This is a genomic window from Rhodospirillales bacterium (assembly GCA_016699855.1).
Lineage (GTDB): Bacteria > Pseudomonadota > Alphaproteobacteria > Reyranellales > Reyranellaceae.
Map to the genome: position 1 here is coordinate 4,230,547 of CP064988.1, position 453,302 is coordinate 4,683,848.

General features: G+C 70.7%; 415 protein-coding genes, 2 tRNA genes and 19 pseudogenes (2 of these 436 only partly in view). 233 read left to right on the forward strand and 203 right to left on the reverse strand.

What is annotated here, in order from left to right:
• Both IPK81_20010 and IPK81_20015 read right to left on the reverse strand, forming a co-directional pair.
• On the reverse strand, window positions 1-117 hold the beginning of the coding sequence (locus IPK81_20010) for a histidine phosphatase family protein (GenBank protein ID QQS11806.1). 513 nt of this gene lie to the left of the window's left edge; the window shows 117 of its 630 coding nt (coding positions 1-117); the start codon lies at window positions 115-117; its stop codon lies beyond the left edge, outside the window.
• A 115-nt stretch (window positions 118-232) separates the two neighbouring features.
• Window positions 233-1,903: an iron ABC transporter permease gene (locus tag IPK81_20015; GenBank protein ID QQS15185.1), complete on the reverse strand. Its 1,671-nt coding sequence runs from the start codon at window positions 1,901-1,903 to the stop codon at window positions 233-235.
• Between the two features lie 672 nt (window positions 1,904-2,575).
• Here IPK81_20015 and IPK81_20020 point away from each other — a divergent pair.
• The gene (locus IPK81_20020) at window positions 2,576-5,488 is read left to right on the forward strand and encodes a glycosyltransferase (GenBank protein ID QQS11807.1); all 2,913 of its coding nucleotides are present in this window, start codon (window positions 2,576-2,578) and stop codon (window positions 5,486-5,488) included.
• 75 nt (window positions 5,489-5,563) lie between these two features.
• On the forward strand, window positions 5,564-6,172 hold the full coding sequence (locus IPK81_20025) for a ribose ABC transporter permease (GenBank protein QQS11808.1): 609 nt from the start codon (window positions 5,564-5,566) through the stop codon (window positions 6,170-6,172).
• On the opposite strand, the gene IPK81_20030 is transcribed toward IPK81_20025, so the two are convergent.
• Window positions 6,169-6,864 carry a DJ-1/PfpI family protein gene (locus IPK81_20030; protein ID QQS11809.1) on the reverse strand — a complete coding sequence of 232 codons (696 nt, stop codon included), beginning with the start codon at window positions 6,862-6,864 and terminating at the stop codon, window positions 6,169-6,171. The two genes, IPK81_20025 and IPK81_20030, sit on opposite strands and share 4 nt — an antisense overlap.
• A gap of 109 nt (window positions 6,865-6,973) precedes the next feature.
• On the opposite strand from IPK81_20030, the gene IPK81_20035 reads away from it, so the two are divergent.
• The 7 genes from IPK81_20035 to IPK81_20065 all read left to right on the forward strand — a co-directional run bounded on the left by IPK81_20035 (window position 6,974) and on the right by IPK81_20065 (window position 16,552).
• Window positions 6,974-7,951 (forward strand): DJ-1/PfpI family protein, encoded by a 978-nt coding sequence (locus tag IPK81_20035; protein ID QQS11810.1) that lies wholly within the window; start codon window positions 6,974-6,976, stop codon window positions 7,949-7,951.
• A gap of 246 nt (window positions 7,952-8,197) precedes the next feature.
• Window positions 8,198-9,778, forward strand: a complete 1,581-nt coding sequence (locus IPK81_20040) for an ABC transporter substrate-binding protein (protein ID QQS11811.1) — start codon at window positions 8,198-8,200, stop codon at window positions 9,776-9,778.
• 125 nt (window positions 9,779-9,903) lie between these two features.
• Window positions 9,904-11,493 (forward strand): ABC transporter substrate-binding protein, encoded by a 1,590-nt coding sequence (locus IPK81_20045; protein QQS11812.1) that lies wholly within the window; start codon window positions 9,904-9,906, stop codon window positions 11,491-11,493.
• A 39-nt stretch (window positions 11,494-11,532) separates the two neighbouring features.
• On the forward strand, window positions 11,533-12,474 hold the full coding sequence (locus tag IPK81_20050; protein QQS11813.1) for an ABC transporter permease: 942 nt from the start codon (window positions 11,533-11,535) through the stop codon (window positions 12,472-12,474).
• Between the two features lie 125 nt (window positions 12,475-12,599).
• Window positions 12,600-13,406 carry an ABC transporter permease gene (locus IPK81_20055; GenBank protein ID QQS15186.1) on the forward strand — a complete coding sequence of 269 codons (807 nt, stop codon included), beginning with the start codon at window positions 12,600-12,602 and terminating at the stop codon, window positions 13,404-13,406.
• Between the two features lie 4 nt (window positions 13,407-13,410).
• Window positions 13,411-15,039, forward strand: coding sequence for an ABC transporter ATP-binding protein (locus IPK81_20060; GenBank protein QQS11814.1), 1,629 nt, complete (start codon window positions 13,411-13,413; stop codon window positions 15,037-15,039).
• A 40-nt stretch (window positions 15,040-15,079) separates the two neighbouring features.
• On the forward strand, window positions 15,080-16,552 hold the full coding sequence (locus IPK81_20065; protein QQS11815.1) for a M81 family metallopeptidase: 1,473 nt from the start codon (window positions 15,080-15,082) through the stop codon (window positions 16,550-16,552).
• Here the strand turns inward: IPK81_20065 and IPK81_20070 are convergent.
• The 4 genes and pseudogenes from IPK81_20070 to IPK81_20085 all read right to left on the reverse strand — a co-directional run bounded on the left by IPK81_20070 (window position 16,549) and on the right by IPK81_20085 (window position 21,416).
• The gene (locus tag IPK81_20070) at window positions 16,549-16,920 is read right to left on the reverse strand and encodes a DUF805 domain-containing protein (protein QQS11816.1); all 372 of its coding nucleotides are present in this window, start codon (window positions 16,918-16,920) and stop codon (window positions 16,549-16,551) included. The two genes, IPK81_20065 and IPK81_20070, sit on opposite strands and share 4 nt — an antisense overlap.
• 210 nt (window positions 16,921-17,130) lie before the next feature.
• The gene (locus IPK81_20075; protein ID QQS11817.1) at window positions 17,131-18,588 is read right to left on the reverse strand and encodes a D-aminoacylase; all 1,458 of its coding nucleotides are present in this window, start codon (window positions 18,586-18,588) and stop codon (window positions 17,131-17,133) included.
• Between the two features lie 45 nt (window positions 18,589-18,633).
• Entirely contained in the window at window positions 18,634-20,136 is a 1,503-nt protein-coding gene (locus tag IPK81_20080; protein QQS11818.1) for a M81 family metallopeptidase, read from the reverse strand.
• 372 nt (window positions 20,137-20,508) lie between these two features.
• Window positions 20,509-21,416 (reverse strand): annotated as a pseudogene (locus IPK81_20085) (N-formylglutamate amidohydrolase).
• A 156-nt stretch (window positions 21,417-21,572) separates the two neighbouring features.
• On the opposite strand from IPK81_20085, the gene IPK81_20090 reads away from it, so the two are divergent.
• Window positions 21,573-21,647, forward strand: a tRNA-Val gene (locus tag IPK81_20090).
• Between the two features lie 115 nt (window positions 21,648-21,762).
• Window positions 21,763-22,530, forward strand: coding sequence for an SDR family oxidoreductase (locus tag IPK81_20095; protein QQS11819.1), 768 nt, complete (start codon window positions 21,763-21,765; stop codon window positions 22,528-22,530).
• Here IPK81_20095 and IPK81_20100 read toward each other — a convergent pair.
• Entirely contained in the window at window positions 22,503-23,492 is a 990-nt protein-coding gene (locus tag IPK81_20100; protein ID QQS11820.1) for an aminotransferase class IV, read from the reverse strand. The two genes, IPK81_20095 and IPK81_20100, sit on opposite strands and share 28 nt — an antisense overlap.
• Window positions 23,493-23,615: 123 nt before the next feature.
• Here IPK81_20100 and IPK81_20105 point away from each other — a divergent pair, with 123 nt between their 5' ends.
• Window positions 23,616-25,106 (forward strand): NAD-dependent succinate-semialdehyde dehydrogenase, encoded by a 1,491-nt coding sequence (locus IPK81_20105; protein QQS11821.1) that lies wholly within the window; start codon window positions 23,616-23,618, stop codon window positions 25,104-25,106.
• 352 nt (window positions 25,107-25,458) lie between these two features.
• On the opposite strand, the gene IPK81_20110 is transcribed toward IPK81_20105, so the two are convergent.
• The gene (locus IPK81_20110; GenBank protein QQS11822.1) at window positions 25,459-26,343 is read right to left on the reverse strand and encodes a TauD/TfdA family dioxygenase; all 885 of its coding nucleotides are present in this window, start codon (window positions 26,341-26,343) and stop codon (window positions 25,459-25,461) included.
• Window positions 26,344-26,451: 108 nt separating this feature from the next.
• Between IPK81_20110 and IPK81_20115 the strand changes: the two genes are divergently transcribed.
• Window positions 26,452-27,555, forward strand: coding sequence for a P1 family peptidase (locus IPK81_20115; GenBank protein ID QQS11823.1), 1,104 nt, complete (start codon window positions 26,452-26,454; stop codon window positions 27,553-27,555).
• A gap of 65 nt (window positions 27,556-27,620) precedes the next feature.
• Window positions 27,621-28,052, forward strand: coding sequence for a rhodanese-like domain-containing protein (locus tag IPK81_20120; protein ID QQS11824.1), 432 nt, complete (start codon window positions 27,621-27,623; stop codon window positions 28,050-28,052).
• A gap of 219 nt (window positions 28,053-28,271) precedes the next feature.
• Here IPK81_20120 and IPK81_20125 read toward each other — a convergent pair whose 3' ends face one another.
• Window positions 28,272-29,198 (reverse strand): TauD/TfdA family dioxygenase, encoded by a 927-nt coding sequence (locus IPK81_20125; GenBank protein QQS11825.1) that lies wholly within the window; start codon window positions 29,196-29,198, stop codon window positions 28,272-28,274.
• A 145-nt stretch (window positions 29,199-29,343) separates the two neighbouring features.
• On the opposite strand from IPK81_20125, the gene IPK81_20130 reads away from it, so the two are divergent.
• From IPK81_20130 to IPK81_20140, 3 genes are read left to right on the forward strand one after another with little or no spacing between them, the layout of a single operon-like run.
• Complete coding sequence (locus IPK81_20130; protein QQS11826.1) at window positions 29,344-29,811, forward strand: DUF3237 domain-containing protein; 468 nt, start codon at window positions 29,344-29,346, stop codon at window positions 29,809-29,811.
• A 21-nt stretch (window positions 29,812-29,832) separates the two neighbouring features.
• Complete coding sequence (locus IPK81_20135; protein ID QQS11827.1) at window positions 29,833-30,621, forward strand: SDR family oxidoreductase; 789 nt, start codon at window positions 29,833-29,835, stop codon at window positions 30,619-30,621.
• Window positions 30,622-30,637: 16 nt separating this feature from the next.
• The gene (locus tag IPK81_20140; protein ID QQS15187.1) at window positions 30,638-31,504 is read left to right on the forward strand and encodes a PhzF family phenazine biosynthesis protein; all 867 of its coding nucleotides are present in this window, start codon (window positions 30,638-30,640) and stop codon (window positions 31,502-31,504) included.
• 17 nt (window positions 31,505-31,521) lie between these two features.
• Here the strand turns inward: IPK81_20140 and IPK81_20145 are convergent, their stop codons facing one another.
• From IPK81_20145 to IPK81_20190, 10 genes are all read right to left on the reverse strand, one after another.
• Complete coding sequence (locus IPK81_20145; GenBank protein QQS11828.1) at window positions 31,522-32,514, reverse strand: tripartite tricarboxylate transporter substrate binding protein; 993 nt, start codon at window positions 32,512-32,514, stop codon at window positions 31,522-31,524.
• Between the two features lie 49 nt (window positions 32,515-32,563).
• Window positions 32,564-33,754, reverse strand: coding sequence for a CoA transferase (locus tag IPK81_20150; protein ID QQS11829.1), 1,191 nt, complete (start codon window positions 33,752-33,754; stop codon window positions 32,564-32,566).
• 5 nt (window positions 33,755-33,759) lie between these two features.
• The gene (locus IPK81_20155; GenBank protein ID QQS11830.1) at window positions 33,760-36,051 is read right to left on the reverse strand and encodes a TRAP transporter permease; all 2,292 of its coding nucleotides are present in this window, start codon (window positions 36,049-36,051) and stop codon (window positions 33,760-33,762) included.
• 107 nt (window positions 36,052-36,158) lie between these two features.
• Window positions 36,159-37,316, reverse strand: a complete 1,158-nt coding sequence (locus tag IPK81_20160) for a TAXI family TRAP transporter solute-binding subunit (protein ID QQS11831.1) — start codon at window positions 37,314-37,316, stop codon at window positions 36,159-36,161.
• A gap of 122 nt (window positions 37,317-37,438) precedes the next feature.
• Window positions 37,439-38,575 (reverse strand): TAXI family TRAP transporter solute-binding subunit, encoded by a 1,137-nt coding sequence (locus IPK81_20165; protein ID QQS11832.1) that lies wholly within the window; start codon window positions 38,573-38,575, stop codon window positions 37,439-37,441.
• 129 nt (window positions 38,576-38,704) lie between these two features.
• Window positions 38,705-39,100 (reverse strand): cupin domain-containing protein, encoded by a 396-nt coding sequence (locus IPK81_20170; GenBank protein QQS11833.1) that lies wholly within the window; start codon window positions 39,098-39,100, stop codon window positions 38,705-38,707.
• Between the two features lie 15 nt (window positions 39,101-39,115).
• Window positions 39,116-40,072 (reverse strand): hydroxymethylglutaryl-CoA lyase, encoded by a 957-nt coding sequence (locus IPK81_20175; GenBank protein QQS11834.1) that lies wholly within the window; start codon window positions 40,070-40,072, stop codon window positions 39,116-39,118.
• A gap of 104 nt (window positions 40,073-40,176) precedes the next feature.
• Window positions 40,177-41,682: a tripartite tricarboxylate transporter permease gene (locus tag IPK81_20180; GenBank protein ID QQS11835.1), complete on the reverse strand. Its 1,506-nt coding sequence runs from the start codon at window positions 41,680-41,682 to the stop codon at window positions 40,177-40,179.
• A 1-nt stretch (window position 41,683) separates the two neighbouring features.
• Window positions 41,684-42,196: a tripartite tricarboxylate transporter TctB family protein gene (locus tag IPK81_20185; GenBank protein ID QQS11836.1), complete on the reverse strand. Its 513-nt coding sequence runs from the start codon at window positions 42,194-42,196 to the stop codon at window positions 41,684-41,686.
• Between the two features lie 132 nt (window positions 42,197-42,328).
• On the reverse strand, window positions 42,329-43,177 hold the full coding sequence (locus IPK81_20190) for a TSUP family transporter (GenBank protein QQS11837.1): 849 nt from the start codon (window positions 43,175-43,177) through the stop codon (window positions 42,329-42,331).
• Window positions 43,178-43,288: 111 nt separating this feature from the next.
• Between IPK81_20190 and IPK81_20195 the strand changes: the two genes are divergently transcribed.
• From IPK81_20195 to IPK81_20205, 3 genes are all read left to right on the forward strand, one after another.
• A complete protein-coding gene (locus IPK81_20195) occupies window positions 43,289-44,176 on the forward strand; it encodes a phytanoyl-CoA dioxygenase family protein (protein QQS11838.1) in 888 nt (295 codons plus the stop codon).
• Window positions 44,177-44,270: 94 nt separating this feature from the next.
• Complete coding sequence (locus tag IPK81_20200; protein QQS11839.1) at window positions 44,271-45,338, forward strand: phosphotransferase family protein; 1,068 nt, start codon at window positions 44,271-44,273, stop codon at window positions 45,336-45,338.
• Window positions 45,339-45,437: 99 nt separating this feature from the next.
• Window positions 45,438-46,076 carry a TetR family transcriptional regulator gene (locus IPK81_20205; protein QQS11840.1) on the forward strand — a complete coding sequence of 213 codons (639 nt, stop codon included), beginning with the start codon at window positions 45,438-45,440 and terminating at the stop codon, window positions 46,074-46,076.
• A gap of 37 nt (window positions 46,077-46,113) precedes the next feature.
• Here IPK81_20205 and IPK81_20210 read toward each other — a convergent pair whose 3' ends face one another.
• Window positions 46,114-47,712: an AMP-binding protein gene (locus IPK81_20210; protein ID QQS11841.1), complete on the reverse strand. Its 1,599-nt coding sequence runs from the start codon at window positions 47,710-47,712 to the stop codon at window positions 46,114-46,116.
• 190 nt (window positions 47,713-47,902) lie between these two features.
• Between IPK81_20210 and rpmJ the strand changes: the two genes are divergently transcribed.
• The 7 genes and pseudogenes from rpmJ to IPK81_20245 all read left to right on the forward strand — a co-directional run bounded on the left by rpmJ (window position 47,903) and on the right by IPK81_20245 (window position 56,247).
• Window positions 47,903-48,028 (forward strand): 50S ribosomal protein L36, encoded by a 126-nt coding sequence (gene rpmJ / locus IPK81_20215; protein ID QQS11842.1) that lies wholly within the window; start codon window positions 47,903-47,905, stop codon window positions 48,026-48,028.
• Window positions 48,029-48,231: 203 nt separating this feature from the next.
• A complete protein-coding gene (locus tag IPK81_20220; protein QQS11843.1) occupies window positions 48,232-49,719 on the forward strand; it encodes an FAD-binding protein in 1,488 nt (495 codons plus the stop codon).
• A gap of 382 nt (window positions 49,720-50,101) precedes the next feature.
• Window positions 50,102-51,331 carry an FAD-binding protein gene (locus IPK81_20225; GenBank protein QQS15188.1) on the forward strand — a complete coding sequence of 410 codons (1,230 nt, stop codon included), beginning with the start codon at window positions 50,102-50,104 and terminating at the stop codon, window positions 51,329-51,331.
• 56 nt (window positions 51,332-51,387) lie between these two features.
• Window positions 51,388-51,696, forward strand: a complete 309-nt coding sequence (locus tag IPK81_20230; GenBank protein ID QQS11844.1) for a HigA family addiction module antidote protein — start codon at window positions 51,388-51,390, stop codon at window positions 51,694-51,696.
• A gap of 246 nt (window positions 51,697-51,942) precedes the next feature.
• Window positions 51,943-53,303: pseudogene (glcF, locus tag IPK81_20235) on the forward strand (glycolate oxidase subunit GlcF).
• A gap of 603 nt (window positions 53,304-53,906) precedes the next feature.
• Complete coding sequence (locus IPK81_20240) at window positions 53,907-54,776, forward strand: fumarylacetoacetate hydrolase family protein (GenBank protein ID QQS11845.1); 870 nt, start codon at window positions 53,907-53,909, stop codon at window positions 54,774-54,776.
• Between the two features lie 346 nt (window positions 54,777-55,122).
• Entirely contained in the window at window positions 55,123-56,247 is a 1,125-nt protein-coding gene (locus tag IPK81_20245; GenBank protein ID QQS11846.1) for a hypothetical protein, read from the forward strand.
• Window positions 56,248-56,710: 463 nt separating this feature from the next.
• Here the strand turns inward: IPK81_20245 and IPK81_20250 are convergent, their stop codons facing one another.
• The 3 genes from IPK81_20250 to IPK81_20260 form a co-directional block, all read right to left on the reverse strand.
• The gene (locus IPK81_20250) at window positions 56,711-57,340 is read right to left on the reverse strand and encodes a TetR/AcrR family transcriptional regulator (protein QQS11847.1); all 630 of its coding nucleotides are present in this window, start codon (window positions 57,338-57,340) and stop codon (window positions 56,711-56,713) included.
• Between the two features lie 68 nt (window positions 57,341-57,408).
• Window positions 57,409-58,485, reverse strand: coding sequence for an alpha/beta hydrolase (locus tag IPK81_20255; protein QQS11848.1), 1,077 nt, complete (start codon window positions 58,483-58,485; stop codon window positions 57,409-57,411).
• Window positions 58,486-58,936: 451 nt separating this feature from the next.
• A complete protein-coding gene (locus IPK81_20260) occupies window positions 58,937-59,377 on the reverse strand; it encodes a VOC family protein (protein QQS11849.1) in 441 nt (146 codons plus the stop codon).
• A gap of 93 nt (window positions 59,378-59,470) precedes the next feature.
• Here IPK81_20260 and IPK81_20265 point away from each other — a divergent pair, with 93 nt between their 5' ends.
• On the forward strand, window positions 59,471-59,638 hold the full coding sequence (locus IPK81_20265) for a hypothetical protein (protein QQS11850.1): 168 nt from the start codon (window positions 59,471-59,473) through the stop codon (window positions 59,636-59,638).
• Between the two features lie 37 nt (window positions 59,639-59,675).
• A complete protein-coding gene (locus tag IPK81_20270; protein QQS11851.1) occupies window positions 59,676-60,707 on the forward strand; it encodes a 5-methyltetrahydropteroyltriglutamate--homocysteine methyltransferase in 1,032 nt (343 codons plus the stop codon).
• A gap of 174 nt (window positions 60,708-60,881) precedes the next feature.
• Here IPK81_20270 and IPK81_20275 read toward each other — a convergent pair whose 3' ends face one another.
• From IPK81_20275 to IPK81_20290, 4 genes are all read right to left on the reverse strand, one after another.
• Entirely contained in the window at window positions 60,882-62,084 is a 1,203-nt protein-coding gene (locus IPK81_20275; protein QQS11852.1) for a CoA transferase, read from the reverse strand.
• 156 nt (window positions 62,085-62,240) lie between these two features.
• Window positions 62,241-62,519, reverse strand: a complete 279-nt coding sequence (locus IPK81_20280) for a hypothetical protein (GenBank protein ID QQS11853.1) — start codon at window positions 62,517-62,519, stop codon at window positions 62,241-62,243.
• A gap of 187 nt (window positions 62,520-62,706) precedes the next feature.
• On the reverse strand, window positions 62,707-63,159 hold the full coding sequence (locus IPK81_20285) for a hypothetical protein (protein QQS11854.1): 453 nt from the start codon (window positions 63,157-63,159) through the stop codon (window positions 62,707-62,709).
• Window positions 63,160-63,305: 146 nt separating this feature from the next.
• Window positions 63,306-64,814: a DUF1254 domain-containing protein gene (locus tag IPK81_20290; protein QQS15189.1), complete on the reverse strand. Its 1,509-nt coding sequence runs from the start codon at window positions 64,812-64,814 to the stop codon at window positions 63,306-63,308.
• A 229-nt stretch (window positions 64,815-65,043) separates the two neighbouring features.
• On the opposite strand from IPK81_20290, the gene IPK81_20295 reads away from it, so the two are divergent.
• Complete coding sequence (locus IPK81_20295) at window positions 65,044-66,048, forward strand: AraC family transcriptional regulator ligand-binding domain-containing protein (protein ID QQS11855.1); 1,005 nt, start codon at window positions 65,044-65,046, stop codon at window positions 66,046-66,048.
• 272 nt (window positions 66,049-66,320) lie between these two features.
• Here the strand turns inward: IPK81_20295 and radC are convergent, their stop codons facing one another.
• A complete protein-coding gene (gene radC / locus IPK81_20300) occupies window positions 66,321-67,226 on the reverse strand; it encodes a DNA repair protein RadC (GenBank protein ID QQS15190.1) in 906 nt (301 codons plus the stop codon).
• 387 nt (window positions 67,227-67,613) lie between these two features.
• The gene (map, locus tag IPK81_20305) at window positions 67,614-68,426 is read right to left on the reverse strand and encodes a type I methionyl aminopeptidase (GenBank protein ID QQS11856.1); all 813 of its coding nucleotides are present in this window, start codon (window positions 68,424-68,426) and stop codon (window positions 67,614-67,616) included.
• 156 nt (window positions 68,427-68,582) lie between these two features.
• Here map and IPK81_20310 point away from each other — a divergent pair, with 156 nt between their 5' ends.
• The gene (locus IPK81_20310) at window positions 68,583-69,347 is read left to right on the forward strand and encodes a competence/damage-inducible protein A (GenBank protein QQS11857.1); all 765 of its coding nucleotides are present in this window, start codon (window positions 68,583-68,585) and stop codon (window positions 69,345-69,347) included.
• A 23-nt stretch (window positions 69,348-69,370) separates the two neighbouring features.
• A complete protein-coding gene (locus IPK81_20315; protein QQS15191.1) occupies window positions 69,371-70,027 on the forward strand; it encodes an aspartate/glutamate racemase family protein in 657 nt (218 codons plus the stop codon).
• A 6-nt stretch (window positions 70,028-70,033) separates the two neighbouring features.
• Here the strand turns inward: IPK81_20315 and IPK81_20320 are convergent, their stop codons facing one another.
• The 3 genes from IPK81_20320 to IPK81_20330 all read right to left on the reverse strand — a co-directional run bounded on the left by IPK81_20320 (window position 70,034) and on the right by IPK81_20330 (window position 72,977).
• Window positions 70,034-71,332 carry a TRAP transporter large permease subunit gene (locus IPK81_20320; GenBank protein ID QQS15192.1) on the reverse strand — a complete coding sequence of 433 codons (1,299 nt, stop codon included), beginning with the start codon at window positions 71,330-71,332 and terminating at the stop codon, window positions 70,034-70,036.
• Window positions 71,333-71,365: 33 nt separating this feature from the next.
• On the reverse strand, window positions 71,366-71,923 hold the full coding sequence (locus IPK81_20325) for a TRAP transporter small permease (protein QQS11858.1): 558 nt from the start codon (window positions 71,921-71,923) through the stop codon (window positions 71,366-71,368).
• Window positions 71,924-71,999: 76 nt separating this feature from the next.
• The gene (locus tag IPK81_20330; protein QQS11859.1) at window positions 72,000-72,977 is read right to left on the reverse strand and encodes a TRAP transporter substrate-binding protein; all 978 of its coding nucleotides are present in this window, start codon (window positions 72,975-72,977) and stop codon (window positions 72,000-72,002) included.
• A 159-nt stretch (window positions 72,978-73,136) separates the two neighbouring features.
• Between IPK81_20330 and IPK81_20335 the strand changes: the two genes are divergently transcribed.
• Both IPK81_20335 and IPK81_20340 read left to right on the forward strand, forming a co-directional pair.
• Window positions 73,137-73,808: an AzlC family ABC transporter permease gene (locus tag IPK81_20335; GenBank protein ID QQS11860.1), complete on the forward strand. Its 672-nt coding sequence runs from the start codon at window positions 73,137-73,139 to the stop codon at window positions 73,806-73,808.
• Window positions 73,805-74,113 carry an AzlD domain-containing protein gene (locus IPK81_20340; protein ID QQS11861.1) on the forward strand — a complete coding sequence of 103 codons (309 nt, stop codon included), beginning with the start codon at window positions 73,805-73,807 and terminating at the stop codon, window positions 74,111-74,113. The genes IPK81_20335 and IPK81_20340 overlap by 4 nt, the downstream gene beginning before the upstream one ends.
• 160 nt (window positions 74,114-74,273) lie before the next feature.
• Here the strand turns inward: IPK81_20340 and IPK81_20345 are convergent, their stop codons facing one another.
• A complete protein-coding gene (locus tag IPK81_20345) occupies window positions 74,274-75,662 on the reverse strand; it encodes an amidase (protein QQS11862.1) in 1,389 nt (462 codons plus the stop codon).
• Entirely contained in the window at window positions 75,659-76,831 is a 1,173-nt protein-coding gene (locus IPK81_20350) for a hypothetical protein (protein ID QQS11863.1), read from the reverse strand. The genes IPK81_20345 and IPK81_20350 overlap by 4 nt, the downstream gene beginning before the upstream one ends.
• A gap of 131 nt (window positions 76,832-76,962) precedes the next feature.
• Between IPK81_20350 and IPK81_20355 the strand changes: the two genes are divergently transcribed.
• The 6 genes from IPK81_20355 (at window position 76,963) to IPK81_20380 (ending at window position 83,212) form a co-directional block, all read left to right on the forward strand.
• Entirely contained in the window at window positions 76,963-78,381 is a 1,419-nt protein-coding gene (locus IPK81_20355; protein QQS11864.1) for a serine/threonine protein kinase, read from the forward strand.
• Between the two features lie 115 nt (window positions 78,382-78,496).
• Window positions 78,497-79,978, forward strand: a complete 1,482-nt coding sequence (locus IPK81_20360; protein QQS11865.1) for a hypothetical protein — start codon at window positions 78,497-78,499, stop codon at window positions 79,976-79,978.
• A gap of 392 nt (window positions 79,979-80,370) precedes the next feature.
• Complete coding sequence (locus IPK81_20365; GenBank protein QQS11866.1) at window positions 80,371-81,168, forward strand: creatininase family protein; 798 nt, start codon at window positions 80,371-80,373, stop codon at window positions 81,166-81,168.
• A gap of 127 nt (window positions 81,169-81,295) precedes the next feature.
• Window positions 81,296-82,042, forward strand: a complete 747-nt coding sequence (locus IPK81_20370; GenBank protein QQS11867.1) for a hypothetical protein — start codon at window positions 81,296-81,298, stop codon at window positions 82,040-82,042.
• A gap of 330 nt (window positions 82,043-82,372) precedes the next feature.
• Window positions 82,373-82,780: a hypothetical protein gene (locus IPK81_20375; protein QQS11868.1), complete on the forward strand. Its 408-nt coding sequence runs from the start codon at window positions 82,373-82,375 to the stop codon at window positions 82,778-82,780.
• A gap of 6 nt (window positions 82,781-82,786) precedes the next feature.
• Window positions 82,787-83,212 carry a hypothetical protein gene (locus IPK81_20380; protein ID QQS11869.1) on the forward strand — a complete coding sequence of 142 codons (426 nt, stop codon included), beginning with the start codon at window positions 82,787-82,789 and terminating at the stop codon, window positions 83,210-83,212.
• 147 nt (window positions 83,213-83,359) lie between these two features.
• Here IPK81_20380 and IPK81_20385 read toward each other — a convergent pair whose 3' ends face one another.
• The 6 genes from IPK81_20385 to ggt all read right to left on the reverse strand — a co-directional run bounded on the left by IPK81_20385 (window position 83,360) and on the right by ggt (window position 88,708).
• The gene (locus IPK81_20385) at window positions 83,360-83,485 is read right to left on the reverse strand and encodes an SDR family oxidoreductase (GenBank protein ID QQS11870.1); all 126 of its coding nucleotides are present in this window, start codon (window positions 83,483-83,485) and stop codon (window positions 83,360-83,362) included.
• Window positions 83,486-83,507: 22 nt separating this feature from the next.
• Entirely contained in the window at window positions 83,508-83,801 is a 294-nt protein-coding gene (locus IPK81_20390) for an antibiotic biosynthesis monooxygenase (protein QQS11871.1), read from the reverse strand.
• Window positions 83,802-83,867: 66 nt separating this feature from the next.
• Entirely contained in the window at window positions 83,868-84,710 is an 843-nt protein-coding gene (locus IPK81_20395; GenBank protein ID QQS11872.1) for an SDR family oxidoreductase, read from the reverse strand.
• Between the two features lie 415 nt (window positions 84,711-85,125).
• The gene (locus tag IPK81_20400) at window positions 85,126-85,929 is read right to left on the reverse strand and encodes a glucose 1-dehydrogenase (GenBank protein ID QQS11873.1); all 804 of its coding nucleotides are present in this window, start codon (window positions 85,927-85,929) and stop codon (window positions 85,126-85,128) included.
• Between the two features lie 43 nt (window positions 85,930-85,972).
• The gene (locus tag IPK81_20405; protein QQS11874.1) at window positions 85,973-86,983 is read right to left on the reverse strand and encodes an aldo/keto reductase; all 1,011 of its coding nucleotides are present in this window, start codon (window positions 86,981-86,983) and stop codon (window positions 85,973-85,975) included.
• Window positions 86,984-87,010: 27 nt separating this feature from the next.
• Window positions 87,011-88,708: a gamma-glutamyltransferase gene (gene ggt / locus IPK81_20410; GenBank protein QQS11875.1), complete on the reverse strand. Its 1,698-nt coding sequence runs from the start codon at window positions 88,706-88,708 to the stop codon at window positions 87,011-87,013.
• 160 nt (window positions 88,709-88,868) lie between these two features.
• Here ggt and IPK81_20415 point away from each other — a divergent pair, with 160 nt between their 5' ends.
• Complete coding sequence (locus IPK81_20415; GenBank protein ID QQS11876.1) at window positions 88,869-89,951, forward strand: zinc-binding dehydrogenase; 1,083 nt, start codon at window positions 88,869-88,871, stop codon at window positions 89,949-89,951.
• 225 nt (window positions 89,952-90,176) lie between these two features.
• Here the strand turns inward: IPK81_20415 and IPK81_20420 are convergent, their stop codons facing one another.
• The gene (locus tag IPK81_20420) at window positions 90,177-91,622 is read right to left on the reverse strand and encodes an amidase (GenBank protein QQS11877.1); all 1,446 of its coding nucleotides are present in this window, start codon (window positions 91,620-91,622) and stop codon (window positions 90,177-90,179) included.
• Window positions 91,623-91,936: 314 nt separating this feature from the next.
• On the opposite strand from IPK81_20420, the gene IPK81_20425 reads away from it, so the two are divergent.
• Window positions 91,937-92,821, forward strand: coding sequence for an alpha/beta hydrolase (locus IPK81_20425; protein ID QQS11878.1), 885 nt, complete (start codon window positions 91,937-91,939; stop codon window positions 92,819-92,821).
• Window positions 92,822-93,092: 271 nt separating this feature from the next.
• Here the strand turns inward: IPK81_20425 and IPK81_20430 are convergent, their stop codons facing one another.
• The 5 genes and pseudogenes from IPK81_20430 to IPK81_20450 form a co-directional block, all read right to left on the reverse strand.
• Window positions 93,093-94,013: a dihydrodipicolinate synthase family protein gene (locus IPK81_20430; GenBank protein QQS11879.1), complete on the reverse strand. Its 921-nt coding sequence runs from the start codon at window positions 94,011-94,013 to the stop codon at window positions 93,093-93,095.
• A 55-nt stretch (window positions 94,014-94,068) separates the two neighbouring features.
• Window positions 94,069-95,526, reverse strand: a complete 1,458-nt coding sequence (locus IPK81_20435; GenBank protein QQS11880.1) for an amidase — start codon at window positions 95,524-95,526, stop codon at window positions 94,069-94,071.
• A 62-nt stretch (window positions 95,527-95,588) separates the two neighbouring features.
• Window positions 95,589-97,043 (reverse strand): phosphonoacetaldehyde dehydrogenase, encoded by a 1,455-nt coding sequence (gene phnY, locus IPK81_20440; protein ID QQS11881.1) that lies wholly within the window; start codon window positions 97,041-97,043, stop codon window positions 95,589-95,591.
• A pseudogene (phnA, locus tag IPK81_20445) lies at window positions 97,040-98,327 on the reverse strand (phosphonoacetate hydrolase). Before phnA ends, phnY begins: the two are co-directional and overlap by 4 nt.
• A 16-nt stretch (window positions 98,328-98,343) precedes the next feature.
• Entirely contained in the window at window positions 98,344-99,510 is a 1,167-nt protein-coding gene (locus IPK81_20450) for a 2-aminoethylphosphonate--pyruvate transaminase (GenBank protein ID QQS11882.1), read from the reverse strand.
• Between the two features lie 97 nt (window positions 99,511-99,607).
• Between IPK81_20450 and IPK81_20455 the strand changes: the two genes are divergently transcribed.
• Both IPK81_20455 and IPK81_20460 read left to right on the forward strand, forming a co-directional pair.
• Window positions 99,608-100,507 carry a LysR family transcriptional regulator gene (locus IPK81_20455; protein QQS11883.1) on the forward strand — a complete coding sequence of 300 codons (900 nt, stop codon included), beginning with the start codon at window positions 99,608-99,610 and terminating at the stop codon, window positions 100,505-100,507.
• Between the two features lie 51 nt (window positions 100,508-100,558).
• Entirely contained in the window at window positions 100,559-102,241 is a 1,683-nt protein-coding gene (locus tag IPK81_20460) for a Na/Pi cotransporter family protein (GenBank protein ID QQS11884.1), read from the forward strand.
• Between the two features lie 245 nt (window positions 102,242-102,486).
• Here the strand turns inward: IPK81_20460 and IPK81_20465 are convergent, their stop codons facing one another.
• From IPK81_20465 to IPK81_20490, 6 genes are all read right to left on the reverse strand, one after another.
• Entirely contained in the window at window positions 102,487-104,955 is a 2,469-nt protein-coding gene (locus IPK81_20465; protein ID QQS11885.1) for an FAD-dependent oxidoreductase, read from the reverse strand.
• Between the two features lie 13 nt (window positions 104,956-104,968).
• Window positions 104,969-106,135 carry an iron-containing alcohol dehydrogenase gene (locus tag IPK81_20470; protein ID QQS11886.1) on the reverse strand — a complete coding sequence of 389 codons (1,167 nt, stop codon included), beginning with the start codon at window positions 106,133-106,135 and terminating at the stop codon, window positions 104,969-104,971.
• 76 nt (window positions 106,136-106,211) lie between these two features.
• On the reverse strand, window positions 106,212-108,002 hold the full coding sequence (locus tag IPK81_20475) for a cation:proton antiporter (GenBank protein QQS11887.1): 1,791 nt from the start codon (window positions 108,000-108,002) through the stop codon (window positions 106,212-106,214).
• A gap of 75 nt (window positions 108,003-108,077) precedes the next feature.
• Window positions 108,078-109,085, reverse strand: coding sequence for an NADPH:quinone oxidoreductase family protein (locus IPK81_20480; protein QQS11888.1), 1,008 nt, complete (start codon window positions 109,083-109,085; stop codon window positions 108,078-108,080).
• Between the two features lie 31 nt (window positions 109,086-109,116).
• The gene (locus tag IPK81_20485) at window positions 109,117-110,319 is read right to left on the reverse strand and encodes an acetyl-CoA acetyltransferase (GenBank protein QQS11889.1); all 1,203 of its coding nucleotides are present in this window, start codon (window positions 110,317-110,319) and stop codon (window positions 109,117-109,119) included.
• 34 nt (window positions 110,320-110,353) lie between these two features.
• Window positions 110,354-111,577: a cytochrome P450 gene (locus IPK81_20490; protein ID QQS11890.1), complete on the reverse strand. Its 1,224-nt coding sequence runs from the start codon at window positions 111,575-111,577 to the stop codon at window positions 110,354-110,356.
• Between the two features lie 58 nt (window positions 111,578-111,635).
• Between IPK81_20490 and IPK81_20495 the strand changes: the two genes are divergently transcribed.
• Together IPK81_20495 and IPK81_20500 are read left to right on the forward strand one after the other, a co-directional pair.
• The gene (locus tag IPK81_20495) at window positions 111,636-112,205 is read left to right on the forward strand and encodes a TetR family transcriptional regulator (protein QQS11891.1); all 570 of its coding nucleotides are present in this window, start codon (window positions 111,636-111,638) and stop codon (window positions 112,203-112,205) included.
• A gap of 51 nt (window positions 112,206-112,256) precedes the next feature.
• Entirely contained in the window at window positions 112,257-112,829 is a 573-nt protein-coding gene (locus IPK81_20500) for a GNAT family N-acetyltransferase (protein QQS11892.1), read from the forward strand.
• Here the strand turns inward: IPK81_20500 and IPK81_20505 are convergent.
• A complete protein-coding gene (locus IPK81_20505; GenBank protein QQS11893.1) occupies window positions 112,826-113,680 on the reverse strand; it encodes an enoyl-CoA hydratase/isomerase family protein in 855 nt (284 codons plus the stop codon). The genes IPK81_20500 and IPK81_20505 overlap by 4 nt on opposite strands.
• Before the next feature lie 184 nt (window positions 113,681-113,864).
• On the opposite strand from IPK81_20505, the gene IPK81_20510 reads away from it, so the two are divergent.
• The 4 genes and pseudogenes from IPK81_20510 (at window position 113,865) to IPK81_20525 (ending at window position 117,050) form a co-directional block, all read left to right on the forward strand.
• Window positions 113,865-114,656 carry an enoyl-CoA hydratase gene (locus IPK81_20510; GenBank protein QQS11894.1) on the forward strand — a complete coding sequence of 264 codons (792 nt, stop codon included), beginning with the start codon at window positions 113,865-113,867 and terminating at the stop codon, window positions 114,654-114,656.
• A gap of 42 nt (window positions 114,657-114,698) precedes the next feature.
• On the forward strand, window positions 114,699-115,490 hold the full coding sequence (locus IPK81_20515) for an enoyl-CoA hydratase (protein ID QQS11895.1): 792 nt from the start codon (window positions 114,699-114,701) through the stop codon (window positions 115,488-115,490).
• A 38-nt stretch (window positions 115,491-115,528) separates the two neighbouring features.
• On the forward strand, window positions 115,529-116,290 hold the full coding sequence (locus tag IPK81_20520; GenBank protein QQS11896.1) for a VOC family protein: 762 nt from the start codon (window positions 115,529-115,531) through the stop codon (window positions 116,288-116,290).
• A gap of 10 nt (window positions 116,291-116,300) precedes the next feature.
• Window positions 116,301-117,050 (forward strand): annotated as a pseudogene (locus IPK81_20525) (glutathione S-transferase family protein).
• A 40-nt stretch (window positions 117,051-117,090) separates the two neighbouring features.
• Here the strand turns inward: IPK81_20525 and IPK81_20530 are convergent.
• Window positions 117,091-118,062 carry a nitronate monooxygenase gene (locus IPK81_20530; protein QQS11897.1) on the reverse strand — a complete coding sequence of 324 codons (972 nt, stop codon included), beginning with the start codon at window positions 118,060-118,062 and terminating at the stop codon, window positions 117,091-117,093.
• Window positions 118,063-118,180: 118 nt separating this feature from the next.
• Here IPK81_20530 and IPK81_20535 point away from each other — a divergent pair, with 118 nt between their 5' ends.
• A complete protein-coding gene (locus IPK81_20535) occupies window positions 118,181-119,074 on the forward strand; it encodes a TauD/TfdA family dioxygenase (protein ID QQS11898.1) in 894 nt (297 codons plus the stop codon).
• A 166-nt stretch (window positions 119,075-119,240) separates the two neighbouring features.
• Here IPK81_20535 and IPK81_20540 read toward each other — a convergent pair whose 3' ends face one another.
• The 5 genes and pseudogenes from IPK81_20540 to IPK81_20560 all read right to left on the reverse strand — a co-directional run bounded on the left by IPK81_20540 (window position 119,241) and on the right by IPK81_20560 (window position 123,797).
• The gene (locus tag IPK81_20540) at window positions 119,241-119,936 is read right to left on the reverse strand and encodes a DUF2848 domain-containing protein (GenBank protein QQS11899.1); all 696 of its coding nucleotides are present in this window, start codon (window positions 119,934-119,936) and stop codon (window positions 119,241-119,243) included.
• 19 nt (window positions 119,937-119,955) lie between these two features.
• On the reverse strand, window positions 119,956-120,756 hold the full coding sequence (locus tag IPK81_20545) for a putative hydro-lyase (protein ID QQS15193.1): 801 nt from the start codon (window positions 120,754-120,756) through the stop codon (window positions 119,956-119,958).
• A gap of 95 nt (window positions 120,757-120,851) precedes the next feature.
• On the reverse strand, window positions 120,852-121,667 hold the full coding sequence (locus IPK81_20550; protein QQS11900.1) for an SDR family oxidoreductase: 816 nt from the start codon (window positions 121,665-121,667) through the stop codon (window positions 120,852-120,854).
• 68 nt (window positions 121,668-121,735) lie between these two features.
• Entirely contained in the window at window positions 121,736-122,605 is an 870-nt protein-coding gene (locus IPK81_20555) for an alpha/beta hydrolase (protein QQS11901.1), read from the reverse strand.
• Window positions 122,606-122,689: 84 nt separating this feature from the next.
• A pseudogene (locus IPK81_20560) lies at window positions 122,690-123,797 on the reverse strand (NAD(P)/FAD-dependent oxidoreductase).
• A 141-nt stretch (window positions 123,798-123,938) separates the two neighbouring features.
• On the opposite strand from IPK81_20560, the gene IPK81_20565 reads away from it, so the two are divergent.
• The 7 genes from IPK81_20565 to IPK81_20595 are packed head-to-tail and all read left to right on the forward strand — an operon-like array spanning window position 123,939 to window position 129,394.
• A complete protein-coding gene (locus IPK81_20565) occupies window positions 123,939-124,766 on the forward strand; it encodes an SDR family oxidoreductase (GenBank protein ID QQS11902.1) in 828 nt (275 codons plus the stop codon).
• Complete coding sequence (locus IPK81_20570) at window positions 124,763-125,128, forward strand: dihydroneopterin aldolase (protein ID QQS11903.1); 366 nt, start codon at window positions 124,763-124,765, stop codon at window positions 125,126-125,128. The genes IPK81_20565 and IPK81_20570 overlap by 4 nt, the downstream gene beginning before the upstream one ends.
• Before the next feature lie 32 nt (window positions 125,129-125,160).
• On the forward strand, window positions 125,161-126,264 hold the full coding sequence (locus IPK81_20575) for a Zn-dependent alcohol dehydrogenase (protein ID QQS11904.1): 1,104 nt from the start codon (window positions 125,161-125,163) through the stop codon (window positions 126,262-126,264).
• Between the two features lie 23 nt (window positions 126,265-126,287).
• A complete protein-coding gene (locus tag IPK81_20580; protein QQS11905.1) occupies window positions 126,288-126,656 on the forward strand; it encodes a hypothetical protein in 369 nt (122 codons plus the stop codon).
• Window positions 126,653-127,504, forward strand: coding sequence for an alpha/beta hydrolase (locus IPK81_20585; protein ID QQS11906.1), 852 nt, complete (start codon window positions 126,653-126,655; stop codon window positions 127,502-127,504). The genes IPK81_20580 and IPK81_20585 overlap by 4 nt, the downstream gene beginning before the upstream one ends.
• Window positions 127,505-127,538: 34 nt before the next feature.
• Complete coding sequence (locus tag IPK81_20590) at window positions 127,539-128,468, forward strand: DMT family transporter (protein QQS11907.1); 930 nt, start codon at window positions 127,539-127,541, stop codon at window positions 128,466-128,468.
• Window positions 128,465-129,394 (forward strand): DMT family transporter, encoded by a 930-nt coding sequence (locus tag IPK81_20595; GenBank protein ID QQS11908.1) that lies wholly within the window; start codon window positions 128,465-128,467, stop codon window positions 129,392-129,394. Before IPK81_20590 ends, IPK81_20595 begins: the two co-directional genes overlap by 4 nt.
• A gap of 161 nt (window positions 129,395-129,555) precedes the next feature.
• On the opposite strand, the gene IPK81_20600 is transcribed toward IPK81_20595, so the two are convergent.
• Together IPK81_20600 and IPK81_20605 are read right to left on the reverse strand one after the other, a co-directional pair.
• A complete protein-coding gene (locus IPK81_20600) occupies window positions 129,556-130,335 on the reverse strand; it encodes an SDR family oxidoreductase (protein ID QQS11909.1) in 780 nt (259 codons plus the stop codon).
• A gap of 34 nt (window positions 130,336-130,369) precedes the next feature.
• A complete protein-coding gene (locus tag IPK81_20605) occupies window positions 130,370-131,068 on the reverse strand; it encodes a GntR family transcriptional regulator (GenBank protein ID QQS11910.1) in 699 nt (232 codons plus the stop codon).
• Between the two features lie 175 nt (window positions 131,069-131,243).
• Here IPK81_20605 and IPK81_20610 point away from each other — a divergent pair, with 175 nt between their 5' ends.
• The 17 genes from IPK81_20610 (at window position 131,244) to IPK81_20690 (ending at window position 149,740) form a co-directional block, all read left to right on the forward strand.
• On the forward strand, window positions 131,244-132,464 hold the full coding sequence (locus IPK81_20610) for an amino acid ABC transporter substrate-binding protein (GenBank protein ID QQS11911.1): 1,221 nt from the start codon (window positions 131,244-131,246) through the stop codon (window positions 132,462-132,464).
• A gap of 34 nt (window positions 132,465-132,498) precedes the next feature.
• Entirely contained in the window at window positions 132,499-133,350 is an 852-nt protein-coding gene (locus tag IPK81_20615) for a branched-chain amino acid ABC transporter permease (GenBank protein ID QQS11912.1), read from the forward strand.
• On the forward strand, window positions 133,347-135,119 hold the full coding sequence (locus IPK81_20620) for a branched-chain amino acid ABC transporter ATP-binding protein/permease (protein ID QQS11913.1): 1,773 nt from the start codon (window positions 133,347-133,349) through the stop codon (window positions 135,117-135,119). The genes IPK81_20615 and IPK81_20620 overlap by 4 nt, the downstream gene beginning before the upstream one ends.
• On the forward strand, window positions 135,109-135,816 hold the full coding sequence (locus tag IPK81_20625) for an ABC transporter ATP-binding protein (GenBank protein QQS11914.1): 708 nt from the start codon (window positions 135,109-135,111) through the stop codon (window positions 135,814-135,816). Before IPK81_20620 ends, IPK81_20625 begins: the two co-directional genes overlap by 11 nt.
• Before the next feature lie 14 nt (window positions 135,817-135,830).
• Window positions 135,831-137,051: a VOC family protein gene (locus IPK81_20630; GenBank protein QQS11915.1), complete on the forward strand. Its 1,221-nt coding sequence runs from the start codon at window positions 135,831-135,833 to the stop codon at window positions 137,049-137,051.
• A gap of 16 nt (window positions 137,052-137,067) precedes the next feature.
• Window positions 137,068-138,033, forward strand: coding sequence for a tripartite tricarboxylate transporter substrate binding protein (locus tag IPK81_20635; protein ID QQS11916.1), 966 nt, complete (start codon window positions 137,068-137,070; stop codon window positions 138,031-138,033).
• 31 nt (window positions 138,034-138,064) lie between these two features.
• Window positions 138,065-140,398, forward strand: coding sequence for a xanthine dehydrogenase family protein molybdopterin-binding subunit (locus IPK81_20640; protein QQS11917.1), 2,334 nt, complete (start codon window positions 138,065-138,067; stop codon window positions 140,396-140,398).
• Window positions 140,399-140,433: 35 nt separating this feature from the next.
• The gene (locus tag IPK81_20645) at window positions 140,434-140,817 is read left to right on the forward strand and encodes a RidA family protein (GenBank protein ID QQS11918.1); all 384 of its coding nucleotides are present in this window, start codon (window positions 140,434-140,436) and stop codon (window positions 140,815-140,817) included.
• Window positions 140,818-141,024: 207 nt separating this feature from the next.
• Window positions 141,025-142,773: a dihydroxy-acid dehydratase gene (locus IPK81_20650; GenBank protein ID QQS11919.1), complete on the forward strand. Its 1,749-nt coding sequence runs from the start codon at window positions 141,025-141,027 to the stop codon at window positions 142,771-142,773.
• Window positions 142,774-142,871: 98 nt separating this feature from the next.
• Entirely contained in the window at window positions 142,872-143,588 is a 717-nt protein-coding gene (locus IPK81_20655) for a ribonuclease activity regulator RraA (protein QQS11920.1), read from the forward strand.
• 417 nt (window positions 143,589-144,005) lie between these two features.
• Entirely contained in the window at window positions 144,006-144,260 is a 255-nt protein-coding gene (locus IPK81_20660) for a hypothetical protein (protein ID QQS11921.1), read from the forward strand.
• Between the two features lie 454 nt (window positions 144,261-144,714).
• Entirely contained in the window at window positions 144,715-145,119 is a 405-nt protein-coding gene (locus IPK81_20665; protein ID QQS11922.1) for a DoxX family protein, read from the forward strand.
• Window positions 145,120-145,457: 338 nt separating this feature from the next.
• Window positions 145,458-146,186, forward strand: a complete 729-nt coding sequence (locus tag IPK81_20670) for an NTP transferase domain-containing protein (GenBank protein ID QQS11923.1) — start codon at window positions 145,458-145,460, stop codon at window positions 146,184-146,186.
• Window positions 146,183-146,617 carry an FdtA/QdtA family cupin domain-containing protein gene (locus IPK81_20675; protein ID QQS11924.1) on the forward strand — a complete coding sequence of 145 codons (435 nt, stop codon included), beginning with the start codon at window positions 146,183-146,185 and terminating at the stop codon, window positions 146,615-146,617. Before IPK81_20670 ends, IPK81_20675 begins: the two co-directional genes overlap by 4 nt.
• On the forward strand, window positions 146,614-147,714 hold the full coding sequence (locus IPK81_20680; GenBank protein QQS11925.1) for a DegT/DnrJ/EryC1/StrS family aminotransferase: 1,101 nt from the start codon (window positions 146,614-146,616) through the stop codon (window positions 147,712-147,714). Before IPK81_20675 ends, IPK81_20680 begins: the two co-directional genes overlap by 4 nt.
• A gap of 87 nt (window positions 147,715-147,801) precedes the next feature.
• Complete coding sequence (locus IPK81_20685) at window positions 147,802-149,298, forward strand: hypothetical protein (protein ID QQS11926.1); 1,497 nt, start codon at window positions 147,802-147,804, stop codon at window positions 149,296-149,298.
• 76 nt (window positions 149,299-149,374) lie between these two features.
• Complete coding sequence (locus IPK81_20690) at window positions 149,375-149,740, forward strand: VOC family protein (protein QQS15194.1); 366 nt, start codon at window positions 149,375-149,377, stop codon at window positions 149,738-149,740.
• On the opposite strand, the gene rfbB is transcribed toward IPK81_20690, so the two are convergent.
• Window positions 149,737-150,792, reverse strand: coding sequence for a dTDP-glucose 4,6-dehydratase (rfbB, locus tag IPK81_20695; GenBank protein ID QQS11927.1), 1,056 nt, complete (start codon window positions 150,790-150,792; stop codon window positions 149,737-149,739). The two genes, IPK81_20690 and rfbB, sit on opposite strands and share 4 nt — an antisense overlap.
• Window positions 150,793-151,000: 208 nt before the next feature.
• Here rfbB and IPK81_20700 point away from each other — a divergent pair, with 208 nt between their 5' ends.
• The gene (locus tag IPK81_20700) at window positions 151,001-151,810 is read left to right on the forward strand and encodes a methyltransferase domain-containing protein (GenBank protein QQS15195.1); all 810 of its coding nucleotides are present in this window, start codon (window positions 151,001-151,003) and stop codon (window positions 151,808-151,810) included.
• 23 nt (window positions 151,811-151,833) lie between these two features.
• On the opposite strand, the pseudogene IPK81_20705 reads toward IPK81_20700, so the two are convergent.
• The 5 genes and pseudogenes from IPK81_20705 to IPK81_20725 all read right to left on the reverse strand — a co-directional run bounded on the left by IPK81_20705 (window position 151,834) and on the right by IPK81_20725 (window position 157,835).
• A pseudogene (locus tag IPK81_20705) lies at window positions 151,834-152,600 on the reverse strand (amino acid ABC transporter ATP-binding protein).
• 23 nt (window positions 152,601-152,623) lie between these two features.
• Window positions 152,624-153,742: an amino acid ABC transporter permease gene (locus tag IPK81_20710; protein QQS11928.1), complete on the reverse strand. Its 1,119-nt coding sequence runs from the start codon at window positions 153,740-153,742 to the stop codon at window positions 152,624-152,626.
• A gap of 1 nt (window position 153,743) precedes the next feature.
• Window positions 153,744-154,935, reverse strand: a pseudogene (locus IPK81_20715) (amino acid ABC transporter permease).
• 81 nt (window positions 154,936-155,016) lie between these two features.
• The gene (locus IPK81_20720) at window positions 155,017-156,051 is read right to left on the reverse strand and encodes an amino acid ABC transporter substrate-binding protein (protein ID QQS11929.1); all 1,035 of its coding nucleotides are present in this window, start codon (window positions 156,049-156,051) and stop codon (window positions 155,017-155,019) included.
• A 287-nt stretch (window positions 156,052-156,338) separates the two neighbouring features.
• Entirely contained in the window at window positions 156,339-157,835 is a 1,497-nt protein-coding gene (locus IPK81_20725; protein ID QQS11930.1) for a M23 family metallopeptidase, read from the reverse strand.
• A 498-nt stretch (window positions 157,836-158,333) separates the two neighbouring features.
• Here IPK81_20725 and IPK81_20730 point away from each other — a divergent pair, with 498 nt between their 5' ends.
• Genes IPK81_20730 through IPK81_20745 form a run of 4 tightly spaced genes read left to right on the forward strand, consistent with a single transcriptional unit; the run spans window position 158,334 to window position 161,168 of the window.
• Entirely contained in the window at window positions 158,334-159,656 is a 1,323-nt protein-coding gene (locus IPK81_20730; protein ID QQS11931.1) for an MFS transporter, read from the forward strand.
• Complete coding sequence (locus IPK81_20735; GenBank protein ID QQS11932.1) at window positions 159,653-160,108, forward strand: PaaI family thioesterase; 456 nt, start codon at window positions 159,653-159,655, stop codon at window positions 160,106-160,108. Before IPK81_20730 ends, IPK81_20735 begins: the two co-directional genes overlap by 4 nt.
• Before the next feature lie 9 nt (window positions 160,109-160,117).
• The gene (locus IPK81_20740) at window positions 160,118-160,867 is read left to right on the forward strand and encodes an SDR family oxidoreductase (protein QQS11933.1); all 750 of its coding nucleotides are present in this window, start codon (window positions 160,118-160,120) and stop codon (window positions 160,865-160,867) included.
• A gap of 16 nt (window positions 160,868-160,883) precedes the next feature.
• On the forward strand, window positions 160,884-161,168 hold the full coding sequence (locus tag IPK81_20745) for an antibiotic biosynthesis monooxygenase (GenBank protein QQS11934.1): 285 nt from the start codon (window positions 160,884-160,886) through the stop codon (window positions 161,166-161,168).
• 16 nt (window positions 161,169-161,184) lie between these two features.
• On the opposite strand, the gene IPK81_20750 is transcribed toward IPK81_20745, so the two are convergent.
• On the reverse strand, window positions 161,185-161,943 hold the full coding sequence (locus IPK81_20750) for a TerC family protein (protein QQS11935.1): 759 nt from the start codon (window positions 161,941-161,943) through the stop codon (window positions 161,185-161,187).
• A gap of 266 nt (window positions 161,944-162,209) precedes the next feature.
• On the opposite strand from IPK81_20750, the gene IPK81_20755 reads away from it, so the two are divergent.
• Genes IPK81_20755 through IPK81_20765 form a run of 3 tightly spaced genes read left to right on the forward strand, consistent with a single transcriptional unit; the run spans window position 162,210 to window position 164,033 of the window.
• Window positions 162,210-162,965, forward strand: coding sequence for a DUF169 domain-containing protein (locus tag IPK81_20755; GenBank protein ID QQS15196.1), 756 nt, complete (start codon window positions 162,210-162,212; stop codon window positions 162,963-162,965).
• Window positions 162,965-163,585 carry a 2'-5' RNA ligase family protein gene (locus IPK81_20760; GenBank protein ID QQS11936.1) on the forward strand — a complete coding sequence of 207 codons (621 nt, stop codon included), beginning with the start codon at window positions 162,965-162,967 and terminating at the stop codon, window positions 163,583-163,585. Before IPK81_20755 ends, IPK81_20760 begins: the two co-directional genes overlap by 1 nt.
• A gap of 37 nt (window positions 163,586-163,622) precedes the next feature.
• On the forward strand, window positions 163,623-164,033 hold the full coding sequence (locus IPK81_20765) for a DUF2000 family protein (GenBank protein QQS15197.1): 411 nt from the start codon (window positions 163,623-163,625) through the stop codon (window positions 164,031-164,033).
• Window positions 164,034-164,042: 9 nt separating this feature from the next.
• Here the strand turns inward: IPK81_20765 and IPK81_20770 are convergent, their stop codons facing one another.
• The 5 genes from IPK81_20770 to rpmE all read right to left on the reverse strand — a co-directional run bounded on the left by IPK81_20770 (window position 164,043) and on the right by rpmE (window position 167,817).
• Window positions 164,043-165,095, reverse strand: coding sequence for an alcohol dehydrogenase catalytic domain-containing protein (locus IPK81_20770; protein ID QQS11937.1), 1,053 nt, complete (start codon window positions 165,093-165,095; stop codon window positions 164,043-164,045).
• A gap of 170 nt (window positions 165,096-165,265) precedes the next feature.
• A complete protein-coding gene (locus IPK81_20775; GenBank protein ID QQS11938.1) occupies window positions 165,266-165,736 on the reverse strand; it encodes an Hsp20/alpha crystallin family protein in 471 nt (156 codons plus the stop codon).
• A gap of 175 nt (window positions 165,737-165,911) precedes the next feature.
• Window positions 165,912-166,364 (reverse strand): Hsp20 family protein, encoded by a 453-nt coding sequence (locus IPK81_20780; GenBank protein ID QQS11939.1) that lies wholly within the window; start codon window positions 166,362-166,364, stop codon window positions 165,912-165,914.
• Window positions 166,365-166,560: 196 nt separating this feature from the next.
• Complete coding sequence (locus tag IPK81_20785) at window positions 166,561-167,451, reverse strand: GNAT family N-acetyltransferase (GenBank protein ID QQS11940.1); 891 nt, start codon at window positions 167,449-167,451, stop codon at window positions 166,561-166,563.
• A 138-nt stretch (window positions 167,452-167,589) separates the two neighbouring features.
• A complete protein-coding gene (gene rpmE, locus IPK81_20790) occupies window positions 167,590-167,817 on the reverse strand; it encodes a 50S ribosomal protein L31 (protein QQS11941.1) in 228 nt (75 codons plus the stop codon).
• A 174-nt stretch (window positions 167,818-167,991) separates the two neighbouring features.
• Between rpmE and cyaY the strand changes: the two genes are divergently transcribed.
• The gene (gene cyaY, locus IPK81_20795; GenBank protein ID QQS11942.1) at window positions 167,992-168,315 is read left to right on the forward strand and encodes an iron donor protein CyaY; all 324 of its coding nucleotides are present in this window, start codon (window positions 167,992-167,994) and stop codon (window positions 168,313-168,315) included.
• Window positions 168,316-168,333: 18 nt separating this feature from the next.
• Entirely contained in the window at window positions 168,334-170,130 is a 1,797-nt protein-coding gene (locus IPK81_20800) for an ATP-binding cassette domain-containing protein (GenBank protein ID QQS11943.1), read from the forward strand.
• A gap of 16 nt (window positions 170,131-170,146) precedes the next feature.
• Here IPK81_20800 and IPK81_20805 read toward each other — a convergent pair whose 3' ends face one another.
• From IPK81_20805 to yajC, 4 genes are all read right to left on the reverse strand, one after another.
• The gene (locus IPK81_20805) at window positions 170,147-170,557 is read right to left on the reverse strand and encodes an Mth938-like domain-containing protein (GenBank protein ID QQS11944.1); all 411 of its coding nucleotides are present in this window, start codon (window positions 170,555-170,557) and stop codon (window positions 170,147-170,149) included.
• A gap of 37 nt (window positions 170,558-170,594) precedes the next feature.
• Window positions 170,595-171,773: a protein translocase subunit SecF gene (secF, locus tag IPK81_20810; GenBank protein ID QQS11945.1), complete on the reverse strand. Its 1,179-nt coding sequence runs from the start codon at window positions 171,771-171,773 to the stop codon at window positions 170,595-170,597.
• Window positions 171,774-171,780: 7 nt separating this feature from the next.
• Complete coding sequence (secD, locus tag IPK81_20815) at window positions 171,781-173,448, reverse strand: protein translocase subunit SecD (protein ID QQS11946.1); 1,668 nt, start codon at window positions 173,446-173,448, stop codon at window positions 171,781-171,783.
• 69 nt (window positions 173,449-173,517) lie between these two features.
• Window positions 173,518-173,952 carry a preprotein translocase subunit YajC gene (gene yajC / locus IPK81_20820; GenBank protein QQS11947.1) on the reverse strand — a complete coding sequence of 145 codons (435 nt, stop codon included), beginning with the start codon at window positions 173,950-173,952 and terminating at the stop codon, window positions 173,518-173,520.
• A 206-nt stretch (window positions 173,953-174,158) separates the two neighbouring features.
• Between yajC and IPK81_20825 the strand changes: the two genes are divergently transcribed.
• Window positions 174,159-175,019, forward strand: coding sequence for an ATP-binding protein (locus tag IPK81_20825; GenBank protein ID QQS11948.1), 861 nt, complete (start codon window positions 174,159-174,161; stop codon window positions 175,017-175,019).
• 232 nt (window positions 175,020-175,251) lie between these two features.
• Here the strand turns inward: IPK81_20825 and IPK81_20830 are convergent.
• From IPK81_20830 to IPK81_20840, 3 genes and pseudogenes are all read right to left on the reverse strand, one after another.
• Window positions 175,252-178,514, reverse strand: a pseudogene (locus IPK81_20830) (error-prone DNA polymerase).
• A gap of 32 nt (window positions 178,515-178,546) precedes the next feature.
• On the reverse strand, window positions 178,547-180,178 hold the full coding sequence (locus IPK81_20835) for a DNA polymerase Y family protein (protein QQS15198.1): 1,632 nt from the start codon (window positions 180,176-180,178) through the stop codon (window positions 178,547-178,549).
• A 13-nt stretch (window positions 180,179-180,191) separates the two neighbouring features.
• Window positions 180,192-181,112 carry a damage-inducible mutagenesis protein gene (locus IPK81_20840; GenBank protein ID QQS11949.1) on the reverse strand — a complete coding sequence of 307 codons (921 nt, stop codon included), beginning with the start codon at window positions 181,110-181,112 and terminating at the stop codon, window positions 180,192-180,194.
• 229 nt (window positions 181,113-181,341) lie between these two features.
• Between IPK81_20840 and IPK81_20845 the strand changes: the two genes are divergently transcribed.
• Complete coding sequence (locus tag IPK81_20845; protein QQS11950.1) at window positions 181,342-182,184, forward strand: MBL fold metallo-hydrolase; 843 nt, start codon at window positions 181,342-181,344, stop codon at window positions 182,182-182,184.
• An 80-nt stretch (window positions 182,185-182,264) separates the two neighbouring features.
• Here IPK81_20845 and IPK81_20850 read toward each other — a convergent pair whose 3' ends face one another.
• The 4 genes from IPK81_20850 to IPK81_20865 form a co-directional block, all read right to left on the reverse strand.
• The gene (locus tag IPK81_20850; protein ID QQS11951.1) at window positions 182,265-183,215 is read right to left on the reverse strand and encodes an IS110 family transposase; all 951 of its coding nucleotides are present in this window, start codon (window positions 183,213-183,215) and stop codon (window positions 182,265-182,267) included.
• 406 nt (window positions 183,216-183,621) lie between these two features.
• Window positions 183,622-184,806 carry an acyl-CoA dehydrogenase family protein gene (locus IPK81_20855; GenBank protein ID QQS11952.1) on the reverse strand — a complete coding sequence of 395 codons (1,185 nt, stop codon included), beginning with the start codon at window positions 184,804-184,806 and terminating at the stop codon, window positions 183,622-183,624.
• Window positions 184,807-184,856: 50 nt separating this feature from the next.
• On the reverse strand, window positions 184,857-185,873 hold the full coding sequence (locus IPK81_20860) for a histone deacetylase family protein (GenBank protein QQS11953.1): 1,017 nt from the start codon (window positions 185,871-185,873) through the stop codon (window positions 184,857-184,859).
• Between the two features lie 317 nt (window positions 185,874-186,190).
• Window positions 186,191-186,946: a glucose 1-dehydrogenase gene (locus IPK81_20865; protein ID QQS11954.1), complete on the reverse strand. Its 756-nt coding sequence runs from the start codon at window positions 186,944-186,946 to the stop codon at window positions 186,191-186,193.
• Between the two features lie 335 nt (window positions 186,947-187,281).
• On the opposite strand from IPK81_20865, the gene IPK81_20870 reads away from it, so the two are divergent.
• The 4 genes and pseudogenes from IPK81_20870 (at window position 187,282) to IPK81_20885 (ending at window position 191,172) form a co-directional block, all read left to right on the forward strand.
• Window positions 187,282-188,460 carry an aminotransferase gene (locus IPK81_20870; GenBank protein QQS11955.1) on the forward strand — a complete coding sequence of 393 codons (1,179 nt, stop codon included), beginning with the start codon at window positions 187,282-187,284 and terminating at the stop codon, window positions 188,458-188,460.
• 90 nt (window positions 188,461-188,550) lie between these two features.
• A pseudogene (locus IPK81_20875) lies at window positions 188,551-189,409 on the forward strand (alpha/beta hydrolase).
• 14 nt (window positions 189,410-189,423) lie between these two features.
• On the forward strand, window positions 189,424-190,548 hold the full coding sequence (locus IPK81_20880) for an endo-1,4-beta-xylanase (GenBank protein ID QQS11956.1): 1,125 nt from the start codon (window positions 189,424-189,426) through the stop codon (window positions 190,546-190,548).
• 105 nt (window positions 190,549-190,653) lie between these two features.
• Window positions 190,654-191,172 (forward strand): PaaI family thioesterase, encoded by a 519-nt coding sequence (locus tag IPK81_20885; protein ID QQS11957.1) that lies wholly within the window; start codon window positions 190,654-190,656, stop codon window positions 191,170-191,172.
• A 14-nt stretch (window positions 191,173-191,186) separates the two neighbouring features.
• Here the strand turns inward: IPK81_20885 and IPK81_20890 are convergent, their stop codons facing one another.
• Together IPK81_20890 and IPK81_20895 are read right to left on the reverse strand one after the other, a co-directional pair.
• Window positions 191,187-191,831, reverse strand: a complete 645-nt coding sequence (locus IPK81_20890) for a histidine phosphatase family protein (GenBank protein ID QQS11958.1) — start codon at window positions 191,829-191,831, stop codon at window positions 191,187-191,189.
• A 205-nt stretch (window positions 191,832-192,036) separates the two neighbouring features.
• Window positions 192,037-193,200, reverse strand: a complete 1,164-nt coding sequence (locus IPK81_20895) for an acyl-CoA dehydrogenase family protein (GenBank protein ID QQS11959.1) — start codon at window positions 193,198-193,200, stop codon at window positions 192,037-192,039.
• Window positions 193,201-193,332: 132 nt separating this feature from the next.
• Between IPK81_20895 and IPK81_20900 the strand changes: the two genes are divergently transcribed.
• A complete protein-coding gene (locus IPK81_20900; protein ID QQS11960.1) occupies window positions 193,333-193,788 on the forward strand; it encodes a MaoC family dehydratase in 456 nt (151 codons plus the stop codon).
• 13 nt (window positions 193,789-193,801) lie between these two features.
• Here the strand turns inward: IPK81_20900 and IPK81_20905 are convergent, their stop codons facing one another.
• Window positions 193,802-194,644 carry a TauD/TfdA family dioxygenase gene (locus IPK81_20905; GenBank protein QQS11961.1) on the reverse strand — a complete coding sequence of 281 codons (843 nt, stop codon included), beginning with the start codon at window positions 194,642-194,644 and terminating at the stop codon, window positions 193,802-193,804.
• A gap of 117 nt (window positions 194,645-194,761) precedes the next feature.
• On the opposite strand from IPK81_20905, the gene IPK81_20910 reads away from it, so the two are divergent.
• Complete coding sequence (locus IPK81_20910; protein ID QQS11962.1) at window positions 194,762-196,687, forward strand: MBL fold metallo-hydrolase; 1,926 nt, start codon at window positions 194,762-194,764, stop codon at window positions 196,685-196,687.
• A gap of 21 nt (window positions 196,688-196,708) precedes the next feature.
• On the opposite strand, the gene IPK81_20915 is transcribed toward IPK81_20910, so the two are convergent.
• Window positions 196,709-198,238, reverse strand: a complete 1,530-nt coding sequence (locus tag IPK81_20915; protein QQS11963.1) for a methylmalonyl-CoA carboxyltransferase — start codon at window positions 198,236-198,238, stop codon at window positions 196,709-196,711.
• A gap of 99 nt (window positions 198,239-198,337) precedes the next feature.
• Between IPK81_20915 and IPK81_20920 the strand changes: the two genes are divergently transcribed.
• On the forward strand, window positions 198,338-198,634 hold the full coding sequence (locus IPK81_20920; GenBank protein ID QQS11964.1) for a PAAR domain-containing protein: 297 nt from the start codon (window positions 198,338-198,340) through the stop codon (window positions 198,632-198,634).
• A gap of 18 nt (window positions 198,635-198,652) precedes the next feature.
• Here IPK81_20920 and IPK81_20925 read toward each other — a convergent pair whose 3' ends face one another.
• Window positions 198,653-199,717 carry a phosphotransferase gene (locus IPK81_20925; protein ID QQS11965.1) on the reverse strand — a complete coding sequence of 355 codons (1,065 nt, stop codon included), beginning with the start codon at window positions 199,715-199,717 and terminating at the stop codon, window positions 198,653-198,655.
• 149 nt (window positions 199,718-199,866) lie between these two features.
• Between IPK81_20925 and IPK81_20930 the strand changes: the two genes are divergently transcribed.
• From IPK81_20930 to IPK81_20940, 3 genes and pseudogenes are all read left to right on the forward strand, one after another.
• Window positions 199,867-200,559: a VOC family protein gene (locus IPK81_20930; GenBank protein QQS11966.1), complete on the forward strand. Its 693-nt coding sequence runs from the start codon at window positions 199,867-199,869 to the stop codon at window positions 200,557-200,559.
• 6 nt (window positions 200,560-200,565) lie between these two features.
• Window positions 200,566-201,495: an alpha/beta hydrolase gene (locus IPK81_20935; protein QQS11967.1), complete on the forward strand. Its 930-nt coding sequence runs from the start codon at window positions 200,566-200,568 to the stop codon at window positions 201,493-201,495.
• 124 nt (window positions 201,496-201,619) lie between these two features.
• A pseudogene (locus IPK81_20940) lies at window positions 201,620-202,620 on the forward strand (IS30 family transposase).
• 48 nt (window positions 202,621-202,668) lie between these two features.
• Here the strand turns inward: IPK81_20940 and IPK81_20945 are convergent.
• From IPK81_20945 to IPK81_20965, 5 genes are all read right to left on the reverse strand, one after another.
• The gene (locus IPK81_20945) at window positions 202,669-204,285 is read right to left on the reverse strand and encodes an AMP-binding protein (protein ID QQS11968.1); all 1,617 of its coding nucleotides are present in this window, start codon (window positions 204,283-204,285) and stop codon (window positions 202,669-202,671) included.
• Window positions 204,286-204,318: 33 nt separating this feature from the next.
• Window positions 204,319-205,848, reverse strand: coding sequence for a biotin carboxylase (locus IPK81_20950; protein ID QQS11969.1), 1,530 nt, complete (start codon window positions 205,846-205,848; stop codon window positions 204,319-204,321).
• 144 nt (window positions 205,849-205,992) lie between these two features.
• Window positions 205,993-206,436 (reverse strand): hypothetical protein, encoded by a 444-nt coding sequence (locus tag IPK81_20955; protein QQS11970.1) that lies wholly within the window; start codon window positions 206,434-206,436, stop codon window positions 205,993-205,995.
• A gap of 5 nt (window positions 206,437-206,441) precedes the next feature.
• On the reverse strand, window positions 206,442-207,836 hold the full coding sequence (locus IPK81_20960; GenBank protein ID QQS11971.1) for a hypothetical protein: 1,395 nt from the start codon (window positions 207,834-207,836) through the stop codon (window positions 206,442-206,444).
• A 2-nt stretch (window positions 207,837-207,838) separates the two neighbouring features.
• Complete coding sequence (locus tag IPK81_20965) at window positions 207,839-208,489, reverse strand: hypothetical protein (protein QQS11972.1); 651 nt, start codon at window positions 208,487-208,489, stop codon at window positions 207,839-207,841.
• 404 nt (window positions 208,490-208,893) lie between these two features.
• Between IPK81_20965 and IPK81_20970 the strand changes: the two genes are divergently transcribed.
• The gene (locus IPK81_20970; GenBank protein ID QQS15199.1) at window positions 208,894-209,715 is read left to right on the forward strand and encodes an aldo/keto reductase; all 822 of its coding nucleotides are present in this window, start codon (window positions 208,894-208,896) and stop codon (window positions 209,713-209,715) included.
• Here IPK81_20970 and IPK81_20975 read toward each other — a convergent pair.
• The 3 genes and pseudogenes from IPK81_20975 to IPK81_20985 all read right to left on the reverse strand — a co-directional run bounded on the left by IPK81_20975 (window position 209,712) and on the right by IPK81_20985 (window position 212,857).
• A pseudogene (locus IPK81_20975) lies at window positions 209,712-210,373 on the reverse strand (HAD-IA family hydrolase). The gene IPK81_20970 and the pseudogene IPK81_20975 overlap by 4 nt on opposite strands.
• A gap of 40 nt (window positions 210,374-210,413) precedes the next feature.
• On the reverse strand, window positions 210,414-211,229 hold the full coding sequence (locus IPK81_20980; GenBank protein ID QQS11973.1) for a hypothetical protein: 816 nt from the start codon (window positions 211,227-211,229) through the stop codon (window positions 210,414-210,416).
• Between the two features lie 71 nt (window positions 211,230-211,300).
• The gene (locus IPK81_20985) at window positions 211,301-212,857 is read right to left on the reverse strand and encodes a long-chain-fatty-acid--CoA ligase (GenBank protein QQS11974.1); all 1,557 of its coding nucleotides are present in this window, start codon (window positions 212,855-212,857) and stop codon (window positions 211,301-211,303) included.
• 160 nt (window positions 212,858-213,017) lie between these two features.
• Between IPK81_20985 and IPK81_20990 the strand changes: the two genes are divergently transcribed.
• From IPK81_20990 to IPK81_21000, 3 genes and pseudogenes are all read left to right on the forward strand, one after another.
• Entirely contained in the window at window positions 213,018-213,821 is an 804-nt protein-coding gene (locus tag IPK81_20990; GenBank protein QQS11975.1) for a serine/threonine protein phosphatase, read from the forward strand.
• Window positions 213,822-213,877: 56 nt separating this feature from the next.
• Window positions 213,878-214,847 (forward strand): annotated as a pseudogene (locus tag IPK81_20995) (SDR family oxidoreductase).
• A 64-nt stretch (window positions 214,848-214,911) separates the two neighbouring features.
• The gene (locus tag IPK81_21000) at window positions 214,912-215,493 is read left to right on the forward strand and encodes a hypothetical protein (protein QQS11976.1); all 582 of its coding nucleotides are present in this window, start codon (window positions 214,912-214,914) and stop codon (window positions 215,491-215,493) included.
• A 183-nt stretch (window positions 215,494-215,676) separates the two neighbouring features.
• On the opposite strand, the gene IPK81_21005 is transcribed toward IPK81_21000, so the two are convergent.
• The 4 genes from IPK81_21005 to IPK81_21020 all read right to left on the reverse strand — a co-directional run bounded on the left by IPK81_21005 (window position 215,677) and on the right by IPK81_21020 (window position 221,044).
• A complete protein-coding gene (locus IPK81_21005; GenBank protein QQS11977.1) occupies window positions 215,677-217,122 on the reverse strand; it encodes a mannose-1-phosphate guanylyltransferase/mannose-6-phosphate isomerase in 1,446 nt (481 codons plus the stop codon).
• A gap of 55 nt (window positions 217,123-217,177) precedes the next feature.
• The gene (locus IPK81_21010) at window positions 217,178-218,200 is read right to left on the reverse strand and encodes an NAD-dependent epimerase/dehydratase family protein (GenBank protein ID QQS11978.1); all 1,023 of its coding nucleotides are present in this window, start codon (window positions 218,198-218,200) and stop codon (window positions 217,178-217,180) included.
• A gap of 177 nt (window positions 218,201-218,377) precedes the next feature.
• Window positions 218,378-219,580 carry a glycosyltransferase family 4 protein gene (locus tag IPK81_21015; GenBank protein ID QQS11979.1) on the reverse strand — a complete coding sequence of 401 codons (1,203 nt, stop codon included), beginning with the start codon at window positions 219,578-219,580 and terminating at the stop codon, window positions 218,378-218,380.
• A gap of 45 nt (window positions 219,581-219,625) precedes the next feature.
• On the reverse strand, window positions 219,626-221,044 hold the full coding sequence (locus tag IPK81_21020; protein ID QQS11980.1) for an undecaprenyl-phosphate glucose phosphotransferase: 1,419 nt from the start codon (window positions 221,042-221,044) through the stop codon (window positions 219,626-219,628).
• 265 nt (window positions 221,045-221,309) lie between these two features.
• Here IPK81_21020 and IPK81_21025 point away from each other — a divergent pair, with 265 nt between their 5' ends.
• The 7 genes from IPK81_21025 (at window position 221,310) to IPK81_21055 (ending at window position 228,188) form a co-directional block, all read left to right on the forward strand.
• Window positions 221,310-222,125, forward strand: coding sequence for an FkbM family methyltransferase (locus tag IPK81_21025; GenBank protein ID QQS11981.1), 816 nt, complete (start codon window positions 221,310-221,312; stop codon window positions 222,123-222,125).
• 46 nt (window positions 222,126-222,171) lie between these two features.
• On the forward strand, window positions 222,172-222,687 hold the full coding sequence (locus tag IPK81_21030) for a glycosyltransferase (protein QQS11982.1): 516 nt from the start codon (window positions 222,172-222,174) through the stop codon (window positions 222,685-222,687).
• Window positions 222,668-222,973, forward strand: a complete 306-nt coding sequence (locus IPK81_21035; GenBank protein ID QQS11983.1) for a hypothetical protein — start codon at window positions 222,668-222,670, stop codon at window positions 222,971-222,973. The genes IPK81_21030 and IPK81_21035 overlap by 20 nt, the downstream gene beginning before the upstream one ends.
• The gene (locus tag IPK81_21040; protein QQS11984.1) at window positions 222,970-224,724 is read left to right on the forward strand and encodes a carbamoyltransferase; all 1,755 of its coding nucleotides are present in this window, start codon (window positions 222,970-222,972) and stop codon (window positions 224,722-224,724) included. The genes IPK81_21035 and IPK81_21040 overlap by 4 nt, the downstream gene beginning before the upstream one ends.
• Before the next feature lie 251 nt (window positions 224,725-224,975).
• A complete protein-coding gene (locus IPK81_21045; protein ID QQS11985.1) occupies window positions 224,976-227,210 on the forward strand; it encodes a xanthine dehydrogenase family protein molybdopterin-binding subunit in 2,235 nt (744 codons plus the stop codon).
• Between the two features lie 154 nt (window positions 227,211-227,364).
• Window positions 227,365-227,658: an antibiotic biosynthesis monooxygenase gene (locus IPK81_21050; GenBank protein QQS11986.1), complete on the forward strand. Its 294-nt coding sequence runs from the start codon at window positions 227,365-227,367 to the stop codon at window positions 227,656-227,658.
• 107 nt (window positions 227,659-227,765) lie between these two features.
• Window positions 227,766-228,188 (forward strand): nitroreductase family deazaflavin-dependent oxidoreductase, encoded by a 423-nt coding sequence (locus IPK81_21055; protein QQS15200.1) that lies wholly within the window; start codon window positions 227,766-227,768, stop codon window positions 228,186-228,188.
• A 25-nt stretch (window positions 228,189-228,213) separates the two neighbouring features.
• Here IPK81_21055 and IPK81_21060 read toward each other — a convergent pair whose 3' ends face one another.
• Complete coding sequence (locus tag IPK81_21060; GenBank protein QQS11987.1) at window positions 228,214-228,561, reverse strand: hypothetical protein; 348 nt, start codon at window positions 228,559-228,561, stop codon at window positions 228,214-228,216.
• Between the two features lie 104 nt (window positions 228,562-228,665).
• On the opposite strand from IPK81_21060, the gene IPK81_21065 reads away from it, so the two are divergent.
• Both IPK81_21065 and IPK81_21070 read left to right on the forward strand, forming a co-directional pair.
• Window positions 228,666-228,992: a DUF1244 domain-containing protein gene (locus tag IPK81_21065; protein QQS11988.1), complete on the forward strand. Its 327-nt coding sequence runs from the start codon at window positions 228,666-228,668 to the stop codon at window positions 228,990-228,992.
• A 124-nt stretch (window positions 228,993-229,116) separates the two neighbouring features.
• On the forward strand, window positions 229,117-229,386 hold the full coding sequence (locus IPK81_21070) for a DUF2312 domain-containing protein (GenBank protein QQS11989.1): 270 nt from the start codon (window positions 229,117-229,119) through the stop codon (window positions 229,384-229,386).
• A gap of 87 nt (window positions 229,387-229,473) precedes the next feature.
• Here the strand turns inward: IPK81_21070 and IPK81_21075 are convergent, their stop codons facing one another.
• Window positions 229,474-230,205, reverse strand: coding sequence for a DUF429 domain-containing protein (locus IPK81_21075; protein QQS11990.1), 732 nt, complete (start codon window positions 230,203-230,205; stop codon window positions 229,474-229,476).
• 21 nt (window positions 230,206-230,226) lie between these two features.
• On the reverse strand, window positions 230,227-233,733 hold the full coding sequence (locus IPK81_21080; protein QQS11991.1) for an indolepyruvate ferredoxin oxidoreductase family protein: 3,507 nt from the start codon (window positions 233,731-233,733) through the stop codon (window positions 230,227-230,229).
• A 265-nt stretch (window positions 233,734-233,998) separates the two neighbouring features.
• On the opposite strand from IPK81_21080, the gene IPK81_21085 reads away from it, so the two are divergent.
• The 7 genes from IPK81_21085 (at window position 233,999) to IPK81_21115 (ending at window position 240,851) form a co-directional block, all read left to right on the forward strand.
• The gene (locus tag IPK81_21085; protein ID QQS11992.1) at window positions 233,999-234,967 is read left to right on the forward strand and encodes a GDP-mannose 4,6-dehydratase; all 969 of its coding nucleotides are present in this window, start codon (window positions 233,999-234,001) and stop codon (window positions 234,965-234,967) included.
• Between the two features lie 119 nt (window positions 234,968-235,086).
• The gene (locus tag IPK81_21090; GenBank protein ID QQS15201.1) at window positions 235,087-236,199 is read left to right on the forward strand and encodes a glycosyl hydrolase; all 1,113 of its coding nucleotides are present in this window, start codon (window positions 235,087-235,089) and stop codon (window positions 236,197-236,199) included.
• Window positions 236,196-236,465 (forward strand): MoaD/ThiS family protein, encoded by a 270-nt coding sequence (locus IPK81_21095; GenBank protein QQS11993.1) that lies wholly within the window; start codon window positions 236,196-236,198, stop codon window positions 236,463-236,465. The genes IPK81_21090 and IPK81_21095 overlap by 4 nt, the downstream gene beginning before the upstream one ends.
• A gap of 76 nt (window positions 236,466-236,541) precedes the next feature.
• Entirely contained in the window at window positions 236,542-238,350 is a 1,809-nt protein-coding gene (locus IPK81_21100; protein ID QQS11994.1) for a M3 family oligoendopeptidase, read from the forward strand.
• Between the two features lie 146 nt (window positions 238,351-238,496).
• Entirely contained in the window at window positions 238,497-239,840 is a 1,344-nt protein-coding gene (locus IPK81_21105) for an AarF/ABC1/UbiB kinase family protein (GenBank protein ID QQS11995.1), read from the forward strand.
• A gap of 82 nt (window positions 239,841-239,922) precedes the next feature.
• Window positions 239,923-240,381, forward strand: a complete 459-nt coding sequence (locus IPK81_21110) for a hypothetical protein (protein QQS11996.1) — start codon at window positions 239,923-239,925, stop codon at window positions 240,379-240,381.
• A 17-nt stretch (window positions 240,382-240,398) separates the two neighbouring features.
• The gene (locus tag IPK81_21115) at window positions 240,399-240,851 is read left to right on the forward strand and encodes a hypothetical protein (GenBank protein ID QQS11997.1); all 453 of its coding nucleotides are present in this window, start codon (window positions 240,399-240,401) and stop codon (window positions 240,849-240,851) included.
• Between the two features lie 36 nt (window positions 240,852-240,887).
• Here IPK81_21115 and IPK81_21120 read toward each other — a convergent pair whose 3' ends face one another.
• Window positions 240,888-241,364 (reverse strand): Lrp/AsnC family transcriptional regulator, encoded by a 477-nt coding sequence (locus tag IPK81_21120; GenBank protein QQS11998.1) that lies wholly within the window; start codon window positions 241,362-241,364, stop codon window positions 240,888-240,890.
• A 136-nt stretch (window positions 241,365-241,500) separates the two neighbouring features.
• Between IPK81_21120 and IPK81_21125 the strand changes: the two genes are divergently transcribed.
• Together IPK81_21125 and IPK81_21130 are read left to right on the forward strand one after the other, a co-directional pair.
• The gene (locus IPK81_21125) at window positions 241,501-241,755 is read left to right on the forward strand and encodes a hypothetical protein (protein QQS11999.1); all 255 of its coding nucleotides are present in this window, start codon (window positions 241,501-241,503) and stop codon (window positions 241,753-241,755) included.
• Window positions 241,756-242,145: 390 nt separating this feature from the next.
• Window positions 242,146-242,769: a YdcF family protein gene (locus IPK81_21130; GenBank protein ID QQS15202.1), complete on the forward strand. Its 624-nt coding sequence runs from the start codon at window positions 242,146-242,148 to the stop codon at window positions 242,767-242,769.
• On the opposite strand, the gene IPK81_21135 is transcribed toward IPK81_21130, so the two are convergent.
• Window positions 242,744-243,010 (reverse strand): hypothetical protein, encoded by a 267-nt coding sequence (locus IPK81_21135; GenBank protein QQS12000.1) that lies wholly within the window; start codon window positions 243,008-243,010, stop codon window positions 242,744-242,746. The genes IPK81_21130 and IPK81_21135 overlap by 26 nt on opposite strands.
• Before the next feature lie 97 nt (window positions 243,011-243,107).
• Between IPK81_21135 and IPK81_21140 the strand changes: the two genes are divergently transcribed.
• The 5 genes from IPK81_21140 to IPK81_21160 all read left to right on the forward strand — a co-directional run bounded on the left by IPK81_21140 (window position 243,108) and on the right by IPK81_21160 (window position 248,450).
• Window positions 243,108-243,935, forward strand: a complete 828-nt coding sequence (locus IPK81_21140; GenBank protein ID QQS12001.1) for a class I SAM-dependent methyltransferase — start codon at window positions 243,108-243,110, stop codon at window positions 243,933-243,935.
• Window positions 243,936-244,062: 127 nt separating this feature from the next.
• Complete coding sequence (locus IPK81_21145) at window positions 244,063-245,094, forward strand: putative 2-aminoethylphosphonate ABC transporter substrate-binding protein (protein QQS15203.1); 1,032 nt, start codon at window positions 244,063-244,065, stop codon at window positions 245,092-245,094.
• Window positions 245,095-245,176: 82 nt separating this feature from the next.
• Window positions 245,177-246,256 carry a putative 2-aminoethylphosphonate ABC transporter ATP-binding protein gene (locus tag IPK81_21150; protein ID QQS12002.1) on the forward strand — a complete coding sequence of 360 codons (1,080 nt, stop codon included), beginning with the start codon at window positions 245,177-245,179 and terminating at the stop codon, window positions 246,254-246,256.
• A gap of 327 nt (window positions 246,257-246,583) precedes the next feature.
• Window positions 246,584-248,284 (forward strand): putative 2-aminoethylphosphonate ABC transporter permease subunit, encoded by a 1,701-nt coding sequence (locus IPK81_21155; protein ID QQS12003.1) that lies wholly within the window; start codon window positions 246,584-246,586, stop codon window positions 248,282-248,284.
• 25 nt (window positions 248,285-248,309) lie between these two features.
• Complete coding sequence (locus IPK81_21160; protein QQS12004.1) at window positions 248,310-248,450, forward strand: hypothetical protein; 141 nt, start codon at window positions 248,310-248,312, stop codon at window positions 248,448-248,450.
• Between the two features lie 18 nt (window positions 248,451-248,468).
• On the opposite strand, the gene IPK81_21165 is transcribed toward IPK81_21160, so the two are convergent.
• Window positions 248,469-249,404: a DUF1194 domain-containing protein gene (locus IPK81_21165; protein ID QQS12005.1), complete on the reverse strand. Its 936-nt coding sequence runs from the start codon at window positions 249,402-249,404 to the stop codon at window positions 248,469-248,471.
• A 137-nt stretch (window positions 249,405-249,541) separates the two neighbouring features.
• Here IPK81_21165 and IPK81_21170 point away from each other — a divergent pair, with 137 nt between their 5' ends.
• Both IPK81_21170 and IPK81_21175 read left to right on the forward strand, forming a co-directional pair.
• Window positions 249,542-250,750, forward strand: coding sequence for an acyl-CoA dehydrogenase family protein (locus tag IPK81_21170; GenBank protein ID QQS12006.1), 1,209 nt, complete (start codon window positions 249,542-249,544; stop codon window positions 250,748-250,750).
• Between the two features lie 279 nt (window positions 250,751-251,029).
• Window positions 251,030-251,980: a glutathione S-transferase C-terminal domain-containing protein gene (locus IPK81_21175; protein ID QQS15204.1), complete on the forward strand. Its 951-nt coding sequence runs from the start codon at window positions 251,030-251,032 to the stop codon at window positions 251,978-251,980.
• A gap of 9 nt (window positions 251,981-251,989) precedes the next feature.
• Here the strand turns inward: IPK81_21175 and IPK81_21180 are convergent, their stop codons facing one another.
• The gene (locus tag IPK81_21180; protein QQS15205.1) at window positions 251,990-252,967 is read right to left on the reverse strand and encodes an NAD(P)H-quinone oxidoreductase; all 978 of its coding nucleotides are present in this window, start codon (window positions 252,965-252,967) and stop codon (window positions 251,990-251,992) included.
• A gap of 127 nt (window positions 252,968-253,094) precedes the next feature.
• Between IPK81_21180 and IPK81_21185 the strand changes: the two genes are divergently transcribed.
• The 3 genes from IPK81_21185 to IPK81_21195 all read left to right on the forward strand — a co-directional run bounded on the left by IPK81_21185 (window position 253,095) and on the right by IPK81_21195 (window position 254,886).
• Window positions 253,095-253,286 (forward strand): DUF1192 domain-containing protein, encoded by a 192-nt coding sequence (locus IPK81_21185; GenBank protein ID QQS12007.1) that lies wholly within the window; start codon window positions 253,095-253,097, stop codon window positions 253,284-253,286.
• 162 nt (window positions 253,287-253,448) lie between these two features.
• Window positions 253,449-254,234 carry a 3-hydroxybutyrate dehydrogenase gene (locus tag IPK81_21190; GenBank protein ID QQS12008.1) on the forward strand — a complete coding sequence of 262 codons (786 nt, stop codon included), beginning with the start codon at window positions 253,449-253,451 and terminating at the stop codon, window positions 254,232-254,234.
• A gap of 103 nt (window positions 254,235-254,337) precedes the next feature.
• Window positions 254,338-254,886, forward strand: a complete 549-nt coding sequence (locus IPK81_21195; protein QQS12009.1) for a hypothetical protein — start codon at window positions 254,338-254,340, stop codon at window positions 254,884-254,886.
• A 29-nt stretch (window positions 254,887-254,915) separates the two neighbouring features.
• On the opposite strand, the gene IPK81_21200 is transcribed toward IPK81_21195, so the two are convergent.
• Window positions 254,916-255,524 carry a hypothetical protein gene (locus IPK81_21200; protein ID QQS12010.1) on the reverse strand — a complete coding sequence of 203 codons (609 nt, stop codon included), beginning with the start codon at window positions 255,522-255,524 and terminating at the stop codon, window positions 254,916-254,918.
• Between the two features lie 213 nt (window positions 255,525-255,737).
• Between IPK81_21200 and IPK81_21205 the strand changes: the two genes are divergently transcribed.
• The 4 genes from IPK81_21205 to IPK81_21220 are packed head-to-tail and all read left to right on the forward strand — an operon-like array spanning window position 255,738 to window position 259,346.
• On the forward strand, window positions 255,738-257,033 hold the full coding sequence (locus tag IPK81_21205; GenBank protein ID QQS12011.1) for an O-acetylhomoserine aminocarboxypropyltransferase: 1,296 nt from the start codon (window positions 255,738-255,740) through the stop codon (window positions 257,031-257,033).
• 7 nt (window positions 257,034-257,040) lie between these two features.
• Window positions 257,041-257,829 (forward strand): alpha/beta hydrolase, encoded by a 789-nt coding sequence (locus IPK81_21210; GenBank protein QQS12012.1) that lies wholly within the window; start codon window positions 257,041-257,043, stop codon window positions 257,827-257,829.
• A 2-nt stretch (window positions 257,830-257,831) separates the two neighbouring features.
• The gene (locus tag IPK81_21215; protein ID QQS12013.1) at window positions 257,832-258,530 is read left to right on the forward strand and encodes an ureidoglycolate lyase; all 699 of its coding nucleotides are present in this window, start codon (window positions 257,832-257,834) and stop codon (window positions 258,528-258,530) included.
• Between the two features lie 30 nt (window positions 258,531-258,560).
• The gene (locus tag IPK81_21220; GenBank protein QQS12014.1) at window positions 258,561-259,346 is read left to right on the forward strand and encodes an enoyl-CoA hydratase/isomerase family protein; all 786 of its coding nucleotides are present in this window, start codon (window positions 258,561-258,563) and stop codon (window positions 259,344-259,346) included.
• Between the two features lie 159 nt (window positions 259,347-259,505).
• Here the strand turns inward: IPK81_21220 and IPK81_21225 are convergent, their stop codons facing one another.
• Window positions 259,506-261,365, reverse strand: coding sequence for an acyl-CoA synthetase (locus tag IPK81_21225; protein ID QQS12015.1), 1,860 nt, complete (start codon window positions 261,363-261,365; stop codon window positions 259,506-259,508).
• Between the two features lie 199 nt (window positions 261,366-261,564).
• Here IPK81_21225 and IPK81_21230 point away from each other — a divergent pair, with 199 nt between their 5' ends.
• Window positions 261,565-261,918 carry a hypothetical protein gene (locus IPK81_21230; protein ID QQS12016.1) on the forward strand — a complete coding sequence of 118 codons (354 nt, stop codon included), beginning with the start codon at window positions 261,565-261,567 and terminating at the stop codon, window positions 261,916-261,918.
• Here IPK81_21230 and IPK81_21235 read toward each other — a convergent pair.
• Both IPK81_21235 and IPK81_21240 read right to left on the reverse strand, forming a co-directional pair.
• Window positions 261,900-263,135 (reverse strand): cytochrome P450, encoded by a 1,236-nt coding sequence (locus IPK81_21235; protein QQS12017.1) that lies wholly within the window; start codon window positions 263,133-263,135, stop codon window positions 261,900-261,902. The two genes, IPK81_21230 and IPK81_21235, sit on opposite strands and share 19 nt — an antisense overlap.
• A gap of 15 nt (window positions 263,136-263,150) precedes the next feature.
• Window positions 263,151-264,941 (reverse strand): acyl-CoA dehydrogenase, encoded by a 1,791-nt coding sequence (locus tag IPK81_21240; GenBank protein QQS12018.1) that lies wholly within the window; start codon window positions 264,939-264,941, stop codon window positions 263,151-263,153.
• Window positions 264,942-265,176: 235 nt separating this feature from the next.
• Here IPK81_21240 and IPK81_21245 point away from each other — a divergent pair, with 235 nt between their 5' ends.
• The 5 genes from IPK81_21245 (at window position 265,177) to IPK81_21265 (ending at window position 269,499) form a co-directional block, all read left to right on the forward strand.
• The gene (locus tag IPK81_21245) at window positions 265,177-265,629 is read left to right on the forward strand and encodes a hypothetical protein (GenBank protein ID QQS12019.1); all 453 of its coding nucleotides are present in this window, start codon (window positions 265,177-265,179) and stop codon (window positions 265,627-265,629) included.
• A 73-nt stretch (window positions 265,630-265,702) separates the two neighbouring features.
• Window positions 265,703-266,488: an enoyl-CoA hydratase/isomerase family protein gene (locus tag IPK81_21250; GenBank protein QQS12020.1), complete on the forward strand. Its 786-nt coding sequence runs from the start codon at window positions 265,703-265,705 to the stop codon at window positions 266,486-266,488.
• Window positions 266,489-266,490: 2 nt separating this feature from the next.
• On the forward strand, window positions 266,491-267,459 hold the full coding sequence (locus tag IPK81_21255) for a hypothetical protein (protein ID QQS12021.1): 969 nt from the start codon (window positions 266,491-266,493) through the stop codon (window positions 267,457-267,459).
• Window positions 267,460-268,413, forward strand: a complete 954-nt coding sequence (locus tag IPK81_21260; GenBank protein QQS12022.1) for a hypothetical protein — start codon at window positions 267,460-267,462, stop codon at window positions 268,411-268,413.
• Between the two features lie 3 nt (window positions 268,414-268,416).
• The gene (locus tag IPK81_21265; GenBank protein QQS12023.1) at window positions 268,417-269,499 is read left to right on the forward strand and encodes an adenylate/guanylate cyclase domain-containing protein; all 1,083 of its coding nucleotides are present in this window, start codon (window positions 268,417-268,419) and stop codon (window positions 269,497-269,499) included.
• 8 nt (window positions 269,500-269,507) lie between these two features.
• Here IPK81_21265 and IPK81_21270 read toward each other — a convergent pair whose 3' ends face one another.
• A complete protein-coding gene (locus IPK81_21270; GenBank protein ID QQS12024.1) occupies window positions 269,508-270,077 on the reverse strand; it encodes a tail fiber protein in 570 nt (189 codons plus the stop codon).
• A 62-nt stretch (window positions 270,078-270,139) separates the two neighbouring features.
• A complete protein-coding gene (locus IPK81_21275; GenBank protein ID QQS12025.1) occupies window positions 270,140-270,511 on the reverse strand; it encodes a hypothetical protein in 372 nt (123 codons plus the stop codon).
• A gap of 219 nt (window positions 270,512-270,730) precedes the next feature.
• On the opposite strand from IPK81_21275, the gene IPK81_21280 reads away from it, so the two are divergent.
• Window positions 270,731-271,006 carry a hypothetical protein gene (locus IPK81_21280; GenBank protein QQS12026.1) on the forward strand — a complete coding sequence of 92 codons (276 nt, stop codon included), beginning with the start codon at window positions 270,731-270,733 and terminating at the stop codon, window positions 271,004-271,006.
• Between the two features lie 16 nt (window positions 271,007-271,022).
• On the opposite strand, the gene IPK81_21285 is transcribed toward IPK81_21280, so the two are convergent.
• Both IPK81_21285 and IPK81_21290 read right to left on the reverse strand, forming a co-directional pair.
• Window positions 271,023-272,516 carry an FAD-binding oxidoreductase gene (locus tag IPK81_21285; protein QQS12027.1) on the reverse strand — a complete coding sequence of 498 codons (1,494 nt, stop codon included), beginning with the start codon at window positions 272,514-272,516 and terminating at the stop codon, window positions 271,023-271,025.
• A 62-nt stretch (window positions 272,517-272,578) separates the two neighbouring features.
• Entirely contained in the window at window positions 272,579-273,175 is a 597-nt protein-coding gene (locus IPK81_21290) for a pyridoxamine 5'-phosphate oxidase family protein (protein QQS12028.1), read from the reverse strand.
• Window positions 273,176-273,289: 114 nt separating this feature from the next.
• Here IPK81_21290 and IPK81_21295 point away from each other — a divergent pair, with 114 nt between their 5' ends.
• Window positions 273,290-274,210, forward strand: coding sequence for a LysR family transcriptional regulator (locus tag IPK81_21295; GenBank protein QQS12029.1), 921 nt, complete (start codon window positions 273,290-273,292; stop codon window positions 274,208-274,210).
• Window positions 274,211-274,219: 9 nt separating this feature from the next.
• Here the strand turns inward: IPK81_21295 and IPK81_21300 are convergent, their stop codons facing one another.
• The 3 genes from IPK81_21300 to cysQ all read right to left on the reverse strand — a co-directional run bounded on the left by IPK81_21300 (window position 274,220) and on the right by cysQ (window position 277,529).
• Window positions 274,220-275,716 carry an FAD-binding oxidoreductase gene (locus tag IPK81_21300; protein QQS12030.1) on the reverse strand — a complete coding sequence of 499 codons (1,497 nt, stop codon included), beginning with the start codon at window positions 275,714-275,716 and terminating at the stop codon, window positions 274,220-274,222.
• A 77-nt stretch (window positions 275,717-275,793) separates the two neighbouring features.
• Window positions 275,794-276,759: a threonylcarbamoyl-AMP synthase gene (locus IPK81_21305; protein QQS12031.1), complete on the reverse strand. Its 966-nt coding sequence runs from the start codon at window positions 276,757-276,759 to the stop codon at window positions 275,794-275,796.
• Window positions 276,756-277,529 carry a 3'(2'),5'-bisphosphate nucleotidase CysQ gene (gene cysQ / locus IPK81_21310; GenBank protein QQS15206.1) on the reverse strand — a complete coding sequence of 258 codons (774 nt, stop codon included), beginning with the start codon at window positions 277,527-277,529 and terminating at the stop codon, window positions 276,756-276,758. Before cysQ ends, IPK81_21305 begins: the two co-directional genes overlap by 4 nt.
• A 123-nt stretch (window positions 277,530-277,652) precedes the next feature.
• Between cysQ and mtnN the strand changes: the two genes are divergently transcribed.
• From mtnN to IPK81_21340, 6 genes are all read left to right on the forward strand, one after another.
• Window positions 277,653-278,423: a 5'-methylthioadenosine/S-adenosylhomocysteine nucleosidase gene (mtnN, locus tag IPK81_21315; GenBank protein QQS12032.1), complete on the forward strand. Its 771-nt coding sequence runs from the start codon at window positions 277,653-277,655 to the stop codon at window positions 278,421-278,423.
• A gap of 61 nt (window positions 278,424-278,484) precedes the next feature.
• Window positions 278,485-278,838 (forward strand): hypothetical protein, encoded by a 354-nt coding sequence (locus IPK81_21320; protein QQS12033.1) that lies wholly within the window; start codon window positions 278,485-278,487, stop codon window positions 278,836-278,838.
• 30 nt (window positions 278,839-278,868) lie between these two features.
• The gene (locus tag IPK81_21325; GenBank protein ID QQS12034.1) at window positions 278,869-279,711 is read left to right on the forward strand and encodes an SDR family oxidoreductase; all 843 of its coding nucleotides are present in this window, start codon (window positions 278,869-278,871) and stop codon (window positions 279,709-279,711) included.
• 760 nt (window positions 279,712-280,471) lie between these two features.
• A complete protein-coding gene (locus IPK81_21330; GenBank protein QQS12035.1) occupies window positions 280,472-281,809 on the forward strand; it encodes a hypothetical protein in 1,338 nt (445 codons plus the stop codon).
• A 122-nt stretch (window positions 281,810-281,931) separates the two neighbouring features.
• The gene (locus IPK81_21335; GenBank protein QQS12036.1) at window positions 281,932-283,281 is read left to right on the forward strand and encodes a VWA domain-containing protein; all 1,350 of its coding nucleotides are present in this window, start codon (window positions 281,932-281,934) and stop codon (window positions 283,279-283,281) included.
• A gap of 476 nt (window positions 283,282-283,757) precedes the next feature.
• Entirely contained in the window at window positions 283,758-285,101 is a 1,344-nt protein-coding gene (locus IPK81_21340) for a VWA domain-containing protein (GenBank protein ID QQS12037.1), read from the forward strand.
• A 94-nt stretch (window positions 285,102-285,195) separates the two neighbouring features.
• Here IPK81_21340 and IPK81_21345 read toward each other — a convergent pair whose 3' ends face one another.
• On the reverse strand, window positions 285,196-286,029 hold the full coding sequence (locus IPK81_21345; GenBank protein ID QQS12038.1) for an SDR family oxidoreductase: 834 nt from the start codon (window positions 286,027-286,029) through the stop codon (window positions 285,196-285,198).
• Window positions 285,956-286,447, reverse strand: coding sequence for a GNAT family N-acetyltransferase (locus IPK81_21350; GenBank protein QQS12039.1), 492 nt, complete (start codon window positions 286,445-286,447; stop codon window positions 285,956-285,958). The genes IPK81_21345 and IPK81_21350 overlap by 74 nt, the downstream gene beginning before the upstream one ends.
• Before the next feature lie 136 nt (window positions 286,448-286,583).
• Between IPK81_21350 and IPK81_21355 the strand changes: the two genes are divergently transcribed.
• Window positions 286,584-287,387 (forward strand): SDR family oxidoreductase, encoded by an 804-nt coding sequence (locus tag IPK81_21355; GenBank protein QQS12040.1) that lies wholly within the window; start codon window positions 286,584-286,586, stop codon window positions 287,385-287,387.
• A 19-nt stretch (window positions 287,388-287,406) separates the two neighbouring features.
• On the opposite strand, the gene IPK81_21360 is transcribed toward IPK81_21355, so the two are convergent.
• The 4 genes from IPK81_21360 to IPK81_21375 form a co-directional block, all read right to left on the reverse strand.
• Window positions 287,407-287,976, reverse strand: a complete 570-nt coding sequence (locus IPK81_21360) for a protein-tyrosine-phosphatase (GenBank protein ID QQS12041.1) — start codon at window positions 287,974-287,976, stop codon at window positions 287,407-287,409.
• Between the two features lie 75 nt (window positions 287,977-288,051).
• Complete coding sequence (locus tag IPK81_21365; GenBank protein ID QQS12042.1) at window positions 288,052-288,555, reverse strand: hypothetical protein; 504 nt, start codon at window positions 288,553-288,555, stop codon at window positions 288,052-288,054.
• Between the two features lie 179 nt (window positions 288,556-288,734).
• Window positions 288,735-289,484 carry a sulfite exporter TauE/SafE family protein gene (locus IPK81_21370; GenBank protein ID QQS12043.1) on the reverse strand — a complete coding sequence of 250 codons (750 nt, stop codon included), beginning with the start codon at window positions 289,482-289,484 and terminating at the stop codon, window positions 288,735-288,737.
• Between the two features lie 281 nt (window positions 289,485-289,765).
• On the reverse strand, window positions 289,766-290,833 hold the full coding sequence (locus IPK81_21375) for an alpha/beta hydrolase (protein ID QQS12044.1): 1,068 nt from the start codon (window positions 290,831-290,833) through the stop codon (window positions 289,766-289,768).
• Between the two features lie 286 nt (window positions 290,834-291,119).
• Here IPK81_21375 and IPK81_21380 point away from each other — a divergent pair, with 286 nt between their 5' ends.
• The 5 genes from IPK81_21380 (at window position 291,120) to IPK81_21400 (ending at window position 297,046) form a co-directional block, all read left to right on the forward strand.
• Window positions 291,120-292,154, forward strand: a complete 1,035-nt coding sequence (locus IPK81_21380) for a Fe(3+) ABC transporter substrate-binding protein (GenBank protein ID QQS15207.1) — start codon at window positions 291,120-291,122, stop codon at window positions 292,152-292,154.
• Window positions 292,155-292,478: 324 nt separating this feature from the next.
• On the forward strand, window positions 292,479-293,156 hold the full coding sequence (locus IPK81_21385; protein QQS12045.1) for a sulfite oxidase-like oxidoreductase: 678 nt from the start codon (window positions 292,479-292,481) through the stop codon (window positions 293,154-293,156).
• A gap of 59 nt (window positions 293,157-293,215) precedes the next feature.
• On the forward strand, window positions 293,216-294,922 hold the full coding sequence (locus IPK81_21390; GenBank protein ID QQS12046.1) for a serine/threonine protein kinase: 1,707 nt from the start codon (window positions 293,216-293,218) through the stop codon (window positions 294,920-294,922).
• A gap of 158 nt (window positions 294,923-295,080) precedes the next feature.
• Window positions 295,081-296,391, forward strand: a complete 1,311-nt coding sequence (locus IPK81_21395) for a hypothetical protein (protein QQS12047.1) — start codon at window positions 295,081-295,083, stop codon at window positions 296,389-296,391.
• 31 nt (window positions 296,392-296,422) lie between these two features.
• Entirely contained in the window at window positions 296,423-297,046 is a 624-nt protein-coding gene (locus IPK81_21400) for a DsbA family protein (GenBank protein QQS12048.1), read from the forward strand.
• Between the two features lie 170 nt (window positions 297,047-297,216).
• Here IPK81_21400 and IPK81_21405 read toward each other — a convergent pair whose 3' ends face one another.
• From IPK81_21405 to IPK81_21415, 3 genes are all read right to left on the reverse strand, one after another.
• Window positions 297,217-298,650 carry an OmpA family protein gene (locus tag IPK81_21405; protein QQS12049.1) on the reverse strand — a complete coding sequence of 478 codons (1,434 nt, stop codon included), beginning with the start codon at window positions 298,648-298,650 and terminating at the stop codon, window positions 297,217-297,219.
• 2 nt (window positions 298,651-298,652) lie between these two features.
• Window positions 298,653-300,041, reverse strand: a complete 1,389-nt coding sequence (locus IPK81_21410) for a flagellar motor protein MotA (protein QQS12050.1) — start codon at window positions 300,039-300,041, stop codon at window positions 298,653-298,655.
• A 419-nt stretch (window positions 300,042-300,460) separates the two neighbouring features.
• Window positions 300,461-300,775: an OmpA family protein gene (locus tag IPK81_21415; GenBank protein QQS12051.1), complete on the reverse strand. Its 315-nt coding sequence runs from the start codon at window positions 300,773-300,775 to the stop codon at window positions 300,461-300,463.
• Between IPK81_21415 and IPK81_21420 the strand changes: the two genes are divergently transcribed.
• Together IPK81_21420 and IPK81_21425 are read left to right on the forward strand one after the other, a co-directional pair.
• Window positions 300,753-301,820, forward strand: a complete 1,068-nt coding sequence (locus IPK81_21420; protein ID QQS12052.1) for a hypothetical protein — start codon at window positions 300,753-300,755, stop codon at window positions 301,818-301,820. The two genes, IPK81_21415 and IPK81_21420, sit on opposite strands and share 23 nt — an antisense overlap.
• 206 nt (window positions 301,821-302,026) lie before the next feature.
• The gene (locus tag IPK81_21425; GenBank protein QQS12053.1) at window positions 302,027-302,257 is read left to right on the forward strand and encodes a hypothetical protein; all 231 of its coding nucleotides are present in this window, start codon (window positions 302,027-302,029) and stop codon (window positions 302,255-302,257) included.
• 113 nt (window positions 302,258-302,370) lie between these two features.
• On the opposite strand, the pseudogene IPK81_21430 reads toward IPK81_21425, so the two are convergent.
• Window positions 302,371-302,454 (reverse strand): annotated as a pseudogene (locus IPK81_21430) (sulfur globule protein CV1).
• An 821-nt stretch (window positions 302,455-303,275) separates the two neighbouring features.
• Here IPK81_21430 and IPK81_21435 point away from each other — a divergent pair.
• The 9 genes and pseudogenes from IPK81_21435 (at window position 303,276) to IPK81_21475 (ending at window position 310,521) form a co-directional block, all read left to right on the forward strand.
• On the forward strand, window positions 303,276-303,644 hold the full coding sequence (locus tag IPK81_21435) for a hypothetical protein (GenBank protein QQS12054.1): 369 nt from the start codon (window positions 303,276-303,278) through the stop codon (window positions 303,642-303,644).
• A 288-nt stretch (window positions 303,645-303,932) separates the two neighbouring features.
• A complete protein-coding gene (locus tag IPK81_21440) occupies window positions 303,933-304,655 on the forward strand; it encodes a neuromedin U (GenBank protein QQS15208.1) in 723 nt (240 codons plus the stop codon).
• Window positions 304,656-304,950: 295 nt separating this feature from the next.
• Window positions 304,951-307,536, forward strand: a complete 2,586-nt coding sequence (locus tag IPK81_21445) for an arylsulfatase (GenBank protein QQS12055.1) — start codon at window positions 304,951-304,953, stop codon at window positions 307,534-307,536.
• Between the two features lie 258 nt (window positions 307,537-307,794).
• Window positions 307,795-308,280: a hypothetical protein gene (locus IPK81_21450; GenBank protein ID QQS15209.1), complete on the forward strand. Its 486-nt coding sequence runs from the start codon at window positions 307,795-307,797 to the stop codon at window positions 308,278-308,280.
• A 232-nt stretch (window positions 308,281-308,512) separates the two neighbouring features.
• Complete coding sequence (locus IPK81_21455; GenBank protein ID QQS12056.1) at window positions 308,513-309,292, forward strand: DUF2092 domain-containing protein; 780 nt, start codon at window positions 308,513-308,515, stop codon at window positions 309,290-309,292.
• An 8-nt stretch (window positions 309,293-309,300) separates the two neighbouring features.
• Window positions 309,301-309,480, forward strand: a pseudogene (locus tag IPK81_21460) (hypothetical protein).
• Window positions 309,481-309,666: 186 nt separating this feature from the next.
• Complete coding sequence (locus IPK81_21465; protein QQS12057.1) at window positions 309,667-310,158, forward strand: DUF2721 domain-containing protein; 492 nt, start codon at window positions 309,667-309,669, stop codon at window positions 310,156-310,158.
• Window positions 310,148-310,300, forward strand: a complete 153-nt coding sequence (locus IPK81_21470; protein QQS12058.1) for a hypothetical protein — start codon at window positions 310,148-310,150, stop codon at window positions 310,298-310,300. The genes IPK81_21465 and IPK81_21470 overlap by 11 nt, the downstream gene beginning before the upstream one ends.
• An 8-nt stretch (window positions 310,301-310,308) precedes the next feature.
• Window positions 310,309-310,521, forward strand: coding sequence for a hypothetical protein (locus IPK81_21475; GenBank protein QQS12059.1), 213 nt, complete (start codon window positions 310,309-310,311; stop codon window positions 310,519-310,521).
• Window positions 310,522-310,594: 73 nt separating this feature from the next.
• Here the strand turns inward: IPK81_21475 and IPK81_21480 are convergent, their stop codons facing one another.
• Window positions 310,595-311,380, reverse strand: coding sequence for an inositol monophosphatase (locus IPK81_21480; GenBank protein QQS15210.1), 786 nt, complete (start codon window positions 311,378-311,380; stop codon window positions 310,595-310,597).
• A 223-nt stretch (window positions 311,381-311,603) separates the two neighbouring features.
• A pseudogene (efp, locus tag IPK81_21485) lies at window positions 311,604-312,175 on the reverse strand (elongation factor P).
• Window positions 312,176-312,373: 198 nt separating this feature from the next.
• Between efp and IPK81_21490 the strand changes: the two are divergent.
• The 8 genes from IPK81_21490 to IPK81_21525 all read left to right on the forward strand — a co-directional run bounded on the left by IPK81_21490 (window position 312,374) and on the right by IPK81_21525 (window position 318,655).
• On the forward strand, window positions 312,374-313,261 hold the full coding sequence (locus IPK81_21490; GenBank protein QQS12060.1) for an SMP-30/gluconolactonase/LRE family protein: 888 nt from the start codon (window positions 312,374-312,376) through the stop codon (window positions 313,259-313,261).
• Between the two features lie 48 nt (window positions 313,262-313,309).
• Window positions 313,310-314,488, forward strand: coding sequence for an ABC transporter substrate-binding protein (locus IPK81_21495; GenBank protein QQS12061.1), 1,179 nt, complete (start codon window positions 313,310-313,312; stop codon window positions 314,486-314,488).
• A 102-nt stretch (window positions 314,489-314,590) separates the two neighbouring features.
• Complete coding sequence (locus IPK81_21500; GenBank protein QQS12062.1) at window positions 314,591-315,469, forward strand: branched-chain amino acid ABC transporter permease; 879 nt, start codon at window positions 314,591-314,593, stop codon at window positions 315,467-315,469.
• A gap of 1 nt (window position 315,470) precedes the next feature.
• Window positions 315,471-316,400, forward strand: a complete 930-nt coding sequence (locus IPK81_21505; protein ID QQS12063.1) for a branched-chain amino acid ABC transporter permease — start codon at window positions 315,471-315,473, stop codon at window positions 316,398-316,400.
• A complete protein-coding gene (locus tag IPK81_21510) occupies window positions 316,397-317,149 on the forward strand; it encodes an ABC transporter ATP-binding protein (protein ID QQS12064.1) in 753 nt (250 codons plus the stop codon). Before IPK81_21505 ends, IPK81_21510 begins: the two co-directional genes overlap by 4 nt.
• Entirely contained in the window at window positions 317,142-317,849 is a 708-nt protein-coding gene (locus IPK81_21515; protein ID QQS12065.1) for an ABC transporter ATP-binding protein, read from the forward strand. The genes IPK81_21510 and IPK81_21515 overlap by 8 nt, the downstream gene beginning before the upstream one ends.
• Window positions 317,850-317,886: 37 nt before the next feature.
• Window positions 317,887-318,486: a hypothetical protein gene (locus tag IPK81_21520; GenBank protein QQS12066.1), complete on the forward strand. Its 600-nt coding sequence runs from the start codon at window positions 317,887-317,889 to the stop codon at window positions 318,484-318,486.
• Window positions 318,461-318,655, forward strand: a complete 195-nt coding sequence (locus IPK81_21525) for a hypothetical protein (protein ID QQS12067.1) — start codon at window positions 318,461-318,463, stop codon at window positions 318,653-318,655. Before IPK81_21520 ends, IPK81_21525 begins: the two co-directional genes overlap by 26 nt.
• Window positions 318,656-318,698: 43 nt before the next feature.
• On the opposite strand, the gene IPK81_21530 is transcribed toward IPK81_21525, so the two are convergent.
• Window positions 318,699-320,429, reverse strand: a complete 1,731-nt coding sequence (locus IPK81_21530; protein QQS12068.1) for an STAS domain-containing protein — start codon at window positions 320,427-320,429, stop codon at window positions 318,699-318,701.
• A gap of 360 nt (window positions 320,430-320,789) precedes the next feature.
• Here IPK81_21530 and IPK81_21535 point away from each other — a divergent pair, with 360 nt between their 5' ends.
• Both IPK81_21535 and IPK81_21540 read left to right on the forward strand, forming a co-directional pair.
• The gene (locus tag IPK81_21535; protein ID QQS12069.1) at window positions 320,790-320,993 is read left to right on the forward strand and encodes a hypothetical protein; all 204 of its coding nucleotides are present in this window, start codon (window positions 320,790-320,792) and stop codon (window positions 320,991-320,993) included.
• Between the two features lie 187 nt (window positions 320,994-321,180).
• Entirely contained in the window at window positions 321,181-321,444 is a 264-nt protein-coding gene (locus tag IPK81_21540; GenBank protein ID QQS12070.1) for a hypothetical protein, read from the forward strand.
• Window positions 321,445-321,490: 46 nt separating this feature from the next.
• Here the strand turns inward: IPK81_21540 and IPK81_21545 are convergent, their stop codons facing one another.
• The 4 genes from IPK81_21545 to IPK81_21560 form a co-directional block, all read right to left on the reverse strand.
• Entirely contained in the window at window positions 321,491-322,318 is an 828-nt protein-coding gene (locus IPK81_21545) for an intradiol ring-cleavage dioxygenase (protein ID QQS12071.1), read from the reverse strand.
• A 99-nt stretch (window positions 322,319-322,417) separates the two neighbouring features.
• Window positions 322,418-322,999, reverse strand: coding sequence for a malonic semialdehyde reductase (locus IPK81_21550; GenBank protein QQS12072.1), 582 nt, complete (start codon window positions 322,997-322,999; stop codon window positions 322,418-322,420).
• A 272-nt stretch (window positions 323,000-323,271) separates the two neighbouring features.
• The gene (locus IPK81_21555) at window positions 323,272-323,682 is read right to left on the reverse strand and encodes an MmcQ/YjbR family DNA-binding protein (protein ID QQS12073.1); all 411 of its coding nucleotides are present in this window, start codon (window positions 323,680-323,682) and stop codon (window positions 323,272-323,274) included.
• Between the two features lie 37 nt (window positions 323,683-323,719).
• On the reverse strand, window positions 323,720-324,571 hold the full coding sequence (locus tag IPK81_21560) for a hypothetical protein (protein QQS12074.1): 852 nt from the start codon (window positions 324,569-324,571) through the stop codon (window positions 323,720-323,722).
• A 517-nt stretch (window positions 324,572-325,088) separates the two neighbouring features.
• Between IPK81_21560 and genX the strand changes: the two genes are divergently transcribed.
• Complete coding sequence (gene genX, locus IPK81_21565; protein ID QQS12075.1) at window positions 325,089-326,150, forward strand: EF-P lysine aminoacylase GenX; 1,062 nt, start codon at window positions 325,089-325,091, stop codon at window positions 326,148-326,150.
• On the opposite strand, the gene folP is transcribed toward genX, so the two are convergent.
• Together folP and IPK81_21575 are read right to left on the reverse strand one after the other, a co-directional pair.
• Entirely contained in the window at window positions 326,151-326,996 is an 846-nt protein-coding gene (gene folP / locus IPK81_21570; protein ID QQS12076.1) for a dihydropteroate synthase, read from the reverse strand. It lies immediately after the preceding gene.
• 7 nt (window positions 326,997-327,003) lie between these two features.
• Complete coding sequence (locus IPK81_21575; GenBank protein QQS12077.1) at window positions 327,004-327,429, reverse strand: OsmC family protein; 426 nt, start codon at window positions 327,427-327,429, stop codon at window positions 327,004-327,006.
• A gap of 168 nt (window positions 327,430-327,597) precedes the next feature.
• Between IPK81_21575 and IPK81_21580 the strand changes: the two genes are divergently transcribed.
• From IPK81_21580 to glsA, 3 genes are all read left to right on the forward strand, one after another.
• Complete coding sequence (locus tag IPK81_21580) at window positions 327,598-328,467, forward strand: hypothetical protein (protein QQS12078.1); 870 nt, start codon at window positions 327,598-327,600, stop codon at window positions 328,465-328,467.
• Between the two features lie 159 nt (window positions 328,468-328,626).
• The gene (locus tag IPK81_21585) at window positions 328,627-329,733 is read left to right on the forward strand and encodes an LLM class flavin-dependent oxidoreductase (protein ID QQS12079.1); all 1,107 of its coding nucleotides are present in this window, start codon (window positions 328,627-328,629) and stop codon (window positions 329,731-329,733) included.
• Between the two features lie 133 nt (window positions 329,734-329,866).
• Window positions 329,867-331,747 carry a glutaminase A gene (gene glsA / locus IPK81_21590; GenBank protein ID QQS12080.1) on the forward strand — a complete coding sequence of 627 codons (1,881 nt, stop codon included), beginning with the start codon at window positions 329,867-329,869 and terminating at the stop codon, window positions 331,745-331,747.
• A 278-nt stretch (window positions 331,748-332,025) separates the two neighbouring features.
• Here the strand turns inward: glsA and IPK81_21595 are convergent, their stop codons facing one another.
• Together IPK81_21595 and IPK81_21600 are read right to left on the reverse strand one after the other, a co-directional pair.
• Window positions 332,026-333,129 carry a hypothetical protein gene (locus tag IPK81_21595; protein QQS12081.1) on the reverse strand — a complete coding sequence of 368 codons (1,104 nt, stop codon included), beginning with the start codon at window positions 333,127-333,129 and terminating at the stop codon, window positions 332,026-332,028.
• Between the two features lie 760 nt (window positions 333,130-333,889).
• Window positions 333,890-335,644: a PLP-dependent aminotransferase family protein gene (locus IPK81_21600; protein QQS12082.1), complete on the reverse strand. Its 1,755-nt coding sequence runs from the start codon at window positions 335,642-335,644 to the stop codon at window positions 333,890-333,892.
• 606 nt (window positions 335,645-336,250) lie between these two features.
• Here IPK81_21600 and IPK81_21605 point away from each other — a divergent pair.
• The 3 genes from IPK81_21605 (at window position 336,251) to IPK81_21615 (ending at window position 339,095) form a co-directional block, all read left to right on the forward strand.
• Window positions 336,251-336,721 carry a MaoC family dehydratase gene (locus tag IPK81_21605; GenBank protein QQS12083.1) on the forward strand — a complete coding sequence of 157 codons (471 nt, stop codon included), beginning with the start codon at window positions 336,251-336,253 and terminating at the stop codon, window positions 336,719-336,721.
• A gap of 88 nt (window positions 336,722-336,809) precedes the next feature.
• Complete coding sequence (locus IPK81_21610; GenBank protein QQS12084.1) at window positions 336,810-337,883, forward strand: glycosyltransferase; 1,074 nt, start codon at window positions 336,810-336,812, stop codon at window positions 337,881-337,883.
• Between the two features lie 261 nt (window positions 337,884-338,144).
• On the forward strand, window positions 338,145-339,095 hold the full coding sequence (locus tag IPK81_21615; GenBank protein ID QQS12085.1) for a glycosyltransferase family 2 protein: 951 nt from the start codon (window positions 338,145-338,147) through the stop codon (window positions 339,093-339,095).
• 205 nt (window positions 339,096-339,300) lie between these two features.
• Here the strand turns inward: IPK81_21615 and IPK81_21620 are convergent, their stop codons facing one another.
• The 3 genes from IPK81_21620 to IPK81_21630 all read right to left on the reverse strand — a co-directional run bounded on the left by IPK81_21620 (window position 339,301) and on the right by IPK81_21630 (window position 342,774).
• Complete coding sequence (locus tag IPK81_21620) at window positions 339,301-340,491, reverse strand: hypothetical protein (GenBank protein QQS12086.1); 1,191 nt, start codon at window positions 340,489-340,491, stop codon at window positions 339,301-339,303.
• A 41-nt stretch (window positions 340,492-340,532) separates the two neighbouring features.
• Window positions 340,533-342,014: a hypothetical protein gene (locus IPK81_21625; protein ID QQS12087.1), complete on the reverse strand. Its 1,482-nt coding sequence runs from the start codon at window positions 342,012-342,014 to the stop codon at window positions 340,533-340,535.
• A gap of 109 nt (window positions 342,015-342,123) precedes the next feature.
• Window positions 342,124-342,774 (reverse strand): CoA pyrophosphatase, encoded by a 651-nt coding sequence (locus IPK81_21630; GenBank protein QQS12088.1) that lies wholly within the window; start codon window positions 342,772-342,774, stop codon window positions 342,124-342,126.
• Window positions 342,775-342,878: 104 nt separating this feature from the next.
• Here IPK81_21630 and IPK81_21635 point away from each other — a divergent pair, with 104 nt between their 5' ends.
• On the forward strand, window positions 342,879-343,964 hold the full coding sequence (locus IPK81_21635; protein QQS12089.1) for a trypsin-like peptidase domain-containing protein: 1,086 nt from the start codon (window positions 342,879-342,881) through the stop codon (window positions 343,962-343,964).
• Window positions 343,965-344,180: 216 nt separating this feature from the next.
• On the opposite strand, the pseudogene IPK81_21640 reads toward IPK81_21635, so the two are convergent.
• The 4 genes and pseudogenes from IPK81_21640 to IPK81_21655 form a co-directional block, all read right to left on the reverse strand.
• A pseudogene (locus IPK81_21640) lies at window positions 344,181-345,757 on the reverse strand (phosphoglycerate dehydrogenase).
• Between the two features lie 83 nt (window positions 345,758-345,840).
• Window positions 345,841-346,152, reverse strand: coding sequence for a GIY-YIG nuclease family protein (locus IPK81_21645; GenBank protein QQS12090.1), 312 nt, complete (start codon window positions 346,150-346,152; stop codon window positions 345,841-345,843).
• A gap of 242 nt (window positions 346,153-346,394) precedes the next feature.
• Window positions 346,395-347,561 carry a phosphoserine transaminase gene (locus IPK81_21650; protein ID QQS12091.1) on the reverse strand — a complete coding sequence of 389 codons (1,167 nt, stop codon included), beginning with the start codon at window positions 347,559-347,561 and terminating at the stop codon, window positions 346,395-346,397.
• 302 nt (window positions 347,562-347,863) lie between these two features.
• Window positions 347,864-349,618 carry a radical SAM protein gene (locus IPK81_21655; GenBank protein QQS15211.1) on the reverse strand — a complete coding sequence of 585 codons (1,755 nt, stop codon included), beginning with the start codon at window positions 349,616-349,618 and terminating at the stop codon, window positions 347,864-347,866.
• 323 nt (window positions 349,619-349,941) lie between these two features.
• Between IPK81_21655 and IPK81_21660 the strand changes: the two genes are divergently transcribed.
• Window positions 349,942-350,298 carry a hypothetical protein gene (locus IPK81_21660; GenBank protein QQS12092.1) on the forward strand — a complete coding sequence of 119 codons (357 nt, stop codon included), beginning with the start codon at window positions 349,942-349,944 and terminating at the stop codon, window positions 350,296-350,298.
• A 447-nt stretch (window positions 350,299-350,745) separates the two neighbouring features.
• On the opposite strand, the gene IPK81_21665 is transcribed toward IPK81_21660, so the two are convergent.
• The 6 genes from IPK81_21665 to IPK81_21690 form a co-directional block, all read right to left on the reverse strand.
• Window positions 350,746-351,252, reverse strand: coding sequence for a hypothetical protein (locus IPK81_21665; protein ID QQS12093.1), 507 nt, complete (start codon window positions 351,250-351,252; stop codon window positions 350,746-350,748).
• Window positions 351,245-352,069: an ATP-binding cassette domain-containing protein gene (locus tag IPK81_21670; protein QQS15212.1), complete on the reverse strand. Its 825-nt coding sequence runs from the start codon at window positions 352,067-352,069 to the stop codon at window positions 351,245-351,247. The genes IPK81_21665 and IPK81_21670 overlap by 8 nt, the downstream gene beginning before the upstream one ends.
• A gap of 438 nt (window positions 352,070-352,507) precedes the next feature.
• A complete protein-coding gene (locus IPK81_21675; GenBank protein QQS12094.1) occupies window positions 352,508-353,074 on the reverse strand; it encodes a hypothetical protein in 567 nt (188 codons plus the stop codon).
• Window positions 353,075-354,315: 1,241 nt separating this feature from the next.
• Complete coding sequence (locus tag IPK81_21680) at window positions 354,316-354,627, reverse strand: hypothetical protein (GenBank protein ID QQS12095.1); 312 nt, start codon at window positions 354,625-354,627, stop codon at window positions 354,316-354,318.
• 11 nt (window positions 354,628-354,638) lie between these two features.
• A complete protein-coding gene (locus IPK81_21685; GenBank protein QQS12096.1) occupies window positions 354,639-354,995 on the reverse strand; it encodes a hypothetical protein in 357 nt (118 codons plus the stop codon).
• 14 nt (window positions 354,996-355,009) lie between these two features.
• Complete coding sequence (locus IPK81_21690; protein QQS12097.1) at window positions 355,010-359,545, reverse strand: RHS repeat protein; 4,536 nt, start codon at window positions 359,543-359,545, stop codon at window positions 355,010-355,012.
• 242 nt (window positions 359,546-359,787) lie between these two features.
• Here IPK81_21690 and IPK81_21695 point away from each other — a divergent pair, with 242 nt between their 5' ends.
• Window positions 359,788-361,053: an ATP phosphoribosyltransferase regulatory subunit gene (locus IPK81_21695; GenBank protein QQS12098.1), complete on the forward strand. Its 1,266-nt coding sequence runs from the start codon at window positions 359,788-359,790 to the stop codon at window positions 361,051-361,053.
• Window positions 361,054-361,445: 392 nt separating this feature from the next.
• Here the strand turns inward: IPK81_21695 and IPK81_21700 are convergent, their stop codons facing one another.
• The 4 genes from IPK81_21700 to IPK81_21715 all read right to left on the reverse strand — a co-directional run bounded on the left by IPK81_21700 (window position 361,446) and on the right by IPK81_21715 (window position 364,050).
• A complete protein-coding gene (locus tag IPK81_21700) occupies window positions 361,446-361,940 on the reverse strand; it encodes an NUDIX domain-containing protein (GenBank protein QQS12099.1) in 495 nt (164 codons plus the stop codon).
• Window position 361,941: 1 nt separating this feature from the next.
• On the reverse strand, window positions 361,942-362,439 hold the full coding sequence (locus IPK81_21705) for an NUDIX domain-containing protein (GenBank protein QQS12100.1): 498 nt from the start codon (window positions 362,437-362,439) through the stop codon (window positions 361,942-361,944).
• Between the two features lie 20 nt (window positions 362,440-362,459).
• Window positions 362,460-363,470, reverse strand: a complete 1,011-nt coding sequence (hemB, locus tag IPK81_21710) for a porphobilinogen synthase (GenBank protein QQS12101.1) — start codon at window positions 363,468-363,470, stop codon at window positions 362,460-362,462.
• A gap of 61 nt (window positions 363,471-363,531) precedes the next feature.
• On the reverse strand, window positions 363,532-364,050 hold the full coding sequence (locus IPK81_21715; protein ID QQS12102.1) for a hypothetical protein: 519 nt from the start codon (window positions 364,048-364,050) through the stop codon (window positions 363,532-363,534).
• A 143-nt stretch (window positions 364,051-364,193) separates the two neighbouring features.
• Between IPK81_21715 and IPK81_21720 the strand changes: the two genes are divergently transcribed.
• From IPK81_21720 to IPK81_21775, 12 genes are all read left to right on the forward strand, one after another.
• Window positions 364,194-364,718 (forward strand): hypothetical protein, encoded by a 525-nt coding sequence (locus IPK81_21720; GenBank protein ID QQS12103.1) that lies wholly within the window; start codon window positions 364,194-364,196, stop codon window positions 364,716-364,718.
• 48 nt (window positions 364,719-364,766) lie between these two features.
• Entirely contained in the window at window positions 364,767-365,909 is a 1,143-nt protein-coding gene (locus tag IPK81_21725; protein QQS12104.1) for an acyl-CoA dehydrogenase family protein, read from the forward strand.
• A gap of 34 nt (window positions 365,910-365,943) precedes the next feature.
• A complete protein-coding gene (locus tag IPK81_21730; protein ID QQS12105.1) occupies window positions 365,944-367,014 on the forward strand; it encodes an enoyl-CoA hydratase/isomerase family protein in 1,071 nt (356 codons plus the stop codon).
• Between the two features lie 66 nt (window positions 367,015-367,080).
• A complete protein-coding gene (locus IPK81_21735) occupies window positions 367,081-367,854 on the forward strand; it encodes a hypothetical protein (GenBank protein ID QQS12106.1) in 774 nt (257 codons plus the stop codon).
• Between the two features lie 77 nt (window positions 367,855-367,931).
• A complete protein-coding gene (locus IPK81_21740) occupies window positions 367,932-369,446 on the forward strand; it encodes a 3-hydroxyacyl-CoA dehydrogenase (GenBank protein QQS12107.1) in 1,515 nt (504 codons plus the stop codon).
• A 28-nt stretch (window positions 369,447-369,474) separates the two neighbouring features.
• Window positions 369,475-370,341, forward strand: coding sequence for an EamA family transporter (locus tag IPK81_21745; GenBank protein ID QQS12108.1), 867 nt, complete (start codon window positions 369,475-369,477; stop codon window positions 370,339-370,341).
• A 77-nt stretch (window positions 370,342-370,418) separates the two neighbouring features.
• On the forward strand, window positions 370,419-371,225 hold the full coding sequence (locus IPK81_21750) for a hypothetical protein (protein ID QQS12109.1): 807 nt from the start codon (window positions 370,419-370,421) through the stop codon (window positions 371,223-371,225).
• A gap of 112 nt (window positions 371,226-371,337) precedes the next feature.
• Entirely contained in the window at window positions 371,338-372,528 is a 1,191-nt protein-coding gene (locus IPK81_21755; GenBank protein QQS12110.1) for an acyl-CoA dehydrogenase family protein, read from the forward strand.
• Window positions 372,529-372,567: 39 nt separating this feature from the next.
• Window positions 372,568-373,779, forward strand: coding sequence for an acetyl-CoA C-acetyltransferase (locus IPK81_21760; protein ID QQS12111.1), 1,212 nt, complete (start codon window positions 372,568-372,570; stop codon window positions 373,777-373,779).
• A gap of 153 nt (window positions 373,780-373,932) precedes the next feature.
• On the forward strand, window positions 373,933-376,176 hold the full coding sequence (locus IPK81_21765) for an enoyl-CoA hydratase/isomerase family protein (GenBank protein QQS12112.1): 2,244 nt from the start codon (window positions 373,933-373,935) through the stop codon (window positions 376,174-376,176).
• A 266-nt stretch (window positions 376,177-376,442) separates the two neighbouring features.
• Window positions 376,443-376,961, forward strand: coding sequence for a fumarylacetoacetate hydrolase family protein (locus IPK81_21770; GenBank protein ID QQS12113.1), 519 nt, complete (start codon window positions 376,443-376,445; stop codon window positions 376,959-376,961).
• A gap of 23 nt (window positions 376,962-376,984) precedes the next feature.
• Window positions 376,985-377,470 (forward strand): glutathione peroxidase, encoded by a 486-nt coding sequence (locus IPK81_21775; protein ID QQS12114.1) that lies wholly within the window; start codon window positions 376,985-376,987, stop codon window positions 377,468-377,470.
• Between the two features lie 8 nt (window positions 377,471-377,478).
• Here IPK81_21775 and IPK81_21780 read toward each other — a convergent pair whose 3' ends face one another.
• From IPK81_21780 to IPK81_21795, 4 genes are all read right to left on the reverse strand, one after another.
• Window positions 377,479-378,726, reverse strand: coding sequence for a DUF2207 domain-containing protein (locus IPK81_21780; GenBank protein QQS12115.1), 1,248 nt, complete (start codon window positions 378,724-378,726; stop codon window positions 377,479-377,481).
• Window positions 378,727-378,759: 33 nt separating this feature from the next.
• On the reverse strand, window positions 378,760-379,353 hold the full coding sequence (locus tag IPK81_21785; GenBank protein ID QQS12116.1) for a hypothetical protein: 594 nt from the start codon (window positions 379,351-379,353) through the stop codon (window positions 378,760-378,762).
• 9 nt (window positions 379,354-379,362) lie between these two features.
• Window positions 379,363-380,031, reverse strand: a complete 669-nt coding sequence (locus IPK81_21790) for a uracil-DNA glycosylase (protein QQS12117.1) — start codon at window positions 380,029-380,031, stop codon at window positions 379,363-379,365.
• Between the two features lie 106 nt (window positions 380,032-380,137).
• Window positions 380,138-380,749: an NYN domain-containing protein gene (locus tag IPK81_21795; GenBank protein QQS12118.1), complete on the reverse strand. Its 612-nt coding sequence runs from the start codon at window positions 380,747-380,749 to the stop codon at window positions 380,138-380,140.
• Window positions 380,750-380,881: 132 nt separating this feature from the next.
• Here IPK81_21795 and folK point away from each other — a divergent pair, with 132 nt between their 5' ends.
• The 6 genes and pseudogenes from folK (at window position 380,882) to IPK81_21825 (ending at window position 386,445) form a co-directional block, all read left to right on the forward strand.
• Window positions 380,882-381,430 (forward strand): 2-amino-4-hydroxy-6-hydroxymethyldihydropteridine diphosphokinase, encoded by a 549-nt coding sequence (folK, locus tag IPK81_21800; protein QQS12119.1) that lies wholly within the window; start codon window positions 380,882-380,884, stop codon window positions 381,428-381,430.
• Between the two features lie 68 nt (window positions 381,431-381,498).
• The gene (locus tag IPK81_21805) at window positions 381,499-381,864 is read left to right on the forward strand and encodes a DNA-directed RNA polymerase subunit omega (protein ID QQS12120.1); all 366 of its coding nucleotides are present in this window, start codon (window positions 381,499-381,501) and stop codon (window positions 381,862-381,864) included.
• 167 nt (window positions 381,865-382,031) lie between these two features.
• Window positions 382,032-384,199, forward strand: a pseudogene (locus tag IPK81_21810) (bifunctional (p)ppGpp synthetase/guanosine-3',5'-bis(diphosphate) 3'-pyrophosphohydrolase).
• Between the two features lie 118 nt (window positions 384,200-384,317).
• Window positions 384,318-385,061, forward strand: coding sequence for a pyridoxine 5'-phosphate synthase (locus IPK81_21815; protein ID QQS12121.1), 744 nt, complete (start codon window positions 384,318-384,320; stop codon window positions 385,059-385,061).
• A 69-nt stretch (window positions 385,062-385,130) separates the two neighbouring features.
• Window positions 385,131-385,982 (forward strand): SMP-30/gluconolactonase/LRE family protein, encoded by an 852-nt coding sequence (locus tag IPK81_21820; protein ID QQS12122.1) that lies wholly within the window; start codon window positions 385,131-385,133, stop codon window positions 385,980-385,982.
• Window positions 385,983-386,013: 31 nt separating this feature from the next.
• Window positions 386,014-386,445 (forward strand): holo-ACP synthase, encoded by a 432-nt coding sequence (locus IPK81_21825; protein ID QQS12123.1) that lies wholly within the window; start codon window positions 386,014-386,016, stop codon window positions 386,443-386,445.
• Here the strand turns inward: IPK81_21825 and IPK81_21830 are convergent.
• Window positions 386,442-387,356 (reverse strand): hypothetical protein, encoded by a 915-nt coding sequence (locus IPK81_21830; protein ID QQS12124.1) that lies wholly within the window; start codon window positions 387,354-387,356, stop codon window positions 386,442-386,444. The genes IPK81_21825 and IPK81_21830 overlap by 4 nt on opposite strands.
• A 246-nt stretch (window positions 387,357-387,602) precedes the next feature.
• Here IPK81_21830 and lepB point away from each other — a divergent pair, with 246 nt between their 5' ends.
• The 9 genes from lepB to IPK81_21875 all read left to right on the forward strand — a co-directional run bounded on the left by lepB (window position 387,603) and on the right by IPK81_21875 (window position 396,569).
• Window positions 387,603-388,424, forward strand: a complete 822-nt coding sequence (lepB, locus tag IPK81_21835; protein QQS12125.1) for a signal peptidase I — start codon at window positions 387,603-387,605, stop codon at window positions 388,422-388,424.
• On the forward strand, window positions 388,421-389,137 hold the full coding sequence (rnc, locus tag IPK81_21840; GenBank protein ID QQS12126.1) for a ribonuclease III: 717 nt from the start codon (window positions 388,421-388,423) through the stop codon (window positions 389,135-389,137). Before lepB ends, rnc begins: the two co-directional genes overlap by 4 nt.
• On the forward strand, window positions 389,134-390,072 hold the full coding sequence (gene era / locus IPK81_21845) for a GTPase Era (protein ID QQS12127.1): 939 nt from the start codon (window positions 389,134-389,136) through the stop codon (window positions 390,070-390,072). The genes rnc and era overlap by 4 nt, the downstream gene beginning before the upstream one ends.
• Before the next feature lie 104 nt (window positions 390,073-390,176).
• Window positions 390,177-391,490 carry an ABC transporter substrate-binding protein gene (locus IPK81_21850; GenBank protein ID QQS12128.1) on the forward strand — a complete coding sequence of 438 codons (1,314 nt, stop codon included), beginning with the start codon at window positions 390,177-390,179 and terminating at the stop codon, window positions 391,488-391,490.
• A gap of 88 nt (window positions 391,491-391,578) precedes the next feature.
• On the forward strand, window positions 391,579-392,331 hold the full coding sequence (locus IPK81_21855) for an ABC transporter ATP-binding protein (GenBank protein QQS12129.1): 753 nt from the start codon (window positions 391,579-391,581) through the stop codon (window positions 392,329-392,331).
• A gap of 44 nt (window positions 392,332-392,375) precedes the next feature.
• Entirely contained in the window at window positions 392,376-393,080 is a 705-nt protein-coding gene (locus IPK81_21860; protein QQS12130.1) for an ABC transporter ATP-binding protein, read from the forward strand.
• Between the two features lie 14 nt (window positions 393,081-393,094).
• Complete coding sequence (locus IPK81_21865; GenBank protein ID QQS12131.1) at window positions 393,095-393,964, forward strand: branched-chain amino acid ABC transporter permease; 870 nt, start codon at window positions 393,095-393,097, stop codon at window positions 393,962-393,964.
• A complete protein-coding gene (locus IPK81_21870; GenBank protein ID QQS12132.1) occupies window positions 393,961-394,938 on the forward strand; it encodes a branched-chain amino acid ABC transporter permease in 978 nt (325 codons plus the stop codon). Before IPK81_21865 ends, IPK81_21870 begins: the two co-directional genes overlap by 4 nt.
• A gap of 32 nt (window positions 394,939-394,970) precedes the next feature.
• Window positions 394,971-396,569 carry a GMC family oxidoreductase N-terminal domain-containing protein gene (locus tag IPK81_21875; GenBank protein ID QQS12133.1) on the forward strand — a complete coding sequence of 533 codons (1,599 nt, stop codon included), beginning with the start codon at window positions 394,971-394,973 and terminating at the stop codon, window positions 396,567-396,569.
• A gap of 14 nt (window positions 396,570-396,583) precedes the next feature.
• Here the strand turns inward: IPK81_21875 and IPK81_21880 are convergent, their stop codons facing one another.
• From IPK81_21880 to fabI, 4 genes are read right to left on the reverse strand one after another with little or no spacing between them, the layout of a single operon-like run.
• Window positions 396,584-397,156: a peroxidase-related enzyme gene (locus tag IPK81_21880; GenBank protein ID QQS12134.1), complete on the reverse strand. Its 573-nt coding sequence runs from the start codon at window positions 397,154-397,156 to the stop codon at window positions 396,584-396,586.
• A gap of 48 nt (window positions 397,157-397,204) precedes the next feature.
• The gene (locus tag IPK81_21885; GenBank protein ID QQS12135.1) at window positions 397,205-397,732 is read right to left on the reverse strand and encodes a hypothetical protein; all 528 of its coding nucleotides are present in this window, start codon (window positions 397,730-397,732) and stop codon (window positions 397,205-397,207) included.
• Between the two features lie 10 nt (window positions 397,733-397,742).
• The gene (gene aroC / locus IPK81_21890) at window positions 397,743-398,813 is read right to left on the reverse strand and encodes a chorismate synthase (protein ID QQS12136.1); all 1,071 of its coding nucleotides are present in this window, start codon (window positions 398,811-398,813) and stop codon (window positions 397,743-397,745) included.
• 7 nt (window positions 398,814-398,820) lie between these two features.
• Window positions 398,821-399,654 carry an enoyl-ACP reductase FabI gene (gene fabI / locus IPK81_21895; GenBank protein ID QQS12137.1) on the reverse strand — a complete coding sequence of 278 codons (834 nt, stop codon included), beginning with the start codon at window positions 399,652-399,654 and terminating at the stop codon, window positions 398,821-398,823.
• A gap of 189 nt (window positions 399,655-399,843) precedes the next feature.
• Here fabI and pdxH point away from each other — a divergent pair, with 189 nt between their 5' ends.
• The gene (gene pdxH / locus IPK81_21900; protein ID QQS12138.1) at window positions 399,844-400,440 is read left to right on the forward strand and encodes a pyridoxamine 5'-phosphate oxidase; all 597 of its coding nucleotides are present in this window, start codon (window positions 399,844-399,846) and stop codon (window positions 400,438-400,440) included.
• Between the two features lie 46 nt (window positions 400,441-400,486).
• Window positions 400,487-402,109 (forward strand): AAA family ATPase, encoded by a 1,623-nt coding sequence (locus IPK81_21905; protein QQS12139.1) that lies wholly within the window; start codon window positions 400,487-400,489, stop codon window positions 402,107-402,109.
• 102 nt (window positions 402,110-402,211) lie between these two features.
• Here the strand turns inward: IPK81_21905 and IPK81_21910 are convergent, their stop codons facing one another.
• The gene (locus IPK81_21910) at window positions 402,212-402,634 is read right to left on the reverse strand and encodes a hypothetical protein (protein QQS12140.1); all 423 of its coding nucleotides are present in this window, start codon (window positions 402,632-402,634) and stop codon (window positions 402,212-402,214) included.
• 163 nt (window positions 402,635-402,797) lie between these two features.
• Between IPK81_21910 and IPK81_21915 the strand changes: the two genes are divergently transcribed.
• Window positions 402,798-404,024: an MFS transporter gene (locus tag IPK81_21915; protein ID QQS12141.1), complete on the forward strand. Its 1,227-nt coding sequence runs from the start codon at window positions 402,798-402,800 to the stop codon at window positions 404,022-404,024.
• 3 nt (window positions 404,025-404,027) lie between these two features.
• On the opposite strand, the gene IPK81_21920 is transcribed toward IPK81_21915, so the two are convergent.
• A complete protein-coding gene (locus IPK81_21920; protein ID QQS12142.1) occupies window positions 404,028-404,840 on the reverse strand; it encodes an SDR family oxidoreductase in 813 nt (270 codons plus the stop codon).
• A gap of 161 nt (window positions 404,841-405,001) precedes the next feature.
• Between IPK81_21920 and IPK81_21925 the strand changes: the two genes are divergently transcribed.
• Both IPK81_21925 and IPK81_21930 read left to right on the forward strand, forming a co-directional pair.
• Window positions 405,002-405,994, forward strand: coding sequence for a 2-dehydropantoate 2-reductase (locus IPK81_21925; GenBank protein QQS15213.1), 993 nt, complete (start codon window positions 405,002-405,004; stop codon window positions 405,992-405,994).
• A gap of 31 nt (window positions 405,995-406,025) precedes the next feature.
• On the forward strand, window positions 406,026-407,018 hold the full coding sequence (locus tag IPK81_21930) for a 2-dehydropantoate 2-reductase (GenBank protein QQS12143.1): 993 nt from the start codon (window positions 406,026-406,028) through the stop codon (window positions 407,016-407,018).
• 10 nt (window positions 407,019-407,028) lie between these two features.
• Here the strand turns inward: IPK81_21930 and hemA are convergent, their stop codons facing one another.
• A complete protein-coding gene (gene hemA, locus IPK81_21935) occupies window positions 407,029-408,258 on the reverse strand; it encodes a 5-aminolevulinate synthase (GenBank protein ID QQS15214.1) in 1,230 nt (409 codons plus the stop codon).
• A 256-nt stretch (window positions 408,259-408,514) separates the two neighbouring features.
• Here hemA and IPK81_21940 point away from each other — a divergent pair, with 256 nt between their 5' ends.
• A complete protein-coding gene (locus tag IPK81_21940) occupies window positions 408,515-409,336 on the forward strand; it encodes an alpha/beta hydrolase (protein QQS12144.1) in 822 nt (273 codons plus the stop codon).
• A 13-nt stretch (window positions 409,337-409,349) separates the two neighbouring features.
• Here IPK81_21940 and IPK81_21945 read toward each other — a convergent pair whose 3' ends face one another.
• The 6 genes from IPK81_21945 to IPK81_21970 all read right to left on the reverse strand — a co-directional run bounded on the left by IPK81_21945 (window position 409,350) and on the right by IPK81_21970 (window position 412,102).
• Entirely contained in the window at window positions 409,350-409,613 is a 264-nt protein-coding gene (locus IPK81_21945; GenBank protein QQS12145.1) for a GlsB/YeaQ/YmgE family stress response membrane protein, read from the reverse strand.
• Between the two features lie 115 nt (window positions 409,614-409,728).
• Window positions 409,729-410,886, reverse strand: coding sequence for an AI-2E family transporter (locus tag IPK81_21950; protein QQS12146.1), 1,158 nt, complete (start codon window positions 410,884-410,886; stop codon window positions 409,729-409,731).
• 11 nt (window positions 410,887-410,897) lie between these two features.
• Complete coding sequence (locus IPK81_21955) at window positions 410,898-411,314, reverse strand: hypothetical protein (GenBank protein ID QQS12147.1); 417 nt, start codon at window positions 411,312-411,314, stop codon at window positions 410,898-410,900.
• A gap of 13 nt (window positions 411,315-411,327) precedes the next feature.
• Window positions 411,328-411,645, reverse strand: a complete 318-nt coding sequence (locus IPK81_21960; protein ID QQS12148.1) for a hypothetical protein — start codon at window positions 411,643-411,645, stop codon at window positions 411,328-411,330.
• A gap of 16 nt (window positions 411,646-411,661) precedes the next feature.
• The gene (locus tag IPK81_21965; protein ID QQS12149.1) at window positions 411,662-411,886 is read right to left on the reverse strand and encodes a hypothetical protein; all 225 of its coding nucleotides are present in this window, start codon (window positions 411,884-411,886) and stop codon (window positions 411,662-411,664) included.
• A gap of 51 nt (window positions 411,887-411,937) precedes the next feature.
• Entirely contained in the window at window positions 411,938-412,102 is a 165-nt protein-coding gene (locus IPK81_21970; protein ID QQS12150.1) for a DUF3309 family protein, read from the reverse strand.
• Window positions 412,103-412,366: 264 nt separating this feature from the next.
• On the opposite strand from IPK81_21970, the gene IPK81_21975 reads away from it, so the two are divergent.
• Window positions 412,367-414,895, forward strand: coding sequence for a hypothetical protein (locus IPK81_21975; protein ID QQS12151.1), 2,529 nt, complete (start codon window positions 412,367-412,369; stop codon window positions 414,893-414,895).
• A gap of 158 nt (window positions 414,896-415,053) precedes the next feature.
• On the opposite strand, the gene IPK81_21980 is transcribed toward IPK81_21975, so the two are convergent.
• The 4 genes from IPK81_21980 to IPK81_21995 form a co-directional block, all read right to left on the reverse strand.
• A complete protein-coding gene (locus IPK81_21980) occupies window positions 415,054-415,524 on the reverse strand; it encodes a hypothetical protein (protein QQS12152.1) in 471 nt (156 codons plus the stop codon).
• Between the two features lie 254 nt (window positions 415,525-415,778).
• On the reverse strand, window positions 415,779-416,144 hold the full coding sequence (locus IPK81_21985) for a PRC-barrel domain-containing protein (GenBank protein QQS12153.1): 366 nt from the start codon (window positions 416,142-416,144) through the stop codon (window positions 415,779-415,781).
• A 195-nt stretch (window positions 416,145-416,339) separates the two neighbouring features.
• Window positions 416,340-417,122 carry a Crp/Fnr family transcriptional regulator gene (locus IPK81_21990; GenBank protein ID QQS12154.1) on the reverse strand — a complete coding sequence of 261 codons (783 nt, stop codon included), beginning with the start codon at window positions 417,120-417,122 and terminating at the stop codon, window positions 416,340-416,342.
• Between the two features lie 135 nt (window positions 417,123-417,257).
• On the reverse strand, window positions 417,258-417,920 hold the full coding sequence (locus IPK81_21995; GenBank protein ID QQS12155.1) for a Crp/Fnr family transcriptional regulator: 663 nt from the start codon (window positions 417,918-417,920) through the stop codon (window positions 417,258-417,260).
• Window positions 417,921-418,592: 672 nt separating this feature from the next.
• On the opposite strand from IPK81_21995, the gene IPK81_22000 reads away from it, so the two are divergent.
• The 4 genes from IPK81_22000 (at window position 418,593) to IPK81_22015 (ending at window position 421,005) form a co-directional block, all read left to right on the forward strand.
• Window positions 418,593-419,183 carry a hypothetical protein gene (locus tag IPK81_22000; GenBank protein ID QQS12156.1) on the forward strand — a complete coding sequence of 197 codons (591 nt, stop codon included), beginning with the start codon at window positions 418,593-418,595 and terminating at the stop codon, window positions 419,181-419,183.
• A gap of 139 nt (window positions 419,184-419,322) precedes the next feature.
• Entirely contained in the window at window positions 419,323-419,589 is a 267-nt protein-coding gene (locus tag IPK81_22005; GenBank protein ID QQS12157.1) for a CsbD family protein, read from the forward strand.
• Window positions 419,590-419,777: 188 nt separating this feature from the next.
• Window positions 419,778-420,020, forward strand: coding sequence for a hypothetical protein (locus IPK81_22010; GenBank protein QQS12158.1), 243 nt, complete (start codon window positions 419,778-419,780; stop codon window positions 420,018-420,020).
• Window positions 420,021-420,117: 97 nt separating this feature from the next.
• A complete protein-coding gene (locus IPK81_22015; GenBank protein QQS12159.1) occupies window positions 420,118-421,005 on the forward strand; it encodes an NYN domain-containing protein in 888 nt (295 codons plus the stop codon).
• An 82-nt stretch (window positions 421,006-421,087) separates the two neighbouring features.
• On the opposite strand, the gene IPK81_22020 is transcribed toward IPK81_22015, so the two are convergent.
• Window positions 421,088-421,906 (reverse strand): SGNH/GDSL hydrolase family protein, encoded by an 819-nt coding sequence (locus IPK81_22020; protein QQS12160.1) that lies wholly within the window; start codon window positions 421,904-421,906, stop codon window positions 421,088-421,090.
• Window positions 421,907-421,924: 18 nt separating this feature from the next.
• The gene (locus tag IPK81_22025) at window positions 421,925-423,223 is read right to left on the reverse strand and encodes an OpgC domain-containing protein (GenBank protein QQS12161.1); all 1,299 of its coding nucleotides are present in this window, start codon (window positions 423,221-423,223) and stop codon (window positions 421,925-421,927) included.
• Between IPK81_22025 and IPK81_22030 the strand changes: the two genes are divergently transcribed.
• A complete protein-coding gene (locus IPK81_22030; GenBank protein QQS12162.1) occupies window positions 423,210-423,584 on the forward strand; it encodes a hypothetical protein in 375 nt (124 codons plus the stop codon). The genes IPK81_22025 and IPK81_22030 overlap by 14 nt on opposite strands.
• Window positions 423,585-423,599: 15 nt before the next feature.
• On the opposite strand, the gene IPK81_22035 is transcribed toward IPK81_22030, so the two are convergent.
• From IPK81_22035 to phaC, 10 genes are all read right to left on the reverse strand, one after another.
• Window positions 423,600-424,334 (reverse strand): SDR family NAD(P)-dependent oxidoreductase, encoded by a 735-nt coding sequence (locus IPK81_22035; GenBank protein ID QQS12163.1) that lies wholly within the window; start codon window positions 424,332-424,334, stop codon window positions 423,600-423,602.
• Between the two features lie 7 nt (window positions 424,335-424,341).
• On the reverse strand, window positions 424,342-425,940 hold the full coding sequence (locus IPK81_22040; GenBank protein ID QQS12164.1) for an ABC transporter substrate-binding protein: 1,599 nt from the start codon (window positions 425,938-425,940) through the stop codon (window positions 424,342-424,344).
• Window positions 425,941-426,025: 85 nt separating this feature from the next.
• On the reverse strand, window positions 426,026-426,781 hold the full coding sequence (locus IPK81_22045; protein QQS12165.1) for an SDR family oxidoreductase: 756 nt from the start codon (window positions 426,779-426,781) through the stop codon (window positions 426,026-426,028).
• 37 nt (window positions 426,782-426,818) lie between these two features.
• Window positions 426,819-427,580 (reverse strand): alpha/beta fold hydrolase, encoded by a 762-nt coding sequence (locus IPK81_22050; GenBank protein ID QQS12166.1) that lies wholly within the window; start codon window positions 427,578-427,580, stop codon window positions 426,819-426,821.
• A 25-nt stretch (window positions 427,581-427,605) separates the two neighbouring features.
• A complete protein-coding gene (locus IPK81_22055) occupies window positions 427,606-428,469 on the reverse strand; it encodes a TauD/TfdA family dioxygenase (GenBank protein ID QQS12167.1) in 864 nt (287 codons plus the stop codon).
• Window positions 428,470-428,556: 87 nt separating this feature from the next.
• On the reverse strand, window positions 428,557-429,942 hold the full coding sequence (locus IPK81_22060) for an LLM class flavin-dependent oxidoreductase (GenBank protein QQS12168.1): 1,386 nt from the start codon (window positions 429,940-429,942) through the stop codon (window positions 428,557-428,559).
• A 23-nt stretch (window positions 429,943-429,965) separates the two neighbouring features.
• The gene (locus tag IPK81_22065; GenBank protein QQS12169.1) at window positions 429,966-431,558 is read right to left on the reverse strand and encodes a carboxylesterase/lipase family protein; all 1,593 of its coding nucleotides are present in this window, start codon (window positions 431,556-431,558) and stop codon (window positions 429,966-429,968) included.
• Between the two features lie 58 nt (window positions 431,559-431,616).
• Window positions 431,617-432,909 (reverse strand): MFS transporter, encoded by a 1,293-nt coding sequence (locus IPK81_22070; protein ID QQS15215.1) that lies wholly within the window; start codon window positions 432,907-432,909, stop codon window positions 431,617-431,619.
• Window positions 432,910-433,006: 97 nt separating this feature from the next.
• The gene (locus IPK81_22075) at window positions 433,007-433,894 is read right to left on the reverse strand and encodes an NAD(P)-dependent oxidoreductase (protein QQS12170.1); all 888 of its coding nucleotides are present in this window, start codon (window positions 433,892-433,894) and stop codon (window positions 433,007-433,009) included.
• 58 nt (window positions 433,895-433,952) lie between these two features.
• The gene (gene phaC / locus IPK81_22080; GenBank protein ID QQS12171.1) at window positions 433,953-435,734 is read right to left on the reverse strand and encodes a class I poly(R)-hydroxyalkanoic acid synthase; all 1,782 of its coding nucleotides are present in this window, start codon (window positions 435,732-435,734) and stop codon (window positions 433,953-433,955) included.
• 194 nt (window positions 435,735-435,928) lie between these two features.
• Between phaC and IPK81_22085 the strand changes: the two genes are divergently transcribed.
• The 6 genes from IPK81_22085 (at window position 435,929) to IPK81_22110 (ending at window position 442,990) form a co-directional block, all read left to right on the forward strand.
• Window positions 435,929-437,272 (forward strand): OmpA family protein, encoded by a 1,344-nt coding sequence (locus IPK81_22085; GenBank protein QQS12172.1) that lies wholly within the window; start codon window positions 435,929-435,931, stop codon window positions 437,270-437,272.
• A gap of 104 nt (window positions 437,273-437,376) precedes the next feature.
• Window positions 437,377-438,633, forward strand: a complete 1,257-nt coding sequence (locus tag IPK81_22090) for an LL-diaminopimelate aminotransferase (protein QQS12173.1) — start codon at window positions 437,377-437,379, stop codon at window positions 438,631-438,633.
• Window positions 438,633-439,931 carry a homoserine dehydrogenase gene (locus IPK81_22095; protein QQS12174.1) on the forward strand — a complete coding sequence of 433 codons (1,299 nt, stop codon included), beginning with the start codon at window positions 438,633-438,635 and terminating at the stop codon, window positions 439,929-439,931. The genes IPK81_22090 and IPK81_22095 overlap by 1 nt, the downstream gene beginning before the upstream one ends.
• 76 nt (window positions 439,932-440,007) lie before the next feature.
• Window positions 440,008-440,976 carry a class II fructose-bisphosphatase gene (gene glpX / locus IPK81_22100; GenBank protein QQS15216.1) on the forward strand — a complete coding sequence of 323 codons (969 nt, stop codon included), beginning with the start codon at window positions 440,008-440,010 and terminating at the stop codon, window positions 440,974-440,976.
• A gap of 84 nt (window positions 440,977-441,060) precedes the next feature.
• Window positions 441,061-442,845 (forward strand): single-stranded-DNA-specific exonuclease RecJ, encoded by a 1,785-nt coding sequence (gene recJ, locus IPK81_22105; GenBank protein QQS15217.1) that lies wholly within the window; start codon window positions 441,061-441,063, stop codon window positions 442,843-442,845.
• A 69-nt stretch (window positions 442,846-442,914) separates the two neighbouring features.
• Window positions 442,915-442,990: transfer RNA gene (locus IPK81_22110), tRNA-Glu, on the forward strand.
• Window positions 442,991-443,165: 175 nt separating this feature from the next.
• On the opposite strand, the pseudogene IPK81_22115 reads toward IPK81_22110, so the two are convergent.
• The 3 genes and pseudogenes from IPK81_22115 to IPK81_22125 form a co-directional block, all read right to left on the reverse strand.
• Window positions 443,166-444,187 (reverse strand): annotated as a pseudogene (locus IPK81_22115) (DUF3179 domain-containing protein).
• A gap of 284 nt (window positions 444,188-444,471) precedes the next feature.
• Window positions 444,472-444,924, reverse strand: coding sequence for a DUF302 domain-containing protein (locus IPK81_22120; GenBank protein QQS12175.1), 453 nt, complete (start codon window positions 444,922-444,924; stop codon window positions 444,472-444,474).
• A 259-nt stretch (window positions 444,925-445,183) separates the two neighbouring features.
• Window positions 445,184-446,083 (reverse strand): DMT family transporter, encoded by a 900-nt coding sequence (locus tag IPK81_22125; GenBank protein QQS12176.1) that lies wholly within the window; start codon window positions 446,081-446,083, stop codon window positions 445,184-445,186.
• Window positions 446,084-446,241: 158 nt separating this feature from the next.
• Here IPK81_22125 and IPK81_22130 point away from each other — a divergent pair, with 158 nt between their 5' ends.
• A complete protein-coding gene (locus tag IPK81_22130; GenBank protein QQS12177.1) occupies window positions 446,242-446,613 on the forward strand; it encodes a helix-turn-helix transcriptional regulator in 372 nt (123 codons plus the stop codon).
• A gap of 196 nt (window positions 446,614-446,809) precedes the next feature.
• Here the strand turns inward: IPK81_22130 and IPK81_22135 are convergent, their stop codons facing one another.
• Window positions 446,810-447,328, reverse strand: coding sequence for a DUF1993 domain-containing protein (locus IPK81_22135; GenBank protein QQS12178.1), 519 nt, complete (start codon window positions 447,326-447,328; stop codon window positions 446,810-446,812).
• A gap of 163 nt (window positions 447,329-447,491) precedes the next feature.
• On the opposite strand from IPK81_22135, the gene IPK81_22140 reads away from it, so the two are divergent.
• Window positions 447,492-448,355: a phytanoyl-CoA dioxygenase family protein gene (locus IPK81_22140; GenBank protein ID QQS12179.1), complete on the forward strand. Its 864-nt coding sequence runs from the start codon at window positions 447,492-447,494 to the stop codon at window positions 448,353-448,355.
• A gap of 20 nt (window positions 448,356-448,375) precedes the next feature.
• On the opposite strand, the gene IPK81_22145 is transcribed toward IPK81_22140, so the two are convergent.
• On the reverse strand, window positions 448,376-448,840 hold the full coding sequence (locus IPK81_22145) for a hypothetical protein (protein QQS12180.1): 465 nt from the start codon (window positions 448,838-448,840) through the stop codon (window positions 448,376-448,378).
• Window positions 448,840-449,490 carry a hypothetical protein gene (locus tag IPK81_22150; protein ID QQS12181.1) on the reverse strand — a complete coding sequence of 217 codons (651 nt, stop codon included), beginning with the start codon at window positions 449,488-449,490 and terminating at the stop codon, window positions 448,840-448,842. Before IPK81_22150 ends, IPK81_22145 begins: the two co-directional genes overlap by 1 nt.
• Before the next feature lie 377 nt (window positions 449,491-449,867).
• Here IPK81_22150 and IPK81_22155 point away from each other — a divergent pair, with 377 nt between their 5' ends.
• A complete protein-coding gene (locus IPK81_22155) occupies window positions 449,868-450,176 on the forward strand; it encodes a hypothetical protein (protein ID QQS12182.1) in 309 nt (102 codons plus the stop codon).
• A gap of 22 nt (window positions 450,177-450,198) precedes the next feature.
• Window positions 450,199-450,705: pseudogene (locus IPK81_22160) on the forward strand (VOC family protein).
• Window positions 450,706-450,773: 68 nt separating this feature from the next.
• On the opposite strand, the gene IPK81_22165 reads toward IPK81_22160, so the two are convergent.
• From IPK81_22165 to IPK81_22185, 5 genes are all read right to left on the reverse strand, one after another.
• On the reverse strand, window positions 450,774-451,049 hold the full coding sequence (locus IPK81_22165) for a hypothetical protein (protein QQS12183.1): 276 nt from the start codon (window positions 451,047-451,049) through the stop codon (window positions 450,774-450,776).
• Window positions 451,050-451,149: 100 nt separating this feature from the next.
• Window positions 451,150-451,749, reverse strand: coding sequence for a hypothetical protein (locus tag IPK81_22170; GenBank protein ID QQS15218.1), 600 nt, complete (start codon window positions 451,747-451,749; stop codon window positions 451,150-451,152).
• Window positions 451,750-452,081: 332 nt separating this feature from the next.
• On the reverse strand, window positions 452,082-452,246 hold the full coding sequence (locus tag IPK81_22175; GenBank protein ID QQS12184.1) for a hypothetical protein: 165 nt from the start codon (window positions 452,244-452,246) through the stop codon (window positions 452,082-452,084).
• A gap of 197 nt (window positions 452,247-452,443) precedes the next feature.
• Entirely contained in the window at window positions 452,444-453,067 is a 624-nt protein-coding gene (locus IPK81_22180) for a sigma-70 family RNA polymerase sigma factor (protein ID QQS12185.1), read from the reverse strand.
• Between the two features lie 148 nt (window positions 453,068-453,215).
• Window positions 453,216-453,302, reverse strand: the end of a protein-coding gene (locus IPK81_22185; GenBank protein QQS12186.1) for a sigma-70 family RNA polymerase sigma factor. It continues 381 nt past the right edge of the window; 87 of the gene's 468 nt are visible here — the last part of the coding sequence; the start codon falls outside the window, past its right edge; its stop codon occupies window positions 453,216-453,218.

The following is a 453,302-nucleotide window of genomic DNA, read 5'->3' on the forward strand; positions in this document are numbered from 1 at the left end:
CATGTCGAGCAGCGCCGTGGCGTGCGGCGGATGCACCTTGGTGTTGAACACCGGATGCTCCTGCGCCGCCGCCGCGCCCGTCAGCAGGCAGAGCAGGGCCGCGAGAATGAAGCGCATCGATGGTCTCCTTGTCGCGGACCCGGCGCCCGGGGCGCGAAGCTACACGGCATCGCGCGCGGTGGCGCATGAATTCGCCGCGACTCGGGATCGCGCCGTCGAGTCCGTCGCCGCGCTACCGCGCGGGACGGCGCAGGGCGGCGCGGGTCAGCAGCAGGATGGGCAGCACGCCGACGGCGACGATGGTCAGCGCCGCCGTGCTCGCCTCGGCCAGCCGCTCGTCGCGTGCGAGGTTCCACGCCTGCACCGCCAGCGTGTCGAAATCGAACGGCCGCATCATCAGCGTCGCCGGCAGCTCCTTCATCGCGTCGACGAACACGATCAGCGCCGCGCTGGCGATGGCGCCGCGCAGCAGCGGCGCGTGCACGCGCGCCAGCGTCTCGCGCCGGCCGGCACCCAGCGTGCGCGCCGCGCCGTCGACGCCGGGGGTGACGCGCTCCAGCCCCGATTCGACCGCCTGCAGGCCGGGCGCGAGGAAGCGCACGGTGCAGGCGTAGACCACGCCGGCAACCGAGCCGGTCAGCAGCAGGCCGCTCGACAGCCCGGTGGTGGCCCGCAGCCAGGCGTCGAGCGCGTTGTCGAACGCCGCCAGCGGCACCAGGATGCCGACCGCGATCACCGCGCCGGGAATGGCGTAGCCCATGCCCGACAGCCACACGATCCACGCCACCGGACCGCGCCGCGCGCCGCGCGCCGCGTAGGCCAGCGCCAGCGCCAGCGCGACCACGGCCAGCGCCGTCAGCGCCGCTATCGTGACGCTGTTGAGCGTCAGGCGGACGTAGCGTGCGCCCCACTGCGCGTCGCCCGACATCAGCGCGAAGCGGATCAGGATCGCCACCGGCAGCGCGAAGCCGACCAGCACCGGCGCGGCGCACACCGACACCGCCGCCGCCGCGCGCCAGCCGCGCAGCGTGAAGGCCGGCGCCGGCCGCTCGCGCCGGGCGTTGGCGTGGAAGCGGCGCGAGGCGCGCGACAGCCGCTCCACCGCCAGCAGCGCCAGCGCGAACAGCAGCAATCCGGCGGCGAGCTGGGCGGCGGCGGCCTTATCGCCGAACGAGAACCACGCGCGGTAGATGCCGGTGGTGAAGGTCGGGACGTCGAGATAGGCGACGGCGCCGAAATCGGCCAGCGTCTCCATCAGCGCCAGCGCCACCCCGGCGGCGACCGCCGGCCGCGCCATCGGCAGGGCGATGCGGCGGAAGGCGGCGAACGGCGTCAGCCCCAGCGTGCGGCCGGCGTCGAAGGCGGCGACGGACTGCTCGAGGAAGGCCGCCCGCGCCATCAGGTAGACGTAGGGATAGAGCGCCACGGCGAACAGCACGATGGCGCCGGGCAGCGAACGCACCTCGGGGAACCAGTAGTCGCGCGGCCCCCAGCCGGTCAACGCCCGCAGCGCGCTCTGCGCCGGACCGGCGAACTGCAGGAAGTCGGTGTAGACGTAGGCCAGCACATAGGCCGGCACGGCGAAGGGCAGGCACAGCGCCCATTCGAAGATCCGGCGGCCGGGAAAGCGGCACATCGTCACGATCCAGGCGGTGACGATGCCGCCGAAGGCGGTGGCGGCGCCCACGCCGAGCAGCAGCGCCAGGGTGTTGAGGATGTAGCCGGGCAGGACCGTGCCGGCCATGCCGCGCCATTCCGTGCCGCTCGGCGCGAACAGATAGGCCAGCACGCCGACGATCGGCAGCGCCACCAGCGCGCCGGCGGCGGACACCGCCACGGCGAGCGCCGAGGGCCGCCGCCGCGGAGGCGAGACGGGCGCGGGCACGGGAATCGACGCGGTCATCGGCACCGGAAAGGAAGGTCGCGCCGGCGCGCCGGCGTCGCCTATTCATCACGCCCCGCGCCGCCACGCAACCGGGTGCGGGCGCCGGCGGCGCATTCGTCCCTCCGTCATCCGAGGGGGCGCCGCGACGCCGGGCGCGGCCACGGCGCGTCGTGGAGCGAGGCGTTCGCGAGGCCATGCGCGACGGTCCCTGGATCCCTCGCATCGCTCGGGACGACAGCGAGGTCGAGATCGCGGCGTGCGGGATGTCGGTGCGGATGAGGCGTGGCCTCGTGTCGGCCCGCGCCACGCGATCGACGCGGCGGCGCCCTATTCCTTGGGGTGGCGACACCGGAGCGCCCAACATTCGCCCCGATCCGAAACTTTTTCGCGGCCGGCGCGCGGGTCGTCTTGCCGTTGACATGAATGCGACGGTATAGACGCGGTACGCCGTATCGCCGTCGGGGGCCGACGTCGAGGAAACAGGCGCAGGGAAGAGCCTCGAGAGGTTCGCCGCACGTCGCTGTCGGCTCCGGTCGTCGGTCTCGTCGCCTCACCGCCCCTGTCGTCTGCCGCGTCGCGCGTGTCCGCGCGCCGCGTCCGGGAGGCGGGCGCATGATACCGATCGTCCACCCGCGGCACGCGTCTTGCGTCGACCCTACCGGTTCCATCGACGATCGTCCGCCGCCACACATGTCCGCCGACGCCTCCGATCACCCGATAGCCGAAGCCCCGCCCTCGCCGTGGCGTCCCGCCGCGCTGCTGACGATCGCGCTGACCATCGCCGCGACCTTCGCGGGCTGGAGCCTGTTCAGCCGCGAGATCGCGCCGCCGCCGATCGACGGCATGCTGCACGGCGTGACCTACGCGCCCTACGGCAAGGACCAGGACGCGATGGCGCTCGGACTGGCCAAGGAGCGATTGGCCCTGACCGGCGGCAGGGCCGAGGCCCGGCCGCCGCTACTCGAGGAGGTCACGGGCGAGTTGCGCGCGCTGTTCGGCGGCAAGGTCGACCGCACCGGCCGCGATCGCGAGTCGTACGAGCGGAACAAGCCGCGCGCCGAGCAGATCGAGCGCGACATGCGCGCGCTGGCCGGCCGCGTGCGCACGGTGCGCACCTACAGCAGCCTCGACGGGGTGGAGGACGTCGCCAAGATCGCGGACCAGTACGGACTGCGCGTCGTGGCCGGGGCGTGGATCTACGACCACGTCGGCGCGACGCCGGACCACCGCGAGAAGCTTGCGTATTTCAAGACCGAGACCGACCGCGAGATCGCTGCACTCATCCGGCTCGCCAACTCCAACCCGAACATCGAGCGGGTCATCATCGGCAACGAGACGATCCTGCGCGGCGAGATCTCGCCGGCGCGGCTGATCGAGTACATCCGCCACGTGAAAAAGAACGTGAAGGTGCCGGTGTCGACCGCGGAGCCGTGGCACCTCTGGCTCAAACATCCAGAGTTGGTGAAGGAGGTCGATTTCATCGCCGTCCACATCCTCCCGTACTGGGATAAGGACGCCGGCGTCGACGGGATCGCTTACCTAGGCAGGCGCATCGCCGACCTGAGGGCGCAGAATTCGACGAAGAACATCGTCGTCACCGAGGTCGGTTGGCCGTCGAACGGCGCGGCCCGCATCGGCGGCACCGGCGACACGCCGCGCGGCACGAAGGACGCCTCGCCGGCGCTGCAGGCGCGCTACATCCGCGAGGCGGTGGAGCTGCTGCGGCGCGAGAAGATCGACCATTTCGTGATCGAGGCGTTCGACCAGCCGTGGAAGTCGCGCGACCTCGAGGGTCTGGCGGGCGGCTACTGGGGTCTGTTCGACGCCGACCGGCAGCAGAAATTCCCGTGGACGCGGCCGGTCACGGTGTTCGCCGAATGGCCCGCGCTGGCGGCGTGGACCCTGGCGCTGGCCCTGCCGCTGGTGGCGCTGTTCCTGTGGCGCTGGCGCGGGTTGCGGCCGGCCGGCGAGCTGGTGTTCGCGGGGATCGCCGCCGCGTCCTGCGCCGGGATCGTCTACGCCGTCCATGTCGCGGCCGGCACCTACATGGTCTGGTACCAGATGGTCGGCTGGGCGCTGCTCGGCGCCTTCCTCGTGCTCAGCCTGGGGATGGTCCTCTTCCAGGCGCTCGAGCTGTCGGAGACGATCTTCACGCGCCGCTGGCGGCGCGAGATCACGCCGGCCATGGCGCGCGCCGCCGGCGCCGTCGACCGCCACTGGCCCAAGGTGTCGCTGCATCTGGCGATCTGCAACGAGCCGCCCGCCATGGTGCAGGAGACGCTCGATTCGCTGGCGGCGCTCGACTACCCGAACCTCGAGGTCATCGTCGTCGACAACAACACGCGCGATCCCGCCGTGTGGCGTCCGGTGGAGGAGCACTGCAAGCAGCTCGGCGAGCGCTTCCGCTTCTTCCATTTCGACGTGATGAAGGGCTTCAAGGCCGGCGCGCTGAACCACGTGCTCAAGGTGACGGCGCCCGACGCCGAGGTCATCGCCGTGATCGACAGCGACTACGTCGTGCGCAAGGACTGGCTGCGCTCGCTGGTGCCGCAGTTCGTCGATCCGAAGATCGGCTACGTTCAGGCGCCGCAGGACCACCGCGACTGGAAGGACGACCGGTTCAAGGAGATGCTCCAGTGGGAGTACGCCGGGTTCTTCGACATCGGCATGTGCCTGCGCAACGAGTACGACGCGATCATCCAGCACGGCACGATGACCTTGATCCGCCGCAAGCTGATGGACGATCTGGGCGGCTGGGCGATGTGGTGCATCTGCGAGGACAGCGAGCTGGGCCTGCGCATGATGGAGAAGGGCTACGGCGCCGCCTACAGCCGCGAGCGCTTCGGCCAGGGCCTCACGCCCGACAATTTCTCCGGCTACAAGAAGCAGCGCTTCCGCTGGGCCTACGGCGCCATGCAGATCCTCAAGGGCCACTGGCGCGAGATCCTCTCGAACAGGACCAGGCTGACGTTCTGGCAGAAATACCACTTCGTCACCGGCTGGCTGCCGTGGTTCGCCGACGCGCTCAACGTCGCCTTCACCGTGACCGGCATCGCCTGGGCGCTGGGTTTCCTGTTCGTGCCGCACCTCGTGCCGCTGCCGCCGGCGGTGTTCCTCGTGCCGACGCTGGCGCTGTTCGGCTACAAGCTCGCGCATTCCTTCGCGCTCTACGCCGCGCGCGTGGACTGCACCTTCCGCCAGAGCGTCGGCGCCTCGCTGGCCGGGTTGTCGCTGACCTACACGGTCGGCAAGGCGGTCATCTACGGGCTGCTGACCAGCAAGCTTCCGTTCATCCGCACGCCCAAGATGGATTCGCGCGCCACCATCGGCATGGCGCTGGCCATGGCGCGCGACGAGGCGGTCCTGACGGTGGCGCTGTGGGCCATGGCGCTGGCGGTGCCGCTGTCGAAGGTCGGCAGCGTCGATCCGACCGCCCGGCTGTGGAGCGCGCTGCTGGTCGTGCAGTCGCTGCCGTACGCCGCCGCGGTCTACGTGTCGCTGGTCAACGCGATGGAGCAGATCCGCCAGTCGCGGGCGCTGGTCGAGGCGCCGCCCCCGGCCTCCGCGTCGCCGACGGGCGCGATGGCGCAGGCCGGCGGCTGAGCCGGCCCCTTCCACCCACAATATTCGCCACCGGCGCTTTGTCTTCGCGCGCCCGGGCCGCTAGGGTCGCGGCGCATGACAGCTGATCCCGCGCCGCCCCGGCAGACGATCGCCGACCGCGCCGTCTTCCTGCGCCGCTGGCTCAGCAAGCCGTTCGGCGTCGGTAGCGTGACGCCGTCGGGCGCCGCGCTCGGCCGCGCCATGGCCGCCTCGACGCTCGATGGATTGCCGCCGGGAGGCGTGGTGGTGGAGCTCGGCGCCGGCACCGGCCCGATCACGCGGGCGCTGCTCGCCGCCGGGCTGCCGCCGGACCGGCTGGTGCCGGTCGAGCTCGATCCGGCGCTGCACGCGCATCTGGCCGTCGCGTTTCCGTCTTTGAAGGTGCTGCGGGGCGACGCCGCGCGGCTGGGTGAGCTGCTGCGCGCGCACGGCGTCGAGCGCGTCGGCGCGGTGGCGTCGAGCCTGCCGCTGCTGTCGCTGCCGCGCGAGATCGTGCCGCCGATCCTCGAGGGTGTGTTCGACGCGCTGCCGCCCGATGGCGTGCTGACGCAGTTCACCTACGGCCCGGCCTCGCCGATTCCCGCCGACGTCGCGGCCTCGCTGGGCATCACCGGAATCCGCGGCCGGCGCATCTGGTCCAACCTGCCGCCCGCCGTCGTCTGGCGCTTCCGCCGGCGGCGCTAGCCGGCGTTGAGCCGCGCGGCGGCCTCGGCGACGGCCTGGGCGCGCTCCGCCTGGCGGCCCTTCGCCATCTCGACGACCCGGCCGGTCAGCTCGGGACCCGCGCCCGCGGGCGAGCCGGCGCCGAACGGCGGATGGGGGTCGTACTCGATCGACAGCTGGATGGCGCGCGCGAGGTCGGGGCCGCCGATCTCGGCCGCGACCGTCAGGCCGAAATCGATGCCCGCCGTCACGCCGCCGCCGGTGATGACGTTGCCGTCGACCACGACGCGCGCGTGCGTGGGGATGGCGCCGAACGCCGCCAGCATGTCCATCGACATCCAGTGGGTCGCGGCCTTCCGGCCCTTCAGCAGGCCGGCGGCGCCCAGCACCAGCGAGCCGGTGCACACCGAGGTCACGTACTTCGCGCCGGCGGCCTGGCGGCGCAGGAAGGCCAGCGTGTCTGCGTCGTTGAGCAGCGGGTTCATGCCGGCGCCACCGGGCACGCAGACGAGGTCGAGCTGCGGGCAGGCGGCGTAGGTGGTCGACGGCAGGATTCGCATGCCGCCGCCGGCGACCACCGGGTCGAGCGTCTTCCACACCAGGTGCGTCACGGCGCCGGGAAGCTTGGTCAGCACCTCGTAGGGGCCGGTCATGTCCAGCTGGGTGATGTCGGGGAACAGCAGGAAGCCGACATGGAAGGGGGCGGGCGCCATCGTGGTCTCCATCGCGGGGCGGGAAGTCGACGGCGGCGAAACTAGCGCGTGACGGCCATGGCGGAAATGACAATATCCCGTCGAATCCCGCCATCGAGGAGCCCGGCCGATGCCGCCCGTCCCGCCAGCGCGCCGCGTCGCGTTCCTGATGTTCCCCGACTTCCAGCTCCTCGATGTCGCCGGGCCGCTGCAGACCCTGGCGACGGCGGCGCAGGTCGCCGGCCGCGCGGCGTACGAGATCCGCGCCGTGTCGATGGCCGGCGGTCCGGTGCGCAGTTCCAGCGGCGCGGTGATGATGACGGCGCCGGTGGCGTCGCTTTCGCGGCTGCGGATCGACACGCTGGTCGTGCCCGGCGGACCCGGCGTGCTCGCCGCCGCCGACGACCGCGACCTCGTGCGCTGGGTCGGGCGCCGCGCGCGGACGGCGCGGCGCGCCGGCTCGGTTTGCTCCGGCGCGTTCGTGATGGCGGCCACCGGGCTGCTCGACGGACGGCGCGTCGCCACCCACTGGTGGCGCTGCGACGCGCTGGCGGCGCGGTTCCCGCGCATCGTCGTCGAGCGCGACGCGATCCACGTGCGCGAGGGCAAGTACTTCACCTCGGCGGGCGTCACCGCCGGCATCGATCTGGCGCTGGCGCTGGTGGAGGAGGATCTCGGCCGCCGCGTGGCGATGGCCACCGCCCGCCACCTCGTGGTGTTCCTGCGCCGGCCCGGCGGCCAGTCGCAGTTCAGCGCCGAGCTCGACGCGCAATGCGCCGACGACGGCGGCTTCGACGACCTGCACCGCTGGATCTCGGAGAACCTGCGCCGCCGCCTCGACGTCGAGACCCTGGCGGCGCGGGCCGGGATGAGCGCGCGCCATTTCGCGCGGGTCTACCGCGCCCGCACCGGCGCCACGCCGGCGCGCGCCGTCGAGCGCTTCCGCCTCGAGGCCGCGCGCCGCGCGCTGGAGGCGGGCGACGACCGCCTCGACCTGGTCGCGCGCCGCGCCGGGCTGGGCGGCGCCGACCGTCTGCGCACGCTGTTCCGCCGCCATCTTGGCGTCGCGCCGCGGGCCTACCGCGAGCGCTTCGCGTCGAGGCGCTGATCGGCGCGCGCGGCGCCGGAGGCACGCGCGTTGCATGTGCCAAGGCGGTCGGGCGGTCCGGAGCCAGTGCGGAACCGCCCGGAAATCGGGCGTTCGCCCCGGACCGGCGGACGGGTCGCGACGCCGCCGGCCGGTTTTTGGGCCGTTGCCCGATTTTTAGCCTTCGGTCTTGAGAATGGCGCGTGTGCTGATAGGGTGGCGCGAACCAAGCAAGACCGGGAAACGCATACTGGAAGGGGGCTAGACATGACTGCTGTTTGGAAACGTTGGGTCGGGGCCGCGCTGGCGGCCGGCGCGGTCTCGGTGGCGGCGCCGGCGTGGGCGCAGACCTTCAAGGTCGTGATGCATTCGGATCTGAAGATCCTCGATCCGATCTGGACCACCGCCTACATCGTGCGCAACCACGGCTACATGGTCTGGGACACGCTGTTCGCGATGGACGAGAAGTTCGACGTCAAGCCGCAGATGGTCGACAAGTGGACCGTCTCGGACGACAAGCTGACCTACACCTTCACGCTGCGCGACGGACTCGAGTGGCACGACGGCAAGCCGGTCACCTCCGACGACTGCGTCGCCTCGATCAAGCGCTGGGGCGCCAAGGACTCGATGGGCCAGAAGCTCCTCGGCGTCGTCAAGGAGATGAAGGTCGTCGACGCCAAGACCTTCCAGATGGTCCTCAAGGAGCCCTACGGCCTCGTCCTGCAGTCGCTGGGCAAGCCGTCGTCGAACGTGCCGTTCATGATGCCGAAGGCGGTCGCCGAGACCGACCCCAACACGCAGATCAAGCCGACCGACGTGGTCGGCTCGGGCCCGTTCATCTTCAAGGGCGACGAGTGGAAGCCCGGCGAGAAGGTCGTCTACGTCAAGAACGCCAAGTACAAGCCGCGCGCCGAGCCCGCCTCGGGCCTGGCCGGTGGCAAGGTCGTCAAGGTCGACCGCGTCGAGTGGATCTGGATCGCCGACGTGCAGACCTCGATGAACGCGCTCGAGAACGGCGAGGTCGACATGATCGAGTCGCCGGGCCACGACCTGCTCCCGGTGCTGGCGAAGAACAAGGACATCAAGCTCTTCAACGCCAACCCGACCGGCAACCAGTTCACGTTCCGCTTCAACGTGCTGCACAAGCCGTTCGACAACCCGAAGATCCGCGCGGCGGCGGCGACGGCGATGAGCCAGGAGCCGTTCCTGCAGGCCGTGGTCGGCGACAAGCAGTGGTACAAGACCTGCAAGGCCATGTTCATCTGCGGCACGCCGCTGGAGTCCGGCGCCGGCATGGACGGCGTGCTCAACGGCGACAGCGCCAAGGCCGCGGCGATGCTCAAGGAGGCCGGCTACGACGGCACGCCCATCGTGCTGATGCAGTCGACCGACCTGCAGGTGCTGACCAACCTCGCGCCGGTCGCCAAGGCCCAGCTCGAGAAGGCCGGCTTCAAGGTCGACATGCAGTCGATGGACTGGCAGACGCTGGTCGCGCGCCGCGTCAAGAAGGAGCCGCTCAACGCCGGCGGCTGGAGCGCCTTCCTCACGTCGTGGGTGGCGGCCGACATCCTCAATCCGGTGATGGCCGGCTTCTTCAACTCGTCGTGCGACAAGGCGATGTTCGGCTGGCCGTGCGACGAGCAGATCGAGAAGCTGCGCGACGCCTTCGCCAAGGAGAGCGATCCGGCCAAGCAGAAGGCGATCGTCGAGGCGGTCCAGAAGCGCTGGGCCGAGTATCCGACCCACGTCAACCTCGGCCAGTGGTACTCGCCCTTCGCGCTGCGCAAGACCGTCGACGGCAACCTGGTGTCGCCGGTCCCGGTTTTCTGGAGCGTCACCAAGAAGTAGCGTCCCGCCGGGGCGGCCGACCGGCCGCCCCGGCGTCCACGATCCAGCGGCGGCACGCCTCTTGCTTCGACGGGATCGGAGCGGGATCGGCGCCGGCGTCGCGGGCAACAACGCGGGAGAGAGACATGTCGATCGTCGGTAGGACCCTCAAGGGCGTCGTCGCGGCGGGCGCGTTCGCGGCGCTGATGTCGGGCACGGCGCTGGCGCAGACGACGCTGCGCGTGGTGCAGCACGGCAACCTCACGATCCTCGATCCGATCTGGACGACGGCGTACGTGACCCGCAACCACGGATATCTGATCTACGACACGCTGTTCGCCGCCGACGGGGACTACGTCGTGAGGCCGCAGATGGTCGAAAAGCACGAGGTGAGCGCCGACAAGCTGACCTACACCTTCACGCTGCGCGACGGGCTCGAGTGGCACGACGGCGCGCCGGTCACCAGCGAGGACTGCGTCGCGTCGCTGAAGCGCTGGGCGGCCCGGGACGCCATGGGCCTGAAGCTGTGGGACTTCGTCAAGGAGCTGAAGCCGGTCGACGCGAAGACCTTCCAGCTGGTGCTCAAGGAGCCCTACGGGCTGGTGCTCGATTCACTGGGCAAGCCGTCGTCGCAGGTCCCCTTCATGATGCCGAAGCGGATCGCCGAGACGAGCCCGATGGAGCAGATCAAGGAGTATGTCGGCTCTGGTCCGTTCATCTACCAGACCAAGGACTCGAAGCCCGGCGAGAAACACGTCTACCTGAAGAATCCGAAGTACAAGCCGCGGGCCGAGCCGCCGTCGGGCCTCGCCGGCGGCAAGGTCGTCAAGGTCGACCGCGTCGAACTGGTCGAGATGCCGGACACGCAGACCCAGGCCAACGCCCTGATCGGCGCCGAGATCGATATCGTCGAGGCGCCGCCGCACGACCTGCTGCCGATCCTCAAGGCCGATAAGAACATCGCGCTCGAGGACTGGAACCCTCTGGGCCACCAGTTCATCATCCGCTTCAACCATGTGGTGAAGCCGTTCGACAATCCGAAGATCCGCCTGGCGGCGCTCTACGCCATCAACCAGGAGGACTACCTGAAGGCCACGGTCGGCGACCCGGCCTACTACAAGGTCTGCGGCGCGGTATTCATTTGCGGCACGCCGTTCGCGACCGGAAAGGGCGCCGAGACGCTGCTGCTGAAGTCGAACTTCGAGAAGTCGAAGGAGCTGCTCAAGGAGGCCGGCTACGACGGCACGCCGATCGTGCTGATGCAGTCGACCACGCTGCCGATCCTCACCAACACCGCCCCGGTCACGAAGCAGCTCCTCGAGAGGGGCGGCTTCAAGGTCGACATGCAATCGATGGACTGGCAGACGCTTGTCACGCGGCGCACCAAGAAGGACCCCGCCGACAAAGGCGGCTGGAACATCCTGCACACGTATTCGGTCTCCGCCGACGTGCTGAATCCGATCTCGACGTCGTACATGGTCGCGGCCGGCGACAAGGGCTGGTTCGGGTGGCCGGTCGATCCGGAGATGGAGAAGCTGCGCGACGCCTTCGCCAAGGAGACCGATCCGGCCAAGCAGAAGGAGCTCGCCGAGAAGGTCCAGTTGCGGGCGCTGGAGACGGCGCAGTATGGCTGGATCGGTCAGTGGTACGGCCCCGGCGCGCGCCGCTCGAACATCTCGGGATGGCTCAAGGCGCCGGTTCCGGTGTTCTGGAACATTGTGAAGACGGGCAAGTGACGGCGTCGGCCGCCGCTCCCGCCCGGAGAGCCTGAGTCCATGCTCCAGTTCATCGCGCGGCGGCTGCTCGCCACGGTCCCGGTCCTGCTGATCGTGGCGGTCTTCGTGTTCATGCTGCTGCGGCTCACGCCGGGCGATCCGGCGGCGGTGATCGCCGGCGACAACGCCACCGCCGACCAGGTGGCGGCGATCCGGACCAAGCTCGGCCTCGACGAGCCGATCTGGACGCAGTTCGCGATCTGGTCGGGCAAGGCCCTGTCGGGCGATTTCGGCGAGTCGTTCTTCTTCAAGAAGACCGTGGCCGAGCTGATCGCGCAGCGCATCGAGCCGACCGCCATGCTGGCGCTGTGCACGATCATCCTGGCCGTCTCGGTCGCGGTGCCGCTGGGCGTGCTGGCGGCGGCGCGGCAGGGCAGCTGGGTCGACCGCGTCACCATGGGCTTCTCGGTGATGGGCTTCTCGGTGCCGGTGTTCGTCATCGGCTACCTCTTGATCTACGTGTTCGCGATCCAGCTCGGCTGGCTGCCGGTGCAGGGCTACAAGCGCCTGTCGGAGGGCTTCTGGGAGTTCCTGCCGCGCATGGTGCTGCCCAGCGTGACCCTGTCCGTGATCTACATCGCGCTCATCTCCCGCATCACGCGCGCCAGCGTGATCGAGACGCTGGGCGAGGACTACATCCGCACCGCCCGCGCCAAGGGCCTGCCCGGCCACGTCGTGCTGATGCGCCACGCGCTGCGCAACGCCGCCGTGCCGATCATCACGGTGATCGGCATCGGCATCGCGCTGCTGATCGGCGGCGTGGTCGTGACCGAGAGCGTCTACAACATCCCCGGCGTGGGGCGGCTGACGGTCGACGCGGTGCTGGCGCGCGACTTCCCGGTCATCCAGGTCGTGATCCTGATGTTCAGCTTCGTCTACGTGCTGGTAAATCTGCTCATCGACATCGCCTACAGCTTCTTCGACCCGAGGATCCGCTATTGAGCGTCGCGCTTGAAAACGAGGTCGACGCCGCGTCGGCGCGCGCCGCCGCCGTCGCCCGGCCGAGCATCTGGACCCGGCTGCGCCGCAACACCAGCGTGGCGATCGGCGGCACCATCGTGCTGGTCATGGTGCTGATCGGCCTCGTGGCGCCCCTGCTCGGCACGATCGATCCGGCGCGCATCGACACCGGCACGCGCAACCGCAAGCCCGGCGTCGAGGTGACGGTCAAGAACGACGACGGCTCGACCACGACGCGCACGGCGTTGATGGGCACCGACAGCCTCGGCCGCGACATCTACAGCCGCGTCGTCTACGGCGCCCGGGTCTCGCTCGTGGTCGGTCTCACGGTCGCGGCGTTCAGCATCGTCATCGGCGTGTTCATCGGCCTGGTGTCCGGCTACATCCGCTGGCTCGACGGCATCGTGATGCGGATCATGGACGGGTTGATGGCGATCCCCGGGATCCTGCTGGCGATCGGGCTGGTGTCGCTGTTCCGCGCCGGGCTCGGCACGGTGATCTTCGCGATCGTGGTGCCGGAGATCCCGCGCGTCGTGCGGCTGGTGCGCTCGGTCGTACTGTCGGTGCGCGAGGAACCCTACGTCGAGGCGGCGATCTCCGTCGGCACGCCGCTGCACAAGATCCTGTGGCGCCACATCATGCCCAACACGATCGCGCCCGTGATCGTGCAGGGCACGTTCATCTGCGGCGCCGCGATCCTCGCCGAGGCGACGTTGTCGTTCCTCGGCATCGGCATCCCGACCGACACGCCGACCTGGGGCAACATCATGGCGGAGGGGCGCCAGTTCTTCCGCGTCCATCCGCACAACATCCTGTTCCCGGCGATCTTCCTGGCGATCACCGTGCTGGCCGTGAACATGCTGGGCGACGGTCTGCGCGACACGCTGGACCCCAAGATGAGCAAGCGGGTCTGAGCGCATGTCCGAAAGTCCGCGTCCGGTCCTCGAGGTCCGGAACCTCAGCATCGCGCTGCCCAAGGGCGGCGACCGACCGCACGCCGTCGAGAACGTGAGTTTCACGGTCGGCGCCGGCGAGATCGTCTGCCTGGTGGGCGAGTCCGGATCGGGCAAGTCGGTCATCGCGCAGGGCGTCATGGGCCTGCTGCCCAAGGCCCTGCCGGTGGCCGGCGGCGAGATCCTGCTGCAAGGCGAGGACATCGCGCAGGCGGACGAGGCGCGCCTGCGCGAGCTGCGCTGCGTGCGCATGTCGATGATCTTCCAGGAGCCGATGACCGCGCTGAACCCGGTCATGACCTGCGGCGACCAGATCGACGAGGTGCTGCGCACGCACACCGAGCTGCCGCCGGAGGAGCGCAAGCGCAGGATCATCGCGATCTTCGAGCGGGTGAGCATGCCGGACCCGCCGCGCATCTATGATTCCTACCCGCACCAGCTCTCCGGCGGGCAGCGCCAGCGCGTCATGATCGCGATGGCGCTGGTGCTGGAGCCGGTGCTGCTGATCGCCGACGAGCCGACCACCGCGCTCGACGTCACGACGCAGGCGCAGATCCTCGAGCTGATCAAGGACATCCAGAAGGAGAAGGGCACCGGCGTGCTCTTCATCACCCACGATTTCGGCGTCGTCTGCGAGATCGCGCACCGGGTGGCGGTGCTGCGGCTGGGCGAGCTGGTGGAGATGGGGCCGACCAGGGACATCCTTTCGGACCCGAAGCACGCCTATTCGCGGATGCTGATCTCGTCGGTGCCGAGCATGCACCCGGCCGAGCGTCCGCGGAAATCCGGCGCGCGGATCGTGCTGCAGACCGAGCGCCTGACCAAGGTCTACGGCGGCGGCGGCTTCTTCAAGAAGGCGCGCAGCGTGCGCGCCGCGGTCGACGTCGACATCTCGATCCGCCAGGGCGAGTCGCTGGGCATCGTCGGCGAGTCGGGGTCGGGCAAGTCGACGGTCGCGCGCTGCATCGCGCGGCTGATCGATCCGACCTCCGGCGGCGTGCGGCTGGGCGACGACGACGTGGCGTTGATGCCGCAGCGCCTGCTGCGCCGCCACCGCCGGCGCATCCAGATCGTGTTCCAGGATCCCTACCGTTCGCTCAACCCGCGCCGCACCGTGGGCGAGTCGATCGTCGAGGGACCGATGAATTTCGGCCTTTCGGGCGGCGACGCGCTGAAGCGCGCGCGCGACCTGATGGAGACGGTGCGGCTCGATCCCGATTCGCTCGACCGCTATCCCCACCAGTTCTCGGGCGGGCAGCGGCAGCGCATCTGCATCGCGCGCGCGCTGGCGATGGAGCCCGAGGTGCTGATCGCCGACGAGGCGGTGTCGGCGCTGGACGTGTCGGTGCAGGCGCAGGTGTTGAAGCTGCTGGACGAGATCCGCGAGCGCATGAACCTCGCCATGCTGTTCATCACCCACGACCTGCGCGTCGCCGCCCAGGTGTGCGACGAGGTCGCGGTCATGGAGCGCGGCGTCGTGGTCGAGTACGGGCCGGTCGCCGACGTGTTCCTGCGGCCCAGGCACGCCTACACGCAGGCCCTGCTGGCCGCGGCGCCCGGCCGCGACTGGGTGTTCGGCCGGTTCGATTCCTGAGCCGCGCCGGAAGGGACGCAGGCTTCAGGAGAATCGAACGATGTCCCGCAGGATATTCATCGCGACGCTGGGGACGGAGACCAACACGTTCTCCTCCCTGCCGACGGGCCTGCGCCTGTTCGAGGAGACCTGCCTGTTCCGCGGCGGGGACTACGGCGGCAAGCCGCCGACCTTCGGCATGCCGCTGGTGGTGTGGCGCCGCATGGCCGGCGAGCGCGGCTGGACGGTGGTCGAGAGCCTGTGCGCCTTCGCGCAGCCGGCCGGCCGCACGGTGCGCCGGGTCTACGAGGCCTTCCGCGACGAGATCCTGCGCGACCTGCGCGCCGCCATGCCGGTCGACGCCGTCCTGCTGTCGCTGCACGGCGCGATGGTGGCGGAGGGCTACGACGACGCGGAGGGCGACCTGCTGGCGCATGTCCGCGCCGTCGTCGGGCCGGACGTGCCGGTCGGCGTCGAGCTCGACCTGCACGCCAATGTCGGGCGGACCAAGCTGGAGAACGCCTCCGTCATCGTTCTGTTCAAGGAGTATCCGCACATCGATGTGGCGGAGCGGGCGGTCGAGGTGTTCGACATCGTCGCCGCCACGCTCGACGGGAAGGTCGCGCCGGTGATGGAGTGGTTCGACTGCCGCGTCGTCGGCGTGTTCCACACCACGCGGCCGCCGATGCGGGGCTTCGTCGACAAGTGCGCGTCGCTGGAGGGCAAGGACGGCGTGCTGTCGGTGTCGGTGATCCACGGATTCCCGTGGGCCGACGTCGCGGACATGGGCAGCAAGATCCTGGTCGTCACCGACGGCGACCGGCCCAAGGCTGCGCGCCTGGCGCGCGAACTGGGCCTCGAGTTCTACGGCATGCGCCACGAGACGCAGCCGGGCTACGCGACGCTCGACCAGGCGATGGCGCGCGCGTCGAGCCATAACCAGCCCAAGCCGCTGGTGCTGGCCGACGTGTCGGACAACGCCGGCGGCGGCGCGGCCAGCGATTCGACTTTCATCCTCAAGGCCATGCTCGACCGCGGCATCCGCGACGCGGCGATCGCGATGTTCTGGGATCCGATGGCGGTGCGGCTGGCGTTCGAGGTCGGCGAGGGCGCCGAGCTGGAGCTGCGCCTCGGCGGCAAGCTCGGCCCGATGTCGGGTCCGGCGCTCGATCTGCGCGCCCGCGTCACCGGGTTGAGGCGCGACGCCACGACGGCTGGATTCAGCGGCAGCTTCGTGCCGGTCGGCGACATGGCCGCGTTCGAGGTCGAGGGGATCGCGATCGTCTGCAACTCGCTGCGCGCGCAGTGCAAGAGCATCGACGCGTTCACCAATGTCGGCGTCGATCCGGCGTCGAAAAAAGTGGTCGTGGTGAAGTCGATGCAGCACTTCCACGCGGCCTACGCGCCGGTGGCGTCGGAAGTGCTCTACGTCGCGGTGCCGGGCGCCGTGGCGCCCGACTTCCTGAACATGCCCTACCGGGCGGCGTCGCGGGCGCAGTGGCCCTTCGTCGCCGACCCGCTCGGGGCCGGCTAGGCGCCGGCCAGCGGGTCGGGCCCGAACTGGTTCGGACCCTTGGTGCCCTCGAGGAAGCCGCACTCGATCAGGTACCAGAGGCCGCCGATCACCGGCACCAGCGCGATCAGCACCCAGATGCCCGGCTTGCCGCGGTCGTGGAACCGCTTGATGCCCAGCACGATCGAGGGCCACAGCGAGGCGATGTAGATCAGCAGCGAGAGCAGCCCGATGATCGTCGAGAGGATGCCGCCGATGAGGTAGCCGATCGCGACGTTGATGATCACCAGCGCGATGTTGATCGCGAACAGCACGAGGATGCCCTTCCAGAAACGGCCGCGGTTGATGCGTCCCTCGTAGCTGATGAGCAGAGTCTTCAGATCGTCCATGGTACTGGCTCCCCCGGGCCTACCGCGGTCCCCGGGGGCGGGGGGCGTGCCCGATCCGGCCACCGTGGCGCCGAGACCACGCCCCAGCGCCCGGCTTTTTGCCGGTATCATGCAATTGTGCCAGAGCGGCGGGCCGGAAACCACCACTAATCGCGGCGGCCGCGTCCTCGAGCGCTACATGGAGGGTCCGCGAGGAGTCGCTCGCGGGGTTCACGCCTCCGCGCGCATCTCCGAGAGCCTGAGCACCCGGCCCGCGCGGCCGCCGGTCGCCTTGCCGGCCTGCCACACGGCCACGCCGTTGCAGATCGTCAGGTCGATGCCGATCGACGGGGCGGTCGGATTCTCGAAGGTGGCGGCGTCGGCCACGGTGGAGGCGTCGAACACGCAGATGTCGGCGTAGTGGCCCTCGCGCAGCAGGCCGCGCTTCGACAGCCCGAAATTGCGCGCCGAGGTCGAGGTCATGCGCCGCACCGCGTCCTCCAGCGGGAATAGCTTCAGATCGCGGCTGTAGTGGCCGAGCACGCGCGGGAAGGTGCCCCACAGGCGGGGATGCGGATGCTTGTCGAGCGGCAGGCCGTCGGAGCCGACCATCGCCATGGGATGCGCCAGCGCCTGGCGCACGTCGTCCTCGCTCATCTGCCAGTAGATGGCGCCGGCCGGCTGGAGGCGGTCGGCCGCCTCGTACACCGAGCAGCCGAGCTCGGCGGCGACGTCCTTGAGGTCGCGGCCGTTGGCCGACGGCATCGCGTCCGACCACGTCACCATCACCTTCTCGGCGCGGTCGATCATCTCCTTGCGCAGGATGGTCGAGCCGGCGACGTAGGGATAGACGTCGAACGAGATCGGCCAGTCCTTGGCCGCCGCCTCGAATTTCGGCAGCGTCTCGCGCATGCGGCCGAAATTGGCCCGCGAGGCGCATTTGTGGTGCGAGACGACGACCGACGCGCCGGCGCGGCGGCCGATCTCGAAGGTCTCGTCCATCGACTTCAGGACGTCGACGCCCTCGTCGCGCATGTGCGCGGTGTAGACGGCCTTGTGGCGGCCCAACGGCGCTGCCACCTCCGCCACCTCGTCGGTCGTGGCGGCGGCGGCGGGCGGGTAGAACAGGCCGCTCGACATGCCGACGGCGCCGTCGACCAGCGCGGCGTCGAGCAGGTCGCGCATGCGCGCCGTCTCGGACGCCGTCGCGGCGCGGCCGAGATCGGCGCCCATCACGCTGTAGCGCAGCGTCGCGTGGCCGATCAGGAACGCGCCGTTGATGGCCGGGCGGGCCTCCTCGACCATGCCGGCGAAGGCGCCGAACGTCTCCGCCAGGAAGCGCTCCTCCTTCACGATCAGCGACAGGTTGTGCGGCACGGGCCGCGGGCCCAGGTAGGGCGCGGCGCTGAAGCCGCAATTGCCGCACACCACCGACGTGACGCCCTGGCTGGCCTTCATCGCCATGCCGGGATTCTCGATCAGCGCTGTGTCGTCGTGGGTGTGCACGTCGATGAAGCCCGGCGCCACGATCCTGCCGGCCGCGTCGATCTCGTTGTCGCCGCGCAGCGTGCCCGGCGCGCCAATGGCGGCGATCCGGTCGCCCTTGATCGCGACGTCGGCGGCGCGGCGCGGACCGCCGCCTCCGTCGACGAGGGTGCCGTTGCGCAGGATCAGATCGTACGTCGCCATCGCGGGACTCCGGACAAACGGAAGACGGGAAAGACGCGCGCCGCGTCAGGCGCTGTTGCGTCCGTACACCAGATCGGGCTCGAACGGATACATCGGCTTGCGCCGGTTGCGGTAGGTGAACAGCGACAGATCCGACGCGGTGCAGCCGTCGCCGTCGCACATCACGATGTGCCTGGCGATCGGCTCGAAGCCGGCGCGGAAATGCTGGCGCGACTTGATGATCACGTATTTCTTGCGGCGCGGGTCGATGCCGCAATGGGTGAACACGCCGAGGTCGAACGGCTCGCTGCGCTTTTCCGACACCACGATCTGCATCTTGCCGGTGTCGAGAACCGCCGTGCGTCCCATGTCGATCGTCGTGCCCGTCGCCATCGGGCCGGTGACCACGAAACGGCCGTCGGTCAGGCACTTCACCTTGCCGGTCACGCGCAGCGGCTTGCCCTTGAGGTCGAGCTGCGGCATGTCGACCTTGCCGCCGAGCTCGAGCGTGATCTCGGCGCCGATGCCGGCGGCGGCCATCTGCGCGACGCAGCCCGGATCCCAGATCGGTCCGGCGCAGACGTCCTCCAACCCCTGCTTCTGCGCCTCCTCGACCACGCTCATGACGTCCTGCGTGCCGCCCGAGGCGGTGTTGTCGCCATGGTCGGCGAGGATGATCGGCCCGCCCTCCAGCGCCTTGGCGCGGGCGACCTGCGTCGAGAGCTTCTCGCCCTGGAAGAGGAACGCCTCGCGCCGCTCCCATGCCGTGTCCAGCAAACGGTTCAGCAGGATCTCGCCCTCGGCCGTGCGCTTGTCGCAGACGATCACGGCGGAGCAGGAGAGGTGCGGGATGTCGGCCTGCGGGAAGCCGCCGAACACCGAGGCGTTGAGCACCGCGCCGGTGTCCTCGGCCTGGTTGGCCATGTCCATGATGTCCTTCATGGGCTGCCGCGACGGCGTGTGGACCAGCGAGCTGGTGAGGATCGGGCGGAAGCCCCAGACCATCCGCGGATCGACCTCGCCATCCAGCGCGCGGCGCAGCGTGCGGCCGGCGCGGCGCGCGGTCTCCGCCATGTCGATGTGCGGATAGGTGCGGTAGCCGGCGATGACCGTGGCGTTCTCGACCATGGCCGCCGTCATCTGGGCGTGGAAGTCGAGGCCCACCGCGACCGGCAGCGTCGGCGCGATGGCGCGGACGCGGCGCAGCAGCTCGCCCTCGCCATCGTCGAAATGCTCGGCGACCATGGCGCCGTGCAGCGCCAGGAACGCCGCGTCGCAGCCCTTGGCGATGGCGCCGGTGATGGCGGCGCACATCTCCTCGTAGGCCGCCTTGTCGACGAAGCCGGAGGGATGTGCGCTGGCGGCCATCGGCACCACGATCTCGGCGTCCATCTCACGGGCGATGTCGAGAAAGCCGCCGAGCTGGGTGTTGGTGCCCGCCGCCTCGGCGATGGCGCCGGGACCGCTCATCGCCCCATAGCGGCCGAACGAGGCCAAAGGGGTGGGCACCGGTGAGAAAGTGTTGGTCTCGTGCATCATCATGGCGACGACGATTTTGCGACGCGGCATTCTCGATCTCCCGGTTCGGCGCAAGTCCTTGATCCGGCGCGATGTTGCCCCGCCGCGCCGGTCGGGGCCAGCCGCCCGGTGCGGATCGGACGTCCGCGCGGCTTGCATGGCTCCACTTCCAAGATTTGCTGCGTTGCAAGAATGCAACACGTTCCGCATACTGAATTTCTGTTTATGTTTATGAAATCAAACCAAAAAATGACACTTGAAATCCCTTCGCAGGTGCACCATAATTTGAGGGTGACAAACGCCACTAGTTGGCCTCTGTGTTTGTCATATGCCCGTCTTGGGCGTTTCCTCCCTAAAACTCGGGCGGCGTCTCACGACGCCGCCTTTTCTTTTGTGGAATGCCCTCGCCGGCTTTCAGGAGGCCTATTCGGCCGCGCGCGGCGCCCGCTGCGTGAAGGCGGAGTGGCCCAAAGTGGCGTGGCAGACGTCCTCGACAAGCTCCGCGAGGTCGCGGGACAGCTTCTCGACGCCGGCGTGCGGCGTCATCGCCACCTCGTCCATGTAGAGCGCGCGGTTGATCTCGATCTGCAGGGCGTGGACCCCGCGCCCCGGCGCGCCGTAGTGCTGGGTGGTGTAGCCGCCGGCGTAGGGCTGGTTGCGGACCACGCGGTAGCCGCGCTGCCTCAGCCAGGCCTCTGCCATCTGGATCAGGACCCCGGCGCAGGCCGCGCCGTGGTTGTCCCCGAGCACGAAGTCTACCCGGCCGGCGGTCGCGGGCGCCCGCCGCCGGGCGAGCCGGAAGGCATGGAATGGCAATCCAGCAACACGCAATGGCCGAACCGCTCCTGCGTCTCCTCGATCAGGCGGACAAGGGCGGCGTGGTAGGGCCGGTAGTACCAGGCGATGCGGCGTTCCAGCTCGGCCACCGGCAGGCGGCGGCGGTAGATCGGCTGGCCGTCGAACGCAACCCGCGGCACGGTCCCCAGCCCCGCCGCGACGCGCGGCGAGCGCGTGTTGGCCTGGGCGGGCACCGGACCGTCGAACATCGTCGGATCGACCTCGTAGGGTTCCCGGTTGGGATCCACGAAGCTGCGCGGGAACAGTGCCTTGACCATCGGAACGCCCTGGCGGGCGGCGGTCGCGAACAGCGTGTCGACGAAGGCGTCCTCGGAGCGGCGCAGCGTGTCGAGCGGCAGGTGCGTCTGGCCGAGGAAATCCACGCTGTAGGCGGTGCCGCTATGGGGCGACGCCAGCACCGCCGGCAAGGTCTGCGCGATCGGATGGACGACCTCCATCGGCGGGGTCGGCGGCGCTGCGGCTGTGGGCTCCATCGATCCTGCTTAGACCGATTCCGAAACCGCGTCATCACCGGCTCGACGGCCCGAGGCATCGCCGCCCCCGCCTCCGGCGGGGGCCTCGGCTTGCCATTGAATCGCGGATCGGCTAATCACGCGCCGACATTCGGAGCGGCGCCGCGGCGCCGTTTCGGGCGCGTAGCTCAGCGGTAGAGCACTGTCTTGACATGGCAGGGGTCACAGGTTCAAACCCTGTCGCGCCCACCAATCGACGGCCCCCGGCACCACCGGGGGCCGTTCGCGTTTCGACGAGCGTTCCACCGCGCCCCGCCGTGCCCTAGTCTGCGTTCCTAGTGCAAATTGACGGGAACGGGGGACGGCGATGGCGGGCGGCGGGGCGATCTATCCGGATCTCGAGGGACGCGTCGTGCTGGTCACTGGCGGTGGCAGCGGCATCGGCGCGGCCATCGTGCGCGGCTTCGCGCGGCAGAGGGCCAAAATCGGCTTCATCGATATCGCCGAGGCGCCGTCCTCGGCGCTGGCCGGCGAGCTGTCGGCGGCCGGCGGCACCGTGCGCTACGTCAAGGCCGACCTCACCGACATCGCCGCGTTGCGCGCCGCCGTCGCCGAGCTCCGGGCCGCGCTCGGGCCGGTGTCGGTCCTGGTCAACAACGCCGCGCATGACGACCGCCACGCCACCGAGGACGTGACGCCGGAGTATTTCGACGGCCGCATCGCGGTGAACCTGAAGCACCAGTTCTTCGCCGCCCAGGCCGTGCTGCCTGACATGAAGGCGGCCGGCGGCGGCGCCATCGTCAACTTCTCGTCGATCTCCTGGATGACCGGGCAGGGCGGCATGGCCGTCTACACGGCGGCGAAATCCGCCGTTGTCGGCCTGACCCGCTCGCTGGCGCGCGACTACGGCAAGTTCAACATCCGCGCCAACGCCATCTCGCCGGGCTGGGTGCGCACCGAGCGCCAGCGGACGCTGTGGATCACGCCCGAGGCCGAGGCCCGCCAGATGGAGGCGCAGTGCCTCAAGCGCTGGCTGATGCCCGACGACCTCGCGAAATTCACCGTGTTCCTCGCCAGCGAGGAGGCGGCCGCCTGCACGGGACAGCTCTACGTCGTGGATGGCGGGCGGGTGTGACGCGGCGCGCCTAGCCGCGGTAGTCGATCGCGGTCGTCTCTCCGGGATCGCTGTGCCAAGGCCCAGTAGAGGTCGTGGATGCGGCTGGTGAGCGGCCCCGGCGCGCCGTTGCCCAGGATGCGCCCGTCGAGCCGCGTCACCGCCATGACGCCGCCCGCGGTGGACGCGAGGAAGATCTCGTCGGCGTCGCGGAACTCGGCGAGGCCCACCGCCCGTTCCTCCAGCGCGATGCCCTCGCGCCGGCATAGATCGATGACGGTGCGGCGGGTGATCCCTTCGAGCACGCCGGAATCCGGCGTCATCACCACGCCGTCACGGACCGCGAAGACGTTGAAGCCCGGTCCTTCGGTGATGGTTCCTTCGACGCTCGGCAGGATCACGGTGTCGGCGCCGGAATCGTAGGCCTCGAACAGGCCGCGCTCCATGTCGAGCCAGTGGTAGTTCTTGACGGTCGGGTCGACGGACGCGGCGGGGATGCGCGGGCGGCTGGCGACGACGGCCGACAGGCCGGCGCGCCGCTGCTCGGGGCTGGCGATCCAGACGAACGGCAGGGCGTAGGCGAGGAAGCGGTTGCGGCACTGCCGGATGTCGCGGACGCCGGCCGGCGGGCGGCCGCGCGTGCACACCATCGCGACGTAGGCTTCGCGCAGTCCCGTGCGGCGCACGCATTCCATCAGGACGGCGCGGATCGCGTCGCGGTCGTGCTCGATCGTCATCCGCAGCGTCGCCATCGAAGCGAGGAAGCGGTCGAGATGGCGCTCGAGCCGGAAGAAACGGCCGTCCCAGACGTGGACGACGTCGTAGGTGACGTCGGAGCGCGTGAAGCCGTAGTCCAGCACCGACACGGTGAGGCGTTCGACAGGCATGTATTCGCCATCGGCGAAACCGACACCGGTCGGGATCGGCGCCCGCGCGGGCGCTGCGGCTGAAGTCCCCTTGTCCGTGGCGATTTCTGGCATCATCGGCCTCCATCCGCTGCGATCCGCGGCACCATAGCGCGCTCCGGCCGATCCGCCGACGGTCTTGCGGCGGCGCTCTGCGCGCGCCACTGTCATCGGCGGATCGCGCCGATGACGGAGGAAACCATGCCCGACACCATCACGCCGGCAGGAGGCGGTCTGCGTTCCCGCCTGAAGGATCCGGCGCTGTTCCGCGAACAGGGCTACGTCGCGGGCGCGTGGGTCGACGCCGACGACGGCCGCACCCACGCCGTCACCAATCCCGCCACCGGCGCCGCGCTCGGCACGGTGCCGCGCATGGGCGCCGCCGAGACGCGCCGCGCCATCGCCGCCGCCGACGCCGCGATGAAGGGCTGGGCGGCGATGACCGGCAAGGAACGCGCCGTCATCCTGCGGCGCTGGAACGATCTGATGCTGGCCAATGTCGAGGACCTCGGCGTGATCATGACCAGCGAGCAGGGCAAGCCGCTGGCCGAGGCCAAGGGCGAGGTCGCCTACGCCGCGTCGTTCATCGAGTGGTTCGCCGAGCAGGCCAAGCGGGTCGACGGCGACGTGCTGCAGAGCCCGGCGCGCGACCGCCGCCTGCTGGTGCTGAAACAGCCCGTCGGCGTTTGCGCCGCGATCACGCCGTGGAACTTCCCGGCGGCGATGATCACCCGCAAGGCCGGCCCGGCGCTGGCCGCCGGCTGCGGCATGGTCGTGAAGCCCGCCAAGCTGACGCCATTCTCGGCGCTGGCGATGGCGGTGCTGGCGGAGCGCGCTGGCGTGCCCGCTGGTCTACTGTCGGTGGTGACCGGCGACGCCGGCGAGATCGGCGGCGAGATGACGTCGAACCCGACCGTGCGCAAACTGACCTTTACCGGCTCGACCGAGACCGGCAAGAAGCTGATGGTCGCCTGCGCCGGCACGGTGAAGAAGATCTCGCTCGAGCTGGGCGGCAACGCGCCGTTCGTCGTGTTCGACGACGCCGACCTCGACGCCGCCGTCGAGGGCGCGATCGCGTCGAAGTACCGTAACACCGGCCAGACCTGCGTCTGCGCCAACCGTTTCTTCGTGCAGGCCGGCGTTTACGACGCCTTCGCGGAGAAGCTCGCCGTGGCCGTGCGCAAGCTGAAGGTCGGCGACGGACTCGAGGCAGGCACCACGCAGGGGCCGCTGATCGACGAGGCCGCGGTCGCCAAGGTCGAGCAGCACGTCGCCGACGCCGTCGGCAAGGGCGCCAAGGTCGTGGTCGGCGGCCGCCGCCACGGCAACGGCGGCACGTTCTACGAGCCGACCCTGATGACCGGCGTCACCGAGTCGATGCTGGTGATGCGCGAGGAGACGTTCGGGCCGGTGGCGCCGCTGGTCAGATTTGAGACCGAGGCCGACGCTATCCGGCTGGCCAACGCCACGGAGTTCGGCCTCGCCGGCTATTTCTACAGCCGCGACATCGGCCGCGTCTGGCGCGTGGCCGAGGCGATGGAGACCGGCATGGTCGGCATCAACACCGGCATCATCTCCAACGAGGTCGGCCCGTTCGGCGGCGTCAAGGAATCCGGCCTCGGCCGCGAGGGCTCGAAGTACGGCATCGACGAATACCTGGAGACGAAATACCTCTGCATCGCCGGGATGTGAATTCACGCACCGTGGAGATGGCGTCTTCTCCCTCTCCGCCGCGTAGCGGGAGGGAAGGGGCCCATCGCGGAGCGATGGGAAGGGTGAGGTGGTCGTCGTATCGGACGCGGTCGCAACAGGATTGCCGCGTGCGTTGATTTCGAGCGCCTGTGGGTCGATGATATCCTCGGTGTCGAGCACGTCGGCGCGCCATTGGCGTCTCCGCCGATCGGACCACCACCTCACCGCCGCCGTATCGGCGCTTCGCCGATACGGCGTACCCACCGCTGCGCGGCGGGTCCCCTCCCTCTCTCCCGCAAGCGGCGGAGAGGGAAGCTAGCGATATGCGGACGCGCCAGCGGCCTTCGCGGCGTCACTCCGCCGCCTGCGGCCAGGCCATCGACACCATGTCGTTAGTGGTCGTGCGCCGCAGCTCGCGGCGCTCGGCGAGGTCGAAGCGCCGGCCGCGGTGGACGGTGGCGCGGTTGTCCCACATCACCATGTCGCCCGGCCGCCATTCATGGCGGTAGACGTTCTCGCGCCTGGTGGCGTGCTCCAGCAGGTCCGACACGAACAGCCGGCTCTCGGCCACAGACCAGCCGAGGATGCGCGTGATGTGCGCGCCGACGAACAGCACCTTGCGGCCGGAACCGGGATGCGTCTGCACCAGCGGCCAGCGCACCGGCGGCATCATCCGCTTCTGCTCCTCGGTGTAGGAATCGTCGCCCAGCATGATGCGGGAGTGCAGCGGCGAGTGCTCGGCGACCAGCCCCTCGATCTCGCGCTTCTCGCGCGCCGGCAGCGTGTCGTGGGCGGCGCGCAGGTCGGCGAACTCCGTCTCGCCGCCCCACGACGGCAGATGGACCGCCGCCAGCATCGAGTAGCAGGCCTTCGGCCGCATGAACGAGCTGTCGCTGTGCCAGAGCTGGTTGGCGAAGTTCGAGAGGTTCTTGCGGTCGTCGCGGGCCGTGATCCGTCCGGTGTGGTCGACGTTGGAGATGTCGATCAGCTCCTCCGAGATGAAGCGCTCGGGCCGCTTGAACACGCGCTTCAGTCCGATGTCGAGCTCGCCGAACGAGCGCGCGAAGGCGAGCTGCGCCTCCTCGGTCAGCGGCTGGCCGCGCCACACCAGAACGGCGTGGCCGTTCATGGCGTCGTCGATCGCCGCGATCTCGGCCGGCGTCGGCGCCTTGGTGATGTCGATGCCGGCGGCCTCGGCGGCGAAGCCGGGCATGATCGGCGTGAGCGTCAGGGCCATGGCCGTTCCTCCACGACGGCGCCTCGGCGGGCGCCTTGGCTGTAGTATGCGCGCATCGAGGCGCCGCGCTCAACCCGGCGCCGGCCGTTCTGGGAAGGGGGACGCACCATGGCGAAGCCACGCGGCCGCGATCTGGGTCTGCCGTTCCCCGGTACGCCGGGGCCGCACAACGCCATCACCGACGTGCCGGGGGTGCTGGTCGGTACGACCACCATCGTCGAGGGCGACGGTCCGCTGATCGTCGGTCGCGGCCCCGTTCGGACGGGCGTGACCGCGATCCTGCCGCGCGGCGCGTCGGAGGAGCCGATGCCCGTCTGGGCCGGCGTGCACGCCTTCAACGGCAACGGCGAGATGACGGGCACGCACTGGATCGGCGACGGCGGCTATTTCACCGGGCCCATGTGCATCACCAACACCCATAGCGTCGGCATCGTCCACCATGCCTGCGTCCGCTGGATGCTGCGGCGCCACGGCGCGCGGTTCCTCGACCATCACCTCTGGGCGATGCCCGTGGTGGCGGAGACCTACGACGGCGTGCTCAACGACATCAACGGGCTGCACGTCACCGAGGCGCACGCGCTGGCGGCGCTCGATGGCGCGCGCGGCGGCCCGGTGCCGGAGGGCAACGTGGGCGGCGGCACGGGCATGATCGCCTACGAGTTCAAGGGCGGCACCGGCACGGCGTCGCGGATCGTGTCGACTGGCGGCCTCACCGGCCATGTCGGCGCGCTGGTGCAGGCCAACCACGGAAGGCGCGAGGCGTTCACGGTGCTGGGCGTCCCCGTCGGCGCCCATCTGCGCGACGATCCGATGTTCCCGCGCGAGCGCGGTTCCATCATCGTCGTCATCGGCACCGATCTGCCGATGCTGCCGCACCAGCTGCGCCGGCTGGCGAAGCGGGCGGCCATCGGCATCGGCCGCGGCGGCACCTCGGGCGGCAACGGGTCCGGCGACATCTTCCTGGCCTTCAGCGTCGCCAATCCGATGCCGCTGCCGCAGTTCGGACCGCCGGTATGGACGATGACCGCGCTGGGCGACGAGGGATTCGATCCCGCCTACCAGGCCGCCGTCGAGGCGGTCGAGGAGGCCGTCGTCAACGCGATGCTGGCGGCGGAATCGACGCCGACGCTGAAGCCGCCGGGCCGCGTCGCGCGCGCTCTCGACCACGACGCGCTCATGGCGGTCATGCGCCGCCACGGCCGCGCCGCCTGAGCGCTATTCTTGCCCGCGGTCCGGCCGCGGTCCACATTGCCCGCACACACCGGGGGGAGGCCGCCGTGCCGCTTGAGATCAAGAAGAGCGTGAAACAGATGTTCGACGAGTCGATGGCCGAGATCGAGACGCTGAGCGTCGATCAGGCGCGCGCCGCGCATGGCGCCGCCGGCGTGACCTTCATCGACCTGCGCGATCCGCGCGAGATCTGGCGCGACGGCGGCGTGCCCGGCGCCATTAACGTCACCCGCGGCATGCTCGAGTTCTGGATCGATCCCGGCAGCCCGTACTACAAGGACTTCTTCGCCTCGGGGAACAAGTTCGTCTTCTTCTGCGCCGGCGGCGTGCGTTCGGCGCTGGCGGCCAAGACGGCGCAGGACATGGGCCTGACGCCGGTGGCCCATATCGAGGGCGGCTTCGGCGCCTGGAAGAAATCCGGAGCCCCGGTCGAGACCGTGGAACCGAAGCTGGCCGGCGGCGGACAGAAGAAGGGGTAGCGCCGGGCGGACGGACCCCGGCCATCCTGTCGACTACGCCCGCGCCACCGGCCGCCCCGCCCTGTCGGACGGGGCCCCGCTGTCATCCCGAGGGCGGCGGGATCCAAGCCCCGTCGCGGAACCCGTCGCTGCGCTCGGGATGACTGTGGCGGTGTGGCGACAGGATGCGCAGGGCCCGAACGCAGGACAGGTTGGGAGTGTCGCGCCTCCGCGGCGCGGTCACTCCGCCGCGATCGAGGCCGGGACGGCGATGCCCTCGCGCTCGCAGCTCGGGATCTCGTCGGAGACCGTCGCGCGGCGCACGTCGCGTTTCCACCGCAGGTCGTCGAACTCCGTGCCGCGGTGCATCGTGCAGCGGTTGTCCCAGAGGACGAGATCGTTGACCCGCCAGCGGTGGGTGTAGACGAATTGCCGCTGCGTGGCGTGCGCGGTCAGCTCCTCCAGCAGCGCCGTCGCCTCGTCGTCCGGCATGCCGTACACCTTGCCGACATGCGAGGCGATGTACAGGCTCCGGCGCTTCGAGCCGGCGTGCGTGCGCACCATCGCCTGCGGCACCGGCGGCAGGTTCTCGATCTCCTCCTTGCTGAAATTCGAGAACCCCAGCTTGGCGCGCGAGTACATGATGGCGTGCTCGGCGACGCGGCCGTCGAGCCGGCGTTTCATCTCCTCCGGCAGCGCGTCCCACGCCGCGCGCATGTCGGCGAACTCCGTGTGGCCGCCGACCGGGGCGATCGAATGGGCGTAGAGCAGCGAGGCGCGCGCCGGCACGCGCTTGAACGAGCTGTCGGTGTGCCACAGCCGGTTGCCGAGCTGGTATAGCCGCAGCCGGCTGGTCTCACCCCAGATGCCGCCGTTGTGGCTGAGGTTGGAGACGTCGGCGATCTGCTCGTGCAGGCGGATCGGCGCGTCCTTGCGCAGCTTGCCGATCGTCGTCTCCAGCGGCCCGAAGCGGCGCGCGAAGTCGAGGTGCTGATCCTGGTCGAGACGCTGGTCGGGGAAGACCAGCACGGAGTAGCGGTCGAACAGGTCGCTCAGCCGCTGGAAATCGTCGTCCGCGATCGGCTTGGACAGGTCGAGGTCGCCGATCTCGGCGGCGAACTCCGGGGTGACCGGATAGACGCAGAACGTCATGGCGGGTTCCTCCACGCGGCATCTCCGTGCCGTCCGACGCGGGGAATCTAGCACCATCGGCGCCACGCGGCGACGCCCGCCGGGCGTGCCGGCGTTGCGCGGGACGCGTGGCCCCGGGCGGCCGTCCGGCCTAGGATGCGCCGCCTTCCGGAGGAACGACATGAGCCAGCCCGAGATCAGGACGACCCGCCTCTTCACGATCCGCCTCGAGGTCGGCCAGATGACCGACCTCGGCAAGACGCCGCTGGGCCACCGCCGCATCGCCAACGTCGCCGGCGGCACGTTCGAGGGCGAGGAGCTGCGCGGGACCGTCCTGCCGGCGCCGGCCGGCGACTGGCTGCTTGTACGCGCCGACGGGGTGTGGACGCTGGACGTCCGGCTGACGCTGCGGACCGACGACGGGGCGCTCATCTACATGGCCTACCGCGGCATGCGGCACGGGCCGCAATGGGTGCTCGACCGCCTCGCCAAAGGCGAGAAGGTCGATCCGTCGGAGTACTACTTCCGCACGACGCCGTATTTCGAGACGTCGTCCGAGAAGTATTCATGGCTCAACCGCATCGTGAGCGTCGGCACCGGTCGCCGCGAGGCGACGGGGCCGATCTACGACGTGTTCCAGGTGCTGTGAGAAATCGGGGAGTGGCGGGAAATGGCCGATCGGTTGAAGGGCAAAGTCGCCGTCGTCACGGGCGCGGCGCCGCGCGGCGAGGGAGTCGGCAACGGCATGGCCACCGCCATCCTGTTCGCGCGCGAGGGCGCCAAGGTGGTGTTGGTCAACCGCAGCGCCGAGCGCGCCGAGGCGCTGGCGGAGCGGATCCGCAAGGACGGCGGCGCCGCCGCGGTGTTCGCCGGCGACATGGCGAAGCCCGACGACGCCGCGGCGATGGCGGAGTTCGCCGTCGCCACGTACGGCCGGCTCGACGTGCTGCACAACAATGTCGGCATCGGCGGCCCGGGTTCCGCCGAGACCGTCGATTTGACGGTGTGGAACCAGGTGCTCGAGGCCAATCTCACGACGGCGATGCTGTGCTGCAAGTACGCGCTGCCGCGCATGCTCGCCGGTGGTGGCGGCTCGATCATCAACGTCTCCTCGATCGCCGGCGCGCTCGGGCTGATGGGTAGTCCCGGTGCCATCGCCTACTCGACGGCGAAGGCGGGCCTGCACGGCCTGACGATGTCGGTGGCGGCCGACTACGCCACGCGCAACGTGCGCGCCAACGGCATCATCGTCGGCTCGGTGCACACGCCGATGGTCGCCCATCTCGGCGCCGAGGCGCGCGAGCGGCGCCGCCAGATGGTGCCGATGCAGGTCGAGGGCACGGCGTGGGACATCGCCCACGGCGCCGTCTACCTGGCCAGCGACGAGTCGCGCTGGGTCACGGGCGTCATGCTGCCGATCGACGGCGGGTTGGTCGGCCTGCGGCAATGGCCGCGGTGAGCCGCGCGTGAGGAGCCTGCGCATCTGGCAGGTCGACGCCTTCGCGCTGGCCGGCGCGAATGGACGGGCGCTGCCCTTCACGGGCAATCCGGCGGCGGTCGTGCCGCTGGAGTCGTGGCCGGCCGACGAGGTCCTGCGCGCGATCGCGCTGGAGAACAACCTGTCGGAGACCGCGTTCCTGCTGCCGCGCCGCGTCGACGGCATGATCCCGATCCGCTGGTTCACGCCCGCGGTGGAGGTCGCGCTGTGCGGCCACGCGACGCTCGCCAGCGCCCAGGTCGTGCTCGACGAGATCGAGCCCGGTGGCGCGCGGGTCGTGTTCGACAGCCTGTCGGGTCCGCTGCCGGTCGAACGCGGCGGGTTCGACGCCGGCGGCGCGTGGGCCGCCTCCACCGATGGCGCCTGGTTCCAGCTCGATTTCCCGGCGCTGCCCTGCGCGCCGGGAACGGCGGACGACGCGGCCCGGCTGGCGGCGACGCTGGGCGTCGCGGTGCTGGAGGCGCATGTCAGCGAACGACGCTGGATCGCCGTGCTGGCGGACGCCGGCGCGGTCGCGTCGCTACGGCCGGATTTCGCCGCCATCGCGCGGCTGGAGAAGCCGGCGCTTGTGGTGACGGCGCGGGCCGGCGCCGACGCCTACGGCGCCGATTTCGTGTCGCGTCATTTCGGCCCGAACGCCGGCGTGGCCGAGGACCCGGCGACCGGCTCCGCGCATTGCACGCTGGCCCCGTTCTGGGCCGCGCGGGTCGGACGGACGGCGCTCACCGGCCGCCAGCTATCGGCGCGCGGCGGCGAGCTGCACTGCGCCGTCGCCGGCGACCGCGTGCTGATCGCCGGCCGCGTGGCGCCGTATCTGCGCGGCGAGATCGTCGCGCCGGCCTGAGCGGCCGGAGCGGCGCGTCACTGCGGCGTGATGCCCAGCCCGCGGACGAGCTCCATCCAGACCGGGCCTTCCTCGTCGATCATCTTGCGCATGTACTTGTGGTCGCGCGCGGCGTCGTCGATGCCGAAGGTGTCGAGCATCTTCTGGATACGCTCGGTATTGCCGGCCTCGACGAAGAGGGCGGAGAGCTTCTCGACGATCTCCGCCGGCGTTCCGGTCTGGTAGAAGGCGCCGATCCAGCCCTGCACCTGGAAACCCTTGGCGGTGACGCCCTGCTCGAGGAACGTGCCGACGTCGGGGAGCTTCTTCATGCGCGTGCTGGTCGGCACCGCGATGGCGCGGCCGGAGCCGGACTGCAGCACGCCCGCGGCGGCGGCGTAGCTGCCGCTGCCGCCGTGGATCGCGCCGGACGCCACGTCCTGCCACATCGGCGCCTCGCCGCGGTAGTGGACGGCCTCCATCTTCAGGTCGAAGAACTTGTTGAGCTCGGCGACCGCGACGTGCGAGTACGAACCCGCGCCGTAGGTGCCCAGGCTGACCTTGTTCTTGCGCGCGAACTCGACGAACTCCTTGAGGTTCTTCGCCGGCACGTCCTTGTGCACGATCGTCGGCAGGTGGCCGGCGCTGAAGAAGGCCACCGGCACGAAATCCTTGTCGGGATCGTACGGCAGCTTCTTGAACAGCACCTTGTTCATGATCATCGTGGTCGAGATCGTGAACATCAGATTGTAGCCGTCGGGCGCCGCCTTCGCGAGCATCTCGGCGCCGATCGCGCCGCTGGCGCCGGTCTTGTTGTCGACGATGAACGACTGCCCCAGCTTCTGGGACGCGTACTCGCTGTACACCCGCGCCCACGTGTCGGTGAGGCCGCCGGCCGGGAACGTGACGGTCACCTTGACCGGCTTGTTCGGCCAGGCCTGAGCGTTCGCGCCCGTGGACAAGGCGCCGGGAACCAGCGCGCCGAGCGCGCCGCCGACCAGTGGACGTCGTCCGAAACCCTTCGAAGCCATCGTCACCTCCCGTTAGCGTTTCCGTTTCTTGTGTCACGCGGCCGCGTGGTCAGACCACGCGGTCGGCGCGCAGCTTCGCGATCTGCGCCTCGTCGTATCCCAGCCGCGCCAGGATCTCGTCGGTGTGCTCGCCCAGCGTCGGCGGACGCCGGCTGATCTCCATCGGCGTGCGCGACAGCCGCACCGGCTGGTCGAGCACCGGGTACGGCTTGTCGAGGCCGGGATAGTCGATCTCGCGGAAGAACCCGGCCTCCTTGACGTGGCGGTCGTCGAGCGCCTCCTGCGGCGTGTAGATCGGACCGGCCGGCACGCGGGCGGCGGCGCAGGCTTTGAGCACCTCGTCCCGGGTCCGCGTGGCGCACCATTCCTGCATGATGGCGCTGAGCGCCTCGCCGTTGTCGCCGCGCGCCAGGTCGTCCTTGAAGCGTGGATCGGCGATCAGGTCCTCGCGGCCCACCGTCTTGCACCAGCGCACGAACAGCGGCTGGCCGATCGCCATCACGTAGGCCCAGCCGTCCTTGCAGCGGAACGAGTCGCCGGGTCCGGCGGTGAAGGCTCGGTTGCCGACCCGCGTGCGGTCGAGTCCGAGCATCGCCTGCTCGATCAGCAGCGTGTTCGAGACGTTCAGCGCGCTGCGCAGCAGCGCCGTCTCGACCATCTGGCCCTTGCCGCTCCTGTCGCGCTCGCGCAACGCCGCGAACACGCCCACGACGCTGAGGATCGCCGACGTGAAGTCGACGTATGGCGCCGCCATGCGCACCGGGTTCTCGCCGTGGCCGCTGAGATGGGCGGCGCCGGACATCACCTGGCCGATGGTGTCGAAGCCGACCCGGTCGGCGTAGGGGCCTGTCGATCCGAAGGTCGAGTTGGTGACCACGATGATGCGCGGATTGATCGCCGACAGGGTGTCGTAGTCGAGGCCCATCTCCCTGAGCGTCTCGAACGGCAGGTTGGCGATCACGACGTCGGCGGCGCGCACCAGCTTCGCCACGATCTCGCGGCCGGCGGGCTTGGTCGGGTTGAGCGTCATCCCGAGCTTGCTGCGGTTCATCTGGAGGAAGGTCGTGCCCTCGCGCTCGCGGGCGGCGTCGACCGGCGAGACCCAGCGGTCCTCGCTGCCGTCGAGCTTCTCCAGACGGATCACCTCGGCGCCGAAATCTCCCAGCATGGCGCCGCAGAACGGCCCCGCGATGTAGCGGCCGAAGTCGAGGACCCTAACGCCGTCGAGAATACCGGACATCGAAATCAGTTCCCTCTGTTGAGCGCCGCGCGGCTGGCGCCCGCCATCGCGTGCGCGCCCTCGGGTAGCACGCCCCGCCGCACGGCGAACAGGGCCACCGCGAGCACGGGCACGAGTATCCCGAGACCGAGCAGCTCCATCTCCGTGTTGCTGAGCGGCATGATGCCGCCGCCCGGCGTCGCCAGCACCAGGCCGCCGACGCCGAGCAGGACGCGCAGCGGCCATTCGAGGCCGCCCGCCCGCCGCAGGTCGCCGATCCCCGCCTGGTAGCCCTGGATGCCGCCGCAGATGAACAGCGTGCCGATCGCCACGGTCACCGTGAGGTAGAGGGCCTCGAGGTAGGGCACGGCGCCACCGGCGGTCTCCGGCTGGAGGACGAACGCGGGATTCAGCACGAAGAAGAACGGGATGAAGTAGATGATGCTGCCCACCCACATCGACTCCCAGCCGGTCTTCATCGCCGGCGCGCCGGCGATGCCGGCGGCGGCGAACGAGGCGATGGCGACAGGTGGTGTGATCGACGACAGCATGCCCCAGTAGAAGATGAACATGTGCACCGCCATCTTGTTGAGGCCGAGCTTTTCCAGCGCCGGCGCCACCAGGATGGCGAGGAAGATGTAGCAGGCGGTCGTGGTGAGGCCCAGGCCGAGCATCAGGCTGGTGATGGCGCACATCGCCAGCAGCAGCAGCGGGCTGTTGCCCGCCAGCGCCAGCAGATCGTTCGCCAGGCTCGAGACCACGCCGGTCATCGAGAAGGCGCCGATCAGCAGGCCGCAACCGGCGAGGATGCCGATCAGTTCGACGAAGGTCCGGCCGTTGACCTCGAGGAAGTTGGCGTACTTCGCCAGCCCCCAGCGCTTGGCGCCGAACGCCTCGTTGAGCGCCACCAGCAGGACGACGCCGCCGAGCGCGGGCAGCAGGATGGCGTTGGTCCACGCGTCGAAGCCGGCCGAGCCCGGCGTCGCCATGACCTTGGCGTAGTTCTCGCCGGACAGCACGATCGCCACCGTGGCGGCGAGCGCCACGAGGCAGTTGACGGTGTTGGCCCGCGACCACGCGCCGGGTTGCGCCCACTGGTTCAGCACCAGCAGCAGCGCCGTGGCGTAGAACGGCGCGTGGCTCTCGCGCTTGAAGTGGAGCAGCATCACGATCAGCAGGACGATGACGAAGGCGTAGTACCAGCCCTCCTTGATCGTCTGCCAGACGCTCGGCAGCTCGACGCGCTTCAGGCCGGCCAGACCGTGCCGCGCGGCGTAGGAATCCACCTGCATGAACAGGCCGACGTAGTACAGCGTCGCCGGAATCACGGCGGCGAGCGCCACCTCGGCGTAGGTGACGCCCATGAACTGCGCCATGACGAACGCGGTCGCGCCCATCACCGGCGGCGCCAGCACCGCGCCGGTCGAGGCGCAGGCCTCGATGGCGCCGGCGTAGGAGGCGCGGAACCCGGTCTTCTTCATCACCGGGATGGTCATCGTGCCGGCGGTCAGCACGTTCGACACGATGCTGCCCGACATCATGCCGAGCAGGCCGGAGGCGAAGATGCACACCTTGGCGGCGCCGCCGCGGAACGTGCCGCACAGCGCGAAGGCGAGGTTGATGAAGAACTTGCCGGCGCCGGTCATCATCAGCGCCGTGCCGAAGATCAGGAAGCCGATCACCGTGTCGGCGAAGGCCTGGATCGGGATGCCGAGCAGGCTCTCGGTCGACAGCACGTGGTAGGCGCTGGCCTCCGCCGGCGTCGACTGGTTGCCCTTGAGCGGCCCGAGCCAGCCGGCGCCTGCGAACAGCGGATAGAAGGTGAACGGCGCGACGCTGAGCATCAGGCTCCAGCCACCGGTGCGGCGCAGCGCCTCGAGCAGGGCCGCCCACATGACGTAGCCGGCCCAGACCACGGCGTCGGGCGCGCCGCCGAACTCCCAGCCGAGCTCGGCGGCGCGGCGGATGTGGACCATCAGGTAGACGGCCGTCGCGCCCGTCGCGACGAACAGCGCGACGTCGTACCAGGGGATGCGGTCGAGCGGCGCGTCCGCCGCGCCGGGGAACACGAGGAACGTGAAGGGCAGCATGCACAGGATCAGGAGGTAGAAGTACTCCGTGTTCAGCGGCGTGAAGCCGACGAAGAAACGCAGCCCGAACTGCTGGTTGACGCACAACAGGATGGTGACGCCGGTCAGCGCGATCAGCGCCCACCGCCACGGCCCGTCCAGCCGCCGCAGCCGCGTCGTCTCGGCCTCGGCAGGCCCGGCGTGGACATGCGGGTCGTCGAACTCGACCTTCTTCGGCGCGTCGGTCATGCGTCGTTTCCCCTCGCCGGCCGCGGGTTCAGTCCCCGCCGGTCGTCATCGGCCGTCATTGGTACTTGATCGACGCGGCTTCCGTCGAGCGCCGAGGCGGCCCCACGTCAGTCGAACAGCGGGTCGAGCCCGGCCTTCGACAGAGCGTCCTTGCGGGCCGCCATCCAACCCTTGCGGAAGGCCTCGCGCTCCTCCGGCGGGTTGGTCTTCAGATAGGCCTCCCACGCCGTCGCCAGCGTGTCCTGTCGCTTCAACAGCGCCTGGTTGTGGCGGTCGTGCTCCGGCTTCCAGACGCCGGCCTCCTTGAGCGCGCGCACGGCGCCGGCGTGGTAGGGCAGCACCCAGGCCAGGTTCTGGGTCGAGAGCGCGAGTCCGGCGGCGCCCGGCGCGCCGTCCTTGTAGAGGTCGTAGTGGACGATCATCGCCTTGGTCAGCCCGTGGACGACGTCCTCGGGCTGCGACGCGTACGCGGTGAAGATCGGATAGGGGTACGTGGCGCTCTCGATCGGGGTCTGCTTCGACAGCCCGGCGGCGCCGCAGGTCGCCATGTGCGGCGCGAAATAGCTGCCGACCTTGAGCATCCGGGCCCAGCCTTCCTTGTCTGCGTGCGGCGTCGGCAGCCACAGCAGGCCGCGCGGCGAGGTCTCGACCTCCTTCGCCTGGCCCGAGATGGTCGACGCCCAGGCGGCGTCGACCTCGTTGTTGACCATGCCCTTCCACATCGCGCCGAAGCTGGAGAACTCGACCAGCTTGACGTCGGAGACCTTGAGGCCGCCGAACGCCAGCGCCGCCACGGCGTTGAGATTGAGCGCCGGCGAGCCGACCACCCAGCCGAGGCGTTTGCCCTTGAGGTCCTTGAGCGCCGTCACGCCGGAATCCTTGGTGGCGCCGAGCGCGGCGCCGTTGCAGTCGGTCGACGACAACATCAGCTGGAGGCGCTGCGGCCCCCAGTCCTTGACGGCGAACTCGTACACCGCCTCCTGCGCGTAGTAGACCCCGATGCCCATGGCCGAGACCTGGGCCCGCCCGCCGCGCAGCGGCGCCAGCCGCGCCACGTCGTTGCCGGCGGGAAGCACGCGCAGGTCGACGCCATGCTTGTCCTTGAGCGCCTTGCCCACGGCGACCGCGATGTTGAAGCCGGAGGACCCGGTGTCGTAGGCCGTCGCCGTGATCGACGGCGGCAGCTTGGCGTCCTGCGCCGCCGAGGCGAACGCCATGCCGAGCGCGAGCGCGAACGCTCCGCCCGGCGCGATCCATGCGCGCATATCGTCGTCCTCCCTGTTGTAGCCCACGCGACGGCGGGTTGGTTCCCGCGCTGCCGCCACACCCCGGCGGGATGGATCTGCTTCCGCCCGCCGGTCACGCCCGCTCGACGCCTACTCGAAGATCACGTCCATGCCGGCCTTGCCCAGCGCCGCCGCGCGGCCTTCATCCAGCCCTCGGCGAACGCCTTGTCGTCCGCCGGCGCGCCGGCCGAATAGGCCTTCCACGCGTCGATCATCACCTTCTGCCGCGCGACGAGCGCGTCGTTGTGCTTCTGGGCCGCGTCGTTCCACGCGCCCTTCTCCTTGAAGGCGCGGATGGCGCCGGCGTGGTAGGGCACGACCCAGGTGAAGTTCTGCTTGTCGAGCGCCATGCCGTCGGCGCCGGGGGCGCCGTCCTTGTAGCCGGCGAACGTGTCGATCATCGCCTTGGTGATCGCGTAGACTTGGTCGTCCGTGCGGTCGGCGTAGGTCATGAAGATCGGATAGGCGTAGCCCGCCATGACCACCGGCGTCTTGTCGACGCCGCCCGAGCCGCAGGTCGCCTTGACCGGCACGAAGTACGGCGCCTTCTTGTGCACGCGGGCCCAGCCCTCCTTGTTCTCGGCGGGCATCGGCGGCCAGATGATGCCGCGCGGCGACGAATCGGCCTCCTTCGACTGTCCGGAGATGGTCGAGCTGATGACGGCGTCGACCTCGTTGTTCAGCACGCCCTTCCACATGGCGTTGTTGGACGAGAACTCGACCACCTTCATGTCGGCCGGCGTCAGGCCGGCGAAGGCGATGATGCCGAACGCGCCCTGGGTCAGCGCCGGCGAGCCGACGACCACGCCGAGCCGCTTGCCCTTGAGGTCCGACAGCTCCTTGACGCCGGTGTCGCGCGCGACCGCCAGGCCGAGGCCGTTGCATGACGTCGCCATCATGATCAGCCGGGCCGGCTGCGGTCCCCACGTGCGGGCGCCGAATTCGAGCACGCCCTCCTGCGCGAAATAGGTGCCGACGCCCATCTGCGAGATGACGGCGCGGCCCGCCTTCACCGGCGCCAGACGGCCGGTGTCGTTGCCCGACGGCAGCAGCCGGACGTCGACGCCGAGCTTCTGCTTGAACTGCTGGCCGATCGCCACCGCGATGTTGAAGCCCGAGGACCCCGTGTCGTAGCCGGTCCAGGACATCTCCTTGGGGAGCGTCTGGGCCGTGGCCGCCGACGCGGCGAAAATCCCAAAAGCCACCGAGGCGAAAGCAGCCCCTACGCGCGTGATCATGATGTCGTTGTCCTTCCCGTGGAACGCGGACGTTCGCCGTCCGTCGAAATGCGTCGTATCGACGCGGTCATGTTAACGACGCCGCGCGCCGAGTCCAGCGGCGCCGGCCGTCAGTCGGTGACGGGGGCGTCACGCCGGCGGCGCGGCGTCGAAGAACGTGTTGGGCCGCAGGAAGAACGCCAGCATCAGCGCGCCGCCCGGCGAGCGCGCGACATGGCGGCTGCCGCGCGGCCGCCACACGAACTGGCCGGCCCGCGCGACGCCCTCGTGGTCCTCGAAGGCGCCCTCCAGCACGTAGGTCTGCTCGATCTCGACGTGCTCGTGCAGCGGCAGCTCGGCGCCCGGCGCCCAACGCATCAGCGTGGTCAGCAGGCCACGCTCCTTGTCCTCGAACAGAATCTTCCACTCCACGCCAGGGAACCGGGTCGCCACCCACGGCAGCGACGGCACGTCGACGTAGCGCGACGCCAGTTCCGGCGTGGTGGTCGGCGCCGACGGGGGCGCGACGGGGTACGAATCGGGCATGGGTCGCGCTCCCTTTCAGGCGGCGGCGCGCCGGCGGGCGCCGGTCAGGGTGCCGCCGCGCATGAGGTGGCCGGGCAGGGGGCGGCGCACGACCGTCTCGGCGAGGCGTCCGCATTCGACCAGCGCCTCGAGATCGAGCCCGGTCTCGACGCCCATCTCCGCGCACATGAACGCGAGGTCCTCGGTGCAGATGTTGCCGGCCGCGCCCTCGGTCGCGGCGAACGGGCAGCCGCCCAGCCCGCCGATCGAGGCGTCGAACTTCGTGACGCCCATGCGCAGCCCGGCGTAGGCGCTGGCCATGCCGATGCCGCGGGTGTCGTGCAGATGCAGCGAGATCTCGAGATCGGGCCAGCGCTCGCGGATCGCGCCGATGGCGCCCTCGACGCGCGCCGGCGTCGCCCAGCCCATCGCGTCGGTCAGCTTCACGCCGACCAGGCGCAGGCCCAGCAGCTCCGCCTCGTCCATCAGCTGGCCGACGCGCGCCACGATCTTCGCCGGCGGGATGTCGCCCTCGTAGTTGCAGCCGAAGGCGCCCAGCACGATGCCCCAGTCGACCGGCACGTCGTTGGCCTTGAACAGCGGCATCCACGCCCGCTGCTCGACCAGCGCGTCGTCGACCGACTTGCCGACGTTCTTGCGCGAGAAGGTGTCGGACGCGGTGATGCGCAGCGATCCATGGACGTCGAGCGGGCCGCGCAGCGCGCGCTCGAGGCCCTGGAGATTGAGGAACAGCGCGCTGTAGCCGACACCGGGCTTGCGCCGGATCGCGGCCGCGACGTCCTCGGCGTCGGCCATCTGCGGCACCCGTTTCGGATTGACGTAGGAGACGCAGGCGATGCGCTCCAGCCCGGTCTCGGCCAGCGCCTCGATCAGCCTGACCTTGTCGGCCAGCGGAATGCCGGCGGGCTCCGACTGGATGCCCTCGCGCGGGCCTTCCTCGTCGATGGACACGCGTTTCGGCAGGTCGGACATGGCGGTCTCCGGGCTGGGGCCGTCAGCATATCGCCTGCGTCCGCCAGCAGAAAGGGGAAGCGTCGCCGCTTCCCCTCGTGTCTCGCCGCCGCCGTCGCGGGCGATCAGCCGTCGTCCTGGAACGCTTCTTCGCGCTTCTTCCGGAAATTCGGCAGCACCATGATGATGAGCAGGACGGAGGTCACGGCCAGCAGACCGGCGCTGATCGGCCGGGTCACGAACACCGTCGCGTCGCCGCGCGACAGCAACATGGCGCGCCGGAAGTACTCCTCCATCTGCGGTCCCAGCACGAGGCCGAGCAGGAACGGCGCGCCCTCGCCGCCGAGCTTGAGGAAGATGTAGCCGATCACGCCGAACAGCCCGACCATCATCACGTGGAAGGTCGAGTTCTGCAGGCTGTAGGCGCCGATGCAGCAGAACAGCAGGATCGACGGATAGAGGAACCGGTAGGGCACCGTCAGCAGGCGCACCCAGATGCCGATGAGGGGCAGGTTGATGATGACCAGCATGGCGTTGCCGACCCACATCGAGGCGATCATGCCCCAGAACAGGTCCGGCTTCTTGGTCATCACCTCGGGACCCGGCTGGATGCCCTGGATGATCATGGCGCCGACCATCAGCGCCATGACGGCGTTGGACGGGATGCCGAGCGTCAGCATCGGGATGAACGACGTCTGGGCCGCCGCGTTGTTGGCCGCTTCCGGCGCCGCCACTCCGGCGACCGCGCCCTTGCCGAACTCCTCCGGGTGTTTCGAGAGCTTTTTCTCGAGGGTGTAGGCCGAGAACGCGCCCAGGGTCGGACCGCCGCCCGGCAGCACGCCCAGCAGCGATCCGAGCGTGGTGCCGCGCAGGACCGCGGGGATCGCCTGCCGGATCTCGTCGCGCGTCGGCCACAGGCTGTCGATGCGCATCGCCCCGACCGTGCGGTTGATGCGCTTCTCGAGGTTGGCGATGATCTCGGCGATGCCGAACAGGCCCATCGCGATCGGCGCGAAGTCGATGCCGTCGCTGAGCTCGGGGATGTTGAACGTGAAGCGCTGCGCGCCGGTGTTCACGTCCGTGCCGATCAGGCCGACCAGCAGGCCGAGGAACACCATCGAGATCGCCTTGATCACCGAGCCGCTGGCGAGGACCACGGCGGCGACGAGGCCGAGCGCCATCAGCGAGCAGTATTCGGCCGGCCCGAATTTCTGCGCCATCGCCGTCAGCGCCGGCGCGAACAGCACGATCAAGATCGTGCCGACCGTGCCGGCGAAGAACGAGCCGACCGCCGAGATCGACAGCGCCGCGCCGGCGCGGCCCTTCTGCGCCATCTTGTAGCCGTCGAGCGCCGTCACGACGGACGAGGCCTCGCCCGGCAGGTTGACGAGGATGGCGGTGGTCGAGCCGCCGTACTGCGCGCCGTAGTAGATGCCGGCCAGCATGATCAGCGCCGAGGTCGGCGGTAGATGGAACGTCAGCGGCAGCAGCATCGCGATCGTCGCCACCGGCCCGATGCCCGGCAGCACGCCGATCAGCGTGCCGACGACGCAGCCGATCAGGCAGTACAGCAGGTTCTGGAACGTGAGCGCGATGCTGAAGCCGAGGACGAGGTTGTCGAGGACTTCCATCTCACCACACTCCGCCGAGGATGCGGATGTTCATCTTCAGGCCGAACTTGAAGATGACCAGGCAGATGATCGTCAGCACGACGCAGGAGCCGATCGTCTCCTTGAGCTTGAACTCGTTGCCGCCGAGCGCCGCGAGGAACACCAGCGCGACCAGCGCCGGGATCAGGCCGGAGACCGGATTCTCCCAGCGCGGCAGACCCTTCACGAACCAGCCGACCATCGACGGGATGTTGTCCGCCTCCAGCAGCGTGCCGAACGCGAGGACTCCGAGCGTGATCATGAGGATCGGCTTCCACAGCCCGGTGTCGATGCGGTCGCTCCCCGCGACCAGCGCCTTCACGGCGATGACGAGTCCGAGGAAGATCAGGATGCCGCTGAGCATGCGTGGCACGTAGCCCGGCCCCATGCGCACGCCGGTGCCGACGTTCAGATGCCAACCAAAGGACAAGGCCGCCAGCCCGAGCCCGATGAACATCGCGCCGGCAAGGAAATCCTTGCTTGTGAAACGATCCACGCACGCCTCCCCGTCACGGCCGACCGGCCGCCAAACACGTTCGCGCGAAGCCCCCCCGCGTCGCCGGACAGCGCCAGCGTTACGCGCCGCACCATACATGATTTCGGAGTCGGCCCAAGCGTGAATTTCCGTTCATACGACGTCCTTGGAGCGGCCTGTTGCGCCGGGACGCGCCGCGTCAGAGACCAGCCGCCGCGGCGCCCATGCGCGCCGCCACCAGCGCGAGGACGACGACGAGGACGCGCCTGAGCACCGCCGGTGACGCCCGCCCCGAGAGCCAGCGGCCGAGCGGCGCGGCCATGGCGGCGGCGGCCGCGACGACACCGCCGGCGTAGGGGTCGACCAGACCGACCGCGTGCGCCGGCGCGCCCGCCGCCGGCGTCGCGATACAGAAGAGCGCCGCGCCCACGGCGCCGACGGCGGCCGTGATCGGCGCCGTCGTGCCGACCGCGCCGGCCAGCGGTTGGCGCATCGCCGCGAGGACCGGCACCGCGAGGGTGCCGACGCCGACGCCCAGCGCGCCCGCGATCGCGCCGATGACGGAGGGTGGTCGCGGCGACGCCAGCCGGTCAGCGGATCCATCGGCCGCCCGGTCCCGCCGGGGACGAGCAACCGCACCGCGAGGACGGCGGCGACCAGCGCGAAGAACCCGGCGAGCGGACGCGTCGGCGCGAGCGGCGCCAGCAGCGCGCCCGCCACCGCGCCGGCGAGCGCCCACGGCAGCCACGCCGCGAGCAGGTGGCGGTCGATGTTGCCGGCGCGGCCGTGCGCGAACGCGGCCGACAACGCCGCCGCCGCCACCGTCGCCTGCGCCGTGCCGACCGCGAGCGGCAGCGCCACCGGCCCGGGGACGCCCTGCGCGGCGTACAGGCCGAGCAGGACGGGCACGACGACGATGCCGCCGCCGATGCCGACGAGTCCCGCCAGCAGACCGGTGGCGGCGCCGGTCGCGAGGAGCAGCGGCATCGAGTCGAGGGGCATGCGCGGCGGGGTCCGTTCGGGCGCGGCGGGGATCGGCCGGATTTCGTGCGGCTCCGAAACTAGTCTATCGTCGCGCGCGGCGCGAGGCGGCGAGGACGACGGGAGGCCGGCATGCTGCGGACGGACCAGATCGAGGCGTACCGGCGCGACGGCTATCTCGTCGTGCCCGGGGTGATCCGCGGCGAGACGCTCGCGACCCTGCGCCGCCTCACGGACGAGCTCGTGGCCGCCGCCCGCGGCGTGCGCGAGAACGACGAGCTGTACGATCTCGAGCCGAGCCACACGCCGGAAATGCCGCGCGTGCGGCGGCTGAAGCCGGCGATGTTCAAGCGCCACGCCTTCTTCGGCGAGCTGACGCGCGACCCCGCCATCACCTCGTTGCTGGCGCCGCTGCTGGGTCCCGACATCCGCCTGCACGGCGGCAAGCTCAACATGAAATCGGCCGCCTACGGTTCGCCGGTGGAGTGGCACCAGGACTGGGCGTTCTATCCGCACACCAACGACGACGTGCTGGCGACCGGCATCTACCTCGACGATTGCGATAGCGCCAACGGCCCGCTGCTGGTCGTGCCCGGCACGCACCGCGGCCCGACCTGGAACCACCACGCCAACGGCCGCTTCTGCGGCGCGATGGATCCTGCCGTCTGCGCCGTCGACTTCGCCACCGCCGTGCCGCTCACCGGCCCCGCCGGCTCGATGACGATCCACCATGCGCGCCTGGTGCATGGATCGGCGCTCAACACCTCGAACCGCACGCGCCGGCTGCTGCTGCACGAGTACGCCGCCGGCGACGCCTGGCCGTTGATGGGCGTGAAGGATCTCGAGGAGTTCGATTCGCGGATGGTGCTCGGGAGACCGACGCTCGAACCGCGCGTGGCCGCGGCGCCGGTGCGCATGCCGCTGCCGGCCGCCGCCAACCAGGGGTCGATCTACGAGAACCAGCGCGCCGCGTCCGGCCGCTTCTTCGAGACCTACGAGGCGCGGCGCGCGGCCGGCTGACGGGGTGGCGGCGCGGTTGCGTTGGGTCGGCGCGCGACGCACACTCCCGCGCCGCGGCGTTCGCGCCGGGGCGGCGGGATAGTGGAGCGCGGGAATGGCCGGTCGCGGCGCGGAGTTCATCGGCACGATGGCGGTGCAGGACAAGCACCGCTTCGACGTGGCGTCGCTGGAGCGCTACATGGCGGCGCATGTCGACGGATTCCGCGCGCCGGTGCGCGTCGAGCAGTTCCGCGGCGGCCAGTCCAACCCGACCTACAAGCTGATCGACGGCGGCGGGCGCCAGTACGTGCTGCGGCGCAAGCCGCCGGGCAAGCTGCTGCCGTCGGCGCACGCCGTCGACCGCGAGTTCCGCGTCATCTCGGCGCTGAACCGCACCGACGTGCCGACGCCGCGCGCCTACGCGTTGTGCGAGGACGAGTCGGTCGTCGGCACGCCGTTCTACATCATGGAGTTCTGCGACGGCCGCGTGCTGTGGGACCCGCTGCTGCCTGACGTCGAGGGGTCCGGCCGCCGCGCCATCTACGAGGCCAAGATCGATACGCTCGCGCGCCTGCACAAGGCCGACTACAAGGCGCTCGGCCTGGAGGATTTCGGCCGGCCCGGCAGCTACGTCGTGCGCCAGATCAAGCGCTGGGGCGGCCAGTACAAGGCGTCCGAGAGCGAGCGCATCGATGAGATGGACAAGCTGCTCGAATGGCTGCCGGCGAACGCGCCGGCGACCGACGAGACCACCATCGTCCACGGCGACTACCGCCTCGACAACATGATCTTCGACCGCGACGGGCCGCGCGTGCTGGCGGTGATCGACTGGGAGATATCGACGCTGGGCGACCCGCTGGCCGAGCTCAGCTACCTCTGCATGATCTACCGCATGCCCCAGGCGCAGGGCGGTCTGGCCGGCGTCGACCTCGCCGCGCTCGGTCTGCCCGACGAGGCCGAGATGTACGCGATGTACGGCGCCCGCACCGGCCGGCGCGACATCCCGCATCTCGACTACTACATGATCTACAACATCTTCCGCGTCGCCTGCATCCGGCAGGGCGTCTACGCCCGCTCGCTCGACGGCACCGCGTCGAACCTGCGCGCCGCCGAGTCGGGCAAGCTGGTGCGGCCCAACGCCGAGCTGGCGTGGTCGCTGGCCGCGCGGCTCGGCGCGCGCTGAGCGGCCGCCGTTTGCCTCCGACGCCCGCATTCGTATAAATTGCCGTTCACGACGCGGCGCGGAACGACCGTGTCGAGAGGCATCCGGGGAAAGGACGACATGGTGGCCCGACGGCCGACGCAGACGAAGGCGGCGCCCGCGAGCGCGCGTCCCGCGCCTCCCGCCGAGCAGATCGAGGCGGCGGCGTTCGACCTCTTCGCCCGGCAAGGCTACCACGTCACCACGGTGCGCGACGTCATGCGCGCGTGCGGATTGACGCAGGGCGCGCTCTACAACCATTTCGCGTCCAAGGACGAGCTGCTCTCGACCATCATCCGCTCGACCCAGAGCGGGCTGGAGCGGGAATGCCTCGAGGCGATCCGCTCGGCCGGCGCCGATCCGGCGGCGCAGCTGCGCGCCTTCGTGCGCACCTACGTGCTGCGCCACACGCGTCGGCGGGTCGAGGCCGTGGTCGCCAACCGCGAGTTCGAGTGGCTCGACGCCCAGCGCCAGAGCGAGATCCGCGCCAGCCGCCGCCGCATCCGCGACCTGCTCGTCGGCATGCTGCGCGCCGGGCGTGCCTCGGGCGCCTTCCGCGCGCCCGCCAAGGACCGCGACGACCTGAAGATCCTCGCCATGGCGATCCTGAACCAGGCGACCTACGTGTCGCAGTGGTACGCCGAGGGCGGCCCGTTGTCGGCCGACGACGTCGCGGACCTGCACGCCGACATGGCCCTGAACATGGTCGGCGCGCCCTGAGGGCGTTGGCGCGTTCCGTTAGGCCGCGGCGCGCCGCTCAGTCGAGCAGGCGGGCGGCCATCTCGCGCAGGCGGGCGCGCTGGATCTTCGGACCGTTGGCGCTCGGCGTCGTGGGGAACGCCTCCACGGCGACCACGCGCGCCGGCGTCTTGAAGTTCGCCAGCCCGCGCCGGCAATGCTCGATCAGCGCCGCCTCGTCGATCGCCGCGCCGTTCTCGGCGACCACGAACGCCACCGCGCGCGTGCCGGCGACATGCGTGGCGCCCACCACCTGCGCGCCGGCCACCGAGGGGTGCGTCTGTAGGTGCGCCTCGATCTCGGCGGGGTTGACCAGGAATCCCGCCAGCCGCAGCACGTCGCCCATGCGGCCGAGGAACACGAAGCCGCCGTCGTCCGTCGTGTGGCCGAGATCGCCGGTGCGCAGATAGCGGTCCTCGGTGAACGCCGCCGCCGTGGCCTCGGCGTCGCCGTAGTAGCCGACCATCAGCGACGGTCCCAGCAGCTCCAACTCGCCCGGCTGGCCCGGCGGCAGCAGCTCGCCGCTTTCCGGGTCGCGCGTCCGCGCGTTGGCCAGCGGCGAGACCGGCCGGCCGCCGCCCAGCGCGCGGATCGCCGGATCCTCGTCGAGGTTCCAGCGCGCGAACAGCGCCTGGACCTCGCTCATCCCGTACAAGCCGATCATCGTCAGCCCGCGCGCCGCCGCGCGCGCCGGCATGTCGGCCAGCGCCGGATTGAAATTGGCGAAGCCGTAGAGGCCGACCGACGGGAACGGCCGCTCGCCCGGGACCGCGTCGAGCAGCCGCTCGGCCATGTCGTCGCCGCCGAACAGCGCCGTCGGCCTGTGCTTGGCGATCAGGCGGACCGCCTCCTCGACGTCGAACGACTCCTGCAGCACCAGCGGTTTGCCCGCCGCCCACGCCGACATCGCGACGTTGAAGCCGAACACGCCGCACATCGGCAGCCAGCCGAACGCGACCGTCTCCGGCGCGGTGAAGCCGAAGGCGCGCGCCACGCGCAGGTTGTGCGCCATGACGGCGCCCTGGCGGTGCAGCACGAATTTCGGCGCCTTGGTCGTGCCCGAGGTCGTGAAGATGTTGCAGCCCATGGCCGGACCGGCATGCGACTCGTCCATGGCGGCCGAACCTAGCAGCGCCTCGAACGGCACCCGCCGCAGCCGTTCGATCGCCGGTGGCGCGGCGCCCTCGTCGCCGACGGTCACGACAGCGCGCAGATGCGCCAGCGCCGCCGGGTCGATCTCCGCCAGGATGCCGAGGAAGTCGATGCGCTTGAAGTTCGGCGCGCAGGCCAGCACGGTCGCGCCGGAGCGGTGGACGATGTCCGCCACCTCGACGGCGCGGAACCGCGTGTTGACCGACACCACGATGGCGCCGAGCCGGGCGCAGGCGAATTGCAGGATCGGCCACGCCGGCACGTTCGGCAGCCACAACGCGACCCGGTCGCCGGGGCCGACGCCCAGCGCGCGCAGCCCGCCGGCGGCGCGCGCCGCGAGGTCCTCCAGCCGCGCCCAAGTGTACGTGGCGCCGCCATGGAAGAACGCCGGCGCCGCCGGGTTGGCGGCGGCGTTGTTGGCGAGCAGGCCGACGAGGTCGTCGGCGATCGGGCGGCGGGTCGACATGGATCGTTGGTAGCGCGGCCCCCCGCGCGGCGTCCATACGCGATACCGACGGGGTAGGGATGCCGTCGCGGCGGCGCCCCGGCGGTCCGGCGGGGATTCGCCCGTTGACAGCGGGGAGGGCCCCCCGTATATCCCCGGCCCATCGGTTTCCACCCCGGCGCGGCCGGGGTTTTCGTTTGGAATCAAGGCCATGAAAGTCCGCTCGTCGCTCAAGACGATCAAGACCCGCCACAAGGCCTGCCGCGTCGTGCGCCGCAAGGGCCGGGTTTACGTGATCAACAAGACCAACCCGCGCTTCAAGGCGCGCGCCGGCTGACACCGGCGGCGGCCGGGCGCGCCCCGCGGGGCGGCGACGGTCCTGGTATCGAACGAGCGGCGAGGGCGCGGCCTTCGCCGCTTTTTTTCGTGCCGCGTCCGGCCGCGGCCGGCGGTCCGCGTCGCGCCGGGCACGGGAGTTGTGCCGCCCGGCCGTGCGCGCGGCGTCTTCCGCCGCGGCGGCTTTTCGGCTGTAGTGCGGCCATGCAGATGCCGCCGCTGGACGAATCCATCCTCGCGCGCCGCGACGAGATCGTGGCGGCGTTGAAGCGCATCGTGCCCGGCGAGGGCGTGATCGACGACCGCGACGGCATGAAGCCCTACGAGTGCGACGCGCTCAGCGCCTATCGCCAGATGCCGCTGGTCGTGGTGCTGCCGGACACCGTCGCGCAGGTGTCGGCGATCCTGCGCTACTGCCAGGACGCTGGCGTGAAGGTCGTGCCGCGCGGCGCCGGCACCTCGCTCAGCGGCGGCGCCATGCCGGTGGGCGACGCCATCCTGCTGGGCATGGGCAAGTTCAACCGCGTGCTCGAGATCGACTACGAGAACCGCTGCGCCCGCGTGCAGCCCGGCGTCACAAACCTCGGCATCTCCAAGGCCGTCGAGGACGAGGCGTTCTACTACGCGCCCGACCCCAGCTCGCAGATCGCCTGCTCGATCGGCGGCAACGTGGCGGAGAACTCCGGCGGCGTGCACAGCCTGAAATACGGCCTCACCACCAACAACCTGCTCGGCCTCGAGATCGTGCTGATGAACGGCGAGGTGATGCGGCTGGGCGGGAAGCATCTCGATTCCGAGGGCTACGACCTGATGGGGCTGATGACCGGCAGCGAGGGGCTGCTCGGCGTCGTCACCGAGGTCACCGTGCGGCTGCTGCGCAAGCCGGCCACCGCGCGCGCCGTGCTGCTGGGCTTCCCGACCGAGTCCGGCGCGGCGGAGTGCGTGGCGTCCATCATCGCCGCCGGCATCATCCCCGGCGGCATGGAGATGATGGACCGCGAGGCGGTGCGCTGCGCCGAGAACTACGTCGGCGCCGGCTATCCGCTCGACGTCGAGGGCCTGCTGATCGTCGAGCTCGACGGCCCGGAGGTCGAGGTCGACCATCTGCTGGAGCGCGTCGCCGCCATCGCGCGCGACAAGGGCGCCACCACGGTGCGCGTCAGCGGCAGCGAGCAGGAGCGCCTGCTGCTGTGGGCCGGCCGCAAATCGGCGTTCCCCGCCGTCGGCCAGATCTCGCCCGACTACATGTGCCTCGACGGCTCGGTGCCGCGCGGGCGGCTGGTCGAGGTGCTGACGCGCATGCGCGCGCTGTCGAAGGTCCACGGGCTGCGCGTCGCCAACGTGTTCCACGCCGGCGACGGCAACCTGCACCCGCTGATCCTGTTCGATGCCAACTCTCCCGACGAGCTGCGGCGCTGCGAGGAGTTCGGCGCCGACATTTTGCGCCTCTGCGTTAAGGTCGGCGGCGTTCTGACCGGCGAGCACGGCGTCGGCATCGAGAAGCGCGACCTGATGGGCGTGCAGTTCACCGACATCGACCTCGACCAGCAGATGCGCGTGAAGTGCGCCTTCGATCCCGACCACCTGCTGAACCCCGGCAAGGTGTTCCCCAAGCTGCGCCGCTGCGCCGAGCTCGGCCGCCTTGTCGTCCGCCAGGGCGCCATCCCGTTTCCCGACATTCCGCGGTTCTGATGCTGGCGACCCGCCGCTCCGAGGCGCTCCTGTCGCGATGCGCTCTTTCGCTCTCGTCCGTTGCGGGTCATCGCATAGATGAGCCTCGCGGTGCCGCCTTATGGCCCCTCTCCGCCGCGCAGCGGGGGAGAGGGAGGGGCCCGCGCGTAGCGCGGGAGGGTGAGGTGGTGGTCGGACCGACGGTGAGGTCGGCGGGGCGCTGCCGTGCGTCGACGTTCGACACCTGCGCCTTCGCGAAGACCCACCTCACCCCGACCCTCTGCCCCCGCAAGCGGGCGGAGAGGGAGGAAGATCGGCGACTTCCGCGCGGTCGGGGTCGACGAATCCATTGTGGTGGAGACGCGCCGGCGTCGGCCGCGCGCGACACCCTCGCGGAGCGCGGATCGTGACTTCGATCCTCAGGCCGCGCGACGCGGAGGAATTGCGGCGGGTCGTCGAGTGGGCGGTGAACGACGGCGCGCGGCTGGCGATCGAGGGCCGCGGCAGCAAGCGCGCCTACGGACCGCCGCGCGACGCGGCGCACACCCTCTCGCTGTCGGAGCTCGCCGGCGTGGTCGAGTACCAGCCGGAGGAGCTCGTCATCACCGCCCGGGCCGGCACGCCGATCCGCGAGATCGAGGCGTTGCTGGCGCAGCGCCGCCAGATGCTGGCGTTCGAGCCGTCCGACCTCGGCGCCGTCCTCGGCGGCGCGGCGGGCGAGGGCACGCTGGCGGGCGCGCTGATGTGCAACCTCGCCGGCCCGCGGCGCATCAGCCACGGCGCCGCGCGCGACCATTTCCTCGGCTTCTCCGGCGTCAACGGCCGGGCCGAGCGCTTCAAGTCCGGCGGCAAGGTGATGAAGAACGTCACCGGCTACGACCTCTCGAAGCTGATGGCCGGCTCGCGCGGCACCTTGGCGGCGCTCGACGAGATCAGCGTCAAGACGCTGCCGGCGCCGGAGAAGACCCGCACCCTGCTGCTGGCCGGGCTCGACGACGCGGCCGGCGTGCGCGCGCTGTGCGCCGCCATGGGCAGCCCTCACGAGGTCTCCGGCGCGGCGCACCTGCCCGTCGCGGTCGCCGCGCGCGCCACCGTCGATCTGGTCGCGGGGCTGGGCGGCGCCGTGACCGCGATCCGCGTCGAGGGCGTCGGTCCCTCGGTCGAGGCGCGGCTGGCGGGCTTGCGCACGCAATTCGCCGGCGCCGCGCCGCGCGTCGAGGAGCTGCACACGCTGCGTTCGCTGGCGTTCTGGACGGCCGTGCGCGACGCGCGGCCGGTCGCGGACGACACGGCGCGTCCGCTCTGGCGCCTCTCCTGCCCGCCGACCGACGGTCCCGCCGTCGTCGCCGCGATCCGCGCCGCGCGTCCCGACGCCGAGGCGATGTACGACTGGTCCGGCGGCCTGGTCTGGCTGTCGCTCGCCCCCGCCACCGACGCCGCGGTCGACGACGCCGCCGCGCCTGTCGTGCGCGGCGCGCTGTCCGCGGGCGGCGGCCACGCCACGCTGGTGCGCGCGCCCGAAGCGGTGCGCGCCCGCGTCGCGGTGTTCCACCCGCAACCCGCGCCGCTCGCCGCGCTCGCCGCCCGCGTCCGCGGGAGCTTCGATCCCAAGGGCGTGTTCGCGGGCGCGTGATGACATACTGTGGCGCGCTTCGCTCGGCGCGGGAAACGGAAGACAAGAGAGTCGCCATGACGTCGCGTCGCAAACCCGTCCATCCCGGACGCATCCTGCTTCAGGAAATATTGGAGCCGGCCAAGGTCAGCCGCCGGCGGCTCGCGCGCGCGACCGGTCTATCGCGCACGCGCGTCGGCGAGATCGTGCGCGGTCGTCGTCGCGTCACGGCCGAGGTGGCGCTGCGGCTGGAGGAGGCGCTCGGCGTCAGCGCCCGGACCTGGATGAACCTCCAGACGCTTCACGACCTCGAGCGGGCGTCGCTGGCCGAGGGGACGCGCATCGCGCGCTCGACGCAACGCCTCGACATGGGAGAGGCCACGTGATCCGGGGATCGATCCCGACGCCTGAATCACGTTCGGTGCGGATGCACCCCCACTGTCATCCCGAGCGTAGCGAGGGATCTAGGCGCCGACCCTGGGTCCCTCGCTACGCTCGGGATGACAGCGGGGGTGACGCGAAGGCGCACCCTGATCGCGCCGCGATGGGAGGCGTACAAGGTGGCGTGCGTCTCGGCGCTTCCGAATGCCTGCATGGGACCTCCCCGTCGCCTCGGCGGCCGCAATAGATCGATGCAGACCACCTTCACCCTCGCCCAGCTCGCCGATCCGGAAATCGCGCGGTCGGAGACGATCCTGCGCAAATGCGTGCATTGCGGGTTCTGCACGGCGACCTGTCCGACCTTCGTGACCTTGGGCGACGAGCGCGATAGCCCGCGTGGGCGAATCTACATGATCAAGGACATGCTGGAGGGCGGGAAGCCCGCCACCGCAGAGGTCGCGCGCCATGTCGACCGCTGCCTGTCGTGCCTTGCCTGCATGACGACGTGCCCGTCGGGCGTGAACTACATGCACCTCGTCGATCACGCCCGCGCGCATATCGAGACCACCTACCGCAGGCCGATCGGCGACCGGCTCATGCGCGGGCTGCTCGGCTTCCTGATGCCGAGGCCGGCGCTGTTCCGCTGGGCCATGCTGCTGGCGCGGCCGCTCAAGCCGCTGGCGGCGCTGCTGCCCGCCACCAGCCGCGACGCCGGCGGCGCCACCTTCCCGCGCCGCGCGCGCGCCATGCTGGAGGCGGTGCCCGACACGCTGGCGCCGCCATCGCCGATGGACGCGCCCGGGACGTTCCCGGCCGCCGGACGCGGCGCAAGCGCGTTGCGCTGATGAACGGCTGCGGCCAGCAGGTGCTGGCGCCGGAGGTCAACGAGGCGACGGTGCGCCTGCTGACGCGCCACGGCGGCGAGGTGGTGATCGCCGAGGGCGCAGGCTGCTGCGGCTCCTCGGTGCTGCATATCGGCGACACGTCGGCGGCGCGGGATCTGGCGCGCGCCAACATCGCGGCGTGGGAGCGCGAGATCGACGGCGGCGGGCTGGACGCCGTCGTCGTCAACGCCTCGGGCTGCGGCACCACGATGAAGGATTACGGCCACCTGCTGGCCGACGATCCGGAATGGGCCGACCGCGCGACGCGGATCGCGGCGCTGGCCAAGGACATCTCCGAGGTGCTCGCCGGGCTGACGCTCAGGCCGGTGGCGCGGCCGGTCGGCGCCGGCGGCGCGCCGGCCGTGGTCGCCTACCACGCCGCCTGTTCGATGCAGCATGGCCAGAAGCTCATCGAGCCGCCCAAGCGCCTGCTGCGCGACGCGGGGTTCGTGGTCAAGGACGTGCCGGAGGGCCATCTCTGCTGCGGCTGGGCCGGCACCTACCAGGTGCTGCAACCGGAGCTGTCGCGGCGCCTGCGCGACCGCAAGGTCGCGAACATCGCCCGCGTCGCGCCCGACGTGATCGCTTCCGGCAATTTCGGCTGCGTCGGCAACATCGCCGCCGCCACGGCCACGCCGATGGCCCACACCGTCGAGCTGCTCGACTGGGTCACCGGCGGCCCTGTGCCGCCGGCGCTGCACGGCGGCAAGCTGCGGCTGGTCGGGTAGGGCCGGGGCGCTTCGCGGACGCTCAAGGAAACATGTCGAGTGGATTCTAGTTCTCCCTCCTCCACAAACGGCTAGGGGGTTCACACTTCTCACGAGGAGCCGCTCCGTTCAGATGGCGCGGCATTCTCCTCTCCGCCGCGTAGCGGGAGAGGGAAGGGGCCCGCGCGTAAGCGCAGGTACGCTGTATCGGCGAAGCGCCGATACAGCGGCGGTGAGGTGGTCGTCGTATCGGGCGCGGTCGTGATGGCGTGGCCGCGTCCGTTGATATGGAACGCCCGTGGGCCGGCGAGAGCCCGTTGTATCCGGCATGTCGACCCGCCATCCGCGTTCCCACCGGTCCAGCCACCACCTCACCCTCCCCGCCGCTGAAGCGGCGGGAATCCCTCCTCTCCCCGCTGCGCGGCGGAGAGGGCATTCGGCGGCCCCCCTGGAAGTGTGAATCCGCTAGCCCACAAGGGGGGAGGGAGCATGAAGGCGCGGCAGTCGGGGTGATGTCTCAAGCCAATCCGCTACCCACGCGCCCGCGTCTTTCTTGACCGGCGCGGAGGCGCGCGCGAAGGTGCGGCCGGGCGTCATCGAACGCTTCGAGGGGGAGGAGAACCCATGCGTCTGTGCACGATTCAGCGCGACGGCAAGGCCGTCGTCGGCGTCAAGATGGGCGGCAAGATCATCGACCTGAGCAAGCAGATGCCGCGCGGTCCGAAGTCGGTGGTCGAGATCCTGGCCGGCGGCAAGGCGGTCCAGGACGCGGTCAAGAAGGCCTGCGCCAAACCGAAGGCGGGCGCGACCGTGTCGGAGAAATCGGCCAAGTACCTGCCGCCGATCCCGAACCCCGGCAAGATCCTCTGCATCGGCCTCAACTACCGCAAGCACGCCGAGGAGACCAACAACCCGATCCCGGCCTATCCGATCGTGTTCTGCCGCTTCAACAACACGCTGGCGGCGCACAACGCGCCGATGCTGTCGACGACGCATTCCGAGCAGTACGACTGGGAGGCCGAGCTGGCCGTCATCATCGGCAAGCGCACCCGCAACATCTCGAAGGAGAGGGCGCTGTCGGCGGTCGCCGGCTACTCGGTGTTCAACGACGGCTCGGTGCGCGACTGGCAGCGTAAATCCGGCGGCCAGTTCACGCTGGGCAAGAACTTCGACGGCTCCGGCGGCTTCGGCCCCGACATCGTCACCTCGGACGAGCTGCCCAAGGGCGGCGCGCCGCTGCGCATCATGTGCCGGCTCAACGGCGAGATCATGCAGGACAGCAACACCGAGGACATGATCTTCGACACCGTCACGCTGGTCTCGGAGCTGTCCAAGGTCATGACGCTCGAGCCGGGCGACGTGATCATCACCGGCACGCCCTCGGGCGTCGGCGCCGGCCGCAAGCCGCAGGTCTGGATGAAGCCCGGCGACGTCTGCGAGATCGAGATCGAGCGCATCGGCACGCTGCGCAACCCGATCAAGCAGGGCAAGTAGCGGAAGCCGGCCGCGCGGGGTAGGCGCGATCCTCATACCCCCTCTCCCGCCCGGCGGGAGAGGGTTGGGGTGAGGGGCTAAGCGCACGCTGCGGCCTTGGTCGCCCGTGTCATCCCGAGCGCGGCGAGAGCCTTTTGGGGTAAGGCCTGCAAAACGGCGAATTTTCCCGCCCGCTCCTCGCAGAAGAATGCCGTTTTGCAGGCCTGACCCCAAAGCGTCCGACGGTGATCGTCATCGCGCACAGGGAGTCAGCTTTGCGAGTGTGGCGCCGTGTTTTGGGTATTGGCCTCAGATCAACTAGCTCTAGACTAGTCCATACGGAGAGCGCATGAGAGGCGCGGCACCCATGGATGAGATTGTTTGCGGGAAACTCCCACGACGTAGAGCAATGTCGGGAGTTCTTTCCGCTGCCGCTTTGTTTTCTCCCGCCGCTGCCTCATCGCAATCACACACTAAGGGCGAGCATCTACCAAGTGGGCGGTTCGTGGACATCTCGGTCATTGGTCGAGCAAACGAAGCAATTTGGTCTCAAGATGGGAAATACATTGTTGTACTAAGCGATAATGGCCGTTGGTTGTCAGTTCTGAATGGCATATCCGGGAATCTTGTTGCCCGGCGGGCAATCTTCAAGACATTCGGAGTCGGCCAAGTATTGTCTATGAATACCCGCAGCAGCGTGATTGTTGGAAACACCTACTGGCCGCCGCGCATAGGTAGGTGGCTATGTTTGGAGATCAACTTGGAGAATGCCGAAATTCTTAGCGAAATTGCTCTTTCCGATCGCCTGCCATCGAAGCCCGAAGTTCTCTTCGAAGAAATGGCAATCTCGCCAACCGACAATAGAATGTGTGTTTTGCCGAGAGGCGGATTCGCCAGTGGCAGTATATATACATTTGATAGAGAAATAGTAACTCCAATGCAGCGAGTGATGAGCCCTGATGGGCGGTTCTTCGGACAGCCGGAGTTCATTGATGATGAGAGAGTGGCATGTCCGCATCAACGCGCGAATAAAGATGGCAATCGATACTCCATCGCGATCACAACATCGATGAGTATGAAGCCATTTACACATGTGAATTTTCGAGCGGAACCGGGAATCATTCGACTCTCGCATGGTGGAAAGTTTGTGTTTGTCGGATACAAGTTCAATTTGACTGGGAATGGACAAATGGACGGACTGAGAGAGTCCGATGTGTATGATGTCCAAACCGGAGAGATAGTTCGGACGTTTCTCGAAAGCCCATCACAAGGGGTCGCGTCATGGAGCGTTGATTCCAAGTTTGTTGCAACAAATCTTCGATCGGACGATGCGATGCTTGCGGGCATGTCGCTTTTGAACATTTCCAGCGGAGAAATCCGACCACTTTGGTATGAATTTCAAGGAGTTTTAGACAATCCGCAATTTTCGCCTAGTGGAAAACGCCTTCTGTGGATTGCGGAGGGGCGCGTACGAGTATTCTCAATTGCGTGAGGCATCATCATAGCATTTCGCATTCAGCATCTTGCGCGACTTAGCGATCATGTTAGTGAGCCGGAGCGGCGCGCCGGTGCGCGCGTTTGCATGTCAGATGGATCCAGCTACTCGTTCGTGAAGAGAATAGGTAGCCCGAATTCACGCAGCGGCATGACAATGGACGTTATACAAGGCAATTGACGGGGCCAGGCCTACAAAGCGGCAAAATTCCCGGGCCGTCGGCGCCGAAGAATGCCGTTTTGCAGGCCTGACCCTGAAGCTTTAATAACTGCCTGAGCGGTACAATCCCTCAATAAAAAACCAACCACCTGCGAAGAAGCAAACGAGATTCCAATGCCTGACCGAGCCGCAATTTCATTGCGACGACGTCAGGCCTGACCCGACGTGGGGCGGCCGAAAGGATCCCTCGCTGCGCTCGGGATGACAGTCGGAACGTAGTGGCGTGCCGTGCCACGCGCCGCTACCTCGCGCCCATCGACTCCAAGCCGCCCAGCGCGAGTCGTGTCGCGAAGTCGGCGGCCGCGGCGGCGTCGACCGGATCGCGCGAGATCATCAGCACCGACACCTCGAAGGCGATGCCCGACAGCGCCGCCGCCAGCAGCCCGGAATCGACCGCCGGCAGCGCGCCGCGCGCGGTGGCGTCCTTGATGTCGTCGTAGAGCGCGCGCGCAAGCGTGCGCACGTCGGGCTTGTCGAGCAGGGTGCGGATCGCGGTCACGTTGCGCCGCGCCAGCGCCAGCAGCTCGGGATCGCCGGCGATGAACTGGAAATAGACCTCGAAATGCCGGCGCAGGAACGCCTCGGCCGACGCCGCGGCGGCGCGGCCGGCGCGGTGGCGGCGCAGCAGCTCGTCGGTCAGCTCGCCGACCACGGCGGCGAAGATCGCGTCCTTGTCCTCGAAGTAGTTGTAGAACGTGCCCGTGGCGAGGTCGGTGCGGCGCACGATGTCGCGCACGCTGGCGGCGCCGTAGCCCATCTCGGCGAACACCGTGCGCGCCGCCGCCAGCAGCCGGGCGCGGTTCTCCACCTTCTTGCGCTCCCGGCGCGAGGCGCCCGGGGCGTTCTCCGCCGGTTCCGTGGCGTTCGACATCGTCGCTCAAATCCCCCGGACGGTGTTTAGGGCGCGACCGCCGCGCGTGGCAACGTCGGGCCGCGCCGTCACGCCACGACGGCGAGCTCGTGGCGCAGCGCGCCGACGATGTCGTCCATGGCGCGCGCCGCGGCCTGCAGCGTGCCGCGCATGCCGATGAAGCCGTGGATCAGGCCGGGAAAATCGCGGTGCGTCGTGCGCACGCCGGCGGCCCGCAGGCGCTCGGCGTAGGCCACCGCCTCGTCCCGCAGCACGTCGAAGCCGGCGGTGAAGATCAGCGCCGGCGGCAGCCCGGCGAGATCGGTCGCGAGACCCGGCGACGCCCGGGGGTCGTCCGCCTGCGCCGGATCGGCGAGATACTGGCGGCGCGCCCATTCCATGCCGGCCCGGGTCAGCAGGAAGCCCTCGGCGTAGAGGTCGTAGGACCGGCTGTCCATGCGCAGGTCGAGCGCGGGATAGATCAGCAATTGCAGCGCCGGCGGCGTGGCGTCGTGGCGCGTCGCCTGGGCGACGGCGGCGGCGAGGTTGCCGCCGGCCGAGTCGCCCGCCACGACCAGCCGCCGCGGCGACAGATCGAGCGACGCCGCGTTGGACGCCAGCCAGCGCCACGCCGCGATCGAATCCTCGACGGCGGCGGGGAAGGGATGCTCCGGCGCCAGCCGGTAGTCGAGGCCGATCACGACGCAGCCCGAGGCCGACGCCAGGAAGCGGCAGGGATCGTCGTAGGCGTCGAGCCCGCCGAGGTTCCAGCTCCCGCCGTGCAGAAACAGGATCGCCGGCGCGTCGGGGCGCACGCCCGCCGGGCGGTAGATGCGGATCGGCAGCGGCCCGGCCGGGCCGGGGATGGCGCGGTCGACGATCTCGCCGATCGGCGGCGCGCCCAGCCCCATCGGCAGCAGCGACGCCGACATCGCCTTCATGCCGGCCTCGAACTGGGCCCGCGCCTCGGGCAAGGGCAGCGTGTGGGTGGGCTTGCGGCCGCTCTTCTCGAACACCCTCAGCAGCCACTGGGCGCGGGCGTCGAGCGTGCGGCCGTCGATCTCGACCGGCGCGCCGGTGGCGACGTTGACCCACGACAGCGGCACGCGCAGCGCCAGCAGGGCGGCGCGGTCGCGCACGAGCGTGGTCAGGGAGGGCGTGGCCATACGCCCGACGATACACGGTCGGCCGCCGCCGCGCACCCGCGGGAGGAGACTGACGCGCAGGCCCATGGTCCGCTCCCCCATCGGGACGAGCGCGTTCACACAGCTCGGGTCGGGCCATCATTTCCCTCTCCGCCGCGAAGCGGGGGAGAGGGAAGGGGCCCATGCGAAGCATGGAACGCCGTATCGGCGAAGCCGATACGGCGGGGGTGAGGTGGTGGTTGAATCGGTGGCGATGGCGATTGGAGAAACCACGTGCGTAGCCATCAAGCGGCGACTACGCCGCCGCCGCCTACCTCACCCTTCCCGCGCTGCACGCGGGCCCCTTCCCTCTCCCCCCGCAAGCGGGCGGAGAGGGAGAAAACGAAGGCGCGCCAGCGCTCTATCGTCGAACAACGCGACGCGACGATGGCCGGGATGTACGAATTCGCCCCGCCGTCGCGACGCGCCTCGCCTAGGCGGCGTGCTCGGGCGTGCGCTTGGCCGGCGCCATCGCGCCGCGGTGCTCGCTGACGCCCTCGACGGCGGGCTCGTCCCAGAAGTTCATCTCGATCTGGATGCCGTCGGGATCGTGCACGAAGACCTGCTGCAGCGGCCGCGCCGGCACCTTGCGCACGGTGTGGGCGACGCCGTCCTTCTTGAGCAGCTCGATCGTGTCGACCAGGCCGACGCAGCGCAGCGCGATGTGGTCGATGGCGCCGCTGCCGTGGTCCTGCCGGCCGCTCTCGAACACCAGGTGCAGCACGGCCTGCTCGCCGGCGTACATCCACGCGCCGGGGAACGGGAAGGGCGGCCGGTCGCCGTTGCGCAGGCCGACGTACCTCTCGTAGAAATCGACCGTCTTCTTCAGGTCCTTGCAGTAGACGTTGTAGTGTTCGAGCAAGGTGGCGGGCATGGCGGATCCTCCGATGGCCGGCGGGAACCCTATGGGACGCGGGCCGCCGGTGTCAAAGCGCGACGCCGGCCGCCGGGCGGGGAGGCGCTGACCATGAACGATTTCCAGATCGCGAGCATCGTCGGGCTGGTCGCCCTGCTGGCGGGCATGATCGTGCTGCGCCTGCGCGGCGGCCAGGGGATGTCCCAGATCACGGGCGGCGTCCTCGTTGCCTGCGCCATGATCGCCATCGCGGCGCTCGTCGAATACATGCGAGAGTGAGCCCGCGAGGCCCGCCGTCGGGCCGCGGGAGATCGAGATGGCGACGCTTCCCCTCCTGCCGACCACGCTGGTCGGCAGCTATCCGCAGCCGGACTGGCTGGTCGACAAGGACGCGCTGCTGGGCGCCGGCCCGCCGAGGGTGCGCATGGACAAGTTCTGGCGCGTGCCCCGGCCGCTGCTCGACGGCGCCCAGGACGACGCCGTCCTGCTGGCGCTGCGCGACATGGAGCGGGCCGGGCTCGACATCGTCACCGACGGCGAGATCCGGCGCGAGAGCTACTTCAACCACTTCGCCAATTCGCTCGACGGCATCGACCTCGACCAGCCCGGCGAGGTGCCGGGCCGCACGGGGAAGCCGACCCTGGTGCCGCGCGTCGTCGGACCGGTGCGCCGGGCGCGGCCGGTCGAGCTGGAGGCGGCGCGGTTCCTGCGCGCCAGCACCGACCGCGCCATCAAGATCACGGTGCCCGGCCCGTTCACCATGACCATGCTGGCGAAGAACGAGCACTACGCCGACGAGCGCGCGCTGGCGATGGCCTACGCCGACGCCGTCAACGCCGAGCTGAAGGATCTCAAGAACGCCGGCGTCGATGTCGTGCAGATCGACGAGCCCTACCTCTCGCCCAACGCCGACCGCGCGCGCGGCTTCGCGCTGGAGGCGATCGACCGCGCGCTGCACGGCGTCGCCGGACCGACCGCGCTGCACATGTGCATGGGCTACGCCTACGTCGTGAAGGAGAAGGCGACGCGCTACGCCTTCCTGCCGGAGCTGGCGGCCAGCTCGGTGGCGCAGGTCTCGATCGAGGCGGCCGAGCCGCGGCTCGACCTGTCGGTGCTCAAGGACCTGCCGGGCAAGAGCGTGATGGTGGGCGTGCTGAACCTCGGCGACCTCGCCGTCGAGACCGCCGGAACGGTCGCGTCACGGATCGACGAGGCGCTCAGGCATCTACCGCCCGAGCGTCTGATCGTGGCGCCGGATTGCGGCCTCAAATACCTGCCGCGCGCCGTGGCCTACGGCAAGATGGCCGCGATGGTCGAAGGCGCCCGCCGCGTCCGCGCGCGGCTGTGATCGTCGCCGACCACCTGATCGAACGAGACCCCCTGTCATCCCGAGCGCAGCGAGGGATCCAGGCGCCGCGCCTGGATCCCTCGCTGCGCTCGGGATGACAGCATGGATGGAGCGGCGGCGGTCCTTGTGCGGTCGGGCGTCGCATCCCACTGGTAGGACGCGCGCCGACGCCGCCTACGTCGAGCTGGCGTCGCGGGTCGCGCCGCTGTCCAGCATCGAGCGGATGCGCTCGGCGCTGAAGCCGGCCTCGCGCAGCACCTCGACGCTGTGCTCGCCCAGCCGCGGCTGGTGGCGGCGGATCTCCGGCGGCGTGCGGCTGAAGCGCGGCGGGATGTCGGGCGTGCGCAGCTTGCCCTCGGTCGGGTGGTCGATCTCCTTCCAGAAATCCGTCGCCACCAGCTGCTCGTCGACCAGCAGGTCCTCCAGCGAGTTGACCGGCCCGTGCGGCACGTTCGACTTCTTCAGCAGCGCGTTCCACTCGGCGTTGGTCCGGGTGGCGCAGATCTCGGCGAGCGTCGCGTAGACCACCTCGACGTTGGCCAGCCGCAGCGCCAGCGAGCCGAACCGCGGATCGGCGATGATGTCGGGCCGCCCGATCAGCTGGCAGAACTCGCGCCAGTGCGAATCGGTGTAGGGCAGCAGCGCGAAGAAGCCGTCCTTCGACGGATAGGGCCGGCGCTCCTTGTTGAGCAGCCGCTTGTAGCCGGCCGTCTCGATCGCCGGCTTGAAGGTCTCGCCGTAGAGATGCTCGACCATCACGTACGACACCAGGCTCTCGAACATCGGCACCTCGATCGACTGGCCGAGCCCGGACTTCTCGCGCTCGTACAGCGCCGCCAGCACGGCGGCCACGACGGCGTTCGAGCTGGTCTTGTCGGCCACGATGGTCGGCAGGAAGCGCGGCGCGCCGGCGACGACGGTCTGCAGCATCGCCAGACCCGATCCCGCCTGGATGATGTCGTCGTAGGCCGCCTTCGGCCCCATCGGGCCGGCGGCGCGGTAGCCGTAGGTGGCGAGGTAGATCAGCCGCGGATTGATCTTCTCGAACGCCTCGTAGGGCACGCCCAGGCGCGCCGCCGGCTCGGGCCGGTAGTTGTGCATCAGCACGTCGGCCGTCTTCGCGAGGTCGAACAGCGCCTGCCGTCCGTCGTCCTTCTTGAGGTCGAGCACGATGCTGCGCTTGTTGCGGTTGCAGCCGAGGTAGAACGCCGCCATGCCCGGATTGCGCCGCGGACCGAGCTGGCGCGTCGTGTCGCCCTCCGGCGACTCGATCTTGACGATGTCGGCGCCGAGATCGCCGAGCTGCTGCGCCGCCCACGGCCCCAGCACCACCGACGTGCAGTCCAGAATCCTAACCCCCGCCAAAGGCCCGGCCATTCGCTCCACTCCCTCGCGATTCGGCGCCGCGGCGTTGTCCGCCGTCGGCGCCCGATGCGCGCATTTACGCCGCCACAGCGGGTCGATGTAAAGCCGGAACCGCACGCGCCCGGCGCCGGGCCGCGTTGCCGGCGCGACGGGGCTGGCGGCGCGCGCCTACAGCGGCCCGAGGCTCTTGAAGCTGGCGTGGCTCCTGCGGTCGATGACGAGATGGTCGTGGGCCTCGATGCCGAGCGCCTTGGCGGCGGTCCCGACCTCCTTGGTCATCTCGATGTCGGCGCGCGACGGCGTCGGATCGCCGGAGGGATGGTTGTGCGGCAAGTCGCCGTCGGACTCCTGGCGCCGATATCGCCTGATCCATGGCATCGCAGGTTTCGCCGGGTGACGCGGACCGGGGACGGGAGTCCTCGGTTGCCCGGGATCGTCCCGACGCATCACGCTCGCCCCCCGTCACGCGGTCTTGGGCTGTCGTCGATCGGCTGGCCCGTCTCCGTTGGGTTCGTCGGCGGACACTGCACCGTCGCCCTATCGCGTCCATGCCGTTCGCGGGCATCGCTGGAATGAACGGGCGCGCCGGATGCGGCCGCGACGGCGGACGTCGCGCGAGCGCTCGACGGCGACGTCAACGTCGCTGGCGAGCGAGGATCCGCCACGACGTCTGCAGGATCGTGAAGATGTACGCCGTGCTGATCCCGAACAGCAGCATTCCGTTGACGGACTCCAAGGCTCCCATCATGCGCCAGTGCGCCTCGAGAGCGACGCCTGACGCTCCACGCGTCGACATCGAGTCAATGGAATAGAGGATGGCTTCTGACGGTGACGCGATCGCGCCCAGCCAGATATACGCCGCGGCCCAGATCCCGGCCTCGAGACCGTGGAGTACCGCCAGCAGGAGGCCGGCGGCGCTGACGAGAGAGATGAGGATCGGGATCGCCCGCCGCGGCGGCAGGTGGCGGTCCGCGAGTCTCCTGCGGATCCCCGCGAACGCGAGGGCGCTGAGAACGACGCCGACCGCGTGAATTCCGATGGTCAGCGCGGTCAGCAACAGCCCCCACATCCAGTTCGCGGCTTCCAATCGATGTCCCTCCCTCGCAGAGGATGCCGCCTGCGAGTCGCCACGGCCGGCGAAGCGCCTTGGCGGCGTCGCTGGACCCGGGAAGCGTCACGGGATCTTCGTCGCCGCGGGCCGCGGCGACGAAGCGTTGGATGCGCTCCGCTAGCTCACGGCTGCACCACGATGTCGTCCGGCCGCCACTCCTTCTTGAACCACGGCTCCAGCGGCCCGTAGAGGCGCAGGATCGTGAACCACGACTTGCCGGGGACGGTCTGAATCCAGTTGCTCTCGTGCCCGGCGGGCGCCTTCGGGCCAAAGTACACGTCCACTGAGCCGTCGGCGTTGACCTTCATCGACTTGTTCTGGCTGCTCACGCTCGGGAACCGGGCGTCGGTCTGCAGCATCGAGCGGGTCTGCGCGTCGTACACGATCACCGACCAGAACGTCCTGACCGGGATGTTCGGCGGCAGGCGCAGCTTGTAGTTCCTGCCGCCGTCGAGCGGATTGTCGTCCGCATCCGACGCGGTCCACGGATAGGTCGAGCCCTCGCCGACGATCTGCGTGTCCATCGCGGGCGTGACGCCGGTGGCGGCGAAGAAGTACATCGCGCTGCCGGTGAGGTTGGCGACGCCCGGCTGCCACTCGAACTTGTAGCCGCCGATGAACGGACGCTTCCATTTCCGATTGTCGAAGAACAGCGCCTCCTTCTCCCGGTTGCGGTAGAATAGCGCGCGCGCGGTCGCGTCGCCCGCGGCCGCGGCTTCGGCCAGGATCCTCTTCATCCGCTCATCGGGCGCGAACGGCTTGCCCTTCTGGATGCCGATCGAGGCCCAGAACCCGAGCGTCGTGGGATCGAGCGCCTCCGTCGGCTCGTTCTGCACGGCCTCGTTCAGCAACTCCCAGAACCGGGAGTCTCCGGGACCGACCATGTTGAACGGCTTGCCGGACATGTCGACGAAGTTCATCTGCGGCGGCGCACCGGTCTGCCCGAGCGGATAGACCTTCGTCGTCTTCTTGACGAGATCGACGCCCGGGGCCGGGCTGCCGTCGACCACGAAGCTGCGCCAGACGACCCAGACGCTCAGGCTGCCGGGACGGATCACGTGGTAGCCGGACGGAACGTCGCCCTTGTAGCCGGGCGGCAGGAGCAGGAATTTACCGCCCTCGCCGCGGTCCGGCCCCGTGAAGCCGATGTCGCCCGCCCAGCGGTACCAGATGTCGTTGACCGTGCCGAGGACCTTCGGCGGGGCTTCCAGCACCAGCGGACCCTTGCGCAGGTCGATCCAGAACCACGTGTAGGGCGTGTTGTCGTTCGCCGTGAGCTCGACGGTCCGCGAGTCCACCATCTGCTCCCAGATCGGCACGGTCGTGTTGGCGGGGCCGACCGAAAGGATCCCCGCGCGGTTGGCCATCTGGTTGACGACCGGAAGCGCGAGGAGATACGCCTGCAGCGCCCGCTGGAAGTCGAGATTGTCGTAGATTTTGTCCGTGCTTGCCTTGTCCGGCACGCCGCCGAGGAAACGCAACGCGCCGAAGCGGGAGTCGACGCTATCGGGAGAAACGACGCCGGGCGGCATCGGCGTGGTGAATCTCGATGCGGGCGGCGTCGGTGTCCCGGTCAGCGGCTGGGCGAAGGCAACGCCGGCGTTCAATGCCATCGCAAGGCCCGCGGCCATCGCCGCGGAGATGACGGCATCTCGGTAGTGGTGCATGCAATCCTCGCTTAAGTTCGGTCGTGATCGGTCGATCCGGTCAAGCAAACCCAGGTCCGCTTGCCGGGTGCTCGCGCGCTCGATTCGCGTTCCATGGAGCGCCATTCCAGCCGCCTTCGCTACACCGGTTTTGCGTTGACCCGGTTGCTTTTTGGGGACAAAAAACCCCATGTCGCGTACGGAAATCCGGCCCATGCAGCGCGCAGCCTCGCTGCTGCACTTGCCTTCCCTGCTGGCCGAGCTCGGGGTTGATCTGGACGAGGTTCTCAACGATACGGGCGTATCGACCGCGGATATCAGGCCCGACGCGTTTATTCCCTACGCCAGCTATCTCAAGGTGCTGCGGCGCTCCACGGAACTCTCGCGCTGCGCGGATTTCGGGCTTCGCCTCGGCAGCAGGCAGACGCTGGCGTCGCTCGGCCCGGTCGGGGGCGTCATGCGGTGCGCCGCGACTCTGGGCGAAGCCCTCGCGGATTTTGTCACCTTTCAGATCAGCAATTCCACCGGAGGCGCGGTCTATCTCCATGCGAGCGGCGACGACTTCGCGTTTGGCTACGGTGTCTACGATCCGGAGTTTGAGGCTTCGCGCGAAATGTACGACCTTGTCGTGGCGGTCGGGTGCAATCTGATCCGCGAGCTGACGGCGGGAATGGTCGAACCGCTGGAAATTCTCATGATCGGACGGGAGCCCGTCGATCTCGCGCCGTATCGCGCGCTCACCACCAGACCCATGCGCTTCGAACAGAGTGAGGCGTGCCTCATACTGCCGAGGCGCGTCCTTGCGTTTCCGCTCAAGACCGCCGATCCGGCGACGCGGGAGAAAATCCTGTCCGAGCTATACCAGCGGCTGCTGCGGGCACCGTGGGGGACGTCGAGCCGCGTCAAGCATGCGTTGCGCTCGCTGATGCTCACAGGCGTCCATTCGATGCGAGAGGTCGCCGCGCATCTGGACCTCCACCCCAGAGCGCTTCGCCGCCAGCTCAAAGACGAGGGGACGACCTTCGAGGTGATAAAGGACGAAGTTCGCGACGCGGTCGCACGCCAGTTGCTTTCCCTGACGCGATTGACGGCGGCGGACGTGGGCCTGTCCTTGGGCTACAGCACGCCCAGTTCCTTCGCCCACGCCTTCCAGCGATGGAGCGGGATGTCCCCGGCCCGATGGCGGCGGCGTTCCACGGACGGTCAGGTTCTTCGGTGATCGTGACGGCGGAGGGGAGCGCGCACCGGGCATCCCCGCATCGCCCAGCACGAGGGGTTCCATCCGGTTGCGATCACCCTCCGGCAGGCACGCCGCTTGTCCGCCCGGGACAACGCACCGGCAAATCCGCCGCTTCTGCTTCCGGTCAAACGCACCGGTCCCGTGTCGTCAGCCGCAGGTTCGGTCCGCCGGCGGCAACGGGCGTTTCCGCACCGGGTCGGCGCTTGGCTTTGCGCGACGAGCGGAACGACGTATGGATGCCCTCGGTGCGTTCACAGCAGCCCGAGGCTCTTGAAGCTGGCGTGGCTCTTGCGGCCGATGACGAGGTGGTCGTGGACCTCGATGCCGAGCGCCTTGGCGGCGGTCCTGACCTCCTTGGTCATCTCGATGTCGGCGCGCGACGGCGTCGGATCGCCCGAGGGGTGGTTGTGCACGAGGATGATCGACGAGGCGCTGAGCTCGAGCGCGCGTTTGACCACCTCGCGCGGATAGACCGGCGTGTGGTCGACCGTGCCGCGCTGCTGCGTCTCGTCGGCGATGAGGACGTTCTTGCGGTCGAGGAACAGGATGTGGAAGCGCTCCGTCTTCTCGTGCTGCAGGCTGGCGTGGCAGTAGTCCAGCAGCTTCTGCCATGAGCCGATCACCGGCCGCTCGGCCACCTCGCGCCGCGCCAGCCGCAGCCCGGCCTCGCGCACGGCGCGGAAATGGATCGCGGTGCGCTCGTCGACGCCCTCGTCCTTGAGCCGCTCGAGATCGGCCGACAGCACGTCGCCCAGCGCGCCGAAGCGCTCCAGCAGGCGCTTGGCCAGCGGCTTGACGTCGATCCGCTCGATCGAGTGGAACAGCAGCAGCTCCAGCAGCTCGTAGTCCTGGAAGCCGTCGACGCCGGAGTCGCGGGCGCGCTGGCGCACCCGCTGGCGGTGGCCCCAGTAGTGCGGACGGTCGGCGGACGGCGCGCCGGAGTTGTGTCCGGTGGCCGGAGGCGCGGCGGCGATGGCGCGGGCCAGCGCCGATGTCGGGTCGGACGCGGCGAAGTCCCAGGCCTGGTCGATCCGGTTCCACTGTCCGCCGGCCTCGCGCAGCGCGGCGCGGTGCGCCAGCGTGTTGCCCGACACGCGCCACACGGTGGCGCCGGTGTCGCGGTCCTTGGCCTGGCGCAGCGTCAGCCCCGCCGCCATCAACGTCAGCAGGCCCGCGTCGTCGGCGCCGGCCTCGTCGTCCCGTGTCTCCGGCGCCGTCTCCGCGGCCGCCGCCATCCGCTTCCGGGCCATCCCGGACCCCCGATCAAGTCCCACCCGCGATGCAGCCTGAAGACGAGTCGTGGCGAGAAAAGGGCGGAGGTTGCGTGCGTCTGGAATCCCTCGCCTGCCCGCGCGCCGGGGCGCACCGCTTCGACCGTCATCCCGAGCGGAGGCGCGCAGCGCCGCGGTCGAGGGATCTTGGCGCGGCGTCCGCTGAGGAAAGATACTTCGACTGCGCGCCTGCGGCGCTCCGCTCAGGATGACTGGGGAGGTGGTGTGCGACCCCCCGCGTTGGGCAGCGCGGCGGCCCGCCTGCCGGACGTGCTACGCCGCCGCGTAAGGCGGTTTGTCGAGGCCGGCGGGGGAGGTCGTGAAGATCTCGACGCCGTCCGCGGTCACGCCGACGGTGTGCTCGAACTGGGCCGAGAGCGTGCGGTCCTTGGTCACGGCGGTCCAGCCGTCGGACAGGATCTTCACCTCGTAGCGGCCGGCGTTCACCATCGGCTCGACGGTGAAGATCATGCCCGGCGCCAGCAGCGGGCCGGTGCCCGGCACGCCGTAGTGCAGGATGTTCGGCGCGTCGTGGAACACCTTGCCGATGCCGTGGCCGCAGAAATCGCGAACCACCGAGAAGCGGTTGGCCTCGACGTGGCTCTGGATGGCGTGGCCGAGATCGCCCAGCCGCGCGCCCGGCCGGATCGTGGCGATCCCCTTCATCATGGCCTCGTAGGTCACGTCGCACAGGCGGCGCGCCAGCAGCTTGGCCTCGCCGGCGATGTACATGCGGCTGGAATCGCCGTGCCAGCCGTCGAGCGTCGGCGTCACGTCGATGTTGACGATGTCGCCGCTCTCCAGCCGGCGGTCGCCGGGGATGCCGTGGCAGACGACGTGGTTCACCGACGTGCAGATCGACTTGGGATAGCCGCGGTAGCCCAGCGGCGCCGACACGCCGCCGCGCTCGCGGATGAAATCCGCGCACAGCCGGTCGATCTCGTCGGTGGTCACGCCGGGGCGCACGTGGGGCGCGATGAAGTCGAGCGTCTCGGCCGCCAGACGGCCGGCGCGGCGCATCGCCGCGAACGCGTCGGCGTCGTGGATCTTGATGTCGCGCTGGTCGCGGTCCCAGTAATCCTTCATTTCCGCGATTTCGGCCTGCGAGGTCATGGCCGGTATGTGGCACGCTGGCCGTCGCCCGACAAGGGCGCGGACCGAAGGGCAGGCCCCGCCGGCGCGCCGGTTTCGCCATGCCGCGGGTGTGGTTAAGGTGGCTCCACAGCGCCACTGGATCGAGACATGACCGCACCGGAAAAGACCGTCACCGCCTGCCTGCTGATCATCGGCAACGAGATCCTCTCGGGTCGCACCCGCGACGTGAATCTGCAGTTCCTCGCGACCGAGCTGAACAAGATCGGCGTGCGCATGGCGGAGTGCCGGGTGGTCGCCGACGTCGAGGACACCATCGTCGCGACCATCAACGAGGTGCGCCGCAAGTTCGACTACGTCTTCACCACAGGCGGCATCGGGCCGACCCACGACGACATCACGGCGGACGCCATCGCCAAGGCGTTCGGCGTCGGCATCTCCGAGCATCCCGAGGCGGTCGACCGGCTGACCCGCTACTACGCCGATCCGGCGCTGTTCACCACGCCGCGCCGGCGCATGGCGCGCATCCCGCACGGCGGCGATCTGGTCGACAATCCGGTGTCCGTGGCGCCCGGTTTCCGCATGGAGAACGTGTTCACCTTCGCCGGCGTGCCCAAGATCGTCGAGGGCATGTTCCACTCGATGAAGCACCTGCTCGTCGGCGGCCGGCCGATGATCAGCCGCACCATCCGCACGACCCAGCCGGAGGGTTTCATCGCCGAGCCGCTGGGCGCGGTCCAAGGGCGCCATCCCACCACCGAGATCGGCAGCTATCCCGCGTTCCGCCAGGGCAAGCCCAGCGTGTCGCTGATCATCAGGGGCGTCGATCCGGCCGAGGTCGCGGCCGCGTTCGACGATCTGTTCAAGGTGCTGGACGCCGTCGGCGGCGAGCCGGAGGAGACCACCGTCACGTGACGCGCCGGCCGCTCGGGATCCTGATGCTCGACACGCGGTTTCCGCGGATCGTCGGCGACATCGGCAATCCCGCCAGCTTCCCGTTCCCTGTGATCCACGAGCGGCTGACCGGCATCGGCCCATCCGACGCGGTGTCGGCGACGCCGGACCGCGGGCGCATCGCCGCGGCGCTGGCCGACAACGCGCGCCGGCTGGCCGCGCGCGGCGCCGTCGGCATCGCCACGAGCTGCGGCTTCCTCGCGCTGCTCCAGAGCGAGCTGGCGGCGGTGTCGCCGGTGCCGGTCGCCACCTCGGCGCTCCTGCTGGCGCCGTTGATCGCGCGCACGCTGCCGGCGGGACGCCGCGTCGGCGTGCTCACCGCGCACGCCGCCAGCCTGACGCGAGCGCATCTCACCGCCGTCGGCGCCGCCGGCGACACGCCGGTCGAGGGCATGCCGGCCGATGGCGCCTTCGCGCGCGCGTTTCTCGCCAATGGAACGGATCTCGATCGCGACGCCGTCGAGCGCGAGGCCGTCGCCACCGCGATGGCGCTGGCCGCGCGGCGTCCGGACGTCGGCGCGATCGTGCTGGAATGCACCAACCTGCCGCCCTACGCGCCGGCGATCCGCGCCGCCACCGGCCTGCCGGTCCACGACGTGGTCGATCTGCTCACCGCGTTCCGCGCCGGACTGCCGGACTGAACCCGCTCACCGCGCCGCGGTCCCCATCTGGCCGGGGAGCCACATGACGAGGCCGGGGAAGACGTAGAGCAGGACGACGCACAGGCTCATCGCCAGAAAGAACGGGAACGCCGCCCATCCGATCCAGAAGATCGAGCGCCCGGTCATGCCCTGGAGGACGAACAGGTTGAAGCCGACCGGCGGTGTCACCTGCGCCATCTCGACCACGATGGTGATGAAGATGCCGAACCAGATCTTGTCGATGCCGGCGGCCTCGACCATCGGCAGGACGATCGCGATCGTCAGCACGACCATCGAGATGCCGTCGAGGAAGCAGCCGAGGACGATGTAGAGGATCGCCAGCGCGAAGATCAGCATCGCCGGCGACAGGTTCATCGCCGAGATCGACTCCGCCAGATGCCGCGGCAGGCCGGTGAAGCCCATCGCCAGCTTCAGGAAGGACGCGCCGGCGAGGATCAGCAGGATCATCGACGTCAGGCGCGTCGCGCCCATGACGCTTTCCCAGAACGTCCGCCAGTCGAGGCGCCCCTGCCAGGCCGCGATGGCGAACGAGCCGACCACGCCGAACGCGGCCGACTCGGTCGCGGTGGCGATGCCGCTGTAGATAGACCCCAGCACCAGGACGATCAGCAGGACCACCGGGATCAGCGTCCCCGACTCGCGTAGCTTCGCCATCAGCGGCAGGCGCGGGTCCGGCGGCGGCACGCGCCCGGGGTTGAGCAGCGCCCAGGCGGCGACGTAGGACGACATCAGCCCGGCCAGCAGCAGGCCGGGGATCACGCCGGCGGCGAACAGCTTGGCGATCGAGACCTCGGCCTGCACGCCGTAGACGATCATGATCAGCGACGGCGGGATCAGCAGGCCGAGCGTGCCGGCGCCGGCCAGCGAGCCGATGGCGATCTCGTCGGGGTAGCCGCGCCGCTTGAGCTCCGGCACGGTCATCTTGCCGATGGTCGCGCAGGTCGCGGCCGAGGAGCCGCTGACGGCGGCGAAGATCGTGCAGCCGATGATGTTGGTGTGCACCAGCCGGCCCGGGAGCCGGCGCATCCACGGCGCCAGGCCGCGGAACATGTCCTCCGACACGGCGGTGCGGAACAGGATCTCGCCCATCCAGATGAACAGCGGCAGCGCCGTCAGCGTCCACGACGACAGGTCGCTGAAGATCGTCGTCGCCATCGAGTCGCCGGCCGGGCGGCCGGGCGCGAACAGCCACATCGTGGCGATCGACACGCCGATCATCGAGAGGCCGATCCAGACGCCGGTGCCGAACAGGAAGAACAGGGCCGCGATCGCGAGCAGCGCGATCTGGGCGTCGAGGCCTGTCACGTCGCCGCGCTCCTATCGCTCGATGTGCAGCGATTCGTCGCCGGTCGGTTCCTCGACCAGCGGCCCGCCCGCGGCGACGACGACGAGACGCTCGACGATGGCGATGGTGAACACGACCGCGCCCAGCGCCATGCCGATCTGCGGGATCCACAGCGGCACGGCGATCAAACCGGTCGAGAGGTCGCCGATCTGCCAGCTGACGACGCAGAGCCGCACCGAGAACCAGGCGAGGTACCCGGCGAGCACGGCGCCGAACGCCAGGCACCACAGCTCCGCCAGCCGCCGCGCCCGGTCCGGCAGGCGCTGCAGGAACAGCGTCACGCGGATGTGCTCGCCGCGGCCGAAGGTCGAGGCCAGCGCCAGGAACGCCGAGGCGCACATCGCGTAGCCGGCGAACTCGTCGGCCGAGCGCGCGACGTAGTTGAGGGGGTTCGGCAGCCCGGTCTTCTGCGCGAACCACAGGCCGACGCCGGGGCCGACGGAGTACAGGACGAAGACCAGCAGCAGGACCATGAACACGCCGCCCAGCGCGCCGGTGGCGTCGTAGAGGCGTTGCAGCGCCGTGCGCATCGAATTTTCCCCGCCGGAGGTCTTCGGTCGTCGCGGCCGCTCGCGCCGTCGCTGGACGGCGCGCGCGGCCCGCGCGTCACATCTTGCGGTACGCCTCGACCACGGCCTTGCCGTCGGCGCCGGCCTTCTCCAGCCACTCGTTGGTCAGCGTCTCGCCCAGCTTCTTGTACTCGGCGGCCAGCTTGGCCGATGGCGGCTGTACCTTCATGCCGTTCTTGGCGAGCGTGTCGAGGAAGCCCTTGGCCAGACGCTCGGCCTCGGACCAGCCCGTGGCCTCGGCCTTCGCCGCCTCGGCCAGCAGCGCCTTGCGGGTCGCCTCGTCGAGCTTGTCGAACGCCGCCTTGTTCACCAGCACGGCGTTCTTCGGCAGCCAGGCCTGCGTGTCGTAGAAGTGCGTGAGCTGCTCCCACACCTTGGAGTCGACGCCGGTGGTGCCCGAGGAGATGAACGAGTCGACCTTGCCGGTCGCCAGCGCCCGGCTGAGCTCGGCGGCCTGGATGGTGATCGGCTGCGCCTTGGCCAGCTCGGCGATGCGCGAGGTGCCGCGGTTGTAGGCGCGGAACTTCAGGCCGGCCATGTCGGCGACCGAGTTGATCTCCTTCTTGGCGTACAGCCCCTGCGGCGGCCACGGCACCGAGAACAGCAGCATCATGCCCTGGGCGGCGAGCTTCTTCTCGAGCGCCGGCTTCTGGGCGGCGTAGAGCTTGCGCGCGTCGGCGAAGCTGGTCGCGAGGAACGGCACGACGTCGAGGCCGTAGAGCGGATCCTCGTTCTCGAAGTTCGACACCAGGATCTCGCCGATCGGCGCCTGCGCGGCCTGCACCGCGCGCTTGATCTCCGGCGCCTTGAACAGCGAGGCGCCGGCGTGGACGGTGATCTCCAGCTTGCCGCCGGACGCCGCCTTCACCGCGTCGGCGAACTTCTGGAGGTTGACGGTGTGGTAGTTGGACGCCGGGTAGGCGGCCGGCAGATCCCACTTGGTCTGCGCCAGCGCCGGCGCCGCGGTCATGAACGCGCCGATGGCGGCGAGGCGGGCGAGGTTCTCTAGTCTCATTGCGCGGCTCCTTGATGACGGTCGCTGATCGTCGCATGGCCGGTTCCCGCCACGCAACGTCCGCTTCCGGCCGGACGCCGACCTCGGGTAGAGCGTAGGAGGCGCCCCGTCGACGGCGCGGTCGCGGGGGAGGGGACGACAGTTGAGGACGGCGCGGGCATGACCTCACCGCTGCGGCGCGGCGCGCGGGCCGCCTTGCCGATGGTGGCCGGCGCGGTGCTGTTCGGGCTGGCGACCGGCGCGGCGATGGCGCCGTCGGGCCTGTCGCTGCCGGTCATCCTCGCGGCGCCGCTGGCGATGTACGCCGGCGTCGCCCAGCTCGCCTACGCCCAGCTCGTGGCCGCCGGCGCGCCGTTCGCGTCGCTGCTCGCCATCGTGGCGCTGACGCACGTGCGCTACCTGATCTACGCCACCGTGGCCTCGACGTGGCCGCGTTCCGGCGGCTGGATCGAGCGCTGCCTCGCGCCGTACCTGCTCACCGAGACCTCGTTCGCGCTGGCGCTGCTCCAGCCCCCGGCCGAGCGCGTGCGCTTCATGATGGGCGCCGGGATGACGCTGGGCGCGGCGTGGATTTCGTCCTGCGCGGCGGGCGCGCTGCTGGCGGCGCAGCTGCCGCCGCTCAAGCACGTCTACGCCGTGCCCGCGATCGTGCTGGCGCCGATCCTGGCGCGGCTGGCGAAGGAGCGGCGCCACCTCGCTGTCGGGCTCCTCGCCAGCGCCGCCGGCGTCGCGCTGGCGGGGCTGCCGCACCGCCTCGGCCCGCTGGCGGCGGCGGTCTGCGCCGTCGCCGCCGTCATGGCGTTCGACGCGGTCCGCCGGGGGCGGCGATGAACGAGTGGCTGGTCCTGCTGGCGCTGGGTGTCGCGCTCTACGCCATGAAGGCGCTGCCGTTCTTCTGGCGCTTCCTGCCGCGCACGCCCGTCGTCGACACCACGCTCGACCTGCTGCCGGCGGCGTTGCTGCCGGCGCTGCTGATCCCCGGCGTCGTCTGGGGCATGGCCGCCGAGACGTCGTTCTCCGGTTGGCCGGCGGTGGCCGCCGTCGCCGCCGCCCTGGCGGTGTGCGCCACCACCGGCCGCGCCGCCGCCGGCATCGGCTGCGGCCTCACGATCCTGGCGGCGGCGCAGTTGCTGTAGCGTTGGTCTTCGCGGGCGGGCCGCTGGTGGTCGTCCGACCCCCGCTGTCATCCCGAGCGCAGCGAGGGATCCAGGGTCGACACCTGGATCCCTCGCTGCGCTCGGGATGACAGCGGGGCTCGGGATGACGGTGGGGCCGTATGGCGCCACGGTCGTCCTGTCACGGCGCCGGCCACGGGCGCTGCGCGGGTCGCGCGCGCTCGTACCAGCGTGCCACGCGCAGCACGCCGATGTCGTCGAAGCGGCGGCCGACGATCTGCAATCCGACCGGCAGGCCCGATTTCGTGTGGCCGCAGTTGATCGAGGCGGCGGGCTGCTCCGACATGTTCCACGGCACGGTGAAGCCGATATGCTCCAGCGGCCGCGCGGAATCGTTGGTCGGGCAGGGCAGCTCGGCGGGATAGGCCGGGATCGGCGCGGTCGGCGACAGCACGTAGTCGAAGGGCAGAGACGCCGCGACCGCCAGCTTGCGCATCTCCATCACCCGGTTGAAGCCGCGCATCACGTCCAGCGCCGTCATGCCCACGGCCTTGCGCGCCCACGCCGTGATGAACGGCAGGATCTTCGTGGCCCGCGTCTCCGGCGGCAGGCGCACGATGTCGTCCCACGAGCGGGCGCGCCAGAAATCGTCGAGCCCGTCGAAGATCTCCCGCGTCATGAACGGCTTCATCGGCGTGACGACCGCGCCGGCCTTGGCGAAGGCCCGCGCCGCGGCGCGCACCGCCGTGGCGACCTCCGGATCGACCGGCAGGCCGAAGCCCGCCTCCATCTGCAGGCCGATCCGCAGGCCCTTCACCCGGCGGTCGAGCTTCATCCAGTCGATGTCGGCCGGCGGCAGGCTCATGAAGTCGCGCGGATCGGGCGTCGACAGCACGCCCATCAGCAGCGCCGAGTCGGCCACGGTGCGCGTCATCGGTCCGGCGACGCGGCCGACATAGGGCGGGTCGATCGGCACGCGGCCCAGGCTCGGCTTCAACGTGAAGATGCCGCACCACGCCGCCGGCAGCCGCACCGAGCCGCCGATGTCGGTGCCGAGATGCAGCGGCCCGTAGCCGGCGGCGGCCGCCGCGCCGGCGCCCGAGCTCGAGCCGCCGGGATTCTTGCTCAGATCCCACGGGTTGCGCGACAGCGGATGGAAGCTCGACAGGCCCGACGACAGCATGCCGTAGTCCGGCATCGTGGTCTTCGACAGGATGATGGCGCCGGCCGCGCGCACGCGGGCGGCGGGCGGCGCATCGGCGGCCGCCGGCACCAGACTCGTCGCCGCCGTGCCCAGCGGCACCGGCAGGCCCTTGGTGGCGAGGTTCTCCTTGATCGTGATCGGCACGCCGTCGAGCGGGCCGACCGGCTTGCCCTTCTTCCAGCGCGCCTCCGATTTGCGCGCCTCGCGCCGCGCGGCGGCGAAATCCGGCGCGTAGAGCGCGTTCAGCCTGGGCTCCCAGCGCCCGATATGGGCGACGACGTCGTCGACCACCTCGACCGGCGACAGCTTGCGCGATTTGTAGGCCTTCAACAGCTCGAGCGCGGAGAGGTCGTGGAGTTCGGTCATGTGTCCGCCGGCGTTTCGTGTCCGCGCCACTGTGGACCGCGGCCGCCCGCGCGGTAAAGCGCGGATCGGACGTGGCCCGCGCATCGTTTCGAGCCCCTTCTGTCGCCCCGAGCCCCGTTGTCATCCCGAGCGCAGCGAGGATCCAGGCGTCCCTGGATCCCTCGCTGCGCTCGGGATGACAGGTGGGACGGACGGGAGGCCGTGCCTCCCGTCGATTCCGATCCGTCACCCCGCGCGCGCCCCAGCAGCCGCCGGTAGACCGGCGCCATGATCGTGGGCACGAGGTAGATCGGGAACTGGATGGCGGCGATGAACAGGAAGTAGTCGGGATCGACCGTCGCCGGCAGCACCGCCAGCAGCAGGGCGTTGTTGCGGCTGCCCGCCGCGTAGCCCGCCGTGCAGGCCGCCACCCGCCCGGCCGGCCAGAACAGCGCCGTCGACGCCGCCATGTAGGCGAAGGTCGCCAGGAACCCCGCCAGCACGAAGCCGCCGGTGCGCAGCGGCTCGTTGAGAATCCGCGCCGTCACCCCGTCCATGATCGGGATCGCGAACAGCATCAGCACCACCACGGCGACGCCGTCGACCATCGGCGCCGCCGACGGGCGCGGCGCCAGCACCAGCAGGCGGATCGCCGCCGCCAGCACCGCCGCCGCCGCCACCAGCCCCGCCAGCCGCAGCATGAACGGCGCGAAGCCGATCTTGAGGTCGAGCCCGAACAGCCACAGCGCCAGCGGCGGCACGGTCAGCGGCATGATGGCGGTGCCGACCAGCACCACGAACAGCGAGCGCGCCCGGTCCAGCCCCAGCAGCCCCGCGACCGCCGGCATCGAGGTCAGCGGCGGCAGGCAGGCCATCAACGCCAGCGCCAGCCCGAGGCCCGGCGCGATCGGCAGCGCCCCCAGCAGCGGCGCCGCCAGCAGGGGGATCAGCAGCATCCCCGTGGCGATCATCGCCAGCGGCAGCCACGGCCGGCGCAGCACGGCGGCGAAGGCGGCGCGGTCGGTGCGCGCCATCGACACCGCCAGCAGCACCACCACGAACGGCGTCACCAGCGGCTTCATGGCGGCGGCGAGGTCCTGGAACACCAGCCCCAGCACCAGCGACCACGGCAGGAACAACGTCGCCCGGCGCCCCATGAACCCGAGCGCCCGGCCGGCCACCGCGATCATCGCCGCGACTCCGGCGCGCGCCCTGGCGAGGCGTTTCGTCGACGCCTCGGGACGCCGCTTCGACTCTCGTGCATGATGTGATATAGTACTTTCATATATTTAAATAACCAATTGATTCTTAAAGAAATAATATGGAAACTAAAATCTCACCTGAGATCGCGAACCCAGGCCATCTGCCGACCGTCGTGGCCGCCCGCCCCGACGCGGCGGCGCCCGATTCCGGCGTCTACGCGCCCGGCGACGTGATCTTCAACAATTTCCGCATCGAGCGCGCCATCGCCGAGGGCGGCATGGGCCGCGTCTACCAGGCCACCCACCTCGTCACTTCCGCCACGGTGGCGCTGAAGGTCGTGCGCGGCGAGTACGCCCGCGATCCCGCCCTGCGCGAGCTGTTCCGCCGCGAGGCCGCCGCGCTCCGCCGCATCGGCAACCCCGCCGTGGTGCGCTACGAGGGCGCCTTCGAGGATCCGCACGGCCAGCTCGCGCTGGTGATGGAGTTCATCGAGGGCGTGTCGCTGGCCCGCCGTCTGCTCGACGGCCCGCCGCTGACGGTCGACGAGGTCCGCCGCCTGCGCGCGCGTCTGGCCGGCGGTCTGGCCGCCGCCCACGCCGAGCGCATCGTCCACCGCGACCTGTCGCCCGACAACGTCATCCTCCCGGGCGGCCGGATCGACGACGCCAAGATCATCGATTTCGGCATCGCCCGGCAGTCGGTCGAGAACGGCGCCACGCTGATCGGCGCCGGCTTCGCCGGCAAGCTGGGCTACGCCGCGCCGGAGCAGCTCGGCCTGCGGGGCGGCGAGGTCGACGGCCGCGCCGACGTCTACGCGCTGGGCCTCGTGCTGGCCGCCGCCGCCGCCGGCGCGCCGCTCGACATGGGCGGCACCCTCGGCGCCGCCATCAAGGCGCGCGCCGGGATCCCCGACCTGACCGGTGTGCCGGCGCCGCTGCGCCGCGAGCTGGCGTGGATGCTGCAGCCAGATCCCGACCAGCGCGCGCCGTCGATGGACGCGCTGCTGGTCGACACCGCGCCCAGTCGCTTCCTGCCCCGGCCGCGCTCGCGGCTGGCGCGCGCCGCCGTCGTGACGCTGGCCTTCGCCGGCGCGACGATGGCCGGCGCCGTCGGCTGGATCGCCGCCGAGCACGAGCTGGGCCTCGACGTCGCCCACGCCGAGACGCGCCCGCCCTCGACCATCGGCGCCGACATCGACCGCCTCGTCGCCGAGCGCGCCAAACTGGAGCGGGTCGAGCGCGAGATCGAGCGCGACATCCATCTCGCCGAGGACGAGCGCCGCCGGCTGGCCGAGGAGCGCGAGGCCCTGCGCGCCGCGCGCGTCGCGTCGGTGACGCCCGCCGAGCCGATGCGGGCGCCGCCGCCCGGCCGCGTCACCCTCACCCTGCCGCCCCCGCCGCCGCCCGCCTCCACGACGCCGCCTGCCTCAACGACGCCGCCGGCGTTCACGCCGCCGCCGGCGTTCACGACGCCGCCCGCATCCGCGCCCGCCTCCCCGCGCCCCGTCACCGTCCCCATGCCCGCCGCGCCGCGTTGAGCGTGGGTTTTTCCCTCTCCGCCGCGAAGCGGGGGAGAGGGAGTTTTCGAGCACGACCGCGCACATCGGCGTGAGGGGAGGGGGCGGCGGCGGCTGGAGCGGATAGGCTCGCGCGATGCTCCGCATTCCTCCGCGCGCGTTCACCGCGTCGGCGCTGCTCGGCGCGCTGGCGCTCTCCACGTCGGCGTCGGCGCGGGAATCGGCCGCCGATTGCGTGGCGCGGATCGAGGTCGGGCCGGGCGCGGGTACGTCGCCGGGACCGGTGGTCGACGTCGCCTGGCGCTGCCGTGCCCCGGGCGATGCGCGCGAGGTGCGCTTCATCGCCGGCCACGCCGCGACCGCCGCTGCCCTCGGCGACATCAAGGACGCCGGCGGTACCACCGTGCCGCGCGACGGCGACGCCTGGATCGTGTCAGTGGTCGACGGCGTCGCGACCCTGCGCTACCGCCTCGATGTCGGCGCGCTGGCCCGCGGCGTCGACAGCGTGGCGTCGGCCGTCGCGCGCGGCGGCGGCGTGGCGGCGGTGGCGTCGACATGGCTGCTGGAGCCGCGCCTGCCCGGCGTGGCGGTGCCGGCGCTCGACCTCGCCATCGCCACGGCGCCCGGCCATGTCTTCGCCGCCGGCCTGCCGGAGACCGCCGGCGTGTGGCGCGTGCGCGGCCAGACCCTGCGCTTCGTCGGCTACACCGCGCTGGGCCGCGTCGCGCTCCAGCGCGTGCCCGTGCCGTCGCCCGCGACGAGCGCCGGACGGCCCGCCCATATCGACCTCGCGATCCTCGACGGCGCGCTGGCGGTGACGCCGGCCGAGCTGGCGCTGTGGACCCGCCGCACCGCCGAGATGACCGCCGGCTACTGGGGCGGCTTCACGGTCGAGCGCATGCTGCTGGTCGCGCTGCCGACCGCCGGCCGGCGCGGAATCGGCTACGGCCGCACCGTGCCCGGCGCGGGGATGACCGTGATCGTCCAGGTCGGGAGCGCCTCGACGCCGGCCAACCTGCAGGACGACTGGGTGCTGCCGCACGAGTTCGTGCACAGCGGCATGCCGTTCCTGCGCGGCGCCGCGTGGCTGATGGAGGGCGCCGCCACCTATGTCGAGCCGATCACGCGCGCGCGGGCCGGCTGGCGCACGGAGGCGTCGGTGTGGCGCGAATGGATCGACTCCATGCCGCGCGGCCTCGCGGCGCTCGACGCCGGCCTCGCCGGCGGCAGCCCCTACTGGGGCGGCGCGCTGTTCCTGCTGCTGACCGACATCGAGATCCGCCGCGCCACCTCGGGCGCCAAGGGAATCGAGGATTGCCTGCGCGGCGCGCGCGACCGGGGCGGCGTCCTGGCGCCCACGGAACGCTGGCCGCTCGCCGCCTATGTCGAGGCCTGCGACGCGGCGCTGGGCGCGCCGGTCATGGCCGGCATGGTGGCGCGCCATCTCGGCGCGTCGCGGCGCGTCGACCTCGCGGCGCTCTGGCGCGACCTCGGCGTGCGCGCCGACGGCGACGGCGTCGCCTTCGACGACACCGCCCCGCTAGCCGCCATCCGCCTGAGCATCGTCATGGGTCCGCCGGACCGGAAGCCCGTCGCGGTGCCGCCGCTGGTGCGGTGAGGGTGCGGCGGTTGGAGCGGACGCGCCCGCCGACGCGGTCGCGACGTTTCTTTCGCGCGCGCCCTCTCATGCTCCCTCTCCGCCCGCTTGCGGGGGGAGAGGGAAGGGGCCCGCGCATAGCGCGGGAAGGGTGAGGTGGGTGGCGATGGCTATGCCGGTGTCCGATATCGATGCACGTCGCTTCTCAAAGCGACGTCGCCGTCTATACCGCGACCACCTCACCCTCCCATGCTTCGCATGGGCCCCGCCCTCTCCCCCGCTGCGCGGCGGAGAGGGAAAATGCGGCGCGATCCGGGATGTGTGAACACCCTAGTCCCTCGCGCGGGAGGGCGTATGCGCGGGAGCGCCGCCACCCCGTTCCCTCCACCGCCGCTTCGGTCTAGCGTCCGGCGATGCGTGGACACATTCTCGAGGACCTGACCTGGGTCGAGGCCAAGGCGCGGATCGATTCCGGCGCGCCCATCGTGATACCGATCGGCGCGGCGGCGAAGGCGCACGGCCCGCATCTGCCGCTGCGCACCGACGCCACCACGGCGCTGGCGCTGGGCCGCCGCGTCGCCGGGCGCCTGCCGGTGCTGGTCGCGCCGCTGGTGCCGTTCGGCCACTACCCCGCCTTCACGCGCTATCCCGGCAGCCAGTCGCTGTCGGCGGCGACCTTCATCGCCGTGCTCCGCGAGCTGTGCGAGGGCTTCGCGGCGCAGGGCGCGCGGCGCATCGCGCTGATCAACACCGGCTACTCGACCGAGGCGCCGGTCAACATCGCGCTGGGCGAGATCAGGAAGGCGACCGGCCTGCGCGTGGTCTGCGCCCATCTACGCTTCATCGGCCGCGGCGCCGACGCGCTGCTCGACGCCAAGGAGGGCGGCCACGCCGACGAGCGCGAGACCTCGGTGATGCTGGCGCTCGATCCGCGCGCGGTGCGGATGGACAGGCTGAGCGAGACGGTCGGCGCCGGGGATGCCGGCGCGCGCGGCGCCACGCTGCCGCCGGGCTTCGCGCGCTCGACGGTGCTGAGCTGGACGGCGGGCGAGGGCGATCCCGACGAGTTCGCGCCGTCGGGCACGCTGGGCGACGCTACGCGTGCCACGGCCTACAAGGGCGAGCGCGTGCTGGAGGCGATCACAGACGATCTGGTCGCGGGACTGCGTGCGGCGTTTCCCGACGCGCCGGGGTTTGGCGGACAGGTTTGATAGATTGACTACTTCCGAGGCTCCATTGGAAGCGAGTGCATCTTGGTAGCCTCGGTCACCAGAATGCGGGCGCAACCTCTAGTCTCGCACCTTTGCCAGGCGCCAAAGCTTTTGAGGTTCAGCAACAATGACCGGACCGTTCAAGCGAACCATCAGACCGTTTCAGGATGGGACGTACGGCAGCTGCCGATACGTCAAGCACACGGCGTTCGCAAGCGATCCTCTTCACTACATTCGCGCATACTCCATCTTGCTAAAAGATCTGCAAGATCTTTGCGAGTTCGTTGAACCTGCTGACGCGAATATCGATACATACTCCTATCGTATTCATGGGCTGTTGATGAGGGTATGCATCGAAGTCGAGGCGAATTGGACAGCTATTCTACGTGAGAACGGCTATGAGAAAGAGAAAAATCTTACTGTGGCAGACTACAAGAAGATTGAAGCGACGCACCGATTGTCCGAGTATGAGATTCAGGTGGCAACCTGGACCGGACGCAAGGTTCATTACACGCCATTTCGTGCGTGGGGAACTGGTGGACCGCTTGTATGGTACCAGCGCTACAATTCCTCGAAGCATGATCGACAAGGCAATTTCCAGAAGGCGACATTTGGCACGCTGATCGAGAGTATTTGTGGACTCCTTGCGCTCCTGTCGGCGCAGTTTCATGTTCAGGATTTCGACCCAGGACCTGACTTGCTCGCTCTGGAGGGCGGCGGTTCACCGGACGGCTACGAACTCGGGATTGGAGGAGGATTCTTCGTAAAGTTTCCGACTTCATGGCCTCTGGCAGATCGCTACAGCTTTGATGTTGACAGAGTAATGAGGTCGCCAACGGGAATTCTGAGCCACGCGTATAGCTTGGCTAATTGAACGAGACGGCCTTCCTTAGCATCGGGACGATGGTGAGAGTGCGCAAGAGCCAGTCCGCGCTCCTCTATCTCCCAGCCCTCTACCGTGGCAGACCAGCGCTCTGCAGCAGCATACCGCCGTTGGTGTAAATAGTCGCGCCGTTCATGAAGGTGGCCTCGTCGAGTAGAAGAAGCGCCGCCACCTCGACCGCTCTGCCTGCGTCAAACCTTTTCGTTTGGGATGCGCCAAGTGTGATCGACCTCACATTGGTACTGCCATTGTGAAGTTACGTTGGCCTTCATTCATGGTCTCGCGGCGTGGCCCGCAACGACCTCGGAGGCTGCGATGAGAATGGGCGAGATGACGCGACGCGGCATTTCTAAGGGGACGTTCGCCGCTGCTCTGGTGCTGTCGATCTGCGTTTACTCCCATGGGTCCCTTGCGGAGGGGCCGAAGCCCGCAGCCATTTTGAAGATCGGCGACACCGCCGTGGCGATGGACAAGATCAAGCTCTATCCCGCCCCGCCTTCAGGTCTTGTCCTTGGGCCATCGGGGCCATCGCCGAAGGTTTTGGAGAAGGGCGCGAAGGTGAAAGTGGTCGACCGGAAGGAGGTCAGCGCCTTCTTTACGTTCTACGAGTGGGTCGAGATCGAGGTAACAGCTGCGAACGGCGCCTCGGAGAAGTGGTGGGCGTCGAATGGCGAGAAGCGGGGATGGCGACTGCCGGAGCGACAGGAACGATTCTTCGAGGTGGAGTGATCGACCATGAACGTCATCGATGCGCAGGGCTTGCAGTGGATCGCGTTCGCGATTGCCGTACCTGTCCTATGCTATTTCATGGGCATCTGCATCTGGAGCAAAACGCTGCGGAAGGACACCGACCCCACGCTAAGGCAGCAGTTGGCTCTGGGAGTCGCCGGCGTTTTCGTTGTCGTGTTCCCCCTCCTCGTCGGCCTCAGTCCTACGATAGAGGCGCTCTTTCGAAAGTCTGCGGAGGGAGACCCCACTGTTTGGCGTAGCGCCATGATCTCCTACCTCGTCAGCTTGGGGATCTATGTCCAGCAAGGGCTCGTCGTGCACGAAGTGGTACGCCGGAAGATTGCCGACGCCATGCATGGCACGCCATCGGCGGTCGATCGTGGGGCGGTCGGTACGCGCTCCGAGGACGACACTACCGGACCCGGGCGTTAGCGGAGAGCGTGGTCAGAGAGATCGTTGGCGACATGTTTCGGCTACGTGCTCGGAAAACGCCGGCCGCCATGACGTGACGACAGAGAACGCTTGAGTGTCCGAGCCGGTCGCGCATTCAATGTGGATGACTGTCGCGACGGAGTTGTCTTAGCGCCCCTCCCTTCTCCTCGTCAGATCCCCGATCTGCACGTGCTTGCCGCCGTCGATGTCGATGGTCGCGCCGTTGATGAAGGCGGCCTTGTCGGACAGCAGGAACGCCGCCGCCTCGGCCATCTCCTCGACAGTGAGCGGGTGGCTATTCCACCAACTCGCAGCGGGTGCCGGCCATGCTCACCTGCAATCCCGTCGCATCCGCCCGGATCTGCCGCATCGATGCGCCGTTGACGTGCGCCGTGAACGCCTCGGGGCTCTCATAGACCTCGTACAGCAGGACCGCGTCCGCATCGTTGTGCGGCAGCATGATGTCGAAGCGCAACGTGCCCGGCTCGGTCGCCCGGCAGCGCTCGGCATGGGCTGAAAGGTGCCTCAGGTACACGTCACGTTTGCGGGCGACGACCTTGATCGTCGCGACGATCGCCAACTTCGCCATGGATGCCTCCAGTTCTTCGCGGTTGTCGAGGTTCTTCGCTCACTCCCACCGCGCGGCCCACCAACCCTATCGCGTCTCCCGCCGCCGCGTCAGATCCCCGATCTGCACGTGCTTGCCGCCGTCGATGTCGATGGTCGCGCCGTTGATGAAGGCGGCCTTGTCGGACAGCAGGAACGCCGCCGCCTCGGCCATCTCCTCGACCGTGCCCGGCCGGCCGGTGGGGATGCCCTCGACGGCGCGGTCGAGGATGTCCTTGGGCATGCCCAGCACCTTCGGCGTCGCGATCAGGCCGGGCAGCAGCGTGTTGCAGGTGACGCCCTTGTGGCCGTACTCCGCGACCACCACGCGCATCAGCCCCAGCAGCCCGGCCTTGCTGGCGCAATACGCGGATTGATAGCGCAGCCCCATCTGGGCGGCCTGCGAGGAGATGTTCACGAAGCGGCCCCAGCCCGCCTCGGCCATCGCCGGCGCCGTTGCCTTGATCAGGTGGAACGGGCCGGTGAGGTTGACCGACAGCTCCCACGCCCATTTGGCGGGGTCCATCCTCGCGATCGAGGCGATGTTGGCGACGATGCCGGCGCCGTTGACCACGGCGTCGACCCGGCCCAGCCGCGCGGTGGCGGCGTCGACGGCCCGGCGCACCGAGTCCCAGTCGGCGACGTCGCAGCCGATTCGCACGAGGCGGTCGGTGTCCGTCGAGGGCGCGCCGGCGGCGTCGGGCGGGCGGGGGTCGGACGCGGGCCGACCGGGCGACGCGGCGGGAGCCGGTGGAAGCGGTGGCGCGGCGTCGATGGCGGCTTGGAGATCGAGCGCCGCCACGCGCCAGCCGTCGTCCAGCAGCTTGCGCGTGAACGCCACCCCCATCCCGCCCATCGCCCCCGTGACGATCGCGACCCGGTCGTGCTGCATCGGTGGTTCCTCCGATTGGTGGCGGCCTCTCGACGTGATCGGCGCTGCCGCCGATCCGACGCCCCACTGTCATCCCTAGCCCCGCCGCGTCGCCGCGCCGTACTGTCATCCCGAGCGCAGCGAGGGATCTAGGCGCCGCCACTGGATCCCTCGCTGACGCTCGGGATGACAGGGGGTGGTCGTCGCAACGACACGCCCGATCTCAAGCCGCGGACCGAAAGCGAATTCCGCGGATTCCGTCAAATCAGGCCATTTTGTATATTGTATACAAAATACAATATACAAACCGGCTTCCGGGCCGAGTCGACGGCGCCGGAACCGTCGAATCCGCCCCATTTTCCGCGTCCGGAGATGTCGATTCCCGTCCGCGCGGACCCGTCAAATCGCGTCCCCCGCGAACGCCGCGGCGGCCCGTTCACTGCGGCGTGGCGCCGCCGTCGACCACCAGCCCGGCGCCGGTCATGAACGCCGAATCGTCCGACGCCAGGAACAGGATGCCCTTGGCGATGTCCATCGCCGTGCCCAGCCGGCCGATGGGGTGGTTGGCCAGCGCCGTGCTCCGCGCGGCGTCGACGTCGTTCGAGCCGGCGTAGCGGGCGCGGGCCACGAAGGTCTGCGCGCCCATGTCGGTCTCGATGACGCCGGGATGGATCGAGTTGACGCGCACGCGGTAGCCCTTGCGCGCGTACTCCAGCGCCGTCGACTTGGTGAACAGGGTCACGCCGCCCTTGGTCATGGAGTAGAGCGGATCGAGCTGCGAACCGACCAGGCCGGCCATCGAGGCGAGGTTGACGATGGCGCTGCCGTGCGGGCTGCTCTTGGCGCGCTCCTTCAGCGCCGGCAGCGCGGTCTTGCTGCCGAGAAACACGCCCGTGAGGTTGACGCCGCACAGCTTGTGCCACTCCGCCAAGGTCGCCTCCTCGGTGTCCTTGCCGAGGAACATGCCGGCGTTGTTGACGAGGATGTCGAGCCCGCCGAAGCGCTTCACCGTCGCGTCGATGGCCGCGCTCCACTCCGCCTCGCTGGTGACGTCGAGATGGACGTAGATCGCCTCGCCGCCGGCGGCCTCGATCTCGCGCGCCGTGGCGCGGCCGCGCTCGTCGAGGATGTCGCCGATGGCGATCCTGGCGCCGGCCTGCGCCATCAGCTTGGCGGTCTCGCCGCCGATGCCGCGCGCGGCGCCCGAGAGGAACGCGATCTTGCCGTCGAGCCGGTTCATGGCCTGTCTCCGTCGATGATGCGGGGAAATCGTTGCGGCAGCGCTATCCGACGCGCGGCCGGCGGCCGGCGACGGGATACTGCGGATCGCTGTAGCCGGCGGTCGAGGGATGGCCGGCCGGCACCAGCGAATCGAAGAACGCCTCGTCCTCGGCGGTGAAATCTTTGTCGAGCGCGCCGAGATAGTCGGTCCATTGCGCGAGCGTGCGCGGCCCCGCGATCACCGACGTGATCACGGCGCTGTTCAGCACCCAGTTCAGCGCGAGCTGGCCCGCCGTCATGCCGCGGGCGCCGGCGCGCTGCGCCACGCGCTTCGCCAGCGCCAGCGATTCGGGGCGGAACTCCGTCTGCAGCATGCGCCTGTCGTTGCGGCCGGCGCGCGTGTCGGCCGGCGGCGCGGCGCCCTCGGCGTATTTCGCCGTCAGCACGCCGCGCGCCAGCGGCGAGTAGGGCACGACGCCGAGTCCGAACGCCTCGCAGCACGGCAGCAGCTCGATCTCCGGCGTGCGGTCCATCGCGTTGTAGCAGGGCTGGCAGGCGATCGGCCGCGGCACGCCCAGCCGGTCGCACATCGCGGCGAAGGCGGCGATGCGCCAGGCGCGGAAATTCGACAGGCCGATATGCCGGATCTTGCCGGCGCGGATCAGGTCGCCCAGCGCGCCGACCGTCTCCTCCAGCGGCGTCTCGATGTCGTCGCGGTGCAGGTACCACAGGTCGATGTAATCGGTGCCCAGCCGACGCAGGCTGGCGTCGGCCGCCGCCAGCAGCCAGCGCCGCGACGCGCCGCGGTCGTTGATGTCGTCGCTCATCGGATTGGAGACCTTGGTCGCCAGCACCCAGCGCGTGCGGTCGGCGGCGATCAACCGTCCGGTCACGCGCTCGGATTCGCCGCGCGCGTAGGCGTCGGCGGTGTCGATGAAGTTCACGCCGGCGTCGCGCGCCGCCGTCACGATGCGCCCGGCCTCCGCGTCGTCGGTGCGGTCGCCGAACATCATCACGCCGAGGCAGAGCGGCGAGACCTTGAGGCCGGAGCGGCCGAGGCGGCGGTATTCCATTGGCGGTCTCCGTTGTCCGTGGCGCGCTCAGGCCGCGCGCGAGCGGTCGGGCCAGAAGCGCGTGCCGGCGCGGGCCTCGCCGCCGCCGATGCCGATGGCAGCGCCGTCGGCGCGCCAGCACGCGGCGCCGGTCATCGCGCCGTCGTCGTGGAACTGGATCGCGTTCATGCCGCCGCCGACATGCGGCAGCGCCACGACCTCGTGCCCGCGGGCGCGCAGCGCGGCGCGCACGGCCTCCGGCACCTCCGCCTCGAGCTCGACCGCCTGGCCCTGCGTCCACACGCGCGGCGCCTCGACCGCCTCCTGGATCGACATGCCGTGGTCGATCAGGTTGACCAGCGCCTGCATGGCGCAGCCGAAGATGCGCAACCCGCCGGGAAGGCCGAGCGCGTAGGCCGGCTTGCCGTCGCGCAGCGCCATCACCGGCGCCTGCGACGTGGTGATGCGCTTGCCCGGCGCGATCGAGAGCGTCCTGCCGGGATGCGGATCGAACAGGTTCATGTAGTTGTTGGGCACGATGCCGGTGCCTGGCACGATGAAGCGCGCGCCGAACAGATTGTTGATGGTCTGCGTGCTGGCGACGACGTTGCCCTCGGAGTCGGCCGTCGTCACGTGCGTGGTGTTGGCCGATTCACCCGGTGTCACCGCGGCGCTCCACGCCTGCGCGCGCGCCATGTCGATCCTCGCGCGGCGCTCGCCGGCGTAGGCCTTGGACAGCAGGCGTTCGACCGGCACCTTGACGAAAGCCGGATCGGCGGTCGCCGCGGCGCGGTCGGCGAACGCGATCTTCAGCGCCTCGGCCAGAAGGTGCAGGGAGTCGGCCGAGCCGAAGCCGGCGCCGGCGACGTCGTATCCCTCGAGGATGTTCAGCATCTGCACGACGTGCACGCCGCCGGAGGAGGGCGGCGGCGGGCCGACGATCTCGAAGCCGCGGTAGCCGCCGCGCACGACGTCGCGCTCGATGGTGCGGAACCCCGTCAGATCGGCCATCGCGATCAGGCCGCCGGCCTTCGCGAAATGGTCGGCGACGACGCGGCCCAGCGCGCCGCCATACAGCGCGTCGGGTCCTTCCTTGGCGATGGTCGAGAGCGTGGCGGCGTAGTCGCCCTGCACCAGCCGCGCACCGGGCGCGATGGGCGCGCCGCCGGGCAGATAGAGCCGCGCGATCTCCGGATCACGGGCCAGGTCGGCGGCGGCCTCCGCGACGCATTCCGAGAGGTAGCGCGTGACCGCGAAGCCGCGGCGCGCGTGTCGGATGGCCGGTTCCATCACGTCGGCCAGCGGCAGGCGGCCGAACCGCGCCACCGTCTCGCACCAACCCTTCAGGGTGCCGGGCGACGCGACCGCTTTCGGACCCACCGAGTTCTCGCGGCCTTCCGTCTCCATGTAGTCGGGCATGGTGTCGGACACCGGGCGGTAGGTCGTCGGCGTCGCCGCCAGCGGCGCGGTGCTGAGGCCGTCGATCACGGTGTGGCGCCCGTCGGCGAGGCGGATATGGGCCATGCCGCCGCCGAAGATGCCGACCATCATCGGCTCGACCACGGTGAGCGCGAACAGCGACGCGATCGCGGCGTCGATGGCGTTGCCGCCGGCCGCCAGCATCTCCGCGCCGGCCGCCGAGGCCAGCGGATGGTTGGTGACGACCATGCCGCGCGTGCCGGTGGCCGGGCGCTTCTCGCAGGTGAAATCCGTCGCCGCGCGGGTGCGCCAGCCGGTCGAGCCCATCCGTTCCCCCTCGAATCGTTGGCGGCGAGCATGGCCTCCGGCGCCGTCGCGTTCAATCGTCGACGGCCGCGGATCGCGCAGGGGAGGCATGGCGCCGGGCGAGGTGCGCCGCCGACGCCGCGCGCGCTATCGTGCCAGGAACATCGAGGAGGACCCATCCATGCGCGCGGCCGTATTCCGGGCCGGCGACATCGTCGCCGACACGATCCCCGATCCCGTGCCGACCGCCGGCCAGGTGCTGGTGCGCACGCTGGTGTGCGGCATCTGCGGCTCCGACCTGCACGCGCGCAAGCACGCCCACCGCATGGTCGACATCGCGAAGCGCACCCCCGGCCGCGAGCCGATGGATCTGTCGCGCGACATCGTGTTCGGCCACGAGTTCTGCGGCGAGCTGCTGGAGAACGGGCCGGGCACGGCGGCGCGGTTCAAGCCCGGCGCGCGGGTCTGCTCGGTGCCGATGAACATGACGGCGCAGGGCCCCAAGGCGATCGGTTACTCCAACATATTCCCCGGCGGTTTCGGCGAACGCATGGTGCTGAGCGAGGCGCTGCTGCTGGAGATCCCCAACGGGCTGTCGGCCGACCGCGCCGCGTTGACCGAGCCGCTGGCCGTCGGCATCCACGCCGTCGAGAAGGCGGCCGTCGGGCCCGAGGACGTGCCGCTGGTGATCGGCTGCGGCCCCGTCGGACTCGCGGTGATCGCCGCGCTCAAGCGCAAGGGCGCGGGCCCGATCGTCGCCGCCGACTACTCGCCGGCGCGGCGTCGGTTGGCGGAGCGCATGGGCGCCCATGTCGTGGTCGATCCCGCGATCGAGTCGCCGTACCGCCGCTGGGAGGACCACGCGCGGCGGCCGGATGGCGGCGCGGCCGTGGGCGCGATCCTGCGCGCGGCGCCGAGTCCATTCCGTCCGGCGCTGGTGTTCGAGTGCGTCGGCGTGCCCGGAGTCATCCAGCAGGTGTTCGAGAACGTGCCGCGCGACGCGCGCGTCGTCGTGGTCGGCGTCTGCATGGAGGTCGACAAGTTCGAGCCGATGTTCGGCATCGTCAAGGAGCTCAACGTCCAGTTCGTGCTCGCCTACACGCTCGACGAATACGCCGCCGCGTTGCGCGCCATCGCCGAGGGCGAGGTCGACGCCGACGCGCTGATCACCGGCAAGGTCGGCATCGACGGCGTGCGCCAGGCGTTCGAGGACCTCGCCGACCCCGAGACCCACACGAAGATCCTCGTCGAGCCGTGGCGGTAGGGGCTGCGGTCGGCACGACCGCGTGACCGCAACGAAGCCCCTCATGCGCCCCTTCGGGGCACCTTCTCCCCTCATGCGAGGGGAGAAGGGACGATTGTGGATTCCACTTTTCCCCGGGCGGATAGTGGAGAAGGGATGAGAACAGCTTCCCCTTCTATCCTGCGTCTTCGGGGGAGAAGGTGCCCGAAGGGCGGATCAGGGGCTCTTCGTTCCGGTGTCCGCCGCTCACTCGCGCGGCACCGTCCCGGCGCGCGGATCGATCGGGAGCAGGCGGTCGAGGCCGGAGACGGCTTCGAACATCGCCGCCGCGCGCAGCGCGCGCGCCTCGCCGCGCGCCGGCGCCACGATCTGCAATCCCACCGGCCGGCCGAAGCGGTCGAAGCCGCAGGGCAGCGACACCGCCGGGCACGACGTCAGCGTGATCGCCGAGGTCAGCGCGCTGCCGGCGATGTAGTTGTCGAGCTTCACGCCGTCGATCATGTCGCGCGCCCGCAGCGCCACGTCCCACGCCGGCGTCGCGGCGCCGGGGGTGACCAGCACGTCGTAGGTCCTGAAGAACGCGGCGAACCGGCGGTAGAGCGCGGCGCGCTCGCGGTCGGCCCAGGCGAGACGGCTGGGCGTCTGCTCGAGGCCGCGTTCGGTGTTCCAGACGATGTCCGGCTTGAGCATGGCGCGGTGGGTCGCGAGCTGCAGCTCGCGCTCGACGACGAAATGCTGCGAGCGCAGCGCGAGGAACACGTCCTCGACCGGGCCGAGCTCCGGGAACGCCTCCTCGACGACGCAGCCGGCTTGCTCGAATTTGCGCGCCTCGCGGGCGCAGATCTCCCGGGTCTCGCGGTCGACCGGCAGGCGGCCGCCGAAATTCGCGGTGAAGGCCACGCGCAACGGCGCGGGCGGCGCGGCGACCTCCGCGCTGAACGACCGCGACGGCGCGTCGAAGGTCAGCGGATCGAGCGGACAGTGTCCGGCCATGGTGTCGAGGAACAGCGCGAGGTCGGGCACGTTGCGCGCCATCGGCCCCTGCACCGACAGCGGCGCGAACAGGTTGTTGGACGTGCCGCGGGTGACGCGGCCGGGCGACGGACGGATGCCGACGACGGAGCACAGCGTCGCCGGCCCGCGCAGCGAGCCGCCGTGGTCCGAACCCTGCGCCAGCCACGCCTCGCCCGTCGCCAGCGCCACGGCGCCGCCGCCGGTCGAGCCGCCGCAGGTCAGCGACGTGTTCCACGGATTGAGCGTGCGGCCGAACACCTCGTTGAAGGTGTTGCCGCCGGCGCCGAACTCGGGCGTGTTCGACTTGGCGATGACGATTCCGCCCTTGCGCTCGATGCGCTCGACCAGCGGATGCGACGCCGCCGGCACGTGGTCCTTGAAGATCGGCGAGCCGTAGGTGGTGCGCACGCCGGCGACGTCGGCGAGGTCCTTGATCACCACCGGCAGGCCCGCGAGCCAGCCGGCCTCGCCCGCGGCCTCGCGGCCTTGTCCCGCCATCAGACGGCGCGCGTGGTCGCGGGCGCGGTCGAGGCACAGCGTCGGCAGCGCGTTGACGTGCGGTTCGACGGCCGCGATGCGCGCCGCGGCGGCGTCGATCAACTCCAGCGGCGTGAGCTCGCCCTTGCGCAGCGCCGCGACGGCGGCCGTCGCGCTCATCCTGATCAGCTCGTCCGGCATCGCTTCGCCCCATGTCCATTCCAACGGCCATCGTGGCCGCCTCGACGTAGGGAGTCGAGGTCGTGGCGCGGTGGGGCCAGCCGCCGCGTGCGTCTGGCGAGGTCGCCGAAGCGGATCTGTCATCTCGAGCGATGCGAGGGATCTAGGGACCACGCCTGGATCGCTCGCTCCGCCCGGGATGAAAGAACGGGCGTGTTGACCGACCGTGTCCGACGACGTGAGCCCGCGTGAATGCTGCGCTGCGGTATACTTCGGGGCGCGACTGCGCTATGGGGCTGGATCAACCGCACCCCAGAACGGATCGACCCGCCGCCATGACCGCGAGCGCCAGCAATCCCATCGGCCCGACCTCGCGCGTCTACTTCTCGCAACGCCTGCGCCTGCATTATGTCGACTGGGGCAACCCTTCGGCGCCGCCGCTGCTGCTGGTGCATGGTGGGCGCGATCATTGCCGCAACTGGGACTGGGTGGCGGAGCGTCTGCGCAAGGACTGGCACGTCATCGCGCCCGACCTGCGCGGGCATGGCGACAGCCAGTGGTCGCCGGACGGCAACTACGCGATGTCGGCCTACATCTACGATCTGGCGCAGCTCATCCACCAGCAGAAGCTGGCGCCGGTGACGATCGTGGCGCATTCGCTGGGCGGCAACATCGCGCTGCGCTACGCCGGCGTGTATCCGGAGAACGTCCGCAAGCTGGTGGCGATCGAGGGGCTGGGACCGTCGCCGAAGATGCTGGAGAAGCGCGCCTCGAAGACCATCGACGCGCGCATGACCTCGTGGATCGACGAGGTGCGCGGCCTGTCGGCGCGCCTGCCGCGGCGCTACGCCTCGATCGAGGAGGCGTTCAAGCGCATGCAGGACGAGAACAAGCATCTCTCGCCGGCGCAGGCGCGGCACCTGACCGAGCAGGGCGTCAGCCAGAACGAGGACGGCACCTACAGCTGGAAGTTCGACAACTACGTCCGCGCCTGGACGCCCTACGACATGACGCAGGACGACATCGAGACGCTGTGGAAGCGCATCGCGTGCCCGACCCTGCTGGTCTACGGCAAGGAGAGCTGGGCGTCGAACCCGCAGGAGGACGGCCGCATCGCGCATTTCAAGACCGCGCGCGTCGTGTCGTTCGAGGGCGCCGGCCACTGGGTGCACCACGACCGCCTCGACGGCTTCATGGAGGAGCTCGGCCGCTTCCTCTGAGGCGGGCGGCGGGCCCGGTGCCCGTCCTCGCCATCTTCCCGAGCCCATCCGTCATTCCGACCACATCCGTCATCGCGAGCTGTCCGTCATTCCGACCAAATCCGTCATCCCGAGCGCAGCGAGGGATCTTTCAGGCGGTCGTGCGATGCCGAAAGATCCCTCGCTGCGCTCGGGATGACGGAAAGGGCGATCGCGTACGCCGTCATCTCCTCCCTTCTCCCCTGTCTTCAGGGGAGAAGGGAGAACACGTCGATGATCGGGGATCGCGGCGTCACCAGCGGTCGGCGTCGATTCCCAGCGGGCCGAGGCGCTCGGCGAAGCGGCGGGCGCATTCGAGGCCGAACGGCGTCGGCGCCAGCGCCGGCTCGCGGTCGTTGACCTCGCCCAGGCCGAGCCGCCACGACGCGATGCGCTTGCCGTAGCACAGCAGCGTGTCGATCGACTGCATCGAGAAGACGATGCCCGGCAGGATGTCGGCGTAGAGCTGGTGGGCGATGTCCTCGTTCTCGGCGTCGACGGTCCGCATCAGGCCGAAGATGCGGACCTGGCGGTCGAAGAAATCGGGCGCGGGGATCATGCCGGCGCAGCCCGCCCGCAGGTTGTCCATCACCTCCAGCCCGCCGCGGCCGTTGAACACCGCCAGCGCGCCGTCGGTCTCGTCGATCAGCCGCTTGACGGCGAGCGCCGGCGCCTCGGCCTTCACGATCGAGAAATTGGGGTGGTTGCGGTGCAGGCCCTTCAGCGACTCGTTGGTCAGACCGATGCCGAGATACTCCGGCGCGTTCTGGATCGCGACCGGCACCTCGCAGGCGTCGGCCACCGCGCCGAACAGACGGGCCAGCGCCAGTTCCTCGATCGACGTGTCGCGCGGCGGTTGCAGGATCACCCAGGCGGCGCCGGCGTCGACGGCGAAGCGCGCCATCGCGATCTGCTCGTCCGACGTGTCGCCCGTCACGGTCACCGCGAAGGGCCGGCGGCCGTCGAGATCCTCGGCCGTCCACGCCACCAGCGTCCGGCGCTCGGCCTCCGTGAGCTTGGCGGCCTCCGTCGCGAGGCCGAGCACGGCGACGCCGTTGGCCTCCTCCTTGACGCACATCTCGACCTGGCGGCGCATCGACGCGCGGTCGAGCCCGCCATCGGCGCCGAAGAACGCGTAGAGCATCGGCCAGATGCCCACCGGGTTGATCGTCATGAGGTCGCCTGCGCTGGTTGCGTCGCGCGCAGGATCGAATCGCGCGGCCGCGGCGTCAAGCGGCGTAGGCCGGTGGCGGCTCGAAAGCGTGGTACTCGCGCTCCAGTAGCCGGGCGAAGTGGATGCAGGTGCGGTCGGCGTATTGCGGTCCGATGATCTGCACCCCGACCGGCAGGCCCGACGGCGTCAGGCCGATCGGGGCGACTGTCCCCGGTAGCGACACGACGCCGTTGAGGCCGGCCCAGAAGAGCTGGTCCGTCGTCGGCACCCGCCTTCCGTCCACCTCGATCGTGCGGTCGTGGCGCTCGCCGGCCTGGTCGTGCGGGAAGGCGGCGGAGGCCGCGACCGGGCACAGCAGCAGGTCGTAGTCGCGGAAGAACTCGGCGAATTCCAGCCGCAGCTGATGGCGGCGCTCGTTGGCGGCCAGCCAGTCGCGGTGGCTGAGCACGTTGGCGCGGGTCATGCGGGCGTAGTAGCTCTCGTCGCCCGGCGCGAGGCGGCGCGCCTGCTCCTGCGCGGCCACGAAGGCGGCGTCGGACTGCCGGCCGGACGTCGCCGAGCGCAGCAGCTTGACGTAGAGCGCGTGCAGCTCGGACGTGTCGATGTCCGGCCGGGCCTTGTCGCTCAGCTTGACCTTGGCGCGGCCGAGAAACGCCGCGAGCCGGTGGAGCAGGGTCTTGACCTCGGAATCGACCGCCGAGTTCGGGTCGTCGTACATGATGGCGACGCGGAACTCGCGCAGCGTCCGCTTCGCCGGCTTCGGCAGCCGCAGCACCCAGCCGGCGCCGTCGACGTCGTCCGGTCCGGCCATGGCGTCGAGCGCGATCTCGAGGTCGTCGGCGCCGCGCGCCAGCGGGCCGATGACCGAGATGTCGCCCTGGGCGACGCGGCCCGGCAGGGCGTGGCCGCGCGGGCTGACGACGCCCCAGGTCGGCTTGTGGCCGTACACGCCGCAGTAGTGCGCGGGGTTGCGGATCGAGGCGCCGATGTCGCTGCCCGCCTCGATGCCGGTCAGGCCGGCGGCGAGCGCCGCGGCCGAGCCGCCCGACGAGCCGCCGGGCGAGCGCGCGAGGTCCCACGGGTTGTTGGTGGTGCCGTAGATCGCGTTGTAGCTCTGCCAGTCGGCCAGCATCAGCGGCACGTTGGTCTTGCCGAACAGGGTGACGCCGGCGGCCTTCAACCGCGTCACCGACAGCGCGTCGCGCTTGGCGATATTGTCGCGCAGCGCCGGATCGCCCCAGGTCGTCGGCATCCCGGCGACGTCGTAGCTCTCCTTGATCGTCATCGGCACGCCGTGCAGCGGTCCCCAGACCTCGCCCTTGGCCAGCGCGCGGTCGGCGGCGCGGGCGCGCCTGCGGGCGCCGGCCACGTCCAGGACGATGACGGCGTTGAGGCCCGGATTGTGGCGCTCGATCCGCGCGAGGTAGAGGTCGAGCAGCTCTAGGCAGCCCACCTTGCGCGCGCGGATCGCGGCGGCGAGCTGCTTGGCGGTGCGGAACGGCAGATCGGTCATCGGCGCTTCCCCTGGTGGCGGGGAAGCGTAGCGGCGCGGGGACGCGCGGTCGAGCGGCGCGCTCAGACCGTCCAGGGCAGCGAGTAGGTCTTCACGTTGGTGAAGCTCTTCATCGCCTCCAGCACGCCTTCCTTGTAGCCGAGGCCGGAATCCTTGATGCCGCCGAACGGCGACATCTCGATCCGGTAGCCGGGCACCTCCCAGACGTTGACGGTGCCGACCTGCAGCTCGTTCACGAAGCGGGTGACGTGGTCGAGGCGGTTGGTGCAGACGCCCGACGACAGGCCGTAGGCGGTCGAGTTCGACACCCGGATCGCGTCGTCGATGTCCTTGACCCGGATCATCGGGATCGCCGGGCCGAACGTCTCCTCGCGCACCAGCTCGCAGTCGAACGGCACGTGGTCGACCACCGTCGGCGGGAACAGCGCGCCGCGCCGGTCGTTGCCGTGCAGCAGCGTGGCGCCGCGCGCGACCGCGTCATTCACGCGGTTCTGGAACAGGATCGCGGAGCGCTCGTTGATCACCGTGCCGACGTCGGTGGCGGGATCCATCGGGTCGCCGGCCTTGAGCTTGCGCGCCTTCTCGGTGACGAGGGCCGCGAAATCGTCGGCGACCCGCTCGATCACGAGGATGCGCTTGACGGCGGTGCAGCGCTGGCCGGAGTTCTTGGTGGCGCCCTGGACCGCCAGCTCGGCGGCTTTCTCGAGGTCGGCGTCGTCCATGACGATCAGCGGATCGTTGCCGCCCAGCTCGAGCACCAGACGCTTGTAGCCGGCGGTGGCCGCGATGTGCTTGCCGACGCGCACCGAGCCGGTGAACGTCACGAGGTCGGCGCGGGGGTCCACGATCATGGCGTCGCCGATGTCGGCGGGCGAGCCGGTGACGACCGACAGCATCTCCGGCGGCAGGCCGGCCTCGTAGAGGACTTCCGCCAGCAGCAGCGCCGTCAGCGGCGTCTGCTCGGTCGGCTTGAGCACGACGCAGTTGTTGGTGGCGATGGCCGGCGCCAGCTTGTGCGCGACCATGTTGAGGGGATGGTTGAACGGGGTGATGGCGCTGATCGCGTTGAGCGGCTGGCGCATCGTGAAGATCTTGCGCGCCTTGCCGTGCGGCGTGAGATCGCAGGAGAAGACCTCGGAATCGTCGCGGATGCAGAGCTGGCCGGCGAGGCTGAAGACGTCGAAGGCGCGGCCGACCTCGTAGAGCGAATCCTTGAGGCACAGCCCGCTCTCGGCCGTGATCAGCCGCGCGATCTCGTCCTTGCGCGCCACCAGCTTCTCGGCCGTGGTCAGCAGGATCCTCTGCCGCTCGTAGCGGGTCAGCTTCGGCTTGAAGTCCCACGCGATCTGGAAGGCGCGGGCGACGATCTCCGGCGTGGCGCGCGGCACGGTGCCGACCACCGATCCGTCCCACGGATTGAGCACCTCCAGCGGATTGCCGGTGTCCAGCCGCTCGCCGGCGATGCGCATGGCCTCGCGCCGCGGCGGAGCGGCGTCGATCCGGCTCTGGACGTTCATGGCGCGCTCCCGGCTGGTGCGACGAGGTTGAGGGCGAGGTCGAAGGCGTCGAAGTTGCGCCACCGCCGCCCGGTGTGCGCCTCGGCCAGCGGCAGGTTGCAGATCAGCGGCACCTTCTGCTCCGACACGCCGCCGTGGCTGCGCAGCGGCTCGGTCAGGCCGGAGAGGTCGTGGCGCGCGGCGCTGGTGCCCAGCACGATGTGGCGCGTCGAGACGACGACGATGTCGCCCAGCCGGTCGGCCGGCAGCTCGAAACGGGCGCAGGCCTCCTCGCGGGTCAGCGCCGCCTCGATCCCCGGCGTCGCGGCCAGCCGCGCGATCACGCCGGCGCGGTCGGCGCCCTTGGGCAGGTAGACGACCGCGAACGAGCCCAGCGCGCCGTGGTGCACGACGTAGGGGTCGGTGATCGGCAGGATGACCCGCGCCGCGGCGGCGCCGAGCCACGTATCCAGCAGGTCCTGGAGGTAGACCACGTCGGGCTGGAGCGTGGCCGGATCGTGCTTGGCGTTCATGCCGTGGTCGGCGGTGACCACGATCGCGCAGCCCATCGCGTCGAGCCGCGCCAGGTAGCCGTCCATCATGGCGTAGAAGGCGTTGGCGACGGGCGTGCCGGGCGCGTGCTTGTGCTGGATGTAGTCGGTGGTCGACAGATACATGATCTCCGGCCGGTCGCGCTCCATCAGGCGCACCCCCGCGGCGAACACGAACTCCGACAGGCCGGCGCTGTAGACGTCCGGCACCGCCATGCCGACCAGCGCGTTGACGCCCTCGACGCCGTTGTCGGCCAGGGTCGCCTTGTCGGATTTCTCCGACGAGAAGGCGCAGGCCTTGCCCGGCCCGAGCGCGAGGCCCTTGCCGAGCAGGCCGCGCAGCTTGTCCTTGGCGGTGACGACGGCGATCCGCAGGCCGGCGCGCTGGAACGCCGGGAACAGCGTCTCCACCCGCAGGAATTTGGGATCGTTCATCATCACCTCCTCGCCGGTGTCCGGATCGAGGAAGTAGTTGCCGGCGATGCCGTGCACGGCCGGCGGCCGGCCGGTGACGATCGACAGGTTGTTGGGGTTGGTGAAGCTCGGCACGACGCAGTCCGCCAGCAGGTTCGCGCCCTGGCGCTGGACGCGGGCGAACCACGGCGCCACGCCGGCGGCCACGGCGGCCTCGATGTAGCCGGGCTCCGGAGCCGTCGACGCAGACCACGACGACCGGCCGCGTCGGCCGGCGGTAGGCGCGGCCGTTGACGGCGATCGTGTCGGCGGGGGGCGGTTGCAGCGCGTCGGGGCTCATGGCGTGCCTCGCTGGGTCAGGCGGCTTTGGCGGCGGCGGCGGGCGCGCCGGAGGCGACGCCCATCTCCGACAGGATCTCGCGCACGGCGGCGACGGCGCCGCGCATGTGCGTCTCGTCGAGCCGGCCGATGCAACCCATGCGGAAACTGTCGGCCACCGTCAGCTTGCCGGGGTAGATCACGTAGCCGCGGTCCTTCAGCCGGTCGTAGAAGTCCTGGAACACGAACTTCGGATCGCCGGGCATGTGGAACGTCACGATGATCGGCGCCTGCAGCGCGTCGGGCAGCAGCGTGCGGAAGCCCAGCGCGCGCATGCCGTCGACCAGGACCCGGCAGTTGCGGGCGTAGCGGCCGCCGCGGCCGGCGACGCCGCCCTCGGCGGCGTGCTCCTCGATCGCCTTGCCCAACGCGACGATGACGTGGATCGGCGGCGTGAAGCGGTACTGGCTGGTGCGCTCGAGACTGGTCCACTGGTCGTGCAGGTCGAGCACCACGGTGGTGGCGTTGCCTGCGCACTGCGCCAGCGCCTCGGTCCGGCAGACGACGAAGCCGAGGCCGGGCACGCCCTCCAGGCATTTGTTGCTCGAGGCGGCTAGCGCGTCGAACCGGATGGCGCGGGCGTCGACCTCCAGCGCGCCGAACGCGCTCATCGAATCGATCAGCAGCCGGCGGCCGTGGCGCGCGACGATGGCGGCGACCTCGGCGATCGGGTTGAGCACGCCGCTGGTGGTCTCGCAGTGGACGACGAAGACGTGGGTGATGGCGGGATCGGCCGCCAGCGCCGTGTCGAGACGGTGGCGGTCGACCGGCGTGTCCTCGGCGGTCTCGTGGACCTCGAACGCCCGGCCCGCGGTCCTGGCGATGCGCGCCGCGCGGTGGCCGTAGGCGCCGTTGACCAGCAGCAGCACCTTGCCGTCCCGGGGCACGAAGGTCGTGATCATCGCCTCGACCGCGAAGGTGCCGCTGCCCTGCATCGGCACCGTGGCGTGGGTGCCCGCGCCGCCGGCCATCTCGACGATGCTGTCCATCACCATGCGGTTGATGGCGATGAAGGCGGCGTCGCGCGAGCCCCAGTCGTGGACCATCGCCTCCTTGACGGCGCGCGAGGTGGTCAGCGGGCCGGGCGTGAACAGCAGCGGATCGCCGGTCTCGGAGATGGCGACGTTGGGGCGCTGTGGCGTCATGGCGGGATCCGTTCGGTGGCGGCGACGGCGCATCGTCGCCTCGACCCATCCATACGTCCAATATATAATACTTATATGTAATATTGGAAAAAACGATATGACACCGAGCCAGATCAGGGCCTTCCACCTCGTCGCCCGCGAGGGCGGGTTCACCGGCGCCGCCCGCGCCGCGAACATCAGCCAGCCGACGCTGTCGGGGCAGGTGAAGGCGCTGGAGACGGCCTACGGGGTGCGGCTGTTCGAGCGCCGCGGCCGCCAGACGCGGCCGACCGAGCTGGGCCGCCGCCTGTTCGACGTCACCGTGCGCCTGTTCGCCGCCGGTGACGAGGCCGAGGCGCTGCTGAGCGGGTCCGCCGCCGCCGAGCCCGCGCATCTGCGGATCGGCGCCGACAGCGCCTACCATGTGATGCCGGTGCTGGCGGAGCTGCGCCGCCGGCAGGCCGGCCTGACGTTCGGCCTGCGGATCGGCAACTCGACCGAGGTGATGCGCGAGATCCTCGCGCGCGAGGTCGATGTCGGCGTCATGGCGCGGCCGACCTCCGATCCGCGGGTCCACGCCGTGCAGGTCCGCCGCGACCGGCTGGTGCTGTTCGTCGCGGCCGGGCATCCGTGGTGGCGGCGGCGGACGCTGCGCCTGGCCGAGCTGGCCGGCCGCGATCTGGTGCTGCGCGAGCGCGGCTCGATCACGCGCGAGACCTTCGAGCGGGCGCTGGCGGAGGCGGGCGTGCGGCCCGGCGCGCTGGTCGAGGTCGAGACGCGCGAAGGCGTGCGCGAGGCCGTCGCGGCGGGGTTCGGCGTCGGCGTGGTGTTCGACAGCGAGTTCGGCGTCGACGCACGGTTCCAGGCGCTGCGCGTCGCCGACACCGATCTGGCGGTCGGCGAGTTCGCGGTCTGCCTGCGCGACCGCCGCTCGATCGCCCCGATCCGGGCGTTCCTCGAGATCGCCGCGGCGCTGGCCGCGCCGCGGACGCCGGCGCGCGGCGTAACCAAATTGTAACAATCCGGCCGCGGGCGTAGTCTGTCCGCGAACGACGCGCAGGGTCCCCCGATGCAAGGTCTGTCGCTGCTGCTCGATCTGGTCGGCGCCGTCGCGCTGCTCCTGTGGGGCGTGCGGATGGTGCGCACGGGCATGACGCGCGCGTTCGGTTCGCTGCTGCGGCAGGCGCTGTCGGCCTGCGCGCGCAACCGTCTCACCGCGTTCGGCGCCGGATTGTTCGTCACCGGCCTGCTCCAGAGCAGCACCGCGACGGCGCTGCTGCTGTCGTCGTTCGCCGGCCGCGGCCTGATCGCGCTGCCGGCGGCGCTGGCGGTGATGCTGGGCGCCGACGTCGGATCGACGGTCGCCGCCCAGGTCTTCGCGCTCGACATCGGGTGGGTGTCGCCCGCGCTGCTGGCGGCCGGCGTGTTCCTGTTCCTCGGCACCGCGCAGGACCGGCTGCGGCACGTCGCGCGCATCGCCATCGGGCTCGGGCTGATCCTGCTCTCCTTGAAGCTGCTGGGCGCGGCGGCGGCGCCGCTGAAATCGTCGTCGACCTTCATGGCGGTTGTCGGCGCGCTGGGCGACGAGACGGTGATCGCCCTGCTGATCGCCGCGATCGCCACATGGCTGGCCCATTCCAGCCTTTCGATCGTGCTGCTGGTGATGTCGTTCGCGGCCGCCGGCCTGGTGCCGGTGCCGACGGCGCTGGCGATGGTGCTGGGCGCCAACGTCGGCGGCGCCATCGCGCCGCTGCTCGACCAGAGCGGTCAGCCGGCCGCCGTGCGCCGCGTGCCGATGGGCAACGCCGTCATGCGCGCGCTGGCCGCCGTCGTCGCGCTGCCGCTGATCCCGCAGGTCGCGGTCTGGCTGCAGCCGCTCGGCGCCGACCCGGCGCGGCTCGCGATCAACTTCCACACCGCCTTCAACATCGCCGCGGCGCTCGTGTTCCTGCCGCTCACCGGCGTCGTCGCGGCGGCCTGCGCGCGGCTGCTGCCCGACCGGCCGACCGTCGACGATCCGGCGCGGCCGCGCTACCTCGACCCGCACGCGCTGGACGCGCCGGGCGAGGCGCTGGCCTGCGCGATGCGCGAGACGCTCAACCTCGGCGACCGCGTCGAGACGATGCTGCGCCAGACGATGACGGTGTTCGAGAACGACGACGAGCGCCTGATGAAGGAGGTCGAGCGCGCCGACGACGCCGTCGACGGGCTCTACGAGGCGATCAAGCTGTACCTGATCGGCGCATCGCGCGCGGAGTTCTCGCTGGAGGAGAGCGGCCGCGCGGCCGAGATCCTGACCTTCGTCACCAACCTCGAGCATGTCGGCGACATCATCGACAAGAACCTGATGGAGCTGGCTGCCAAGAAGATCCGCAACCGGCAGACCTTCTCGGCCGAGGGCCTGGCCGAGCTGCGGGCCTTCCATGGCGCCGTCGTCGACCACCTGCGGCTGGCGTTCAACGTCTTCGCGTCGCGCGACATCGCGCTGGCGCGGCGCCTGATGGCGGGCAAGGTGGCGATCCGCGAGGCCGAGCAGCGCGCCGCCGAGAGCCACTTCGAGCGGCTGCGGCAGGGCCGCGCCGAGTCGATCGAGACCAGCGCCATCCACATGGACATCGTGCGCGACCTCAAGCGCATCAACGGCCACCTCACCTCGGTCGCCTATCCGATCCTCGAGGCCGCCGGCGAGCTCGTCGAGTCCCGCCTGCGGGAGAACGAGCAGGCGCCGACGGGGCTTTCCCAGCCGGTGTGAGGGCGGCTGATGCCCCTTTTCCGCCGGGTGGGAGAGCGCTGACGGCAAGACCAACGTCTGATGGCTGCGCACCGGCATATGCGCCGTCATCCTGAGCGGAGGCGCGCGGCGCCGTAGTCGAAGGATCCCGCCCGGTGCGTTCACCCGCGAAAGACCCTTCGACTTCGCGCCTGCGGCGCTGCGCACAGGATGACGATCGTGTGGTCACGTGCGTCGCTGGGAAGGCGGCACACGTCGGAGACAACTCACTCCTTCGGCCGCAGCCGCGCGCCGGTGGGATCGTAGGGTGGTTTGAGCGACACGGCGCAGCGGTGGCGGATTCCGGCGATGTCGATCTCCCACGCGCCTGACGAAAGGAACGCCGCGTCGACAGGGCGGCCGTCGTCGTGGACGAGGCCCAGCGCGACCGTCCGGCCGAGCGTGTGGCCGAACGCGGCCGAGGTGACGTCGCCGGCCGGCCGGCCGTCGCGCAGGATCAGCTCGCCGCCATGGGCGATGGCGTCCGGTGTGTCGACCGTCAGCGACACGCAGCGCCGGGCCGAGGGCTTCGTGCGCGCCGTGCGCAGCGCCTCCTGTCCGATGAACGGTGTGGACTTGTCGATCTTCACGGCGAAGCCGAGACCGGCCTCCCACGGCGTGATGTCGGGCGTGAGCTCGCGGCCCCAGGCGCGGTAGGCCTTCTCCAGCCGCAGCGACTCCAGCGCGTAGTAGCCGGCGTCGCGCAGGCCGAAGGTGTCGCCGGCGTCGCGCAGGGTGTCGTACACGGACGCGGCCATCTCGACCGGCGCGTAGAGTTCCCAGCCGAGCTCGCCGACATAGGTGCGGCGCATCGCCTGCACCGTCGCCGTGCCGATGTCGATCTCGCGGCAGACGCCGAACGCGAACGCGCGATCGTCCAGCGCGGCGCGGCTGACCTTGCGCAGCAGCGCCCGCGACGCCGGGCCCATCAACGTCAGCACGCTCCACGCGCCGGTGACGTCGGTCAGCGCCGCGCGCATCGCCTCGGGCACGTGCCTGGCGATCCAGTCGGCGTCGCGCGTGGTCTGCGCCGTGCCGGTGACGATCAGGAAGCGGTCGCGCGCCAGGCGCTGCACCGTCAGATCGGTCTCGAAGCCGCCGCGGGCGTTGAGCATCGCGGTGTAGACGGAGGCGCCGACGGGCACGGCCATGTCGTTGGCGCAGAGACGCTGCAGCGCCGCCTCCGCGTCGGGGCCCTGCAGCAGGAACTTCGAGAACGAGCTCTGGTCGAACAGCGCCACGGCCTCGCGGGCGGCGCGGTGCTCGCGCGCGGAATTGTCGAACCAGTTCTGCCGCTCCCAGCCGTACGCGACGGCGGTCGACTGGCCGGGATCGGCGAACCAGTTGGCGCGCTCCCAGCCCATCTTGCTGCCGAACGAGGCGCCGCGCGCCCGCAGCCGGTCGTAGAGCGGCGAGCGCCGCAGCGGCCGGGCGCTCTCCAGCTCGCGGTTCGGCCACGGCATCTTGTAGTGCAGGCCGAGCACCTCGGCGACGCGGGCGCGCAGCCACTGGTCGTCGCCGTTGAAGCGTGCGAAGCGCCGGATGTCGACCGGCCAGAGATCCAGCGTCGGCTCGCCCTGGACGATCCACTCCGCCAGCGCCATGCCGGCGCCACCGGCGCTGGCGATGCCCATCGAGTTGAATCCGGCGGCGACGAAGAAGTTCCGCAGCTCCGGCGCCTCGCCGAGGATGTAGTTGTTGTCGGCGGTGAAGCTTTCCGGTCCGTTGATGAAGCGCTTGGTGCCGGTGCTCTCCAGCGCCGGCACGCGGACCAGCGCGTTCTCCATCAGGATCTGGAACTGGTCCCAGTCGTCGGGCAGGAGCTGGAACTCGAACGGCTCGGGGATGTCGAAGGCCTGCGCCCACGGCTTGGCGACCGGCTCGAACCCGCCCATCAGCAGGCCGCCGACCTCCTCCTTGAAGTAGATGTAGCCGTCGGGATCGCGCAGGCACGGCAGGTCCGGCGTCACGCCCGCCATGCGCTCCGTCACGATGTACATGTGCTCGCACGAGAACAACGGCACGGTGACGCCGGCCATGCGGCCGATCTGGCGCGCCCACTGGCCGCCGCAGTTGACGACGATCTCGGCCGCGATGTCGCCGCGGTCGGTCGACACGCCGGTGGCGCGGCCGTCCTCGACGCGGATCGCCGTCACTTTCGTCTTCTCGAAGATGCGCGCGCCGCCGCGGCGGGCGCCGCGGGCGAGCGCCTGCGTGATGTCCGCGGGGTTCGCCTTGCCGTCGCCCGGCAGCCACGCCGCGCCGACCAGATCGTCGGTGCGCATCACCGGGTACTTGGCGCCGGCCTCGGCCGGCGTCAGCAGCTCGCAGGTGACGCCCTGCGCCGCCGCCGTGGCCGCGACGCGGCGCAGCAACGTCATCCGTTCCGGCGTGCGCGCCACGGTCAGGCTGCCGCAGCGCTTCCAGCCGGTCGCCAGCTCGGTCTCCGCCTCGAGGCGCGCGTAGAGATCGGTCGAGTAGCGGATCAGCCGCGTCATGCTGGGATGGGTGCGGAGCTGTCCGACCAGGCCCGCGGCGTGCCACGTCGTGCCGCTGGAGAGGCGTCCTTTCTCGATCAGGACGACGTCGGTCCAGCCGAGCTTGGTGAGATGGTAGGCGACGGAGCAGCCGACGATGCCGCCGCCGACGATGACGACACGCGCCTGGGTCGGCAGGGCGGGGGCGTTCTCGGTCATGGCGCGCGCTCCGTCACAACCGGCCGTGGAGCGCCGCCTCGTACATCTTTCGCATCTCCGGCGCACCGGCTTTGACCGGATTGCCGCCGGCCGTCGGATCGACGGCGGCCATCCCGGCGAAGCGGTCGAGATGCGCCTCCGTCATGCCGATGTCGGCGAGCGTCGGGGGAATGCCGAGGCGGGCGCGCAGATCGAGCGTCCATTCCATGAAGCCGTCGAAGCTCGGGCGCGGCAGGTCCATCCAGCGCGCCAGCCGGACGATCTTCGCGTCGATCGCGGGGCGGTTGAACGCCACCACGTAGGGCATGGCGACGGCGTTGGTCAGGCCGTGGTGCGTGTCGAGCACGGCGCCGACGGGATGCGACAGCGAGTGGATCGCGCCGAGTCCCTTCTGGAACGCGGTCGATCCCATCTGCGAGGCCGCCAGCATGTGGCCGCGCGCCTCGATGTCCTTTCCGTCCGCGACGGCGCGCGGAAGGAACTCCTTCACCAACCGCATGCCCTCGACCGCGATGCCCTCGGCGTAGGGGTGGTAGCCCGGCGCGCAATAGGCCTCGAGGCAGTGGATGAAGGCGTCCATGCCGGTGGCCGCCGTGAGATGCGCCGGCAGGCCGACCGTCAGCTCCGGATCGGCGATCACGACGGCCGGCATCATCAGGGGATGGAAGATCACCTTCTTGGTGTGCGTGGTCTCGTCGGTGATGACGCCGGCGCGGCCGGTCTCCGAGCCGGTGCCGGCCGTGGTCGGCACGGCGATCACCGGCAGGATCCCGGCCGGATCGGCCCGCGTCCACCAGTCGCCGATATCCTCGAAATCCCACATCGGGCGGGTCTGGCCGGCCATGAAGGCGATCACCTTGGCGGTGTCCAGCCCGCTGCCGCCGCCCCAGGCGATGACGCCGTCGTGGCCGCCGGCGCGCAGGACGGCCAGTCCGTCGGCGACGTTCTTGGCGATGGGGTTCGGCTTGAGGTCGCTGAACACCGCCGTCGGAATCCCGGCGGCGCGCAGCGCCTCGACGGCGGCGGGAATCATCGGCAGCCGCGCGAGGCCGGGATCGGTCACGAGCAGCGGGCGCTTGAAGCCGAGCGCGCGGCAGTGGCCGGGCAGCTCCGCGATCCGGCCGGCGCCGAACTTGACGGTGGTGGGATAGTTCCAATTGCCGACGAGGGCCGCGGTCATTCCTGCACTCCGATGGACGCCCGGCCCTTATAGCAACGGCCGCCGCCGGTCCGCACCCGTCCTCGGCGCGGCGGCGCTATTCCTTCGGCCGGAGGACCGTGCGGCGGACGCGGGGCTCGCGCCGCAGGTCGTCGCCGGCGTTGAGCAGCTTGCGGAACTCGTCGCGCTTCTCGTGGATCGAGGCGATGACCAGGCCCATCGGGATCCCGATGTCGACCAGGACGGCCTCCGACAGCTGCAGGCTGGCCTCGATGGTCTCGGGCACCGCGTCGGTGGCGCCCAGCGTGTAGAGCTTGGTCGCGTGGCCGGCATCGCGGGCGCGCGCCACGATGGTGAGGTCGGCGCGCTCCGCGCGCGCGGCGGCGACGACCCGCTCGACCGCCGCGGGCGCGTCCATCGTCACCACCAGCGCGCGGGCCGCGCCGATGCCGCAGCGGCGCAGGAATTCCGGCCGGGCGGCGTCGCCGTAGTGGGCCGGACGGCCCTCGGCGTGGGCGTGGCGCACCACGTCGGCGTCGCCGTCGACCGCGATGTAGGGGATCTCGTGGCGCGCGAGCATGTCGCCGACGAGCCGGCCGACGCGGCCGTAGCCCGCGACCAGGACGCGCGCCACATCGTCCTCCGGCGGCGCCAGTCCGGCCGGCGCCTGCGTCCCGGGGGGCTGCGCGGAGGCGCCGCGCCGGATCGTCAGCGCGATCAGCGTCGGGATGGCGACCATCGACAACGTGACGGCGAGCAGCACCGTCTGCCCGACCGCCGCCGGCACGAGGCCGAGCGCGGTCGCCGCCCCGATCATCACGAACGCGAACTCGCCGCACGGGCCCAGCGGCAGCGCGACGTTGCGCGACACCGACGCCGTCATGCCCGTGGCCAGACCCAGGCCGAACAGGATCGCCGATTTCAGCGCCACCACGCCGATGGCGATGGCGAGGACCACGACCGGCGACTCGGCGATGCGCCCGAGGTCGAGCCCGGCGCCGATGGAGACGAAGAACACGCCGAGCAGCAGGCCTTTGAACGGCTCCAGCGTCACCTCGACCTCGCGGCGGTACTCGGTCTCGGCCAGCAGCAGGCCGGCGAGGAACGCGCCCAGCGCCATCGACATGCCGCTGGCCGCCGTGGTCAGCGCCGTGCCGAGGACGACGAACAGGCACGCGGCCATGAAGAGCTCGACGCTGCGCGTGCGGGCGACGTGGTGGAACAGCGGACGCAGCGCGAGCCGGCCGACTCCGACGATGGCGAACAGCGTCAGCGCGGCCGGCGCCAGCGCGATCAGCAGGCCGGTGCCGATGCCGCCGCCGTCGCGCGCGCCCAGCACCGCGATCATGACGAGGAACGGCGCGACGGCGAGGTCCTGGAACAGCAGCACCGCGAAGCTGGCGCGCCCGGACGCGGTCTGCAGCCGGCGGCGCTCGGCCAGCACCGGCAGCACGATGGCGGTCGACGACAGCGCCAGCGCGCCGCCCAGCACCGCCGCCGCCGCCGGCGTCTGCCCGAGCGCCCAGGCGACGACGCCGATCGCCGCCGACGTGACGGCGACCTGCAGCGATCCGAGGCCGAACACGAGGCGCCGCATCGTCGAGAGCCGTTCCCACGACAGCTCGAGGCCGATCATGAACATCAGGAAGACGACGCCGAACTCGGCGATGTGGCCGATCGACTCGACGTTGGTCAGGGTCACCGCCGAGAGCCACGGCAGGCCCGTGGCGAGGCGGCCCAGACCGTGCGGACCCAGCAGCACGCCGGCGGCGATGAACCCGAGGATCGGGCTGATCTTGAGGCGGTGGAACACCGGCACGACGACGCCCGCCGTCGCGAGGAACAGCAGCGTGTCCTTCAGGCTGTTGAGATCGGGCGCCGCCGCCATCGCGTCATTGCCTCCGATTGCGGCGGCATCGTAGGCGATGCGGCGCCGGCGCGCCAACGCGCCGGCCGCTGACCCTCAATCCATGGTGATGGCGACGCGGCCGAGGACGGCGCGGTCGAGGATCGCGCGCATCGCCGCGGGCGTCTCCTCCAGCCGGGAGGTGCGGTCGACATGCGGCCGGATCGCGCCGGATCCGGCCCACGCGTGGAGGCGGCGATGCAGGGCCGCGACGCGCTCCGCCTCCTCGAAGCGGGCGTCGTGCGGGCTCCAGCCGACGTAGTAGCCCATGTTGAGACCGACGACGGTGAGGTTCTTCACCAGCAGGATATTGGCGGGGACCACCGGGATCTCGCCGCTGGCGAAGCCGACCGGGCAGATCCGCGCCTCCGGCGCCATGCAGCGCAGGCTCTCGGCGAACACCGCGCCGCCGACCGGATCGTAGACGGCGTCGACGCCCCGGCCGCCGGTCAGCGCCAGCGCGGCGTCGCGGAAGCCGCCCTCGCGGTGGTCGATGGCGTGGTTGGCGCCATGGGCGCGCGCGAAGGCGCATTTCGCCGCGCCGCCGGCGACGGCGATCACCGTGGCGCCCAGCGCCTTGCCGATCTCGACCGCCGCGACGCCGACGCCGCCGGCCGCGCCGTGCACCAGCAGCGTGTCGCCGGGCTTCACGTCGAGCAGATGCGGCCACAGCAGGGCGCCGGCCGAGGTCGTGTAGGAGATCGGCAGCGGGATCGCGGAGATCCAGTCGAGCGACGGCGGTTTCGGGAAGACGTTGACCTCGTGCGCCACGACCTCCTCGGCGCAGCCGCCCCAGTCGAGGACCGCGATCACGGCGTCGCCGACCTTCAGCCGGACGCATTCCGGGGCGGCCTCGACCACGGTGCCGCTGACCTCGGTGCCGGGCGCGAAGGGGAAGGGCGGACGCCGCTGGTACTTGCCGGCGATCACCAGCGAAGTCGCGAAGCTGACGCCGGCCGCCTTCACGGCGATGCGGACCTGGGCCGGTCCGAGCGGCGCGCGCGGGACGTTCTCGAGCCGCAGCGCTTCGGGCGGGCCCCATTCCCGGCAGATCATCGCGCGCATCGGCTCGATCCTCCGCCGGCCGCCCCGGCGGCTAGGCGCCGATGGCGCCGACGATGGCGACGGAGCAGACGTTGCGGGCGGGGAAGCCGCCGAGGTTGTGGGTCAGGCCGAGGCGCACGTCGGGGCGCTGCCGCTCGCCGGCGCGGCCCTGGAGCTGGAGGTACATCTCGTAGATCATGCGGATGCCCGAGGCGCCGATGGGATGGCCGAAGCATTTCAGACCGCCGTCGATCTGGCAGGGGATCGTGCCGTCCGAATCGTAGAAGCCGTCGAGCACGTCCTTCACGGCACCACCCTCCGGCGACACGTGCAGGTCCTCCATCGTCACCAGCTCGGTGACCGAGAAGCAGTCGTGCACGTCGATCAGGCTGAGCTGCCGGCGCGGGTCGGTGATGCCGGCCTCGCGGTAGGCGCGCGTGGCGGCATGCCGGGCGGTCGCGAAATAGCTGCCGTCCCAGGTGTTGTGCTGCTCCTCGACGCCGTTCGAGGCGGCGATCTGCAGCGCCTTGACGGTCACGAGATCCCGCTTGCCGAGCGCGCGGGCGATCTCCGGCGTCGTCACGATGGCGCAGGCGGCGCCGTCGCTGACCCCGCAGCAATCGTAGAGGCCCAGCGGATCGGCGATCAGCGGCGCGTTGAGCACGTCGTCCTCGGTGATCGCCTTGCGCAGATGCGCCTTGGGGTTCTTCACCCCGTTGGCGTGGCTTTTGACCGAGATGCGCGCCATGGCGCGTTTGAGGTCCTCGCGCGACACGCCGTGCTTGGCGCGGTAGGCCGCGGCGAGCTGGGCGAAGCTGCCCGGGGCGGTGAGGTTCGCCCACCACAGCGGCGGCGTCATGCCGGCGGTGAGTCCCGGCAGGCCGCCGAAGCCGGTGTCCTTCAGTTTCTCGACGCCCAGCGCCAGCGCGACGTCGCAGGCGCCGGCGGCCACGGCGTACACGGCCGAACGGAACGCGTCCGAGCCGGAGGCGCAGTAGTTCTCGACGCGCGAGACGGGGATGTAGTCGAGACGCAGCGTCTCCGACAGCGGCAGGCCGGACTTGCCGACGCTGACCTCGTCGAGGCACGTCGACAGCCACGCGGCCTCGATGCGCCCCTGCTCGATACCGGCGTCGGCCAGGGCCTCCTGGAACGCCACGACCATCAGTTCCTCGGCGCCCTTGTCCCAGTGCTCGCCGAAGCGGCTGCAGCCCATGCCGACGATGGCGACCTTGTCGCGGATGCCCGATGCCATGACGAATCCTCCCCGCGGTCCCGGCCGCGTGATCCTACCGCAACGCCACCGGCAGCGTCTTCACGCCCCGCAGGATCAGCGAATCGTGCCAATGCGGCGTCCCGCCTGTCGCGTGGATGCCGGGAAACCGCCCGGCCAGCCTCACGGCGGCGATGCGCGCCTCCAGCCGGGCCAGCGGCGCGCCGAGGCAGAAATGGATGCCGTGCCCGAACGTCAGATGCGGGTTGGGGTCGCGGCCGATGTCGAAGCGCTCCGCGTCGGCGAAGGCCTCGGGATCGCGGTTGGCGGAGTTGACGAAGGCGAAGACGCGCTGGCCCTTACGGATGGCCGCGCCCGCCAGCTCGCAATCCGCCGCCGCGATGCGCGCCAGCGCGCCGCTGGGGCCGTCGTAGCGCAGCCACTCCTCGACGGCGGAGTCGGCCAGCGACGGATCGGCGGCCAGCCGTTCCCACTGGTCGCGGAACCGCAGCGAATACAGCAGCCCGTTGCCGATCAGGTTGGTCGTCGTCTCGTGGCCGGCGAACAGCAGCAGGATGCAGGTGCCGATCACCTCGTCCGTCGTCAGCGCGTCCTTCTCGTCGCGCGCCAGCACGAGCTGGCTGATCATGTCGGCGCGCGGGTCGCGCGTGCGCGCCTCGACCAGTTCGCGGAAATAGCCGGCCATCAGGCGCGCGCCCTCGTCGGCGCGGCGGTATTTGTCGCCGGCGACCTGGGCGGTGCCGATGAACAGCGCGATGTCGTCGGACCACACCCGCACGCGCCGCAGGTCGGCGCGCGGCACGCCCAGCATGTCCATGATCACGCTGGCCGGCAGCGGATAGGCGAAGTCGGCGATCCAGTCGATCGCCCCGCCGGCGCGCGCCTTGGCGTCCATGGCGTCGAGCAGATCGGCGACCACGCCCTCGATGTTCGGCCGCAGGTTCTCGACCGCCGTCGGTGTGAACACCTTGTTGAACAGCCGGCGCAGCCGCGTGTGGTCGGGCGGGTCCTTGAACACCATCCAGTGGTTCAGGTAGCGCATCAGGTGCTCGACGCCGCCGCGCTGGAACTCCGGATTGGCGCGGAAGAACGGGGTCAACCGGTCGGCCGAGATGCCGCGGTTGTCGAGCGCGACGCGCTTGACGTCCTCGTAGCGCGTCACGATCCAGGCCTTCATCGCCGGCGACCAGTGGACCGGCTCCTCCGCGCGCAGGCGCGCGAACTCCGGGAAGGGATCGGCGTTGGTGCCGGGGCGGCCGAGGTCGAACACGTAGCTCATGGGCGCGATCCTAGCGGCGGGTCTTTTACCAAACAAGCGTTTGGTTTAGGGTCGTTCCATGGGCCGTGCCGCGATCCACGTCGACAACCGCCGCGACGAGCTGCTCGCGGCCGCCGCCCGGCGCTTCGCGCGCGGCGGCTTCGACGCCACCTCGATGCGCGACATCGCCGGCGACGTCGGCATGCTGGCCGGCTCGATGTACTACCACTTTCCCTCGAAGGACGACCTGATCGCGGCGGTCTACGCGCTGGGCGTGGCCCAGATCACCGACGCCGTCGGCGCCGCGCTCGCGCGTGCCGGCGATCGGCCGTGGGTGCGTCTCGAGGCGGCCTGCGCGGCGCATCTCGAGGCGCTGCTCGACGCGAGCCCGTTCGCGCGGGTGATGATCGTCGATCTGTCGCGTTGCGCGCCGGCGCTGCGGCGGCGGCTGGTGGCGTCGCGCGACGCCTACGAAGCGGTGTTCCGCGGCCTCGTCGCCGCGCTACCGGCCGGCGCGCCGTCGGACCGCCGGCTTCTGCGCCTGCAGCTCCTCGGGTCGCTCAACGCGGTGCCGGGCTGGTACCGGCCCGGTGGCGCGACGCCGGCGGACATCGCCCGCGCCTTCGTCGCGGCGCTGCGCGGCGGCTAGGCCGCCAGTCGCCACGGTGACGGGCGAGCGTCCCGCCGCTATCCTGCCGGGATGCTTCCGGAGTTCCGCACCGCGCGCCTCGCGCTGCGCCAGATCGCCGTCGCCGACACGGCGGCGATGCACGCGGTGTTCGGCGATCCGGAGGCGATGCGCCATTGGGACTCGCCGCCATCCGCCGACGTCGAGCGCACGGCGGCGATGGTCGCCTACCTCGCGGGCGTCGAGCCCCGCTTCCAAGGCGCCTGGGTCGCCACGCTCGACGGGGAATCGGCGCCGGCGGCGATGGTCAACTACCACAGCGTGGTGGCGTCGCACCGGCGGCTGGCGGTCGGCTACATCCTGGCGCGGCGTCTCTGGGGTCGGGGGCTGATGGCCGAGGCGATGACGGCGCTGCTCGACCATTGCGTCGACACGCTCGACGCGCACCGCGTCGAGGCGCTGATCGAACCGGAGAACCGCCCGTCACAGCGGCTGGCGGAGCGGCTGGGTTTTCGGTGCGAGTCCGGCCCGCTGCGCGACCGCTTCATCGTCGGCGGCGAGTTCCGCAGCGTCCGCATGTGGGCGCTGTTCGCGCCCGAGTGGCGCGCCCGGCGCGGGGCGGCGGCCCCGTCGTCGGAAGCCTAGTCGGCGGCGTCCTCGGTCCAGGGCCCGAACGGCGGCATGTCCTTGCTGGGCCGCATCGGGAAGACCGGCGGCCGCTTCTCCATGAAGGACCGCACGCCCTCCTGCGCGTCGGCGCCGCGCGCCATGTAGCCGATGCACGAGACGTCGATCGCCAGCGCGTCGGCGGGATCGGTCGCGCCGAGCATGCTCCACATCAGGCGGCGGTTGATGGCGGCGGCGGCGCGCGAGGTGTCCTTGGCGAATTTGCGCGCCAGCGCCTGCGCCGCCGGCACCAGCTCCTCCGGCGCGTGGATCGACCGCACGAGCCCGCCGGCGACGGCCTCCTCGGCGCCGAACAACTCGCCCGTCATCACCCACTCCTGGGCGCGCTGCATGCCGACGAGACGCGGCAGGTACCACGAGCTGCCGGCCTCCATGACCATGCCGCGCTTGTTGAAGACGAACCCGATCCGCGCGGTCGACGACATCATGCGGATGTCCATCGGCAGGCACATGGTGATGCCGACGCCGACGGCGGCGCCGTTGATGGCGGCGATCACCGGCTTGAGCGACGAGGCCATCACCATCGTGATCGAATCGCCCTTCTTGCGCGGTGCCGGGCGGCTGCCGTCGTTCCACACCTTGAACGCCTCGGCGCCGCCGGAGATGTCGGCGCCGGCGCAGAAGGCGCGGCCCGCGCCGGTGACGATGACCGCCCGCACGTCGTCGTCGGCGTTGATGGCGCCGAACGCCGCCAGGATGTCGCGCTGCATCGCGGGATTGTAGGCGTTGAGCTTGTCCGGCCGGTTCAGGGTGAGCGTCAGCACGCCGTCGCTGAGGTCGGTGAGCAGGGTCTCGTAGGTCGCGGCCATGGCGGGCGTCTCCGGTGCGGGCGGGCGGGCGCGAAGTCTCGCGGCGCCGGAGACGGCCGGCAACGGGCGCGTGGCGCATGGGGGCGTTGCGTTTCGCCCAGCGGTGCGCCGCGGCGGGCGGCGCGGTTGCGCCGCCGCCGCGCTTCGGCGCACCATGGCCTGAAATGGACGCTTGGAGGGAACGATGGGCGAGGTGCTGACCAGGGTCGAGGACGGCGTGCTGCTGGTGACGATGAACCGTCCCGAGGCGATGAACGCGCTGTCGACCGCGATGCTCGCGGGGCTCCAGACCGAGCTGGCCAGGGCCGCCAACGACCGGTCGATCGGCTGCGTGGTGCTGCGCGGCGCCGGCGAGCGCGCCTTCTGCGCCGGCGGCGACGTCAAGAACATGGCGATCCGCACCGACGGCGGGCGCACCTACGAGGACAAGGTCGCCGATCTGCGGTTCAAGATGGAGGCGTCCGAACTGCTGCACGAGATGGGCAAGCCGACCATCGCGATGGTGAACGGCGTCGCCGCCGGCGCCGGCCTGTCGATCGCGCTGGCCTGCGACATGCGCTTCGCCGCGCGCAGCGCGCGCATGAGCACGGCGTTCGCCAAGGTCGGCTTCTCCGGCGATTTCGGCTCGCACTACTTCCTGCACAAGCTGGTCGGCACCGCCAAGGCGCGCGAGCTCTACTTCACCGCCGAGATCCTGAACTCCGAGAAGATCGAGAAGCTGGGCCTCGCCAACCGGATCGTCGACGACGCGCGGCTGGAGAGCGAGACGATGGCGTTCGCCAAGCAGCTCGCCGCCGGTCCGCGCGTGGCGTGGTGGCACGTCAAGCGGAACATGAAGGTGGCGGAGGAGGGTTCGTTGTCGGAGGCGCTCGACAGCGAGGCCGCGCGCATGATCCGCACCGGCGAGACCGAGGACCACAAGGAGGCGGCGCGCGCCTTCGTCGAGAAGCGCGCGCCCGTGTTCAAGGGCCGCTGAGCCAGATTCGATCCACGCGAATAGATGAAGGGAAACCCGGCCATGGCCGATCTGCTGACCAGGATCGAGGACGGCGTGCTCGTCCTCACACTCAACCGCCCCGACGCGATGAACGCACTGTCGTCGGAGATCACCACGGAGATGCTGGCGGCGCTCAACGGCGCGGTCGACAACGAGGCCGTCGGCTGCGTCGTCGTCACCGGCGCCGGTCCGCGCGCGTTCTGCTCCGGCGGCGACGTCAAGGCGATGGCAAGCGGCGCCAAGGGCGCCGGCACGTTCGAGGGCAAGGTGAACGACCTGCGCCGCCGCATGGAGGTCTCGCGCCTGCTGCACGAGATCCCGCTGCCGACCATCGCCATGGTCAACGGCGTCGCGGCCGGCGCCGGCCTGTCGATCGCGCTGGCCTGCGACATGCGCTTCGCCGCCAGGAGCGCGCGCATGACGACGGCGTTCGCCAAGGTCGGCTTCTCCGGCGATTTCGGCGGCCACTACTTCCTGCACCGGCTGCTCGGGCCGGCCAAGGCGCGCGAGCTGTACTTCACCGCCGACATCCTGCGCGGCGAGGAGATCGAGCGCCTCGGCCTGGCCAACCGCATGGTCGACGACGACAAGCTGGAGGCCGAGACGATGGCCTTCGCCAAGCGCCTGGCCGCCGGACCGCGCGTCGCCCACGCGCTGATGAAGGGCAACATGAAGATCGCCGAGGAGGGCACGCTCGCCGAGGCGCTGGACGGCGAGGCATGGCGCCTGACGCGCGCGCGCGACACCGAGGACCACAAGGAGGCGGCGCGCGCCTTCGTCGAGAAGCGCGCGCCCGTGTTCAAGGGCCGCTGACGCGCCGGCGCGCGGGCGGAAGCACCAGGGAGGATACGATGCGTCTTCGTCAGGCCGTTTTCGTCGCGCGCGATCTCGAGGGCTCGTACGCCGAGCTGCACGACCTCCTCGGGGTCGATGTCGCCTACCGCGACCCCGGCGTCGGCAAGTGGGGCCTCGAGAACGTCGTGTGCGCCAGCGGCAGCGACTTCATCGAGATCGTCTCGCCCAAGCAGGACGGCACCTCGGCCGGCCGCTACATCGAGCGCCGCCACGGGGACGGCGGCTACATGGTGATCCTCCAGGTGCCGGACGCGATCCCGCACCGCGCGCGGGTGCTGGCCGGCGGCGCGCGGGCCGTCGCCCAGAAGGATCTGCCGGAGTACCGCTACACCCACTTCCATCCGGCCGACACGTCGGGCGTGCTGTTGTCGATCGACTCCGTGGTGCCGCCGCCGGGCGCCGATCCGGCGCTGTTCTGGCCGCCGGCCAGCGCCGGCTGGCAGCCGCACCGCCGCGACGACATGACGTCGGGCCTGGCCGGCATCGAGCTGCAGCACACCGACCACGTCGCGATGGCCGAACACTGGTCCAAGCTGCTCGACCGGCCGGTCGAACGCTCGGGCGCGACGCTGACGATCCGGATGGACAACGGGCCGATGCGCTTCGTGGCGGCGGCCGACGGCCGCGGTCCGGGCATCTCGGCCTACGACGTCAAGGCCACGGACCGCGCGAGGGTCCTCGCGGCGGCGGAGAAGCGCGGCAAGCGCCGCTCCGACACGCAGGTCGAGGTCTGCGGCTGCCGCGTCAACCTCGTCTAGGCGCGCCGCGATGGCGGGCCGGGTCCTCGTCGTCGGCAGCTACTTGTCGCCCTACGTCCGCAAGGTCCTGGTCTGCCTCGCGTTGAAGGGGATCGCCTACGAGATCGATCCGATCGTGCCGTTCTTCGGCGACGACCGGTTCACGGCGCTCAGCCCCCTGCGGCGCATCCCGGTGCTGGTCGACGGCGACGTGGCGCTGTCGGACTAGACGGTGATCTGCCAGTACCTCGAGGACCGGCATCCCGATCCGCCGCTGTATCCCGCCGACGCCGCGCGGCGGGCGTGGGCGCGCTGGCTCGAGGAGTTCGCCGACACGCGGATGGGCGACGTGTTCATCTGGCGGCTGTTCAACCAGATCGCGATCCGGCCCGGCGTGTGGGGCGAGAAGGGCGACCGCGAGCTCATGGCCCGCACGCTGGAGCGCGACGTGCCGGAGGTGCTCGACTACCTCGAGAGCCAGGCGCCGGCCGACGGCTTCCTGTTCGGCGCGCCGGGCGTCGCCGACGTGTCGGTCGCGGCGTTCCTCCGCAACGCCGCCTTCGCGCGGCTCACGATCGACGCGGCGCGCTGGCCGCGCGCCGCCGGCCTGGTGTCTCGGACGCTGGCGCTGCCGGCGTTCGTCGATCTGGCGCGCTACGAGGACGCCGTCGTGCGCCTGCCGATCGAACGGCACCGTGAGACCCTGCGCGCGATGGGCGCGCCGGTGAGCGCGGAGACGTTCGGCACCACGACGCCGCGGCGCGGCGTGATGCCGATCTGACCGCGCCGGCGGCCGTTTCCGGCGGCCGGCGCGGCGTCGATCAGGCCGCGACGCGCGCCAGGCGGCCGCGGATGATCTCCTCGGCCTCGCGCACGATGCGGTCGACCAGTTCCTTGCAGGTCGGGATGTCGTTGATCAGGCCCATGCAGGTGCCGGCCGACAAGATGCCGTGCTCGAGGTCGCCGGTCTCGTAGACCACCTTGCCCTTCTGGCCTGAGACGATCGGGCCGATCTCGGCGATGGTCTTGCCCTCGTGCTCCATCTCGATCGCCTTCTTGGCGACGGAGTTGCCGAACACGCGCGAGGTGTTGCGCATGGTGCGGAAGATCAGCGCCGTGGCGCGCTCGTCGGCGCCGACGATGGCTTCCTTCACCTTCTGGTGGATCGGGGCCTCCTTGGTCGCCATGAAGCGCGTGCCCATGTTGATGCCTTCGCAGCCCAGCGCCAGCGCCGCCACAAGTCCGCGCCCGTCGGCGAATCCGCCCGAGGCGACCATCGGGATCTTGATGACGTTGGCGGCCGCCGGCAGCAGCACGAGGTTGGGCACGTCGTCCTCGCCGGGGTGGCCGGCGCACTCGAAGCCGTCCATCGAGATCGCGTCGACGCCGACCTTCTCGGCCGAGACGCCGTGGCGCACCGAGGTGCATTTGTGGATCACCTTGATCCCGGCGGCCTGGAGCTTGGGCAGGAACGGCTTGGGGTTGTTTCCGGCCGTCTCGACGATCTTCACGCCCGAGGAGATGATGGCGTCGATGTACTCGCCGTAGGGCCGCGGCACGAGCGTCGGCAGGATCGTCAGGTTCACGCCGAACGGCTTGTCGGTCATGTCGCGGCAGCGCTTGACCTCCTTGACGAGATCCTCCGGCGTCGGCTGGGTCAGGCCGGTGAGGAAGCCCAGCGCGCCGGCGTTGGCGACCGCCGAGGTCAGCTCGGCGCGGCCGACCCACTGCATGCCGCCCTGCACGATCGGATACTGCACACCGAACATCTCGGTGAAGCGGGTCTTGAGCATCTCGGGTCCTTCCCCTGGGTTTTCGCGTCGCGGAAACGGCGGGTTGGACGCCCGCCGTCGACGCGCGTACCTTAGCGGATGAACCACGGTTTACCAGTGGCGGACGCGGGAGGGCGGCATGGCGTACCGGCGCATCGAGGTGCGGAAACTGGCCGGCGGATGCGGCGCGGAGGTGTCCGGCGTCGACATGCGCCGGCCGCTGGACGACGAGACGGTGGCGGAGATCCGCCGGGCGGTCGTCGATAATCTCTGCCTGCTGATCCTCGGGAACGAGGGCATCACCGACGAGCAGCAGGTCCGCTTCTGCGCGAATTTCGGGCCGTTCGGGAAGGATCCGTTCGTCGAGGGCGAGGCCACCCATCCCAACGCCATCAAGGTCGCCAAGGAGGCGGACGAGGGCGGCAAGCCCACCTTCGGCGGCAACTGGCACTCCGACTGGAGCTTCCTCGAGACGCCGCCGTCCTTCACCTTCCTGCACGCCCGCGAACTGCCGCCCTACGGCGGCGACACCATGTTCGCCAACCAGTACCTGGCCTACGAGACGCTGTCGGACGGCCTGCGGTCGACGCTCGACGGCCTGCGCGCCGTGTACTGGGCGAAGTCCTACGCCAAGGGCGCCGTGTTCCACGACAACGCCAACGCCCGCAGCATGCGCATCGTCCACGACGATTCATACATGGCGGAGATGGTCCATCCGATCGTGCGGGTGCATCCCGAATCCGGCCGCCGCGCGCTGTTCGCCAACGTCGCCTACACGCTGCGCTTCGAGGGCATGACGCAGCGCGAGAGCGAGCCGCTTCTGAACTTCCTCTACGAGCACTCGACGCGGCCGGAGTTCACCTGCCGCTTCGTCTGGAAGCCCGGCGCCATGGCGATGTGGGACAACCGCTGCCTGCAGCATTTCGCGATCAACGACTACGCCGGCCACCGGCGCGAGATGCGCCGCACCACGCTGCGCGGCGAGAAGCCGATCGCCGTCGGCGAGGACCGCAACGTCGGCCGCGCGGCGTAGGAGTTGTGCCGCTTAGCGGCGCGCCCATTTCGCGCGATTGCTAAGAGATGTCCACTGTCATCCCGAGCGCAGCGAGGGATCCAGGCGCCGCTCCTGGATCCCTCGCTGCGCTCGGGATGACAGGTGAGATGGATGCCCACCTGCCTCCGTCGGACCGCGGCGATTCCTACGAGATCAGCGGCAGGGCCTTGACGTCGTAGGCGTAGGTCAGGCGCTTGCCGTCGCGCGGATCGAGCAGCTCCATCTCGAAGCGCGTGCCCGGCCGGATGCCGCCGATGGCGCCGACCGTGCCGCCGAACATCACCGTGCCGGGCGGCAGCGTCGCGCCCTCCATGCCCTCGCGCTCGAGGAACAGCTTCGCCAGGCCCTCGGGGCGCCGCAGCGTCGCCAGCGTGCCCTCCTGGTAGAGCTTGCGCACGCCGCCGAAGGTCTGCCACGAGCGCAGCTCCAGCGAATCGTAGCGGTCGGCGACGTCGTCGAACCGCCACAACGCGCGGCCGATCGCCTTGGGGCACATCTGCTTCGACAGCGACACCGAATAGGACTCGGCCTTGCGGTCGGTGTGGTCGGAACCGACGGTCAGCCACAGCCCGTCCGGCAGCGATACGACCACCGGCTCGACCTCGCCGGAGGTGTCGTCGCCGACGACCTCGACGACGCCCTCCTGCGTCAGGTTCTGCGCCGAGGCCCTGTAGAACAGCGGCACCGACGACGGCGGCGGCACGCCCACGGCGGCCAGCTCGTCGATGTGGTGCTGGAGCGAGCCCTCGTCGCGAGCCGTCCAGCCGGCGATGATCAGCCGGTCGACGACCACGTCGACGCGCGAGGAGATGGCGCGGTCGAAAGCGAGGCGCGCGGTCATGTCGGGATGGCTCCAGGGGTCAGAGGATGGCGAGGCGCGCGTTGAGCAGGTCGGTGACCAGCATGTATCCGGGCGCGTGGGTGACGCAGAACTCCGGCTTCACCGTGGCGATCACCGATTGCGGAGTGACGCCGCAGGCCCAGAACACGGGGAATTCGTCGTCGCGCACCGGCACGGCGTCGCCGTAGTCCGGCTTGCCGATGTCCTTGATGCCGATCATCTCCGGCTTGCCGATATGCACCGGCGCGCCATGCACCGATGGAAAGCGCGAAGTGACCTGCACGGCGCGGATCGCGTCGGCAGGCTTGAAAGGGCGCATCGAGACGACCATCGGACCGTGGAACGGGCCGGCCGGGGCGCACTGGATCGACGTCCGCCACATCGGCACGTTCGAGCCGCAGGTCTGGTGGCGCAGCTCCAGGCCGTTCTCGATCAGCGCCTCCTCGAAGCTGAACGAGCATCCCAGCGCGAACGACACCAGATCGTCGCGCCATACCGCGCGGATGTCGTCGACCTCCTCGACCAGCTCGCCGTGCCGCCAGACGCGGTAGCGCGGAATGTCGGTGCGGATGTCGAGATCGGCGCCCAGCGCCGGCAGGCGCGGATCGCCGGGCTCCGACGCCGCCAGCAGCGGGCAGGGCTTGGGATTGAGGTGGCAGAAGCGGTGGAAGTCGGCGGCCAGCGCCGCCGGCAGGATCGCCAGATTGGCCTGCACGTAGCCCGGCGCCATGCCCGCCGTCGGCTTGCGGAAGGCGCCGCTCCGGATCCGGAGCCGGGCCGCGTGCCCCGTCTCGCGCGCCGCCGCGCCGAGGCCGGTCATCGTGGTGTCCATCGGAAGCTCCTGTACGAGAAGATGACCCATCGTGGCACCCTTCCGCGGCGGCGCAAGCGAAATGCCGCCGCGACGATGGCCGCTCAGCCGACGTGGTCGACCGCGCCGCCGTCGATGCGCACGTTCTGGCCGTTGACGAAGCCCGCCCGCGGGCTGGCGAGGAACGCCACCAGATCGCCGACCTCGTCGACCGTGGCGATGCGGCCCACAGGGTTGGGCATGTCGCTGGCCGCCAGCCGCTTGAGCAGCCCCGCCGGATCGGCCTCGGCGGCCTCCGGCCACTGCTCCCGGGCGCCGCGTTTGCGCGCCATGTCGATCACCTCGGCGGTGGCGATCAGGCCGGGACTCACGAGGTTGACGGTGACGCCGGAGCCCGACAGGTCCTTGGCGAGGCCGACGGTCATCACCGGCAGCGCGCCCTTGGCGGCGTAGTAGTGCGGCATGCGGGCGTTGGGCCGCGTGCTGCCGATGGTGCCGACGAGGATCACCCGTCCGAAGCCCTTGGCGCGCATCGCCGGCGTCAGCGCCCGGATCAGGCGCACCGCCGACAGCACGTTCTTCTCGTAGACGCCCAGCCAGGCGGCGTCGTCGGCGTCGGCCCAGAGTTTGCGGTCGGCGACGCCGTAGTTGGCGACGAGGATGTCGACGTGGCGGCGCGCCTCGACCAGCCGGGCGATGGCCGCGTTGGCGCCGTCGGCGGTGGCGACGTCGCCGGCCGCCACGCTGGCCTCGCCGCCGGCCGCGCGGATGGCGCCGACGGTTCCCTCGGCCGCCGCCTCGGTCGGTCCGTTGACCACGACGTGCGCGCCCTCGCGCGCCAGCGCCCGGGCGATGCCGGCGCCGGTGCCGCGGTGGGCGCCGCTGACCAGTGCCACGCGGCCCTTCAGTTCGAGATCCATCGGCCCCTCCCCACGTCCTCGCGCGACGATAGCACGGGGTCGGAACGCCGCCAGCCGCGCGCCGGCGTTCAGGACGGCGGCGCCGCGCCGTCGGGTCGACGCAGGAATGCCAGCGTGTCGGCGAGCGTCGGCGCGCGCTCGCGGAACGCGGCGGAGAACGCCGTGACGACACCGATATGCCCGACATCGCGGTAGAGGCGGGTCTCGGCGACGTTGCCGGCGGCACGCCACGCCGCCGCGAGGTTCACCGTGTTGCGCGGCAGCACCGTGGTATCGGCATCGCCGTGCAGCAACAGCGCCGGCGGTAATCCGGGCGTCACGAAGTTTATCGGCTGGGTGTCGGCGGGCGCGGCGCCCGCAAATATCGCCCGTAGACGCTCGGTCCCGAACGGCAGGAAATCGTAGGGACCGGCGATTCCGACCACGCCGCGGATCGCCGCCCGGTCGATGCCGGCCCGCGCGAGGTACGGCGTACCCGCCGCCAGCATCAACGCGGTGTGCGCGCCGGCGGAATGGCCGGCGAGGACGATCCGCGCGGGATCGCCGCCATGGATGGCGATATTCGCGCGGATCCACGCCACGGCAGCGGCGCCATCCTCGACGAAGGCAGGGAACCGGACCTCCGGCCACAGCCTGTAGTCGGGTACCACGACGAGGTAGCCGGAGTCGGCCAGAGCCTGCGCGACGAAGAGATAGTCGCCCCTTCCGCCGGAATTCCAACCGCCACCGTAGAAGAAGCAGACGACCGTGCGCGACGCGTCCGGCCGCGTCGGCTCGTAGACGTCGAGCCGCCGGCGCGGATCGTCACCGTAGGCGATGTCGGCGACCAGCCGGTAGCCGCGTCGCGGCACCGTGGCGTTGAGCAGGTCGGCCGGGCCGCAGCCCGCGAGCGCGGCGGACGCGGGCAGAAGCGAGAGCAGGCGCCGGCGCGGGATCATGGTTCCTCCTCCCGCGCGACGCGCCGGTTGGAGGAGATACGATCCGGCCCGGTGCCGGGATGCGTCCCGGCGCCGGGCGGGCGATCACGAGCGCGTCATGTCCAGGATGTGATCGGCGATGGCGAGCGACGCCGTCAGCCCCGGCGATTCGATCCCGAACAGATGGATCAGACCGGGGATGCCGTGGGTCTCCGGGCCGTGGAAGGTGAAATCCTGCGCCGGCGCGCCCTGCGGCACGATCTTCGGCCGGATGCCGGAATACGCCGGGGTGATCGCGCCGTCCTTCAGGTCCGGCCAATATTTGCGGACGGCGGCGTAGAACTTGTCGGCGCGGGCCGGATCGACGGTGTAGTCGATGCGGTCGATCCACTCGACGTCGGGCCCGAAGCGCGCCTGGCCGCCGAGATCGACGGTGATGTGCACGCCCAGACCGCCCGGCACCGGCACGGGATAGATCAGGCGCGAGAACGGCGATCTGCCGGCCAGCCCGAAATAGTTGCCCTTGGCGTAGTAGGCGGCGGGCAGCGAGTTGTAGCGCGCGCCCTCGATGCGGCGCGCGAGGTCCGGCGCGTGCAGCCCGGCGCTGGTGACAAGCAGCCGGCAGCGCAGGGTCATCGGCTCGGCGCCGCCGACATCGATCTCGACGCCGCCGTCGACCACGCGGCCGCGCTCGACCGGGCTGTGGAAGGCGAACATCGCGCCGGCATCCTCGGCGTCGCCCTGCAGCGCCAGCATGAAGCGGTGGCTGTCGACGATGCCGGTGGTCGGCGACAGCAGCGCGCCGGTGCAACGCAGGTTGGGCTCCAGCGCGACGGCCTCCGCGGCGCTCAGCACGCGCATCCCCTCGACGCCGTTCGCCTCGGCGCGGGCCTGGATCGAGGCCAGCGTGTCGCGCTCGGCCTCGTCGGTGGCGACGATCAGTTTTCCGCAATTGACGTAGGGCACGCCGTGCTCGTCGCAGTACCGGTACAGCAGGCGCCGCCCGGCGACGCAGAAGCGCGCCATGTTGCCGCCCTTGGGGTAGTAGATGCCGGCGTGCACCACCTCGCTGTTGCGCGACGAGGTCTCGGTGCCGATCGCCTCGGCGGCGTCGACCACGATGACCTCGCGGCCGGACATCGCCAGCGCGCGCGACGGCGATGCCGACGACCCCGGCGCCGACCACGACGCAATCCACGCTTTCGACTGGCATGGCGCCGTGATAGCCGACGCGTCGAATCCTGTCATCCGCCGAGACGCCGCCGGCGCGCGCTTCCGCGTTGCCGGCCGCGGCGGGCGCGACTAGGTTGCGGCCGGTCGGCCGCCGGCGGCGCGGGCGGCGGAAGGACGGGTGATGCGGTCCACGACGGCGGCTTCCAAGGGCGTGGGAGGGGCGACGCGCGCGCTCCGGCGCGGCGCGCTGGTGACTGGCGCCGGGCAGCGGATCGGCCGCGCCTTCGCGCTGGCGCTGGCCGCCGACGGCTGGTTCGTGTTCGTGCACCACAACGCCTCCGCGAAGGAGGCGGCGCGCACCGTGCTGGACATACGCGCCGCCGGCGGCGCGGCGCGCGCCGTCCGGGCCGATCTGGCCTCGGCGGCGCAGGCCGAGGCGCTGGTCGGCGTCTGCAAGGCGCGCGGCGTCGTGCTGGAGTGCCTCGTCAACAACGCCTCGCTGTTCGCCTACGACGCCGCGCCGCGCGCGACGCCGGCCTCGTTCGACCGCCACATGGCGGTCAACCTGCGCGCGCCGTTGCTGCTGTCGCAGGCCTTCGCGCGCCGGCTGCCGGAGGGCCGCCGCGGCGTCATCGTCAACGTGCTGGATCAGAAGCTGCGGAACCTGAACCCGGACTTCCTGACCTACACGCTGAGCAAGATCGGGCTGGAGGGGCTGACGACCCTGCTGGCGCAGGCCTTCGCGCCCGACATCCGCGTCGCCGGCATCGCGCCGGGGCTGACCTTGCGCAGCGGCAAGCAGACCGACGAGCGCTTCGCCGCCCAGCACACCGCCAATCCGCTGGGCGTCGGCGTCGCCACGGACCATCTCGTGGCGGCGCTGCGCTTCATCCTGGCGACGCCGAGCTACACCGGCGACACGCTGGTGGTCGACAGCGGCGAGCATCTGACGGCGCGGCCGCGCGACATCGCCTTCGACCGCCGCGCGGGGAAGGGAGCGGCGCCATGACCGCCGACACGAGGCGCCTGTTCCTGCGCGACTACCGCGTCATGACCAATATCGGGATCCACGAGTTCGAGAAGGCCGGGCCGCAGGCGCTGCTGATCAACGTCGACCTCGAGCTGCGGCCGCACGCCGGCGCGCTCGACGACGACATCGCCAACGTGCTCGACTACGACGCGCTGCGGGCCGAGATCGGGACACTGGCGCGGTCGCGCCACTTCAATCTGCAGGAGACGCTGGTGCACGAGATCCTCGACATCTGCATGGGCCGGCCCCAGGTGGTCCGCGCGCGGGTGTCGAGCGAGAAGCCCGACGTCTACCCGGACTGCGCCGCCGTCGGTTACGAGGCGACGCGGTCGCGCGCCTGAAACGACAACGATCGACCTGGAGGGAACGAGAGATGAAGACCCGCGCCGCCGTGTTGTTCGAGATCAACAAACCGCTGCAGGTGGTCGAGCTGGAGCTCGATCCGCCGAAGGCCGGCGAGGCGCGCGTGAAAATGAAGGCGTCGGGCGTCTGCCAGAGCGACTGGCACGTGATGAACGGCGACTGGCCGACCCCGCTGCCGATCGTGCCCGGCCACGAGGCCGCCGGCATCGTCGACGAAGTCGGCCCCGGCGTCGAGGGCGTGAAGGCCGGCGACCACGTGGTGTTCTCGTTCCGGCCGCATTGCGGACGGTGCCGCTACTGCACGGCCGGCCGCACGGTGCTGTGCGTCGGCCGCCTGAACTCGCCCGGCGCAGGATTGCTCGACGGCACGCTGCGGCTGAGCCACGGCGGCACGGGCGTCAACCAGATGGCGCGCATCGGCACCTTCTCGGAGCACGTCGTGGTGCCGGCGGAGATGCTGGTCCCGATCCGCAAGGACATGCCGTGGCCGCAGGCGGCGCTGGTGGGCTGCTGCGTCGCCACCGGCGTGGGCGCGGTCACGCGCCACGCCAAGGTCGAGGCCGGCGCGACCGTGCTCGTGATCGGCTGCGGCGGCGTCGGCCTCAACGCGGTGCAGGGCGCGATGCTGTCGGGCGCGGGCCGGATCATCGCCTGCGACCTGCTCGACAACAAGCTGGAGATGGCGCGGACGTTCGGCGCCACCGACACCGTCAACAGCGCGAAGGAGAACGCCGTCGAGCGGGTCAAGCAGCTCACCGGCGGGCTCGGCGTCGACTACGCCTTCGACGCCGTCAGCGTCGACAAGACCCAGGCGCTGGCGTTCGACGCCCTGGCGCCGGGCGGCCACGCCGTCACGGTCGGCGTGCCCGCGGCCACGATGCGGGCGCAGTACTCGCCGCTGATGATGGTGTTCGGCGAGAAGACCGTGTCCGGCACGTTCTACGGCTCGGTGCGCCCGAACCTCGACTTCCCGGTGCTGGTCGACCACTACATGAACCGGCGCCTCAACATCGACGGGCTCATCAGCCGGACCTACAAGCTCGACGAGATCAACGACGGCTTCCGCGCCATGATGGCGGGCGAGGTGGCGCGCGGCGTCGTGGTGTTCGCCTGAGGCGGCATGGCGGAGGCGGGGACATGCTCGAACGACTGCCGGATCTGGTGAACGGCGACGCGCGGCTGGTGCGTCGCGGGCGGGCGCTGACGACGCGCTTCCTCGTCGAGGCCGGCGCGCGCGCGTGGCTGGTGCACGTGCGCGAGGGGCGGATCGACAAGGTCGAGGCCGGGCCCTTCCGCATGGCGTCGTGGAGCTTCGCGCTGCGCGGCACGGAGGAGGGCTGGGAGAAGTTCTGGCGGCCGGTGCCGCCGCCCTTCTACCAGGACCTGTTCGGCCTGCTGCGCCAGCAGGAGCTGCGCTTCGAGGGCGATCTGCTGAAGCTGTGGCAGAACATGATGTACGTGAAGGGCGTGATGGGCGCGCTGCGCGGCAACCGGGGGGCGTCATGAGCGTCGATTTCGAACCGGTCCTCGGCCGCTACCTGCGCCTGCCGTTCCAGGGCCGTGACTACCGGATCTTCGTCGAGGAGGCCGGCAGCGGCATCCCGCTGCTCTGCCTCCACACCGCCGGCTCCGATTCGCGCCAGTACCGAGCGCTGATGAACGATCCGGAGATCACCGCGAAATACCGCGTCGTCGGCTTCGACCTGCCGTGGCACGGCAAGTCCTCGCCGCCGGCCGGTTGGCACGAGGAGGAGTACAAGCTCACCCGCGATTTCTACATCGACATCATCGTCGCGGTGGCCAAGGCGCTGGAGCTCGACAAGCCGGTGGTCATGGGCTGCTCGATCGGCGGGCGCGTCGTGCTCGGTCTGGCGGCGGACCACGCCGAGGTCTTCCGCGCCATCATCGGGCTGCAGTCGTCGGCCACGCCGAGCGCCTACTACGACATCTCGTGGCTGAACCATCCCGACGTCGACCACACCGAATCGGCGATCGGCGCGGTGTCCGGGCTGATGGCGCCGACCGGGCCGGACGAGCACCGCTGGGAGACGCTGTGGCACTACATGCAGGGCGGGCCGGGCGTGTTCTACGGCGACCTGCATTTCTACACCGTCGACGGCGACCTCAAGGACCGGCTGCACCGCATCGACACGTCGCGCTGCCCGCTCTACCTGCTGACCGGCGAGTACGACTACTCGTGCAAGCCGGAGTACACGCTGGAGGTCGCCAAGGCGGTGCCCGGCGCCAGGGTCACGATCATGAAGGGGCTCGGGCATTTCCCGATGAGCGAGAACCCGGCCCTGTTCAAGAGCTTCATCCAGCCGGTTCTCGACGAGATCGGGCGCGGCGCGTGAGCCGCCGGGCGCCACGCGGAGCGGCGTGACGACCGTGGGCCCCGTTCGGTCGCGCGCGGCGGCGCTGTGGGCGTCGGCCGGGCTTCTGGCGTGCTGCGTCATCTGGGGCTCGATGACGCCGGTGCTGAAGGTCCTGACCGAGTTCATGGACCTCTACCTGCTGTCGGCGCTGCGCTACGTCGTCGGGCTGCCGGTGCTGTGGTTCGCGTGGATGCTGGCGCGCGCGCCATCGGGCGCGCCGCGCCCGATCGCCACCGGGCGCCTGATGCGGCTCGGTCTGGCGATGTGCGCCTTCTCGATCCTCTACACCTTCGGGGTCCGCCATTCGCATCCCGTGACGGCGGCGATCGTGCTCAACCTCGGGCCGGTGATCTCCGCGTTGATGGCCCGCGCGCTGCTCGGCGCGCGCATGGTCGCGGGCTTCCCCGTGGCGTTGACGCTGGGCCTGCTCGGCGCCGCGATGGTGATCGCCGGCGCGCCGGGCTTCCGCGAGCGCGGGCTGGGCTTCGAGGGCGGCGAGCCGCTGCTGCTGGTCGCGCAGATCTGTTGGCAATGGTACTCGATCCGCGCCCAGCAATGGCTCGGCGACCGCGGCCAGATCGGCCTCAGCGCCATCACCTCGACGGTGGCGGGCGTCTGGATGCTGGCCGGCTTCGCGATCCTCTACGGCGCCGGCGTCGCCGGCGGGCCGCCGGCCGACATCTCCTGGCTGCACATCGCGTACCTCGTCTGGATCTGCGTCTTCGGCGTCGCCATCGCGGTGCTGCTGTGGAACTACGGCGTCAGCCGGCTGACCCTGCCGGTCGCCTCGCTGCACATGAACGGCGCGCCGGTCGTGGCGGTGCTGACCGCCTGGGCGATCGGCCAGCCGCCGACCTGGCTGCAGCTGCTCGGCGGCGTCGTGGTGGTGGCCGGCATCGTCTACCTCCAGACGCGCCAGCTCGCCTCGGCGCGGCCGTCGTGAGCCGGCTCACCGCCGCGACGGGGCGGGGCGGCGCGCTCGTCGGCATGGCGGCGTTCGTCGTCACCAGCGCCTGCTGGGGCGCCAACATGCCCATCACGGCCGTGATCTTCCGCGTCCTCGATCCGTTCTGGATGTCGCCGTGGCGCACCGCCATCGCGGCGCTGACGCTGGCGGTCCTCCTCGCCGCGACCGAGGGCGTCCGCGCGCTGGCCATGCCGATGCCGTGGCGGCGCTTCCTGATGTTGAGCTGCGCCATGGCGTCGTTCTTCCTCGTCTACAATCTGGCGCTGCGCCACACCAACACGATCACGGCGGCGGCGTTCATGGTCGGATCGCCGGTCTACGCGGCGCTGACGTTGCGGGTCCTGACGGGCGCGGCGTTCGACCGCGGCTTCTGGGTCGCGGCGCCGCTCACGCTGGTCGGCGGCGCCATCGCGGTATGGGGACGCGCCGACGCGCCGGGGGCCGGATTCGCGCTCCAGGGCGGCGAGCCGCTGATCGTGCTCTGCACGGTGTTCTGGACGGTCTACTCGATCTACGCCCAGCGCTGGTTCGAGCCGCCGGTGACGCAGCTGCGGCGGACCTATGTCGCGCTGTCCGGCGCGACGCTCTGGTTGTTCCTGTTCTGGGCGGCGTGCCGCGCCGCCGGCGTCGTCGGGCCGCCCAACCTCGCGCCCGACGCCGCGACCATCGGCTGGCTGGCATTGACGGCGGTTTTCGCGACCGGGCTCGCCGGCGTGACCTGGAACATCGGTGTCGCGCGGCTCGGCATCCCGATGGGGTCGCTGTGGCAGAACGCCGTGCCGGTGTTCGCGATCCTCATCTCGATGGCGTTCGGTTTCGAGCCGACCCCGGCCCAGATCGCCGGCGGCGCCATCGTGATGGCCGGCGTGCTCTACATGCAGTGGCGCAAGTTCAACGGCTGAGGGCGGTGCACGCCGCGGTCAGGCGGATTTCGGCCGTCGCGCCACCACGCCTGTCATTCCGCGCGCAGCGAGGGATCGAGCGGCGGCGGCTGGATCCCTCGCTGCGCGCGGAATGACAGGCGGGGCGTGCGGACGCCGGAAGCGAACGGCGTCCGACCGCGTCAGATCAGTCCGTGGTAGGAGCCGCCGTCGAGCTGGACGTTCTGGCCCGACATGAAGCCGGCCTGCGCGCTGCACAGGAAGGCGCAGGTGTCGCCGAACTCGACCGGCTGTCCGAAGCGCTTCGCGGCGATCGACTGCGCGATCTGCCGGCGCGCCTCCTCGTAGGTGATGCCCTGCTCCTTGACCATGCGCTCGGCCATGAAGCGCTGGCGGTCGGTGTCGAAGCGCTCCGGCAGCATGTTGTTGATCGTGACGTTGTCGGGCGCGACCTCCGACGACAGCGATTTGCAGAACGCCGTCAGGCCGGTGCGCGCCGTCGTCGACAGCGCCATCGGCGGCCGCGGCGACTTCACCATCGCCGAGGTGATGTTGACGATGCGGCCGAACTTCCGGGCCCGCATGCCCGGCACGAGCGCGCGGATCAGCAGGATCGGCGCCAGCATGTTGGCCTCCAGCGCCGGCAGCCAGGCGGCGTGGTCCCAGTCCGCCAGCTTGCCCGGCGGCGGGCCGGCGTTGTTGTTCACGAGGATGTCGGCGTCGGGGCAGGCCGCGACCAGCGCCGCGCGGCCGGCCTCGGTGTTGATGTCGGCCACGACCGGCGTGACCTTGGCGCCGGTCGCGGCCGCGATCTCCTTGGCCGTCGCTTCCAGACGGGCCGCGTTCCGGCCGTTGATGAAGACCTCGCAACCCTCGCGCGCCAGCGACAGGGCGCACGCCTTCCCGAGGCCTTGCGACGATGCGCAGACGATCGCCTTGCGGCCCTTGATGCCCAGATCCATCCCGTTTCCCCTCCCCCGAATGATCGCGCGCCGGTCAGGCGGCGTCGCCCAGCCCGTCCTGGTCCAGCGCGCCGGCCTCGACCAGCGTACGCGTGGTGCTCTCGTAGTGCTCGGTCATCAGCGCCACCGCGCGGTCCGCGTCGCGCGCCAGCGCCGCCTCCATCAGGGCGCGGTGCTCGCCCGACTTGTTCCGCCGCCGCCGATTGATGAGATAGGACAGGCGCCGGTACAGCTCCGAGGCGTCGTAGAGCGAGCGCTGCAGGTCGATCAGCATCGGGCTGCCGCAGGCGCCGGTCAGCGCCGCGTGGAACTCGGCGTGCGCCGCGGCGTAGGCCTCGCTGAGGCGCCCTGAATCGTCGGCGTCGCGCACCGGCGTGTTCGAGAGCGTGTGGTGGCTGGCGACCAGCCGCGATTCCCATTCGACCCGTCCCAGCTCGATGGAGCGGCGCAGCGCCACGCTCTCGATCGAGATGCGCACGAAGGTCAGGTCGCGCAGCTCCGGCGCCGACAGCGCGGCGACCGTGAAGCCCTGCTGCGGCTGCGCGCGCACCAGCTTCTCCGCCGCCAGGCGGGTGAGGGCCTCGCGCACGCTGCTCAGGCTGACGCCGTACTCGTCGCACAGCGTGGCGAGGCGCAGCTTCTGGCCGGGCAGCAGGCGGCCGCCGAGGATGTCCGCGCGGACGCGCAGATGGACCTCCTCGGCGAGGGTCTTGGCGATTCGGGTCTGTGGCACCGCGATCCCCGTGGATGACCGGGCCGCCGGACGGCGGCGGCGTCGATTTTTTTATGTACTATCGATCATCGGTTTACAAATCGATTTTCCGAGGCCACGATCCCCGGCAACACGAAGGTCACCGCAGGCCGCGACGTCGTCGCGGCCAAGCGGCGATGGCGATGGAGGGGAAGCGATGACCGGTTTCACTGGGCAATGGCGTCGTCGTCACGTTCTGGCCGGGCTGGCGGGCGCCGCCTCGGTCGGGCTTTCCGGCGCCGGCCGGGCGGCGCCGTCGGGCAAGCCGGTGCGCGTCGGCGGCACGCTGTCGCTGACCGGGCCGCTGGCGCAGACCGCGCTGATCCACAAGATCGCGGCCGAGATCTCGGTCGAGGAGATCAATGCGCGCGAGGGCTTCCTCGGGCGGCCGGTCGAGTACGTGCTGCTCGACGACCAGTCCAAGCCCGAGGTCTGCCGCAGCCTGTACGAAAAGCTGATCACGGTCGACAAGGTCGATCTGATCATGGGGCCGTACGCCACCGCGCCGATCCTCGCCGGCATGGGCGTGGCGCAGCGTTACGGCAAGCTCTACATCCAGAGCAGCATGGGAATTCCGCGGCTGGCCAACTACGAGCTGACCTTCCCGGCGACTCCGTTCGGGCCGGAGCCGAACAAGTCCTATCCGAAGGTGGTGTTCGACGCCGTGGCCAGCGGGCCGACGCCGCCCAAGACCGTGGCGATCCTGACCAGCAAGTTCCCGTCGGCGCAGTTCATGGCCGAGGGCACGCGCGACGTCGCCAAGGAGCGCGGCCTCAACGTGGTGATGTACCTCGAGTACGAGTTCGGGGCGCGCGACTTCGGCGCCATCGCCGCGCGCGTCAAGGACGCCAACGCCGACTTCCTCTGGGTCGGCTCGCTGGGGCTCGAGAGCAACATGCTGCTCGAGGCCCTGAAGAAGCTCGACTACGTGCCGAAGAGCCACTTCCACCTCTATCCAGCGCCGGGGCCGCTGGCGGTGTCGCCGGACGGCAAGAACGCGCTGTCGTCGACCTTCCTCGAGCCGGACGCGCCGTTCCTCGATCGTCCGGGCGTGCGCCGCATCGCCGAGCGCTACCGCGAGCAGGCGACCAAGGCGAAGCTGGTCTACGCCGACCTCGACGCCCAGGCCGCCGGCATGTTCTCGGCCTGGCAGATCCTCGAGCAGGCCGTGAACGGCGCCAAGAGCCTCGACGACAAGGCGATGGCGGCGTGGCTGAAGAAGAACGGCGCCACCACGATCTACGGCAAGCTGCGGTTCGACGCCGCCTACAACCACGGCGACGCGGCCCAGCTGGTGAAGCAGGCGCAGGACGGCAAGTGGAAGGTCGTGTGGCCGAAGGAGTTCGCGGCGCCGGGCGTGAAGCTGATCGCGCCGTAGCGTCGGTCCGTCCGCTCCGTTCAAGGACGCCGCGATGCCCAGCGCGACCGTCGTCGGCCAGGCGCTCGTCTCCGGTCTGCTCATGGGCGGGCTGTACGGGCTGCTGGCGCTCGGCCTGAGCCTGAGCTGGGGCCTGCTGCGCCTCGTCAACCTCGGCTATTTCGCGATCGCCTTCCTCGGCGCGTACCTGGTCTACCAGATGCACGTCGGCTGGCATCTGGCGCCATGGTGGGCGGCGGCGCTGGTGGTGCCGTTGTTCTTCTGCCTCGGCGTGGCGCAGCACTGGGTGTTCCTGCGCTTCCGCGTCAGCGAGCTGGCGTCGCTGCTGGTCACCTTCGGTTTCAGCGTCATCGTCGAGTCCGGTCTGCAATGGTACTGGACCGCCGACTACCGCCGGCTGGAAACGGAGTACGCCAGCGCTTCGCTGCGTATCGGGCCGCTCTACGTGCCGGTGCTCGATCTCGCGGCCTGCGTCGCCGCCGCGGTGCTGGCCTGGGGCACGTGGGCGTGGCTGCGCTGGACCTATGTCGGCAAGGCGCTGCGCGCCAGCGCCGAGGATCCCGACATCGCCGCCGCCTACGGCGTCGACCACAAGCGGCTGTCCTACCTGCTGTCGGGCGTCTGCGCCTCGTACGCGGGCGTCGCCGGCGCGTTCATCGCGCTGATCTCGACGCTGGCGCCGTCGCAGGTGTGGGCGTGGCTCGGCGTGGTGTTCGCCGTCGTGATCATCGGCCGCGTCGGCAATCCGCTGGGCGCGCTGGTGGCGGGGCTGCTGATCGGCGCCAGCGAATCGGTGGCGATGGCGTTCATGAGCCCCGCCTGGGCGCCGGTGATCTCGTTCTCGGCCCTGATCGCGCTGCTGCTGTGGGAGCCGGACTGGCTATGAACCCGCGCACAGCGCTACCGGCCGGCGTCGCGGCGGCGGCCGCGCTCGGTCTGGCGGTCCTGCCGACCGCCGGATTCCCGGCGTTCTACGACTCCTTCCTCTACATGCTGTTCTTCTGGATCTCGCTGGCGACGAGCTGGGCGATCCTCAGCGGATTCGCGGGCTATTTCAGCTTCGGCCACGCCGCCTTCTTCGGCGCCGGCATGTACACCACCGCGAACCTCGCGACCAAGTTCGAGGTGCCGCTGCTGGCGACGCTGCCGGTCGCGGCCGCGGTGGCGGCGGCCCTCGGCGTCGCCATCGGCGCCGTCGTGTTCCGGCTCAAGCGCCTGCGGGGCGAGCTGTTCGCGCTGCTGACCTTGGCGGTCACGTTCATCGTCGCCACGGTCATCCTCAACACGCCGATCGACGGCGGCGGCGGGGTGTTCCTGAGCGGCGTGCCGGTGCCGAAACTGCTGCCGTCGCAGAGCGGCACGATCTACTTGCTGGGGCTGGTCCTGTGCGTGGCGACGGTCGCCATCACGCGCTGGGTCTGGGGCTCGCGCCTCGGCATGGGCCTCGCCGCGATCCACGACGACGAGGACGTGGCGGAGGTCAAGGGCGTGCCGACCTGCCGCTACAAGCTGACGGCGCTGGCGTTGTCGTCCGGCATCGCCGGCGCCGTCGGCGGCGTGCACGCCGTCTATGTCGGCTTCCTCACGGTCGGCGAGACCTTCGGCATCACGGTGCCTCTCTACGTCGTGCTGATGAGCGTGCTCGGCGGGGCGCGGCACTGGCTCGGACCGGCGGTCGGCGCGGTCGCGATCGGCGCCTCGCTCTACGCCTTCACCGGCGGCGAGATGGCGATGGTCGGCCGCGCCATCGTGGCGTTCGCCCTGATCGTCGCGATCCTGGCGCTGCCGGAGGGCGTCGTGCCCGCGGTCCAGGCGTGGCTCAAGCGCCAGCGCGGCACCCGGCCCGCCGCGGTCGCCGCAGACCCGCCGGCCGCCGTCGAGATCGACGATCCACCGGCGCCGGTCGCGGCGCCGGGGCCCGACGCGCCGGTGGCGCTGGCCGTGCGCGGCGCGTCGAAATCCTTCGGCGGCCTTCGGGCGCTCAACGACGTGACCCTCGATGTGCGCGAGGGCGAGATTCTCGGGCTGGTCGGGCCGAACGGATCGGGCAAGACCACGTTGATCAACGTCGTCACCGGGCATTTCCCGCTCACCGCCGGGTCGATCCAGGTCGCCGGCACCGAGATCGGCGCCGCGCCGGCGCACGCCATCGCGCGGCTGGGCGTGGCGCGCACCTACCAGATCCCGCGGCCCTTCGCGCACATGACCGTGCTCGACAACGTGGCGCTGTCGGCCACGTTCGGGCGCGAGGCGTTCGGACTGGAGGCGGCGCGGCGCGAGGCGATGACGTGGCTCGACTTCACCGGGCTGCGCGCCCGCGCCGCGGCGCTGCCGGCCGAGCTGAACCTGCACGAGCGCAAGTTCCTGGAGTTCGCGCGCGCGCTGGCGGCGCGTCCGAAGCTGCTGCTGCTCGACGAGGTGCTGTCGGGTCTCAATCCGTCGGAGGTCGACCGCGCCGTGGCGCTGATCCGACGCATCCGCGCGCGCGGCGCCACGATCGTGTTCGTCGAGCATCTCATGCGCGCCGTCGTCGAGCTCTCGGACCGCGTCGCCGTGCTGAACGAGGGCGCCCTGTTCGCGCTGGGCGCGCCGCGCGAGGTGATGTCCGATCCGCGCGTGGTCGCGGTCTACCTGGGCAAGTCCTATGGCGCTTGAGGCCCGCGCGCTCGCCATCGCCTACGGCGACGCCCCGGCGGTGTGGGACGCCACGCTCGACGTCGGCGCCGGCGAGATCGTGTCGGTGATCGGCCCCAACGGCGCCGGCAAGACGACGCTCATCAACGCCATCGCCGGGCTGATGCGGTGGCGGTCGGGCACGCTGCGGTTCGACGGCGTCGACCTCGCCGGGGTGCCGCCGCACGGCGTCTGCGCCCAGGGCATCGCGCTGGTGCCGGAGGGGCGGCGCCTGTTCACGCGCATGTCCGTGGAGGAGAACCTCGAGATCGGCTGCTACCTGCCGGCGGCGCGGGCGCACCGCGACGCGACGCTGGAGCGGGTCTATTCGCTGTTCCCGATCCTGCGCGACAAGCGCGCCCAGGCGGCCGGGCTGCTCTCCGGCGGCCAGCAGCAGATGGTGGCGATAGGCCGGGCGCTGATGGCGCGGCCGCGCATCATGCTGTTCGACGAGCCGTCGCTGGGGCTGGCGCCGACCATCGTCGACGACATGTTCGAGATCATCAAGGGCGTGCGCGCCGAGGGCGTGTCGGTCCTGCTGGTCGAGCAGAACGTCGCCAAGGCGCTGGAGATCGCCGACCGCGCCTACGTGCTGGAGCACGGCCGCATCGTGGCGTCCGGCGTTCCGGCGGAGCTGGCGCGCCAGCCGCGCATCCGCGAAGCCTATCTCGGTCTGTGAGGAAGGGACCCGCCATGAAGGCCAATGGAACATACGATGTCGGCGGCGTGCGCTATCCGCGGCCGTTCAAGATCCGCCGCCTCGGCCATTTCGGCTTCAACGTCGAGGATCTCGGCGCCGGGATCGATTTCTACGGCCGGCTGCTCGGCTTCCGGATCACCGACGAGCGCGACCTGTCGAAGATCCCGGGCCGCGAGGAGATGGCCAAGCGCCTGACCGATCCGCGCATCGTGTTCATGACCCACGGCGCCGACCACCACGCCTTCCTGCTGGCGCACAAGACGCTGGGCGCGATCTTCGGCGACGACGCGGTGTCCAAGGACGTCACGGTGAACCAGATCACCTGGCAGGTCGGGTCGATGGACGAGGTGTTCAAGGCCGCCGACTACTTCGCCGACCACCAGGTCGAGATCCGGCGCGTCGGCCGCGACATGCCCGGCAGCAACTGGCACACCTACATCCGCGATCCCGACGGCCACACCGTCGAGCTCTACTACGGGATGGAGCAGATCGGCTGGGATTCGCGCAGCAAGCCCGTCGACATGTACTACCGCGGCTTCCGCGAGCGGCCGGAGCTGCCGCAGATGTCCGAGGCCGACGAGCTGCGCGAGGCGGTCGGGAAGGGGATCGACGTGCATTCCGGCTACGCCGTGCGCGACATCGGCGCCGGCGACCACGTGGTCGAGGGCACGCGCCTGAAGCGGCCGTTCAAGATCACCAACATCGGCCCGATGAGCCTGTTCGTCGCCGACGTCGCCGCGTCGGAGGCCTTCTACACCGCCACCATGGGCTTCACGCGCACCGAGGAGGTCGTCTGGCGCGGCCACCGCTGCGTCTACCTGCGCAACGGCGCCGAGCACCACAGCCTGTCGCTGCTGCCCAAGGCGCTGCGGACGGAGCTGGGGCTGAACCCCGGCACCAGCGTGGCGTCGATGGGCATGGAGGTCGGCAGCTACCGGCAGCTGCGCGACGCGGTGGCGTTCCTCAAGGCGGAGGGCGCGACGTTCACCGACGCGATTCCGCCGGAGCTGTATCCGGGTGTCGACTACGCCGCGCACGTCGTCGATCCCGCCGGCCACTGCCTGATGCTGTACTACTACATGGAGCGCGTCGGCTGGGACGGGAAGCCGCGGCCGGCGGCGCTGCGGCGCAAGGTCGAGGGCGCGTGGCCGGAGACGCTGGAGCCGATGTCGGACACCTACGCCGACCAGACGTTCCAGGGGCCGTTGGGCTGAGCGGGGAGGAACAGAGATGAAGCATGTTGTCACCCGTCGCGCGCTGGTCGCGGCCGCCGCGCCGGCGTTGTTCGTCCCCGGCGCGCGCGCGCAGGGCGCCTATCCGTCGCAGCCGATCAAGGTGGTGCACGGCTACGCCGCAGGATCGAACCCCGACACGATCGCGCGCCACATGGCGCCGGCGCTGACGGAGATCCTCGGCGTGCCGATCGTGGTCGATCCCAAGCCCGGCGCGGCCGAGCGGCTGGCCGCCGCCCAGGTCGCCAAGGCGCCGGCCGACGGATACACGCTCTACATGATGACCGGCGGGCAGGCCGTGGTGTCGGCGACCGATCCGGCGCTGCCCTACGATCTCGCCAAGGAGTTCGCCTTCATCTCGCTGGTGACGCGCTTCCCGTTCAACTTCGTCGTGCCGGCCGACTCCCGGTTCAAGACCTTCAAGGACTTCGTCGACGAGGCCAAGGCGCGGCCGGGCAAGCTGTCCTACGGTTCCTCCGGCATCGGCTCGACCCTGCACATGGCGATGGAGCTGCTGCGCGCGCGCGTCGGCATCGACGTCGTCCACGTGCCCTACCGCGGCGGGCTGGCGCAGCCGCTGGCCGACCTGACGACCGGACAGCTCGACATCCACGTCTCGACGCTGACGCTGACCATGCAGCTCGTGCGCGCCGGCAAGCTGCGGGCGCTGGTGGTCACGTCGAAGGAGCGTTCCCGCTTCGCGCCCGACGTGCCGGCGATCGCCGAGACGGTGCCGGATTTCGACGTCGTGTCGTGGCTCGGCTACGCCGCGCCGGCGGGCCTTCCCGCCGCCGTCACCGACAAGCTGGCGGCGGCGATCCGCCAGACCGCCGAGCGGCCGGAGGTCAAGGCGAAGCTGGAGGAGCTCGGCAACGACGTGCTGGCCGACGGGCCGGCGCCGTTCCGCGCCCGCGTGATGTCCGATCTTGCGAAGTGGAAGCCGCTGGCGCACGCGGTAAAGTAGGGCGCGCGCGGCGGGACCTGGGAGTTTGGCGATGGCGAAATACGGTATCGGGCAACCCGTCCTGCGGTTCGAGGACCGCCGGCTGCTGGGCGGCAAGGGCCGCTACATCAACGACGTGAACCTGCACGGGCAGACCCACGCCGTCCTGCTGCGCTCGCCGCACGCGCATGCGCGGATCAAGGCGGTCAGGGTCGACGCCGCCCGCGCCGCGCCCGGCGTGCTGGCGGTCTACACCGGCGCCGACTACGCCGCCGACGGGCTGGGCATGCCCAAGGCGGCGATGCCGCGGAAGCGTCCCGACGGCTCGCCGATGTTCGCGCCGCAGCGGCCGGCGCTGGTCGTCGACCGCGCCCGCTACGTCGGCGATCCGGTGGCGATGGTCGTGGCCGAGACCATCGCGCAGGCCAAGGACGCGATGGAGCTGATCGAGGTCGACTACGAGGCGCTGCCGTCGGTCACCGCGACCGAGGACACCGTCAAGCCCGGCGCCCCGGCGGTGTGGGACGAGTGCCCCGACAACGTCTCCAACTTCGTCGAGCGCGGCAACAAGGCGGCCACCGATGCCGCCTTCGCCAAGGCCGCGCGCGTGGTGCGCCGCCGCTACGTCGTCACCCGCGTGCACGCCCAGTACATGGAGCCGCGCGGCGCGCTGGGCGTCTACGACCCCGGCGAGGACCGGCTGACGCTGCACGCCGACGTGCAGTATCCGCACCGCGTGCGGAACATGCTGGCGCAGATGGTCTTCAAGGTGCCCGAGAGCAAGCTCAGGGTGATCGCCGGCGACGTCGGCGGCGGCTTCGGCACCAAGGGCTGGCAGTACGTCGAGCACCGCCTCGTGCTGTGGGCGGCGCGCAAGCTCGGCCGGCCGGTGAAATGGACCTGCGAGCGCTCCGAGGCGGTGATGGCCGACGAGCACGGCCGCGACAACATCGGCGACCTCGAGGTCGCTTTCGACGCCGACCACCGCATCCTCGCGCTGCGCCTGAACATGCTGGCGAACATCGGCGCCTATGTCGGCTCCGACCGCAACCTGCTGTCGCCGTTCGGCATGATCGGCACGGTCAACGGCGTCTACAAGCTGCCGGTCGGCTACCTCAACATCGTGGGCGTGCTGTCGAACACCAACCCGACCGCGCCCTACCGCGGCGCCGGAAGGCCGGAGGCGATCTACCTGATCGAGCGGCTGCTGGACGACGCGGCGCGCGAGATGGGCGTCGACAGGATCGAGCTGCGGCGGAAGAACATGCTGGCGCCGGACGCGCTGCCGTACCAGAGCCCGCTGGGCCCGTACTACGATTGCGGCGCCTTCGAGCAGAACCTCGACATGGCGTTGAAGCTGGCCGATGTCGACGGCTTCGCCGCGCGGCAGGCGCAGTCGCGCGCGCGCGGCATGCTGCGCGGCCTGGGGATCGTCAACGCCATCGAGCAGGCCGCCGGCACCGCGCAGCCGGAATACGCCGAGATCCGGTTCAATCCCAGCGGCAGCGCCGCGCTGCTGATGGGCACCAAGAACCAGGGCCAGGGCCACGAGACGATGTTCAAGCAGATCCTGAACGAGCGCCTCGGGATCGATCCCAACGACGTGCAGTACATCGACGGCGACACCGACCGCGTCGCCTTCGGCATGGGCACCAACGGCTCGCGCTCGACCGTGATCGGCGGCTCGGCGCTGTACATGGCGGCCGAGAAGGTGATCGAGAAGGGCAAGCGCATCGCCGGGCACCTGCTGGAGGCGGGGGCGCAGGACATCGAGTTCGCCGACGGGGTCTTCAAGGTCGCCGGCACCGACAAGTCGGTGACGCTCAAGCAGGTCGCGGTCGCCGCGTTCCAGCCGCCGCGTCTGCCGGCCGGGTTCGAGGGCGGCCTCTACGAGAACGCGACCTACCTGCCGACCCGGGACACGTTCCCCAACGGCTGCCACGTCTGCGAGGTCGAGATCGACCCGGAGACCGGACATGTGAGGCTCGACCGCTACGCGGTGGTCGACGACGTCGGCACGGTGATGAACCCGATCGGCCTCAAGGGCCAGATCCACGGCGGCGTCGCCCAGGGCGTCGGCCAGATCCTGATGGAGCAGGTCGTGTGGGACCGCGAGTCGGGGCAGCTCATGACCGCCAGCTTCCTCGACTACGCCATGCCGCGCGCCGACACGCTGCCGTCGATGGAGATCAAGAGCAACCCGGTGCCGACCAAGTTCAACCCGCTCGGCGCCAAGGGCGCCGGCGAGGCGGGCACGGTCGGCGCCATGCCGGTGGTGATGAACGCCGTCATGGACGCGCTGGCGCCACTGGGCGTGCGCGAGCTCGACATGCCCGCCACCAGCGCCCGCGTCTGGGCCGCCATCCGCGACGCCAAGCCGGCCTGAGCGCCGTTCGTCCGACATCGAGAGGGAGACATTCCATGGCCAAGCGCCGCAGCATCGAGATCCAGGGATTCGGCCACAGCAATCCGATCCCCGCCGCCAGCGTGGTCGGCAACGTCCTGATGTCGAGCATCATCGGCCCGCGCGACCCCGACACCGGCAAGGTGCCGGAGTCGATAGACGCGCAGCTCGCCTGCCTGTTCCGCCACGCCAAGGCGATCGTCGAGGCGGCCGGCGGCACGACGTCGGACATCCTGAAGATGAATTTCTGGATCCGCGAGCCGCACAAGCGCGACGCCATCAACGCGGAGTGGGTCAAGATGTTCCCCGACGCCGCCGCCCGGCCGGCGCGCCACACCCAGGCGCTGACCGGCGCCGGCGAGGCGCTGGTGCAGTGCGACGTGACGGCGGTGATCGGGTAGCGTGCGGTAGCGCAAATCCCTCATCCGCCCTTCGGGCCCCTTCTCCCCGAAGACGGAGGAGAAGGGGACGACGTGTCCATCCCTTCTCCCCGTCTTCGGGGGAGAATGTGGCGCGTAGCGCCGGATGAGGGGCTTCGTCCCGGCCACGCGATGTCGCCGACGCGCCCTCGAATCGACGAAAGCGCGCGCACGACGGGGAGGAACACCATGGGCACCGAGAAGCCGGGACGGCGGTCCTACGACAGCCTGCGCAGCGCGCGCTGGTTCGCGCCCGACGATTTCCGCTCCTTCGGCCACCGCTCGCGCATGAACCAGATGGGCTACGCGGCGGAGGAGTTCGCCGGCCGTCCCATCATCGGCATCGTCAACACCTGGTCCGACTTCGCGCAGTGCCACGCGCACTTCAAGTCGCGGGTCGACGACGTCAAGCGCGGGGTGCTGCACGCCGGCGGCTTCCCGCTCGAGCTGCCGGCGATCTCGCTGTCGGAGAGCACGGTCAAGCCCACGACCATGCTCTACCGCAACTTCCTCGCCATGGAGACGGAGGAGTTGATCCGCTCGCAGCCGGTCGACGGCGTCGTGCTGATGGGCGGCTGCGACAAGACCACGCCCGGACTGGTCCTCGGCGCCACCAGCGCCGGCGTGCCGGCGGTCTATCTGCCGGCCGGCCCGATGCTGCGCGGCAACTGGCACGGCAAGACGCTGGGCTCGGGCTCGGACGCCTTCAAGTACTGGGACGAGCGGCGCGCCGGCAACATCTCGGCCAAGGACTGGGGCGAGATGGAGGTCGGCATCGCGCGCTCCTACGGCGTCTGCATGACCATGGGCACGGCCTCGACCATGACGGCGCTCGCCGACGTGCTGGGGCTGTCGCTGCCCGGCGCCTCGTCGATCCCCGCCGCCGACTCCAACCACATCCGCATGTGCTCGGCCGCCGGGCGGCGGATCGTCGACATGGTATGGGACGATCTGACGCCGGCGAGGATCCTCACCGAGGGCGCATTCCGCAACGCCATCGTGGTGGCGATGGCCATGGGCTGTTCGACCAACGCCGTTATCCATCTCCTGGCCATGGCGCGGCGTGCCGGCCATGACATCGGGCTGGCGGATTTCGACGCCGTCAGCCGCAAGGTGCCGGTGATCGCCAACATCCGGCCCAGCGGCGACACGTATTTGATGGAGGACTTCTACTACGCCGGCGGCCTGCTCGGGCTGATGTCGCGCCTCAAGGACTTCCTCGACCTGTCGCAGATCAACGTCTCCGGCGCGGCGTGGCGCGACAGCCTCGACGGCGCGAAGGTGTACAACGACGACGTCATCCGCCCGCTCGACAAGGCGATCTACCAGGAGGGCGCGCTGGCGGTTCTCAAGGGCAACATCGCGCCCGACGGCTGCGTCATCAAACCGTCGGCATGCGAGCCGCGATTGCTGCGACACACCGGCCTTGCGTTGGTGTTCGACGACTACGCCGACCTCAAGGCCAACATCAACCGCGAAGACCTCGACGTCACCGCCGACCACGTGCTGGTGCTGCGCAACGCGGGTCCGCAGGGCGGTCCGGGCATGCCGGAATGGGGCATGCTGCCGATCCCCACGAAGCTGGTGAAGCAAGGCGTGCGCGACATGATCCGCATCTCCGACGCGCGCATGAGCGGCACCAGCTACGGCGCCTGCATCCTGCACGTGGCGCCCGAATCCTACGTCGGCGGGCCGCTGGCGCTGGTGCGCACGGGCGACCGCATCACGTTGGACGTGCCGGCGCGGACTTTGAACCTAGAGGTCTCCGAGGCCGAGCTGGCCACGCGCCGCGCCGCGCTGGTCAAGCCGCCGGTGCGCTATGAGCGCGGCTACGGCTGGATGTTCTCGCGCCACATCAAGCAGGCCAACGACGGCTGCGATTTCGACTTCCTGGAGACGAAGTTCGGCGCCGCGGTGCGCGAGCCGGAGATCCACTAGCGGTTTGCCCGCCGTCATGATGACCCCTCATCCGGCGCCGCGCGCCAGATGAGGGACGCCGCGCCCGCCGCTTGCCGACCCCTGCCGGAGGACGACCGATGCCGCTCAAGCCCGGAACCCGCGACAAGCTGCGCACCGTCTCGACCGCGACCATCTGCACCGCGCTGTTCAAGCGCGGATTCCGCAACCAGATGATCCAGGAGTCGCGGGCGCTCGATCCCTCGAAGCCGACCATGGTCGGGGAGGCGTTCACGCTGCGCTACATCCCCGCCCGCGAGGACCTCAATCCGATCACCGTGTTCCAGGACCGCGGCCACCCGCAGCGCAAGGCGGTCGAGGACTGCCCGGCGGGCGCGGTGTTCGTGATCGACAGCCGCAAGGACGCGCGCGCGGCGTCGGCCGGCTCGATCCTCGTCACGCGGCTGATGAAGCGCGGCGTCGCCGGCGTGGTCACGGACGGCGGCTTCCGCGACGCCGCCGAGATCGCGAAGCTCGACATCCCGACGTTCCACGTGCGCCCGTCGGCGCCGACCAACCTCACGGTGCACCAGGCCGTCGACATCAACGTGCCGATCGGCTGCGGCGACGCGCCGGTGTGGCCGGGCGACGCCATCGTCGGCGACGCCGACGGCGTGGTCGTGATCCCCGCCCATCTCGCCGACGAGATCGCCGAGGAGGCTGTCGAGATGACGGCGTTCGAGGATTTCGTGACCGAGAAGGTGATGGAGGGCCGCTCCATCCTCGGCCTCTACCCGCCGACCGACGAGCGGTCCAAGGCGGATTTCGCGGTGTGGCGGAAGGCGAAGGGACGCTGAGCGGGCGGCGTCTGCCGGCGGGACCAGGTTGGCGGCGACCGTCGTCGCCGCGTACATTCCACGACGGCGCGGAACGGGGAGGTCGACATGCGTTGGATCGTCGGTTGCGTCGTCGCGTGCTGCGCGGTCCTGACCGCCTGCCAGCAGACCACCGAGCCGGGCTAGGCTGGCACGACCGCCCCGGGCGCCGCGTCCCAAAGCGCGCCCGCCGCGTCGCCCGCGCGGCCGCCACCTGCGTCGGCGACCACCGTGGCGTCGATGCCCGGACCGTTGCCGGCCCACGCGCCCGCTACCGCGACGCCGCCGGCCGCGAAGCCCGCCGCCGCGGCTCAGTCGCCTGCCATCACGCCCGCCGCCAACGCCACGGCTCCCGCTGCCAAGGCCGCCGCCGCCCCCGCGGTTACGATTGGCGCGGCCGTGGCGCCGGCCCCGGCCGCGCAGTCCACCGCGCCGGCGCCCGCCAAACCGCCGGCCCCCGTCCGCGTCCGCGCCACCAAGGGCGAGACCTGCTCACGGTGCATCCGGTACTGCGTCGACTGGTGCGGCGCCAACATGAGCGGCGTGACCGGCTGTCCCGATGGCTGCCGCGCGCGCGGCGAGACGTGCAACGCCACCGGCGAATGGACGGTCAAGGAGGGCGTCATGACCCTCACGCACATGGCGCCAAGGTGAGCGGACCGCGATGCCGCTCGACGCAAGCGCGCGGCTGGTCCGTTAGCGCGTCGATCGGACATCGGCGTCGCCTCACGGACGGCGACCCCTCACCCGACCTCTCGCCCGCCGGGGGAGAGGCGGAAGAGGCTGGAGAGGCGCGACGGAAGGCGAGCCCTTGCATTCATGTTCCTCTCCCCTATCGGGGGAGAGGTTAGGCGAGGGGGCGCAACGACGCGCGCGATCTCCGGGCGAACCGGATCGCGAGGCGATTTGCGATAGCCGTGCGAGCGCACGGAGGGATCCACGCGCTGTCGATGGGCCTGTCGCCACCAGGGGCAAGCATGGCGACGGCCGCGGTCATCGTCGTCCGCGCCGACAGTTCGACCCGCCGGGGGATTCGGAAGCGTCGGGAATCGCGCTAGGATGGCGGGCGTCGCCGAGAGGCAGCCATCCAGACAGGGTACGCCCCGCCATGAGCATCGATTCCATCCGCACCGCCTTCGCGCCGCACGCGCTGAGCGCGTTGCGCGTCGCCACCGGGCTGCTGTTCCTGCAGCACGGCACGGCGAAGTTCCTTAAGATTCCGCACATGCCGATGTTCGACAAGCTGCAGACATTCTCGCCGTCGGGCGTCGCGGGCGTCCTCGAACTCGTCGGCGGCGCGCTGATCGTGGCCGGGCTGTTCACGCGGCCGGTCGCCTTCATCCTCTCCGGCCTTATGGCGTTCGCGTATTTCATGGCGCACGCGCCACGCGGCTTCTATCCGATCCTGAACGGCGGCGAGCTGGCCGCGCTGTACTGCTTCGTGTTCCTCCACCTGTCCTGCGTCGGCGGCGGCCCGTGGAGCGTCGATTACATCGTGCGCAAGAAGCTGTGAGCCCGAGGGTGGTCCGTCCGGGTCGAGGCAAGCGCCACGTCAACGCCGCGCCTGGCCGCCGCATACCACCGCCGGTCTTTCCGGAGGATGACGCGGTGCCCGTCCCATAAGACGATTTTCGGTCCTATGGGACGGGCACCGCGTCCGGGGGAGACCGCATACCCCGCCTGCAAGCGGCGCTGCCGGCGTCCGCGCCGCATTTCGCCACAATCCCGTGGCGTGGCGGGCCGCGCGTCCGGACGCCGCCCGCGCCGCGCCCCAATCCCGCCGCGGTGGCGCTTCCTTCCTTGGCTTTGATGCCGCCCGTGCGTAGGGTGCGCGCGGTTGGGGGAGGACCGATGAAGGGCGTCATTCTGGCGGGCGGCAAGGGCACGCGGCTGTATCCGCTGACCAAGGCCACCAACAAGCATCTGCTGCCGGTCGGCCGCGAGCCGATGATCTTCCATCCCATCCGCCAGATGGTGAAGGCGGGAATCACCGACATCCTCGTGGTCACCAGCGTCGACCACATGGGCGAGATGGTGAACTGCCTCGGCTCGGGCGTCGATCTCGGCTGCGGCCTGACCTACCGCGTGCAGGACGGCGCGCTCGGCATCGCGCACGCCCTGGCGCTGGCCGAGGGCTTCGCCGCCGGCGGCAAGATCTGCGTCTTCCTCGGCGACAACGTGTTCCAGCGGTCGATCGCGCCGGTGGCCGACTCGTTCCGCCGCCAGGAATCCGGCGCCCGCGTCGTGCTCAAGAGCGTGCACGACCCGGAGCGCTACGGCGTGGCGGCGCTGGACGAGCAGCACATCGTCGAGATCGAGGAGAAGCCGGCGGCGCCGAAGACCTCGTTCGCCGTGGTCGGCCTCTACTTCTACGACGGCCAGGTGTTCGACATCATCCGCGGCATCCAGCCCTCCGCGCGCGGCGAGTACGAGATCACCGCCGTCAACAACGCCTACATCGCCCGTCGCCAGCTCCAGTACGACGTCTATCCCGGCGCATGGACCGACGCCGGCACGTTCGAATCGCTGCTGGAGGCCAACAAGCTGCTGCACGAATGCGGCAACGAGATCGCGCCGTGAAGCCGCCGGCCGATCCCGGCGTCGCGGGCTGCCGCTGGATGGCGGTGCGCGGCGCCACCGACTCGCGCGGCTCCGTCAGCTTCGTCGAGACCGGAACCGATCTCGATTTCCCGGTCCGCCGCGCCTTCTGGATCCACAGCGTCCAGCCCGGCCAGCCGCGGGGCCACCACGCCCACCGCGACGCGCGGTTGCTGATGGTGGCGGTCGCCGGCGCCGCCGACCTGATCCTCGACGACGGCGTCCGGCGCGAGACCGTGCGCCTCGACCGTCCCGACCGCGGCATGTTCCTCGAGCCTTGGGTGTGGCACGAGCTGGCCGACATCGCCGCCGGCACCGTCGTGCTGGTGCTGGCCTCGACCAACTACGCCGAGTCCGACTACATCCGCGGCTACGACGATTTCCTGCGCGAAGCGAAGGCGCGGCGGAAATGACCGTCCCCTTCCTCGACCTGCGCGCGGTCTACGTCGAGCTCAAGGACGAGATCGACGCCGCGATGCTGCGCGTGGCCGATTCCGGCTGGTACGTGCTGGGCAAGGAGGTCGCGGCCTTCGAGGCCGAGTTCGCCGCCTATTGCGGGGTGAAGCACTGCGTCGGGGTGGGCAACGGGCTGGAGGCGCTGGAGCTGACCCTGCGCGCCTGGGACATCGGCCCCGGCGACGAGGTGATCGTGCCGTCGAGCACCTACATCGCCACCTGGCTGGCGGCCACCGCGTGCGGCGCCCGCGTCGTGCCGGTCGAGCCGGACGTCCGGACCGCCAACCTCGATCCCGAGCGCGTCGCGGCCGCGATCACGCCGCGCACCCGGGCGATCATCCCCGTGCACCTCTACGGCCAGCCGGCCGACATGGATCCGGTCATGGCGCTGGCGGAGCGGCACGGCGTGCGCGTGCTGGAGGACGTCGCGCAGGCGCAGGGCGCCCGCTACAAGGGCCGCCGCTCGGGCGCGCTGGCGCATGCCGGCGCGTTCAGCTTCTTCCCCAGCAAGAACCTCGGCGCGCTGGGCGACGCGGGCGCCGTCACCACCGACGACGCCGCGCTGGCGGACCGGCTGCGCACCCTGCGCAACTACGGCTCGAAGGTGAAGTACGTGAACCTCGAGGCCGGCGTGAACTCGCGGCTGGACGAGCTGCAGGCCGCCGTGCTGCGGGCCAAGCTCCCGACGCTGGACGCGTTCAACGACCGCCGCCGCGCGCTCGCGGCGCGCTATCTCGCGGCGCTGGCCGGGATCGACGGGATCGAGACGCCCCACGTGCCGCAATGGGCGGATCCCGTATGGCACCTGTTCACCGTGCGCTGCCGCGACCGCAAGGCCGCGACGGCGGCGCTCGACGCCGCCGGAATCGGCTGGCTGATCCACTATCCGATCCCGCCGCACCTCCAGCGGGCCTACGCCGGGCTCGGCCTGCCGGCCGGGTCGTTCCCGCTGGCCGAGCGCATCGCCGACACCACGCTCAGCCTGCCGATCGGCCCGCACATGCCGGCGGCGGACGTCGACGCCGTGGCCGCCGCCCTGCGGCGCGCGGCGTGAGCGGGCGGACCGGCGCGTCCGCCGCCGCGCGATGCTGAGGTTCCCGCGCGCCATCGCCACGACCGCCGCGGCCGGGGGGCGCCCGCCATGCTGAGCTTCCTGCGCGCCATCGCCACGACCGGCGGCGCCAGCGCGATCAGCCTGCTGCTGGGGCTGGCCACCAACAAGATCGTGGCCATCACGCTGGGGCCGGCCGGTGTGGGCTTGTTGGCGTCGTACCGCCAGTTGCAGGAGGTGGTCACCGGCCTGGGGACGCTGGGCGGCGCCGCCGGACTGGTGCAGGGCCTGTCGTCGACCGAGGGCGACGCCCGCCGGCGGCGGCTGGTGGCGGCTGTGTGGGTGACCATGACCGGCATCGTCGTGTTCGCGCTGCTGCTGCTGATCGGCGCGCCGGCGCTCGCCGAGCACTTCTTCCGCGACACCGCGCCGGAGATCGTGTTCGCGATCCGCTGCATGGTGGTGACGGCGGCGGTGTCGATCCTGGGCTTCCTGTTCAGCGGCCTGGTCAACGTGTCCGGCGCGTTGGTCTGGCTGGCGCTGGCGAACATCGCCGCGTCGCTGGCGGGTCTGGCGCTGGCGTGGCCGCTGGCGACGATGGCGCACGACGGCGCGCAGCTCGCGTTCCTCGGTCTGATCCTCGCGCCGGTAGCCACGCAGCTTGTCGTCTCGGCGTATTTCGCGCGCCGGCTGGGATGGTGGCCGCAGATCGCCACGGCGTTCCGCGACGCGCCCAGGCGCGACGACGTCGCGCATTTCCTCAAGTTCTTCGCGGCCAACGTCGGCGCCGGCCTGCTCAACTCCGCCTCGTTCATGGCGCTGCGCGCGCTGATCATCGAGACCGACGGGCAGGGCGCCAACGGGCTTTTCCAGGCGGCGTGGATCCTGACGTCGCAGAACCTCGCGGTGCTTATGGCGTCGTTCGGTACCTACCTGTTGCCGTCGCTCAGCGCCGCCGGTGACACCGGGTCGCGCCGCCGCTTCCTCGACGACGCGCTGTCGGTGGTCAGCGTGCTGGCCGCGCCGCTGATCGGAATCGGCCTGCTGTTCATGCCGCTGATCCTTCGGGTCCTCTACTCGTCGGCGTTCCTCGACGCGATGGCGCCGCTGCGCTGGATGCTGGTGGGCAACCTGTTCAGCGCCTACGTGACGGTGCTCGTGATCCTGCTGATGGCGCGCGCCAGGCTGCTGCCGGTCGCGGTCAGCGAGGCGCTCTGGTACGGCGGCATGCTGGCGACCGGCGCCGCCGTGTTCACCGGGTACATCGACCCCGCCCGGTTCGGCGTCGGTCGGCTCGAGGCGCTGGGCGTCGCGTTCCTCGTCCTGCACGTCGCGCGGCTGGCGTTCCTGCTGTACTGGAGCCGGCGTTCGCTCGACTACTGGCCCGGCGCGGTGGTGTGGCGCGTGGCGGCCGCCTCGTTGCTCGTGGTGGCCGCCGCGGCCTGGATCGGGTGGTCGGCACGCGAGGTCGACTGGCTCGTGAGCGTTCCGGCCGCGCTGGTCGTCTGCGCGACGCCGCTGCTGCTGCTCGACGCCCCGCGGCGCGCCGCGCTGCGCCGGCTGGTGCGCGAGCGCCTCGGACGCTGAGGCCGGCGCGCGCCCCGCGGGGTCCGGAGGAGCGATCGACGAGGTGACGGGCTCCGCCGATCGCCCCGGGGACGGCATCGCCGTCGAGCGGACGGCGCCGATCCCGGGGATCTTCGACGAAGCGGAGGCGAAGGCGTTCGACGCCGGCCTCGTTGGGGGCAATCTCGACTGGGAGCAGCGATCCGGCGCCGACTTCCCACTCTACGCCCAGGCCTCGCGCGCCGGCCTGACGCCGCGTCCCGGCGGCCGCCACGGCGACGGCGCGCCGGGATCGACGGTGTTCGTGCACCCGCGCGGCGTACGCGCTCTCCAGCGCGAGCCGGAGGGCCGGAACCGCGCCCACGTGCGGCCGAGCGTCGAGCAGTCACAATGGCGACTCGTCACCGGGACGGTCGACCCGTTCGGCGACCGCATCCGCTCGCATGAGCCGCCGGCGGCCTAGTCGGCCAGCCCGAGGCGCTCGCCGCGGTAGGCGCCGCTGAGCACCCGCTCCCACCAGCCGCGGTTGTCGAGGAACCAGCGCACCGTGGCGCGGATGCCGTCGTCGAAGCCGTGGCGCGCGCGCCAGCCGATCTCGCGCTCGAGCTTGCCGGCGTCGATGGCGTAACGCAGGTCGTGCCCCGGACGGTCGGCGACGAAGCGGATCAGCTCGGCGTGCGGCCGGTGCGGTCCGTCCGGCAGGAACTCGTCCAGCGCGGCGCAGATCGCGCGCACGACGTCGATGTTGCGCCGCTCGTTGCCGCCGCCGACGTTGTAGGTCTCGCCGACCCGTCCGCGCTCCAGCACCATCAGCAGCGCCTCGGCGTGGTCCTCGACGTGCAGCCAGTCGCGCACGTTCTCGCCCTTCCCGTAGACCGGCAGCGTCTCCCCGCGCAGCGCCCGGATCGTGACCAGCGGGATCAGCTTCTCCGGGAAGTGGTAGGGGCCGTAGTTGTTCGAGCAGTTCGTCGTCAGCGTCGGCAGGCCGTAGGTGTGGTGCCAGGCGCGCACGAGATGGTCGGACGACGCCTTGCTGGCGGAGTAGGGCGAGTTCGGCTTGTACGACGTCTCCTCGGTGAACAGCCCGTCCTGCCCGAGCGAGCCGTAGACCTCGTCGGTCGAGATGTGCTGGAAGCGGAACCGCGCGCGCGCGTCGGCGTCGAGCGTCCGCCAGTAGGCCAGCGCCGCCTCAAGCAGCGTCCAGGTGCCGACGATGTTGGTCTGGATGAACGGGGCGGCGCCGTCGATCGACCGGTCGACATGGCTCTCGGCGGCGAGATGCAGTATCGCGTCCGGCCGCTCGGCGGCAAGGATCGCGTCGATCGCGGCGCGGTCGCAGATGTCGGCGCGGTGGAAGCGGTGACGGGGATGTTCGAGCGCCTCGGCGAGCGATTCCAGATTGCCGGCGTAGGTCAGCTTGTCGACCGTCACCGCCGACCAGGGCGTCGCGCGCACGATGCGGCGGACGACGGCCGATCCGATGAATCCGGCGCCCCCGGTCACGAGTATTTTCATGGAGATCGCTCGACCTTTCCGCGCATGCCCCTGTGGGCCGATGGTACAGGAGCCGGGACAGGGTTGAAAGTTGGTGCTAAAACAAACAGATAGCGGAAATGGCTCGCCTCGCGAGCATGGGGCCCCGATCGTGAGCGACAATTCCTCCCGGAAGTCCCCGCCGGCGCCGCGCGCCGGGCGGCGCTTCACGCCGGACCTGTTCGATCTGATCGGACGGCCGGCGTGGGACGATTCGTGGCCCGAGAGCTGGAAGTTGTCGTTCCACCACGACGCCAACTCGGTGTGGCCCGGCGCGTCGGAGCGCGGCTACCGCGTCGCCTACCGCAACCGCTTCGCGCGCGCCGTCGACTACGTGCTCGACACCACCGCGCCGGGCGCCCGGGTGCTCGACCTCGCCGCCGGCCAGGGCAATTTCTCGATCGTGCTGGCGGAACTCGGCTACGCCGTGACCTGGAACGATCTCCGCGCCGATCTGGTCGACTACGTGCGCCTGAAGACCGCGCGGACGGACATCGATTTCATGCCCGGCGACCTGTTCGAGCTGCCGGCGGAGCGGGTCGGGCGTTACGACGCCATCGTCGCCACCGAGATCATCGAGCATGTGGCCCACCCCGACGAGTTCCTGCGCCGGCTGTCCGGCTTGCTGGCGCCGGGCGGCCACATCGTTCTGACGACCCCCAACGGCGCCTATTTCCGCAACCGGCTGCCGCGCTTCTCCGACTGCCCCGACCCGTCGATGTACGAGGCGATGCAGTTCAAGCCCGACGGCGACGGCCATATCTTCCTGCTGCATCCCGACGAGTGGGCGACCCTGGCGGCGAAGGCCGGTCTGCGCGTCGAGCGGCTGGAGTTCTTCAACAACCCGCTGTCGAACGGCCACCTGAAGACGCGCCTGCTGTTGCCGCTGCTGCCCCGCGCGGTGGTGGACGGCGTCGAGGCGCTGTCGACGCGCGTCCCCGGCCGGCTCGGCGCGCGCCTCCATATCCACGCCGCCGCGCTGCTCAGCATGGCGGCCTGAGCGGCGCCGCCACCCGGCCGCTCCTAGTGGTGGAGGATCTGGCCGAGGAAGGTGCGGGTCCGCTCCTCTCGCGGATTGGCGAAGAACTCCGTGGGCGGACCCATCTCGACGATCTCGCCGCGGTCCATGAAGACGACGCGGTCGGCGACCGAGCGGGCGAAGCCCATCTCGTGCGTCACGACGAGCATCGTCATGCCCTCGTTGGCGAGCTCGATCATGACGTCGAGCACCTCCTTGACCATCTCGGGATCGAGGGCGGAGGTCGGCTCGTCGAACAGCATGATCTTCGGCCGCATGCACAGCGCGCGCGCGATCGCGACGCGCTGCTGCTGGCCGCCGGAGAGCTGGCCCGGATACTTGGCCGCCTGCTCGGGGATGCGCACACGCTTGAGCAGCCCCATCGCGATCTCCTCGGCGTCGCGCTTGGGTGTCTTCTTCACCCAGATCGGCGCCAGCGTGAGGTTCTCGAGGATCGTCAGGTGCGGGAACAGGTTGAACGACTGGAACACCATGCCGACCTCGCGCCGGATCTCCTGGATGTTCTTGACGTCGTTGGACAGCGTGACGCCGTCGACGACGATGTGCCGGCCTGGTGCTCCTCCAGCCGGTTGATGCAGCGGATCAGCGTCGACTTGCCGGAGCCGGACGGTCCGCAGATGACGATCTTCTCGCTCTGCCGCACCGACAGGTCGACGTCGGTCAGCACGTGGAACTGGCCGTACCATTTGTTGACGGCCTTGAGCCGGATCACCTCCGGCAGGTCCGACAGGTCGCGCGCAGCGTTCGCCATGGCAGGTGTCTCCGTCGCGCCGCTCAGCGGCGCACGCCCCTGTTGAGTTCGCGCTCCAGATGCTTGCTGTAGAGCGACATCGAGTAGCACATCGCGAAATAGAGCGCGGCGAGGAAGATGTGGACCTCGTTCGCGAAGCCCGCCCAGGCGCGGTCGGCGATCGCCTGCTCGCCGGCGTTGAGCAGGTCGAAGATGCCGATGATCAGCACCAGCGACGTGTCCTTGAAGAAGCCGATGAAGGTGTTCACCAGCGGCGGGATCACGACGGCCAGCGCCTGCGGCAGAATCACGAACAGCGTCTTCTGCGGGTAGTTGAGGCCGAGCGCGTCGGCGGCCTCGTACTGGCCCTTCGAAAGCGACTGCAGTCCGCCGCGCACGATCTCCGCGATGTAGGCGCCGGCGAACAGCGTGACGGCGACCAGCGCGCGCAGGAACTTGTCGATGCTGACGCCCGCCGGCAGGAACAGCGGCAGCATGACCGACGCCATGATGAGCAGGCTGATCAGCGGCACGCCGCGGATCAGCTCGATGTAGCCGACGCAGAGGCCCTTGATCAGCGGCAGGTTCGAGCGCCGGCCGAGCGCCGCCAGCACGCCGAGCGGGAACGCGAACGCCAGCGCGTAGGCGGCCAGGATGAGCGTCACCGGCAGGCCGCCCCAGCGCGATGTCTCCACGAAGCTGAGGCCGAGCACGCCGCCGAACATCAGCGTCAGCGACACCACCGTCCCGACGCCCCAGATCACCAGCAGCCGCCAGTTCCAGAACCGCCGGTCGCAGCTCACCACCAGCATCGCGATGATGGCGATGCACGCGAACAGCGGCCGCCAGTGCTCGTCGAGTGGATAGGTGCCGAAGAAGATCAGCCGGTACTTGTCGCCGATGATGGCCCAGCATGCGCCGTCCGGACTCGCCTGCTTGCAGGCGGCCCCGTCGGGGGCCGAGAACACCGCGCGGAACAGGCCCCAGTCGAGGATGCCCCACAGCAGCCAGCCAATGCCCACGACCAGCACGATCGTCGTGATCCCGTTGCCCCAGCCGTTGAACAGGTTCTTGCGCGCCCACCCGATCGCGCCGGTCTCGCCGCGCGGCGGGGATCGCTGGGGCTTGGCGGACGCGCCGCCGGCCCGCGCCAGGTCGGTCATGTCAGCGCTCCACCAGCGCGATGCGCTTGTTGTACCAGTTCATGAACAGGGAGATCGACAGGCTCACCGACAGGTAGGCGACCATGATGATCAGGACGCCCTCGATCGCCTGGCCCGTCTGGTTGATCGTCACGTTGATCGCGGCGACCAGGTCGGGATGGCCGATCGCGATCGCCAGCGAGCTGTTCTTCGTGATGTTCAGGTACGAGCTGGTCATCGGCGGCACGATGACGCGCAGAGCCTGGGGCAGCAGCACCAGCCGGGTGGTGTGGGCGCGCGACAGGCCGATGGCGTAGGCGGCCTCGGTCTGGCCGCGGTGGATGGCGAGGATGCCGGAGCGCACGATCTCGGCGATGAACGCCGAGGTGTAGAGCGTCAGGCCGAGCAGCAGCGCCACGAATTCCGGCTGCATCACCGAGCCGCCGCTGAAGTTGAAGCCCTTGAGCTCGGGTACACTCAGCGCGGTCGGCGCGCCACCCGCCAGCCACGCCAGCACCGGCAGACCGACGATGATCGCGGCGCCGGCCGACAGCGTCGGGAATTGCTGGCCGGTCGCCTCCTGGCGGGCGCGGGCCCAGCGGTGGACGGCGAACGCCGCCGCGATCCCGACAAGCAGCGCGACGCCCATCCATTTGTGGATCGGATCGGCGACCGGGACCGGGATGGAGACGCCGCGGTTGGAGATGAAGATCGAGCCCGCGATGTCGATCGCCTGCTTCGGGCCGGGCAGCGATTCGCGGATGAATTTCGCGATCAGCAGCAGCCACAGCAGCAGCGGCACGTTGCGGAAGATCTCGACGTACCACGGCGCAGATCTTGGCCAGCAGCCAGTTCGACGACAGCCGGCCGATGCCCACCAGCGTGCCGAGGATGGTCGACAGCACGATGCCGATGACGGCGACCCGCAGCGTGTTGAGCATGCCGACGAACAGGGCGCGGCCGTAGGAGTCGGCGGCGGAGTAGGGGATGACGGTGTCGCCGATGTCGAAGCCCGCCTCCTTCACGAGGAAGCTGAACCCGGTGGCGATCTTCTGGCGCTCGAGGTTGGCCAGCGTGTTCTGGACGAGGAAGGTGACCAGCGCCACGAACAGGCCGATCACGACGATCTGGAACGCCCATCCGCGGATGACCGGGTCGTTCCACGGCGGCACGGCGGGCTTGGCCGCGGCCGACGGGAAGGTGATGTTCGCCATGTCTCGCTCGCTGTCCGCGGCCGTCGCCGACGTTCGGGAAGCGGCCTCCGCCGGCGACGGGCGCCGGCGGAGGGCCTTGGATCAGCGGACCGGCGGCGCGTACTGCAGACCGCCCTGGGTCCACAGGCGGTTCAGGCCGCGCTCGAGCTTGAGCGCCGAGCCGGCGCCCATGTTGCGCTCGAACGACTCGCCGTAGTTCCCGACCTGCTTGATGATGCGGAAGGCCCAGTCCTCGTCGACGCCGAGCGCCTTGCCCATGCCCGGGGTGACGCCGAGCAGCCGCTTGATGGCCGGGTTGTCGCTCTTGGCCTTCATCTCGTCGACGTTCTTCGACGTGATGCCGAACTCCTCGGCCTCGAGCATGGCGTAGACCGCCCAGCGCACGATGTCGCCGAACTGGTTGTCACCGTGGCGGAACGCCGGCGCGAGCGGCTCCTTGGAGATCAGGTCGGGCAGGATGATGTAGTCGTCCGGCTTCGGCGAGCGCGTCGCGCGCGACGAGGCGAGGCCGGAGGCGTCGTTGGTGTAGACGTCGCAGCGGCCGGAGTAGAAGGCCTGTTCGACCTCGTCGCGGTTCTCGATGACCACGGACTTGAACGTCATCTTGTTGGCGCGGAAGTAGTCGGCGAGGTTGAGCTCGGTCGTGGTGCCGGGCTGCACGCAGACGGTGGCGCCGTTGAGCTCCTTGGCGCTTTTGACGCCCAGCTTCTTGGCGACGAGGAAGCCCTGGCCGTCGTAGTAGGTGATGTGGCCGAAATCGAGGCCCAGCGAGGTGTCTCGGGTCAGCGTCCAGGTCGTGGTGCGCGACAGGATGTCGACCTCGCCCGACTGGACCTGCTGGAAGCGCTGCTGGGCGCTGGCCGGCACGTACTTCACCTTCTCGGAGTCGCCGAGGATGGCGGCGGCGATGGCGCGGCAGACGTCGACGTCGATGCCGCTCCATTTGCCGTCGGAGCCGAGAAGGTAGAACCCGGCGCTGCTGGGGCCGACGCCGCAGATCAGCTGGCCGCGCGCCTTGATGGCGTCGAGATCCTTGCCGGCGTGGGCCGGCGAGGCCGCCGCCAGCAGCCCGAGCGAGGCGGCGGCGATTGCGGCGTTGCGGAATGCCTTTTTCATCGATTCTTCTCCCTTCACGGTCGCGCGATAAGCCTGTCCGCCGCCGCCGTCGGATGGACGGTGCAACGGCCATGCCAAGAACGAATCGAACGTGGGAGAGAGACGCATGGACGTTCGACCGCGCGTGTCGACGCCGTCCGCGAGAAGCACCCCGAGCCCCCTGCCGTTCTTCGTTGTTCCAATGCTGGCATAGGAATCGGGTGTCGCGCAATTCGGGAGTCCGCGGCCGGAACGAAAAACGCCGGCCCCCGGGGCCGGCGTTGTCGGAGCGCGGCGGAAGCGCCGCGTCAGAGCCGGTTGGGGCCGTCGAACGCTTCGGCCTCGGTGGAGCGCGAGCGCGAGGCGCCCGCCGCGCGGCGCTGCCAGTCGCGGAACGCGACCAGATCCTGCGGGGCGAGGCGGCCGGTGCCGCCGATGTACGGCGCCGGGTTGACGAATTGGCCGTCGACCAGCACGCAGAAGTGCAGGTGAGGCCCGGTCGAGCGGCCGGTGCTCCCGACGTAGCCGATCACCTGGCCCTTGCGGACGCGCGTGCCCGGACCGACGCCGGCCACGAAATTCGACATGTGGCTGTAGCTGGTGGCCAGCGAGTCGGAGTGCACGACGCGCACCGTCTTGCCGTAGTTGTAGTACCAGCCGGCGTAGTCGACGACGCCGTCGGCGGCCGCGACGATCGGCGTGCCGTAGCGGCCGGCGATGTCGGCGCCGTTGTGGAAGGCGTACCAGCGCCCGAGGCGGCGGGGGCCGAACGAGGAGGAGATGTGGCTGCCCTCGATCGGCAGGGTCATCGAGGAGTCGCCGACGCGGTTGCCGTGCTCGTCGAAGAAGCCCTCGGGCTGGCCCTTGGGCGCGAACCACCAGATCTGCCCGCGCGACGAGCGGTCGTAGATCGTCGCGGTCAGCAGCCGGACCTGGCCGTCGTCGGCGCGGCCGTGCACCATCTCGATGCTGGCGGACCGCACGTCGAGGGTGGCCGGCGCCACGGCGGCGAGCGCCTGGGCCGCCGATTGCGCGGTGTGGGTGTCGATGCCGGCACGGGCCAGGGCGATATTGGCGTTGCCGTTGGCGGAGACGCGGCTGGTGCCGATCGACTTCGGGGCGATCGACCGGGTCGACGGCAGGGCCACGCGGACGCTGCCGCCGCCTTCGCTGTTCCAGCGGCGGTGGTCGTCCTCGACGCCCTCCGGACGCGGCGACTCGCCGCCGGCGCCTTCACCGCCGCGCAGGGTGGCGACGCTCGTCGATCCGACGGCACCGGTCGCGGTGAAACCACCCGACGCGGCGCGCTGGACGTCGACCACCGGACCGGCGGCGCCGGCGAGGTAGATCTGGAGGGTCTGGAGCTGGCGGCCTTCGGTCGGCGCCGGCGAGAACGTGGCCCGCCCCGAATGCCCGCCGGTGAGCGGCGTGCGGCCCATCGCCTTGGCGGCGGCTTTGGCGGCGGCCTCGGCGTCCGCGGGGCCGACGCCCAGCGCGGCCAACTGGTCGACGAGCGGCTTCGAGGGATCGACAGAGAATGGAACGGCCTCGGGCTCGCTCGGCGCGGCGCCGCCGGGCGGCGTGCCCATGCGCGCCACCGCCGTCGTCGGGCGCTTGGCGGGGATGGTGATCCGCTTGGCGCCCGGACTGGTGACGCCCGCCGCCTGTGGCTTGGCGGCCTGGGGTTTCGCGGCTTGCGGCTTGGCCGCCGGCTGGGCCACCGCCTGCTGCGGCGCCCGGATCGCCTGGGCGTTCGCCTGGCCCATCAGGCAGAGCGCGGACACGGCGCACATGGACGTCGTCATGGCGACGGCGAAGCGACGTGACCGTCGCGAGATCGTTTCCCGCATGAAGAGCCCTATCCTGCAGAAGCCGACGAGCGGCGTTGGACCGGTTCTTGGGGCGGGGTGGGGCGATCCGCAGCGGCTCCGGAGATCCGGAAACCGGTGGATCGGCCCGCCCGGCCCATCACGTGGAAGTACTCTCAACAGACGCGGCGGGCGGAGTCCAGCGCCAAGTTGCATATTTGCAACAGTATAAGCGGAGTGAATCCTCAGCTAATTTTTGAGTCTATGCTCGGTATTTGATGCGCCGCGGCGTCCACGGCGACGCGTCCGCCGTGTGACGGGATGGCGAAATCCCTGTGACGACAGACCGGACGGGATCGACGCGGCCACTGCCTGTCCTGCGCCGAACGCACTGTGGCCGATGCGCCATCCTTGCTATCAGCGTCCCATGACAGGAACCCAGACGCGGCGTCGCGCCGCACGCGGGGCGGTCGCGCCGATGCCGCCGAGGCGCGGATGACCGTCGCCGCCGACGCCGAGAGCGCGCCGTTCGACTGGGACGCCCCGGCCGTGCGCCGCGGCCGTCGGGTGGTGTTCGCCGTCCTGGCGGTGATTTTCGTGCTGTGCCAGTTCCAGCGTTCCGTGACCGGGGTGCTGGGCCCGACCTTGCGCGCCGAGATGGGGCTGACGGCCGAGGAGCTGGGTTGGATCACCGGCGCGTTCTTCTGGGGCGTGGCGGTGATGCAGATCCCGTCGGGCATCCTGTTCGACCACTACGGTCCCCGTCTGACCGTGTCCGTCAGCCTGGTCGCCGGCGTCGCCGGCGGCGGCCTGTTCGCCGTCGGCCGCGACTTCTGGACGCTGACGACCGGGATGGCCCTGCTGGGACTGGGGACGTCGGCGGTGCTGATGGGCGCCATCGTGCTGATCGGCCGCTGGTACGCGCCGCGGCGCTTCGCGACCATGGCGGCGGCGATGATGTCGCTGGGCTACGTCGGCAACCTGCTGGCCACCCAGCCCTTCGTCGAGCTGATCAAGCTGATCGAGGCGGCGGGCTTCGCCCATGGCTGGCGGATCGGCTTCGCGGCCGCCATCGCCGGCATGCTGGCCACCGCCGGCGCCATCCTCTGGATCGTGCGCGACGCGCCGCCCGGCTCGCCTTGGGACCGCCGCCGGCCGGAGCCGCTGATCGAGGTGGTGAAGGGCCTGCGCGAGGTGTTCCGCCACCCCGCCATGATCGGTCTGTGCGGCGCGGCGGTGGTCGGCTACTCGACCAACTTCGCGCTGCGTGGCTTGTGGCTGGGCACCTACATGCTCGACGTCCACGGCATGGACGCCGACGCCCGAGGCACGGCGCTGCTGGTGATGGCGCTGTTCGGGACCGGCGGCATCTTCATGGCCGGCTGGCTGGCGGGACGCGCCCGTTCGCCGCGGCCGGTCGTGATCGGCTTCATCGCCACCACCGGCCTCTGCCTCGCCGTCCTGGTCGCCTGGCCGGGTATCCCGACCGCGGCGCTGATGGCGGTCCTGTTCCTGTTCTCGTCGGTCTCCAGCTTCTTCCCGGCCGTGCTCGAGCACGGCCGGTCGCTGTTCGACGACCGCCTGCGCGGCCGCTCGCTGACCTCGATCAACGTCTGGGTGTTCATCGGCGTGGGCGTCACGCAGCCGATCACCGGCTATGTCCTCGGCGCCTTCCCGGTGTCGGCCGGCGGCGCCCTCGGCGAGGATGCGTACCGCGCGCTGTTCGGCTATCTGCTCATCCCCGTGACCATCGGCGTGACGCTCTACGCCCGGTTCGGGACCTACGCGCCGGCGGCGCCGCGACGGACGGAAAAATGACCAACGAAGAGATACTCGACAGTTTCCAGCGCGGCCGGCAGCCCGGCATCGCGACCCTCGGCGCCGAGGCGGTCGAGGTCGACGCCGAGGCCGGCCGCGTGGTGATGCGCTGCACGGCCACCGTGAACCACTGCCATTCGACCGCCGGGCACCCGCGCGGAGGCATCGTCCAGGGTGGATTCGTGACCGGCTGGCTCGACACGTCGATGGCCCACGCCGCCATCGCGAAGTCGGCCTTCAAGCTGCTGGTCCCGACGCTGGAGGTTAAGGTGAGCTTCCTCAACGCCGCCCATCCGGGAATCTACCACGCCACCGGGCAGGTCGTGCGCTGGGGCCGCAACGTCGCCTTCCTCGACGCCCGCCTGGTCGACGCCGACGACAAGCTGATCGCGACCGCGACGTCGACCGTCATGCTCGCGCCGGCGCCCGTCCGGCGGACGGCCGGCGTCTAGGAGACCGATATGGCCGCTCCGTCGACCCGGCCGGTGGCGCTGGTCACCGGCTCGACCTCCGGCATCGGCGCGGCCATCGCCCGCCGCCTCGCGGCCGATGGCTACGCCGTGGCGTTGCACTCGCGGTCGTCCGTCGAGGCCGGCGCGGCGATGGCGGCCGAGCTGCCGGGCGCCAGCTACACCCGCGCCGACCTCGCCGACGAGGCCGAGGCGCGGCGGCTGGTCGACGAGGTGGTCGCGCGCCACGGCCGCCTCGACGTGCTGGTCAACAACGCCGGCCGCTCGATCCGCATCCCCCATGCCGATCTCGCGGCCGCGACGCCGGCGATCTGGCGCGAGCTGCTGGACGTCAATCTGGTGGCGCCATGGGTATTGATCACGGCCGCCGAGGCGGCGCTGCGGGCCTCGGCCGAGGGCGGCAGGCCGGCGTCGATCGTCAATATCGGCACGCACGCCGCCGTACGGCCGAAGGGCGGCTCGATCCCGTACGCGGCCAGCAAGGCGGCGCTGCACCATGTCACCAAGCTGCTGGCGCTCAGCCTGGCGCCGGCGATCCGCGTCAACGCCGTCGCCCCCGGCCTGGTCGACACGCCGATGAGCGCCGGCTGGGAGGACGCCTACGCGCTGTGGAACACGAAATCGCCGATGCGCCGCGTGGCGCGCCCGGAGGACGTCGCCGACATGGTCGCCTCCCTGCTGCGCAACGACTACGTCACCGGCGAGATCGTGCTGCTCGACGGCGGCCTCAACCTGACGTGAGCCGGCGGGCCGGCCCGTGATCGGCGTCTGGATCGAGTACCGCGCGCGGCCGGGCCGCCGCGAGGAGTGCCTCGCGGCGCTGCGCCGCAACTGCGCCGAGACGCTGCGCGACGACGGCTGCCTGCGCATGGAGCTGGGGACGCCCGCCACCGGCGACGGCGCGACGATCGTGCTGAGCGAGCTGTGGCGCGACGAGGCGGCGCTGGCCGCCCATCGCGCCCGGCCCGGCCACGACGCCGGCCATGCCGCCGTCGACGCCCTGGTCGAGAGCCGCCGCGTGGTCCGCTACGACCTCGCCTGACGCCGGCCGGGGCGTTCTACTTCGGCTCGGCCGCTCCCGCGCGGCGCACGGCGGCGCGCTTGCGCGCCACCATGTTCAGCGTCTCGACGAACACCGAGAACGCCATCGCCGCGTAGATGTAGCCCTTGGGGATGTGCGCGCCGAAGCCCTCGGCGATCAGCGTCATGCCGATCATCAGCAGGAACGCCAGCGCCAGGATCACCAGCGACGGGTTGTTCTCGATGAAGCGCGCCATCGGGTCGGCGGCCACCAGCATCACCACCACGGTGATGACGACCGCGATCACCATCACCGGGACGTGCGGCGTCATGCCGACCGCCGTGATGATGCTGTCGACCGAGAACACCAGGTCGAGGATCAGGATCTGGGTGATGGCGGCGCCGAAACTGAGCCCCTTCGGACGCGCGTCGAACATGTCCGGCCCCGGATCGGGGTCGACGCTGTGGTGGATCTCCTTGGTCGCCTTCCACACCAGGAACAGGCCGCCGGCGATCAGGATCAGGTCGCGCCACGACAGCCCCTGGCCGAGCACCGTGAACACCGGCTCGGTCAGTCGCACGATGATGGCGATGGTGCCGAGCAGCCCCAGCCGCATCACCAGCGCCAGGCCGATGCCGATGCGCCGAGCCCGGGCGCGTTGCGCCTCCGGCAGCTTGTTCGTCAGGATCGAGATGAAAATGAGGTTGTCGATGCCGAGCACGACCTCGAGCGCGATCAACGTGATCAAGGCGACCCACACGGCCGGATCGGCCGCGAGCGTCATCAGAGAGTCCATCATCCGCGTCACCCCAGGTCTGGTCCGCGTCGGCCGTCCGCCGGCCGCGCGGTTTGGTCCGAGGTGGCGTTCCCGAGCGCGGGTGTCAATGGCGGGCGCGCGCCGGCCGCCGCCGATTTGCCATCGACCGGAGGCGGCGCGCCGCTAGAATGCCCGGCGATCGAATCGGGGAGGAACCCATGTCAGCGCAGCCGCAATCCGCCGAGACCCTGCCACCGGGCGTCAAGGTCAAGCCGTGGACGCCACCGGAGCGGATCACCGGCCAGATGCTGGCCGACGCCTCGCAGACGCTGATCGAGCAGCTGCGCATCCGCACCATGCCGATCGGCATGCGCCTGTTCGAGAACCCGGTCGAGATGGAGAAGATCAAGGGCCTCCGCCGCCCGACCGAGGGCTTCAAGTTCACGATGTGCCAGATGGTGACGCAGTCGCGCTGGTACGGTTTCACGCTCGGCATCACCGTCGACAACACCCGCGGCGGCAATTGCGGCGGCGTGGTCGGGCTGAACCATCCCGGGGAGGGCTTCCTCTCGGGCGACCACATGAACGGCGTGTGGTTCGGCAACAAGGAGGCCTCGCGCATGCACCAGGCGACGATGCCGCGGGTGCCGCACGGCCGCTACAACGGTCTCGTCGTGGCGCCGCTGCGCGCCGCGCGGCTCGACCCGCCGGACATCTGCCTGTTCTACGGCACGCCCGGCCAGATGATCTATTTCATCAACGGCCTGCAGTTCCACCGCTACAAGCGGTACGATTTCACCGTCACCGGCGAGAGCGCCTGCGCCGATTCGTGGGGCCGCGCCCTGTCGACGCGGGAGACCTCGCTGTCGCTGCCGTGCTACGCCGAGCGCCGCTACGGCGGCGTGGCCGACGACGAGCTGCTGATGGCGTGCCCGCCCGACGAGTTCCTGCGCGCGGTCGAGGGCATGGGCCACCTCGCGAAGAACGGCCTGCGCTATCCGTTCCCGCCCTATGGCGCGGCGATGGATCCGGCGCTGGGGATGGCCAAGAGCTACAGCTGATGGCGGTCATCCCCTTTCCCGGCCCGCGGAGAGGGGAGGTCCCCGCGCCCCCGGCGGCCGCGCCGCCGGAACCGGCGCCCGCCGCGGCGCCGGCCGCGCGGCTCTACGTCGTCGCCGAGCCGGTGCTGGCGCCGGACGACGACGAAGCCCTCCGCCGGCTGCGCGCGCACTACCATCCGGCGGAGGCCGACCGGATCGGGCCGCACGTCACGCTGGTGTTCGGCGCCGATGTCGCGGGCCGCGACGAGCTCGCCGCCGCGCTGACGGCCGCGGCCGGCGCGACCCGGCCGTTCTGGTTCGTGCTTCAGCGCCTGCGGGTCGACGCGCCGCCCGGCGCCGGCCGCGCCTGGCTCTACGCCGAGCCGGACGAGGGCACCGAGGAGTTCCGCGGTCTCTACGAGGCGCTCAACGATCCGATGTCGCCGCCGGCCGGTTCGGCGAAATCCTACGAGCCGCATCTGACGCTGGGCGTGTTCGCTTCGCCGATCGAGGCGGAGCGCATCGCCCGGATCGTCGAGACCCGGATCGTGCCGATGCACGGGCGGATCGAGGCGCTGCGGCTGGTCGAGGTCTCGGCCGGCGGGCTGGTCGAGATCGGGCGGTATCCGCTCGGCGGTTGAGAGACGTTCGGAGACGGCGATGGCGGACGGGGAGACGGTGCGTTTCGACACCAAGATCGCGATGGTGGTGCGGTCGGATCTAGCGGTGTGGCAGAAGCTCAACGTGGCGGCGTTCCTCAGCGGCGGCGTGGCGGCGGCGTTCCCGGAATGCGTCGGCGCGCCCTACGAGGACGGATCGGCGACGCGCTACCGCGCCCTGATCGGCCAGCCGATCCTGATCTACGGCGCCGACCGGCCGGCGCTGGCGCGCGCCCTCGACCGCGCGCTCCAGCGCGGCGTCGAGCCGGCGGTCTACACCGAGGAGATGTTCGCCACCGGCCACGACGCGGCCAACCGCGCCGTGGTCAAGGCGGTGGCGCGGTCCGATCTCAATCTGGTCGGCATCGCCGTGCGCGCCGAGCGCAAGACCGTCGACAAGATCGTCGACGGCCTGAAATTCCATCCCTGAGGCGTCGCGTCAGGGCACCAGCACGGCGCGGCCCATGATCAGGCCCTTGCGCAGCTCCTGCAGCGCCTCGTTGGCCTCGTCGAGCTTGCGCGTCGTCACGGGCACGGCCTTGACCTTGCCGTCGCGCACCAGCGCCATCATCTCCGACATCTCCGCCGGCGTGCCGGTGACCGAGCCCATGACGGCGGTGCCGGTGAACGCGAACATCGGCAGCGGCGTCGAGAACGTGCCGCCGAACAGGCCGACGATGATCAGGCGGCCGCCGCGCGCCAGCGCGCGCTGGCCGAACTGCGCCGTGCTCTCGGCGCCGACGAAGTCAAGCGCCGCGCCGACGCCGGTGCCGCCGGTCAGCTCCAGGATCGTCTTGCGCGCGTCCTTGTCGCGCGGGTCGATCGCGGCGCAGGCGCCGTTGGCCAGCGCCAGCTCGCGCTTCTTTGGATCGATGTCGGCCACGATCGGGTCGCGGCCCAGCACGGCGCGCGCGAACTGCACGCCCATCAGGCCGACGCCGCCGGCGCCGATCACCAGCACCGGCTTGCCGATGTCGTTGCCGACCGCCTTCTTCACCGCGCCGAACGCGGTGATGCCTGAGCAGGCGTAGAGGCAGGCCAGCTCGGTGGGGATCGAGCCGTAGTCGAACAGGTACTTGGGATGCGGGCACACGACATGGTCGGCGAAGCCGCCGTCGGCGTTGACGCCCAGCGCGCGCGGCGTCGGGCACAGGTTCTCGAGCCCGTTGTCGCAGTGCCAGCACTTGCCGCAGCCGATCCACGGATAGACCACGGCGTTCTGGCCGACCTTGGCGCCCTTGGCGTCGGGGCCCAGCGCCACCACCTCGCCGACGATCTCGTGTCCCATGATGCGCGGCGGGTTCATGGTCTTGGCGGTGGAGTACTTGTTGCCACCGCCCATGTCGAAATAGCCTTCCCACAGGTGCACGTCGCTGTGGCAGACGCCGGCGGCCGTGATCCGCACGATGACCTCCGTGCCCTTGGGCGCGGGCGTCGGCTCCTCGACGCGCTGCATCGGCTGACCGAATTCGACGACCTTGTAGCTCTTCATGGACCGCGTTCCCTCCGCTCGGCTCTTTTCGGCCGGCAGTCTACGGGAATCGCGCGGCGCGGCGCCACCGCGACGTGCCGGCGGCCGCGCCGCACGGCGGAAATGAAGAGCGCCGCGGTGGGCCGCGGCGCTCCCGGAAGCGATCCTGATCCGGTCTAGGGGAAGGGGAGTCAGGCCGCTTTCACGTCGATGCGCCGCGCCGCCGCCTTCGCGGCCTGGGTCTTCGGCAGCTTGACCACGAGCACGCCCTTGTCGAAGCTCGCGGTGACCTTGTCGCGGTCGATGTCGGGGCCGACCCCGATCGCGCGCTGGAACGCGCCGTAGCTGCGCTCCTGGACCACGTAGGCCTTCTTCTCGTCCTTCTCCTCGCGCTCGTTCTTGCGCTCGCCGCGGATGATCAGGGTGTCGCCCTCGAGTGTCACCTCGACCTCGTTCTCGGCCATGCCCGGCAGATCGGCCTTCACGGTGATCGCCTCGGCATCGGCGGTGACGTCCAGACGCGGCGTCGGCAACGTGACGGCGGGCGGCAGGCGGCGCAGGGCGGCGTCGTCGAACAGAGACTCGAACGGGCGCATCAGATTGGCGAACGGATCGCCGCCCTGTCCCAGGCGGCCCCAGATCGTCGGAAGATCGCGTGTCATGTCTGCCTCCTTCCTAGGGTTCGGTGACGCGACGGCGTCGGCTCGACGTATGCGTACTCTCGCCCCACCCTGGGGCGGACGCCTTGAGCCACGTCAAACATCCGTCGAGGGACGCCGGCGGCCGGATTCAAACAGGGGGGGCCGGGCCGCCACGCGGCGGCCCGGCCGGGAGCCGCTACTCGGCGGCCTGGAGCGCCGGCTGGCGGGACGCCACGGCGATCGGGATCGCGCGCGGCTTCTTCTCCTCCGGCACCTCGCGCACGAGGTCGACGTGCAGCAGGCCGTTCTCGAGCGCCGCGGCGCTCACCCGCACGTGGTCGGCGAGCTCGAAGCGCCGCTCGAAGGCGCGGCCGGCGATGCCGCGGTGGAGGTACGTCACGGCGCCGTCGCGGTCGGCGATCTTGCCGGCGACGCGCAGCGCGTTCTCCTGCTGGACGATCTCGATGTCCTTGTCGGTGAAGCCCGCCACGGCCAGCGTGATGCGGTAGCCGCTGTCGCCGACCTTCTCGATATTGTAGGGCGGATAGCCGGCGCCGGCGGAGTCGTTGGACACGGAGTCCAGCAGCTGGAAGACCCGGTCGAAGCCGACGGTCGAACGGAACAGCGGGGAATAGTCGAACGCACGCATGGGAACACCCTCCTTGGAGCGATGCGGTTGATGGCCCCCCTCACGGGCGGGCCGCTGACGCCGCCGGCCCGTCACGGGCCCGGCGACAGGCTGGAAGTGGGGTCGGCCGGCGTCGAGTCAAGGGCCTGTGTCGCGCGGTTTTCGCGCGCGGTGGACCGGTCGATCGAGGGGACCGGCGTGCGGCCGGGGCGGGCGCTCAGGCGGGGTGGTAGCGGACGACTGTCCAGTCGTAGGCCGGTACGAATCCCAGCGCGGCGTAGACGCGGGCCGCCAGCGGATCCTCCCGGGTGACCGTCAGCATCGCGTGCGTCGCGCCGCCCTTGGCGGCGTCGCGCAACAGGCCGGCGACGGCGCAGCGGGCGTAGCCGCGGCCGCGCAGGTCGGGCGGCGTGTAGACGGCGCCGACGTTCACCCAGCCCTCGTGCTCGATGGTGACCGCGGCGTAGGCCACCGGCTTGTCGGCGACGGTGGCGACGATGTCGCGGCGCTCGTCGTGCAGCAGCCGGATGAACTGGCGCGCCGCGAGGTCGTTCTCGGGCGTGCGCGCGTCGCCGTGCAGCGTGTCGCGCAGGTCGGCGTGCCACGCGCCCAGCTCGGCCAGCTCCTCGCCCATCGGCGGCCGCGTGTCGACCGTGCCCGCCGCCATCGGCGCCGGCATGCGCAGATCGGCCAGCGCCAAGGTCATCACCATCGCCTCGACCCGGTGCTTCAACGAGCGGTCGCGGAACCAGCCGTGCAGCTCGGCCTTCACCACCTGGTCGGCCGGCCCGGCCAGCTCCAGCGCCTCGCGCGGCGCGGCGCCGGCCAGCGTGTCGAGGATGTGGTCGAGCGCCTCGGGCGCGTGCAGCAGGCAGGCGCCGTTCCAGCACAGCGCGGCCGCGGCCGCGATGTCGCTGTTGTCCTCGACCGCGCCGACCCAGGTCGCGGTGTTGCGCTTGCCGGTGTCCTCGATGCCGCCCTTCGCGAGGTTGGCGCGCAGGAAGAGATGGGTCTCCGGCTTCGCCGCGAGGGCCGCCGCCAGCGCCGCGGCGTGGGTCTCGCGCAGCACGCGCACCGTCAGCTCGCCCTTGGCTTCCGTACCGTCCATCCCGAATCTCCCTGCGCTCCGCGGCGACATGCTGGACCTTCCGCCGCCGCGATCAAGGTCTTCGTGCCGGCGCGCGGGCAAAGAAAAACGCCCGGCGGAGGCCGCCGGGCGTCGGTCGTGCCGCGCGGGGCGGGCGGCCTATTCCTTGATGGCGCCGATGCTGCCGAACTTCGCGCGGAAGCGCGACATGCGGCCGCCGCGCTCGACGACCTTGTTGACGCCGGTCCACGCCGGATGGGTCTTCGGATCGATGTCGAGACGCAGCGTCGCGCCCGGCTCGCCGTAGGTCGAGCGGGTCTGGTACTGGGTGCCGTCCGTCATCACCACGGTGATGTCGTGGTACTTCGGATGGATGTCGGCCTTCATGACGGTAAACTCCGGAAATCGAGGCGCGCCTTATAGGGGAGGCGCCGCGGTTGGGCAAGGGCGCGCCGTCCCCGGCCTTGTTGCGCCCCGGCGGGCCTGCTATAGGCGCCCGCGAACGCCTTGTATTTCAAAGACTTGGCGCTCACCGTCGCGAAACCGCCAACCGGCCCGGACATGACCGCCAGCTTCGCCAACGCCGCCGCCGCCTTGCTCGACCGTCTCGCCGACCGGCTGGAGACGGCGCTGGCCGACGTCGCGGAGGTCGACTACGAGGCCGGAATCCTCCAGATCGAGGTCGACGGCGCCGGCACCTGGGTGGTCAACCGGCATGCGCCGACGTCCCAGATCTGGATGTCGTCGCCGGTCTCCGGCGCGCACCATTTCGCACACGATCCCGCCGGTGGCCCCTGGGCCGACACCCGCGGCGGCGCCGACCTCGAGACCCTGCTGCGCGACGAGCTGGCCGCCGCGGCGGGCGTCGCGCCGGCCCTCGCCTGACGCCCGCGGACCGTCGACATGGCCGAGACCTCGCTTCCTCCGACCGGCGGCGCCGCGACCGCGACCCGCCGCGACCTGCGCCCGCTGCGGTTCCTGTGGCCGTATCTGCGGCCGCATCGCGGCCGGGTGGCGCTGGCGCTGGTGGCCCTGTTCGTGGCCGCGACCACCGTGCTGGCGTTCGGCGCCTGCCTGCGGGCGCTGATCGACCGCGGCTTCGCGGCCGGCCGCACGGACATCCTCGACTACGCGCTGGCCTCGCTGCTGGCCGCCGTCGGCGTGCTGGCGGTGGCCTCGGCGGCGCGCTTCTACTTCGTCTCCTGGCTGGGCGAGCGGGTCGTCGCCGACATCCGCCGCGACGCCTTCGCCCACGTGCTGCGCCTGAGTCCGGCGTGGTTCGAGACGGCGCGCACCGGCGACGTCATGAGCCGGCTGACCGCCGACACCACGCTGATCGAGCAGGTGGTCGGCTCGTCGGTCTCCGTCGCCATCCGCAACACGCTGATGTTCATCGGCGGCGCGGCGATGCTGGTCGTCACCAGCCCGCGGCTGACGGTGCTGGCGCTGCTGGTCGTGCCGCTGGCGATCGTGCCGATCATCGTGTTCGGCCGCCGCGTGCGGCGCCTGTCGCGGCTGAGCCAGGAGCGGATCGCCGACGTCGTCGCCTACGCCGGCGAGCGGGTCGACGCCATCCGCACCGTGCAGGCCTTCGGCCACGAGGGCCGCGAGGCCGGCCGCTTCGGGGCGCTGGTCGAGGCCGGCTTCGACACCGCGCGGCGGCGCGTGTTCCAGCGCGCGCTGCTGACCGGGACCGTGATCCTGCTGGTGTTCGGCGCGGTCGGCGTGCTGCTGTGGATCGGCGGCCACGACGTGCTGGCCGGGCGCATCACCGCCGGCGACCTCTCGGCCTTCGTGTTCTACGCCGTCGTGGCGGCCGCGTCGGCCGGCGCGATCAGCGAGGTGATCGGCGACCTCCAGCGCGCCGCCGGCGCCGCCGAGCGCATCGCCGAGCTGATGGCGACCCGCTCGCCGGTCGAGGAGCCGGTCGCGCCGGCGGCGCTGCCGTCGCCGGCCCGCGGCGCGGTGGCGTTCAAGGACGTCGTGTTCCACTATCCGGCGCGGCCCGACACCGCGGCGCTCGACCGTTTCACGCTCGACGTCGCGCCGGGCGAGACCGTGGCGCTGGTCGGCCCGTCCGGCGCCGGCAAGACCACGGTGTTCGCGCTGCTGCAGCGTTTCTACGATCCGCGGTCCGGCGTCATCACGCTCGACGGCGCCGACATCCGGAGCGCCTCGCTCAACGACCTGCGGTCGCGCATGGGAATCGTGGCGCAGGAGCCGACGCTGTTCTCCGCCAGCGCCATGGAGAACATCCGCTACGGCCGGCCGGACGCCTCGGACGACGAGGTGCGCGCCGCCGCCGAGGCGGCGCATGCGCGCGAGTTCATCGAGGCGCTGCCCAATGGCTTCGACACGTTCCTCGGCGAGAAGGGCGTGCGCCTGTCGGGCGGCCAGCGCCAGCGCGTCGCCATCGCGCGCGCCATCCTGCGCGATCCCGCCGTGCTGCTGCTCGACGAGGCGACCAGCGCGCTCGACGCCGAGAGCGAGCTGGCGGTGCAGACCGCGCTCGACCGGCTGATGAAGGACCGCACCACGCTGATCGTGGCCCACCGGCTGGCCACGGTGCTCAAGGCCGACCGCATCGTCGTGCTGGAGGACGGCCGCATCGTCGACAGCGGCACGCACCGCGAGCTGGCCGCCCGCGGCGGCCTCTACGCCCGCCTCGCCGAGCTCCAGTTCGACCGCGCCGCCGAGTAGGACGGGCGCGGCCCCGTCACGCGCCGTCCGGCGTCGGGATCAGGGCAGCGGCGACGCGGCGGCCCTCGGCCAGCAGCACGTTGTAGGTGCGGCAGGCGGCGCCGGTGTCCATCGATTCGACGGCCAGTCCGCGCGCCTTGAGCGCGGCGCGCGTCGCGGGCGGGATGAACGCGGCGCGCGCGCCGCCGCCGACCAGCAGCACCTCGACCGCGGGGGTGGCGTCGAGCACCGGCGCCAGCGCCGCGACGCCGAGCGCATCGGCCATGGGCGCGGTGGCCGCCTCCCATGCGACGGTGCGGTCGGGAGTGACGAGGATCGCGGCGGTCCACGCCACGCCGCTGACGCGGAAGCGCCCCGGTCCGTAGCTCTGGACGACCTGCCGCTGCGTCGGATCCGGCGCCGGCAGGGTCTTGTCGGTCAGCGACATCGCGGAAACTCCCGTCGCCGCGCCGTCGCGACCGGCGTCACGGACGCGCGGTGGCGTCGGAGGCGGCGGCCTCGGCCTTCTCGAGCACGCGGTCGGGCCGGAACTTCAAGTAGACGAGGCTCGCGCAGGCGATCCAGATCGACGAGTAGGTGCCGACCACGACGCCCCACAGCATCGCGACGGAGAAGCTGTAGAGGACCGGTCCGCCGAAGACCACCAGCGCCAGCACGGCGAGGAACACCGTGCCCGACGTCATCAGCGTGCGCGACAGCGTCTCGTTGACGCTGACGTTGAGCAGCTCGATCAGCGTCAGCTTCTTGTAGCGCCGCAGGTTCTCGCGCACCCGGTCGAACACCACGACGGTGTCGTTGATCGAGTAGCCGGCGATCGTCAGCACGGCGGCCAGCGCCGTGAGGCCGAAATCGAGCTGCGTGACCGCGAACATGCCCAGCGTGGTGACGACGTCGTGCACCAGCGCGATCAGGGCGGCCACGCCGAACTGCCATTCGAAGCGGAACCAGACATAGGCCGCGATCGACAGCAGCGTCAGGCCGATCGCCCAGATGCCGGTGCTGAGCAGCTCCGAGCCGATCTTCGGGCCGACCGATTCGGTGCGGCGGAACTCGTACTTCGCGTCGAAGGCGTCGCGCGCCACCAAGATGGCGACCTGCTGGCACCATTCCTCGCGCTGGTCCCGCTCCATCGCCACCTTGGCGGGCGACGGGCCGGCCTTGACGAGGTTGTCCTGCAGGCCGATCGCCGCGGCGGCGCTCCTGGCGGTGTCGGACGTCAGCGTCGCCGGCGCGGTGAGCTCGAGATCGCCCGACGCGGCGTTGGCCGCCGGCTTCAGACTCCAGCCCGCGCCCATGCGTTTAGTGAGCAGCTTGCCGGCGCTCGCGACGCAGGCCGCCCCGCCGTCCTGGCGCTGGATGCGGATCAGCACGACGTCCTTCGAGCCGAATTCCTGCAGCGACACCTCGCCGACGCCGAGATCGCCGCCGATGCGGCGCATGTCCGCGATATCGGCGTCGCCGGCGCGCGACTTGGCCTCGATGGCGATGCCGCCGCGGAAATCGATGCCGAAATTGAGGCCGACGACGAACACCAGAGCGAGCGCGACGATGTTCACGGCCGTCGACAGGATCAGCGCCGCGGCGCGCTTGCCGAGGAAGTCGAAGTTCGTCTTGCCCGCGATGATGCGGAAAGGCTTGTACATGGCGCCCTCAGATCACGAGTTCTTTGGGGCGGCGCCAGCGCAGCCACAGCCCGAGCACCATGCGGGTGAAGATCGTGGCGCTGAACATCGACGTGAGCAGGCCGAGCGAGAGGGTCACGGCGAAGCCCTTGATCGGTCCCGACCCGAACCCGAACATCAGCACGCCGGCGATCAGCGCCGTCAGGTTGGCGTCGACGATCGACGACATCGCCTTTTCGTAGCCCGCCGCCAGCGCGTTGATCGGCGACCGGCCCAGCGCCTGCTCCTCGCGCACGCGTTCGTAGATCAGCACGTTGGAATCGACCGCCATGCCGACCGTGAGCACGAGCCCGGCGATCCCCGGCAACGTCAGCGACGCGCCCAGCACCGACATGCCCGCCAGCACCATCAGGAGGTTCACCAGCATCGCCAGGTTGGCGAAGCCGCCGAAGATGGGGCCGTAGCAGAGGAACATGAACAGCACGACCAGCGCCGTGCCGACGAACGCCGCGATCGTGCCGGCGCGGATCGCGTCGGCGCCCAGGTCGGCGCCGACGGTGCGCCGCTCGATCACCGTCAGCGTGGCGGGCAGGGCGCCGGAACGCAGCTGCAGGGCCAGCGCGCTGGTCGATTCCGGCGTGAACTGGCCGGTGATGATGCCGCTGCCGCCGCAGATCGGCTGCTGGATGTTGGGGGCGCTGATCACCGCCTCGTCCAGCAGGATGGCCAGGCGCACGCCGACGTTGTCGGTGGTGACGCGGCAGAAGGCGCGGCCGCCGGTCGGCGTGAACGAGAAGCGCACGATCGGCCGGCTGTTCTGCGGATCGAACGTGCCCTGGGCGTCGGTCAGGTCCTCGCCGCCGACCACGACGCGCTTGCGCACCGGCAGGCAGTTGAGCGGCTGGGCGCGGCAGAACGCCTCGGCCTTGTCCTTCGGCTCCAGCTTCCGCTTGACGATCTCTGGGTCGACGATGAAGCGCTCCCACGCCTCGCGCGGGCCCGGCCGGTCGGCGTCCGGGCGCCACATCACCGTCGGCGGCGTCGTGGCGGCGCCGGGCGGGACGGACTCGTCGAGCAGGTGGAAGCGCATCTGCGCCGTGGTGCTGACGATGCGGATGAGCGCGTCCGGATCCTCGATGCCGGGCACCTGGACGAGTATGCGTTCGTCGCCCTGGCGCTGGATCGTCGGTTCCTTGGTGCCGGTCGAATCGATGCGCTTGCGCACGACCTCGATCGACTGGTCGAGGATCTGCTGCTTGCGCCGCGCCAGCTCGGCCGGCGGATACTCGATCCGCAGCGTGGTCGGGGTCACGGTCGTGACCAGCAGGATGCCGCCCTCGACGTTGCGGATCGCCGCCACCGCCTTCGGCGCGTCGGCGGCGTCGCGCAGTGTGACCGTCACCGAGGCGGCCTCGGAGACGATGTCGCGCGGCGTCACCTGCGCCTTGCGGAACTCCGGCCGCAGGCTGTCGGCGATGTCCGACATGCGCTGGCGCACCACGCCGCGCATGTCGACGTCGAAGACGAGGTGGACGCCGCCGCGCAGGTCGAGTCCGAGATTGACCACGCCGCCGGCGTACCAGTCCGGCAGGTAGCGGCCGATCGCGGCCGGGATGATGTTGGGCAACGACAGGAGGATCGACACCAGCGTGACGCCGATGATCGTCCAGTTCTGCCAGCGAGGAAGTTGCAGCATGCTATTCGTGGCCTCGCGGCGTCCAGGCGCCGGTTCGACGCGGGCGCGGGGTTCCGCGCCCGCCGCGCGCTAGTCCTTCTTGCGGCCGAACAGGCCGCCGAGCAATCCGCCGCGGGCCACCGGGGCGTCCGACGGCTTGGTCTCGATCATCGGCTTGACGTCGGCGTCGTCGTCCTTGGCGCCGCGCACGGATTCGTTGCGCGCCAGGATGCTGGCCACGGTCGACTTGATGATGCGCACGCGCACGCCCTCGGCGATCTCCACCTGCAGCTCCTGCTCGCCGATGACGCGGGTGACGAGGCCGATGATGCCGCCCTGCGTGACCACGCGGTCGCCGCGCTTGACGCTGGCGATCAGCTCGCGCTGCTCCCTCATCTTCTTCTGCTGCGGACGGATCAACAGGAAGTAGAAGACGCCGAAGATCAGGATCAGCGGCAGAATCTGCTCGAGTCCCCCAAGGCCGCCGCCGCCACCCGTCTGGGCGTGCGCCTCCGAAATGAACATGCCGCGCTCCTGTTTCGTGGATTCGATTTGGCCCCGGCCGGTCGGCGGGGCGGTAAAGAACGGCGGAATATACCCGTGCGCCCCCGCATTGCAACGCATATGGGGGGCCGCGTCGCCGATGTCACGGAGGGCGAATCCGCTTTGCCGGACAAGGCTTTATGGATAGGTTGCCGCCTCTTTCGACAGCCCGCGCCGGACTTCGCTCCATGACCGATTCGCTCGAACCGCTGCTGCGGCGCATCGCCGACGCCCTCGACCGGCTGGCGCCGCCGGCGCGGCCGCCGCTCGACCCCGGGGCGGCCGACGCCTTCGTCTGGCACGCCGATGGACGCCTCGAGGCGGTGCCCGAGGTCAGCCGCGTCGACATCGACCTGCTGCGCGGCATCGACCGGCAGAAGGAGATCCTGCTCGACAACACCCGGCGCTTCGCGCGCGGCTTCCCGGCCAACAACGCGCTGCTATGGGGCGCCCGGGGCTGCGGCAAGAGCTCGATCGTCAAGGCGGCGCACGCCGCGATCAACGCCGAGCTGGGCGGCAGCCCGGCGCCGCTCGCGCTGGTCGAGATCCACCGCGAGGACATTCCCTCGCTGCCGGCGCTGATGGGCGTGCTGCGGGGAGCCGGCCGGCGCTTCATCCTGTTCTGCGACGATCTCAGCTTCGACGGCCAGGACGCGGCCTACAAGTCGCTGAAGGCGGTGCTCGAGGGCGGCGTCGAGGGCCGGCCGGACAACGTGTTGTTCTACGCCACGTCGAACCGCCGGCACCTGATGCCGCGCGACATGATCGACAACGAGCGCTCGACGGCGATCAATCCCGGCGAGGCGGTCGAGGAGAAGGTGTCGCTCAGCGACCGCTTCGGCCTGTGGCTGGGGTTCCACAACGCCGACCAGCCGACCTACTTCGCGATGATCGAGGGCTACGTGCGGCGCTACCGTCTGGAGATCGATCCGGAGACGCTGCGCAAGGAGGCGGTCGAGTGGTCGGTGACGCGCGGCTCGCGTTCCGGCCGCGTCGCCTGGCAGTACATCCAGGATCTCGCCGGCCGGCTGGGCCGCCGCCTCGATTGAGGCGCCGGCCGCCGTCTCAGTGGAAGTCGCGCGATCGGACGGGGATGGCGGCGCCGGCGGCGGGACGCGCGGCGGGCGCCGGCGGTGGCTCGCGGTATTCGCCGTCGCGCGATCCGGCGGCGCCGTGTTTGGCGGCGTCGGCGCGCGATAGCGGGATGACGATGTCGCGGGCGCGGTGGCGCAGGCCCTGCGCCGCGTTCGGCGGCGCCAGCCTTCGGCCGTCGCCGTCGGCGCCGTCGAGATCGGCGACCCGGTCGAGCAGGAACGACAGGTCGACCAGCCGCTCGGCGACGACGTGGATCACGCCGCTCTCGCGCTGCAGGCGGCCGTCGACGCGCAGCAGGCGCGCGGTCATCACGACGCGGCGGAAGGCGTCGAACACCGCCGGCCAGACGATGGCGTTGGCGATCCCGCTCTCGTCCTCGATCGTGGCGAAGACGACGCCCTTGGCGCTGCCCGGCCGCTGGCGCACCAGCACCAGACCCGACACCGACACGCGCCGGTTCACCGGCAGCGTGGCCAGCGCGTCGTTGCGGCCGACGCCGCGGCGGGAAAGCTCGCCGCGCAGCAGCGACAGCGGATGGCCGCGCAGCGACAGGCGCAGGCTGGCGTAGTCGTCGACGATGCGCTCGCCCAGGGTCAGGCCGGGCAGGACGACGGCGGGCTCGACACCGGCGGCGCTTGGCGCTGGCTCCGATGGTGCGGGGACGCTCTTCCGCTCCGTCATCTTGACGTTCCGCCCCGTCATCCCGAGCGCAGCGAGGGATCTTTCCGCCGCCTCAAGATCCCTCGCTGCGCTCGGGATGACGGGGGAGCCCCGCCCGCTCGGTCCATCCTCCGGCGCGCGGTCCATGGCGGCCGGCGGCGCGTCGAACAGCGGCAGGCGCTCGTCGCGCAGGCCGCGCGAGGCCCACAACGCGTCGCGCGGCGACAGGTCGAGCGACGCGAAGGCATCGGCGCGCGCCAGGATCTCGATCTGCCGGCGCGACAGGCCGCCGCGACGCCAGACGTCGGCCACGTCGCGGTAGCCACCGCCGCGCCGCGCGGCGAGGCGCGTCATCTCGTCCTCCGACGCGCCCGCGATCTGCCGCAGACCCAGCCGCAGCGCCGGCCCGCGTCCGCCGCCGCCACCCTCCAGCGTGTTGTCCCAGTCGCTCCGGTTCACGTCGGGCGGCAGGACCACGACGCCGTGCTCGCGCGCGTCGCGCACGATCTGCGCCGGCGCGTAGAAGCCCATCGGCTGGCTGTTGAGCAGGGCGCAGGCGAAGGCGGCGGGATGGTGGCGCTTGATCCACGACGAGACGTAGACCAGCGACGCGAAGCTGGCGGCGTGGCTCTCGGGGAAGCCGTACTCGCCGAACCCCTCGATCTGCTTGAAGCAGCGCTCGGCGAAATCGCGCTCGTAGCCGTTCCCGACCATGCCCTCGATCATGCGGTCGTGGAACCCGCTCACCTTGCCGGTGTGCCGGAACGTCGCCATGGCGCGGCGCAGGCGGTCGGCGTCGTCGGCCGAGAAGCCGGCGGCGACGATGGCGATGCTCATCGCCTGCTCCTGGAACAGCGGCACGCCCAGCGTCCGCTCCAGGACCGCCTCGAGCTCGGCGGAGGGGTAGACGACGGGCTCCAGCCCGTCGCGGCGGCGCAGGTAGGGATGCACCATGTCGCCCTGGATCGGGCCGGGCCGCACGATCGCCACCTGGATGACGAGATCGTAGAAGCACCGCGGCCTCAGGCGCGGCAGCATCGACATCTGCGCCCGGCTCTCGACCTGGAACACGCCCAGCGAGTCGCCGCGCGACAGCATGTCGTAGACCTCCTTGTCGTCCTGGGGGATCGAGGCGAGCGTGTGGCGCACGCCGTGGTGCGCCGCGACAGGTCGAGGCCCTTGCGGATGCAGGTCAGCATGCCCAGCGCCAGCACGTCGACCTTCAGGATCTTCAGCGCGTCGAGGTCGTCCTTGTCCCACTCGACCGTGGTGCGGTCCTCCATCGCCGCGTCGCGGATGGGCACCAGCTCGTCGAGCCGGTCGGCGGTGACGACGAAGCCGCCGACATGCTGCGAGAGGTGGCGCGGGAAGCCGATCAGCTCGCGCGACAGGTCGAGCGCCATGGCCACGCGCCGGTCGCCGGGATCGAGGCCGGCGGCGCGCACGTGGTCGTCGCGCACGCCGTCGCCGCCGCTGCCCCACACCGTGTCGGCCATCACGCCCAGCGTGTCGGGCGACAGGCCCAGCGCCTTGCCGACGTCGCGGATGGCGCTGCGGCTGCGGTAGGCGATCACCGTCGCGGCCAGCGCCGCGCGCTCGCGCGTCCACGTCTTGTAGATCCACTGGATCACCTCCTCGCGCCGCTCGTGCTCGAAATCGACGTCGATGTCGGGCGGCTCGCCGCGGGCGCTGGAGATGAAACGCGCGAACAGCAGCTTGATCTTGTCGGGATCGACCGCCGTGACGCCGAGGCAGTAGCAGACCAGCGAGTTGGCGGCCGAGCCGCGGCCCTGGCAGAGGATGCCGCGCGAGCGGGCGAACTCGACGATCTCGTGGACGGTGAGGAAATACGGCGCGTAACCGAGCTCGGCGATCAGCGCGAACTCGTGGCGCAGCTGCGCCACGTGCCTGTCGGGCACGCCGCCGGGCCACCGCGCCGCCGCGCCGGCCAGCGCCAGCCGCTCCAGCCGCGCCTGCGGCGGCTCGCCGTCGGCGCGCTCGACCGGATAGCGGTAGGTCAGCTGGTCGAGCGAGAAGCGGCACGCCCCGGCGATCTCGACGCTCCGTTCGACGGTGCCGGGATGGCGCGCGAACAGCCGCGCCATCTCCTGCGGCGGCTTCAGGTGCCGCTCGGCGTTGGCGAAGCGGCGCCAGCCCAGCCGGTCGACGGTGCATCCCGAGCGGATCGCCGTCAGCACGTCCTGCAGCGGGCGGCGCTCCGGCGCGTGGTAGTGCGCGTCGTTGGTGGCGACCAGCGGCGCGCCGTGCGCGCGCGCCACCGCCTCCAGCCGCGCCAGCCGCCGCTGGTCGTCGCCGCGCGCCAGGACCGTGGCGGCGATGAAGCGCCGCCGGCCGTAGATGTCGGCGCAGAAGCGCAGCGCATCGGCGAAGGCCTGCGCGGCGGGATCGCGCGGCGGCAGCGCGATGGCGACCAGCCCGTCGGCGTGGGCCGCGAGGTCCTCGCGCGTCAGGTCGCATCTATCCTTGGCGCCGCGCCGCGCCCCCGCGCTCAGCAGGCGCGACAGCCGGCCGTAGGCGGCGCGGTCGGTCGGATAGAGCAGGGCGGAGATCCCGTCGCGCGTGTCGATCCGCGCGCCGACCACCAGCGGGATGCCGGCCTCCTTGGCGGCGACGTGCGCGCGCACGATCCCCGCCAGCGTGCCGCGGTCGGTCACCGCGACGGCCGACAGCCCCAGCGCGGCGGCGCGCGCCACCAGCTCCCCCGGATGCGAGCCGCCGCGCAGGAAGCTGTAGTTGGTGGTGACCTGCAGCTCGGCGTAGCGCGTCATGGGGCGCGCCATGGTCCACCGACGCCGCCGTCTCAGGCGCAGAAACCGTGCAGGTACCAGCGCGCGGTGGCGCCGGTGCCGGCGATCCGGTTGAACGGGCCGTCGCGGTAGACCCAGAAGCGGTGCCCGTCGTCGTCCTCGACGCGGTAGTAGTCGCGCGCCGCCGGCGCCGCGCGCGCCTCGTCGGCCGACGCCGCGTCGCGCCACCATTCGTCGACCAGCCGCTCCGGCCCCTCGGCCCGCGCCACGCGACGCGCGGCGCCGCGCCAGCGGAACAGCAGCGGCGGATCGTCCGGCACCGGCGCCGTCACGTCGATCGGCTCCGGCCGCGACAGCAGCCGCGTCGGCCGCGCGCCCTTCAATCCCGCGACCCGCGCCCATGTTCCGGGACGCGCCGCCGGCCGGCCGGCCGCCACCAGGGCCACGGCGCGTTCCGGCAGATGGCTGGCGGCCGGCGCCAGACGCACGACGTTGCCGGCGCCGACGCGCTGCGCCAGCCGGTCGACCAGCCGCGTCACGGCGCCGTCGTCGACGTCGCGCGCGCCGGCGGCCGGCGCGTCGGCGAGATCGAACGCGCCGCCGCGCGCCGCCGCCGCGACGGTTGCCGCCGCGACGGGCATCGCCGCCTGCTCGGGGACGAACGGCTCGACCACCGCCGCCGACAGCATCATCAGCTCGACGCCGAAGCCGGGATCGAGCGTCGAGAGCGGCTCCTCGAACAGCTTCATCAGATGCGGGTTGTCGCGGCTGGGCCGGCCGGTGCCGATGGCGGCGCGGTCGACCGTGCCGTCGACCCGGAACAGGCGGATCTCCAGCCGCCGCGCGCCGACGCCGGCCTTCTCGAACTGGCCGCACAGCGCCGCCAGCAGGCGCGAGGCGGCGGCGGCGATGTCCTCGGGCCGGCCGACCGGCTCGACGAAGGCGAGGCGGGTGCGGAAGGCCGGCGCCGGCACGCGCGGCTGGATCGGCTCGTCGAGCAGCCCCAGCGCCTGGTCGAGACGGCGCGCCAGACCCTCGCCGAAGCGCCGCGCCAGCGGCGCCCGCGGCAGGCCGTAGAGATCGCCGGCGCGGCGTAGCCCGAGCCGGCGCAGCGTCTCGGCCGCCGCCGCGTCGAGCCGCAGCGCCTCGACCGGCAGCGCCGACACCAGGCCGCGATGCGCCGCCGGCGGCGAGAGAAGGTCGGCCTGCCGCTCGGCGAAGCGCGCCAGCGCCCAGGCGGCGCCCGGCGTGTCGGCCATCGCGGCGCGCGCGGTGAAGCCGTGCTTGGCCAGCCGCGTCGTCAGATCGGCCAGCATGGCGCGCTCGCCCTCGATGCCGGCGCCGAACAGATGGCCGCAGCCCGTGACGTCGAGGAACAGCCCGGCGTCGCCGCCGAAGGTCGCGGTCGCGGCGTCGTCGACCGCGGCCGCCAGCGGGTCGCGCGCGATCCCGGAATCGACCAGCGCGCCGCCCAGCGGATCGATCGCAACCCACGGCGTGTAGCGCTCGCACCAGCCGGCCAGGGTCTCGAGCAGGTGTAGATCCGCGGCCGGATCGGCGTGCGTGGTGACCAGATCGGGCACCAGCGCGCGGGCGTCGGCCAGACGCTGCGCCGGCCGCAGCCCGGCCTCGCGCGCCGGCGGATTGACGGCGGCGATGCGCGGGCCGCCCTGGTGGAAGGCGATGGTCGCGGCCGGCCTAGCCGACCAGTCTTTGGCCCGCCGCGCCAAGCGGTCGGTCGACAGCCTCGGGAACCACAGCGAGATCACCCGTTTCATCGTTCCACTCCACGGTCCAGGTCGGGATGTCGGCGCGCGCCGGATCGCCGAAGCGGTTGCGCGTCAATTCGATCCGCCAGCGCGGCGCGCCGATGTCGCGCGTGGCGCGGCCGTCGGCGTCGAGGCTCGGGGCGGAGGGGCGGGGCGACACGCGCCAGCGCGTCACGGCCGACGTGGCGCCGGGGGCGTCCACCCGCCGGTGGCCGGCCACGCGCAGCAGCAGCGCCGGCACGCCGCTCTTCTCGGCGGCGAGCTGCAGGCGGCGCGTGGCGACCAGGTCGGCGTCGGCGATCTCGCCCAGCACGGCGCACAAGCCGCGGCAGCGCAGACCCTCCTCCATCGCCCACGCCACGTCGTCGGCGCCGCGCGCCGCGACCACGATCAGCCGCGCCGGATCGATGAACGGCGCCAGCGCCGGCGCGTAGGGCGGCGCGTCGAACACGCCGGTGGGGCGGCGGCACCACAGCACCGGCCCGGCCGCGCCGCGCGCCGCGCGCGCCGCGTCGAAGCGGCCCAGCAGCCGCGCCGCGAAGGCCAGCGCCGCGCCGTCGTGCCCCGGAGGACCGCCGGCCAGCACCTCGTGCAGCGCGCCGGTCGCCAGACCGCCGCCGGGCAGCGTCGCGTCGATCTCCGGCACGCCGGTGGGCACGGCCGTGGCGCCGGGCGCGTTGCCGTCGTCGCGCTCCAGCCGGCGCACCTGCTCGCGCAGCGCCACCAGACGCTCGGCGCCGGGCGCGCGGTCCAGCACCAGCACCGGCTCGCTCGCGAAAGCCCCGCCGCGCCGGGCGTCGCCGGCCGTGGCGTCGGGGGAGGTGAAGGCTTTGGGGAAAACGACGCTCATCGTTTCCTCGGGGCGGCTCGAACCGGATTGTGGGTGATTGATGTTCTTGATTTGTTCTATTCATTCCAAGCATGAGAGTCAATGGATATTCACAGGATGAATCAGGCCGGGCGCGGTGGCGCTCCCCGGAAAGTCATCGCCGGCCCCTCGACAGACCATCAGCGGGCTGGCTGGATAATTGCTTGGACGATCCACACCGCCCAGACCGCTTCGACCCGGGAGGTCCGCCATGACCGCCGCCGTTTCCCTCCGCCGGCCCGCCGCGCGCCTGGCCTTGGCCGCCGCCGCGATCCTCGGTCTGCTGGCGCCGGCGATGACGTGGGCGAAATGCTCCAAGAACCTCGCCGACGGAACCTCGCCGCGCATCGTGCGCGCCTCGTTCGGCGAGGGCCGCCTGGCGCAGACCGCGATTGCCAGCGAGGCGCGCATCACCTTCGTCGGCCACGCCAGCTTCCAGATCGAGACGCCGACGGGCGTGCGCGTCATCACCGACTACAACGGCGTCAACGGCTACGGGCGGCGGCCGGACATCGTCACCATGAACAACGCCCACACCACGCACTACAGCGACGAGATCGAGCCGGGCGTGACGCACGCGCTGCGCGGCTGGCCCGACGCCGACCACGACGCGGTCCACGCCATCGAGTGGCGCGACATCAAGGTGTGGAACGTGCCGACCAACGCCCGGGACTATGGCGGCGTGCGGCGCAACGGCAACTCGATCTTCGCCTTCCAGATCGGCGATCTGTGCATCGCCCATCTCGGCCACCTGCACCACCGCCTCAACCCCGACCATCTCGAGGCGCTGGGCCGCATCGACGTGCTGATGGTGCCGATCGACGGCAACTACACGATGGGGCAGGGGCTGATGGCCGACGTCGTGCGCCAGATCCAGCCGCGCATCGTGCTGCCGATGCACTACTGGGGCCGCCACCAGTTCGACCGCTTCACCGAGCTGCTGGCCGACGACCACGACCTCGTCTGGCCCGACACCCGCACCATCGACGTGTCGAAGAAGACGCTGCCCGAGAAGCCGAGGATCGTCGCGCTGGCCGGCAGCGGCGGGGATTAGAAACTCCCTCTCCGCCGCATTGAAGTCATGCGTATTTCGCCCTCTCCGCCACGTAGTGGGGGAGAGGGAGCAACCATTAATCAAACCGGGATCTGCTTGGTCCACGGGGTGCCTCTGGCGAGGACGGCGTTGACGAAGATGACGAGCTTGCGGGCGCAGGCGACGAGGGCCTTCTTGTGAGGTTTGCCCTTGGCGACGAGCGTCTTGTAGACCGGCACGAGGTTGTCGTTCCACCTGAAGGCGGCCGGCAGGGCGGCGTTGAACAGGGCCTTGCGCACGCGGCCGCGTCCGCCGGCGATGTGTCGCTCGCCGCGCAGGGTGCCGGAGTCGCGGTCGAACGGGGCGAGGCCGGCGAGCGCGGCGGCCTGCTCGCGCGACAGCGCGCCGAGCTCGGGCATGAGCACGACCAGGGTCAGCGCGGTGCGGATGCCGACGCCGTCGACGCTGGCGACGAGGTCGAGGCGGCGGGCGAGGTCGGCCTCGGCGCGGACGGTCTTGAGCAGCAGCGCCAGCTCGGCGTCGCGGCGGCGCTCGAGGCGCTGGACGTCGCGCTCGAGGCCGGCGCGCAGGCGCCGGGCGGCGAAGCGCTCGAGGCGGCAGCGGGTCTGGCGCAGGTCGTCCTCGATCTGCTCGATGAAGAGAAGATGCTCGGCGAGGGGCGCCATCCTCGGATCGGGCGCGGCGCGCACGCCGGCGAGACCGGCGGCGCACCCGGCGATCAGGGCGGCGTCGATCCGGTCGTTCTTGGCCCGGCGCAGCTTGTAGGCGGCGAAGGCGCGGACCTGGCCGGGCTGCAGGACGGCGACCTCGACGCCGGCTCCGCGCAGCGCCGCCGCCACCGCCCTCTCGTAGCCGCCCGACGCCTCGATGCCGGCGCGCCGGACGCCGAGGCCGGCCAGCCGTTCGCGCAGCGCGCGGTGGCCCTCGGCGGTGTTGGGCACCCGCCATGTGGCGCCGTCCGGCCACAGCGCGATGTCGAGCCAGGTCTTGCCGGTGTCGATGCCGGCGACAGGCGTGCTATGTTCGGCCATCTTCGTCGTCCCTGCCTTGCGTGCGAACCAGGTTGTTCGGGCAACCATCCGGGCCTCGATGAAGTGGTTCGTCCGCGATCCGGCTCCCTCGCGATCCGTCACGATTCCCGGGACCAACGATCCGACGGTCGAACCGCCCAGGGCCGGGTGGCCACCCGGCCCTGGGCATTCCTCGCGGAACGCCCTCATCCTAACCGCTCGCGCTTACGCAAGGGGACCCATCGCGAAGCGATGGGGAGGGTGAGGTGGTGCGCGCATAGAAGGTGATGCCGGAAGCGATGGCAGTACACCGCTATCGACCGCCCACCACCTTCACGACGACCACCTCATCCTTCCCATCACGCTGCGCGTGACGGGCCCCTTCCTTCTTCCCCGCTGCGCGGCGGAGAAGGAGAAAACCGCATCCTCAGTAGAAAACCCCCTTCGGCTCGATGCCCAGCAGGATCTCGCCGACGGCCTCGAAATGCGCGGCGCGGGACTGGATCTGCTGCGACAGCGTGCGCATGTCGCGAAAGCGGCGCTCGAACGGCGAGCCGATGAAGATCGCGTCGGTGCCGGCCGCCTTGTAGACGCGCTCCGCCACCCTCTCCGACGTCTCGATGGCGTGGGCGCAGGCCAGCCGCACGCGGGCGCGGGAAGGCGTGTCGATCACCGGCCCGCCCGGCGTCGCGCTCTCCCAGATCGACGTCAAGGTCTCGACCAGATAGGCCCGCGCCGCGCCCAGCCGCGCCTCCATCCGCGCCACGTCGGCCTGGACCACGGCGCCGTCGGCCAGCCGCCCGAGATAGCGCGGCGTCTTGTGGGCGGCCAGTTCCACGAAGGCGTCGAGCATGGCCCGCGCCAGCCCGAACGCGACGCCGGCGACGCCGACGGCGTAGAGCCCGTGCATGGTGAAGGCGTAGAGCCGGCCGGGCTCGCGCCGCAGCGACGGATCCTCGCGGGTGCCGCTGAACGCCTCGGTCACGAACACGTCGCGCACCACGTAGGAGTCGCTGGCCGTGCCGCGCAGGCCGATCGTGTTCCAGGTGTCGAGCAGCTCGGCCCGCGCCACCGGGAACAGCAGCGTGCGCACCGTCGGCCGGCCGGCGGCGTTCAGGCGCAGCGATCCGTCCTCCTCGACCACGAGGCAATGCGCGCCCATCCAACTGGCCTGCCGGCACCCCGAGGCGAAATCCCAGCGCCCCTCGACGCGGTAGCCGCCCGGCGCGGCGCGCGCCCGGCAGGAATTCGGCGGCCCCCACGCGATCAGCGCGCGGGGATCGCCGTAGACCGCCGCCGCGCTCTCCGCGGGGATGAACGGCGCGATCAGCGCCGAGCTGTTGCCGACGAAGACGTTCCACGCCACCGAGCCGTCGTGGCGCGCCACCTCCTCGACGGCGGCGAGATAGACCCAGGGCTCGACCTCGCCGCCGCCCAGCGAGCGCGGCAGCAGCAGGCGGAAGATCCCGGACTCGTGCAGCGCCGTCAGCAGCGGCTCGGGGATGCGCCGCGTGCGCTCGATCTCGTCGGCGGCCGCGCGCAAAGCGGGCGCCAACGCGCGGGCGCGGGCGAGCGGATCGAGAGCCGAGGTGATCGCGGAATGGTCGTCCACGCCGGAACGCTAGCCGTGACGCGCGACCGAGTCACGCGCGCGTGGGCGACTCAAGTCGACCCGTCGAGGAACGCCGCAAGATTCTCCCCCAGCTCCGGCCCGAGATACCCGCCCTCCTGCACCAGCAGCGTCGGGAGGCGCAGCGAGGCGATCAGCGCCGCCATGCGGCCGAAGCCGGCCGTGGTGATGCGCAGCCCCTGAAGCGGGTCGCTTTCCGACGCATCGAGCCCCAGCGCCACCACCAGCGCGCCGGGCGCGAAGGCACGGATGCGCTCCAGCGCGCGCTGGGCGGTCGCCAGCCAGACATCGTCGCCGGTGCCCAGCGGCAGCGGCAGGTTGAGGTTGAAGCCCTCGCCGGCGCCCTCGCCGCGTTCGTGGGCGTGGCCCCAGAAATAGGGGTAGTAGTCGAGCGGATCGGCGTGGATCGACACCGTCAGCACGTCGGGCCGGCCGTAGAAGATGCCCTGCGTGCCGTTGCCGTGGTGCACGTCGATATCGAGGATCGCCACCCGCTGATGGCGCTGGCGCAGATGCTGGGCGGCGATCGCGGTGTTGTTGAGGAAGCAGAAACCGCCCGCCATGTCGGCGTAGGCGTGGTGGCCGGGCGGGCGGCACAGCGCGTAGGCGATGCGGTCGCCGTCGAGGATGAACTGCGCCGCCGTCAGCGCCACCTGCGTCGCGGCCAGCGCGCCGTCCCAGGTGCCGGGGCCGATCGGGCAGGCGGTGTCGACCTGGTGCCAGCCGGCGCGGCCGACGATGCTGCGCGGATAGCTGGCGTGGCGGCGCGCGGGGTGGACGTTGGGGATCACCTCGGCCGCGGCGCCGTCGAGCTTCATCCATTCCCGCTGCGCCGTGCGCAGGAAGTCGAGGTATTCCGGCGAGTGGATCGCGGCGACCGGCCCGAGTCCGAAATCGCGCGGCGCGAAGATGTCGTGGCCGGCGCCCTTGGCCGCCGCCAGCAGAATGTCGGCCCGCGCCGGCTGCTCGGCGCTGTCCCGCCGCTGCCCGCGCACGAGGAAGAACGACGGATCGTGGGCGGCGTGCGCGGCGGAGTAGGCGATCTTCATGGTCGGGCTTTCGTCGGTTGTCAGCCCTCTCAGCGGCATCGGCGCTGTCTTCGGCGCCTGAGGGGGCGAGAGGGAGTGTTTTCAGCCCTCTCCGCCACGTCGGCGCCGTCTGCGGCGCCAGAGTGGGGGAGAGGGAGGGGACCCATGCGAAGCATGGGGAGGGTGAGGTGGTGTTGGCTGCGTATGTGATGTTCGATATCGATCGCGGTCGATTCTCCTTCAACATCTTCTTCGATACCACGACCACCTCACCCTCCATCGCTTCGCGATGGGCCCCGCCCTCTCCCCCGCTGACGGGGCGGAGAGGGAATTCATCATCACCCCGCGAGCCAGCCGCCGTCGACGGGCAGCTCGACGCCGGTGATCCACGACGACTCGTCGCTGGCGAGGAACAGGATCGCCGCGGCGATCTCCTCCGGCGCGCCGAGGCGGCCCATCGGGTGGCGCGCGCGGGAGCGTTCGCGGGCGGCGGCGGGGTCGGGCTGGCGCGCGAAGGAGCGCTTCAGCAGCGGCGTCTCGGTCGCGCCCGGCAGCACGGCGTTGCAGCGGATGCCCTGGTCGGCGTAGTCCAGCGCCGTGGTGTAGGTCAGCGCCGCCACGGCGCCCTTGGACGCGATGTAGGCGGCGTTGCCGCGGCCGCCGGCGCGCGCGAGCTGCGAGGCCACCGTCACGATGCTGCCGCCGCCGCGCGCCACCATCGGCCGCAGGCATTCGCGGATCCACAGGAAGGTGCCGGTGGCGTTGACCGCCATGACGGCGTTCCAGTCCTCCAGCGCCGTCGTCGCGGCGGGCTGGCCGCGCGAGATGCCGGCGGCGGTCACGAGGATGTCGACGCCGCCCCACGCCGCGGTCGCCTCGTCGACGATCTGCCGCGCCATCGGCTCGTCGGTGACGTCGCAGGCGATGGTCCGGCAATCGGCGTCGCCCAGCGCGGCCTTCGTGTCGGCCAGCGCCGCGACGTCGCGGTCGACCAGCACCAGCCGCGCGCCCTCGCGGGCGAACAGCCCGGCCGTGGCGCGGCCGATGCCCGAGCCGCCGCCGGTGATGACCGCGACGCGGTCCTTGAGTTTCATTCCCGCCATCCCCTCGCTATCGCTCCGCTCAAATCGACCCGCCCTCATACTCCCTCTCCGCCCGCAAGCGGGGGAGAGGGCGGGGCCCGCGCCGAAGGCGTGGGAGGGTGAGGTGGTCGTCGTATCGGTCGCGCCGTCGATTGGAAGAGCGACGTGCGCCGATATCGCGCTTCCGCGAATCCACCGCGACCCACCTCACCCTTCCCGCGCTGCGCGCGGGCCCCTTCCCTCTCCCCCCGCAAGCGGGCGGAGAGGGAGAATAGCGCCGGCGAACCCGAACCGTCCTCCCGCCGCCAGTCTAGGCGGGCCGGCGCGGATCGGCTATCACGGCTGCTATGAACGTCGCGCCCATCGCCAATCCGCTACTCGCGGCCGTGGCCCCGTCGCCCATCGCCGAGACCAAGGGCTGGGTGCTGAACCGCGCCTTCCCCGCCGACAAGCCGTTGATCGACATGGCGCAGGCCGTGCCCGGTCATCCGCCGCCGGAGGATCTACGCGAGCATCTCGCCGGCGTGCTGCGCGATCCGACCAAGCACGGCTACACGCCGATCCTCGGCGTGCCGGAGCTGCGCGCGGCCTACGCCGCGCACCAGTCCGCGTTCTACGGCGGCGCGATCGGCGCCGGCGAGGTCGGCATCACCTCGGGCTGCAACCAGGCCTTCTGCCTGGCGATGATGGCGCTGGCCAAGCAGGGCGACGAGGTGATCCTGCCGCGGCCGCACTACTTCAACCACGACATGTGGCTGCGCATGCTCGGCGTGGCGCCGGTGCCGCTCGACTTCCGGCCCGGCTCCGGCGCGGTGCCCGACGCCGAGGACGCGGAGAAGCTGATCACGCGACGCACCAAGGCCATCGTGCTGGTGACGCCGAACAATCCCACCGGCGCGGTCTATCCGCCGGGCACCATCGCGGCGTTTTACGAACTCGCGAAGCGCCACGGCATCGCGCTGGTGCTCGACGAGACCTACAAGGATTTCCTCGCCGAAGGCGTGCGGCCGCACCGTCTGTTCCACGATCCCGACTGGAAGCGCACGGTCGTGCACCTCTACAGTTTCTCCAAGGTGTTCGCGCTGACGGGCTACCGCGGCGGCGCCATCACCTGCGGCGCGCCGCTGATGGCGGAGATCGAGAAGGCGATGGACTGCGTCTCGATCTGCCCGCCGAGGCTGGCGCAGGAGGCGGCGCTCTACGGTCTCAAGAACCTGTCGGGCTGGGCGCGGCGCAACACCGAGGCGCTGGCGGCGCGGCAAGGCATGTTCCGCGCCGGGCTGGACCGCGCCAACCGCTGGCGTCTGGTCAGCATCGGCGCCTATTTCGCCTACGTCGAGCATCCCTATGCCGACCGGCCCTCGGCCGAGGTGTCGAAATGGCTGGCCGACGAGCACAATGTGCTGACCATCCCCGGTTCGATGTTCGGCGGGCCGGGGCAGGACCGCTTCATCCGCTTCGCCTTCGCCAACGTCGCCGACGCCGTGGTGCCGAAGGTGTTCGACCGGCTGGAGCGGGCGATCTAGAGTTTCCCCCTCCCCCGCGTCGGCGCCGTCCGCGGCGCCTGAGCGGCGGAGAGGGGCAAGACCGCGGCGCCGCCCGCGACGGAGGACACCGTGCCCTACATCACCTGCGACGACGGCGTGCGGCTGTACTACGAGGAGGCGGGCTCGGGCACGCCGCTGGTGTTCGTGCACGAATACGCCGGCGACTGGCGCGCGTGGGAGCCGCAGATGCGCTTCTTCGCCCGCAAGCACCGCTGCGTGACCTATTCCTTCCGCGGCTACGCGCCGTCGGACGTGCCGGACGATCCGGCGAAATACGGCCAGGACCGCGTCGTCGACGACATCCTATGCGTGCTCGACGGGCTGGGTATCGACCGCGCCCATGTCTGCGGGTTGTCGATGGGCGGCTTCGCCGTGGCGCATTTCGCGCCGCTATCCCGCGCGGACGCTGTCGACGGCGATCTGCGGCTGCGGCTTCGGCGCCGAGAAGCACCTGCACGAGGAGTTCGCCGCGGGGTCGCGCGCCAACGCCGAGATCATCCGCCGCGACGGCCAGCGCGCCTTCGCCGAGAGCTACGGCGTCGGACCCAGCCGCCTGCGCCACCGCCAGAAGGATCCACGCGGCTTCGCGGTGTTCATGGAGGAGTTGAAGGGCCACGACACGGTCGGCGCCGCCCACACCATGGCCGAGTACCAGGGACGGCGGCCGTCGCTCTACGATTTCGAGGAGGAATGGAAGCGCTGCGCCGTGCCGGCGCTGATCGTCGCCGGCGACGAGGACGACAACGTGCTGCAGCCCAGCCTCTATCTGAAGCGCGTGATGGGCAACGCCGGGCTGCTGGTGATGCCCAAGGCCGGCCACACCGTGAACCTCGAGGAACCGGACGCGTTCAACCGCGCGCTATGGGATTTCATCGCCTTGGTCGAGGCCGGCAAATGGCTGCCACGCCTCGACGCCGCGGCCGGATAGCGGGAGCGCGGGCGGTGGCGGCGCGGGCGACGGGAAGCCCACGGGCGCCGACGCGGCGCGCGCTGCTGGCCGGCCTCGCCGGCGCGGCGCTGGCGCCCGCGACCGCCGCGGCGCATCACGGACCGCCGCTGCGCGAGCTCGCCGCCGCGCGCGGCCTTGTCTACGGCAGCTCGGTCCGCATCGACGCGCTCGAGGATCCGGCCTACGCGGCGCTGCAGGCGCGCGAGAGCGCCGTGCTGGTGCCGTCGTACGAGCTGAAATGGCATCCCGTCGCGCGGCGGCCGGGGGTCTACGATTTCGCCGCGCCGGACCGCCTGATGCGCTTCGCCGGCCGGCACGGGGCGGCGGTGCGCGGCCACACGCTGCTGTGGCACCGCAGCATGCCGGCGTGGCTCGACGCCCGTGTGTCGGCCGCGGATATGGAGCGCCACATCGAGACGCACGCCGCCACGACGGTCGGCCGCTACGCCGGGCGCATCGGCTCGTGGGACGTCGTCAACGAGGCGGTGAGTCCCGTCGACGGCCGGCCCGACGGGCTCCGCGCGTCGCTGTTCCTCGCCAAGCTGGGCGAGCGCTACATCGACGTCGCCTTCCGCGCCGCGCGCGCCGCCGATCCGGCGGCCGAGCTGGTCTACAACGATTTCGGCGTCGAGCACGAGGGCTGGAACCCGCTGCACCCGAAGCGCGAGAAGGTGCTCGAGCTGCTCAAGCGCATGCTCGACCGCGGCGTGCCGGTCGACGCGCTCGGCGTGCAGGGCCATCTCGCGACGCGCAGCCCGTTCGACGGCGACCGGTGGCTGCGCTGGCTGGAGCGCGTGCGCGCGCTGGGGCTGCGCATCCTCGTGACCGAGCTCGACGTCAACGACGCGGCCTCGCCGGCCGAGATCACCCTGCGCGACGCCGAGGTCGCCGAGCTGTACCGCCGCTTCCTCGCCGCGACGCTGGCCTGCCGCGCGGTGACGACGGTGGTCACCTGGGGAATCTCCGACCGCTACAGCTGGGTGGTCGACGGCGTCGAGCCGTCGCACCGCCGCGCCGACTCCGCGAAGCCCAGGCCGCTGCCGTTCGACCGCGACCTCGCGCCCAAGCTGGCGCACGTGTCGCTCGCCGCGGCGTTGACCGACGCGCGGCCGCGCTGACCGCCGCCGCGGCGACGTTCCTCATCGGGCCATGAGATAGCCGCGTTCGACGCCGTCGCGGCCGCGGCGTATCTCCCGCCGCGTCGTCGTCGCGAGGAGACCGCCATGTCCGTCTGGATCGAGGAAGTCGAGGCCATCCGCGGCCGCCTGGCGCCGCCGGGCCCGCTGCCGCTGGAGCGCATCGCGGACTGGCCCGGCAGCCGCGTCTTCGCGGCGATCGGCGCCGGCGAGCTGCCGTCGCCGGAATTCGCCGCCGAGGCCGGCATCTATCCGATCGAGGTCGGCGGCGGCCGCGCCGTGTTCCAGGCCGATCCGGCGCGCGCCTTCCGCAACGTGATGGGCACGGCGCATGGCGGCTGGATCGCCACGCTGCTCGACACCGCGCTGGCGGTCGCCGTCCACGCCACGCTGCCGCCGCGCACCTTCGCGTCGACCATCGAGATGAAGGTGAACTACGTCGCGCCGGTGACCGCGGCGACCGGGCCGGTGCGCGCCATCGCCACGGTGCTGTCGAGCGGCCGGACGCTGGCGACGTCGGAGGCGAAGCTGGTCGACGAGGCCGGCCGCCTCTACGCCCACGCGACCGAGACCGTCGCGATCGTACCGCTGCGGGCGCCGCACTAGGCGGCGCCGGGCGCCTACGCCGCGCCGAGCTGCTGCGAGACCAGCAGCGGCATCGCCAGCAGCTTGACGCGCCAGCGCGCGCCGTCGCGCGTGAACTCCAGGGGCGCGCCGTTGGCCGTCATGGTCTCGTCGAGCTCGACATCGAGCGCGCCCGCGAGCACCCGGAGCACGCCGCCATGGCTGACCAGCAGCGGCGCCGGGCCGGGCGCCAGCAGCGACTCGACGCCGCGCGCCGTGCGCTCGATGAAGCCGAGCATGGTCTCGCCGTTGGGCGGATCGATGCGCCAGTCCAGCCCGACGCTGCTCGTGCCGATGAAGTCGCCGAAGTAGCGCTCGCGCAGGGCGCGGCACAGGCGCACGGGCCGCCCGGTGACGTCGGCGACGCGTCCGGCGGTGAGCCAGGCGCGGGCCATGTCGCTGGCGAAGATGTGGTCGAAATCGACCTTGGCGAGGGCCTGCGCGGCGGCCTCGGCGTCGGCGAAGCCCTCCGGCGCCAGCGGGATGTCGGGGTGCTGGTAGACGCGCGCGATGTTGCCGGGGGTGCGGCCGTGGCGCAGGAACAGGAAATGGTCGCGCGCCGGCGCGAAGCCGCACGCCCGCGCCGCCGCGCGCAGCGCGTCCTGTCCCGCCGTGTTCTCCGTCGCCGCCGTCGTCGACATGCCGTTCTCCCGTCCGCCCGTCCGTTTCCTAGACCGCCGCCGCCCGCCGCGCCAGTGGATGAGGCGGCTGGCGTGGCGGGCCGGCCCTATCCGTCGTCCCGGGCGCGGCGCGGGACACGGGCGCCGGCCATGGATCCCTCGCTCCGCTCGGGAAGACAGCGGGGCGGGCGTGGAGCGCGGTCCGGAGTCGGGCGGCCGGTCGTCCTCACCCGCCCATGCGCTTGGCGACCTCCTCGAGCATCACCTCGGTGGCGCCGCCGCCGATCGCCTGGACGCGGGCGTCGCGCACCATGCGCTCGATCGCCGACTCGCGCATGTAGCCCATGCCGCCGTGGAACTGCTGGCAGTCGTAGACCGTCTCGTTGACCAGCTCGCCGCACAGCGCCTTGACCATCGACACCTCGCGCACGCACTCGATCCCCTGCGCGTCGAGCCAGCCGGTGTGGTGGACGAGCTGCTTCGCGGCCGCGACCTTGGCCGCCAGCATCGCCAGCCGCTGGCGGATCACCTGTTTGTCCCACAACTTGGCGCCGAACGCGGCGCGGTCCATGACGTGGCGCACGGTCATCTCCAGCGCCGTCTCGGCCTCCGACACGGCCTGCGCGCCCAGCACGAGGCGCTCGTTCTGGAAGTTCCTCATGATGGCGTAGAAGCCGCGGTTCTCCTCGCCCAGAAGGTTCTCCACCGGGACGCGGACGTCCTCGAACACCAGCTCGGCGGTGTCGGACGACAGCCAGCCGCTCTTGCGCAGCGCGCGGCCGACGGTGAATCCCGGCGTTCCCTTCTCGACGATGAAGATCGAGATGCCGGCCGATCCCTTGGCGCGGACGTCGGTCTTGGCGGCGACGAAATAGATGTCGGCGTGCACGCCGTTGGTGATGAACATCTTGGTGCCGTTCAGCACGTAGTCCGCACCGTCGCGCCGCGCGGTGGTGCGGATGCCCTTCACGTCGGAGCCGGCGCCGGGCTCCGTCACCGCGACGGCGCAGATCCCGCGGCCGGCGACGATGTCGGGCATGTATCGGTCGATCTGGGCCGGCGTGCCGGCGTTGGCGAGATGCGGCGACGCCATGTCGGTGTGCACCAGCACGGTGATGGCGAAACCGCCGAAGGTCGAGCGGGCCAGCTCCTCGGCGAGCACGACGCTGCCCAGCGAGTCCATCGCGCCGCCGCCGTGGCGCTCGGGATGGCGGATGCCGAGGAACCCCAGCTCGCCCATGCGCCGCAGCACCTCGCGCGGGACGGCGCCGTCCTCCTCCCAGCGGTCGCCGTGCGGCTTCACCTCGGAATCGATGAACCGCCGCAGCTGCTCGCGCAGCATGTCGTGCTCTTCGCGGAAGTATGGCGAGGGACGGGCGTTGGCGGACATCGGCGTGCTCCGGCGCGGGGATTTCGCGCACCGGACATGCCGGAACGCGGTTGCCGTGTCGAGGGCGGCGCGACAAGGTGCGGCGTCGCGCGGCCGGCGGTGGCCGCGGATCTGGAAGCAGGGGAGGGCGCCGTGGCCGGTCTATGGTTCGAGGAGTTCCGCGAGGGCATGGAGTTCGACCATGCCTGGACGCGCACCGTGACCGAGATGGACAACGTGCTGTTCAGCTCGCTGACCATGAACGTGCAGCCGCTGCATCTCGACGAGGAGTTCGCGTCGAAGACCGAGTTCGGCCAGCGCATCGTCAACAGCCTGTTCACGCTCGGCCTGATGATCGGCATCACGGTCAACGACACCACCGTCGGCACGACCGTCGCCAATCTCGGCATGACCGACACGCGATTCCCCAAGCCGGTGTTCCACGGCGACACGCTGAAGATGCGGACCAAGGTGGTGTCGGTGCGCGAGAGCAAGTCGCGGCCCAACGCCGGGATCGTCGAGTTCGAGCACCGCGCCTTCAACCAGCGCGGCGAGGAGGTGGCCTACTGCCGCCGCCAGGCCCTGATGCGCCGGCGCCCCGCGGCGTGACGCCTCGCGGCGTTCAGACCGGGACGGTGCCTTCGACGATGACGCGGTGCATGCGCCGGCGCGCGCCCTCGGGATAGTCGGCGTTGGCCTTGTGCATCGTGCAGCGGTTGTCCCAGATCACGATGTCGCCGGTGCGCCATCTATGGCGGTACTGGTTCTCCGGCCGCGTCGCGTGCGCGATCAGTTCGTCGAGCAGCGCGTCGCTCTCCGCCCGCTCCATGCCGACGATCCGCTCCATCCGGTTGGGATTGAGATAGAGCGCCTTGCGGCCGGTCTCCGGATGCGTTCGGACGAGAGGATGCACCACCGGCGGCATCGCCTTCATGTCGGCGTCGGTGCGCTTGGCGACACGGGTGCCCTTGCGGCTGGAATCGTAGGTGTGCTCGACGCGCAGCCCGTCGATCCGCCGCTTCGTCGCCTCCGGCAGATCGTCGTAGGCGGCGTACATGTTGGTGAACTGCGTGTCGCCGCCGGTCTCCGGCACCACGATCCCGTGCAGCATGGTCAGCGAGCACGGAACGGCCTTGTAGCTGTCGTCGGTGTGCCAATGGGCGCCGACGACGAGCTTCTTGCCGTCGCCGAGCACATCCTTGTCCTCGCTCGACAGGATCAGGATCTCGTCGCATTCCGGATGCGTGCCGGCCGGCGTGATCTGCTTCATCGGCGTGCCGAAGGCGCGCATGGCGTCGCGGTAGGGCAGCGGATTGAGCGGCCGTCCGCGGATGCAGAGCACGAGATTGTCGAGCAGCGCGCCGCGCAAGGTCGCGGCCGTCTCCGGGTCGAGCGGCCGGCTGAGATCGGCGCCCTCGGCGGCGGCGGCGAAACGGTCGCCGAGCGGTGTGATCGCGAGAGCCATCGGGCTTTCCTCCTCGCTTCTTGATTGGCCGCATCCTACGCTATCGCGCCCGTCGCGGGCCATGTTTCCGCCGAAGGCCGCCATGACGGCCGCGCCGGGCAGGGGGAGAGGACGACGATGACCAGCGAGCCGACCCAGCCGAAGGACGCCGAGCCGGCCACCCGGGCGCGCAACGCCGCCGTGCTGGACGCGCTGCCGTTCGACGACACCGCCGATTTCGAGAGCGCGCGCCGCGGGCTGATCGCGCGCGTGCCCGACGGGATCGTGCGCACCGACAACGGCACGGTCGTCTGGAACCTCAACGCCTACGCCTTCATCGACGGGCCGGCCGCGCCGCCGACCGTCAACCCGAGCCTGTGGCGGCAGGCGCGGCTGAACCTCGAGAACGGGCTGTTCAAGGTCGTCGACCGCGTCTACCAGATCCGCGGCTTCGACCTCGCCAACATGACGATCGTCGAGGGCGACTCCGGCGTGATCCTGATCGATCCGCTGACCACCGCCGAGGTCGCGCGCGCCGGACTCGAGCTCTACTACGCCCACCGCCCGCGCCGGCCGGTCGTCGCGGTGATCTACAGCCACAGCCACGTCGACCACTACGGCGGCGTGAAGGGCGTGGCGACCGAGGACGACGCGCGCGCCGGCCGCGTCCAGATCGTGGCGCCGTCGGGATTCATGGAGGCGGTCGGCGGCGAGAACGTGCTGGCCGGGGTGGCGATGACGCGGCGCGCCATGTTCCAGTTCGGCCCGCTGCTGCCGCCGGGCGCGCGCGAGCAGGTCGACGCCGGCCTCGGCAAGGTCACCGCGCGCGGCAGCGTCACGCTGATCCCGCCGACCACGCTGATCGAGGCGGTCACCGAGCGCCGCGTCATCGACGGCGTCGAGATCGACTTCCAGCTCGCGCCGGAGAGCGAGGCGCCGGCCGAGATGCACATGTTCTTCCCGCAGTTCGGCGTGCTGAACATGGCCGAGAACGTCACGCGCCATCTGCACAACTTCATCCCGCTGCGCGGCGCCGCTGCGCGCGACACCAGGCTGTGGTCGCGCTACATCGCCGAGGCGATGGAGATGTACGGGCCGCGCACCGACGTGCTCATCGCCCAGCACCACTGGCCGACCTGGGGCCGCGACGCGGTCCGGGCGTTCCTCGCGCGGCAGCGCGACCTCTACAAGCACATCCACGACCAGGCGCTGCGCATGGCCAATCTCGGCCTGCGTCCGGCGGAGATCGCCGAGAAGCTCGATCTGCCGCCGGAGCTGCGCCGCGACTGGTCGTCGCGCGGCTACTACGGCACGGTCAGCCACAACGCCAAGGCGGTCTACCAGAAGTACCTGAGCTGGTACGACGGCAACCCCGCCAACCTCAGCCCGCTGCCGCCGGTCGAGACCGCCAAGCGGACCGTCGACTACATGGGCGGCGCCGAAGCGGTGCTCGCGCGCGCGCGGGCCGATTTCGCGAAGGGCGAGTACCGCTGGGTGGCGCAGGTCATGTACCACGTGGTGTTCGCCGATCCCGCCAATCGCGAGGCGCGCGAGCTGGCGGCCGACGCGCTGGAGCAGCTCGGCTACCAGGCCGAGTCGGCGACGTGGCGCAACGCCTACCTGTTCGGCGCCCGCGAGCTGCGCTGGGGCCCGCTGCGCCTGCCGCCGCGGCCGATCCTCAGCCCCGATCTCATCCGGGCGGTCGACACCAGCATCTTCTTCGACTTCATGGGCGTGCGGCTGAACGTCGACAAGGTCGCGGGGCGGCGCTTCGCTATCGACTGGCGCTTCACCGACACCGGCGAGGACGTCGCGCTCAATCTGGAGAACTCGACCCTGACCCAACGGCCGGGCCGGTCCTCTCCGCCGGCCGCCGCGGTGGTGACGACGGCGCGCCCGACGCTCGACGCGCTGATGGTCAACGCCACCACGGCCGCCGCGGCGATCGACGCCGGCGCGCTGAAGGTCGACGGCGACGCCGGCGTCGTCACGGCGCTCTTCGCCATGCTCGACGACTTCCCGCTGATGTTCGACATCCTGACGCCGGGGCCGGCGCCGCGCTGATCCCCGGCACCCGCGCCGCGTTCACGTCACCCGCGGCCACGCCGCCATGAGGTGCTGGCCGATGCCGCCCTCGCGGCGGCGGTGGTGGATCTCCAGCGCGCGGATCAGGTACTCGCGGGTGTGGCGCGGGTCGATCACGTGCTGGGCGGCGAACATGCCGGCGAGGTCGTAGGCCGAGCTGTCCCTGGCCATCTCGGCCGCAAGCCGCTTGTAGCGCTCCGGATCCTGCTCGTAGGTCAGGTTGTGCACGACGCTGACGCCGACGTTGGGATCGACGAAGCCGATATCGGCGCTGAACCACGCCGCCAGCTCGTCGGTCGTGCCGCCGCCGAAGTTCAGGTAGGCCTGCCCGTAGCTCTTGCGCAGGATGACGCCGATCTTCGGCACCGTCGTCAGCTCCAGGGCCTGCAGGTTGTTCATGATGCGGGCGCCGACCTTGGCGCGCTCGCCCTCGATGCCGATCAGGAATCCCGGCGTGTCGGCGAGGATGACGACCGGCAGGTTGAAGCTGTCGGCCAGCACCAGCAGATTGGTGTACTTGTCGATCGACTTGTCGTCCTGCGAGCCGCCCTTGAAGATCGGGTTGCAGGCGGCGACGGCGACCGGCTTTCCATCGAGCCGCGCGAATCCGGTGACGCAGGATTTGCCGTAGCGTTCCCGCAGTGGCATGAAACTGTCCTTGTCGAACACCGCGCGGATCACGCGGCGCACGTCGTAGACCTTGGCGCGGCTCTCCGGGACGATGTCGAGGATCGACGCCATCTCGTCGCCCGAGCCCGGCGTCACGGCGGCCACGGGCGGCGCCTCGTTCTGGTGCGACGGCAGGTAGGAGAGGTAGCGGCGCACCGCGTCGAACATCTCGTCCTCGGTGTCGACCGCCAGGTCGGCGATGCCCGTGACCTCGGTGTGCATCTCCCAGCCGCCGATCTCGGCCCAGTCCGACGCCTCGCTGATGGCGACGCGGTTCACCTTGGGGCTGGCGACGGCCATGATCGCGCCCTTGCGCATCACCACGATGTCCGACCGGCAGACCATCCAGAACGAGCCGCCGAAGCTGGGATCGGCCACGGCGCTGATCATCGGAATGCGCCGGCGGCGGTCGTAGCTCAGCTCGTTGCCGAACACCGCCATGCCGCGGGCGCCCTGCGCGTCGGGCATGCGGGCGCCGCCGCAGGCGCCGAAATGCACCAGCGGCACGCCGGTCCGCACCGCCGTCCGTAGCAGCCAGCGCGCCTTGCGGCTGTTGATCTCGGCGGAGGAGGCGCTCTTGACGGTGAGGTCGTTGGCCGCGACCGCGACCATGCGGCCGCCGGCCTTGCCGAAACCGTGGATCTGGCCGTCCTGCGGTGTGGTATCGCGGTCGGCGGGGTTGGCCGACACGGCGTAGCGACCCTCTTCGACCCAAGAGCCGGCATCGAGGAAGGCCTCGATCCGCTCACGGGCGTTCAGCAGGCCGTTGGATCGGCGGCGGGCGAGGCGGTCGGGGCCGCCCATGGCCAGCGCGGCCGCCGTGCGGCGGCCGAATTCGGCGATTCCGTCGTCGTGGGCCATCCAGATGCTCCCTTGCCGCGCGCGGCTGAAGATTCCGCTGGCGTCGCCGCCGGCGATCGGGTAATTTATGAGTGATAACTCGCTTTTTTGGGGCGCAACATGGCCAACTTGGCCGCCCGTGTCGGCGATCCGCACATCTGCCCAATGTCCGACGGCCCGAAGCCGCATGTCGGCGGACCTGTCCTGCCACCCTGCGCGATCACGGTCCTGACCGGCGGGCTGCCGCAGGCGCGGGTGACCGACAAGGCGACCTGCGTCGGCGTGCCCGACGTTTTCGTCATCGGGTCACCGAGTGTCCTCGTGAACAATCTGATGGCGATCCGCATTCTTCAGGACATCACGATGCACGGCGGAAACGTCGTGACGGGATGTCTGACCGTGGTCATCGGGCCGTAGGCGGACCGGCGTCATTCCTCAGGCGCGATGCTTGACCAGGTTCCACGCCATGTCGGCCATGTAGCGGGCGCGGTTGCCGTACTTCGTCGCCGTGGTCGAGGACGCGTTGCCGTCCAGTCCGCGCTTGTAGACGCCCTGCACGATGCCGGCGAGGCGGAACAGCGAGAAGGCGACGTAGAAATCCCAGTCCGGGATTCCATCGCGTCCCGTGCGCCTGGCGTAGGCCGCGACGTAGTCGGCCTCCGACGGGATGCCCAGCGCCTTCAGATCCTGGCCGGCATAGCCGCTCGACGCGCCGAAGCCCTCGCCGAAATGGTAGGTCATGCAGTTGTAGCCGAGATCGGCCAGCGGATGGCCGAGCGTGCTCAGCTCCCAGTCCAGCACCGCGATGATCCGCGGCTCGGTCGGATGCACGATCGTGTTGCCCAGCCGGTAGTCGCCGTGGTTGATGCGCGTCTCGTCGAGCGGCGGGATGTTGCCGGGCAGCCACTTCTTCAGCAGCTCCATGGTCTCGATGTGCTCGGTGGCCGACAGGTCGTAGAGCTGGGTCCAGCGCGACACCTGGCGCTGGATGTACTGGCCCTGGCGGCCGAAATCGCCGAGGCCGACGGCCTTGTAGTCGACGTTGTGGATGCGGGCGAGCACGTCGTTCATCGAATCGAAGATCCGGCCGCGGTCGACCGGCGAGATACCGGGCATCATCGGATCGGCGAGGATGCGTCCCGGCAGGAACTGCATGATGTAGAAATCGACGCCCAGAACGTCGGGATCGCGGCACAGCGCGTACGCCTTCGGCACCGGCACGTCGGTGTGGTCGCCCAGCGCCTTGATCACGCGGTATTCGCGGTCGACCTGGTGCGCCGAGGGCAGCAGCTTGCCCGGCGGCTTCTTGCGCATGACGTATTCGCGGCCGCCGCCGTCGGTCAGATGGAAGGTCGGGTTCGACTGGCCGCCCTCGAACTGCAGCACGCGCAACGGGCCTTTGTAACCGTCGACGTTGTCCTTCATGAACGCCGCGAGCTTCGCCTCGTCGAACACGTGGTTCTCGCGCACCGGCGTCAGATTGTCGGGCAGATCGGTCATGTCGGGCTTCCCGCGTCGTGTCGGGCCGTCGCGCGGACGGCGTGGGGTGAACGACTGTTTAGCGCCGGTCCGGGGCGCCGTCGATGGCCGGCTTGCGCGGTTCCGGCATGCGGTCCACGCTGCCGCGGAACCTTCCGCCGGAGACATCCATGACCAAGCCCGACGGCCTGCACCACCTCGCGATCACGACGGCCGACATCAAGACCCAGATCGCGTTCTTTTCCGACGTGCTCGGCACCGAGCTCGTGGCGCTGTACTGGATGCATGGCGTCAAGGGCGCGTGGCACGGCTTCGTGAAGCTCAACGACACCTGCTCGATCGCCTTCGTGCAGAGCCCCGACATCGCCAAGGTGCCGCGCCAGATCGGCGTGACGCATTCCGGCAACGCCGGCGCCCCCTGCGCGCCGGGCGCGATGCAGCACCTCGCCCTCAACGTGAACGGCGACGAGGAGCTGCTGGCGATGCGCGACCGCATCCGCTCGCGCGGGATCAACGTGTTCGGCCCGATCGACCACGGCTTCTGCAAGTCGATCTACTTCGCGGGCCCTGAGAATCTCAGCCTCGAGTTGTCGACCTCGCCGGTACCGATCGACGCGCGCGCGTGGATCGATCCGGAGGTCGTCGGGCTGGCCGGGATCAGCGCCGAGGAGCTGGCGCGCTACAAGGCGCCGGCGGCGTGCCGCAACGACGGGCCGCCGCTGCCGCAGCCGCCCGTCGATCCCGCGAAGCCGCACATGGTCTATCCCGAGGCGCGCTACAAGGCGATGGTGGCGATGCCCGACGACGAGTACACGCGCGTGCGCAGCGAGACGACGCCGCCGGTCCGGCTCGCGGCGGAGTAGGACGGGGTGATCGACCCCGAACTGCTGCCGTTCCTCGCGTTCTGGGACGCCGCCTGGGCCGCCGCGCCGCCGGTCGCGACCATCGCCGACCGCCGCGCGCGCATCGAATCGCTGGCCGCCGGCTTGCGGCCGGCGCTTCCCGACGGGCTCGTCGAGGAGGAGCGTATCGCCGCGCACGCCGGACGCTCGGTGCGCGTGCGCGTGTTCCGGCGCACCGGCGACACGGACGCCCCGTGCCTGGTGTTCCTGCATGGCGGCGGCTTCGTGATGGGCAGTCCCGAGACCCATGCCGACATCGCGATAGTGATCGCCCGCGACGCCGGCTGGACGGTCGTCAGCGTCGACTACGCGCTGGCGCCGGAGCGGCCGTTCCCCGCGGGATTCGACGATGTCGGGACCGCGCTGGACTGGGTCCGCGCGAGCGCCGCCGGTCTCGGCGTCCGCGCCGACGCCGTCGCGGTCGGGGGCGACAGCGCCGGCGGCAACCTCGCCGCCGCGATCTGCCTGGCGCGGCGCGGTGCGCCGTCGGCGCCGGTCGGCCAGCTATTGTTCTATCCCGCGGTCGACACCGGCTCGTCGCGGCCGTCCTACGTCGAGAACGGCGACGGGCCGATCATCACTTCAGCCGGCGTGCGAGGCACGTGGTCGACGTATTGCCCCGACGAGTCGCTGTGGCGTGACCCGCGCGTGGCGCCGCTGCTGGCGCCGGACCACGCCGGATCGCCGCCGGCCTTCGTCGCCGTCGCCGAGCACGATCCGCTGCGCGACGACGGCCGCGCCTACGCCGACGCGCTGCGCGCCGCCGGCGTGCCGGTCGCGTTCAGACCGGGAACCGGTCTGATCCACGGGCATCTGCGCGCGATGTCCTACTGCGCCGCCGCCCGCGCCGAGCTCGCCGCCGCCTGCGACTGGCTGCGGATACTGGCGCCGCGTTGAGGTAGGGCGCCGGCGCGCGGGTCCGTCTCCGCTGTCATCCCGAGCGCAGCGAGGGATCATTCCGACGCTCTCAAGATCCCCCTGAGTTCACAAACGAGGCGCAACACCAGCTTAAGGTGTTGCCATGGGTACACGATACGACCACCTCGACCTCGACGAGCGGTGCGAGATTGCCCGCCTTCGACAAGCCGGCCAGTCGATCCGCCAGATCGCTGCAGCTGTGGATCGCGCGCCATCGACCATCTCGCGCGAGCTGAGGCGCAACAGCGGGACCACGGTCGGCTACAGGCCGGCCTACGCCCAGGAGCAGGCCCGCGCCCGGCGATGGACCGGCTCCGCCTCGAACGCGACGCGGACCTGCGCGGCCTCGTCCTCGGGCGCCTCGCCCAGGGCTGGTCGCCCGAGCAGGTCGCCGGCCGCCTCGGACGCGAGCGCGCCGCCAGCATCAGCCACGAGAGCATCTACCGCTTCATCCACGCCCAGCGCCGTCGCACCAACGACGCCGCCTGGCGCAACTACCTGCCGCGCCGCAAGCACCGCCGCGGCCGGCTCGGACGGCGCAAACGCTCCGTCGACGATCTCATCAAGGGCCGCGTCCCCATCGATCTACGGCCCCCCGGCGTCGACGGCCGCCGCACCTTCGGCCACTGGGAGGGCGACCTCATGTCGTTCGCCACGCCCGGCCGGACCATCCTCGTCGCCCACGAACGCAAGTCCCGTCTGGTCCTGGCGGCGCACCAGCCCGGCAAGCTCCCCGGACCCGTCGCCGAGCGGCTTCTCGCCTGGTTCCAGCGGCTCGATCCCCGCCTGCGACGCACCATCACCTTCGACAACGGCACGGAGTTCGCCCGCCACGGCTCGCTCGCCGACGCCCTCGGCCTCCGCGCCTTCTTCTGCGACCCCCACAGCCCGTGGCAGAAGGGCGGCGTCGAGAACGCCATCGGACGCCTGCGCGGACGCTTGCCACGCAAGACCGACCTCGACACGATCACTCTCGACCGCCTCGACGCCGCGATTGCCGCCTACAACAACACGCCCCGCAAGTGCCTCGCCTTCAGGTCCCCGGCCGAGGTCTTCTTCGACAAACTGTTGCGCCTCGAATGTGAATCCACACCCTCGTTGCGCTCGGGACGACGGTTCGCGGGCGCGATCGCGCCCGTTCGCGGATCGCCGCTACACGCCGATCTTCTCCCGCCGCAGGCGGATGCCGGCCTTCTCGCGGTCCCACGTGTCGGCGGTGATGCCCTCCGTGCGCAGCATGTGCTTCTGCACCTTCTGCGTCGGCGTCTTGGGCAGCGCGTCGACGATCCGCACGTAGCGCGGCACCATGAAGTGCGCCATGCGCGGGATCAGGAACCGCGTCAGCTCCTCCGGATCGATGCTGGCGCCGTCGACCGGCGAGACCACGGCCAGCACCTCGTCCTCCGCGAACTCGCTGGGCACCGCGACGACGGCCGCCTCCTTGACGGCGGGATGGGCGCAGACCTCGGTCTCTACCTCGAACGAGGAGATGTTCTCGCCGCGGCGGCGGATCGCGTCCTTCATGCGGTCGACGAAGAAATAGTTGCCGTCGGCGTCGAGCCGGAAGGCGTCGCCGGTGTGGAACCAGCCGTTGCGCCACGCCCGCACCGTGGCCTCGGGATTCTTATAGTAGCCGTGGTTCATGGCCCACGGGCGGTCCGTGCGCACGATCAGCTCGCCGACCTCGCCGGTGGCGACCTCGCAATCGTTCTCGTCGACCACGCGCACCTCGACGCCGGGCCGCGGCCTTCCGCACGTGCCGAGCGGACCGGGATTGCGGCCGGACACGAGCGGCGTCGAGACCTCCGTCATGTTGAAGACGGTGTAGATGTCGCAGCCGAAGCGGGCGGAGAACGCCTCGGTGTCCTCGCATAGCGGCACCATGATCGCGGTGCGCAGCGTGTGGTCGCGGTCCTGCGGGCCGGGTGGCTGCTTGACCAGGAACGTCGCCATGACGCCCAGCAGCACCACCGTCGTCGTCCGCGTCTCGCGCACGACGCGCCAGAACGACGCCGTGTCGAAGGCGTCGACCACGGCGACGGAGCCGCCCTTGATCAGCATCGTGTAGACCGCGATCGTGCCGCCGACATGGAACAGCGGCAGGTTCACCATGTAGCGGTCGTCCGGCCCCATGAAGTGGAAGGGGTCGTTGCCCATCGAGTAGGCCTGCAGATAGGACGACAGCACGCCCTTCGACGGGCCGGTCGTGCCGGACGTATAGACGATGCACTGCGTGTCCCACGGCGCGATGTCGCGGTTTAGCGCCGGCGGCGCGGCGTCGGCCGGCTCGAGCGCGGCGGCGGGATGCGCGGTCAAACCCGGCACCGGCGCGCCGGCGCCGCCGAGCAGCACCGCGTCGGTCAGCTTGGCGCGCGACACGTCGGCCAGGCGTCCCACGAGGTCGGCGTGCGCCACGATCAACTTCGCGTCGGAGTTCTCGACGACGTGCTCCAGCAACCGCCCGCGGTAGGCGAGGTTGATCGGCACGTACACGGCGCCGAGGTAGTTGAGGCCGAACCAGACGCGGACCGCGTCCGGCCCGTTGGGCAGCCACGACAGCACGTGGTCGCCCTGCGCCACGCCCAGCGCGCGCAGGCCGGCGGCGGTGCGCCGCGTGATCTCCAGCGTCTGGCGGTAGGTCCAGACCGTGCCGTCGGCGAAGCGCGCGAACTCCTTGTCGGGCGTCTCGGCCGCGCGCCGCTCCAGCAGCGGCCGCAACACGCAATCCTCGGCGGCGGGGATGCGCGGATCGCGCCATGTCGTGGTCATCGCTTCTCTCCGATGGACGTCCCGGCGCCGCGCTCAGAACGGCTCGATCAACCGCTTGCGGGTGGCGCGCGGCGGTGGCGGTGGGACGGTCGCCAGAGTGTTCAGGAGGATTTCACGCGTGTCCGCCGGATCGATCACGTCGTCGTAGTGGAAGCGCGACGCCACCTCGACGGCGGTGTTGGAGCGCTTCAGCTCGTCGGTGAGCCGCTTGTGGAGGGCGGCGCGCTCGTCGAGGTCGGCGACCGCCTCCAGCTCCTGCCGGTAGATGATGTTGACGGCGCCCTCCAGGCCCATGCCACCGTACTCCGCGGTCGGCCACGCCAGAAGGATCGCGGGATTGAGCGGGCGCGATCCCATGATGTAGTAGCCCAGCCCGTAGGCCTTGCGCAGCACCACGGTCATCACCGGGATGGTCGCGTTGGCCAGGGCGGTCAGCACGCGGGCGCTGTGGCGCACCAGCCCCGTCTTCTCGACGTCCGGACCGACCATCAGGCCGGGCGTGTCGCACAGCAGCAGCACGGGGATGTCGAAGGCGTCGCAGATCTGGATGAAGCGCGCCGTCTTGACCGAGGCCGGGCTGTCGATCGCGCCGGCCAGGAACATCGGCTGGTTGGCGACCACGCCGACCGGACGTCCACCCAGCCGGATCAACGAGGTCACCACCGCGCGGCCGAACGCCGGCTTGAGCTCGAGGACGCTGCCGACATCGGCGAGGCCGTCGATCACCTTCCGCACGTTGTACGCGCGACGGGGACTCTCCGGCACGATGTCGCGCAAGGCGGTCGGATCGGGCGGGGCGGTGAATGTCGGCGACGGTCCGGAGAAGTAGCCGAGGTATTTTTTCGCCACGGCGATGGCCTGCGCCTCGTCCTTGACCAGCACGTCGACCACGCCCGAAGCGACGTGGACGTCGATCGGGCCGATTTCCTCCGGCGTCAGCCGCACGCCCAGCGCGGCCTCGACCAGCGGCGGGCCGGCCATGCCCATCGATGTGCCTTCCAGCCCGATCAGCAGGTCGCACATGCCCGCGAGGTTGGCCTGTCCGGCGAAGGCGCGGCCCGGCAGGATGCCGATGGTCGGCACCAGCCCCGACAGGCGCGCGAACACCACGAAGGTCGGCGTGGCGCCACGGGTGTCGACGGTCATGTCGTGCGGCCGCGCGCCGCCGCCGTCGAGCCAGCACACCACCGGCAGCCGGTTGCGCTCGGCGTGCTCGAAGATGCGCGTCGCCTTCTGGTGGTTCATCGCGCTCTGCGTGCCGGCGTAGACCGTGTAGTCGTAGAACATCAGGTCGACCGGCCGCCCGTCGATGCGCGCCGTGCCCATGACGATGCCGTCGGCGGCGCCTTCCATGCCCTTCACGGCCGGGCGCACCAGGCCGCCATACTCGACGAAGCTGCCGCCATCTGTCAGGGCCGCGATCGCTTCGCGCGTCGTCCAGCGTCCGCGCTTGCGCTGCTGCGCGACGGCCTTCGGACGGGCGTCGTCGAGGGTCGCCGCGCGCGCCTCGCGGGCGCGCTGGAGATCGCCGCGCGGGGCGGCGTCGGCGGGCTTCTCGCTCACGACGCCACCCGGCGGCGTGGCGGGATCGGTCGAGGTAAACGGCTGTTCATGCCGCGACGATAGCACGCGCGCCGCCGCCCGCCAGCGCGCCGTGACGCGATCGCGCCGCCGCTTCAGCGCCGTGGAGGCGCGCGTGGTCGTCGATCAGTGCGGCGCGGCGCCGGAGATCGCGCTGCCGTGGCGGAACTCGGTGACCATGTTGCGGTCGGTCACAATCTCCAGCTTCCGACGCGACGCCGCCTCGACCTCGGCGATGGTCACGAGCTTCCGGTTGGCGATGCCCGCGACCACGCGGCGGTCGGCCTCGGCCGCCGGATCGAGGATGGGCTTGCCATCCAGCGTCATCGCCCAGAGGCGCTTTTCGATCAAGGCCGGCGGCAGGTCGGGCGGCGCCATCCAGCCGAGGATGAAGTTCTCGTAGCGCCGCGCGTGCGGGAACACCGAAGCCGCCGTCTTGAACGCGTCGTCCGATCCGGAGCCGTTGTAGGTGATCATGCCGCCGGGATTGAGGTGGCCGCGGGCGATCTCGAGAAACTCGCGCGACAGCAGGTTGGTGGCGTAGGCGCGCCAGTGCACGCTGGTGTTCATCACGATCAGGTCGTATCGCTCGGCCGGGTGGCGCTTGAGCCAGCGGCGGCCGTCGTCGACATGGACGACGATGCGGCGGTCGTCGAGCCGGGATTGAGGTGGCCGCGGGCGATCTCGAGAAACTCGCGCGACAGCAGGTTGGTGGCGTAGGCGCGCCAGTGCACGCTGGTGTTCATCACGATCAGGTCGTATCGCTCGGCCGGGTGGCGCTTGAGCCAGCGGCGGCCGTCGTCGACATGGACGACGATGCGGCGGTCGTCGAGCAGCGGCGCGACGGCGGGATAGCGCCGGATCAGCTCGACGTAGCCGGGGTTGATCTCGACGGCGTCGATGCGCTCGAGGTTCGGCAGACCCTGCAGCAGGCGGGTCCACGCGCCGGCGCTGAGGCCGATCACCAGCACGCGCCGCGCGTCTTGCGCGGCGGCGGCGAAATAGAACATGCGGTCGATGCGGTTGGCGTTTGTGCGCGGATCGAGGTTGACCCGGCCGTCGTAGACGCCGTCGCCGAACACGATGTCGCCGCGCGCGGAGTCGACGAGCGTGTGCACGATGCCGTGGCGGTTCTCTACGAGATGCCGGACCTCGGTCGACGCGACGTTGGGATCGCGCGCCAGCCCGCGCTCGACCACGGTCTCGACCAGGTTGAAGGGTCCGAGCAGCGCGGCGCCGGCCAGCGCCACGACCACGCCGCCGTCGGCCAACGTCGCGCGGGCGGCCGGCGGCGTGAACATGCGCAGCAGCGCCTCCTGACGGCGCGAGCTGGCGCGCGCCGATTCCGGCAGCGGCGCGCTTTCGCCGGCGGCGCGGGGGATCGCGGCCAGCAGCGTCGCGCCGAGCACGGCGCTCGACGCCGCGACCAGCGCCAGCGCTGTCTGCAGCGACACGACGTCGAGCAGGTAGAAGCCGGTCACCAGCGGCCCGCAGGTCGAGCCGAGGATATTGGCGCAGTAGACCTTGGAGAAGCCGCCGCCGAGGCGGCGCGTGTCGGCGCCGGCGCCGAGCTGGTGCACGATCGGGAACAGCACGCTCTTGACCAGCGCGGTGGTGATCATCGCCAGCGCCGCGACCCCGGAACCGACGGCGCTGCCGTGCGCCAACGCGAACAGCCACGGTCCGGCGACGTCGATTCCGGCGGCGATGACGAACACCCAGCCGCAATGGCGCAGCAGGGCGCGCTGGAGGTCGACGCCGGCCAGCCCGCGCGCCGAGGCGCGGCGGCAGAGGTCCTTGCCGATGTCGGCGCCCAGCGCGATGCCCAACAGGTAGGTCGCGAGCACGAAGGCGAAGGCCTGCGGGATGCCGCCGAACGAGAACGCGACGAGGCGCGTCCACAGGATCTCCTGGCTGAGGCTCAGGAAGCCGGCGAGGAACGACAGCGCGTGCGGCAGGTAGCGGGGCATGGTCAGGCCTCCGCCGCGTTCGCCGGCGCGGGCGTCCGCAGGAACAGCAACGCGGCGCACACCACCAGCGCGTTGACGGCGGCGGCCAGCGCGATGGCGCCGTCGAGCGTGGTGAACCGGAACAGCGCGAAGGTCGGCACGGCGGCGCCGGCGCAGGCGCCCATCGTGTTCACGAAATACAGCCGGCCGGTCTCGACGCCGACGTCGCCGTCATCGTCGACCCCGGTCGCCGCCCGCCGGGTGCGCACGGCGTTGGCGACCAGCAGCGGAAGGGTCGCGCCCATCATCGTGGTCGGGATCAGCAGCAGCAGGAAGTTGGCGACCGCCACGGTGGCGAACGAGGCGCCGACGAATGCGTCGCCCACCGCCGGCAGTACCCAGCCGCTGGCCGCGCCGAACAGCCCGATCGCCGCCTCGAAGCAGATGAACGCGGTGGTCGTGCGGGCGGGGAACCGGTCGGCCACCGCCCCGCCGATCAGCGAGCCGACGCCGAGACCGAGCATGAAGGTCGACACCACGATGGTGATGGAGTGCAGATCGATGCCGAAGGCGTCGAACAGCAACCGCTGCCAGCACGGCTGGTAGGTCAGCGCCGCGAAGCCGGAGGCGAAGAACAGGGCCGACAACAGCCGGTCGCGGAATTCGGAGCGCATCGAGGGATCTTTCCGCCACTGAAAGATCCCTCGCTGCGCTCGGGATGACGCCGGCCGCCATGGTGCGACCCGGCGCGTAGGGATGGCGCTGGCGCCCCCTCGGAAGACGGCCCCGGAGGGGGGCGGCGCTGCTTCGGTGCTGGTGGTGCCGGCGGGGCGCCGCCGCTCTGGCGGCGCCGGCTGTGCTCGCGGCAAGGAGCGGCCGGCCGCTCCCATAAGCCGCGATTTGCTCTACGTTGCGCCGTCCGGCCGGTCGGCCGACGGGGGCGATGACGATGGACGAACGCGGCGCGGAACCCGGCAAAGCGAAGGCGGCGCGACTGACGCGCGCGGCGTTCCTCGCCGGCGTGGCGGCGACCGCGGCCGGGCGCGCCGTGCCCTCCAGCGCCCAGATGGGAGCGGGCATGCTGACACGGACCATCCCCTCGACCGGCGTGAAGCTGCCGGTGATCGGCCTCGGCACCTGGCGCGTGTTCGATGTCGGCGCGGACGCCGCCGCGCGGGCGCCGCTCGCCGAGGTGCTGCGCGCGCTGTTCGAGGCCGGCGGTTCGGTGATCGACTCCTCGCCGATGTACGGTGCCGCCGAGGGCGTGGTCGGCGATCTGCTGACGTCGCTGAAGGCGCGCGACAAGGCCTTCGTCGCCACCAAGGTGTGGACCCAGGGCCGCGACGCCGGCGTGGCGCAGATGCGCGAATCGATGCGGCGCATGGCGGCCGACCCGGTCGATCTGATGCAGATCCACAATCTCGTGGACTGGCGCACCCATCTCGCGACGTTGCGGGCGTGGAAGCGCGAGGGCCGCGTGCGCCACATCGGCGTGACGCACTACACCGCCTCGGCGCACGACGAGCTGGAGGCGGCGCTGCGCGCCGAGGCGTTCGATTCCGTGCAGGTCAACTACGCGCTCGACGACCGCGACGCCGAGCGGCGCCTGTTGCCGGCGGCGGCGGAGCGCGGCGTGGCGGTGGTCGTGAACATGCCGTTCGGCGGCGGCGGGCTGATCCGCCGGCTGGCGCCGCGGCCGCTACCGGGCTGGGCGGCGGAGATCGGCTGCGCGAGCTGGGCGCAGATCCTGCTGAAATACCTGCTCGGCCACCCCGCCGTGACCTGCGTCATCCCCGGCACCAGCCAGGCCCGCCACATGCGCGACAACGCCGCCGCCGGCTCGGGCCCGCTGCCCGACGCCGCCCTGCGCGCGCGGATGGTGAAGGAGATCGAGACCTAGCCGGCGGCGCGCAAGGCTTCGGCGAGGTCGAGTCCGGCCAGGCTGTCGACGCGGATATCGGCGGCGGAGAGATCAAGGCCGGCGGTCATCGGATTGGGCACGGCGATGCAGAACAAGCCGGCGGCCTTCGCCGCGGCGACCCCGTTGGGCGAATCCTCGATCGCGATGGCCGCGCGCGCATCGACGCCGAGGCGGTCTAGCGCGAGATGGTAGAGGTCCGGCGCCGGCTTCACGCGCTCGACCTCGTCGCCGCAGGCGAGATGGTCGAACGCGTCCCCAGCCCGGCGCCGCAGAGATGGCGCTCGACCCAGTCGCGCCGCGAGGTCGAGGCGACGGCCAGGCCCATGCCGCGGCCGCGGGCGGCGGCGATCCAGCCCTCGATCCCGGGACGCGGCCGCTCGGCGGCGATCAAGTCGTGCATGGCGGCGCGGCGGCGGGCGCGCAGCCGCTCGCGGTCCAGCGGCGCGCCGATGGTCGCCTCGAGGTAGCCGTAGGGCTCGAACGCCGAGGTGTCGTGGGTGCCGATCATCGCCGCCCACAGCGCGCGCGGCAGCTCGACGCCGAACACCGCGTATTCCAGCCGCCACGACTCGAATTCCGGCGTCTCGGTGTCGAGGATCGTGCCGTCGAAATCGAAGATCAGCGCGGTGGTCGGCAACTCAACCCTCCCGCTGCGGGGCCAGTGCGAGCGGTGTCCGTCATGGCCCGAGGATCGCCGGGACGGCGAGCGCCTTCCGTTGGTCGACCCAGTGGAGGAGGACGTTGACGCGTAGCTCGCGATACGGCTGGAGCGCGTCGTCCGGGATTCCCATCGCGGGTAGCGAATCCCTCGTCGGCATCGACAAACACCAATCGCCGAGCCGCTCCCGAAGGATCACCAGCGTGTCGTCCGTGCGATACACCACCTCGACGATCCGGCCGGACAGGTTAGGAATATAGAACGTCAGAGGATGGCCGTAGGCGCTGGACGGCTCATGGCGCCGGTCCTCGCAGGATCTGGCGTCCGGGTCCAAGGGCGCGGCGTCGATGCGATCGATCTTCCAAGCGTTTCCTATCTTCACGATTCGAAGGCGCACCTCCTTGCGCTCGAATCGCGGACTATCGGAGGGTCTGGAGACGTCGACCATGAACCAGTCGACCAGGGTCGCATCGCCGACGATGCGCGCAAGATCGCCGTTTGTGCTGATGCGCACATCACGAAGCACGAAATCATCGATGGTGTGGATCCCTCTTGCCACGAAGTCGGTCAACGGGTTGTCGACAAAGTTGTCACGCGGTGTCGCGGGAGTGCGCGGCGCCTGTCGCGGCCAGAGAACTGTGCGGACCCGTGGCGAGAACTGCTGCGCGACGGCCGAGCTCTCGCCGCCACCTGCGCCGGTACGCCCACCCTCGGGCTTCGAGGATACCGCCTTCAGGAGAGGCTCGAAACGCTCGCGGTCGGCGTCGCTCGGCGGGGCGGCGAGAGCAGCGTGCGCCAACAGCAGCGCGGAGAGCAACGGTAGAAGACGGTACATCGAACGGACCCCGATGTTCGATTTCCAACCAAACTATCGCACCTGGCCGCCGCTTGCGGAGAAGCTGCCCCTCAATTCACCCGCCGCTCCTTGCCCTTCCAGTACGGCTCGCGCAGCTCGCGCTTGAGGATCTTGCCGGTGGGGTTGCGGGGCAGGGCGTCGACGAAATCGACGGTCTTCGGCAGCTTGTAGCCGGCGATGCGCTCGCGCGCCCAGCGGATCACCTCGGCCGGCGTCAATTCGGTGCCGGGCTTGGTCACGACGACGGCCTTCACGGCCTCGCCCCAGCGCTCGTCGGGCACGCCGATCACCGCGACGTCGGCGATGGCGGGATGGCTGAACAGCGCGCTCTCGACCTCGGCGGGGTAGATGTTCTCGCCGCCGCTGACGATCATGTCCTTCACGCGGTCGTAGATGAACAGGTAGCCCTTGGCGTCGAGGTAGCCGGCGTCGCCGGTGAAGAACCAGTCGCCGCGCATGGCGCGCGCGGTCGCCTCCGGCAGCTTCCAGTAGCCCTTCATGATCTGCGGCGAGCGCACCGCGATCTCGCCGACCGCGTCGAGCGCGCAATCCCGCCCGTCCTCGCCGACGATGCGCAGCTCGACGCCCTTCTGGGCGTAGCCGCAGGACAGCAGCTTCTTCGGATCGTCGGGGTCGTGGTCCTCCGGCGGCAGCAGGGTGACGGCGCCGGTGGTCTCGGTCAGGCCGTAGACCTGCTGGAAGCCGCAGGGGAACACCTTCAGCGCCTGGCGAAGCAGCTCGGCCGGGATCGGCGCCGCGCCATACACCACCAGCTTGAGCGACGACATGTCGGTCTCGGCGATCTGCGGCGTCTGCATCAGGAACAGGATGATCGCCGGCACCAGCAGGATCACCTCGATGCGGTGCGCGGCGATGATCTGCAGGATCTGCAGCGGCACGACCTCGCGCACGACGAAGTTCGTGCAACCCGCGTAGAGCCCGGCCAGGGCCCAGCCGGCGCCGCCGATGTGGAACATCGGCAGGATGACCATGTTCGGCACGCCCGGCGCCATGTGCCAGGTCGGCGTCCAGGTCGGCAGCAAGTGCAGCAGGTTGGCGTTGGTGAGCTGCGCGCCCTTGGGCAGGCCGGTCGTGCCGGAGGTGTAGAACTGCACCGCGACGTCGCCGGGCTCGATCGCGATCATCGGGTCGGCGGCGGCCTGGCGGTCGCGCCAGCGGTCGAACGGCTCGAAATCGGGATGCGCGCCGGTCAACGCCACGATCTCGCGCACCGTCGTCAGCTCCGCCCGGATGCGGTCGACGACCGGGAAATACTCCTCGCCGACGAACAGGATCTTGGCGCCGGCGTCGTTGACGATGTGCAGCACCTCCGGGGCCGCCAGCCGCCAGTTGACCGAGACCATCACCGCGTTGGCCTTGGCGGCGCCGGCCAGCAGCTCGAAGAAACGCGGATCGCTCTTGTCGAGATGGGCGACGCGGCTCTGCGGCTTCAGGCCGGCGGCGACCAGCCCGTTGGCGACTTTGCTGGCGGCGGCGTCGAGCTGCCGGTAGGTCGTCGCCGCGCCGTCCTGGACGACCGCCGGCAGGTCCGGCCGCAGCTTGGCGTGGTGCCGGAAGATGTCGGCGATGACGTGGATGTCGCTCACGGCGTTCGTCCCCCCTTGGCGCGTTGCCGGGGATGCTAGCAGGCGCCGCGGCGCGGCTCCAACAGCGACGCGGTTCCCTTGGATGATTTTATAGTCAGGACAGTGGCTTGCGCGCCAATCTTGTATGGAAAGGCGGAGCCGATGCGGGTATTGTTGAACGATGTTGGGTAGGATCTTCGGTCGGTCGGGCGGGATGCCGGCGACGCCGCGACGCCGCGTCGTGCCGCCGGGGCACCGCGTCTACGCCATCGGCGACATCCACGGCCGGCTCGATCTGCTGACGGCGCTGCACGAGGCGATCCTCGAGGACCATGCCGCCCGACCGGCGGTCGAGACCGCCTCGCTGATCTATCTCGGCGACTACGTCGACCGCGGGCCCGACTCCAAGGGCGTCATCGACCTGCTGGTGTCGGATCCGCTGCCGACCTTCGCCGCGGTCCATCTGATGGGCAACCACGACGAGGCGATGCTGCGCTTCCTCGACGACCCGTCGATCGGCCCGACCTGGTCGAGCTTCGGCGGCGACGCCACCCTGTTGAGCTACGGCGTGCGCGCCACGCCGGGGCTGATCGGCATGAAGCGCCACGCCGACATGCGCCGGCAACTGGTCGAACGGATCCCGGCGTCGCACGTCGACTTCCTGCGCGACCTCCAGATGCTGTGCGAGGCCGGCGACTACGCCTTCGTGCACGCCGGGGTGAAGCCGGGGGTGCCGCTGGGCGCCCAGCGCGCCGCCGACGCGCTGTGGATCCGCGACGAGTTCCTGTCGAGCCCGGTCGAGCACGGCCGCGTCATCGTGCACGGCCACACGCCGACGGCGGCGCCGGTGGTGCGCGCCAACCGCATCGGCATCGACACCGGCGCCTTCGCGTCGGGCGTGCTCACGTGCCTGGGGCTGGAGGACGACCAGCGCTGGTTCCTCGCCACCGCCGCGGTCGAGCGGGCGCGGACGGCGGCGCGGTAGATCTTCTTCCGCCCGGCGCGCGGCCGGCTATGGATTTCGAGTAGGGGCACGGATCGATGTCGAAGAGAATCCTCGTCACCGGCGGCGCCGGCTTCCTCGGCTCGCACCTGTGCGAGCGGCTGCTGGCGGACGGCCACGACGTGCTGTGCGTCGACAACTACTTCACCGGCACCAAGCGCAACATCGTGCCGCTGCTCGAGCATCCGCACTTCGAGGTGCTGCGCCACGACGTGACCTTCCCGCTCTACGTCGAGGTCGACGAGATCTACAACCTCGCCTGCCCGGCCTCGCCGATCCACTACCAGTTCGATCCGGTGCAGACGACCAAGACCAGCGTGCACGGCGCCATCAACATGCTGGGGCTGGCCAAGCGCACGCGGGCCAAGATCTTCCAGGCCTCGACCAGCGAGGTCTACGGCGACCCCGACGTGCATCCGCAGCCCGAGAGCTACCGCGGCAACGTCAACCCGATCGGCCCGCGCGCCTGCTACGACGAGGGCAAGCGCTGCGCCGAGACGCTGTTCTTCGACTACCACCGCCAGCACAAGCTGCGCGATCCGGGTCGCGCGCATCTTCAACACCTACGGCCCGCGCATGCACCCCAACGACGGCCGCGTGGTGTCGAACTTCATCGTCCAGGCGCTGAAGGGCGAGCCGATCACGATCTACGGCGACGGCCAGCAGACGCGCTCGTTCTGCTACGTCGACGACCTGATCGAGGGTTTCGTCCGCCTCATGGCGGCGCCGGACGGGACCACCGGCCCGGTCAATCTCGGCAACCCCGGCGAGTTCACGATCCGCGAACTGGCCGAGAAGGTGATCGCGCTGACCAACTCGAAATCGAAGCTGGTGCGCAAGCCGTTGCCGGTCGACGACCCGCTGCAGCGCAAGCCCGACATCCGGCTGGCGAAGAAGCTCCTGAAGTGGACGCCGGCGGTCCGGCTCGACGCCGGCCTCAAGAAGACCATCGCCTATTTCGACGACCTGCTGACCAACGGCGAACCCTACGGCGAGCGCCGCGCCTGACGGCGCGCGGAAACTCCAGAACAATTGCACAGGATCGGCAAACCAGCGGCCTATAGCGGGCCGCATGGACGCGCGCACCGATTTCGCGAGAACCTCCGCGCTACGACGCACCATGTTGGCGGGCGGGATCGTTCGCTGCTGTGCCCTGATTGTATTGGCTGCGATCTGGCTCTTCGCCGAGCTCTGTTTTTTTCTCGGCTACCCTACGCCTGTGGTGCAGATGGTAGCGGCGACCGTGATGGTTCAGATCCCGGCGTATTGGATCGGCATCTTCACGCTTTCAGTCCTCAATCGCGACTGGACGTCGATCACCGTCGGCGTAGCGACAGCGATCCCCTCAATCGCTCTTGCGGTGGGTGTGTGGACTCTTCCGCTTCGGGATATCCGTTTCTGGGCGTTGTCGCCGTACTACCTATATGAGGTGTCGCGCGCGACCCCGGGGCCGGATGGGCGGCGCGCCGTTTCGTTCCCGATCGGCACGGTCCACGGCTTCCTCTCGCCAAGCTACCTGCTGAGCGTCGAATACGATGAAGGTGACGATTTCAGCAATCCTCGAGAAGAGTGTGACCGATGGGCGAGGCGCCATTGCCCCGTGTACGTGGAGCGCCTCCACGGTAGTTACTACTTCAAGCGCGTCATGTTTTGAGCGTGCCCGCGCCCGCTGTGCCCCCTGTCATCCCGAGCGCAGCGAGGGATCCAGGGTCGGCGCCTGGATCCCTCGCTGCGCTCGGGATGACAGGGGGGGGTGGACGTTCCGCGGGTGCGTCAATCGCGGCCGCGCCGGCCCCGCGCGTCATCCGTGTCCGCGCGCGCCGGGCGCATCCGCCCCTCAGTCCCGGCCGTACTGGTCCTCGTAACGGACGATGTCGTCCTCGCCGAGATAGGCGCCGGACTGGACCTCGATGAGGTGCAGCGGCTGGTCGCCGGGGTTCTCGAGGCGATGGCGGGTGCCCAGCGGGATGTAGGTCGACTGGTTCTCGAACAGCTCGAACACGTCGTTGCCTCGGGTGACGCGCGCGACGCCGCGCACCACGATCCAGTGCTCGGCGCGCTGGTTGTGCTTCTGCAGACTCAGCGCGCGGCCGGGCACCACCTGGATGTGCTTGACCTGGTGACGTTGGAAGCCGTACACCGTCTCGCAGTAGCTCCACGAGCGGAACACCTTGAGATGCGTCGAGCCCTCGGCGCGGCCGGCGCTCTTGAGGCGCTCGACCACTTTCTTGACGTCCTGGGCGCGGCGGCGGTCGGCCACCAGCACGGCGTCGGCCGACGCCACCACGATCAGGTCGCTGACGCCGAGCGTCGCCACCATCACGCCGTCCTCGGCGCGCACGTAGCTGTCCCTGGTGTCCACCGCCTCGGCGGCGCCGACCAGCGCGTTGCCGGCGGCGTCGCGCGCCGCGATGGTCCATAGCGCATCCCACGAGCCGACGTCGTTCCAGCCCATGTCGACCGGCACGACGGCGGCGCGCGCGGTGCGCTCCATGACGGCGTAGTCGATGGATTTCGACGGCGAGGCCTCGAACGCCGCCTTGTCGAGGCGGATGAAGTCGAGGTCGCGGCGCGCGGTCTGGAACGAGGCGGCGCAGGCGGCGAGGATCTCGGGCTCGAAGCGCTTCAGCTCGGCGAGGTAGAGGTCCGAGCGCATCAGGAAGATGCCGCCGTTCCACACGTGGTCGCCGGCCTCGAGGAAGCGCCGCGCCGTGGCGGCGTCGGGCTTCTCGACGAAGCGCGCGACGGCGCGCACGCCCGGCGCGTGCGGCGCGGGGGCGCCTAGCTGGATGTAGCCGAAGCCGGTCTCGGGCGCGTGCGGGGTGACGCCGAAGGTGACAAGGTCGCCGTCCATGGCGGCGACGAGTCCGGCGTCGACGGCGGCGAGGAAAGCCTCGGGCCGGCGCACCGCGTGGTCCGACGGCAGCACCAGGATCGGCCGCCGCGGATCGCCGGCGGCGGCCATCAGCGCGCCGATGGCGACCGCCGGGGCGGTGTTGCGGGGGGCGGGCTCGAGCACGATCGCGGCCGGGACCACGCCGATCGCGCGGGTCTGCTCGGCCACCAGGAAGCGGTGCTCGGCGTTGCACACGATCACCGGCGGCAGGAAGCGCGCCGGGTCGGCGACGCGCTCCACCGTCTGCTGGAGCAGGGACCGTTCGCCAGTCAGGGCCAGGAACTGCTTCGGGTACGCTTCACGGGACAGCGGCCACAGGCGCGTCCCCGACCCGCCGGACAGGATCACCGGCTGGATCGGCGCGCCAGGCGCGAAAGGATCTGACATCGGCTGCACGTTCTCCGAGGGCCGGCCGGTCGCGACGACCGCGGCCGGGAGCGCGTCAGGCGGCGGCCGGGCGCGACAGGCCGTTCACCCGCGATTCCTTGCCGGCAACCATTTCGTCGTAAATCCAACGATAGGTCTTTTCCATGCCGTCTTCCAGGCGCACCGACGGCGCCCAGCCCAGCACCTGCTTGATCAGCGTGTTGTCGCTGTTGCGGCCGCGCACGCCCTTGGGCGCGTCCAGCTTGTAGTGGCGCAGCAGCTTCACGCCGGCGATGCGCTCGACGATGTCGACCAGCTGGTTGATGGTCACCAGCTCGTCGCTGCCGACGTTGAGTGGCTCCTCGAACTCGCTGGCGGTGAGCCGCGTGGTGCCGACCAGGCAGTCGTCGATGTACATGAACGAGCGTGTCTGCTCGCCGTCGCCCCAGATCTCGATCTCGTGGCGGCCCGACATCTTGGCCTGGATGATCTTGCGGCACACCGCGGCCGGCGCCTTCTCACGGCCGCCGTCGTAGGTGCCGTTGGGGCCGTAGACGTTGTGGTAGCGCGCCATGCGCGTCTTGATGCCGAAATCCTCGCGGAAGTGGCGGCACATGCGCTCGCTGAACAGCTTCTCCCAGCCGTAGCCGTCCTCCGGCATGGCGGGGTAGGCGTCGGCCTCCTTGAGGGCCGTGACGTCGGAATCGGTCTGCTTGTCGGCGGCGTAGACGCAGGCCGAGGACGAGAAGAAGTAGCGCTCGACCCCGTAGTCGCGCGCCGCCATCAGCATGTGGGTGTTGGTCAGGACCGAGAGCATGCACTCGGCCTTGTGGGTCTCGATGAACCCCATGCCGCCCATGTCGGCGGCCAGATTGTAGACGGTGCGGGCGCCCCGGCTGGCGCGGTAGGCGCTCTCGCGCTGGCTGACGTCGAGGCTCAGGCTCTCGGCGGTGGGGTGGATCTGGTACCAATGCTCGAGCGGTTTGACGTCGACCGCGCGCACGCGCGAATGGCCGAACTCGGACTGGAGGTAACCGACAAGGTGCCCGCCGATGAATCCGCCGGCTCCCGTGACGACGACGAGGTCAGTATCGTTCATGGTGAAACCTTGTTAATAAATTACATTAAGAATGATGTGAGTATATAAATTTTTCAGAGAGTTGCGAGCGTTTTATAACGTTCTTCATTAATTTATGACTCATGCATGTGGAATCGCAGATATGGGGCGTCCGGCAATGACGGCTGCCCCATTTGTTGCGGATTCGTCCGGCTCCGGTCATGTTCGACTGCACGTTCGCTGCAAGATGTCCTCAAATTTATCCCCGATCCGGTCGATGTCAAACGTCCGCATGGCGTAGGCCCGGGCCTTCGCGCCGGCCAGTTCCCGTGCCGCCGGCTCGGTCGTCAACGCCTTTGCGGCGGCCACGAATCCGGCCTCGTCCGCGGGGCCGACGACCCGCCCCGCGCCCTCCGCGGCGATCGTCCGGGCCGCCAGATTCTCCGGCGGCATGGCGGCCAGCAGCGGCTTTCCGGCGCAGAGATACGTCAGCACCTTGGACGGCACCGAGTAGACGCCGGCGTCCGGTTCGAGGATCGCCATCAGCACGTCGGCGGAGGCCAGCATGTCCGGCACCCGGTCGAACGGCTGGAATGGCAGCAGCAGCAGATTGTCGAGTCCGCGCTCGGCCTTGCGCTCGGCCAGCCACGCCGCGCCGAGACCCTCCGACACCACCACCACCCGCGCGGCCGGGTCCGCCCGCCGGTCCTCGGCCAACGCCAGCAACAGGCCGGGGTTGTGCTTCAGCCCGAGCGTGCCGGAATAGAGGAACACCGTACGCCCGACGAGATCGTGTTCCCGGGAGAAGGGATTGTCCCGCGGCCGCAACGGCAGCTCGTCCAGCGGCGCCCAGTTCTCGACCGTCGTCATGCGGTCGTCGCGCACGCCCCAGCCGCGCAGCAGGGGCCTGAAATCGTCGGTGATCGGCACGACGTGGTCGCTGCCGCGCAGCAAGCCGCCCTCCAGCCGCCGGTAGTGCCAGGCCACCGGCGCGCCGAGCGGGCCGAATTTGCGCCCGAGGATGCGGGCGATCGCCTCGGCGTAGATGTCCTGCACCCAGAAAACGAAGCCGGCGCCGTTGTCCGCGCACCACCGCCTCGGCGCCACCAGCGCGTCGGGCGGGGTGTTGCTCATCAACGCCACGTCCGGCTTGAACGCCGCCAGCGCGTCGCGCAGCAGGCCGCCGTAGCGGCGCTCCTGGCGGAAGCGTTTGACGTAGCTGTACTTCGCCAGCGACTCGCCGGGATCGATGGCGGCGACCTCGAACGTCTCCGGATCGCCGGGAAGGCGGGCCAGCGCGCCGCGCGGCGTCTGGATCGCCGACGAGAAGAGGTGGCGCACGGCGTGGCCGCGCCGCGCCAGCTCGCGCGCCAGCTGGACCTGGAAGGGATGTCCGGAATAGTCGTGCAGCAGGATGCGCATGGCGCGGCGTGGATCCGGGTCGGCGGGGCGGCGGTGCGCCGCAGGTCAGTAGGCGTTTTTGCCGCGCAGCACCGCGACCACGGTCAGCAGGACGATCTTGATGTCGAAATACAGCGACCAGTTCTCGATGTAGTAGAGGTCGTGGTCGACGCGCCGCTGTATCTTCTCGATCGTGTCGGTCTCGCCGCGCCAGCCGTTGACCTGGGCCCAGCCGGTCAGGCCCGGCTTGACGCGGTGGCGGGCGGCGTACTCGTCGACCGCCTCCTCGAACAGCACGTTCTCGGCCTTGGTGTCGATCGGGTGCGGCCGGGGACCGACCACCGACATGGTGCCGGACAGCACGTTGAAGATCTGGGGCAGCTCGTCGATCGAGGTGCGGCGCAGGAAGCGGCCGACCCGCGTGATGCGCGGATCGTCGCGCGTCGCCTGTATCGGCGCCAGGTCGCGGCATTCGTCGGCCCGCATCGAGCGGAATTTCCACACCTGGATCTTGCGGTTGTTGAAGCCGTAGCGCATCTGGCGGAACAGCACCGGGCCCTTGCTGTCGAGCTTGATCGCGATCGCCGCCGCCAGCATCACCGGCGAGAACACGACCAGCATCAGGCAGGCCAGCACGATGTCCTCGAGCCGCTTGAGGATCAGCTTCTCCTCCGACAGCGGCCGGTCGAACACGTTGAGCACCGGCACGTCGCCCATCTCGCTGTAGGCGCAATGCGCCAGCCGGAAGCCGATCATGTCGGGCGCCAGCCGGATCTCGACCGGCAGCTCCCACAGCTTCTTCAACACCCGCATGACCCGGATCTCGGCCGCCCAGGGCAGCGCCACCACGATCTGGTCGACGGGATTGCGGCGGGCGTGCTCGATCAGGTCGTCGACCGTGCCGCGCACCGGCACGCCCTCGACCGGCTCGATCGGCCGCACGGCGCGCTCGTCCCACACGCCGACGATGCGCCAATCCGTGTTCGATTGCTGACGCAGGTGCTGGATCAGGCGGCGGCCGTGCGGACCGGCGCCGACGATGGCGACGTCGCGCACCAGGCGGCCGGAGTCGATCCAACGGCTGAGCACGATGAACGCGACGAAGCGCACGGAGATGAAGCTGCCTAGGCTCCAGAAGTACCAGAGGATCGCCCAGCCGCGCGGGAAGTTGGACGACACCTTGGCGGCGAACGCGGCCAGCAGCAGCACGCCGACCACGGCCGTCCAGCCGACCGTCAGGCGTCCGATCTGCCGTGGCACGTTGGCGAGGTTGCGCAGGGAGTAGAGGTCGAGCGCGTGGAAGACGTTGGCGACCAGCAACGAGCTGGCCGCCATGGCCAGCAGGTACTGGCTGTCGAAATTGGAGAGGTGCTCCGGCAGCCAGATCATGATCGCGATCCAGCCGATCAGCGCCGGGACCACGACGTCGAGCAGCCGGACCGACCACAGCAGCTGTTTCTCGGAGAGCGCCTTGGATTTATCCATGGCCGCGCCTTACGCCGTCCTTTCGGATGTTCCGCCCGGAAGCCGACGGTTACTCTGGAAAACCACCGGGAAACAATGTCGACCGGGGCGAAGGTATAAGGTGGTCGGCATGATCCGGTCAATGTGGCGGCAGGTCGTGATCGCAAGATAATCTAACATTTTTCAATTTAAAAATAAATGGTTAGAGGGTATTATTGATGTCATTGGTCGACTCGCAAAACGTCGTGAGCGTCCACCCGCCCGCCATCGGAGACCCGCCCCGCTGATGACGTCGCTCAATCGCCTGCGCCAACTCTACCGATGCGTGCGCTCGTTCGGCGCGCCGGCGGGAGTGCGCGTCTGGTGGACGCTGGGGCGTCCGGGGCGCGGTCTGTCGGTCGACGCGGCGCGCGCCGTGCGCGTTCCCGGACTGCCGCATCCGATCTGGCTGCGGCCGGGCACGTCGGATATCGCCAATTTCGAGCAGGTCTTCCTGCGCCGCGCCTACGAGCTGGACGGCTGCCCGCAGGAGGCCGCGCTGGACGCCGAGGCGACGAGGCTCGGTCCGGCGGCGGTGATCGTCGATGGCGGCGCCAATATCGGCCTGTCGTCGATCAGGTTCGCCGCGCGCTTCCCGCAGGCCACGGTGTTCGCGGTCGAGCCTGCGGCGTGCAATCTCGAGATGATCCGTCGCAACGCCGCCGGCTACGCCAACATCGTGCCGGTTGCCGCCGCGCTGTGGGACCGGCCGACCACGGTGGTGATCGTCAACCCCGCCGCCGAACCGTGGCAGTACGCCGTCGACGAGGCGCCGGCGGCGACCCGGGGCGCGCTGCCGACGGTGACGATCGACGAGGTCATCGCGCGGATCCCGAACGGCGAGCCGCTGATCGTGAAGCTGATCGTCGAGGGCGCCGAGAAGGCCATCTTCCGGGCGCCGACGCCTTGGCTGGCGCGGGTGCGCCACGTGATCTTCATGCCCAACGACTGGGCCCGCCGCGGTGGCGGCGCCGGCGCCGCCGCCATGCGGGCGCTGGCGGCGCAGCCCTTCGACTGGGCCGTGAAGGGCCTGTGCGTTTTCTGCTTCCGCGCGCCGTCGTGACGCTCCCGGCCTTCCTTCCGTTGTCCCCGCCACATCTGCGTGCGCGATGCTCGACCAGATCACGCCGGTCGTCCTGACCTACAACGAGGCGCCCAACATCGGCCGCAACCTCGAGCGGCTGCGGTGGGCGCGCGAGGTGGTCGTGCTCGACAGCGGCAGCGACGACGACACCGCCGCGATCGTCGGTGGCTTCGCCAACTCCCGTCTCGTGGTGCGCCGGTTCGACGGCCACGCCCGGCAATGGACCTACGCCGTCCAGGAGACGGGCGTGTCGACGCCGTGGGTGCTGCGGCTCGACGCCGACTACATCGTGCCCGAGGCGACTATCGACGAGATCGCCGGACTGAGGCCCGCCGACGAGATTGGCGGCTACCGCACCGCGTTCGACTACAAGATCGACGGCCGCAGGTTGCGCGGCTCGCTCTATCCGCCGCTTCCGACGCTGTTCCGGCGCGACCGCGTGACGTTCGAGCAGGACGGCCACACCGAGAAGGCCGTCGTCGCGGGGACCGTGCCGACGCTGGTTGGCCGCATCGACCACGATGACCGCAAGGGGGCTTGACCGCTGGCTGGCGTCGCAGTTCGCCTACCAACGCCGCGAGGCCGACAAGCTGGCGACGACGCCGTGGTCGGCGCTGTCGTGGGGCGACCGCGTCCGGTTGACGCGCGTGCTTGGCCCGCCGGCGGTGTTCCTCTATTGCCTGTTCGGCAAGGGCCTGATCCTCGACGGCCGCGCCGGCCTGTTCTACGCCTGCCAGCGCGCCACGGCGGACCTGATCCTGTCGATGCTGCTGCTGCGCCGCGATCTCGCGGCCGCGCCGGCCGAACCCCCGAGCTTCGGAAGATGACCTACATCCTCGGCCTCAACGCGTTCCACGCCGATTCGGCGGCCTGCCTGGTGAAGGACGGCGCGCTGGTGGCCGCCGCCGAGGAGGAGCGCTTCCGCCGTCTCAAGCACTGGGGCGGCTTCCCCAGCGAGGCGATCCGCTACTGCCTGGAGGAGGCCGGCATCGGTCTCGACCAGGTCGGGCATGTCGCCATCAACCGCGACGGCCGCGCCAGCTTCTGGCGCAAGCTCGGCTACGTCGCGACCAAGCGGCCGAGCCTCGACCTGCTGCTCAGCCGCCTGCGCAACCGCCGCCAATGGGGCGACGTCGGCGCGCATCTCGCGGAGTCGCTGCCCGACATGAAATTCGCCGGCCGGATCCACGCCGTCGAGCACCACATGTGCCATCTCGCCTCGGCCTACTACGTCTCGCCGTTCGACAAGGCGGTCGCGGTGTCGGTCGACGGCTTCGGCGACTTCGCCAGCGCCGCCTGGGGTCTGGGCGAGCGCGGCGAGCTGCGGATCGACGGCCGCGTGCATTTCCCGCACTCGCTCGGGATCTTCTACGAGGGCATCACGCAGTTCATCGGCTTCCCGCACTACGGCGACGAGTACAAGGTCATGGGCCTGGCGCCGTACGGCGAGCCGAAACACCTCAAGGAGATGGAGAAGCTGGTCCTGCTCAGGGACGACGGCACGTTCGAGCTCGACCTGCGCTACTACACCCACGCCAAGGAGGGCTCGAAATACGAGGTGCGCGACGGCACGCCGTCGGGCGGCAAGATCTGGGCCGACGCAATGCAGGATCTGCTCGGTCCGGCGCGCGGCAAGGACGACAAGCTCGAGCAACGCCACATGGATCTCGCCCGCTCGGCGCAGGCCATGTACGAGAACGCGTTCTTCAACCTGCTCAACGCGCTGCGCAAACGCTACGACACCGACGCCGTCGTGCTGTCGGGCGGCTGCGCCTACAATTCGGTCGCCAACGGCAAGGTCTACGAGCGCAGCGGTTTCAAGCGCTGCTACATCCAGTCGGCCGGCGGCGACGCCGGCGGCGCGATCGGGGCGGCGTTCCGCGTCTGGCACGAGCTGCCCGAAGGCAAGGCCGCGAAGCGCCACTTCACGATGGACCACGCCTACTGGGGCCCGTCCGCGACGCCGGCGGAGATCGCCGCCGCCATCGCGGCGCGCGAGGCCGACATCGCGCGCGAGAACTGCGTCGTCGAGACCGTCGCGGACGAGGACGAGCTGTGCCGGCGCACCGCCGCGGCGATCGACGAGGGCAAGGTGATCGGCTGGTTCCAGGGACGGCTGGAGTGGGGTCCCCGGGCGCTGGGCAACCGCTCGATCCTCGCCGATCCGCGCCGCGCCGACATGAAGGACATCCTCAACCTCAAGATCAAACGCCGCGAGTCGTTCCGGCCGTTCGCTCCGTCGATCCTGCGCGAGGCGGTCGCGGATTGGTTCGAGACCGACGACGACGTGCCGTTCATGATGCAGGTGTTCAAGATCCGCCCGGCGCGCCGCGCGCAGATCCCCGCCGTCACACACGTCGACGGCTCCGGCCGGCTGCAGACCGTCACCGCCGCGGGCAACGCCCGCTACCACAAGCTGATCTCGGCCTTCCGCGATCTCACGGGCGTGCCGATCGTGCTCAACACCAGCTTCAACGAGAACGAGCCGGTGGTTTGCCGTCCGGAGGAAGCGCTGGATTGCTTCCTGCGCACCAAGATGGACTTCCTCGTGCTCGGGAACACCATCGTCGCGCGTTGACGCGCGCGCCCGGCTCGAGTTCTTCTCGCCATCGCTCCATGTCGTCCCGAGCGGCGGCGCGCGGCGCCGCGGTCGAAGTATCTTGTCCGGTCGAGCGTCGCGGAAAGATCCTTCGATTGCGCGCCCACGGCGCCGCTCCCAGGATGATGTAAAGGGGCGTGGCCGTGTCGGCCACGTCGACACGGGTGGCGCGCCGGCGCGCCGCCGCCCATACTCCGCTCCTGACGCCCGTCCCCGTGGAGACATCGCGCATGAAGCTGACGCGCCGCAAGCTGGTGGTCGGTGGCTCCCTCGGCGCCGCCGGGCTGGTGGTCGGCTACTGGTTCGCGCGCGAGCGCGACCGGATGGGCGATCGCAAGCTGTTCGCGCCGCGCGACGGGCAGGTGGCTCTCAACGGCTGGGTCAAGATCGCGCGAGACGGCGCCGTGATCGTCGCGGTGCCGCGGGCGGAGATGGGGCAGGGCGTCCACACCGCGCTGGCGCAGCTCGTGGCCGAGGAGATGGATGCCCGGTGGAGCGACGTGCGCGTCGAGGATCCGCCGGAGAGCGGCGTCTACCGCAACGTCGAGATCCTGATCGACGGCCTGCCGTTCTCGCCGGAGGAGACCGGCATGGTGGTCGACGGCGCGCGCTGGGCCGCCGCCAAGACGATGGGCGTCCTGGGCGTGGTCGCGACCGGCGGCAGCACGTCGGTGCGCAACGCATGGGGCCCGATGCGGTTGGCCGGCGCCGCCGCGCGCGACCTGCTGGTCCGGGCGGCGGCGCGCAAGGCCGGAATCGCCGCCGGCGGGTTGACCGTCGTCGAGTCGGAGGTCCGAACGCGCGACGGCCGCAAGGTCGCGGGTTTCGCCGAGCTGGTCGACGCGATCGGCGACCTCGATGCGCTGACCGACGTGAAGCTGAAGAACCCCGTCGATTTCCGTCTCATCGGCAAGCCACAACCGCGGCTGGATGTCGCCGAGAAGGTCAACGGCTCGGCAATCTTCGGCGTCGATGTGCGTGCCGACGGTATCCTGCACGCCGCCGTGCGCAACTGCCCGGTATTCGGCGGGAGATTCTCTGGCTTCACGATCCCATCGGGCGGTCTGCCGAAGGGCGTGCGCAAGGTCGTCGACATGCCGGCGGCGGTCGCGGTCGTCGCCGATAGCTGGTGGCGGGCCGAGAAATTCCTCGCCGACGGCCTGAAGATCACGTGGGAGGAGGGGCCGAACGCCAAGCTGTCGACCGAGACGCTGTGGGCCACGTACGAGAAGCTGGCGATCGACGGCAAGGCCAGGCTGACGCGCACGGTCGGCGACGCGGCCAAGGCGCCGGCCGGCGCCGAACTCGCGGCGACGTATCGCGCGCCTTATCTGGCGCACGCCACGATGGAGCCGATGAACTGCACGGCGCGGCTCGACGATTCCGGGCTCGAGATCTGGATGCCCAACCAATCGCCGTCGTTGATGCGCTACGTCGCGGCCAAGGAGAGCGGCCTGCCGCAGGCCAAGGTGACCGTCCACACCACGCTGCTGGGCGGCGGCTTCGGGCGGCGCGCCGAGGTCGATCTCGTGCGCCAGGCCGTCGCCGTCGCGAAGGCGGTCCGGGGCGCGCCGGTGCGCGTGCTGTGGTCGCGCGAGGAGGACGTCAGGCACGATTTCTACCGGCCGATGGCGCTGGCGCGGTTCACGGCGAAGCTGCCGACCGGGGTCGGCGGCGCGCCGTCGTGGAGCGCGCGGCTCGTCGGCCAGTCGGCGTCGAGCCAGTTCCCCGCCCGCATCCTCGGCATCTCCGAACCCGGCGATCCCGACATGAACAGCGTCGAGAATCCGCCCTACGCCTTCGCGTCGTACCGGCTCGACGCCATGGTGCCCAAGGGACCGGTGCCGGTCGGCTTCTGGCGCTCGGTGGGGCAGTCGCACACCGCGTTCTTCGACGAGTGCTTCCTCGACGAGATCGCGCACGCGCTGAAGGAGGACCCGTACGTCCTGCGCCGACGCCTGCTGAAGGACCGGCCGCGCCATCTCGCCGTGCTCGACGCCGCCGCGCGCGAGGCCGGCTGGGGCGTCACCCCGTCCGGCGGCATCGGCCGCGGCATGGCGCTGCGGGCCTCGTTCGGCTCGATCGTGGCGCAGGTCGCCGATGTCGTGGTCGAGGGCGCGGCCATCCGCGTGAAGCGCGTGGTCTGCGCCGTCGATTGCGGCCCGGTCGTCAATCCCGCGATCGTGCGGGCGCAGATGGAGAGCGGTATCGCCTACGGCTTGTCGGCGGCGCTGTCGGGCGAGATCACGATCAAGGACGGCCGGGTCGAGCAATCGACCTTCGACGACTATCCAGTGCTGCGGATGGCCGACATGCCCGCGGTCGAGACGGTCATCGTCGAGTCGAAGGACGCGCCGATCGGCGGCGTCGGCGAACCCGGCACGCCGCCCATCGCGCCCGCCGTCGCCAACGCCGTGTTCAACCTCACCGGCAAGCGCCTGCGCAGCCTGCCGCTGCGGCTGTAGGCGGCGCGCGCCATCCCCGCGCTGTCATCCCGAGCGGAGGCGCGTAGCGCCGTGGTCGAAGGATCTCGCCGCGGTCGCGCGCCTCCGCCGCACCGCTCGGGATGACGGGAGGCATGGCGCAGCCTACAATCGCCGGACAATCGGAGGCCGCGACATGCCTTGCTACGTCATGCTCGAATTCACGGCGAAACCCGGCGGTGGCGCGGCGATGCTCGACGCGCTGCGCGAGGCGCTGCCCGACACGCGCAACAAGGACGGCTGCGAGAGCCTCGAGGTGACGGTCAACCAGGACGCGCCCGACAACATCCTGCTGGTGATGCGCTGGACGTCGCGTCGGCACTACCAGACCTACCGCGACTGGCGCGAGGCCAACGGCGACGTCCAGCGCTTCGCCGACGACACGGTCGGCGGCCTGACGACGCGGTTCTTCGACGTCACCGGCGTCTAAGAGCCGCGCGGCGCGCGCGTGCTATCGTCGCCGTATCGGCGACGCCGCCCCCATCCAAGGAGACTGAGGTGACCGAGACCAAGCGCGCGCCCAACCTGCCGAAGTGGATGAAGGACCACGTCGACCTCTACCTGTCGACCGGCGGCGTCGAGGGCCACATGTACACGATCACGTTGCCCAACGTGCCGCCGAAGGCGGTGCCGTCGCTGCTGCTGACCACGACCGGGCGCAAATCCGGTGACCGCTACCTGTTCCCGCTGTTCTACGGGCGCGCCGGCGACGGCTACTTCGTGATCGCCTCGAAGGGCGGCGCGCCGGAGCATCCCGGCTGGTACCGCAACATCCTCGCCAACCCCGAGGTCGACATCCAGGTCGGCACGGCGAAGATGACGGCCCGCGCCCGCACCGCGTCGGGCGCCGAGCGGGCGGCGCTGTGGGAGCAGGCGGTCGGCATCTGGCCGCCCTTCGCCGACTACCAGCGCAAGGCCAGCCACCGCGAGATCCCGGTGGTCGTCCTCGATCCCGTCTGACCGGTATCGGCGGCCGCCGGCCGCGTCAGTGGTCGGAGCCGTGCAGGATCGCCTCGCGCAGGCCTGTGTCGTAGGTCAGCCCGGCGGCGGTCAATGTCGGCGTGTCGATCATGCCGGTAGCCGCCACGAGGCCCTTGCGCGCCAGCGCGACGTGGACGGCGGGGTTGCGCAGGCCGGTGGCGTCGGCCGCCATCGCGACGCGAGGGCCGATGTGGAAATGGTTGCCGTGCGGATCGGGCAGAACGTCTAGGGTGACGTTGCCGGTGGTCTCGTCGCGGCGCGAGATCTCGGGATGGCGCGCCAGCTCCTGGAACAGCGTCAAGGTCTTGAGCTGCAGGGCGTTGAGGCCGAGCGGGTTCTTTTTCGGGGGCATGGGCGACCACGGGGATGTGACGGAAAGGCGGCTGGGTAACCCGACGGCGCGACGCTATACTATTACACCCAGCGTCGCCAGGCGGCGCCCGGCAGGAGGCCGACATGGACGACAAGACCCGCACCGAGTTCGAGGCGGCGGCGTTCCGCCGCCTTGTCGGACATCTGCGCGAGCGCACCGACGTGCAGAACATCGACCTGATGAACCTCGCCGGCTTCTGCCGCAACTGCCTGTCGCGCTGGTACCGCGAGGAGGCCGGCGCGCGCGGGGTCGAGATCACCGATCCCGCCGCCCGCGAGATCGTCTACGGCATGCCCTACGACGAGTGGAAGGCGAAGCACCAGGCCGAGGCCGGCGCCGACAAGAAGGCGGCGTTCGAGAAGAGCTTCGCCCGCACCGTGGCCGACGAGGCCAAGCACAAGGGCGGCTGACGCGGCGGGCCGGCGGGGGGTTACCCCCGCTATCCCCGTCATTCCCCGCGCGCCGTCGTTGAACCGGGGGGCGCCGGGCGCCTAGGTTCCGGTCCTCGATTGTCGCGTAGAGACGAGGAACGCCATGCCCGACGGCAGCCGGCCCATCAAGACCAAACCCGCCACCATCGCGGCGGACCGCCTCAAGAGCTTCGTCGAGCGCATCGAGAAGCTCGAGGAGGAGAAGAAGGCGATCGGCGGCGACGTGCGCGACGTCTACAGCGAGGCAAAGGGCGCCGGCTTCGACGTGAAGACCATGCGCCAGGTCGTCCGGCTGCGGAAGCTCGACAGCGCCGAGCGCGACGAGCAGGAGACGATGCTCGACCTCTACAAGCAGGCGCTGGGGATGGTCTGAGGCGCGGCGGCCCTCAACCGTTCTGCTTTCGGAGAATATCCCGCTCGTCCACCGCGCGGCGGAGAGCGAGCGTGACGGACGTCACGCTCAGTACCAGATCGCCATCTCGATCCCGTGGCTGTCGCGCCTGATGTCGGCCGGCAGGCGGGTCGCGTCGCCGGCGTGGATGAGCTCGGCCGTGCGGCACACGGCGGCGGCGTCGAGCGCGTCGTCGAGCGCCGCGTCGGCGCGCCGTAGCCCGGCGTCGCGGCGGAACGCCTCCCATCGCGCGGTCGCACCGCTGTAACCCTGCCGCGCGAGCAAGGTCGCGCGGCGCCGGGCGCCTTCGGCGGTGCGCTTGCCCGCCAGCACTGGCGCGCCATTGTTCATGCGCGCGAACGCGAGCTCGGGATGCGCCTCGCGCAGCCGCGCGCGGGCGTCCTTGGAACCGCGGACCAGCGCGTCGACCTCGCGCATCTTCGGGAACAGGTTGAACGCTTGCTTGCTCAGCCCGACGCCGTGCGGGCCGCTGGCCCGGTTGCCCGCGAGGGCGTCGCGGTAGTCGTCGCAGGCCAGCGCGGCGCGGCACGGCGTGGCGAATACCGACGACGATTTGCCCGCCAGCAGGGCGCGGGCCTCGCGCTCGCCGTGGCGTCCCCCGCGCTCGGCGACGTCGGCGAAGCCCATCGGCATGTCGACGGCGACGATGGCGGGACACTCCGGCGCGTGGAGGATCGCCTCGAGCGCCGCCGCGAAGCGGAACGACCATCCACCGCGGTCGAGATCGCGGAACACCGCGATCCAGCCGGCGCGGCAGCCGTCGACGCCCGCGACCCACACCGCGGGCGCCGCGTGCCGCCGCTATTCCGCCGCCTGGCGCAGCGGCGCAGGCGCGCGGAACGCCGCCAGCAGCGAGTCCCAACGCTTGCGCGTCTTCGCGACGTTGGCGTCCTTGACGTGGCCGTAGCCGCGCATCTCGTCGGGCAGCGACGCGAGCTGGACCGCGAGGCCGTGGTTGGCGGCCGAGAGCTTGCCCAGGACCTCCTCGACCAGCGCCTCGTACTCGCCGATCAGGGCGCGCTCCATCCGGCGCTCGGCGGTGCGGCCGAACGGATCGAACGCGGTGCCGCGCAGGAAGCGGAAACGCTTGAGCAGCGAGAACGCGGTCATCATCCACGGTCCGTAGGACGATTTCACGAGTTGCCCGGTCTTGGCGTCGCGGTCGGCCAGCAGCGGCGGCGCGAGGTGCACGCGGATCTTGTAGTCGCCCTCGAAGCGCTGCCGCACGTCGCGCAGGAAGGAGCCGTCGGTGTAGAGCCGCGCCACCTCGTACTCGTCCTTGTAGGCGAGCAGCTTTGCGTACTGCCGCGCCACCGCCTCGGCGAGCCCGGACATGCCCGGCGCCTTCGACGCCTCGGCCGCCTTCACCTTCTCGACCAATTCGGTGTAGCGGGCGGCATAGGCCGGGTTCTGGTAGTCCGTGAGGTGCTTGACGCGCGCCCCGACGACGTCGTCGAGCGTGCGCGAGATCGTCGGCAGCGCGATCACCTGCGCCGGCGGCGCGGCGATCCGCTCGACGGCCGCGAGGTCGTGCGCGGCGCGGCGGCCCCACAGGAAGGCTTGCCGGTTCATCTCCACGGCGGCGCCGTTGAGCTCGATGGCGCGGTCGATGGCGGCGCCGGAGATCGGGATGAGGCCCTTCTGCCAGGCGTAGCCCATCATGAACAGGTTGGTGGCGATGGAGTCGCCGAGCAGCGCGGTGGCGAGCCGCTGGGCGTCGACGAAATCGCCGCCGCCGGCGCCGACGGCGGCCTCGATCGATAGCCGCAGCGTCTGCAACGGGAAGCGCAGGTTGGGATCGCGCGTGAAGTCGCCGGTGATGGTCTCGTGCGTGTTGACCACCGCGCGGGTGACGCCCGTCGCGGTCTTGCCCAGCGCCTCGGGCGTGGCGGCGACGACGATGTCGCAGGCCAGCAGCAGGTTGGCGCCGCCGGCGCCCAGCCGCACGGCGTGGATGTCCTCCGGCGCCGCGCCGATGCGCACGTGGCTGATGACGGCGCCGCCCTTCTGCGCCAACCCCGCCATGTCGAGCACCGAGCAGCCGTGGCCGTCGATGTGCGCCGCCATGCCCAGCAGCGCGCCGATCGTGACGACGCCGGTGCCGCCGATGCCCGTGACGAGGATGCCGTAGGGCGTGTCCGCGAGCGCGGGGATCGTCGGCTCGGGCAGCGCCGCGGTCCACGCCGGCGCCGCGTCGCGGCCCGTCGTGTCGCCCTTGCCCTTGCGCAGACGGCCGCCCTCGATCGTCACGAAGCTCGGGCAGAAGCCGTTGAGGCAGGAATAGTCCTTGTTGCACGAGGACTGGTCGATCTCGCGCTTGCGGCCGAACTCGGTCTCGACCGGCACGACCGACAGGCAGTTCGATTTCGCCGAGCAGTCGCCGCAGCCCTCGCACACCGCCTGGTTGATGAACACGCGGCGCGCCGGGTCGGGGTAGAGGCCGCGCTTGCGGCGGCGGCGCTTCTCGGCGGCGCAGGTCTGGTCGTAGATGATGACCGACACGCCCTTGTGCTCGCGCAGCTCGCGCTGCACGGCGTCGAGGTCGGCGCGCGGATGGAACGTGCAGACCGGCGCCCAGTCGAGGCCGAGCGGGTACTTGTCGGGATCGTCGGTGACGACGGCGATCCGCTGGACGCCCTCGGCGTGGACCTGGCGGCTGATCTTCCACGGGCTGAGGTCGCCGTCGTGGCGCTGGCCGCCGGTCATCGCGACGGCGTCGTTGTAGAGGATCTTGTAGGTGATGTTGACGTCGGTGGTCAGCGCGTGGCGGATCGCGAGGAAGCCGCTGTGGAAGTAGGTGCCGTCGCCCATGTTCTGGAACATGTGCGGCGTGTCGGTGAACTTCGACAGCCCGACCCAGGTCGCGCCCTCGCCGCCCATCTGCGTGAAGGTCAGCGTGTCGCGGTCCATCCAGATCGCCATGGTGTGGCAGCCGATGCCGGCCATCGCCAGCGAGCCCTCCGGCACCTTGGTCGAGGTGTTGTGCGGGCAGCCGGAGCAGAAATAGGGGACGCGCGCGAAGCCCGGCGCGTTGCGGGTCTGCGCCGCCTGCTTGCGGGCGATGGTCTCCAGGCCGCGCGCCATGCGCTCGGTGCGGCGCTCGACGCCGAGGCGGTCGGCGATGACCTTGGCGATGTGCGCGGGGATCAGCTCGCCGGTGGTCGGCAGCAGCGGCGCGCCCTTCTCGTCGGTCTTGCCGACGACGCGCGGCCGGCGGTCGGCGGCCAGGTTGAACAGCAGGTCCTTGATCTGCGGCTCCATCAGCGGCCGCTTCTCCTCGATGACCAGCACCTCCTCGGCGCCCTCGATGAAGCGCCGCATGCCCTGCGGCTCGACCGGCCAGGTCATACCGACCTTGTAGACGGCGAGGCCTAGACGCCGCGCCTCGGAATCGTCGATGCCGAGTTCGTCCAGCGCCTGGCGGACGTCGAGGTACCCCTTGCCGGCGGTGACGATCGCCAGCCGCGCGCCGGCCGCGCCGACCGCGACCCGGTCCAGCCCGTTGGCGCGCCAGTAGGCCTGCGCGGCGGGCAGTTTGAAATTGTGCAGGCGCCGTTCCTGCTCGAGATAGTCGTCGGGGAAGCGCAGGCTGAGACCGCCCGGCGGCACCTCGAAATCGGTCGGGATGACGATCTTGATCCGGTGCGGATCGATGTGGACGGAGGCCGAGGAATCGGCGGTCTCGCCGATAACCTTGAAGCCGACCCAGCAGCCGGAGTAGCGCGACATCGCCCAGCCGTGCAGGCCGAGGTCGATGAAGTCCTGCACGCCGGCCGGATTGATGACCGGCATCATCGCGTCGACGAAAGCGAACTCGCTCTGGTGGGCGATGGTAGACGACTTGGCCATGTGGTCGTCGCCGGCCAGCGCCAGCACGCCGCCGTGCTTGGACGTGCCGTTGACGTTGGCGTGCTTGAAGACGTCGCCGGTGCGGTCGACGCCCGGCCCCTTGCCGTACCACATGCCGAAGACGCCGTCGTACTTCGCGCCGGGCACCAGGCCGATCTGCTGCGTGCCCCACAGCGCCGTCGCCCCGAGATCCTCGTTGGTGCCGGGCTGGAAGTTGATGTGGTTCTTCTCGACGAACCGGCGCGCCTGCCACAGCGCCTGGTCGATCCCGCCAAGCGGCGAGCCGCGGTAGCCGGAGATGTAGCAGGCGGTGTTCAGCCCGGCGGCGAGATCGCGCTGGCGCTGCATCATCGGCAGACGGATCAGCGCCTGGGTGCCCGTGAGGAAGACGCGGCCGGTCTCGCGGACGTACTTGTCGTCGAGCGTGACCAGGTCGATCGGCCGGGGGGCGGTGGCCATGGACGTCTCCTTGACGGACTCTGTGCGACGTACAGCTATCCCCGGCGCGACCGCGTCGCAAGGCCGCGCGGTCCGGCCGCGCGCGAAAGACCGAACCTTTCGCCGCCGCCGGCGCCGCCACGCGCGCGTTGCCGGCGGCGGCCGGCGCGCGCAAAGAAATTAGTGGCCTTCGCGGTCGCGATGGGTGAGAAAGCCCGCCGATGGCGCGGGCAGGGGATTTCGCGCGGCCGGGGCGGTGGACGCCGGCCGCGCGCCAGGAATAGCGATGACGATTCTCGTGACCGGCGCGGCCGGATTCATCGGCTACCACGTGTGCGCCGCCCTGCTGGCGCGCGGCGAGCGCGTGATCGGACTCGACAACCTCGCGCCGTACTACGACGTCGCGCTGAAGCGCGCCCGTCTGGAGATGCTGGCGCGGCACGACGCCTTCGCGGCCGTCGACGCCAGCGTCGCCGACCGCGAGGCCGTGCTGGCGCTGGGCGCGGCGCATCCGGAGATCGCCTCGGTGATCCATCTGGCGGCGCAGGCCGGCGTGCGCCACTCCCTCGTCGATCCGTTCGCCTACGTCACCGCCAACGTCATGGGCCATCTGACCATGCTCGAGATGGCGTGGCGGCTGCCGGCGCTGCGCCACTTCGTCTACGCCTCGTCTTCGTCGGTGTACGGCGCCAACGCCAAGAGCCCGTTCGCGGTCGGTGATCCGGTCGACGCGCCGCGCTCGCTCTACGCCGTCACCAAACGCGCCGACGAGCTGATGTCGGAGGCCTACGCGGGCTTGCGCGGCCTGCCGCAGACCGGCTTGCGCTTCTTCACGGTCTACGGCCCGTGGGGCCGGCCCGACATGTCGCCGTACATCTTCTGCCGCATGATCTTCGCCGGCGAGACGATCCCGATCCACAACCTCGGCTTCATCAAGCGCGATTTCAGCTACGTCGGCGACATCGTCGCCGGTGTGCTCGCCTGCCACGACAAGCCGCCCGAGGGCGCCGCCAACCGCCTCTACAATCTCGGCGCCAGCCGCGGCGAGGACCTCATGCGCTTCGTCGCCCTGCTGGAGAAGGCGACCGGCCGGACGGCCAAGGTGGAACTGCGCCCGGCCCAGCCCGGCGACGTGCCGGAGACTTGCGCCGACGTCACCGCCACCACGCGCGATTTCGGCTGGAAGCCGGCCACCACGATCGACGAGGGCGTCCCGAAGTTCGTCGACTGGTTCCGCGCCTGGCACCGGGTGTGACAAGGGCGCCGGCGGACGGCAGAATGCGCGCGTAGCTTCGCGCCGGCGCGTGCGGCCGGGGACTTGGAGGCGGGATGGCGGGGCGGCGCGCGACATCGGCCGGATCCGGCGGCGATTTCATGCTCCTCGTGGCGACGCGCAAGGGCGCGTTCATCCTGCGCGGCGACCGTTCGCGGGACCGTTTCCGCGTCGAGGGCCCCATCTTCCTCGGCCACGTCATCCACCACCTCGTCCTCGATCCGCGCGACCGGCGCACGATGCTGATGGCCGCCCGCACCGGCCATCTCGGGCCGACGGTGTTCCGCAGCGACGATCTCGGCCGCACCTGGACCGAGGCGGCGACGCCGCCGCGCTTCGCCAAGGCGGCGGAGGGCGCCCGCGCGCGGGCCGTCGACCACGTGTTCTGGCTGTCGCCGGGCCACGCCGACGAGCCCGGCGTCTGGTACGCGGGCACCTCGCCGCAGGGGCTGTTCCGCAGCGACGACGGCGGCCGCCACTGGGAGGGTGTCGCCGGCTTCAACGACCATCCGATGTACGGGAAATGGACCGGCGGCGACCAGGATGGCACGCCCGACGGGCCGGTGCTGCATTCCATCCGGATCGATCCGCGCGACCGGCGCCGCCTGTATGTCGGTCTCTCCGGCGGCGGCGTGTTCCGCAGCGACGATGGCGGCGCCGGCTGGCGGCCGATGAACGCCGGATCGCGCGCCGATTTCTTCCCCGATCCGTTCCCCGAGTACGGCCAGGATCCGCACGAATTGGCCGTTCATCCGCTGCGGCCCGACCGCCTGTACCAGCAGAACCATTGCGGCATCTACCGCATGGATCTGCCGGACGAGCGCTGGGTCCGGATCGGCGACAACATGCCGGCCGGGATCGGCGACATCGGCTTCTCGATCGCGCTGCATCCGCGCGATCCCGACACCGCCTGGGTGTTCCCGATGGACGGCTCGGACGTGTGGCCGCGCGTCAGCCCTGGCGGCAGGCCCGCCGTCTACGCCACCCGCGACGCCGGCGCCTCGTGGGCGCGGCTCGACACGGGGCTGCCGCGCCGGCAGGCGTGGTTCACCGTGAAACGGCAGGCGTTCCGCGCCGATTCGTTCGATCCCGTCGGGTTGTACTTCGGCACGACGTCCGGCGAGATCTGGGCCAGCCGCGACGAGGGGGCGCGGTGGCGCTGCGTCGCGCGCCACCTGCCGGAGATCTACGCCGTCGAGCCCGTGCCTCCATGAGCGCCGTCGAGGTCCGGCTGGCGCCGCTGCTGCGCTCCTACACCGGCGGCGCGGCCAGCGTGCCGGCGGTCGGCGCCACCCTGGACGAGGCGCTGCGCGATCTCGACGCGCGCTATCCCGGCATCCGCTTCCGGCTGGTCGACGAGCAGGACCGCCTGCGCCGCCACGTGCGGCTTTTCGTCAACGAGGCCGACGCGCGCGATCTTGGGCGTCGGCTGGACGAGGGCGACCGCGTCTTCATCGTCGGCGCGCTCAGCGGCGGTTAGCTTCGGGCGCGTCCGGCTTGGCGGAATGCCGCGGCCGCCCTACATACGGCGCTGGAACGACGGGAGATCAGCCTCGATGACCAAGACTTTCGCGCCCGACGGCGCCGCCGCCGCGGCGCTCGGCGACCTGCCGACCTGGGATCTGCGCGACCTCTACGCCGACATGGACTCGCCGGCGCTGAAGGCCGATCTCGAATCCTGCGACGCCGAGGCGAAGGCGTTCGCGAGCCGGTACGAGGGCAAGCTCGCGGCGCTCGACGGCGACGGGCTGGCCGGCGCCATCGCTTCGTTCGAGGCGCTGCAGGAGCGGCTCGGGCGGATCGGCTCCTACGCCTCGCTGCTCTACGCCGGCGACATGACCGATCCCAAGGTGGCGCAGTTCCAGCAGAACATGCAGGAGCGCCTGACGGCGATCACGACGGCGCTGCTGTTCTTCACCCTGGAGGTCAACCGGCTGGACGAGGCGGCGCTGTCGCGCGCGCTCGACGCGAGCGCGGCGCTGGCGAAATACCGGCCGTGGCTGCGCGACACCCGCAGCTACCTGCCGCACCAGCTCTCGGACGAGCTGGAGAAGCTGCTGCACGAGAAGCAGCTCAGCGGCCGCAACGCGTGGAACCGGCTGTTCGACGAGACCATGGCGCGGCTGCGCTTCCCGCTCGACGGCAAGCCGCTGACCTCGGCCGAGATCCTGCACCTGCTGTCGGACCGCGACGGCGCGGTGCGCGAGAAGGCGGCGCGCGCCTTCGGCAAGGTCATGGGCGAGAACATCCAGGTCTTCGCGCTGCTCACCAACACGCTGGCGAAGGACAAGGAGATCGAGGACAAGTGGCGCCATTTCGCGCGCCCGCCCTCGGAGCGCAACCTCGCCAACCAGGTCGAGGACGAGGTGGTCGACGCGCTGCACGCCGCCGTCGTCGCCGCCTATCCCAGGCTGTCGCACCGCTACTACGCGCTGAAGGCGAGGTGGTTCGGCGTCGATGCGCTGGATTACTGGGACCGCAACGCGCCGCTGCCGGACTCCGACGACCGCGTCATCGCGTGGCCGGAGGCCACCCGCATCGTGTCCGACGCCTACGCCGCGTTCTCGCCCGAGCTGGCCAACGTCGGCCGCCGCTTCTTCGACAACCGGTGGATCGACGTGCCGGTGCGTCCCGGCAAATCGCCGGGCGCCTTCGCGCATCCCTGCGTGCCGTCGGCGCACCCCTATCTACTGCTCAACTACCAGGGCAAGACGCGCGATGTGATGACCTTGGCGCACGAGCTCGGCCACGGCGTGCACCAGATCCTGGCCGGCCCGCAGGGGTACCTGCAATCCGCCACGCCGCTGACCCTGGCCGAGACGGCGTCGGTGTTCGGCGAGATGCTGACGTTCCGCGCGCTGCTGGCGGCGGCGCCGGACAAGCGCGCGCGCAAGGCGATGCTGGCCGGCAAGGTCGAGGACATGCTGAACACGGTGGTGCGGCAGATCGCGTTCTACGATTTCGAGCTGCGCCTGCACCGCGAGCGGCGCGAGGGCGAGCTGACGGCGCAGCGAATCGGCGAGATCTGGATGGACGTGCAGCGCGAGAGCCTCGGGCCGTCGCTGCGCTTCCACGACGAGTACGCGCACTACTGGTCCTACATCCCGCACTTCGTGCACGCGCCGTTCTACGTCTACGCCTACGCCTTCGGCGACTGCCTCGTGAACTCGCTCTACGCCGCGTTCCAGTCCGGCGCGGTGCCGGATTTCCAGGCGAAGTACCTCGCGATGCTCGGCGCCGGCGGCACGCTGCGCCACAAGGAGCTGCTGGCCCCGTTCGGGCTCGACGCGTCCGATCCGGCGTTCTGGGGCAAGGGCCTCGACATGATCGCCGGCTTCATCGACGAGCTCGAGGGGATGGCGTAGGGGGCGATGTCCGACCCCGTGCGTGGATCCACCCCAACCCACCCCCCCCCCGGGAAGGGAAAAAGAGGGGGGGGGGCCCCCCCCCCCCCCCCCCCCCCCGCGGGGGGGGGGGGGGGGGAGGGGGCGCCTGCCGCACGGCCAGACAGATGCCGCCTGACGACGAATCCGACTCTCTCTTCGGGCGCGTCGGGCGCTACGCGCGGGTCGGTGCGTCGGTCGGCGGCGTGGCGGCGCGGCTGGCGGGACAGCGCTATCTCGGCTTCGAGGTCGACCGCGACCGCGACGCCGGCAAGCTCCGCGCCGCGCTCGGCGGGCTGAAAGGCCCGCTGATGAAGGCGGCGCAGCTCATCTCCACCATCCCCGACGCGCTGCCGGCGGAGTACGCGCGCGAGCTGGCGCAGCTCCAGGCCAACGCGCCGGCGATGGGCTGGCCGTTCGTGAAGCGGCGCATGGCCGGCGAGCTGGGCGCGGACTGGCAGTCCAAATTCGCCAGCTTCGACAAAGAGGCCACGGCGGCGGCCTCGCTCGGCCAGGTGCACCGCGCGACCTTGGCCGACGGCACGGCGCTGGCGTGCAAGCTGCAGTATCCCGACATGACGGCGACCCTGGAGGCCGACCTCAACCAGCTCAAGCTGGTGTTCGGCGTCGCGCGCCGCATGGACATGGCGGTGCGCACCGACGAGATCTTCGGCGAGATCGCCGACCGGCTGCGCGAAGAGCTGGACTACCGCCGCGAGGCGCGCCACCTCGCGCTCTACGCCCGCATGCTGGCCGGCGAGAAGGGCGTGCGCGTTCCGGAGGTCGTGGCGCCGCTGTCGACCGGCCGGCTGCTGACCATGACCTGGCTCGACGGCGCGCCGCTGCTGAGCTGGAAGGAGCGGACGCAGGAGGAGCGCGACCGGCTAGCGCTGAACATGTTCCGGGCCTGGTACGTGCCGTTCTACGTCCACGGCGTGATCCACGGCGACCCGCATCTCGGCAACTACTCCGTGCGCGACGACGCCACGGTGAATCTGATGGATTTCGGCTGCGTGCGGATCTTCCCGCCGGATTTCGTGAAGGGCTCGATCGACCTCTACAAGGCGCTGTTGGCCGACGACGAGACCGCCGCCGTCGCAGCCTACGAGCTGTGGGGCTTCAAGGGACTGTCGCGCGAGATGATCCGCGCGCTCAACCGCTGGGCGTCGTTCCTCTACGGCCCGCTGATGGACGACCGGCCGCGGCGCATCGCCGAGGGCGCCGCCGGCCAGTACGGGCGGGAGACCGCCAACACGGTGTTCTCGGAGGTCAAGCGGCTGGGCGGCGTCACCGTACCGCGCGAGTTCGTGTTCATGGACCGCGCCGCCATCGGCCTGGGCTCGGTCTTCATCCACCTGCGGGCCGAGATCAACTGGTACCAGCTGTTCCAGGAGATGATCGGCGATTTCGATGTCGATGCCGTGGCGGCGCGGCAGGCCGAGGGGCTGGCGGCGGTGGGGTTGGTGCCGTAGCCGCCGGGCGGCGCTTTCCCTGCGGGCGTCCGCGCGCTAGCGTCGCCCGCCGCGCGGAGCGGCCCGGACCGGGGGGACCGTCATGGCCGACGACATGGACTGGATCGCCGTCACCAGTTTCCGCAAGACCATCGGCGCTGTCGGATTCATCGGCAGCAAGGCCGTCGCCATCGCGGCGTTCTTCGCGGACGCCGACGGCAACCAGGACGGCACCGTGAGCTGGGGCGAGTGGCTGGCGAGCAAGGCGGCGTTCGACCTCACCGGCAAGGCCGTCACCGAGGTCGCCATGCAGGCGCGCTACGATCTCGACATCGTCGGCCGCGATCCCAGCTTCAACGACCTCGCCATCAGCCTCTTCGCCAATTTCGCGCAGGGCCTGATCGCGCAGGGCATCTACATCGCCTATTTCTCGCAGGGTGTCTCGCTGATCGGCGGCGGAATCGCCAAGACGATCACGGCGAGCATGATCAAGCAGTTCGTGATCCGGAAGGGTTTCGAGGCCGTCGTGAAGAAGGCGTTCCTCAAGGCGGCAGGGCACTGAGGGACACCGGTGTTCCCTTGGCCGAGTTTCCGTTCGACCGCCACCGCCGCGACGCGGTGATCTTCCTGCCGCTGGCCTACTGCGCGTCGCTGCTGTTGCAGGGCTTCTGTGTCGCCGTCGCGTACGGTGATTCGGCGCGACTGCTGTCGACCTCGTATTGGTCGGTAGTCGCGCTCGTCTACGTCTTGGGGTGCGTCGCCAGCGTGCCTGTGGTCTGCGCGCTGATCGTCGTCTTCAGCGTTTGGCGGATGAGCGTCGAGCGGTATCCGCTGCGCTGGGTCGTCGGTGGCGCGGCGGTCGCCATGGCACTCTGGTCGGCGTTCGTCCTATCGAGCGTGACCGTAGGCGGTGAGGCGGACGTTCCACCTCGTCGGAGTCCGACGTGGATCGACTTCGCCGTTCCCTTGCCGATGGTCGCATCGTTCGCGGCGCTGATGTGGTGGCGTCTGCGGCGCCGGCCCGACGCGTAGGGCGGCGGCCGTTCGTCGGACGCGGCCGCGTCACAGTTACCGCCGCTCGGCGAACCCCAGGGGCAGCTCGGTGGTCGATTTGATCTCCTCCATCGCGAACATCGACGTGACGTCGCTGAGGTCGACCTTGGCGATCAGGCGCTTGTAGAACGAGTCGTAGGCGGCGATGTCGGGCAGGGCCAGACGCAGCAGGTAGTCGATCTCGCCGCTCATGCGGTAGCAGTCGACGACCTCCGGGAAATCGGCCACCGCCTTGGCGAACTTCGCCAGCCACTGCGCGTTGTGCTGGCTGGTGCGCACGGCCACGAACACCGTGACGCCGGCGTTGAGCGCGGCGCGGTCGAGCAGCGCGACGCGGCGGCGGATGACGCCGGCCTCCTCCAGCTTCTGGATGCGGCGCCAGCACGGCGTGGTCGACAGCCCGACTTTGGCCGCGATCTCCGACACGGCCAGAGTGGCGTCGCGCTGGAGGAGGGCGAGAATCTTCCGATCTTGGTCGTCGAGCGAAGTCATTCTTTAAATATATCAAAAGCAGGAATGGATTTCTGATTTATCGATGAATTGCGCGAAACGAGGAAACCGATTCCTGGCGGCGCCGGTATCCTTGTCGCCATCGATTTCACGCGTTCCCGACCACGGACCACCGACGATGCCCACGCCGCTCGACGCCTTCACCGCCCATCCCCGCGCCGTTGGCGAGACCTATGCCCAGCATCTCGGCATGGCCTCGGGCTTCGGCCTGCGCATGATCGCGGGCGGCGTCGCCTGTCTGCTGCACGGGCTGCTGCCGTTCCTGTTCACGACCACCGGCAGCCGCGCCATCCGCGCCCTGCACGACGACATGGTGAGCCACCGCCGGCGCGTTCCGGCCGACGGCGTCGCCGTCGCGCGGCCGGCGGAGTAGGCGGCGCTACTCGACCTTCCCGATCTTGCGCACCACGGCGCCGAGCCGCGCCGAGTCGGCCTCGAAGAAGAGCTTGGACGCGAGCGCGTCGAGATAGGCGACGGGCGGGCCGGCGGCAAACAGGACGGATTCCACCGGCCGGTCGCCGGACGTCCACTCGCGCGCGGCGCGTGACTCCCGGTTGATCCTGCCACTTCTTCTCCCTCCCGCGCCGGCGCGCCAAGCGGGTATGATGCGTTGGCGCCACCGTGGCGCGGCGGAGGGGCGGACGGTGCGGCAGGCGGTCGGCGGAACGGCGCGCGACGGGCGGGCGGAAGCGCCCGGCGCCGCGCCGTGAGACGCCGCCACCGCAAGCGTCGATCGCGCGGCGCGACGCTCCTCTGGTCGGCGCTGCTCCTGGCCGGCGCCACGGCGTCGGTGGTCTACGCCTGCGACTGGTGGATCGACCGCGCCGCGGCGCCCTACGTCACGGCGCGGATCGAGGCGGTGCCCTCCGCCGAGGTCGCGCTGGTGCTGGGCACCGCGCCGCGCGTCGCCGCCGGCCGCAAGAATCGCTACTTCGAGTACCGGCTGGACGCCGCCGCCGCGCTGTACAAGGCCGGCAAGGTCAAGTTCCTGCTGGTCAGCGGCGACAACCGCCAACGGACCTACGACGAGCCGACCGAGATGAAGGCGGGGCTGGTGGCGCGCGGCGTGCCGGCCGACGCGATCTACCGCGACTTCGCCGGCGTGCGCACGCTGGACTCGGTGCTGCGGGCGCGCACGGTGTTCCGCCAGTCGCGCTACATCGTCGTCTCGCAGGGGTTCCACAACAGCCGCGCGGTGTGGCTGGCGCGCGCCCACGGCATCGAGGCGTTCGGCTTCGACGCCGAGGACGTGCCCGCCGCGCAGGCGCCGCACGTCTGGGCGAGGCAGTACGTGTCGGCGGCGTTCGCGGTGTTCGACGTGCTCGTCGGCACCGAGCCGCGCTTCGCCGGCCCCGCCATCGTCATTGGCGAGGACCCGCCGAACTAGGGTGTTTTCCGGCGCGGCGGCCGCGCCCGCCGCGACCGCCACCCCGGGCGCTGAGCATGGTACGGTCCGCCGCCCGCGCCGCGCACTCCGGCAGATCGTCCCTGCGCATGCCGCCGAACGCCTTGCTGAACGCGTCGAACGAGGCGTCGTGGTCGGTGTACTCGATCCGCGGCTGGTGGTTGGGCGGGCTTGTCGGGCGGCCCTCCAACGACACCGTGAGGCCGATGAAACGGCGCGGCATGCGATGGATCGCGTCGAGTGGCCGTCGCCGGGTGCGCGGTTGTCTCCGGCCCACCTTGGTCCCATCATGGCGACGCGAGGACCGTAAGGAGAGGCTGATGGCGGATACGGCGGCGATCGGAGACCATTATGCGTCCGACGATATCGCCGGACGGGTGCTGGCGGCGGTGCGGGCCGCGCTCGGCCCGGACGCCGCGTTGACGCCCGAGGCGTTGGCGCCGGCCGACCATTTCCACGGCGGCGGGCTGGCGGCGACCCGCGATCTCGCGGCCATGCTCGCGCCCCGCGCCGGGGAGCGGCTGCTGGACATCGGCGCGGGCGTCGGTGGACCGGCGCGCTGGATCGCCGCCACGTTCGGCTGCCATGTCACCGCGCTCGACCTGACGCCGGCGTTCTGCCGGGCGTCCGCGGTGTTGACCGCGACGCTGGCCTTGGACGCGCGCGTGCGCGTCGTCGAGGGTTCGGCGCTGGATCTGCCGTTCGACGACGCGTCGTTCGACCGCGCTTACTCGCAGAACGTCGTGATGAACATCGCCGACAAGGCGCGGTTCTTCGCGGAGGCGTTCCGCGTCCTGCGTCCGGGCGGCGCGTTCGCGTTGGCGGCCGTCGTCGCCGGTCCGGGTGGACCTCCGCATTTTCCCGTCCCCTGGGCGAGCGGTCCGGCGGCCAGTTTCCTGTCGACGGCCGAGGCGACGCGCGCGGAGCTGACCGCCGCCGGGTTCGAGATCCAGCGCTTCACGGACACCACCGACGGCGTCGGCGTGGCCCAGAACGCGGCGGCGGCGGCGATGTCCGGCCCGGCCCTGCCGGCGCTGGGAACCCACCTGATCATGGGGCCGCGTTGGCGCGAGTTGCAGGCCAACGGCGTGCGCAGCCGCGTCGAGGGGCGCGTCGGCTCGGTCGAGGCGCTGGTCCGAAAGCCATGACCGGCGCGACGGACGGCGTCGTCGATTGTCACATTTCCGAAACTAGGCTGTAATCCGCCGCAACTAGGGAGGCGGAGGACTGGCGCCGAGCGGCGCATATGGGGGAGATACGGGGATGACGATAGGCATGACGCGCGCCGCGCTGGCGGCGCTGGCGCTCGGAGTGGTCGCGCTCGCGGGACCGGCGGTCGCGCAGAAGACCAAACTGACCATCTACACCGCGCTGGAGAACGACCAGCTCAAGCCGGTCAAGGACGCCATCGAGAAGGCCGTGCCGACGGTCGAGGTCGCGTGGGTGCGCGATTCCACCGGCGTGATCACGGCGCGCTTCCTCGCCGAGAAGGCGAATCCGCAGGCCGACATGGTGGTCGGGGTCGCGGCCTCGAGCATGGCGTTGTTCGCCAAGCAGGGCCTGCTTCTCGGCTACACGCCGACCGGCGCCGACCAGCTGCGGCCGTCGTTCCGGCCGGCGGCCAGTCCGACGCCGTGGATCGGCATGGACGCCTACGTCTCCGTCATCTGCTACAACACGGTCGAGGGCGGCAAGAAGAACGCGCCCAAGCCGGCGTCGTGGAAGGACCTGACCAACCCGGCCTTCAAGGACCAGATCGTGATGCCGAACCCGGCCTCGTCCGGCACCGGCTACCTCACGATCGCGGCCTGGCTCCAGACCATGGGCGAGGAGGCCGGCTGGAAGTTCATGGACGCGCTGCACGCCAACGTCGGCGTCTACACCCACTCCGGCTCGGCGCCCTGCGTGCAGGCCGCCAAGGGCGAGCGCATCGTCGGCATCGGCTTCGACATGCGCGGCGCGCGCGAGAAGACGGCCGGCGCGCCGATCGACCTGATCCTCGCCAAGGAGGGCGCGGGCTGGGAGATGGAGGCCGCCGGCATCGTGACGGGCCGCGCCAAGGCAAACGAGGACGCCGCCAAGCTGGTGATGAACTGGCTGGCGACCAAGGAGGCCAACGAGCTCTACGGCAAGTTCTACGCCATCACCGCGCATCCCGGCGTCAGCGCCGCGCCGCCGAACTATCCGCCGGGCGCGGTCGAGGCGATGGTGAAGAACGACCTCGACTGGATGGCGACCAACCGCGAGCGCATTCTGGCGGAGTGGACCAAGCGCTACGACGGCAAGTCGGCGCCGAAGCCGAAGTGAATAGCGTTTCCGTGGCGTCACGGCCCGTCCGCGACCGCGCGGGCGGGCCGTTCCACGTCGGGCCGACGGGAGGCGCGCGGCGATGAGTGACGACGCGGCCTACCTGTCGGTGCGGCGCGTGACCAAGGCGTTCGGCGCCTTCAAGGCGCTGGACGACGTGTCGCTCGACATCCGCAGGGGCGAGTTCGTGTGCTTCCTCGGCCCCTCGGGCTGCGGCAAGACCACGCTGCTGCGCGCCATCGCCGGGCTCGACCCGCAGACCTCCGGGGCGATCCTCCAGAGCGGGCGCGACGTCTCGGCGCTGCCGCCGTCGGCGCGCGATTTCGGCATCGTGTTCCAGTCCTACGCGCTGTTCCCCAACCTCACGATCGCGGAGAACGTCGGCTACGGGCTGCGCAGCCGGGGCGTGGCGCGCGCCGCGATCGCCGCCCGGGTGACCGAGCTTCTGGAGCTGGTCGGTCTGCCGACGCAGACCGACAAGTATCCGGCGCAGCTCTCCGGGGGCCAGCAGCAGCGCGTCGCGCTGGCGCGCGCGCTGGCGACCTCGCCCGGCCTGCTGTTGCTCGACGAGCCGCTCTCGGCGCTCGACGCGCGCGTGCGCGCCCGCCTGCGCCACGAGATCCGCGCCCTGCAGCGCCGGCTGGGCGTCACGACGATCATGGTGACGCACGACCAGGAGGAGGCGCTGTCGATGGCCGACCGCATCGTGGTGATGAACCACGGCGTGGTCGAGCAGGTGGGCACGCCGCTCGAGATCTACCGGACCCCGGCGAGCGCCTTCGTCGCCGATTTCGTGGGCGCGATGAATTTTCTGCCGGCCGTCGTGCGCGGCGGCGGCCGGGTCGACGCCGGCGGGCTGGCGCTTGAGTGCGACGCCGCCCGGCGCCTCGCCGACGGGACCTCGGCGAGGGTCTGCGTCCGGCCGGAGGACGTGCAGGTGCGCGGCGTCGACGCCGCCACGCCCAACGCGCTCGACGCCACCATCGCGGCGCTGGAGTTCCTCGGCTCCTTCTGCCGCGCGACGTTGCGGCCCGTGGCGGGCACCGCCGAGTTCACCGGCGATTTTTCGATCAACCTCGTGCGCGATCTCGGACTGCAGGAGGGCCGCGTCATCCGCGTCGCCCTGCCGCCCGACCGCCTCATCGCCTTCGCCGACGGCTGAGATGTCGGGGCGACCGTCACTTCGTCACGACCGCCCTCTCCGCCACACAGTGGGGGAGAGGAGGGCCGCGTCATCCGCGTCGCCCTGCCGCCCGACCGCCTCATCGCCTTCGCCGACGGCTGAGATGTCGGGGCGACCGTCACTTCGTCACGACCGCCCTCTCCGCCACACAGTGGGGGAGAGGAGGGCCGCGTCATCCGCGTCGCCCCGCCGCCCGACCACCTCACCGCCGGCGTATCGGCGCGGCGCCGATACGCCGTTCCTTCGCTTCCGCGATGGGCCCCTCCCTCTCCCCCGCTACGCGGCGGAGAGGGGAAACGGCGCGCGATGAGCGTCGTGTCGGAGCGGGCGCCCGCCGTCGTCCGGCCGAGGGCGTCGCGCGACGACCTGGTGATGCGCGCCGGCATCGCGCTGATCGGGCTGGCGCTGGCGGTGTTCGTGGCGCTGCCGATCTGGGCGCTGCTGTCGAAGAGCTTCCAGAACGCCGACGGCGGCTTCGTCGGCGTCGAGAACTACGTCCGCTACTTCTCGACCCCGGCGCTGACGCAGTCCGTGTGGAACAGCTTCCTCGTCGCCGCGCTGTCGACGGCGATCGTGCTGCCGCTGGCCTTCGTCTACGCCTACGCGCTGACCCGCTCGCGCATCCCGTTCAAGCCGCTGTTCCAGGCCGCGGCGCTGGTGCCGATCCTGGCGCCGTCGCTGCTACCGGCGATCTCGCTGATCTACCTGTTCGGCAACCAGGGGATCCTCAAGGAGCTGCTGTTCGGCGGCTCGATCTACGGCGCCGGCGGCATCGTCGCCTCGCAGGTCTTCTACTGCTTCCCGCACGTGCTGATGATCCTCGTGACGGCGCTGTCGATGGCCGACGGGCGGCTCTACGAGGCGGCCACCGCGCTGGGCGCCTCGCGCTGGCGCGTGTTCTGGACGGTGACCCTGCCGGGCGCGCGCTACGGCGTGATCGGCGCCGGCTTCGTCGCGTTCACCCTGGTGATCACCGATTTCGGCATCGCCAAGGTGATCGGCGGCAAGTTCAACGTGCTGGCGACCGACGTCTACAAGCAGGTGATGGGCCAGCAGAACTTCCCGATGGGCGCCGTCGTCGGCATGGTGCTGCTGGCGCCCGCGGTGCTCGCCTTCCTCGTCGACCGCGTCGTGCAGCGCCGGCAGGTGGCGCTGCTGTCGGCGCGCGCGGTGCCGCACGAGCCCAAGCCGCGGCCGCGCCGCGACGCGCCGCTGCTGGCGTTCTGCGTCGTCGTCGCGGCGCTGCTGCTGGGCGTGCTGGCGATGGCGGTGTGGGCGTCGTTCATCAAGCGCTGGCCCTACAACCTGTCGCTGACGCTCGCGAACTACGATTTCGACGAGTTCGATCCGTCCGGCTGGAGCCCGGTGTGGACGTCGATCAAGATGTCGGCGGGCGCCGCCCTGGTCGGCTGCCTCGTGGTGTTCGCCGGCGCCTGGCTGCTGGAGAAGGCGCGCGGTTTCCGCTTCGCCCGCGGTCTGGTGATCCTCCTCGCGACCCTGCCGATGGCGGTGCCCGGGCTGGTGCTGGGGTTGGGCTACATTTTCTTCTTCAACGCCCGCGACAATCCGCTGAACTTCCTCTACGGCACCTTGGCGATCCTCGTACTCAACACGGTGTCGCATTTCTACACGGTGGCGCACGTCACCGCGACGACGGCGCTGAAGCAGCTCGACGCCGAGTTCGAGTCGGTCTCGCAGTCGCTCAAGGTGCCGCTGCCGGTGACCTTCCTGCGCGTCACCGTGCCGATCTGCCTGCCGGCGATCCTCGACATCTTCATCTATCTGTTCGCCAACGCCATGACGACGGTGTCGGCGGTGATCTTCCTGTACGGGCCGGAGACCAAGCTGGCGTCGATCGCCGTCGTCAACATGGACGAGGCCGGTATGACGGCCGCCGCCGCCGCGATGGCCACGATCATCGTGCTGTGCTCGCTCGGCATCCGCCTGCTGCACCTCCTGGTCGAACGCACGATCCTCGTCCGCGCCCAGCGCTGGCGGCGGCGCTGACCTCGTCCACGGAGGAGGGGCCGCGATGCGCGCCCGCATTCCACGCTGGTTGCGCTGGACGGCGCTCGCGGCCGTCCTCGCGGTGGCCGGGCTCCTCGCGTGGCGTGCGTTCCAGTACCGCTGCGCGCCACCGCCGATTCCCCCGCTGGCGCCGCCGAAGGGCTGACGCCCGCGCGGCCGCCGCCTACTGCATCTGCCGCCGCTGCCAGAATTCGCGCGAGCGGCGTTCGCCGACGTCGCAGCCCTCGGCGTAGGGGCGGTGCCCCGGCGCCGGCATCGAGCCCTCCAGCGACTGCGCCACCATGCGTCCGCCCTCGACGCCGAGGCGGCGCGACGGCGTGTCGCTCGCGGTCGTGCGGCCGCCGGCGCCGCGGTCGGCGATCTCCTGCAGCAGCTTCTTGCGGATCGCCTCGTGGAAGTCGGCGAAGCTGTTGGCGACCACGATGAACGAGCGCGGCCCGCCGATGACGCAGCCGACGTAGTAGGCGTCGAGGTCGTGGTCGGGCGGGAAGCCCCATTTGTTCGGCCGGCCGTTCATGATCGGCAGGCCGTTGATGACGATGCCGCGGGCCAGCGCCTCGTCGCGGGCCTGCGTGATCAGGCCGCCGTCGTTGTTGGCGCCGTCGCCGGAGATGTCCAGCACCCGGCGCTCGGCCCGCCACGGGTTGCGCTCGAACAGCGGGATGGCGTGGCGGATCGCGCCGCTGATCGAGGTGCGCATCCAGATCGTGATCGGCTCGCGCTCCAGCCGCGCGATGAAGCCGTCGATGGCGCGCTCGCTGTCGAGCAGGGTCCAGTCGACCAGCGTGCGCTGGCGGTACGCGTCCGACCACTCGAAGAACGCCACCGCGATGCGGCCGTTGTAGCCGCCGAGGATGGCGCGGCGCACCGCCGGGTCGGCGAAGGCGCGGATGTAGCCCTGCCGCTGCAGCACCGCCTCGTCGGGATCGATGCTGCCGGAGATGTCGACCGCCAGCGCCAGCGCCAGGTCGACCGCCTTGTCGTCGTCGGCGCGCGCCGCCGGCGATGGCGGGATCAGCAGCAGGAACAACGCCAGGAGCGCGGTCGACGCCCAGGCTCGGACGGCCGGATACCGGTGGGCGAAACGGCGGCGGTGCATGCGGCCTCCCGACGGCGGGTTCGTGGATCGAGCATACGCCCGCGCGCAACGCCGTCCAGCGCGGGATGGGTCTCGACACCCCGGGACCCGCGTCCATAATCAGCGGCGCACACCCGGACGCCCGCGGAGACGACGCCATGGATCTCGCCCTCAGCCCCCAGGACCTCGCTTTCCAGGAGGAGGTGCGCGCCTTCCTGCGGGACAACCTCACGGCGGAGATGCGCGAGGCCGGCGCCAAGACCGGCGGCGTGTTCGCCGAGTTTGAGGTCGGCCGCCGGTGGCACCGGACCCTGGCGAAGAAGGGCTGGTCGGCGCCGACCTGGCCGAAGGAGCACGGCGGCACCGGCTGGACCGCCACGCAGCGCTACATCTTCTCGCGCGAGTGCACGGCCGCCGACGCGCCGCGCATGTTCAACATGAGCGTCCGCATGGTCGGACCGGTGGTGATGAAGTTCGGCACGCCGGCGCAGAAGGCCAAGTACCTGCCGGGCATCGTCTCTGGCGATATCGTGTTCTGCCAGGGCTACTCCGAGCCCGGCTCCGGCTCCGATCTCGCCTCGCTCAAGACGCGCGCCGAGTCCGACGGCGACGACTACGTGATCAACGGCACCAAGATCTGGACCACCAACGCGCACCACGCCAACCACATGTTCTGCCTCGTGCGCACCTCGAGCGAGGGCAAGCCGCAGGACGGCATCAGCTTCGTGCTGATCGATTCGATGGCGACGCCCGGCATCTCCGTGCAGCCGATCCTGACGCTGGCCGGCGACCACGAGGTCAACCAGGTGTTCTTCGACAACGTGCGCGTGCCCAAGGCCAACCGCATCGGCCCGGAGAACGCCGGCTGGACCGTGGCCAAGCACCTGCTGGAGTACGAGCGCGGCGGCGAGGCCTACACGCCCAACCTCTACGCCCGCATCGAGGACGTGCGGCGCATCGCGCGCGAGGAGCGGGCCGGCGACAAGGCGCGCCTGATCGACGACCGCCGCTTCGCCGAGCGGCTGGCCGAGGCCGAGATCGCCGCCCAGTCGCTGGAGACGATCGAGATGCAGGTGCTGTCGGACCTCAGCCAGGGGCGCAACCCCGGCGCCATCTCCTCGGCGATGAAGATCCGGGGCTCCGAGACGCTGCAGTACCTCGACCATCTCGGCGTCGAGGCGCTGGCGCACTACGCCGCGCCGTTCGAGCCGGAGGCGCGCGCGCTCGGCCACAACGAGCCGACCGTCGTGCCGGACTACGCCATCACCGCCATGCCGCTCTACCTCAACAACCGCGCCTCCTCGATCTACGCCGGCTCCAACGAGGTCCAGCGCAACATCATCGCCAAGGCGGTGCTGGGGCTGTAGCGGCGGCGCTCGCTCCCTCTCCCGCCAGGCGGGAATAGGGAGGCGCCCGCGCCGAAGGCGTGGGAGGGTGAGGGGACACCCAGGCGTTCCTTCGCTTGGAGCCTCGATCATCCAACTCGCTTCGGTCGGCTGACACCCTCCATGTAGTCCCTCACCCCAGCCCTCTCCCGCGAAGCGGGAGAGGGGGCATGATCGCGATCCCCGTTGCCACCCGCGGAGCCGGCCCATGACCACCCCTACATCCTCCACGGCTTCAACCCGTCGCCGTACTCCGTGAAGATGCGCGCGATCATGCGCTACCGGCGGCTGCCGTTCGTGTGGCGCGCCACCGGCAATCCGCGCGAAGTCGCGGTCGCGGCCGGCCTGCCGCCGGTGATCCCGGTGCTGACCTTCCCCGACGGCCGCGTGATGAACGACTCCACGCCGCTCGCCTACGCGCTGGAGCGCGACCATCCCGGCCAACGCTCGATCGTGCCCGACGATCCCGCGATGGCCTATCTCAGCGACCTGCTGGAGGATTTCGGCGACGAGTGGGTCACCAAGATGATGTTCCACTACCGCTGGTACTACGCCGCCGACCGCGAGTTCGCGCAGGTCTGGGTGGTGACGTCGCGCGACCCCGTGATGCCCGACGCCGGGCGTGGGGCGGCGATGAAATTCTTCAACGACCGGCAGGTCGGGCGCATGGCGCTGGTGGGCTGCACCGAGGCCAACCGGCCGGTGATCGAGGACAGCTACCGCGCGACGCTGGACATCCTCGATCGCCACGTGCGCTCGATCCCGTTCCTGTTCGGCTCGCGCCCGTCGCTGGCCGATTTCGGCATCTACGGCCAGCTACAGATCCTGTCGGTCGATCCGACGCCGATGGCGGAGATGCGCGCCCGCGCCGCCGACGTCTATTGCTGGCTGCTCAGGCTCGACGACGCCTCCGGCGTCGAGGGCGCGTGGCTCGACGCCGCCGCGCCGTTGCCGGAGACGCTGGTGGCGCTGCTCAGGCACTGTGGCGAGACCTATCTGCCGTTCCTCGCCGCCAACGCCCGCGCGCTGCGCGACGGCGCGGAGACGTTCGCGCTCGACATCCTCGGCCGGCCCTACAGCCAGGCGCCGTTCCGCTACCAGGGCAAATGCTACGACGCGCTGCGCAAGAAGCTCGCGGCGCTGCCGGCTGACGTGCGGCGTCGCCTCGACCCGGTGCTCGAGGAGACGGGCTGCGCGCGGTATCTGGCGTAGGCGGCCGGTCTACACCGTCAGCATCACCTTGCCGACGTGCTCGGCGCGCTCCAGCTCGGCGTGGGCGGCGGCGGCCTCGGTCAGCTTGAAGGTCTTGAAGATGATCGGCCGGATGCTGCCGGCGGCCAGCAGCGGCCACGCCTTGGTGCGCAGCCCCTCGGCCATGCGGCCCTTGGCGGCGACGCTCTGCGGCCGCAGGGTCGAGCCGGTGATCGTGAGGCGGCCCATCATCAGCGCGCCGATCGCGACGGTCGCGGTGGCGCCGCCCTGCACGGCGATGACGACGAGGCGACCGTCGGGCTTCAGCAGTCCAAGGTTCTTCGGGATGTAGTCGCCGGCGACCATGTCGAGCACGACGTCGACACCCCGCCCCCCCGTGGCCGCCTTCACCTCGGCCGCCCAGTCGTTGTCCTTGTAGAGGATGGCGTGGTCGGCGCCGAGCTTGAGCACGGCGTCGCGCTTCTCGGCGTTGCGCACGGTGGTGATCACCGTGGCGCCGAACGCCTTGGCGAGCTGGATCGCCGTGGTGCCGATGCCGCTGGCGCCGCCGTGGATCAGCGTCGTCTCGCCCTTCTGGAGTGCGCCGCGCTCGAACAGGTTGTGCCAGACGGTGAAGTAGTTCTCCGGCAGCGCGGCGGCGTGCAGCATGTCGAAGCCGGCGGGCGGCGGCAGGCATTGCGGCGCCGGCACCGCGCAGTACTCGGCGTAGCCGCCGCCGGGGGTCAGCGCGCACACCGGATCGCCAGTCTTCCAGCCGGTCACGCCGTCGCCGATGGCGGCGATGGTACCGGCGCATTCGAGGCCGGGCAGATCCGACGCGCCCGGTGGCGGCGCGTAGAGGCCGGCGCGCTGTGCGATGTCCGGGCGGTTGACGCCGGCGGCCGCCACTTTGATGACCACCTCGCCCGCTTTCGGGGCGGGCACCGGCCGCGTCGCCGGCACCAGCACCTCGGGGCCGCCATGGCCCTTGAGCTCGACGCAGGTCATGGTCTGGGGCAGGGCGCTCATCTGCGACTCTCCGCGTGGTTCCGGTGGGGGACGGCGGCTGCTATAGCCGGCGCGGGCGCGCCCGTCGACTCGCGGTCGGCCCGGCGACGCGGCGAGGGAGGCCGGCATGGCGCGTGGCGACGACGATCTCGAACCGCGGCACCGTCGCGTGCCGCCGAAGCCGCTCGACCCGCTATCGGTCGAGGAACTGGGCGAATACATCGCCGAATTGCGCGCGGAGATCGCGCGCGCCGAGGCGGAGATCAAGGCCAAGCAGGCGCACTCCGCCGCCGCCGCGCTGTTCTTCAAGAAGAAGTGACGGCGGGCTAGCCGTCGCCATCGCGCCCGCGGCGCGAAGTCCCTCACCCGCCCTTCGGGCTCCTTCTCCCCCGGAGACGGGGGAGAAGGAGCCCGAAGGGCGGGTGAGGGCCCTTACCTCACCGTCACGGTCCATCCCATCCCGCGATAACCAGGAGTCCCCATGTCCCTCGCCGGCAAGTGCGCCATCGTCACCGGATCGACCAGCGGCATCGGCCTCGCCATCGCGCGCGCGCTGGCGGCCGAGGGTGCCCACGTCATGCTCAACGGGCTCGGTCCCGCCGACGTCATCAAGCGGGTCGAGGCGGAGATCGCCGGCACCGGACCGGGCCGCAGCGCCTACCACCCCGCCGACATGACGCGGCCGGCGGAGATCGCCGACCTGGTGGCGAAGACCGCCGAGGCGTTCGGCTCGGTCGACATCGTCGTCAACAACGCCGGCATCCAGCACGTGGCGCCGATCGACGAGTTCCCGGTCGAGCGCTGGGATTCGATCATCGCCATCAACCTGTCGAGCGCCTTCCACACGATCCGCGCCGCGCTGCCGATCATGCGCAAGGCCGGTTGGGGCCGGATCATCAACGTCGCCTCGACCCACGGGCTCGTCGCGTCGGGCCAGAAGACCGCCTACGTCGCGGCCAAGCACGGCATCGTCGGCCTGACCAAGGCGGTGGCGATCGAATGCGCCGACACCGGCGTGACCTGCAACGCCATCTGTCCGGGGTGGGTGCTGACGCCGCTGGTCCAAAAGCAGATCGACGCCCGCGCCGCCGCCACCGGAATCACGCCGGAAGCGGCGAAGAACCAGCTGATCGGCGAAAAACAGCCGCAATTGCAGTTCACGACTCCGGAGCAGCTCGGCGCCTTCGCGGTGTTCCTGTGCTCGCCGGCGGCGTCGAACATGCAGGGCGCGCAGCTGGTCAGCGACGGCGGCTGGACGGCGCAGTGACGGGGCGGCGGGGTTTCCGCGGCCTCGCGCAGGCGTGAAGGGAGGAATTCCCGACCGTCCGCGTATCGGCTAGCATTCGGGCGAGTGAGCGAGGGAGGTCGCCATGCTTGGATCACGGTTGACGATGGCGGCGCTGGGCGCCGGCCTGGTTTCCGCGACGCTCGGCGCCGCTCCGGCGCTGGCCGAGTACTACTCCTTGCCGCCGGGCCCCTACCGCCAGGAATGCCGCGGCGAGCGCATCATCTACGGCTACCTGCTGGTGGCGCACTGCCCGAAGCGCAACGGCGAGATGCGCGACTCCTCGCTCGACCTGCGGACCTGCCCGCGCGGCGCCGCCGTCGTGAACGACGGGGCCTATCTGAAATGCGAAGGCCAGCCGGCCTACCAGGGTGGCTCCGGCGGTGGCTTCCCCGGCTTCAACTGGGGCGGCTCGGGTGGCAGCTACAATTCCGGCTACCGCGGCGGCAGCTACTCCCTGCCGCCCGGTCCCTATCGCCACGAATGCCGCCGCGAGCGCGTCGAGAACGGCTACATGCTGATGGCGACCTGCCCGAAGCGCAACGGCGAGATGCGCGACTCATCGCTCGACCTGCGCACCTGCCCGCGCGGCGCGAGCGTCTACAACGACGGCGCCTATCTGCGCTGCTCGTAGCCGGAGGCGCCGCCACGGGCGCGGGCCGGTCAGAGCCCGAAGACCGGCCGCACCTCGATCTCGATCACGTCGATGCGGGCGGTGTCGGCCGCTGAGCGGGTCTGCGCGGTCAGCAGCAGGTGGATCGGCAGCCGCGCGACCGCCTCCTCGTCGCCCGGCAGCCCGTCGCTGAGCATCGTGCCGTCGGTGCTGAAGCGCAGCGTGCGCAATCCGCCGCCGCCGGCCTTGATGTCGGCCGTCAGGTCGAAGGTGCGCGCGCCGCCGCCGACGTCGATCATCATCAGCACGCGGCCGCCGTCGCTGCGGCTGGCGTAGACCACCATGTCGACGTCGAAGCCGGCGAGCTTGCGGCCCTTGGGCGGCGTGAACGTCTCGTAGGGCGCCACCGTGAGAGTCTGCGAGCGGCCGCCAAAGCCGGCGGCGACGGCGACCCGGAGGTTGGTCGTGCTGCAGACGAAACCCAGCGCCTTGGGCGTGCAGATCAGGCGCGCGACGGGCGCCGGCGGGGTCGCGGCCGCGACGGTGGCGACGCCGTCGCAGAGCGGTCCGTTCGACGCCGTCTGGGCGGCGGCCGGCGCGGCGAAGCAGAGGCAGGCCGCGAACGCGGCGCCTGCCCGGATCCAGCGGGATGGAGGCATCGGAGGGGTCCCTCGGCCGGGTTTTCATTGTCTCGTCCGGCGACGCGCCGTCGGGCGCGTCGCGGCCCGGCCTCGGACGCGCGGCGACATCATACCGCGGAACGGCCGCCGGCCGAAGCGCCGCCTTGAAACACGTCGCCGTCCACGCCGCGCTCGTCTAGTCTGGCGCACGTGACGCGCGCGGCCGCGTCCCTCCGCACGCGAAGGAACGCCATGGTCGAGGCCAAGTTCCCGAAATTCGACACGCTGGCGCTGCACGCCGGCCAACGGCCCGACCCGGCGACGGGCGCGCGTGCCGTGCCGATCTACCAGACCACGAGCTACGTCTTCCGCGACGTCGAGCACGCGGCCAGCCTGTTCAACCTCGAGGTCGGCGGCCACATCTACTCGCGCATCTCCAATCCCACCGTCGCGGTGCTGGAGGAGCGCGTCGCGGCGCTGGAGAAGGGCACCGGCGCGCTGGCCGTCGCCAGCGGCCAGGCGGCGCTCCACATAGCGGTCGCGACGTTGATGGGGCAGGGCGCGCACATCGTCGCCTCGGCCTCGATCTACGGTGGCAGCCGCAACCTGCTCGGCCTCACCATGCCGCGCTTCGGCATCGAGACCACCTTCGTCGATCCGCGCGATCCCGCCGCCTTCCGCGCCGCGCTGCGGCCGGAGACCCGGCTGGTGTTCGGCGAGACCATCGGCAATCCCGGCGGCGAGGTTCTCGACCTGCCGGCCGTCGCCGCCGTGGCGCACGCCGGCGGCGTGCCGCTGATGATCGACAACACCTTCGCCTCGCCGTTCCTGTGCAACCCGCTGGAGCACGGCGCCGACATCGTCATGCACTCGGCCACCAAGTTCATCGGCGGGCATGGCGTGGCGATCGGCGGCGTGCTGGTCGAGGCCGGCCGGTTCGACTGGCGCGCGTCCGGGAAGTTCCCGACCCTGACGCAGCCCTACGCCGGCTATCACGGCATCGACTTTCAGGCCGAGTTCGGGCCGCACGCCTTCATCATGCGCGCCCGCGCCGAAGGGCTGCGCGATTTCGGCCCGGCGCTGTCGCCGCAGAACGCGTTCTACCTGCTGCAGGGGCTGGAGACTCTGCCGCTGCGCATGCGCCAGCACGTCGCCAACGCGCGCAAGGTCGCGGCCTTCCTCGCCGCCAACGCCGCGGTCGAGCGCGTGTTGTCGCCCGATCTGCCGGACCATCCCGACCATGAGCTGGCCAAGCGCCTGCTGCCGGCCGGCGCCGGCTCGATCTTCAGCTTCGACATCAAGGGTGGACGCGAGGCCGGCAAGCGCTTCATCGAGCGGCTGCGGCTGTTCTCCCACCTCGCCAACGTCGGCGACGCCAAGTCCCTCGTGATCCATCCCGCCTCGACCACGCACGCCCAGATGACCGCCGAGGAGCTGCGCGCCGTCGGCATCGGCGAGGGCATGATCCGGCTGTCGGTCGGGCTGGAGGACATCGACGACCTGGTCGACGACCTGTCGCAGGCGCTTCGCGCCGCCGTGAAGGTGTGAGGGCGCCATGGAGCTGACCGTCGACGGCGTCCCCGTCTTCGCGACCACCGGTGGCGTGGCGTTCGACGCCGCCAAGCCCGTGATCGTCTTCCTCGCCGGCGCGGGGCTCGACCGCACGCTGTGGCGCCTGCAGACGCGCTACTTCGCGCATCACGGCCGCGCCGTGCTGGCTGTCGACATGCCGGGCCACGGCCGCTCTGGCGGCGCGCCGGCGTCGACGATCGCGGCCATGGCCGACTGGACGATCCGGCTTCTCGACGCCGCCGGTCTGAAGTCGGCGGCGCTGGTCGGCCATTCGATGGGCGGCCTCGTGGCGTTGGACGCCGCCGGCCGGTATCCCGACCGGGTCCGCGCGCTCGGCCTTTGCGGCATCGCCACGGCGATGCCCGTGCATCCGGAGATGCTGGAATCGGCCCGCGCCAACACCCGCAAAGTGCGCGAGCTGATGACGTTCTGGGGGCTGGGCAAGCCGGCCCAGGGCGGCGGCATGGTCAGTCCCGGCCTGTGGCTGACGCGCGAGTCGCTGGCGGTGCTCGACGCCGCGGCGCCCGGCGTGATCCACAACGACCTCGCCGCCTGCGACGCCTACAAGGACGCGCCGGCACGCGCCCTGGCGACGCGCTGCCCGACCGTGTTCGTGTGCGGGGACGGCGACCAGATGACGCCGGCGGCCAAGTGCAAGCCGCTGGCCGACGCCGTCGCCGGCAGCCGCATGGTGACGCTCGAGGGCTGCGGCCATTTCATGATGGTCGAGAAGCCCGACGAGACGCTGGCCGCCCTGAAGGGCGTGGTCTAGGCATGGACGCCGCCGGCGGCGGGGTGGTGTTCGACTACCTCGATCCCAAAGTCCCCGCCGGCCTGCGCGTCGTCGACGTGCCGGTGATCGCGGCGACCGAAGCGACCATTCGCGGCTATGGCGAGATCGTGCGCGATCCGCGCGCGCACCGCGTAGAGATCACGCCATGGCCGCTGGCGGGCTGGCGCCGGCTCGACGCCGGCACCGGCGACGAAGGCGGCACCACCGAAGGCGTGTTCGCGTGTGAATGGCGCGGCAACCGGCTGTACGGCCGCAACGAGGCGGTCGGCGGCCACTACGTCATCGGCTTCCGCGAGCCGCCGGGCTCGCCCGCCGCGGTGGCGCTCGACGGCGCTGCCGGCGACGGAATTGGCGCCGAGGACGCGCCGGCACGCGTCCTGCTGTGGCACGCCAACTACCATCCCGATGGCGGCCAGCTCTTCTGGCCGCTCGACGGCCGGCCGTTCGTGGTGCCCGTGGCCAGGCCAGGCGACGATGTGAAGCCCGAGGATTTCGTGGCGCTGCGCTCCGATGGATCGTTTGGCGTCTACATCCATCCCTCGATCTGGCACGAGGGCACGTTTCCGGTCGGACCGCGCGGGCGCTTCTTCGACAAGCAGGGCCGCGTACACGCGCGCGTCAGCGCCGATCTCGCCGCCGAGTTCGGCGCGCTGCTGAGCGTGCCGCTCGCCGCCGGCTGACAGCCGCCATCCAGCGCCGCAGGAGCCGACATGGCCGACGCCTCCACCGCCGTCCGTCTCACCACGGTCCGCCGCGTGGCATGGCTGGAGTTCGCGCGACCGCCGGTCAACGCCTTCACCCAGCCGATGGTCGAGGAGGTGCGCGCCGCGATCCGCGCCGCGTTGGCCGACCCCGACGTCCGCGTGCTGGTGCTCGCCAGCGCCGTCGAGGGGTATTTCAGCGCCGGCGCCGACCTCAAGGCGTTCGCCACGATGAAGGGGCCGGAGATGCGCGGCTGGGCGACGCTGTGCCACGACATCGCGCGCCTGCTGCGCGGTTCATCCAAGCCGCTGCTGGCGGCGGTCAACGGCACCGCGGTCGGTGGCGGTCTGGAGATGGCGCTGCATTGCGACCTGCGGTTCGCCGCCGGCGACGCCAGGCTCGGCCAACCGGAGATACGCATCGCCTTCATCCCGCCGATCGCCACCACGCAGGCGCTGGCGCGCCTGATCGGCCGGCCGCGCGCCATCCGCTACCTCTACGACGGCGGGATGGTCGACGCCGCGACGGCGCTCGCGTGGGGACTCGTCGACGAGGTCGTTCCGCCGCCGGACCTGCGCGCGCGCGTCCAGGCCTACGCCGAGGAGCTGGCGGCCAAGCCGGCCGCCGCGCTGGCCGCGATCCGCCGCACGATCACGCTCGGCGGCGGCATGAGCTTCGAGGACGGCATGGCGCTGGAACTCGAGACCGTGGCGGCGCTGGCCGACACCGCCGATTTCGCCGAGGGCGTCGACGCGTTCCTGAACAAGCGCAAGCCGGTGTGGTTGGACGCGTAGCTCCGGCCGCCGATGGGCGGCGCTTGCTGGCACGCATCGCTGTGAACGCTCCAACCGTCATCCCGAGCGCATCGAGGGATCTTTGAACGGCGGAAAGATCCCTCGCGAAGCTCGGGATGACTTGGAGAGGGAGCGGACCGACGGCGCCGTGGCGCCCCCTTAGTCGAACGCCACCGCGTGGCGGATCTGGAAGGCGCCCAGAAGCTCGGCGCAGCGCTTCACGACCGCGTCGCGCGCCAGCTTCCCGCCGGCCGCCACGCGCACCGTCGCCAGCGTGCCGTGGGTGGCGTCGTCGCCGACCGCCACCGACGCCTCGACGCCCTCGGCGCGCAGCGGCGCGAGCGCGGCGTCGAACACGCGGCGCGCCGCCTCGATCCGCAACGCAGGCTTGAAGATCTTTCCGACTCCGGTGACCGGCATCAGCGGCAGCACGATGGCCTCGACCGGCGCCGCCGCGCGCTCGGGGATGCGTTCGCGGGCGAAGGCCAGCAGCTCCTCCGGCGTCGCGCTGGCGCCGGGGCGGAGCTGCGCGAACACGACCGGCAGCTCGCCGGCGTAGCCGTCCGGCCGGCCGACGGCGGCGCAGGTCTCGACGGCGGGATGGCGTGTCAGCACGTCCTCGATGACGATCGGATCGATGTTGTGGCCGCCGCGGATGATCAGGTCCTTCGATCGGCCCGTGAGCCACAGGTAGCCGTCGGCGTCGAGCCGGCCGAGATCGCCCGAGTCCAGCCAGCCGTCGGCCAGCACCGCGCCCTTGTTGTGGGCCGGCTTGAGATAGCCCGGCGTCACCTGCGGCCCGCGCATCAGCACGTGGCCGATCTCGCCCAGCGCCCGGTCGGCGACGATCGCGCCGTCGGGTCCGACGTCGGCGACGCGCACCTCGGTGTAGGGCACGCGCAGGCCGACCGAACCGGGCCGCCGCTCGCCGTGCATCGGGTTCATGGTCGAGTAGCAGTGCACCTCGGTCATGCCGTAGCCCTCGATCACCGGCACGCCGATCTCGCTCTCGATGCGGCGGATCAGCTCGACCGGCACGGTCGAGCCGCCGGTGACGAAGACCTTGAGCGAGGAGGTGTCGTGGCCGTCGCGCGGCACGTTCATGATCGCCGCCAGCGAGGTCGGCACGGCGCCGCCGACATTCACCTTGTTGCGTTCGACGATGCCCCAGTACTCGCGCACGATCGCGGGGTTACGGGCGCCCAGCGGCGTCGGCATCACCACCGTCCAGCCGGCGGCGAACGGCGCCAGTCCGCCGAACAGCGTGCCGCCGACGTGGAACTGCGGCAGCGGATTGAGCATCACCGTGCCCGGGCCGAGATCGAAGAACAGCGTGTTGGTCCACGCCATCAGCGCCATGGCGCCGTGGGTGTGGCGCGCCAGCTTGGGCAGACCGGTGGTGCCGCCGGTGTGGAACAGAGCCGCCACCGTGTCGCGCGCCAGCGTCTTGGGCGCGACCAAGCGGTCGCCGGGCTGGGCGTCGACGGCGTCGTCGTAGTCGATGACGCCCGGCGCGTTGGCGCCGCGGCCGCCGACGCGGATGACCTTCAGGCCGGGCATCGCGGCGCGGATCGCCTCGACCTTCGGCCAGAGATCGGGATAGATCGAGGGATCGACCGCGACCAGCGCCTTCGATCCCGCCTCCTTCATGATGCCGGCGATCTGCGACGGCTCGAGGAAATAGTTCACGGGATTGGCGACGCAGGCGATCTCCGCCGCCCACAAGGTGAAGAACGTCTCCGGCAGGCTGGGCATCAGCAGCGTGACGGTGTCGTCCGGCCCGATTCCCTGGGCGCGCAGCAGGTTGGCGCTCTGGATCGTCCGCCGCATCATCTCCTTGAACGTCACGTCGCGCACCGGATCGGCGGCGCCGGCGCCGCTCAGGAACCGGATGGCGACGCGGTCGGCGTTGCGCTCCGCCGCCTCGAGCATGACGTCGAGGACGTTGTTGTGGCGGATGCGCTCCGCCACCGGCACGCGTTCGAGCTCGACGATATCGGCGTGCGTACGGATGGGCATCGGCGTTTCCCCGGCTTCGTTTCCTCGGTTCGCGGCGGCGATCTCATCAGAGACGGCGTGACCTGTCATCCGCGCCGGCGCTGGCCGTCGGCTGCGATCCCGCCACGATCTCACCACGATCCCACCGCACCTGCGCCTCGAGGCGTCGCGATGGTTCCGCCATTGGCCGTTCCCCCGGTGGCCGCTACGGAGGCGATCGATGCTTCAGGACCGCGCGCGATTCCCACGCCTCGCCGCCGGCGCCGCGCTGGCGGTCGCCGCATGGCTCGCGGCCGGGCCGGCCGCCGCCGACAGCCAGTCCTCGAACACGTCGAGCAATTGCTCGTCCGGCCGGTGCACGCGCGTCGACACCTACGTGATCGAGGACGACCGCGGGAGCCGCGGCCGCACCCGCGTCGAATCGTGGGCCGAGCGCCCGCGCCGCGGTCACGCGCCGGTGCTCGTCGCGCCGCCGCCCGCCTACGTGCCGTATCCGGTGTTCGTGCCTTATCCGTATCCCGTGCCGCGCGGCCGTTGGAGCGGGCTTGATCGGGCTCACCACGCCACGAGGTAGCGCGCGAACCCGCGGAAGCGGGCGCGGCCGCCGCGCGTGAACGCGCCGTCTCGACGCAGGCCGGGAAAGCGCGCCACCAGCCGGCCGATGGCGATGGCGCCCTCCATGCGCGCCAGGGTCGCGCCGAGGCACATATGGGCGCCGCCACCGAACGCGAGGTGGCGGTTGGGTGTCCGGCCGATGTCGAAGCGGTCGGGGTCGAGGAACTCGGCGGGATCGCGGTTGGCGGCGCCGATGCCGATGTGGATGTACGTGCCGGCCGCGATCCGCTCGCCCCCGATCTCCGTGTCCGAGGCGGCGCGGCGGTTGCCGAGCTGGTTCGAGCTCTCGAAGCGCAGGCCCTCCTCGACGCAGCCGCGGATCCGGCCGGGCTCGGCGCGGAGCCGCGCGAGCTGGTCGGGGAAGCGCAGCAGCGCGTCGACCGTGTTGCCGATGAGATTGGTGGTCGTCTCGTGGCCGGCGTTGAGCAGGAAGACGCAGTTCTGGATCAACTCCTCGCGGGTCAGGCGCTCGCCGTCGACCTCGCCGTGGACCAGGGCGCCGAGGATGTCGTCGTCGTCGGCCGGGCGCTTGCGGCGCTCGACGATCAGCGCGTCGAGATAGGCCGAGAACTCCGCCACGGCTTCGTTGCCGGCTTTCATCTTCTCAGGAGGCACGACCGGCTCCAGCGCGCCGAGGATCGCCAGCGAGTAGCGCCGGAACGGCGCGCGGTCGGCGCGCGGCACGCCGAGCATGTCGCAGATCACCTCGACGGGCAGCGCGAAGGCGAAATCTTCGACCAGGTCCATGCCGCCGGACTCCGCGGCGCGGTCCAGCAGGCCGTCGACCAGCGCCGCGATGCGCGGCTCGAGCGCCTTCAGGGCCCGGGGTGTGAAGGCGGCCGACAGCAGGCGGCGCACCCGCGTGTGCAGCGGCGGATCGTTGAACACGAGGCTGGTCGTGTGGTGCCGGTGCAGCGGCGTGCCGGCGCCGAACTTGGCGCCGAACTCGACCGATTTGTCGGAGCTCATCAGCGGATCGCGGTACACGCCGGCGCAGTCGGCGTGCCGCGACAGGAAGACCGAGCCGTCGGGCAGCCGCTTGACCGGCGCGAAGCGGCGCAGCGCGTGGTAGCGCGGGAACGGGTCGTCGAGAAACTCCGGCGTCAGCCCGGAGAGATCGAAGCCACCCGCGAATGCGCGCGCCGCGTCCTCCGGAAGCTCGATCAACCCGTCCATTCCGCGCTCGCGGCGCTAGAACCTGTCCTCGCTCAGCGCGAAGACGGTGCGGCCGGCGGCCTTGAGGGGGCCGAGCTGGGCCAGCGCCGGCGGCAGGATCACCTCGGCGTAGAACCGCGCGGTCACGATCTTGCTCTCGAGGAACGCCGGATCGCCGTCGCGCGTCGCGAGCTTGCCCTGCGCCACCAGCGCCGCCTTGGCGACGAGCCAGCCGCCCAGCGCCGTCGCCGCCAGCCGCAGGAAGGGCACGGAACCCGCCAGCGCCGCGCCGATGTCGCCCTTCACGGTGGCCGCGACCCAGCTGGTGGCGTCCTCCAGCGCGTCGGCCGCCGCCGCGACGCTTTGCGCCAGCGACTCCATGTCGTCGCCCGGCGCCGCCTTCAGAAGCGGGACCAGCGCGCGCATCTCCGCGACCAGCCCGAGCATGGTCTCGCCGCCGTCCTTGGCGACCTTGCGGCCCACGAGGTCGCGCGCCTGGATGCCGTTGGTGCCCTCGTAGATCGGCAGGATGCGCGCGTCGCGCAGGTGCTGCGCCGCGCCGGTCTCCTCGATGAAGCCCATGCCGCCGTGGATCTGCACGCCGAGCGAGGCGATCTCGTTGCCGAGGTCGGTCGACCACGCCTTGACCACGGGGATCAGCAGATCGACGCGGTCCTGCGCCTTGCGGCGCGTCGCGGCGTCGGGATGGCGCAGCGCGCCGTCGATGCCGGCGGCGGTGTGGTAGGCCAGCGCCCGCATCGCCTCGATCTGGCTGCGCATGGTCATCAGCATGCGCCGGATGTCGGCGTGGTGGATGATCGACACGGATTTCGGATCGGACCGCGTGTCGTCCTTGGACTGGACGCGCGAGCGCGCGTAGGCGACGGCCTGCTGGTAGGCGCGCTCGGCGACGCTCAGGCCCTGGAGGCCGACGGCCAGGCGCGCATTGTTCATCATCGTGAACATGTAGGACAGGCCGCGGCCCTCCTCGCCGACCAGATAGCCGACCGCGCCGCCGTCGTCGCCGAACGACATCACCGCCGTCGGGCTGGCGTGGATGCCGAGCTTGTGCTCCAGCGAGATGCAGCGCAGGTCGTTGCGCTCGCCCGGCGTTCCATCGGCCTTGGGCAGGAACTTGGGCACGATGAACAGCGAGATGCCGCGCACCCCGGCCGGCGCGTCGGGCGTGCGCGCCAACACGAGATGGACGATGTTCTCGGCCATGTCGTGCTCGCCATAGGTGATGAAGATCTTCTGGCCGCTGACGCGGTAGTGGCCGCCCTCGCGCACCGCCTTCGAGCGCAGCTGGCCGAGATCGGACCCGGCCTGCGGCTCCGTCAGGTTCATCGTCCCGGTCCATTCACCGGAGATCATCTTCGGGAGGTAGACGGCCTTCTGCTCGGCCGAGCCGTGGTGGTGGATGGCGTCGATGGCGCCCTGGTTCAGCAGCAGCACCAGCCCGAAGCCCATGTTGGCGGACTGCCACATCTCCTGCACCGCCGTGGCCAGCAGCCACGGCATGCCCTGGCCGCCGTATTCCGGATCGAACGGCAGGGCGTTCCAGCCGCCGTCGACGAACTGGCGGTAGGCGGCGGCGAAGCCCTCCGGCGTGCGCACAACGCCGTTTTCGAGCTTCGCGCCCTGCTTGTCGCCGACCCGGTTCAGCGGCGCCAGCACGTTGGCGGACAGCTTGCCGGCCTCCTCGAGCACGGCGTCGACCATGTCCTCGGTGGCGTTCTCGTAGCCGGGTAGGGCCGCCACGCCGGGCAGGTCGGCCAGCTCGCGCAGGCTGAAGCGGATGTCGGCGAGCGGTGCGGCGTAGGTCATCTGCGTCTCCGGAGGCGCGGACTTGTGGCGTCCGCCTGTCCGGCCGCCTTTACGACGCCCCGGGAGTCCCGTCCACCGGCGGCGTGAGCGGCAACCGGCGGCGGCACCGACCGGACAATCGCCGACCGGCGCAAATTGCCACAATTCCGCCTTAATAAGTGAGTAGATACTCATTTCATAGATCAACAAGACCGACGGAAGCGCCGGTCCGACGCCGAAGCCTAGGGGGACGACCATGAAACCCACGCTCACCGCTCTGCTCCTCGCCATCGCCGCCGCCTCGATCGCGGCGCCCGCGCACGGTCGCTCCAGCGGCGACGGCGGCTCGCACCAGGGCTATGCCCATGCGCAGCCGGGCGCGTTCAAGCCCTGCCAGGACGCCCATCGCGGCACCGCCGCCTGCCAGAGCGCCGCCCGCCACCAGGCCGAGCAGGCCTCGGCGAAGGCGCGGGCCGCCGAACTGCAGCGCATCCACCAAATCCAGTCGGCGTCCTCCGCGCGTCGCCAGAAGGAGGTGCGCCAGGCGCAGCAGGGCGCCGCCCAGGCCGGCGCGTCGCAGCGCGCGTGGGCGAAAGCCGGCGCCGCCGCGCACGAGCAGCGCTCGTGGAGCGGCAACCCCTACGGCCAGTGGGCCAACGGCCGCGGCCAGCGCAACGCCGCGCGCGGTGCACCGTCGACGTTCCGCTGAGCATCGGGCGCCCCGGACGGGACCGACGACGGTTGAGGGTGCGGCCGGCCGCGAGAGCGGCTAAAATCACCGCATGAGCGAACACATCCTGCTGACCGTCGATGGGGCGCGCGCCACCATCACCCTCAACAATCCCGCGGTGCACAACCGGCTGGCGCCGGACGACATCCGCGCGTTCATCCACCACCTCGACACGATCGACGCCACCCACGACCTGCGCGTGCTGGTCGTGACGGGGGCCGGCGAGAAGACCTTCTGCTCCGGCTTCGATCTCGGCTCGCTGAAACCGGGCGAGCGCGCCGGCGACGATTCCGGCGAGGGCCAGCGGCGCTACGGCTTCGAGCAACTCTGCGACCGGCTCGAGGCCTGCCGCGTGCCGACGGTGGCGGCGTTCAACGGCGGCGTCTACGGCGGCGGCACGGATCTGGGGCTGGCCTGCGACCTGCGGGTCGGCGTGCGCGGCATGCGCTCGTTCCTGCCGGCCGGCCGGCTGGGCCTGCACTACTATCCCGGCGGCCTGCGCCGCTTCACCGAGCGTCTCGGGCCGGGCGTCGCAAAGCGCTTCCTGCTGTTGGCCGAGGAATTCGACGATTCCAAGCTACTGCGCATCAGCTATGTCGACTGGCTGTGCGAGCGCGCCACGTTCGGCGCCAAGGTCGACGCGGTCGCCGCCTCGCTGGCGGCGCTGGCGCCGCTGTCGCTGTCGGGCACGAAGGCTTCGCTCAACGACATCGCGCGCAGCGATTTCGACGAGGCCGCGCTGCGCGCCCGCATCCGCGCCTGCGCGACCTCCGAGGATCTGGCGGAAGGCATCGCCGCCGTGGCCGCCAAGCGCAAGCCGGTGTTCAGGGGCCGCTGAGCATGTCCCTGCGCCGTCGTTCGTTCGCGCTCGCGGGCGGCGCGCTGGCGGCGGCGCCGTTCGTCGGCGGCGGCGCGGCGGTGGCGCGCCAGACCGGCTACGGCAAGACGCGTTCCGGCGCCGACACGTGGTACCGCGTGCGCTGGCTCGACCACGCGCAGCGGGAGCGCGACATCACGTTCGCGGTGCCGACCGCCGAGATCGAGGCCGGCGCCCGCATCTTCCGGCAGTTCTCGATGGACGACATGCGCCAGCGCATCGAGGCGGCGATGCGCGAGACGGCGTCGAAGTGGACCTCGACCACGCTGGTCATCGACAAGCGGACGCAGGCGAACCCCAACGCGCTGACCATCTCGTACCAGCTGCGCGGCTCGTCGGGCGAAGGGCTGGTGGAGGCGCGGCGCCAGATAGACGCTGCCATCGACGCCGCGCGCGCCCGCTACGCCCAAGGTTACCTCCGGCGGATCGACGGGCAGATCCTGTCGGTCGACTACCAGGCGGCCGCGCGCCGCTACGTCGCCGTCATGAACCCGCTGGCCCACGCGCTGGCGCGGATCTCCGACGGCCTCGACGAGCGCGGCCGCGTGGCGCTGGCGCTGTCGCTGTTCCAGGCGATCCCCTACGACGAGCTGAGCGACCGGGTGCGCAACGGCGGCACCGACTTCGCGCCGCCGCCGGTGCTGTTCGAGATCAACCGCGGCGACTGCGACAGCAAATCGCTCGCGCTGGGCTGCGTGCTGCGCGCGCTGGCGCCGTCGCGCGCCGTGGCGATGGCCACGATGCCCGGCCACGCGATCCTCGCGATCGACATGCCGGCGGCCTCCGGCGACGCCTGGATGCGCGGTGGCGGGCGGGTCTACGTGGCGATGGAGGCGGCCGGTCCCGCGATGGCGCCGCCGGGGCGGGTGGCGCCGCGCACGGCGCCGTATCTCGACCGCGCGTCGTTCACGCTCTGGCCGCTGGGGGGCTAGATGACGATCGCACGCGCGGCGCGCGGACTCGGCGTGGCGGCCTTCGCGGCCGCGGCGTCCCTCGGCGCGGGCCTGCCGGCGCGCGCCCAGATGACGGCGTCGTCGCAACGCGTCGTCGGCGGCGCGATGGAATTCTCGTTCGCGTTCCGCGACGCCGCCGGCGCCGCGCGGACGCTGGCGTTCCGCCTCCCGGTCGCCGAGGTCGACGCCGCCATGGCGCTGTTCCGCGACTACTCGATCCCGCACCTCTACCTCGAGATCGAGAACGCCGTGCTGGCCGAGGCGCGCCGCGCCGGCGTCACGCTGCGGGTCACGCGCGTCGGCCAGGGCATGTCGATCCGCTTCGCGCCCGAGACGCAGCCCGGCGCGGCGGCCTTCCAGGCGAGGCTCGACGACATCGTCGACGGCGCCCGCAACCGCTGGCTCGCCCGGCACACGCGGCGCGCCGACGGGCCTGCGATCCACATGGATTACCGCGCCGCCACCGCCCGCTACACCGCGGCCGTGCGGCCGGTCGCGCTCGCGCTGGCGGCGCAGCTCGCCGGCGCCGACGACCGCGCGCGCATCGCGCTGGCGCTGGCGTTCGTGCAGTCCATCCCGTACGACGACCTCGTCGACCCGCGCGCCGCCGGCGGCATCGAGTTCGCGCCGCCGCCGGCCATGTTCCGGATCGCCAAGGGCGATTGCGACAGCAAGACGGTGGCGCTGGCGGCGATCCTGCGCACGCTGGCGCCGGGCCGGCGCGTGGCGTTCCTGACGCTGCCGCAGCATGTCGCGCTGCTTGTCGATCTGCCGCCGGCGCCGGGCGACGCCATCGTCCGCCACGCCGGACGCGACTGGGTGGCGCTCGAGCCGTCGGGACCGGCGGTGGTCCCGCCGGGGCACGTCGCGCCGACGACCGCCTGGTACTTCGACCGGCCGGCGGAGATGGTCGTCCACGAGGCCGGGGGCTGAGCGATGGAGCGCCGCCTCGCCGCCGTCCTGCACGCCGACATCGTCGGCTACAGCCGCCTGATGGAGGGCGCCGAGACGCGCACCTTCCGCGAGCTGAAGGACGTGTTCGAGGGTGTCTGGAAGCCGTCTCTGGCGCGCCATTCCGGCCGTCTGGTCGGCACCGCCGGCGACGCCATGCTGGTGGAGTTCGGCAGCGCCGTCGCCGCCGTGCGCTGCGCCGTCGACCTCCAGGCCGGCATGGTGGCGCGCAACGTCGGCATCGCCGAGTCGCGGCGCATGGTGGTGCGCGTCGGCATCAACCTCGGCGAGGTGATCGTCGACGGCGACAACATCTTCGGCGACGACGTCAACGTCGCGGCGCGGCTCCAGAGCCTGGCCGACCCCGGCATGGTGCTGCTCTCTGGGCGGATGCTGGAGGCGGTCTACGGCAAGCTGCCGTTCACCTTCGAGGACCTTGGCGAGAGGCAGCTCAAGAACATCGGCCGGCCGGTGCGCGTCTTCCGGCTCGATCCCGCGACCGCCTCGATTCCGCCCGGCGCCATGCCGCCGCAGGCGCCGCCCGCGCCGCCCGCGCCGTCGGCGCCGTCGGGGCAGATGGCGGGCTATCCGGCGTTCCCCGATTCACGCGGCGGTGCGTCCGCGGGATCGATCCCGACGGTGATCCATGGCGCCGCCGCGCAGCCGTCGTGGCAGACCCATTCGCCGCCGACACCCTGGTCGACCGGGACGCCGGCGTCCGCGCCGCCGCCGGCGCCGCCCCCGATGCCGGTGTGGCGGCTGACCGGCGCCGACCGCGCCGGCGTCCCGGTCGACATCGTGCTCGACGGGGCCATGATGGCGCGGCCCGACGGCCTCGTGTTCGGCCGCCTGCCGCGCTACTGCGACGTGGTCATCGAGAACGACAGCGTCTCGCGCCGGCACGTCCGCTTCCGGCTAGCGCAGGGCGGCCTCGGCGTCGAGGACCTCGGCGCCACCAACGGCACCGCCGTCGACGGCCACCGGCTCGAGCCGTTCCGCCCCGTGCTGGCCCGCCCCGGCGCGCGGGTGCAGATCGGCGAGATCAAGGTCGTGCTGTCAGTGAGCTAGGCCGGTGGTCAGGGACGGCCGGCGAAGATCCAATAGGATAGGGCGACGTTCTGCGGCCGCGTCTCGAGGCCCTGCTCGACCACGGCGGGCGGATTGGCTTCGCCGTAGCCGGAACCGACATAGCAAGCCGCCCAGAACGGGCTGCTGGCGGGCAGGTTGCCGAGCGGCACGCCATGGATGAGACCGTTGCGGTGCGGGCCGACGGCGCTCATCTGGAGGCTGCCGACGCCGGTGGCCTCGCCGCCGGCGTTGGATGCGGCGCGCTGGTCGTTGAAATGGCTGGCGCGGACGCCGTCGTCAGGCGTCGCGTTCGAGAAGTCGCCGCGTATGAAGCGGCCACGGAGGTCGGGGATGTTGAACTGGCTGCCTGCTTCCGTCGTCCCCCACCGGTTCTGAATCACCTCCCAAAGATCGTGATGAGCCCGATGGGTGAGCGAGCGGCCATCGGCGTACATCCAACCGGCGCGCGCCAGCATCTGGCAGAAGCGGCTGCTCGGGTCATACGGGAACGCGAAGGCGCGGATCTCTCCCAACACCCATCCCTTCGCTAGCGATTCGGCAAACATGTCATCGGCCATGGTACGGTTCCTTTCTGGTGACGGAAGGATGGGGCGTCGTCGTGGCGCCCCGTTGGTACGCCCTATTCGAGGACGGCGTCGTCCGCGATTTCGCTGGGGTTGGTCGAGCCGCGCGCGCGCGCAAGGAGGCGGCTGAAGATCTCCGGCGGAATGATGCTCGACATGTTCACGGCGTCTGGCTCCCTCGTCGACATCGCCAGCGCCTTCTTCGCCGTCTCCACGGTCATGCGGAGATCGGCCCAGGCCTGATCGATTGGACGGGGCGTCGGCAACGTGCGCCACTGCCAGTAGGCGACCAGATCGAACTCCGGCGTATGCATCTTCGGACCGATCGAGGTCAGCACTTGCGCCCACGCTGGGCGCGGCGCGTAGCGGTTGGGTGGAATGAACATCGTCCTCGCTCCCTGTCGGGCGACGGCGGATCCGTCGTCCATGGTGCGGAGCGTAGCCGCCCGACTCGGGCGAAGATGTGAGATCGTTCACACCCGCCGCGGAATCTCGGAACCGGTGGAAAATCACCGCCAGACCGACGGCTGCGCGCTCGAATATCGAGCGTTTGCAAGAGGTTCCGTCCGACGACGTGACAAATGCCGATGGGCGCACTACATCTTACATACCGGGGCGCGGGGCGCCGCCGGCGGGGAGGCATGGACATGGGCATGCTGCGCGCGCTGTCACGGTTGCCGTTGGGTCTCTGGCTGCGCGGATTGCTCGGCGCGGCGCTGGTGATCGCGCTGATCGGCTTCGGCGTGGCGTTGCTCGCGGCGTTCCTCGTCGCGGTCGTCGTGGGCGTGCTGATCTACAAGGCGCGCGACATGATCGCCGGCTGGTTCGGCCACGGCGGCGGCCCGTCGATGACGCCGGCCCCCGCGAAGGTCGCACGGCGCGCCCGCGTCAGCGACGCCGACTACACGGTCGTCGAGCGCTGACCGTCTCCGCGTCGGGTTAGACGCGGATCACCTTGCCGGGATTCATCACGCCTTTCGGATCGAGCGCGCGCTTGATGGCGCGCATCATGTCCAGTTCGGTCGCCGAGCGGTAGCGTTCCAGCTCCGCCAGCTTGAAGCGGCCGATGCCGTGCTCGGCCGAGATCGAGCCGTCGAACGCCCGCACCAGCTCGTAGACGGCGTGGTTGACGTCGTGGCCGCGGGCGAAGAACGCGGCCTTGTCCATGCCGGCCGGCGCCTGGGCGTTGAAGTGCAGGTTGCCGTCGCCGACATGGCCGAACGGCACCGGCCGGATGTCGGGCATCACCCCGCGCATCGCCGCGATCCCCTTGTCGACGAACTCCGCGATGCGACCGACCGGCACCGAGATGTCGTGCTTGATCGACGGGCCTTCGATCTTCTGCGCCTCGGAGTGGCTCTCGCGCATCCGCCAGAACGACTGCGCCTGCGCCGTCGACTGCGCCACGACGGCGTCGAGCACGAGACCGTCCTCCATCGCGCCGCCGAGGAACGCCTCCATGCGCGGCACCATCGCGCCCTCGGGCGGCGCCACGCGCGCCGACGACCATTCCATCAGCACGTACCAGTCGTGCCGCTCGGTCAGCGGATCGGCGCAGCCCGGGATGTGGCGGAACACGAACTCCAGACCCTGCCGGCCCATCAGCTCGCAGGAGGTGACGTTGTCCTCGCTGGCCGAGGTGGCGCGCGACAGCAGCTCGACCGCCGCGGCGGGATCGCGCACCGCCAGCCACGCCGTGGCCACGTCCTTGGGCTTGGGGAACAGCTTCAGCACCGCCTTGGTGATGGCGCCCAGCGTGCCCTCGGCGCCCATGAAGAGGTGCTTGAGGTCGTAGCCGGTGTTGTCCTTCTTCAGCGAGCGCAGCCCGTCCCAGACGCGGCCGTCGGGCAGCACCACCTCGAGCCCCAGCACCAGCTCGCGCGTGTTGCCGTAGTGCAGCACCTGCACGCCGCCGGCGTTGGTCGAGAGGTTGCCGCCGATCATGCAGCTGCCCTCGGCGCCGAGGCTGAGCGGGAACAGCCGGTCGTGCGACGACGCCGTCTCCTGGATCGTCTTGAGCACGACGCCGGCCTCGACCGTCATCGTGTAGGCCTCGGGATTGACCGACAGCACGCGGTTCATGCGGCGCAGCGACAGCACGATCTCGCCGCCGCTCTCGTGCGGGATGCCGGCGCCGGTCAGCCCGGTCATGCCGGATTGCGGCACCACCGGCACGCCCGCGTCGTTGCAGATGCGCATGACGGCGGACACCTCCTCGACCGTCGCCGGCTTCACCACGGCCGCGGCGCGGCCATGGTAGTTGTCGCGCCACTCCACGACGTGCGGCTCCATCTCGGCCGGATCCTTCGTGAATCCCTTGTCGCCGACGACACTGTGGATCGCGTCGAGCACGCCGGGCGGCACGAGGGCGGGGATCAGGGCGTAGGAATCGGGCATCGCGGACTCGGAGGACGACTCTGGCGGCCGCACCATACCGGCCGTGTCCCGCCGGCGGCAGCGCGACGTTGTCCCGATTGTCGGGCCGGGGGCCCGGTCTAGACCCTGCCGGCCTCCAGCTCCGCGATGCGCGCCCGCAGCGGGGCCGCCATCGCCTCGACCTCCGCGGCGGTGAACCGCGGCGTGACGTGCTGGGGGCAGTTCCAGTCGAAGCCCTCCAGCGCGATCTCGACACCGCGCTCGACCACGCCGTCGACCGCCATGCCGCCCGCCTCGAGCCAGCCCGCCAGCGCGTCGCCCTCGACCAGCCGGGCGCGGCCGAACATCTTCAGCCGCGTGCGCGCGGGATAGTCCATGAGGAACAGGCTGACGCGGTCGTCGGCGGCGACGTTGCCGACGCTGATGTACTGGCGGTTGCCGCGCACGTCGGCGAAGCCGATCCGGCGCGGGTCGAGGACGCGCAGGAAGCCGGGCGGGCCGCCGCGATGCTGCACGTACGGCCAGCCGTTGCCGCCGATCGTCGCCATGTAGAAGCTGTCGCGGCTCTCGATGAACGCCGCCTCGCGCGGTCCGAACGCGGCGTTGACCGCCTCCGGGACCGCCTCGCGGCGGGCGTAGGCGTCGCGGCTGCCGGCGCGGCGCTGCAGTTCCCGGATCTCCGGCGTGAACGCGATCTCTGCGAAGCGGTGTGCCATCGCGGCCTCCTGTGGGTCGGACGGCGCGGCGCCGTCGACGCCGTCAATATGGGCGCGTGGCATGATGGAATAATTGGAAATTACGGGAATTATTTATTGTGATAAATGGAATGAATGGACCGCCTCAGCGAGATGGAGATCTTCGTCGCCGTGGCCGAGGCGCGCGGCTTCGCCAAGGCGGCCGCGCGGTTGCGGCGCTCGCCGCCTGCCGTCACCCGCGCGGTCGCGGCGCTGGAGGCGCGGCTGGGCGCGCGGCTGCTGAACCGCACGACGCGGCGCGTCGCGCTGACCGACGCCGGCGCCGGCTTCCTCGACGCCGCCCGCCGCGCGCTGGTCGCCGCCGACGCGGCGGAGCGGGAGGTCTCGGGCAAGGCGCTCGTCCCGCGCGGCCATCTCGCGGTCACCACCTCGGTGACGTTCGGCCGCTCGGTGCTGGCGCCTGTCCTCGGCGCGTTCCTCGACGCCCATCCGCAGATGTCGGTCTCGTTGACGCTGGTCGACCGGGTCGTCGACCTGATCGAGGAGGGGATCGACCTCGCCATCCGCATCGGCGACCTGCCGGATTCCACGTTGTCGGCGCGGCGGGTCGGCGAGGTGCGGCGCCTGCTGGTGGCGAGCCCCGCCTACATCGCCCGCCGCGGGGCTCCGAAGCGGCCGGCCGACCTCGAATCGCACGCCACCATCGGGTTCGGCGCCCTGGCCGCCGGCGCCGTCTGGCCGCCGGGACGGCGCGCCGGCGCCGTCGCGGTGGCGCCGCGCTTCGTGGTCAACGACGCGCTGGCCGCGATCGAGGCGGCCGAGCGCGGTGAGGGGATCACGATGGCGCTGTCGTACATCGTCGCCGACCGGATCCGCGCCGGCGCCCTGCGCGAGGTGCTGCCGGCCGTCGCGCCGCCGCCGGTGGCCGTCCAGCTCGTGCATCCCGGCAGCCGGTTGGTCGCGCCCAAGGTCCGCGCCTTCATCGACCACGCCGCCCCGCACCTGACGCGGGCGCTGCGCCGGCTGGAGATCAGGCCCCGGACGCCGCGCCGCTGAGCGCCGCGCTCACCGCATCGGCAGGCCTTCGCGCACTTCCTCGTTGGGATCGACGCGGATCACCTTGCCGGGGTTCATCAGGCCCTGCGGATCGAGCGCCTTCTTGATGGCGCGCATGACGTCGAGCTCGGTCTTGGAGCGGTAGTGCTCCAACTCCAGCAGCTTGATCGAGCCGATGCCGTGCTCGGCCGAGATCGAGCCGCCGATCTCGTTGACCATGTCGTGCACGATGCGGTCGAGCGTGCGCACCATCGGCACGAACGCCGTGCGGTCGTTGAGCCCCTCCGGCGCCTGGAACGAGTAGTGCAGGTTGCCGTCGCCCATGTGGCCCATCGGCCGCGGCCGCACGCCGGGCACCGCCTTCACGCAGGCCGCGTTGCAGCGCTCGATGAAGTCGGGGATGTGGTGGACGGCCACCGAGATGTCGAACGAGGCGCTGGGGCTGGGATCGCGGCGGCTGGCCTCGGCGTGGCCCTCGCGGATCGACCACATGTTGCGCGCCTGCGCCTCCGACTGGGCGATGGTCGCGTCCAGCGCCAGGCCGCGCTCGAGCGCGTCGGCGAGGAAGCCCTCCATGCGCTCGGCCATCGAGCCGGCGCCGTCGGCCGCCGCGGCGCGGGTCGACGACCATTCCATCAGAAGCTGCCACTCGTGCTTGTCGGCCAGCGGCCGCTGCAGGCCGGGCACGTATTTCAGCACGCCCTCCAGCCCGATCGAATGCACCAGCTCGCACGAGGTCACGGTGTCGCCCGAGGCCATGCGCGCCTCCGACAGCAGGGAGAGCGCCGCCTTCGGATCGGGGATCGCGATCCAGCCCGTCGCCACGTCCTTGGCCTTTGGGAAGATCTTGAGGATCGCCCTGGTGATGATGCCCAGCGTGCCCTCGGCGCCGACGAACAGGTCCTTGAGGTCGTAGCCGGTGTTGTCCTTCTTCAGCGCCCGCATGCCGTCCCAGATCCGGCCGTCGGGCAGCACCACCTCGAGGCCCAGCACCATGCTGCGCGTGTTGCCGTAGTGCAGCACCGTGGCGCCGCCGGCGTTGGTCGACAGGTTGCCGCCGATCATGCACGAGCCCTGGGCGCCGAGGCTGATCGGGAAATAGCGGTCGTGCTCGATCGCGGTCTGCTGGATGGTCTGCAGCACCACGCCGGCCTCGACGGTCATCGTGTACGCGGTGGGATTCACGTCGATGATGCGGTTCATGCGGGCCAGCGACAGCACCAGCTCGTCGCCGCCGCGCACGGGGATGCCGGCGGCCATCAGCCCGGTCAGGCCGCCCTGCGGCACGATCTTGACGTTGTGCTCGGCGCACAGCTTGACGACCGCGGACACCTCCTCGGTGCTGGCGGGCTTGACCACGGCGGCGGCGGTGCCAAGCGCGTTGCCCTGCCAGTTGGTGGTGTGGAATTTCACCGCCTGCGGATCGACCACCAGGCCCTTCTCGCCGACGATGGCGGCCAGCTTGGCGTGGAAGGCGGACGACGGGGCGATATAGGTGTCGGGCATCTGTTTCCTCCGGTTGGGCGCGATCTTGCGGCAGCGCCCGGCGGCCGTCTAGCGCCGCGCCGTGCGGCGGCCGCGGATCAGGCGCGCGGCGCGGCGGCGCGGCGCAGGCGGTCGTTGATCGCCACGCCCAGGCCGCGCTCGGGGATCGGTACCACGGCGATGCGGCCGATGCCGGGACGGTCGAGCGCGCGCAGCATGGCGAACAGATTCGCCGCCGCCTCGCCGAGATCGCCTTCGGGACTGAGGTTGAGCGTCAGCGCCGCGCCCGGCGGCGCGTCGCGGCCGAACGCCAGCAACCCCTCGTCGGCGCCGACCGACGTGGCGTCGAGCCGCACGCCGCGTTCGGGCGCGTAGTGGCTTTCGAGCTGGCCCGGCGAATGCAGCGTGCCGGCCACGCCGATCGCGGGGCCGGCGGCGACCGGGCCGATCAACGCCTCGATCGCCTCGCGCGTCGTCCCGCCCGGCCGCAGCAGCGTCGGCGGCGCGGTCGTCAGATCGAGCACCGTCGATTCAACGCCGACCAGGCACGGGCCGCCGTCGATGACGACCGACACCGCGTCGCCCAGCGACTCGACGACGTGCTCGGCGCGGGTCGGACTGACGGCGCCGGAGCGGTTGGCGCTGGGCGCCGCCACCGGCCGGCCGGCGGCGCGGATCAGCGCCTGCGCGATGGGATGCGACGGCGCGCGGATGGCCAGCGTGTCGAGCCCGGCGCTGCACAGCAGCGACACCCGGCAATCCGGACGCCGCCTCAGCACCAGCGTCAGCGGACCCGGCCAGAACCGCGCCGCGAGCCTGCCGGCCGTGTCCGTCCATTCGACGTGCTCGCGCGCCTGCGCCACGTCGAGCACGTGCGCGATCAGCGGGTTGAACGACGGCCGGCCCTTGGCCTCGTAGATGCGCGCCACGGCGCGGTCGTCGGTGGCGTCGGCGCCCAGCCCGTAGACGGTCTCGGTCGGGAACGCGACCAGCGCGCCGGCGCGCAGCGACGCCGCGGCGCGGGTCACGCCGTCGGCGTCGGGCGGGACGACACCGGCGCTCAACTCCGCCCCGCGGGGACGCCCCGCGCCACGAACCACGGGTTCTTGTGGCCGGGCTTGCCGTAGCGCAGGGGCGCGCCGGTGCTGTCGTCGCGCACCTCGCCGCCGGCCGCCTCCAGCACCGCCTGGCCGGCCGCCGTGTCCCATTCCATGGTCGGCCCGAAACGCGGGTAGATGTCGGCCTCGCCGGCCGCGATCAGGCAGAATTTCAGCGACGATCCCGCCTGCTTGCGCTCGGCCACCGGCACGCCGTTGTTGCGCAGCCAGATGTCGAGCTGGCTGTAGATCGCGGTGCTGCGGCTGGCGAACACGGTGTATCCGGCCGCGGGCGGCCGCCGTGTGGCGATCGGACGGGGCGGAGCGCGGTCGACAACGATCTCGGCGCCGAGTCCGACCACGCCGCGCCACGTCGTGTCGATGGTCGGCTGCGAGACCACGCCCAGCGCCACCCGGCCATCCTCGACCAGCGCGATGTTGACGGTGAACTCGCCGTTGCGCTTGAGGAACTCCTTGGTGCCGTCGAGCGGGTCGACCAGCCAGAACGGGCCGCCGCGCACGTCCGGCATGCGGCCGGCCGCGACCTCCTCCTCGGCCACGACCGGGATTCCCGGCGTCAGCCGCGCCAGCCCGGCGAGGATCACGGCCTCGGCGGCATGGTCGGCGTCGGTCACCGGCGAGGCGTCGGATTTGCGCCGCTCGCCGTGGTCGACCTTGGCGTAGATCGCCATGATGGCGGCGCCGGCCTCGTGGGCGAGGTCGGTCAGGGCCGGCATCAGCGCGGCGTGCGGGGAGGGCGGCAACGAGGCGTCTTTCGCTTGGGGCGGGCGGGGGCGTCGTTATAGCCTACGGCCTCCATCGGCACAGCCCGCCCAAGAACCCGTCGAGGCACCCCTCCCATGACCGCCGCCCCCGTCTCCGGCCGCCCGATCGGCGTGCTATCCGCCATTCCGGAGGAGTTCGCCCATCTCGACGAGGCCGCCGGCGCCGTCGAACGGATCGGCGACCAGGTCTTCACCCATGGCGTCATCGCCGGCCGCGACGCCTGGTTCGTCGAGTGCGGCATCGGCAAGGTCAACGCCGCGATGGCGGCGACGCTGCTGCTGTCGCGCTTCGGCTGCGGCGCGCTGATGTTCTGCGGCGTCGCCGGCGGGCTGGATCCGGCGCTGGGCGTCGGCGACGTGGTGGTGGCCACCCGCAACCTGCAGCACGACTACGGCGCGCTGGTCGACGGCCAGCTTCTCACCTACCAGGCAGGCGTGCCGCCGTTGCCGGGCATCGGCCGCGAGCACGGCTACGATGTCCCCGCCGCGCTGGTCGAGGGATTGCGCCGCGCGCTCGCCGGCACGGCGCTGCCGGCGCTGGCGCCCGACGTGGCGGGCGGCCGCACGCCCGCGATCCGCTTCGGGACCGTCGTCTCGGGCGACACGTTCATCAACTGCGAGGGCACGCGCCAGCGCCTGTTCGACTCCTATGGCGGCGTCGCGGTCGAGATGGAGGGGGGCGCCGTGGCCCAGATCTGCGCCCGCTTTGGCGAAACCCCCTTCGTCAACGTGCGTTGCCTCAGCGATCTGGCCGGCGCCGAGAGCCATCTCGATTTCCGGACGTTCCTGCCGGTCGCGGCGGGGCTCGCGGCGACCGTCCTCAGAGTCGCCGCAAAGGTCGTCTAACAGGCCTGCCGCGCGGCCCCCGCCGCCGGCAAGATCACGCCGACCACAACAGGAGAGACCCATGCGTATCCCCCGTTCCGCCGCTCTCGCCGCGATTCTGTTCCTCGTTCCCGCCGCCGCCTTGGCCCAGACATACAGCTGGTACGGCTACGGCGTCGGCGGCGGGAACTGCACGTCCTACAAGATGAAGATCGACGTCACGGTCACCGGGACCGCCGTCAAGGGCCTGTTCCAGCAGGACGGGCGGCCGCAGCGCAATTTCGAAGCCACCGCCGACGACGGCGGCGCCTTCAAGAGCACGGCGGTCGTCGGTGGCGGCGGCAAGATGGACGTGACCGGAAAGACCGCGGGCGACGGCGGCACGATCCTGCTCGACGGGTACTGCAAGTTCGGCGGTCCTCTCAAGAAGCAGTAGGCGCGTCCGCGACCGCGGAGGCTCGGCGCCATGGGGCTGCTGGACGGCAAGATCGCGATCGTCACCGGCGCGACCAGCGGCATCGGCCGGCGCACCGCCGAGGTGTTCGTGGCGCAGGGCGCCAAGGTCGTGGCCGGCGGCCGCCGCGCCGGGCTCGGCCGTTCGCTGCAGGCGGCGCTGGGCGACGACAACTGCCTGTTCGTCCAAGGCGACATGACGGTCGAGGCCGACGTGGCGGCGATCATCCACGCCTGCGTCGCGAAATGGGGCCGGATCGACTGCCTGTTCAACAACGCCGGCGGCCCCGCGCCGGTCGGCGCCATCGAGACGGTGCCGGTCGACGGCTTCGACGCCGCCATGGCGACGCTGGTGCGCAGCGTCATGCTGGGCATGAAGCACGTCGCGCCCGTGATGATGGCGCAGGGCTCCGGCAGCATCATCAACAACGGCAGCGTGGCGGCGCGCCGCGCCGGCATGTCGACCTCGATGATCTACGGCGCCGCCAAGGCCGCCGTCACCCACCTGACGGTCTGCGTCGCCATGCAGCTGGGCGAGCGCAACATCAGGGTCAACGCGATCTCGCCCGGCGGCATCGCCACCGGCATCTTCGCCAAGGCCCTGGGTCTGCCGCCGGACAAGGCCGACGGCATGGCCGAGGCGGTCAAGGCCGGAATGGCGAAGAACCAGCCGATTCCACGGGCTGGACTGACCGACGACATCGCCAACGCCGCGGTGTTCCTCGCGTCCGATCTGTCGACCTTCGTGAACGGGCACGATCTGGTGGTCGATGGCGGCCTCGTCGGCGGGCGTCTGTGGGGGCCGCATCAGGAGGCGGTGCGGGGCATGCGCAAGGCGTTCGGGATCGACACCTGAATTCGCCGGTCGGTCGACTCAGCAGCGAAGATTTTTTCCGTCATCGAGCCGGCGCGCTCGGTGCCGGACGCCCGATCAACTCGCATATTCAGATTTCATATTTTCGCTCAAACCATTGATCAATCATAAAATAATGAGAAATTAACGATGCGGGGTCATTTTTTGACGAACCGCCAAGAAATCAAATATTTACATTATAAATCAATAACATAGATAGTTTATTTATCGTTAATTCTTCAATATTGCTCGGATGCAGTCGTTATAAAGATTACATTCAGATCGGTCTATAAATCATTGATCTAAAACAAACTTATGTCATTGCTTATGTTCATTATAAAGGTTCGTTAATCGTTTTTTACACTGTAAAATCAATGACTTAAAAATCATATTCAATCCAATGTCGGGCTAGGGTAGTTTCGCTTTGCAAGGAAACGTTAAAAACGAAATCACCTGAGGCGAAGCGCCGAAGGGTTTTAGAGCGAAGATATACGGCAAGGTATGAAAATCGACCGGACAGACTTTTGGCTCTGAACTTTGGCAAGCGATTTTGGGAAGCGACTTTGGGAAGCGTTTTTGAGCGACTAAGGAATTTGGGGTTCAGGAATTTAGACGAAGTGTTTTTTTGACGGGTTGGGCGGATTGGCCGCCCCGGGGTTTCGACAGACACGGCGTGGGGCGGAGACGGTGGAAACGCCGTTTTCCGAACGGGGAGCGCTGTGCCGGGAGTACCCCGCCCGTCCTCACTTATAGGGGGCAGGTTATGGCTCGTTTCTCTCCGCTACAGATCGCCCGCCGGCTGCGCGGGGACACCTCGGGCGCCTCGATGATCCTCGTGACCCTGGCGCTGCCGGTGGTCGTCGGCGGCCTCGGCCTGGGTGTCGACGTGGCCATGTGGTACGGCGAGAAGCGCGCCGTGCAGCAGATCGCCGACACCGCCAGCCTGGGCGCCGCCCGGGCCATGCGCGACGGCGCCACGCTCGACGTGGCCCGCACGGTCGCCATCAACGACGCGGCGCGCAACGGCTACGTCGCCGGCGTCAACGCCACGCTGACCGTCAACTCGCCGCCGACCAGCGGCCCGAACATGGGCGTCGCCGGCGCGGTCGAGGTGCTCGTCACCCGCAAGCTGCCGTCGGTGTTCTCGAAGGTGTTCATGAGCTCGACCGGCTGGGCGCACGGCCGCTCCGTCGCCAAGATGGGCTCGCGCGTCCAGGGCAAGAACCTCGAGGTCGCGCTGATGCTCGACGTCAGCAGCTCGATGAACTCCAGCTCCGGCACGGCCGGCGTGACCAAGCTCAAGGCCATGCAGGACGGCGCCAAGGCGCTGATCGACGAGGTCGTGCAGCCGGTGCAGACGCCGTTCACCTCGCGGGTCTCGCTGGTGCCGTACTCGTCGTCGGTCAACGTCGGCTCGGCGCGGTACACCGCGATCACCGGCAAGCCGGTCACCAGCGGCTGGACGACCGTGACCGAACGTTCCGGCGCCTACGCCTTCACCGACGACGCGCCCGGCGCCGGCACCTACTTCGCCGAGTTCCGCACGCGGAAGAACAGCGCGTACGGCGCCTACGCGTCGTCGGTCGCGAACTACACCTCGAACGTGCCGGCGGCGGCGATCAGCGCGCTTTCCGCCAACACGGCGACGCTGAAGGGCTCGATCGACGGACTGACGGGGAAGGGAACCACGGCCGGCCATCTCGGCGTGGCGTGGACCTGGTACACGCTGTCGCCGAAGTGGAACACCGTGTTCACCGGCGCGGCCGCGCCGATCGCCTACGGCGAGACGACGCAGAAGGTCGCGGTGCTGCTGTCGGACTTCGACATGAACAGCTACTACAAGGCGTCCAACGGCAACTCGACCGAGCAGACCCGCGCGCTGTGCACGGCGATGAAGGCCGCGGGCATCGTGATCTACACGCTCGGCTACAACGTCGACCAGGGCAACACCACCGCGGTCAACCTGTGGAAGGACTGCGCCACCGACGCCGGCAAGCGCTACACGGCCGAGACCGCCGACGACCTGCTCGCCGCCTTCCGCCAGATCGCGAGCTCCACCGTCAGCGCGGTGAGCACGACCAACCCGGCCCTGGCCGAGTAGCCTCCGCCTCCCGCCGCGCGGCCTCCATCCACGGGCCGCGCGGCCGCGTTTTCCGCAGCGATATCGAAGAATTCAGACGGCGGCCCGGATCCGACCGGACGAGCCGCGCCTTGGAGATAGCCATGTTCCGCCTCCCGACGCTGTCGCCCCTGCGCAAGTGCCTCGATGACCGTTCCGGCGGCACCATGCTGCTGGTCGCCTTCGCCCTCCCGGCCATCGTCGGCGGCCTGGCGCTGGCGGTCGACGCCAGCATGTGGACGGCGGAGAAGCGCAGGCTGCGCCAGGTCGCCGACGTCTCCAGCCTCGGCGCCGCGCGGGTGATGCAGGCCGGCGCCACGCTCCAGGTCGCCCGCGTCGCCGCCGCCAACGACGCCGCCCGCAACGGCTTCGTGCCCGGCCCGGACCGGACCATCACCGTCAACTCGCCGCCGACCACCGGCCCCAACGCCGGCGTCGCCGGCGCGGTCGAGGTCATCGTCACCAACAAGCTGCCGTCCTCGTTCATCAAGACGTTCTTCGGCGTCGACAAGAGCATCGCCGTCCGCGCCGTCGCCAAGCTGGGCAGCGGCGGCCAGAACAAGAACCTCGAGGTCGCGCTGATGCTCGACGTCAGCCAGTCGATGACGGCGTCGGCCGGCGACGGCAGCGGCCGCAGCAAGCTGAAGCTGATGCAGGAATCGGCCAAGAGCCTGGTCGACACCGTCGTGCAGACGACGCAGACGCCTTACAAGTCCCGCGTCGCGCTGGTGCCGTACTCGTCCTCGGTCAACGTCGGCTCCACCTATTACGCCGCCGCCGTCGGCTCGTCGTCCTCCGCCTGGAGCACCGTGGTCGAACGGACCGGCAGCCACGCCTTCACCGACACGCCTCCCGCCTCCGGCCGCTATTTCGGCAAATTCTCGACCAAGCATGGCAGCGCGCTGGGCGCGTACAATTCGACGGTGCGGCAGTACGACTCCAACGTGCCGGGCTCCGGATCGCGCATCCGCCCGCTGTCCGCCGACCGCGCCTCGATCCGGGCCAGCATCGACGGGCTCGTCGCCAGCGGCACCACGGCCGGCCATATCGGCGCCGCCTGGGCCTGGTACACGGTGTCGCCGAACTGGAACGCGGTGTTCACCGGCGCCGCCGTCCCCGCCGCCTACGACGCGACCAAGACCGTCAAGGCCGTGGTGCTGCTGTCGGATTTCGACATGAACAGCTACTATGAGTCGGGCAACGGCAGCTCGGCCGCCCAGACCCAGGCTTTGTGCACCGCGATGAAGGCCGCCGGCGTGGTCATCTACACCCTCGGCTACGGCGTCAACGCCTCCGACTCGACCGCCATGAACCTGTGGACGAATTGCGCCACCAGCGCCGCGACCCGGTTCAACGCCAACAACGCCGCCGGCCTGGTCGCCGCCTTCGCGGGCATCGCCAATTCCACCCGCAACTCGGTGTTCTCCAACGGCGCCCCCCAGCTGGCGGAGTAGAGAGTCGGGAGCGCGATCCGGCCGTGGCGCCGTCGTTAGCCGAGCGAATCCTCGCTTCGCCAGATCCGATGATGATGCCGCGATGTGCGCATTGTTAGGTGAAGATTTGTACCTATATCATTACAAATTAAGGGAAAGTGCAATAAATAGAGCGAGATTAGAGAATTGAACGCTATGCAAAAATATAATTAATATCAATTAGTTAACTGTGAATATTGACGCTTGTTCTAAGGCTGGTTAAATTTCCGACATAAGAGCAACCGGGTGTCGCCTGATATAGGCCGTACCAAACACTTGGAAGCTCGCCTGCGTAGATTACGTCGTCGAATTTTAACCTAGTCATAAAGCGATGGTTCGGGCGTCATGATCGCTCGCTTCTCCGAATGGCACGCCGACACGACGGGTTGGACGGCATCGTCCACCGCCCGCGTGAAACCGCGTCCGGCCGCCGGGGACCATCCGCGAGGAGACCGCACGTGAGCGACTCGTTCATGAGGAAGACTCTCCGCGTCCTGGGTTACGAGGACCGCGGCAGCATGATGGTCATCGGGGCGTTCGCGCTGCCGGTGATGATGGGCGGCCTGGCGCTCGCCGTCGACACCGGCCTCTGGTACTCCGAGAAGCGCAAGCTCCGGCAGGTCTCGGACTTCGTCAGCATCGGCGCCGCGCGCCTCATGGGCGACGGCCAGACGCTGCAGACGGCGCGGACCGTGGCCATCAAGGACGCGCAGCGCAACGGCTTCGTGGTCGACGCGAACCACACCCTGGTGGTGAACTCGCCGCCGACCACCGGTCCGAGCGCCGGCGTCGCCGGCAAGGTCGAGGTCATCGTCACCTCGGATCTGCCCAGCGCCTTCGCCAAGGCGCTGTTCGGCATCAGCCGCACCATCTCCTCGCGCTCGGTCGCGACCTTGGGTTCGATCGTCCAGATCCGCAACCTCGAAGTGTCGCTGATGATCGACGTGTCGGGCTCCATGAACGGCTCCGCCGGCGACGGCACGGGCCGCACCAAGCTCGACGTCGTGAAGCAGGCGGCCAAGGATCTGGTCGACACCGTCGTGCAGCCCGTTCAGACGCCGTACAGCTCGCGCGTCGCCCTCGTGCCGTACTCCTCGGCGGTGAACGTCAGCTCGACCTACTACTACACGATGACCGGCTCGACCTCGTCGCACTGGAGCACCGTGGTCGAGCGCACCGGCGCCAACAAGTTCACCGACGAGCCGCCGGCCACCGGCGGGTATTTCGGGCGCTTCAGCGTCAAGAAAGAGTACGTCATGGGCGCCTACGCCAGCTCGGTTCGGAACTACGACTCGGACGTTCCCAGCGACTCCTCGCGCATCCGTCCGTTGACGTCATCGGCCTCGACGGTCAAGACGAACATCGGCAAACTCGTATCCAACGGCAGCACCGCCGGCCACATCGGCGCCGCCTGGGCGTGGTACATGGTGTCGCCGAAATGGGGCAGCATCTTCACCGGCGGCGTGCCGCTCGCCTACGACGTGACCAAGACCCACAAGGCCGTGGTGCTGTTGTCGGACTTCGACATGAACAGCTACTACGAGTCGGGCAACGGCAACTCCACGACGCAGACCTTGGCGATCTGCACCGCCATGAAGGCGGCCGGCGTGGTGGTCTACACGCTGGGCTCCGAGGTGCCGGCCGGCAACGCGAACGCGGTCAACCTGTGGACCAACTGCGCCACCAGCCCGGCGACGCGCTTCACCGCCAACAACGCGTCCGAGCTGACGGCGGCCTTCGCCGCCATCGCCCAGGCCAACCGCAACGCGGTCTTCACCGGCCCGCCGCGCCTGTCGGAGTAGCCGCCACCGGACGCCCCGGCGTCCGGATATCCCCCTCCACGACGGACCGCGGACCCACCCCGCGGTCCGTTTCCGTTCCGCCGGCCGGCGCGCCTCAGGCCAGCACCGTCGTCAAGCCGCCGTCGACCACGATCGACTGACCGGTGAGGTAGGCGCCGGCGTCGGACGCCAGCAGCAGCAGCGCGCCCCTGAGATCCTCCGGCCGGCCCCAGCGGTGCGACGCGGTGCGCTGCTCCAGCATGGCGGAGAACGCCCGGTTCTCCTGCAGCACGACGTTGAACTCCGTGCGGATGTAGCCGGGCGCGATGCAGTTCACCGTCACCTCCGGCCCCAGCTCGACCGCCAGCGTCTTGGTCAGGCCGATCAGCCCGTGCTTGCAGGCGACATAGGCGGCCACGCTCTCGCGGCCGAGGATGCCGAGCACCGAGGCGATGTTGACGATGCGGCCGCGGCCGCGAGCCGCCATGTGCCGGCCGGCCTCGCGCGCCAGCAGGAACGGCGCCGTCAGGTCGGTGTCGAGCACGCGCTGCCAGTCGGCGCGCGCGGTGTCGACCACCTTCTGCCGGTGCGTGATGCCGGCGTTGTTGACCAGCACGTCGAGGCCGCCGTGGCGGGCGATGATCCCGGCGACGGCCGCGACCACGGCCGCCTCGTCGGCGACGTCGAGCAGCAGCGCCTCGGCGCGGCCGCCGGCGGCCGCGATCGCGGCCACCGTGGCGTCGAGGTCCGGCGCGGTGCGGGCGGCGCACACCACGGTGGCGCCGGCGCCGGCCAGCGTCTCCGCGAAGTCGCGCCCCAGGCCGCGCGACGCGCCCGTCACCAGCGCCACCCGGTCCTGACAGAGAAGAGATCGTTCATCGCGAAGCCCCCGTTGCCGCCGGCGCCGGCGCGTCCATCGTGTAGACGGTCTGCCGGTGCGGACCGACATCCGCCTCGATCGGCACCCAGCCCTGCCGGACGTAGAAATCGCGCCGCTCGACCGACGCGCAGAGATAGGCGCGCGGAAAGCCGCGCGCGAAGCATACGCCGGCGGCATGGCCGACCAGCGACCGTCCGACCGACCGCAGGCGGTGCGCCGGCTCGACCCACACGGCGGCCACCCATGGCGTGTACCCGGGCCGCTCGTCGAGATCCGAGGCGACCCCCAGAGTCGAGCCGAGATAGGCGCCGCCGTCGTGCGCGACCACGGCGAAGGGCAGGGGGCCGGCGTCCAGCGCCGCGCGCAGGCCGCCGGCGACCCGCTCCAGCGGATGGCCGCGCGGTTTCCACCACGCGCGCCACACGCGGTCGGCGACGACGTCGAGGAACGCCGGGCGGTCGCGCAGATCGGAGATCGCGAAATCCATCGCCCATCCTCGCGCGGCCGCCGGCCGATGCCAACCCGGCGGCGCGCCGGCGCGCTTCGAATCGCCGGGCCGATCGCGTAGGGTGCGGCCGCGGGCCGCCGCGCGGCGGCGGATTCAAGGGTCGGGAGAGACGCGGATGGAAAAGGACAAGGGCAAGGTCGCGATCGTCACGGGATCGGCGACGGGCGTCGGCGCGGCGACGGCGCTGCAGCTCGCCGACCGCGGCTGGAACGTCGTCATCAACTACTCGCGCAGCAAGGCCGAAGCCGAGGACACCGCCGCCGCCGTCGCCGCCAAGGGCGTCGAGTCGCTGCTGGTGCAGGCCGATGTCGGCCAGGACGCCGACTGCCGCAAGCTGGTCGACCACGCCGTCAAGCGCTGGGGCCGGCTCGACGCGGTCGTCAACAACGCCGGCACCACGACGTTCCAGCCGGCCGGCGACCTCGACGCGGTCAACGCCGAGGATTTCGAACGCATCAACCGGATCAACGTGGTCGGCCCCTACCAGATGAGCCGCGCCGCCTTCCCGGTGATGAAGCGGCAGTGGGAGGAGCTGGGCGAGCGCGCCTCCGTCGTCAACATCTCCTCGGTCGCCGGCGTCATGGGCATCGGCTCGTCGATCCCCTACCTGTGCTCGAAGGGCGCGCTCAACACCATGACGCTGGCGCTGGCGCGCTGGCTGGCGCCGGCGGTGCGCGTCAACACGGTGTGCCCCGGTTTCATCCAGAGCCGCTGGCTGCTCAACGGCATGGGCGAGGAGGCCTACGAGAAGTCGAAGCGGCACCAGGAGACGCAGATGCCGCTGCAGCAGGCCGGCACCACCGACCAGATGGCCGAGGCGGCGGTGTTCTTCACCACCAGCGCCAGCAACATCACCGGCGAGTTCCTCGTCGTCGACGCCGGCATGCATCTCGGCCACGCCCCGCTGCGCGCGCGCTGAGCGGCGCGGGCGGCCGCCGCTACGGCAGCTCGTGGCCGCGGCCGATGTTGACGATGATCGACCGCAGGTTCGGCTTGCGTTCGATCAGCGCGCGCCGGTAGGCCAGCAGCCCCTCCATCAGCGCGCCGCCGCGGTCGAGCAGGCGGTCGGCGAACTCGACCACGCGCGTGTTCGGCCACGCGTGGGCGCGGATGTCGAGCAGCGAGAGGAACGCCTCGGTCTCGCGGCCGGGGTTGTGCTGCGCCATCAGCACGGCGGCTGACGCCGTCGAGCGCGAGATCCCGGCGTGGCAATGGACCAGCAGGTGGCCGCCGTCGCCCAGCGGCGGCGCCAGCCTCTCGCCGAACGCCAGCACGCGGGCGACGTCGTCCATGGTGCAGGCGCGGAAGCCGGGGAACTCCGCGACCACGTCGTCGAAGCGCAGCAGCTCGCGGTGCGCGCCCTCGAACGACGACAGCGCGTCCGGCTCGGGATGGTGCTGGTCGATCAGCGACAGCACGTGCGTGACCCCGTCGCCCGCGAATTTGGGCAGATCGGCGAGGCCGCAGATCGAGACCCGGAACGGCGTGAGCGGACGCGGCGCGGACATGTCGGTGGTGCCTTTCGGAGCGCCGGGCTGCTTAGCGCGCGCGCCGGGGCGGCGCAATCGTTCGGCCGGCGCGTCCTACCGGCGCCGGACGAAGACGCCGGCCGAATCCAGGCAGTCCACCGAGCGCCCGACGCCGCAGCTGCCGTCGCGCGTGCAGCTCCAGTACGTGTAGCTGACGCACTTGCCGCCGTCCTCTTGGTGGATGGCCGTGACGCGGTCGTAGGCGCAGTTGCCATTGGCGAAGTTGTTGATCTTCCAAGATCCGACGGACGCGGCGTTGAGATAGGCCGTGAACGCCTCGAGGCTGTCGCCCGGCGGCCAGCGCGTCGACCGGCAGAAACCGTTCTCGGGCTCTCCGGCCTCGGCGCGGCGGATGACCTCCTCGATCATCCGCAGCTCGCTGTCCTGGGCCGAGGCGCCGCCGCTGGCGCAGGCCAGCGCGAGCGCGGCGAGCGCCGCGGCGAGCCACCGCGCCGCTTTCGAACGTCCGGCGTCGTCGCGCATGATCACGTCTCCACCCGGATGCGGCACGTCCGCCGGCGCCGGATTCTCGGCGACGACGATCAGCGTCGTCAACATCCGGCGTCGCGATTCGCGAGGCCCAACAAAAAGCGCCCGTCGACAAGTCGGCGGGCGCAGTTGGGGGTGACAACGACGATCGATCCGTTGGGGTGGACCGGCCATCGCGCACGTCCTTTATCCGGTCACGGGCTGACGTGTTCCTGACGGGTGCCCGCATCGATCCACAACTGAATCGCTCACGGCCATAGTCCCTTCGCCAGATACAGGCCGAACGCCAGCATCGCGAGCAGGAATAGCTTCCGGAACGCCTCCGGCGGGATCGACCGGCGCAGCCGCACGCCCAGCCACATGCCGGCCGATGTCGGGATCGTCGCCAGCGTCGCGTTCACCATGTTGCCGGTGTTGGCGTGGCCGGTGAACCACAGCGCGACCGTCATCGCGCCGGTGAAGAACAGGAACAGGATCCCCAGCGCCTGCACCAGCTCGTCCTTGGTCAGCTCGAGCGACTGCATGTAGGGCAGGAACGGCACCGCCGCGATGCCGGTGGCGCCGCCGATCGCGCCGCTGACGGCGCCGCACAGCGGATTGGCCCACGGCTCGTGGCGCTTGGCGACGCGCGGCCGCCACGCCACCAGCGCGGTGACCGCGAAGGCGGCGAGGATCAGGCCGAGCCAGGCGATCGAGCCGCCCGAGCCGAGCGATCCGGCCGCCGCGGCCGCGACGATGACGCCGACGGCGAACGGCGCGCCCAGCGGCCAGAAGCGCGCCAGCATCGCCTTGAAGTGCGGACCGTCCAGCGCCTGCCACGCGTTCGACACCAGCGTCGGGATCGTCATCAGCGCCAGCGCCTCTCCGGGCGGCAGTCCGAACGCCAGCGAGATCGCGATCGCGGTCGGTGGCAGCCCTTGGCCGACCGCGCCCTTGATGACGCCCGCGACGAGGAACGCGACCGTGACGGCCACGATGTAGTGCGTCGTGATTTCCATGTCCGCGATCGGCTCAGGCGGCGTCCGGCGAATCGACGTTCGGTGGTGCAGCCTGTCGCATGCGGCGTTTCCCCTCGATTTCGCGGAATTGTCGCCGTCGCCGCCGCGCGCGGCAAGCCGCGTCGCGTCACCGCCGCCTTGCGGTTTCGCCGGTGCCGGCCGTGTCGAGGCGCTTCGCCGCACGCCGCGCGATCGCCATCGGCCGTCGCGGCGAGGATCGTTCGTCGAGGCGACGACGACGTCCATCGCGTCACGCATGACGACGGGACCGTCGCCACGCCCTACCGCTTCGGCGCGACGCGGTCGAGGAAGGGGTCGAGGTCGCGGAACAGGCGGGCGCGGATGGCGTCGGTCTCCATCATGATCTCGTGGCGCGCGTCGGGGTAGGGGATCAGCGCGCAGCCGGGGATGCGCTCGCAGATCGCGGCGTGCGTCTTGCTGTCGACCAGCAGATCCTGGCCGGCGCTGAACACCAGCGTCGGCACCGCGATGCGCTCCGGCACGCCCGGCGCGTCGAGCGCGCGGATCGAGCGCGTGGCCTGGCGCAGCCAGCCCACCGTCGGCCCGCCCAGCGACAGCCGCGGGTCGGCCGCGAACCACGCCTCGGTGAAGCGGAAGCGGCGCTCGTCGTGCGTCACCTTGTTGCCGATGAACTCGCGGCCGATGAGCTGGAACGGCGCCGAGCCGTAGAAGAAGCGCTCGTCGACCTGCGGCACCGACGGCAGCAGCATCAGCATGGTCGAGATGATGGCCTCGCGCCGCAGCCCGGTCATCGGCGCGCCGAAGACCGCCGCCGCGACCTTCGACTCCGGGCCGGTCTCGGCGAGGTAGCGCAACAGGACGTTGCCGCCCATGGAATGCGTCAACCCGACGACGGGCCGCGGCGCCTCCGGCTCGACCACCGTGGCGATGAACGCCTTCAGGTCGGACAGGTAGGTGTCGAAGCTGTCGATGTGGCCCTTCTGGCGGTCCTCGACCAGGCGCGCCGACAATCCCTGGCCGCGCCAGTCCATGGCGTAGACCGCGAAGCCGCGGGCCAGCAGCGTCGGCACGATGTCGACGGCGTACTTGTCGATGAACTCGCCACGTCCGGTCAACAGCAGGATCGACCCGCGCGCCGGCGTCGCCTTGGCGGTCCACACGCCGAACCGCAGCTTGGCGCCATCGGCCGCCGTGAGGAATCCGTATCGGTCGGCGGCCACGTAGGTGTCGCGTACGACCGCGGGGACGGCGGCCGGCGCCGCGCCCTCGGCCGTGGACGCCACCGGCGTTCCCTCGAATTCGATCAGCGTCGCCATCAGAACCGCCGCCAGCACGGCCACCAGCGAGATCGCGATCCGCGCTGCCACGCGCGCGATCCGTCGCCAGCCCATCCCGTCGTTCCCGTCATCGCTCCGGCGCCCGTCGCGCCAGCTCCCCTCGACACTAAGCGAGCCGTCGCTCGAAATGAAGCGCGGTGGTGCCGCTTTTGGCGCCGGACCGCGGAATCCGGCGGCAGATCGCCAGAATCGGCTTGAGCGCGCCGAGTATCTCTATCCACAATCTGCGATTAATTCTCACTCGCTTGACATGGATCAATGACAGGGATAAGTGCGATTGCGAATTGATCGCATCTACGTCGGAAGCGCCGTCCAGCTGGAGGAACGCATCTTGAAGAGCATCGTCATCGCCGCCGCGCTCGCCCTGTCGACCGTGTCCGGCGTCGCCGCTCAGGAGCGCGTCGTCAACCTCTACACCGCGCGCCATTACCAGACCGACGACCGGCTCTACGCCGATTTCACCAAAGCGACCGGCATCAAGGTCAACCGTATCGAGGGCAAGGAGGACGAGATCATCGAGCGCATCCGCAACGAGGGCGCCAACAGCCCGGCGGACGTGCTGATCACCGTCGACATGGGCCGCGTCTGGCGCGCCGAGCAGGCCGGCGTGTTCGGGCCGGTGAAGTCGGCCGTGCTGGAGCAGCGCCTGCCGGCCCATCTGCGCGACCCCGCCGGCAAGTGGTTCGGGTTCTCGACCCGCGCCCGCGTCATCGTCTACGCCAAGGACAAGGTGAAGCCGGGCGAGGTGGCGCGCTACGAGGACCTCGCCGGTCCCGGCATGAAGGGCCGCGTCTGCGCCCGCTCCGGCGGCCACGTCTACAACGTCTCGCTGCTGGCCTCGATGGTCGCGACCCAGGGCGAGGAGAAGGCCGGCGCGTGGGCCAAGGCGGTCGCCGCCAACATGGCGCGCCCGCCGCAGGGCGGCGACACCGACCAGATCAAGGCGGTCGCGGCCGGCCAGTGCGACGTCGCCATCGTCAACAGCTACTACGCCGCGCGCGTCTTCAACTCGACCAAGGACGAGGACAAGGCGATGGCCGCGAAGCTCGCGATCTCGTTCCCCAACCAGGGCGACCGCGGCACGCACGTCAACGTCTCGGCCGGGGGCATGGTCAAGACCGCGCCGCATCCGAAGGAGGCGCAGGCCTTCCTCGAGTACCTCGCCGGCGACGCCGCCCAGCGCTATTTCGCCGACGGCAACAACGAGTACCCCGCGGCGACCGGCGTGAAGGTCGACAACAAGGCGCTCGATTCGTGGGGTCCCTTCAAGGTCGACACCGTCAACGTCGGCGAGTTCGGCAAGCACCAGGCCCGCGCCCAGACACTGTTCGACCGGGCCGGCTGGAAGTAGAGGCGGTGAACGCTCTCGCGTCTTCCTCCCTCTCCGCCCGCTCTTGCGGGGGGAGAGGGTCGGGGTGAGGTGGGTCGTCGCGAAGGTGATGACGTTCGATATCGACGCACGTCGAGTTTCCATCGATATCGTGGCGAATACGACGACCACCTCACCGCCGCAGTATCGGCGCTTCGCCGATACTGCGTACCCGCGCTCGGCGCGGGCCCCTCCCTCTCCCCCGCTGCGCGGCGGAGAGGGGACAAAGCGCGGCTTCGATCCCTTGCGCCGTCGCTCGCGATCGCGGAGTCTGACGCCGACGAGGCGCGCGCGAGGGGCATGGCGATGGCGGCGGATGACGGGATCGGCCTGTTCGGGAAGATCCGCGACAAGCTGGTGGACAGCAAACGCCGCTGGGCCGAGGACGGCCGGCTGCTGACCGGCGCGGCCGATCCGCGCCGCGCCAACCGCCTGCCGCCGGGCCAGCGTCTGGTCACCAACTGGCCGGTGCTCGATCTCGGCGTCCAGCCGGACATCCCCACCAACATCTGGCGTCTGACGATCGACGGGCTGGTCGAGAATCCCGTGGCGTGGAAGTGGGGCGACTTCACCGACGAGCCGCAGGTCGCGCGCCGCGGCGACATCCACTGCGTCACGGCGTGGTCGCGCTACGACAACGATTGGCGCGGCGTGTCGGCGCGGCATCTGCTGTCGGTGGTCAAGCCGAAGCCCGAGGCGCGGCACGTGATCTTCCACAGCTACGACACCTACACCACCAACGTGCCGCTGGCCGATTTCGACGCCGACGACGCGCTGTTGGCGACGACGTGGAACGGCGAGCCGATCAGCCTGGAGCACGGCGGCCCGGTGCGCGTCGTGATCCCCGCGCTCTATTTCTGGAAGAGCGCGAAGTGGATCAAGCGCATCGAGTTCAGCCAGCACGACAAGCCCGGCTTCTGGGAGGTCCGCGGCTACCACAACTACGGCGATCCGTGGCTGGAGCAGCGGTACGACACGGAGTAGGGGCGCGGCCGCTTGCGACGGGCGGCGGGAGCCCGTCATACTGGCCGGCGGGGGAGACCATGTCCGACGAGCGCCCGGCCGACGCGCCGCCATCCGATCCGCGGCCGCCGGGCGATTCCCAGACGCTGCCGGCCGGCTACCGGCTCGGACGCTACGAGATCAGGAGCGTGCTCGGCCTCGGCGGCTTCGGCACCACCTACCGCGCCCACGACACGCGGCTGCACCGCGACGTCGCGATCAAAGAATACCTTCCCAGCGGCTTCTCTGTGCGGCATCCCGACGGCACCGTGCGGCCGCGTTCGGCGCAGGAGGCCGAGACTTTCGAGTGGGGGCGCGAACGTTTCGCCGACGAGGCGCGCACGCTCGCGCGCCTCGAGCGCGCGGCGGGCATCGTCAACGTGCACGACATCGTCGAGGCGAACGGCACCGCCTACATGGTCATGGAGTTCCTGCGCGGCGAGACCCTCGAAGCGCTGCTGAAACGCCACGGCACGCTGTCGCAGGACGGCATCGAGCGGCTGCTGCATCCGCTGCTGGCGGGGCTCGAATCGGTCCACCACGCCGACTTCCTGCACCGCGACATCAAGCCCGCCAACATCCTGATCGACGAGGCGGGGACGCCCAAGCTGATCGATTTCGGCGCCTCGCGCATGGCGGTGCAGGGGCGCACGCAGGCGATGACGGCGATCTTCACGCCCGGCTACGCGGCCCCGGAGCAGATGGCCGTGTCGGGCAACCAAGGCCCGTGGTCCGACATCTACGCGCTCGGGGCGACGCTCCACCAATGCGTGTCGGGCGTGCAGCCGCCGTCGGCGATCGAGCGGATGATCGAAGACAGGCTCGCGCCCGCCTCGGAGATCGGGCGCGGACGGTACGCGCCGGGTCTGTTGGCGGCGATCGACGCCGCGCTCGTGCTCAAACCGGCCGGCAGGCCGCAGAGCATCGCGGAATGGCGCGGCTTGATCGCCGGCGGTCTGCGCCCCCGGGCGGCCGCGGCCGCGCCGGTGAGCGCGCCGGTTGCGGGGAAGGCGGCGCGCCCGCGTTGGCCGGCCTGGCTGGCGGCGGGAGTCGTCGCGCTGGCCTTGGCGGGAGGCGGCGTCTACGCGTGGCGGACGATGCAGGATGCCGCTGCCCACCAGCTTGTGGTCGAGAAGGAACGCGCGGCGCGGATCGCCGCCGAGGCGGAAGCGGCGGCCCGAGCGCGGGTGGAGGCCGACAAGGCCGCCGCCGCGAAGGCCGAGGCGGAGCGGGTCGAGACGGAGAAGGCGGCGGCGCGGCGAGCCGCCGCCGAGCGCGAGGCCGCCGAACGGCTCGCTCGGGAGCGGGCGGAGACCGAGCGGACGGCGAGGGTTGCCGCCGAGAAGGCGGCGGCGGAGGCGCGCGAGCGCGCGGCCCGCGACGCGGCGAGTCGGGACGAGGCGCGGGCCCAGGTGCCGACCGTCGCCGGGACCTGGACCGGATCGTATTCCTGTCTGCAGGGCGCGACCGGATTGACGCTGGTCGTGGAGGGCCGGCCGGAGGCGCTGTCGGCGGTATTCTCGTTCTATCCGCTGCCGGGCGGCGCCGACGGGTTGTCGGGCAGGTTCCGCATGACGGGCGCCTTCGATCCGGCCCGGAACGTCGTGTCGCTGCGCCCCGCGCGATGGATCGACCAGCCGCCGAACTACGTCATGGTGGGGATCCAGGCGCGGCTCGACGCGGGCGGCCGACGCCTCGACGGCACGATCACGACCGAAGGCTGCTCGTGGGTGCGCCTCGCCCGTTGAGTCCGCCGAGCGCTTTCGGTTCCCGTGGCGCGGGTCGCTTGCGGGCATTGCCGCAATCCCACGCGTCGCCGCGCGGTTACCGCCCGTCCGCGCATTGACGGCGCGTCGCGGCGGTGGTTCGATTCACCGCGTCGACGCGCGCCCCTGACCCACGGACCATGACCGGCCCCACCCTCGTCTGCACGACCACCGCCGGCGCGCGGCCGCTCGGCGTGCGCGGCGCGCCGCTGCACCACGCCCAGGCGCAGATCCGCGCCGTGGTCGGCCGCCGGCTGGACGCCCGCCACGCGGCGCTGCTGGCCGAGCCGCAGCCGCACGCCGGCGGCGGCCGCATCGATTGGTACAGCGCCGCGCCGGGCGTTGTGCGCGCGCTGGCGGGTCTACCGCCGCCGGAGGCCGAGGCGCTGCGCGCCGAGGTCGCCACCATGCTGGCCGCCATCGAGCGCGTCGGCCGCGAGCTGGAGGCGGGCACCACCGACGACGGCCGGCTGGCCGGCGCCTCGCTGCGTCTGGCCTCGGCCGCGCCGGCCGACGAGTACGTGTTCCGCGTCGGCGACCAGCCGGTGGTCGTGTGCTGGGGCTACGAGGCCGGCGGCGCCGGCGCCGTGCTGCCCGGCGCCTTCCTGCCCGCGACCCAGGCGATCCCGCCGGCCGCCGCCGCCGTCGCGCCGCAACTGCCGCCGGGCATGGCCTTGGCGCCCGCCGCCGCGCCGGCGATGGCGTTCGCCGCCGCGGCGCCGATGCCGGTCGCCGCCGTGGTCGCGCGCGCCGCGCCGTTCGCGTGGCCGCTGTGGCTGGGGATCGGGCTGGCGGCGATCCTGCTGCTGCTCGGCACGTCGTGGATGCTGCGCCATCTGCTGCCGTTCTCGCCCGCCATCGACATCGCGCTGCTGCCGGTGCCGCCGGCGCCGCCCGCGCCGCCGCCGCCGCCCGATCCGCGGCCGGCGCTGGAGGCCGCCATTGCCGCCGCCCAGGCCGACGAACCCCGCCTGCGCGGCATCCTCGCGTCGATGCGCGACCAGGCCGCCGCGCGCATCCGCGACTGCAAGCCGCCGCCGCCGCCCAAACCGATCGATCTGCCGGAGGACCGCTGGGGCAAGGGCGAGCTGGCGATCCTCAAGGGCTGCTGGGTGCTGGGCAAACCGACGCCGTCGCGGCTGCGGCCCAACGAGGGCGGCGAGGTGATGGGCACGCAGCACGCCGGCCGGCTGTGCTTCGACGACAAGGGCAACGGCACCAACACCTCGTCGGCCACCTATCCCGGCTACGGATCGAGCCGCTGCCACGGACCGGCGACGGCGAAGTTCGACGGCACGGGCAAGCTGCGCATCACCTATCCGCGCGTCGAGTGCGATCCGTCGCGCTTCTTCCGCTACGCCGGCGGCATGACCTGCCGGCGGATCAGCGACACGGTGGCGATGTGCGACACCGGGCTGGGCGAGGCGGAGTTCCGCCGCGAGGGCAATTGAGCGCGGCGCCGCGCCGGGGGAGGGACGGCGCATGGCCCGCCGCGTGATCCGCGTCTACAGCGACTACAAGAGCCCCTACGCCTATCTGGCGAAGGACCCCGCCTACGAACTCGAGCGCGACACCGGCGTGACTCTGGACTGGCTGCCCTACACGCTCGACATCCCCGCCTACCTCGGCAGCGCCAGCGTCGATTCCAGCGGCAACGTGCTGGCCGAGAGCCGCAACGCCCACCAGTGGCGGCGCGTGAAGTACAGCTACATGGACTGCCGCCGCGAGGCCAATCTGCGCGGCCTCGTCATCCGGGGAACGCGCAAGATCTTCGATTCCGCGCGCGCCAACGCCGGCATGCTCTACGCGAAGGAGGCCGGCGTGTTCCGCGCCTACCACGACCGCGTGTTCGAGCGCTTCTGGAAGCGCGAGCTCGACATCGAGGATGATTCGGCGCTGGCCGGGGTGTTGACGGAATGCGGCGCCGACGGCGCGGCCTTCGCGGCGTGGTTCGACCGCGAGGGGCGGGACCGGCTCGACGCCGTACGCCGCGACGCCGAGGCCGCCGGCGTGTTCGGCGTGCCCAGCTTCCTGCTCGAGGACGGCGACCTCTACTGGGGCCGCGAACACCTCCCGAGGATCCGCGAGCTGCTGGCGCGGCCGTAGCGACTCCTCTCTTCCGTCGCCCGCTCGCGGGAGCGGGTGGGGGCCATGCGAAGCGTGGGAGGGTGAGGGGCCACACCCGCAGCCACGGCTTGTGTCGCCCGATCGCCCGCGTAGCCCCTCACCCCGGCCCTCTCCCGCACGGCCGGAGAGGGGCATGAGTGCCGCGCCGCCTACCGGTTCGTCAGGCGCAGCTCGATGCGGCGGTTGCGGGCGCGGGCGGCGGGCGTGTCGCCGGTCGCGAGCGGCAGGAAGTTGGCGTGGCCGGCGGCCAGCAGGCGCTGCGGCGGCACGCCCTTGTCGACGAGGAATTTCAGCACCGCGATGGCCCGCGCCGAGGACAGCTCCCAGTTCGACGGGAAGCGCTCGTTGCTGATCGGCGCGCTGTCGGTGTGGCCGTTGACCTGCAGCACCCAGTCGACGTCGCCGGGGATCACGCGCATCAGCCCGGCGAGCTGGGTCGCGAGCTGCTCGAGCTGGCGCAGTCCGGCGGGATTGAGGTCGGCCGAGCCGCTGTCGAACAGCACCTCGGACTGGAACACGAACCGGTCGCCGACCACCGCGATGCCGGCCTGGCCGCGCAGCGCCTCGCTGAGGCGGCCGAAGAACTCCGAGCGGTAGCGCGACAGCTCCTCGACCTTGCTGGCGAGCGCGCGGTTGAGCCGCTGCCCCAGCTCGACGATCTGCGCCTGCTGCTCCTTGGCGCGCGCGTCGGCGGCGTCGAGCGCGGCGTTGAGCTTGGCCAGCTCGGCGCGGGTGGCGTTGAGCTCGCCGGCCAGCCGCGTGACGGCGGCCTTCGACTCGGCCGTCAGCTTCTGCTCCTCCGTGAGATCGTCCCATAGCTTGCCGCGCTCGTTGTTGGCGCTGGCCAGCGACGCCGCCAGCCGGGTCAGCTCCAGCTTCTGCCGGTCGATCTCGCGGCGCAGCGCGTCGGCGGCGTTGGCGGCGTCGGCGCTGCGCGACGCCGCCTCGCGCTCGGCGGCGCGCAGCAGCGCCTCCAGCTTCTCGCGGTCGCCGGTCAGCGCCAGCAGCTGCGCCGCCAACCGGTCGCGCTCGGTGGTCAGCGCCGCCTCCTGCGACATCCGCCGCGTCCGCTCGGCCGCCGCCTCGGCGGCGCGCGCCTCGCCCTCCCGCGTCAGCGCGCCCAGCCGGCGCTCCTGCTCGGCGCGGGCGGCGGCGATCTCCGCCAGGCGGGCCTCCAGCGCGGTGCGCTCGACCGTGAAGCCGGCGATGCGTTCCTCCGCGCCCCTGAGGTCGGCCGCCAGCTTGTCGCGCGCCGTCGTGGCGCCGCGCAGATCCGTGGTCAGCGCGCCGACCCGCTTGTCGAGCTCCTCGGCGCGGGCGCGCTGCATGCGCAGCAGGTCGCCGAGCTGCGAGAGCTGGGCGCCGAGCTTGTCGATGGTGGTGTCGCGCAGCGACACGTCTCCCTTCAGCCCGGCGATCGAGCGGTCGCGCTCGCTCACCGCCGTGCCCAGCGCGAACTGCGCCACGGTGTAGAACGCCAGCAGGAACACCAGCACCATCAGCAGGCTCGCCAGCGCGTCGACGTAGCCCGGCCAGGTGTAGTCGGCGTGCGCGCCGCGGCGGCGCGAGGCGAGGCCGGCCACGCTCAGCTTCCGGCGCGGTCGCGCGGCACCAGCGGCGCGCGCGGCGCTTCGGCCGCGCGCGCCTCGCCGGCGGAGCGCGCCGCGAGCGTGCGGGCCAGCAGCTTGAACTCGTCGCGCAATTCGTCGGCCAGCGCCGTGCGGCCGCGCACCATCTCCTCGACCAGCCGCGCGAGCTGCGCCTCGATGGCGCGCTGGTGCGCGCGCTGCGCCTCGTCGGGGGCCGCCGCCGGCATGGCGCGGGCGCGGGCGGTCTCCTCGACCAGCCGGGCGAGCTGCGCCTCCAGCGTCCGCTGGTGCGCGCGCGAGGCGTCGTCGACCGGCGGCGCGGCGCGGGCGCGGGCGGTCTCCTCGACCAGCCGGGCGAGCTGCGCCTCCAGCGACCGCTGGTGCGCGCGCGACTCCTCGTCGACCAGGGGCGGCGCCGGCGGCGCCACGGCGCGCTCCGCCAGCCACGCCATGCCCTCGCGCAGTTCGGCGCCGTTGGCGGCCAGCCGCGCCAGCGTCTCCTGCTGCTGGCGCAGCGCGTCGGTCAGCGTCAGCAGCCGTTCGCCGAGCTGCGCCGTGGTGTCGCCGGCGCTGGCGCGGACCTCCTCGGCGCGCTGCATCGTGCGCTGCAGCCGGTCGATGCTCTCCGCGCTCTGCTCCAGCAGCGCCTCGACGTAGGCCGGCAGCGGCTGGTCGCCGTCCATCTGCAGCGCGCCGCCGCCGATGCGGGTCTGCGCAGCCAGCCAGTCCTCGAGGTCGTTGTAGAAACGGTTCTGCGCCTGGCCGGCCTGCAGCTCGAGGAAGCCGACCACCAGCGATCCCGACAAGCCGAACAGCGAGGCGCCGAACGCCGTGCCCATGCCCTTCAGCGGCCCCTCGAGGCTGCTCTTGAGCTTGGCGAACATCTGCAGGCTGTCGCCGCCGACCTGCAGGCCGGCGATCGCCTCGCCGACCGTGCCGACGGTGTCGAGCAGGCCCCAGAACGTGCCCAGCAGGCCGAGGAAGATCAGCAGTCCGATGGCGTAGCGCGAGGTCTCGCGCGATTCGTCGAGACGCGAGGCGATGCCGTCGAGCAGCGAGCGCGTCGCCATCGGCGACAGTTTCAGCTTGTCGCTGCGCTCGCCCAGCATGGTCGCCATCGGCGCCAGCAGCCGCAGGCGCGACGCCGCCGAGGTCGGCGGCTGGTCGCGGCGGTAGGTGTCGAGCCACTCGACCTCGCGCTCCAGCGACAGCACCTGGCGCACGATGAAGGCGATGCCCAGCACCAGCGTGGTCAGGATGGCGCCGTTGATGACCGGGTTGTGCCAGAAGGTGGTGATCAGCTGCCCGCGCAGCACCCACGCCACGCCCGCCACCGCCAGCAGGAACAGCAGCATGCGCAGCAGGTAACGGCGCGGTCGGGTCATTCGGCGTGCTCCAGGCGGTCCGGCATCTCGTCGCGTCCGGCCGCGGCCGGCGCCGCGATCATAGCGCCTCCGGCCCCGCCGCACGACCACGCAGCGCCGCGATCATGGCGATGGCGGGGCGGCGCGCCGATCCAACGGCGCGCGCCGCCGGGCCGCGCCCTGCGCTCGAGCGCGAGTATCGAGGCGCCGAGCCGCCTCCGTTCGAGGCATGTCGCCGCGCCTGTCGTCTTGAGCGCGGCGAAAGACCTCGACTCCGCGATGTCGCCGGCGACGCACGTCCTTCCCGGCGGCGGTGATGGCGCCGGCGGCGAGGTCCTTGGCGGGCGCTCAGCGCGACGGAGGTGGACGAGAGGAAGGAGGTTGGGGTGCCTACGGAGGGAGCGCGTGGCGGCGGCGGCGAGCGGCCGCCGCCGCGCCGCTCAGGATTTCCCGGGCAGCAGGTCGACGCGGTCGGCGGGGCCGGCATCGCCGACGTTGCCCAGCGCTTGGAGATCGATCTTCTCCTTCGGCACGCCCTTGTCGATCAGGTAGGAGCGCACCGCCAGGCCGCGCGCCAGCGACATGCGCCGCGTCTCGCTCGTGCTGCCGCCGGTGCTGGTGTAGGCCTTCAAAGTCATCCTGCCGGTCTCGCCGCTGACGATCGCCTGCGCCATCTTGTCGAGCTCGGCGCGCGCGTCGGCCGACAGCGCGGCGGAGTTCTGCTCGAACGTGATGCGCGCCGGACCGATCGCCACCGACGGCGCGGACGCGACCTGCGTCGGCTTGGCCGCGGGAGCGGCGGGTTTCGCGGCCGGCGCGGCGGCCGGTGGAGCCGCGGACTTCGCGGCCGCGGCGGGCGGAGTCGCGGACGGAGCGGCTGGCGCGGGCGGTGTGGCAGGCGCCGGCGGCGTCGCGCCCGGCTTCGCCGGTGGTTCCGTCGCGCCGACGCGCGGCGTCGTGGCCGGCGGTGGTGGCGCCGGCGGCGGCGGCTCGCCGGGCCGGGTCGGACGCTGCGCCATCTCGGTCTTCGACGCCGCCGGCTTCTCGGCGGGCTTCGCGGCCGCCGCCGGCGGTGCGGCGGGCGCCGGCGCCTGCGGCGTCGAGGCGCGCGTCACCGTCTCAGAGATCAATGTCGACGCGGCGGGTGGCGCGCTCGCGGCGGGCGCGGGCGAGGGAGTGGCCGTCGGCTTCGACGGTGCCGCCGGAGCCGTTGCGATGGGCGCGGGCGGTGGAGTCGGTGCGGCCGCCGGCTTCGGCGGAGTTGGCGCGGCAGCCGCCGCGACGGGCGCGGGTGTCGGTGTCGGCGCAGCCGCTGGCTTCGGTGGAGTCGGGGCCGGCGCAGGGGCCGCCGCGACGGGTGCGGGCGTTGGCGTCGGCGCAGCCGCTGGCTTCGGCGGAGTCGGTACGGGCGCGGGCGCCGCCGCGACGGGCGCGGGCGGCGGCGGTGCCGCAGCGGCGGGCTTCGGTGGAGTCGGTGCCGGCGCAGGGGCCGCCGCGACGGGCGCGGGCGTTGGCGCAGCGGCGGGCTTCGGCGGCGTCGGTGCCGGCGCGGGAGCCGCCGCGACGGGCGCCGGCGGCGGTGTCGCGCCGCGGCGGGCTTCGGCGGAGTCGGTGACGGCGCGGGCGCCGCCGCGACGGGCGCGGGCGGTGGTGTCGGCGCCGCGGCGGGCTTCGGTGGAGTCGCTGTCGGCGCGGGAGCCGCCGCGACGGGCGCGGGCGTTGGTGTCTGCGCCGCCGCCGGCTTCGGCGGCGTCGGTGCCGACGCGGGAGCCGCCGCGACAGGTGCGGGCGGCGGTGTAGGCGCCGCAGCGGGCTTCGGCGGAGTCGGTACGGGCGCGGGAGCCGCCGCGACGGGCGCGGGCGGCGGAGTCGGTACCGGCGCGGGCGCCGCCGCGACGGGCGCAGGCGGAGGCGTCGGCGCGGCCGCTGGCTTCGGTGCGACCGGTGCCGACATCGCTGCGGCGGGCGCTGGAGTTGGCGCGGGCGTCGCCACTGGCCTTGGCGGCATGGGCGTCGGTGTCGCTGCCGGCGCGGCGGGGCGCGCCGGCGGCGTGACGGTCACCGATCCGACGCGGGCCGGCGGTTCGCCGGGGCTCGGCCGCGTGGCCGGCGCTGGCGGAGGCGCTGCGGTCGCAGTCGCCGGCACCGGCGGCGGCGTCATCGCCGGGGCGGCGGCGATCGCGGTCGGTGGCGGAGTCGTCGCGGCGCGGCCGGGCGAGGTCGGGATCGTGCTGTAGGGCGTCGGGCTGCGGACCGTGCCGCCGGTCTCCGGCACGGCGACGAGGCGGCTGCGGATCGGACCGGGTGGTGGTGGTGGCAGACCGGCGCCGGGGAGCGCGGCGGTCTGGCTTGGCGCCATGGCGCCGTACGGCGGCGGGCTATAGGCTGGAGCGCCATAACCGCCGGGCGCGCCATAGGCGGGTACGCCGTAGCCGGGCGCGGCCGAGGCGTAGACCGGGGCACCGGTGGCCGGGTAGCCGCTGGATGGTGCCGAGGCGCCGCCGCTCCAAGGATTGTACGCCGCGACCACGCCGGGCGCCGGCGCGGGCGGCGCGGCGCCATAGGGCATGCCCGGCACCGGGCCCCCGACGCCGGGGCGCCGCGAGGGATTGACCGCCATCGGCAGGCCGGGCGCGGCGCCGCCATAGCCGGGCGCGCCATAGGCCTGCGGATAGGCCGGTGCGCCGTAGACCATCGGCGGCGGCGGCGGGCCATAGCCGCGCACGGCGGGCTGACCGGGGCCGGCCTGGGTGTAGGGGTTGTAGGCGCCGACGATCGGGGAGCCGCCATATTGCGCCGCCGCCGGCGCCGCGACCGCCGCGCACGCCGCCGCCATCGCGGCCAAGCGCGCCGCGCGCCGCTTGAGGCGACGAAAATCGGGCGGGGCGGTCATCGATCGACGCCTCTTCGGTCACGTGCCTATCGGAGCCGCCGCGGTCCCCCGACCGCGGCGCGGTTCCACCATAGCCAATCGCCCCCGCGCGCTCAACCGACTCGGCGCGTCTGGGGATATCGTCGCGGGGGGAGGACGCGCGATGTCGCGCGCGTCGTGCGAATTGCCACCCACGGCGGACGTCGACGCCACGCCCGGGCCGTTTTGACGGTCGCCCCGGCAAGGTCTATGGAATCAAGCGGCATCGACGCCGCGTCGCCGGCGTTGATCCATGTCACGGCGGTGAAAGTCGCCTGGTCCAAGCATTGCGGCCATTCCGGCCTCTGTCAGGAGCCGGTTCGTCCGTTCAAATGGAGTGTGAGATGCACAGCAGATTGTTCCACGCGTCGGTGATCGCGGGCGTCCTGTTCGCTGGCGGCGCGATGGCGCAGCAGTCCGGGACGTACACGTTCCGTCTGGCCGCGAATCCGGCGAATGTCGGCGTCTGCAACGCGCTCGACGCCGCCCTGTCGCGCGAGCACACGGTCACGGTCGCCGCCGACAAGGCGGCCATCAAATCGAGCGGCGGCATCACCGACGACATGAAGGCGACGGGCGCCGGCGTCTACCGGACCGAGTTCGAGCTCGGCCGCGTGCGGCTCGTGGTGGTGGCGGACACCAGCAAGACTCCGCGGACGCTTCTCGTCACCGAGCCCCGCGAGGGCTGTAAGTGGAGCGGCACCACGCCGTGAGCCGGGCGGGCATACGGCCCTCCCGGAGAGGATGACGGAAGCGCGCGCGGCCCGGCCCGCGTGCCGCGCGCAGTCCTCCTTTCGATAGGCGCGCCGAACGGCGGGCCGACGGTCGGCTCCCATGCCGGCGTGGCGACGGCGCTGTGACCTCTGCATTCGTCATTGCGAAGGAACTCATCATGATCAAACGCCGTGGCGGATGCCTGGCGGCGCTCCCTATGCGCCGCCGTCTCATGGACGAGCGTTTCTGTCGCCGCCGCGCCTCCGGCCGAGGAGGGCGGTGGCTCGCTGGCCGCGAAATCGCAAAACCCCATCGCCGACTTGATCAGCCTTCCGATCCAGCCCAATTTCAATTTCGGCCTCGGGCCGCACGACCGCACCCAGTCGCTGGTCAACGTCCAGCCGGTGATCCCGATCGGCCTCGGCGACGACTTCAACCTCGTCACCCGGGTGATCATGCCGCTGATCAACCAGCCCGACCTGAGACAGAGCAGCGGCGCGACGTTCGGACTGGGGGATTTCAATCCGACCTTCTTCCTCGTGCCGAAGATGCCGGGCAATCTCATGGTGGGATTCGGTCCGACCTTCCTGCTGCCGACGGCGACCGACCGCGTGCTGGGCAACGGCAAGTGGGGGATCGGCCCGTCGGCGGTGGTCGTCTGGTCGCCGGCGCCGTGGGTATTGGGCGCGCTCGTGAACAACATCTGGTCGTTCGCCGGCGACAGCCAGCGCAAGAACGTCGACCGCATGACGTTCCAGCCGTTCGTGAACTACAACCTGCCCGGCGGCTGGTACCTCTCGACCGGCCCGATCATCACCGCCGACTGGACGGCGCGATCGGGCGATAGATGGACGGTCCCGGTCGGCGGCGGCGTCGGCAAGATCTGGCGCATCGGCCACCAGCCCGTGAACACCAGCGTCCAAGCCTACTACAACGTCGTGAAGCCGCAGACTGTCAACGGGCCGGATTGGCAGCTACGGCTCCAGTGGACGTTCCTGTTCCCGAAATGAACGACACGCCGTGGCGTGCCGGGCGTCCCCGGCGGGATGCTCGACTCCGATCCGTGTCACCGCCGCGTCACGTCGTTCCCGTATCCGCTGTCCATGCGCTGGCAGGTGATCGTCGCGGGGACGGATCTGGCGTCGGCCGACGCCGCGGGCGGCGGTCTTCGTCGACGCCCGCGTTTGGATTCGCCATATCCGCAGCCTTGCGTCTATTCTACATGAAGACGTCGCCAATCTTGGCGCGTTGTCGGTCGCGACCCGGCGCTCCTGGTCGAGCGCTTGTCGAGGTTCAGGGGGGTACATGATCACGTTCCGTGCGGCGGCCGGTCGAGCGGCTTTCCGAAGCGTGCTGGCGGGCGTGCTCGCCCTCCCGTTGACGATCGGCCACGCGGCCGCGCAACAGACCACCGGCGCGCCGGGCTCGCCCGGCGCCACGACGACGATCGACGGCCGGCAGCTGCCGGTGCCCGATCCGAAATTCGGCGGCGTGATCAAGGACGGCGCGTTGCAGTCGAAGCCGTGGTGGGCGCCGCGCGTCACGCCGCCGAAAGGCGCGCCCAACATCCTGCTGATCATCACCGACGATTCCGGCTTCGGCGTGCCCAGCACGTTCGGCGGCGTCGTTCCGACGCCGAGCATGGACCGCATCGCGCAGGAGGGCCTGCGCTACAACCGCATGTTCTCGACCGCGCTGTGCTCGCCCACGCGGGCGGCGCTGATCACCGGCCGCAACCACCACTCCGCCGGCTTCGGCGTGGTCTCGGAGCAGTCCACCGGCTACCCCGGCTACAACAGCATCATCGCCAAGGACAAGGCCACGGTCGGCCGCATCCTGCTCGACAACGGCTACGCCACCTCGTGGTTCGGCAAGAACCACAACACGCCGTCCTTCGCGGCCAGCCAGGCCGGGCCGTTCGACCAGTGGCCCGTCGGCATGGGCTTCGAGTATTTCTACGGCTTCGTCGGCGGCGACGCCAACCAGTGGCAGCCCAACCTGTTCCGCAACACGACGCAGATCTATCCGTTCGAGGGCAAGCCGGGCTGGAACCTGGTCACCGGCATGGCCGACGACGCCCTCGACTACATGAACCGGATGCACCAGATCCAGCCGGACAAGCCGATCTTCATCAAGTACGCGCCCGGCGCCACGCACGCGCCGCACCATCCGACCAAGGAGTGGGTGGAGAAGATCAGCAAGATGAAGCTGTTCGACGAGGGTTGGAACAAGGTGCGCGAGCGCATCTTCGAGAACCAGAAGCGGCTCGGCGTGATCCCGAAGGACGCCAAGCTGCCGCCGTGGCCGAAGGATGTCCTGAAGGAATGGGACCAGCTCACGGCCGACGAGAAGAAGCTGTTCATCCGCCAGGCCGAGGTGTTCGCCGCCTACGCCGCCTACAGCGACCACGAGATCGGCCGCGTCATCAAGGGCTTCGAGGAGCTCGGCAAGCTCGAGAACACGCTGATCATCTACATCAACGGCGACAACGGCACGAGCGCCGAGGGCGGCCCGATGGGCACGCCCAACGAGGTGGCCTGGTTCAACGGCGTCAGCGAGATGCCGGTCGAAGCGCAGATGAAGTTCTACGACGTCTGGGGCACCGAGCAGACCTACAACCACATGTCGGCGGGCTGGTCGTGGGCCTTCGACACGCCGTTCTCATGGTTCAAGCAGAACGCCTCGCAGCTCGGCGGCGTCAACCAGAACATGGTCGTGTCGTGGCCGGCGCGCATCAAGGACAAGGGCGGTCTGCGCGAGCAGTTCGTGCACGTCATCGACGTCCTGCCGACGATCCTCGAGGCGGCCGGCCTGCGCGCGCCGGAGATGGTCGACGGCATCAAGCAGGCGCCGATCGAGGGCACCAGCTTCGCCTACACATTCGATCCGAAGAACGCCAAGGCGCCGTCGCGGCACCGGACGCAGTACTTCGAGATGATGGGCCAGTGGGCGCTGTACCACGACGGTTGGTTCCTCAGCACCAAGGTCAACCGCGCGCCGTGGCAGGCCTTCGGCGCGGCGAATCCGGACCCGCTGAACAAGCAGGAGCTGGAGCTGTTCAACCTGAACGTCGACTTCAACCAGACCACGAACATCGCGGCGAAGAACCCGCAGAAGGTCGAGGAGCTGAAGAAGATGTTCATCGCTGAGGCGCGCAGATACCAGGTGTTCCCGATGGACGCCTCGGTGGCGGCGCGGATCGTGGCGCCGCGCCCGAACATCACCGCCGGACGCACGGAATTCGTCTACACGCGTCCGATGGTCGGTTTGCCGCAGGGCGACTCGCCGATGCTGCTCAACGCCTCCTACACGATCACGGCCGAGATCGACGTGCCGGAGGGCGGCGCCGAGGGCATGATCCTGACCTCGGGCGGGCGGTTCGCGGGCTACGGCTTCTACCTCCTCAAGGGCAAGCCTGTGTTCCTGTGGAACCTGATCGACCTGAACCGGATCAAATGGGAAGGGCCGGACGTCCTCGCGCCGGGCAAGCACGTCGTGGAGTTCGACTTCAAGTACGACGGGCTGGGCGTGGGCACGCTCCTGTACAACGACATGAGCGGCCTCGGGCGGCCGGGCACGGGCACGCTCAAGGTCGACGGCAAGGCGGTGCAGACCATCACGATGCCGAAGACCCTGCCGATGATCCTGCAATGGGACGAGAGCTTCGATGTCGGCTCCGACACGCTGACCGGCGTGAACGATGCCGACTACAAGCCGCCGTTCGCGCTCACCGCGAAGCTCGTCAAGCTGACGGTCAAGGTGGACCGCCCGAAACTGTCGCCGGCGGACATCAAGCGGCTCGAGGCGGCGCAGGCGGCGGCGGCCGACGGCAAGCCGCCGGCCGGCGCGCCGGCCAAGGCGCCCGCGGCCACGCCGGCCAAGGGCAAGTGACCACGCGGCGCGGCGCGGCTTCGTAGCCGCGCCGCGCGCGCCGTGCGCCCGCCGGCGGGGCGCGGCACTGGAGCGCGGCCGGACGGATCCGGCGGCCGACCGAGTGACCAGACGACAGACCATCCCGCCGGTTGCGCCGGCGCCAGAAGGAGAGACCAGACGATGCGCGACAAGAGGGACGACCTGAACGGGTCGGAGGAACAGGGCGCCCGTCGCGCCGGCACGCGGCGGCGCTTCGTCGCGGCGTCGGCGCTCGGCGTGGCGGCCGCCGGACTGGCCGGCGAGGCGCTGGCGCAGGCGGCGGCCAAGGAGGCCGACTTCCTGTTCGTGCAGACCGCCGGCGGCATGACCTTCGACAAGGCGACCTCGAAGCTGACGCTGACCGGTGTCGCCTCGACCACGATCATGTTCACCGACCGGCCCGAGCGCGTCGCCGGCCACATGAGGACCTCCGCCTTCGTGCCGTTCTGGAGCCAGGGCAAGGACAGCTTCCTGAAGGATCCGCCCAACGCCGACCTCTCGATCCTCGAGGGCGAGAAGCTGGTGCAGGTCGTGGTCACGCTGACGAACCCGGTCCTGGCCGGCGACAACCTGAGCTACACGGTCAAGATCCTGCAGGGCGACATGCCGGCCAAGGGCGCGCACGTGTCGCTGTTTATCGACGTGATCGGCATGCCGTTGACGCCGCTGTCGTACGCCGGCGTGGCCCGGCGCACCTACCGGCGCGCCGTGATCTATCGGTAGACGTCGCCGGCGCGGATCCCGGCCTCATCTCGAGATTTCGCGCCTCGCCGGGAACGCCGTCGGGCGCCGGCCGGAACACCGCAAGCCGCCGGTGGGCGCGCCGGCAAAATCCAGGTGAGCGCCCGGCGATCACGCCGACTTGGGGCTCTCGGGGACGCCCGGCGCGCGGCGTTGGTCGCGCGCGGGCGCGCGGTGCATGCATGGTGGTCACGATTTTGGGAGGCGTATGATGATGATCGCGAAGCGAAGCTGGAGAGGGCTGGCGGCCGCGTCGCTCGCCTTGGTGGTCGCTTTGGCGACGCCGTGGGCCGCGAGCGCCGACGAGGCCGACGCGCGCAAGCTCCTGAAGGCGATGTCGGTCTACCTGGCGGCGCAGAAGACGATGGCGTTCTCGTACGACGCCGACCTCGAGGTGGTGACCAAGGACGGGCAGCGGTTGACGCTGGCCAGCTCCGGAACGCTCGCGCTCGCCCGTCCGGACAAGCTCCGCGCCACGCGCGCGGCCGGCTTCGCCGATATCGAACTGGTGTTCGACGGCAAGACCGCGACGCTGCTCGCCAAGACCGGCAACGTCTACGCCCGGGTCGACGAGCCGGGCTCGGTCGACCGGCTCATTGACGTGCTGCGCGACAAGTACGGCATGTTGCTGCCCGCCGCGGATCTCCTGCTGCCGGATCCCTACGCCCTGCTGATGGCCGACGTGGTCGACGTCAAGGACCTCGGCAGCGGCGTGGTCGGCGGTGTCGAATGCGACCATCTGGCGTTCCGCGCCAAGGAGGTCGACTGGCAGATCTGGATCGCGCACGGCCCCCGTCCGTATCCGTGCAAGTACGTCATCACGTCCAAACAGGTCGCGGGCGGGCCGCAGTACAGCGTCCAGGTCAGGGACTGGAAGGCCGGAAGCGACGTGCCGGCGTCCGATTTCGGCTTCAAGCCGCCGGCCGGATCCCGCGAGGTCGCGTTCAAGGATCTGCCGGGCGCCAGCGATCTGCCGGCGCATTTCTCGAAGTGAGGCGCCCCATGACCGTGCCGAAGAAGATGGCCGCGCTCGCGGCGGTCGGCGTCGTCGCGCTGTTCGCGCTCGAGCTCGGCGAGCGGTTCTCGGTGCCGGGCGTGCGCGGCGTCGTCACCGCCGCCGAGGCGGTGGTCGGCCGCCCGGCGACGCCGGTCAGCGTCGCCGGCGTCGCGCGGCGCTCGGTAACGCCCGGTGTTGGCGCGCCTGGCGTCGGCGTCGCCCCTGGGGTGGGTGTCGGCGCCCCCGGCGTGGGCGTCACTCCCGGCGTTGGCGGCCCGGCGAATCTTGGCGGCCCTGTCAACCACCCCGGTAGACGGTGAGTCGCCACGTTCGGGAAAGGCGGAACCCGGGGTTCATCGGAGAAGCAAAGCATGGAGTTCCTCCCGGACCTCGCCAAACTCGCTCAAATCTTCTCGAACGCGATCGCGCCGGCGTTCTTTCTTGGCTCTGTCGCCGCCTTCGTGTCCCTGATGACGGCGCGGCTGGCCATCGTCAACGACGGCATCAAGGCGACCATGGCGCTCGAAGAAGGCAAGCCCGGTGCGGATCGCGCCCGCGCGAGACTTGTGCCGCTCGCGCGTCGAGCGCACCTGCTCGCGGACGGGATAGTGTTGTCGCTGGCGAGCGGGATATGCGCGACGTTGTTGCTCGCGGTCCTTTTCGCAAGCCAGTTCTTCGGGCTGGTCCATGCCTACGGCGCGGCGCTTCTCTTCATCTTCGCTACGCTGCTCCTCGGGAGCGCGCTGTTTCGGTTTGCCCAGGAAGCGTGGCACGCGCGCAACGAGCTGAAGGAATCGCAAATCCGCATCCTGAGCTTCCCGCCATCGTCGTCGGGCTCAAGAGGATCGGAAATTGACCGCTAGGTTCTCGATCCCGGATGTGGCGGCGCCGTGCCCGTCGCCGATCGCGGCCTGCCGCAGCCGCCGCGTGGCGGTGACGGGCGCGTCGCGGTCGATCGAGGTTCTGCCGGGCGCCGGCGACCTGCCGGCGCATTTCTCGAAATGAGGTGTCCTATGACCGTGTCGAAGAGAATGGCCGCGCTCGCGGCGGTCGGCGTCGTCGCGCTGTTCGCGCTGGAATTCGGCGAGCGGTTCTCGGTGCCGGGCGTGCGCGGCGTCGTCACCGCCGCCGAGGCGGTGGTCGGCCGCCCGGCGACGCCGGTCAGCGTCGCCGGCGTCGCGCGCCGCTCGGTGCGGCGCTGCGCGGTGGGCGTCTACCACTGCTAGCCGGACGCGCGCGGTCCCGCGTCGCGCCGGCCACGACGGTGGCGCGGCGCCGCGAGGCCGCGCGAACGCCGCCTCAGTCGCGCGTCAGCAGTCCCGTCAGCGTGTCGCGCAGGGCGAGGTTGGTGGCGAGGATCGAGGGGCCGCCCAGCGCGTAGGGCGCGCCCTCGAGGTCGGTGACGACGCCGCCGGCCTCGCGCACCAGCAGCACGCCGGCCGCCACGTCCCACGGCGACAGGCCGAACTCCCAGAAGCCGTCGAAGCGGCCCGTCGCGACCCAGGCGAGGTCGAGCGCGGCGGCGCCGAAGCGGCGCACGCCCGAGGTCGACTTCATCGCGCGGCGCAGCGTGGCCAGGAACTCCTCGTGCTCGCCGCGCGCGGCGAAGGGGATGCCGGTGGCCAGCAGCAGGCTGGTGGTGGATTTGCGGCCCGCGACGCGCAGGCGGCGCGAACGCAGCGTGCTCGGCGTCTCGAGGAAGGCGCCGGCGCCCTTCTCGGCCCAGAACAGGTCGTCGGTCGCGGGGTTGAGGATCAGGCCGGCGACGACCTCGCCCTCGCGCTCCAGCGCGATCGAGACGGCGAAATGCGGCACGCCGTGCATGAAGTTCGTGGTGCCGTCGAGCGGATCGACGATCCAGCGGTTGCGGCCGTCGCCCGGCGTGTTGGCGCCCTCCTCGCCGAGGAAGCCGTAGTCCGGCCGCATGCCCATGAGGTGCTCGCGGATCACCCTCTGGGCCATGATGTCGGCCTTGCTGACGAAATCGCCGGCGCTCTTCTCGGTGAACTGCAGATGCTCGACCTCGCCGAAGTCGCGCTTCAGGCCCTTCGCCGCCGCGAAGGCGGCGCGCGCCATCACGGTCATGGTCGGCGATTTCGGCGCCTCGCTGCGACGCGACACCGGCACCGAGCGCTCGCGGATCGGCCCGGTCGGGGCGCGGCCGATGCGCGCCACGGGGCGCTCCTTGCTGTGGTCGCCGTAGCGGCCGTCGGGTCCGCGGAAGGGGGGCTTGGGCATGGCGTCGGTCGCTTTCGAAAATCCCGGGGCGCGCCGGCCCGGTCGCGGCGCGACGACCGGCGCGGCGGGTCTAGTCCTTGGCGCGCTCGACGTACTCGCCGGTCTCGGTGTTGACCACCACGCGGGTGCCGCTGGCGACATGCGGCGGCACCAGGATGCGCACGCCGTTCTCGAGCATCGCCGGCTTGTACGACGATGAGGCGGTCTGGCCCTTGACCACCGCGTCGGCCTCGACGATGGCGAGCGTCACCGATTTCGGGATCTCGATGCCGACCGGCGTGGTCTCGAACATCGACACGACCACCTCCATGCCGTCCTGGAGGAACGCGCGCGCTCGACGCCGATCTCCTCCGCCTGCATGGTGAACTGCTCGTAGTTCTCCTTGTTCATGAAGTGGAAGCCGTCGGCGTCCTTGTACAGGTAGGTGCAGTCGTGCGCGTCGATGCGCACCAGCTCCACCGTCTCGCCCGAGCGGAACCGCTCCTGGAGCTTGTTGCCCTCCTTCAGCGCGCGCGCCTCGAGGTTCACGAAGGCGCCGCCCTTGCCCGGATTGACGTGCTGGACCTTCATCGCGGCGTAGAGGCGGCCGTTGTACTCGATGACGTTGCCGGCGCGGATGGAGTTGACGGGGACCTTGGCCATGTGGATGTCGTCCGGCTGTTCGGGCGGGGAGGGGCGCTGCGGCGCCGGGGGACGGATACCCGCCCCGGAAGCGCGCCGGGTTCTATCAGAGCCCCCCCGCGGGGGCAACCGGGGCCGGCCACCCCCCTTGCGTCGGCCGCGGCACACCGTCACAGTCCAAAAAAAGCAAAGCGGTACGCGAACGGGAGGGGTGCCGACGTGACGTCGATCGAGAGACGCGATGCGCGGCTGGACGCGGTCGTGGCGGCGGACGCCGCCTGCGAGCGCGTGGCCACGGGCTTCAAGTTCACAGAGGGTCCGTTGTGGCACGCCGCCGGCAAATTCCTGCTGTTCAGCGACATGCCGGGCGACCACCTGCGGCGCTGGAGCGCGGCCGACGGCGTCTCGACCTTCCGCCAGCCCTGCAACAAGTCCAACGGCCTGACCTACGACCGCCAGGGCCGCCTGCTGGTGTGCGAGCACGCCTCCAGCCGGGTCACGCGCACCGAGGCCGACGGCTCCTCGACCACGCTGGCCAGCCACTGGGACGGCAAGGAGCTGAACAGCCCCAACGACATCGTCTGCAAATCGGACGGCGCGATCTACTTCACCGACCCGACCTACGGCCGCATGGACGTGTTCGGTCTGAAGCGCGACGTGGTCCTCGGCTTCCGCGGCGTCTACCGCGTCGCGCCGGGCGGCAAGCTGTCGCTGCTGGCCGACGATTTCGGCCAGCCCAACGGCCTGTGCTTCTCGCTCGACGAGAAGCGGCTCTTCGTCAACGACACCGACCGCGGCCATATCCGCGTGTTCGACGTCGGAACCGACGGCGCGCTGTCGGGCGGCGCGGTGTGGGCCGAGCCCAAGGGCGAGGGCAGGGGCGCGCCAGACGGCATGAAGATCGACTCGGCCGGCGCGGTGTTCTGCTGCGGACCGGGCGGCGTGCACGTCTTCGCGCCCGACGCCACGCCGCTGGGCGTGATCCGCACACCGGAGACGGCCGCGAATTTCTGCTGGGGCGACGACGATCTGCGGAGCCTCTACATCACCGCGTCTACGTCGCTGTACCGCGTCCGGCTGAACCGGGCGGGGAGGCTGTCCTACTGAGGATCCGGTGTCTGGCGAGATCAACAATCAAGCGGGAGGAATGAAGGCATGATCGAGACCACCAAGCGCGGCCTGCTGGCCGCGGTCGCCGCGGGCGCGCTGCTCGCCGGCGCGGCGTCGGCGCAGGAGCCCATCAAGCTCGGCGCCATGTATCCGCTGACCGGCGGCGGCGCGATCTACGGCGTGCCGGCGATGGCCGGCCACCAGCTCGCGATCGAGGAGCTCAACGCCCGGGGCGGCATCCTCGGGCGCAAGATCGTGTCGGTCGAGCGCGACGACAAGATGAACCCGTCGGCCGCCTCGGCGACGATGAAGGAGCTCATCACCAAGGACAAGGTCCACATGGTGCTGGGCGGCCTCAGCTCGGCCGTCGGGCTGGGCATGTCCGAGGTCTCCAGGCAGGAGAAGATCGTCTACATCGCGACGATCCCGAAGACGATCCAGATGACGACCGACAAGCTGCACAAGCACGTCTTCCGCATCGCCGCCAACACCGACCAGGAAGGCGAGACGATGGCGATGCTGGCCGGCAAGTACAAGCTGACCAAGATCTGCCACCTGCAGCTCGACTACGCCTACGGCCACGACCTCGAGGCCGGCATCCTCAAGGCGCTGCCCAAGCACGCGCCCAACGCCAAGGTCGTGCTGACGCTCAAGCCCAAGCTCGGCGCCACCGACTTCAACGCCTTCATCCCGCAGGTGATGGCGGCGGGCTGCGACGGCGTGCTGTCGGGGCTGTGGGGTCCGCACTTCGTGTCGTGGGTCAAGCAGGCCGCGCCGCTCGGCTTCTTCGACAAGATCAAGTGGATCACCGGCGGCGAGATCGGCTCGCACGAGATCGCGGGCGAGCTCAAGGGCGAGTACCCCGAGAACGTCATCGGCAACGCCTACGAGCTCTGGTACCACTCGGTCGACGAGTCGCATAAGGCGTTCCAGGCGCGGCTGGCCAAGAAGCTCGGCACCGCCGAGACGCCGCAGTGGGCGCTGCTCGGCTACAACGGCGTGATGTTCGCCGCCGCCGCGATCGAGAAGGCCAAGTCGCTCGATCCCGACAAGATCGCCGAGGCGCTCGAGGGCCTGTCGATCAAGACGCCGGTCGGCACGCAGACCATCGATCCCAAGACCCACCAGGCCAACACCGGCCAGTTCTGGGGCCCGATGGTGAAGAAGGACGGCGTCGCCTACCGCGTCATGAACCCGGTCGAGTTCATCGTCCCGAAGAACTGATCCGCCGTCCCCGCGCCGCCCCACCGGCGGCGCGGGCACGACCCGCGCGTCCGCGACCGGACGCGCGCCCGGCCTGCGCGTCCCTCGAACCGGCGACGGTCCATGACATTCAACGCCTTCCTGCTCAACGCCTTCTACGGACTGGCGCTGGCGATGAACATGTTCGTCATCGCCGCCGGCCTGAACCTGATCTTCGGCGTGCTCCGGGTGATCAACTTCGCGCACGGCATGTTCTACATGTTCGGCGCCTACATCGTGTTCACGGTGACCAAGAGCTGGGGCATGCCGTTCATCGTCGGCGTCGCCGCGTCCGGCCTCGGCCTGGCCGTCATCGCGCTGTTCATCGAGCGCTTCCTGCTGCGGCGGCTCTACGACAAGGAGCACCTCATGCAGCTCCTGTTCACCTTCGCGATCGTGCTGCTGATGAGCGACGCGGCGAAGATGATCTGGGGCACCGACCAGTACTCGGTCGGCTACCCGCCGGCGCTGGCCGGCGCCGCGCGGCTCGGCCCCGTCGTCGTACCGCAGTACCTCGTGTTCCTGTGCGTCGTCGGGCCGCTGCTGGCGGTGGCGATGTGGCTGGCGGTCGACCGCACGCGCTGGGGCCGCATCGTGCGCGCCGCCACCCAGGACCGCGAGATGCTGTCGGCGCTGGGCGTCAACGTGCCGCTGGTCTACGCCATTGTGTTCACCATCGGCTCGGCGCTGGCCGGGATCGGCGGCGCGCTGGCGGCGCCGCGCATCGCGCTGGTGCCCGGCATGGACGCCACGATCATCAACGAGTGCTTCATCATCGTGATCATCGGCGGGCTCGGCCACATGTGGGGCAGCTTCCTCGGCGCGCTGGCGTTCGGCTTCGTGGTGCAGTTCGGCACCGTGTTCGTCCCCAACTGGCAGGACGTGCTGCCCTACCTGCTGATGCTGGTGGTGCTGCTCATACGACCATGGGGCCTGCTCGGCCGCCCCGAGCTGAGCCGCTGACATGCCGTCCCGCAACCTCTCCCTCGCGGCCGGCGCCATCCTCGTGCTCCTGGCCTTGCTGCCGGCGCTCGGCGGCCGCTACGCCGTCGACCTCGGCACCCAGGTGCTGATCTACGCGCTGTTCGCCCTCAGCCTCAACGTGCTGATCGGCTACACCGGCAACGTCTCGTTCGGCCACGCCGCCTATTTCGCGATCGGCGGCTACGCCTGCGCGGTGCTGCTGACGACGTGGAAATGGCCGCTGCCGCTGGCGCTGCCGGCGGCCGTGGTCCTGTCCGGCGCCGCCGCCGCGGTGATCGGCTTCTTCTGCGTGCGGCTGACGCAGATCTACTTCGCGATGCTGACGCTGGCCTTCGCGATGCTGGTGTGGGGCGTCGCCTTCAAGTGGAAGGCGGTCACCGGCGGCGACGACGGCTTCACCGGCGTCTCGGTGCCGGCGCTGATCGGCAACCCGACCAGCTACTACTACTTCACCCTCGCGGTCGTGGCGGCGGGCGTCGCGGCGCTCTACGCCATCTGCCACTCCGCCTTCGGCATGACGCTGGTGGCGATCCGGGAGAACGACGTGCGCGCGGGCTTCATCGGCGTCGACACGCGGCGCATGCGCTGGGCGTCGTTCACCGTGGCCGGCACCTTCGCCGGTCTCGCGGGCGCGCTGTTCGGCATGTACAACCGCGGCATGTACATCGAGAACGCCTTCTGGACCACCTCGGCCGAGGTGCTGATCATGTGCCTGCTCGGCGGCATCCACTCCTTCGTCGGCCCGCTGGTCGGCGCCACGGTGCTGCATCTGCTGCAGGTCCTCACCAACCAGTACACGCCCTACTGGCCGACGGTGCTGGGCCTGATCCTGCTGACCGTCGTGCTGGTCCTGCCCGAGGGGCTGGTCGGGCTGGCGGCGCGGCTGCGCGCGCGGATGGGCCGGCCATGACCGCGATGCTCGAGATCGGCGGCCTGTGGAAGTCGTTCGCCGGCTTCGTCGCCACCAGGGACGTCGGCCTGTCGCTGGCCGCCGGCGAGACCCACGCCATCATCGGCCCCAACGGCGCCGGCAAGACCACGTTCTTCAACCTGATCACCGGCCACCTGCGGCCCGACAAGGGCTCGGTGGCGTTCGAGGGCGTCGAGCTGGTCGGCCGCGCGCCGGCGCGCATCGTGCGCATGGGCATCGCCCGCTCGTTCCAGCGCATCAACATCTACCCGCGGATGACGGTGTTCGAGAACGTGCAGGTGGCGCTGATCGCGCACGCCGGCCAGCACTGGAGCCTGTTCCGGCCGGGCCGCTCGCTGCACCGCGCCGAGACCGCCGAGCTGCTGGACCTGGTCGGGCTGTCCGGCGAGGCGGCGGGCACCGCCGGCGAGCTCAGCTACGGCAAGCAGAAGCAGCTCGAGCTGGCGATCGCGCTGGCGTCGAAGCCCCGCCTGCTGCTGCTCGACGAGCCGACCGCCGGCATGTCGCCGCAGGAGACCGCCGAGGCGATCGCGCTGGTGCGCGACATCGTCAAGGCGCGCGGGCTCACCCTGTTGTTCACCGAGCACGACATGTCGGTCGTGTTCGGCATCGCCGAGCGCATCTCGGTGCTGCACCACGGCGAGATCATCGCCTCGGGCACCGCCGACGCGGTGCGCGACGATCCGGAGGTCAAACGCGTCTATCTGGGGGAGCACGCCCATGGCTGACCTCCAGCTCGACGGCATCCACACCGCCTACGGCCTCAGCCAGGTGCTGTTCGGCGTCTCGCTCGAGGTGCGGGCCGGCGAGTGCGTGGCGCTGATCGGCCGCAACGGCGTCGGCAAGACCACCACCATGCGCTCGATCATGGGCCTGACGCCCCCGTCGAAGGGCCGCGTGGTGTGGAAGGGCCGCGACGTCGCTGGCCTGCCGTCCTACACGCTGTGCCGCATGGGCATCGGCTTCGTGCCCGAGGACCGCCGCATCTTCCCCGAGCTCAGCGTCTGGGAGAACCTCGACATCGCGCGCCGTCCGGCCCAGCCCGGCAAGCAGGCGTGGGGCGAGGCCGAGGTGTTCGCGCTGTTCCCCGACCTGGCGCAGATCCGCGACCGCAAGGGCGGCGTGCTGTCGGGCGGCCAGCAGCAGATGCTGACCATCGCCCGCACCCTGATGGGCAACCCCGAGCTGCTGCTGCTCGACGAGCCGTCGGAGGGGCTCGCCCCGCTGATCGTCGAGCTGGTGCGCGAGCGCGTCGCCCAGCTCAAGGCCACGGGCCTCTCGATCGTGCTGGCCGAGCAGAACCTCGGCTTCGTGATGTCGCTGGCCGACCGCGTCTACATCCTGGAGAAGGGCGAGGTCCGCTACACCGGCACCCCCGACGACCTGCGCGCCAACCAGGACATCGTGAAGCAGTACCTGACGGTGTGAGGCTGGAGCGGGCGGTGGCCGCGCGTTGCGCTGACGTATGACCTACGCGGACCGATTCCGCGCCGCGCTCGACCTTGTCGCCCGCGCCGCCGAGGCGCTTGAACGGCGGGGATTGAAGCCGCCCGTGGTCGTCGGCGGCGCCGCCGCCGAGATCTACTCGGGAGGCGAGATCGCATCGTCGGATTTCGATCTCGTCACCGCCCACCAGCTCGAGCTTCTCGGCGAGCTTCGCCAGCTGGGGTTCACGTGGCAGGTGGGCAACGTCGATCGCATGGTCGTGCATCCGACGCTTGGCTACGTCGTCGAGGTCGTCAGCCCGTGGCTCATGGACGGGCGCGCGGACTCCGCGCGTGTGAGGCGGTTCGAGATTGGTCGAGGGCTCGCCGTCGACGTCATAGGTGTCGAGGATCTCATCGCGGACCGGATGGGGCAGGCGTTTTCGCGGCCGTTCGGAGGCCCACCGATCACGGACCGCCGGAACCAGGCGCTGCGGCTTTTCCAGATCGCGTCGGGGATCGCGCCTGGCCTCGACGCGGCCTATCTGGATAGACGCATCCGGGAGGAAACTGTAAATTCAGCGTCATTGGAGACGCTCCAGCGTTGGAACGACGATGACCGTGACCATCAAGCTCGATGACTACCTCTGCGCCGTCGAGAAGCGGAAGGCGGAGCTTGGTCTGACGTCGGCCGATTTCCTGCCGAACAGCGGCGAGCGGCGCACGCCCGCGAAGCGGGCGGCGCTGGAGGCGGTGGAACGTCTCATGCGCGCCAAGGGCAAGGCGCCGCCGCTCCGGTCGACCCGCTAGGTCGACAGCCTTCGCCGCGCCCGGGCCGACGGGAGCGCGCCGCTCAGTCCGCCGCCTTGGGTCGCAGCTCGGCCAGCGCCGCCTCGTAGCTGTCCATGAAGCGCAGCGTCGTGCGGCCGTCGTCGAGACCCATGCGGGCCAGCGTGGCGCGGATCTCGGGCCGCGCGCCGGTGGCGATCACCGCCGTGCCGCGGGCGGCGCAGCGGCGCACGAAATCGGCCAGCGCCGCCACGCCGGTGGCGTCGATCATCGGCACCTCGCGCATGCGCAGGATGAACACCTTCGGCACCGGCCCGGCGCGGTCCAGCACGTCGGTCAGGCGTCCGGCGGCGCCGAAGAACAACGGCCCCCGGAACTTGAACACCTCGACGCCGGCCGGCAGCGCGTCGCGCTGGGTGTAGCGGTCGCCCGGCGCCCTGGGCGCCATGTCGTCGAAATCCTCGGTCGGCAGGGTGGCGCCGTGCTGCACGGCCACCGCCTCGGCCATGCGGTGCATGAACAGGATGGCGGCCAGCAGCACGCCGACCTGGATCGCCACCGTCAGGTCGACCAGCACGGTCAGCGCGAAGGTCAGCACCAGCACGACGCGGTCGCCCATCGGCGCGCGCAGCTGGTGCTTGAACTTGCCGATCTCGCTCATGTTCCAGGCCACCACCACCAGCACGGCGGCGAGGCTGGCCAGCGGCACGAACGACGCCAGCGGCGCCGCCACCAGCATGAAGGCCAGCACGAACACGGCGTGCAGCATGCCCGCCACCGGCGAGCGCGCGCCGGAGCGGATGTTGGTCGCGGTGCGGGCGATGGCGCCGGTCGCCGGCATGCCGCCGAACAGCGCCGAGGCGGTGTTGGCGATCCCCTGCGCCACCAGCTCGACGTTGGAGCGGTGGCGGCGTCCCGTCATGCCGTCGGCCACCATCGCCGACAGCAGGCTCTCGACGCCGGCGAGGAAGGCAATGGTCAGCGCCGAGGGCAGCAGCTCGCGCAGGCGGATGAAGGTGACCTCCGGCAGCGCCGGCACCGGCAGCGAGCTGGGGATGCCGCCGAACTTCGAGCCGATGGTCTCGATCCGCAGATCGAACACGTAGACGGCCAGCGACGCGCCGACCACCGCGATCAGGAATCCGGGCAGCTTGGGCGCGTGGCGCCGCGTCAGCACGATCACCAGCAGCGCCGCGCCGGCCACGGCGCAGGCGACGAGGTCGATGGTGCCGCGCGCGTGCCAGAACGCCGTCCATTTCTCGACGAACTCCGCCGGCACCTGGTCCATCCGCAGGCCGAGCAGGTCCTTCACCTGGCTGGAGAAGATGATGACGGCGATGCCCGAGGTGAAGCCGGTCACCACCGGCTCGGGGATGTACTTGATCCACGTCCCCAGCCGCGCCAGCCCGACCACGATCAGGATCAACCCGGCCATCAACGTCGCCAGCACCAGCCCGTCGTAGCCGTGGCGCTGGATGACGTCGAACACCACCACCACGAAGGCGCCGGTCGGGCCGCCGATCTGGAACCGGCTGCCGCCCAGCGCCGAGATCAGGAATCCGGCGATCACCGCCGTGATGAGTCCCTTGTCCGGCGTGGTGCCCGAGGCGATCGCCAGCGCCATCGCCAGCGGCAGCGCCACGATGGCGACGGTCAGCCCGGCGACCACGTCGTCGCGGAACGCCGACGCGCCGTAGCCCTGGCGCAGGACGGTGTAGGACTTGGGGATGAACTGCTGCCACGCCGGCGCGCGCGGGCCGGCGTCGGATCGCGCGCCGGTGGCGTCGGCCGTCATCGTCTGGTCCGCGCGGTCGCGCGTCCGGTGGTGGCGTGGATCATCCCGTCCATCCCGCCGCGCGCCCGGGCCTGCCGTCCCCGCCGCGCCGCGCCGTCATCGTACGCCCCGCGCCGCCGCCGATGCAAACGCGGCGGGCCGCTCCGATGTCGCGCGCCCCTTCGCTCTTCCTCCGCGAGCGGGCGGCGACGGTGGGAACGCCGGCGGGCTTTGGGGGGCAGGCCTGCAAAACGGCAGATTCGGGCTTTGGGGTCAGGCCTGCAAAACGGCAGATTTGGCGATCGATGGCGCGACGAAAAATGCCGTTTTGCAGGCCTGACCCCCGGACCCCCGGACCGGACGTCGCAGGCCGGCGGTCTGATGTCCTACGGGTCGGGGCAGGCGGAAACGATTCGGCTCGCGGCCGGGTACGTGGACCGCATCCTGAAGGGAGCCAAGCCCGCCGACCTGCCCGTGGAGCAACCTACCAAGTTCGAGATGACGATCAATCTCACGACCGCGAAGTCGCTTGGGCTGGCCATCCCGCCGTCGATCCTCGCCCGCGCCGACGAGGTGATCGAGTAGGCGGCTTCACCACGTCCGCTATGGGCCAAAGGCGGACGATCCCCCCTACCACCGTCGAGGCTCTTGAATTGCACCAGGCGATTGCGGCGACGAAGCGGACGGACGGGGATCGTGTTGACGTCCCGCGCGTAGTGTATCGGGAGGCGGCGATGCGGCCGCCGGTCCGATGCAGCGGGCGAGGTCGTCGATGGCCCGGTTCAAGCTCTCGATCGTCGGCGCCGCGGTGGCGGCCGCGGCCTTCGCCGCGACGGCCGCCGCCGAACCCGAGCGGCGTCAGGCGCCGGCGCGCGGCGGTGTCGTCCAGAAGGCGCCCGTGGCCGACGGCAAGCCGTACATCGGCGGCTCGGACGACGGCTCGAGCATCCGCCGCAAGGCGCCGGCGCACGCTCCGGCGCAGGCCCCGGCTTCCGGCGGCGGTTACGAGCCGAACTTGAAGGCGAAGCCGCAATAGGGCGCTGGCGACGCAAGCGCGTCGATCCGGCGCGCGCCCCGGCCGCTCATGCCGCCCTGCGCAGCTTGAAATCGTAGCTCAGCCGGTGGCCGGCGCCGTTGTCGGCGTAGTCGGCGATCAGCGACTCCTTCACGCCGAACACCACGTCGGTCTCGATGTAGGGATCGCCCTTCACGAACAGGTGCGTCACCACCCCGCGATGGCCCGGCGCGTGCAGCCAGAAATGCAGATGGCCCGGCCGCCACGGATGACGCCCCAGCGCCCGCAGCAATTCGCCGACCGGCCCGTCGTGCGGGATCGGATAGCTGGCGGGCAGGGTGGTGCGGAAACGGAAACGGCCATCCGGCCCGCTGGTCAGCCGGCCGCGCAGATTGTGCGCCGCGCCGTCGCCCATCTGCGAATCGTAGAAGCCGTCGTGCGAGGCCTGCCAGCAATCGATGCGGGCGCCGGCGATCGGCGCGCCGTCCTCCGACAGCACGCGGCAGTCGACGTCGAGCCGCGGGCCCGACATGCCCGGCGCCAGATCGCCGCCATCGGCGATCTCCGGCGGGTTCTCGCGGAAGAACGGGCCGAGCACCGTCGACTCGGTGCTGCCGCCGGCGCTGGGGTTGGCGATGGCGTCGACCAGCATCGACACGCCCATGGTGTCGGACAGCAGGATGAACTCCTGCCGCTTGTCGTCGCACCATTTGCCGGTTTCGGTGAGGAACTGGATGCCCTTCATCCATTCCTCGGGCGTCAGCCGGACCTCGCGGACGAAGGCGTGCATGTGCGTCAGCAGCGACGCCATCACCTCGCGCAGCCGGGGATCGGCCTCGGCCGACATGCGGCCGACCACCGCCTCGATCAGATTCTCCTCGGTGAACCGCCGCATGTGGGCCTCCCTGATTCTATTCGTCGCGCCTCGCGCCCCCGTCGCCCGAGATTCCGCCGGTGGATTCGCACGTCCCGGTCGTCGTCGCGCCGCGCGCGCTTACGCCATCACGCACGCCTCCTCGAACGGCAGGCGCGGGCTGCGGCCGAACACCTTCGACGGATCGCCGTAGCCGACGTTGCACAGGAAGTTGGTCTTGAAGCGGCCGTCGGGGAAGAACGCGGCGTCGACCTTGGCGGCGTCGAAGCCGCTCATGCCGCCGATGTCCAGCCCCAGCGCGCGGGCGGCGATCATCAGGTAGGCGCCCTGTAGCGTGCCGTTGCGGAACGCCGTCGGCGCCGCGGCGGGCGTGCCCTTGAACCAGTTGATGGCGTCGGGGTTGTGCGGGAACATCCGCGGCAGGTGCTCGTAGAACTCGCTGTCGGTGGCGATGATCGCGGTCGCCGGCGCCGCCATGGTCTTGGCGAGGTTGCCCTCGCTCAGCGCCGGCCGCAGCCGCTCCTTGCCCTCCTTGGTGCGCACCCAGACGATGCGCGCGGGCTGGCTGTTGGCCGAGGTCGGGCCCCACTTCATCACCTCGTAGATGGCGCGCAGCTGGTCATCGGTGACCGGCTTGTCGAGCCAGCCGTTCTGGGTGCGGGCCTCGCGGAAGAGCAGATCGAGCGCCTTGTCGTCGAGCATGTCGGCGGAGCTTTCATGTGCGGGTTGGATCGGACCGCCCATTGTTCGCCGGTTCCACCGCGAAATGGAAGGAGAGTCCGCGGGGGACGCGCGGTGGCGGCGTCGCGCCGCGGTTCCTGTCGGCCGCCAGTCTATCGTCCTGCCGCCACCGTCATCCCGAGCGCCGCGAGGGATCTTTTCACGGCGGCGGCGGCAGGAAAGATCCCTCGCGGCGCTCGGGATGACGGGAGTACGGCCGTGCGGTCGGATTGCGGCGACGGGGGGCGCGGTCGCTACCGATCGTCCTCGACCACGCGGCGGCGCCGGGCCGGCGGGCGGGGCGGCGGCGTGAAGCCCAGCGCGATCTGGGTCTTGCGCGGCAGGCGCGCGACGATGGTGGCGTGGGCGCGCGCGAGATAGGCCTTGGTCTGCGCCGCCGGCAACCTCGCGGGCGCGGCCACCGCCACCCAGCGGGCGCGCGCCAGATAGGGGCAGGGGCGGAACCCCGGCGCCGCGCTCATCGCCTCGTAGTGGGCGTCGACGCACTTGAACCACAGCTCGCGCGCGCCCCGGCGCTCGCGCGCCGGCGGCATCATCGCGAACATCCGGCCGCCGACCTTGAACACCGACACGCCCTCCCACTGCACCACGAGGGTGGCGGCGGGGAGGGATCGGCAATAGGCGTCGATGGCGGCGGGCGTCATGGTCGGCGGCGATTTCCAGCCGACCCGGGGCGCGCTGTCAAACGCCCCTGAACAGGGAACGCCGCCGCCGGGGGCTTCCGGCGGCGGCGCGGGGTGGGGGGTGGCGGGCGGCGCGTGGCGCCGCCGCCGGTCGGCGCTGCGCGAGCTGCGGCGCCGAGGCGAAGCCGGGGGTGGCGAGGCCGCGCACGCGGGAGCCGACCCACATCTGCGGACCCGACGGCGTGACGCCGAGCTGCGCCTCGCGATCGCCGGCGCAGGCCGCCGCGATGGCGAAGGCCTCCTCCCAGGTGCGGGCGCCGCCCGACAGGGCGCGCAGCAGGCAGCTGTCGAAGATCGTCAGATTGTCGACCGCCGAGCCGGTGTAGGACACGGTGTCCGAGCGCGACGCGGTGATCACCACGACGTTCTCGCGGCCGCGGAAGGCGCCGACATAGACGCCGGAATTGCACGACGAGACCACGACGACGGTCGGCCGGTCGCCGCAATTGCGCGACACCATGCCGTCGAGCCGCGACGGGCTGATGACGTCGCTGCTGCGGCCGCGCTGGATCTGCACGCCGTGGCGGCCGCCATGGCCGGTCAGGAACACCAGGCAGGCCTCGTCCGGCCGCTCGCCCATCGCCCGGAAGCGCTCGCCGACCTCGCCGACCCGCTCGACCGGGGAGCCGGCGGCGTGCGCCAGCGCCGTGACGCGGGTGTCGCCGCCGGACGCCAGCCGCTGGCCGAAGGAGACGACGGCGGCGTCGTGGTAGCCTGTCCAGGCGTTGCCGGAGACCAGCAGGGCGCGCCAACCCGACGGCGTCTGCGACGCGGCGGCGGCCGCGACGGGCTGCGGCGCCGGGCTGGCGTCGCGCACCATGCGGTCGGTCGCGTGGACCGGCTGGCTCATGGCCGTCAAATAGGCCGCGAAGGCGAGGGCGGCAGTCGCGACGCTGATACGCGTCGCTCCCAAAATGGATGAATACATCGGTACTAATCCTTAAAATATAACAAATCATAGATTCGATTCAGGAGACGCTCAATGATTAGATCAAAGATTCCCCATAGATGATTGTTTTAACTATAATTTATTGATCTTTTAACGATTCCGACAGAGTTGGCTGTGGATAAAATAGCTATTAATATCAATATGTTAAGGAACTCTCTGGCACATGGGCGGGGAATTTTCACACCGGCGAGCTCTCGGGTCCGTCGTTTTGGAGGGGACGTCAAGAAAATCGCGGTTCGGCGGCGAGATGGATCAAGCAGAAAGATATTTATATAATAATATCAATATTATATAGACGAATTCTAATGTGAATTTCTGAGCAAGTTGGGAATCCCTAGGAAACGTCGCCCGGTCGACGGGTGGAGGCGGGGCCAGGAAGCCGAATGGAAGACGCCGTGGCGCGTGCTAGAGGGGCGGCATGGCTCCGTCCTCGACTTCGTCCGGCGCTTGGCGGCCCGACCGGCTCGCCCGGCGCCTGCCCCACCTCCAGGCCCGCGCCCGCATCCGCGCGGCGTGGCAGGCGTGGTTCGCGGCCGAGGGCTTCGTCGAGGTCGAGACGCCCGCGCTGCAGGTGTCCCCCGGGATGGAGGTGCATCTGCGCGCCTTCACCACGACCCTGACCGGGCCGGACGGCGGCCGGGTCGAGCGCCATCTGCACACCTCGCCCGAGTTCGCGATGAAGAAGCTGCTGGCCGGCGGCGTGCCGCGGATCTTCCAGTTCGCCCGCGCCTTCCGCGACGGCGAGCGCTCGGAATTGCACCACCCCGAGTTCACCATGCTGGAGTGGTACCGCGCCGGCGCGGCCTACACGGATCTGATGGACGATTGCGAGGCGCTGCTGCGGCTGGCGCTGGCGGCGGCCGGCGCCCCGCTGTTCATGTGGCGCGGCCGGACCTGCGACGCCTCCGGCCCGTTCGAGCGGCTCTCCGTGCCCGACGCCTTCGCGCGCTTCGCCGGAATCGACCTGCTGGCCACCGCGCCCGATCCGCTGGCGCCCGACGCCGCGATGCTGGGACGCGCCGCGACCGCCGTCGGAATCCCGCCGCATCCCGGCGACACGTGGGAGGACATCTTCTTCCGGGTCATGCTGGAGCGGATCGAGCCCCATCTCGGCGCCGGGCGGCCGACCTTCCTGCACGACTACCCCGTCTCGATGGCGGCGCTGTCGCGGCCCAAGCCCGACGATCCCCGGCTGGCCGAGCGCTTCGAGCTCTACGTCGAGGGCGTCGAGCTGGCCAACGCCTTCGGCGAGCTGACCGATCCGGTGGCGCAGCGCCGCCGCTTCGAGGCCGACCGCGCCGCCCGCCAACAGCTCTTCGGCGACGCCTATCCGATCGACGAGGATTTCCTCGCCGCGCTCGAGCACGGCCTGCCGGACTGCGCCGGCATCGCGCTGGGCTTCGACCGCGCCGTCATGCTCGCCACCGGCGCGGCGCGGATCGACGACACGCTCTGGCTGCCGGTCGACGGCGCGGTGTAGCTACCGCGCCGCCAGCAGCGCGGCGCGCGCTTTGAGCGCCTGCACCGTCTCGCGGACGTCGTGGACGCGCAGGATGGCGGCGCCGGCGTCGGCGGCTGCCAAGGCCGCCGCCAGCGAGCCGCCCAGCCGCCTCGCCGCCGCCGGCTCGCCGGTGATCGCGCCGACGAAGCCCTTGCGCGAGGCGCCGATCAGCACCGGCGCGCCCAGCGGCGCCAGCGCTGCGGCGCATCCCACCAGCGCCAGGTTCTCCGCCACCGTCTTGCCGAAGCCGATGCCGGGGTCGACCGCGATGGATGCGCGCGCCACGCCGGCCGCGACCGACGCGCCGATCCGCGCCGCGAGGAAATCGCGCACCTCGCCGACGACGTCTTTGTAGGCCGGCCCGGCGTAGCGCGTTGCGGCCTCGCCGCGGCGGTGCATCAGCACGACGGGGCAGCCGCGCGCCGCGACCAGCGCCAGCGACTCCGGATCGTCGCGCAGCGCCGACACGTCGTTGACGATCGCGGCGCCCGCGTCGAGCGCCGCGCGCATCACGCCGGCGCGCCGCGTGTCGATCGACACGACGCAACCGGCCGCCGCCAGCGCGCGCACCACCGGCGCGATCCGCCGCAGTTCCTCCGCGGGCGGCGTCGCCTCGGATCCGGGCCGCGTCGACTCGCCGCCGATGTCGAGGATGTCGGCGCCTTCATCGCGCAGGCGCAGTCCCAGCGCGATGGCCTCGGCCGGATCGAACGCCGCGCCGCCGTCGGAGAACGAGTCCGGCGTGACGTTGACGATGCCCATCACCCACGGCCGTCCGTCGGCGTGCGGCGCCAGTCCGGCGAACGGGGCGCGGGCGGCCGTCATGGCGGCGTCAGGCCGCGTCCTCGATCACCAGCTCGTGCGTGACGACGGCGGATTTGCGCACCATCGCGGTGGCCGAGCAGTATTTCTCGTCGCTCAGGGCCACGGCGCGCTCGACCAGCGCGCGGTTCAGGTTCCTGCCGCGGACCCGGTAGACCACCTTCACCGACGTGAACACCTTGGGGAAATCCCCGGCCCGCTCGGCCGCCAGCTCGACCACCACGTCGTGGATGTCCTGGCGCTGCTTGCGCAGCATCGACACCACGTCGATCGCGGTGCAGCCGCCCATGCCCATCAGGAACATCTCCAGCGGACGCGCCGCGAGATTCCTGCCGCCGACGTCGGGCGAGCCGTCGATGGTGACGCTGTGGCCGCTGCCCGACTCGGCGGTGAACAGCGCGTTCTCGACCCATTGGACGCGGGCGGTGGTGGACATGGACGGACTCCGGCGGCGGGGACGGGGAAGGCGCGCGACCCTAGCGTCCGGCGCCGCCGCCGTCATCGACCGCGTGGTCGCGCCGGCGTCTCGCCGGCGCCGCGCCGGCGCCGCGCCGGCCTGCTATAACGGCGCGCGTCCATCCCGTCCGATCCGGAGTCCCGCGCCATGCCCGTCCGCACGTCAGCCGTCGGCGAGACCCTGGTCCATGAATGCGAGGTGCCGACGCGCTGGGCGCTGGCCTACGCCGCCGTCACCGGCTTCACCCAGGACCAGTGCTTCGACGACACGCGCGCCGGCGGCGTGGTGCTGCCGCCGACCTTCTGCGTCGCGCCGGAATGGGCGATCGGCGGCGGCGATGCGCGCACCGCGGCGCTGGGGCTGAGCTGGGACGAGCGCCGGCGCGGCGTGCACGTGCTGCAGGACTCGCTCTTCCACGCCCCGATCCGCGCCGGCATGCGCCTGCGCTGCGAGGGCACCGTCGTCCAGATCCGCGCCACCTCGGCTGGCAGCTACGTGCTGACGCGCTACGACACGCGGGAGATCGAGACCGGCGACCTGCTGGCGACGTCGTTCAGCGGCGGCATGATCCGCGGCATCGCGCCGGACGGCCCCGACCGCGGCGACACGCCGGCCGAACTCCTGCCCGAGCCGCGTCCGGCGCCGGCCGACGGCGCGCGCGCCACCGCGCTGGCGCTCGATAAGGGGCTGCCGCACGTCTACAGCGAGTGCGCGCAGATCTGGAATCCGATCCACAGCGAGCGCCGCGTGGCGCTGGCCGCCGGCCTGCCGGACGTCATCATCCACGGCACCATCACCTGGACCCTGACCGGCCGCGAAGCCGTGCGGCTCCACGCCGGCGGCGACGTCACGAAGCTCAAGCGCCTGTCCGGCCGCTTCCGCGCGCCGGTGCCGGCGGGCGTCGGCATCGTCGTGCGCGACGCGGCCCGCGACGACGAGGCCGGCCTCGTCGATCTCGAGGTCGCGACCGCGGGCGGCGCGGTGGCGCTGTCGCATGGGCTGGCCGTCTTCGCGTGACGTGACGGCGGCGGCTGGCGATCCGCGCGCCGCCCCTCCGCCGACAAGACTCAGCGCGCTGAAACTTCCCGCCGCGCCGCTTGCGCCGCCGCCGCCGATGGGCGTCAAATCGGCGCGTGCCCGCGCGCGCCGGCGCCAACGCGAACCCCGGAGGAAACGATGCAGTTCGGATACTTCACCATGCCGTCGCATCCGCCCGAGCGCGGACTGGCGGCCGGCCACGAATGGGATCTCCAGGTCATCCGCTGGCTCGACGAGCTGGGATTCAGCGAGTGCTGGCTCGGCGAGCACCACACCGCGCCGTGGGAGCCGCACCCGTCGCCCGACCTGCTGGTGGCGCAGGCGCTGATGCAGACGAAGAACATCCGGCTCGGCCCCGGCGGCTTCCTGCTGCCCTACCACCACCCCGCCGAGCTGGCCAACCGCGTCGCCATGCTCGACCACATCTCCGGCGGCCGCCTCAACTTCGGCATCGCCGCCTCGGGCCTGCCCAGCGACTGGGCGATGTTCAACGTCGACGGCATGTCGGGCGTCAACCGCGACATGACGCGCGAAGCGCTCGACATCATCCTGAAGCTGTGGAGCTCGACGGAGCCGTTCGACTACAAGGGCAAGTTCTGGCACGTCACCAAGCCCGACACGATGTTCGGATTCCTCAAGCCGCACATCAAGCCGCTGCAGACGCCGCATCCGCCGATCGGCGTCGCCGGGCTGAGCAAGGGATCGGACACGCTGAAGCTGGCGGGCGAGCGCGGCTACATCCCGATGAGCCTCAACCTCAACCCCGCCTATGTCGGCAGCCACTGGGAGTCGGTGGAGATCGGCGCGGCGAAGTCCGGCCGGACGCCCGACCGCAACGAATGGCGGCTGGTGCGCGAGGTGTTCGTGGCCGACACCGACGCGGAGGCGATGCGGCTGTCGGTCGGCGGCGGCATGGGCCGCATGATGCGCGAGTACTTCCTGCCGCTGCTCCAGCAGTTCGGCTTCTTCGAGTACCTCAAGCACGACCAGGCGGTGCCCGATTCCGACGTCACGCCGGAGTACTGCGCCAGCCACAACTGGATCGTCGGCTCGCCGAGGACCGTGGTCGAGAAGATCGAGCGTATCTACGACGAGGTCGGCGGCTTCGGCCAGCTGCTGGTGTTCGGCTTCGACTACGTCGAGAACCCGCAGGCGTGGCGTCGCTCGCTCGAGCTGCTGTCGCGCGAGGTCCTGCCCAAGGTCCAGCACCTCGTGCCGACGCCGCGCAAGCGGGCGGCGGAGTAGGGCGGCCGCCGGCGGCCGCGCACACCTCCCATTCGCACGCGGCCGGGGCGGCTGCCGCCCCGGCATGCTGTTTGCTTCCATTTCCGGCAACGGGCCGGGCCGGCGGGGGCCGGCCGACCCGGAGGGAGCGGGAATGGACGGGGCGGGGGAGAAGGCCGGCGGGCTCGGTTCGCCGGTGGTCGAGATTCTCGACGAGATATACAGGCGCCACAGGGACGTAAGCGACGGCGCGGTGGCGACGTACATCCCGGAGCTGTCCAAGGTCGATCCCGACCGGTTCGGGCTGGCCGTGGCGATGCCCGACGGCCAGGTCTACGAGGCCGGCGACTGCGCCACCCTCTTCACCCTCCAGTCGATCTCCAAACCCATCGTCTACGGCCTGGCGCTGAAGGACAACGGACTGGCGGGCGTCATGGCCCGGATCGGCGTGGCGCCCTCGGGCGACGCCTTCAACGCCATCCATTTCGACGCCGCCACCAACCGGCCGTTCAACCCGATGGTGAACTCCGGCGCGATCGTCGCCGCCTCGCTGGTCGGCGGCAGGACGCCGGCGGAGCGGCTGGCGCGCGTCATGGACATGCTCGGCGCCTTCGCCGGCCGGACGCTGTCGATCGACGAGGCGGTTTTCCGATCCGAGCGCGACACCGGCCACCGCAACCGCGCCATCGCCCATCTCGAGCTGGCCTCGGGCATGATCGAGGGCGACATCGACGAGCATCTCGATCTGTACTTCCGCCAGTGCTCCGTGCTGGTCACGGCGCGCGACGTCGCGGTCATGGCCGCGACCCTGGCCAACGGCGGCGTCAATCCGCTGACCGGAATCCGCGCGCTGGCGACCGACCTCGTGCGCCACGTGCTCAGCCTGATGACGAGCTGCGGCATGTACGACTACGCCGGCGAGTGGGAGTTCGACGTCGGCATGCCGGCCAAGAGCGGCGTCGGCGGCGGCATCATGGCGGCGCTGCCGGGCGAGCTGGGCATCGGCGTGTTCTCGCCGCGGCTCGATCCGCACGGCAACTCCGTGCGCGGCGTCGGCGTCTGCCGCGACCTCGCCGCCCGGCTGCGCCTGCACATGCTCGACCACCGGGGCGCGGTGCGCGCGCCGGTCAGGCGGCGCTACCGCGGCGACGTCGTGCGCTCGACCCGCCAGCGCCCCGCCGCCGCCCAGCGCGCGCTCGACGGCCTCGCCCGGTCGATCGTCGTGTTCGAGCTGCAGGGCGACCTGCGCTTCGCCAACATGGAGGCGCTGGCGCGCGAGGCGGTGGCGGCGCTGCCTGGCGCCAGCCACATCGTGCTCGACGCCCAGCGCGTCTCCAGCATCAGCGCCGTCGCCAACGACATGCTGGCGCGGCTGCGGCGGCGGATCGTCGAGGCCGGCCGCGCCATGGTGTTCATCCCCGCGGCGGCATCCGCCGCGCCGGCGGCCGGGTCCGGCGCGCCCGCGGCGTCCGGCGCGGCGTCCGGCCGCCCGGCGCGGGCCGCCACCGACGACGACGGCCGCACCGCGCCCGACGTCGACACCGCGCTGGAGCGGGCCGAGACCGAGCTGCTGCGCCGCGCCGGCTTCGACACCGACGACGCCGCGGCGCGCGCCGAGCTGGCGGAGTTCGAGTTCCTCGACCGCCTCGACGCCGGCGGCGTCGCCGCCCTGGCCCGGCACCTCGCGGCCGCCGAGCTGCCGGCGGGCAGCGTGCTGATCGAGGAGGGCGCCGAGGCCGACAGCGTCTACTTCCTCGTGCGCGGCGTGGTCGAGATCGGCATCGGCGCGGTGCGGCTGGGCACGGTCGAGGCCGGCAACGTGCTGGGCGAGGTGGCGCTGCTGGGGCCGGGCCGGCGCACCGCCACCGTGCGCGCCCGCACCGCCGTGGGCGTGCTGGTCCTGACCGCCGACGCCGCCGCGCGGCTGCACGAGGAGGCGCCCGACGTGCAGCGCGAGCTGCTGCTGGCGGTCGGCCGCAGCCTGCGCGAGCGCCTGCGCCGCGCCAACCTCGAGATCCAGGCGCACGCGCCGTAGCGCGCCGGACGTCCGCCCGCCGCCGTCCGATCGCCGTTTGCCCCGCGTCGTGGCGAGGGGCGCGGCGGCGGAGCCTCCCGCCCGCTACCGCGTCGTCGGCGGCCGCACGGCACCAACCGCGCAACTCCCTCAAGCGCCTTCTGTAGCCGCAGCTCCGCCAACGAAGAATCACAGGTGGACCGCGCTGTACAGAACGTCCAGACTCACGCCGCCTGAGCACGGGCTCGAGCACGGCGACTGTCAGGCAATTACCGTATCAATACAACCAGGTTTCGATATTAGCGTTTCGGCTTTGGTCGAGCACACAAAGCCTGAGCGTTGAGTACGCTACCGCCAAATCGAGGCCCGCCTTCACATTCGACATACTGCTTTCCGGTAGGGTCTATTTTCACATACGTGTTCATGTATGAACTACTGGCACCGCGGCCACCTTGGATCGTACAAATTGGTGCGATGAGAGTATATCCTTCGCGACATTCCGCTCGAACTCTCGGCTTTGCTTCGTCGATCTCTTGAGGCTGAACAGAAAGCTCGAGGCTGGTCAGAACATCGGCGGCTTGCGACTGCCGCGCTTTCGCGAGTTCGTCTTGGAGGGCGCGGAAACGCGTATCGACTTCCTTTGCAGTGACGTAGTCAAAAACCTGCGTCACGGGCAAAGACGCTCCGATCGTACCCTTGTCAGTGACGATGCTTATCGAACTCGCCGCATAGCGCAGTTCGCCATCTGGCTTGTCTGATTTAATCGCAGCCCTTGTACAAAGAACCGCGAAGTTCGTCGTGACCTTCTTAACGAAATCCGTCGTCAGTTTGAGCCCTTTTTCCGGTTGCTGCTTGTCATCAGTCGGGCTCTCGTTGAGGATGCAAGAAATGTTTGCCGACGCCTGAAAGCCCATAATGCTCAGCTTGTCGTTCGCGGTAAGCTTGAAGTTGAACTGGATCGAATCATCGGAAGGCGTGATCTGGATGTTGACGTTGGAGTTCCGGACTTGCTCGCATTCATTGAACAGTCGAAGCGCGTCTGTGACGACGCTGTCACGCTCGCTAATCGTCAGGCTTCCGCTTCGCCGCTCCTCATTATGCTTCTTGCAGAAGTTCGAGAATGCCTGGCGCGTATCAGCGTAGTTGCCGGTGAACTTCACCGGTATCTGTTTGATCACGAGATCAGCGCTCGTATCGATTTTCTTCTCGCGTAGAGAGCCATCCGCCGCGCAATATTCGTCGTAGATCGACAGCATCATGCTTTGTTGATTGTAGTCGGAAGATCGATTCCGTGTGGCGGTCTGATAGATCACTTGGCAACTGCTTTGGGCGGCAACCGGCGAAGGATCAGCGATGGCTGTAGCTGCTGCCGCGATGAGAATCCATGCGCTTTTCTTGACCATATTGCTCTCCCTTCCTAGCGTTGAGATCAATCGCGCAGCGGTTTACCCGGTGCATCGAGGTTGGGCTATTTGCGAGAGTGCGCTACCTCGGATTACACCGGGCTTCATTGACGGATCGTTCGCATCCAATCGAGCAGGCTTTGCTCGTCTTCCCGTCTCGCGAGGTGCACGAAACTCCAGCGCCCGGATCGCTGGCGGTGGCGCAGCGGCAGGAGGTCTGGTCTGACTGGCATGCACTGGTCGAGCAAGAACAGTACATGGTGCCGTTGCCCGAAGAGCAACGGCTCGCTGCCAGCGCGGCGCCTGTGATGCTAAGGAACGCAGCAACAACAATCACAAACGGGAGGTATCGCATCGGTGTCCTGCCCGATAAGGTAGCAGCACAAATATATGCATGGAGAATGCGCGAGTCTATGCAGAAGTACGCAAGAATCCGTCACTGAGCAAACGACAGAGGTCGCGGCGTCGCCCAGCGGTCGACTATGGAGCGCCAAGCCAGATCCGGCGCGCTCTGTCGGTCGTCGGCCGCGCCGGATGGTTTCGCAAATGATGTGAGCAGCACACTGGCCGCTCTTACGCCTCGACGTCAACCACTGGGCTGGCACAAGTCGTCTCGACCAGTTACGACTGCGGGGGGGGGGGCGGTACAGCTTGTTGCCTATCCACGAATCGCGGTCCAACGCCGCAACTGCCGAGTGATTGCGCCTCGCAACCAACTTGAGATGCCCGAGATGGCAGAGTCGGATCGTTCGTCAGGCTCTCAAACCACCGTCCTCCCGCCCCCCAGCGGCGTCGACAGCAGCTGCGCCAGCACCCGCAGCCCCCGCCGCAGCTCGTCGCGGCCCTTGGCGTTGCCCAGGCACAGGCGCACGGCGTGCGGCGCCTCGACGCGGCCGCCCACGAAGGCGTCGGCCGGCGTCACCCGCACGCCCTGCTGCTCGGCCTCGGCCGCGAAGTCGCGCGCCCGCCACGGCTCGGGCAGCTTCAGCCAGCCGTGGAAGCAATCCACCGGCAGGGTGAACTCCGGCTTGGCCGACGCCGCCGTCGCCGCGCCGCCGCCGTCGGCGGCGCGCAGGGCGGCCTCGGCGGCGTCGATCAGCGTGCGGCGCGCGCGGGCGACGTCGATCTTGGCGGCGGGGTCGACGCCGGGCCGGTCGACCGCGAGGTCGAGCATGCGCAGCGCCTCCTGCGTGGTGGCGTCGTAGCCGGTCTCGCGCGCGCGGGTCGGCGGCAGCACGTGGTCGGGCCCGGTGCGCACCGCCACGCCGGCGTCGCGGAAGATCTGCGCCGCCAGCTCGAAGCGCTTGCGCGCCTCCACCCGCTTACGCCGCAGCACCTCCTCGAGCGTGCCGTCGTCGATCCAGCGCGCCGCGACCTCGGCGGCCAGCGGCGCCGCGGTCCACGACGCCGCCGCCATCGCCGCGGCCAGCCGGCCGATCAGCTTCGGCGGCGCGTGCAGGAACCCGATGCGCAGGCCGGGCGCGCCGGCCTTGCTCAGCCCCGCGAGATGGATGACGTGGTCCGGCGCGAAGGCGGCGATCGGCAGCGGCGCGTCGGTCGGGAAGTAGCCGTAGATGTCGTCCTCGATCACCGGCAGGTCGTAGGCGGCGGCGATGCGCGCCAGCTCGCGCCGCCGCTGCTCGCCGATGGTGCGGCCGGTGGGGTTGTGCTGCACCGGCACGAGGTAGAGCGCCCGCGCGTCGCCGGCGCGGCAGGCCGCGTCGAACGCGCCGGGCATCGGGCCGTCGGAATCGCAGCGCAGCGGCTTGAGCCGCAGCCGCATCAGGCGGGCCAGCGACACGATGCCGGGATAGGTGAGGTCCTCGACCAGGATCGCGTCGCCCGGGGCGGCCAGCGCCGCCAAGGTCACCATCAACGCGTGCTGCGTGCCGGCGGCGATCAGCACGCGCTCGGGATCGACCGGGCCGCTCGACGGGACGGCGCCCTTGGTGCGCGTCGTCGGGTCGGGCAGCTTGTAGCGCCGCGCCAGCAGCCGGGCGCCGGCCTCGCGGTGGCGCGCTAGCCCGTTGCGGCCGTTGAACTCCAGCAGGCTGGCGATGTCCTTCGACGTCGAGATGTCGGCCAGCGTCTTGCGCAGCAGCTCGTCGGCGCCGACATCGGCCGTCCAGTTCATCGCCAGATCGACGATGCGCGCCGGCGCCGCGCCGAGATCGGCGCGCGGATCGCCGGTCGGATTCTCCAGCGACTTGCGCACGACCGGATCGGGCCACGGCAGCGCCGGCGGCCGCACGAAGGTGCCGCGGCCGACCTCGCCATGCACCAGCCCGCGGCGCTCGGCCTCGGCGTAGGCGCGCGTGATCGTGCCGATCGTGCACTGGAGCGTCCACGCCAGATCGCGGTGGGTCGGCAGCTTGGTGTGCGGCTCGAGCTTGCCCGAGGCGATGTCGGCGGCGAGCTGGTTGCAGATGGTCACGTACAGCGGCGTCGCCGCGCCGGGGTCGAGCGTCGGCCGCCACGCCGGCCGCTTGCGCCGCGCCGGGCTGACCACGACCACCGGCGCCGGCGTCGCGTCGGGCGGGCGGCCACCCGAGCGGGCGGTCGGGAGCGACGGGTCGGCCGAGCGGGCGCCCGGACGGGCCGTCGCGAGGGACGGTTCGGGTGCGCGGCCACCCGCCCGGGCCGTCGGGAGCGACGGATCGGGTGAGCGGCCACCCGTCCGGGCCGTCGGAAGGGACGGGTCGGGTGAGCGGCCACCCGAACGGGCCGCCGGGAGGGACGGATCGGCTGAGCGGCCACCCGTCCGGGCCGCCGCGAGGGACGGATCGGCGGAGCGCCCACCCGGCCGTGCCGTCGGGAGGACGGGTCGGACGGGCGGGCGCCCGCACGGGCCGCCGACGCAGGAACCGTGCCGGACGCGGGCCGGCGCAGGGCTGGACTTATTGTCATGGTGACAATCCGATCCCGAAAGACACGCGATTACAGGGTATTGAGCGCGGGCGCACAATCCCATATCCGGCGATATGGTGACAATCCGGAATCCGGGCCGACGACAATCGAATTGTCATCATGACAGAGCGGGAATGTCTCCATACATTGGGCGCCGGGTCCCGCCCAAATCCGTCCAAAACGCGTCCAAACGCGTCACATCCGGGAGCGATTCATGACCGCCGCGCGCCACTTCGAGGACTTCGCGGAGGGCGATTCGTTCCGCTCGCCGTCGCTCACCATCACCGAATCCGCCATCGTCGACTTCGCGCTGACCTGGGATCCGCAGCCCTTCCACATCGACGCCGAATACGCGCGCGAGCGGGGAAACTACGGCGGCCTCATCGCGTCGGGCCTGCACACCATGGCCGCGACCTTGCGCCTGTGGCTGGCCGACGGCGTGTTCGCGGCCTGCAACATCGGCTCGCCCGGCCTCGACAACGTGCGCTTCCCGCGGCCGGTGCGGCCCGGCGACACGCTCACCGTGACGACCGAGATCCTGTCGCTGCGCGCGTCGGAATCGAAGCCCGACCGCGGCATCGCGCGCATCCGCCACACCACGCGCCAGCAGGCCGGCGCCGTGGTGATGACGATGGAGGCGACGGTGTTCCTGCGCCGGCGTCCGAGCGATATAGTGTCGGTGTGACAGCGATCGGATCGATTCGCGACGGCGCGCGGCGCGCGTGGTAGAATCCGCGTCGCGCGATGAAGAGGTCGCGCGCCGGGGAGTCGGGATGGCGTCCAGCGTCAGCGTGATGGTCGTGCCGCGCGAGCGCTTCTCGGCGCAGCCGCGCACGCTTCAGCGCGTCGCCGCGACCGTGCCCGCGGGTGTCGAGGTCGTCGTGGTCGACGCCGGCTCGCCGCCCGCCATCGCCGCGTGGACGCGCGCCTTCTGCGCGGCGCGCGGCTGGACGCTGATCCGGAGCGACGCGCCGCTGATGCCCAACGCCGCCCGCAACCTCGCGCTGGAGCGCCTCGGCGGCGAGCTGATCGTCACCATCGACAACGACGCGACGCCCGACGACGGCTGGATAGAGGCGCTGGTGGAGTGCGCCGAGGCCACCGGCGCGGCGATGGTCGGCCCGCTGACCCTGATCGGCCGGCGCGCGGACGGAGTGATCCACATGGCCGGCGGCGCCTGCCGCGTCGAGAACCGTTGCGGCGCAAGGTTTCTTTTCGAATCGCACCATCTCATCACGCGCACGCTGGCGGACGCCAAAGGCGAACTGGCGCGCGCCCGCACCGAGCACATCGACCTGCATGCCGCGCTGGTCCGGCGCGATTTCGTCGCCGGCGGATTCGACGAGGGCTATCTCGTCACCGGCGAGCACATCGACCTGTGCCTGCGCGCCGGCGAGCGCGGCGCCGCCGTGTTCCACGAGCCGCGCGCCGTCGTCACCTACGGCGGCAACGCGCCGATGACGTGGCGCGACCTGCGCCTCTTCGCGCTGCGCTGGAACGACGACTGGACCATGCGCAGCCTGCTGCATCTGCAGCGCCGCTGGGCGCTGGCGGCCGACGATCCCTACCTCGTCGCGCACGCCGCGTGGTGCGCGCGCAACCGCCGCGAGGGGTCGCTGTGGTGGCGCGAGGCGCTGGCGCGCGGCTTCGCCCGCCGCGGCCGCGACATCGATGCCGACGACGTCGACGTCATGCTCCAGCGCCGCGCGCTCGACGCGTGGCACGCCGCTACGACGACGTCGACGACGCCGCCACCGCATGTCGCGACGGCGCGTGCGCGAGCGGCCGCGCCGTCGCTCGCGCCTGCGCAGCGCACGCCGCGCCGCGCCGGAGCGCGCGCGCGATGACGTCGCTTCGCGTCGCCGGAGCCCGCGCGATGCCGTCGGGTCGCCGCGCCAGAGCCCGCGGGATGACGCCGTTACTTGGCGCCGGAGCGCGCGCGATGACGTCGGTCCGTGGCACTGGAGCCCGCGCGATGTTCTCAGGTCGCCGCGCCGGAACCCATGCGATGTTCTCAAGTCGCGGCGCCGGAGGGCGCGCGCGATGACGTCGCTTCGTTGCGTCGGGGCGCGCGCGGCGGCCGCGGGTCGTCGCGCCGGAACCCGCGCGTGACGGGCGCGGCGCCGGCCGCGCGGCCGTTGGTGACAGCGCTGATCAACACATACAACTACGGCCGCTTCCTGCCGCTGGCGATCGACAGCGTGCTGGCGCAGACCTATCCCGACATCGAGATCGTGGTGGTCGACGACGGATCGACCGACGACACGCCGGAGGTGCTCGCGCGCTACGGCGACAGGCTGCGCGCGATCCGCACCGAGAACGGCGGCCAGGCGCACGCCTTCAACACCGGCTTCGCCGCCGCCGGGGGCGAGCTGCTGATGCTGCTCGACGCCGACGACCTTTGGTTGCCGACCAAGGTCGAGCGCATGGTCGCGCTGGCGGCGGCGCGGCCGGAGGCGGCGCTGCTCTACCACCAGTTCGTCAACGTCGAGGCCAACGGCGCGTCGCAGGAGCTGCCGCTGCCCGGCGCGCTGATCGACGGCGATTTCAGCGCCGCCTTCCGGCGCTACGCCGGCTCCTACGAGCACACCGTGACGTCGACGATGGTGCTGCGGCGCGCGCACGCGCTGCGCCTGGCGCCGCTGCCGACCTATCCGCACCGCGAGGGCGCCGACTCGGTGGTGGCCGATTGCTCGCTGCTGCTCGGCCCGGTCGCCTCGATCCCCGAGGTGCTGGCGCAGCGCCGCCTGCACGGCTCGAACTGGTACGCCGCCGGCCGCGAAGGCCCGGAACGGTCGCGCGCGGTCTACGCCGCCGACGCGCGGCGCGTGGAGTGGCGCTTCCTCAGCGTGCGGCGGATCCTCGAGCGGCTCGGCCGCGGATTCGATGTGCGGCTCGAGGACAACGACTGGTGGCTGCTCAACCGCTACGCCGTCGGCGACGCCACCGAGCTCGCGATGATGCGCGTGTATCTGCGCCGCCGCGACTGGCCGCTCTCCAAGCGCGTGGGCGCGATCCGCGGCGCGCGGGCGTTGCGCGCGCGTCTGGCGGCGGAGTAGGGGGCGTCGCCACGTTCGCGGTTGGCGGCTGCGCGGGGCGCGCCGTGGTCCGGCGCGGGCCCGCCGTCATCCCGAGCGCGGCGAGGGTGTGGAGTCGCATTCGACGCGCAACAGTTTTTCGATGAAGGCCTCGGCTGGCGACCTGAAGCCTAGGCATTGGCGTGGCGGGGATGACGGCGCGGCCGCGCCGGCCGCGCGCCGCCGGCTACCTCGCCGCCATCGCCAGGCGCGCCACCTCGGCGACGACGGCGTCGGCGGCGTCGACCGGCGGCGCCAGCGCGACGCGTTCGGCGTGGTGGCGGGCGGCGACGTAGCGGGCGCCGTCGCCGGCGATGCCGCGGAAGGTCTCGACCAGTTGCTCGACCGGCGCGCCGGGTCCTTCGACCACGCCGCAGCCCAGCGCCACCAGGGTCTCGCCGACCAGGCGCTGACCGGAACGCCACGGCAGCACGAGCTGCGGTAGCCCGCCGATCAGCGCGCGCGCGGCGATGGCGCCGACGCCGTGGTGCAGGACGGCGCCGGTGCCGGGCAGGGCGGCGAGCCACGACGCGACGTCGCCGTGCGCGCGCAGCCCGGGCGTCGCGGCGAGGAAGCGGTCCATCGTCGCCGAGCCGCCGGCGACGAAGGCGTCGATCCGGATGTCGCCCAGGCCGCACAGCGCCACCACGACGTTGTCGATCTCCGGGCAGCGCGCGTCGAGCGCCGCCGCCAGCGCGCCGCGCACCGGCGGAAACGCCGCCGCCGGCGCGGCGCCGATGGTCGACGAGGGCAGGCCGCCGCGCAGCGCCAGATAGGGATCGAGCTGCGCCGGTCCGTGCACGACCACGGCGCAGCGGCCGAGGATGTCGTCGAGCGCCGCCAGCTTCGCGCCGCCGATCGCGTCGAGCGCGGCGTTGGCGTTGGCCAGCATGTCGGCGATGGACGCCACCGGCGGCAGGTCGGGCGACAACCGCACGCGCGTCGCCACCTCCACAGGCGGCAGCGTGAAGCGGTCGCCGACGGCCATGGTCGGGCGCCGCGCGGCGGCGGCGAGCCACAGCACCGGCGCGTCGAGCCCGACCACCACGTCCGGCGCCGCGAGATCGAGCAGCGCGGCCCATGACCGCGCCAGCGCGATGAGGCGCGGGGCCGATTCGTAGCCGGCGAGCGCCATGAGATCGCCCAGCCCGCCGACCACGGCGGCGCGGGCGCGCGCGCTGGCGGCGTAGAGCACCGATGGCGCCGGCAGGATCGGCGTGGCGATGGCGCCGCCGGCGAGCTGCGCCAGCCCGGCGGGATCGGCGGCGGCGTACGTGACGGCGTGGCCGGCGGCCTCGAGCCGCGCGCCGAGGACGACGGCGTCGATCAGGGCGCCGGCCGGCGCCTCCGCCTCGCATCCGATCAGCACTCTCGCCATGGCGCGTTCCGCTCGATCGTCGGTGGTCCGGCACTGCCCCCTTAAACGACAACGGCGCGGAGGTCATCCGCGCCGTGTCGATGGACGTCCGCGCCGCCGCTACGACGGCGGAGCCGAGGTGGTCGTGCTCTGGCCCTGCTTGCGGTACTGCGGGGTCGGGCGCGCGACGATGTTGTCGGGATCGTCCTCGCGGTGGCGACGGATGAGCGTCTTGTTCGGCTCCGGCGCGCCGAAGTAGAAGCGCACGCCGGCCAGCGCGAAGGCCTGCTTGTTGGACCGACGCCGCCGTCGGCGAACAGCGACAGGCCGGGAAGGGCCTGGAAGCCGGGCCGGTACTCCGCGCCGAAGCGGCCGATGACCGAGCCGGCCTCGACGCCGAGACCGGCGCGCAGCATCAGGTCGTCCATCGGGTAGGCCTTGAGGTCGATGCCGCCGACGAAGCCGCTCTTGGTCCGCAGCTTGGTGCCGCGCTCGCCCCACTGGTAGCCCGCGAAGATGCCGGCCGTGATCTTGTTGAGGTAGAGCTCGCCCTGGCCGCCGACGCGGAATAGGTCGGTCTTGTCGATGCGCCGCCACTGGCCGGCGGCGCCGACCAGGCCGACGCTGGGGTCGCGCCAGAACAGATGGCCGCCGGTGCCGACCGCGAACTCGCCGTCGATGATGCCGACGCCGACGTCGCCCTGGACGCCGAAGCTGTGGCCGATCGGCGCGGCGACCGAGCCCGCCGCGAAGCCGGCGAAGCCGTCGAGACCCTTGTTCTCGGACTGCATGTAGCCGCCGCTGAGCTCGACCTTGCCGTTGAGGCCGGAGACGGCCGGACCGGAGGCGGACTGCGCGGTGGCCGCGCCGGCCGCCGTGCCGACGCCGATCGCGGCCGCGACCGCCGTCAGCCAGCGGCGCACGTTGCGGCGCGACGAGCCGACGAGGCGCGCGGCGCGCTCGTCGACCGGGATGAGCTCGCGTCCCGGCAGATCGGTGACGGCGCGCACGACGATCGGCGGACGGTTGAAGGCGGGGCTGCCGGAGGCGATCGCGGCGGCCTCGACGGCGCGCTCGCACGCCTCTTGGAGCCGCTTGCCGGTCGCGACCAGCGCGTCGGTGTCCTCGTTGGTCGGCATGACGACGAACAGAATGCGGGCGGCCGGATCGAGGAACACGCCGCGGACCAGCTTGCCGTGGTCGCGCCGGAGGGTGGCGGCGGCGTCGACCAGCGCGCGGGCGCGGCCGATCGAGGCGGTCGGATCGTAGACGATCGAGTCGTGGGCGAAGAGGGCGGCCAGGCGCTCCAGCGAGCGCGGCGCGGCGAGGTCGCGGACGCCATGCTCACGCACGACGACACGGCCCTTGAGGCCGGCGGCGCGCAGGGCGGCCTCGGCGTCGGCCTTCAGCCGGGGCGTGGGGGCGCCGTCCTTGACGTGCAACGTGACGCGACCGGCGTCCGCGCCGCAGAGGAACACCGGCGCGATGGCTGAACGGAAGAATCCGTCCAAGGCCGCGTTCAGCGGGGAAATTTGTGTCGTCATCGGGTGCCTCTACCTCAAGCCCAAGTGTGCGACAGTTAGTTTGCAATCAAGCCCTAGCGATTTCAAGCAAATACAGGGGCTTATAACCACGCATTGCCGCTTGACTTGCTCAGCGCCATGCCCAGACGGGCTGGTCGAAATGGTCGACCCGGGTGGCCCTGTCCTCCAGCGCGACCTCGCGGAACTGGTAGAGCACCGCCGCCGTGGGGGCGTTGATCTCGGTGTTCATGATCGGCATCGGCAGGCGGATCACCGGACGGTCGCTCTCCGGGATCGCGAAGATCTCCGGTGATTCGGGCCGGCGCAGCTCGCGCAGCGGAATCCGGAACAGCTTGTCGACCTCGGCCGGGTTCGGCGTCACCGCCACGTCGCGCGGCGTCCAGACCACCACCGGCGAGATCAGGTAGCCTGAGCGCGTCGCGTACTCGTCCAGGTGCCCGAGGATCGCCTCCGGCCCGACCGAGACGCCCAGCTCCTCCTCGAGTTCGCGCAGGGCCGTCTCCTCGACGGTCTCGCCCGGATCGACCCGCCCGCCGGGCAGGGCGAGCTGGCCTGAATGGGCGCGCAGCTTGGGCGCCCGCCGGGTCAGCAGGAACACCGCGTCGTCGGGGTCGCCGTAGATGTCCGGAGGCTCGTCCCGGGCGGCGACGCAGATCGCCACCGCCGCCCTTTTCAGGCCGTGGCCGTCGTCGCGGACCTGCCGGTCGAAGCCGGCGAGGCGGTGGCGGATGAGAAGCTGGAGATCGTCGTCGAAGCGCATGCCGCAGTGTAGGCGTCGGCGGCCGGCGGTGTCGATGGCGCGGTTGCACAGCCGATATTCAAAGGGTATCGTTCATTTGAAATACACGCTATGGGAGAATTCGGATGCGTGGTTTACGGGCGGCCGCGTTGTCGGCGCTGACCGTGGTCGTCGCGGGGTGCGCGACCTACAAGGTCGTGGGCCGGTTCGACGACCAGGCGGAGGTCTTCATCGGCAACGTGGCGCACAACGCCATCCTCGGCACCGCCGAGCTGGACGCGGTCGCCAAGGTGTCGGGCACGCGTTGCACCGGCAGCTCCGTCGTCGACCACCTCCACGCGCTGGTCCAGCCCGGTTGCGAGGGCCAACGCGGCACCGCCCGGCTGCAATGCACCGACGGGCGCGTCGTCCAGGCGAAATGGCGGGCGATGAGCTGCACGACCGGTTACGGCGTCGGAATCGACGACCGCGGCTCGACGTTCCGTTTCGTGTTCGGCCTCGACGAGGTCGAGGCCGAGGCGGCGCTGCGGCGCATGGCGCAGGAGGCGGCCGTCCTGCCGCCCCCGCCCAAGCCCGGCGCGACCGGCGCGATGGCGCGGCCGATCCGCGGCATGGGCACGGGCTTCGCGGTCTCGGCGCAGGGCCACGTGCTGACCAACGAGCACGTGGTGCGGGACGGCCGCGCGGTGTTCGTGCGCTTCGAGGGCGATCCGACCGAATACGAGGCGACGATCGTGGCGCGCTCGCGCGAGCGCGACCTGGCGCTGCTGTCGGTCGCCGCCGCGACCCGGCCGCTGGCGTTCGCCTCCAGCGCCGGCCTCAAGCGTGGCGAGGACGTGTTCACGCTCGGCTACCCCAGCCCGACGCTGCAGGGCCAGGCGCAGAAGGCGACGTTCGGGCGCATCAACGCGCTCAGCGGCCTGCGCGACGATCCGGCCGAGCTGCAGACAGACGTGCCGGTGCAGCCCGGCAGCTCCGGCGGACCGCTGCTCAACCGCCGCGGCGCGGTGGTCGGCGTGGTCGCGTCGTCGCTGGCCCGCACCGCCGGCGCCGCCGCGCCGCAGAACGTCAACTACGCGATCAAATCGGACGTCGTGCTCGACTTCCTGCGGCCGCATCTGGCGCCGGCGACGGGCGAGGGCGCGCCGCGCCCGTTCGAGCGCCTGGTGTCCGACGCCGAACGCTCCGTCGCGCACATCGTGGTGCGCTGACGGCCGAGGCGCGCTGCGTCCAGGTCGTCTTTCCCGACACAGGCAGCGCGGCGTCGAGGTCCTTCGCCGCGCTCAGGACGACATGAAGGCGGCATCGGGCGGGGCCGTCGACGCGTTCGCGTCATCGTCGTCCCGAGCGCAGCGAAGGTCCTCGACGCTCGAACAGCACGACGGTCGCGCCGGTCGACCCGCGAGAGCGGCCGGCGCCCGCGCCGCCTAGAACGCCAGCGGCTTGGCCTGAGTGACGCCGGGGATGGCGCAGATGCGCGCCACCAGCTCCGGCGACATCGGCGAGTCGACGGCGACCAGCGCGATCGCCTCGCCGCCGGGCTTGTCGCGGCCGAGATGGAAGGTCGCGATGTTGACGCCGGCGTCGCCCAGCAGCGCGCCGAGGCGGCCGATGAAGCCGGGCTTGTCCTCGTTGGTGATGTAGAGCATGTGCGGCGCGAACTCGGCCTCGATCTCGATGCCCTTGATGTTCACCAGCCGGGGCTTGCTGCCGCCGAACAAGGTGCCGGAGACCGAGCGCGTGCGGCGCTCGGTCGTGACCGTGACGGTGATCTGCGTCTGGTAGTCGGCGTCGCGCTCGTGCTTCACCTCGGCGACGTCGATGCCGCGCTCGCGCGCCATGATCGGCGCGTTGACCATGTTGACGGTCTCGAGCTGCGGGCGCAGCAGGCCGGTGATCACCGCCTGGGTCAGCGGCTTGACGTTGAGCGCCGCGACCGCGCCCTCGTACTCGATGCTGACCGCCTTGATCCCGGTCTCGGTGAGCTGGCCGGCGAACGAGCCGAGATTGCCGGCGAGCTTGAGGTACGGCGCCAGCCGGGGCGCGTCCTCGGCCGAGACGTTGGGCATGTTCAGCGAGTTCACCACGGCGCCGGTGACGAGGTAGTCGCTCATCTGCTCGGCGACCTGCAGCGCCACGTTCTCCTGCGCCTCCAGCGTGCTGGCGCCGAGATGCGGCGTGCACACGAGGTTGGGCGCGCCGAACAGCACGTTGGTCTTCGCGGGCTCCTCGACGAAGACGTCGAACGCCGCGCCGGCGATGTGGCCGGAGATCAGCAGGTCGCGCACCGCCAGCTCGTCGACCAGCCCCCCGCGCGCGCAGTTGACGATGCGCACGCCCTTGCGCGCCTTCATCAGCCGCTCGCGGCCCAGGATGTTGCGGGTCTGGTCGTTGAGCGGCGTGTGGAGCGAGATGAAATCGGCGCGCGCCACCAGCTCGTCCAGCGTCACGCGCTCGACGCCCAGCGCCGTGGCGCGCTCCTCCGACAGGAACGGATCGTAGGCGATGACGCGCATCTTCAGGCCGATGGCGCGCTCGGCGACGATGGCGCCGATGTTGCCGCAGCCGATCAGGCCGAGCGTCTTGAACGACAGCTCGATGCCCATGAATCGGTTCTTCTCCCACTTGCCGGCCTGGGTCGAGGCGTTGGCCTCGGGGATCTGGCGGGCCAGCGCGAACATCATGGCGATGGCGTGCTCGGCGGTGGTGATGGCGTTGCCGAACGGCGTGTTCATGACCACCACGCCGCGGGCGGTGGCGGCCTTGATGTCGACGTTGTCGACGCCGATGCCGGCGCGGCCGACGACCTGAGGTTGGTCGCGACCGCCAGCACCTCGGCCGTGACCTTGGTGGCGGAGCGGATCGCGAGGCCGTCGTACTGGCCGACGATGGCGCGCAGCTCCTCGGGCTTGAGGCCGACCTTGACGTCGACCTCGACGCCGCGCTCGCGGAAGATCTCGGCGGCGCGCGCCGACAGGTCGTCGGAGATCAGGACTTTGGGCATGGGGCGGTTCCGTTCTCGATTGAGAGGGTGATGGGAGGTGGCGGAGCGGCGGGGCTAGAAGCCGCTTTTGTCGACCGGGACTGTCATCCCGAGCGGAGCGAGGGATCCAGGGGCGGCCGTGGCGCGAGATCCGCCCAGGCGGGATTGGCCGACTCCACGAGCCGGTCCTTCTTCTCGCGGCGCCATCCCTTGAGCTCCTTCTCGCGCGCGATCGCGTCGTCGATCCGGTCGCAGGTCTCGACATGCACGAGGGTGTCGATGCGGTAGCGCCGCGTGAACGCGCCGCCGGCGCCGGCGCGATGCTCGGCCACGCGGCGTTCGAGATCGTTCGTCACGCCGATGTACATGGCGGTCCGGTGGACGTTGGTCATGATGTACACGTGGTAGGTGCGCATCGATGTCGCTCGGCTGGGCGAGGGAAGACACTGGATCCCTCGCTGCGCTCGGGATGACAGGAGGGGCGGAACGTTTCGGCGCCGCTCCCGGGACAGAGAGGGGGCGGAACGTTTCGGCGCCGCTCCCGGGACAGAGAGGGGGCGGACCGCCTCCGCGCCGCGCCGGGGATGGTGCGCGCGACCCGCGCAGCGCGTCCTCGTGGCGCCCCCTCTCCGCCTCGGACGGGCGGAGAGGGGGCGCGTCAGGCGGCCTTGCCGGCGAACTCGCGTTCGATCTCGGCGTAGGCCCAGTCGAGCCACGGGCACAGCGCCTCGAGGTCGGCGGCCTCGACGGTGGCGCCGCACCAGATGCGCAGGCCCGGCGGGGCGTCGCGGTAGGAGCCGAGGTCGTAGCCGGCCTTCTCGGCCTCCAGCAGATCGGCCATCCTCTTCGCCGCCGCCGCCTGCCTGGCGGCGTCGAGCGCGGCGAACCACGGCGCCACGATGTTGAGGCACACCGAGGTGTTCGACCGCGTCGCGGGGTCGGCGGCGAGGAAGCCGATCCACGGCCGCTTGGCGGCGAATTTCTCGAGCACCGCGAGATTGGCGTTGGATCTAGCCATCAGCCCCTTCAGGCCGCCGACCGACTCGCCCCACACCAGCCCGTCGATCGCGTCCTCGACCGCGACCATCGACGGCGTGTTGATGGTCTCGCCCTTGAAGACGCCCTCGGTCAGCTTGCCGCCGGAGGTGAGGCGGAAGATCTTCGGCAGCGGCCACGGCGGCGTGTAAGTCGTCAGGCGCTCGACCGCGCGCGGGCTCAGCACCAGCATGCCGTGCGCGCCCTCGCCGCCCATCACCTTCTGCCAGCTCCACGTCACGACATCGAGCTTGGCCCATGGCAGATCCATCGCGAACGCGGCCGAGGTGGCGTCGCAGATCGCGAGGCCTGCGCGGTCGTCGGCGATCCACGCGCCGTCGGGCACCTTGACGCCCGAGGTCGTGCCGTTCCACGTGAACACCACGTCGCGCGACCAATCGACCATCTTGAGGTCGGGCAGCGCGCCGTAGGGCGCGTTGATGGTGCGCGCGTCCTTGAGCTTGAGCTGCTTGACGATGTCGTTGGCCCAGCCCTCGCCGAAGCTCTCCCAGGTCAGCACGTCGACGCCGCGGGCGCCGAGCATGGACCACAGCGTCATCTCGACGGCGCCGGTGTCGGAGGCGGGCACGATGCCGATCCGGTAATCCGCGGGGATTCCGAGCAGGGCGCGCGTGCGGTCGATGACCTCGGCGAGCTTCTGTTTACCCAGCTTGGAGCGGTGGGAGCGGCCGGTCGCGGCCCCCTTCAGCGCCTCGGGAGTCCATCCCGGTCTCTTGGCGCAGGGTCCCGAGGAGAAATCGGGACAGTTCGGGCGTGCGTTCGGCTTCATCGCGGCTCCCCTTGCAGAGAGTAAGCGCCCCGGTGGGGGGGCGTGACCCGCCGCGCGTGTACGCCGGATGGCGCGCGGGGGTCAAGACACGCGATGTTTCGATTGTTTACAGCCGGGGAGACAGCGGGGGTATCGCATACGGCCGATCTGGAAGATGAACCACGGAGGCACGGAGACACGGAGGATCGACGGTCGCGCGTCTTGGGCGCGCGATCATCGGCTCTTTTCGGACCTCGGTGTCTCGGTGTCCCTGTGGTCGACCGTCTCGCGGATCGAACGACGGCGCCATATGCGGTGCCGCGTCACTCCGCCGCGCGCAGGGCCGCGACCTTGGCGCGCTGGCCGTCCTCGCGGCGCTTGTTGGCGACGGCCTTGGCGCCGCCGGCGGTGCCGCTGAACATCTCCAGCGCGTCGAGGTCCTCGGCCACCGTCGGCGTCGTGGCGACGTCCATGTAGGCGAGCCGGTTCGGATCGCGCGCCACCTTGCGGTAGATCCGGTAGGCCTTCAGCGCCATCGTCGCGTAACGCCAGCCCTTGCGCGCGGTCTCGGCCCAGTAGCGCGGGTAGAACGTCAGCACGCCCTCGACCGGCAGGCCCGGCCGGCGGTCCGTCCGGTACTTGCGGCGCAGCACGCCGCCCTCCAGCGGATGGACGTTCTCCAGCAGGTACATCAGGTAGAACCACAGCATCAGCCGCATCTTGGCGCGCGGCCGGCCGCTCTCGATCGCCGCGGCGCGGCGGATCACGGTCTCCATGTGGGCGTCGCTGAAGTAGCTGTGCCAGGCCTCGGCGTAGACGCCGTCCCAGTCCGCGTCGCTCATCCTCTCGTGGTGCGTGACGCGGTGGTTGAGGTCGTACTTGTTGAGGTCCGGATCCATCCAGACGCCCTCGCCGAGCATGCGGCGGTGGTCCTCGGAGCCGGGCAGGGGCGTCAGGAAGAAGAACTCCAGCAGGTCGACCGGCAGCTCGCGCTTGATGATCTCGATGTCGCGCAGGATCGACTCGCGCGTGTCGCCGGGGAAGCCGAGGATGTAGCCGGCGTAGGTCGTGACCCCGAACTCGCGCCACTTCTGCAGCATGGTCCGGTAGTCGGTGATCTTGTTCTGCCGCTTCTTGGCGGCCATCAGGTTGTCGGGGTTGATGTTCTCCAGCCCGATGAACACGCGGTTGACGCCGGCCCGGCACGCCTTCTCGATGAAGCGCGGGATGCGGTGGCACTGCGTGTCGACCTGGATCACCAGCTTGAACTTGAGGCCCTCCTCCTCGCGCAGCCGGATCATCCGGTCGAACAGCGCCTCCCAGTCGCGGTTGCGCGCGAAATTGTCGTCGGTGATGAAGAACTTGCGCACGTTCTGGCGCGCGTTCTCGCGGATGATCAGCTCGAGGTCGTCGGCGGTGCGGAACCGGCTCTTGCGGCCCTGCACGTTGATGATGGTGCAGAACGAGCACTGGAACGGGCAGCCGCGGCCGAGGTCGAAGCTGGAGCGGCCGCCCTCGGTGCGGCGCACCGCCTCGAGCGGCAGGATCGGCACCGGCTCGCCCTCGAGCGAGGGCAGGTTGTCCATCCGGTTGTAGAGCGGCTTCAGCGTCCCGGCGTGGGCGTCGCGCAGCACGTCGTCGAGGCCGCCGTTCTCGGACTCGCCGGCCACCATCGTGATGCCGTCCGCCTGCGCGGCGCGGATCTCGGCCGGCAGCTCCTTGAGCATCGAGATGCAGCCCGACACGTGGAAGCCGCCGATCGCCACCGGCAGCCCGGCCGCGAGGAACGGCTTGGCGAGGTGGGTGGCGCGCGGGAACTGGTTGGACTGCACGCCCACCAGGGCGATCAGCGCCTTGCCGCCCTGGCGGCGGATGTCGGCGATGATGCGCTCCGGCCGGACGCGGAAATTGGTCTCGTCGTAGGTCGACAGGCGGATGTCGATTTCGGGTCCCAGCACGTCGCGCCTGCGCGCGTCCTCGGCCAGTCCGTTCAACGCCGCCAGCGTGTTGGCGGGGATGGCGGATCGGAACCACTGGATCGGATAGCCGTCGTCGTCGTAATGCGTCGGCTTGATCATCACGAAGTGGAACGGCTCGCGTCGAGTCGATGCCATCATTGCCCCCAACTCGGCGCCCGCGACGGGGGCGCCGGTCCGCATTGTTCCCATTCCCTCGGCGCCGGCATGGGTCGCTTGTTGAGGCGGGCCTCCAACGCCATCCGGAACCGGACGTCGCGGGAACCACGTCTTAGGGCAATCTAACCGACATCGCCGTCGCGTGAAACCACCGATTTGCGACCGATTCGCGGCTGCGCGGTGCGTCGCACCGAGCCGGGGGGCTTGACGTTGGCCTCCGGCGGGCCAGATGTCCCTACGGGAAACGTGCCCATCGGGAGGATTCCGTGGCGCTGTCGGTGTGCAAGGCGATCGGCGTGGCCCAGACCCTGGGCGTCGTCTGGACGGTCTACGAGGTCGCGCAGGCCGGCGTGGTCAGCGTGCGCCGGCGCTCGTTCCGGCCGCTGATGGTCGAGGGCGCGGGCCAGGCCGGCGGCTGGGCCGCGGGCGTCGCCGGCATGAAGGCGGGCTGCAAGATCGGGATCGTCGCCGGCCTCAAGACCGGCCCCGGCGCGCTGGTGACCGGCGCGATCGGCGCCGGGATCGGCGGTCTGGTCGGCTACGTCGCCGCCGGAAGGCTGGCCGAGCGCGCGCTGCCGGGGCGGCCCGCGGGCGACGGCGCGTCCGTGCCGACCACCGTCTAGTCCGGCGCGATCCCGGCCTGCGCCAGCGACGACCGCCAGCGGTTCCGGCGCGCCGGCCTGATGACGCCGCGCCCGGCGTGGCGGGCTCGGGCCCGCGGAACGGCATTTTGCGCCGTTGAGTGGTTATGGAATTTGCAGGATTGCAGGCCTGACCCCGTCACATGTTTCTACTCCTCTCAACTTGGCTACATCACGTCCGCTTAATCTTGCGTTCTCCTCGTACCGCCCAAACGGTACGCCGTGAAGCTCCGCGACCACGCGACCATCGGGGTCGCGCAGATAGTAGAATAGGTGCGCATGGCCAAGAATCAACCGCGAGTACCCGACGCCAATCGACCAGGACTTGGTGGTTGTGGTCGGCTTATAATCGATGGGCTGAAGCCGATCGACGGATCTAAACCATCGTTGCCCTGCGGTATCGACCATCTCTACCCCCAGTCAAACGGACTAACGGTCTTCTGAAACAACCCCTCCGCTGACTTCATATTTTGCCGGCCTTGTTGATCCTTGAGAGATCTCCACTATTCGGATGTCCGCGATAAGACGACCGCCGTCTTTACATTCCCCCCACATGAAGTAGTGGCGGGCGTAATGCGTTCCGTGGCAGTGATATCCCTTCATGCCGTTGGCAGATCTGTCGCACCGAAGGCCAACAACGCTTTCAAGATAAGTAATGGTCGACTCGATGCCGTCTGAGCGAATACTCTCCTCCAGATCGTTCTTTAGTCGCAATCTACGATCCGCGATTCCGCGCGGCGTGTTGTGACTAGAATATTGATGATACATAAGAAAATTCAGCGCTCGCGGATTCGGGTCGCATGGTGGCGTGAAGCATCCCGGTAGCAATATGGCGAGCAAAAGAACAGCGATATAGTCAATGCGAAGCGCGCGGAAAAGAGAGTGAGATTCTCTGCCATTTGTTGAAGCCCGTCTTCTTTCCGGCATGTCAGTCATGGTGGTTTACCTCTCCGTCACGTGCGATGACGAATCGCCGCGTACAGATGCGCAAGGCCGACTCCCGGTGCGCGATGACGATCACAGTCCGTCCCCTCACGATCTCCGCCATGTTGTCCTGCACGATCGCCTCCGTCTCCGCGTCCAGCGCGCTGGTCGCCTCGTCGAAGATCAGGATGCGGGGGTCCATCAGCAGCGCCCGCGCGATCGCGATGCGCTGCCGCTGGCCGCCGGAGAGGTTCATTCCCCGCTCCTCGATCTGAGTGTCGTAGCCCTCCGGCATCTGGAGGATGAAGTCGTGCGCGCCCGCCATGGTCGCGGCCTTGACGATCCGGTCCATCGACACCGTGCGGTCGGCCAGCGCGATGTTGTCCCGGACGGAGCGGTTGAACAGCACCGACTCCTGCGGCACCACGCCGACCTGCCGCCGCAGCCAGGCCGGGTCGATCAGCGCCAGGTCGACCCCGTCCACGAGCACCCGGCCCGACTCCGGCACGTAGAGCCGCTGCACCAGCTTCGCCAGGGTGCTCTTGCCCGAGCCCGAGGCGCCGGTGATCCCGATCACCTGTCCGGCGGGGATCTTCAGCGACAGGCGCCGCAGGACCTCCGGGCCGTCGGACCGGTAGCGGAACGTGACGGCGTCGAACTCGATGTCGCCGCGGATCGGCGGCAGCACGACCCGGCCGGCTTTGTAGGTCGGCTCGGTGGGGGTGTTGAGGATGTCGCCCAGCCGGTTGACGGAGATGCGGACCTGCTGGAAGTCCTGCCACATCTGGCTCAGCCGCAGGATCGGCTGGATCACGTGGTTGGCGAACATCGTGAAGGCGATGAACTGGCCCACCGTCAGCTCGCCGTCGATCACCGCGTGGCCGGGGGCGGCGCGGTGATGCGCGGATGACGTTGCCGGGAGGGCGGGAGCGGACGACCGGGACAGGGCGGCCTCCGGAGCGGCGGTGGCTGAGGCGACGCTATCGGGCCGGCGACGCGGTCGCAAGGCGCGGGTGTGGCTCGTCCGTCAGCCCGAACGCCGTGAGGGATCTTGGGGCGGCGGAAAGATCCCTCGCTGCGCTCGGGATGACGGTATCGCTGTCGGTGGCTCCACGCTTCAAACAGCGCGTCGGACGCTTTGGGGTCAGGCCTGCGAAACGGCAAACGTTGCCGCCCGCCTCGCGCCGAAAAATGCAGTTTTGCAGGCCTGACCCCCTCACGTACCCGACCCGTTTACGTCACGACTCCGCCGCCCGCACCGCCGCGTCTACTCCCGCACGATGCGCGCCTGCTCAAGCAACGACCGCCAGCGGTTGCGGCGGGCCGGCTCGATGACGCCGCGCACGGCGTAGTGCAGCGTGTGGGTGGCGTCGCGGCCGTGGACCACGCGCACCAGCTCGTTCTGGTCGGGCTGGGTGGCGCAGCCTTTGACCACCAGCTCGTAGAGCGCGTCGGTCGCGGAGCGGCGCAGGAAGGTCAGGCGGGCGGTGGGGCAGGTCTTCTTCACGCCCTCGATGATCTGCTCGAGGAAGCCGTCGAGCGAGGCCAGTTTCGGCAGGCCCTCCAGCGTCTGGTAGGTGAGCTTCTCGCGCCACGCCTTGGCCGACTGTCCGTCCGGCATCCACTCCGTCAGCGTGCGGTTCTCGCCGACCTGCTGCAACGCCACGTCCCAGTTGGGATCGTCGAGCGCGAACACCAGCCGCTCGCGCTTCTCCGCCGGCTCCTCGGCCGGCGCGGCCGGGGCCGGCATGGTCATCGTGGTCTGCGCGGCCGCCGGTCCGGGCGGGAGCAGGGCGATCGCGAGGACGGCGAGCGCGCGGGGGAGCGTCGACATGGCCGTCCTCCTAGCACGCCGGCGCCGCGAAGGCGCCGCGGCCGGGCCCGCGATATCGCGGGTCGGCGGCGGGCGCGTCGGGGCCTCGACGTGGACGGCCGGCGCATCGACAAGACCTGACGAGCCGGGACGGAGAGGGACATTCGCGGGAGCGTCGATTCCGGCGTCGCGCGAATCGCGGCGGGGCGATTCGTGACGCCCGTTCCAACGGCATCGGATCGATTCCGGCGCGTCCCGCGGCGGGCGGAATTGGCGTTTGTATATTGTATTTTGTACACAATATGCAAAACAGCGCTTTCAGGGCGAAATTCCCAAATCGGACGATGAAAAACGTAGGCTTTCGGGTTTGGACACCGTACGCGGGCGGCTCGCGGAACGGTGTTGCCGGCCATCGAATTTGCCGTTTTGCAGGCCTGACCCCGTCACCCAAATAGCGCCCTTCATCCTGCCGCTCGACGTGGACAGCTGCAAGGAGTGGCTTTGCAATCTCACGCAGCGCCAATTGCACTCCTAGCTCAACGTCTTCTGATATTTCGTCCATTGTACTGGTCGCCTTTTCTCTATCTAAACGGCCTGGTCGGAATGCTCATCCCCAATGCCTCGAACGCTTCCGGGAGCTCGAAATGACCCCGCACTCACGTATCCTTATTTCTCCGCTTGAAAATATGCCAAAGCAGCGCGATTTCCGCGCCGATGAGCACAACCGATGCGGTCCCGTAACACCAGAAATTTATTTCATATGCCGCAAAACGCGAAGCGCGCTCCGGAAACGAGGAAAGCCAAGCGAAAGTGATCGCCTGTCCCGCAGCGAGAAGCGCAGCTATGAGTATGGCTACGGCAAGCAGCACTAGGCGCCAAGATATCGGCGGCCGCATGGCTATCGACTCGGCGGGATTTGAGGTCCAGTTCTACATCTATTTACTACCGAATAGGCGAAGGATTGGCATTGATTGAACGGCGGAAGGAATCGACCTATCGGCCTACCAATCTTGAGTTGGGCGTTGACGCATTGTTCGTTGACATTGTGCATTTTTGTGCAGTGCGTAGGCGTGTCTTTTGAATGGTCATTGACCTGCACTCTCATGCCATATCCTTCATATTCCTGACCGGGCCTGATATTCGGGTTCGCTCCCATGCCGGCCGCTATCATGTCAGTTCGAACCCAGCAATGATCTGTGAGGCCATAGGCGATATCTGCTGGCCGACAGCATTGGTCAACTCGCGCAGATAGAGAGCAAATCCTATCCAAACGCACCATCAATCGGTTCGCCCCTCAGATGAACCGCGAGACCCCAACGCTCACGACCCTCGATCGGCGGCAGTGCTGTTCTGAGCACGTCAACGGCCTGGTCAAACAGCAGCTGCATCTCAGCGCGTTCGGCTCCGTAGTGTGTTACTTCGATCTTTGACCACAAATAGCGCCCTTCATCCTGCCGCTCGACGTGGACAGCCGCAAGGAGCGGCTTCGCAATCTCACGTAGCGCCAGTTGCACTCGTAGCGCAACGTCTTCAGGTATTTCCCGAGGCAGCCCACCTTGATCCGCCACCGCCATGAGTGCCGACCCTAGACAACGATGGTTTGCGTCGCTGACGATATGATATAGGATTCATACATTGTTTCATGATCGTGTAACATAAGTTGAAATGCGTTCGAAAACGTTAGTATTATGTTTCCTCCACCTCTATTTTGTACGGACTCGACTTTTTGTCCGACAATTTTTGCGAGCTGCCCACGTATTGCCGGCATGCCTTCGGGCATTGCGATACATGCGCCTGTTGCGCCAAATTCCATTTCGCTTACAATGCTAATTTCGCACTTTTCATCAAAATGTACGACGGTTGAATGCGTACCTATGAGTACGCCTTCTACTTTTCGTCCAACGAGAAAACTCAAATCAACCGAGGCGTCGAGGCCGTACATTGATCTATCCTTCGCTAAGGAAGTGGAATATGCGTTTCCCATCTAGCGCCGGTGCCGCCAGTCGCAGGGTTTGTCGGTTGCCCTCGGCCATTTGTACGCACCCAATATCCTGTTGGGTAGCTTTCGTTTGGGCGCATGATCCGTATCGTGTTGGCACTTCCCGTTGTTCCCGGCGCTCGCCACACCGTTCCGCGCCCATTTGAGGTGGGCGCGGACACCCAACCCGATGGAATCTCAGGAGTAGCGGGGGGATTTGTCGGCTTGACAAAGTTTTTCGGCGGTCGAGGACCGGATTGTCGGAGCGTGGGTGGTAGTGGCTTCGCAACTGCGAAACTCAACGCGGCTCCCCACGCTGCATCTCTCCTAACATCGGCCCAGTTGATGTCCGCGCAACCACGGCCAGTTCGATTGTACTGGGATAGGATACTGAAGCCGCCGCCAATCGACGCACCCAATAGTGCATTGCGTATCATCGGAAGTGCCACGCGTGCGACCACGACGAGTGCGATATGTTCCCCCGTGGGATCGATATATGAGAGAGGATTCCCGCCGACATACGCGTACGTGTTCATCCCGCCAAGCAGCCCGATGGGATCGGACTGTACGTACCGCCCGATGCGTGGATCGTAGTCGCGGAACAGGTTGTAGCTGTAGCCGGTCTCCGGGTCGGCGATCTGGCCGGGGAAGCGGTTGTCGTTGGACGCCGGAGCGGTCGCGGTCAGCGTCGCGAGTTCGCCGAACGGCGCGGTGTGCAGGTCCCAGACGACGGCGCCGGTGGCGTCGGTCATCTTCTGCGCCGTGCCCAGCCGGTCGGCGTGGACCCAGAAGATGGCGGGCGTGCCCGCTGTCGTGACGACGACGGCCAAGGGCATGCCGTCCATCGCGATATGCTCGCGGAACGTCGCGCCGGAGACGTCGATCTCCGCCAGCAGCATGCCCTCCTGGTCGTAGACGTAGTGGCGGTCGATGGCGCCGGCGGTCCGCCGCGCGCGCTGGCCCAGCCCGTCGTGCGCGTAGGTCGCGAGCGTGGCCCCGGCCTGCGTCACGGTCCTGAGCCGGTCGTCCGGTCCATAGCCCAGCGTCCAGGTGCCGCCCGCCCGCACGTCGGTCAGCGCGTTGCCCGAGGCGCTGTAGGTGAAGCTGCGGGTGACGCCGCCGGCGATGGACGTGAGGCGGTTCGACGTCGCGGGGTAGGTGTAGGTCGAAGCGACGCCGCCGATCGAGCTGGAACTGCGGTTGCCGACGATGTCGTAGGCGTAGAGCAGGCTGCCGTACTGGCCCGTCGCGGAGGTCAGCCGGTCGAGCGCGTCGTAGCCCAGCGTCTGGTCGCGCGCGGGGGTGACCGCGTCGCTCAGGGTGAGGACGTTGTCGACGGCGTCGTAGGCGTAGGTCAAGTTGAGCACGCTGGCGCCGACGCCGGGGCCGACCGTCAGATTGGTCAGCCGGTAGTCTAGGTCGTACGCCGCGCTGAGGGTGAGGCCGTTGCCGAGGGTCAGTCCCGTGAGCGGCCCGAACGGCCTGTATGTGCCGGCGCTGGCCAGCGTCGTGGGCGTGCCGCCCGCGGTCTGCCGGGTGACGGCCTGCGTGATCTGGCCCAGCGCGTCGCGGGTGTGTTCGACGACGCGGCCGGAGGGATACGTCACCGACGCGACGCGGTCGGAGAGGTCGTAGGTGTAGGACGTGACCAGCGTCAGCCCGCCTTGGACGCGCGTGTGGCGGACGAGGTTGCCGCGCGCGTCGTAGGCGAAGGCCGAGGTGCCGGCCGGATCGACGATCCCCGTCAGCCGCCCGATCCCGAAGTTCCCCGCCGTGGGATCGTCGTAGGTGAACGTCACGTCGTCCGCCGTCGTGCCCGGCGGCGCGGCGTAGCGGCGGGACGTGACCCGGTTCAGGGCGTCGTATGTGAACCAGGTCGACACGCCCCGCGCATCGATGGCGCGCGTGAGGTTGCCGGCCTCGTCGTAGTGGTTGACCGTGACGCCGGTGTCCGGCGAGGTCGTCTGGATGAGGTTGTCGAAGCCGTCGAAGACGTTGGTGGTGACCAGACCGCGCGAGTCGGTGATGGTCAGGGGGTTGTCGCGCTTGTCGTAGGTCAGGCGGGTCTGGCCGCCGGCCGGATCGGCGACGCGGCTCAACCGGCCCAGCGCGTCGAAGGTGCTGGTGGTGGTCCGGGAGAGCGGATCGACCTCGCCGGTGTTCCGCGACAGCCGGTCGTAGGCGTAGGCGGTGGTCTGGCCGGCGGCGCCGATCGACCGCATCAGCCGGCCCAGCTCGTCGAACGCCGCCGTCATCTGGCGCCGCACCGTGCCGCCGGACTCCTTCACCACCGTCGCGGTGGCGCCGCCCATGCGGTCGAGCGTGTACTCGATCCGCTGGCCGGTGTTGTCGGTCACGCTGACCGGGCGCTGGGCGTCGTCGTAGCCGAAGTCGAGATAGGAGCCGTCCGGCCGGGTGATCCGCGTCACGAGGCTGGCGGCGTCCCACGCGATGGTCGTGGTGGCCGCCGCCGCCGTGCCGCTGGCGGCGGTCATGGACGTCAACCGGCCGCGCGCGTCGTACGCCAGGGTCGTGACCACCCCGTTGGGATCGGTGACGGTCAGCGGCATGCCGCGCCCGTCCACGGCGTTGACCGTTGTCACCTGCCCCAAGGCGTTGGTGACCGACGCCAGATGGCCCGCGGAGTCGTAGGCGTAGGTCGTCAGATCGACGACGTCGATCCGTGGACCGTTCACGGTCTGCACGAGTCCGGTGGCGGTGTAGGTGTAGTCCCAGATGCGCGTGCGGTTGGTGGTCGAGTAGGGGATGGACTGCGTCTGCTTGTCCGTCCACTTCACCTGCGTCGTGCGGCCCACCGTGTAGGTGAAGTCGGTCCAACGCCCCGTGGCCTCGATGCGGTCCGGCGCGAGGAAGGCGGCGTTGTAGGTGTAGGTGACGGTGCGGTCCGTGGCCGCGACGTTGGCGCTCTCGCGGAAGGCGTTGAGGGAGCGGCCGTAGGCCTTGACCACCGCGCCGTAGGTGTTCTGGGTGCCCTCCTCGTCGATCGTGCCGGTCGCCCAGGCGCCGCTCCACGTGAAGGTCGCCGCGCCGGCGGCGCAGTTGGCGGTGGCGTGGCCGTCGATCCGGACGATGCGCGGCGGGCTGGTGGTGCTATTGGCGGGCTGGATGGTGTAGACGGTCTGCCGGCCCAGCGGGTTGACCATGGTGGCGGTGTAGTTGCCCGAGCCGGTCCACGCGCCGTAGCCGACGAGGTAGCGCTCCTGGCCGTCGGCTCCCTCCGACAGCGTGGCGCGGCCCAGCGCCTCGTAGGCGTAGGTCGCGATCCGCACGCCCTTCTCGTCGACGATGCCGGTGATGGCCTGCGGGAAGGCGGCGTCCTCGTGTTTGTATTCGACGCGCGGGTTGTCGTCCGGATCGCCGGGGGTGGCGTCGGGATGGATGACCTTGACCAGCCGCCAGCGCGTCGCGGTGAAGAAGGGGTAGCTCTCGTAGGCGTAGCGCGTGACGCGGCCGTCGGGGCCGGTCATGGTCTCGAGCTTGCCGGCGGCGTCGTAGGTGAACGCGAGCGCACGGCCCTGGTTGTCGGTGACCGTCGTCAGGCGGCCGGTGCCGGCGTCGTAGGCCAGGGTCTGGACGTAGCCTTCGCGGGTGGTGATCGAGGTCAGCCGCCCGCCCGCGTCGAACGCCTCGGTCGTGCCCTCGGCGTCGACATAGGTGTATCCGCCGCCGCCCAGCGGCGTCAGCAGGCCGCCGAAGGTGTCGTCGAACGGCGCCAGGACGGGGTTGGCCGTGGAGCCGCGCCAGAACTCGGCGATGGCGCCGTTGGGCCGCCGCAGCTCCATGCGCGTGTCGCTGTAGAACACCACGGCGCGGTCGTAGGTCGAGGTCCAGCCGCTGCCGAGGCTGCTCTCGGGGCGCGCCAGCCGGTCGGTGGCCGCCACCTGCCCGAGCAGGGAGTTGTAGAACCGGGTGAAGACGAGGGGGTTGTCGCCGACCGTCGCGAAGTCGGTGGCGACGAGGAACTTGTTGCCGGTGCGCACGTCGATCGGATTCGGCGTGGTGGCCGGTCCGACCCCGACGCCGTTTGCGCTGGAGGCGGCCATGGCGCCGTCGGGCGACGCGGGAACGGGAGGGCGGCTGGACCCGCCGGGGCCGCCCGGCCCCCGGGTGCCGCCGACCGTCGAGCCCGGCGCCTGGCAGGAGTTCGGCGGCGCCGCCGCGACCACGTTCGGCAGCGCGCCCGACGTGCAGCCGCTGGGGGAGTCGCCGCTGGTCGTCTGGCCGGGATCGCAGGACGGTGCGGTCGGCTCGAGGCGTATGATCGGCACGCCGCCGGCGATATCCTCGATCTCGCAGATCCAGTTCCGGCTGGTCGGAGAGGCCCGGTAGTAGCTGAGCAGCGTGCCGGTCCAGAAGGCGGCGTAGCCCTGGCAGGCGAGCTGCACCGTCGGGCAGTGCCCCTGCCAGTGCAGCGCCGCGCCGGGCGCCTGCCAGCAGCCCGGCTGGTACGTGTAGCCCGTCCAGCGCGCCGAAGACGGCGAGGGCGACCACATTGCGAGAGCCGCGGCGAGAGGCCACGACCACACGGACACGGCACGCGCGATCCATCGCATCGTCAACTCCGTCGATGGCGGACATCCTTGGAGCGAGAGGATCGCAGCACCACACCCTATGATTGTCAACAATAGACAGGCTGCACGCGCATGCGGATAGAATGGAGTAGCTCCACGGGATCACGCCGAGGCGATGGCCGGTGACGGCGGCGCCGCGAAGGCGCTTTCCCGGTGCGGGGCGAATGCGCTACCAACGCCCGCGCAACCGACGGATTCCCGATGACCTCGTTCCAATCCCGCCCCGCGGCCTCCTGCCGGCAGGCCTCGGCGACATGCTGCCGCCCGAGGCGGCGCTGGAGGCGCGCGTGATGGAGCTGGCGCTGTCGCGCCTGGCGGCGCACGGCTACCAGCGCGTCAAGCCGCCGCTGGTCGAGTTCGAGGAGTCGCTGCTGGGCGGACCGGGCGCGGCGCTGGCCAAGGACACGTTCCGGCTGATGGACCCGGTGTCGCAGCGCATGATGGGCGTGCGGCCGGACATGACCGTGCAGGTCGCGCGCATCGCCGTGACCCGCCTGAAGGACGCGCCCAGGCCGCTGCGGTTGTCCTATTCCGGCAACGTCATCCGCGTGCGGGGCACGCAGCTGCGGCCCGAGCGGCAGTTCGCTCAGGTCGGCGCCGAGCTGATCGGGCCGGACTCGGCCGAGGCCGACGCCGAGACCGTGCTGCTGGCGGTCGAGGCGCTGCGCGCCGCCGGGGTCGAGAAGCTCTCGGTCGATCTCAACCTGCCGACGCTGGTGACCGCGACCTGCCGCGCGCTGGCGCTGCCGGCGCCGGTCGTCGCGCGCCTGCGCCGCGCGCTGGAGGGCAAGGACGAGGACGCGGTGCGCCGCGTGCTGGCGGATTCGGGCGACGCCGCCGGCCTGTTCACGGGTCTGCTGCGCTCGGTCGGGCCGGCCGATGCGGGGCTGGCGGCGCTGGCGGCGTTGCGTCTGCCGGCCGACGCGCGGGCCGAGGCCGACCGGCTGGCGGAGGTCGTGCGCCTGGTGCGGGCGGCGACCGACGAGCCGCGGCTGACGATCGATCCGGTGGAGTACCGCGGGCTCGAGTACCAGACCGGCGTCAGCTTCACCTTCTACGCGCTCGACACGCGCGGCGAGCTGGGCCGGGGCGGGCGCTACCTCGCGGGCTATCCCGAGGACGAGGGGCGCGAGCCCGATCCCTCGGTGGTGCCGATCGCGGCGGCGGCGGGGTCGGCCGCGGCCACGGCCGTCGAGCCGGCGACCGGCTTCACGCTCTATCTCGACACCCTGCTGGGCGCGGCGCGCGTCGAGCTGCCGGGACGGCGGCTCTACGTGCCGGCCGGCGCGCCCTGGGCCGATCTCGCGCGCTGGCAGCGCGACGGATTTCTGACGGTCCGCGGCCTCGCCACCGTCGATGACATCGGCGCCGAGGCCCGCCGTCTCGGCTGCGCCTTCGCGCTGCTCGACGGCAAGGCCGTCGCGGTCTGACGGCGGCGGACACGGCCTGCTGTCCCGCGGAGCGACCGCGGCGCACACCCCTCATCCGGCGCTCCGCGCCACCTTCTCCCGCGTCCGCGCTAGCACATCCACACGTCTCGGATCGCGCCGCCTTTTCCCTCTCCGCCGCGCAGCGGGGGAGAGGGCGGGGCCCATGCGAAGCATGGGAGGGTGAGGTGGTCGCGGGATCGGTGGCGATGTCGATTGGACAAGTCCAGTACGCCGACATCAAAGCGCCGATGACGCCATCGCTACCCACCTCACCGCCGCTGTATCGGCGCTTCGCCGATACAGCGTACCCGCGCTCCGCGCGGGCCCCTTCCCTCTCCCCCCGCAAGCGGGCGGAGAGGGAGGAAATGCCGGCCCGGTATCACTTTCTCGATCTAGGCGGCGATGCGCAGCGGGGTGTCGGGCCAGGGCGCCGTCAGCAGGGCACGCAGCAGACCGGCGAGGCCGCGCGGCACGAAGGTGTCGCGCGAGGCGGCGATCTCGTCGACCGACCACCAGCGCAGGCCGCGGAAGCTGTCGCGCTCCGACTCGTCGAGCGCGGTCGGGGCGGCGTCGAAGGCCGGCACGCGCAGCGCGAAGACATGGGCCACCGTGTCGATCGTCTCGCCGTCGCGCTCGATCGCGCGCTCGCCGGTCCAGACGTGCCGGCCGATTTCGCCGAGGATCAACCCCGTCTCCTCGCGGATCTCGCGCCGCAAGGCGTCCTCGAAGCTCTCGCCGTCATGCAGCGAACCGCCGGGGGTGACCCAGAAGCCGGGTCGCGCCGCGCCGCCGCCGTCGAGCCGGATGCGCTTGCCCGCCAGCTTCACCAGCAGCACGCGGTCGGCGGGATCGATCAGCAGCGCGCGGGCGGAGCGGATCGTCCGCATGTCAGCGGTCGAGGAAGATCGGCGCCGGCGGATGCTCGCCGCGCAGCACCGCCGGCAGCAGCCGCGCCAGCTCGAACGGGATGAAGCGCTCGTCCGAGGCCGCGATCTCGTCGAGGCTCCACCAGCGGAAGCCGCCGAAGATGCGGCGCTCGGCCTCGTCCATCAGCGACAGGTCGGGCTCCAGCGCGTCGACCCGCAGCGGGAAATAGCGCGCGCGCGACAGGATCGGCGCGCCGTCGCGCATCAACCGCCGCTCGCGCGTCCAGATCCACGGGCCGATATCGGCGGGCGCGAGATCGAGCCCGAGCTCCTCGCGCGCCTCGCGGATGGCGGCGCGCTCGTGCGTCTCGCCGGGCTCCAGCCCGCCGCCGGGCGTCGTCCAGAACGCGTAGGGCAGCGGCAGCGACGGATCGACCACGTCGCCGCCGGCGTAGCGGAACAGCAGGGCGCGGTCGCGCGAATCGACGACGATCAACCGGGCGGCGTCGCGCACGCGCATGGCGGCGGTCCAGCGCGCCGCTACCTGCCGCGCAGCAGCCGCGCGGCGTCGACGGCGCCGTAGGTCAGGATGCCGTCGCAGCCGGCGCGCTTGAACGACGACAGCGTCTCCATCAGCACCTTGTCCCAGACCAGCCAGCCGCGGTCGGCGGCGCCGCGCAGCATCGCGTACTCGCCGCTCACCTGGTAGGCGTAGGTCGGCACGCCGAAGGCGTCCTTCACCCGGCGCACGATGTCGAGATAGGGCAGGCCGGGCTTGACCATCACCATGTCGGCGCCCTCGGCGATGTCCATGCCGACCTCGCGCAGCGCCTCGTCGGTGTTGGCGGGGTCCATCTGGTAGGTCTTCTTGTCGCCCTTGAGCGCGCCCGAGCTGCCGATGGCGTCGCGGAACGGGTTGTAGAACGCCGACGCGTACTTGGCGGCGTAGGACATGATCTGCACGTGCGCGAAGCCGGCCTTGTCCATCGCCTTGCGAAAGGCGCCGATGCGGCCGTCCATCATGTCCGACGGCGCCTGCACGTCGCAGCCGGCCTCGCTCTGGACCAGCGCCTGCTTGATCATGACCTCGACCGACTCGTCGTTGAGGATGATCCCGTCGCGCACGATGCCGTCGTGGCCGTCGCTGTTGAACGGATCGAGCGCCACGTCGCAGACGATGCCGATGTCGGGCACGGCCTTCTTGGCGGCGCGGATCGCCCTGCATACGAGGTTGTCGGGGTTGTGCGCCTCGCGCGCGTCCGGCGTCTTGGCGGCGGGATCGACCTCGGGGAAGATTGCGACGGCGGGGATGCCCAGATCGCGCGCCATGCGCACGGCGTCGACGAACAGGTCGACGCTGAGGCGGTCGACGCCGGGCATCGAGGCGACGGCGGAGCGCGCGTTGACGCCCTCCTGCACGAACACCGGCCAGATCAGGTCGTCGACCGTCAGCTTGGTCTCGGCCACCAGCCGGCGCGACCAGTCGGCGCGCCGGTTGCGCCGCATGCGCGTGGTCGGGAACGAACCGAGGGTGGTGTGGCGCTGCGACATGGAGCTCTCCGGGGGGCCGCCGGCGGTTATAGGCCGCCGCCGCGGCGCGTCAACGCGTTACCTACCGTCCGGTCCGCACCCGGCGCAGGAAGTAGGCGTTGGGCCGGGTGCCGTCCGACATGTAGCCGCACAGCGCCGCGGCCAGCACGCCGTCGGCGGCGACGTTCACCAGCACCGGCCACATCATCGAGAACAGCACGGCGCCGCCGTTCGCGCCGTATTGCTGCGAGACGAGGACCTGTCCGCCGATGGTGAACAGCAGCCGCAGCACCATCCAGACGACCACGCCGCCGATCAGCACGGTCGGCGTCGAGCGCGCCCGCGCCATGGTCATGATCGCGAAGACCAGCGCCAGCAGCGTGACGAAGGCTGTCGGCACCATGAACAGCGTCGTCGCGAGTCCCTGGCCGCGCCCCATGCCGCCGGGGCCGACCGTCAGGAACAGCCAGGCGTTGAACACCGTGACGACCGCCATCGCCACGACGACGGCGATCGCGAGCGCGAACATCGCCATCAACGCGCCGCCGAGGCGGGCCTCCGGCATCGTCGCGGCTTCCTGCGGGGTGAGATCGCGCCACATGTCCAAGCTCCGGATCGGTAGGTCGTCCAACGCGGCGCGATCCTAGACGCTCGCCGCCCGCGTTGACAGGGGCGACGGCCGACCGCTCAATCCGCCGGCGCCCAGACGCGCGATGCGTACGATTGATCGAAGGAGCGCCGGCGATGCGTGGGGCGATGGGCGTGGCTCTGGCGGCGGCGCTGCTGACGGCGCCGGCGATGGCGCAGGGCGGCGGGCTGACGGGGTACTGGCAGGGCAAATACGATTGCGCGCAGGGCGTCACGGGGGTGACGCTGACGATCCGCGAAACGATGGACGCCGAGGCCGAGGGATTGTTCCTGTTCTACGCCGTGTCCGAGAATCCCGGCGTGCCCACGGGCTGCTACCGGCTGCGCGGCCGCTACGATCCGGCGACGCGCGAGGTGCGGCTGGTGAGCGACGAATCGCAATGGCTGTGGCGGCCGGAGAACTACGTCACGGTGAACTTCGTCGGCCGTATGGAGGCGTCCGGCGGGCGCATGCGCGGCATCGTCGAGGGCCCGGGCTGCACGGCGTTCGATCTCCGCCGCGTGGCCGACGCGCCGCCGGCGCCGGAGCCGTGCACGCGGGCGATGCATCTGTCGCGGCGCGGCGGGGGTGGCGGCGCGCTCGCCGCGGTGGCGCCGCCGGGAGCCGGCGGCGTTCGTTGACTCGAAGGGGCCCGGCCCTATGATCCGCGCGCTTTTGGCGGGGGGACGATGGATTTCACCCTGAGCGAGGACCAGGCGGCGTTCCAGCAGACGGCGCGCGCCTTCGCGGTGGAGCGGATGCTGCCGCACGCCGCGGCCTGGGACCGCGACAAGGTCTTTCCGGTCGAGACGCTGCGCGCGGCGGCGGCGCTGGGATTCGGCGGCATCTATGTCGGCGACGACGTCGGCGGCACCGGCCTGACGCGGCTCGACGCCGCGCTGGTGTTCGAGGAGCTGGCGGCGGCCTGTCCCTCGACCGCCGCCTACATCTCGATCCACAACATGTGCGCCTGGATGATCGACCGCTTCGGCGAGGACGCGCTGCGCCGGCGCGTGCTGCCGAAGCTCATGACCATGGAGCACTTCGCCAGCTACTGCCTGACCGAGCCGGGCGCCGGCTCCGACGCCGCCGGCCTGCGCGCGCGCGCCACGCTCGACGGCGACCACTACGTTCTGAACGGCGCCAAGGCGTTCATCTCCGGCGGCGGGCGCAGCGACGTCTACGTGACGATGGTGCGCACCGGCGGCGAGGGCGCCGGCGGCGTCTCCTGCCTGGTGGTCGAGAACGGCACGCCCGGCCTGTCGTTCGGCAAGCAGGAGGACAAGCTCGGCTGGAACAGCCAGCCGACGGCGGCGGTGATCTTCGAGAACTGCCGCGTGCCGGTCGCCAACCGGCTCGGGCCGGAGGGCCACGGCTTCAAGATCGCGATGATGGGCCTCGACGGCGGGCGCATCAACATCGGCGCCTGCTCGCTGGGCGGCGCGCGCGCCTGTCTGGAGACCGCGTCGCGCTACGTCGTGGAGCGCAAGCAGTTCGGCCGGCCGCTGGCGGATTTCCAGGCCACCCAGTTCAAGCTCGCCGACATGGCGACCGAGCTGGAGGCGGCGCGTCTGCTGATCCACAAGGCGGCCATCCTGCTCGACGCCAAGTCGCCGGACGCGACGCAGGCCAGCGCCATGGCCAAGCGCTTCGCCACCGACGCGGGCTTCCGCATCGTCAACGAGGCGCTGCAGCTGCACGGCGGCTACGGCTACCTCAAGGATTTCCCGATCGAGCGCTACCTGCGCGACCTGCGGGTGCACCAGATCCTCGAGGGCACGAACGAGATCATGCGCGTGGTGATCGCGCGCCGGCTGATGACCGGCGCGTGAACAGGCGCGGAAATTCCAGGAAGGGACAAGGCACGTGAGCGTGGATTCCGAGATTCTGTTCGAGGTGGTCGACGGCGTCGGCGTGATGACGCTGAACCGGCCGAAGGCGCTCAACTCGCTGTCGGTCGGCATGATCCGCGAGATGGAGCGGATGCTGCCGGTGTGGGAGAGGGATCCCGCCGTCAAGGCGGTGGTGGTGCGCGGCGCCGGCGACAAGGCGTTCTGCGCCGGCGGCGACGTCGCCTTCCTCGCCCGCGAGGCGCGCGACAATCCCTCCGGCACGGGGCGGCGCGACTTCTTCCGCGAGGAGTACATCGTCAACCGGCGCATCTACCGCTTCGCCAAGCCGTGGATCTCTCTGATCGACGGCATCGACATGGGCGGCGGCGTCGGCCTGTCGGTGCACGGCACCTACTCGGTCGTTACCGAGAAGTTCCTGTTCGCCATGCCGGAGACGGCGATCGCGCTGTTCCCCGACGTCGGCGGCGGCTATTTCCTGAACCGTCTGCCGGGCGCGCTGGGCGTGTTCCTGGCGTTGACCGGCCACCGCCTGAAGGCGGCCGACGCGCTGTGGGCCGGCATCGCCCAGGCCTACGTGCCGAGCGCGAAGCTGCCGGCCGTGATGTCGGCGCTGGCGGGCGCGACGTTCTCCGGCCCGCCGACGGCGCGCGCCGTCGACGCCGTGGTCGCGGGGCTGGCCGAGGATCCCGGTCCGCCGTCGCTGCCGGCGATGATGGAGGACATCGACCGCTGCTTCTCGGCCGAGACGGTCGAGGAGATCGTCGCCAAGCTGGCGGCCAGGGGCGGCGAGTGGGCCGACAAGCAGCGCGCCGTGATCGGCCGCATGTCGCCGCTGTCGATGAAGATCACGCTGGAGCAGCTCAAGCGCTGCGCCAACCGCTCGTTCGAGGACGTCATGACGATCGAGTACCGCATGTCGCAGGCCTGCATGCGGCCGGGCCACGATTTCTTCGAGGGCGTGCGCGCCGTGCTGATCGACAAGGACCAGAAGCCGAGATGGAACCCGGCGACGCTGGCGGACGTTACCCCGGCGATGGTCGAGGCCCATTTCACGGCGGTCGACAACGATCTATCGTTCGCGTGAGCGGAGGCGGCGCGGCCGCGGCGTCGCGTCCGCGCGCCGGCCGTCGCGCGGCATCCGGAGGTTGAGATGTCCCGTCTGATTCCGATGACGCTCGCCGCGTTGATGTGCGTGTCGGCGGCGTCCGCGCAGGCGCCGCCGGCGCCTGCCGCGAAGCCGCCCGCGCCGGCGGCCCCGGCCGCCACGACCCCGGCGGCGCCCGCCGCCAAGCCTCCAGCGCCAGCGGCGCCAGCGGCGCCCGCGGCGTCCGCCGCAGCGGCGCGTCCCGTCGATGAGCGGCCGATGTATGGCGGCGTCGCGCGCACCGGCGAGATGAAGGCCGCCGACGACAAATTCATCGCCGAGGCGACGGCCCAGCCCGGCGGTCGCGCCGCCGCGGTCGACCGGACCATCGAGGCGGCGTGGAAGGCGCTCCGAGAGGGCGGCGACGCCGCCACCGCCATGAAGCGCTTCAACCACGCCTGGCTGCTCGATCCCGAGGACGGCCGCGCCTACCACGGTTTCGCGACGGTGGCGCTCGAGCGCGACAACGACCCGGCCGAGGCCGAGAAGCTGTTCCGCCGCGCCATGGCCGGGCCGAAGTCGAGCCACGCCGCCTTCACCGATCTCGGACGGCTGTACCTGACCACTAGCCGCGCTGACGCCGCCGTGCCGGTGCTGGTCAAGGCGGTGGCGCTGCCCGACGTGTCGCCCGACGCGCGGGCGCTGCTGGCGATGGCGCGCGCGGAGTCCGGCGACACCGCCGGCGCCTGCGCCGACGCCAAGCAGGTCGGCGCCGCGCACGAGAAGCTGCGCCAGCACGCCGCGGCGATCCTTCGCCTTCCGGGCTGCGCGACTCCCTGACCCGCCGGCGTTGACCCGTCGGTCGGCCACGTGCCAGCTTGCGCGCGGCCCGATGGCCGGATCCGACGGAGTTGATGATGAGTCTCGATGTGGCGCGCGCCGACCTCTGCGTCGGCGTGGTGGGCGCCGGCGCCATGGGCCGGGGAATCGCGCAGGTCTCCGCCCAGGGCGGCATCCGCACGCTGGTCTACGACGCCGCGCCCGGCGGCGCCGCCAAGGCCAAGGCCGCGATCGGCGAGCAGCTCCGTAGCCTGGTCGCCAAGGGGCGGCTTGAGCAGAACGCGTGCGACGCCGCCGAGGCCAACCTGCAGGTCGCCGAGGACCTGATGGCGCTGGCGCCGTGCCATGTCGTGATCGAGGCGGTGTTCGAGGACCTCGAGGTCAAGCGCAAGCTGTTCCTCGAGATCGAGGCCGTGGTCGCCGAGACCACGATCATCGCGTCGAACACCTCGTCGATCCGCATCGCCTCGATCGCCCGCGCGCTGAAGCGGCGCGACCGCGTCTGCGGCATGCACTACTTCAACCCCGTGCCGCTGATGAAGCTGGTCGAGGTGATCCGCGCCGCCGACACCGCGCCGTGGGCGGTCGACGCGATGGTGGCGCTGGGCAAGCGGCAGACCCGCGTGCCGGTGGTGGTGGGAGACACGCCCGGCTTCCTCGTCAACCTCGGCGGCACCGCGATCGGCACCGAGGGCCTGCGCATCTACACCGAGGGCCGGGCCACGCCGTCGCAGATCGACGCCGTGATGCGCGACGCCGGCGGCTTCCGCATGGGGCCGTTCGAGCTGATGGACCTGACCGGCATCGACGTGAACTTCCCGGCGCGCAAGATCATCTACGAGGGCTTCTTCCACGACCGGCGCATGACGCCGAGCCCCTACCACGAGGGCCTGTTCCACGCCGGCCGGCTGGGCCGCAAGACCGGCGGCGGCTGGTACGCCTACGACGAGAAGGGCGGCAAGATCGATCCCGGCGCCGACCTCGCGCCGGCGGGCGCGGCCGCGGCGACGGTCGTGGCCGGCCCCTCGGCCGACTCCGCCGTGCTCGATCTCCTGAAGGCCGGTGGCGCCAAGCTGCTGGAGGCCGACGACGGCAAGTCGCCGATCGTCGTCACGCCGCTGGGCGACGATTGCACGACCGTCTGCGTCGAGAAGCGGCTCGATCCCAAGCGCGTGGTGGCCATCGATCCGACCGGCGCGGTGGCCAAGCGCGCCACCATGATGACCGCGCCGGGCGGCGACACGGCGGCGCGCGACGCCGTCGCCCTGGTCCTGATCAAGGCCGGCGCCAAGGTCACCGCGATCAAGGACAGCCCCGGCTTCGTGCTCCAGCGCATGCGCGCGATGATCGCCAACCTCGGCTGCGAGATGGCGCAGATCGGCATCGCCTCGCCGGCCGATGTCGACACGGCGATGACGCTGGGTCTGAATTATCCGCAGGGTCCGCTGGCGATGGCCGACCTCATGGGCGTCGCGGCCACGCACGGCATCCTGCAGCGCATCCAGGCGATCACCGGCGACGACCGCTACCGGCCCAGCCAATGGCTGCGCCGCCGCGCCCAGCTCGGTCTCGTCGCCGCGACGCCGGAGTAGGGCGGCCGGACCGCGGCCGGCCGCGTCGATGTCGCCGCTCCACACCGCCCTCGCGCTGCTCGTCGCGGTCATCTGGGGTTTGAATTTCGCCGTCATCCGAATCGGGCTGGACTCGTTTCCGCCACTGCTGATGACGGCGCTGCGGTTCGCCGCCGCCGCGCTGCCGGTGCTGTGGCTGCCGTTCCCCAAGGCCGACTGGCGGATGATGCTGGCGCTGGCCGCGACCTGGTACCTCGGCCAGTTCACGTTCCTGTTCAGCGCCATGCATGTCGGCATGCCGCCGGGGCTGGCGGCGGTGGTCGTGCACACGCAGGCGCCGCTGACAGTGCTGTTCGCGCTGGCGATCGGCGAACGGCCGACGCGAAGGCAGAGCGCCGGCATCATCGTCGCGGTCGGCGGACTGGTGGTGGTCGCGGCCTCGCTGGGTGGCGCCGACGCCACCTGGACCGGCTTCGCGCTGGCCTTCGCCGCCGCAGTGAGCTGGGCGACCGGCAACATCCTCGCCAAGCGCGTCGGCGGCGTCGACATGGCGCTGATCTCCTGGCTCAGCCTGCTGGCGCCGCTGCCGGCGTTGGGCCTGTCGCTGGCGATCGAGGGGCCGTCGGCGGTGGCCGCCTCGCTGCTCGGCGCCAGCTTTCTCGGCTGGATGGCGATCGCCTATCTCGCCGCCGCCGCGACCTGGGTCGCGTACCTGATCTGGGGTGGGCTGCTGTCGCGCTATTCCGCCGGCGCGGTGACGCCGTTCGCGCTGCTGGTGCCGGTGATCAGCGCGGCGGTGTCCTACGTCGCGTTCGCGGAGCGCTTCGGTCCGCTGCGGCTGACCGGGATGGCGCTGATCGTCTGCGGCCTGGCGATCCTCGCCGTGCCGGCGCGTCGCGCACGGGCGGCGCGTTGATCGAGCGCAAGGACCGCGCTTGCCGGTGCCGCCACATCAGCGGAAACTCGTGTCCGTCCTTCCATCGAGAGGTCGCCGTGCCGCATCGCCGCTTATATGCCGTCCGCCGGCTCGCCGCGCTAACCGCCGCCGCGCTGCTCGCCGGGTGCGTCACCGCCGCCGAGGAGGGCGTGCCGCCAGCGGGCGCGTTCAACGTCGCGGGCATCCGTGAGGACATGGCCGCCGCCCGGATTCCCGTGAAGGATTTCGACCGCATTTTCACGCCCGTGCCGGCGTTCTACCGCTGGGCGCCGGGCGATGTGCCGGTGGCGCTGAGATTCGCGCCGGGCTTCGCCGCGTCCTGCGCGCGCACGATGACCGCCCGCTTCGACGCCGAGGCCGCCCGTATCGGCCGCGAGACCGGCCTGCGCTACATCCGCGTCGCCGACGCCGCGAAGGCGAAGGTGCTGATGGAGTTCGCCGGCGCGCCGACCAGCGGTCCGGCGTTCCGCGCGCCGGCGCAGCCGACATGGCTGGAGACCTGGAAGAACCCGCCGGCGCAGGGGCCAGAGCGGTGGGAGGGGTGGCAGTTATCCGATCCGGCGACCAAGAGCATCGTGCGCGCCTACGTGTTCCACGGCAAACCGTTCGCGAAGAATTCCAACCGCGACGCGCGCCTGAACGTCTGCCCGGCCGACTACGATTTCAACGACTGGCTGATCCGCATCGGCTGGAAGCGCGAGGACGCGCCGTTGAACTACGGCTTCGAGCAGCGATACGACGAGGCCGGATTGGCGGCCTACGACCGCTTCATGCTGCGGGTGCTGTACTCCGAGGCGGTGAAGCCGGGCACGTCGGGCCGCGACATCGCCGCCGGCCTGCGCAAGGCGCTGGCGGCGAAGTAGCGCGCGCGGCGCGGCGGCCGCCGATTGGCGCGGATATTCATGTTGACGTTTACGTAAAGGTAAACTAGGAGTCCGGCCGTTCCGCCGCTGGACGCGCGGGGCGTGCCGCACCATGGTGCGTGTCCATTCCCAGTCGTCCACGTCCCCATCGGGAGAGTCGTTCTTGTCCGCTCTCAGCGCGCATATCACGCCGGAACACCGGCAATTCCGGGACACCTGCCGCCGGTTCTTCGAGCAGGAGGTCAAGCCGTTCCACGCCCAGTGGGAAGAGGACGGCGTCGTCCCCAAGGCGCTGTGGCGCAAGGCCGGCGAGCGCGGGCTGCTGTGCATGGACGTGGCCGAGGAGCACGGCGGCGCCGGCGCGGACTGGCTCTACAACGTGATCCTGATCGAGGAGCAGGGCCGCGTCTTCGCGTCGGGTCCCGGGTTCTCGCTGCACAACGACATCACCACGCCGTACATCAAGCATTTCGCCACCGCCGAGCAGAAGGCGCGCTGGCTGCCGAGGATGATCTCCGGCGAGATGATCACGGCCATCGCCATGACCGAGCCCGGCATCGGCTCGGACCTGGCGTCGATGGGGACCTCGGCGATGCGCGACGGCGACAACTACGTGGTCAACGGGTCGAAGACCTTCATCACCAACGGCCAGAACGCCGATCTGGTGATCGTCGTCTGCAAGACCGACCCGAAGCTTGGCGCCAAGGGCACGTCGCTGGTCTGCGTCGAGGGCGACCGCGCCGGCTTCAAGCGCGGCCGCAACCTCGAGAAGATCGGCATGAAGGCGCAGGACACGTCGGAGCTGTTCTTCGACAACGTCCGCGTGCCGGCCGACAACATGCTGGGCGGCGAGGGCATGGGCTTCATCCAGCTCATGCAGATGCTGCCGCAGGAGCGCCTCGTGATCGCCGTGCAAGCGATCGCCGCGATCGAGGCGGCGCTGGAGCAGACCATCGCCTACGTCAAGGAGCGCAAGGCGTTCGGCAAGCCGATCATCGACTTCCAGAACACCCGCTTCAAGCTGGCCGAGCTGAAGACCAAGGCCACCGTGGCGCGCGCCTACGTCGACGACTGCGTCGCCAAGCACCTGCGCGGCGAGTTCACGGTCGCGGAGGCGGCGATGGCCAAGTACTGGATGAGCGACCTGCAGTGCGAGATCGTCGACCAGTGCCTGCAGTTCTTCGGCGGCTACGGCTACATGTGGGAGTACCCGATCGCGCGGCTCTATGCCGACAGCCGGGTGCAGAAGATCTACGGCGGCACCAACGAGATCATGAAAGAGATCATCGGCCGCACGCTCTGAGGGCGGCGCCGGCGACCGGACGACACGAGGGAGATGACCATGGCCGAGGCATATATCTACGACGCCGTGCGCACGCCGCGCGGCAAGGGCCGCAAGGACGGTTCGCTGCACGAGGTCACGCCGACCCGGCTGGCGACGACGGTGCTGGAGTCGCTGCGCGACCGCAACCAGCTCGACACGTCGCTGGTCGACGACGTGGTGCTGGGCTGCGTCATGCCGATTGGCGAGCAGGGCGCCAACATCGCGCGCACGGCGGCGATCCGCGCCGGGCTGGCCGAGACGGTCGCCGGCGTCACGGTGAACCGCTTCTGCGCCTCGGGCCTGGAGGCCACCAACATGGCCGCCGCCCAGGTGATGTCGGGCCAGGCGACCGCCGTGATCGGCGGCGGCGTCGAGTCGATGTCGCGCGTGCCGATGGGCTCGGACGGCGGCTCGTGGCCGGTCGATCCCGCCGTGGCGATCCCGCTGTACTTCGTGCCGCAGGGCATCTCGGCCGACCTGATCGCCACCAAGTACGGCATCAGCCGCGACGACGTCGACGCCTACGCCGTCGAGTCGCAGAAGCGCGCCAAGCACGCCTGGGACAAGGGCTACTTCAAGAAGTCGGTCGTGCCGGTGAAGGACCAGAACGGCGTCGACCTGCTGGCCCAGGACGAGTTCCTGCGCCCGACCACGACGATGCAGTCGCTGGCGGCGCTGGAGCCGTCGTTCAAGATGCACGGCGAGGTGATGCCGGGCTTCGACGCGGTGGCGCTGCAGCGCTATCCCGAGGTCGAGAAGATCGTCCACGTGCACCACGCCGGCAACTCGTCGGGCATCGTCGACGGCGCTTCGGGCATCCTGATCGGCAGCAAGGAGTTCGGCGAGCGCTCCGGCCTGAAGCCCCGCGCCCGCATCCGCTCCTTCGCCTCGATCGGCTCGGAGCCGACCATCATGCTGACCGGCCCGGCGCCCTCGACCGAGAAGGCGCTGAAGCGCGCCGGCATGTCGGTCAAGGACATCGACCTGTTCGAGCTCAACGAGGCGTTCGCCGCCGTCGTGCTGCGCTACATGCAGGTGCTCGGCATGCCGCACGACAAGATCAACGTGAACGGCGGCGCCATCGCCATGGGACATCCGCTGGGCGCCACCGGCGCGATGATCCTCGGCACGCTGCTCGACGAGTTGGAGCGCCGCGGCCTGAGCACCGGTCTGGCGACGCTGTGCGTTGGCGCTGGAATGGGAACAGCCACGATCATCGAGCGGGTCTGACCGATCTCCCTTCTCCCCGCGAAGGCGGGGAGAAGGTGGCGCGCCGCGCCGGATGAGGGGCTTCTCCAGCACCCGCGCGCCGTACCGACCAGAGTGAAGCCCCTCACCCCGGCCCTCTCCCCGCCCGCGCGGGGAGAGGGGGAGGAGACCATAATGATCAACTACGCAGTCGATTCCGACGGCATCGCCACGATCACGTGGGACATGCCCGGCCGCAGCATGAACGTGCTGAACGAAGGCTCGATGGCGGCGTTCGCCGACGCCGCGCGGAAGGCGGTCAAGGACCCCGCCGTGAAGGGCGTGATCCTGGCCTCGGCCAAGGCCGACTTCATCGCCGGCGCCGACCTCGAGATGCTGCTCAACGCCGACACGTCGGACGCCGCCAAGCTGATGGAGCAGTTCAGCCAGCTCCAGCGGATGTTCCGCGCCATGGAGACCGGCGGCAAGCCGTGGGTCGCGGCGATCAACGGCACGGCGCTGGGCGGCGGCTTCGAGATCTGCCTCGCCTGCCACTACCGCATCGCCGCCGACAACCCCAAGACCAAGATCGGCCAGCCCGAGGTCAAGCTCGGCCTGCTGCCGGGCGGCGGCGGCACGCAGCGCATCCCGCGGCTGGTCGGCGTGATGAACGCCGCGCCGGTCCTGCTCGAGGGCAAGGACCTGTCGGTGGCCGACGCCAAGGGCATGGGTCTGATCCACGAGGTGGTGCCGGCCGACAAGCTGCTGGCGCGCGCCAAGGAGTGGCTGATGGCGCCGGCCGGCGAGAAGGTGGTGCCGGCGTTCGCGGCCAAGGGCGCGCCGGCGATAGACGCCCGCGCGGTGCAGCCGTGGGACCGCCCCGGCTTCAAGACGCCGGGCTTCCCCGGCGGCCAGGTGTGGAGCCCGGCCGGCGTGCAGACCTTCATCGGCGGCAACGCCATGATCGCGGGCAAGACCAACGGCGTGTATCCGGCGCCGAAGGCGATCATGAGCTGCGTGTACGAGGGCCTCAACGTGCCGTTCGACACCGGCCTGAAGATCGAGACGCGCTACTTCGTGTCGCTGCTGCGCGATCCCGTCGCCAAGAGCATGATCCGCACGCTGTTCTTCGGCCTGCAGGAGGCCAACAAGCTGGCGCGCCGTCCCAAGGACGTGCCGAAGCAGGAGTACAAGCGCATCGGCGTGATCGGCGCCGGCCTGATGGGCGCGGGCGTGTGCAACGTCTCGGCGCGCGCCGGGCTGGAGGTCGTGCTCGTCGACCGCGACCAGGCGTCGGCCGACCGCGGCAAGGCGCATTGCCAGCAGGACCTCGAGAAGGACGCCTCGCGCGGCCGCCTGACGAAGGATAAGGCGGCCGAGATCCTCGGGCGCATCACGCCGACCGCCGACTACGGCGCGCTGGCGGGCTGCGACCTCGTGATCGAGGCGGTGTTCGAGAACCGCGACGTCAAGGCCGAGGCGACGAAGAAGGCCGAGGCGGCGCTGGCGCCGACCGCGATCTTCGCGTCCAACACCTCGACCCTGCCGATCACCGGCCTGGCCGAGGCCAGCGCGCGGCCCGCCAACTTCATCGGCCTGCATTTCTTCTCGCCGGTCGAGAAGATGCCGCTGGTCGAGATCATCGTCGGCAAGAAGACGTCGCAGGAGACGCTGGCGCGGGCGCTGGACTACGTCCAGAAGATCCGCAAGACGCCGATCGTGGTCAACGACAGCCGCGGCTTCTTCACCAGCCGGGTGTGCGGCGCCTTCATCAGCGAGGGCCACCGCATGCTGAAGGAGGGCATCCCCGCCGCGATGATCGAGAACTGCGCGCGCTTCGCCGGCATGCCGGTGGGCCCGCTGGCGCTCAACGACGAGGTCGCCATCGACCTGTCGTACAAGATCATGGACCAGACCCGGCGCGACGCCGCGGCGGCGGGCGAGAAGTACGAGGGCAGCGGCACCGAGGACATGCTCGAGCTGATGGTCAAGAAGCTGGAGCGCTTCGGCCGCAAGAACGGCAAGGGCTTCTACGAGTATCCGGCCGACGGCAAGAAGCGCCTGTGGCCGGAGCTGGCGTCGCATTTCCCGCCGCGCGAGGAGCTGGCGCACGGCGAGGGTCCGGCCAAGACCGCCGTCGCGGAGGAGGTCAAGAAGCGGCTGCTCTACGTCCAGGCGGTCGACACGGCGCGCTGCCTCGAGGCCAACGTGCTGACCGATCCGCGCGACGGCGACATCGGCTCGATCATGGGGCTGGGCTTCGCGCCGCAGACCGGCGGCGCCATCAGCTTGATCGACCAGGTCGGCGTCGTGAAGTTCGTCGCGGAGTGCGATTCGCTGGCGCAGAAATACGGCCAGCAGTTCGCCGTGCCGAAGATGCTGCGCGACATGGCCGCCAAGGGACAGAGCTTCTACGGCGCCAAGGCCAAGGCCGCCTGACGCGTCGAGCGTCCGGAACGGAGAAGGGCGGCCCGCGGGCCGCCCTTTTTCGTGGCCGGCTTCCGGGGTGACGCCGTCGCGCGGTGCGTGTTAGACCGCGTGCGACTAGAGGGAGCGTGCGGCCGAGACGAAGCCCCTCATCCGGCGCTACGCGCCACCTTCTCCCCTCCTGCGAGGGGAGAAGGGCACACCCCTTCTCCCCCGTCATTGGGCTCTCGGGCCCCGCGTTCGGCGCCATCTTCCAGAGCGGCATCAAGTCATCGGGCGTGACCTTCCCCGCCGGCACCTTCGTGAAATACGGCATCGAGTGCGAGATCGTCGCGCGCATCGCCAAGGAGGTGCCGGCGCGCGCCACGCCCTACGACGCGGAGTCGATCAAGCCCTACGTCGCGGCGCTGTACTGCGGCATGGAGGTGGTCGACAACCGCTTCGCCGATCTCGGCAAGACCGACGGCAAGAGCCGCGTCGCCGACGATTTCCTCCAGGGCGCCTGCATCGTCGGCCCGGAGATCAAGGACTGGGCCTCGCTCGACCTCGCCACGTTCCACGGCCGCTCGTCGCACGACGGCAAGGAGCTGGCCGCCGGACCCGGCGCCAACGTCATGGGCGGACCGCTGATCTCGCTGGCGTGGCTTGCAAACCAGCTTCCGGGGCACGGCAAGAAGCTGCGCGGCGGCGACATCGTGCTGACCGGCTCGACGCATCCGCCACAGATCCTCGCCGGCCCCGGCGTCGCGGTGTCGGAGTTCACCGGCGTCGGCGAGACGCGGGTGACGTTCCAGTAGCGCCGCGAAGGAGGAGACCGGCCATGACGACGGCCCACGATTTCGCCTTCAGCTCGATCGACGGCGCGCCGCTGCCGCTGCTGGACTACGCCGGCCGGCCGGTGCTGCTGGTCAACGTCGCCTCGGCCTGCGGGTTCACGCCGCAATACGCCGGGCTGCAGGAGCTGCACGCGAAGATGGGCGGGCCCGACGGCGTGGTCGTGCTCGGCGTGCCGTCGAACGATTTCGGCGCCCAGGAGCCGGGCGACGAGGGCGCCATCAAGAGCTTCTGCGAGACCAGCTTCGGCGTGACCTTCCCGATGACCGCCAAGCAGAAGGTGATCGGCGCCGACGCCCATCCGCTCTACCGCTGGATCGCCGCCGAGCTGGGCGAGGGCGGCGCGCCGAAATGGAACTTCCACAAATACCTGATCGACGGCGCCGGCCGCCTCGCCGGCGCGTGGTCCAGCCGCGTGGCGCCGATGTCGGACGAGATCGTGGCGGCCGTGCGCGCGGCGCCCAGGAGCTGAGGGCGGACCTACTCGCCACCGCCGTCGCTGCCGCCGCCACTATCGCCGCCGCTGTCGCTGTCGCCGCCGCCGCTGTCGTTGTTGCCGTCGCTCGAACCGGAGTCCGACGAGGCCGAGTCGAGCGCGTCGGAGAACGCCGAGTCGAGGACGCCGTCGAAGCCGCCGGGGTCGTCGAACGCCGACCAGCTGTCGGTGGACCCCGATCCGCCCTCGCCGTGGTCGCGTTCGTGGCCACGGGTCGCGGCGAAGGCGGCGATTCCCAGCGCCGCGAGCAGGGCGGCGTTGTGCGCGCTCCACGCCGGCCCGACGCCCATCGCGGTGGCGTAGGGACGCAGCGCCGCGAAGCGGCCGCGCGCGGCGTCGGCGCCGGCGGCGAGTTCCTCCGGCGGCGGCGTGGTGGTCTCGATGTAGGCGCGCATGCCGCCGGCGGCGTCGACGGCGGCCTGTCCCTCGTCGGTGAGGCGCGGCAGCCACGCGCGGCCGCAACCGGCGATGAACGCCATCGCCGCCACGAGCAGGATCGACGGGGTCGCATGCCCGTTGATGAGCAGCGCGGCCATGACGCCGACCATGCCGACGACCGGGAGGACGGCCACGACCGGCCGCGCCGGGGTGGCGCCGTCGGGCGCCAGCAGACGCGTCTGCGCGCCGGCGAACAGGGCGAGCAGGAACGCGCCGACGCCGCTGAACAGGATGATGGCGTCGTCGCCGTCGAAGCGCCGCCCGCCGGCGCCGCCGAACAGCGCCATCCACGCGCCGGCGCCGGCGGTCGCGAGCAGCGCCCATCGCACGGCGGGATAGCCGCGGTGGTACGTGGCGTTGAAGCGCGCGCGCAGCGCCCGCTCGTGCGCCTGGCGAGCGCGCTTGAGCCGGCGGCGCCCGGCGGCGTCCGATGCCGCGACCGTGAGCTCGGGCCCGTCCGCGAACAGCGCGGTGTATAGCGCCGCCTCGTCCTCGAGCGGCGGGGTGTCGGTGCGGCGCGTCCGCTTGATCGCGAAGGGCGAATCCGCGGCGCCGGTCCCGGTCGCGCGGAGGAAGCCCTGGCGCTCCAGGTTGGCGACCGCCGCCGTCAGCGCCGGCTTCGGATATCGCCGCGCCAGCGCGTAGGCCGCCATCGCGGGCGACAGATCGGGCGGCGGTGCCGCGACCAGCCCGCCGCCGCCGGGCCGCGGCCGCGGCGCGGCCGTCACCAGCGCGATGGCCGCGATCGCGACCAGCGCCGCGAGCAGGATCAGGGGCGTCATCTCCGGGGTCATCCGTCGCCTCCCGTGCCGGATCGCGGCGCGGCCCTACAGTAGCAGCGCCTGCCGCAGGTTGTCGCGCGCGGCGGGCTCGAAACCGTCGCGGAACCGCCGGGTCGCGAACAGCGCGGGCTTGTCCAGCATGCTCCGGTAGAACGCGTGGCGCGCGGTCCAGAACGCCTCGTCCGAGGCATGCAGGAAGCGGTACTCGCGGCGGATGTCCTCGCCGTGCGCGAGGAACGCGCGCCACGGCGCCGCCAGCCGCCACAGATCGAGGTCGCAGATCCGCGCGGCGCGGTCCGGTGGCGGCTCGGCGTGCGTGGTCGCGACGATGATCGCAGCGGCGTCCTCGAGCGTCGCGGCGGGGATCGCCGGGATCGCGCCGTCCTCGGCAAGAGCGAACGCGGTGGCGCGCATCAGCGTCGTGGACAGCGCCTCGTTCTGGCCCTTGGGCGCGCCCGGCACGTAGACGGCGTCGTGGAACAGCAGCGCGAGCTGCTCGGCGTCGTCGAGATCGGGCGTGTGGCGGCCGGCGAGGTCGATCAGCTCGTCGACGTGCCGGACGTCATGGTAGAAGCGGTGCGGCTGCCGGTAGTGTCCGCGCGCCGCGTCCAGGAGCGGGCCGTCGGCCAGAAGGCGCATCGCCACCTCCTATCCCGCGTCCCGCAGCCGCGCCACGACACCCGTGAACACCGCCCGGAACATCTCCGTCGTCAACCGGCCGGTGTTCGTGTTGTAGCGCGAGCAATGGTAGCTGTCGGCCAGCAGCTTGCCGTCCGGCAGGGCGTGGATGCGGGCATGGCCGAAAGGGAACGCCGACACCGGCTTGACGTCGAGGGTGCGCAGCGTCTGCTGGTGCGCGCCCAGTCCGAGCGCCACGACCACGCGCAGGTTGGGCATGGCGGCGATCTCCTCGCGCAGGAACGGCCGGCACTGGTTGAACTCCGCCGGCGTCGGCTTGTTCTCCGGCGGCACGCAGCGCACGGCGTTGGCGATGCGGCAATCCACCAATTCGAGGCCGTCGTCGGGCCGCGCGCCGTAGTCGCCGCGCGCCAGACCGAACTCGCGCAGCGTGGCGTAGAGCAGGTCGCCGGCGTAGTCGCCGGTGAACGGCCGGCCGGTGCGGTTGGCGCCGCGCAGCCCCGGCGCCAGGCCGACGATCAGCAGCCGCGACGACAGCGCGCCGAACGAGGGCACCGGCGCGTTGTGCCAGTCAGGGAATTTCGCGCGCTGTTCGCCGATGAACCCGGCCAGCCGCGGACAGCGCGCGCAGTCGCGCGGCGGCGGCGTGAAGGTCGGAGCGGGGGACGCCTGCGTCATCGGGGAACCATCGGGCACCGGGCCGAGAGTATCACGGACCGCCGGACGCCAACGTGAAAGGGGGCCGCGACGGCCCCCTTCGTGTCGAGGATGTCCGCGCGGCGTCTCAGGCCGAGCGCACCATCTGGTCGTCGTCGAGGTCGCTGTCGCGCGGCGCCGGCGCGGGACGCTGCGGACGCTCGGCGGGCGACCGGGCGATCAGCGGCGCCAGCTCGGCCAGCTCCACGAACTCGTCGGCCTGGCGGCGCAGCTCGTCGGCGACCATCGGCGGCGCCGACTTGATCGTGCTGACGACGGAGACGCGCAGACCGCGGCGCTGGACCGCCTCGACGAGACGGCGGAAATCGCCGTCGCCGGAGAACAGCACGGCGTGGTCGATGTGCTCCGACATCTCCAGCACGTCGATCGCCAGCTCGATGTCCATGTTGCCTTTGATCTTGCGGCGGCCCATGGCGTCGGTGAATTCCTTGGTCGGCTTGGTGACCATGGTGTACCCGTTGTAGTCCAGCCAATCGATCAGCGGGCGGATCGGGGAGTACTCCTGGTCCTCGACCAGCGCCGTGTAGTAGTAGGCGCGCACCAGCCGGCCGCGGTCGCGGAACACCTTGAGCAGCTTGCGGTAGTCGATGTCGAAGCCGAGGGCGCGGGCGGCCGAGTACAGGTTCGCGCCATCAATGAAGAGCGCGATACGCTCCTCACTGTAGAAATGGCTTTTCATTTTTCGTTATCCTTATGCCAGAGGGGGCCAAAATAGACGGCATCCGTTGACCGGACGTCCGCGAGTAATTGCACTTAACATTTACCTGTTTAGTCTAGGGCGGGTCCGCCGGGAGGGCAAGACCATCTACATATGGAATTTTTGACGGGCGCCGCCTACCAGCGATGCCTTCCGGAGGCACCCTTGGCGATCCATATCGGACTAGGCGCGAACCTCCGCCACCCACGCTTCGGCGACCCGGTCCGGACTCTCGGCGCGGCGTTGAGGCGTCTGGCCTACCTGGGCGTGCGGACCCGGAGGCGGTCGTCGTGGTACCGGTCGGCGCCCGTGCCGGCCTCCGACCAGCCTTGGTACGTCAACGCCGTCGCCGAGGTGTCGACCGGGCTGGGGCCCGAGGCGACGCTCGCGGCGCTGCACCGGGTCGAAGCCGAGTTCGGCCGTGTGCGGGAGGCGCGCAACGCTGCCAGATGGATCGATATCGATCTGATAGACTACGATAATATATTGATAAATAATGAGAATATATCGATTCCTCATCCACGATCGCATCTGCGGGCGTTCGTCCTTTTGCCGCTCGCCGAGTTGGTGCCGGCGTGGCGTCATCCCCGCACCGGGGACGCCATCGTGGATCTGATCGCGGCGCTGCCGCCGGATCAGCGGATCGAACGCCTCGCGCGATAAGCGCCGGAACGGCTTGCTTTTTCCGCGCCACGCTTGTATCTCCGCCCACCCCCTTCCGGAGGCCATCCATGGCGCGCGTCACCGTCGAGGACTGCATCGTGCAGGTCCCCAATCGTTTCGACCTCGTGATGCTCGCGGCGCAGCGCGCGCGCGACATCACCGCCGGCTCGACCCTGCTGGTCGACCGCGACCGCGACAAGAACCCGGTCGTCTCCTTGCGCGAGATCGCCGACAAGAAGCTCGACCTCGCCGTCCTCAAGGAGGCGATCATCAGCGGGCTCCAGAAGCACGCCGATATCGACCAGCCGGAGGAGGGCAACGAGATGCTCGAGCTCGAGGAGCATCTCGCGGCCACGCTGGCGCAGCAGGGCGCCGAGGCGGCCCAGCCGCGGCCGCTGCCGGCCGACGACTACGACGACACCGACCAGCCGTAGCGCCGCCGCGCGGCGCCCCGACGAAGGCCGGTCGATCGTTCGACCGGCCTTTTTCATGTCCGCGCGCCGCCGCGAGCCCCGCGGCGGGCGCCTTCGCCATGACGGCGCCACATGACGACGGCCCGATACGCGCGTTATAGTCTCCATCGGAGGGCGGTGCGGTCGCGATGATCCGGCAGTTCGAACTGGTCGAGCGCGTCAAATCCTACGATCCGAACGCGGACGAGGAACTGCTGAACCGCGCGTACGTCTACGGTTTGCGCAAACACGGCGCCCAGCGGCGGGCCTCGGGCGATCCCTATTTCTCGCACCCCGTCGAGGTCGCCGGCATCCTCGCCGACATGCGGCTCGATCGGAGTCCATCGTCACCGGCCTCCTGCACGACACGGTCGAGGACACCGACGCGACGCTGCTCGAGATCGAGTCGCTGTTCGGGCCGCGCATCGCCAAGCTGGTCGACGGCGTCACCAAGCTGTCGCGCCTGCAGCTCCAGTCCGACGACACCAAGCACGCGGAGAATTTCCGCAAGCTGTTCCTGGCGATGTCGGACGACATCCGGGTGTTGCTCGTCAAGCTGGCCGACCGCCTGCACAACATGCTGACGCTGCGCTTCATCAAGGACGCCGACAAGCGCCGCCGCATCGCGCGCGAGACGATGGACATCTACGCGCCGCTGGCCTCGCGCATCGGCATGGAGAACCTGCGCGACCAGCTTGAGGACCTGGCCTTCGCCGAGCTCAACGCCGAGGGCCGCGAGTCGGTCGTCACCCGGCTGCAGTTCCTGCGCGACCAGGGCCGCACGCTGGTGCCCGACATCTGCGACGAACTGCGCCGGGCGCTGGCCGACGCCGGCATAGACGCGGAGATCACCGGCCGCGAGAAGACGCCCTATTCGATCTGGCGCAAGATGCGCGGCAAGAACGTCTCGTTCGAGCAGCTCTCCGACATCATGGCCTTCCGCGTCGTGGTCGACGACGTGGCGAGGTGCTACGCCGCGCTCGGCGTGCTGCACGGCAAGTACCGGACGGTGCCGGACCGCTTCAAGGACTACATCTCCGTCGCCAAGCCCAACGGCTACCGCTCGCTGCACACCGGCGTGTACGGGCCGCGCAACCACCGCATCGAGGTCCAGATCCGCACGCGCGAGATGCACGACCTCGCCGAGCGCGGCGCGGCGGCGCACTGGGCGTACAAGGAGGGCGGCGACGGCACCGACGGGCGCCAGTACCGCTGGCTGCGCGACCTGCTGGAGATCCTCGAGAAGGCCTCGGGGCCGGAGGAGTTCCTCGAGCACACCAAGCTCGAGATGTTCCAGGACCAGGTGTTCTGCTTCACGCCCAAGGGCGAGCTGATCAACCTGCCGCGCGGGGCGACGCCGGTCGACTTCGCCTACGCCGTGCACTCCCAGGTCGGCGACACCTGCGTCGGCGCCAAGGTCAACGGCCGCCTGCTGCCCCTGCGCCACGTGCTGCAGAACGGCGACCAGGTCGAGATCGTGACGTCGAAGGCGCAGACGCCGTCGCCGACCTGGGAGCGCTTCGCCGTCACCGGCAAGGCGCGCGCCGCGATCCGCCGTTTCGTGCGCTCGAAGCAGCGCGAGCAGTACGTCAGCCTCGGCAAGTCGCTGCTGCACAAGACGTTCGACGAGGCCGGCGAGGCGCTGACCGAGAAGGGCCTCGGCCAGGTGCTGGCGAACTTCAAGCAGGGCTCGATCGAGGATCTGAACGCCGCGGTCGGCGCCGGCCTGGTGGCGGCGCGCGACGTGCTGCACGCGGTCTATCCGGGCCTGAGGTCGCGGCAGCAGAAGAGCGCCGAGATCGTGCCGCTGGCGCGCGCGCGCGCGCGGCTGCGCGACGGCGGCGAGGGCGCCGCCGCCGACGACCCCAGCATCGCCATCCGCGGCCTGATCCCCGGCATGGCGCTGCATTTCGCGCGCTGCTGTCATCCGCTGCCCGGCGATCGCATCGTCGGCATCATCACTACCGGCAAGGGCGTGACGATCCACACCATCGACTGCGAGACGCTGGAGAGCCTGGCGCACCAGCCCGAGCGCTGGATCGACGTCGGCTGGCAGGGCGCGTCCGATCCGAGCGGAAAATACGTCGGCCGTCTCAAGCTGACGGTCGAGAACCGGCCCGGCACGCTGTCGAGCCTGTCGACCGTGATCGCCCGCAACCAGGGCAACATCACAAACCTCAAGATCCTGAACCGCTCGTCGGACTATTTCGACATGCTGCTCGACATCGAGGTCGACGACGCGCGCCACCTCGCCGACATCACGGCGGCGCTGCGCGCCACCCCGGCGATCAACGCGGTCGAGCGCGCGCGGGCCTGACGCCGGCGACGCCTTCGACAATGCGGACAAATACGGCGGCGCGCGGGGACCGCGGCCGGCGTATCCTGCGCCCGATCGCGGCCGGTCCACGCGCCCGCGGCAAAGCAACGGACCAGCCATGAACGCGCGCCGCATCCGCCTGGGCATCAACATCGACCACGTCGCCACCGTGCGCAACGCGCGTGGCGGCCGACTGCCCGATCCGCTGCGCGCGGCGCGCATGGCCGAGGCGGCCGGCGCCGACGGCATCACCGCGCACCTGCGCGAGGACCGCCGGCACATCGTCGACGCCGACATCGAGCGGCTCGTGGCCGAGATCGCGCTGCCGCTGAATTTCGAGATGGCCGCGACGGCGGAGATGGTGGCGATCGCCGAGCGCCACCGGCCGCACGCCGCCTGCATCGTGCCGGAGAAGCGCGAGGAGCGGACGACGGAGGGCGGTCTCGACGCCGTCGGCCAGCACGACCACCTGAAGCCGATGGTGGCGCGGCTGCGCGACGCCGGCTGCCGCGTGTCGCTGTTCATCGAGCCCGACCGGCGCCAGCTCGCGGCGGCGGTGTCGCTGGGCGCGCCGGTGGTCGAGCTGCACACCGGCCGCTACTGCGAGCTGGAGGGCGCCGCGCGCGCGGCCGAGCTGGAGCGGCTGCGCGCCGCCGCCGCCGCCTGCGCGACGATGGGTCTGGAATGCCACATGGGCCACGGTCTGGCCTACGACAACGTCGGGCCGGTGGCGGCGATCCCGCAGGTGGTCGAGCTGAACATCGGCCATTTCCTGATCGGCGAGGCGATCTTCGTCGGCCTCGACGCCAGCATCCGCGAGATGCGGCGTTTGATGGACAAGGCGCGCGGCCTCGAGGCCTGACGCGGCGGGGTCGACCCGGGCGCGCGCGCTGGCTAGCATGCCGGCGGAAAGCGGCGCGGAGGAACGACGATGCGGGAAGTGACCACCGGCTACGGCCTGGTCGAAGGGCCGGTATGGGATCCGGCGCGCGGCCTCTATTTCAGCGACGTGATGAACGGCGGCGTGTTCCTGCTGGACCGCGCCGACAAGGTCTCGCTCGCGGTGCCGAAGCGGCGCGGCGTCGGCGGCATCGCGCTGCACGCCGCCGGCGGTCTCGTGCTCGGCGGCCGCGACGTCGTCCACGCGCCGCTCGACGGCGGCCCCGGCCGCACGCTGCTGGCGGCCGCGGACACGCCCGGCGGCATCGGCTTCAACGACCTCACGACCGACCGCGCCGGCCGCGTGTACGTCGGCTCGCTGGCGTTCCGCGTGTTCGGCGGCGAGGCGCCCAAGCCCGGCCACTTGCACGTCATCGACCTCGACGGCCGCGCGCGCACGATCTCCGACGGGGTGATGCTGACCAACGGGCTCGGCGTCTCGCCCGACGGGACCCGGCTCTACCATTCCGACGCGCGCGCCCACATCGTGCGCGTCTACGATGTCGGCGCCGACGGGTCGGTCGGTCCGTGGCGCGTCTTCGCCGATCTCGGCGAGGACCATGTGCCGGACGGGCTGAAGGTCGCGGCCGACGGCTCGGTCTGGGTGGCCGACGCGCATGGCGGCCGCGTCGCGGTGTATGGCGCCGACGGCGCGCACCGCATGGACCTGGCCGTGCCGCTGTCGATGGTGACCAGCGTGTGCTTCGCGGGCGACGATCTGCGCGACCTCTACGTCGTCACCGGCTCGCGCGGCGGCCCGCGCGAGAATTGCGGCACCGTGTTCCGCACGCGTGTCGACACGCCCGGTCTGGCGCTGGCGCCGGCGCGCGTCGCGCTGTCGTGAGCCGCCGTCCGGGCCGGTCGGAAGCGGCGCCATGATCCTGGGCATCGGCAGCGACCTGATCGACATCCGCCGCATCGAGGCGACGCTGGAGCGGCACGGCGCGCGCTTCGTCGACCGTTGCTTCACGGAGATCGAGCGGCGCCGGTCGGAGGGGCGCGCGACGCGCGCCGCCAGCTACGCCAAGCGCTTCGCCGCCAAGGAGGCGTGCTCCAAAGCGCTCGGCACCGGACTGCGGCGTGGCGTCTACTGGCGCGACATGGGCGTCGTCAACAAGCCGGGCGGACAGCCGACCATGGCGTTGACCGGCGGGGCGCTGGCGCGGCTCGCGGCGTTGACGCCGCCGGGCGCGACGGCGGAGATCCATCTGACGATCACCGACGACTACCCGTTGGCGCAGGCCTTCGTCGTCATCGAGGCGCGGCCGTCGCCGGCGGTCGAAGTGCCGGAGGTCGCCGGTCCCTAGGCCTTCTCGACGATTCCGACGTTCGCCTTCAGGTCCGCGCGCAGCGCGCCGATCTTGTCCGACGGGATGAACGAGTCGCTGGCGCCGCGCTTGAGGTACTTGTCGAACACCCGCGACGTGGCGCGCGCGTCGTCGCGCGACGTGCCCCAGAATCCGCCCGCGAAGTCGCCATCGGGGCGCGAGAAGTAGTAGGCCCCGGCCACGATCCGCATCGCCGGCACCATCGCGACCGACGGATCGGCCTGGTACGACTGCATGCCGCCGATGGCGCGCATGCAGGCGTCGGTGTCGAGCCAGCCCTGGATGATCTCCGGCGCCGTGCGTCCGACCGCCTTGCCCGGGGCGTCGCGGGCGGCGTTGCTGCCGCCGTAGTTCTTCAGGGCGCCGGCCTTGGTCGACGCCGCTTTCATCGTGTGCATGTGCGAGAACGCCCGCCAACCGAGGCTGAATCCGGCGTCGTCGTCCTTGAGGATGGCCTCGTCGACGTTCTGCCACCAGCGCGTGCGCCGCTGGCGCTGCTCCACCGTCACCCCCTTGTCGGTGCCGACAAACACCAGGTCCTCGGTGAAGCCCGGCAGGCCGACGCAGATCTTGGGATTGAGCGCCAGCCAGCGGTCGATGGTGTCGCGTTCGGCCTGCACGTAGCCTATGGCGTGGTTGCCGGGCACCTGCTGGGTCACGGGGTCGACCTTCGTCTTGCCGTCGGGCGCAAGCTCGGTCCAGCGCTTCATCCAGTCGGTGTGGTTGAACGGGGTCTGGCGGATGTTGTTGAACTGGGTCTCCTCCCAGCTGATCGCGATCATCAGCGCCGGGCTGAAATTCTTGAGCACCCATTCGTCCTTGCACACGCTGGTGTAGGCCTTGTACGCGAGGCTCCACATGAACATGAAGTCGTGACCGGCGCCCGCCATCGATCGTCCCCTCGATAATCCCGCGCTTTCCCCAATTCCGATATGGACATGCGCCATCGGGCGCCGGATGTCGATATGAGAGATCGCTCATGCCGACATTCCGGCGCGGCCGCGCGGCCGGATCTGCGCCGTTTCCGGCAAGACACCGTCGGGGATTGTTGATATACCCGCGCCTTCGCGCCGCGCCGGCCGCCGCCCATGCCCGGCGCGCGCTTCCGCCCGGCCGTAGGGAACCGCGCCAAGCCCATGAGTCGCAAGCAGGAATCCGGTGGCTGGTGGGAGACGGTCAAGACCGTCTTCTACGCCGTGCTGATCGCCATAACGGCGCGCACATTCGCCTACGAGCCGTTCAATATCCCCAGCGGATCGATGGAGCCGACCCTGCTGGTCGGCGACTATCTATTCGTCTCGAAATACGCCTACGGCTACAGCCGGCACGCCTTCCCGTTGTCGCTTCCGCCGTTCCAGGGCCGGATCATGGCGCGCGACCCGAAGGTCGGCGACATCGCCGTCTTCAAGTGGCCGGGCGACAACCGCACCGACTACATCAAACGCATCATCGGCCTGCCGGGCGACACGATCCGCGTGGTCGAGGGCGAGCTGTTCGTCAATGGCAAGCGCGTCGAGCGCGTCAAGGAGACCGCGCCGATCCCTGGAGAGAGCGGGCCGCCGCGCAAGGACGTCTACCGCGAGACCCTGCCGAACGGCTTCACCCACCTGATCCAGGAACACGCCCGCAGCACGTCGCGCGACTTCACGGTCCCGGCCGGACATCTGTTCGTGATGGGCGACAACCGCGACTCGTCGGCCGACAGCCGGGTCGGCCTCGACGGCAAGGGCGTCGGCTTCCTACCGATCGACAATCTGGTCGGGCGCGCCGAGATCGTTTTCATGTCGGTCGAGCGCCACCAGCCGTTTCTGGTGGTCCCCATGCCGACCTTCGACGTGCCGCTGCTGGCGCCGCTGGCGCGCGGCGGCGTGATGATCCTGAACACCGTGATCGAGGTGGTCGATTTCATCCTGCTGGCGCCGAAGCGGTGGAGCCGTTTCGGCATGTCCATCAAGTGAGCGGAAAGGCCGCCTCTTCCACGCCGGCGCCGGCGGCGGAATTCGCGGCCGCGCTGGGCCACCGCTTCGCCGACCCGGCGCTGCTGCGCGCCGCGCTGACCCACCGCAGCGCCGTCGGCCGCCAGGGCGGCCGGGCGGGCGAACTGCCCTTCGGCAACGAGCGCCTGGAATTCCTCGGCGACCGCGTGCTGGCGCTGGTGGTGGCCGACCTGCTGATGCGCCGCTTCCCGCGCGAGAGCGAGGGCGAGGTGGCGCGCCGCCACGCGTCGCTGGTGCGGGCCGAGCGTCTCGCCGACGTCGCCAAGGCGATCGGGCTGGGCGCCCATCTCGTGATCGGCGAGTCCGAGGCCGCGACCGGCGGGCGCGCCAAACCGGCGATCCTCGCCGACGCCTGCGAGGCGGTGATCGGCGCGATGTACCTCGACGGCGGCCTGGAGCCGGCGCGCGCCTTCGTCGAGCGCCACTGGACCGCCTTCGTCGACCGCGACGCCGAGCCGCCGCGCGATCCCAAGACCGACCTCCAGGAGTGGGCGCAGGCCCGCGGGCTGGCGCTGCCGGTCTACCGCGAGATCGCGCGCGACGGCCCGCCGCATTCGCTGACGTTCGTCATCGAGGTGTCGGTGGCGGGCCATCCCCCCGCGCGCGGCGTCGGCCGCTCCAAGCGCGAGAGCGAACGCGCGGCGGCGGCGACGCTGCTGGCGACCCTCGTATGACCGCCGACGCCACCGGTTCCGGCGGGCCGACGCGGGCCGGCTTCGTGGCGCTGGTCGGCGCGCCGAACGCGGGCAAGTCGACGCTGCTCAACGCGTTGGTGGGCGGCAAGGTGTCGATCGTCTCGCACAAGGTCCAGACCACGCGCACGCGCGTGCTCGGGATCGCCATGCGCGACCTGCCCGGCGGCGGCCGGGCGCAGATCGTCTTCGTCGACACGCCCGGCATCCACGAGCGGCAGGGCCGGCGCCTCGAGCGCGCGATGGTGCGCGCGGCCTGGCAGGGCGCCGAGGAGGCCGACGGCGTGGCGCTGCTGGTCGACGCCGCGCGCGGCTTCACCGACGACGCGCGCGCGATCGTCGCGCGGCTGCGCGGCACGCGCGCGCCGGCGATCGTCGTGCTCAACAAGATCGACCTCGTGCGCCGCGACCGGCTGCTGGCGCTGGCGGCGGAGATCGCCGCCGCGCACGATTTCGTCCGCACGTTCATGGTGTCGGCGACGACCGGGGACGGCGTCGAGGATTTCGCGGCGTGGTGCGCGGGCGCCGTGCCCGAGGGGCCGTTCCTCTATCCCGAGGACCAGCTCACCGACATGCCGATGCGTTCGCTGGCCGCGGAGATCGTGCGCGAACAGACGTTCCTGCAGCTGCACGACGAGCTGCCGTACGCGATCGCGGTCGAGACGACGGAGTGGACCGAGCGCAAGGACGGATCGGCGCGCGTCGAATGCGTGATCTACGTCGCCCGCGAGAGCCAGCGCCCGATCGCGCTGGGCAAGGGCGGCGTGCGCATCAAGACCATCGGCGCGCGGGCGCGGCGCGAGCTCGCGGCCGTCGCCGGCCGGCCGGTCCACCTGTTCCTCACCGTCAAGGTGCGCGAGAACTGGGACGAGGACCGCGCGCACTACCGCGACTGGGGACTGGATTTCGACGCCTGATCGCCGCCCGCCGCCGGGCCTTGACAAGCGGCGGCGCCCCCCTTGTGATGCCGCGGGCACGGAACGCGCAAAGAAAACGACAACGGACGAGGGGAGAACGCCAGATGACCATCGGCACATCGACCAGGCGCGCGCTCGGGATCGCGGCCGCGGCGCTCGCGCTCGGCGCGGCCGGCCTCGCTCAGGCGCAGGAGAAGAAGCTCAAGATCGGCGTGATCTACGACTACACCGGCCCGCTGGCCGGTGGCGGGTCCGAGCTGCACGCGCTCGGCAGCAAGATCATGATCGACCATTTCATCAAGCAGGGCGGCGTCGAGGGCTACAAGATCGAGGCCGTCTACGCCGACGCCCAGAGCAAGCCCGATGTCGCCATCAACGAGGCCGTCCGCCTGATCGAGCAGGAAAAGGTCGACATGGTGCTCGGCTTCTTCTCCTCGGCGCAGTGCGTGCCCGTCGCGGCGCGCGTCGAGCAGTTGAAGAAGTTCATGTGGATCACGACCTGCATCTCCTCGGCGGTGCTGGAGAACCGGAACCTCAAATACGTGTTCCGGAGCCAGCCCAGCGGCCAGCAGTTCGGCCAGATGTCGACGGACTTCATCGCCAAGAACAGCAAGGCCAAGTTCGGCAAGGAGCCGAAGGACCTGCGCGTCGCCATCATCCACGAGGACGGCGCCTACGGCGTCGACGTCTCCAAGGGCAACGAGCTCGGCGCCAAGGCCGCCGGCCTCAACGTCGTGCTCAAGGAGGGCTACGCCGCGACCGCGCCCGACCTGTCGGCGCTGGTGACGAAGCTGAAGCGCGCCCGGCCGGACGTGATCCTGCACACCGGCTACAACCCGGACATCACGCTGTTCCTGCGCCAGGCGCGCGAGGGCGGCCTCCGGTTCAGCGCGCTGGTCGGCCACGGCGCCGGCTACGGCGTGTACGACAAGCTCAAGGAATCCCTGGGCAAGGACGTCAACTACTTCTTCAACGTCGACCCGATCTCGATCTGGCAGACCAACGAGAAGGCCCTCACGGCCGGACTGCCGCCGATGATCAAGATGGTCGGCGAGGCCTACGACGCCGCCAAGCCGGGGACCACGATCCGCTCGGCCCATGTCGGCATGGCCGCCAGCAACACCTACGTGTTCATGACGGAGGTCCTGCCGCGCGCCATCAAGAAGCACGGCGGCATCGACGCCGAGGCGCTGCGCAAGGCGGCGCTCGAGGTCGACCTTCCCGAGGGCGGCACGATGCTCGGCTTCGGCGTGAAGTTCGCGGGCGCGGGCTCGCCGATCGCCGGCCAGAACGAGCGCGCGTTCCCGGTCATCGTGCAGTACGTCGACGACAAGGCGCATGTCGTGTGGCCGAAGAGCCTGCAGCTCCGCGACCCGACGCTGCCGCTGCCCGCGTCGTCGCCCTACGCGGCGAAGTGACCGCGGCCTGAGCTCGCGGCCGGCCGGGGCTTTCCGGCCGGCCCGTCCGGTTCCCCGAGGGGAACGCCTCCGGCGGGGTGGATCGACAGTGCTGATCGTCGATGGACTCGTGAAGCGCTTCGGCGGCTTCACGGCCGTGAACAACGTGTCATTCAAGGTCGAGCAGGGCGAGATCCTCGGGCTGATCGGCCCGAACGGATCCGGCAAGAGCACGATCTTCAACATGCTGTCCGGCACGCTGCCGCCGACGGCCGGATCGATACGTTTCCTCGGCCGCGAGATCGGCGGCGTCGCGGCGCACCGGATCATCAACCGCGGCATCGGCCGCACCTTCCAGATTCCGCGGCCGTTCAAGCGACTGACCATCTTCGAGAACGTCGCGCTGGCGGGGTACTACGGACAGGGCGGCGCCTCGCGGTCGAAGGCCTATGAATCCGCCGAGCGCGCCCTGACCATGGTCGGCCTGACCACGGACCGGCGGGCGCCGGTCGATGGCCTCGGCGCCGCCGGCCTCAAGAAGCTGGAGCTCGCCAAGGCGCTGGCGACGGAGCCGAAGCTGCTGCTGGCCGACGAGAGCCTCGGAGGCCTCGACGAGACCGAGATGGACCAGGCGGCGCAGATGCTGCGCGACATCCGCCAGGAGCTGGGCATCACCATCATCTGGGTCGAGCACATCATGGGCGTGCTGATGCGCGTCGTCGACCGCGTCATGGTGCTGGACCACGGCGAGAAGATAGCCGAGGGCCTGCCGACCGCCGTGGCCCGCGATCCGCGCGTGATCGAGGTCTATCTCGGCACCGATGCCGACGCCGCGCACGCGGTCGCGGCGGCGAACGCCTGAGCCGCGCCGATGCCCACGCAATCCCGACACTCCCGGTCCCGCGCATGCTCGAGCTGAAATCCGTCAACGCCGGCTACGGCGGCTTCCAGGCGCTGTTCGGGGTCTCGCTCGAGGTCAAGGCGGGCGAGGCCGTCGGCGTGATCGGCCCGAACGGCGCCGGCAAGACGACGCTGATGCGCGTGATCTCCGGGTTGATCCGGCCGACCGCCGGCTCGCTGTCGATGGAGGGCGTGGACCTGGTCGCCACGCCGGCGCACAGCATCGTCGAGCTGGGGATCGCGCACGTGCCCGAGGGCCGGCGCCTGTTCCCGCGCATGACGGTCGAGGACAACCTGAAGATGGGGTCGTTCCCCGCCTCGGCGCGGCCGAAATTCGCGCGCCGCCTGGAGTTCGTCTACGACCTGTTCCCGCGCATGAAGGAACGCCGCCTGCAGATGGCCGGCACGATGTCGGGCGGCGAGCAGCAGATGTGCGCGATCGGCCGCGCGCTGATGTCCGAACCGAAGCTGCTGCTGCTCGACGAGCCGTCGGCGGGGCTGGCGCCGGTGATCGTGCAGCAGGTGTTCGAGCTCGTGAGGCGGATCCGCTCCGGCGGCCTCACCGTGCTGATCGTCGAGCAGAACATCCAGCAGGTGCTGCGCGTGGTCGACCGGGCCTATCTGCTCGAGACCGGCGCCATCCGCGCGTCGGGCGCGTCGGCCGACCTTCTGGCCGACGAGTCTATCCGCGAAGCCTATCTGGGCGTGTGACCGGGAGCGCCACGATGGATTTCTTCGACATCTACCTGCTCGAGGCCCTGGTCAACGGCATCCTGCTCGGCGGCCTGCTGGCGCTGCTGTCGCTGGGCCTGAACCTGATCTTCGGCGTCATCGACGTGGTGTGGATCTGCTACGCCGAGCTCGTCATGATCGGCATGTACGGCATGTACTACCTGAACTCCGTCTACGGGGTGCAGTACTTCGCCGCCGCCGCGATCTGCATCGTCGGCGTCGCCGCGATGGGCGCGGCGCTGCACCATTTCGTGATATCGCCGCTCCTGGGGGCGGAGCCGATCAACCAGCTCCTGGCGACCGGCGGCGTGCTGTTCTTCCTCCAGAGCGTTGCCACCGTCGCGTTCGGCATCGACTTCCGGAACCTCGGCATCCGCATGCCGCCGATGGAGGTGTCGGGCCTGTTCATCAGCCTGCCGCGGCTGCTGTCGTTCACGGCCGCGCTGGTCGGCATGACGCTGGTCTACCTGTTCCTGACGCGCACCTACACCGGCACCGCGATCCGCGCGATCGCCCAGGACCGCCAGATCATGACCCTGATGGGCGTCGACAGCCGGCGGATCTACGTCGTCACCTCGGCGCTGGGCGGCGGCCTGGCCGGGCTGGCGGCCTGCCTGCTGGTGCTGCAGTACGACGTGCATCCCTTCGTCGGTCTGTCGTTCGGGCCGATCACGTTCCTGATCTGCGTGCTCGGCGGCCTCGGGAACTTCATCGGCGGGTTCGTGGCGGCGTTCATCTTCGCGGAGATCATCTCCGTCGGCGGCCTCTACCTCGACCTCGAATGGGGCTACGTGTTCGCCTTCGTGTTCTTCATCGTCATGATGTTCCTGCGGCCCGAGGGCCTTCTGGCGAGGCGCAAATGAGCCCCAAGCTCCCCTGGATCGCGGGCGCCGCGGCCGTCCTGATCGCGCTGCCGTTCGTCTTCGTCGGCCTCGGGTACCAGTATCCGCTGCACATCCTCATCCTCATCCTGATCTGGTCGTTCGCGTACACCTCGTGGGCGATGATGGGCCGGTTCGGGCTGGTCTCGCTGGGGCACGGCGGCTTCATGGGCGTCGGCGCCTACGTCACCGCGCTGCTGTGGAACCACGGCGTGTCGCCGTGGCTCGGCATACCGCTGTCGCTGCTGGCGGCCGGCGCGCTGGCGGTGGCGGTCGGCTATCCGTGCTTCCGCTCGCGCATCACCGGGCACTATTTCGCGCTCGTCACGCTGGCGCTGTCGGGGATCGTCCTCCAGGTCGTGACCGCGACCCGCGACCTCACCGGCGGCTCGCTCGGCTACACGCCCAAGCGCGTCGAGGGCGGCAGCTCGCTGTGGGCGCTGCAGTTCAACGACAAGGCGACCTGGTTCCTGATCGCGCTGGCGGTGTGGGCGCTCGGGCTGGTCATCTGGCACCTCGTCGACCGCAGCATGACGCGCTACGCCCTCGAGGCGATCGCGGACGACGAGGACGCGGCGGCGGCGGCCGGCGTGCACGTGCCGGTCGAGAAGCTGAAGATCACCGTGCTGAGCGCGATGATGACGGCGTTCGCGGGCGCGATGTACTGCCAGTACCAGATGTTCATCTCGCCCGACACGGTGAGCGGCATCGGCGTGTCGCTGCAGATGGTGTTCGCCGTGGTGGTGGGCGGGCTGTTCGTCTCGTTCGGACCGACGGCCGGCGCCGTGATCACCATCCTCCTGACCGAGGGCCTGCGCATCGGCTTCGGCACCAAGGCGGTGGGCTGGGACAACGTCGTCTACGGCGTGCTGCTGGTGGTGTTCATCATCTTCCTGCCCAAGGGCATCCTGGGCAGCGTGTTGGCGCGGCTTAAGCCCGCCGCCAGCAAGGGCTAGGTCCCGCGGGACCGGGACCGGGAGGCGCCGCGGTGGACGGCGACTACGACTTCATCGTGGTCGGCGCCGGATCGGCCGGCGGGCCGGTCACGGCCCGGCTCGCCGAGGCCGGCCACCGGGTGCTGCTGCTGGAGGCGGGACCGCGCGACCGCAACCCGTGGATCCACGTGCCGCTGGGCTTCGCGAAGACCTTCCTCGATCCCGCCGTGAACTGGAAGTTCTCGACCGACGCCGAACCCCATGTCGGCGGCCGCCGGATCTACTGGCCGCGCGGCAAGGTCCTCGGCGGATCGAGCTCGATCAACGGCATGGTCTACATCCGGGGCGTCGCCTCGGACTACGACCACTGGCGGCAGCTCGGCAACGCGGGATGGTCGTTCCAGGACTGTCTGCCGTATTTCCGCCGGCTCGAGGACCACCCCGCGGGGGAGGGCGGGCTGCACGGCGCCGGGGGGCCCGTCGGGGTCGGCGAGATCACCTACCGCAACGCGCTGTCGGAGGCGTTCATCGCCGGCGGCATGGCGGCGGGACTGCCGCGCAACGACGACTTCAACGGATCGGCGCAGGAGGGCGTCGGCTACTACCACCTGACGACCCGGAACGCGCGGCGCAGCTCGACCGCGCGGGCCTACGTCGCGGCGGCGGAGAAGCGTCCGAACTGCCGCGTCGAGACCGGCGTCCTCGTCGAGCGCGTCGAGATCGCGGACGGCCGCGCCACGGGCGTGCGCTACCGTCGCGGCGGCGGCCCGGCCGCGACGGCGCTGGCGCGGCGCGAGGTCGTGCTGTGCGCCGGCGCGATCAACACGCCGTGGCTGATGCAGCTCTCGGGCGTCGGACCGGCCGCGCTGCTGCGGGAGCATGGCGTCGACGTGGTGCGGGACGCGCCGGGCGTCGGCGAGAACCTCCAGGACCATTGGGGCGTGCGTTCCGCCTACCGCGCCAACGCCGCGGTCACGGTCAACGACGAGCTGGGGTCCTTCGCCGGAAGGGTCGGCGCCGCGCTCCGCTACGCGCTGTTCCGGCGCGGCCCTTTGACGATCAGCGCCGGCCATGTCGGCGCCTTCGCCAAGGTGATGCCGGAGGCCGCCGACCCCGACGTGCAGCTGCATTTCTTCCCGTGGTCGAGCGACCGCCTCGACCGTGGCCCCGACCCGTTCCCGGGCTTCACGATCCTGATGAACCAGTCCCGGCCGCGCAGCGCCGGCCGGCTGCGGATCAAGTCGGCCGATCCCTCTGTGCGCCCATCGATGATCGCGAACTATCTGGCGGACGAGCACGACCGGCGCGTTGTCGTGGAAGGGCTCAAGATGGTGCGGCGCATCGCGCGCACGGCGCCGTTGAAGACGTTCGTCGCGGAGGAACGGCTGCCGCCACCTGACTCGGCCGACGACGCCGCGCTGCTCGACTACGCCCGCCGTCAGGGCACCTCGGCGTACCATCCCGTCGGCACGTGCCGCATGGGCGGCGATCCGATGGCCGTGGTCGACGCGCGCCTGCGGGTCCACGGCGTCGCCGGGCTGCGGATCGCCGACGCCTCCATCATGCCTACGCTCGTCTCGGGCAACACCAACGCGGCCTGCATGATGATCGGCGAGAAGGCGGCCGACCTGGTCCTCGCGGAGTCGCGCTGAGGCGGCGGCGCGTCTCAGCGGCTGAGCGCGTGGTACTCGGCGTTGGGGATCATCTCGGTGCCGTGCGCCATGCGGTTCGACATGTTGAAGAACGCCACGACGTCGCAGATGTCGTAGATGTCCCGTTCGGTGAATCCCGCCTGGCGCAGCGCGCCGCGGTCGGCGTCGAGCACGTCGAACGGCGTCGCCGTCAGCTTCCACGCGAAATCCAGCATGGCGCGCTGACGCGCGGGCAGCTCCGCGACGCGGTAGTTCAGCACCATCATCTCGCCGAGCTGCGGATCGCCGGAGTACTGGCGCACCGCCTGGCCGTGGGCCACGAGGCAGTAGTAGCAGCGGTTGGCCGATGAAACGACGACGGCGATCATCTCGCGCTCGAGCTTCGACAGGCCCGACTCGCCCAGCATCAGCTCGTTGTACATGCCGATGAAGGCGCGCGCCTTCTTCGGGTTGCTGGACACGGCGCGGATGACGTTGGGCACCATCCCGAGCTTCTCCACGCACTTCGCCCAGTACTTCCTGAGGTCCTCCTCGGCGGGCTCGGGGACGTCGATGTCGAGTTTCCAGAGATGGTCGGGCTGGGGCATCGCTCTATCCTCGGAGGTTGGGATGGATCCGCGCGGGTCGAAGGGTGGTCACCGGCGCGGCAGCGCCGGCTTCCAGGCGGAGATCGCGTCCGCCAGCTCGCGCATCGGCACGTCGAGGCCGCCGCCGCGGATGGCGAACGCGGCGCCAGCGCCGGGGATCGAGGTGAGCTGGTCGTCCAGGTTCCACATCGATACGCGCAGCTTCATGAGGCTCTCGGGCCCGACGCCTATCTGCAGCGTCGGCCGGATGCCGCGCATGCGGATCCACTCGATCGACGACCACGGGATCAGCACGTCGCGGCCGACGCCGACCCAAAGGCCGTCGCGGTCGACCACGAACTGCGGCGCGCGGTTGCGCAGCTTCAGGATCGACAGCGCCGCGTAGTAGAGCAGGGCGGCCGCGCACAGGCCCACCCACAGGATGCGCCCGTCGGACGCGCCGCCGGCGCCGATCGCCGCCTCGTGGTGCGCGAGCATCCAGACCCCCGTGACGGCGGCCATGCCGATGCCGATCGCCGCGACCGACAGATGGAACGGTCCGCTGTAGCGGACTTCGAGACGCTTCGCTTTGGCCATCGGCGGCGGCCTAGCCGCACTGCGCGCGCTGGCGCAGGAAATGGTCGGCCAGCACGCACGCGACCATCGCCTCGCCCACCGGCACGGCGCGGATGCCGACGCAGGGATCGTGGCGGCCCTTCGTGCGCACCTCGACATCGTTGCCGAAGCGGTCGACGCTCCGGCGCGGCGTGAGGATCGAGCTGGTCGGCTTCACCGCGAAGCGCGCGATGATCGCCTGGCCGGTCGAGATGCCGCCGAGGATGCCGCCGGCGTGGTTGGCGAGGAAAGCGACCTTGCCGTCGCGCATGCGCATCTCGTCGGCGTTCTCCTCGCCCGACAGCGCCGCCGCCGCGAAGCCGTCGCCGATCTCCACGCCCTTGACGGCGTTGACGCTCATCAGCGCCCGGGCGATGTCGGAATCCAGCTTGTCGTAGATCGGCGCGCCCAGCCCCGGCGGCACCCCTTCGGCGACCAGCTCGATCACCGCGCCGCAGGACGAGCCGGACTTGCGCACCTCGTCGAGATAGCCCTCCCAGCGCTGCGCCGCCTGCCGGTCGGGGCACCAGAAGGGGTTGTCGGCGGTCGCCGCCCAATCCCACGACGCGCGGTCGATCTTGTGCGCGCCGATCTGCACGACGGCGCCACGGATCGCGACGCCGTCTCCGAGGATTTTGCGGGCGATCGCGCCGGCGGCGACGCGCACCGCCGTCTCGCGCGCCGATTGCCGGCCGCCGCCGCGGTAGTCGCGGATGCCGTACTTCGCGTCGTAGGCGTAGTCGGCGTGCCCCGGCCGGTACTGGTCCTTGATCTCGCCGTAGTCCTTCGAGCGCTGGTCGACGTTCTCGATCACGAGCGAGATCGGCGTGCCGGTCGTCACGCCTTCGAAGACGCCCGAGAGGATCCTGACGGCGTCCGGCTCCTGCCGCTGGGTCACGAAGCGCGACGTGCCGGGCCGGCGCTTGTCGAGCCACACCTGGATGTCGGCCTCGGCCAAGGGAAGACGCGGCGGCGCGCCGTCGACCACGCAGCCGATCGCCGGGCCGTGGCTCTCGCCCCAGCTGGTGAAGCGGAAGAGGTGGCCGAAGGTGTTGCCCGCCATGCGCGGATCAGTCGTCGAAATTGGCGAGCAGCTCGGAGAGCTGCTTCGCCGACGACGTCTTGATCATGCCGACGGTGTGGTAGCCGGCGTCGACATGCATCACTTCGCCGGTCACGCCCGAGCCGAGATCCGACAGCAGGAAGAGGCCGGCGTTGCCGACCTCCTCGGTCGTGACGTTGCGCTTGAGCGGCGCGTTCAGCTCGTTCCATTTCAGGATGTAGCGGAAGTCGCCGATGCCGGAGGCCGCCAGCGTCTTGATCGGGCCGGCCGAGATCGCGTTGACGCGGATGTTCTGGTCGCCGAGATCGGCCGCGAGATAGCGCACGCTCGCCTCCAGCGCGGCCTTGGCGACGCCCATGACGTTGTAGTGCGGCATCACCCGCTCGGCGCCGTAGTAGGTCAGCGTCACCATCGCGCCGCCCGCCTTCATCAGCGGCACCGCGCGCCGAGCGATGGCCGTGAAGGAGTAGCAGCTGACGTTCATGGTCAGCGCGAAGTTCTCCGGCGAGGTGTCGAGGTACTTGCCCTTGAGCTCGTCCTTGTTCGAGAACGCGATGGCGTGGACCACGAAATCGAGGCCGCCCCAGCGTTTCTCGACCGCCGCGAACACCGCGTCCATGCTGGCGGCGTCGGTGACGTCGCACGGCAGGACGAAGTCGCAGCCGATGCCCGACGCCAGTGGCCGGACGCGCTTCTCCAGCGCCTCGCCCTGGAAGGTGAAGCACAGCTCCGCGCCGTGCGCGTGCGCGGCCTGCGCGATGCCCCAGGCGATCGAGCGGTCGTTGGCGACGCCCATGATCAGGCCTCTCTTGCCGGCCATGAGCGGGGACGGGGCGGACATGCGGACCTCGCAGTCGGGTTGGCCGCGCCGGACGGTTCCGTTGGACGGATTGCGGCGCGTTTTCAAAGGGTTGTCGTGCTTGTACCCGCGCGTCGATCCCCCCGCAAGGGCGCCGACCACGACGCTCGGCCACCAACAGGGACAATCGGCCGCTGGTCCCGGAACGGCTGCGCGGCCATATTGCGGTCCATGAGCGCTCCGACGGACGACCCTTTCGAGACATTCGCCGCATGGTTCGCCGAGGCGGAGAGGAGCGAGCCGAACGACGCCAACGCGGTGGCGGTCGCCAGCGTCGGCGCCGACGGTATGCCGTCGCTGCGCATGGTCCTGTTGAAGGGCTGGGACGCCGACGGATTCGTGTTCTACACGAACCATGAGAGCCGCAAGGGAACGCAGCTCCTCGCCCACCCCTCGGCCGCGCTGCTGTTCCATTGGAAGTCCCTGCGCCGCCAGGTCCGCGTCGAAGGCCCTGTCGAACCCACAAGCGACGCGGAGGCGGACGCCTATTTCGCGACCCGCGCCCGAGGCAGCCAGATCGGCGCCTGGGCGTCGGCGCAGTCGCGGCCGTTGGAGAGCCGCTTCGCGCTGGAGAAGCGCGTGGCGGAGTACACGGCGAAGTTCGGCTTCGGCGCCGTTCCGCGGCCGCCGTTCTGGTCGGGCTTCCGGGTGCGGCCGCGGTCGATCGAGTTCTGGCGCGACATGCCGTTCCGTCTGCACGACCGCGTGGTGTTCACGCGCGCCGGCACGTCGTCGACGGCATGGTCGACCGAGAAGCTGTATCCGTAGCGGGCCCCGTGCCTCGGATCGTCCCCGTCCGGCCGCGCCGGACGCCATGACCGCCGACGCCTCTTTCGTCGTCGAGGACCAGACCGCCGCGCTGGCGGCGCTGGGCGCACCCGGGGCCTACGCGGCGATCGACACCGGGGCCATCGACAAGGTGGCGCGCATCGACACGCATGGCTCCGTCGTGTTCCTCGCCGGTGATCGCGTCGTGAAGGTCAAGCGCGCGGTGCGTTTCCCCTACATGGATTTCGGCACGCTGGAGCGCCGCCGCGCGATGTGCGCCGCCGAGATCGTCGTCAACCGCCGCGTGGCGCCGTCGCTCTACCTCGGCGTCGCGCCCGTGATGGCGACGGCGGACGGCGCCGCTCTGGGGCCGGTGCGCGAACCGGACGCCACGGTTGGCGACGAGGCGCGCGCCATCGAATGGGCCGTGGTGATGCGGCGGTTCGACGAGGCCGGCCTGCTTTCGCGTCTGGCCGATTCCGGCGGGCTCACCGCCGATCTCGTGGCGCGGCTGGCGGCCTCCATCGCCCGGTTCCACGAGGCGGCGCCGTCCAGCCGCGCTCACGCGGGCGAGGACGCCTACCGCGAGGCCGTCGAGACCGACGCGGCGCAGATGCGCGCGCGCGGCCCGTTGCTCGATCAGGCTGCGACCGCGATCATCGAGCGGCGCATGCGCGGCATGTTGGAGCCGCTGCTGCCGCTGGTCGCCCGCCGGCAGGCGTCGGGGGCGGTGCGTCGCGTGCACGGCGATCTCCATCTGCGCAACGTCTGCCTCGTCGACGGCGAGCCGACGCCGTTCGACTCGATCGAGTTCAGCGACCGGATCGCCACCATCGACGTCCTCTACGATCTCGCCTTCCTGCTGATGGACCTGTCGCGGCGCAATCTCGGCGGTCTCGCGAACGTCGTGCTGAACCACTACCTCTGGCGCGCCGACGGCCCTGCCGAGGCGCCCAATCTCGAAGCGCTGGCGCTGCTGCCGCTGTGGCTGGCGCGGCGCGCCTGCGTGCGCGCCTTCGTCGACGCCGCCGCCGCCGAGCTGGGCGGCGATCCCGCCAACCTCGCGCGCGTTGGCGCGGAGGCGCGCGCCTACCAGGCCGCGGCTGTCGGCTTCCTGACGCCGGTCGCGCCGTCACTGGTCGCGGTCGGCGGCTTGAGCGGCACGGGAAAGACCACGCTGGCCATGGCGATGGCGCCGAAACTCGGCCGGGCGCCCGGCGCGATCGTGTTGCGCACGGACGTCGAGCGCAAACGGATGGCGGGAGTCGCTTGGGACGCGCCGCTGCCGCCGGGCCACTACACCGCCGCGAGCTCCGCGCGCGCCTACGCCGAGGTGATGCGCCGCGCCGCCGTGGTCCTGCGCGCCGGGCAGTCCGTCGTGGTCGACGCCGTGTTCGCGCGACCCGAGGAGCGCGCCGCCGTCGGACGCGTGGCCCGCGACACAGGCGTCGCGTTCACCGGCTTGTGGCTCGAGGTTCCCGAACCGGTGGCGGTGTCGCGCATCGAGTCGCGGCGCGGCGACGCATCGGACGCCACGTCGGCCGTCGCGCGCCGCCAGCGTGAATACGATCTCGGGACGATGGAATGGCCCCGGCTCGACGCGTCGCGCGACCTCGCCGCGATCCTGGCCGACGCGTCGCGCGAAGTCGCGGCTTCGGGAGCCGCCTAGGACGGCGACCGCGCGTCGACACCGCAAGCCGACGGTGCGGGTGAGCGGGACCACCGCATCATCGCTCGGGACGCCGGTGCCGCCGCTCGACCGCCGTCGGCGCTAGGCGACGAACTGCTTGAACAGGTAGCGCAGGTCCTGCTTCTCCTGCGGCGTGATCTCGCCGTCGAGCACGCGGGCTTCCCAGCCACGCAGCTCCTTCTTCACATGCGTCGGCGTGCGCGGGCTCAACAGCAACATGAAGAACTGCTCGTAGGGCGAGAGGTCTCGCTCGCGCCGCATGCCCATCGGGCCGGGACCCAGCGACCGCGTGAACGCCTCCGCCGCGTAACCATCGATCTCCGGGCGCGCGGCCGGCGGCGCCGGCTTCGCCTGCAGGTCGGCGCGCAGAACCTCGTCCCACGAGTAGCCGCCCTCGCGGACCATGGCGCTCGCCAGTTTGGCGGCGGCGACGACCTCGCCCGCGTGTTCGCTGCCGAGCAGTTCGAGGACCCTCGCGAGGGTCGCGCGGTTGAACTGGGTCATCGATGACCCTCCCACCGGATCCGAGGGGACGGAGCGCCCGGCCATATTATTACCACAAGGGGTGGGTCGCTTTCGACCGCAGCCGCAAGATATTGGTTATCCCCAGGCTTGTCCAGAGCGCCATGGCGTATGGTCGCGGGCTTGGCGAAGCGGGCGCGGATCGATGGTCAGGACGGACGGGGATAAGCGGCGGTCGGACGAGTTCCGGACCTATCTCGCCGGCCTCGGAAGCTGGTTCGTGGCGTTCGGGATCGGCATGGTGATGGTCCAGTGGATCGTCGCCGACGTGCTGCGCGAGCCGGCCGACCGGATGGGCGTCGCCCAGATGTGCCTGATGGGCCCGGCGATCCTGTTCATGCTGTGGGGCGGGGCGGTCGCCGACAGCGGCGATCCGCGGCGCCAGCTTCTCGTCTGCCACGGGCTGGCGGCGCTGCCGCCCTGCGGTCTCGCGCTCCTCGCCTGGCGCGGCGAGTTGAGCTTCGAGGCGATCGTCGCCTACGGCCTGGCGGTCGGCACGATCACCGCGTTCGCCATCCCGGCGCGCGACGGGTTGTTGCCGCGGCTGGCGTCGATGCCGCTGCCACGCGCCGTCGCGCTGGCGACCGCCGCGCAGTTCATCTGCCAGCTGCTCGGCATCGCCGCGGCGACGCTCGCGGACCGCGTCGGCGGCGCCGCGCTGCTCGGCGCGCAGGCGCTGATCGTGCTGGCCGGCGCCATCGCCGTGTGGCGGCTGCCGCCGGTCGCGATCGTCCGCCACGACGACGCGCCGCGCGGCCTGGCGGCATTGGCCGACGGATTGCGCGTGGCGCGCGGGTCGGCCGCCATCTGGCCGGTCATCGCGCTGCTGTTCGCGGTCGGACTGTTCTACGTCGCGACCTTCATGGTGGCGTTGCCGATCGCCGTGCGCGACGTCTACGGCGGCGGCTCGGCGCGCCTGGCGATGGTCAATTTCGCGTTCTGGGCCGGCACGATCGCCGCCAGCGTCGCGATGATGCGGATCGGCGCGGGCCTCGTGCGGCGCGGCCGCGCGGTCGTCTGCGCGCTGTGCGGCGGCATGGCGATCCTCGCGGCGCTGTCGGCGCTGCCGCCGTTTCCGGTCATGCTGGCGCTGGTGTTCGTCTGGGGCGTCGGCGCCGGCGTGACCATGACGCAAGGCCGCGTGATCGTGCAGTCGGCCACGCCGGACAGCCATCGCGGCCGCGTGCTGGCGCTGTTCCAGCTCGGCTTCATGGGCGGCGGCCCGATCGGCGCGCCGATCATCGGCGCGCTGGCGCGCGCCTACGACCTGACCACGGCGATGCTGGCGGCATGCGCCGGCATGCTGGTGGTCGTGGTGGTCGTCGTCGCGCGCTCCGGGATCTGGCGGCAGCGCCTGCAGCAGGCGCGTTGACGCCTAGGCGCCGAAACCCGGACGCGGGACCAGACCCATCATCACCTGGTCGAGGCCGCCATCGACCACGACCTCCCGCCCGTTGATGTAGGACGCCCGGTCGCTGGCGAGGAACAGCGTCGCGTCTGCCATGTCGCGCGGCGTGCCGACCCGGCGCGACGGCACCATCCCGGTGCGCCGCTCGAGCACGCCCGGCGCTTGGTAGAACGCCTCGGACATCGGCGTCCGCACGAGACCGGGACTGACGACGTTGCTGCGCACGCCCGCCGGTCCCCATTCCAGGGCGATCTGCCGCGACAGCATTGCCAGGCCCGCCTTCGACACGCTGTAGGCGCCGCTGAAGGGCTGCGGATTGCTGGCGGCGATCGAGGCGATATGGATGATCGCGCCGCGTCCACGCGCGCGCATCGCGGCGCCGAACGCCTGGGCGCAGACCAGGCAGCCCGTCAGGTTGACGGCGAGCATGGCGTTCCAGTCGGCGATCGACACCGCGTCGAGCCCACCGGGCCGCAGGATCGCGGCGGCGTTGACGAGCACGTCGGCCGGTCCCAGATCGGCCGCGATCCGAGCCGCGATCGCGGTGACGTTTGCGGCGTCGGACGTGTCGCAGGCCAGCCCGACGGCCGTCGCGCCGGTCGCCGCGAGCGCCGCCGCGTTGCGCTCCGCCCCCGCGGCGTCGCGGTCGAGCAGCGCTACTTTGCCGCCGGCGCGGGCGAACTCCGAGGCGATCGCGCCGCCGATGCCGCCGCCGGCGCCCGTCACGACGCACACGCGGCCCGCGAGGCCGAGCCAGTCCGTGGCCATTTCGTCAGGCATTCCGATCTCCCTCCGTCCGATGTCGTGATGCGACCCCGTCGCGGCGGCGCCGTCAACGCGAAAGGGTGGACGTTGGGAATCCCCATCGACGCGTCGGCGCCATGGTGTACAGAGTGCGCCTCGGATCGACCCGCCGCGCGGCAGAGGAACTTATGAGCACGATGCGTATCTGCGTATTCGGCGCCGGCGCGGTCGGCGGTCTAATCGCGACACGGTTTGCGCAGGCTGAGCACGACGTCGGCGTGGTCGCGCGCGGCGCGCATCTCGACGCCATCCGAGCCGGTGGATTGACCCTGCGGGTCGACGGCGCCGGCGATGTCGGGCCGGTCCGCGTCGCCGCCAGCGGTTCACCCGCCGATCTCGGGCGCCAGGACGTGGTTCTGGTGACGCTCAAAGGCTACGCGCTGCCGTCGGTCGCGGCCGGCGTCGCGCCGCTGCTGGGGCCCGACACCGTGGTGGTCTTCCTGCAGAACGGCGTTCCGTGGTGGTACCCGCGCCGCGCGCCGGCGCGGCTCCCGGCGCCGCCCGATCTCGGCTTCCTCGATCCCGGCGGCGCGCTGGAGCGCGCGGTCGGCCTCGAGCGCGTGCTCGGCGGGATCGTGTACCCGTCGGCCGAGCAGCCGGCGCCGGGCGTCGTGCGCCATGTTTCCTCGTCGCGCGACGACATCCTCGTCGGCGAGATCGACGACCGCGACACGCCCCGGCTGGCGGCGCTGCGGGCCGTTCTCGCCGAAGCCGGCTTCCCGTCGCCGGTGGTGCCGGACCTGCGCCACGCGGCGTGGAACAAGCTGCTGGTCAACGCGTCGGTCTCGACCCTGTGCTGCCTGGCTGGTCATCCCATGAACATCCTCGACCGCGATCCGGGGCTGCGCGATCTGGCGCGCCGGGCGCTCGCCGAGGTGTTGTCGGTCGCGACGAGCGCCGGCATGGCGTTCGACCTCGATCCGGCCGCTATGTTCGCGCCCGAGCGCAGGTTCGGGCCGCACCGTCCGTCGATCCTCCAGGACTTCCAGCGTGGCCGGCCGCTGGAGATCGACGCGCTGCTGACCGCGCCGCGCGCCTTCGCGCACGCCGCCGGCGTGCCGACGCCGGTCCTCGACTCGATCGCGGCGCTGCTCGCGCGCAAGGTCGCGGACCGCGACGGCGGCGCGTAGGATCGCGGTTGACGAGACTGAAGGGGATCGCATGCGCATCTGCGTTTTCGGCGCCGGTTCGATCGGCGGGCACGTCGCGGCCCGGCTCGCGGCGGCCGGCCACGAGGTCTCGGTGGTGGCGCGCGGCGCGCATCTCGATGCGATCCGCGCGCGCGGTCTCGAACTGCGTTTCAACGGGCCGCAGCCGGCGATCCGCGCCCGCGTCGCCGCCAGCGACAGGCCGGCCGATCTCGGCCCGCAGGACGCGGTGTTCATCACCACCAAGGCCAACGCGCTGTCGGCGTCGGCCGGGTCGGTGGCGCCGCTGCTGGGTCCCGTCACGCCGGTCGCGTTCGTGCAGAACGGCATTCCGTGGTGGTACGCTCGCGGATTGCGGGCGGGTCGTCCGCCGCCGCCGGATCTATCCGCGCTCGATCCCGGCGGGGCGCTGGAACGCGCGATCGGTTTCGAGCGGACGATCGGCGGGGTGGTGCTGTCGTCGAACGAGGTGGTCGAGCCGGGAATCGTGCGCAACCAGACGCCGACCCGCAACGTGCTGACCCTGGGCGAGATCGACGACCGCCCGTCGGAGCGCGTCGCGGCGCTGCGCCTGGCGTTGCGCGACGCCGGCATGTCCTCGCCGGACACCGCCGATATCCGCCTGGTCGCGTGGAACAAACTGCTGCGCAACCTGTCGCGCTCGACGCTGTGCGCGCTGTCGGGCGAGTCGATCCACGATCTGTTCCACGCGGACGCCGCGATGCAGGAGCTGGCGCGGCGGATCGCGACCGAGGCGGTCGCGGTGGCCGCCGCGCACGGCTTCGACGTCGACATCGACGTGCCGGGCATGTTCGGCCCCAAGGACATCGTGCAGCCGCACAAGCCGTCGATCCTGCAGGACTACGAGCGCGGCCGGCCGATGGAGGTGGAGGCGCTGATCAAGGCGCCGCAGCAATTCGCGCGCGCCGCCGGCGTCGACACGCCGTCGCTCGACGCCGTGGTGGCGCTGATCGTCCACCGTGCGCGGACGAAGGGCCTCTACTGAGGCGCGGCGGTCACTCGGCGGCGGCGCGGGCGCCCAGCGCCAGCGCGTCCCACGTCTCGCGCAGCGCGTCGACCCGCGCGTCCATCAGGGCGTCGTCGTGCATCGGCGAGGGCGTGATGCGCAGGCGCTCGGCGCCGCGCGGCACCGTGGGATAGTTGATCGGCTGGATGTAGATCCCGTGGCGGTCGAGCAGCCGGTCGCTGGCGGCCTTGCACAGCGCGGCGTCGCCCACGAACAGCGGCACGATGTGGCTCGCGGAACGCATGACCGGAAGTCCGGCGGCGGCCAGGCGGCGCTTGAGCGTCGTGGCGCGCTCCTGGTGCCTGACGCGCAGGTCGCCGTTCGCGCGCACGTGGCGCACGCTGGCCAGCGCGGCGGCGGCGATCGACGGCGGCATGGCGGTGCTGAAGATGAAGCCCGACGCCTCGCTGCGGACGAAATCGACCAACGCCGCGTCGGCCGCGATGTAGCCGCCGACCACGCCGAATCCCTTCGCCAGCGTGCCCTGGAGCACGTCGACGCGCCCTCCAGCGCCATCGCGCTCGGCCACACCGGCGCCGGTGTCGCCGTACATGCCGACGGCGTGGACCTCGTCGAGGTAGGTGAGCGCGCCGAAGCGGGCCGCGACGTCGCAGAGGTCGTGGATCGGCGCGATGTCGCCGTCCATCGAGTAGACGGACTCGAACGCCACCAGCTTGGGCGCGTCGGGATCGGCCGCCGCCAGCAGCTCGCGCAGGTGCGCCGGATCGTTGTGACGGAACACCTTGCAGGGCGCGCGCCCGTTGCGGATGCCGGCGATCATCGAGGCGTGGTTGAGCGCGTCGGAGAACACCAGGCAGCCCGGCAGACGGCTCGACAGCGTGCCGAGAGTGGTGTCGTTGGCGACGTAGCCCGAGGTGAACACCAGCGCGGCGTCCTTGCCGTGCAGCTCGGCCAGCGCGCGCTCAAGTTCGACGTGCAGACGGTTGGTGCCGGAAATGTTGCGCGTGCCGCCGGCGCCGGCGCCTTGGGCGGCGATGGCGTCGCGCATGGCCTCCAGCACGACGGGATGCGATCCCATGCCGAGATAGTCGTTGCTGCACCACACCGCGACCTCGCGCGGCGCGCCGGCCGGCGGGCGGTAGAGCGCCATGGGATAGCGGCCGGCCAGACGCTCGAGATTGGCGAAGACGCGGTACCGCCCCTCGCGGCGCATCCCGCCGAGGCGCTCGGCGAAGAACCGGTCGTAGTCGAAGCCCATCCGGCGCTCCCCGCGCGTTTCCATGGCGCAAATCCTGCCCTGGGGGCCGGCCTGCGGCCTTGACTCATATCAGGCGCCCGGCCGGGGGTCACGCAATCCCGCATGCGGCGTAAGGACTTAACCAGGTCACCACCATGATACCGAACAGTCGCCGGAACGGGATGCGCGACCACTCGTATCCGGCTCCCGGAGTTCCTATCTCCAGACGGCTGCCGGCGCGCGGCCGGCTGCCGCTGGCGCAGACGGAGGCGGCATCATGGCGACGATCACGGTCAAGGACGGCACCACGATCCACTACAAGGACTGGGGCGCCGGTCCGTCGGTGGTGTTCAGCCACGGCTGGCCGCTTACCGCCGACGCGTGGGAGGACCAGATGGTTTTCCTCGCCTCGCACGGGTTCAGGACGATCGGGCACGACCGGCGCGGCCACGGCCGCTCGAGCCAGCCCTGGCACGGCAACGAGATGGACACCTACGCCGACGATCTGGCGGCGCTGCTCGACCATCTTGAGCTGGCCGGCGCCACGCTGGTGGGCCATTCGACCGGCGGCGGGGAGGTCGCGCGCTACCTCGGTCGGCACGGGAGCCGCCGCGTCGCGCGGGTTGTGCTGGTCGGCGCGGTGCCGCCGATCATGGTGAGGACGGCCGACAATCCCGGCGGTCTGCCAATGTCCACGTTCGACGGCATCCGCGCCGGCGTCGCCGCCGATCGGTCGCAGTTCTTCCGCGACCTGACGATGCCGTTCTACGGCTTCAACCGCCCCGGCGCGAAGGTGTCGGAAGGCGTGCGCGACTCGTTCTGGCTGCAGGGCATGCTGGGCGGTTTGAAAAACGAGCTGGACTGCATCAAGGCGTTCTCGGAGACGGATTTCACCGACGACCTGCGGAAGATCGACGTGCCCACCTTGATCATCCACGGCGACGACGACCAGATCGTCCCGATCGACGCCTCGGCCCGCCGCGCCGCTACGCTGGTCGCCGGCGCGACGCTGAAGGTCTACGCCGGCGGCTCGCACGGCCTGCCGACGACCGAGAAGGACCGGATCAACGCTGACCTGCTGGCCTTCATCCGGTCGTAGGGGGGCCGCGCCGTCAGAACCTGATGTAGCGGTAGACGAAGTTCATCACGCCCAGCGCCACGGCGGCGCCGATCCCCGACAGCACGACGCCGCCGATGATGCCGGGGATGAGCGCGAAGCCCAGCGCCGCGAGAATTCCGCCTATGACGACGGCGCCGACGGCGCCGACGATCAGGTTGACGATGATCCCGTAGGGATAGATGCCCATGAACTGGTAGGCGAACCAGCCCATCGCGGCGCCGACCAGCGGCATGATCAGGAAGCCCGTGAACGTCATCGGCGGCGCGCTCCTTATGGCGGGACGTCCGCTGCGCGGCGCGTCCTCGGGTGGACCCGGATCGTCGCCGCCACTATGCAGGAGTTGGCCGTCGGGGAACAGGCGGGCCGCCGCCTCAGTCGCGCGCCTCGCCGCCGAGGAAGTGGCCGAAGGCCATCAGCGGCCGGATGCGGTCGCACACGATCTTCACGGTCGCCAGGAGCGGCACCGCCAGCAGCGCCCCGGCGATGCCCCACATCCAGTACCAGAACACGATCGCGACCATGATCAGCACGGGGTTGAGGATGAAGCGGCGCGCCAGCAGCATCGGCGTGACGAACTGGCCTTCGACCAGATGGATCGCGAGGTAGACGCCGACCGGCAGCAGCGCGCGCCACAAATCGTCGAAGCTCAAGAGGCCGGCGACGAGCAGGATGAACGCGCCGGCGAGCGGCCCGATGATCGGGATGAAGTTCAGCAGGAAGGCGAGCGTGCCCCACAGGATCGGGTCCGACAGCCCTGTGGCGTAGGCCGCGACGCCGGTGAGGACGCCGACGCCGAGGTTCATCAGGCTGATGGTCGCGAGGTAGCTCGAGATGTTGGCTTCGATCTCCCGCGATATCTCGACCGCCTGCTTCTTGTCGCTGTAGGCCGGCAGGATCTCGACGAGGCGGCGCAGGAACAGATCGCCGGACGCCAGCAGGAAAAACAGCAGCACCACGGTCGTGCCCAGGCCGACCGCCATCGAGCGCGTGCCGCTGAACAGCAGGCTGTCGATGCCCGGCCCGGCGACCCGGACGGGCGCGCCGTCCTTGGGCGGTCCCTCGGTGATCGTCTCGACCTGCTTGCCGACGCGCTGGAGATCGGCGATCGGCTGCTTCAGCGCGAACAGGCGGCTCTCGATGCGGCGGAGGCTTTCCGGAGCCTTGGCGACCCAGTCCGCCGTGGGGCCCGACAAGGTGAATCCGAGCGCGCCGACGCCGCCGAACAGCGCCAGGATCAGAGCCAGCGCAGCGAGCGCCTTGGGGAACCGTAGCCGCGCGAAGGCGCGCATCGCCGGCTGCAGGACGAGGTAGAGGATGAAGGCGAAGATGATCGGCAGCACCACCTCGCCGGTGAAGTAGAGCGCGAAAAGCGTGAGCAGGAGAAAGATGCCGGTCAGCAGGAAGGTCTGGATATCCTGCGGCACCGGCATCTCCGCCAGGCGCTCCTGCACCTCCGGCGGCAGCTCGCGGGGTTGATCGTCGCCCGGCGCCGCGGCCAAGCCCGGCGTGACCGCCGGAGGCACGGCCATGGCGGGATCGCTCACGGTCCGCGACCGCCGCGCGCCACGACCATGCCGGCGACCAGCGCCGCCAGCAACGCGGCGCCTTTGTGTTGGCCGACCATGCGGCCCGCCTCGGCAAGCATCTGACGCGGCATCGTGGTCGGATCGACCCGGCGTCGCGGCCGCCGGAGGACCAGCCACGCCGCGCCCGCCGCGGCCAGCGCGGCGCCAACCAGCGCCGCGGCCGCGGCCAGCGGCGCGCCGGCCGGTCCAAGCGTCGGCAGCGCGTGGATCCACAGCGCGGCCACCGCGCAGCCGAGCGCCGCCAGCGTCAGCACCGCGGCGCACATCGCGCACAGCCCGGCGATGACGGCCCGCATCACCGAGTCGCGCAGGGCGTTCTGGGCGCCGGATTCGACGGCCGCCCGGAGGGCGAGCGTGATGAGCGTGCCCATCATCACCGGATCCTCAGCGCGACAGGAGTTTGCTCAACGCGAATCCGAGGCCGAACGCGATCAACAGGGCGGCCACCGGCCGTTCCTCGACCTGCCGGCCGATCAGCCGCGCCGCGCGGCCGCCGCTGGCGGCCACGTCGTCGTAGAGCCGGTCGGCCTGTTCGCCGAGCCGGCCGATCGCGTCCTCGGCGGCGGCATTGGCGCCGCGCACGGCGCCGTCCTTCATCTGGCCGAGCAGGGCGGCGAGATCGCGTCGCAGCGCCGCGAGATCCTCGACGACGGCGTCGAGGTCGACCGGTGTGTCGGCTTTGTCCTTTGGCATGCTCGGCACGTGCGGGTCCTTCCGGTCAGGCGACCGAGCGGCGGCTGAGGAACACCAGCAACCCGCCTGCGAGAATCGCGGCGATACCGGCGATGTCGGGAATGGCGATGCTGTGGCGTTCATCAACGGTGGCTTTGATCGGTCCGACGTCGATCACGGCCTTCTCGGTGGTGTACGAGAACCGGCCGAGCGCGAGGCCCGCGATTCCCAGTCCGATCAGCACCACTCCGGCGATGGCCAGCGGTTTCATCATTTTCAGCTCCCCCTCTTCGAGTTCGATGGACCGGTATCTCCGGTCGCTTCAGATCTTGCCCAGCAGCATGAGCACCACGACGACGATCAGAACCGTGCCGAGCGCGCCCACGCCACCGTGGCCGAAACCGTAGCCATAGCCGCCGAAGCGCCCGCTGAAGCCGCCAAGCAGGGCCACGGCGAGCACGATGATGAGGATGAGGCCAAGCGACATGGTCGTATCTCCTGTGGCGGGATCAGACCTGTTGCCGTGCCTCGCGGCGCGGGGCGGCCGATCCGGAACGCCGCCTAGAGCATGAACGCCGGAACGGGCCGCGGGTTCCGCCGCCGCCGCCGCCCGCCAGCGCAGGGGCGGGCGACGGCGGCGATGTTCGCCGCTCGCGTCACGCCCGGGCCTTGTTTTGGGGTCGGACGCAACCCGGCGATGCCGCCCGCGTTCCGTTGGCGCCGACCGGTAGGTCCGCACGGGAGAGACCACTTGAACGCGACCACCATCCGCTTCGCCCTCATCGCCTCGCTCGGCGCGGGGCTGGCCGTCCCCGCCGCGGCGCAGGATTTTCCACCGACGGGCTACGCGCCGCTGATGTTCGGTGGCGCGCCGCCGACCCACGTGTTCCGTCTGGCTGGCGCGCCGTGGGTCTGCGTCGCGGACTCGATCTGCAAGCCGTTGCGCGTCGAGGGGATGGCGGAGCGCGACGTGCTGGCCGCCGAGATCGCGCCGCTGGGCTTCGCCGACCGCCGTTTCCTGCTGTCCTTCCAGCATCCATCGCACGACAAGGGACGGCCGGTGGTGCTGTCCTGCATGGACGACAAGTGCGCCCGTCTCGATTCGAGCGCCGGCGACTCGGCGTATCTCGGGACCTTCCAGGTCAAGCAGGCCGACAAGGTGTCCGGCCGCACGGCGATCCTTCGTAACGTCGACGTCCGCGGCGGCCGCTCGCAGATACTTTGGTGCGCCGAGACCGGTTGCGCGGAGCTTCCAGCGACGCGCGACACCGAGTACCGCTTGGCGTTCATGGGCGTCGCGCGTCAGGACGGGCGCGAGAAGATCTGGCTGCGCGACGCGGCCGGCGCGGTGATCACCTGCGTCCAGCCCGAGGTCGATGTCGATGACCGGCTGGATTGCGAGCGCTCGACGCTCGCCATGACCGACTTTCCGCGCGGGGTGGCGACGACGACAGCGCCGCCGCCCCAGGCCGTGACACCGCCGCCCGCCGCCGCGCCCGGCGACGCCGACCGGCTCGCGCTGGCCGCCGCCATCGACCAGGCGCTGCGCGCAGACGACGCGGTGACCTCGGAGCGTCTGCTAACCGACGCGGTCCGGCGCTATCCCGGCTACGGTGCGACCTGGGCGCCGTTCCAGCAGCGGCTGGTCAACGTCAAGGCGATGCGCGACCGTCAGGCGCGGGCCGAGGAAGCGCGCGGCCTGACCGTCGAGGCGCGGCGGCTGGCGCGCTTCGGCGACTTCGCCGGCGCGGAGCGGTTCCTGCAGGAGGCCGACCGCCTCTCCCCCGGCCTGGCCGAGACGACGAGCGCGCGCGCCGAGATCGCGCAGCTCCGCGCCGAACGCGGCCAGCGCTACCGCGAGCGCTACCAGTACAACGCCGCCATCGAGCGGGCGCTGTCGACCTATTCGCTATGGGAGGCCGAGGGGCTGATCGCCGAGGCGCTGCAGCGGTATCCCAACGATCCCGGCTTCCGCGCCCAGGCCAACGAGTTGGCGCAGATCCGCCAGCGCGCTGAATGGCAGGGCCGGGTGACGCGCGCCCGGGCCGCCGTGGTCACCGGGCGCCGCGCCCTCGAGCGGGGCGATTTCTACGAGGCCGAGCGCCAGCTCGCGCTCGCCGACGACGCCGCGCCGGGCCTGCCGGAGGCGAATCAGCTGCGTGCCGATCTCGGCCGCGCCCGCGCCCGTGCCGGCGGCCAGAACGACCAGATCCGGCTGCTTGTGCTGGCGATCGAGGCCGCCATCCTCGCGCGCCGCTACGACGACGCCGACCGGTACCTGCGGGACGGCACCGCGCGCTACCCGACCTATCCGGGCTGGAACGACGACCGTCGCCGCTTGACCGCGGCGCGGGGCGGCGACGACCGCCAGACGCGCGAGCAGCGGGACCGTCGCGACCGCGCCGCCGCGCTGGTCGCCCAGGCCCGGCAGGTCGCCGCGCAAGGCGACTTCACCCGCGCCGCGGCGATGCTCAACGAGGCCAACACCCTGACGCCCGGCGCGCCGGAGATCGCCATCGCGCGCGCCGATATCGAACGGCAACGGGCGGATCGCCAGCGCGACGAGTCGGACATCCGGGCGCTCGCGGCCTCCGTCGACTCGGCGATCGCCCGCCGGCAGTTCGACGACGCCGACCGCCTGATCGCCGACGGCCGGCGCCGGTCTCCCGGTTACGTCGGTTGGGCCGACCTGTCGCGACGCGTGGTCGATGCGCGGCGTGCCGCCGACGCGCGGCCGCCGGCGGCGAAGCCGACCGACGTGAAGCCGGCGGAGACCAAGCCCGGCGAGGCGCGTCCGCCGCAGACCGGCCCGGCCGAGAGCAAGCCGGCACCGAAACCGGAAGCGAAGCCCGGCGAGGCGCGTCCGCCCCAGACGAAGCCGGCCGAGACGCCGCCCGGTGCGAAGCCAGCGGAGACGAAGCCTGCCGAGGCGCGCCCACCGCAGGTGAAGCCGGCCGATGCGCCGCCCGCCGCGAAGCCGCCGGAACCGAAGACCGGTGGCGCTCCGCCGCCGGCCGCGAAGCCAGCCGAGGCGCCGCCGCCGCCGGTCGCGAAGCCGGCCGAGGCCAAGCCCGACGCCAATCCGCAGCTCGCGGCTCGCGTCGGGGCGCTGGTGGCGCGGGCGCGGGAGGCGATCGGCCGCAACGATTTCGATGCCGCCGAGCGGGCGGTCGCGGAGGCGGAGGGTGTCGACCGGACGTCACGCGACGTGATCGCGGTACGCGCCGAGCTCGAGGCCGCCGAGCGCCGCGGCGGTCGTCGCGACCGCGGCAAGAACTGAAGGTGGTTGGCGGCGGAATGCCCAGGCGCGCCGCCGCCAGCGGCGAAAGGCTGTCCTGAGATGACGCTGGGCGGGGACTGCGGCGATCCGGCAGCCAACGCCTTTCATGGTCGGTCGGCGCCGGCGGTCTCGGACCGTCGCCAATCGCGTGGAGCGACCTAGCGTTCCGTGAGCCCGGCGGTCGACGCGACTGTCGATGGAGACGTGGCGGCAGGGGTGGAATGCCCCGAAGCGCGGTGCGCCTCTCGAGCGGACACCGACACGGAAGCCCGGTGAGAGGCGTCCATCCCGCGGCCGCCGTCGACGGGGTCCGCCTTCGCCATTTCGACGGCGAGCGCGGCGCGCACCTCACCGCCACCGATCTGCCACGACAACGCCGCGCGGGCATGCCGCAGATCCGCGGCGGCCGTGCGCAACGCCTCGCGCAGGTTCTCGAGATCGTCGTCCAGCGGCGGAAATATATCGCGCTGCGCCTCCTTGAGTCGCTTGCGTAGCGCGGTCAGCTCCGCGAGGAAGCCCCGAAGGGTCTCGCGACCATCGTGGCGGCCGGTTTGAGGTCGCCTCCCGGATGTGTCCGGCGCGGTGGGCGATGCCCGGGTTTCGCCTTCGGATAGCGAGCTCAAAGACATGGCGGATCGTCTCTCGGTGTCGGCGGGACCCCGCGCCTGTCGGCTTCGCCACGCCGCCCGAGGCGGTTGTGTCGCGCGCTCCGTATCGAAACGGCTCAGGCGCCTGGGGCGTTCGGACGGCCGGGGTGCGGATCGCCCTTCCATTATCGTTAGCGGGGCGCGCCGGCACCGGCTGTTCAATTCCGGACATGCCCGACTGTGAACGCGAAAACGGGGCGGCCCTTGGCCGCCCCGGTCGTTCGTGCGCGATGTCGCTAGAGCCAGTACGCCGGCGCGCCGTAGTACTTGTCGACCGAACGTCCGTACTCGGGAGTCCAGTTGAAGCCGTCGCCCTCGTAGGTCGGCGCGGCCTCCAGCATCTTCTTGTCGAGGTTGACGACGTAGCCGCCCTTGCGCGCGTCGTACTTGAGGGTCGACCACGGCAGCGGATGCTGCTTCTCGCCCATGCCGAGGAAGCCGCCGAACGACATGACGGCGTAGATCGCCTTGCCGGTGGCCTTGTCGATCATGATGTCCTCGACCTCGCCGAGCTTCTCGCCCTTGGTGTTGTAGACGCTGGTGCCGTTGACGCTCTCGGCGGCGATGAGATTGCCCGCGGTGTTCGCAGTCATGTCCGTCATGGTGGAATCCTTCCTCTGGGAAAAAATGGCTCCGACCGTCGGGTGGTCGCGACGGCGTCCGATCGGGCGGCCATGGGTGCGCGGCTGGCGCCGCGCGCGCGGGAGACGTGGATGGCGCGTCGTCCCGTCCGGATCGCCGGACGTGGTGTCAACGCGGGGCGGCCGGGCGGGGTTCCCGAGTCCCGCGCGCGGCGATCAATCGTGGACGACGACGCGCAGCAGGGAGGGGTTCACCTTGATGCCGCCCGCGTCGTACGCGATGAGGCCGAGCTTGCGGAATCTGGCCATGAAGTAGCCGATACGCGTGCGCGTCGTGCCGATGCGCCCCGCCAGGACGTCGTGGTCGATCTTCGGGATCACCGCCGCCAGCTTTCCGGGCCGCCCGAACCTCGCCAGCACCAGCAGCATCCGGGCGAGCCGGCGCTCGGTCGAATTGAACAGCTCGTCGATCAGGTCCGACTCGATCTCGATGTTGCGCGCCAGCAGGAAGCCCATGAACAGCGCCGAGAACGTCGGTTGCTCGTGGAGCGTGCGGACCATCGTGGCCTTCTCGATGCTGGTGATGGTCGACGCGACCATCGCGTGCGCCGACGTCAGGTGGCGGCGCTGGCCGCCGAGGCAGCCCTCGCCGAAGAATTCGCCCGGACCGAGGGTCGCGACGAGGCCCTTCTTGCCCTGCTTCGAGACGACGGTGATCTGGACCTTGCCCTTCTCGATGTAGAAAACGCAGGCGCAGGGATCGCCCTGCTGGAAGATGGCCGTTTTCGCCGTGTGCACCGCGCGCGTCCGTCCGGCGCCGATGGTCCTCACGAACACGCCGGCGTCGAAGCCGGGGGCGTCCGCGAACGTCGAGCCGTTGGCGCGCTTCACGTTGTCCGTGGTGCCGTTGCCGTTCCCGCGTTTCGCGCCGTTGGCCGCGCCCGCCTTCGCCGCCGCCGCGTTCCGTGACGGCGTGATCCGGCCGTTCCTGCGTGCCATGTCAATTTCTCCGCGATGTCGACGGGAGAACCGGCGCTCGAAGCGCGGGTAGGGCTTCACGCGTAGACGATCGGGGCGCCGTCCGCTGTCCACTTAGCGACACGCGGCCGGGACGCGTCGCCGCGAATCGCGTTCCTAGTCGTGGACGACGACGCGCAGCAGCGAGGAGTGCACCTTGAGGCTGCCGTTGTACTCGATGAAGCCGAGCTTGCGGAACTTGTTCATGAAGAAGTTGATGCGCGAGCGCGTCGTGCCGATGCGCGTCGCGAGCAGCTCCTGGCTGATCTTCGGGATCACGGTCTCCATCGATCCCTCCTTGCCGAAGTTCGCGAGCATCAGAAGGAGGCGGGCCAGGCGTCGTTCGCTGGAATTGAACAGCTGGTCGACCAGATCGGCCTCGATCCGGATGTTGCGCGCCAGCAGGAACGCCATGAACAGCTCCGAGAACGCGGGTTGCTCGTGGAGCACGCGGATCATGGCGTCCTTCTCGATCCTGATCGCGGTGGTCGCGCCGACCGCGCGCGCCGTGGACATGTGGCGCGGTTTGCCGGCGAGACAGCCCTCGCCGATGAAATCCCCCGGGCCGAGGATGGCGACCATCCCTTCCTTGCCGCCTTCGGAGACCACGGTGAGCGCGACTTTTCCCTTCTCGATGTAGAAGACCGCGTCGTCGGGATCGCCTTGCTTGAATATGGCGGCCTTCGACTTGAACTCCTGCTTGATGCGTCCGGCCCCCATCGTCGCCAGGAAAGCCTGAGGGTCGAAGCCGACGGACTTCGCGACGTCGAGGGCCGGCATCGCGGCTTGCGCGGTCGCCCGGGGTTTAGCCGGCTTCCTGGTCGTCGACGCGGCGGGGACCTTCCCGGCGGTCGCCGCGGGTCTGGATTCGCGTGCTTTCGCACGGGCCATCGTCAACTCTCCTGGATGATTTCGCGCGGACACTCTCCTCGTCAGGACAGCGACGCGGCCATATCGGTCGCGCAATTTGCGAGCGCATCATACTGGCTGACGTCGCCGGCGTTTTCAACGAGGCGCGCCGGGTGGACGCCGGGAGGGCCTTCGTAGCGGCGGACCGCCGTGCGAAGTGTTCAAAAGTGGACAGTGCCGGGGCGCGTGCCGAGCTAGTGGATCAGGTACGTCCGCGCGCTCCCGCCCTCGAACATATCGTCACGTTCCACGGCCCGCGCGCCGGCGCCGAGCTCTCTCGCTCCGGCGGCGACCGTCAGGAGTGACCTTCCCGGTTCGCCTCGCACGCGGCGAACCGGGATCTTTCCCGATCATCCGCCGCGATACACGACCCACTGTCCGGTTCCGGACAGTACCGTCGCCGCGGCGCCCTATGCTGATTGATAGTTCCGCCCGTCGGTGAGGGCGGAACGGCCCGGCCTCGCGCGGCGAGGCGGGCGGACCGCATCGGCCACGACGCCGGTGCGCAACGGGCGGCCACTGGCCGCCGAAAGTGGCAAACCGATGAACGATCGAAACGAAGCGCGCGGGTTTCCAGTCGGCGCCGCGCCCGACGCGAACGCCGCTGCGGCGAGATCGAAGGCGGTCGCCGCCGTTCTTCCAGGTCTGCGCGCCTATGCGTGCGCGCTCGCGGGTTCGCCGGCCGGCGGCGACCGCTGCGTCCGGCATTTCCTCGAGACGCTGTTGGCGTCGCCGCCGGTCCATGCCGCCGACGACTACACGCGCATGCAGTGCTTCGCGGTGTTCCGCGAGATCTGCCGCGGCCTCGCGCCGATGGCGCCGACCGCGGCGGCCGTCGGCGCTGGGTGGATCGATCTTCGGCTCGCGGTGCTGCCGCCGGTCTCGCGCGAGGTGCTTCTGCTGGTCTACCTCGCGGATTTTCCCGTTGGCCAGGCCGCGTGGATCGTCGGCATCTCAGAGGACGAGGCCCGCGGGCGCCTGCGCGCCGCGTCGCTCGCGTTCGAGGGATCGATCGCCGCCCAGGAGGACTGGCGGCCGGCCGCGATCGTATGGTCCGGTCCGACCCGTCCGGCGCCGCCGCCCGCGTCCGATGCGCCGCCTGCCGAAGTATTCGTCGGGTCGTGGAGCAAGTAGACGTGCGCCGTTCACGTTGGCCGTTGGATGAACGGCGCATCCGGTAGCGTGACCGAAGTTATGGATGGCATTCGATAGCGCCGCTTCCCATGTAAAGCATGGCGGTATCCACCGGCCCGCGCTCGAAGGAAACGGCATCATGAACAAGGACCGCATCGCGGGAGCGGCGAAAGAGGCCGCGGGCTCCATCAAGGCCGGCATCGGCGAGGCGTTGAGCGACGCCCGGATGCTCGCCGAGGGTCGCGCCGACAAGGCCGCCGGAAGAATCCAGAGCGCCGCCGGCGCCCTCGACGAGGCGGTCGCGCGCGAGCAGGCGCGCAAGGCATCGAGCGCGCGTGCCGACGCCCAGGCCAAGACGGATATCGCCGCCGCCGTCGCCGCGCTCGCCGCCGCCGTGAAAAAGTAGAGACCATCCACCCGCGGCGCCGGGCAAAGTCCGGATGCCGCCACGGCGTGCGCCGACCTGGGTGCCCTGATCGCCGCGTTTCACCGGCGTTCCCGTTTCAACGCGCCATGACCCGATCATGACGTGGAGCGACCGGCGACCTTCGTCGCCGGCTGACGGGCTGTCGGCCCGTCGCATGGAGAAACGTCATGAACAAGCTCGCATCCATCGGCGCGTTCGCGCTGTTGCTCGTCGGCGCGACCGCCTGCGGCGAGTCCACGGGCGACCGCCTCGTGAGCGGCGCGGGTATCGGTGCCGGCGTCGGCGCGGTCGGCGGCCTGGTCGTCGGGGCTCCGCTTGAAGGCGCGGCGATCGGCGCCGTCGTCGGCGGCGCGACCGGAGGCCTCACCCGCCCGGACCAGATCGATCTCGGCAAGCCGATCTGGCGGTGACGTGGCCGTATCCGTCGCCGCGGCGGACGCGCCGGTTCCAGTGGACGGCGATCCGGCGGGGGTCGCGGCCCCGGCGAATTTGTGGCATCAATCCGGCATGGCCATCGAACCCCGGGCGCCCCGCCTCGCCGTCCTGATCGACGCGGACAACGCGTCGTCGCGCATCGCCTCCGGGCTCTTCGAGGAGATCGCCAAGATCGGCGAGGCCAGCGTGCGGCGGATCTACGGCGATTTCTCCGGCACGCGGCTCAAGGCGTGGGCCGACGTGATGTCGACCTTCGCCATCATGCCGCATCAGAATTTCGCCTACACCACGGGCAAGAACGCCTCCGACATCGCGCTCGTCATCGACGCCATGGACCTGCTCCACAGCGGCCGGTTCGACGGTTTCTGCCTGGTGTCCTCCGACAGCGACTTCACCCGGCTCGCGGCGCGCATCCGCGAGCAGGGCGTCGACGTCTACGGCTTCGGCGAGCAGAAGACGCCGGAGGCGTTCCGGCAGGCGTGCCGGCGCTTCGTCTACACCGAGAACCTGCTGCCGGCGCTGCCCGCCGCCGACGTGCCGGCGCGGCCCGGCGCGGCGCGCACGGCGCCCGCCGGCAAGCAGCGGCCGAGCGAGGCGGCGCCGCTGATCAAGACGGCGATCGCGCAGCTCGAGGACGACGACGGCTGGGTGGCGCTGGGCCGCGTCGGGCAGCGGCTCGCGATCCTCGCGCCCGATTTCGATCCCAGGACCTACGGCCACGCCCGCCTCGGCGATCTGGTCGAGCGGGCCGGAGCGTTCGACGTGCGGCGCAACGACGCCGGCGGTGTCTACATCCGCGCCAAGCCGGTGGCGCGCCGCGCGCCGGCCGCCGCGGGCGGGACGGCCACGGCCGCGCCGGCAACCGCGCCCGCCGTCGACAAGCCGTCACCGTCGGCCGCGAAGCCCGCCGGGCGCACCCCCGTCGTCGGCAAGGCGCCGGTGATCGGCAAGATCTCCTGAGTCACGCGGCCGCGAACCCGACGCCTACGTCCATCGCCGGCCGCAACGCGATGGGAGGGCGCCGGCGATCGGCGTCGCCGCGTCAGTCCCCCATCGCCCTCTCGATCGACTTGGCGATCAGCTTGCCGATGCAGCGCTGGCCGAAGTCGTTGAGGTGCAGACCGTCGGGGATCATGAACTGCGCGTAGGGCATGCGCTCGCCGGTCACCCACTCCCGCATGATGCCCCAGCGCCGGAACAGGCCGGCGCCGGTCTCGCGCGCGATCTCCTCTAGCGCGGTGATGTAGTCCTCCTCGTTGGCGAGGGAGACGACGGCCGGCACGTATTGCGGCGTCATCAGCACGACGTCGGCGCCCGCCGCCTTGGCGCGGCGCACGCCGGCGGTCACGCGCGCGCGGAAGACGTCGACCGGCATGCCGCGCATCGCGGCGTTGGTGCCGACCTGCCAGATCAGAAGATCCGGTTTGTGGGCCAGCACGTCGCGGTCCATCCGCTCCATCATCTCGTCGACGTCCTGCCCTCCGACGCCGCGGTTGAGGACGGTGAACCCCACCTTCACGTCGGCGTAGCGCCGGCGCAGCTGGATATCCATCTGGCGCGGAAAGGTGTTGGCCTCGCTGGTGGCGCCATGCCCCTGGGTCGACGACGAGCCGAGCGCGACGACGACCACGTTCTTTCGCTCGCGCAGGGCCGCGCGCGTGACCGGCAGCGCGGCGCCGAGCTCGAGGTTCTTCGCCGACGCGGGGCATTTCTCGGGCGCGGCGCGCGCCGGCGCCAGCGGAGGCGTCAGCGCGGCGAGAGCGACCGCGACACCGGCCCACAGGCGACGGGTCGGTGACGGTGGCGCCGGACACGGCGGAGGCTGGTTGTTGCTGTCCAGGAGGCTGCGGGGCGGCGGCAAGGCGACCTCGGTTGGCGGTCAGGCGGCGGCGCGACGCGGCGGCGTCGCCACGGAAGGCGGAGCGCCCGAGCCTTTGTACCAGCGCGCATAATACGCGGCGGTGACCATTATAGCCAGTCCCGCCAGGCTGACGGTGATGTCGAGGGCGAGCGGATGCTCGCCCGGCTCGGCCCACGTCTCGACCACCACGTGCGCGGCGAAGGCCAGAAAGGTGCCGAGGCAGAAGACCATCAGCGACTGCTCGCCGCAACGGCGCAGCGGATGGGCCAGCCAGTGGCGCAGGAAGGCGGCGTCCGGCGGGGTCGCGCGGGCGACCAGCCACGCCACGCCGAGGAAATGGGCGACCCGGAGCGGGTCGAGGCTTGTCTTGTCGATCGGGTAGATCAACCGGCCCACCGCGTCCGGCAGCAGCGCGCCGACCGCCGGCAGGTACCATCCGAGGGTCACGAAGGCGGCGGCGGCAAGATAGACGATGGCCGCGAAGTCGATCCAGCGCCGGGCCCTGCCGAGCCGCCGGGTGATGTCGCCCAGCGAGGCGAACGCGGCGCCGGCGTAGAACAGCACCTGCCATGTCAGCGGGTTGAAGTACCAGGTCTGGCCGGCGGGATGGGCAGGGAGGTTCCAGCCGAACCGGCGCGCCGCGAGATAGACCAGGACCGAGGCCGCGAGAGTCAGCCACGGGTGGCGCACGACCAGCGGCAGCGTCACCGCGAACGACGCCAGCAGCGCGATGTAGAGCGGCAGCACGTCGAGGTTGACCGGGCGGAACTTCAGCAGCGCCGCCTGGAGCAGCGACTCGTAGGGCGACTGCCCGAAACCCGAGAGGTTCATGTTCTCGAGGAACGAATCGCCCTTGGTGTGGGTCGCGGCGGCCCAGGCGACGGCCGCGAACACGACCATGAACAGCATGATGTGCGCGACGTAGAGCTGCCAGACCCGCCCCAGGACGCGCGCCGTCGCCCGCGCCCAGCCGTCGCGACGCATGATGCCGGAATAGGCGATCACGGCGGTGTAGCCGGAGATGAAGACGAAGATCTCGGTGGCGTCGCTGAAGCCGTAGTTGCGCACCGTCAGCCAGCTCAGCGCGTTGTCCGGCACGTGGTCGATGAAGATGAACCACAGCGCGAGGCCGCGGAAGAAGTCGAGGCGCAGATCGCGGCCGCGCGGCGTCTCCGGTGGCGCGCCCGCCCCGCGGCGTGCTATCGTCCCGCCGAGGCGATGGAGGTGGACGATGCGGCTTTTCGCGCTGGTGGTTCTGGCGGTCGGCGTTCTCACGCCGGTCGACGCGGCGCGGGCGGGGCCGATGGCCGACGCCATGGCCGCGTTCGGTCTGAATGGACGTCTGGCGGTCGATTGCGCGCGGCCGCCCTCCGCGGACAACCCCACGGTCGTCTACCGCCTGGCCGACGACGACCGCGTATCGCGGACATTGATGGAGCCGAACGGCCGCGAGGGTCCCACCTACCCGATCAGCGTCGCGCGGATCGTCGCGTCCGACCGGATCGCCATCCGTGAAAAACTGCCCGGCGGCGGGCATATCGACGTGGTGATCCGCGGGGTCGGCGGACGCTTCAACACGGTCGATTCGGTATCCAGCGGCGGCACGGTCTTCGTCCGCGACGGATTGCTGGTGGACACGGGCAGACCGCTGGCGACGTTCACCCGGTGCGGCGACTGACGGCGCCGCGCCGCCTCAGATGAAGTGCATGCCGCCGTTCACCTGGATGGTCTGGCCGGTCATGTAGGCGTTGCCCATGACCATGACGACGGCCTGCGCGACCTCCTCCGGCGTTCCGAGGCGGCCGACCGGCACCAGCCTGGCGCGCGCCTCGGCGGCGCCGGCGACCATGTCCGTGAGGATCAGCGATGGCGCCACGGCGTTGACGGTGATCCCTTCCTTCACCACGCGCGCGGCGTAGCCGCGGGTCAATCCCTCCATGCCGGCCTTGGAGGCGTTGTAGTGCGGGCCGATCACGCCGGCGCCGCGCGCCGCGCCCGACGTGACGTTGACGATGCGGCCCCAGCCGCGGGCGCGCATCCCCGGCAGGACCGCCCGCGTGCACAGGAAGGCCGATTTGAGATTCACCGCCAGGGTCAGGTCGAAATCCGCCTCGGTCAGATCGTCGACGCCGCGGGTGACGCCGATGCCGGCGTTGTTGACGAGCAGATCGACCGGACCGAGTTCGGCTTCGACGCGCGCCGCCATCGCCGCGACGGCGGCGGCGTCGGAGACGTCGGCGCCGACCGCCACGGCGCGGCGGCCGAGCGCGCGCAACGCCGCCACGACGGCGTCGGCCTCCGCCGCCTTCGCGCGGAAGTTCACCGCGACGTCGGCGCCGGCCGCGCCGAGCGCCAGGGCGACGGCGCGGCCGATGCCGCGTGACGCGCCTGTGACCAGGGCCACGCGGCCCGCGAGCGTCGCGGTCACGCCCGCCTCACTTCTTCTCGATGTTCCAGAACGCGATCACAGGCGAGCGCAGCAGTCCGGCGACGCCGGTACGCAACGCCGTCGGCTGGGTGAACTGGCCGAGCGGCACGTGGGTGGGGAAGTCCAGCACGTGGCGCTGGACCTTCTCGGCGATCGCCTTCTGCTTCGCGGGATCGGTCTCGCGCGCGAATTCGTCGCGCAGCTTCTCCAGCGCGGGATCGCACGGCCAGCCGAACGTCGCCTTCTCGCAGGAGGCGTTCAGGAAGGTAGTCGCGACGGGGTTGAGCACGTCGAGCGAGCTCCACGAGGTGAAGAACGCGTTCCAGCCGCCGCTGGCCGGTGGATCCTTCTTGGCGCGGCGCGCCACCAGCGTCTGCCAGTCCATGGTCTGAAGGTCGACCTTGAAGCCGGCCTTCTCGAGCTGGACCTTGGCGACGTTGGCGAGGTTGCTGTGGCCGGGGATGTCGGTCTGGTGCAGTAGCGACACCGGCGTGCCGTCGTAGCCGGCGTCGGCCAGCAGCTTGCGCGCCTTCGCCGCGTCGCCGGTCAGCTTGTCGTCCCATCCCGCCGTCGACTCCAGCGGCGAACCGCAGGGGAACAGCGACTTGCACTCGCGGTACCATTTCGCGTCGCCGATGTTGGCGTCGAGGAACTCCTTCTGGCTCAGCGCCACGAGCGCGACGGCGCGGATCTTCGGATTGTCGAACGGCTTGTGGAGCGTGTTGAAGCGCATCGCGTACTGGCGGCCGGCGACGTTGACGGTCTCGGTGCGGACGTCCTTCTCCTTGGCCAGCAGCGGCAGCAGGTCGGGCGAGAGGATCTCGATCAGGTCGATCTCGCCGCCGATCAGCGCGCTGACCTGGGTGTTGGCGTCCGGGATCCAGACCCATTCCACGCGGTCGACCTTGACGACCTTGCCGCCGGCCATGCCCGAAGCCGGCTCCGCCCGCGGCTTGTATCTCGGGTTCTTGGCGTAGACCGCGCGCTCGCCCGGTTTCCACTCGTCCTTGAGGAAGATGAACGGGCCGGAGCCGACAGTGTCGGTCGACTGGGTGTTGGGGTCGCTCTGCGCGACGCGCTTGGGCACCATGAACGCGACGTTGGAGCCGGTCTTGCCGAGGCTCGACAGCACCAGCCCGTAGGGCTCCTTCAAGGTCATGCGGAACGTCTTCGCGTCGAGCGGAGCCAGCTCGGCCACCAGCGACATCAGTTTGCCGCCGAGATTGTCGCGCGCCCCCCAGCGCCGCAACGAGGCGACGCAGTCCTCCGCCGTGACCGGCGCGCCGTCGTGCCACTCCAGCCCGTCGCGCAGCGTGAAGGTCCACACCAGCTTGTCGGCCGACAGGTCGTACTTCTCGACCATCTGCGGACGGACCTGGAGGTCGGCGTCCATCGCGAACAGCGTGTCGTAGACCATGCTGCCGTGGTGGGTGGTGATCAGCGCCGTCGTCCAGATCGGGTCGAGGATCTTCAGGTCGGAGTGCATCACCGCCCGCAGAGTCTTCAGCGGCGGATCGAGCGCGAGGGCGGGCGCGGCGAGGGATGTCGCGGCCAGCGTCGCGGCGACGGCGAGCCGGCGGCCCAGGCGGGACAGGGTGTTGGTCATGGTCGGCCTCCTGCGGCGCGCTGGATGCGCCGACCGTACGACAGGCGCGGGCGGGCGTCGATGGCGCCGCGCCGCGCGGCCGTCGTCAGGCGCCGAGCATCTGGCCGCCGTCGACGGCGATGGTCTGGGCGGTCACCCACGCCGCCAGCGGCGAGGCGAGGAACAGGGCCACGTTGGCGACCTCCTCGGGGTGGCCGAGGCGTCCGAACGGGATGCTCTTGAGGATGCGGCCGTAGAGCTCCGGCGCCGAGGTCCTGCGCTCCTCCCACGAGCCGCCGGGGAACTCGATCGAGCCCGGCGCGATGCAGTTCACCCGCACGCCCTTGCGCGCCAGCGCGGCGGCCTGGGTGGTCGTGTAGTGGATCATCGCCGCCTTGACCGCGCCGTAGGGCGGCGTGCGCACCGACGGCCGCAGACCGGAGATCGACGAGATGTTGATGATCGCGCTCGACGCGTTCTTGACCAGATGCGGGATCGCGGCGTTCGATGCGCGCACCATCGCCATCACGTCGACGTTGATGCTGGCGGCCCAGCCGGCCTCGTCGTCCGTGCTGCCGAAGCCGCTGGCGTTGTTCACCAGCACGTCGACGCCGCCCAGCGCTTTCGCCGCCGCCTCGACGTAGGCGACGACCGCCTTCCCGTCGGCGAGGTCGCACGACACGGCGTGCGCGGTGACGCCATGCCCCGCGATCTCCGCGCGCGTCGCCTCGAGCGCTTTGGGATCGCGGGCGCAGATCGACACGCCGGCGCCGGCCGCGGAGAATCCCAGCGCGATGGAGCGGCCGATGCCCTTGCTGCCGCCGCACACCACGACGCGCTTGCCCTTGAAATCGAAATTCATGGTCTTCTCCGGGAGATATGGAACGGACGGCGCGGCGTCACGCCGGCAGCGAACCGAGGAACGCCGCGACGGCGCGGTTGAACGCCTCGGGCTGGTGCAGATTGGCGGCGTGGCCTGCGTCGGGGATCACGACCTTGGTCGAGCCATGGATCTTGGCGGCCATGTAGTCGGTGGCGGCGAGGAAGTTGGTGTCGTTGGCGCCGACCAGCACAAGCGTCGGGACGGCCACGCTCTCCAGCGAGCGGATCACGCGGTCGTCCGCCTGCGCCAGCATGCCGCGCGCCGCGCCGGCCAGCCCGTCGGCCGAGCGGTGGCGGCTCATCCGGACCTCGTCGCTGGCGCCCAGCGCCGCGAGGCCCTGTGCTTCCAGTGTGTCGGCGCGCTTCACCGCCGTGGCGTTCCACGCCGCGCGCGCCTGGTCGTTCTTGAAGCCGGGTCCGGTGTCGAACAGCATCAGCGCCCGCGTCTTCGCCGCGTGGGTGGCGTGGAAGGCGAGCGACATGTAGCCGCCCAGCGAGAGGCCGGCGATCACCGCCTTGTCGGCGCCGACGGCCGCGAGGATGGCGGCCATGTCGCCGACCGTCAGCGCCTCGGAGTAGGCGGCGCGGTCCTTCGGATAGTCCGACTCGCCGTGGCCGCGCATGTCCCACACGACAACCTGGTAGCGTTCCTTCAAGTGGGCGATCTGGGCGTCCCACATGCGGCAGGTCGCGCTGTAGCCGTGGCTGAGCAGCACGGTCGGGCCGGCGCCGTGGACCTCGTAGTGGATGTTCACGCCGGCGCGGTCGAGTTTCGGCATTGGCGTTCCCCCTCGGGTTTCCGGATCATTGCGGGACGGTCGGCGCGTCCCCGGCGACCGTCGTGCGCTGCATTAGGCGCTTGTACTTCACGGTGTCGTAGGCCGTGGCTCGGTGCATCGTGGCGCGGTTGTCCCACACGATGATGTCGCCCTCGCGCCAGCGGTGCGCGTGGACCAGATCGGGCCGCGTGGCGCGCGCGTTGAGATCGGCGAGGAAGGCGCGGCCTTCCTCGACCGGCCATCCGACCACGTGCGAGGCGTGCGCGCTGAGATAGACCACCTTGCGGCCGTTGATCGGGTTCTCGCGCACGAGGCGCTGCTTGACCGGCGGCACCTCGGCGCGCTGCGCCTCCGTCAGCACGGTCGGATCGACGAGGCTGCGCGAGTGCTGGAGCGAATGCTCGCACACCAGGTCGGCGATGCGTTCGCGCAGGGCGTCGGTCAATTCCGAGTACGCGACGCGCGTGCTGACGAACTCGGTGTCGCCGCCCGCCTCGGGACATATCCGCGCCGAGAGCAGGGAGCACAGCGCGGGGATCCGCTTGAACGAGCTGTCGGTGTGCCAGAAATAGTTGGCCTTCTGATAGATCATCCGCCGGTCGCCCGGCGGGATGACCTCGCCGGTGTCGATGTCGATGTTGGACTGCCGCGCGAAGGCGGTGCCGGCGGCAGGATTGGCGCTCACCGTCGTCTCCAGCGGACCGAACAGCCGGCTGAACGCGATCTGCTTCTCGTCGTCCAGCCGCTGGTCTCGGAACAGAAGGACCGAATGCTCCTCGAACGCGGCGCGGATCTGGCCGAAGGTCGGCGTGTCGACCGGCTTCGACAGGTCGACGCCCGTGATCTCGACGCCGAATCTGGGGTGGAGCTTGCGGAAAGTCAGCGTCATGGCGGCCTCCCCGGCGCGCGTTCGATTCGTTGGCCTCGATCAAACACCGGCGGGCGCGGGCGGCCAAGCCGGCGCGGCGCGCGCCTGCTATGCGGCGCCCCGCCGGTCCGGCAGGACGCGGAAGGCCGCGCCGGCGTGGGTCGCCTTCAGCGCCGGGCCGGCGCCGAACAGCTTGTGGCGCAGCGTTCCCGCCGCGTAGTCGCGCTTGAAGACGCCGCGCTTCTGGAGCTCGGGGACGAGCATCTCCACGACGTCGACGAAATCGCCGGGCGACACGGCGAAGGACAGGTTGAAGCCGTCGGCGTCGCTCTCATCGATCCAGGTCTGGAGCGCGTCGGCGACGGTGGTCGGCGAGCCGACGATGACCGGCCCGCGGCCGCCGATGGCGCACCACTCCGCCATTTCACGAACCGTCCACGTCTGCGCCGGGTCGGCGGTGCTGAAGCTCTCGACCGCCGACTGCCCGGCGTTGGTCTTGACGTAGCGTAGCGCCTCGTCGGGCGCGTATCCGCTGAAGTCGATGCCGGTCCAGCCCGACATCAGCGTCAGGGCGCCCTCGTAGTTGAACCACTCCCGGTACTCGGCCGCCTTGCGCGCCGCCTCGGCGTCGGTCTCGCCCAGCAGCACCGTCTGCATGTTGAAGACCAGCGTGTCGCGAGGGTCGCGCCCTTCCGCCGCGAGCGCCTCGCGCAGACGCGACACGTAGGACTTCAGGATCGGCAGTGTCGGCGCGGCGGTGAACACGCATTCGGCGTGGCGCGCGGCGAACTGGCGGCCGCGGCTCGAGGAGCCGGCCTGGTAGATGACCGGCGTCCGCTGCGGCGACGGCTCGCCGATGTGGATGCCCGGCACGGTGTAGTGGCGGCCCGCGTGGGCGATCGGGTGGATCTTCGACGGGTCGGCGAAGACGCGGCCCTCGCGGTCGCGGCGCGCGGCGCCGTCCTCCCAGCTGCCCTCCCACAGCTTGTAGCAGACCTCCATGTACTCGTCGGCGACGTCGTAGCGGTCGTCGTGCGCGCCCTGCGTGGCCTGCCCGAGGTTGCGCGCGCCGCTCTCGAGGTACGACGTCACGACGTTCCAGCCGATCCGTCCCTTGGTGAGATGGTCGAGCGTCGTCATGCGGCGCGCGAACGGGTAGGGGTGCTCGAACGCCGTCGAGCAGGTGACGCCGAAGCCGAGATGCTCCGTGGCGTGCGCCATCGCCGGCACCAGCAGCGACGGGTCGTTGACGGGCGCCTGCACGCCATGGCGCAGCGCGTGCTCGGTCGTGCCGCCATAGACGTCGTACACGCCCAGCACGTCGGCCAGGAAGATGCCGTCGAAGCGCCCGCGTTCCAGCAGCTCCGCCAGCCCGACCCAGTAGTCGAGATCGGTGTAGCGGTCCGTCCGGTTGCGCGGATGGCACCACAGGCCGGGCCCCATGTGGTTCGGAGTGTTCGTCGCGAACGCGTTGAGGCGGATCGTCTTCGACATCGCCTTCCACCGACCGTGGCGCTTCAGGCCGCGGCGACGTCGTGCCAGAGCCGGCGCGCGTCGGCGTCGGGATCGTCCTCGACGCGGCAGGAATCGTCGAACACCATCGTCGCGCGCCGCTCCGCCGTGTAGGCGGGCCATGCGGGAATGGCGGCGTTGTCCGGCGCTCCCGTGCGGGCGAAGGTCGTCCACGTGCGCGAGATCCGGGCGGCCAGCGACTGCGCGCCCGCCTTGCGGCCGGTGGCGCCAATCACGCCCAGCGTATCGAACACGAAGGGCACGTCCACGGAGTGCGGCGACTTCAAGCGTCCGTCGAACGCCGGCGTCTCCCAGTCGAGGCGGTACATGTGGACCGCCGCCTTGCCGCGCGCGGCCTTGCGCTCGGCCAGCATCACCGTGCGGACGTGGAAGTTCGACGCGGTCAACGCGGTGATCAAACGGTCGCTCGGCGACGCCCCGGGATCGCGCGCGCGGTAGAGCGCCAGCGCATCGTCGGTCCACGGGCCCGCAACCGCCGCGAGCCGCGCGCGCAGATCGTCCTCGGTCACGGTGCGGTTCCATACGGAGTCGTCGGGCGCGAGGAAGATCGCGCTCTCGTCCTTGGTGTCGCCGATCATCAGCGGCACGCCGTCCGAGATCGCGGGCGCTGCCGGATCGAAGGGGTGCGCCGGCAGGATCGCGCCGTCTACCACCGGTCCGAAATTGTAGCGGTCGAGCAAAGGAAAGCGCGGCCGCGGCAGCGTCCGCTGCGCCGGTTCGACCGCCGCCAGGAGCCGTTCCAAGGGTAGCGTCTGTAGCGCGTCGACGTCGCCGACGCCGAGCTCGAGGTGCTTCAGGACGCCGTCGGCGAGCCGTGTCGTGCGCTCGCGCTCGGCGAAGCGCACACTCGCGCCACTCTGGATGATCGCCTTGTGGAACAGGCCCCGGGCCTTCGGCATGCCGAGCAGGGCGCTGACCTTCCCGCCGCCGCCGGACTGGCCGAAGATCGTGACATTGCCGGGATCGCCGCCGAAGCGCGCGGCGTTGTCGCGCACCCATTCCAGCGCCGCGACGAGGTCGAGCAGGCCGGCGTTGCCGGACGCCGCGAATCGGTCGCCGCCGACGGTCGACAGGTCGAGATGGCCGAAGATGTTGAGGCGGTGGTTCACGGCGACGACGACCACGTCGTTGCGCCGTGCCAGATTCACGCTGTCGTAGCGCGGCGAGTTGGCCGAGCCGTACGAGAAGGCGCCGCCATGCAGCCACACCATCACCGGCCGTTTCGCCCCGTCGGGCGCCGGCGTCCAGACATGCAGCGTCAGGCAGTCCTCGCCCACCGGCAGCGTGTCGACCGGCCCCCACACCGTCGCGAGCTCCGGCCGTTGCGCCGCGGCCGGCGCCTGCGGCGAGCGGCCGCCGTAGGCGAAGCAGTCGCGCACGCCCGTCCAAGGCGCCGGCGGGCGCGGCGGCATGAACCGATTGGCGCCCGCGGTCGACGCGCCGTAAGGGATTCCCTTGAACACGTGGCAGCCGTCGACGACGAGGCCGCGAATCCTTCCGGACGCGGTCTCGACGGCCGGCGTCGGCGCGGCGTCGGCGGCATCGCTGCGCGCGGCGCCGGCTGCGGGAGTGTTCATGATCGCGTTTCCCCGTGTGTCGAATCGGACGCGACCCTGCGCGCGACGCCGGTCGGCGTCAACGCCGCGCCCGTCCGGTGAGCCGCAGGCCGCTGGTGAGGATGCCCACGACCGCGAAGGCCGCGCCGATCAGGATCGCGACGGTCGGCGCCGCCGCCTTTGCCGCGACCAGCCCGAACACCAGCGCCACGATCGCCGCGCCGATGGTCTGCCCGGTCAACCGCGCCGTGGACATGATGCCGCCGGCGCTGCCGCTGCGGTCGCGCGGCACGCTGGACATCATCAACCGGTTGTTGGGCGTCTGGAACAGCGCGAACCCGACGCCGCACAGCGCCATGCGCCAGACGATGTCGAAGGTCGACGGCGCGGGCGGTAGCGCCGCCGTCATCAGCAGGCTTCCGGCCATCAAGGTGAGGCCGATGGCGCCGAGGATACCGGCGGGATAGCGGTCCGACAGGCGGCCGGCGATCGGCGCCGTCAGCGCGAGACCGAGTGGCCACGGCGTCATGAGCAGTCCGGTCTCGACCTGCGAGCGGCCGAGCACGTCGTGCAGGTAGAAGGGCAAGGCGACGACGGCGGCGCCCTGGGCCGTGAAGGCGCAGCTCGATGAAAACACCGACAGCGAGAAGACCGGCGCGCGGAACAGGGTCATCGGCACCATCGGCACGTCCAGCCCACGCTGTCGGCGGACGAACAGGACGGCGAACAACGCCGACGCCGCCAGCTCGGCCACGACGACCGGCGCGCCCTGGCCGTGGCCGATACCATCGATGCCGAGGATCAGCAGGCCGAACGTGGCGCCGCTCAGCGCCGCGCTGGGCAGGTCGAATTTCGCGGGTTTGGCCGCGACCTCCGGCAGAGTGCGGGTCGAGAGCGCGAGCGCGAGGATCCCGATCGGCACGCTGAAGGCGAACAGCCACGGCCACGGCGCGACCGAGAGGATGCCGGCGGCGATCGAGGGGCCCGCGGCCGACGATCCGGCGACGATCAGCGTGTTGATGCCCATGCCGCGTCCCAGCATGGCGCGCGGATAGGTGAAGCGCACCAGCGCGGCGTTGACGCTCATGATGCCGGCGGCGCCCAGTCCCTGCGCCACGCGGGCGACGATCAACAGCGGCAGGCTGTCGACGAGCGCGCAGGCCAGCGACGCGGCCGTGAAGATGGCGAGTCCGACCTTGTAGACGCGCGCGTAGCCGAGGATGTCGCCCAGCGCCGACAGCGGCAGCAGCGCCACGGTGACGGCGATCTGGTAGGCGGTGACGATCCAGATCGCGGTCGCGGCGTCGACGCCAAGGTCGCGCGCCATCGCCGGCAGCGCCACGTTGGCGATCGCGGTGTTGAGCACGGACATCGACAGCGCCAGCGATGTCGTCGCCACCGCCCAGTGGCGGCGCGGCGTCGGCAGCCCGTCGGACGCCTCGTGCGGGGCCGGCGCCGTCACGATCCGCTCAGCCGCGGATCTCGCGCTTCATCGCCGTCTCGTAGACGCGGACCATGGCCGAGGTGTCGGAGCGGCCCAGCCCCATGCCGCGGGCCAGTCGCAGGAGGTTGTGCGTCTGCGCGCCCAGCGGCGCGGGCGCGCCGATCTCGTCCGCCAGCTCCAGCGCGAGGTGCATGTCCTTGTAGGCGAGGTCCATGGCGAAGGAGGGCTCGAACGTGCCCTTCAACGTGCGCTCCGCCATCGAGCGGTAGGCGTTGCTGTTGCCGCTGCTGTTGCTGATGACCTGGTGGAGCTTCACCGGGTCGATGCCGGCCATGACCCCGAGCATCAGGCCCTCGGCGCCGGCCGCCATGTTGCAGAACGCGATCATGTTGTTGACCAGCTTGGCGACGGTGCCGGAGCCGATCTCGCCCATGTGCAGCACGTTGGCGCCGAACGACTGCAGCAGCGGCAGCTGCGAGTCGAAGGCCGCCTTGTCGCCGCCGACCATGATCGCGATGGTCGCGTTCGTGGCGCCGACGACGCCGCCGGACACCGGCGCGTCGAGCATGGTGACGCCCTTGGACCTGAGCGCCTCGGCCAGCCGCTTCACGACCGCCGGCGAGTTGGTGCTGAGGTCGAAATACACCGTGCCCGGCCGCGCGCTTTCGGCGATGCCGCCGGCGCCCGTCACGACCGCCTCGACGTCCTTGGGCATGGGCAGCGAGGTCATCACGACGTCGGCGGTGGCGACCGCGTCGGCGACGCTGGCGGCGGCCTTGGCCCCGACCGCGACGCAGGCCTGCACGGCCGTCGGATTCATGTCGAACACCACCACCTCGTGGTTGGTCTTCTTGACGATGTTGCGGCACATCGGGCCGCCCATGCTGCCCACGCCGATGAACGCGATCTTCATGCTCTGGAACTCCCTGGGATGCCGCCGGCGCGCGCCGCCTATTTGCCCGTCCGGACCTTCACGTACGACCCGGCGCGTCCTCGATCGGCTTGAGGCCGCCCTTGGCGGGATCGCGCGCCGGCACCTTCGGCCCGCTCTGCGCCGACAGCCAGCGGTCCCAGTCGTGCCACCACGAGCCGGGATGCTCGGTCGCGCCGGCCTGCCACTCCTCGAGCGTCGGCGGGTTCTTCGCCGTGTCGTTGAGCCAGTGCTGGTACTTCTTCGCGCTCGGCGGATTGACGACGCCGGCGATATGGCCCGAACCGGCGAGCATGAAGCGCATCGGCCCGGAGAAGATCTGCGTCATCTTGTAGACCGAGCGCACCGGCGCGATGTGGTCCTCCTTGCCGGCCTGCACGTAGCAGGGGACCTTGATGGTGCGCAGGTCGATCGGCACGCCCTCGAGCTCGAGCGCGCCGGGCCTCACCAGCAGGTTCTTCTGGTACATGTTGCGCAGGTAGTAGCTGTGCATCGCCGCCGGCAGACGCGTCGAATCGGCGTTCCAGTAAAGCAGGTCGAAGCGCAGCGGGTCCTTGCCCATCAGGTAGTTGTTGACCACGAAAGACCAGATCAAGTCGTTGCTGCGCAGCATGTTGAACGTGGTCGCCATCTCGGCGCCGTCCATGTAGCCGCGCTTGTCGATCAGCGCCTCGATGTTCGCGATCTGCTCCTCGTCGATGAAAACCATCAGGTCGCCGGCGTCGGTGAAGTCGACCTGCGCGGTGAAGAACGTGCAGTTGGCGATCCGGTCGTCGCCCTTGGCCGCGCAGTAGGCCAGCGCGCCGGCCATCAGCGTGCCGCCTATGCAGTAGCCGATCGCCGAGACCTTGCGTTCGCCGGTCGCCTTCTCGATGGCGTCGAGCGCCGCCAGCGGGCCCTCCAGCATGTAGTCCGAGAAATCCTTATGCCGCAGCCGCTCGTCGGGGTTGACCCACGAGATGACGAACACGGTGTAGCCTTGGTCGACGGCCCACTTGATGAAGGAGTTCTCGGGTTTGAGGTCGAGGATGTAGAACTTGTTGATCCAGGGCGGCACGATCAGCAGCGGCTGCTTGTGCACCTCCGCCGTCGACGGCGCGTATTGGATCAGCTGCATCATGTCGTTCTGGAAGACGACCTTGCCCGGCGAGGTGGCGACGTTGCGACCGACCTCGAAGGCGTCCATGTCGGTCTGGCGGATCGCCAGCGAGCCGCCGCCGCGCTCGATGTCCTCGAGCACGTTCTTGAGTCCCTTCACGAGGTTCTCGCCGCCGGTCTCCACCGTGGCGCGCAGCACCGCCGGGTTGGTGGCGACGAAGTTGGTCGGCGCCATCGCGTCGACGAACTGCTTCATGTGGAACTCGAGCTTCTTGCGCTGGTGCTCGTCGCCGCCGCCGTCCTTGGCGAGCCCGGTGAGCCAGCGCGAGGTCAGCAGATAGGACTGCTTGATGTGGTCGAAGATCGCCTCGTCGCGCCACGCCGGGTCGGCGAAGCGCTTGTCCTTGGGCGCGTCGATGACCGGCTCGACCTTCTTGCCCATCATGCGGTCGGTGGTGGTCTGCCACAGCCGCATGTACTCCTGCATCAGCTCCATCTGGGCCGCGACGATCTTCTGCGGGTCCGCCAGCAGGCGTTGGGTGAACTCCATGAACGTCCCGGTCAGATTGAGCACGTCCGGCGGCGAGGCGCCGGGCGGCTGCTTGGCCTGCTTCTCGGTGAACTCCTGGAGCACGCGCTGGCTACGCTCGGCGATGTCCTTCCACGTCTGCTGCAGGACGGCCGGATCGGGCATATGCGGGGTCGGGCCTTTGGCGTCTGACATGGCGCGTTTCCTCCGAATTTCCCTTTGAATTCATTGTCTTTTCGCCGGATTCTGGGATAATCCGACAAGCTGCCGTGGGCGCGGCGGAACGTGGTGGCGACGGGGCGACACTAGAAGCCCCGCCGCGCACCGTCAATTTGGTGGCGTCCGGCAGGGCTTTGTGGGAACTAGGCGCGCATTCGAGGGCTTGGCTGATGATTCGCACCCGTACCGTCGCGGCTTGGATGGCGGCGCTCCTGTCGACCAGCGCGATCGTGGCGTGCGAGGAGGTGACGGGCGAGACGCGCACGACGACGCCCGAATCGACCGCCCCGTATCCCGCCGTCTCCAGCGTTCCTCCCCGTCCGCAGACCTCGACCGCCGCCGACCGCGCCATCGCCGCCGGCGAACTGGCGTCGGACCGCGATCGCGCGCGCTACGACACGCGCGGCGGCGCCGTCGATCCGACGCGCGGATCGACCATCGGTTCGCTCGTGGCGCCGCGCGGCGGCCCGCTGTCGTCGCGCGATCCCGCCAACGAGCCCGGCGCCCGCGGCGCGTCGGTGGCGTCGGCGGCTCCGACGCCCCGGCCCGCCGCCGCGCCGCGACCGGCATCGACGAGCGTCGCTTCGGCGCCGCTACCGGAACCGCCCGCCACCTCGTCCCAAGCCGCGTCGCCGCCGCCGCCGTCCTCGACCGTGACGGCGCAACCGCTACCGCCGCCGCCCGCGATGCCGGCGCGTCAGGCCGCCGTGGCGCCACCGCCGCCCGCACCAGCGGTAGCCACGCCGCCGTCGCCGGCGACGCCTGTGCGTCAGGCGGCGATCGCGCCGCCGGCGCCGACCGTGACCGCGCAACCTTTGCCACCGCCGCCGGCGATGCCTGCTCGTCAAGCCGCCGTCGCGCCGTCGCCCGCGCCGGTCGTAGCGGCACCGCCTCCGCCACCTCCACCGGTCGTGCGACAGGCGCCCGTGGCTGCGCCTGCGCCGCCGCAGCCCGCGACGATGGTGGCCGCGCCCGCGCCGCCACCTCCACCGGCGCCTCAGGTGGCACCGCCACCGCCATTGCCGCCGGCACCCGTGGTCGCGGCGCCGCCGCCCCCGCCGCCAATGCCGACGGTCGTCCCGCCGCCGGCGTCGCAGATGGCGAACCCCGCGACCGCGACGTCCGGCCAGACGACCTTGACGCTGTCGCCGATCGGGGGGCCGACGCAGATCGCGGTCATCCAGTTCGGCCTCGGCTCCAGCGGGTTGAGCGGCGAGGACCGCGCCGTGCTGCGCGACGTCGCGCGTATCCAGCGCCAGAACGGCGGCATGCTGCGCGTGTACGGCCACGCCGCGCAGGATATCAGCGGCACCTCGGTCGAGCGGTTGCGCGCCGGCAACCACGACGTGTCGATGCGGCGCGGCACCACCATCGCCAACGAGCTCATCCGTCTCGGCGTGCCCGCCGAGTCGATCGTCGTCGAGGCGATGGCCGATGAGGATCCGATCTACGAGACGCGCACGGCGCGTGGTCTGGCCGCCAACCGGCGAGCCGAGATCTTCCTCGATCTCTGACGACCGGAACGACGCATCAACGCGGGCTCCGGTCTCCCTCGGACCGGCAGACGCATCGACTCAGCCCCCGCCGCCACCGGCGGCCATCGAGAAGGCGGAACGCCATGGACGACAACGAATTCCACCGCATCAAGCGCCTGCCGCCCTACGTGTTCGCGGAGGTGAACGCGATGAAGGCCAAGGCGCGCGCCGCCGGCCAGGACGTGATCGACCTCGGCATGGGCAATCCCGATCTGCCGACGCCCGCCCACATCGTCGCCAAGCTGGCGGAGACCGCCGGCAATCCCGCGACACACGGCTACTCCAACTCGCGAGGCATCCCGGGTCTGCGCAAGGCGCAGGCGCGCTACTACGCCCGCAGGTTCGGCGTCGAGCTCGACCCTGAATCCGAGATCGTCGTCACCATCGGCTCGAAGGAGGGGCTCGCCAACCTGGCGCAGGCCATCACCTCGCCGGGCGACGTCATCCTCGTGCCGAACCCGAGCTACCCCATCCATCCCTACGGCTTCATCATCGCCGGCGGTTCGATCGGCCACATCCCGGTACCGGGCCTGACCACGATCGAGGAATTCATGCCGGCGCTGGAACGCGCCGTGCGCCACAGCGTGCCCAAGCCGCTGGCGCTGGTGCTGAACTATCCGTCCAACCCGACGGCGCAGGTCGTCGATCTCGATTTCTACCGGCCGATCGTCGAGTACTGCCGCAAGCACGGAATCTGGATCCTGTCCGACCTCGCCTACGCCGAGATCTACTTCGACGACCGGCCGCCGCCGTCGATCCTCCAGGTGCCCGGCGCGCGCGACATCGCCATCGAGTTCACCTCGATGAGCAAGACCTACTCGATGGCCGGCTGGCGCATCGGCTTCGCGGCCGGCAACCGCCGCCTCATCCAGGCGCTGACGCGCATCAAGTCGTATCTCGACTACGGCGCCTTCACGCCGGTGCAGGTCGCGGCGGTCGCCGCCATCGACGGCCCGCAGGATTGCGTCGCCGAGGCGCGCAACACCTACAAGGAACGCCGCGACGTGCTGATCGAGGGCATGAAGGCCGCCGGCTGGGACATCCCGACGCCGCCGGCCAGCATGTTCGCGTGGGCGCCTCTGCCGGAGGCGTTCCGCGAACTGGGCTCGCTGGCGTTCTCCAAGCTGATGTTGACACAGGCCAACGTCGCGATCTCGCCCGGCATCGGATTCGGCGAATACGGCGATGGCCATGTCCGCATCGCCATGGTCGAGAACAAGCACCGCATCCGCCAGGCGATCCGCAACGTGCGGCTCGTGCTCGCGGATCCCGAGAAGTCGATCGAGCTCTACCACCGCGGCGTCGGCGACAACATCACCCGGCTGAAGGCCCGCGCGTGATGGCCGGCCCCCTGCGTATCGGCGTCGCCGGACTGGGAACGGTCGGCGGCGGGGTGGTCAAGCTGTTGCGCGAGCACCGCGACCTCCTGGAGCGGCGGTGCGGGCGCGAGCTGCGCGTCGTCGCCGCCAGCGCCCGGAACACGCGCAAGAAGCGCGATTTTCCGCTCGGGCGTATCCGCCTGGAGAAGGACGCGCTGAAGCTGGCGGCGGCGAAGGACGTCGACGTCGTGGTCGAGGCGATCGGTGGCAGCGACGGCGTGGCGCGCGCGCTGGTCGAGGCGGCGATCGCCAACGGCAAGCACGTGGTGACCGCCAACAAGGCGTTGCTGGCGTTGCACGGGGCCGGCATCGCGCGCGCCGCCGAGGCGGCCGGCGTGATCCTCGCCTACGAGGCGGCCGTGGCCGGCGGCATCCCGATCATCAAGGCGGTGCGCGAGGGCCTGGTCGGCAACCGCGTGACGCGCCTCTACGGGATCCTCAACGGCACCTGCAACTACATCCTCACGACCATGCGCGAGACCGGCCGCGATTTCGCCGACGTGCTCGCCGAGGCGCAGAAGCTGGGCTACGCCGAGGCCGATCCAAGCTTCGACGTCGACGGGATCGACGCCGCGCACAAGCTGGCGCTGCTCGCCGCGGCGGCGTTCGGTTGTCCGCCCAACTTCAAGGGCGTGCACGTCGAGGGCATCCGCCGCGTCGGCGCGCTCGACATCCGCTTCGCCGAGGAGCTTGACTGCCGCATCAAGCTGCTGGGCGTCGCGCGCGAGACGACGCTCGGCATCGAGCAGCGCGTGCATCCCTGCCTGGTGCCGAGATCGGCGCCGATCGCCAGCGTCGACGGCGTGTTCAACGCCGTCGTCGTCGAGGGCGATTTCGTCGGATCCACGATGTTCCAGGGCCGCGGCGCCGGCGCCGGTCCGACCGCCAGCGCGGTCGTCGCCGACCTTGTCGACGTGGCGCGCGGCCACGGCCTGCCGCCGTTCGTCGTGCCGGCGGCCTCGCTGGTCGCGCGGCGGGCCTCGCCGATGCGCGCGCACCGCGGCGCCTACTATGTGCGCCTGATGGTGCGCGACCGGCCGGGCGTCATCGCCGATGTCTCGGCGGCGCTGCGCGACGAGGACGTGTCGATGCAGTCGATGCTGCAGCACGGCCGCGCCGGCGGCGCCGACGAGAGCGTCGCCGTCGTGCTGACGACGCACGTCACGGAGGAGGCGGCGATGACGCGCGCGATCAGGCGCATCAAGGCGCTGCGCACCGTGATCGAGGCGCCCAACGTCATCAGGATCGAGAGCCCGTAGCGCCCCGGCGTGTGTTTGACCGCGTCCGTCCCCTCGGACGCCAACGGAGGAAAGAGGAATGGCCGAGACTTCAACGATGGACCGCAACCTCGCGCTCGAGGTGGTGCGCGTCACCGAGGCCGCCGCGCTCGCGGCGTCGAAGCTGATGGGGCGGGGCGACGAGAAGGCGGCCGACCAGGCCGCCGTCGACGCCATGCGCCAGGCGCTCAACACGCTGGAGATCGACGGCACCGTGGTCATCGGCGAGGGCGAGCGCGACGAGGCGCCGATGCTCTACATCGGCGAGAAGGTCGGCACCGGAAAGGGCCCCAAGATCGACATCGCGCTCGATCCGCTGGAGGGCACGACGATCACCGCCAAGGGCGGGCCCAACGCGCTGGCCGTCATCGCCATGGCGGAGGAGGGCGGCTTCCTCAACGCCCCCGACGTCTACATGGACAAGATCGCGGTCGGCGGCGGCCTGCCGGACGGCGTCGTCGACCTCGACGCCAGCCCGGCGGAGAACCTCAAGAACCTCGCCAAGGCCAAGGGCGTCGAGGTGCACGACCTCGTGGTCTGCATCCTCGACCGGCCGCGCCACAACGAGCTGATCGCTCGCACGCGCGAGGCCGGCGCCCGCATCATGCTGATCGGCGACGGCGACGTGTCGGGCGTGATCGCCACGTCGCAGCCGGAATCCGGCGTCGACATCTACATCGGCTCCGGCGGCGCGCCGGAGGGCGTGCTGGCGGCCGCCGCGCTGCGCTGCATCGGCGGCCAGATGCAGGGCCGCCTGCTGTTCCGCAACGACGACGAGAAGAGCCGCGCCCGGAAGTGGGGCGTCACCGACCTCAACCGCAAGTACGGCATGCTCGACATGGCCAAGGGCGACGTGATGTTCGCGGCCACCGGCGTCACCAACGGCTCGATGCTGAAGGGCGTGCGCCGCTTCGCCGGCGGCGCCGAGACGCATTCGCTGGTGATGCGCTCGAAGACCGGCACCGTGCGCTACGTCGAGGCGGTGCACAATTTCAAGATCAAGAGCGGTCTGCCGAGCTGGGCGTAGCGTCTCGCAATCCCATTCCCGCCCGTCCCCGCGCCGGCGTCGCCCCGGGCGCCCGAGCGGGCGGGCACCGGAGGCGGCGTGAACGTGGTGACGGCCTCCATTGAAGCGGCGTTCCTCGGCGTCGAGCGGTCCGCCGGCGGGCGGCGCTGGACGCTGAGGCCGGCCGACGAGCGCGCGGCGGGCGACATCGCGCGCCGGCACGACGTGTCCGACGCGGTCGCCCGTCTATTGACGGCGCGCGGAATAGGCGTCGACGACGCCGCGGATTTCCTCGATCCGACGCTGCGCCGGTTCCTGCCCGATCCGGCGCATCTGCGCGACATGGACCTCGCCGTGGCGCGTCTGGCGCGCGCGGTCATGGACGGCGAGCACGTCGCGGTGTTCGGCGACTACGACGTCGACGGCGGCACCTCCTCGGCGCTGCTGGCGCGCTTCTTCCGCGCGCTCGGCCGCGAGCTCGCCGTGTACATCCCCGACCGCATCAAGGAGGGCTACGGCCCCAACGCGCCGGCGCTGCTGGCGTTGCGGGAACGCGGGATCGACGTCGTCGTCACGGTCGACTGCGGCATCTCCGCGTTCGAGCCGTTGGAACGGGCGGCCGAGGCGGGCCTCGACGTGGTCGTCGTCGACCACCACGTCGCCGAGGCGCGCCTGCCGCGGGCCTGCGCCGTGGTCGATCCCAACCGGCTCGACGATCCCAGCCCGCACAAGCAGCTCGCCGCCGTCGGCGTCGCGTTCCTGCTGGTCGTCGGCGTGAACCGCGCGCTGCGCGAGGCCGGCTGGTACGGCGCCGCGCGGCCGGAGCCCGACCTGCGCCGCTGGCTCGACCTGGTGGCCCTGGGCACGGTGTGCGACGTCGTTCCGCTCGTAGGCGTCAATCGCGCGCTGGTGCGTCAGGGGCTTAGGGTGATGGCGGAGCGCGCCAACACCGGTCTCGCGGCGCTCGCCGACGTCGCCGGGGTGAACGAGCCGCCGACGGCGTTCCATGCCGGCTTCCTCCTCGGTCCGCGCGTCAACGCCGGCGGCCGCGTCGGCCAGGCCGACCTGGGCGCGCGCCTGCTGTCGAGCGACGATCCGGTGGAGGCGGCGGCGCTCGCGGCGCGCCTCGACGCGCTCAACGCCGAACGCCGCGCCATCGAGGCCGCCGTGCTCGACGCCGCGGCGATGGAGATCGAGCTCGCCGGCGATCCGCCGCCGGTCGTGGTCGTGGCGCGCGACGGTTGGCACCCCGGCGTGATCGGCATCGTCGCCAGCCGGCTGGTCGAGCGCTTCGGCCGCCCGGCGTTCGTGATCGGTCTCGACGGCGACACCGGCAAGGGTTCCGGCCGCTCCGTGCGCGGCGTCGACCTCGGCGCCGCCGTGATCGCCGCGCGCCAGGCCGGTCTGCTGGTCAACGGCGGCGGCCACACCATGGCGGCGGGATTGACGGTGGCGCGCGACCGGCTGCCGGAGCTGCGTGCCTTCCTCACCGCGGCGATCGTGGCGCAGGACGCCGACGGCGACGCCGGCCGCGTCCTGACGCTCGACGGCGCACTGGCGCCGGCGGCGGCCACGCGCAAGCTGATCGACGACCTCGAGCGCGTCGGCCCGTTCGGCGCCGGCAACGCCGAGCCGCGCTTCGCGCTGACGGCCGTCCGCTCGACGTGGTCGCGCGCCGTCGGCACGGCGCATGTCCGCTGCACGCTGGTCGGCGGCGACGGCGCGCGCGTCAACGCCATCGCGTTCAGGGCGGCGGGCAAGCCTCTGGGGGCGCTCCTGTCCGACCCCGCGTCACCGGCGCTGCACGTCGTCGGCACGCTGCGCCTGGACCGCTGGAACGGACGCGAGAACGTCACGTTCCACGTCGAGGACGCCGCCCCGGCGCGATGACCGCGCACGCCGGGCGGACGCTTGATTTCCAGCCACGACCTGCTACATGGACGCGCCGTTTCGCCTCGCGTCCCCATCGTCTAGAGGCCTAGGACACCCGCCTTTCACGCAGGTAACACGGGTTCGAATCCCGTTGGGGGCACCACGGCTCCGCAGGACCGGTCAAGCTTGCCTTTGGCGCGGTCAGCGACAGCGCAATCGGGTGGTGGGGCACACCTCGGATTCGAAGCAGGCGACCGTCCCAGGCCACCGGCCGTGGGCGACCTGTTTCGGACGACGCGCTTGGCGCGACGGCGCCGCTCGGTCTCGCTCCCCCGGCCTCATCCCGGCGTCCATCTCAGATCGCCCGACAACGTATGGATGACGGCGTTGGGCCGCATGGCGTCGAGCAGGAACGCGAAGGTGACGAGGTGCGGAACGTCGCGCCAACCGCCGTCGACGCGGCGGCGGACGACGACGTTTCCGACGTCGCGTCCGGCGGCGATCTCCGGCGTGTCGAAGGGCGAGGCCTGGCCCGGCGTCCATTCCAGCCGCAGATCGCCGTCCTCGACGACGCCGCGCACCTTCAGCAGATCCACCGTCCAGGCGCGGCTCCCGACCACGACCACGCGCTCCAGCGCCGTGATGCCGTCGAGCGGCCGGCCGCGTACAGGAACGGCCAGCCCGAATCCTCGTAGCCCGCGTACGGGGTGTGCCCGTAGGGTCTGCCGGCGGGGTCGCCCGGCACCAGGACGCGCCCTTCCGGATGGCGCGCGCGGAACGCGGCGAAGGATTCGAGCCGCGCCGGCAGCTGCCGCAGGACCGTTCCCGTCATCGCGCCGACCACCGCCTCGCCCGACGCCTGCTGCCACCAGCTCTCGGTCTGGCGGTCGTACATCAGCATGTCGGAGTGGCGCAGCTTGCCGGTGACGCCGAACGACAGGACGCGCCCGTCGATGGATCCATCGAACGCGATCGCGGTGTTGCACAATGGGCAGTAGGTGACCGACACGTCTGTCCCGCCAATCCGGTCGTTGACGATCTCGTGCCAGATCAGGACCCGCACGGGATAGGCCCGCGCCTCCCCGTCGATCGACAGCGAGACGACGGGATCGCGGTCGACCAGCGCGTGCGCGCCGTCCGACGCGACGAAGAGCGGCGCGTCGATCGCCGGAATGCCGTCCTTGGGCGGGCCGCCCTCGTGGATCTCCTCGAAGGGCACCGCGCGCTTCGAGAAATCGGTCGACGGCCACTGCGCGCGCCACCGTTCGGGCGCAGCCGCGGCGGGAAGCGACGCGCCCGCCGCCAGGGCGGCGACCGCCGTCGCCGTCCCGAGATGGACCGCGCGGCGCCGGGAGATCATGGATCGCGCTCCACGAGGGGTGGACATCCTCGCATCATGGACGCCGCCGCGCGTCCGGTCGTCGTGGCGGGCGGGCAACGCCGATCACGGTCGACGCCGGCGCGCGCCGACAGTCGCGCGCGCCTCCCGGGCGTCCACTCGGCGGCGAGATGGTCCAACGCGAACGCGGCCGGCGCGGCCTCGAGGTCGCTCGCCAAGGCGTCGTTCCACCGGCTGAGCCACCCGAACGGCGAAAGGACGGCGACGATCCCGACGACGCCCGCATCAGTGAAGCGCCGCCGCGCCTATTTGAGCGCGGCGTCGACGATGGCGTCGATCACCGCGACGTTCTTCGCGAGGTCGTCGCTCAGCCCGTGGCGCCGCTTGAGATACTCGGCGCTGTTGAAGCTGATCCAGACCTTGCCGCCCGCGTCCTGCCAAGCCAACGCCTTCATCGGCAGATCGAGCGCGATCTTCGGCGCCGCCAGCATCAGCGGCGTGCCGGCGCGCGGGTTGCCGAACACGAGGAGCTGCGCGGGCGGCATCTTCAGGCTGGCCTTTTCGGCCTCGGCGGCGTGGTCGACGCGGACGAACACGGTGACCTTCCTGTCCTTGAGGACGCGGTCGAGGCGGTCGATCGTCTCCGCGACCGGGTACGGGCTCGGCCGCGTCACGATCCCGTCGTCCGCCGCCGCTGCGGTCAACGGCGCGATCGCGATCAGGACCAGAAACGCCAATCGAATCACGGTGTTGCCCATTTCGATCTCCTCGGTCGTGGCGCGACCGGCCGCGCGAAGACTGACAAAGGGCTGATACCACGCGTGCCGGCGCTTCTGGCTGAACTCCGATCACGTGCGAGAGAGCGCAGGCATGCTCCATTCCCGTGGTCGGAGCGCGTTCTCCGGGCCGGGGCCTGTGACGCGGTCGCCGTGGCAGGCGCCGCGCGAACGGTTGTCGTTCTACCGGCAGGTTCCCGTTTCAGCGGAGCCCGCGACGCCGGACCGGGACGGCCGCCGATCAGACCTCTGATCTCCGCGCCGGCAAGGCGCCGCTGCCGACCAGGATGCCGACGAGAACGAGCGCCATGCCGACGACGGTCTCCGTCGTCAGCGCCTCGCCCAGCAGGATGATCCCCAGCACCACCGCGGCGATCGGATTGAGCGTCAGGTAGAGGACGGTCGTCGTCGGCGGCAGCCAGCGCAGCGCCCACATGAACAGCGGGAACTGGGCGGCGCCGGCGATCGTTCCGAGGAACACGACGGCGAACCAGCCATCGCGGCTCTGGGCGGGCAGGGCGGCGCTCGCGTGCTGGAGCGCTATGACCGGCGACAACGCCGCCACCGCGAACGCCATCGCCAGCGCCGTCACGAAGAGCGGTCCGTGGCGCATCAAGGTCGCGCGGCTGAAGACCGAATAGATCGCCGCGCAGAGCACGCCGAGGAGCATCAGCCCGTCACCGACGAGGAAATCGGAACCACTGTGCCCGAACGCGGCGGTGCCGAACGCCACGACGATCCCGAGGAACGCCAGCGCGACGCCCGCGATCTTGGCCGACGTGAACCGCTCGCGTCCGAAGGCGGCGGCGACGATCAGGGTCTGGATCGGAATCGTCGCCAGTCCCACCGCGCCGCGCGCCGCCGGGATGTATTGGAGCGACGCGTTGAAGGCCCAGGGGAACAGCACGAAGAACAGGACTCCAAACATCGCGATCTTCGCGTATTCGGACGCCGTCAGCCTTTTCCGCGGCCACAGCCACGGCAGAACTGGCGCGAGGCACATCACCGAGATGACATACCGGTAGAAGACGAGTGACAGGGCGTCCGTCTCGCCGATCACGAAACGCGTGGCGACGACCGCGGCCCCCGCGCTCAGCGCCGCTGTCGCCGCCGCGGCATGGGCGAGCGGAATCCTGTTCATCGGCTCCTGATCTCAGCTAAACGCAGCGACGCGCTGAGTGACTGCAAATTTGAAAGTGACTGTAGTTTAGTGGCTTTTAAAATGCAAGTTACAAGGGTAGATATGACCGGGCCGTCGATTCGGATCGGCCTTTGGTCGGAAGCGGAGACCTCGGCGCCATGGAAAAGAAGGATTTTCGGTCGACCTGCTCCATCGCGCGGGCGCTGGACGTCGTGGGCGACAAGTGGACGTTGCTCGTCGTGCGCGACCTGATGTGGCACGGGAAGCGCACCTTCCAGGCGCTCCAGGAAAGCGCCGAGCGCGTCCCCTCGAACATCCTGTCCCAGCGGCTCAAGAAACTCGTTGGATGGGGTTTGGTGGGGCGCGAGGCCTACCAGGATCGGCCCGTGCGGTACGCCTACCACCTGACCGATCAAGGGAGGTCGCTCGAGCCCGTCCTGCTCCAGATCATGGAGTGGGGGCACGCCCATCTTGGCGGAGGGGGGCGTTTCGACCCGATCACGGGCCGCAGCTGGCATCCGGACGCGTAGACGCCGCGGCCTGTTTGGGGAAGCACGCGTAGCGGGCTCAGGTCAGCGGCGCGGTCAAAGACGACAAATCGCATGCCCGCGCCGAAGGCGGCGACGACGCGGCGGTCGGACTGCCGGCCGGTCGGATCGCGCCGCCGCGCATCATGGAGAAGAATTGACGAACGGCCCCACGTGGAGGCGGCGGTCGACGGGCGGCTCAGCCCTTCATGCGCATCCGGCCGAGGAAGTCGCGCTTGCCGAGCGGCACGCCCTTCATGCGTAGGATGTCGTAGGCCGTGGTGGCGTGGAAATAGAAGTTCGGCAGCGAAAACGACTGGATGAAGCCCTCGGCGGTGAACGGGATCTTGTTGCCCCGCAGGAGGAAGATCACGTCCTGGCCCTCGCGGGCGTTCAGCTCGGCCGGCGCCACCGCCGAGAGGCCCTCGCGCGCGTCGGCGACGAGCTGCCGCAGGCCGGCGTAGTCGGCGGTCGAGGCGCCGGGTGGCTCGAACTGGCCGGCGAGCACGCCCTTGACCGCTCCCAGCGAATGCTGCGCCACCGACACGATCTGGAAGCGGAAGGGCAGCATATCGTCGAACAGGCGGGTCTCGACGATCGCCGCCGGATCGATTCCCTTCTCCGTGCAGTACGCCAGCCCCTTGTCGAGGAAACCCTCGACCGCCGCGAGCGTCTGGAGAAAGCTGGGAACGCACAGGTCGTGCAGCGAAGTCGCCATGTCGGAGTCTCCCGCGGAGGTGGATGGATCTCGGTAGTATCCAGCAACGTGGCGGGGTTGCAACCGGCGGCGGCGTCGACGGGTTGACGTCCAAGCCTGCGCAGGTCTCCTATCGAACACCCATCGGCGTCACTTGCCGGTCGCGGCCATCCGGGAGGAAGCCATGCTCGCCAACACCACCCGCGCCCTGACCGAGGCGCAGCGCGAGCAATGGGCCGTCGACGGCTACCTGCAGATCGAGGGCGCGCTGAGTCCGGCGGAGGTCGAGTTCTTCTCGGCGCAGCTCGACCGCGTGCGGACGTTGCCGGGCTACGAACCGGCACCCGGCCGCCTGCCGCGCGGCCACTACGCCTGGGTCGACCACGCCGACCCCGACCCGTCGGCGTTCATGGACCGGCGCGACCTGCTGACCTACCACCAGGCGTTCATCGACCTGATCGACCGCCCGCGCGTGTTCGACCTGATCCTCGACCTGATGGGACCCTTCATCCAGTTCTCGATGAGCCAGGCGATCGTGCGTCCGTCGACCGACACGTTCCCGGGATACACCCACACCGATGGCGGCGAGGGCCAGCGCGGCATCCGGGTCACCGAGACCAGCCGGCCGCTGGCCGTGAAGGTCATGTATCTGCTGACCGACGTCACGGAGCCGGAGAGCGGCAACTTCACGATCTTTCCCGGCAGCCACCTGAGGCCTTTCCCGGAGCGGCTGGACCGCATTCCCAATCCGCGCATGCCCGGCGCGGTGCCGCTGCTGGGCAAGGCCGGGGACGCCTATGTGTTTCCGCACGCGATCTGGCACGGTCCGTCGCCCAACCGCTCCGGCAAGGCCCGCAAGACCATCCTCTACAACTATTGCCAGATGTTCATGCGCGCCTACGATTTCGGCGCGCCCTACGCTGCGCTGTTCGAGCGCTGCACGCCGCGCCAGCGCCGCCTGCTCGGCGATCTCGGTCACGATTTCCGGCCCGGCGATTTCTTCTACGCCCCGGTGGACCACGAGGCGCTGATGGCCGGCGGCGCCTGAGCGCGCCGCGCCCCCGGCGCTCAGAACTCGGCGCCAGCGGGATAGCGGATGTTTTCGAGAGCGACCCACTCCGCGGCGGGCTTGTGCAGCCAGACCGTGAGTCGGCAATTGGCCCTCTCCCAGGTCCATTCCTGGATCTCGACCGAGGCGTTGGCTGGCACGCTCAGCGGGTAGTGGTTCTGCAGGGTGATATGGAACTCGTCCTGCTTGTCGCCGAGCCGGAACGTCTGCTTGCGGGTGGGCTCGCCGAGCGTCCGCGCGAGTTCTGAGTCGGATCCTTGGAGCCCGCTCAACCGTGTGACGTCGGCGCAATCGCCGGCCGCCCAGTCTTTCGTCGCCATGATCTGCCTCTCGGTGAAGTTTGGTTTCGTCGTACCGCCGGGCCGCTGCTGCGCTGACACCGGTGCCGACAGGACCACGGCGATCACGCCGACCATCGCCAGCGCGCCGCCGCGCGAGCGTGCGCTGGTGGTGCGCGTGCGCATCACACCGCCCGCACGCTGAAGGTCGTGTCGGGGATCATCGTGTTGAGCTCGTCGATGATCGTTTCGAAGTGGCGGACGCGCAAGGAGCGTCCGACGTTCATGATGCTGGTCTTGTCGGCCTGGTGGGCTTTGCCGTCGACGTACTCGTCGCCCTCGTGTCCGATATGGATGGAGTTGCCGATCGCGTGGCCGAACTCGTGCGCGACCGGCATCTGGGTCGTGTTCGGCGTGCCGGCGCCGTGGACGAATGTCCGGACGTTGGTGTCGTTCGAGTCGAGCGTGATCTTGCGCTGCGGCCACAGCACCGAGCTGGTGGCGAACTGGTTAGGTGGGATCTTGGTCACCGTGACGCTCCAGTGCCCGTTGGCCGTGACCCAGCGTATGTCGAGGTTGATCGTGATGTCGCGGCCGGCGAAGCGTCGCGCGTAGCCCGACGTTCCGGTGGCCCGCAGCTTCGCCCGGTTGCTCCATGCCGCCCAGATCGCGCGGTCGGCGTTGTTGTGGAAATTCCGCTTCTCCTGGAGGGTCCATGGCAGGAGCGGGGGCTGCACGACCCACGTGTAAAGCCATCGCTCCTGGAGGAAGATCGTTCCCTGGGTCGTATCGATGTCGATGACGCACCAGCCCGCCTCTTTTACGACGTGTCCCATGTCGGGCTCCCGAAACGGTCAGAAATGCCGCCGCGCGGTTCCGCCTGCCAGTTCCCGCCGGCTCGCCGCCGCTCTGCCCGCGGAGGCGAATGAAATAATAAGTGAGTGTTCAATATATTCCTGCGCGATCAGCTTGTCAATGAGGGCACGCGCTTTCCAAAGGCTTCGTTCCGCCAACCAGCGGCATCGTCTCTTGGATGCCGGGATCGGCTGTCCTCGCGCGTCCTCGGGTGGAGACCGGACGGAGCGACGCATGCAGTACGCCATTCTTTGCTATCACGACCAGAAGGTCGTCTGCTCCTGGGACAAGGAGGAGGACGACGCCGCCATGGCGCGGTTGACGGTGGTCCAGGACACGTTGAAACGCGACGGCAAGCTTGGGCCCGGTCGTGCCTCTGCTGCCCACCACGTCCACGACGACGCTGTGCAAGGACCGCGACCTGCCGCTGACCGTCGACGGGCCGTTCGCCGTGACCAATCAGCTGATCGCCGGATTGTGGCTGCGGGAGGTCGCCTCGCTCGCGGAGGCGGTCGAGTGGGTCAAGCGGTGCCCCAGTCCTCACAACGACGAGTGCGAGAGCGAGATCCACCAGCTGTTCGCCGCGGGGGATTTCGGCGAGGCGCTCGCGCCGGATATGCGCGAGCGCGAGGAGCGCCTGCGGACGGAGACCGCCAGGAGGGCGTAGTCCTGACGGGCACCATCGACGAATCCGGGAAGGGAACACCGCCGCGCGCGACGACCGGAAGATTTCAACGTGCCTGTGGCTCGACGCCAACGCCGAGGAGGCGGTCGCCTTCTAAAGATCGGTGTTCGGCGGCGACGTGGGAGTTCTCGGCGCGACGCGCTGCTGCGACGTGGGGCCGGGGCCGATCGGGTCGGTGCTGACGATCGAGTTCCAGATCCGCGGACGCGACTTCATCGCGTTGAATGACTGACCGCATTTCAAGTTCACCGAGGCGATCTCGACCTCGGTGGTGTGCGCGACCCGGGTGGTGATCGACGCCCCGTGGGACGGACTCCTCGACAGACGCAGCGCGTAGCATTGCGGCTGGTTGAAGGACAAGTTCGGCCTGTCGTGGCAGATCGTGCCGGTAACCCTCGCCGAAATGATGCGCGACGGCGACGCGCGCCGCGTCGACCGCGTCATGCGCGCGATGCTTCGGATGGTGAAGCTGGACATCGCGGCGTTGCGGATGGCGTACGACGCGGGCTGAATCGCCGCGACAAGGTCAAACAAAAGGCGGGAACGCGAGAGCGTCCCCGCCTTCGTTCCGGTCGCACCTCAGCCGGTCTTCGTCGGCGGCGGCGTGCCGGTGTCGTCCTTCGGCTTCACACCGAGTTCGGTCTGCGCTCTCTTCACTTCCTTCAGGCGGTTCGGCGCGCCGCCCGTCATGCCCTCCTCGGCCGCCACCTGCATCAGGCGGGCGTCGGGCTCCCATTCCGCCAGGGCCTTTTCCTTCTGCGGCTTCGAGAGGTTCTTGTCCTCGACCACGTCCTTCGGGGCGTCGAACTCGCTGGACGGATTTATCACGGCGCGCTGCTTGTCGATCTCGGTCATGCCGTTTCTCCCTGAGTCGCCGCCGGTCGGCGGCGTGGTGACGATGGCAACGCGGATGACGGAGGGCGGGTTGCCGCCCGCCGGCCGCGCACGTCAGATGTCAGAGGAGGCCCTTGTGCCGGATCCGGTCGATCTCGGCCTCCGTCGGTTGGTAGGGCGGCGCATTCGGGTCGAACTCGGCCCGGCCCGCCGCGTGGTACTCGCGCCGGCGCGCGTCCGGATCGACGGGCTCGTGCTTGGTGAAGATCGCGCGGGCGCGCTCCTCGTGGTCGTCGGCGACGCGCGCCGTCACCAGCGTGCCGCCGCGGCGCACCGCCTCCGAATAGATGTTCGCGCGCTGCTCCGGCTCGCCGGAATCGCGCAGAACGCCGGCGAGGCCGCCGACGGCGGCGCCCGCCATCGCGCCGGTGACGGCGCCCACTGCAGCGGTCGCGGCCCAGCCCGCCGCGACGACGGGCCCGAGGCCGGGGATCGCAAGCAGACCGATGCCTGCCAGCGCGCCGGCGCCGCCGCCCGCGACCGCGCCGATGCTTGCGCCGGCGCTGGCGGGCGACACGTCATCGACCTGCGCGTGCTCCGCGCTCACGTATTTGTTGGCGACGACGCTGATATCCTTCGACGGGATACCGGCCGCTTCCAGCTCCTCGACGGCGGCGCGCGCCTGGCCGTAGGAGTCGTAGACGTGGCTGATGGTCTTCATTGTGGCTCCTATTGACTGCGGCGCAGGCGGCGAGCAGCGGGACTTCGATGGTCGGGTCGGTGCGAGGAGCGACGGCACGGCCTGTCGACTTTGGTCCCGCGCCGACCGAATTTCGCCGGTGGTCGCGCCGCCTGATCCGGCCGTGCCGCGCTCCACGTCGTTCGCCGTCCCTGTGAGAACGTCGGCGCGGCGCCACGGGTTCCAGCGCCTCGGGCAGGCGGAAGCTCCGGGGTCGCGTCGCGCAGTTGGCGATAAGGGCGTTCGGAAGGGCCGGCGCCGCTCCGCGGCCGTAGGCCGTCGGCCTGGAAGGCAGCGGTCAGCGACAGCCGGTGTCAGTCTTTCCGCGGCCGAGGGTCGGGGGATGCGCTGTCGCCCGCCGACCCGTCGCCCTTCTTGGCGGCGCCGGCGTCGTCGTCGATGAGCTTCAGCAGATCGGCGGGCAGGGGCTCCTTGGCCACCTCGTCGTACATGGCGTGCAGCTGCTTGCGCAGCCACACGTCGAACGGTCGCTCCGCCAGTACCGCGGGACGGGCCGGACCTTTCGCACCTGCCCCGGAGGGCTCGTCATCATGTTCCATCGTGGCCCGCGAGGGGCTGGCGCGATGCGTGGCGGCACGCGACCAAGCACTGTGTTCAACTCATGGCGTGGCGGGAATCTAGCGTCGCCGCCACGCGACTACCAGTCCGGAAAATATCACGCGGCCGCGGCCGGCGAAAGACGGGGGCCCGCGTCGGACCGGCGCGCCCGGCGGTTGTCGACGCGCGCATCTTCGAGCGCGGCGACGTCCACGGCGCCGCCGATCTCGACGTCGTCGCCCGTCAACAGCCGCTCAAGCGTCGCCCGCGCGCGAGAGACGCGGCTCTTGATCGTGCCGACGGAGACGCCGGCGTGCGCAGCGATCACGTCGTAGGGCTGGCCTTCGATGACCGACAGCACCAGCGCCTCGCGCTGCCCCGCCGACAGCTTGTCGAACGCGCAGAGGAACTCGCGCATGATCAGCCCACCCTCCTGCAGCGGCCGCTGCGTGAGCGACTCGGCGACGGCGGTGTCGATCGGCACGGTCGGGCGCGTGCGCCGCAGGCCGGAGATGAACTCGTTGCGCTGGATCCGGAAGACCCAGGCTGCGAAGTTGGTGCCCGGCCGGAAACTGCCGCGGCCGATCAGCGCCTTGGTCACCGCCTCCTGCACCAGATCGTCGGCGCGGTCGCGGTCGCGGGTCAGCGAGATGGCGTAGATGCGCAGCCGGGGGAGGACCGCTTTGAGCTGTTCGTGGAAATCGTTGGTCTCGGCTTGAATGGCAACCATAACACCCTCCACTGGTCGTTCGGTTCCGTACTAGAGGAATGCTTGCCGGCGGCGGTTGGTTGCATTCTATTTTCGATGCCTCTAACCCACTGATCAAAATAGAGATTTTGCCGGCGTCATGATTGGGCGAGGGATGTTTCGACGCGACCGGTTGCGCCGCTCAGCCCAATTGCTCGGCCAGCAGCCGGCGCGCGCGCGAGACGCGCGCCTTCAAAGTGCCGACGGAGCAGGCGCAGAGCTCGGCCGC

Bases quoted from the DNA above. Each gene is read 5' to 3' on its own strand.
- IPK81_20015 (QQS15185.1), bottom strand. From the start codon at position 1,903: ATGACCGCGTCGATTCCCGTGCCCGCGCCCGTCTCGCCTCCGCGGCGG.
- IPK81_20020 (QQS11807.1), top strand. From the start codon at position 2,576: ATGTCCGCCGACGCCTCCGATCACCCGATAGCCGAAGCCCCGCCCTCG.
- IPK81_20025 (QQS11808.1), top strand. From the start codon at position 5,564: ATGACAGCTGATCCCGCGCCGCCCCGGCAGACGATCGCCGACCGCGCC.
- IPK81_20030 (QQS11809.1), bottom strand. From the start codon at position 6,864: ATGGCGCCCGCCCCCTTCCATGTCGGCTTCCTGCTGTTCCCCGACATC.
- IPK81_20035 (QQS11810.1), top strand. From the start codon at position 6,974: ATGCCGCCCGTCCCGCCAGCGCGCCGCGTCGCGTTCCTGATGTTCCCC.
- IPK81_20040 (QQS11811.1), top strand. From the start codon at position 8,198: ATGACTGCTGTTTGGAAACGTTGGGTCGGGGCCGCGCTGGCGGCCGGC.
- IPK81_20045 (QQS11812.1), top strand. From the start codon at position 9,904: ATGTCGATCGTCGGTAGGACCCTCAAGGGCGTCGTCGCGGCGGGCGCG.
- IPK81_20050 (QQS11813.1), top strand. From the start codon at position 11,533: ATGCTCCAGTTCATCGCGCGGCGGCTGCTCGCCACGGTCCCGGTCCTG.
- IPK81_20055 (QQS15186.1), top strand. From the start codon at position 12,600: ATGGTGCTGATCGGCCTCGTGGCGCCCCTGCTCGGCACGATCGATCCG.
- IPK81_20060 (QQS11814.1), top strand. From the start codon at position 13,411: ATGTCCGAAAGTCCGCGTCCGGTCCTCGAGGTCCGGAACCTCAGCATC.
- IPK81_20065 (QQS11815.1), top strand. From the start codon at position 15,080: ATGTCCCGCAGGATATTCATCGCGACGCTGGGGACGGAGACCAACACG.
- IPK81_20070 (QQS11816.1), bottom strand. From the start codon at position 16,920: ATGGACGATCTGAAGACTCTGCTCATCAGCTACGAGGGACGCATCAAC.
- IPK81_20075 (QQS11817.1), bottom strand. From the start codon at position 18,588: ATGGCGACGTACGATCTGATCCTGCGCAACGGCACCCTCGTCGACGGA.
- IPK81_20080 (QQS11818.1), bottom strand. From the start codon at position 20,136: ATGCCGCGTCGCAAAATCGTCGTCGCCATGATGATGCACGAGACCAAC.
- IPK81_20095 (QQS11819.1), top strand. From the start codon at position 21,763: ATGGCGGGCGGCGGGGCGATCTATCCGGATCTCGAGGGACGCGTCGTG.
- IPK81_20100 (QQS11820.1), bottom strand. From the start codon at position 23,492: ATGATGCCAGAAATCGCCACGGACAAGGGGACTTCAGCCGCAGCGCCC.
- IPK81_20105 (QQS11821.1), top strand. From the start codon at position 23,616: ATGCCCGACACCATCACGCCGGCAGGAGGCGGTCTGCGTTCCCGCCTG.
- IPK81_20110 (QQS11822.1), bottom strand. From the start codon at position 26,343: ATGGCCCTGACGCTCACGCCGATCATGCCCGGCTTCGCCGCCGAGGCC.
- IPK81_20115 (QQS11823.1), top strand. From the start codon at position 26,452: ATGGCGAAGCCACGCGGCCGCGATCTGGGTCTGCCGTTCCCCGGTACG.
- IPK81_20130 (QQS11826.1), top strand. From the start codon at position 29,344: ATGAGCCAGCCCGAGATCAGGACGACCCGCCTCTTCACGATCCGCCTC.
- IPK81_20135 (QQS11827.1), top strand. From the start codon at position 29,833: ATGGCCGATCGGTTGAAGGGCAAAGTCGCCGTCGTCACGGGCGCGGCG.
- IPK81_20145 (QQS11828.1), bottom strand. From the start codon at position 32,514: ATGGCTTCGAAGGGTTTCGGACGACGTCCACTGGTCGGCGGCGCGCTC.
- IPK81_20150 (QQS11829.1), bottom strand. From the start codon at position 33,754: ATGTCCGGTATTCTCGACGGCGTTAGGGTCCTCGACTTCGGCCGCTAC.
- IPK81_20155 (QQS11830.1), bottom strand. From the start codon at position 36,051: ATGACCGACGCGCCGAAGAAGGTCGAGTTCGACGACCCGCATGTCCAC.
- IPK81_20160 (QQS11831.1), bottom strand. From the start codon at position 37,316: ATGCGCGCATGGATCGCGCCGGGCGGAGCGTTCGCGCTCGCGCTCGGC.
- IPK81_20165 (QQS11832.1), bottom strand. From the start codon at position 38,575: ATGATCACGCGCGTAGGGGCTGCTTTCGCCTCGGTGGCTTTTGGGATT.
- IPK81_20170 (QQS11833.1), bottom strand. From the start codon at position 39,100: ATGCCCGATTCGTACCCCGTCGCGCCCCCGTCGGCGCCGACCACCACG.
- IPK81_20175 (QQS11834.1), bottom strand. From the start codon at position 40,072: ATGTCCGACCTGCCGAAACGCGTGTCCATCGACGAGGAAGGCCCGCGC.
- IPK81_20180 (QQS11835.1), bottom strand. From the start codon at position 41,682: ATGGAAGTCCTCGACAACCTCGTCCTCGGCTTCAGCATCGCGCTCACG.
- IPK81_20190 (QQS11837.1), bottom strand. From the start codon at position 43,177: ATGCCCCTCGACTCGATGCCGCTGCTCCTCGCGACCGGCGCCGCCACC.
- IPK81_20195 (QQS11838.1), top strand. From the start codon at position 43,289: ATGCTGCGGACGGACCAGATCGAGGCGTACCGGCGCGACGGCTATCTC.
- IPK81_20200 (QQS11839.1), top strand. From the start codon at position 44,271: ATGGCCGGTCGCGGCGCGGAGTTCATCGGCACGATGGCGGTGCAGGAC.
- IPK81_20205 (QQS11840.1), top strand. From the start codon at position 45,438: ATGGTGGCCCGACGGCCGACGCAGACGAAGGCGGCGCCCGCGAGCGCG.
- IPK81_20210 (QQS11841.1), bottom strand. From the start codon at position 47,712: ATGTCGACCCGCCGCCCGATCGCCGACGACCTCGTCGGCCTGCTCGCC.
- rpmJ (QQS11842.1), top strand. From the start codon at position 47,903: ATGAAAGTCCGCTCGTCGCTCAAGACGATCAAGACCCGCCACAAGGCC.
- IPK81_20220 (QQS11843.1), top strand. From the start codon at position 48,232: ATGCAGATGCCGCCGCTGGACGAATCCATCCTCGCGCGCCGCGACGAG.
- IPK81_20230 (QQS11844.1), top strand. From the start codon at position 51,388: ATGACGTCGCGTCGCAAACCCGTCCATCCCGGACGCATCCTGCTTCAG.
- IPK81_20240 (QQS11845.1), top strand. From the start codon at position 53,907: ATGCGTCTGTGCACGATTCAGCGCGACGGCAAGGCCGTCGTCGGCGTC.
- IPK81_20245 (QQS11846.1), top strand. From the start codon at position 55,123: ATGGATGAGATTGTTTGCGGGAAACTCCCACGACGTAGAGCAATGTCG.
- IPK81_20250 (QQS11847.1), bottom strand. From the start codon at position 57,340: ATGTCGAACGCCACGGAACCGGCGGAGAACGCCCCGGGCGCCTCGCGC.
- IPK81_20255 (QQS11848.1), bottom strand. From the start codon at position 58,485: ATGGCCACGCCCTCCCTGACCACGCTCGTGCGCGACCGCGCCGCCCTG.
- IPK81_20260 (QQS11849.1), bottom strand. From the start codon at position 59,377: ATGCCCGCCACCTTGCTCGAACACTACAACGTCTACTGCAAGGACCTG.
- IPK81_20265 (QQS11850.1), top strand. From the start codon at position 59,471: ATGAACGATTTCCAGATCGCGAGCATCGTCGGGCTGGTCGCCCTGCTG.
- IPK81_20270 (QQS11851.1), top strand. From the start codon at position 59,676: ATGGCGACGCTTCCCCTCCTGCCGACCACGCTGGTCGGCAGCTATCCG.
- IPK81_20275 (QQS11852.1), bottom strand. From the start codon at position 62,084: ATGGCCGGGCCTTTGGCGGGGGTTAGGATTCTGGACTGCACGTCGGTG.
- IPK81_20280 (QQS11853.1), bottom strand. From the start codon at position 62,519: ATGCGTCGGGACGATCCCGGGCAACCGAGGACTCCCGTCCCCGGTCCG.
- IPK81_20290 (QQS15189.1), bottom strand. From the start codon at position 64,814: ATGGCCGCGGGCCTTGCGATGGCATTGAACGCCGGCGTTGCCTTCGCC.
- IPK81_20295 (QQS11855.1), top strand. From the start codon at position 65,044: ATGCAGCGCGCAGCCTCGCTGCTGCACTTGCCTTCCCTGCTGGCCGAG.
- radC (QQS15190.1), bottom strand. From the start codon at position 67,226: ATGGCGGCGGGGCTGACGCTGCGCCAGGCCAAGGACCGCGACACCGGC.
- map (QQS11856.1), bottom strand. From the start codon at position 68,426: ATGAAGGATTACTGGGACCGCGACCAGCGCGACATCAAGATCCACGAC.
- IPK81_20310 (QQS11857.1), top strand. From the start codon at position 68,583: ATGACCGCACCGGAAAAGACCGTCACCGCCTGCCTGCTGATCATCGGC.
- IPK81_20315 (QQS15191.1), top strand. From the start codon at position 69,371: ATGCTCGACACGCGGTTTCCGCGGATCGTCGGCGACATCGGCAATCCC.
- IPK81_20325 (QQS11858.1), bottom strand. From the start codon at position 71,923: ATGCGCACGGCGCTGCAACGCCTCTACGACGCCACCGGCGCGCTGGGC.
- IPK81_20330 (QQS11859.1), bottom strand. From the start codon at position 72,977: ATGAGACTAGAGAACCTCGCCCGCCTCGCCGCCATCGGCGCGTTCATG.
- IPK81_20335 (QQS11860.1), top strand. From the start codon at position 73,137: ATGACCTCACCGCTGCGGCGCGGCGCGCGGGCCGCCTTGCCGATGGTG.
- IPK81_20340 (QQS11861.1), top strand. From the start codon at position 73,805: ATGAACGAGTGGCTGGTCCTGCTGGCGCTGGGTGTCGCGCTCTACGCC.
- IPK81_20345 (QQS11862.1), bottom strand. From the start codon at position 75,662: ATGACCGAACTCCACGACCTCTCCGCGCTCGAGCTGTTGAAGGCCTAC.
- IPK81_20350 (QQS11863.1), bottom strand. From the start codon at position 76,831: ATGATCGCGGTGGCCGGCCGGGCGCTCGGGTTCATGGGGCGCCGGGCG.
- IPK81_20355 (QQS11864.1), top strand. From the start codon at position 76,963: ATGGAAACTAAAATCTCACCTGAGATCGCGAACCCAGGCCATCTGCCG.
- IPK81_20360 (QQS11865.1), top strand. From the start codon at position 78,497: ATGCTCCGCATTCCTCCGCGCGCGTTCACCGCGTCGGCGCTGCTCGGC.
- IPK81_20365 (QQS11866.1), top strand. From the start codon at position 80,371: ATGCGTGGACACATTCTCGAGGACCTGACCTGGGTCGAGGCCAAGGCG.
- IPK81_20370 (QQS11867.1), top strand. From the start codon at position 81,296: ATGACCGGACCGTTCAAGCGAACCATCAGACCGTTTCAGGATGGGACG.
- IPK81_20375 (QQS11868.1), top strand. From the start codon at position 82,373: ATGGGCGAGATGACGCGACGCGGCATTTCTAAGGGGACGTTCGCCGCT.
- IPK81_20380 (QQS11869.1), top strand. From the start codon at position 82,787: ATGAACGTCATCGATGCGCAGGGCTTGCAGTGGATCGCGTTCGCGATT.
- IPK81_20385 (QQS11870.1), bottom strand. From the start codon at position 83,485: ATGGCCGAGGCGGCGGCGTTCCTGCTGTCCGACAAGGCCGCCTTCATC.
- IPK81_20390 (QQS11871.1), bottom strand. From the start codon at position 83,801: ATGGCGAAGTTGGCGATCGTCGCGACGATCAAGGTCGTCGCCCGCAAA.
- IPK81_20395 (QQS11872.1), bottom strand. From the start codon at position 84,710: ATGCAGCACGACCGGGTCGCGATCGTCACGGGGGCGATGGGCGGGATG.
- IPK81_20400 (QQS11873.1), bottom strand. From the start codon at position 85,929: ATGAACCGGCTCGACGGCAAGATCGCGTTCCTCTCGGGCGCCGCGCGC.
- IPK81_20405 (QQS11874.1), bottom strand. From the start codon at position 86,983: ATGGAATACCGCCGCCTCGGCCGCTCCGGCCTCAAGGTCTCGCCGCTC.
- ggt (QQS11875.1), bottom strand. From the start codon at position 88,708: ATGGGCTCGACCGGCTGGCGCACCCGCGCGGCGACGGATTTCACCTGC.
- IPK81_20415 (QQS11876.1), top strand. From the start codon at position 88,869: ATGCGCGCGGCCGTATTCCGGGCCGGCGACATCGTCGCCGACACGATC.
- IPK81_20420 (QQS11877.1), bottom strand. From the start codon at position 91,622: ATGCCGGACGAGCTGATCAGGATGAGCGCGACGGCCGCCGTCGCGGCG.
- IPK81_20425 (QQS11878.1), top strand. From the start codon at position 91,937: ATGACCGCGAGCGCCAGCAATCCCATCGGCCCGACCTCGCGCGTCTAC.
- IPK81_20430 (QQS11879.1), bottom strand. From the start codon at position 94,013: ATGACGATCAACCCGGTGGGCATCTGGCCGATGCTCTACGCGTTCTTC.
- IPK81_20435 (QQS11880.1), bottom strand. From the start codon at position 95,526: ATGACCGATCTGCCGTTCCGCACCGCCAAGCAGCTCGCCGCCGCGATC.
- phnY (QQS11881.1), bottom strand. From the start codon at position 97,043: ATGAACGTCCAGAGCCGGATCGACGCCGCTCCGCCGCGGCGCGAGGCC.
- IPK81_20450 (QQS11882.1), bottom strand. From the start codon at position 99,510: ATGACGCCACAGCGCCCCAACGTCGCCATCTCCGAGACCGGCGATCCG.
- IPK81_20455 (QQS11883.1), top strand. From the start codon at position 99,608: ATGACACCGAGCCAGATCAGGGCCTTCCACCTCGTCGCCCGCGAGGGC.
- IPK81_20460 (QQS11884.1), top strand. From the start codon at position 100,559: ATGCAAGGTCTGTCGCTGCTGCTCGATCTGGTCGGCGCCGTCGCGCTG.
- IPK81_20465 (QQS11885.1), bottom strand. From the start codon at position 104,955: ATGACCGAGAACGCCCCCGCCCTGCCGACCCAGGCGCGTGTCGTCATC.
- IPK81_20470 (QQS11886.1), bottom strand. From the start codon at position 106,135: ATGACCGCGGCCCTCGTCGGCAATTGGAACTATCCCACCACCGTCAAG.
- IPK81_20475 (QQS11887.1), bottom strand. From the start codon at position 108,002: ATGGCGGCGGCGCCCGATCTCAACAGCCTGAAGGACACGCTGCTGTTC.
- IPK81_20480 (QQS11888.1), bottom strand. From the start codon at position 109,085: ATGCGCGCGATGATCTGCCGGGAATGGGGCCCGCCCGAAGCGCTGCGG.
- IPK81_20485 (QQS11889.1), bottom strand. From the start codon at position 110,319: ATGGCATCGGGCATCCGCGACAAGGTCGCCATCGTCGGCATGGGCTGC.
- IPK81_20490 (QQS11890.1), bottom strand. From the start codon at position 111,577: ATGAGCTACGTGTTCGACCTCGGCCGCCCCGGCACCAACGCCGATCCC.
- IPK81_20495 (QQS11891.1), top strand. From the start codon at position 111,636: ATGGGCCGTGCCGCGATCCACGTCGACAACCGCCGCGACGAGCTGCTC.
- IPK81_20500 (QQS11892.1), top strand. From the start codon at position 112,257: ATGCTTCCGGAGTTCCGCACCGCGCGCCTCGCGCTGCGCCAGATCGCC.
- IPK81_20505 (QQS11893.1), bottom strand. From the start codon at position 113,680: ATGGCCGCGACCTACGAGACCCTGCTCACCGACCTCAGCGACGGCGTG.
- IPK81_20510 (QQS11894.1), top strand. From the start codon at position 113,865: ATGGGCGAGGTGCTGACCAGGGTCGAGGACGGCGTGCTGCTGGTGACG.
- IPK81_20515 (QQS11895.1), top strand. From the start codon at position 114,699: ATGGCCGATCTGCTGACCAGGATCGAGGACGGCGTGCTCGTCCTCACA.
- IPK81_20520 (QQS11896.1), top strand. From the start codon at position 115,529: ATGCGTCTTCGTCAGGCCGTTTTCGTCGCGCGCGATCTCGAGGGCTCG.
- IPK81_20530 (QQS11897.1), bottom strand. From the start codon at position 118,062: ATGCTCAAGACCCGCTTCACCGAGATGTTCGGTGTGCAGTATCCGATC.
- IPK81_20535 (QQS11898.1), top strand. From the start codon at position 118,181: ATGGCGTACCGGCGCATCGAGGTGCGGAAACTGGCCGGCGGATGCGGC.
- IPK81_20540 (QQS11899.1), bottom strand. From the start codon at position 119,936: ATGACCGCGCGCCTCGCTTTCGACCGCGCCATCTCCTCGCGCGTCGAC.
- IPK81_20545 (QQS15193.1), bottom strand. From the start codon at position 120,756: ATGACCGGCCTCGGCGCGGCGGCGCGCGAGACGGGGCACGCGGCCCGG.
- IPK81_20550 (QQS11900.1), bottom strand. From the start codon at position 121,667: ATGGATCTCGAACTGAAGGGCCGCGTGGCACTGGTCAGCGGCGCCCAC.
- IPK81_20555 (QQS11901.1), bottom strand. From the start codon at position 122,605: ATGATCCCGCGCCGGCGCCTGCTCTCGCTTCTGCCCGCGTCCGCCGCG.
- IPK81_20565 (QQS11902.1), top strand. From the start codon at position 123,939: ATGCGGTCCACGACGGCGGCTTCCAAGGGCGTGGGAGGGGCGACGCGC.
- IPK81_20570 (QQS11903.1), top strand. From the start codon at position 124,763: ATGACCGCCGACACGAGGCGCCTGTTCCTGCGCGACTACCGCGTCATG.
- IPK81_20575 (QQS11904.1), top strand. From the start codon at position 125,161: ATGAAGACCCGCGCCGCCGTGTTGTTCGAGATCAACAAACCGCTGCAG.
- IPK81_20580 (QQS11905.1), top strand. From the start codon at position 126,288: ATGCTCGAACGACTGCCGGATCTGGTGAACGGCGACGCGCGGCTGGTG.
- IPK81_20585 (QQS11906.1), top strand. From the start codon at position 126,653: ATGAGCGTCGATTTCGAACCGGTCCTCGGCCGCTACCTGCGCCTGCCG.
- IPK81_20600 (QQS11909.1), bottom strand. From the start codon at position 130,335: ATGGATCTGGGCATCAAGGGCCGCAAGGCGATCGTCTGCGCATCGTCG.
- IPK81_20610 (QQS11911.1), top strand. From the start codon at position 131,244: ATGACCGGTTTCACTGGGCAATGGCGTCGTCGTCACGTTCTGGCCGGG.
- IPK81_20615 (QQS11912.1), top strand. From the start codon at position 132,499: ATGCCCAGCGCGACCGTCGTCGGCCAGGCGCTCGTCTCCGGTCTGCTC.
- IPK81_20620 (QQS11913.1), top strand. From the start codon at position 133,347: ATGAACCCGCGCACAGCGCTACCGGCCGGCGTCGCGGCGGCGGCCGCG.
- IPK81_20625 (QQS11914.1), top strand. From the start codon at position 135,109: ATGGCGCTTGAGGCCCGCGCGCTCGCCATCGCCTACGGCGACGCCCCG.
- IPK81_20630 (QQS11915.1), top strand. From the start codon at position 135,831: ATGAAGGCCAATGGAACATACGATGTCGGCGGCGTGCGCTATCCGCGG.
- IPK81_20635 (QQS11916.1), top strand. From the start codon at position 137,068: ATGAAGCATGTTGTCACCCGTCGCGCGCTGGTCGCGGCCGCCGCGCCG.
- IPK81_20640 (QQS11917.1), top strand. From the start codon at position 138,065: ATGGCGAAATACGGTATCGGGCAACCCGTCCTGCGGTTCGAGGACCGC.
- IPK81_20645 (QQS11918.1), top strand. From the start codon at position 140,434: ATGGCCAAGCGCCGCAGCATCGAGATCCAGGGATTCGGCCACAGCAAT.
- IPK81_20650 (QQS11919.1), top strand. From the start codon at position 141,025: ATGGGCACCGAGAAGCCGGGACGGCGGTCCTACGACAGCCTGCGCAGC.
- IPK81_20655 (QQS11920.1), top strand. From the start codon at position 142,872: ATGCCGCTCAAGCCCGGAACCCGCGACAAGCTGCGCACCGTCTCGACC.
- IPK81_20665 (QQS11922.1), top strand. From the start codon at position 144,715: ATGAGCATCGATTCCATCCGCACCGCCTTCGCGCCGCACGCGCTGAGC.
- IPK81_20670 (QQS11923.1), top strand. From the start codon at position 145,458: ATGAAGGGCGTCATTCTGGCGGGCGGCAAGGGCACGCGGCTGTATCCG.
- IPK81_20680 (QQS11925.1), top strand. From the start codon at position 146,614: ATGACCGTCCCCTTCCTCGACCTGCGCGCGGTCTACGTCGAGCTCAAG.
- IPK81_20685 (QQS11926.1), top strand. From the start codon at position 147,802: ATGCTGAGCTTCCTGCGCGCCATCGCCACGACCGGCGGCGCCAGCGCG.
- rfbB (QQS11927.1), bottom strand. From the start codon at position 150,792: ATGAAAATACTCGTGACCGGGGGCGCCGGATTCATCGGATCGGCCGTC.
- IPK81_20710 (QQS11928.1), bottom strand. From the start codon at position 153,742: ATGACCGACCTGGCGCGGGCCGGCGGCGCGTCCGCCAAGCCCCAGCGA.
- IPK81_20720 (QQS11929.1), bottom strand. From the start codon at position 156,051: ATGAAAAAGGCATTCCGCAACGCCGCAATCGCCGCCGCCTCGCTCGGG.
- IPK81_20725 (QQS11930.1), bottom strand. From the start codon at position 157,835: ATGACGACGTCCATGTGCGCCGTGTCCGCGCTCTGCCTGATGGGCCAG.
- IPK81_20730 (QQS11931.1), top strand. From the start codon at position 158,334: ATGACCGTCGCCGCCGACGCCGAGAGCGCGCCGTTCGACTGGGACGCC.
- IPK81_20735 (QQS11932.1), top strand. From the start codon at position 159,653: ATGACCAACGAAGAGATACTCGACAGTTTCCAGCGCGGCCGGCAGCCC.
- IPK81_20740 (QQS11933.1), top strand. From the start codon at position 160,118: ATGGCCGCTCCGTCGACCCGGCCGGTGGCGCTGGTCACCGGCTCGACC.
- IPK81_20750 (QQS11935.1), bottom strand. From the start codon at position 161,943: ATGGACTCTCTGATGACGCTCGCGGCCGATCCGGCCGTGTGGGTCGCC.
- IPK81_20755 (QQS15196.1), top strand. From the start codon at position 162,210: ATGCTGGCCGACGCCTCGCAGACGCTGATCGAGCAGCTGCGCATCCGC.
- IPK81_20760 (QQS11936.1), top strand. From the start codon at position 162,965: ATGGCGGTCATCCCCTTTCCCGGCCCGCGGAGAGGGGAGGTCCCCGCG.
- IPK81_20770 (QQS11937.1), bottom strand. From the start codon at position 165,095: ATGAAGAGCTACAAGGTCGTCGAATTCGGTCAGCCGATGCAGCGCGTC.
- IPK81_20775 (QQS11938.1), bottom strand. From the start codon at position 165,736: ATGACACGCGATCTTCCGACGATCTGGGGCCGCCTGGGACAGGGCGGC.
- IPK81_20780 (QQS11939.1), bottom strand. From the start codon at position 166,364: ATGCGTGCGTTCGACTATTCCCCGCTGTTCCGTTCGACCGTCGGCTTC.
- IPK81_20785 (QQS11940.1), bottom strand. From the start codon at position 167,451: ATGGACGGTACGGAAGCCAAGGGCGAGCTGACGGTGCGCGTGCTGCGC.
- rpmE (QQS11941.1), bottom strand. From the start codon at position 167,817: ATGAAGGCCGACATCCATCCGAAGTACCACGACATCACCGTGGTGATG.
- cyaY (QQS11942.1), top strand. From the start codon at position 167,992: ATGACCGCCAGCTTCGCCAACGCCGCCGCCGCCTTGCTCGACCGTCTC.
- IPK81_20800 (QQS11943.1), top strand. From the start codon at position 168,334: ATGGCCGAGACCTCGCTTCCTCCGACCGGCGGCGCCGCGACCGCGACC.
- IPK81_20805 (QQS11944.1), bottom strand. From the start codon at position 170,557: ATGTCGCTGACCGACAAGACCCTGCCGGCGCCGGATCCGACGCAGCGG.
- secF (QQS11945.1), bottom strand. From the start codon at position 171,773: ATGTACAAGCCTTTCCGCATCATCGCGGGCAAGACGAACTTCGACTTC.
- secD (QQS11946.1), bottom strand. From the start codon at position 173,448: ATGCTGCAACTTCCTCGCTGGCAGAACTGGACGATCATCGGCGTCACG.
- yajC (QQS11947.1), bottom strand. From the start codon at position 173,952: ATGTTCATTTCGGAGGCGCACGCCCAGACGGGTGGCGGCGGCGGCCTT.
- IPK81_20825 (QQS11948.1), top strand. From the start codon at position 174,159: ATGACCGATTCGCTCGAACCGCTGCTGCGGCGCATCGCCGACGCCCTC.
- IPK81_20840 (QQS11949.1), bottom strand. From the start codon at position 181,112: ATGAGCGTCGTTTTCCCCAAAGCCTTCACCTCCCCCGACGCCACGGCC.
- IPK81_20845 (QQS11950.1), top strand. From the start codon at position 181,342: ATGACCGCCGCCGTTTCCCTCCGCCGGCCCGCCGCGCGCCTGGCCTTG.
- IPK81_20850 (QQS11951.1), bottom strand. From the start codon at position 183,215: ATGGCCGAACATAGCACGCCTGTCGCCGGCATCGACACCGGCAAGACC.
- IPK81_20860 (QQS11953.1), bottom strand. From the start codon at position 185,873: ATGAAGATCGCCTACTCCGCCGCGCACGCCGCCCACGATCCGTCGTTC.
- IPK81_20865 (QQS11954.1), bottom strand. From the start codon at position 186,946: ATGAAACTCAAGGACCGCGTCGCGGTCATCACCGGCGGCGGCTCGGGC.
- IPK81_20870 (QQS11955.1), top strand. From the start codon at position 187,282: ATGAACGTCGCGCCCATCGCCAATCCGCTACTCGCGGCCGTGGCCCCG.
- IPK81_20885 (QQS11957.1), top strand. From the start codon at position 190,654: ATGTCCGTCTGGATCGAGGAAGTCGAGGCCATCCGCGGCCGCCTGGCG.
- IPK81_20890 (QQS11958.1), bottom strand. From the start codon at position 191,831: ATGTCGACGACGGCGGCGACGGAGAACACGGCGGGACAGGACGCGCTG.
- IPK81_20895 (QQS11959.1), bottom strand. From the start codon at position 193,200: ATGTCCGCCAACGCCCGTCCCTCGCCATACTTCCGCGAAGAGCACGAC.
- IPK81_20905 (QQS11961.1), bottom strand. From the start codon at position 194,644: ATGGCTCTCGCGATCACACCGCTCGGCGACCGTTTCGCCGCCGCCGCC.
- IPK81_20910 (QQS11962.1), top strand. From the start codon at position 194,762: ATGACCAGCGAGCCGACCCAGCCGAAGGACGCCGAGCCGGCCACCCGG.
- IPK81_20915 (QQS11963.1), bottom strand. From the start codon at position 198,238: ATGGCCCACGACGACGGAATCGCCGAATTCGGCCGCCGCACGGCGGCC.
- IPK81_20920 (QQS11964.1), top strand. From the start codon at position 198,338: ATGGCCAACTTGGCCGCCCGTGTCGGCGATCCGCACATCTGCCCAATG.
- IPK81_20925 (QQS11965.1), bottom strand. From the start codon at position 199,717: ATGACCGATCTGCCCGACAATCTGACGCCGGTGCGCGAGAACCACGTG.
- IPK81_20930 (QQS11966.1), top strand. From the start codon at position 199,867: ATGACCAAGCCCGACGGCCTGCACCACCTCGCGATCACGACGGCCGAC.
- IPK81_20945 (QQS11968.1), bottom strand. From the start codon at position 204,285: ATGACCACGACATGGCGCGATCCGCGCATCCCCGCCGCCGAGGATTGC.
- IPK81_20955 (QQS11970.1), bottom strand. From the start codon at position 206,436: ATGAACACCAGCGTGCACTGGCGCGCCTACGCCACCAACCTGCTGTCG.
- IPK81_20960 (QQS11971.1), bottom strand. From the start codon at position 207,836: ATGCCCCGCTACCTGCCGCACGCGCTGTCGTTCCTCGCCGGCTTCCTG.
- IPK81_20965 (QQS11972.1), bottom strand. From the start codon at position 208,489: ATGCGCTCCGAATTCCGCGACCGGCTGTTGTCGGCCCTGTTCTTCGCC.
- IPK81_20970 (QQS15199.1), top strand. From the start codon at position 208,894: ATGCTGACACGGACCATCCCCTCGACCGGCGTGAAGCTGCCGGTGATC.
- IPK81_20980 (QQS11973.1), bottom strand. From the start codon at position 211,229: ATGTACCGTCTTCTACCGTTGCTCTCCGCGCTGCTGTTGGCGCACGCT.
- IPK81_20990 (QQS11975.1), top strand. From the start codon at position 213,018: ATGTTGGGTAGGATCTTCGGTCGGTCGGGCGGGATGCCGGCGACGCCG.
- IPK81_21000 (QQS11976.1), top strand. From the start codon at position 214,912: ATGGACGCGCGCACCGATTTCGCGAGAACCTCCGCGCTACGACGCACC.
- IPK81_21005 (QQS11977.1), bottom strand. From the start codon at position 217,122: ATGTCAGATCCTTTCGCGCCTGGCGCGCCGATCCAGCCGGTGATCCTG.
- IPK81_21010 (QQS11978.1), bottom strand. From the start codon at position 218,200: ATGAACGATACTGACCTCGTCGTCGTCACGGGAGCCGGCGGATTCATC.
- IPK81_21015 (QQS11979.1), bottom strand. From the start codon at position 219,580: ATGCGCATCCTGCTGCACGACTATTCCGGACATCCCTTCCAGGTCCAG.
- IPK81_21020 (QQS11980.1), bottom strand. From the start codon at position 221,044: ATGGATAAATCCAAGGCGCTCTCCGAGAAACAGCTGCTGTGGTCGGTC.
- IPK81_21025 (QQS11981.1), top strand. From the start codon at position 221,310: ATGACGTCGCTCAATCGCCTGCGCCAACTCTACCGATGCGTGCGCTCG.
- IPK81_21030 (QQS11982.1), top strand. From the start codon at position 222,172: ATGCTCGACCAGATCACGCCGGTCGTCCTGACCTACAACGAGGCGCCC.
- IPK81_21035 (QQS11983.1), top strand. From the start codon at position 222,668: ATGACCGCAAGGGGGCTTGACCGCTGGCTGGCGTCGCAGTTCGCCTAC.
- IPK81_21040 (QQS11984.1), top strand. From the start codon at position 222,970: ATGACCTACATCCTCGGCCTCAACGCGTTCCACGCCGATTCGGCGGCC.
- IPK81_21045 (QQS11985.1), top strand. From the start codon at position 224,976: ATGAAGCTGACGCGCCGCAAGCTGGTGGTCGGTGGCTCCCTCGGCGCC.
- IPK81_21050 (QQS11986.1), top strand. From the start codon at position 227,365: ATGCCTTGCTACGTCATGCTCGAATTCACGGCGAAACCCGGCGGTGGC.
- IPK81_21055 (QQS15200.1), top strand. From the start codon at position 227,766: ATGAAGGACCACGTCGACCTCTACCTGTCGACCGGCGGCGTCGAGGGC.
- IPK81_21060 (QQS11987.1), bottom strand. From the start codon at position 228,561: ATGCCCCCGAAAAAGAACCCGCTCGGCCTCAACGCCCTGCAGCTCAAG.
- IPK81_21065 (QQS11988.1), top strand. From the start codon at position 228,666: ATGGACGACAAGACCCGCACCGAGTTCGAGGCGGCGGCGTTCCGCCGC.
- IPK81_21070 (QQS11989.1), top strand. From the start codon at position 229,117: ATGCCCGACGGCAGCCGGCCCATCAAGACCAAACCCGCCACCATCGCG.
- IPK81_21080 (QQS11991.1), bottom strand. From the start codon at position 233,733: ATGGCCACCGCCCCCCGGCCGATCGACCTGGTCACGCTCGACGACAAG.
- IPK81_21085 (QQS11992.1), top strand. From the start codon at position 233,999: ATGACGATTCTCGTGACCGGCGCGGCCGGATTCATCGGCTACCACGTG.
- IPK81_21090 (QQS15201.1), top strand. From the start codon at position 235,087: ATGCTCCTCGTGGCGACGCGCAAGGGCGCGTTCATCCTGCGCGGCGAC.
- IPK81_21095 (QQS11993.1), top strand. From the start codon at position 236,196: ATGAGCGCCGTCGAGGTCCGGCTGGCGCCGCTGCTGCGCTCCTACACC.
- IPK81_21100 (QQS11994.1), top strand. From the start codon at position 236,542: ATGACCAAGACTTTCGCGCCCGACGGCGCCGCCGCCGCGGCGCTCGGC.
- IPK81_21105 (QQS11995.1), top strand. From the start codon at position 238,497: ATGCCGCCTGACGACGAATCCGACTCTCTCTTCGGGCGCGTCGGGCGC.
- IPK81_21110 (QQS11996.1), top strand. From the start codon at position 239,923: ATGGCCGACGACATGGACTGGATCGCCGTCACCAGTTTCCGCAAGACC.
- IPK81_21120 (QQS11998.1), bottom strand. From the start codon at position 241,364: ATGACTTCGCTCGACGACCAAGATCGGAAGATTCTCGCCCTCCTCCAG.
- IPK81_21125 (QQS11999.1), top strand. From the start codon at position 241,501: ATGCCCACGCCGCTCGACGCCTTCACCGCCCATCCCCGCGCCGTTGGC.
- IPK81_21135 (QQS12000.1), bottom strand. From the start codon at position 243,010: ATGCCGCGCCGTTTCATCGGCCTCACGGTGTCGTTGGAGGGCCGCCCG.
- IPK81_21140 (QQS12001.1), top strand. From the start codon at position 243,108: ATGGCGGATACGGCGGCGATCGGAGACCATTATGCGTCCGACGATATC.
- IPK81_21145 (QQS15203.1), top strand. From the start codon at position 244,063: ATGACGCGCGCCGCGCTGGCGGCGCTGGCGCTCGGAGTGGTCGCGCTC.
- IPK81_21150 (QQS12002.1), top strand. From the start codon at position 245,177: ATGAGTGACGACGCGGCCTACCTGTCGGTGCGGCGCGTGACCAAGGCG.
- IPK81_21155 (QQS12003.1), top strand. From the start codon at position 246,584: ATGAGCGTCGTGTCGGAGCGGGCGCCCGCCGTCGTCCGGCCGAGGGCG.
- IPK81_21160 (QQS12004.1), top strand. From the start codon at position 248,310: ATGCGCGCCCGCATTCCACGCTGGTTGCGCTGGACGGCGCTCGCGGCC.
- IPK81_21165 (QQS12005.1), bottom strand. From the start codon at position 249,404: ATGCACCGCCGCCGTTTCGCCCACCGGTATCCGGCCGTCCGAGCCTGG.
- IPK81_21170 (QQS12006.1), top strand. From the start codon at position 249,542: ATGGATCTCGCCCTCAGCCCCCAGGACCTCGCTTTCCAGGAGGAGGTG.
- IPK81_21175 (QQS15204.1), top strand. From the start codon at position 251,030: ATGCGCGCGATCATGCGCTACCGGCGGCTGCCGTTCGTGTGGCGCGCC.
- IPK81_21180 (QQS15205.1), bottom strand. From the start codon at position 252,967: ATGACCTGCGTCGAGCTCAAGGGCCATGGCGGCCCCGAGGTGCTGGTG.
- IPK81_21185 (QQS12007.1), top strand. From the start codon at position 253,095: ATGGCGCGTGGCGACGACGATCTCGAACCGCGGCACCGTCGCGTGCCG.
- IPK81_21190 (QQS12008.1), top strand. From the start codon at position 253,449: ATGTCCCTCGCCGGCAAGTGCGCCATCGTCACCGGATCGACCAGCGGC.
- IPK81_21195 (QQS12009.1), top strand. From the start codon at position 254,338: ATGCTTGGATCACGGTTGACGATGGCGGCGCTGGGCGCCGGCCTGGTT.
- IPK81_21200 (QQS12010.1), bottom strand. From the start codon at position 255,524: ATGCCTCCATCCCGCTGGATCCGGGCAGGCGCCGCGTTCGCGGCCTGC.
- IPK81_21205 (QQS12011.1), top strand. From the start codon at position 255,738: ATGGTCGAGGCCAAGTTCCCGAAATTCGACACGCTGGCGCTGCACGCC.
- IPK81_21210 (QQS12012.1), top strand. From the start codon at position 257,041: ATGGAGCTGACCGTCGACGGCGTCCCCGTCTTCGCGACCACCGGTGGC.
- IPK81_21215 (QQS12013.1), top strand. From the start codon at position 257,832: ATGGACGCCGCCGGCGGCGGGGTGGTGTTCGACTACCTCGATCCCAAA.
- IPK81_21220 (QQS12014.1), top strand. From the start codon at position 258,561: ATGGCCGACGCCTCCACCGCCGTCCGTCTCACCACGGTCCGCCGCGTG.
- IPK81_21225 (QQS12015.1), bottom strand. From the start codon at position 261,365: ATGCCCATCCGTACGCACGCCGATATCGTCGAGCTCGAACGCGTGCCG.
- IPK81_21230 (QQS12016.1), top strand. From the start codon at position 261,565: ATGCTTCAGGACCGCGCGCGATTCCCACGCCTCGCCGCCGGCGCCGCG.
- IPK81_21235 (QQS12017.1), bottom strand. From the start codon at position 263,135: ATGGACGGGTTGATCGAGCTTCCGGAGGACGCGGCGCGCGCATTCGCG.
- IPK81_21240 (QQS12018.1), bottom strand. From the start codon at position 264,941: ATGACCTACGCCGCACCGCTCGCCGACATCCGCTTCAGCCTGCGCGAG.
- IPK81_21245 (QQS12019.1), top strand. From the start codon at position 265,177: ATGAAACCCACGCTCACCGCTCTGCTCCTCGCCATCGCCGCCGCCTCG.
- IPK81_21250 (QQS12020.1), top strand. From the start codon at position 265,703: ATGAGCGAACACATCCTGCTGACCGTCGATGGGGCGCGCGCCACCATC.
- IPK81_21255 (QQS12021.1), top strand. From the start codon at position 266,491: ATGTCCCTGCGCCGTCGTTCGTTCGCGCTCGCGGGCGGCGCGCTGGCG.
- IPK81_21260 (QQS12022.1), top strand. From the start codon at position 267,460: ATGACGATCGCACGCGCGGCGCGCGGACTCGGCGTGGCGGCCTTCGCG.
- IPK81_21265 (QQS12023.1), top strand. From the start codon at position 268,417: ATGGAGCGCCGCCTCGCCGCCGTCCTGCACGCCGACATCGTCGGCTAC.
- IPK81_21270 (QQS12024.1), bottom strand. From the start codon at position 270,077: ATGGCCGATGACATGTTTGCCGAATCGCTAGCGAAGGGATGGGTGTTG.
- IPK81_21275 (QQS12025.1), bottom strand. From the start codon at position 270,511: ATGGACGACGGATCCGCCGTCGCCCGACAGGGAGCGAGGACGATGTTC.
- IPK81_21280 (QQS12026.1), top strand. From the start codon at position 270,731: ATGGGCATGCTGCGCGCGCTGTCACGGTTGCCGTTGGGTCTCTGGCTG.
- IPK81_21285 (QQS12027.1), bottom strand. From the start codon at position 272,516: ATGGTGCGGCCGCCAGAGTCGTCCTCCGAGTCCGCGATGCCCGATTCC.
- IPK81_21290 (QQS12028.1), bottom strand. From the start codon at position 273,175: ATGGCACACCGCTTCGCAGAGATCGCGTTCACGCCGGAGATCCGGGAA.
- IPK81_21295 (QQS12029.1), top strand. From the start codon at position 273,290: ATGGACCGCCTCAGCGAGATGGAGATCTTCGTCGCCGTGGCCGAGGCG.
- IPK81_21300 (QQS12030.1), bottom strand. From the start codon at position 275,716: ATGCCCGACACCTATATCGCCCCGTCGTCCGCCTTCCACGCCAAGCTG.
- cysQ (QQS15206.1), bottom strand. From the start codon at position 277,529: ATGCCGGCCCTGACCGACCTCGCCCACGAGGCCGGCGCCGCCATCATG.
- mtnN (QQS12032.1), top strand. From the start codon at position 277,653: ATGACCGCCGCCCCCGTCTCCGGCCGCCCGATCGGCGTGCTATCCGCC.
- IPK81_21320 (QQS12033.1), top strand. From the start codon at position 278,485: ATGCGTATCCCCCGTTCCGCCGCTCTCGCCGCGATTCTGTTCCTCGTT.
- IPK81_21325 (QQS12034.1), top strand. From the start codon at position 278,869: ATGGGGCTGCTGGACGGCAAGATCGCGATCGTCACCGGCGCGACCAGC.
- IPK81_21330 (QQS12035.1), top strand. From the start codon at position 280,472: ATGGCTCGTTTCTCTCCGCTACAGATCGCCCGCCGGCTGCGCGGGGAC.
- IPK81_21335 (QQS12036.1), top strand. From the start codon at position 281,932: ATGTTCCGCCTCCCGACGCTGTCGCCCCTGCGCAAGTGCCTCGATGAC.
- IPK81_21345 (QQS12038.1), bottom strand. From the start codon at position 286,029: ATGTCGGTCCGCACCGGCAGACCGTCTACACGATGGACGCGCCGGCGC.
- IPK81_21350 (QQS12039.1), bottom strand. From the start codon at position 286,447: ATGGATTTCGCGATCTCCGATCTGCGCGACCGCCCGGCGTTCCTCGAC.
- IPK81_21355 (QQS12040.1), top strand. From the start codon at position 286,584: ATGGAAAAGGACAAGGGCAAGGTCGCGATCGTCACGGGATCGGCGACG.
- IPK81_21360 (QQS12041.1), bottom strand. From the start codon at position 287,976: ATGTCCGCGCCGCGTCCGCTCACGCCGTTCCGGGTCTCGATCTGCGGC.
- IPK81_21365 (QQS12042.1), bottom strand. From the start codon at position 288,555: ATGTTGACGACGCTGATCGTCGTCGCCGAGAATCCGGCGCCGGCGGAC.
- IPK81_21370 (QQS12043.1), bottom strand. From the start codon at position 289,484: ATGGAAATCACGACGCACTACATCGTGGCCGTCACGGTCGCGTTCCTC.
- IPK81_21385 (QQS12045.1), top strand. From the start codon at position 292,479: ATGGCGGCGGATGACGGGATCGGCCTGTTCGGGAAGATCCGCGACAAG.
- IPK81_21390 (QQS12046.1), top strand. From the start codon at position 293,216: ATGTCCGACGAGCGCCCGGCCGACGCGCCGCCATCCGATCCGCGGCCG.
- IPK81_21395 (QQS12047.1), top strand. From the start codon at position 295,081: ATGACCGGCCCCACCCTCGTCTGCACGACCACCGCCGGCGCGCGGCCG.
- IPK81_21400 (QQS12048.1), top strand. From the start codon at position 296,423: ATGGCCCGCCGCGTGATCCGCGTCTACAGCGACTACAAGAGCCCCTAC.
- IPK81_21410 (QQS12050.1), bottom strand. From the start codon at position 300,041: ATGACCCGACCGCGCCGTTACCTGCTGCGCATGCTGCTGTTCCTGCTG.
- IPK81_21420 (QQS12052.1), top strand. From the start codon at position 300,753: ATGCGCGCCGGACCGATCGCCACCGACGGCGCGGACGCGACCTGCGTC.
- IPK81_21425 (QQS12053.1), top strand. From the start codon at position 302,027: ATGGGCGTCGGTGTCGCTGCCGGCGCGGCGGGGCGCGCCGGCGGCGTG.
- IPK81_21435 (QQS12054.1), top strand. From the start codon at position 303,276: ATGCACAGCAGATTGTTCCACGCGTCGGTGATCGCGGGCGTCCTGTTC.
- IPK81_21445 (QQS12055.1), top strand. From the start codon at position 304,951: ATGATCACGTTCCGTGCGGCGGCCGGTCGAGCGGCTTTCCGAAGCGTG.
- IPK81_21455 (QQS12056.1), top strand. From the start codon at position 308,513: ATGATCGCGAAGCGAAGCTGGAGAGGGCTGGCGGCCGCGTCGCTCGCC.
- IPK81_21465 (QQS12057.1), top strand. From the start codon at position 309,667: ATGGAGTTCCTCCCGGACCTCGCCAAACTCGCTCAAATCTTCTCGAAC.
- IPK81_21475 (QQS12059.1), top strand. From the start codon at position 310,309: ATGACCGTGTCGAAGAGAATGGCCGCGCTCGCGGCGGTCGGCGTCGTC.
- IPK81_21480 (QQS15210.1), bottom strand. From the start codon at position 311,380: ATGACCGTGATGGCGCGCGCCGCCTTCGCGGCGGCGAAGGGCCTGAAG.
- IPK81_21495 (QQS12061.1), top strand. From the start codon at position 313,310: ATGATCGAGACCACCAAGCGCGGCCTGCTGGCCGCGGTCGCCGCGGGC.
- IPK81_21500 (QQS12062.1), top strand. From the start codon at position 314,591: ATGACATTCAACGCCTTCCTGCTCAACGCCTTCTACGGACTGGCGCTG.
- IPK81_21505 (QQS12063.1), top strand. From the start codon at position 315,471: ATGCCGTCCCGCAACCTCTCCCTCGCGGCCGGCGCCATCCTCGTGCTC.
- IPK81_21510 (QQS12064.1), top strand. From the start codon at position 316,397: ATGACCGCGATGCTCGAGATCGGCGGCCTGTGGAAGTCGTTCGCCGGC.
- IPK81_21515 (QQS12065.1), top strand. From the start codon at position 317,142: ATGGCTGACCTCCAGCTCGACGGCATCCACACCGCCTACGGCCTCAGC.
- IPK81_21520 (QQS12066.1), top strand. From the start codon at position 317,887: ATGACCTACGCGGACCGATTCCGCGCCGCGCTCGACCTTGTCGCCCGC.
- IPK81_21525 (QQS12067.1), top strand. From the start codon at position 318,461: ATGACCGTGACCATCAAGCTCGATGACTACCTCTGCGCCGTCGAGAAG.
- IPK81_21530 (QQS12068.1), bottom strand. From the start codon at position 320,429: ATGACGGCCGACGCCACCGGCGCGCGATCCGACGCCGGCCCGCGCGCG.
- IPK81_21535 (QQS12069.1), top strand. From the start codon at position 320,790: ATGTCCTACGGGTCGGGGCAGGCGGAAACGATTCGGCTCGCGGCCGGG.
- IPK81_21540 (QQS12070.1), top strand. From the start codon at position 321,181: ATGGCCCGGTTCAAGCTCTCGATCGTCGGCGCCGCGGTGGCGGCCGCG.
- IPK81_21545 (QQS12071.1), bottom strand. From the start codon at position 322,318: ATGCGGCGGTTCACCGAGGAGAATCTGATCGAGGCGGTGGTCGGCCGC.
- IPK81_21550 (QQS12072.1), bottom strand. From the start codon at position 322,999: ATGCTCGACGACAAGGCGCTCGATCTGCTCTTCCGCGAGGCCCGCACC.
- IPK81_21555 (QQS12073.1), bottom strand. From the start codon at position 323,682: ATGACGCCCGCCGCCATCGACGCCTATTGCCGATCCCTCCCCGCCGCC.
- IPK81_21560 (QQS12074.1), bottom strand. From the start codon at position 324,571: ATGAGCCAGCCGGTCCACGCGACCGACCGCATGGTGCGCGACGCCAGC.
- genX (QQS12075.1), top strand. From the start codon at position 325,089: ATGGCTCCGTCCTCGACTTCGTCCGGCGCTTGGCGGCCCGACCGGCTC.
- folP (QQS12076.1), bottom strand. From the start codon at position 326,996: ATGACGGCCGCCCGCGCCCCGTTCGCCGGACTGGCGCCGCACGCCGAC.
- IPK81_21575 (QQS12077.1), bottom strand. From the start codon at position 327,429: ATGTCCACCACCGCCCGCGTCCAATGGGTCGAGAACGCGCTGTTCACC.
- IPK81_21580 (QQS12078.1), top strand. From the start codon at position 327,598: ATGCCCGTCCGCACGTCAGCCGTCGGCGAGACCCTGGTCCATGAATGC.
- IPK81_21585 (QQS12079.1), top strand. From the start codon at position 328,627: ATGCAGTTCGGATACTTCACCATGCCGTCGCATCCGCCCGAGCGCGGA.
- glsA (QQS12080.1), top strand. From the start codon at position 329,867: ATGGACGGGGCGGGGGAGAAGGCCGGCGGGCTCGGTTCGCCGGTGGTC.
- IPK81_21595 (QQS12081.1), bottom strand. From the start codon at position 333,129: ATGGTCAAGAAAAGCGCATGGATTCTCATCGCGGCAGCAGCTACAGCC.
- IPK81_21605 (QQS12083.1), top strand. From the start codon at position 336,251: ATGACCGCCGCGCGCCACTTCGAGGACTTCGCGGAGGGCGATTCGTTC.
- IPK81_21610 (QQS12084.1), top strand. From the start codon at position 336,810: ATGGCGTCCAGCGTCAGCGTGATGGTCGTGCCGCGCGAGCGCTTCTCG.
- IPK81_21620 (QQS12086.1), bottom strand. From the start codon at position 340,491: ATGGCGAGAGTGCTGATCGGATGCGAGGCGGAGGCGCCGGCCGGCGCC.
- IPK81_21625 (QQS12087.1), bottom strand. From the start codon at position 342,014: ATGACGACACAAATTTCCCCGCTGAACGCGGCCTTGGACGGATTCTTC.
- IPK81_21630 (QQS12088.1), bottom strand. From the start codon at position 342,774: ATGCGCTTCGACGACGATCTCCAGCTTCTCATCCGCCACCGCCTCGCC.
- IPK81_21635 (QQS12089.1), top strand. From the start codon at position 342,879: ATGCGTGGTTTACGGGCGGCCGCGTTGTCGGCGCTGACCGTGGTCGTC.
- IPK81_21645 (QQS12090.1), bottom strand. From the start codon at position 346,152: ATGCGCACCTACCACGTGTACATCATGACCAACGTCCACCGGACCGCC.
- IPK81_21650 (QQS12091.1), bottom strand. From the start codon at position 347,561: ATGAAGCCGAACGCACGCCCGAACTGTCCCGATTTCTCCTCGGGACCC.
- IPK81_21655 (QQS15211.1), bottom strand. From the start codon at position 349,618: ATGATCAAGCCGACGCATTACGACGACGACGGCTATCCGATCCAGTGG.
- IPK81_21665 (QQS12093.1), bottom strand. From the start codon at position 351,252: ATGACTGACATGCCGGAAAGAAGACGGGCTTCAACAAATGGCAGAGAA.
- IPK81_21670 (QQS15212.1), bottom strand. From the start codon at position 352,069: ATGTTCGCCAACCACGTGATCCAGCCGATCCTGCGGCTGAGCCAGATG.
- IPK81_21675 (QQS12094.1), bottom strand. From the start codon at position 353,074: ATGTCGACGCTCCCCCGCGCGCTCGCCGTCCTCGCGATCGCCCTGCTC.
- IPK81_21680 (QQS12095.1), bottom strand. From the start codon at position 354,627: ATGGCGGTGGCGGATCAAGGTGGGCTGCCTCGGGAAATACCTGAAGAC.
- IPK81_21685 (QQS12096.1), bottom strand. From the start codon at position 354,995: ATGTACGGCCTCGACGCCTCGGTTGATTTGAGTTTTCTCGTTGGACGA.
- IPK81_21690 (QQS12097.1), bottom strand. From the start codon at position 359,545: ATGTGGTCGCCCTCGCCGTCTTCGGCGCGCTGGACGGGCTACACGTAC.
- IPK81_21695 (QQS12098.1), top strand. From the start codon at position 359,788: ATGCGCTACCAACGCCCGCGCAACCGACGGATTCCCGATGACCTCGTT.
- IPK81_21700 (QQS12099.1), bottom strand. From the start codon at position 361,940: ATGCGGACGATCCGCTCCGCCCGCGCGCTGCTGATCGATCCCGCCGAC.
- IPK81_21705 (QQS12100.1), bottom strand. From the start codon at position 362,439: ATGCGCGTGCGCGACGCCGCCCGGTTGATCGTCGTCGATTCGCGCGAC.
- hemB (QQS12101.1), bottom strand. From the start codon at position 363,470: ATGTCGCAGCGCCACACCACCCTCGGTTCGTTCCCGACCACGCGCATG.
- IPK81_21715 (QQS12102.1), bottom strand. From the start codon at position 364,050: ATGTGGCGCGATCTCACCCCGCAGGAAGCCGCGACGATGCCGGAGGCC.
- IPK81_21720 (QQS12103.1), top strand. From the start codon at position 364,194: ATGCGTGGGGCGATGGGCGTGGCTCTGGCGGCGGCGCTGCTGACGGCG.
- IPK81_21725 (QQS12104.1), top strand. From the start codon at position 364,767: ATGGATTTCACCCTGAGCGAGGACCAGGCGGCGTTCCAGCAGACGGCG.
- IPK81_21735 (QQS12106.1), top strand. From the start codon at position 367,081: ATGTCCCGTCTGATTCCGATGACGCTCGCCGCGTTGATGTGCGTGTCG.
- IPK81_21740 (QQS12107.1), top strand. From the start codon at position 367,932: ATGAGTCTCGATGTGGCGCGCGCCGACCTCTGCGTCGGCGTGGTGGGC.
- IPK81_21745 (QQS12108.1), top strand. From the start codon at position 369,475: ATGTCGCCGCTCCACACCGCCCTCGCGCTGCTCGTCGCGGTCATCTGG.
- IPK81_21755 (QQS12110.1), top strand. From the start codon at position 371,338: ATGGTGCGTGTCCATTCCCAGTCGTCCACGTCCCCATCGGGAGAGTCG.
- IPK81_21760 (QQS12111.1), top strand. From the start codon at position 372,568: ATGGCCGAGGCATATATCTACGACGCCGTGCGCACGCCGCGCGGCAAG.
- IPK81_21765 (QQS12112.1), top strand. From the start codon at position 373,933: ATGATCAACTACGCAGTCGATTCCGACGGCATCGCCACGATCACGTGG.
- IPK81_21775 (QQS12114.1), top strand. From the start codon at position 376,985: ATGACGACGGCCCACGATTTCGCCTTCAGCTCGATCGACGGCGCGCCG.
- IPK81_21780 (QQS12115.1), bottom strand. From the start codon at position 378,726: ATGACCCCGGAGATGACGCCCCTGATCCTGCTCGCGGCGCTGGTCGCG.
- IPK81_21785 (QQS12116.1), bottom strand. From the start codon at position 379,353: ATGCGCCTTCTGGCCGACGGCCCGCTCCTGGACGCGGCGCGCGGACAC.
- IPK81_21790 (QQS12117.1), bottom strand. From the start codon at position 380,031: ATGACGCAGGCGTCCCCCGCTCCGACCTTCACGCCGCCGCCGCGCGAC.
- IPK81_21795 (QQS12118.1), bottom strand. From the start codon at position 380,749: ATGAAAAGCCATTTCTACAGTGAGGAGCGTATCGCGCTCTTCATTGAT.
- folK (QQS12119.1), top strand. From the start codon at position 380,882: ATGGAATTTTTGACGGGCGCCGCCTACCAGCGATGCCTTCCGGAGGCA.
- IPK81_21805 (QQS12120.1), top strand. From the start codon at position 381,499: ATGGCGCGCGTCACCGTCGAGGACTGCATCGTGCAGGTCCCCAATCGT.
- IPK81_21815 (QQS12121.1), top strand. From the start codon at position 384,318: ATGAACGCGCGCCGCATCCGCCTGGGCATCAACATCGACCACGTCGCC.
- IPK81_21820 (QQS12122.1), top strand. From the start codon at position 385,131: ATGCGGGAAGTGACCACCGGCTACGGCCTGGTCGAAGGGCCGGTATGG.
- IPK81_21825 (QQS12123.1), top strand. From the start codon at position 386,014: ATGATCCTGGGCATCGGCAGCGACCTGATCGACATCCGCCGCATCGAG.
- IPK81_21830 (QQS12124.1), bottom strand. From the start codon at position 387,356: ATGGCGGGCGCCGGTCACGACTTCATGTTCATGTGGAGCCTCGCGTAC.
- lepB (QQS12125.1), top strand. From the start codon at position 387,603: ATGAGTCGCAAGCAGGAATCCGGTGGCTGGTGGGAGACGGTCAAGACC.
- era (QQS12127.1), top strand. From the start codon at position 389,134: ATGACCGCCGACGCCACCGGTTCCGGCGGGCCGACGCGGGCCGGCTTC.
- IPK81_21850 (QQS12128.1), top strand. From the start codon at position 390,177: ATGACCATCGGCACATCGACCAGGCGCGCGCTCGGGATCGCGGCCGCG.
- IPK81_21860 (QQS12130.1), top strand. From the start codon at position 392,376: ATGCTCGAGCTGAAATCCGTCAACGCCGGCTACGGCGGCTTCCAGGCG.
- IPK81_21865 (QQS12131.1), top strand. From the start codon at position 393,095: ATGGATTTCTTCGACATCTACCTGCTCGAGGCCCTGGTCAACGGCATC.
- IPK81_21870 (QQS12132.1), top strand. From the start codon at position 393,961: ATGAGCCCCAAGCTCCCCTGGATCGCGGGCGCCGCGGCCGTCCTGATC.
- IPK81_21880 (QQS12134.1), bottom strand. From the start codon at position 397,156: ATGCCCCAGCCCGACCATCTCTGGAAACTCGACATCGACGTCCCCGAG.
- IPK81_21885 (QQS12135.1), bottom strand. From the start codon at position 397,732: ATGGCCAAAGCGAAGCGTCTCGAAGTCCGCTACAGCGGACCGTTCCAT.
- aroC (QQS12136.1), bottom strand. From the start codon at position 398,813: ATGGCGGGCAACACCTTCGGCCACCTCTTCCGCTTCACCAGCTGGGGC.
- fabI (QQS12137.1), bottom strand. From the start codon at position 399,654: ATGTCCGCCCCGTCCCCGCTCATGGCCGGCAAGAGAGGCCTGATCATG.
- pdxH (QQS12138.1), top strand. From the start codon at position 399,844: ATGAGCGCTCCGACGGACGACCCTTTCGAGACATTCGCCGCATGGTTC.
- IPK81_21905 (QQS12139.1), top strand. From the start codon at position 400,487: ATGACCGCCGACGCCTCTTTCGTCGTCGAGGACCAGACCGCCGCGCTG.
- IPK81_21910 (QQS12140.1), bottom strand. From the start codon at position 402,634: ATGACCCAGTTCAACCGCGCGACCCTCGCGAGGGTCCTCGAACTGCTC.
- IPK81_21915 (QQS12141.1), top strand. From the start codon at position 402,798: ATGGTCAGGACGGACGGGGATAAGCGGCGGTCGGACGAGTTCCGGACC.
- IPK81_21920 (QQS12142.1), bottom strand. From the start codon at position 404,840: ATGCCTGACGAAATGGCCACGGACTGGCTCGGCCTCGCGGGCCGCGTG.
- IPK81_21925 (QQS15213.1), top strand. From the start codon at position 405,002: ATGCGTATCTGCGTATTCGGCGCCGGCGCGGTCGGCGGTCTAATCGCG.
- IPK81_21930 (QQS12143.1), top strand. From the start codon at position 406,026: ATGCGCATCTGCGTTTTCGGCGCCGGTTCGATCGGCGGGCACGTCGCG.
- hemA (QQS15214.1), bottom strand. From the start codon at position 408,258: ATGGGCTTCGACTACGACCGGTTCTTCGCCGAGCGCCTCGGCGGGATG.
- IPK81_21940 (QQS12144.1), top strand. From the start codon at position 408,515: ATGGCGACGATCACGGTCAAGGACGGCACCACGATCCACTACAAGGAC.
- IPK81_21945 (QQS12145.1), bottom strand. From the start codon at position 409,613: ATGACGTTCACGGGCTTCCTGATCATGCCGCTGGTCGGCGCCGCGATG.
- IPK81_21950 (QQS12146.1), bottom strand. From the start codon at position 410,886: ATGGCCGTGCCTCCGGCGGTCACGCCGGGCTTGGCCGCGGCGCCGGGC.
- IPK81_21955 (QQS12147.1), bottom strand. From the start codon at position 411,314: ATGGGCACGCTCATCACGCTCGCCCTCCGGGCGGCCGTCGAATCCGGC.
- IPK81_21965 (QQS12149.1), bottom strand. From the start codon at position 411,886: ATGAAACCGCTGGCCATCGCCGGAGTGGTGCTGATCGGACTGGGAATC.
- IPK81_21970 (QQS12150.1), bottom strand. From the start codon at position 412,102: ATGTCGCTTGGCCTCATCCTCATCATCGTGCTCGCCGTGGCCCTGCTT.
- IPK81_21980 (QQS12152.1), bottom strand. From the start codon at position 415,524: ATGTCTTTGAGCTCGCTATCCGAAGGCGAAACCCGGGCATCGCCCACC.
- IPK81_21985 (QQS12153.1), bottom strand. From the start codon at position 416,144: ATGACGGACATGACTGCGAACACCGCGGGCAATCTCATCGCCGCCGAG.
- IPK81_21990 (QQS12154.1), bottom strand. From the start codon at position 417,122: ATGGCACGCAGGAACGGCCGGATCACGCCGTCACGGAACGCGGCGGCG.
- IPK81_21995 (QQS12155.1), bottom strand. From the start codon at position 417,920: ATGCCGGCCCTCGACGTCGCGAAGTCCGTCGGCTTCGACCCTCAGGCT.
- IPK81_22000 (QQS12156.1), top strand. From the start codon at position 418,593: ATGAACGATCGAAACGAAGCGCGCGGGTTTCCAGTCGGCGCCGCGCCC.
- IPK81_22005 (QQS12157.1), top strand. From the start codon at position 419,323: ATGAACAAGGACCGCATCGCGGGAGCGGCGAAAGAGGCCGCGGGCTCC.
- IPK81_22010 (QQS12158.1), top strand. From the start codon at position 419,778: ATGAACAAGCTCGCATCCATCGGCGCGTTCGCGCTGTTGCTCGTCGGC.
- IPK81_22015 (QQS12159.1), top strand. From the start codon at position 420,118: ATGGCCATCGAACCCCGGGCGCCCCGCCTCGCCGTCCTGATCGACGCG.
- IPK81_22030 (QQS12162.1), top strand. From the start codon at position 423,210: ATGGCCGACGCCATGGCCGCGTTCGGTCTGAATGGACGTCTGGCGGTC.
- IPK81_22025 (QQS12161.1), bottom strand. From the start codon at position 423,223: ATGGCGTCGGCCATCGGCCCCGCCCGCGCCGCGTCGACCGGCGTGAGA.
- IPK81_22040 (QQS12164.1), bottom strand. From the start codon at position 425,940: ATGACCAACACCCTGTCCCGCCTGGGCCGCCGGCTCGCCGTCGCCGCG.
- IPK81_22045 (QQS12165.1), bottom strand. From the start codon at position 426,781: ATGAATTTCGATTTCAAGGGCAAGCGCGTCGTGGTGTGCGGCGGCAGC.
- IPK81_22050 (QQS12166.1), bottom strand. From the start codon at position 427,580: ATGCCGAAACTCGACCGCGCCGGCGTGAACATCCACTACGAGGTCCAC.
- IPK81_22055 (QQS12167.1), bottom strand. From the start codon at position 428,469: ATGACGCTGACTTTCCGCAAGCTCCACCCCAGATTCGGCGTCGAGATC.
- IPK81_22060 (QQS12168.1), bottom strand. From the start codon at position 429,942: ATGTCGAAGACGATCCGCCTCAACGCGTTCGCGACGAACACTCCGAAC.
- IPK81_22065 (QQS12169.1), bottom strand. From the start codon at position 431,558: ATGAACACTCCCGCAGCCGGCGCCGCGCGCAGCGATGCCGCCGACGCC.
- IPK81_22070 (QQS15215.1), bottom strand. From the start codon at position 432,909: ATGTCCGTGCTCAACACCGCGATCGCCAACGTGGCGCTGCCGGCGATG.
- IPK81_22075 (QQS12170.1), bottom strand. From the start codon at position 433,894: ATGAAGATCGCGTTCATCGGCGTGGGCAGCATGGGCGGCCCGATGTGC.
- phaC (QQS12171.1), bottom strand. From the start codon at position 435,734: ATGTCAGACGCCAAAGGCCCGACCCCGCATATGCCCGATCCGGCCGTC.
- IPK81_22085 (QQS12172.1), top strand. From the start codon at position 435,929: ATGATTCGCACCCGTACCGTCGCGGCTTGGATGGCGGCGCTCCTGTCG.
- IPK81_22090 (QQS12173.1), top strand. From the start codon at position 437,377: ATGGACGACAACGAATTCCACCGCATCAAGCGCCTGCCGCCCTACGTG.
- IPK81_22095 (QQS12174.1), top strand. From the start codon at position 438,633: ATGGCCGGCCCCCTGCGTATCGGCGTCGCCGGACTGGGAACGGTCGGC.
- glpX (QQS15216.1), top strand. From the start codon at position 440,008: ATGGACCGCAACCTCGCGCTCGAGGTGGTGCGCGTCACCGAGGCCGCC.
- IPK81_22120 (QQS12175.1), bottom strand. From the start codon at position 444,924: ATGGGCAACACCGTGATTCGATTGGCGTTTCTGGTCCTGATCGCGATC.
- IPK81_22125 (QQS12176.1), bottom strand. From the start codon at position 446,083: ATGAACAGGATTCCGCTCGCCCATGCCGCGGCGGCGACAGCGGCGCTG.
- IPK81_22130 (QQS12177.1), top strand. From the start codon at position 446,242: ATGGAAAAGAAGGATTTTCGGTCGACCTGCTCCATCGCGCGGGCGCTG.
- IPK81_22135 (QQS12178.1), bottom strand. From the start codon at position 447,328: ATGGCGACTTCGCTGCACGACCTGTGCGTTCCCAGCTTTCTCCAGACG.
- IPK81_22140 (QQS12179.1), top strand. From the start codon at position 447,492: ATGCTCGCCAACACCACCCGCGCCCTGACCGAGGCGCAGCGCGAGCAA.
- IPK81_22145 (QQS12180.1), bottom strand. From the start codon at position 448,840: ATGCGCACGCGCACCACCAGCGCACGCTCGCGCGGCGGCGCGCTGGCG.
- IPK81_22150 (QQS12181.1), bottom strand. From the start codon at position 449,490: ATGGGACACGTCGTAAAAGAGGCGGGCTGGTGCGTCATCGACATCGAT.
- IPK81_22165 (QQS12183.1), bottom strand. From the start codon at position 451,049: ATGACCGAGATCGACAAGCAGCGCGCCGTGATAAATCCGTCCAGCGAG.
- IPK81_22170 (QQS15218.1), bottom strand. From the start codon at position 451,749: ATGAAGACCATCAGCCACGTCTACGACTCCTACGGCCAGGCGCGCGCC.